Consider the following 461,373-nt stretch of genomic DNA (forward strand, 5'->3'; position numbering starts at 1 on the left):
GAAGGTATAATTCTTTGTTTCCACCGCCGCCTGGAATCAGTCCAACTCCCGCTTCGACAAGACCCATGTATGCTTCACTCGACGCCTGAATAGCTGCTGCCGGCAGACAAACCTCTGTTCCGCCTCCAAGTGTCATACCAAACGGTGCAGCAACGATTGGACGGTCGCTATATTTCACCTTCATCATTGCCTGCTGGAAGCGGCGGATCACAAAGTCAATTTCAAAGAAATTATCGTCCTGAGCTTCCATTAAAATCAAAGCAAGGTTGGCACCAACACAGAAGTTCTTGCCTTGGTTTCCGATGACAAGCCCTCTATAATTTTGTTCCACCTCATCGACAGCGCGATTGATCATGTCAATGACATCTAGTCCAATGGCATTGCTTTTGGAGTGAAATTCGAGCAAGGCGACATCATCACCGATATCGATCAAGCTCGCACCAGCATTTTTAAAAATAACGCCGTGCTTCTTTTTCAATCTCGCTAAGGAAATATTCTTTTCGTTTCCTTTTTCCTGTTCATAAGTCCCATTATGATAAAACGCACGCTCTCCATCAGCATTCTCTTGATAGAATGTATCGTGTCCTTCTGAAAGCATGTCTTGCACCCACTGCGGGATGCTGTGACCTTCTGCTTCCATGCGCTCGACTGCTTTTTTCACACCGATTGCATCCCATAGCTCAAATGGACCGTGCTGCCAGCCAAACCCCCATTTCATTGCGTTATCGATGGACTGAATGTCATCCGCAATTTCGCCTGTTAACTGAGCCGAATAAAGGAGCACAGGTGCCGTCATGTTCCAGAGCAATTGTCCTGCACGCCCATCTTGATAAATAAGCGCTTTCAATTTCGCTTTCGTTCCCTTTTGCTGCTTCGCCATCTCAATGCCTGGATCTTTCAGCTTCGTTCGTTCTCCATATGTGAGCGTCACAGGATCAAGTTCTAAAATGGCCTTTCCATTCTTTTGATAAAACCCTTGCCCTGCCTTGCTGCCAATCCATCCCTTTTCAAGCATTCTTTCAATAAACTCAGGAAGCTGGAAAATATCTTTTTCTTTTCCTTCTACTTGGTCATATACGTTGCGGGCTACATGGAAAAACGTGTCGAGTCCTACGACATCAAGTGTACGGAAGGTCGCACTTTTCGGTCTTCCAATGAGGGGTCCTGTGACTGAATCCACCTCTCCAATGGTGTATTTGTTTTCAAGCATTTCACGCACTGTCACAAGGAGTCCATAAGTACCAATACGATTGGCAATAAAGTTCGGCGTATCTTTCGCTTCAACAACGCCTTTACCAAGTACATCCTCGCCAAACGTTTTCATAAATTGGAGTACTTCTGGATCTGTTTCTTGAATAGGAATGATTTCTAAAAGCTTTAAATAACGAGCGGGGTTAAAAAAATGAGTGCCTAAAAAGTGGCGTTTAAAATCCTCTGATCGGCCTTCTGCCATTTTTTCAACCGAAATTCCCGATGTGTTACTTGATACGATGCTGCCTTCTTTGCGGTGTTCGTCGATGAGCGAGAATACGTGCTTTTTGATGCTGAGCTTTTCAGTGACGACTTCAATGATCCAGTCAGCATCTTGTAATAAGGAAAGGTGATCTGTGAGATTTCCCGGTGTGATGTATGATAGGTTTTTTGCTGAAGTAAGAGGTGCTGGCTTTTGCTTTAACAATTTTTTCATCGCTTCTTGACTTAATCTATTCCGAACACTAGGGTGATCAAGCGTTCGCTTTTTTGACGTTTCTTCCTTTGTCAGTTCGTTTGGCACAATATCTAGCAATGTTACTGGTATCCCGATATTGGCTAGATGCGCAGCAATGCCTGAGCCCATGACACCTGAACCAATGACAGCCGCCTTGCGAATATGTTTGCCCATAAATATCCCCCTAAACATTTTGAATGAACAGTCATTCATTTTTTGTCCAAAAAAAAGCAATGCCTCTTTCTTTATCTTAAAAGATTTTCCGAAACAGTTCAAGTACGGATTTCAAAAATTTACACATTCTCATGTGCCTTACTTTGCGGCGTATGAATTAAAGACGAGAGGGCATTGTAAGAATGGAGGTGATGTCCACATGTCTCGTTTGAAGAAAAACCCATCGAAAGCAGGCGTAAGTGCTGCAAGTGTAAAAGGAAACGCAGGTCCATCACAGGAAGCAGACCTAGGCGGCAAAAAGACTAGTCAAAATCAGCAATATAAAAAGAATCAGTAAGGAAACAAAATCGTAAGGAGGAACACACCTTGAACAATCAGCAAATGAATATGCCCCCGCAAGTCATTTCAGTGAAGGATTCCTTGTACTTAGAGGATATGCTGAATTGGAACTTGATCGCTATGAAAAAGGCTCACTTTATGGCCGAGCATTGCCAGGACCAAACATTGAAACAAGAATTAAATCAAGTGGGCCAAATGCACCATCAGCATTACACACAAATTCTTCAGCATTTAGGCAGCTCAGGGCAAGGCCAGTCTACTGGCTTTATGCAATAGGAGGAAAAAACATGGAACAGCAAAACCAACAAAAAATCGGGAATCCTCAAACCCCGGTTCCCACAACAACAAACATGAATGATCGTGATTTTGTCACAGATCTCTTGTCGACTGAAAAATATATGACAAGCGGATACAACACAGCGCTCAATGAATTCAGTCATGAATCTCTTTATCAGGATATTCAGCGAATCGCGCTAGAAACTCAGAAAACACAAAGACATTTATATGATGTCATGTTCCGATATGGGTGGTATTCAGTTGAAGCCGCTGAGCAGCAAAAGCTTCAGCAGGCACACCAGAAATTTCAGCAAACACTGACAGAACAATCTCCATACGGACCATCACAGATGTCATAAAGAAAAACTGCCAGTATGGAGCTGGCAGTTTTTTTAACGGTCTTGATTGGATCGATGAGCTTCGTTCATTTGTTTGATCCGCTGAATGGTTTCTTTGATTTCTTCCTTAGCCTTTGGATACGTTTCATTAAAGTGCTTTGCTAGAGGCGGCATACTTTTTGCAATATGAGAATAGATGACCCACTGTTTCACATCTTGTTTCAGCTCGTCTGTTGATTCACCGAGCAGCAGCTCTGTATATTTCTCAAGCAATCCTTCCAGCTTTTCGTCTAGTTCATTTCCCATTTTGATCTTCCGCTCCTTTTTTCAGAAAAAAGCCTGACTCTGTACGTAACAGATGTCAGGCTTTTGACATACGATTATCTTGCAGCGAGAAATGTCTCCGCTTGCGCTTGCTGCACAATACAGCGTCCTCTGCCATGCGGAATACATAATGGCGTTCCGAATAAAGGATCTGTTGTCACTTGGCAGTTCATATCAAAGACATTTTTCACAAGATCACAATTAATGACCGTTTCTGGTCTTCCTTCTGCATAAATCGTCTTGTCTTTAATCGCTACAAGGTGATGAGCATATCTACAAGCGAGATTCAGGTCATGAAGAACCATGACGATCGTGCGCTGCTCTTTTTCATTTAAGTCAAACAGAAGGTCGAGAATTTCAATTTGATGCGTCATGTCTAAATATGTCGTCGGCTCATCTAACAAAATGATATCCGTTTCCTGCGCTAACGTCATCGCAATCCATGCACGCTGCCTTTGTCCACCTGATAATGAATCGACCGTTCGATCAGCAAGGTCTTCCATCTTCGTTGACTTCAGTGCACGATTCACTGCTTCCTCGTCCTGCTTTGACCACTGCTTCAGCCAATTTTGATAAGGATATCTGCCTTGCTTCACTAATTGATGCACGGTTAATCCTTCTGGCGCTTCTGGTCCTTGCGGAAGAATGGCGAGCTGTTTCGCTACTTCCTTTGTTGGTAATTTGGCAATGGAATGACCTTCAAGCAGGACAGAACCACCCATTGGCTTCATGAGACGGGCCAAAGAGCGAAGTAGCGTGGATTTACCGCATCCATTGCTGCCAATAAATACTGTGATTTCACCCTTAGGGATTGATACATTTAGTTCATCTATGATCATTGTTTCTCCGTAGCCTAAGCTTAAACCTTCAGTAGAAATGGCACTCATTCCGCTCAAACGCTCCTTTTCTCATGCAAATTTTTTATATGAAATATCGTCTATATATAGACGCAAAAGATCACTTATCTCAATTTAGTGTATCAGATTTAAGTGATCTTGAAAATCATTTTCAATTAAAAAATGAGAAAGTTCCGTTTTACTTCTTCTTTTGGAATGTACGTTTGCTCCCATCTTCAAGCTTAATATCGACCTGAATGCGCTGATAATCATCGTCTAAATTAAAAGCAGCTAATAGCTCATTTACATACGTTTCATTGATCTTCGCACTAGGAATAGACATATCATTTAGCTTCATCTTCATCTCCCGTAATGCTTCTTCACCTTCATAGCGGACACCGTTCATATGATCACGAATAAGTGCTTCTTCTTTGCCTTTCGCCTGACGATAGGTGGCTTCGTATAATTCGCTTTTCTGCCCGTATTGAACATGCAGGTGGAGATGCTCAAATGGAAGTTCCTTCATTTGAACCGCTGAAAGACTCTCTGCTTCTGCTTCCTTTGTTTGCTGGAGCGGCTCGATTGATTGGCAGCCAGACAGCATAAAAAGCAGCACTCCTATTTGTCCCGCCTTCTTCCAACACATCATGTGCTTCCTCCTATTTCTTATCATCGCTTTTTATTCTTCTCCATCCTTCTTTTCGTTATTCAATAAAAGAGCGGGCTATGGTAAATTGAAACAAAAAGGAGGTACGAGATGATGAAAAGGACAGCCATTGTAACTGGTGCCAATAGCGGCTTTGGCAAGCTCATCACGATAGGTCTCGCCAAGCAAGGCTATACAGTGATTGCAGGCGTCAGGCAGGAAGCCAATGCGAAAAAGCTTGCTGAAGAAATCGAGCAAGTCTCGTTATCCGAAGCGATACATATTGAAGCATTAGATGTGACAGACACGCAGTCGATTCAAGCATTTCAGAAAAAACTACATGCTTACGCCCCTATTACCCTGCTTGTCAACAATGCAGGAACAGCCTATGCGGGTTTTGCTGAAGAGGTTCCTGTTGACACGTACCGCCAGCAATTTGATGTCAATGTTTTCGGAGTCATGGAAGTGACACAAGCCGTCCTTCCGTTTATGACAAATGGTGCAAAGATATTCAATATGAGCAGCATCAGCGGATTAATGGGAATGCCCGCACTTTCTCCTTATGTATCTTCCAAGTTTGCTTTAGAGGGCTACACAGAGAGCTTGCGCATTGAACTAGCCTCGTTCGGTATACAGGCAGCCTTGATCGAGCCAGGCTCTTTCCAAACGAATATTTGGAACACGTCTATGAACGAGCACATGTTGCAGCCAGAGGAAGGCTCGAAATACATACACATTTATCAAAAGATGATGGCTCATATCAATGCCCAGAAATCAAACTACGGGGACCCGCGTGAAGTCGCAGACCTTGTGATTCGATTAGCTGAGAAGAAGCGGCTGAAAAAGCTGAGATATCCGATTGGGAAAGGAGTGCGACTTTCATTTACCGCAAAGCAGCTTCTGCCTTGGAGCATGTGGGAAAAGATCATATTACGTACACTCTCTTCAAAAAAATAAGCATAAAAAAACAGGTAGACCTTTAACGTCCACCTGTTTTTTCATTTATTCAGTTTCAGACTGTCCAAGGGTAATGTCTAGATTTTTGTTTTTCCCTTCACGAATGACAGTCATTGTTGTTTTATCGCCGACTTTTGTTTCTTTGTACAAAATTTCTTTCAGCTGAGAGCTGTTCGCCACGTTTTTCCCTTTAAACTTGATGATGACATCTCCAGACTTCAAGCCTGCTTTTTGTGCAGGTGATCCTTTTGATACATCCTTTACGTAAATCCCTTTGCCGATTTGTTTATCAAATAGGCCGAGCGTATTTTCTTGATATGTTTCAGGCACTTGCTCAAGATCAATCATTTGTACGCCAAGGTAAGGACGTTCAACCTTTCCGTTTTTCAACAGCTCATCTACTATCGGTTTGACATCGTTACTTGGAATCGCAAAGCCGAGTGATTCCACACCGCTTTCGCTAATTTTTAAGCTGTTGATACCGATAACTTGACCATCTGTATTGATAAGCGGTCCACCGCTGTTTCCTGGATTGATCGCTGCATCTGTTTGCAGTACATTCATTTCCACCGTACCAGATGACGTGTTCGCTTCAACTGTACGATCAAGACCACTAATAATCCCTTCTGTTACAGTACCAGAGAACTGGGCACCAAGCGGGTTTCCTATTGCGATCACTTTGTCTCCAGCACGGAGCTTAGAAGAATCACCAAAGCTCGCCACTTTATCAATGCCGTCTGCATTGATTTCTACAACCGCTAAATCTGTCATCACGTCACTGCCGACGAGCTTCGCGTCTTTTGTTTTTCCGTCATAAAGTGTGACCTTCAATTTATTGGCACCCTCGACTACGTGGTTATTTGTAATAATGTACGCTTTTTTCCCATCCTTTTTAAAGATGACACCAGAACCCGTTCCAGCTTCAGCTTCTGTTGAATCACCGCTAAGGCCAAACGAATTTTGGGTAGATTGATAGTTTGAGACTCCCACAATGGTTGGCTCTAAATCTTCTACCATATCAGAAACATTCGTGGCATTGGTGATTTGTTTTGTTGAGAAATTTTCAGAGGCCGCTGGTTCACTCGACGCTGTTTGCGTTTGATTGTTTGCTGCTGTGTCCTGTGACTGCGGCAAAAGCGGTGTAATGCCAAGCACAAGGCCGCCGCCAATAATTCCGCCAAGGATCGGACTGAGCCATGCTGCTTTCCGCTTTTTCTCCTTTTTCGACGCACGGTCATCCCCCATTTGAGGAGAATGGTTTGTCACACTCTCCTGAGTGGCAGAAGCTTCGTTTTCATGAGGTTGAAAAACGGCTTCCTTTTCTTTTTCAGGTTCGTCTATTTGTTTCTCATTCTCTTGATGTACATCTTCTTCTTGATTCAACTTCTTCTCTTCATCTTCTCTTCGAAAATCCATCGCTTACACTCCTTTACATCATGTTCATGACTTGCTTGATTCATATGTGTAGATAGGACTCATGTCCTCTTAATGGCAACATCATTGAAGATACTACATGACAATAAGTCAAATTATATAATACTTATTCATAGAAAAAAAGCAAGGTGCGCACATTCGTGAAAAGCACCTATTGATCTGCCTTTTGTCTATGCCCTTTTTTCCCTTGAGCTTATCATAAACAAACATTATGGGATAATAATGAGAAGAATATGTGAAATTGTGAAAAAAGCATGAGATTGTTGACATGCCGCCTTTATATCCCGTTATAATGACGTTGAGAGGATGTGGAAGACTTTGTCGTACACCATTTATTTAGTGGAAGATGAACAAAACTTAAACGAACTTTTAACCAAATATTTAGAAAGTGAAAATTGGAATGTCTCCTCTTTTTTAACCGGAGAAGCGGCACGCGAAGCAATGAATAAGCCGCCGCATCTATGGATTTTAGATATCATGCTGCCTGATACAGATGGCTACACACTGATTAAAGAAATCAAAGCCGCATCACCTGACGTACCGGTCATTTTCATTTCAGCACGCGACGCTGATATTGATCGTGTCCTCGGTTTAGAGCTGGGAAGCAGTGATTATATTGCGAAACCATTTCTTCCGCGCGAGCTGATCATTCGGGTGCAAAAGCTGCTTGAGCTTGTGTATAAAAACAGCGATACTCCGCAGCAGCAAAGTGTTACACCCGTTTCCTCTTATGTCATTCATGAGGATGTAAGAGAGGTGTATGAAGGAGATCAGCTTATTAACTTAACTTCTAAGGAATTTGACTTGCTGCTTTTATTTACACATCATCAAGGACATGCTTTTTCTCGTGAAGATATTCTCGTCAAAATTTGGGGACACGATTACTTTGGGACAGATCGTGTGGTGGATGACCTTGTCAGACGATTGCGCAAAAAAATGCCCGACTTAAAGGTCGAGACCATCTATGGATTTGGCTATAGGATGCTAAAAGGATGAAGAACAAACCACTCGCTTTTCAAATTTGGATCGTCATCTCTGGTATTTTACTCACCATCTCGATTGTCCTGATCATCCTATTTTCCAATACATTACGTAACTTTTTCACGAATGAAATTTATAAAAATATCGAAAATGAACAACAGGTGCTCACAGAATATCCGTTGAACCGAGACGGCTCGCCAAAGTCGACACCGGAAAACCGCTCGGTGCAGCACATTCTGATTCCGTCAGATGAATTAAACCAAATGGCGCAGTTTTTCCCGCACGCTTTTATTGAGAAAATCCAAGCCTTTGTGAAAAAACAAAAAAGCGCAACGAAACGCTATTCTGAAGAGGTGAATGGCCAGCACATCTTTTTTGTCATCAAAAAAGTATCAACAGGCAATACACAATATATTCTTTTGTCTTATGCGCCAGACTCTTATCGAGATGACCTGTCCTTTACGCTGTTTAAACAGCTGATCTTTATCTTGGGCACCGTTATTTTATTAAGCTGGATTCCATCGATTTGGCTTGCCCGCTACTTATCCCGTCCAATCGTTGCTTTTGAAAAGCACGTGAAGCGGATTGCACAAGAAGACTGGGACGATCCTGTCATCGTTGACCGGCAAGATGAGATCGGAAAGCTTGGTCACACCATTGAAGAAATGAGACAAAAACTCATTCAAAAGGATGAAACAGAACGGACTCTTTTGCAAAATATATCACATGACTTAAAGACACCTGTCATGGTCATCCGCGGCTATACGCAGTCAATTAAAGATGGTATTTTTCCTAAGGGAGATCTTGAACAAACGGTGGAAGTCATTGAAGGTGAAGCGGAAAAGCTTGAGAAGAAAATCAAGGATTTGCTGTACTTAACAAAGCTTGATTATTTATCAAATCAACACCCTGCACATGCTTCCTTCCTACTCAGTAATACGATGCTGGAAGTGGTCGACCGGATACGCTGGTCGAAAAATGAATTGCAGTGGAACGTGGACTTAGATGATGAGGCTGCTCTTGAAGGCGATCCAGAACAATGGAGCAAATTATTTGAGAATGTACTAGAAAATCAACTTCGCTACGCAAAAAGTAAAATTGATATTCATATGAAACAGGAAGAGGATCAAATACGCATTGTCATTCGTAATGACGGTCCTCCAATTGAAGAACATATGCTATCCAACCTATACGAACCTTTTAGTAAGGGAAAAAAGGGCGAATTCGGTATTGGATTAAGCATTGTCAAAAAAATTCTCTCCATGCATCAAGCGTCTATATCTATTGAAAATGATGAACTAGGTGTACGTTATACGATCACGGTTCCAAAGAAGAGACTGTAGGTTTTTGACCGCAGTCTTTTTTAGATGAATGAATACCCATTAAAATCACGGTATGTGGCTTTAATTTTCTTGCCAGCTTGATACATCCATTTCTTTTCAATGGTTGTCTCTTTCGGCATTTTGACTTTTTCTACTTGAATTCCTTTTGTTCGCAAGCGTCTTATCATATCATCGATTTCTCTCATGGAACATCATCCTTTCACATATTTTGACCAGTTGGTCACCTTACTTTATAATATAAAGAATTACACTGTAAAAAACAAGTTACAATCTGATTAATTTTTGAAAACTTTCGTCGTTTATGACCGATAAGTCACATCTGTTTGCGCACGTTTCCTAAGACATTTGTCTCTCGGTAAGAAAGGATGACATTCATATTGAAAAAGAAAGAGAAAATGATCATTGAGGCTGGCATGAAATTGTTTGCCAGCAAAGGCTACAATACAACGTCTGTTCAGGAAATTGCGGATGAATGCCACATGTCAAAGGGTGCTTTTTATCTTTATTTTAAATCAAAGGAAGCACTGCTCATTTCAATCTTACATTACTATTATGATAAGGTATTTACCCGGATTCATGAGGTTCAAACAGAGGGCGGCACACCAAAGGAAGCCTACCGTAAACAGCTCACTGTCTACTACGATAATATTTTGCAGCAAAAGGACTTTATTAAAATGCAGCTAAGTGATCGAGCACTTCCTATGAATGAAGAAACGCAGCAGCTCGCAAAACAAATCAGGCTTGCCACTATTCAGCTTCACATTGATAACATTAAACAGGTATATGGAGATGCAGCGATTCCATATATGGCTGATCTTTGTTTGACGATTGAGGGCATGAGCCACGTATATTTCGAGCTTGCGATTTTATATGATTTTCAGCTGGAGGCTGAGGAGCTAGCCGCAACGATGATTCACCGTATTGATGATTTGATGGGCGGTATGATGAAGCGACATGATCTTCCGCTCATCTCTGTAGATCAAGCGAGCGATTGGTTTGGTCCTATTTATGAACGGTCATTCGACCCGCTGACAGAATCTCTTTTAAAAGAACTAAGAGAGCAGGCTGAGGCACACTATGAAGTGAAAGACGAGCCTGATTTATTTGAAGCACTTGGCATTTTAGAAAATGAATTAAACAAACAGAAACCTAGACAAGTCATCGTGAAAGGCATGCTGCTTCAATTAAAATTATACACACCGCTCCGAACCCACTCCGAATCACTTTTGCGTATTTTGAAAGAGGACCATTTGTAGAACCCAAGGCATTCCTTGGGTTTCATTTTTGTTCACATCACATTCAATGAAAAAAACCAGGGGCAGCCGCCCCTGGTTTCTTATTTTGCTTTCGGTGTCACCATTTCTTCTGGTTTCACAAACTCTTCAAACTGCTCTTCTATTAACAGCTCTAATTGAAGTGCTGCTTCTTTTAACGTTAAACCTTCTTTGTGAGCAAGCTTTGCAATTTTCGCTGCATTTTCATATCCGATGTGCGGGTTAAGTGCCGTCACAAGCATCAATGAATTGTTCAAGTTTTTCTCGATTGTTTCTAGGTTTGGTTCGATTCCAATGGCACACTTGTCATGGAATGAGTTCATGCCATCAGCAAGTAATTCAACTGATTGCAAGAAGTTATAGATGATGACCGGCTTAAATACGTTCAGCTCAAAATTTCCTTGGCTGGCAGCAAAACCGATCGTTGCATCATTCCCCATAATTTGTGCTGCAACCATTGTTAAAGCTTCACTTTGAGTTGGGTTCACTTTACCTGGCATAATGGAGCTTCCTGGTTCATTTTCAGGAATAATCAATTCACCAATTCCGCAGCGAGGTCCGCTTGCCAACCATCTCACATCGTTGGCAATTTTCATTAAATCAGCTGCAAGTGCTTTTAGGGCACCGTGTGCATACGTAATTTCATCATGGCTTGTCAGCGCATGGAATTTGTTTGGTGAAGAATTGAAATTTTGACCTGTCAGCTTGCTGATTTCCTCAGCGACATATTGACCAAACTCAGGATGTGCGTTAATTCCTGTACCAACAGCTGTTCCGCCAATCGCAAGCTCTCTCATTTTTTCAGTTGATTCTAGAATCATTTCTTTTGAACGGTCCAGCATGTACACCCAGCCGCTAATTTCTTGACCTACTGTCAATGGTGTTGCATCTTGCAAGTGCGTACGACCGATTTTCACAATTTCTTGATATGCTTTTGCTTTCTCATCAAGAGTCGCTCTTAATTGATCAATCGCAGGCAATAATTTTTTGTACACAGCTAAAACAGCTGCCACGTGCATAGCAGTTGGGAATGTGTCATTTGAGCTTTGGCTGCGGTTGACGTCATCATTCGGGTGAATGCTGAACTCACTATTTTTATCTTTCAAGTAAGCAGTTGCTCTATTTGCAACGACTTCGTTCATATTCATGTTACTTTGTGTCCCGCTACCTGTCTGCCATACAACAAGCGGGAAATGCTCGTCATACTTTCCGCTGATGATGTCATCACATACAGCAGCAATTGCTTCTGCTTTTTCGCTCTCAAGGTTGCCAAGACGTTCGTTGGCAATCGCTGTGCTACGTTTCAAAATTGCAAACGCATTCACAACTTCCTTTGGCATTTTCTCAGAACCGATTTTGAAATTTTCTTTGCTTCGTTGTGTTTGTGCACCCCAGAACTTGTCCTTTGGCACCTTGATTTCGCCCATTGTATCTTTTTCGATTCTAAATTCTGTCATTATGTATCCCTCCATAGCTTCTATACACTCAACTCTATTCTATACAAAAAACCAAAATCCTTTAAGCGTTTTCAATTAAAATTTTATCTTTATTTTAATTTTAGTTCAATATAAACGCGGACATCTTTCGAATATTTGTATTTTGGGTTCGTTTTTCCGTAATCTTTTGATGTATATGTCACTTCATAATGCTTGTCAAACGACTGTAGAATACGGTCAATCTCCTCTTTTGTTCCTGCTAAACGAATTTGCGCCATCTTGTGTCCTCCAAAACCCTCATTCTTTCTTTTACCACAAAATAATGTAACACAGAATATTGTTTTTTCAAGCAGGTAATGCTAAGAAAAAGTTATTTGAGGCGGGTGATCCATTTGAATCAAACTCCACTGAAAGAGCACTTATACGATAATCTCTCTGTCATCCTCCCGCAGTTAAAGGATATGGACGATTTGATTCATGAGAAAAAAACGCTTCCTCACGGGCAAGTTGTTTACTATTTATACATAAAAGAAATGAACAAAAAGATGGAGATTCAAACCTTTTTAAAGCTGCTTCTCCAAGATCATACGTCTCTTACAAAAGAAAAGTTGGAATCTAATTTATCCATGATGACCACTCGTTCGGTCAAGACCTCTGAAGAATTGATTGATGCGATTTTTGAAGGTCACTGCGTGGTGCTGATTAACGGATTTCAGCATGCTTATATATTAGAAACAAACGGAACGAAGAAACGCAATTTAGGGGATTCTACCTCTGAAACAGTCGTAAGAGGACCCAAAATTGGCTTTATTGAAGATTTAAATACGAATTTAGCGCTTGTAAGACAGCGCTTAAAAAATCCTGATGTCAAAACCGTCGATATGAAGATTGGTTTACAGAAATACACACAGGTGACCATCATGTACATCGACGGTATCGTACAAGTACCCGTTTTAAAGGAAGTCAAAAAGCGGCTCAAGCAAGTCACCATTGATGATATACAGGACTCTGGTGTTCTTGAGGAGCTCATTGAAGACAATGTGTACTCTCCTTTTCCACAAATTCAAAACACAGAACGGCCGGATAAAGTCGCGTCTGCTTTAAACAATGGCCGGGTCGCCATTTTTGTCGATCACTCACCTTTTGTGTTAATTGTACCTGCTTCGCTCGCCACAATTATGCAATCACCTGATGATTATTATGAAAGGTGGATCGCTGCCTCTCTCATTCGGATGCTGCGGTTCACCTCGATCTTTCTGACATTATTTTTATCAGCCATTTATATTGCGCTTGTGTCCTTCCATCAAGGGCTTTTACCAACAACTCTTGCTATTTCAATCTCAAGTACGAGAGAAAATGTCCCCTTTCCGCCTATTGTGGAGGCGCTTATCATGGAGATCACAATTGAACTGCTGCGGGAAGCCGGTTTAAGGCTGCCAAATCCGCTCGGTCAAACGATTGGACTTGTTGGCGGAGTTGTTATTGGACAGGCTGCCGTTCAGGCACATATTGTCAGCTCGATTATGGTGATTATCGTGAGTGTCATTGCACTTGCATCCTTTACTGTTCCTCAATATGGAATGGGCATGTCCTTTCGCGTGCTCCGTTTTGTGTCCATGTTTGCTGCGGCTACCTTTGGTTTATACGGGATTGTGCTGTTTATGCTCGTACTCCTTACCCATCTCACACGTCAAAAAAGTTTTGGCACACCGTATTTCTCACCAGATTTTGTGTTCAGCTATAAAAACGAGGACAATTCCATTATTCGATTGCCCTTAAAAAATCAACAGAAAGGAGAACGAGATGGTCAATCATAAAGAGTCGATATCAAGCTATCAGGCAAGTGCCATTATTGCAAATACAACACTAGGCGCAAGTATGATGATTCTGCCACGTTCAATGGCTCAGGCTGCGGCTACACCTGACGGCTGGATTGCACTCTTACTCATGAGTGTCATTTACATTGTGTTTATTTTTGCAAATGTCCTGATGATGAAAAAAGTACCTTTCTCCTCATATTATGATTATACGAATGAGGGACTTGGAAAATGGATTGGCGCGCTTGCCAACCTCTTGATTATTATTTATTTTCTTGGCGTTGCCAGCTATGAAGTACGGGCTATGTCGGAAATGGTCAAATTCTTTCTGCTTCAAAACACGCCAGTAGCTGTGACAATGATCAGCTTTATTGTGGTTGGGTTTTATCTGGTGATTGGCGGAATTGGTGATTTAGCGCGGCTTTTCCCTTTTATACTGATTGTGACGCTCATCATCTTATTTGTCGCTTACGGACTTAGCCTTCAAGAATTTAAGTTAGATAACCTCCGTCCCGTTTTAGGAGAGGGATTCACCCCTGTCTTCAAATCTTTGAACGCATCAGCCATTTCGTTTGTAGGCATTGAAATGATGCTGTTTATGCCTGCCTATTTGAACACACAAAAACATACCTTTGCTTATGGGACAGTCGGCTTTTTAATTCCAGCGATTATTTATATTTTCACTTATATTCTTGTGATTGGTGCGCTGACTGTCAAAGAAACGGCGACTTTGACTTGGCCGACCATTGCCTTATTTCAATCTTTTGATATTCAAGGAATTTTTATTGAGCGAATTGACTCCTTTTTGCTTATCGTTTGGTTGGTTCAGCTTTATACAAGCTTTGTCGGATATACATTTTTTGCTGCAATCGGGGTGTCTAAACTGACCAAGTTTCCTAAACAAGTGGTCCTTGTTTTAATGGGAATTGTCATTTACTTTGCAGCGATTTTTCCAAAGGATGTCGATACAGTGCGAAATTATTTAACCTATGTGAACAACCTCTTTTTCCTGCTGTTCGGCATTCTCCCGTTTCTCTTATTTATCATCGTGTTTTTCAAAAGGAGGCGGAACACAACATGAAAAAGAAAGCAGCTGTTGCTCTTTTGACGCTGGTTCTATTAAGTGGTTGCTGGGATAGCACAAATATTGAGGAGCTTAACATGGCGATTGGATTTGCAGTAGACAAAGGGGACCAAGGGAATAAATTAAAGGTATCTATGCAAGTCCTCGTTCCTCAAAAGATCTCTCAGGAATCAAACATCAAAGACCCTACGAAAATCATTGAAACAAACGGGGATTCTGTGCATCAAATATTCCGCACAACGGCGCTGAAAAGCCATCGCATTTTCGCACAGCAGCTACGGGTGTTTTTGTTTTCTGAGGAACTCATCAATGAGAATGATTTCGACCTCGTCATTAATCAATTCATTCGAGACAATGAAACGAGGAGAGGAGGCCTCGTCTTTATGACCTCTAAGAATCCTGGAGACATGCTGAAAATCAATGACGACGGACAGCCAGCCTCTACGACCTTATACGATCTTTCTGAGAATAGAAAATCGACCATTCGCATGTTTAAGACTAGCTCATTAGGAGATATTTCTTCTGCCATGCAAAACAATGTATCTTTCGCTATTCCGAAAGTCAGCGTCGATCAAGGAAAATTAATGATCGATGGAGCCTCTATTATTAAGAATAAGCGATTTCTCACCAATATCTCTCCGTTAGCAGTACAGTCATACAATCTGTTAACTGGAGACGGACTGGGTGGAGTCATTGAATTTGAATATGAACACAGCATCTACTCTTTTGAGATTTTCAAACTCAAGCACCATATTAAAACCAATAAATCAGCCAGCGGAAAATATCAATTTGATGTGTCAGTGGAACTTGATGGACGATTGTCTGAGGATTGGAATGAACGTGAGAACGCTTTTAATGAAAAGTATCTCAGAGAAATTGAAGGCGTTGTCAAGCGTCGAATAGAGACAAGCGTTAAAGATTTCATCGGTGAATTACAGCATGAGATCAAAGCTGATATTTGCGGTTTCTATCAGAAGGCAAGTATTGCTTACCCGAAGGATTTTCGAAAAGATGCAAAACATTGGGATGAAATTTTTAGTGAATCAGATATTCAGTACAAAGCAAATGTGAAAATCCGTGACTTCGGGACTAAGGGCGCAACACAATCCTTATAGAGTATGTTAAAATGGTAAGAAAAAAAGGGTGTCAATCATGAAACGAGCTTTACTTTCGGCCGGCATTCTATTTTTGATTCTAGGAATACTCCTGTTAGTCGTTGTATTCATGCAATCAAAAGAAGATTTCTTCATTGAAGCCGACAGCTTTTCAAGCACATTTTTGATCGTGATCTATTATGGACAAACCCCTGCGCTCCTTCTTATTGGAGGCGGTATATTCGTCGGACTTTCACAGATCATTGGTTTGCAAGAGAAAAAGGCAGCTTTGGCAAAGGAGAGCGTAAAGCTATTATCCGAGATGAAGAAAGCCCTAGAAGACAAATCGGCCGAGGAGCAGGAGGCTTTTCCAGTTCCTGAGCTCCATCAACTATCCGAACGTCCGATCACAGGACAGAAGGACTAAACTTACGCATGTTCTAGCAGCTTTCTTTTGAAAGCTGTTTTTTTATTTTATTGGATCAGCTTATGACGATGCGCATACACAGCCGCTTGCGTCCGGTCTTCTACATCGAGTTTGGAAAGAATGTTCGTAATATGTGTCTTCACTGTTTTAATTGTAATAAATAGTTCCTCAGCGATGACCTTATTCGATTTCCCATCGGCAATCAGCTTCAAGATTTCCATTTCCCTTGCTGTTAATGCATCATGAAGGATCGATCCATTTGAGGAATGACGAAGTTTATTCATCACCTTTCCAGCTACTTTTGATTCTAATCTTGGTTCGCCGATACTTGCAGACCGAATGGCATCTGCAATTTCTCCTGCCTTGGATGTTTTTAATAAATAACTTAACGCACCTGCCTCAATCACTGGATAAACTTTATCATCGTCAATAAAGCTCGTCAGAACGATAATTCGAGCATCTTCAATTTCCTGACAAATTCTTTTCGTTGCTTCGATGCCATCCATGCCTTCCATGACAAGATCCATTAAAATGACATCTGGCCGTAATTCAACTGCTAGCTCTACACCTTTTTGTCCATCTGACGCTTCACCAATGACTTCAATATCAGCCTGTGCCTCTAAAAAAGCAGCAAGCCCCATTCTCACCATTTCGTGATCGTCAATTAAAAGCACTCGAATCATCGAACGTTCTCTCCTTTTCCTTCATCAAAAATGGGAACCTTCACATCAATTTGTGTTCCTTTTCCTTCAAATGACATAATCTCTGCGACACCGCCTACTTCACTTGTTCTTTCACGAATTGATTCCAGTCCGTAGGAGGCCGTCTTCACATGATCGGTTTGAAAGCCGATCCCATTGTCGATAATCTTCAGCTGCACCTGCCGATTTCGAATGAGCAGACGCACCGTCACCTTTGTCGCCTTTGCATGCCTGAACACATTTGACAGGGCTTCCTGTACAATTCGGAAGAGGTGATCCTCTACTCCTTTTGAGAGCGGTACATCATCTTCTATTTCCCAATCAATATCAATCGGCTGCTTTGCTTGAAATTCATTTAGGAGTTCAATCAAGCCTTTTTTCAAGTCTTTTCCTTCAAGGGTGATCGGTCTGAGATGTAGCAAAAGCGCACGCATTTCATTCTGTGCATCGCCAGCCATTCGTTCGACTAAGCGCATCTGCTTTAAAATCTTTTCATCCTTTTCCTTCATGCCTTCAAGAATTGCAGAGGTCATCATTGAAATTGCAAACAACTGCTGGCTGACCGCATCATGCAGTTCTCGTGCTAGACGCTGACGTTCTTCGGAGACGACCGATTTTTTCATTTGCACCTGCCATTCTGCCCGCTCATTCGAGAGCTTTTGCAAAGAGGCTACTTGACCTTCTACTCGTTTCGCCATTTCATTTAATTGGTCTGCCGCTAAGCCAATTTCATCGTCGCCAAGAGACGGCAGTCTGTATGCAAAGTTCCCATTTTCAAACTTTAAAATCGACTCTACAAGCTGATCAAGACGCTTTTTATGCTGATAGCCAAATACATGTGAGGCAGAAACCCCAATGGCAAGACTAATGATCAGTAAAATACAAAAAAACGGAATGCCGAACCAGCGGGTAGAGAGGAGAATCATCGGATCAAGCTGATAATAAAAAAACATGGGCAGCATCGTCATGATGACAACACCAAGCGAGATCCCTACTCCAAGACGAATAGATTGCCACTGGATACCTAGATGGAGTTTTCTCATAAGTATCTCACATCCACATCTCCGATCAGTAAAGAGATGGAGATTTTCACTTTTCGTTTGCTCTCATCGTAATTATCGGTCATCACATACACTTTACTGCCGAATCCGCTTCTTTTTTCATCAATAATCTTCATATCACCAATGGCAGCCGAAGCACTCACACATACTTCAATATCCTGCGGCACGAAAATATCCACATCTCCGATGAGCCCGCTTATTACGATCGTGCTCTCTTCTTCTGCGATGATGGCCTTTGATAAGTCGATTTTGACATCGCCGATAAACCCTGAAATCGTCAGATCACTTAATTGAAACGGCTTTTTCATCAGTCTGACTTCACCGATAAAGAAGTCATGCTCCTTTCGCGGCTTTGTCTGGCTTTTTGTTTTCTTTTGCTCGCCCTCTTTTTCAAGATTGACTTTCAGAGAAGGCTTATCGCTCTCCGGTGCTTCCTTTTTATCGACATCAAAAACGGGTTTGTTTTTCAATAAGCGATAGCCGGCATATATCAAAAAGGCCGCAAATAAATATCCTGTGAGACTAAACGTAATATTGAGCAGGAATTTTAAAAAGAGAAAGCCGGCAAAAATATAGGAAACTGAACCGAGCCAACGTTTGGATCTTGAGTGCAGCCAATAGCCCGCAAGCGCAAAAAACACAGGCCAAAACAAATCGGCTCCGATCCCAATAATTTTGAGAAATAGATTAATACCAAAAATCACGACAATGATGCCTAAAATTTGATTCCTTGAAAAACGCAGTTGACTCGCCTCCTTCCTTTGTTTCGTTCATTACCGCAGCTTTAAGTTTCCACTTGTCATTTCAATATCGACTAAGTGTGTCCCTTTTCCCCGCGTGCCTGTAAAGCCTCGACCTTCACTATCTGCTTGATCAAAGTGATAGGTGTGATCGACACTTCCACTTGTTTTTTTCACTTGGACGTTAAAATCTCCTTCATCCGGCAGGTTAAATTTTGCGCTGCCTGATGTCATGTGAAAGGAGACAGGTGATTCAATGGTATCAAAGCTTGCCGTCAATCTACCACTCGTCATTTCTAGCTGCATTTCCCCTTTGACATCTTTAATATCGGCACGCCCTGAGGTTGCTCCAATATCGCTATTTTTCGCATCGATGTGAGACACAGAGAGTCTGCCAGATGTCGCTTTGATTTCGACATTGTTTGCTGAGAAATTCTCGGCATTGAGGTTTCCGCTTGTTGATTTGAGGATCACATCTTCAAGTGCCAGCTTCCCTTCGCCGTCAATCTCACTGACCCCGCTTCCACCCGTAATCTTCACATTTTTATGATAATCTGTTGGCATTTTGACTAAGAGTTCTCCTTTTTCAAATGAAGTGAAAAACAAGAATCCTTTATTTTCAGCACGGATGTTAAATGTACTGCCTGTTTGTTCCGCATACATTTTCCCTTTTCCACCTACGACCATCACGGAAATATCGGAACGATTTTCAGGCTGTACCTTCACGCGAAATCCAGAAAGAGAAATATCTAATTGATCAATTTCATCTTTTTTCGCTGAAGCTGTTGTGACTGGTTTTTCACGGGAGAAACTCAAATGAAAGAGATTTTCGTTTTTGAAAAGCATCCCAATCATTAAAAAGACACCTACGAGTATACAAATTAGACCAATTAATCGCTTCATTCATACCATCCCTTTATCTTCTGACCTTTTCATTATAAGGAAAAGCGAAACAGAAAGAAATCAAATATCGGAAGAAAAATCCTGCTTTTCTTCCGACCTGTCTCTGATTTCTTAGTTTGCTTGCTTCTGCTCAGGCTTCTTCTCCAGCTTGAGCTTTTGCCATTCTTTTTCAACCTCATCTGCATAGTCTAGGTGAGCATATGCCCCTTGATCTGCAAATTGTGCATAGCTGCCTGCTTTTGTCTCCATTTCTTCGATACGGTTCTCCATTCGAAGAAATTCTTTATATGCACTTTCACTATCTACTTTATTCATAGATTCGTTCATATGCTGCTTTGCCTGTGCGGCATTTGCTCTTGCTATGAGCGCCTGCTTCTTGTCTTTAATATCACGCAGCTTCGTTTCTAACTGCTGCAATTGCTCTTTTAGCTCCTTTAGTTGTTTCACAGATTGCTGATAAGCTTCCTGATATTCCAAATGCTTTTCTTCAAAATACTTCATTTCTGTGAGCGCTTTTCGAGCTAACTCTTCTTCTCCTGCGTGAAATGCCAGCTCAGCCTGCTTCTTTCTTTTTTCAGCAAATGCTTCCGTCTCTTCCGCTTTGCGCAGGAAACCTTGTTGAATCGTTTGCTGTTTGATGATCGCATGTTTCGCTTTGGCAATATCGTCCTCCATATCACGAACGTACTGATTTAGCATGACACGCGGGTTCTCCATTTTATCTAAGCCCTCATTGACCGTTGCAACAAACATATCTCTCATTCTTCTAAATACCATTTGAATTTCCTCCTCTTATTTTTTCTTTAAAAAGTCTTCCCATTCTTGATCAAATGACGTGTGCATAGGTTCTTCCATTTTCGGTGACGTGTTTGGCTCCATATATGATCTGCTTGATGATCCTTTTGCCACTTCACCATTGATCATCGTCCACCCGAAATAGAGAAGCCCCCCAGCTAGTGCGATTCCAAGGATAAATGGCAGAGCTTGCACAACGATCATGACACCAATGACTGCTAGAATGACGCCGAAGGTTTTACTGCCTTGCTCATATTTCTTTACACCTACATAGATGAGCCACGCCCCAATCAGAATCGGGATCAGCCCTCCTAGTGAACCACCGAAGAAGATGGATAGACCGACAAACATTAAAATCGAACCGATGATGGTTTTACTTGTTATTTTCATCTTCATGCCTCCTTTCTTGCTCCTTGCTTTTACTATAGTCAAAAAAGAAAGCTGGCAAAACGTGTCGCAGATTGATCTTTCATTGCGACCAGAGTCGTAACTTCGCTCAGACTGAGCGGTAGAATCCAATAAAAAAGCACTCTTCAATGAGAAGAGTGCTTTTCTTTATTTAGACCGAAATACGTTTGCACTTCGTTCATATTCAACATCCGCTTCACCGAGTCGATGATTCACGATTCGGGCGGCTGCAAATAAATAGTCAGATAGGCGGTTTACATATGTGAGCGCAACTGATGGAATCTTCTCCTGCTTCGCAAGCGTCACCATATGCCGCTCTGCTCTTCTGACGACTGTCCGCGCCACATGTAAGAGAGCTGCGCCTTCCTGGCCGCCCGGTAAAATAAACTTCGTGAGCGGCGCGGCTTCTTCTACATAGACATCCATTCTTTGTTCAAGGACTGCTACAGACGCTTCCGTTAATTTACCTTCTTTCGGTGGTTTCACTGCTGCTAAATCACCGCCGCAGTCAAACAGCTCGTGCTGTATCACAATCAGCTCTGACAAAATGTCTTGAAACAATTCGCCATGCTGACGTAATTTTGCATGTGCGAGTCCAATAAAGCTATTCGCCTCATCTAACGTGCCGTAAGCCTCTACTCTCACATCATCCTTATCGGCTCTCCCGCCGATCAAGCCTGTTTGACCTTGATCCCCTGTTTTTGTATAAAGTTTCATTGGTGTTCCTCCTTCTCTATTGCTTTGTCCTTTTAGTATAACCTGAAGTGAAAAGGATGTATTTGTTTAACTAAAGCACTGTGATGTTCATCGCATCATAAACAAAAAAAGCGAACCCTTTGGTTCACTTTCAAATGGCATTTAATGAATAAAGAAGACGGTGCACTTTCTGCTTTAATCTTTCGTGTAAATGCTCATCATCTTCTGTTTCTTGCATACCCGCAGCAGCGATACAAAGATGATGGATGGACATGCTCGTCTCCTGTTTCATCATATGGACAAGCTGCCCCACAAGCTGAACAGACGCTCCGTCTGATATAGACTCTTTCAGTACAAGCCAAATGGTCAGCTCTCCTTGATGACGCATGCCGTAAAGCACCATGTCGTCGTCTGTGTCTTCAGCAGCAAATTGTTTTGGTCCACTTGCTTGGTCGTAAAACAATAGTCCTTCCCGATCTTCCAGCTCATCTCGAAGCATCTCACTTCCCGTTCCGAGAGACCTTTTCCAAAAGAAGCCGCCCTTTTTCTGATGTGAGGAAAGGATGCGAAGCGGCTGTTTGAGGGAAAACGTCATTCCTTCTCCGCCATGCGTTTTCCAGCCATCCGCTAACTTTGCATTTGATGCTACAGAAGCCCCCGCAGGCTCAATGATCACCTGAGGGTTTGCCCTTCGCGGATGTTGGAGCGGTGTTACATTTGTTTCATATACACGGTTGATTCGCTCAGGCGTCAAGACGTGATGCGGCAGCCCTGCCATCTCTGCCTTTCCTTCATCAAGCAGGAGCAGCCGATCACAATACAAACTGGCGATGTTCACATCATGAAACACACCGATTACCGTCAGCCTAGAGGAAGTGGTCTCTTCTTTAATTAAATCAAGCAAGTCTTTTTGATAAGCCAAATCAAGAAAACTGGTTGGTTCATCCAGCAATAAATAGTCAGGCTGCTGGGCTAATGCCTGTGCCAAGTACACACGCTGCTGTTCTCCCCCGCTTAGCTCATGAATGGATTGATCCTTAAATTGTGCAACATCCGTTTGTTCCATTACTTTGTTGATGATCTGCATATCTTCTCGTGTAACAGATTGCAGCCATCCTTTTTGATATGGATAACGACCGAATTGAACCGTTTCTTCCACTGTAAATGAGAAGGCTTGGTCCGTTTTCTGCGGTAGAACAGCCATTTTTTGCGCAAGTGCCTTTGGACGGTAAGATTGAATCAGTTGACCGCTCAGGCGTATCTCACCACTGTCAGGTTCCAGCAGCCCAGAGATCATTTTAAGCAAGGTCGACTTCCCGCTTCCATTTGGACCAAGTATACCGAGAAATTCCCCTTGCTTTACCTCAAGACTGATGCCGCGTATGACCTCTTTCTCTCCATATCCACCTTTAATTTCCTTCACTTGAATCATAGATGAGTCCCTCCTCTATATTTACGAATGAGGATGATGCCGAATACAGGGGCACCAATTAACGCTGTGATGATGCCGATCGGTAATTCAGTCGGCTCAATGATCGTACGCGATAACACATCTGCTAAAACAAGAAAGGAAGCGCCATTCAGCATAGACAAAGGCAGGAGGTGCCGGTGGTCTGTGATAGCTAAGAGGCGAATAAAATGCGGAATCACAAGTCCCACAAATCCGATCGTTCCTGATACCGCTACCGCACTTCCAGTCAGAATTGATCCAGCAAGCAGCACGATATATTTGCTCCTTTTCACATGTACACCTAATAGCTTTGCCTTCTCCTCGCCATACGTCATAACATTCAAATCTCTCCCCATCAGCATTAATGCAAAGGTCCCAATCAGAAAGAAAGGAAGGAAAAGCACAATATAGCGCCAGCCCCTCATGGACACACTGCCAAGAAGCCAATGAATAATCTCTTTTAGATCATCACCCGTTAAAGCAATCATCAATGAAATAAGTGCGCCCAAAAAGGAACTGAAAATCACCCCTGTTAAAATTAACGAGGAGATGCTCATCCCCCGATGAACAAGACGTGCAAAAAAGAGGACGAGACATAAGGTCACAAGTGCTGTTGTCATACTGAAAAAAGGCAGTGTGAAACTGCCGAGCAAAGGGAGCTGCAAACTGAAAAATAGGGTCGCGACAGCTCCAACTGATGCACCTTGAGATACCCCCAGTGTATATGGGTCAGCAAGAGGATTTTTTAATAAGCCTTGAAAAGCTGCTCCAGATAACGCCAGCGCTGCTCCGACTAGTGCCGCTAATATCACTCTTGGCAGCCGGATATTCATCATAATATTGCGATCAATTGAATCTATTGTGCCTATCTGCACACCGAATAATTCGTGAACAAATATACGGAGAATAGAAGGAATGGGAATCCCTAAGCTTCCAAAGGAGATTCCCATTCCAATGCTCACCACAAGAAGTAAAGCACTTAGTGTGTATGCGATGATGAATTTATTTGAACGTGTCAGGATAGATGCTTTTCGCAAGAGCCTCGACTCCTTCAACCAATCGCGGTCCCGGTCTTGATGCGAGATCCGTATTCAATTGAAAGACTTGTTTTTCCTTCACTGCTTTGATCGCATTCCAGCCGTCTCTCTTTTTCAGATCAGCTAAACTGGAACCATCAATTGTGACGATTACGTCAGGGTTTCGTTTGATAATCGATTCTTCTGTCATTTGCACCCAGCCAGTTTGATCACCAGCAGCATTTTTCGCATGGATCACAGAAAGCATTTCGTCCATAAATGTATGAGTTCCTGTTGTATAAATTTCAGGAGTACCTGATACTTCAACAAAGACTGTTTTCTGTTTGTCTTTTGAGATCGCCTCTGCTTGTTTCTTGATGTTATTCAATTTTGCTTTCATCTCGTCTACAAGCTTTGTTGATGCTTCTTTTGCACCTGTTGCTTCACCAATCATATTGATCGATTTGTACACATCCTTAAAGGAAGTGGCATCATTTACAGTCAGTACTTGAATCCCTGCATCCTCTAGCTGTTTAAATCCATCTTTTGATCCCATCTGCGAGGCATGAGCTAGTACCAGATCAGGTTTTAAGGAAATCACCTTCTCGACATTGAATTCAAGTCCGCCAATTTTCTCTACCTTTTCAACTTCCTTTGGATAATTGTCAAAATCAGATCGTCCAACCATTTTATCTCCAAGACCAAGCGCATATGCAACTTCTGTATTACTTGGAATTAATGAAACAATTCGTTTAGGCTGTTCTTTGATTTCGACTGTTTTACCAGCTGCATCTTTAATCGAGACAGGAAATGCCGCAGCCGCTGTTTCGTTATTTTGTGAACTCTTTGCTTTATGGTCTGTTTCAGCACCTGCACATCCTGCTAAAACACCCATCACAAGCAGGAGCGATAGCCAAATGGCCGTTAACTTTTTCATGAATGAACCCCCTGATTTATGTACTGCTTGACGAAATCTCTTCCGTCAATTCTTTTCTAATTTCGGGAATATTATACTACAGTGCAGATAGGTTGTATATGTGATTTCTAAAAGCGTCTTTTTCGTTCTGATATAAGAAAAACAGCCTTTAAAAAGACTGTTTTTCACCCATCTATTTATTAATTTGTTCCCCATTGATGACGACTTTCTGAAAAGAAGGCGCTACTGCATGCTCCAAAGAAAGTGGATACGTCACGTGATCTATGACACAATTTTTCATGTTGAAATGGGTCACAGGAGAATGTGAGTAGGCGGCTATTTTCACACCATATCTTCCGCCGCTGCTTTTCAATCCTTCTACTTCAATATGACGTACAACAGGACGATGTGGACCCGCATCCCCTTCCTCATACATCATGTCGATACAGACCACTTCATGCTTTAGGCTTTTGACTGTGTTGTTTTTAAAGTAAATATGTTCAATGGTCCCGCCTCTGACAGAGTTGGTTTTAATCCGCAGTGCCCGGTCAAGGTTCGGACTATCCATTACATTATTCTCTGCATAGACATACCTTACCCCGCCAGAGATTTCACTCCCAATCGTCACTCCGCCGTGTCCATCACGCATCTCATTTCTACGAATGACAATGTTTTCAGACGGAACCCCTATTCTCCGTCCGTCCTCGTTCCTTCCAGATTTAATGGCAATACAATCGTCGCCATTATCAAAATAACAATCTTCAATGAGCACATTCCGGCAAGATTCCGGATTGACACCATCTGTGTTTGGTCCATGCCCAATAATATGGACTCCACGGACAATCACATGTTCACTCAGTACAGGGTGAATTTGCCACATCGGTGAATCCTTCACTGTCACTCCCTCAATAAGAACTTGCTGACATTGGTAGGGCTGGATAAAGCTTGATCTTAAATAATGCCCTTCTCCAAACTCTCTTTCTTCTACTGGTATTCTCTTTTCAGCCATGTCAAATAGAAGCTGACGATCCCGCTCTTGAGAAGGCTGGCCATTCGTGCCATATTTCCAAGGCCACCAATGATGCTCATCCCCTCCGCCATCAAGCGTTCCAGCTCCAGTAATGGCGATGTTTTCTGCATGGTGTGCATAAATGAGAGGTGAATAATTATAAAGCTCAACCCCTTCATATCTTGTCAGGACAAGCGGCAGATAATCCTTTGGGTTTTGGCTGAATGTCACATACGCTTTCTCATGCAAATGCAATTCTACATGACTCTTCAATTCTAGCGCACCTGTCACAAACGTCCCTTCCGGAATCAGCACACGTCCCCCTTTCAAACGGTGCGCATCATCAATGGCAGACTGGATCGCATCTGTTGAAAGCTCGATTCCTTTTGCATCTGCACCATAATGAACCACATTAAATTCACGATCAGGGAACAGCGGTGCTTTTATCTGTTTTAACACTTGATGGATTCCGTTTGCCTCTTTGTCTTTCTTCCCTTGCCTTGCTAAACGAGTGAGTCCAATCCCCGTAAGTACCGTTCCTGCTGTGATATACATCAAATCCCGTTTTCTAGACACATTATCATCCCCCAGTCGCCTTAAAGTGTGACACCTGTTTTGAAAATAGCCAGCTCTCTAAAATTGTTTTTTTCATGATTTAATAGCTTTCCGCTCGCCACATCAATGACCGTTGAAATGAATTTTTCTAACACAATATCTTCTAGTACATCTTCAAGCAATTCTCCCGCATTAAAGTCAATCCAATGTTTTTTTGTTTCATATAAGGCTGTATTCGTCGAGACTTTCATTGTTGGGACAAACGTGCCGAATGGTGTCCCTCTACCTGTTGTAAAAAGAACCAACTGACAGCCAGAAGCGGCAAGAGCAGATGAAGCAACCAAATCATTTCCCGGGGCACTTAACAAATTTAAACCCTTTCGCTTCAGCAATTCCCCATATTTCAATACATCTTGAATGTCAGAAGTTCCTGCTTTTTGTGTACAACCGAGAGATTTATCCTCTAATGTCGAAATTCCACCTGCTTTATTTCCCGGGGAAGGATTTTCATATACTGGCTGTAGATGATCCATGAAGTATTGTTTAAAGTCATTGATCATTTGCACAATATTGTCGAAAGTCGCTTCTGATTCCGCTCTCTCCATTAAAATCGTTTCTGCTCCAAACATTTCGGGCACTTCAGTTAACACTGTCGTGCCGCCTTGAGCAACAATAAAATCGGACAGCCTTCCTAAAAGCGGATTTGCGGTAATTCCGGAGAATCCATCTGATCCCCCGCACTTCAAGCCGATTTTCAGCTCAGATAACGGGATTTCTTCACGGTGATCTTCTTTCGCTGCCTCATAAATTTCCTTGAGTAAAGCAACTCCCGTCTCAATCTCATCTCCTACTTCTTGGCTTCTTAAAAATTTCACTCTCTCACGGTCATATTCACCTAATGTAGACTGAAAATGGTCAATATCGTTATTTTCACAACCAAGTCCGAGGACAAGCACTCCTCCAGCATTGGGATGCTTCACGGCATTTTGTAAAATGGTTTTTGTATTCTCATGATCGTCCCCAAGCTGTGAGCATCCGTAATTGTGCTTTAACACGAGAGCTGTTTCAAACGGATGGATGCTTCCGCCCATTTCAGCGGTAAAAATTTGAATGATTTGATCGGCGATGCCATTTACGCATCCAACGGTTGGGACAATCCAAAGCTCATTTCGAATCCCGCTTTCCCCATTTTTTCGTTTATATCCTTTAAATGTAAGGTTCTTTTTTTCATAGGGGTTATTTGTAAAAGAAGGCTCGTATTCATAATCGAGCTTGCCTGATAAATTGGTTTTGATGTTATGTGTATGCACCCACTCTCCAGCAGAAATGGCAGTCGTTGCATGCCCAATAGGGTAACCGTATTTCATGACATTCTCTCTTTGCTTGATATCAGCCAATGCAAACTTATGACCTTTGGCGATGGTCTCTTTTAAAATAACGGAATGATCTTGATGATGTAGCTCCTCCCCTTGTTCAAGTACTTTTAAAGCAATACCGACATTATCTGAAGGGTGAATCACAATAAAATCTTTCATGCCTTCTCCCCCTGACTTTCATATTGATGTTGTAGCATTCGTTGAACAGCCGCTCTCATCCCTTGCTCCCTTATGAGGGTAAGCTGGTCAGCTACAGCGTGAACCAAATCATTTATATCCGTTAAATTTCTCCCCCATAATTTCTCACATGATAGAATCTTTGCTGCGATCGTTTCATTAGATTGGTTCTCTTCTTCAAAGGCTTCCTTCATGAATGCCAGTACAGTCTCATCATCCTTTATCTTTTCTGCATGTGCTCTGTAAAAATAAATGAGGCTGCTGAGTGAAAACACGAGTTTCATTGGCAGCTGTTTCTTTTGCTCAACATAATCGAGCAATGACGGAAGAATACGGGTTCGAAACTTAGATACACCATTAAGCGCAATATCCAGCAATTGATGCTTCACAAATGGATTGCAAAAGCGATCCCAAACCGATTGTGTATAAAGAAGAAGCTCATCTCGAGAGAGCTCAAGCCCTGGCAGTACTTCCTCCTCCAACAGCCGCCGGATGAACGTGCCGACATCCTCATCATCCACAGCTTCTTTTACAGTTTCTACCCCGCATGAGTAAGCGATTGGCACCATTGCTGTATGAGCACCATTTAAAATCCGTACCTTGCTCATGCGATAAGGCGCAATATCCTCTACAAAAAGGACATTTAAACCTGCTTCTTGAAAGGGAAGCTCTTTTTGTACGAAGGCAGGTGCTTCAATAACAAAAAGGTGATAGTATTCTGCCGTGACAAGCAACTCGTCGATGTATCCCTCTTCCTTTTGGACAATTTCAGCTGCTTCCTTAGAAAACCCAGGAACAATCCGATCAACAAGCGTATTACAAAACGTATTGGCTTCCTTGATCCATGTGATAAACGCAAGCGGCAGATCCCACTCAGCTGCCATGTCTATCACATATTCCTTCAAGCGATCACCGTTATGTTCGACCAGTTCACATGGAAGGATGATCAGCCCTTTTTGTTCATCACCAGCAAATGCTTTAAACCTGTGATATAGGAACGCCGTCAGCTTTCCTGGAAAACTAGCTTGCGGTCGATCCTCCAAGCGATCGGCCTTGCTGAACATAAGTCCTGCCTCTGTCGTGTTTGAGAAGACAAAGCGAAGATCGGGGTTTTCAGCTACTTGTAAAAAAACATCATAATCCGGATACGTACTGATTCCTCTGCTGATCGATTGAATGATCATGCGCTCATTCATTTCTTGCTGGTCATGATAGCCCTGTATACATAAAGTGTATAAGCCATCTTGTTCATTTAAAGCTGCAACAGATCCTTTTCTCGGAGGAACAACTACAGCTCTTCCTTTAAAATCTGTGCAGTCGTTCAGCTTTTGAATGTGCCAATTAATAAAGCCTCGCATAAAATTCCCTTCACCGATCTGCAAAATCGTTTCCGGATACTCAGGCACCGGATATATCGTTTTTGATAAACGTTTCAAATGGATTCTCCTCTCTGTAATTTATGCACACGTGAACATCCCTCTATAAAAGATGCTGATTACTGCATCTTTTTGACTGAATCTCTAATCATCAGCTCTGTGTGGACATACACTTTTTCCATATGATCTTCTTCTTGCTTTTCACCGTTAATGACGGATAGGATGGCCTCTGCTCCAAGTGCACACATTTTTTCGATTGGCTTTTTCACCGTTGTCAGTGCAGGCGTGGTATAGGATGAAAATGCAATATCATCAAAACCGATAATAGAGACATCGCCCGGGCACGTCTTTCCCTTTGCATATAAAGCATTCATCGCACCAATGGCCATGTCATCATTAGAGCAAAAAAGCGCTGTTGGCGGATGATCAAGGGTCAGCAGGGATTCCATTGATTCATAGCCGCTTTTCATATGGTAGTCACCCGCGATCATATATTCTTTTTTCATAGGAATATGGTGATCAATTAACGCTTGGAGAAAACCAGCTTTTCTCTCCTGAGTCGATTTAAAGCCTTCTTTTCCTTCAATGATGGCGATTTGTTGATGGCCTTGCTGAATGAAATAGTGCGCTGCCTGGTATGCTCCTTGACTATCATCTGCTAATATATTCATCACTTCATTACTTTCTACACGGCGGTTCAGCACAATGATTGGAATGCCCTGTTTCTTGACATGATGGATAAACGCTTCATCGTGCTCACTTTGGCTCATCAGCAAAATGCCATCGTAGCGCTGCTTATGAATGGTTGTGTAATCGTGAAAATCGTCAATACCTCTGACAAACAAATTGTAATGCTCTGTCATGACGCTATTGACGCCTTTTAACGCATCCACAAAGAAGCTTGAGGATGTGCCTTCTGTTAAACTCGTAAAAAACAGACCGATTGTAAACGATTTTTGTGATACAAGGCCTCTGGCATGGACATTTGGTGAATAATTCAGCTGTTTTGCAATCGACAAAATCTTTTGTTTTGTCTTCTCTTTAATAAAAGGACTGTTATTCAAAGCCCTTGATACTGTGGTATGAGAGACATTTGCCAATTTTGCTATGTCTTTAATTGTGACTGTCATGCTATTCCGCCTTTTATGATTTTTTTCCATCTTATCATAAAACCGCTTTCATTTTCTTGCCTTTCTCTTCATGTGGTTTTACTTTGATGATAGAGCTGCTTTGCCCGGTCAAATTGAAAATATTGCTTGGCATTTTCATAGCTGATACCTTTCACAATGCCCCCTAGCAGCTCAAGGTCATAGGGGACTTCTCCTTTTTCTACCCAATCCCCGATAATATCACAAAGCAGTCTTCGGAAATATTCATGCCTTGTATAGGACAAAAAGCTTCTTGAATCAGTCAGCATTCCGATAAAACGGCTGATCAGTCCGATACTGGAAAGAGCCATCATCTGTTCTGTCATTCCTTGTTTCGTATCATTAAACCACCAGGCTGTGCCGTGCTGCATCTTCCCCGGTGTCTTCCCGTCTTGAAAGCTTCCAGCCAATGTTGATATCACGACATTGTCCCTTGGATTCAAGGAATACAGAATCGTGTTTGGCAATGCATCTTTTTGTTCTAAACGATCTAATATGTGGCAAAGCGGCTTTGCAATGTCTGCGTCATTCATCGCATCGTACCCCGTATCTGGTCCGAGTCTCTCAAACATTTTCGTATTGTTATTTCTAAGTGCATTGATATGAAGCTGCATTGCCCAGCCACGCTCACAGTAAGCCTGACCTAGCATAATGAATGTCTCTGTTTTAAATTTGATCTTCTCTTTTTCCGTCAATGGATGACCAGACATTCTTTTATGAAAGATAGTCTCCACTTCTTCTTGTGTCGTTTCTTCATATGTCATTTCATTAATAGCATGATCCGAGATCAAGCAGCCGTGTTCATGGAAAAAATCAATTCTCGCTCGGAGGGCATGTAAGAAGTCTTGGTAGGATTGTATTGGAATAGCTGAAGCCTCTGCCAGCTCATGAACATATTTTCCAAACAGATCATTCGCTATATCTAGAGCTTTATCAGGTCGAAACCCTGGTAGCACTTGTACAGAGAATCCCTCTTCCCGCAGTTTTTGATGATATTGAAGTGAATCGACCGGATCATCTGTTGTCACAACGGTTTCTACGTTTGATTTCATGATGAAGTCTCTCGCCCCAAATCCCTCTCCTTGCAGCTTTTCATTGACTTTCTGCCAAATGATATCTGCATTTTTTTCATTTAATAGGTCTTCGACTTCGAAATACCTTCTCAGCTCTAGATGGGTCCAGTGATAGAGCGGATTTCCTATGGTCATAGGGACGGTCTTCGCCCACGCCAAAAATTTATCATCATCAGATGCATCACCCGTGACGTGCGTTTCAGGAATGCCATTTGCTCTCATGGCCCGCCATTTGTAATGATCTCCATAAAGCCATGCCTCAGTGATATTTCGGAAGGTTTTATTTTCATAGATGTCTTTAGGACTTAAATGGCAATGGTAATCTATGATTGGAAGGTCCTTTGCAAACTCATGGTATAACTTTTCCGCCGTTGGACTGTTTAGTAAAAACTGCTCATCTAAAAAGGCTTTCATCAAATTCCCCCATCCCTCTTATCGTATGAAAATGATTTGTTCACGTTAACAATTTAATTGTAATCGTTTACAAAGTTGATTTCAATCCTAAAATAGGAAAAAACGATCTCCTTCAGAAAGGAAAATCGTTTTTTGGCTATTTTACAGGGGGTGATTTTTTTAGGATAATCGCAATAGTTGTTCCAGCACCAGGTTCACTTTCTACTTGAATATCACCGTCATGCAGTAAGACAAGCTCTTTTGCTATTGCCAGACCAAGTCCTGTTCCATTCGTTGGATCATTTGTATTTGTCCCTCTATAGTAGCGGTTAAATAAGTGATCGACCGTTTCTTGTGCCATTCCGCATCCGTTGTCTTTCATTTCGATCCGAACTTCTTCATCTGTTTCAGACAAAACAGCTGTAATATGCGTGCCTTTTTGGTTATGCTTGACTGCATTCGCCAGCAGGTTCTCAATCACTCGCCTGAACCAAGCTTTGTCGATCTCAAAGATGACACCGCTAGTTTGATCTTCAAAAGAGGATGAAAAATCCTCAGAAAAAGAGCTTCTTGAAAACTCGTCCATAATAGCGGCTAAAAATTCACCCAGCTCGACCGGCTTTCGATTAATAGGCAAGGCCCCATTTTTCAATCGATACGTGAGGTTTAAATCTTCAATCAAGGTCGACATGTATTCTGATTTCTCACGAATCACCTGTCCCATTTCCATGACTTCTTCCTTGGACCATTGATATTGATCAGATTCAAGCATGAGCCCGTAGCCGTAAATGGTACTAAGTGGTGTTTTCAAGTCATGAGACAATCCTGCAATCCATTCTTCCCTTGTGGTTTGAATTTTTCTACGGTTTTCTTCATTCTCTTTTAATGTAAGCGTGAGCTGATCCATTGTTTTTAGGATATCCTCAAATAATCGGTATTCACGCTTAATACGACCTTTTTTATTTTTACTGATTGGAATTCCTTTTCTATTTGTTGGTTCCTGCAATTTATTTCTAGATAAGAAAATCAGCCAGCGGATAATGTGATAGATCGGAAGACCATAGCGATACGAGTACCATAATGTCATGACGATAATAACCGTAATCACAAGACCTGCAATTAAAATGGTTGTATATTGATTTAATGCGTCTGTTTCTTTATCGTATAATCCATCTGGGCTGTATACTTTATTTGGTACAGAAATAATGATATACAGATTTTTATTCACTCTAATATAAGACAGATCACTTCTAAACTCCCAAGGCTTTGATTGATACTTGAGCAGTTCAACATCTGTTACATCATGTTTCAAATTGGTATTGGCTCGAATGCCTTTTAAATATTTCCCTTGATCATTGAACAGGTGCACCGACCCATTCATTCTCTTCAAGAATTCTTTCGTTTCAACCGAATATTGAGAGAGTGCAGCCAAATTTTTCTCGTTCTGCTTCAAATAATTGGCTACCTTTGTGCTGTTTGTTTTAAACCCATACAACACGATAAAGCTTTTTTGATCAATCTCAATTGGCCAGAAGTACATCTTATAATCTTTATATTGCCTTTTTTCAAAGATCTTGATCATTTCATCCTTTTGATAGGATGTTGGAATGGACTTGGGGCGGTGATAGCTATAGACGTTATGTTTTTTTGAATCAATCACTTGCAGCCAGCCGTCTCGTTTTCTCACTGCTTGCTTGAGCTGATCATCGGCTTCCATTTCTCCATCCTCGTTAAAATAAAGCCAGCTCATGAGTGTATCTCCATCAGCTTTTGTTAAACCGGTTTCAGCCATGTTCTCGTAGTATTTTTTTAAATATAAATTATCAGAGAACGTATTTCCGATTAACAAAATGGCAATCACAATAAACATTTGTCCGACAAAGTGAAAGAAAAGTTTTGCTCGTAAATTCATGAATTAATGATGAACCTTTACTGGGTGTGGTATAAATTTATATCCCATTCCACGGATCGTCACAATATATTCGGGCTGACTCGGATCTAACTCGATCTTTTCTCTCAGCTTTCGAATATGAACCATGACGGTGTTGTTATCACCATATGATGGAACGCCCCATACTTTCTCATAGATTTGATCTTTTGAAAGAACCACATTCGGATGATCACAAAAGTACTTCAGCAAAGAAAGAAGCTGAGCAGAGCATGCAGTCAACTCTCCTCTTACTTTCAATTCAGCTGAATGAGGATGATAAGAGAAATGAGCATATTCATATTGACTTTGAGCCTCTTCTTGCTCTTCCTTTAAAGAGATATAAGTTCGGTTTAAGTGAGCCTTAATTCTAGCCACAAGCTCTAGCGGATTAAATGGCTTTGTGATGTAATCATCTGCCCCTTGAGCAAAACCGGTCAGTTTATCTACATCAGACGTTCTTGCAGTTAAATAGAAAATGGGTGCTTTCGTATATTTTCTCATTTCAGGAAGAACATCAAAACCAGACTTACCGGGCATCATCACATCTAGAAGTAAGAGGTGGATGTCCTCGTTTTTGACAACATCTAATGCTTCATCTGCATGGTAGGCTTTATATATATGCTTGAAACCTTCTTTTTTTAATACGCGTTCAACCATTTTGACAATTGCTTCTTCGTCATCTGCAATCAATATTTTTGCTGTTTCCACGCATCTCTTTCCTTTCTAGCTATGATCTCTAACCGTATATTACCATTGTCTAAAGTAAAAAAGTACCTCTTTTCTGCATAAAAGCGAAAAAATATCAACTGGGAAAAATGGTGGTACTAGGAAGTTTCAGAGACGCAAAAAAACTCGGCTATTCCACCGAGTTCCTTTTACTTCTATTATCCATTCACAGCTTCTAGCTTTCTTTCATGGTTCACCAAATCATATGTTAAACAGATCGGCTTATTCGTTCTAGGATCAAGTACGATTTCTGCATCAATGTGGAATACCTGACCAAGCACCTCTTTGGTCATGACCTCATGAGGCGTCCCATCTTTGATGACTTTTCCTTGATTGAGAGCAATCATGTAATGAGAAAAACGTGCCGCATGATTCAAATCATGAATGACCATCAACACAGTTCGTCCCTGTTCTCTGTTTAACCGTTCTAGCAGCTGAAGAATCTCGAGCTGATGTGCCAGGTCCAAATACGTCGTCGGCTCATCCAATAGAAGCAGTTCTGTTTCCTGGGCAAGTGCCATTGCAATCCATACACGCTGACGCTGTCCACCAGAAAGTGCTTCAATTGGTCTGTCATGAAAAGCAATCATGCCCGTTTCCTCAAGTGCCCATCTGATGATTCGTTTATCTTCATTTGATAAGCGACCAAATCCATTTTGATGTGGGAAACGTCCATATGACACCAGCTCATACACTGTCAGTCCGCTTGGTGCTTCGGGTGTTTGCGGTAGGATCGCCATTTGTTTTGAAATTTCTTTTGTAGGCGTTTGATGAATAGCCTGACCATTTAAGTAAACAGCGCCTTGATTGGACTTCATGATACGGGACATTGTTTTTAAAATCGTTGATTTCCCGCACCCATTCGGTCCGATCAATGTTGTCACCTTGCCTTTTGGGATACTGATATTTAAATCCTCTACAATCAAACGGTCCTGATAACCGATACATAGCTTTTCTGTTTCAAGCGATTTCATATGTTTTTCTCCTCCCTCATTAGTTCGTTTTCATCAATAAGTAAATGAAGTAAGGTGCACCTAAAGCAGAAACGACGAGACCAACTGGCACCTCTGATGGTGCAAGTATGACACGGCCGAGTGTATCTGCCAGTAATAATAACAGTGCGCCAATCAACGCGGAGGCTGGTATCATTCCTTGGTGCTTTGGTCCAACAAGCTTTCTCGCCAAGTGCGGTGCGGCTAACCCTAAGAAAGAGATACTACCTGCAACAGCGACACTTGCACCTGCTAATGCAACGGCAATCAGCATCATAAAGCTTCTTTCTTTATGAACTGAAATCCCTAATCCATAGGACAGCTGGTCACCTAAATTCATGATATTTAAGTAGCGTGCTCTCACAAGCGCTAGCACAAGGAAAATAAGCATCCATGGCAGAACTGATAGGACATACGTCCAACTTGAGCCCCAAATGCTTCCTGATAACCACACAATGGCTTGGTTAAAATCATTTGGGCTCATTTTTAATTGAATGACCACAATTGCTGCTGAAAACGCAGCATTGACACCAATACCCGTTAAAATCAAGCGAACAGGTGTGATGCCTTTTTTCCACGCTAACACATAGATAAGAAATGCAGCAAAGGCTGCACCGGCAAATGCGAAAAGCGGCAGTACAAAAATCGTCAAATGTCCTAAGTTCGACATTGTGCCTTGAAATGCAAAGATAAAAAGTACAACAGCAAATCCTGCGCCCGCATTCACACCAAGAATACCAGGATCAGCTAAGCCGTTTTGAGAAACACCTTGCCAGATAGCTCCTGAAACAGCAATAGAAGCACCGACAAGTAAAGCGATGATCATTCTTGGAAGTCTAAATTCGAACAGCACCAGCTCATCCATTTCACTTCCGAGTCCAAAAAATGTTTTCAATGTATCTATCGGAGAAATACGAATCTCTCCGGTATTTAAACTAATCAAAAATACCACGACGATGGCTAAAAAGATCATCAGCATCGTTCGTTTATATTTCTTTTTCTTTGCCTGCTGCACCATTTCCATTTAAATTCCGCTCCTTTCACGTCTAGCTAAGTATAAGAAGAAAGGAACGCCTATAATCGCAGTAATGGCACCAACTGGTGTTTCAAATGGAGCATTGACCAGTCTTGCAGCAACGTCTGCATAAATTAACAAGATGGCCCCTAAAATAGCTGAGCAAGGGATGATCCACCGGTAGTCCACTCCGACCAAGAATCGAGTGACATGGGGAATGACAAGCCCGATAAAGCCAATTGAGCCTGCCACTGACACAGCAGCACCGGTTAAAAGAATCACGACCAATATTCCTAGCACCTTGACCGTTTTCGTATACTGCCCGAGCCCTTTAGCCAATTCATCACCTAAGCTCAGTACAGTGATCGAGCGAGCAAGGATCATCGCAATCACAAGCCCTACGATGGCGACTGGAATAACGACCTGAATGTTGCTCCAATTCAAGCCTGCCACGCCGCCTGCGTACCAAAAACTCATGTCTTGAGCGACGTCAAACCGAATGGCAATTGCTGAAGAGATCGAGCTTAAAAGAGCTCCAACCGCCGTACCCGCTAGTGCGAGCTTCACTGGGGTTAGTCCTCCCTTAGACAGGGTACCGACACCAAACACAATAGATGCACCGAGTGCGGCTCCAGCAAATGACCAAAGAATTAATGTGAAAGATGATTGGCCTGGGAAAAATGCAAATGCTATCGCAATCGCAAATGCAGAGCCATTTGTCACACCCATAATTTCAGGAGACGCAAGCGCATTTCTTGTCATCCCTTGCATAATGGCACCAGATACAGCTAAAAAGGCACCGACGAGTGCAGCCCCAACTGTACGCGGCAGCCTCAATTCCCGAATGATTTGATGTGAAGTTTGCTGTGGATCAAAATGAAAAATGGCTTCCCATACCGTGTGTAGATGAATATTTGCTGCTCCTAATGATACCGATAAAAAAAGACCAAATGCTAAAGCGATGATTCCTATGATGACAACAGCTGCTGTTCCAAAAGGCTTCGTGACAATATCCATTGCATCGTCCTTGGCTGGCAGCTGCTTATTCGATTGTGAGCCCAAAACCAGTCTCTTCCTTTCCGTTCATATCTATTCTTTATCAGTGATAATGATTATCAATCTCGAAGTCTAGTATATCATTTTCTTTCCTTTTTGAAATCATTGTTCTGAACATTTTCTTTATTTTCATCAAAAAACCGGGAGAAATTCACCATTTTTCTTTAGGTCCTAACATAGCCGATGCATTTTTCATTCCATCATGTTACGATATAATTGAAATTGAGAATCATTATCATAATAACGTGAATAGGAGAGAATCTTTGTGAAAAAACGATCTGGATTTCTTTTGATATCCTTAGCCTTTCTCATGCTTTTTACAGCTGCTTGCAGCGGCACTTCAAATAAAAAATCTGGCGCCAACCAGGATGACACAATCACCTATCAGGACGTGAAAGGTGAAGTCAAACTCCCTAAAGATCCAAAACGAATTGTGCTTTTGGCAGAAAGCTACTACGGTGACCTCGTGACACTTGGCAAGACGCCGATTGCTACAACTGCCCCCATCTTTAAAAACCCTTTCTATAAAGGCAAAACAGATGGTGTCAAAAACCTTGGAACATCCCCTTCTGTCGAAAAGGTCGCCGCTTTGAAGCCAGATATGATTATTGCTTGGGGAGAAGACGAGAAATTTGATCAATACAAAAAAATTGCGCCAACCGTTGCCATTAAATACAATCAATATTCCTTTAAAGATCAGCTGAAAGAATTCGGTAAAATGACAGGTACACCGAAAAAAGCAGCAGAATGGATCACAAAATGGGATACAAAAATAGCTGAGGTAAAGCCTAAAGTAACAAAAGCGGTCGGCAGCAAAACCGTTTCAATCGTGTCACCCTTTGATAAAGGTATCTATATCTTTGGAAACACCTTTGCACGAGGAGGCGAAATTATTTATGACGAGCTGAAATTACGTGCGCCAAAGGCAGTTAAAAAAGATGCCATCGATAGCGGCGTCGGCTATGCAAACATTTCCCTTGAAAAGCTGCCAGAATACGCAGGCGACTATATTTTCACTAGTCCATGGAGCGGTTCAAAAAGTAAAGGAGATCAGGTGTATGAAAGCAGCATTTGGGCATCACTTCCTGCTGTACAAAATAAACACGTATTTGAAATCGATCCTGTCGGTTACTTCTTTAATGACCCAGTGTCACTAGAAGGACAGCTTGAGTTTATTGTGGACCGTTTAACATCTGAATCATAAAAAAACGTTTCTCCATATACGGAGAAACGTTTCCCTTATACCGTTCCTTTGGCAAATCCTTTTGACATAAATGGATAAAGCAAAATACCTACTAAGAACAGACCGATGCCAAGTCCAAATGTTTTAAAATCAGCTGTTCCTGAAATAATGACCCAAGCGGAATACCCCATCGCAACAAGCGCAATGATTCCGTCTCTTGTTCGCTTCCCTTTTTGAAGATCATACGTGTCACCTTGTATGATGACTTTAAAGCTATAGATCGAAGACACAATATACGGAATGAGATACGCAAGTGTCGCTGATGTCGTTAAAAAGGTAAAAGCTTCATTAATCGTACGAGACATCACTGAGAAAATAAACAGCTGTGACATAATGTTTGTAACCGTTAAAGCAAAAACAGGACTGCCTTTTTTGTTTGTTTTTGCAAATACTGCCGGGAAATCGCCAGCCTTTGCTGCTTGATACGGTACTTCTGAACCAAGTAAAATCCAGCCAAGCATCGAGCCAAATAAACAAATAATCGCAAGCAGTGCCATCACAATTCCGCCAGCCGGCCCAATAATAAGCTGAAGCACGTCAACGAATGGTTTATCTGAGCCTTGCAACTGATCGTGCGGCAGGACGCCCATTGTAATCAAAGTAATAATCATGTAGATAGAAAGTGCAATTAAAAGTCCTGTAATCGTTGCACGTTTCACATCGCGCTGCGAGGACGCTCTTCCTGATAAAATGACAGCAGACTCGATGCCAATAAATGCCCATAGTGTGGAAATGGCCGCATGATGAATTTGGCCCCCAAGTCCGAGCATTCCTTCGCCCTCTGCTGCAATTGGGAAGTAATAATGTTCAAATAATGCCGTTTGGAATGCAAATAATCCCGCAACAATAAAAAGGATGAATCCAAGTACCTTTGAAAAGGTCGTAATAAAGTTTAATTTACTTGCAGCACTTAAGCTTGTAATTAAGATCGTATGTGTTCCCCAAAGAAGAATGGTACATACAATAAACGTTGTCAGCTGACCTAGTGTGATCGCTTCTTTACCAAAGGTGAAAATTTCCGTCTTCACGGTGAGAATTGGGAAAAATGTCGTTAAATAACCAGCAAGACTCGTAATAATCGCGACATTACTAATCCAGCTTGCTACCCAATATCCCCAAACCATTGTAAAACCTGCCGCTTTCCCTTTTTTCGGATCGTTGAAAAGCGCTCTTGCATAACTTTGTGGTCCAGCTGTCAGCTGCGGCTTATGAATGGACAAATGCCCAAAAACAAGTGCAATCATCAGCACACCGCCACCTGTGACAAGCCATGCCATCGTCACACCTAAAGGACTCGCATGCTGGGCAAGCGTACTTGGCAGCATAAAGATGCCTGAACCTACCATATTTCCGACGACAAAAGCCGTCAATAACCAAAAACCCCATTTTTTTGTCTGTTCCATTTCCGTACCTCCGTTATATTCACTTCGGACCAGACCCGGCAGTATCTTCATTGATATATTTGTGAAGCAATGACTTGTATTCTTTATGTTCATTATGGGTCACTTTCTTAACAGCATACCCTTATCTTCGGTACTCAGAACATAAAAAAAAGCCTGAACAACAGTCCATGCTTTTCAAAACATACACCTTGATCTCCGGATAGCCCTCCACGCTTCAAAGACGTGGCAGTCCTGCATTTATTCAATGCAGACCCAGCATAAAGAAAGTTGGAGCTCTCTCTACACTTCGGCGCTGATGCCTTTTTTCTCATGATCTTCGATTCCATCTCTCCCATGAGTGACTCATCATCCGCGCAACCTCTACCTCACTGAGACATAGCGTGAGGATTTCTATTCATTTTTACTACACGAAGGTTATCAAACATTCTCACTTCTGTCAAAGGGAAAAACATAGAAAAAGAGCAGAGATCTTTTTCTCTGCCCTATACCTGCTTATTGATCGTTGTTTTTCTTCTTTTGTACAGCTTCCTGAAGCGGATCGCCTGCTAGCTCTTTGCTTGCTTCTTCTAACAGCTGATCTACTTGCTTGTGGTCTTTCTCGCTTTTCGCCTTTTTATCCTTTTGGAAAAATGACATCGCTGTTTCCTCCCTTTTCATAAAATGCGGTTGCCTGTTTAATTTGTGCTACAGTGCGCCGCATTATACAAAGTGGAAAGGCTCAATCATCATGAAAGGTTTGTCTCATTTTTTGCAGATATGTCAAAAAGGTCTTTAAGTCTTCCTTTGTGAAGTCTGACATCATATGCTGAATCACCTTTCCGAAAAGACGTGTATGCTTTTCATAAATCGCCTGCCCTTTTTCGGTGGCTTCTAATCGGACGAGCGAGGGGTCGTCTTTGTCCCGTTCTCTCTGAATATAGCCCTGCTCACATAATTTATTGAGTGCAATGGAGGCTGCACCTGGGTTTAAAGAGAGCCTTTGTTTCAGCTCTTCGGCATGTGATACTTTGCCTTGTATCAGAATAGTAAGAGCATATATCTGCGGAGGCGTGATGTCTTTTTCTAACTCAAGTAACTTGCGGTTTAATTTACGGCTGACTTCATAATGTACAAGAACAATTTCTTTTAAAATGTCTGCATTACCCATCCGAATCGCATCCCTTATCGTTAGTATCAACTTGACTTCCTCCTTATTATAGAATGTTTTACCAATCAGCCAACCCTTTTGTCCTTTTTTTCTTTAGAAATAAGCCTTGCTGAATGAATTCACCCTTGATATAGTGAATACTTGAACAAAAAATAGAACAGGAGTACGCATCATGACAGGAAAAACACACATTATGGGCGGAATCGCCGCCTCAACGGCCGTCGCCTACTACTACGGATTCGACCCAGTCATCATGGCTGCAGCTGGATCAGCAGGTGCTTTGATCCCCGATCTTTGTCATACAAAAAGTAAAATCGGTAGAAAATTTCCGCTGCTCTCGGCCCTGATCAGCAGCGTGTTCGGTCATCGCACGTTTACTCACAGTTTATTATTTCTGCTGATCATTTATTTTCTCGCAACAACATACATTCCAAATGACAGCCTAAGTATTGGTTTATTAGTTGGAATGGCGAGCCATCTTATCCTTGATGCTGGAACAGTAAACGGCATTAAATTTTTATTTCCAGCTTCCATTAAAGTGCGTCTCCCCTTCTATGTCAAAACAGGCAGCACAGGAGAACAAGTTGTACTAGCTGCTCTCACTGTCGTCACCTGCTATTACATCGCAGTCATCTGCGGCATGTCTATCCCCATCCAGTTCTAACAGAATAAAAAAGAGTTTTGCGAAAAAGATAAGATATGAATTGATCATTCCTCATTTTTTTAGTAGGTTTAAGATAAGTGTTTTTGCCTTGCAGCTGAATACAGAATGGTGAGGAGATACATAGATGAAAGCGTTTTTCAAAAATCACTGGTTTTTAGTGTATTCCATCCTCTTCATGTGGATGAAAACATACATCATTTATCAACTAGGTTTTCACATACGAACAGCCAATCTGTTTCATGAATGGCTGCTTTTGATCAATCCACTTAGCTTTCTACTCCCTTTGTTTGGGATAGCTCTTTTTTTAAATGAAACCAAACAAAAGGTTTTTTTATTGACTGCAAATTTTATTCTCACGGCGATTCTTATATCGAATACGATCTTTTACGGTTTTTATATTGATTTCATTACCATTCCCGTGCTATTCCAAGCGAAGAACATGGGAGATATGGGCAGCAGTATGACGGAATTATTCCACCCGCTTTTTGTGCTGATGCTCGTTGATTTTGTCGTACTTGCTTGGCTGCTCAAGCGCAGACCATTAGCCCCAAAAGCGTCATACAAGACGATCAAAACATATTATGCGATCTGCTGCAGCTTCCTATTGTTTCATGTCAGCTCAGCTATGATGGATCACCCTCGATTTCTGACAAGCTCTTATGATCGTGAAGTCATTGTTAGAAACCTCGGGCTGTTCCAATTTCATCTGTACGACGGTGCTGCCCAAACGGCACGCATTGGACAAAAGGCTTTTGCAGATGAAGATACGCTTTCTACTGTAGCAAACTACACAAAGGCTGATTACAGCGCACCAAACGAAGAGTACTTCGGACTTGCTAAAGGCAAGAACGTTGTGTTCGTTTCACTTGAATCGACGCAGCAATTTGTCATGAATCAAAAGGTAAATGGACAATATATCACTCCCTTTTTAAATCAATTGGCTAAAAAGAGTTTTTATTTTGATGAATTTTATCAGCAGACAGAGCAGGGGAAGACGTCCGATTCAGAGTTTATTGTCGCTAATTCTCTCTATCCTTCTAGCAGCGGCGCTGTTTTTTTCACAGCGAGTGACAATGAATATGACACATTATACAAGCAGTTGAAAAAAGTAAACTATCAATCCGTCCAATTTCATGCGAATAATAAAACGTTTTGGAATCGTGATGTGATGTATGAATCTCTAGGAATTGATCGTTTTTACGATGTCGATTCATATGATGTCAATGAACGGAATTCCACTGGCTGGGGTTTAAAGGATATCGACTTCTTTGATCAATCCGTTGATCATTTAAAAAAGTTGAAGCAGCCTTATTACAGTACATTTATTACTTTGACCAATCATTTTCCATTTGAAATTGACCCGAAGGATCAGTTTATTGATGAATATGATTCGTCCAGCACCATTTTAAACCGCTATGTGACGACCGTCCGCTATCAAGATGAAGCGATTAAGTTGTTTTTTGACCGTATGAAAGAAGAAGGATTGTATCACAATACGATGTTTGTCCTCATGGGTGACCATTATGGCATCTCTGAGGCACATCATGAGGCAATGGCTCAGCTGCTCAATCAAGAGGAAATCACACCGTTTGATGCAGTCAAACTGCAACGTGTTCCCTTTTTAATTTACATTCCTGGTGTCACGGATCAAGTACCGCAGACGATTTCTGAAACAGCTGGTCAAATGGACGTGAAGCCGACACTTCTTCACTTACTAGGGATTGAAACGAAGGATTCCATTCAATTTGGCAATGATTTATTTTCAAATGAACGGACGCCTTTCGCTGTATTGAGAAACGGGAACTTTATTACAGATGATTATCTCTATACAAAGAACACCTGCTATGATCAAAAAACAAAAGAACCCGTGAAGCAGGATGAGGTATGCCAGCCCTATATAGAAAAAGCAAACAAAGAGCTCTCCTTATCAGACAAGGTGATCAATGGGAATTTGCTGCGTTTTTATCAGCAGTAAACAGGATAAAACGATCTCCTTTGTCGTCACGCTAAAAGTCGCCATTTGGCGGCTTTTTCTTCTCTCTTTTTGCTGAAAGCCTATGAATGCTCAAATAAGTTTGCTTATAATAAAGGGAACTACATGATATTGAATGATAAGAGGTGTGAACATGAAGTATTTATTCTTAGCCCTCATCTCCCTATGTTTGCTTCTGAGTGGATGCCAAACAGAGATGAAGCGATCTAATTCGAATAAAGAAACAGAGCTTGTGATTTCAGCAGCGGCAAGTCTTCAGGATGCACTAAAGGAAATTGAAGCCTCCTTTCACAAACAGCATCCACATGTGACATTAACGAATAACTTCGGATCATCCGGCGCATTGAAGCAGCAAATCGCTCAAGGAGCAAAAGCGGATCTCTTTTTCTCAGCAGCTGAGGAACCCTTTGATGAACTTGTTCAATCTGGAGACATAGATCAAGATTATATCAAGGACGCCATACAAAACGAGCTAGTCCTTATTGTGCCAAAAGATGGCTCTTCCTCTATTAAAAGCTTTCAAGACGTCCAGCACGTAAAAGGAAAGATCGCTCTTGGCACACCTGAATCGGTTCCTGCTGGTACATACGGAAAAGAGATTTTCACAAAACTGAATATATGGGATCAAGTAAAAAAGAATGCTGTCTATGCCAAAGATGTACGACAAGTTCTAAGCTATGTTGAAACTGGAAATGTCGAAGCAGGTGTTGTGTATAAAACAGACGCCCTCGTCTCCAAAAAGGTAAAGATTGCAGCTGAGGCACATTCGGACATGCACTCCCCGGTTATATATCCAGTAGGGATTGTCAAAGGGACAAAACATCTAACAGAAGCCAAGGCCTTTTTTGAATTTCTTCAATCTGATAAAGCCAAATCAATTTTTAAGAAATACGGCTTTCAAGTGTCGTAATGCCTATGCTGACTGAAGACTTTCTATCACCCATTTGGCTGTCCGTTCAAGTGGCCATCGTTAGCGGACTGTTGGCCACTGTCTTTGGCACAACGATTGGCTTTTGGATGGCGCGAACTACTTTTAAAGGGAAAATGATTGTGGAAACGCTCCTGATGATGCCGCTCGTTCTCCCGCCAACAGTCGTTGGCTTTTTATTGCTCATCGTATTCGGAAAGCATAGTGTAATAGGGGGCGCGATTGAATGGATCTTCCATCAGCCGGTAATCTTCACATGGTGGGCGGCGGTCATTGCATCGACTGTCGTGGCATTTCCGCTCATGTATCAATCAGCAAAGGCGGGCTTTTCTACAATTGAGTCAGATATTGAAGGGGCTGCAAAAGTAGATGGTGCTCATTCCTTCCAAGTCTTTGCCTATATTACTGTACCTCTTGCCCTGCCGTCCCTCTTGTCAGGCAGCATCCTTAGTTTTGCAAGAGCCCTTGGAGAATTCGGAGCGACCTTAATGTTTGCGGGCAACATCCCAGGAAAAACCCAAACACTCCCAACCGCTATCTATGTGGCGATTGATTCTGGGCGTATGGAACTTGCTTGGGCATGGACGATCTGTATTGTGATCTTATCTTTTATGATGCTTTTGGCTGTTCGTAGAAGCAGTACATAAAAAACCCCTTTCTCACATGAGAAAGAGGATTTTTTTATTTATTCAAACCCAACCGTCATCGTCTCTGGATTCGAGCCGACACGCTCGTTATTGTTTAATGCATCGATTTTTTCCATGTCTTCTTTTGAAAGTTCGAAATCAAAAATATCTGCATTTTGTTTAATGCGTTCTTCGTTGATTGACTTAGGAATCGTCACGACGCCGCTTTGCAGATCCCAGCGCAAGATGACTTGTGCAACGGATTTGTTGTAGCGTGCAGCAATGTCCTTTAATACGTCATGATCTAATAGCTTTCCTTGCATAAGCGGAGACCACGCTTCAATTTGAATGCCTTTTTCTTTTGCGTATTGACGCAGTTCGACAAGTGTCAGTTTCGGGTGAAATTCAACTTGGTTCACGGCTGGAACAACTTCAGCATCCTTTAATAGCTCTTCTAAATGCTGAATGTAGAAGTTGCTGACGCCAATGGCTCTCACTTTCCCATCCTTGTAAAGCTTCTCAAGCGCACGCCATGTGTCTTTAAATGTTTCTGCATTTGGACCAGGCCAATGAATCAAATAGAGGTCTAAGTAATCAAGGCCTAATCGATTTAAGCTTGCGTCAAATGCAGCCAGCGCTTTGTCATAGCCTTGATCCGTATTCCATACTTTAGACGTAATGAACAAATCTTCTCGTTTCACGCCAGATTCTTTAATTGCTTTGCCTACGCCTGTCTCATTTTTATAAACGGCAGCCGTGTCAATACTGCGGTATCCGTTTCGTATGGCTGCTTTTACGGCATCTACCACTTGATTGCCGTCCTCCACTTTGAATACACCTAAACCAAACCAAGGCATTTCCACTCCGTTATTCAGTGTTACGGTATCATTCAAGCTTTTAACCATTTTAACAACCACCTTTTTCATAGATTCCATCTTTTTCATTATCTCACGTTGTCCATTAAAACTCTATTATCAGACGTTTTTCTTCGCTTCGATGGCTAACAGCAAAGCACCTGTCATGCCGGCCTTGTCTTCAAGTCCAGGAGAGACAATATATGAATCAAGCGGCGGCAGGTCTACATAATCATTGAGATAAGCAGCAAGCTTCTCTCGAATTAGTGGAAACAGTTGTTTTTGCTTCATGACGCCCCCGCCCATAATGATGCGCTCTGGGCTTAAAATAAGCGAGTACTGCATCAGTGCCTGCGCCAAATAGTCGGCTTCAAGTGTCCAAACTGATTCTTCCTCTGTGAGCTGTTTAGCAGATTTCCCCCACCTTTTCTCAATCGCTGGTCCAGCGGCCAGTCCTTCTAAGCACGTCCCATGCGCTGGGCAGACTCCTTCAAACTGGTCGGATTCATGCTGCCTGACAAGGATGTGCCCCATTTCTGGATGCGAATGACCGTGAAGAAGCTCGTTTTTTACAACAGCGCCAGCACCGATACCCGTACCGACCGTGATATACATACAGCTATTCAGCCCTTTGGCTGCTCCTTTTGTTAATTCACCTAAAGCTGCCGCATTTACATCTGTTGTAAAAGATACTGGAACTTCTATTTGCTTCTCTAGCTCTGGGATGAACGGGTAATGCTTCCACTCTACTTTCGGCGTGTTCATGATATAACCATAGGAAGGGTCGTCCTTTTGGACACAAATCGGTCCAAAGGAGCCGACCCCTAAAGCTTCAATGTCATGCTGCTTGAAAAATGGGATGAGCTTTTGTAATGTTTTTTCTGGGTGCTCTGTAGGTATCGTCATTTCTTCGAGAATGTCCCCGTGCTCATTGCCGATTGCACAACAAAACTTTGTACCGCCAGCTTCAATTGCTCCATAATACGCCATCATTGATCTCCCCCTGCTTGTTCTCTTTCCTCATCATAAAACATAGGGGAGGAGATGACAACATTACGTATTGGTCAGAAGAACAGCTTCCATATCATTGATATACTCCCTTAGATGATGGGCAATATCACGATTGATTTCACCATTTTCATACAAAGTTTGAATTTCATTTCGAATCGTCTGTACAGCTTGGAAGTTAAGCTCTTTTTTCTTCCGGTCAAATGAACGGTCTTTTTGCTGAAAGAAGCTTGGACCGTGTTCACAGCGATAAATGACTTGGTTGTAAAAGCCAATCACTTGATGACACGTTTGTTTATTTTCATCGGTCATATGCTGTTTGATCGAGTCCACAGCAGCCTCTGCCGTTTTCTTACGGATTTGCTTGTACGAGTCCTCGTTTTCTAAAATACCGCTGGAAACGAGCTGATTCGGCCGCCATAATTGGAGCCATTGAAGCAAGCGTAGAAACTTCACTTTTGAGAAACGAATTTTGAAGGAGTTTGAATACAGCATTTCGAGCTCATGAAATCTTTCTTGCAGCTCATAGGCTTCATGTTTATCGATTTTCTCTTCCTCAATGAGCTGTTGGAGCTTCATTTGTTCCGCTTTAATTCCGTGCAGCCTGATTTTTTTCTCTTGTCTTCTCATCCCGAATTGGTACGGCTCACGCTGGATATTACGCAGCTTCATTCGGTAATCATTGATGAGCGCAAGAGACACTTCTCTGTTGTCTTCATTCATTCCTTCTCTTAGCGTTTTAATCGCACTTCTCAGCAGCTTCCGTTTCGCATGCTGAATCTTTGTATCCAAATCCACAGCGATTTGTTTGTCTTTTTTCTCAGATAGAAGAGGCAGTAGCACACTAGCTAAAATGAGTGTACATAAAATGACGCCTGCTGCGAGGAAAATAATCAAATGCCGTTCAGGAAACGGTGAACCGTCCGCAAGTGTAAATGGGATGGAGAAGGCACCGGCTAATGTCACGGCCCCGCGTACACCAGAGAATGTCATGAGCATCGAGGCGCGAAGCTTCGGTTTTTTCACGTTTTGCTTTTTTGTTGCGCTCCATTTCCCTGCCCAGAAAAGCCATACCCATAAAAATCTCAGAATCATGAGACATAGCGTGATGATTAAGATGTAACTGATGACCTGCAAATTATTAAACGCTTCGTCCTGGAAAATAACTGTCGATACATCAGGAATCTGCAATCCTAGAATAACGAAAACAAGTCCGTTTAATATAAATAAAATAATATTCCATGTGTTTGATGAAGCAATTTGCAGTTTGGCTAAATTTGCTTCCATTCGATCCTGCTCAATGGCATGTGTCACACCACCAGCAACAACGGCTAAAATGCCGGATACACCAAATTCTTCAGCTACTAAATAGATAACAAATGGTGTAAGAATTTGCAGGATGATGTGCATCGTGACATCGTCCATTCCTAAACGGCGGAGAAAATAGCGAAAACGAATGATAAAAAAGGATAGAATAAATCCAGTCAATAAACCACCTGCGGCAATCAGGACAAAGCTAAAGGATGCCTCAGCAATTGAAAAAGCGCCAGTCACTGTTGCTGCAATGGCAAATTTAAAGGCAACAAGTCCTGATGCATCGTTCATCAATCCCTCGCCTTCCAAAAGTCTCATGATGCCCTTTGGCATATTCACACGGCTGGAAAGAGCACTGACTGCTACCACATCTGTCGGTGATAAAATTGCTGCAAGTGCAAATGCGGCTGGAAGCGGAATGCTTGGGATCATCCAATGGATGGTATATCCCGCGACAATGACTGTCGCAAAGACTAACCCTAGGGCTAACAGAAGAATCGGCGCTCTTAATTTCCACAGCTCATCCCTTGGGGTACGCTTCCCGTCATTAAATAACAGCGGCGCAATGAATAAAACGAAGAATAGTTCAGGATTTAAAGAAATATGTAAACCTGAAGGAAAAGCTGCCACCAGTATTCCTAAGCCCACTTGAATTAACGGGACTGGAATAAAGGGGACAAAACGATTGATAATATTAGATGATGCAATGAGTGCTAGTAGTACGAGCACTGCTAAAAAAATCTCCACTAATACGTGTCCCTCCTTCATTCATGTTTTTGTCAAGTTTTGCTTACATGCAGTGATGTGTTCATTTCAAGAATTCATCCGTTCAAAGATATATGCCTTCTTAGTATTCCGCAAAAAGAGAAACCAACACATAACAATCCATCTAGGCAAAAAAAGACTGAATCCACATATTCAGCCAGCTGACAAAATTTTCATCACATGCATTGTTCTAATGATGAACAAAAAGATCCTGTTTTTATTTTACACGAAAACTCTCTTACCTGCTGACATCCAGCTCGTATCAAACACAAAAAAAGAGCGAAATCGCTCTTTTCTCGTTTTACCCTTTATTTAAAAAATAAGACCTAGCGGGAAGCCGCCATTTGAATAGGTAGGAACACACTCTGCATACGACGAGAATGAGAAACAGCAAATACAAAGCAATCTCTCCTTGTGCTAAACCGAGTCCTACGAGTAAGCCGCCAAGTGCTGCCCAGACTGCGTAAATCTCCGCTTTTAGCACAAGCGGCTTTCGCCCTGCCAATAAATCACGCACAATTCCGCCTCCGCTTCCAGTCAAAATGGCTGCCACAATGACCGCACTGAGCGGGAGCTCTCTTTGCACAGCAAATAATGCACCTTGGATCGCAAACGCTGCTAATCCAATCGCATCCGAGAAATTCCCCCATGTGCTCCAGTGCTTGAGCAAAAGCTTTGGAAAAAGAAACACAATCGTAATGGATACAAGAGCAATGGTAAACATCTTGCCCTGTGACCATAAAGCAGACACCGGAAGACCAATTAATAGATTCCGAATCGCTCCACCGCCAAATGCTGTCACAATCCCTAAAATGTACACACCAAGAATATCGTACTCTTCCTCCATTGCCACTATCGCACCACTAATGGCGAATGCGATAATACCAATGATACTTAAGACTTCCCATGCCATTTTCCGCTTATCTCCTTACATGATCTGATCATCTCATACTACTCCCTTAATGTATATCTGACATAAGCGAAAAGCAATACAAATTTTCTTTAAATTTTATCTTTTTGCAAAAATAAAAAATAGCCTGCTTAAAAGCAGGCTATTTCTCAATCTTCTTTTGCATTTAAGAGCAGCATACTGATGATAATCAGAATAAATGCAATAAGTGCTAACAGCGGAATGGTGATAAAACCAAACCAGTTCAAATAATCAACAGAACAAGGAATGCCGCTCAGGCAAGGGCGAATCGACGCAAAGCCTGGAATCTTTTGTTCCATATAATGATAGATGGAAAAGCAAGCACCGATCACAGCCAAAGGCAGTACGTAATACTTCACTTTGACATCACCCCGGAACGTAGCAATTCCAAGTAAAAGCACGAGCGGGTACATGAAAATGCGCTGAAACCAGCACATATCGCATGGAATAAACTTTTTAATTTCACTTAAATACAGGCTGCTCATCGTTGCAACGATCGAGACAATCCAAGCACTGTACAAGTAAATAAGCTTATTCTTCATGATTTCTTCCCTTTCAGCTCTTGATCAATTAATTCTTTGATTTCATCATAGTCATAGAAGTTTTGAACTTGTTTATTGTTAATGAAAATTGTTGGTGTTGAATTCACTTTGTATTTGTTCACAAGCTGATCGTCTGTGTTCAGCTGCGGCTGATACGTTTTCTTTGATAAGTTATCTTTGAGTTTGTCCGTATCAATTTTTGTTGTCTTTTTCGCCAGTTCAGTCAGCTTAGCAGGCGTCACCCATTCTGCTTCACTATCTGGCTGTGCTTGATAGACAGCTTCATGGAATGCCCAGAAGTTTTTCGGATCTTCTTTCCATACTTCTTCAGAAGCTAGTGCTGCTAACACTGCGCCATCTCCATGAACAGGAAGTGGCAAGTTAATAAATGAAAATGATACATCGCCTTTATCTATGTAGTCTGCTTTCAGTTTTGGGAAAATGTCTGTTTCAAATGATTTACATGACGGACATTTGTAGTCCCCAAACTCGACAATTTGCACCGCTGCGTTTTTGTCTCCTAAGACAGGCTGTCCTATAATCGAAGGCTTACTGTCAACTGTTTGTGCTTCTTGGCTGTTCTTGTTTCCAATCACAACAAATAAACCGATGAGAAGAGCTGCGATGATGGTTAAAATGACAGCAAATTTAATGGATGAAGATTGATTATTTTTCTTACTCACATAAGCACCTACCTTATCTTTTTCATTCCTTAAAAAAAGAAAAAGGATAATAGCTCAGGAAAATGCCATTATCCAACTTCTTCTATTTTAACAAGAGGGGGCCCATTATGAAAGATGGTATTCATGAAATTTTCCTTACAATTTTATTTCATGACCCTCATCGCATTTAAAACAGCGAGTACGGTGACACCGACATCTGAGAAGACGGCTTCCCACATCGTCGCAATACCGAATGCACCGAGTAATAGGAAAACGCCTTTGACACCAAGAGCAAATGCGATATTCTGCCAGACAATCCTTCTTGTTCGTTTTGCGACAGCAATAGCCTCTGCTACCTTTGATGGCTGATCCGTCATGATGACGATATCAGCTGCTTCGACAGCCGCATCTGAACCAAGCCCGCCCATTGCAATTCCTATGTCCGCTCTTGCTAATACCGGTGTATCATTAATGCCGTCCCCAACAAATAATAACTTTTCTTGAGGCGATTTTTTCTGATCAATTTCTTCTAATTTCGTTACTTTATCCTGCGGTAATAATTCTGCATGTACTTCATCAATGCCAATTTGCTTAGCGACCGCAGTTCCAACTTGCTTAGCATCACCTGTGAGCATGACGGTTTGAATTCCAGACGCTTTTAGAGCAGATACGGCTTCAATGGCATCGTCCTTCAATTCATCTGCGATCAAGATTGAACCGGCAAACTCACCGTTAATCGCCATGTACACAACGGTTCCGCTTCTTTTTTCTTTTTCATACGCAATGCCTTCTCGCTCCATCAAGCGATGATTTCCCGCTAAGACGTGAGAACCGCTGATGGTCGCTTTAATTCCATGTCCCGCGATATCCTCGTATGCTTCGATCTGACTTTCATCAAGCGGTGAGCTGTATGCCGCTTTAATTGATTCTGCAATAGGGTGAGAGGAATGGGCTTCTGCTAGTGCTGCAAAAGAAAGCAGCTCTTCTTCTGACCACTTGTCACTGGCTGTGGCAATATTGGTCACTGTAAAATTTCCTTTTGTAAGCGTGCCCGTCTTATCAAATACCGCATATTTCACAGCATTCAATGCTTCTAAATAGTTACTGCCTTTGACAAGGATGCCTCGCTTAGACGCTGCCCCAATTCCCCCGAAAAATCCTAATGGAATGGATACAACAAGAGCACAAGGACAAGAGATCACGAGAAAGACAAGTGCCCGGTATACCCAATCAGACAATTGTGCTGATGGAATAAGAAGCGGCGGCAGAAAGGCAAGCAATAAGGCGAGCACGACGACAGCCGGTGTATAATATTTTGCAAACTTTGTGATGAAATTTTCTGTCTGTGCTTTTCGGCTGCTTGCATTCTCAACCAAATCTAAAATTTTCGTCACTGCCGATTCGCTTAACTCTTTTTGCACTTCAATTTCAAGTATACCGTTTTGATTCACAAATCCTGCAAGAACTTCTTTTCCCGCTTCTACATCCCGCGGCACCGACTCCCCTGTTAATGCGGATGTATCAACAAGCGAGAAGCCTTCAGTAACGAGCCCATCCAGCGGAATTTTTTCACCAGGCTTCACGTCAATACGGTCACCGGCTTTTACTTCTTCTGGATTTACTTTTTTCGTTTCATTTCCGACTTTTAGATTCGCGTATTCTGGACGTATATTCATTAATTCACTAATTGAACGTCTTGAACGGTTCACTGCCGCCCCTTGGAAGAGCTCTCCAATTTGGTAAAAGAGCATCACTGCCAGTGCCTCTGGATATTGCTGAATAACAAAAGCGCCAACTGTTGCAATGGTCATTAAAAAGTTCTCATCAAACACTTGGCCACGCACGATATTTTTCAGCGCTTTAAAAACCACATCACCGCCGACTAGTAAATATGCTGCGAAGAACATAAGGAACTTTAATACACCATCTTCAGGTATAAAGAAAGCGGCTGTTCCAATGACTGCACCGCCAATTAATTTCAGCACGATCGTTTTTAAATTTTTCGTCCCATGATCATGATCGTGATGATGACCATCTTCTTTCGGTGATACACTCACATGAGGTTCAATGGACTGAACAGTTTTTTCAATTCGCTTCGACATCGATTCTTGCTTATCTGCATGCGTCACAGTCAAGGTGCCTGTCGCAAAGTTAACAGAGCAAGCTTCCACTCCATCCATTTTGCTGACACCTGTTTCTATTTTACGTGCACAGTTGCCGCAATCAAGACCGCTTAATACGTATTCATCCTTCATCTTTTTCATGTTCTCACCTTTTTCTATATGATAAGTAACGTTCCCTGGATCGATTCAACCTATTAAAAATTAAAAACTTTATATATGAGCATATATTCATATATTAAATTATCCTTATTATATGAGGATTTCTTATCTTCTGTCAATCATTTATGAAGAAATAATTGGTTTTTTATATCCCATTCTGTCACACGGATTTTCAATAAACCAAGCTCATGTCCCCCGCTCTGCGCATAACATAAAAACGATCGTTTGCCCTCCGACAGAATAAGTACAGTTTTTCTCTTTACAAAAGAAGGACATACGCTTAGAATAAAATAAAAGTTTCCCTAAGGAAACAAATTAGCATTAGAGAATCATTTCATCCTTTAGTCAAAATTATTTAATGTATGCATATATCTTTAGGAAGTGCAATGATGATTGAAAGGGGCCGCAAGAGATGCCAAATGCTTTAACAATTGACCGTCTTCATGTCTCATATCATGGACAGGATGCTTTAGAGAACATTTCTCTTTCCATACAGGAAGGAACGATGACAGGAATCATAGGTCCAAATGGTGCCGGTAAATCAACTTTACTCAAGGCATGCTTGGATTTAATTGAAAAAGACCAAGGGGATATTCGCTTTTTTGACCAGCCCTTTAAACAAGTTAGAAAACAGATCGCCTATGTACCCCAGAGAAATGATCTAGACTGGACGTTTCCTATTCATGTGCTGGATACCGTCCTACTTGGAACATATCCGAAGCTTGGCCTGATCAAACGTCCGAAAAAAGAAGACCGGGCATATGCCTACCACTGTTTAGAAAAGGTCGGCATGCAGGACTTTGCTAAAAGACAGATTGGTGAGTTATCCGGAGGTCAGCAGCAGCGTGTCTTCCTTGCAAGAGCACTTGCGCAAAACGCACAGCTCTTCTGTTTGGATGAACCGTTTGTTGGGATTGATATGGCAAGTGAAGAAACGATGGTTCGCATTTTGAAGGAATTACGGGATGAAGGAAAAACCATTTTAGTGGTCCATCATGATTTAAATAAAGCCGATGATTACTTCAGCCATCTCGTTCTGTTAAATAAAAAACTCATCAAAGCTGGACCTGTACACGACATCCTTCGCCCAGAGGTCATGCTGGAGGCATATGAAACGCAGCTGCCATTCTTAAAATCAGCAGGAGGAGACGCGTAATGGAATTTTTAACCGGACTCTTTGAATATGCATTTTTACAAAAAGCGTTATTTACATCCGTGATGGTAGGCATTATTTGCGGGGTCATTGGCTGCTTTATCATTTTACGGGGCATGGCCTTGATGGGAGACGCCATATCGCATGCTGTACTGCCAGGTGTCGCCATCTCTTATATGCTGGGAATTAACTTTTTCTTCGGTGCCGTCTTAACTGGTGTATTAACAGCGATTGGCATTGGATATGTGAGTCAAAACAGCCGCATTAAAAATGACTCTGCGATTGGCATTGTCTTCACCGCTTTTTTCTCAATCGGGATCATTTTAATCACATTTTTGAAAAGTTCCAGTGATTTATATCATATCTTGTTTGGAAACGTTCTAGCTGTTCGATCATCTGATATGTGGATTACGCTTGGCATCGGCATTTTTATCCTGCTGGCCGTCATCGTTTTCTACAAGGAATTGCTCATTAGTTCATTTGATCCGGTCATTTCTTCGGTTTACGGTTTACCGAATCGAATGATCCATTATTTTCTCATGACGTTGTTGACCCTTGTGACCGTTGCTTCACTGCAAACTGTTGGGATTATTCTTGTCGTTGCCATGCTTATTACGCCGGCAGCCACTGCGTATCTCTTAACAGACCGGTTATGGATCATGATCTATTTATCTGCTTTTTTCGGGGCAGTTTCTGCCGTTGCCGGTCTTGGGCTTAGTTTTACGTATAACTTGTCGTCTGGTGCTTCTATCGTACTGGTCGCGACCATTTTATTCGGGAGTGCCTTTATCCTTTCACCAAAGCAAGGAATTCTATGGAGATCATTAAAATCTAAACGAAAACGAACGCAGCTAAAAAAGGAAGCGTCTATGTAAAAGGAGGACATATATGAAGAAGGTATTTGCAATCCGTTTGACCGCAGTATTCATTGGCCTTATGATCATCACAGGCTGTTCTACTAAGCAAAATAATTCCGGCAAAGACGACGGCACATTAAAAGTCGTCACGACCTACTCCATTCTTTATGACATTGTGAAGGAAGTAGGCGGAGAGCACGTCTCTATTCACAGCATTGTTCCCATTGGTACAGACCCGCATGAATTTGATCCACTGCCAAAGGATGTTCAGCATACAACGGATGCAGACCTTGTTCTATATAATGGTTTAAACCTTGAAACAGGGAATGGCTGGTTTCAAAAGCTGCTCGAATCGAGTGGCAAGGACGGGGATGATGCACCTGTAGCCGAAATGAGTAAAGGCGTCAAAGTAAAACATTTATCTTCAAAAGGCCTCGAAAGCCAGCAGGACCCCCATGCTTGGCTAAATGTTGAAAATGGGATTCTCTATGCTAAAAATGCCAGAGATGCACTTATTCAAGCGGACGCTGAGCACAAAGAAGATTATGAGAAAAATGCGGAAGCTTATATTAAAAAGCTTCAAGCCCTTCACGATGATGCAAAAGACAAGTTCGACCAGCTGCCAACAGATAAAAAGCGTCTTGTCACAAGTGAGGGAGCCTTCAAGTATTTTGCAGATGCCTATGGACTAGAGGCAGGCTACATTTGGGAGATCAACACAGAAAATGAAGGAACACCCGGACAAATGAAGCGCATCATTCATTTTGTCAAAGATCATCAAGTGCCTGCGCTCTTTCTTGAAACAAGTGTCGATCAACGCAGCCTTGAAAGCCTATCTGAAGAAACTGGGGTTCCGATTAAAGGAAAAGTATTTACTGACTCCATTGGAAAGAAAGGTGAAGATGGGGACAGCTACTATAAGATGATGAAATGGAATATTGACACCATTTACAAAGGGCTTTCATCATAAGAAAAGACAGGCGGAATGATGTCGCCTGTCTTTTCCTATTAGCTGGCTATATTTTGCGGGTGTTTTTTCGGCCAGATCACATAGCTGATGCTAATGACGAAATCAATGGCTAGGACCATTCCCCATACTCTCGCTAACTGCATCAGTGCTTCCGTTCGTTCTGGTGCTTGGATGAGGTAGGATAACCCAAATAGTAGACCAGCTCCGATGATATAAGAGACAAGATGCCGGGTCCAGCCGACTATTTCATACACTGACCGTTCCTTCCCGTACTTTGGTCTTCCCTTCGGCCTCGGACCTCCTGCAAATCGATAAGCAAACCGGACATCTGCCCATTTCACCATTTGATGACCAAAAGCGAGACTCACCCCAATATAAACAGCCGCGAGCCCATGAATGACACTCGCCACAGCCCCCTGTCTTAAATCCAAATACGTCGCTGCAAGAAGAATGAGATCCAAAATCGGTGTACAAATGAGAAAGAAGGCGCCCCACTTTTTCAGTCTAAACACATAACGAAGTGTTAACCCCACCAGAATAAACAGCCAAAAGCCAATTTCACATGCCACAATCAATAAACCGATCAATATTCCCCACATCCTTTTTAACACGATTGTATTAAATAAAAAATAACACAACTGTGTTAAAAAAACAATAGCTGTGCTAAAATCAATGTATGCCAAAAATCGTCGATCACCATAAACAAAAACAAAAAGTCGCTCAAGCTGCTATGAGAGTGATTAAACAGGATGGATTGGAAAACGCTTCTGTCCGAAAAGTAGCGGTAGAAGCTGGCATTTCAGCGGGCTCTATGCGTCATTATTTCTCCACACAGCAGGAGCTATTTCTTTTCTCTATGACATTGATTCAGGAAAGAGTCAAAGAGCGGTTGACAGCACTTGAGCTGAACGGTTCAACGGAAGAAAATGTTCTCGCGTTATTGGAGCAGGTTCTTCCACTTGATGAAGAACGAAGATTTGAAATGGAGGTGTGGCAGGCTTTTACAGTCAAGTCGATGACTGAACCTGATTTACAGCCGCTCAATGCAAAGATGTATGACGAGCTTTTCCAAATGACCCAATATTGTTTAATGAAATTAAAAGAAGATGGGCTTTTGCTCGATCATATCGATCTTTTAGTCGAAACTGAGCGCCTTTATGCGGTCATCAATGGGCTTGCATTGAATGGAATCTTGCAGCCTCATCGTTTACCGCCTCAGCTCATACGCTCCGTGCTGCAGATGCACCTGCAATCCATCACCAAAAAAGACATGTCTCCCTCATGAGGGAGCATGCCTTTTTTTAATCTTCCATAAAAATACGTTTTGCTTCGTAGTAGAGCACCTGCACAAATTTCTTCACATTGATACGGGTATGTTCTTCTCTACCGTTCGTTTCTTTTGTTAATTCACTCATTTTCTTTCGCACGATGGTGAAATCAAAGAATTTAGAAGCGTAATTTTCAAAAGTCGGATGAGAAAAATCAGTTAACCCAAGTGATGCGATGTGTTTCAAGGATTGGTTGATCGCGCGCCTCACCCGCTGTTCCGCTGCCTTCGCTTCTCTTGCAATGTCTGCAGATGTGTAAGGCTCATTTAATTTATCCTCCGTGACACCATTGAAAATGACCTTTAAAGAAGGAAAGGAATCATGATGTTCAGTATGCAGCGCTAAATACTGATCTGTGAAGAGGATCATATCTAATAAATCTTTAGACCCCTTTTCTCCCACAATCCCAAGCTCTGCCAGCAAGAACTGACCTGCCTCTGCAAGAGTTTTCCCACGCTGCTTCGTTTTGGTCTGACCTCGCTGCTGAAACTGCATGACAGATTTGAGTGAGTGCTGAATATTTTCAATTGAATGCTCCAAATGAAGCCGCTCAATCATGAGGTGGAGCACACTTAACACCTCTACACGATTGATTGGCTTTGTCACATAATACTCGACACCAAGCGTATACGCCTGGCCGATTAATTCCTTTGTTTCTACCTGTGACAGCATTAAGTATTTCCCATGAAACTCATCCTTAATGGCTCGAATCGTTTCAAGACCATCTCTTTCCGGCATCAATAGATCAATACATAAGATATCAATGTGCAAATCATTTAAGTAGCTTGCTGTTAACTCTGCGCCATCCTCTGCTTCCCCTGCGACAATGCCAAGCTCTTCATCTTCAATGAGCTGAGCGAGTGAAGAACGCACGGCTTCATCGTCATCCACAATAAAAAATCTCATCTCCCAATCCCCTCTTTTCTACTGACTTGATCCATTGGTATCGTTAACGTGAAAATCGTTTGTTTATTTGGGATACTCTTCATCTCAACACTTCCGCCAAGCTTCTCCGCTGTATCCTTCACATAGGAAAGCCCGATACCGCTTGATGGATTTCCAGCCTGATCATATTTTAAAGTAAAACCGGGTTTAAAAATCACATGATGATTACGCTCTTTAATGCCAGGCCCGTTGTCACTAATTTGAAAGATCACATGGTTCTCTTTCTGGGAAATAGAGAGTGACACCTCTCCATCCACCGGAATGGCTTCGACAGCATTGGAAACGATATTATTTAACAAAGATAGAATGGTATACACATGATAGACGGGATGCTGCCCATCTTCATCATAATGAAAGACAATGTTTTTTTTAAGAGATTCTGCGTAATTTTCATGAATACGAATCACCAGCCCAGCAATATGTGCAGGACTTGCATAAGCCTGAAAATTTTCTTCATGAATCAGCTTTGATAAGGCAGAAAAAATCCGCTGATTATCCTTTTTGATCTCATGCACCTCTCCTGCGATTTGCAGGGCTGTTTTTCCGAGCTTTTTCAAATCCAAAGATTCCGCATCCTTTGCGTGATGCAAGGATTGATACAATTGATAGGATGTCGCTGTAATGTGTTCAGCATGTGCAAGTGTTTTATGAAAGTATGTAGATTCCGTATAAAGGTTAGACAGGAGCATGAGCAGATGTTCCTTTTCCTTTTTCATCTGACGCTCTCTCGCCTGCTCTTCATATAAACGAATCATTGTATAACAAGCCAACACGAAAAAGCTTCTGAAAATCGCTAAAACGAAAAGTTGAAACAGCGTCCGCATCGTTAAAATTTCATCGATGGTACCACGAAGTGCAATCATTTCAACAACGCTTGCACACAGCTCCATGATGATACCTGTCGCTCCAATCAGCCAAGGCTGATCACGGAAACGTCTGACCTTTAATAAATAAAAGAGCGTGCCGTAGACGACATAATAAAGCAGGGGAGGAAATCTTAATGAAACCGCCTCTTCCAGCGGAAGATGACCTGTGACAGCTGTATCAAGAAGCACGCGAAATACAAAAACAGAAACCCCTGCAATGATACCGCTTGCCCATGCCGGGAATTTTTTCATTTGAAGCAGGATAAAGAAAAAGACAACGGTTCCAAAGCTGACCCGAAAGCTGTCCTCAAATGGATAAAATTTAAACTCTCCGCCAATCGGTGTCAGTACAATGAGCATCACAATTAAATAAGGCTCTGTATTCAACCATTTTTTCAGTAGATTCAAACGCAGTCACATCCCTAATAATTGACGATAGTATACTATGTGAGCTTGAGAAAAACAAACATCCATAAAAAAGCGCACACCGGAACTTTGTCGGTGTGCGCTTCTCATGATGCCGCTTAATCTTCTAAACGATCCTTTTCTAAAAGTGATGCGCCAGCAATACCTGGTTTGGTCATTTCAAAAGGATTCAAGATGACGTCAAGCTCTTCCTCTGTTAACACATCATTTTGCAGACAAAGCTCACGTACAGATACGCCTGTAAGAATCGCTTCTCTGGCAATTCGTGCAGCAGCTTCATAACCAATATGCGGATTGACCGCCGTCATGACACCAGCACTCTTTTCTACATATTCTTTTAATCTAGATTCATCTGCTTTTAGGTCACGCAAGCAGTTGTCTACGAAGGACTCAAATACATTCTTCATAATGCTGAGAGATTGAAGCAGGTTGAACACAAGCACCGGCTCCATCACGTTCAGCTCAAGCTGCCCAGCCTCTGATGCAAGACAGATCGTGTGGTCATTTCCGATGACTTGGAATGCCACTTGGTTCATGACCTCAGGCATCACTGGGTTGACTTTCCCTGGCATGATAGATGAACCTGGCTGTCTCGGCGGCAAGTGAAGCTCACCAAAGCCTGCTCTTGGACCTGATGCCATTAAGCGAATATCGTTCGCCATTTTGGACATATTCATCATACATACTTTCAGTGCAGCTGATACTTCTGTATAAGCATCCGTATTTTGCGTAGCATCGACTAAGTCTTCTGCTCCAACTAAAGGTAATCCGCTAATATCAGATAGATAGCCAACCACCTGGCGAATATATTTAGGATCAGCATTCAAGCCAGTTCCGACTGCTGTTGCTCCCATATTGACTTCATATAAATGCTGTCTAGACTGCTTGATACGTTTAATATCACGAGCAAGAACCTTTGCATAAGCATTAAACTCTTGACCAAGTCTGATTGGAACAGCGTCCTGAAGATGCGTACGTCCCATTTTGATGACATGATCGAATTCTTGTGCTTTTTCTGTCATGACTTGATGCATGTTTTCCATCGTATAAAGTAGTTTTTCAATCATATTCAATGTTGAAATATGAATCGCTGTTGGGAAAACGTCGTTTGTTGACTGCGACATGTTCACATGCGTGTTTGGACTTAGCTCAGTATAAGCGCCTTTTTCCTTTCCTAGTAGTTCAAGCGCTCTGTTTGCAATGACTTCATTGGCATTCATATTCATTGAAGTGCCAGCCCCGCCTTGAATTGGATCGACAATAAATTGATTGTTCCATTTTCCTTCAATAACCTCATCTGCGGCTTGAACAATTTTTTCTCCAAGACCAGAATATAGTCGCTTTGTATCCATATTTGCAAGTGCGGCTGCCTTTTTGACAATCCCTAATGCTTTGATGAGTTCCTCATGAACATGGTAGCCAGTAATTGGAAAGTTCTCTACTGCACGTAATGTTTGAATTCCATAATACGCTTGAGTGTCTACTTCCTTTTCACCTAGAAAGTCTCGTTCGATTCGAACTTGCTTGTCCTGTAGCTTCGTCATTTGAAAAGATCTCCTTTTACGCTGCTTTTGTTTGTTGATTTAATTCCTCAATATACTTCTTCGATTTCTCTTGATCAAAAACTTTTTCCCACTTAGACATGACAATGGCTGCAAGTGAGTTACCAAATACGTTAACAGTTGTACGAACCATGTCAAGAATACGGTCGATCCCAACGATGAAGGCAAGTCCTTCAAGCGGCAGTCCCATTGCACCAAGTGTTGTGATAACAACAACGATTGATGCACCTGGTACACCAGCCATTCCTTTTGATGTCAGCATCAAGATTAATAGTAACGTAATTTGCTCATAGATGGAAAGTGGCATGCCGTACATTTGTGCAACAAATATGGCGGCAATAGATTGATAGATGGCACTTCCATCTAAGTTAAAGGTGTAGCCTGTTGGGATAACGAACGACGTGATCGCTTTCGGGCAGCCGAACTTCTCCATTTTATCCATTAGTCTAGGCAGTACAGCTTCTGAACTTGCTGTTGAGAATGCAAGAATGATTTCTTCTTTTAGCACTCTAAATAGTGTAAAGACGCTTGTTCCAGCTAATTTTGCGATAATGCCAAGTACGACAATCACGAAGAATGCCATTGTGCCGTAAACGACAAGTACCAGTTTACCTAGCGGGAGAAGCGCTCCGACCCCGAATTTGATCACCGTCACACTGATGAGCGCGAATACACCAAATGGTGCAAACTTCATCACTTTATTGGTCACCCAGAACATGGCTTCGAGTATCCCCTCAAAGAACCCTAACACTGGTTTCCCTTTGTCTCCTACTGCGGCAATTCCTAATCCGAATAAGACGGTAAAGAAGATCGTTGGTAATAGATCACCTTCTGCAATGGATTGGAAAACGTTTGTTGGCACTAGATGCACAATCGTTTCAGAGAAACTTGCTTTTTCGGAAGAAGCTTTCGATGTCTCTTCATATTTAGAGATATCGCCCTTTTCCATGTTGCTCATGTCAATTCCTGTACCAGGATGGAAAACGTTTGCTGCAAGCAGTCCTACTGCTAATGCAATCGTTGTCACAATTTCGAAGTAAAGAATCGTTTTCCCACCGAGTCTTCCGATGGTTTTCATATCCCCTACTCCAGCCACTGCTACAATCAACGCAGCAATAACAATTGGCAGAACGATCATTTTAATTAAATGGATGAATATATCGCCAATCGGCGTTAACACATTAATAACGGTTTCATTTTGATAAAACAGCGCTCCCACGATAACACCCAGAACAAGTGCAATGAGTATTTGAGAAGCTAACCCTAACTTTTTCATACGTGAACCCCCTTTTTTTGATAACGCTTTCTTTGTTGCTTAATCGCATCTTAACGATGAACCTACAAAAAACGACAAAAAGGAACAAAAAGAAGTGAATTTTTTATGAAAAATCTTTTAAAAGGTGGGTTTTTCCACAAAATTGTTAAAAAAAGACTTCGCTTTTGGGCGAAGTCCTAATGATTTTGCATTTGTTCACTTGGTGTATCTTGTTGTGGATAAAATTGATCGTACATCGCATATCCAATGAGGACAAGAGCAACATAGAACAATGCACTAATCGTCCAAATCCATTTGACATTCAGTTTCATTGTGCCACTCCCTCTCTAACCGGTTTCAATCGCTGCAATCTGAGCGCATTCAATACAACCGACACGGAGCTAAAGGCCATTGCTGCTCCTGCAAGCCATGGCGCAAGAAGTCCTAAAGCTGCTATCGGTATCCCAATACAATTATAAGCAAGCGCCCAAAATAGATTTTGCTTGATGTTTCTCATCGTTTTTTGACTAAATACAAGTGCATCAGCAATGGCATGGAGGTCTCCTGTCATGAGTGTGATATCTGCTGCTTCCATGGCGACATCTGTCCCAGTTCCAACTGCCATCCCAATATTCGCTGTCGCAAGAGCTGGGGCATCATTAATACCATCTCCGACCATGGCGACTTTCTTTCCTTGTTCCTGAAGCGCCGCAATGTGTGCAGCCTTTTCCTCAGGCAGGACTTCAGCAATGACATGATCAATGCCCGCCTGTTTCGCAATCGCCTCTGCTGTCAGCTTGTTATCACCTGTCATCATCACGACGTGAATCCCTTGCTCCTTCAGACGCTTGATTGCTTGAGGAGAGGATGATTTGATCGTATCTGCGACCGCAACAATACCAGCGAATTCGCCGTCAATTGCGACAAGCATAGCCGTTTTTCCTTGCTGCTCCAGTGTTGTGACGGATGCTTCGACTTGATCATATGGGATTTGATGTTTCTGTAATAGCTTACGCGTTCCAACCAAAAGCTTGTGTCCTGCTGCCTTTGCTTCAATCCCATGACCTGGGTCAGCTTGGAAGGCTTCAATCTCGACCGCTTCAAGACCTTGTTCCTTCATTCCATCTGTGATCGCTCTAGCAAGCGGGTGTTCCGACTGCTGTTCAGCTGATCCTACTAACTGAAGCAAAACATCTTCTGTCCAATTAGCATATGCCTGCACATCTGTCAGACTCGGTTCCCCTTTTGTCACAGTTCCTGTTTTATCTAACACCACCGTGTCGAGTGATTGAGTCACTTCTAAATGCTCCCCGCCTTTAAACAGGATGCCTGATTCAGCTGCACGGCCGCTCCCAGCCATAATTGAGGTTGGTGTAGCAAGGCCAAGCGCACACGGACATGCGATGACGATGACCGCTATAAAGGTTTCAAGTGCTGCTGTCACATTTCCTGGATCAACAAAGAAAAACCAGATCAGGAAGGTGAGCACTGCAATTCCTACAACAATGGGAACGAATATCCCTGAAATTTGATCTGCCATCCTTTGAATCGGTGCTTTTGAGCCCTGTGCTTGTTCTACGACTTTAATAATCTGTGAAAGGGCGGTCTCTTTCCCAACCTTTGTCGCTTTCACTTTCACAAACCCATTTTTATTGATGGTTGCCCCGATGACCGCATCACCAGCCGTTTTATCAACAGGCAGACTTTCGCCCGTAATCATGGACTCATCAATTGCGGTTGTTCCATCCACGATTTCTCCATCTACCGGCACTTTCTCTCCCGGTTTGACAAACACAAGATCATTCACTTTCACTTCAGAAATAGGAACAGTCATCTCTTTCCCATCTCGCTCGATGACCGCTTCTTTCGCTTGTAGACCCATTAGCTTTTGAATCGCTTCTGATGATCTCCCTTTTGCTCTTGCTTCCATTAATTTTCCGAGAACGATCAACGTAATGAGTACAGCACTTGTTTCGTAATAGAGGGCTGCCTCATGTGTGCCTTGAACCGCTGACTGAATGCTTTCATATAAACTATAGAAAAACGCAGCTGATGTCCCAAGTGCGACAAGAACATCCATGTTGGCACTTTTATTACGTAACGCTTTATACGCACCTACATAGAAGGGCCAGCCGACAACGAACTGAACGGGCGCTGCTAACGCCAGCTGGACCCAAGGATTCATGAACGCTTCAGGCAGCCAAATAAAAGACGTGAAAGAAAAATGACTGACCATTGCCCAAAGAAGCGGCAGTGACAGAATCATTGAAAATAAAAAGCGTGCCGTCTGTTTCTCTATTGCTGCTTGGCGATGATCTTTCTTTCCTTCCTCTGCTTCATCTACAGCTGGTTCAATTAAAGAATACCCAATGGACTGAACCGCATCCTTTATATCACTTGTAGACGTTTGGTCAGGGTGATATGTGACCTGAAGGGTCTCCAGCGCAAAGTTCACAGATCCATGATCAACACCATCCATCCGATTAATTTTTTTCTCGATTCGGTTGGCACATGCTGCACACGTCATTCCCTCTATATCAAATTCTGCTTGCTCCATCACCACATCGTAGCCGAGGGATTGAATTTTTTGCTTTAGCTCCTCAGGTGTGAGTTGTTCTGCTTCATACACAATATGAGATGTTTCCAGCGCCAAATTCACATTGGCATCCTCCACACCTTCCAGCCTGTTCAATCCCTTTTCGATGCGTCCTGCACAGGCAGCACAGGTCATCCCCGTAATTTGAAAGTCGATTTCCTTCTTCATTAACCTCACCTCTCCATATACACCATGGGGGTATTATATTTTGAAAAAAATACGTGCTGTTATGCAGCACGTATGTTCATTTATACGACATCATATCCCTGTTCTTCAATTACATCAGAGATACGGTGCAACGTGACTTGATCTGGGTGAAAAGAAACTTCCACCTCTCCTTTGTCTAAATGGACTTTCACAGATTCAACACCTGCTAGTTCTCCTACATTTCCTTCGACTGCTTTCACGCAATGTCCGCAAGACATGCCCTGCACTTGAAGTGTTGCTTGTTCCATTTCTCATCGCCTCCATCAATCATTTTCTACACTTACTATACCCCAGTAGGGTATCATTGTAAACATATAAATGCTACGATTTTGTCAGTTTCGTAAAAACCGTCATTAACTCTTCAATGGCTTCATCTCCATTGCCGCTCTTAATCGCATCCGCTACGCAGTGATGTGTATGCTTTTCCATCAAATGAAGGCTGACCTTTTTCAAAGCCGCATTGATTGCGGAGATTTGATTGACAACATCTATACAGTAACGATCATTTTCAATCATTTGCTGAATTCCGCGCACTTGTCCTTCCACTCGTTTCAGCCGATTAATCAATTGATCTTTTTCCTTCTCGGCTCTAGGCGAAGCCATATGTCTTTCTTCATGTTCTGTCATGTGATCACCTTTTTCCATTATGACTTATCTTTCCTTAAATTAAAGCATATCTCCACCGGAAAAGGCAAAGATATGCTGAATTCACTTTATAGTGTTTGCTTTAGTTTGTTAATTGTTCAATGTCCTGCAATAGATTCACGGACTGCTGAAGCTGCTTGATCAACCCTTGCTGATCCTCAAGCATGGCGGCAGCGTCGATGTTGTCTACTTTCAATTGCTGTAAATACGTTTGAATTTCCTCTGACAGCACCTTATTTTTTTCAATGATCTGTGCATGCAGGTCTTCTGCTATTTGGGGTGCTTTGACTTCATTAAATGCCTGAATGTCTGCCTTCAATGATTCTAACTGCTTGGTTAATTCTGCTTTTTTGGCAGCGTTTTTCACAGCTTCTTCAGCAAGTTTTGGAAAGTCCTCTGTAAATTGCTGAATGTCTGTGACATAGTCATTGGCCTCAGTGACATATGTCGTTGTATCGTTGACTTGATCAAGTAAGCTGGAGCACCCGCTTAATACAAGTGTTCCGGAAAATAGGAAAGCTATCACATATTTTTTCAAGATCGATCATCCTTTCATCCGTGGGATTAAAAGCATCATTTGTTTCTGCTTCCCTATCACACCGACTTAAAAAGACCTTAAAAATAGCCAGACCTTTGCCTCATGTGTGATAGGCAAAGGTCTGGCTAACATTGTTCATGCCGGAATAGCCGAGAAACAACGGATGTTTCTGTAATGACGACCAAACCGTAAAAGCTACTCCCCTTTTAGGAAACCGTTCAAATGTTATGTTTATCATATCGAATGTCAGGACAACCGTCAATGAGAAGCTAGCGGCATGTCAATTCTTCTCTTCATAAAGCATATAGTCTGCTCCAGTTGACGCATAAATCCGGTTGCGTCCTTGGCGTTTTGACATATACAAGGATTGGTCTGCTTCAAATAGAAGAGTTTCTAATACATTAGGATCATAAGCTGTGTGAGCAATTCCAAAGCTCGCTGTCACTCGCACTTTTTCCTCATCATTCTCAAAGAAACTCATCTCAAACGAATGTCTAATTCGCTCCGCAATATGACATGCCTCTTCAAAAGAATGATGCGGTAGACAAATAGCAAACTCTTCTCCGCCATATCGTCCGAATAAATCGTCCATTTGTAAATGCTGCTGACAAATGGTGACAACATGACGCAGTGCCTCGTCACCAATATGATGTCCGTGCGTGTCATTGATTTGTTTAAAGAAATCAATATCAAACAGCATAACAGCCGTATCCTGCGCATCCTCTTCTAGGATCATCTGCGTTCGTTCAATGAATGAAGACCGATTGAAGATATTCGTCAATCCATCAATATATGCACGGCGCTCCAGCTCTTCCTGCAATAAACGCTGCTCTGTTACATCACTGATCACAATTTGCCTGCCCTCAATCTCTCCTCTTCTATTAAATAGGGACGATGCGGTCAAGTGATAATAGCTGGAATGATCTTTTTCATTTTTCAACATTAGATCATATTGCGAATGATCCTGCGGAGAACGCAGCCATTGAATGAAGTCATTATCTTTGATGATCCCTGAGAATATATCGTCTATTTTAAAACCAATCCCCTTTTTATTAGAAAGGGCTGGAATGATCGATGCAGCAGCGGGGTTGTAATCGATGAGTGTTCGGTACCGATCTAAAATGAGAACCCCTTCAGACATATGCTCAAACACACGCTCCATCGCAATGGGAGAGAGCTTAAAGAGCTGGAACGACATAATCGCCCATAAGTAGAGCGCATTGGTTAAAAACATCACCACAGGGACCGGGTCAATATGAAGAGGTGTCACACCTAATAAATAGATAAAAGATGTCGTAATTGGCAGTAACATGCCCACTAGCAAAATAAGGATCTGCTTTAGATATTCCTTTTTTGTGACATGCAAAAACCAAACCAGCATAAAAATAGCGAGCATCGAACAGCCAAATGTATAGACGCCATGAATGATATACCAATAGCCAATCGTAAAGTCAGCCAATAAAAATCCGTCTACTGGATTCATCGTAATGCTTCGATAAAAGAGTGAATGAAAAGAGTTGGTGAACACCATAATGGTGGTGAGAGTTGGAATCAGTAAGATGAGAAGCACGCGGCGCTTTGTGAAATATTGATGGAATCCCGTAAATTGCAGCACAATCATCAAACTGAATGGCGCGATGAACGGAAGGCCTATGTATTGAAAACAAACCCAGAACATAATCTCCCTAGGTGTACTTGCCAATAATTCAAACGTGTGCCCAAAGATATAAATCGCAGTTGCTCCAGACATGTACATAAACAATTGACAGCCAATATACCGGTGGCGGTTCGCATGAGCAATGATTGATAATATCACGGACAGAATGCCAGAAACACTCATGATCACAATAAAATGTAAAACAATCGAATCCATGTAAACGCCCCAATTTAAGTTATTTAGAACTAGTCTAATCTTACTATATATGAGGAAGTCACAAATGGGAAGATGTGATTTTGAATTGGTTGGGGGTTTTTTGTAAAGTTTCGGTCGACTTTTGTCCAAGAGACCTTATATTTCCGCTACTTTTTGCTTAATTTGAGGGAGAGATATGTTGCGTTCGGAGAAATATCTGTACAATGTAGGGATTGGAAAATCAATGAAGAGGAGGCTTGCAAGGTATATGACTTTTTTGATTATAATGGCGGGGCTGTTTATGCTGATTCTTTTGGAGAAGCCGTTTGAGAAGAGAACATCTGGATTGATATTTTTGGTGAGTTATTTACTGCTGATCGCAGTTTATGTGGTTCAAACAACTTTTGTGAAAATTGTATCGAATGGTTTGTTGATGATGATGGCAGTGATTGTGGTTTGTCCTTTATTTTTTCGATTGGTGCAGTCTTCTTTGAGGAAACATTCTTGAAAACCATAAAAAATTGAACCTAGATTAATATTTTATAAATTAAAAAGTCAAATATACAACAAAGGTCAAAGCTAATTGTACCTGGTCAATAGAGTTATATTCTTGGGAATAACCAAAATAAGCAAGCATGGAGCTTGCTTATTTTCATCATCGCTTATTAGTAAAAAACTTATCAATAATGTTAATAGCAATAAGACAAATAGGAAATGCGATGATAATGTACAGAAAATTTTTAGGTACAAACATATTGTAATAATAGAAAAATACGCTGATAAACAGAATCATAACAGCATACTTCATTATATTCTTCACAAAATTCCTCCTAATAAATATCCACCCAACCATTATTAGGGCGCTTATCTCTTTTATCCAATTGTTTAGCAATTTGGGTTCCAATATCCAAATAATTTAGAGCAATTGCGACAGCAAAACCAATTACAGCATTGAAAACTGCACCTGCAAACCTAACAAATACACCAACCTTTATACCTGATGATTTTTTCTTTTTAGCAGCTTCAACTTCTTTAACCCCAAAGGAAGAAGCAAACACCTCTTTAGCAAATGCTAAGTTCTCATTGATACTCCGAATAATAATTTAGGTTATAATACTACGGAATAAAAAAAAGACGCTTAAAATAGCGTCTTTTTTATTCTTAAAGTTTTAATAAAATCCTTTTGTGTTAACCAATCGTTTAGAACACCATGTTGCCAAAATGTTGCCAGCCCACGCATCAAGGGCTTTCAAACCCTTGATACGACTGCATTCTAAAAGTTTTGATGGAGACGGTGGGAGTCGAACCCACGTCCAGAGACATCGATTACTTAAGCGTCTACGAGCGTAGTCAACATATTTGGTGTTCACTCATCCGCATGCCTGCTGACGGGCGCTTGGAGAGCTAGTCTGATGGATCTCTTCTTACGTCCTCAGACGAAAACGTAAGCGTAGCCTACTTCATTGGGCTCCTCACAGACACATAGGCGATGTCAGGAAGAGCTCGCTGCGCTTATTAGGCAGCTAGTGCTAAGTTTTGGTTAAAACTTTTAGTTTTGCCAGTTACATTTAGTGCGTGTTAACGAGATCGCCTCTCGGCTCGCAGCCTAAGCTCGAACCGCCCCTGTCGAATCCGTAACGTCCCCTTGTAAAAGGGATATACGGGATGGAAGTTCAGCTTAACTGCTTCCGTATATAACTATTATAACAATCTCATCGCTTGAAACAACTGGTGGTTTCTGTAAGAAAAGCGGTGATTGTTTACTGCATAACATATTGTAGCATAATGCTTCCGCTCTCAGCAAGCCATCTGCATCAGGCTAGAATTGCTTTTGACGATCACGGAAGGCACGGTCGATTTCGCGTTTTGCATCTTTTTTCTTTAGATCTTCACGTTTATCGTATTTCTTTTTCCCTTTACCAATTCCGATCAACACTTTGGCGAAGCCATTTTTTAAATAGAGTTTCAGCGGTACGAGTGAGTAGCCTTCTTCCTTTGTCGCACCAATCAATTTGCTGATTTGCTTGCGATGAAGCAGCAGCTTTCTCGTTCTCAGCGGATCATGGTTATAACGGTTCCCCTGCTCGTATGGGCTCACGTGCATGTTGTGAAGAAACACTTCTCCCCGCTCGATTTTGGCAAAGGAATCTTTTAAATTCACTTTTCCTGCACGAATCGATTTGATTTCAGTTCCTTGTAACACAAGGCCGGCTTCATATGTTTCTTCTATAAAATAGTCATGATTTGCTTTTTTGTTTTGGGAAACAACCTTTCCCTCTCCCTTTGGCATTGGCGTACACCCTCCTTTTGACACAAACACGGTCCAAATCGTACGGATTATTTTATCAAACAATCCAGCTTTAGACAACGCTGACGCTATGTGGTCAAAAAGCAAATAGAGCGTGATGCCCTATTTGCTTTTTGTCACGTTACTTTTTCTTTTTACGCTTTTGTTTTGGCGCGTTATCAAATACACGTTTTTTCTTTTTCTTCTTTTTACGGCCTGTGAACCAGTCACTTCCGCCTTTATCCTCTTTGGCTTTATCACCAGAGGCATTTTGACCTCCGCGCCCTTTTTTCGCTGGTGAATCCGTTCGTTTTTTAAACTTAAAATCTTTTGGCGATTTTCGGCGGGTGCCTTTCATGCCGACGATTTCAAAATCAATCGAGTGCTCATCTTTATTGACATTCACCACTTTGACTGTGATTTCATCACCGATACGGTAGACATTTCCTGTGCGTTCACCGATCATGGCAAAGTGCTGCTCATCAAAGCGATAGTAGTCGTCGGTCATGTAACTGACATGGACAAGACCTTCAATTGTATTCGGCAGTTCAACAAATAGTCCGAAGTTCGTCACTGAACTAATCATGCCATCAAACTCTTCACCGATTTTATCAAGCATAAATTCTGCCTTCTTGAGATCATCTGTTTCACGCTCTGCATCGACTGAGCGGCGCTCCATTGTAGACGCATGATCTGCAATTTCAGGAAGCAGCTGGCCCCACTTTTCTAGGGTTGCTTCGTCTGTCTTCTTCTGAATCAAATAGGTTCTAATCAGTCTATGCACGATTAAATCCGGATAACGGCGGATCGGTGATGTGAAATGTGTATAGAATTCCGTTGATAAACCAAAATGGCCGATGCTTTCTGGATCATATTTCGCCTGTTTCATCGAACGAAGCATCACAGTTTGTATCACAACTTCTTCTGGTTGATCTCTCACAGCATCAAGTACACTTTGAAGTGCACGCGGGTGGATGTTTGTCGACGTTCCTTTCACAATGTAACCAAACGTTGTCACGAACTCTAAAAAGCGCTGAAGCTTCTCAGGATTTGGTTCTTCGTGAATTCGATAGATGAAAGGTACATTTAACCAGTGGAAATGCTCTGCAACTGTTTCGTTAGCAACAAGCATGAATTCTTCAATTAATTTCTCTGCGACTGAACGCTCGCGAACGACAACGTCTTTTGCTGCGCCTTCATCATCTACAAGTACTTTTGCTTCCTTGAAGTCAAAGTCTACTGCTCCGCGCTCCATCCGTTTTTCGCGAAGGATCTCTGCAAGCTTCTCCATCTCTTGAAACATTGGGACGAGCGGCTCGTATTTGTCTATAAGCTCTTCGTCTTGATCGACTAAAATCTTATTCACATCAGTATAGGTCATTCTTTCCGTCGTTTTGATCACACTTTGGAAAATCTCGTGTTTGACGACCTTTCCATTTCGATCAATGACCATTTCACAAGACAGTGTGAGACGATCGACCTTCGGATTCAATGAGCAAATACCGTTTGACAGGCGGTGCGGGATCATCGGAATAACGCGGTCTACGAGATACACACTCGTTCCACGCTCATAAGCTTCCTGATCAATCGGGGAGTTCTCAGTGACATAATGAGAGACATCTGCAATATGCACCCCTAGCTTATATTTGCCATCATCCAGCTTTTGCACCGTAACGGCATCATCTAAGTCCTTCGCATCTGCTCCATCAATGGTGACAATCGTTTCGTTGCGCAAGTCACGTCTGCCTTCGAGGTCTTTTTCATCAATCGTTTCAGGTGTGTCTACTGCCTGCTGGAGCGCTTCTTCTGGGAACTCCCCTGGCAGGCCGTGTTTATGAATGATTGATAGTATATCAATGCCAGGGTCATTTTTATGACCGAGGATTTCAGTCACTTCGCCCTCTGCACTCATTCTTCCTTCTGGGTAGCTAGTCAGCGTCACGACCACTTTATGCCCTTCGACCGCTCCATTTTTAGCGGATTTCGGAATGAAGATATCGGTTGTGATTTTTTTATCATCAGGAATGACAAAGCCAAAGCTTTTCGTTTCTGTGTAGGTACCGACAACCGTCTGAGTATTACGCTCCAGAATTCGGATGACCGTTCCTTCTTTTTTTGTGCCGTTTGATTTGTGGCTGACACGAACCATGACCGTATCACCATTCATCGCTGTGCCTAGCTCATTAGGCGGAATGAAAATATCATCCTGTCCAAACTCTTCTGGTGTCACAAATGCAAAGCCTTTTGCATGAGCAGACAGCTTTCCTTTTACCAAGTTCATTTTTTCTGGTACACCGTAGCGGTCGCTGCGCGTGCGAACGATGAGTCCTTGATCTTCCAGCATTACAAGTGCTTTGACGAGCTCTTTATAATCATCTGGATTGGTAATCTCCATCATCACTTCCAGCTCTTGAACGGTTAACGGTTTATACGCTTCATCTTTCATAAAAGCGAGTAGTTCATTCATAAATTCTTCTTTTTGCACACTCTAACCCCCTATATATTTAAATTGACCAATCAAGTGATTCTAGGAATGCATATACATCCTGATGAACCTTCTCGCGCTCTTTATCAAGCGTGATCGCATGGCCTGATTCTTCATACCATGTCAAATGCTTTTGATCTGTCTCTACTTCGTTGTAAATGATATTCGCACTGTCTGTATTAATCATATGATCGTGACGTGCCTGAACAACAAAAGTAGGTGAATAAATCATGTCGACATTGTTTCTAACATCTGCAATGAGTTCTTGCAGGCTCTTAAGTGTATCCATTGGCGTTTTCTTGAACTCTTCCATTTCCTGTTCAATTTGGTCCTCTGTCTTACCCTCGAATTTCTTATAGTTACGGGCATATTCTAGTACACCCTGGTACATGACTTCTTCACTTTTTATGTACATAGGTGCACACATAGGTACAATTCCCTTTACAGGTACAGTGTAACCTAATTTCAATGAAAAAACTCCTCCGAGGGATAGGCCGCAAACCGCGATTTCCTCATAGCCTTCATCCTTTAAGAATTGATAGCCTTCTTGTACATCCTTCCACCAGTCATCCGGTCCAAAATGGACAAGCTCTTCTGGCGGCACACCGTGTCCTTTATATTGTGGTGCATGACACGTATACCCTCTTTCGTTCAAATAACGACCCAGCATTCGAACATCGGCTGTATTCCCAGTAAAACCGTGAAGAAGAAGCACTGCCTTTTCTCCACCTTTAAACGTAAATGGTTTTGGTGTAACAACTTTCATGATGTGACTTCCTTTCCTTCTGATATGGTTTATATTTTCCACTTGTATGTATGAAACAAACACAAAAGAGTGCTGATAATAAAAAAAGGTCTGAAAAAAGATCAGACCTTCTGTTACTCGCGCTTTACACGCCTAAATATGCCAATGCAAGTGTTAAAATGAAGAAAAGCACTGACAAAATAACCGTTAAACGGTGAAGTATCAAGTCAAGACCTCTCGCTTTTTGCTTACCGAAAAGTTGCTCGGCTCCACCTGAAATAGCGCCTGACAGTCCAGCACTTTTACTAGATTGTAACAATACAACGATGATAAGTGCGATACTGACAATTACGAGTAATGTAATAACAAATGCGTGCATGAAAACACCTCCAGACAAACTGGTACACATAACTTTATTTTACATGAAAACAAGGTGCATGTCACGAAACATCAAAATAAAGATTCCCTCTATATTCTCGACTTTATTCGTTATTTTGATTCAATTTCATTCCAAAGAGTAGTATGCAGCATTTTTCATATGCAATTTTCGGTTAAAAACACGTTTTTAACGGGTTGCTTCTTCTTTCAATAGCTGTTTTAATTCTACTAACAAACGTTCAGCTCCTTCAGGACTCAGCATCACTTTCCCATTTCCATAGCTTTTGTTATACTTCGTCACTTGTCCAGTTAACAGGCAGCTCTTATCAGCATCATATTTTTTCAGCATGATGGTTTGATCTTCAATGAAAATTTCTAACAGCTGCTCTTCTTTAATATTGAGCACCTTGCGCATTTCTGAAGGCAGAACAATTCTCCCTAGTGAATCAATATGTCTGACCATCCCAGTTCTTTTCAACGACATTGCCTCCTTGATCATTTCATTCATTGACTTTTGTCAACATTTTCATAGTAAAATAGATCTTCAAATTTTTTATCAAAGTAATGAATCATTTTGCCAATGACAAGCTGGCCTGGTTTCCGGTGACCATTTAATACCCTGCTAAGTGTAGCAGGAGAAATGCCAATTTCATCAGCGAGCTGATTTAAAGACATATCGTTTTCGATCATATACTGCATGACAAAAGTCCGCCTGATCTGAATCTTTTCGACCATCATTACAACCTCCTATTGAATCAATATGTACAACGTGTAGGTGCTCATATGAACCAGATCTATTAACTTAAGTCAACACTTTTACCCCTCTGCTATTTCCTTTGGTCAATGATCATACTAAAATAAGTCATATACTGAAATGTGAGGTTCGATGTCATGAATCACTTTGGTGAACAATTACGCATTTTAAGAGAAAATAGAAAAATGTCTGTCAATCAACTCGCCATGTATTCAGGTGTAAGCGCTGCTGGTATTTCTCGTATTGAAAATGGAAAGCGTGGTGTGCCGAAGCCTTTAACCATAAAAAAATTAGCACACGCTTTGAAGGTGCCTTATGAGGATTTAATGCTGCTTGCCGGTCATATTGAACAGGAACAAGTTCATGAAATGAAACCAAAATATGAATCCGTGTTGAAAATCTATCAAACGGCGCTTCAAAAGGATGTAGAACATCTTCCCATTTTTGACGGTGACCTATGGGAAAGGCTATCCGCACAAGACATCAGCCAGCTGAATGAATACTTTCTCACGCTCATCAACCAAAAAAAGACGAACAAATAGCGGGGCATAACCTTAAGATACATTCACTATTAACTAATGTCAATATTTTCATGGTATACTTGTTGCCAATAGTCAACAAATCAAGTAAAATAGATATATCTAATCTATAACCATGTGAGGTTTTGCCTTGATGAAATTTGGTGCATATTTAAGAGCATTACGTGAGGAAAAGAAGCTGTCAGTGAACCAATTAGCGATGTATTCAGAGGTCAGTGCTGCTGGTATTTCTCGTATTGAAAATGGGAAACGCGGCATTCCGAAGCCTCCTACGATAAAAAAATTAGCTGGTGCATTAAAGGTTCCCTATGAGGAAATGATGCAGGCTGCGGGATATATTGAGGAAGCCTCTTCTGTCCATCAGTTGAAGGAAGAGGAAATGGCACTATCCAAAATAAAGGAAGCCGCAGCGCAATACGAACTTGGTGATCTCGAACTATTTGATGGAGACATTTGGTCAACTCTTTCGAAAAAAGAAATAGAGGATCTCAATCGCTATCTGTTATTTATAATCAACAGCCGTTCGTCATCATAGAATGTTTTGATCATTGACAAGCTTTTTGAGCTGATTTATGACAAATTTACGGTATAATGGGTTCAGATTGGAGTGAAGAAAGATGAATCAATCTGATATGTGCCCGCGGTTTGAAAAAGCAGTTGAGTTATTGAGTAAACGCTGGGTTGCACTGATTGTTTTTCAGCTTCTCTCAGGTCCGCAGCGCTTTAGTGAAATTGAGGCCGCTCTGACAAATTTAAGCGGAAGAGTATTATCTGAGAGATTAAAAGAACTGGAAGCAGCAGGCATTGTAAAACGGGAGGTTTTTGCTGAAACACCCGTGCGTATTGAGTATTCTTTAACTGATATGGGGCGTTCCCTTGCACCCGTTTTTGAGGAAATTTCGAAGTGGTCTACTGAATGGATCACGCTTGAATCATAAAATCCCCGCATGTGAACTGCCTGATCATCATAAAAAAACCTCCCTTACAGATTGTAAGGGAGGTTTTATCTTTTCAACCGCTTAAGCAGATGTCATGTTTTTTTCAGCTAATGCTTTTCTTTCTTTTTTCTTGTTCGTTGGGCTTAAATAGCGTTCGAGCCAGCCCATGACTAGGTCAGCGATAATGGCCATGAGTGCAGTTGGAATAGCACCTGCTAAAATGATGGCTGTTCCGTTTGTGGCGTTTGATCCTCTGATGATGATATCACCTAGACCTCCTGCACCAACAAATGTCCCAATCGCTGTAATGCCGATGGCGATGACCAGTGCCGTTCTTAAACCAGCCATAATGACCGATAAAGCAAGCGGTAATTCAACCATTCTCAGCACTTGCCATTTCGTCATGCCCATCGCTTTACCCGATTCTAAATAAGCATGTTCAATGCTGACAATCCCTGTATACGTGTTGCGGATGATCGGCAGAAGCGAATACAGAAAGAGTGATAAGATGACTGTATTGGCGCCAAGTCCTAGTACAAGCATTAACACGGAAAGCATCGCCAACGCCGGTATGGTTTGAATGACGTTGGTAATGGCGAAGATCCAATTGCTTAGCTTACGGTAATGCGCCACAAAGATGCCTACTGGAATTCCGACTATTGCCGCAAACAGCACCCCATACGCTGACATGAGAAAATGCCGATAAAATTCTTCTAACACATATGAACCGTTCTGCTGATAATACGTCCATAATTGCTGCAGTGTGTCCATCAGACGTGACACCTCCCCATCTTACTCAAAGTAATTGTTCTTTTTCAGGAAATTCTTCGCAACGGTGGCTGGTTCTTGAAGCTCCCCGTCGACTTGATAGTTCAGCTCTTGCATTTGCTCTGTATCGATTTTTCCAATCAGTCTGTTGATCACCTTATCTAGCCCTGGATTCTCTTTTAAGACTTTTTCCGGGACAACAGGCGATGCGTCATATGGCGGGAAAAACCGCTTATCATCTTTTAAAATTTTGAGGTCATAGGCTTTGATTCGTCCATCTGTTGAATAGGCAAGCACAATATCCATTTTTTCATTTTTTAATGCATCGTAGACTAAACCAATCTGCATTGGATACGTGCTTCCAAATTCAATTCCGTATGTTTTCACGAATCCTTCATAACCGTCGCCTTTCTTTTTGAGCCAAATATTATCGACACCGAACCGGTAATTCTTCGCATTCTTTTTCAAGTCAGAGACCGTTTCTAACTTGTTTTCCTTCGCCATCTTTTGCGTCACGGCAAAGGCATACGTATTATCAAAGCCATAGGAATCAAACCATTTGTAATCATAGCGTTTCTTAAATTCTTTTTGAACGATTTCCATTGCACGCTCCGGATCTTTTTCCGCATCCATTCCAAGCGTACTCGTCAAATCTGTCCCTGTATATCTTGTCGCAGAAATGTCGATATCTCCATTTTCCATTGCTTTCTGCTGTACGGTATTGGAGCCTAGGTTTTTCACAATGGTTGTCTTTTTATCTGTGTAATGTTCGATGATCTCGCTCACCATATAGGCCATTATTTCTGATTCGGTAAAGTTTTGTGCTCCCACCCGCAGCGTATTGCCTGAGGAGCCGGCTAGTCCAGGAAGTGAACAGCCGCTTATCAATAACAAGCAACCGGCAAGCAGTGCACTGATCCATTTTGTTTTTCGATTCTTCACATAAGCCAACTCCTTATGAAACTTCCTTCAATCCTTTTAAGCCTTCTGGTGTTACCTTTTTCTCCAGCTTCATTAATGTAAAGTCGATGATGACCGCTAAAATAGTGACTGGGATGGCACCTGCAATAATGTATTCCGGCTGGTATAGCTGAAGTCCAATCAAAATGTAGTCACCAAGACCGCCTCCACCGATAAAAGCAGCAAGTGTTGTCCAGCCAATTAAATAAATCGTTGACGTACGGACACCTGCCATAATGATCGGTACAGCAAGCGGAAGTTCCACAAGTCGAATTTGCTCCCATGTCGTCATGCCGATCCCTTTACCGGATTCAAGAAGGTTTTTGTTCACCCCTTGGACGCCAGCATACGTATTTCTCAAAATAGGCAATACCGAATAGAAAAAGAGAGCAACGATTGCAGGTATTTTCCCAACTCCCAAAATAGGAATAAAAAATGCAAGAATCGCTAAACTAGGGAGTGTTTGAAAGATATTTACGACACCGATGACAAAGCCTGCGCCTCGTTTCATTCGCGTGAGAACGACGCCTAAAGGAACGGCAACGATAATTCCTAGCACGACAGCAATTAAGGAAATATATAAATGCTCCCACATTTTTGTGAGGAGTTCCCCACCATTTTTCTCTAGAAAATCGATGATTTGATCCATGTGTCCACCTCCCTTAGTTCATTTCAATGGCAGACGCTGGCGTATCGTCTCCCCAAATGGAGTCGTACACAACATCTACAAGACTTGCCCGTGTCACAATGCCTTTTAAATGCCCTTTGGCATCGACAACTGGTACATATTTAATACCGCGTATTAAGATTTTCCGAACGGTGTCTCTGAGAAGTGCGCCTTCTTGTACAGTATAGAACTCTGTATTTAAGATCTCTCCAACGAAAGCCGCTTTTCTGCGGTTCGCATCAATAGTTTCAATATCGATATAGCCTTTTAACACATCATGTTCATCTACTACAAGCAAGGAATCGACCCGCTTTTCTCTCATGATGTAGATGGCATCAGTCAACGTTTGTTCGACTGTAATGGTAACTGGTGACGTGTTCATCATTTGTTCTACACGTTCCATATTCGGATTTGACTGAAGCAGGCGTTCTTTCCCAATGAATTCTTCAACGAACTCGTTGGCAGGGTTACGCAAAATATCTTCTGGTGTGCCTACTTGAACAATCTCTCCATCTTTTAAAATCACAATTCGGTCAGCCAGTTTAATTGCTTCATCCATGTCATGTGTGACGAATACGATGGTTTTATTTAACGTTTTTTGCAGTTTCTTAAATTCTTCCTGCAATGTATCTCGTGTAATTGGATCAAGTGCACCAAATGGTTCGTCCATGAGGATCAGAGGGGGTTCTGCTGCTAGTGCGCGAAGAACTCCGATACGCTGCTGCTGTCCTCCACTAAGTTCATGAGGATAGCGCTCTAAAAATTCCGGGCCCATGTCGACGAGCTTCAGCAGTTCACGTGCTCGCTCTTTCCGTTTTTCTTCCGGCCATTTTAACAGCTTCGGCACAAGTGAGATGTTTTGCGCGATGGTCATATGGGGGAACAGTCCAATTTGCTGAATCACATAACCGATTTCTCTTCTTAATTGAACTGGATCTTTTTTCATGATATTTTCTCCCTCGATATAAATGTTTCCTGAGGAAGGTTCGATGAGTCGGTTGATCATCTTCATGGTTGTGGTCTTACCACAGCCACTCGGTCCAATAAAACAAATAAATTCTCCTTTTGCTATGTCTAAATCAATATTTTTGACAGCTTTTTTTCCGCCTTTATACGTCTTAGATACATTCTCTAGTTTCAGCAAATGAGACACCTCCAATTAGTTGGATCTATATATTCAGAAAATTTACACCTTATTAATTATAGTGCAAACTTTATAAAATAAAAAGTTTATGATGTGTTTGTATTGCATAACATTTATATAAAATTTTCAGTTAACGCTGTAATATCTAGAGATCTCTCCTTTTTCCTCCAAATTACTAGCAATTACTCAATATTTATTGTTTTCATCAACAAACAGGTATATGATATATTGTGTTACAAATTGTCAGTCGTGAAGGGATGAAGCGGGGAGTGGACAAGCAAGCGCTAGGCGCCATTCAAAAAGCACAGGATCATTATATTGAAAAAGCTGCAGAGAACATGAATGCCTTTGGTCTTTCTTCTACAGTGGGTAGAGTGCTTGGTATCATTCACATGAACCGTAAACCAATGACGCTGGAAGAGCTATCAGAGGCGACCGGCATGAGCAAAACGAGGATGAGTCAAGTCGTTCGAGAAATGCTCGATTTAAATATTGCGGAAAAGGTTTATGAAAAAGGAATACGTAAAGATCTTTATGACGTTGAGCAAGATCAATACCAAACGTTTATTTCATTGTTTGCAGCCAATTGGACACGTGTTGTCAGTAAAAACCGTAAAGCACATAAGAAAACGTGCAAGGAATTGCAAGAGCTGCTTGAACAGGAAGATTTACCAGAAGAAACAGAGGATAAAATCAATCTGCTTCTTTCAGAAATCAAGGAAAGTCTTGATTACTATGATTGGATTAGCCGCTTAATTGAGTTCTTTGAAAGTGAAGAAGTATTTAAGCATGTGCCGAAACCTTAAAAAAAGCTGTTTTATTTTACATCTTTGTAGAAAAAAACAGCTTTTTTATATACACTTATGACATAAACATCGGAAACATCCCTTTTAAGCCTGCGCCGATCATTTCAACTGCCACTACAGCCAGAATTAATCCCATCAAACGCGTCACAACATTCATCTCTGTTTTCCCCATTTTTCGCATAATAAAACTTGAATAATGAAACGCATAATACGTCATAGCAAGAACGATGACAATGCCAATTAGAATCGAAAACATGTGGAGCATCCCTTGACTTCCAGGGGTTAAACTCATGACTGTAGCGATTGTACCGGGACCAGCGATGATCGGAATGGCGAGCGGCGTAACGGAGATATCTGCCTTCTCTTTGCTTTCTGCCTTCTCCTCCGAATGAGGATTTTGGACGTGTGATTCTTTTGCATTCAGCAAATTGTAAGCGATACCAAAAATAAAAATACCGCCAGCGATGCGGAGTGCATGAATATCGATCCCAAACAATTTGAAAATAAGCCTGCCTGCTAATAAAAAGGCGATCAAAATAATAAAAGAGACCACGACGGCTTTTTTGGCTGTCTGGGAGCGCTCTTTCTCTGCCCTCTGTTAAGGTGATGAAAAGAGGTACGTTTCCTATGGGGTTTGATACAGCAAATAATGAGACGACCACATGAATCATAAAGGAAATCAACAGACACCCTCCTTTTTTCATAGTGTCTGCCATTCTGATGTGAATATTCCCTTATGATGTTAAAACCTGTATATCTTTAACCGATGATAATAGAGGTTTAAAGAAAGGGGTTCACACATGAAGAAAACAATAACGATCATTCTTCTTTCTGTAGCAGTTATAGCCTCAGGTGGCTGGATTGTTTGGCAGCAGCAGACCATCGAAGAAGCAGAGAAAACTCATCAGCAAGAAAGCAAAACGAGCGATCTGAAGCTCTCGCAGTTAACATCAGATCAAACAGATATGAAGCATAAAAATGATGAACAAAAAAAGCAAATAGCCACCGTCACAAAAAAGCTCAAAAAAGAAAAGAAAGCCGATGAAAAAGAGGTAAAACAGCGTAAAGCGCTTGAGGTAAAAGTCGACCAGCTTCAAAAAGAGCTGACGGCAGCAAAAGCTACTGCTCAAGCAAATAAGCAGACCACTCAGTCTACAAGGAAACCAACTGTCAAAAAAGACCCGAATGTCACTCATCATCCTCCCTCACAGTGGGTACAGGACCAATACGATTGGGGCGTGAAACAAGGGTATATTAAAGAATAGAAAGGACGAAAAAATGTGATACAGATTCGGCAATTATCTCATGATCAACCTCTGCCAATGGATCTTTTACTATTAGCTGATCCTTCAAAGGAAAAGGTTCTCACTTATGTACAATCCGGCTCTTGTTATGCCGCTTTTCATGAAGAGGATGTGATTGGTGTCTATGTGCTATCATCGCTCTCTCAGCATTCATTGGAAATCATGAATGTGGCTGTGAAGGAGTCATGGCAAGGAAGGGGAATTGGGAAGCAGCTGGTCCGTCATGCGATCGCTGAAGCGAAAGCTGCTGGTTTTCATACGATTGAAATCGGCACAGGCAACTCGAGTATTCAGCAGCTCGCACTTTATCAAAAATGCGGCTTCCGCCTAACGTCGATCGATCGAGATTTCTTCCTTAAGCATTATGATGAACCAATTTATGAAAACGGGATTCAGTGTATAGATATGGTACGGCTGTCACTCACATTTCAAGCAGACTGACTATTTGTTCAGCCTGCTTTTTTTATGCTCTTCGCTTTTTCACAGCATGAATCACATATTGAATGAATAAGTAAAGCACAGTGCCAGTTAAAAAGCAGACAACGCATCCAAAAAGCGTCGCCTCAGAGCTGAATTGATACTCTTCAATTTTCATGATATAAAATGGCATGCCAAACAGCGTTGGACTTGATTCGATATGATTGACCTCTAACAGTAGTAAAAAGACAGGGGTCATAAACACAGCAAATATATACAGCATCGCAAGTGTTAAGCCGCTAGAAAACGAATGAAATACTTTGATCATCTCTTTCTCTCCTTTATCTCTTTTAAACTGGCTGTGATATTTTTCCCGTCTGGGCAAGCTGGATGCAGCATCACAGTGTTCAGTAAAGAAAAAAACAGCAGCTGATGGCTCACCGGATGCTTCCACATCAAAAAAAGCACAATCGAGCAGAGTACCGGAAACAGCGGACCTGCAAGTGCCACCATCAAATTAAAGATCGGCCGGGCAAATGTCTCATGAATGATCGCCACATGCTTCCAATCAATCGCTACCACAAAATCAAAGAGCGGCCTTTTTTCGACTTTGTTACATACCATGATCATCAGCATATGACCGAGTTCATGTATGAGCACAACCGCTAGTAAACTAATGACAAGCCCCATCATCGCAATATCGGCCTTTTTAACATCACAGCATATATACAACTGAAAAAGACAAGTGAACCAAGCAGATAAGCGGTGGCAAGAAGAAAAATATTAGCTGACAGCCACTCTAATAAAAGCATATCGATGAAGCTGAATACAGCTATCATCATCACGATGACAAATAGTTTATTAAAATCACTGATTTTCACGACAAACCCTGTACAGGCTGCCATGACGGTCATGAATAAAATGGACAAACTCGCCAAGCCATGACCTTCACTTTCAATTCCAATCACCAAATAAGCAAGGCTAATATAGACAAAATAAATGAGTAAATTGATTGTGTAATAAAATAAAATTCTCGACAATATATACGCGCCCTTTGATGTATTTAACATAAAGATGGCCCGTTGATTGAGATGATATTCTCTGCCAATCATCAGTGGAAGCATGATCAATATTTCCTTTAACGCAAACTGCACAATAAAGGCATACAGCCAGCCAGTTTCTTCAGGTGTAAAAACAAATGGCAGCCCAGCCGTCAAACAAACGAGAAAGAGGAACAAAATGCCTTGTTCTTTAAAAACAGCTGATCGAATGAAATAGACCATTTCCTGCCGCAGGTGCGTCAGAAAGGAAGAATACGTCCTGATTTTCTGGTAAGAAAACGACTTTATCTCTGTTTTCAGCTGCAAAAACATTTGATGAACATAGCAAGCTGCTAAACCTTTTACCCATAGCCATCCAGCGCTTAGAAGGATCACCAGCAACGTCAGATAGACAGCCGGCCATACATGGATCATCTCCATCGCTTTTTGAAAAAGAAGAAATATGAGTACTTGAAGTGCCGCAAAGCCGGTCGTTTGCAGCAGTAAATGCTCCTTTGTTTTTGATACGAAATGACTTACACCGATCCGCAACAGCATCCATGAAGAGAGCGTATAAAGTGCCAAGATGCCGCATGTGATGCAGACAACGATGATCCAATACAAAGATGGGATGACACCCGTGATAAAAAGCCCTAATACAATCGGTAAAAAAAGCAGTCCAGCCATGAGAAAGCAAAAAAGCACTGGAAAGAAATATGCACAAAGGACAAATGGTACACTTTGTATCGCACTGTTCAAAAAGTAGAATTGATATTCTTGGCGCTTCAGTTTATTCCGGGATAACACAATCCCTGCTCCTAAAAGTAAGAGCGACATTTTGACAAATTGGATGTATAGCGCAGCTGGCTCACTTTCACCTGCCTGCATGTAAAAGCGCAGGCTGATGACAACGTATATCGCATAGATGAGCAAGAGAAAAACGGTGACTGCGAGAAGCTGCAAAGGATACTTTTTTCCAAGCTGTTTTCCTTTCGTTGTCAGCATACCCCATTCGATTTTATGAAGAACGTGTCGTGTCCAAATCATTGAGTAACCTCTCCACCTGCATATAGTAATCTCGATTTACTTCTTTATAAATCTCTTCAAGTGCCTGATGAGGATATGTCTGATTCGTTTCTTGGCGGGACATATTCAGCTTGACGTCACCATTTCTTAAGATCATGAGATGATCATATAATGTATCACCAAAGCTCAAATGATGAGTTGAAATCAGAATGCCAGCACCTTGATCTCTCAGCTTCATGAGCACCTTTTTTAAGATGATCATCATATCTGGATCAAGTCCGTTCGTTGGCTCGTCAAACACATAATAATCACACGGTCTGAAGAGCTGCGAAATGATCTGTGTTTTCTTTTGATTGCCATACGACAGCTGAGCGATTGGCTGATCCATATACGGATTCAGCTCAAACAAATCGATGAATGTCTCTTCCCGTGTGACATCTTGCTCATGTGGCAGCTGAAGTAATTGAAAGTATTCCCTCGGTGTTAAATAATCGAACAACGCATGATCATCAGGAATATAGGAAACATGTTTTTTCAAAAGGGAAATATGTGCTGAGGATTGAAGGTTCAGCTGTTCACCATGTAAGGAAACGCAGCCAGTAAATGGCGTCAGACCAAACATAGCTTGGATCATTGTTGTCTTTCCTGCCCCATTGTGTCCTAAAAGAAGCATCGTCCGGCCTTTCTCCACATTCATTTGTATATGGCGGAGAGAGAAGGTGCGGCTATACGTTTTTTCTTGTAATTGTAATGTCAGCATCATATTCCTCCGTTTGTTTCAGATGGAACAGATGGCCTCGCATCTGTTCTCATCCCTGTTAGAAACCGCATTTGATTTTCACGTACATGCCTAAGAACTTGAATTCGCCTAAAAATTTAGAGCCTTTTCCAAAGGTCTTGCATGCCCAAATCAATGCTGCGACTGTCACAATACCTAAAATAGCGGCAAGGACATAAATCCAAAATGCATTTTTCTGTACGTTCTTAGAAGTTAGAATTCGTTGCTTCCTTTCATCATAGGCCACCAGTAGGTGAAGGACATACATATACACTCCTACTGGAAAACGAAGGCTAAAAGGATTCAGCATCTCATCACCCCCTAATATATGTAAAATGATACCATCCCCCATACAGAAAACATAAGTTCATTTCAGATCATATTTTTAGTCGATTTTTCATGATCTATTGCTTATAAATAGTCGAGCTGCGCGCTTTCCCTCTGACCGAAGGACGACTTTTTACAAAAATAGGATGCGACTATTGAAACAGCTGCGGGATCTCATTCAACAAAAAAACGCTGCGCCCACTCTTATATAAGAGAGGAACGCAGCGCGTGACATTACATTATTTATTCAAGTTATAGAATGTTTCAATGCCGTGGTATTGAGCTGTTTCAGCCAATTGATCTTCGATGCGAAGTAATTGGTTGTATTTCGCCACACGGTCCGTACGAGACGGAGCACCTGTTTTGATTTGTCCAGCGTTTGTTGCAACAGCGATGTCTGCAATTGTGCTGTCTTCTGTTTCACCAGAGCGGTGAGAGATCACAGCTGTGTATCCTGCACGTTTTGCCATTTCGATTGCATCAAATGTTTCAGTTAATGTACCGATTTGGTTTACTTTGATTAGGATTGAGTTACCAACGCCGTTTTTGATTCCTTCAGAAAGCTTCTTCGTGTTTGTCACGAATAAGTCATCTCCTACTAGCTGAACCTTGCTGCCAAGGCGCTCAGTTAATAGTTTGTGACCTTCCCAGTCGTTTTCATCAAGGCCGTCTTCGATCGAGATGATTGGGTATTTCGATACCATATCTTCATACCAGTCAACCATTTCAGCAGAAGTTTTCACAACACCTTCACCTGATAAATGATATTTACCGTCTTCTTTGTTGTAGAACTCAGAAGATGCAGCATCCATTGCAAGTTTCACTTCTTCACCTGGTTTGAAACCAGCTTTTTCAATCGCTTCTACGATTGTTTGAAGTGCTTCTTCGTTAGAACCAAGGTTTGGAGCGAATCCACCTTCGTCACCTACAGCTGTGTTTAAGCCTTTTGCACTTAATACAGATTTCAGGCTATGGAAGATTTGTGCGCCCATGCGAAGTGCTTCACGGAAGTTTGGGGCACCTACAGGCATAATCATGAATTCTTGAATGTCTACGTTGTTATCCGCATGCTCTCCGCCGTTGACGATGTTCATCATTGGCACTGGAAGCGTTTTGGAGTTGAATCCACCAAGGTATTGGTAAAGTGGAATTTGTAAGAAATCAGCAGCCGCACGTGCTACAGCGATAGATACGCCAAGGATTGCGTTTGCGCCTAATTTCCCTTTGTTTTCTGTTCCGTCAAGTTCGATTAACATTTTGTCAATTGCTACTTGTTCAGTGACATCAAAGCCTAAAAGCTCTGGTGCAATGATTTCGTTTACGTTGTTTACAGCTGTCAGAACACCTTTTCCAAGGTAACGGTCTTTGTCTCCGTCACGTAGTTCTACTGCTTCATATTCACCTGTAGAAGCACCACTTGGTACTAGTGCACGGCCAAAGCCGCCAGATTCTGTGTAAACTTCTACTTCAACTGTTGGGTTACCGCGAGAGTCTAATACTTCGCGTGCATATACGTCAACAATGTATGGCATCGTTATTTCTCTCCTTTTGAATCAATTTGTTATTTCTGAATCAATGATGTTCCTGTCATCTCTTTTGGTTTTTCAACACCAAGTAAGTCTAAAAGTGTTGGAGATAGATCGGCTAGAATGCCGCCTTCTCTAAGCGTTGCACCTTTTTTCGTTACGATGACTGGAACAGGGTTTGTCGTATGTGCAGTATGCGGCTTTCCTTCTTCGGTAATCAGCACGTCTGCGTTACCGTGGTCTGCCGTGATGATGGCATGTCCGCCTTTTGCTAGGATTGCGTCGACAACAGCTCCTAAGCACTCATCTACTGCTTCAATGGCTTTGATTGTTGGCTCGAGCATACCTGAGTGACCAACCATATCCGGGTTAGCAAAGTTCAGGATGATCGCATCATGCTTGTCAGCATTGATGTCTGCAACAAGTGCATCCTTTACCTCATAAGCGCTCATTTCTGGCTTGAGGTCATAGGTTGCCACATCTGGCGAATTGATCAAGATGCGGTCTTCACCAGGAAATTCTTCTTCACGTCCACCGCTCATAAAGAACGTCACGTGAGGATATTTCTCTGTTTCAGCAATCCGCAGCTGTTTCAATCCATTTTGCGCTAGCACTTCTCCTACTGTGTTATCCAAATTCACTGGTTTGAAAGCAACATAGCCATCAACCGTTTCACTGAAGTGTGTGAAGCAGACGAAGTGTAAATTCTTCGGATGTGCTTCCCCGCGGTCAAATGAGCGGAAATCTTCATTTGTGAAGGTGTTCGAAATTTGGATCGCACGGTCTGGGCGGAAATTATAGAAAATCACAGAATCGCCGTCGTTTACTTTAGCAACTGGCTCACCGTTTTCTCTCGTGATGACAGATGGAATAACGAATTCATCGTAGATTCCATTTTCATAGGAGTCATCAACGACATCATAGATGTTTTGATAACTTGGGCCTTCACCATACGCCATCGCGCGATATGCTTTCTCCACACGATCCCAGCGTTTGTCACGGTCCATTGAGTAATAGCGTCCAGAAAGTGTTGCCACTTCTCCGACACCGATTTCTTTGATTTGCTCTTCAAGCTGTTTTAAGTACACTTTGGCTGTCTTCTGACCAACATCACGTCCATCCAAGAAGCCATGAATGTATACTTTTGTTAAGCCTTCTTTTTTCGCTAGTTTCAGCAAGGCAAAAAGATGCTGGATGTGGCTGTGCACACCGCCGTCTGACAAGAGACCGAATAAATGAAGGGCCTTGTCATTCTCTTTTGCATAAGTCATTGCCTCTAGGAACGTTTCGTTTTTCTCAAATTCCCCATCACGAATGGCAACATTCACTCTTGTTAAGCTTTGATACACAATGCGTCCTGCACCGATGTTCAAATGCCCAACCTCAGAGTTCCCCATTTGACCTTGCGGGAGGCCTACTGCCTCACCTGAAGCCGTTAAGGTTTGATGCGGGAATTCGTTCCAGTAGCGGTCGAAGTTCGGTTTCTTTGCTTGGGCAACAGCGTTACCTACTGTTTCGCCTCTTAAACCGAATCCATCTAAGATGATTAATGCAGCTGGTTTCTTACTCATATTGACCTTCCTCCAATAATTGAACGAAAGACTGAGGTTCTAAGCTTGCGCCGCCTACCAAAGCACCGTCAATATCGGATTCTGCCATATATTCTTTAATATTCGCAGGTTTCACGCTTCCGCCATATTGAATGCGAAGGCTGTCTGCCGCTTCTTGACCATATTCACTTGCAACCGTTTGACGGATATGCGCACAAACGTCGTTTGCATCTTTCGCTGTAGAAGATTTCCCTGTACCGATCGCCCAAATTGGCTCATATGCAATGACAGATTCAGCGACTTGCTGAGTTGTTAAACCAGCTAGTGCTTTCTTCACTTGATCAGCGACAAGTTCATTTGTTTTGCCAGCTTCACGCTCTTCAAGCGTTTCACCTACACAAATAATTGGAACAATACCATGCTTAAATGCAGCATGTGCTTTTTTGTTCACTGTTTCATCTGTTTCAGCAAAGAATTCACGGCGCTCTGAATGACCGATCACTGAGTAGCCGATGCCAAGATCTTTTAGCGCAGCAGGGCTGATTTCACCAGTGAATGCACCATTTTCTTCAAAGTGCATGTTTTGTGCACCAATTTTAAGGTCTGTTCCGTTAGAAAGGCTGTTTAGCTTTTCAAGGAAAAGGGCTGGCGCACAGACAATTGCTTCCACTTTGTCAGGAGATGGAATGGATGACTTGACTTCTTCAACGAAGCTAACCGCTTCGCCAAGTGTTTTGTTCATTTTCCAGTTCCCAGCTATAATTGGTTTTCTCATGATTGACACTTCCTTATAGCAGTTTTGGTCTTATTTATCGTTTAATGCAGTAACACCTGGAAGCTCTTTGCCTTCCATAAATTCAAGTGAAGCGCCGCCGCCTGTAGAAATATGGCTCATCTGATCAGCAAGACCAAATTTCTCAACAGCTGCTGCTGAGTCTCCACCGCCAATGACAGAATATGTATCTTTTGCTTCTGCCAGTGCTTCTGCGATTGCTTTTGTTCCTTTAGCGAATGCGTCGATTTCAAATACACCCATTGGTCCATTCCAAACAACAAGTTTGCTGTTTTTAATGACATCAGCGTACTTGCCTATTGTCTCTGTTCCAATATCAAGTGCTTCTAGATCACTTGGAATTTCAGAGATTGGCACAATGCTCGTATTTGCATCATTTGAAAAGTCGTCGGCTACCAGAACATCTGTTGGAATCAGGAAGTTCACGCCTTTTTCTTTTGCACGGTCCATAAAGGATTTTGCTAAATCAACTTTGTCTTCTTCTAATAAAGATTTTCCTACTTCGTGGCCTAGTGCTTTCACAAATGTGTAAGCAAGTCCGCCGCCGATGATGAGGTTGTCCACTTTATCAAGAAGACTTTCAATCACACCGATTTTATCCTTTACTTTTGCGCCACCAATAATCGCTGTAAATGGGCGATCAGGGTTTGAAATGGCTTTTCCTAGAACCTCAAGCTCTTTTTGCATGAGGAAGCCCGAAACAGCCGGAAGATATGCTGCAATACCAGCAGTGGATGCATGTGCACGGTGTGCAGCACCGAACGCATCATTGACATACACATCAGCTAAATCAGCAAATGCTTTTGATAGTTCAGGATCGTTCTTTTCTTCACCAGGATAGAAACGAACGTTTTCAAGCACTAGCACATCTCCTTCTTTTAAGTCAGAGATTTGCTTTTTCACGTTGTCGCCATAAGCTTCATCCGCTTTTTTCACTTCTTGTCCAAGAAGCTCTTGCAGACGTTTCGCTACAGGTGTCAGACGCAATTCTTCAGTAACTTGACCCTTCGGACGACCCAAATGACTAGCTAGCAGTACCTTTGCGCCTTGTCCTGTTAAATACTCAATCGTTGGTAATGCTGCGCGAATACGAGTATCATCCGTCACTTTTCCATCTTTCATTGGAACGTTAAAATCTACGCGGCAGAACACAACTTTACCTTTTACGTCAATGTCTTTTACTGATTTCTTATTCATGCTCGTCAGGAGATCCTCCTTTATTCTGGTTTCCTTACGCATTGGACAAGTCTCTCTTTATCCTTTTCCCATTTTGCCCTCATCAAAACGAGAAATCGTGCAGAACGGATAAAAACAGAGAAAAAGGGAAAGGGATGCTTCCCCTTCCCTTGTCCGTCTTCATTATATCGTGTCTCTAGGAAAGAACCAAGTGAGTTCCTTCAGTGTGACAAATTAAAGACCTTGTTTTGCAATGTAAGCTGCAAGGTCAACAACGCGGTGAGAATATCCACTCTCGTTATCGTACCAAGAAATGACTTTCACCATGCTGCCTTCCATTACCATTGTAGAAAGAGCATCGATTGTTGAAGAGTTTGCATTACCATTGTAGTCACCAGATACTAATGGCTCTTCGCTGTAGCCAAGGATTCCATTAAGTTCTCCTTCAGCTGCTTCTTTAAGTGCTGCATTTACATCTTCAGCCGTTACATCTTGGTTTAATTCAGCTACAAGGTCAACTAAAGAAACGTTAGGTGTTGGAACACGCATAGCGCCACCGTTTAATTTACCTTTAAGTTCAGGCAATACAAGTGAAACAGCTTTTGCAGCACCTGTAGAAGTTGGGATGATGTTTTCCGCAGCTGCACGAGCACGACGGTAGTCTTTGTGCGGAAGATCAAGAATTTGTTGGTCATTTGTGTATGAGTGAACAGTTGTCATCATACCGCGTTTAATACCAAATTTATCGTTAAGTACTTTTGCAAATGGAGCTAAGCAGTTTGTTGTACAAGATGCATTAGAGATGACATCGTGGCTAGCTGCATCGTATTTGTCTTCGTTTACACCCATAACGATTGTGATATCTTCTTCGTTAGCAGGAGCAGAGATGATGACTTTTTTAGCGCCAGCTTCTAAGTGTTTTGCAGCGTCTGCACGTTTTGTGAAGAATCCAGTAGATTCAACAACGATTTCTACGCCTTGTTTACCCCAGCTTAATTTCGCAGGGTCACGCTCAGCTGATACTTCGATTGTTTTACCGTTCACTACTAAGTTCGTACCGTCTACAGAAACCTCTGCATCTAGTTTTCCGTGAACAGAGTCATATTGTAAAAGGTGTGCAAGCATGTTAGCGTCTGTTAGATCGTTAACCGCTACTACCTCAACTTCAGGATTGTTTAATGCTGCACGAAATACGTTACGTCCAATACGTCCAAATCCGTTAATACCGACTTTTACTGCCATGATGTTTCCTCCTTTTATAGGTCACAATGTTTTATATTGAGGGATCAATTGACTCCCTTAATAACTCTTTTGCGGCTCCTTCGTCTGTGACGAGAACCGTTCGGCGGGGTTTTTTGAAATAAGCTTCAATGGCCCCTGCCTTTGATGATCCACCTGCAACAGCAATGATGTGTGGAATGCTTTCTAAATCATCTAGCTGCATGCCGACGGAGTGCACTTTGTGGACGACCTCACCATCACGGTTAAAGTAATAGCCAAAGGCCTCTGTCACTGCGTCATGCTCATCAATCTTTTTTAAATCTTCAGCTGGTGTGTTTCTTCTCATCGCCATTGTTTTTGCTTCACCGATTCCATGAATGAGCATCGTGGATGATTTAATCGTTTGAAGCACTTCTTTGACTGATGGCTCTTCAATAATGGAAGAGTAAGCACCTTCTGACAGCTGTCCTGGAACAAACAGCAGTTTGTAAGTACCGGAAGCTTTTTCAGCCATGTGGGCACAAATGGTGTTTGCCTGATTTTTTACATTCTCCCCAAGACCGCCTCTTGCAGGGACAAACATCATGTCTCTGTTTTTGGCATCAGGGGTCATCATTTCGGCAACGGCTTCCATCGTCGTTCCGCCAGTGACGGCGACGATATTATTTCCAGTAAACCTTTTTTTCATACACTGGACAGCAGCTCTTCCCATTTCTTGCTTCACCCACGGGGATTCGTCACTGTCACCAGAAACGATCATGACTTCTTCTAGGCCTAACTTCCTCTTTAATGTATTTTCCAAAAAGGTTAAGCCTAAAACGTCCTTCATCATTCCTTCAAGCATTTCAAGCAAAGCATGACCTTCAGTCGTCAGCATCATTCCGCTCGTTTTGACATCCAGCAGATTTTGTTCTTTTAAGAACTGAACTTCAGCTCTTAAGATGCGTTCACTGAGACCTAGACTCGTCGCAAGGCTTCTGCGGCCGATTGGTTCAGCTAGCCTGATGTATTGCAAAATGTCGTAGCGTTTTTGCATAACTGTGAGAAGATCTGGCAATAATTTTTTTTGAGCTTCCAATAAACGATTCATGGCTAACGACCCTTTCTTTTCACGTTGGACTAAAAACGTCCCACTGTGACAAAAAACGTCCCGCCACAGCCAAAAAAAATCAATCCCTGCTTTCTTTAATTATTTTAACAGGATAATCTTGCATTTTCAACTCTTACAAACACATTCAGACAAAAAATAGACACATTTTCACCGATAACCTGCTTGTCATCAAGGTTCTTGCTATGATATTTCTTTTTAAAATATTTTATTTTCTTCTATATTGAATGAATGCATCCATGAAAGTGTGCATGCGTAAGAGGTCCGCATGCACATTTTTTGGTCTAGTCGGTCTTTTATGTTTTTGGGACTCCTTCCTCTTCGTCGAAACGCTTTGCCTCTTCCTTCGGTTTGATTTTTAGATAATAAATGATGTAGCAGGCTGCCATGAACGGAACGCCGCAATAAAGGCCAATCCGCTGATCCTCAATAAAGAATAGGCTGATGAGCACGATGCCAAATGCGATGAAGCCTGCTAGGGGGACAAATGGATAAAGTGGTGTACGGAAAACAAGATCCTTTACATCTCCACCGTCTTTTATGAATTGTTTTCTAAAGAAATATTGAGACAAACAAATGGACATCCACACCACAACAAGAACCATTCCAGAAATTGAAATAAGCCACACATACACCGTTTTTGGCGCCACAACACTTGTGAGCAAAGATAGAGCGGATACACCCATTGTCACCAATAATGCATTGATTGGGATTTTACGCTTGGACAGCTTTTTCGTAAAGTCAGGTCCTTTCCCGTCCTTTGAAAGCGACCAGAGCATACGTGATGATGCATACAATCCAGAGTTTGCTACAGATAAGACAGCTGTGATAATAATAAAATTCATGATATCTGCAGCATATGGGATGCCGACCTTGTCCAGCACGACCACAAACGGACTGTCGACAGCGCCTGCTGTCTGCCATGGAAGAAGTGCGGCTAAAACCGCAATGGATAAAACGAAAAAGACCATTGTTCTCCAAATAATATTTCGTATTGATCGAGGCAATGTTTTTTCAGGGCTTTCACTCTCACCTGCTGCGATCCCTACAAGTTCTGTTCCTTGGAAGGAGAAATTGACGGTGACCATGGTTAATAAAATAGCAAAAACACCATTAGGAAATAGTCCGCCATGATCCGTCAAATGACGAAATAAAGGGGCTGGTTCTCCGCCTTTTAAATGGATCATTCCGAAAATTGCGCCAATTCCGATGATAATAAACAATAGGATGGCCGCAACCTTGATGGCTGAAAACCAAAACTCCGTTTCAGCGAAGCTGCGAGCAGAGATGGCATTCACGGCAAATAATATGACGCTAAATGCTAGACACCAGAGCCAAACCGGGATATCTGGAAACCACCTTTGGAGCAATATGCCTGCTGATGTAAACTCCAGTCCAATCGTACACGCCCAGCTAAACCAATACAGCCAGCCGATCATAAAGCCTGTGGACGGGCCGATATATTTGGTTGCATATTCCTGAAAGGAACCCGCTGTCGGCATCGCCACTGCTAATTCTCCAAGACACAGCATGACCAAATACATTAAAAATCCGCCAATGATAAACGATAGAATGGCTCCCCCTGGTCCTGCCTGATGAATAATCAATCCTGATCCAAGGAAAAGGCCCGTACCGATGACGCCGCCTAAGGCAATCATAAAGAGATGTCTGCTTTTCATGGAACGCTCTAGTTCATTATGCTGTTCTTGCATCAAATCCACTTCCCCACTTTCCCTCTTCTATTCATCATCCTTTGACAAAATTCGCTGTTCATTGAAAAAGAAAGGGAGAAAGTGAAGCTTCCTCCCCCTTTGTCATTTAAGCTTGAAATAGTGCTTCAATATGACCAATCGCCCAGTCTAAATCTCCTTTTGAAATGGTCAGTGGTGGTGCAAAACGGATGACTGTTTCATGGGTTTCCTTACATAACAATCCTGCTTGCTTCAGCTTTTCACAATAAGGTCTAGCTGCCTCTTTCAGCTCCATGCCTATAAATAGTCCGCGGCCGCGCACTTCTTTAATCACAGGACTTTGAATGCGTGACAATTTGTCTTTGAAGTATTCGCCAAGTTCCATCGAGCGTGCTGCAAGCTTTTCGTCAATTAAAACATCCAGTGCAGCAAGCGACACCGCACACGCAAGAGGATTTCCTCCGAAGGTAGACCCATGAGAACCAGGGTTAAACACGCCTAAAATATCGCGGTTTGCTACAACACACGAGATTGGGAATACTCCGCCGCCTAAAGCTTTCCCAAGAATCAGCATATCTGGCTCAATGTCTTCCCAATCACACGCAAACATCTTACCTGTTCGTGCTAACCCCACTTGAATCTCATCCGCAATGAACAGCACATGTTCTTGTTCACAAAGCGCTTTGGCATCTTTCAAGAAACCTTCTGGCGGCATAACAATACCCGCTTCACCTTGAATCGGTTCAATGAGGAAAGCCGCTGTCTGTGGTGTGATCGCTTCACGTAATGCTTCAATATCTCCGTAAGGAATCAGCTTAATTCCAGGAAGCATTGGACCGAAACCTCTCTGGTATTCTGCTTCTGAGGAAAGAGACACAGCCGTCATCGTTCTCCCATGGAAATTGCCAACACATGCAATGATTTCTGCACGATTCTCTTCGATTCCCTTCACATCATAGCCCCAGCGTCTTGCGGCTTTTACAGCGGTTTCTACAGCCTCAGCACCTGTATTCATTGGGAGTGCCATGTCTTTATTCGTCAGTTTGCAAATTTTTTCATACCAAGGACCAAGCTGATCATTATGAAAGGCTCTCGACGTCAGTGTCACGCGGTCTGCCTGTTTTTTTAGCGCTTCAATAATGCGGGGATGGCGATGTCCTTGGTTCACTGCGGAATACGCACTCAGCATATCCATATATCGATTACCTTCAGGGTCTGTCACCCACACCCCCTCAGCCTCTGAAATCACAATTGGCAGCGGATGATAGTTTGCCGCTCCATATTGCTCTGTTTGTTGAATCAATTCATTTGTCTGTGTCATCATCTATTCCTCCTTCTGTAAGGTCGCTTTTTTCAATTGGGTTCATCTTCATCCATATGTTATGCAAGGATCGTGCCAACTTTCTGACCGCTTGATCACGGGGGACTATCTCATTCATTCCGCAAAAATTATTTGCATGTGCCGAATTTTATAGAGGAAACCGCAAAATTTTTCATGTAAAATAGAGGTAACGTCAGGAGGTGGCGCAAGTGAAAAAAGATCTGCATAACGCAAAGCTTGAAAATGAGATTGATTTATATAAACAAATGCTCGATTTAATTGATGTCGGGGTTCATGCAATTGATGAGAATGGACATACGGTTGTTTATAATAAAAAAATGATGGAGATCGAGTCTTTAAAACGCTCTGATGTTCTCCATAAAAATGTGCTCGATTTCTTCGCCTTTCAAGATGAGATGCACAGTACACTTGTCCAAGCGCTGCGTACCGGGAAACAAACCGTACATGCCAAGCAGACGTATCATAATTACAATGGAAAAGAAATCACAACGCTTAACCATACATACCCGCTTGTTCGAGACGGTCTCATTCAAGGGGCTGTTGAAATTTCGAATGATGTGACCAAGCTGGAACGGCTGATTCATCACAATATGAAGAAGAAAGGAAGCACTCGCTTTACCTTCGACTCTATTATTGGACAAAGCCCTGCATTTTTAGAGGTGATTGAGCATGCGAAACGAGCGACACGCACCTCTTCTTATGTGCTCATTGTTGGCGAAACTGGGACTGGGAAAGAACTGTTTGCTCAAAGCATTCATAACGGCAGCAGCCGGGAATCTGGACCATTTATTACCCAAAATTGTGCGGCACTGCCTGATAATCTGATTGAAAGCCTGCTCTTTGGTACACAAAAAGGGGCTTTTACGGGGGCAGCTGATCAGCCTGGCTTATTTGAGCAGGCACAAGGAGGAACCTTGCTTTTAGATGAGATCAATTCACTGAATCCTCATCTTCAAGCAAAACTACTGCGCGTCTTACAGGAGAAACGCGTGAGAAGGCTGGGCAGCACAAAGGAAATCGCTGTTGATGTAAGAGTGATTGCCAATATGAATGAGGACCCTGTGGATGCAATCGCAGGTGGACGCATGCGCAAGGATTTATTTTATCGTCTCGGTATTGTCACCTTATTTATTCCGCCGCTTTCTGAGCGAAAAGAGGACATTCCTACGTTTGTGAATCATTTTATTCAAAAATATAATGAGTTGTTTCAAATGAAGGTGAAGGCGGCTGATGAAGAGGTACTTGCCCTTTTTAAGGCGTATGATTGGCCAGGCAATGTAAGAGAACTGGAGCATGTGATTGAGGCGGGGATGAATATGATGATGGATGAAGACGACTTAGGCATGCATCACCTTCCCTATCATTTTAGATTTAAGCACGGGGAAGGCCGTCCTAAGGCGCAATTGCAAACAAATTCTCTGCAGCAAACCGCAGCTGCTGACATCTTTGTGTATACAAGCCCTGAACAGACGACTGATTTCCAAACCCAAATGGAGCGGTTCGAAAAACAATACATCGTCCATTACTTAGAAAAAATGGACGATAATATTTCACAGACTGCAAAGTTATTGGGCATGAGCAGGCAAAGTCTGCAATATCGAATGAAAAAGCTACATATTTCTCTTCAATAATAGAGCTGTGCCATCATTCGGCACAGCTTATTGTGTATCTGACTGTTCTGCTGGGTTTTGCAGCACATCACCGAGCAGATTTTCTACATTTTTTAAATGCGTAAGCATCGCTTTCTCTGCTTCTTCTGGCTGCCTTGCCATGACGGCTTTGTAAATTTGTTCATGTTCTTCGTAAAGCTTCTGAATGGAGGCTTTCGTTGAGAATAACACGACTTTTCTCGTTTCCCGCATCGTTTCTACTAACAAGGTTGAGACTTGATTCATTAACACCTTTAATACGTCATTCTTCGAGGCTTTGGCTAATGCAAGATGGAAGGTAAGATCTGCCTCTTCACCAATTTCTTCATGGGCTTCTGCCTGCCTCATTTGTTCGAGTGCTTCACGCAGCTGATGAAGGTCATCGTCCGTCCGAAACAGCGCCGCCTTTTTGACAGCGCCTATTTCAATAATGGTTCTCACTTCAAGGAGCTGCCTGACATCATGCTGCTTCATTAAAAATGCAGGAGATAAAGAAAATGCGAGCTGTTCAGGATCGAACTGCTTCACATATGTGCCTTCCCCTTGTTTCATCTCTATTAATCCGATCGCTTTGAGAGCAGACAGCGCCTCTCTCACAGCGGAACGGCTGACTTGAAAGCTTTCTGAGAGCGCTTGAACCGAATCTAATTTTTCTCCCGGAAGAAGCTCACCAGTGCGAATGGATTCAATTAATGCATCCGCAATTTCTTCATATATTTTTTTGGTTTTGATTTGTTTATATTTCAATTGGTCTCACCTCATCACTGTTGTCTACCCTTATCGGCTCATGCCCTATCTTATACTTTACCCCAAAATTTCCGTTCACACGTCTCCCCGATTTAATTTTCAAAAAATCTTCTGTGTGCCTTGCTTCCAATTAAAAAAAGCACCTGCCATGTTTCTGGCAAGTACTTCTTTTTAATCATAGCGCTTCCGCAGTGTAGATGATGGAAGATTCATTTGTTCACGATATTTCGCAATGGTTCTGCGCGACACTCGGATGCCAAAGGTTTGCTGAAGCTGCGTCATCATTTGCTGATCTGAATACGGTTTTTTCTTATTTTCTGTTTGGATCAGCTCTGCGATGTACGTCTTGACTGTATAGCTGGACGCCTCTTCCAGCGAGGGTCCTTCTAGCTTTGCTTGGAAAAATTGTTTCATTTCCATGAGGCCATAAGGGGTTTGCACCATTTTCCCTTTCACCGTTCGGCTGACTGTGGACTCATGCACTTGCAATATATCTGCGATACGCTTCATCGTAAGCGGTTTCATTTTATGTTTCCCTGTAAGGAAAAAATCTGTCTGATGTAAGATAATCTCACGAACGACATGAGTCATCGTTTGTTTTCTTTGCTTCAACGCTTGGACTAGCCAATTGTACTGCTGCTTTTTTTCCTTTAAATACACATATGCTTCATGCCGCTTTTGGTCTTGCATCATGGCGAAGTATCCTTCATTCATTTCAACATCTGGGAAAGCGCGCTGATTCAGCTCAAATGTGATGTGGTCCTGCACGACAGTAATCGTCACATCCGGCTCTATATACACATGGTCTTCTTCGTATGAGAAATGGATGCCTGGTCTTGGCTCAAGCTGCGACACCTCATCTTGTACCGCTTGAAGTGTTTTCATAGAAATGCCTGTTTTCGTCGCAATTTCCTTCCATGCCTTTCTTGCAAAGAGAAAGAAATGCTCATCGATGATCAGCTCGGCTTCATACCAGCGTTCCTTTTTTCTTCTCAGCTGAAGCAGGATGCATTCTTGTAAAGATCTTGCACCTATACCAGCAGGCTCTAGCGATTGAAGCTGATGAAGGACGGCTTCTACTTCTTCAGCTGACACCTTTAAGACAGCTGCCATCTCGTCAACCGGTTCATTTAAATAGCCATTGGAATCAATGGACTCGATCATAAAGTGAAAGATCCTTTGATTTTTTTCACTTAGATTCAAATCAATGGCTTGTTTCTTTAAATACATTTGCAGGCTTTCTTTTTGATGCGTTCGATACGGCTCTGTCATTCGGTCTTGAGATTTTTTATGATAAACTGGTTGATAGCTGTCCGTGTCTTTCCGCTCAATCAGAGGGTTCTCAAGCGCTAACTGGTCAAGATACTCGCCAAGCTCAGTGCTATTCAGCTGGAGCAATGTAATGGCCTGCCTGAGTTCTTGTGTGAGCACCTGCTTTAATACTTGTTCTTGTTGCAGATTAAGGCTCATTGTCTCCCCTCCCTCTCATCATTTTACATGAAGATTGACGGACCGTATATACGAAATAGGAGTGATTCCCATGTCTGAACTTTTTTCCGTTCCATACTTTGTTGACAACTTGAAACAGCACATCACCATGAATCAAAATGAAGACAAGATTCATGCGATGAATGCCTATTACCGCTCAGTGGTGTCAACGCTTGTACAAGATCAGCTGACCAAAAATGCTGTGGTTTTGAAGCGAATTCAGCACCTTGATGAGGCGTATCAAAAGGTGAAAAAAGAAAGCGAATGAACGAACAAGAACACCCTTTGTCATGATGGCAAAGGGTGTTTTTCATTTGCGAAAAGCTTCTGATCGAGCCTTGATTTGTACATCATCAAAAAGCCAGACCGTCCGGTAGTATAGATGATAAAGGCAAACCATAATCCGTGATTGTGCCAAATAGGCGTAACTGCTGCTTGAACAACGATAAACAAGATCATCGCAAACAGCATCGAATTTCTGACAGGGGCAATTTCTGTCGCACCTGTAAATACGCCGTATATGACCAAACCGAAACAAGCGGCAAACGGATAGAGAACGAGCCAGTCTGCATAGCCCAATGTCACATCTAGAAGACGCGGGAGATTTGTAAACAAGCCCAAGATCGGCTCTTTTAAGAGAAAATACACCGACGCAATGAGGCATGCCATGACAAGCGCCCACTGCCTCGAAAGGGTTAACGTTCTCTCATAAAGGGTGCGGTCATTTGCACCAACTGACCTGCCCACAAGGATGCTGGATGCATTGGCAAAACCATCGAACAAATAAGCCATGATGTAGTGAATTTGAAATAAGATGGCATTGGCTGCCAGCATTTCTGTTCCAAAAGAAGCGCCTTTTGCTGTAAACATGTTAATCACGACAAGCAGACAAATCGTCCGAATAAACAAATCTTTATTCACATGAAACATTTTCTGCACTGCCCGTGTATCCATGATTTTCTTAATAGACGGCATCTGGAACCCGTTTTTTGAATGCTTCATGATGATCCATGCGCCTAGTACAAAAGCAGTTAATTCAGAGATCAATGTCGCGGCCGCCACCCCTTTAACTGCAAACGAAAACACATGAACAAGCAGAAGGGCAAGGAGCATATTCATGACATTGATCAAGATTTGTAAAGAGAGGGCTTCCTTCATTTTTGCCATTCCCATCAGCCAGCCTAATATCACATAATTCATCAAGGTAAACGGTGCACCCCAAATCCGAATATGAAAGTAATCTGCTGCAAATTGCCGAACATCCGCAGCGGGAGAGATCACGAGAAAAGCAGATTGAATAATGGGCCATTGCAGGGCAATAAAACAAAGGCCGACAATGATGGCGATTAAAAATGGTCTCAGAAAAGCAAGTACACCCTGCTCTTCACTCTGCGCCCCGTTTGCCTGAGCGGCAAAAGCAGATGTACTCACCCGCAAAAAACCAAAGAGCCAATAGAGTGTACTGAAAATGAGACTGCCAACTGCGACGCCTCCAATATACGCGGGATTGGCAAGCTGACCAACAACGGCTGTATCAACAGCTCCAAGTAATGGTGTCGTCATCGTTGAGATGGTTAAAGGAATGGCTAAAGCTAAATACGCTCGATGGTTCACGATGCTACCTGCCTTTCATGAAAAATAGCCTCTTCTACAAGAGGCATTGATGAAATGACGATTTATCGAACTGGTCTGCCAATCGTTCGGGACAAAGGATGGTCTGCCAGCATTGCCTCTCTCATCTTTTGCACCGCTTTCTCTTCTGATGAAAAGAAATCATCCTTTGATCGAAATTGTGCAACAAGTTCACCTTGATCTAATATCGCCAATTGATCACTTAAGTGATAGGCTGCCGTCATATCATGTGTAATAAATAAGTAAGCGACACCCAGTTCCTTCTTTAATTCTACTAATAAATCTAAAATGACACCCTGTGTGACCATATCTAAGCTGCTGACGGATTCATCCAGTACGACGAGCTTTGGCTGCAACAATAAGGCTCTTGCAATGTTGATCCTTTGCAGCTGGCCGCCGCTGAATTGATGCGGATATTTAGACAAGTCCTTTTCACTGAGCCCGACTCTTTCCAGCCAATGGATCAGCACGCTTTTGCGTTCTTTTCGGCTCATCGTTTCATAGTTTTCAAGCGGTTCGGATAAAATTTGTTCGACGGTCCACCTTGGATTCACCGCCGAGTATGAATCTTGAAACACCGCTTGCACATGACGGCGATAATGTTTGCGTGTTCTTTGGTCTGCACAATATATATCCTGACCTTCAAAGAGAACCTGACCGGCTTTTGGCTTCTCTAGACCAAGTATGATACGGCCTAGCGTGCTTTTCCCTGCGCCGCTTTGCCCTAGCAATCCGACGCACGTGCCTTCTTCAACGAGCAAATTGACGCCGTTTAAGACTTGGTCTGCGCCTTTTTTTCTCATCAGAAACGACCGGCTGTTGTATGAATGACTAACTGCTTTCACTTCTAATAAATGCAATGGCCTTCTCACCTCAAATCGGACAAACAGCTGGGATGGATGGACGAGCTGCTAATAGTTTCTTTGTATAATCATGCTTTGGGTTTTCAAAAAGCTCAAGCACTTCTGCTTTTTCTACTATTTCTCCCTGCCTCATGACAACAACCTGATCTGCCATTTCTGCAATGACGCCAAGGTCGTGAGTAATGAGCAAAATGGCGGTTCCATACTCATGACGAATGTGGTTCAGATGCTCAAGCACCAGCTTCTGCGTGTGTACATCTAAAGCAGTTGTTGGTTCATCTGCTATGAGGAGAGGCGGGTGCATACAGGCAGCCATGGCAATCATGACACGCTGCAGCATGCCGCCGCTTAGTTCAAAGGGAAACTTGTTTAACAGCTTGTCTGGCTGCGGCAGATTCATCTGCGCTAACGCATCCATTGCCTTCGCTTTTGCCTGCCTTTTACTGACAGAGGTGTGCTGGCGGATGGTTTCAATCAGCTGATGACCGATCGTCCATACTGGCGTAAAGCTATTCATTGGATTTTGCATAATATATGAGATGTCCTTGCCCCGAATAGACCGCATATCCCTTTCACTCAGACCGATCAATTCTCGTCCTTGTAATGTGATGCTGCCAGTAACATCCGTTGTTTTCCGGTCAAGCATATGTAAGATTGACATACTTGTCACCGTTTTCCCGCAGCCGCTCTCACCTATTAATCCAACGATTTGACCTCGCCCTACTTCAAACGATACGTCCTGAATAAGAGAGGTTGTCCCATGAGGCGTTTTCGACTGCACATACAGGTTCTCTATTTGTAAAATGGACTCTTGCACATTGATCATTCCTTTACACACGGCGTTTGATACCATATTTCTCTGAAAGGGCTTCTCCTAGTAAATTAAAGAGGACGACGACAGCCATGATGACAAGACCTGGATAGAGCATCAACTGTGGATTCGTTTGAATATACGACTTCCCTTCATGAATCATCGCTCCCCATTCAGGCATAGGAGGCTGAACGCCTAATCCGAGAAAGGACATCGCTGAAATGTCCATAATCGCCCAGCCCATTTCAAGTGTGCCAATGACCGCCAGTGGCGGCAGGACATTTGGAATCATATGCTTTTTCATGATGTTCCAGTGGGATGTCCCGCTAATTTTCGCAGCGGCAATAAAGTTCTGTTCTTTTAAACTCAGCACCATTCCTCGGAAGACGCGAGCATAGTATACCCATTGCACAAGCATCAAGGCCAGCACGACTTGAGAAAGTCCAGGACCGAAGATGCCGACTAATCCAAGGATCAGCACCAGATTCGGGAATGCCATGATTCCGTCGCAGAATCTCATTAAGACGTGATCGATCCAGCCGCCTTTGTAACCTGACAACAAACCTACGATTAACCCAATCAATAAAGAAGAGAGAAAGATTAATAACGCACAGCCTAGCGAAACACGTGCCCCATATAAAATTCGGGATAAATTGCATCGGCCTAATTGATCTGTCCCAAGAGGATATTCCCACGAAGACCCCTTTAGCTTCATCGCTAGATTGACAGCCGCCGGATCATGTGGAGCGATCCACGGTGCACATATTGTCACAATCAGCAATAGACCAAGGAGCACCACGCAGATCGAGATCATCTTTTGATGAGAGAAGAGATATTTTCCTTTTGTCATCATGACTGGCGGCCTTCCTTTCTGGAAATACGGGGGTCAATGATCAGCTGAAGTAAGTCCACAATCAAGCTGCTCAAGATAAAGATACATGCTGCCATGAGGACATAGAATTGAATGACCGGCAGATCCCGGTTAAAGATCGCTTCAATAAAGAAGCGCCCAAACCCTGGCCATGAAAAAACAGCCTCTACGATAATAGTTCCTGTCAGCAGCTTGCCAAGATTCACCCCAAGCCCTGTCAGCATTGGCGATATCGCGATTCTCAATACATGCTTGAACATGATTGACCGTTCCTTTAATCCTCTAATTCTCGCATATTGAACAAACGGCTCTTGAAGCACCTCACTCACACTTGAGCGTAATAGCCTTGTATACATTGCAATTAAAGGGACAGCCAGTGTGACCGATGGCAGAATGAGATGCTCCCATGTTCCCACCCCTTCAACCGGTAGAAGATCGAGCTTCACTGAAAAAAAGTAGATGAGCAAATACCCCAAGACAAATGTCGGGATCGATGCTCCTAAGAAAGAAATGAGCCGGCTCACATGATCAACGATGCCATTTTTCCTCATACCGCTGAAAAAGCCGAGTGGAATGCTGACACAGATAGCAATCAGTAGACTAGTCAGCGCCAATTGAATCGTCGCTGGTATTCTATACATCACCTCATTGAGCACAGGCTGGTTAGACATATATGACTTGCCAAAATCAAGATGAATGACTTTTTCAATGGTGTGAAGATACTGCATATAAAACGGTTGGTCTAAACCAAATTCACTTCGTTTTTGCGCTAATATTTCATCCGTTGGCTGGATATGAGCCGCTGCTAAATATGCCTCAGCCGGGTCAACTGGCGAAAGGTGAATCATACCAGTCGTGAAAAGAGTGGCTAATAAAAATACAGGGATGATTGATAGCATGCGTTTGACGATATAGCGGCCCATTTCCTAACCTTCCTTCTATTACTTCAGCTTAATACCTGAGAATGGATGTTCATCGCGATTTGCTGGGAACTCAAAGTCCTTCACATTTTTTTGATAAACGGCTGTCTTTTTAAAATAAGAGATTGGCACAATTGCGCCTTGATCCTGTAATGAAGATAAGACAGACGAATAAAGTGCTTTTCGTTTGTTTTCATTGGTTGTTGATGGAATTTCACTCATTTCTTTGATCAACTTGTCCTTATTTGGATAGGCTGAGATGGCTTCTTTGAATCCAAAACCATCTGATGAGACGACGTTCATAAATGTATGCGGATCATATGGTGCTCCGTAGTTGCTAAAGAAGTTCATATCAAACTTGTTGGCTTTAAAGCGCTGCACCTGTGTTGCCAGCTCTACACCTTCAAGTTTGACGCCAACGCCAATGGCACCCCATTCTGCTTGAAGCGTCTCAGCCATCGCTTTTTGAATCGATTCTGCTGAATCATACATCATACTAAATTCAAGCGTTTTTCCATCTTTTTCACGAACGGTTTTTCCTTTTGGAAGTGTCCAGCCTGCTTCATCCAGCAATGCTTTCGCTTTGTCTACATCATATTGGAACGGCTTCACATGAATATCAGATGTGTAAGGCATGTTGGTCGGCAATATGTGATCTGCTTCATCCTCTAAGCCAGAGGTGACACCCTCTACCATTGATTTCTTATTGATCGCATATTGAAGGGCATGTCGCACTTTCTCATCTGACAGCTGATCGACTTTTGTATTCATGACAAGCTGTCTCGTTGCTATAGGCTCTGACATTTTTGTTTCATACTTACCACTCGCCTCTAACTGTTTGTAGGCATCAAGGCTAATGGTTCCTTCTCCGTAAAGGACGTCTACATCACCTTTTTCAAATGCCATGACTCTCGTTTCCGCATCTGGGATGACCTTGACTTTGATTTCTTTGACCTTTGGCTTTTCTCCCCAATAATGTTCATTTCGTTCGAAAATGGCATAGTCATCTTTTTGATATGTTTTTAATACCCATGGGCCTGTCCCCACTGGTTTTTCAATTCCTTTTGACGTATCTCCGTTTTTAGGGAAGCCTGCTTCGCCTAAGAAACGAACCGGTCGGACAACGGCTAATTCTTGAACAGTTGGATAATATGGTTCTGTTAATGTGAGTTGAAACGTTTTCTTGTCTACTGCTTCTGTCTTTTTGATTTTTTTTATCACACCTAACCAGCTATGTATGTCCTTGTTTTTTAAGATGGAATCAAAGTTCTTTTTCACAATGTTTGCATTAAACTCAGATCCATCTGAAAATGTCACATTGTCTCTTAGATGGAACGTGTACACCTTGCCATCCTTTGACACATCCCATGATTTCGCTAATTCAGGTTTTAGCTTTCCATTCTTTTGATAGCTGACCAATGGCTCATAAATCATTGATTGCGCGAACAGTTGTGAAGGGTTGTATACGTGCGGATTCATTTCGCCAATATCTCTCGGCCAGGCCATCGTGATCATGTCAGGATGATCCTTATCTCCATCTGCTCCATTGTTTGCTTGAGAGCAGCCTACTAATAAAAAGATAAGCAGGAAAGGGATGACTGTATTTATTTTAATTTTCGGAAAAAAATGGATACAAATCGACATAAGATGTTCCTCCTAATTGATGCTGATAATCATTTTCATTTTAAGGAGGAAGGTCCTCGTTGTCAATATCATATTTAAATCGAATTGGCAATGCTCATTCCTATTTATTCCACTAATTGATGAATTTGATAAAAAAGAGAGGCAGGCTGCTTACGAGTGAGCAGCCTGTGAAGAGGTGAATGTTTTGTCTCGCAGGGCATGACGAATTATGTCAATGATACGATCCTGTTCAGCTTCTGTCATACTTGTTCCAGAGGGGAGACAAAGCCCTGATTCAAATAACAACTCAGATACGGGGGTGCCTTTCGCAGCTGAATAAAATGGACAATCACGAAAGAGCGGCTGCTGATGCAGCGGCTTCCATACACGCCTTGCTTCAATCTGTTCTTTTTCTAGTGCAGCAATGATGTCCACTGGAGACGTTTGCTTATCACAATCAATCGTCAATGTCGTCAGCCAGCGGTTGGACTTGGTGTTTTGATATTCTGGCATGAAATAAAGCCCCTCAACATGAGATAACGCATCCTGATAACGCCTGAAAATGCGGCGCTTTTGTTCAACACGCTCGTCCAATATTTCCATTTGAGCGATCCCGACGCCTGCTAGCAGGTTGCTCATGCGATAGTTGTATCCTATCTCTTGATGCTCATAATGCATCGCGCGTTCTCTAGCCTGTGAAGCGAGAAAGCGGCAGCGTTCGATCGCAGCTTCATCATCACTCACAAGCATTCCGCCGCCTGATGTTGTAATGATTTTATTTCCATTAAACGAATAGACACCGAACCTGCCCATTGAGCCGCTTTTTTTTCCTTTATAAAGAGCGCCTAACGATTCAGCCGCATCCTCAATGACTGGTACATCATATGCTTCACATAACGCCAAGATCTCGTCCATTTTTGCGCTTTGTCCATATAAATGCACGACAATGACAGCACGGGGCATTTTTCCAAGTCGTTTTGATTCCACAAAGGCTTTCTCTAAAGCAAGCGGACACATATTCCATGTATCCCTTTCAGAATCAATAAAAACGGGTGTGGCGTGTTCGTATAAAATCGGATTTGCAGTTGCCACAAATGTGAGGGTGGAACAAAAGACAATGTCCCCTTTTTCAACGCCAATCAGCTTTAATGCAAGGTGAATGGCTGCTGTTCCAGAAGATAAAGCCGCTCCTGCATTCACTCCTGCATAGCGCGCAACTGCCTGCTCAAATTCATTTACAAGAGGCCCAAGCGGTGCAATCCAGTTACTCTTGAAAGCTTCCTCTATTTTCAAATACTCTTTTCCGCTCATATGCGGTGGTGATAAGTAAATTCGTTTCCTTTCTTGCATCATCTCCCGCCCTCTCTCCGATCTTTGATTTCTATTGCAGGAATGCCTACAGCGACTTTCTGATCGTCAATATCTCTTGTTACTGCGGCTCCTGCGCCAATGATTGTCCAGCTTCCGATCGATGTCCCGGGTATCACAACAGCACCTGCCCCAATATGTGTACCCATTCGTACCGACACACAGCCAGTTAACACTGCTCCCGGTGATAGATGGACAAACGATTCGAGTATACAGTCATGCTCTATGATAGATCCTGTGTTGATAATCGCATGTTCACCGATTGCTGCATCTGCTTGAACTACTGCCGTTGCCATCACGACAGTTCCCCTTCCAATGACCGCTGATGGACTTACGACCGCCCGTGGATGGATGAGTGTGGCAAATGCCGTGTTTTCAAAAGAGAGGCGTTCCTTTACTAACTGTCTGCTCTCATTTTGTCCGATCGCAATCAGCCATTTCATATGTGGCATTGCCTCTCTCAGCTTTTGACTCATGGAGATCGGTCCATACAAGATACTGCTTTGAGTGACTGCCTCTTCAAATTGATCATCTAATACAGCACATAATGAGTAATCGGGATGGGCAGCAATCATGTCTTGAATGACTTTGCTATGCCCACCAGCCCCAATTAAACCAATTGGTTGCTCTTTATATATCGGTTCCTTTGAATTTTTCAGCTGTGGCATGATGCGGCTGCTGCACCCCCTCTGTTTTGATAACTTTCAGCAAGGTCATCCATAAAATTTTCATATCAAGCCAAAATGATTGATGCTCGACATACCAGAGATCATAGGTGAATTTTTCCTCCCAGGAGATCGTGTTCCTTCCATTCACCTGTGCCCATCCAGTAATGCCAGGCTTGACAAGATGGCGCCTTGCTTGCTCCTCTGTATACATCGGCAAATATTCCATCAGAAGCGGCCTTGGTCCAACGAGACTGAGCTCTCCTTTTAGAACATTGACTAGCTGCGGTAATTCATCAAGACTGAGCTTGCGAATCAATGCGCCCGTCTTAGTTAATCGTAGATGATCTGGCAGGAGCACCCCGTGTTCGTCGCGTTCATCGGTCATCGTCCGAAATTTATATAGCATAAATGGCCGGCCATACAGACCAGGCCGCTTCTGCCGAAACAACACAGGCGTCCCAATTTTCCACCGAATCAGTCCATAAAGCACAAGAAAAAGAAGACTGCCTGCGATGAGCAGCGTCAATGCCACCACCACATCTAACATTCTTTTCATCATGAAATCTCCTTATCTCACTAGCGGGAAACAGCTTGTTTTACCTTACGCACCAGCTGCTGCCGCTCTCGTTTTGTTCCTGCAAATTGATACAAGTAGCCCATATAGAGAAAGAAACATAGACCCCCAATACAAAACAGCTCCCACCAGGACGTCACGTCATAAATCGCTTGAATTCCTGCACAGACGCCCCAAATCATGAGCGCTCCTGCAAGTGGAACCATCGTATGTTTGTAAAAGATGGTGCGTATCTGATTCGTGATGCGGGCCGTATAAAATGGCAGAAACACGATATTTTTGATCAATAAAACAATCGCTCCTGCTGATGCAATGCCGTATAAACCAAGCTGAAGCGTATGCGTCAATCCATAGGCAAAAAGCACATTGGATACACCTAATATGAGCGTGACCACTGCCGGAACCTTCAATCGATTAAAAGCGGTCGGGACATATGTCAGCGGTAAAAACATCAAGGTCAAGCATAAATAAGCAGCATGAATCATGAGGAGCCATTTCAGCTCTTCAAAGGCAGGTCCAAGCCACAAAAGCATGAGCGGACCGGCAAGTCCTCCTAGCAGAGCCGCTGGAAACGCGACAAATAACCCGCTCCACTTAATGGCATTTGCTGCATATCGGATGAGACCCTCTTCATCTTGATTTGAGTAAAATTTCGTAATCGTTGGGGCAAACACAACCGCCAATGTTCCTGCTAGTGTGCGTAATAATAATGGAAATTGTAATATCGCCGCATACTGTCCCGTCGCTTCCGCTCCAATGAGCAGATTCGTCATCAATAAATCAATCTGTAGAAATAGCAAAATCCCCATTTGCTCAAAAGAATGCCAGACCCCTGATCGAACAAGTGTGAGACTAGAAGATAGTGAAACGTGCCGCCACTTAAACGAAAACCAAGGGATGAGTTTTTTAAAATAATAGATACCAATTCCCATAGCCGCCAAGCTTCCTATCACAGCCGCAAGTGGAATATGCCAGATGGCAGGTGCCGTCCATGTAAACAGCAGCACAATCATCAGTGCCCTCAAAAACATCTGAATGGCCTGACCAATACTTGATACATATAACTTATTCGCATAAAACGGCGCAGCCCCAATGCCGGACATGACAAAATTGAGCATAAATAAAAGACCCCCTAATATAAAGGCGGTCTGTGTGTCCTTTGCGAGATCATCAGGCACATGAAGCCACTCTACCAGCTGGCGGGACATGAAGAGACAAAACAGAAAAAGACTGATTGATAAAAAAACGGAACTGACGAAATAAGATGAGAGATAGCGCTGCGCCTTCTCCATTTCCCCTTTATGAGCCGCCACAGAAAAAAAACGCACCACCACAGCACTTAATGAAGCCGTAATAACCGATAAATAGTTGATCATATTTTGCGTCAGATGGATTAAGCCGAATGCTTCCACTCCAAGTGTATGAACGATATACGGTGTTAAACAAACAGACATAAGCATCATCAAGACAAACGTCATGATGTTTGCACTGGCATTGTAAAGAAACGCTCGATTCATTTTGATTTCACGCAGCGTGTAAAATCCTTCATCCAGCTTCCTCTCCCTTTTGTCTGCTCGTTTTCATCATCTGATGAATCGCCTCTTTCACAGACGCCTCATTCGGTTCTTTCAATAGCGTCAAAAACGGAAGATGGGCCACCCATTCATACCCTTCCATCACCTTATGATCAAATGACCTAAGGACAACACACGGTGTTTGCGTAATCGCACAAAAAATCATGCCATGAAGCCGGTCTGTCACGACGACCTGTGCCTTACTTAACTCTGCCCATAAAGCAGATAATTCATCTAAGCGAGTCGTTCGATCAACTCGTTTGCCAATTGTCGTAGTGATCAAACCGACTTGATCATACGTCTCTTGAATATGCTGCTTTAGCTGCCGCCGCTCCTTTTCAGTGAGATACGCTTCCTTATCTTCTCGCAAACAAAGGAGAACCCCTTCACGTTTTTGTTCCTTAGTCGATTCATCTAATGTGAGCACCATATCAGGCTGTTTCCACACATCTTGATCAGGGAAGTGCTGCTTCATCCAATTGTAGGTTGTTTGATCTCTTGCCATGAGAAGCAGTCTTGGATGGTGTTTGTATGTTTGAATGGCGCGGCGTTCCTCTCTTTTTCCTCTCTTTGTTTCTGTAAAATGGACAGTGGCCGGCAATTGAATCACTGGATAGGACTTGAAGGTTTTCATAATAAATTGTCTCGTCCATTCTTCATAACGGTATAAGTCCCCCATATTGCCCCCACCGATGATACAGACGATGTCTTCCGGATGCCGCATACGCTTTAACGGACGGGCGAGGCGATAGATCTCTTTCATGTCTACTTCCATGATGTCATAGGCGGGAAAGTGCTCTTTTAAAAAACAATAACTCGCATAGGCAATCGCATGATCCCCTAAATTATCATGTCCTGGCAGCAGCGTGAGAATGATTTTCTTCTGATGACTCCGCTCTGGCAGGCGTTGGCGGCTCAGTCGATATTCAAGTGGATATTTCACCTTTAAGAGCAGCCACTCTGCGGCGTGTGCCTTCAATTGCTGCAATGTCAATCTCTTCACCCCTATTTCCTTGTTTGATATTCGATCCATTTTTGATAGCTTGAAGCGGCGGCAGAAAGCGGATAGACCAGCCGGCACTTCGCAAGGAATAAAATCATTCGCTTTCGAGCAGTGAGCTTCGAGGGTTCCACTTGTTTGACGGCATGCTGAAAAGCTTCGTGTGTCACCATTTCCCGCATGTGATCAAGCTTTTCCCGAAGAGAGAGTGCATTTTGGCTCTTCCATTCGTTGAGCATACAATGAAGGGTGTGATTGACAATAAAAAAATCAAGTGCCTTCTCATACAGAGAGATGTCATCATATTCTGTCAAAAACAAGCGCTGCGCATGATAAAAGGTCAGTCCATGATGAAAATACTGCTTTTGATATCGCTGCACAATAGAAGATAGATGAACCCGGTAGTAATAAAGAGGTTCATGAACAAAGGCAATGCCGCGAGCTAAAGAAAAACAGCGCAGCGTCACATATTGATCTTCTATGTTCTCAAGTTCCCCCCGAAGCGGAAATCGAATGTGATGTTCTTCGATAAAGGCACGCCGATACAGCTTATTCCATGAGAACCCCGTCATGTCTCCGTGCAATAACGCTTCAATTAAACTCGTTTTTTCGGAAGACTGCTCGGCTAACAGCGTCGTTGGTATGGTTCGCTTTGACTGTTCAAATTGAATCCAGTACTCACTGATTACTAGATCTGCGCCGGTCATTTCAGCTTTTTCATACAAGGCTTCGCAGTAATGAGGCGCGAGAATATCATCTGAATCAATAAAGGCAATATACGTGCCCTTTGCTTCTTCGATGCCCCGGTTCCTCACAGCGCCTAACCCTTGATTGGTTTGATGAATGACCCGAAACCGCTGATCTTGCTCAGCAAATGCTTCAAGATATTCTCCGCTGTGATCTCTAGATCCATCATTCACAAGAATGACCTCTATATCTGAAAAACTTTGATCTGCAATTGATTGAAGGCATTGCTCCACATATTGACTCGTATTGTAGACTGCGACCAATAGACTGATAGCTGGCATTACAACATGCTCCACCTTTCTCAAAATCTACTTTGTAAATATCGTCCTGTACGGCAACACAGATGAATCGAACGGCATCAGCATGATGCTGTACAGAATATAGCAAACAGCAATCCCTACATAGATAAAGACATTAGACCGCTGATCAAAAATACGTGTGAAGTATGGCAGTAAGATAAGCTGATACAAGCCAAAATAAATATGAAATCTTGCATAAATGACATCCTTTGTGGCAAGGATGCCAAACAAGAAACCGAGCAAACAAAAGTTCACAACGTAATCGCTCTCAGGCGTCAGCTCACGAAGCCGTTTTCGATAAAAGAACGCGAGCAAAAGCGGCAAAATCAATACACCGATTTTTGTCACATTCATTCCATTTGTATTCGTTGTGAGCCATTCCTCGTAATGCCCATATGAACTGCCTTGCAGCATCACGACAAACACAGAAACAAAGCGGTCATAAAGAGCGGTTAACCCTAAGAAAATCAAGCATAAGACCAGCATCATCCATGACCACGATCTTGTTCTCACGATAAAATACACAGGAATCATGATGAGAGCCGATGAATGAAACAATGAACATACGAGGACAAGCGGAAAATACAATTTCCATTGACCATTGATGACAAGACGGATGGCATAAAAAAGAACCGCAGCCACCATATACTGACGCATGCCATTAAACGAAGCGTAATAATGAAAGGTGCCGAGAAAAAGCAGCATACTCAGCTCAAAGGGACGGCCATATTGAATGAGCGTCTTGATGATAAAAAAATAGGTGATCGCCCCAACCGAGATATACATGATTTGCGGATCATGGGACAGTTGATTGAGCATCCATAAAATAAACGTAAATCCCGGGTCAGTGGCCGCCTTGTCCACACCAAATCCGAAGATATGCCAAGGCTTTTCATAATTGATGGAGAACTCATACATCTGTCCATATGTGACAAAATCGGTTCCTACTTTGTACCGAATACCAGCGACAATACAAAGAAACAAAAACGGAAATAACACGAGAATTTTGTTAGGCCGCCATCCGCTTTGAATGGTATCATCACGCCTGCCGTAAAATGCGGCAAAGCTCGACCATAAATAGACCATGATCATGTTCACCAAATATACCGCCATCTGCCATTCCTTCCTTACAGTCCATATCCATTCATCACACGTGTGATGTTCTGTTTGACATCAAATCCTCTTTGTTCAAGCTGGGACGTAATGGTCTCTTGAAGAGGAGGCTCTGCATGATACGCTTCAAGCACCGCCTTCATCCATTCATGAGCGGAATCCCGAAGCGACATTCTTTTCACAAGACCGCAACCTAAATCTACTTCCTCTGTAATATGATCTGAAATCACACAAGGCAATCCAGATGCCTGTGCTTCCACTAAAACAAGCGGAAGTCCTTCAAACAAGGAAGGCATCACAAATACATCAAATGCTTTCATATATTCTGGAACGTCTGATACGACGCCTGTAAAGACAATGTCGTCTAACAAGCCGGCCTTTTCCGCATATGATTCAACCACCTGCTTCAGCGGTCCATCCCCTACAAGGACAAGCTGAAATGAGACCCCCTGCCTCTTTAAGGTCTGTGCCAGTTCCATAAAAAAAACGTGATTTTTTTGTTCATGAAAACGCCCAATATGACCTATCACCATACTTTTTTCCTGAAGACCTAGCTGCTTTTTGATCTTCACCTTTTCTTCTGGATCAGGCTGAAAGAAAAGGGATAAATCAATCCCATTCGGCAGCACCTCAACCTGTCTATTCTTCATTTTTTTCTGACCAAATAAAAAGGAACCGGCATCCTCACCGCATGCAACAAGCTTTGTAGAAAATGCAAAAATCAGCTGACGAAATCCTTTGAGCATCATATGGTCTACCCAATTTGGCGACTGTTTCCAAGCAGTATTATGCGAATGACAAATGCGCACCTTCACACCCGACAATTTCGCAGCAAGGGCAGAGAAGCCTGTTTGAAAATCTGTATGTGCATGCACTGCTTGATACGGTCCTGTTCGCTTGATTGTCTTTGTCAATGTTCTGACAAATGCCAAAGGAGAGGACGCCCCAATACTCGGGACATAAAAGATACGCCCGCCGAGTCTCTGAATTTCCTCATCATAATCACAGACATCCTTCCGGTGGGTAATAAAGTCAAATTGAAGGACATTTCTATCGAGTGCACGATAGATGTTCATGATCATCGTTTCAGCTCCGCCCCGGTTCATCCCGCCCACAATATGAAGGACACGCTTTGGCTCACTCATCCCGAATCGTCCTCCTTTTCAACAAAGACGCCTCCAGCTTCCGCTGATGATAAAATTTCATGATCTTCGGTGATAAACAGGCGCGGACCACAGGCTTTAGCGCAAACAAATAATGAACTGGCGACAATTTTAATAACCAGCATGCTTTTAAAACGAGCCAAGCATTATCTATCGAGTATTGAAACTTACGGCGCTGAAAAGCCGCTTCATCCTCTCTCACAAGGTATAACGGCTCTTGTAAATTAAAGCCTTTTCTCCCCGCAGCAAAAAAACGGATCCACAGATCGATATCTTCCATCCGCCTCGTTGTTTTCACAGAGCGATATCCATTTAAAGCCTTGTACGCAGCAGCCCTCATCATAATGGTTCCATGACAAAAAGGCGTCCCTCTTGCCAGCACTTTTCGATCAGGCGCTGAAATCAGTGCACGTACACCTTTTGTACCCGATTCATCAAACACGGTCATCGCCGTCCCGACCACATCATATTCAGGATGTGATTCAAGGAAATGCACCTGTTTTTCTAAACGATCAGGTACTGATATATCGTCGCCATCCTGCCTTGCAATCAAGGCTCCCCTCGCTTCAGCTAGACAGCGATTCAGACTGGCAGCGAGCCTTTGATTATGCTCATTGCGGATAAGACGAATTCTTTCAGGGTCTCGTTTTGTATAGGACAGCACTATTTCATAGGTGCCGTCTGTTGATGCGTCATCACATATGATGAGCTCCCAGTTGTCATATGTTTGATGAAGAATGGATTCAATACTTTCTTCTACTGTGTCTTGGCAATTGTAGACGCCCATGATGATAGACACCTTTGGCTTACGCATGCTCACATCACCTTCTCTGCTTGATCCATATAAGTTGTATAAATTTCTTCCATCGCACTCACCGTCTGCTCCTGTGCAAATGCATATGCTAAGGATCGCCCTGCTTTTCCCATGAGGGGCAGTTGATCCCTTTTGTGATAAAGCTGCCGCAAATATTCAGCCAAGTCATTCACATCATGCGGTTTGACTAAAAAACCATTCACGCCATGTCTGATCAGCTCACAGTGTCCTCTATTCTCAGTTGCAATGACCGGCTTTTCCGCAGACATTGCTTCAAGCAGATTCATGCCAAGCCCTTCTCTCAAACTAGTCGACACACATACATCACTCAAATGCATCCATTCTTCAATGTGTTTGCAAAAACCAGCAAAGTGGACATGCTTTTCAAGATGGAGTTCGTGAACCAGCTTTTCATACATCGGCCGCATGGCCCCTTCCCCGGCAAACACGATCTTCACATTTGGTATTTTCCTATATAGCTGGGCACATGCTTTGATGAGCATTCCTTGGTTTTTATTCGCATTTAATTCGCCAGCGCACAGCAAAATAAAATCTTCTGAAGAAAAGCCATGGACTGCACGAAGACGCTGCTTCTCTTTTTCATGAACTGGTGCAAATCGTTTCATATCCACACCCATACCAGGAACATAATAAACAGATGCCCGTTCTTTTGATAGACGATCTGCACTTTTAAAATCTTCTCCATTAATGGTGATCAAAGCGTCTGTATGGCGGGCGAGCCATCGCTCAATCGGATAATAGAGCAGCCAGTTTTGAAGCGGCGCTCCTTGCCAAAAGTGAAAGCCATGTGCTGTGTAAAGAACCTTCGTCCCTTTTTTGCGCGCGCTTTTGGCTGCAAGTCTGCCAATTACACTTCCCATTGGTGTGTGGCAATGGATGAAGTCATAGTGTTCTTTCGCTAATAGCTTCTTCAGCTCCACATACGCAAACCGGTTGTGCACATGAAAAGGAGAGCGCTGAATCGGAATCGAGTGCGCTTGATCCACATAGGGAAGCTCCAGCTGACCATTTGCCGCTGTATGCACTTCCCATCCTTGTTCCTGAAACCACCGGAAATACGGAAGGTGAAATGCCTTAAAATGATAGTCAACCGTTGCGCAAAACAAGACTTTTTTCTTCATCGACAAGCGCTTCCCCCTCTCTTGTCATTTGTTCAGACAACAAATCATGCGATTCGATGGCAACAAACAACGCTTCTCTCATTTGCTCTTCACTCATCATGTCAAATTCATGGATAAAGCGGTTCAGCACATATGGGTCTCCATCCAGCGCATGGCCGATATGAATTTTCGGGAAAATTTGTTCCTGTGCTTTTTCATGCTGGTTGAGTAGTTCCTCATACATTTTCTCCCCAGGGCGAATGCCTGTGAACGTAATCGGAATCTGGTCTGTGGTGTAACCTGAGAGATGAATGAGGTTTTCTGCGAGGTCAACAATTTTCACTGGCTCCCCCATGTCTAATACGAAAATCTGCCTTCCTTCTGCCAAGGCACCCGCCTGAATGACAAGCCTCGATGCTTCTGGAATGGTCATAAAATATCTTGTCATGGCTGGGTGTGTGACCGTGACCGGCCCGCCTTGTTCAATCTGTTTCTTAAAAATTGGTATGACGCTTCCCCTGCTTCCGAGTACATTTCCAAACCGTACCGCGACAAATTTGGTGTCACTGCTTGCCCCCATGTGCATGATCAGCATTTCAGCAAATCGTTTTGTGGCGCCCATGACATTGGCAGGATTGACCGCTTTGTCAGAGGAAATGAGGACGAATGTTTCAATGCCATGCTCATGTGCAGCTTCTGCGACATTTTTTGTCCCGATAATATTGTTTTTCACTGCTTCTTTTGGACTGATCTCCATGAGCGGGACGTGCTTATGTGCCGCGGCATGATAAATCATATCCGGCTGAAACTGACCAACGATTTCACTCATTTTCTGTTTATCTTGGATATCCGCAATTTGCGGATAGAGGCTGATGGTGTCCCCATAAATTTCTTTCAGCTCTAGTAAAATAGAATGAATGCTAAATTCTCCATGTCCCACAAGCACAATCGCTTGAGGGGCAAACACACAAATTTGACGACAGATTTCGGACCCAATCGATCCACCTGCCCCTGTGACCATGATCGTTTTCCCCTTTAAATGGACAGATAGACGGCTTGAATCTAATTGAATCGGTTCTCTACCTAGTAAATCCTCTGGCTGTACATCTCGTAATTGATTCAGCGCATGGGTTCCTTTTAGAATCTGCTCCATCTCCGGCATGATCTGCGTTTTGACCCCAGTCGCTACGCATTCCTTATACAGCCCTTTTAACGTATGGCTGCTTTTGGACGGAATGGCGATGATGATCTTTTGAATATCCATCATCACAACAGCTGTTTGAATCTGTTCTTTTCCCCCTAAAACAGGCAGTCCCATGATTTCAAGCTTATGTTTCCTCTTGTCATCATCTATGAAGGCGACTGGTTCAATATGTACATCACTCGATTGCTGAAGCTGACGAACGATGATGGTCCCAGCTGATCCGGCGCCAATGATTAAGGCCCGTTCCTTTTCTACCTGCAGCCGCTTTGCCCCATCATGAAATAGCCGGGATGCCATTCGAGATGCACCGATGAATAATACGTGAAAAAGCCACACGATGAATAAAAAACGAAAGGGCCATGTCTGCACGAAAAGGTACAGCATTGCCATTGAAAATAAAAAAGAACATGCAAAGGTCTTCATTAAAGAAAAGAGCTCTCTTACCCCTGTATAAGCCCATACTTGCTTGTACACGTGAAAAATATACGAAAACAAATGGTGCCCAATGAGTAGACTGAGCGAAGAAATGACGAGCATTTCAAATGTATAAACAGTTAACGCCGCTTCTTGGACAAATTGAAAACCAAAAAAGACAGCCACTAAGATGAGATATGAATCTAGTGCCACGATGATTGATAATCTTTGGGCGTAAGTCAACGCTCCTCCCCCTTTTTCAACATCACTATTCTTACGTAAAATGGGCATCAAACCCGTCCTCACATCCCACTATTGATGACGAGCATCTAAGGCATTGGTCATGCCCACAGCAGGGTCGAGTGCCTCCATTGTTAAAGATTAGGAGACATCACCTATCAATCTTGTTAATACATATACAGCCTTCCCTTTTTCTCTTTCTTGCCATTTAGCATAGCCCCAAGCAGTTTACCTGTTGTCCCGTCTAACACTTCTTTTGATTTCTTCACTGCAGCTATCTTGGTTTTGCCACTTAAGACAACAAGAATGCTCCCATCTGTCCGGTTCGCCAGGATCTTTGCATCGGCTACTGGCAGAAGCGGCGCAGAATCAACAATCACCATGTCATATTGCTGTTCAATTTCATAAAACAGCTGCTTCATGACAGAAGAGGAGAGCAGCTCAGCTGGATTCGGCGGAATGGTTCCGCTCGGAAGCAGCTCTAAATGCTCAATAGGTGTGGGTAAAATGGCTTCCTCCAAGCTGCAATTATTTAATAGCACATTGGTCAAGCCCGTGTGATGGCTCAGGTCAAAATATTCATGAACAGCCGGCTTTCGCAAATCAGCATCCATCAGCAGCACACGCTTTTTCTGCTGTGCAAAAACAGCTGCTAGATTTGCAGCCGTAAATGATTTCCCTTCCTTCGGCAAGGAGGATGTCACCAATATGGATTTCAGCCTTGTTTGGATTGATGTGAATTCGATGTTCGTTCGGATCGTACGGAATTGTTCTGCTATGACAGAGTGAGGATTTAATACAGAAATACAGGTTAAATCTCTCTTTTCTCTTTTCTTTCTCTTAAAGATCAATGTTCTGTCCTCCCGTTATGACGGACTGCTTGTCTTTTTTTGTCCTCCTGTCTGCCTGCATCTGATAGACGCTGCCGAGCGACGGCAATCCGATCTCTTCTCTTATTTGATGTGTTCGTTTTACAGTATCATCGAGTAGGTTCATTAAGAAAATGAGTGTTATCCCCCCTAATAAAGAGGCGCCTAGTGCCAGTACGATATGAACGAATTTTCTTGAATTCATGAGAATCGTATTGGACAGCTTGGCTTCAGACAAAACATTAATGCGATCCATATTCATGGTTTTTTTGATTTCTTCTTGCAGCACCTCTGTTGCAGTATTTGCGATGGCGACTGCCTTTGCGCGATCCTCATCTTGTACAGAAATATTAATGACCTCAGACTCATTTTCTGTACTTGTGGCAATTTTGTGTTTTAATCCTTCAGCTGATTCTGTGAGGTTGAGTGTTTCTTTTACTTTTTCAATGACGATTGGACTTTTCAATAAAACTTGAAAGGTACGTGTATATTGAAGGTTCATCTGAATATCGTTTAAGTTTGCTTGTGCGTCATTGCTGCGTTTATGAACAAGAATTTGAGTGGTTGCCTGATATACAGGAGTCGAGACATAGAACTGATAGTAGGCTGAAATGCCCGTTACGATCAGGACAATCAGGATCAGAAGGGCCATTTTCTCTTTAATGACAGAAAACAGCTGCTTAAAACCTATATTCTCATTCATAGATACCTCCCGATTTCATCATAAAAAGGTTATATATGGTTTCTTTTTGTTAATGATTGGATTATAAAAGATAATACCCGCAAAGAAAAATGTCATAATAGGTCTTATAGTTCTTTTTAAAGAACAAAATCGTTCGTTTTCTTTTGTTTACTTCCTGATTCTTACGTTTTTGAATTTTATAAAGAACAATTTATTTCTTATAATGAACGAAAAGGTCGCATTACGATTCGCCAGGGAGAAGGGAGATCATTGATCGAATGATAGGAAAGGTGATACGCATTTACCGAAAGAGGAAAGGATACTCCATTCAGCAGCTGGCTGAAGATGCCCATGTTTCTAAATCTTATTTGAGTAAGATTGAGCGTGGTGTCCACAGAAATCCATCTGTCCAGTTTTTAAAAAAGGTATCCTCTTCGCTAGAGATTGATTTACAAGAGCTATTTGACGCAGAGACGTTGATGTTTCATGAGTCTGAGAGTGGTGAACATGAATGGCGGGAGCATATCGTCAATGCCGTCCAATCCGGCATGCCAAAAGAAGAACTCTATCAGCTGCTCCAAACGTATCGAAAAGAGCAGGAAGAAAGGACGTTACATGTCACTCATAGAAGGTTGACGGATTCAAATATATCAGAGTGGAAGCGTCTGATGAGTGAAGCGAAGGCCATCGGCTTAAGCATTGAGGAAGTAAAAGCATTCCTCGCCAACATGGGAGAACGACGGGCGTAAGCCTTTCAGGAAGAGTCAAATTGCGGGGAGAGGCGTTTAACGCTTCGCTGAAAAAGAGCCTTTTATCATGAAAAGGCTCTTTTTCCTCTTATTCTGCTTTTTTTGTTCGTGCTTTTTTCGTTATATCATTGTTTTTCCAATAGGCCCAGAGAGATGTAATCCCAAGAAAGGCTAACGTGATGAATTGCTGAATACCTTCTTCATCAATAGGTATTGGGCTTTTTCCCGCAGCGGTTAGCGCACTGTTGACAAGTGCGAGCAAAAGCAGCACAAACCTTGCAATTGTACCTGCACTAATTTTTTGAACTTCCAACTGTAACCCCTCCCTTTCTTCCCCTTTACGGGCGGTACGGCTCGTTCTCTCTCATATGTATGCAAAAGCCGAAAGAATAGAAGAGCGGATCAAAAAAAGAGACATCATGCCTATATAAGGAATGATGCCTGATTTCATCTTATTTTGATGTAGAAAACATCTCTTTCGCTTCATCCAATGCCATTTTATTGCCTAGTGCTGAGTAATCGAGCCATGGCTGATCGGCAATCGGATAAACTTGGTTGTTCTTCACGGCTTTTAGACCCTTCCAAATCGGCGTCTTTTCTAATTGCTTGAATGCTTGCTGGGCTTTATCATCACGGTTCACGACAACAAAGATAGCATCTGCATTATAGTCAGGAAGAACCTCTTGAGAAATCACTTCAAATGGCCGCTTGCTGTCTAGTTTCTTCACACCATCGACAGGTGTGAGGCCTAAATCCTCATACAAAATTGGACCCATTGGGCGCTTCATACTAAATACTCGAAGCTCCTTTGCCGTCACACGGATCGCCATTACTTTTCCGTTTCCAATCTTTTGTTTGATGAGCGATTTGACTTCTTTTGCTTCTTGATTGTAATCCTGAATATATTGATCGGCTTCTTTTTCTTTATTGACGAGCTTGCCGATTTTTTTCAAATGATCGCGCCAAGTGCCGTTATTTAAATTAAACACTTCTGTTTTGGCAATTTTTTTATATTTCGATAAGTCTTGTCCAGCTAGTTCTTCATCAATGTAAATAACATCTGGTTGTAATGCAAGCAGCGACTCCATATCGGGATCGGCTGCGATGCCCAGCTTCTTCGTACCACTCAACTGCTTTTTCGCATGCGGAAGGAAATCTTTTAAATCCCCTCCTACAACAGAGCCTGCCGGCTTGATGCCGAGAGCTAATAAGTCATTCGTTAAATGAATAGACAAGGAAGCAATTTTCGGTGTTCCATGATCATTTTGAGTTGCTTTATTCTTTGTTTCCTGTTGACCACAAGCGGCAAGCAAGATAAAACAGAGTGTTAAACCAAGCACAAGTAATTTTTTCATGATGAGTTCCTCTTTCTTGTTTTATTTCGTTTTTGCTAATAAATAGAGAAAATAAGGAGCGCCGATAAAAGCCACAACGACACCCGCTGGAATGGCATTTGGGGCAAAGATGGAACGTCCGATTGTATCGGCACTGACCAAAATCAACAAGCCAATCAGCGCACTAACTGGTAAAAAATATTGATGGAGTGAGCCGACAAGCCTCCTTGCCAAATGCGGGGCGACAAGTCCAATAAAACCAATACCGCCTGTCATTGAAACACTTGCACTCGCCAAACCAACAGCTAAGGTCAGTAAAAGGAGACGCTGACGCTGGACACGTACACCTACACTTGAGGCGACAGCATCTCCTAATGTCAACGCATTGAGCGTGCTTGACTGCCTCAGCGTGAACGGCACAAGGCATACAATCCAAGGCAGAAGCGCTAACACATGAATCCAGTCTCTCCCCCAGACATTGCCGACAAGCCATCTTGAAGCAAATGTGTAAGTATCTTCATCCAGCTTCAATGACAAAAATAACGTCAAAGCACTGAATCCCGCTGCAACTGCAATTCCTACTAGAATCAGCCGGATGGGAACTAGCCCTTCCTGCCGGTCATACGCCAGAAGCACGATGACCGCTGCCGCAAGAAGCCCTCCGCCAAATGTAAAGAGCGGAATAAGAAGAGAGGGATTACCTTCTAGTGCGTGGAAATACGTCACAAACACGATTAAGCCAAATGCGGCGCCTGCATTTAGTCCAATAATCCCTGGATCAGCCAGCGGATTTCGAGATAGACTTTGCAAAATGCCTCCCGCAATACCAAGCCCAATTCCTGCTAGCATCGTTACTACGATTCGAGGCAGACGATAGTCAAACAGCACGGTTTCACTTTGAAAATCTCCAAAGCCGAATAACGTTTTGACGACCACAAGAGGATTTAGCTTCAGCGTACCGGTATTTAAGCTATAAAGCACAACAGCTACACTTAAACAAAGCAAAACGACCGTCACAACAAGAGCCCGCTGTTTCTCTCTCATGACAGGTTCCTCCCTTCTTTTCTGGCAATATACAAGAAGAAAGGAACACCGACAAGTGCCACCATCACGCCAATGGCAAGCTCTCGCGGTGGATTAACGGTGCGGCTGGCAAGGTCAGCAAAGACAAGCAGCACCGCGCCTAATATCGCTGACATCGGAATGACGAAACGATAGTTAACACCAACCAGCTTTCGTGCGATATGCGGGATGACAAGACCGACAAACCCAATGGAGCCGACTGCTGATACAGAAACCCCCGCTAATAATACAGCAGCTGCCATTCCTAGTATTCGCACTTGTCGCGTTTTCACCCCTAAATTTGCCGCCACATCTTCACCAAGCGACAGTAGCGACAGTGACCGTCCTAATAGCATCGCCCAGACGATCACTATGAGAATGACCGGAGCAAGAATTGTCAGCTGCGGCCATTTCACACCAGCCACTCCGCCTGCATACCAAAACGCAAGGTCCTGACTTAAGTCAAAATAAATCGCGATTCCAGAGCTAAGTGCATGAAGCAATGCAGCCACAACGGCCCCTGCTACAGTTAAGCGCAGTGGTGTCAAAACGCCGCCAGCCGCACCAATCGCAAAGATCAGCAGCGTACTGAGCACTGCACCAATAAAGGAAAACAACATCAGTGCCGAATAAGGGATGCCTGGGAAAAAAGCAAAACAGAGAGCGACCACGAACATCGCACCTCCATTGATGCCCAAAATCCCCGCATCGGCCAGAGGGTTTCTTGTGATCCCCTGCATGAGCGCACCCGCTACGGCAAATGCCGCTCCAACAAGAGCCGCTCCTAAAACACGTGGAAGTCTCAATTCATGGATGATCTGCTGCTCTGTGACATCTGGCTGATAGTCAAATACAGCTGTCCAAACCGTTTGCAGAGACAATGTTTTGGCACCATATGACACAGCCAAAAACATGGCAGCCGCCAAACCAATGACGGCGAGAAAAAATATCAAAAAGAACAGAATATATGATGATCGTTTTTGTTGAGGTGTTCGCTTATCCTGCAAAATCGGTGTCATCCTTTTCTTCATTAAAAGTCTGTTTGAAAATGAGAATCATAATCATCAAAATTATATCTGCCTGCCTCTCAAAAATCAATGTACGCCTTATTTTTTAATTAATGAAGGTATTCAGGTGACCGTGTCATACAGTGTCTTTGCTCGTTTGAAACGGCCTATCACTTTTTCTCATAGTTTAATAGGAAAATAGTTGACATTCCGCCTGAATATCCTCTAAAATTACAAAAGTAAGTCAAATATTATAAAAATATTACAAACAGATGTCAAACTGATAAAGAATGGCCCGTCTTGAGAGGAGATTTGAACGTTGTGTCACTAAAGGGAAAATGGAGTATCGGCCTATTTGCACTTGCGATCGTCATTGGAATCGTTGCTTTCTTTCAGAATCAACAAGCAAGTGGGACCGAGAAGAAAAATGTAAAGCAGGATACGAACTATAAAAACGTCGAGATCGTTACTCTCGTAAATGACGGGAAATTTATGAGATATGCAGTCAACTATCCTCTTTTTCATCAAAAAGAGCTAGATGACAAGATTCAAAGCTACGCCAATTCAGCTTTAGAGCATTTCAAAAAGACGTTTAGTGAAGCCAAGGACGTCGATGAAAACAAACGCTTTGAACTGAATATTGATTATGATATGGTGCATTATGCGAAGCAGTCTGCTGCGATTCGCTTTACGACTTATACCTATACAGGTCAGCAAAATGGGACCACCAATCATCTCACGATCAACTATGATTTTCAGAAAAAAACCTTTCTTGACACAAAAGATTTATTTCTGCCTAAAACCAACTTTTTGAAGAAATTATCCTACATTACATATTCGGAGCTTCAAAAGGACAAAACGTTATCTAAGGATCAGACGCTCCTTCAGAAAGGAACTGCCCCTACTGCTCAAAACTTCAGTCAATTTGCCTTGAAAGAGAAATATGTAGAATTTTATTTCCCAGCATCTCAAGTAGCCGGCGAAGATCTTGGTCCGCAAACACTCGCAATTAAAAAGACGTTGCTAAAAGATATATTGAAGCCAGAATATATGAATAAAACCAAGAATCAAAATGAAATGAAAGAACCAAATCCGAAAAGAAAAGCCGTCAAGCTGCCGCAAAAATCAAAGCTTGATCCAAATAAAAAAGCCATTGCCCTTACATTTGATGATGGTCCGAACCCAGCGACCACCTCAAAGATTTTAGAAGCACTGAAGGAAAATAAAGGACATGCGACCTTTTTCGTATTAGGCAGCAGGGTGCAGTATTATCCTAGTATGCTTGCCGATATTCTAAAAGGCGGGAATGAAATCGGAAACCATTCTTACAGTCATCCTTTATTAACAAGACTGCCTTTAAAGGAGGCGGTAAAACAAGTGAAGGACACTCAGAAGCTGATTGAGAAAGCGAGCGGGTATTTACCTACGCACTTTAGACCGCCATATGGTGGAACAAATCAAGACATCAATCAAGCGGTTGGGATGAAGGTCTCTTTATGGGATGTTGATCCTGAGGATTGGAAAATTCGCAACAGCCAGCAGATCACAAACCACGTTCTCTCACATGCAGCAGATGGCAGAACGGTGTTGATGCACGATATTTATGACAGCTCAGCTCAAGCAGCAGTGAAGATCATTCATGAACTCACCAAACAAGGCTATCAGCTCGTCACGGTCAGTGAACTTGATCAATTAAAAAAAGAACGGAATGAACAAGCCCCTGTGCAATAACACAGGGGTGTTCTTTATGACTCCAAAGATTTCTTTTGTTTCAATAATGCTTGAAATGTCTCCTCCAGCTCCTGAGACGGCTCAATACTTAACCGGCTGAGCACTTCAGACAGCTGTAAATCAATTAACAGCAGCTCCTCTTCTCTTTGGGTAACAGCTGGTTTGTCGTCTTTTTGTTTATACGCTTCATATGTCCCATCAAATGCTTCAATACGCTTTTCATGAACATGAAAAATGCGAGTCGCCACCTTCTCAACCAGTCTGCGATCATGGGAAACGAACACAACAGTACCAGGGTAATCCTTTAATAGACCTTCAAGCGCTTCAACTGCCGCCAGATCTAGAAAGTTCGTCGGTTCATCCAGCATGAGGACATTGGCATCGCTGACAAGCAAGGACGCCAGCATGGTCTTCACCCGTTCTCCCCCGCTTAATACCCCAACAGGTTTATGCACGTCATCTCCTCGAAATCCAAGTCTCGCTAAAACCGTTCGTACTACTGTCTCATCTTGAACTGCCTCTTTCAGCGCATTTTGTAAAATCGATTCATCTACCTTTAATCCTGAAAGATCCTGACGAAAATAGCCGAGCTTGACAGCTTCTGAGCGAGAAACTCCGGGATGTCCATTCACCAGCATTCGGAGAAATGTCGTTTTTCCGCTCCCATTCTTGCCAATGATGGCGACCTTGTCCCCGCCTCTCACTTCCACATTCGCCTGTTTCCAAAGCAATTGATCGCCCGCCTTGCCATCTACATTTTTCACTCGCAAAATGGTACGGCTCGCTACTTCTTTCATTGAATGCTGCGTCATTTGAATGGGCTGAATGTCTTTTACTTTCTCAACCTTTTCTAATTTCTCCATTCTTGTTTCAATCGATTTGGCTGTTTTTTGCAGTTTTTTTTGCTTATTTGCATAGTAGGGCTTTGCAATTTTTGGTCCTGATGATTTCAGCTTTTGGGATGGCTTTGTCGCTTTGTCGGCTTTTTTCTTTTTCTTTTCCAGCGCATGCTCTAACTGTTTTTTCTTTTGGGTATAAGCTTCGTACGCTTCCACCTGTTGACGATGCGCTAACTCTTTTTGCTGTGCAAATTGCGTGTAGTTGCCTTTGTATTGATTGAGCCGTCCATGATCCAGCTCCCAAATCTCCGTACATACCGCATCTAAAAAAGCACGATCATGTGAAACGACAATAAGGGCTCCTTGATAATTGTTCAACTTCTCTTCCAGCCACTCAATGTGCTCTGTATCTAAATGAGTCGTTGGTTCATCTGCTAATAAAAGGGCAGAAGGACGGTTTAACGCTCTTTCAATATAAGACTGGGTCATCTCACCACCACTCTGTGTGCCATCCGCTTGTTTTAACTGAGGAAGCAGTGTCCAGGTCGTTGTGGCAGCAAACGTGCCACTGTCTGGTTTCTCTTGCCCCGTGAGCACGTGTAATAATGTCGTTTTCCCGCTTCCATTTGCCCCGACAAGTCCAATGCGGTCACTTTGATGGATGGTAAGTTCCTCAATATCAAATAACAATCGATCTTTTCGAAACACTTTTAACTGATTGGCCTTTACTAACATCCAACCCTCTCCTTTCGTATCAGGAGACATGAAAAAGCCTCCCATTCTCAGAATAGGAGGCAAAATGGTGTACAAAAATAAGCGGATCAATTTCGGATGACGTGCCGTTCCTATCTGAACACACACATCCCCCGTATCAATCTCCTCATTCTTTGATTCCCAAGCTGTACCATCCTATTCCGAAGCTAAAAAATGAAAACGCAGCAAACATGGCAAACCAATCGTTTGCTCACTGCCTTCGTTTTTTCATTTTGCTTACAGGTCATAGGATTAGTACTTCATTGCATTGGGTCACCCTTCCGTCGTTTGTTACGTTTACAATAAAAGATTGGTTATTTTTTGTCAAGCTGATATGGCATAAGTGAGTCCATTAATTTCAGCGTAAATGGATGGACCGCATCAAGCAGTTCATCCTTTTTGCATTCTTCCACTATGCTTCCTTCATGTAAAAATAGGAGACGATCACATAAATACACTGCCGCTTCTATATCATGAGTAATCATAATGATGGTCATGTCTAGCTCTTGTTTTAATGTCTCGAGCAGCTCCAATATTTGCACCTGAACAGAGACATCTAGTGAGCTCAGGACTTCGTCTAGTATGAGAATGGATGGATGCGTTGATATGGCTCGCGCGATGCACACTCGCTGGAGCTGACCGCCGCTTAGCTGATGAGCATACTGATTTAGTAAAGAAGAGGGTAGTCTGACTTGTTCAAGCAACAATAAAATCTTCTGATCCACATTTTTTTCCTGCTTTAACAATCGCATAGGCTCAGCAACGATCTCTTTCACCGTAAAGGAAGGGTGAACTGAAGAGCGATAATCCTGAAAGACAACACTCATTTTCCCTCGATTCACCTTCCGCCATGTGTCAGCTGACTTCCCCTCAATCTGCACCTTGCCGCCATCTATTTTTTCTAAACCGAGCAGGATTCGTGCCAATGTACTTTTACCGCTGCCGCTTTCACCGACCAACCCGGCACATTGTCCTTTTTCGATTTGAAACGAGACGTTTGATATGCGTGGTTTTGACCGCATTTGCCGAGAAAAGAAACCTTTCTTCTCTCCATATTTAATGAGGCTATCAGCTGTGATCAGCATGGAAATGCCCTCGCTCTCTGCTGCTGCCGCAGCGTTTCAAGGGACGCAGATAATCGGCGTCTCGTCTCAAGTAAATGCTTCGTTTGGGGATGCTCAGGCGCTGTGAATACCTTCTCAGCTGGGCGATGCTCAAGCATCTCCCCTTGATGCATCACCAACACCTCGTCAGCGATCGCCTGAACGACGCCTAAATCATGCGAAATGATGATCAAGGCCGCGCCTGTTTCTTCTTTCAGCCTCTGTAATTGCATGATGACTTCACGCCGATTATATGCATCAAGCGACGCAGTTGGCTCATCGGCAATAATCACATCAGGAGAAAGCATCATCGTGATCGCAATCATCACTCGCTGAAGCATACCGCCAGATAATTCATAAGGATATTGCTTCAACAATTCTTTTGGATTTTTTAAATGAACTCGCTCCAGCCCCGCGATGGCAAGTGCTTTCCCCTCTTTTCCGTGTAAGCCCAAATGCCGCTGGAACGTTTCCAACATTTGATGACCAATGGTTTCGATGGGATTGAACGCATTCATCGCATCCTGTGAGATGAAGCCAATTCGCTTGCCTCGCCACTGCTCAGCTGCCTGTGTTGTCAATGTTTCGCCGTCAAATAGGATCGCTCCCTTCACTTCTAGCGAGGGTGGAATCAAGCCAATTAACGCTGTTGCGACGGTTGATTTTCCGCTTCCACTTTCTCCAATTACGGCTAAACAGCGTTGCTGCTGTAGGGAGAACGTCATGTTCGCCACGATACTCTTTTGTTGAACTGGATCATGTACGGACAGGTTTTTTACGTCGATGAAAGGCAAATGGTCTCGCTCCCTTCTTATTGTGATGATACATCGCAGGGGTCGTAGCCTGCTGCAGGCTGTCTCCTAAAAAATTCAGCGCCATGACCACAAATAAGATGGCGAGTCCAGGCGCAAGCATATGGGCTGGATGGGTCACCATGACATTTTTCGCTTCGTTGAGCATCATCCCCCATTCCGGGGTAGGTGCGCTCACACCTAATCCAAGAAAAGACAGAGCAGATATATTTAAAATGACCCAGCCCGCATCAAGTGTCGCAAAGACAGCAATTTCTCCTGAAATGCGCGGAAATAAATGCTTCCTCAGGATGTAAAATGGGGCGCCGCCAGACACTTTTGCAAACTGAACAGATGGTTCATTCGCATATTGCAGAACGGACGAACGAATCATCCTTGTATACCAAGCCCATTTCGCTAGGACATTTGCCAAAATAATATTGAACAGTCCAGGCCCCAGTATCCCGACAACCGCTAGAATCATCACTTCTGCCGGGAAGGAGAGCATGACATCACACAGTCTCATCAACAAGCCGTCCACTTTTCCTCGAAAGAAGCCTGCCATGAGTCCAAGTGTGCTGCCAATGAGCATCGTTATGCACATCGTCAGTATCGCCGCAAGCATTGTGGTGCGAATCCCATATAAAAGTCGTGACAATACGCACCTCCCGAGCTGATCCGTTCCTAGCGGATAAGTCAGGCTGATGCCGGCATATTTTTGAAGAATGTTCGTTTCTGTTGGATCATGTGGTGCGAACACTGGTGCCAGCAGCCCTGCTAAAGCGACAAGTACTAACAGCCAGATAGAAAGAACAGCCATACGGTCTTTTTTTAATTGTTGCCAACCTATCACCCGTCTCACGCCTCCTTTCGCAGCTGAGGGTTCATGGTCATTTGCACAACATCAGCGATGAGGTTGCACACAACAAAAAGGAACCCCATCACAAATAAATAGGCTTGTATAATGGGAAAATCAGCGTGAAAAATAGCTGTTACACACAACCGGCCAACCCCTGGCCAAGCAAAAAGATTTTCAATAATAACCGTGCCTGCTATAAGCTTTGGAATAGACATACCAAGTGCTGTCACCGCTAATTGAAGCGCATGTCTCATCACTTTCAATTGAACAGCTCGTTCCTTTAATCCGCGAGCTCTCGCATAAAAAACAAAGGGCTCGTGCTGAAATTTCAGGATCTGATTGCGGATCAGTCTCACATAGGTGGATAAATAGCCAAGTGATAGTGTGACAGCTGGGAGAAGAATCGATTTGAACCCTTCCATACCACTCGTATTAACCCAATTGAATTTGACAGAAAAAAGCCAAATAAACAAAATCCCTAACCAAAAACTAGGCATTGAAGCAGCGATAAACACAAAGGCTCGCAGTACTCGGTCCACCCAGGTATGCGCAGCATATGCACAGACCACTCCGAATAACAAACTCAGCACAATGATGAAAAAGAGCGCTGCTCCTGCAAGCTGCAATGTGGCAGGCAGCGCCTCCATAATAAGATCAAAAACCGGCTCCTGTGTAACATAGCTCCTGCCAAAATCACCTGTTAAACTAGCTTTAAGCCATGTAGCATATCGTATAAGAAATGGCTGATCTAAGCCTAGCTCCTGCCGCATCGATTCAATCATGTCTTCTGTTGGAGTGACTTGATTCACCCGCAAAGCGACTTCAGCTGGATCACTTGCCCGCATCGTCAGCAGGACAAAGGCAAAGAAGGTGATGAACATCATAAGCGGGATAAGCAGCAATATTCGTTTTAAGAGATAGCGTGTCATGTCTCCGCCCCCTCTTTATGACGAAAAATACATACGGTCAAAGGGAATTTCATACTGTGACACATGAAAACCAATACCTTTCAGGCGCTTATTATAAACGGCCTTTGTCACAGAATAAGAGATTGGGATGTAGACATTTTCATCATGAATATACGTCAAGATGTCTCGATACATTTGTTTCCGCTTTTGCTCATCTGGTTCTACCAATACTTTCGTAATCGTCTCATCCAGCCACTTTTTCTTCTTCAACCCTAATTGGGCTTGGTAATCAGCATGCGATGCTACGCGGAACGAAGAAACATAGGTTTGAGGATCATAAGGAAGTCCCCACGACAGTGAGTACATCAGGTCGAATTTCCCTGTTTTTTGGCGATCTAAAAATGCCTGTTTTTCTTCTCCTCTAATATCCAGCTTGACTCCAACCTGCTTGAAATCTTGTTGAATCGATTCACTTATCGTTCTTTCGCCTGCATTATCGGAATTATAGTAAATGGCGACACTCAGCCTTTTGCCATTTTGATAGCGGTAGCCGTCTTCTTTCAGCTTCCAGCCTGCCTCATCCAGTAATGCTTCTGCTTTCTCTTTTTGATAGGTTTTCCTTTTCAGCGGGATATCTGCGTAAGGGACTGACGGGGCAAGCAGCGTATGTGCCACCTGTTCCGTTCCATTTAAAATGCCTTTTGTAATCATTTCTTTTTGAATGGCATATTGAAACGCTTCTCTGACTTTCGGATCTTTTGTCATTGGCTGGTTTGAATTGATGACGATCGACCTTGAACCAACAGGTGGACTCACGGTCACACCGTATTGACCTGCTTCCTTTAAAGCCTGAAACGAGTCTCCGTCGATCATGTCACCATCTGCTCCAAATAAGAGATCTATTTCTCCTTTTTGCAGGGCAAGTAAAATCGTTTGATGATCCGGCATGACTTTCCATTTCACTGTCGAAATGTTTGGCTTTTTCCCCCAGTACTGATCATTCGCTTTAAAAACGGCATATTGATTTTTTTTATGTTCCTTTAGCACATAAGGACCTGTGCCTGCATAGCTTTGTACTCCTTTTGCAGTCGTTCCATCAATGAAGCTTTTTGGAGAAATAAAACGGAAGGGACGTGTTAAGCCCAGTTCTTCTAATGTAGGATAATACGGCTCTTTTAACGTGAGAACAAATGTATCATCATCCACTGCCTTTGTGGATTTGATTTCGGATACGAGATTAAGCCAAGCATTCTTTTCAATATTTTTAACGACAGCATCCACGTTCATTTTCACTGCCTTTGCATTAAAAGGCTCGCCATCTGAAAAAGTTACGCCTTTTCGAAGGTGAAAGGTGTAGGTCCTTCCATCCTTTGAAATGTCCCAGCTTTTTGCTAAGGCAGGCTGAACACCTTTCTCTGTATTGACGACAAGTGATTCAAACGCCATATTTTGAGCGGCCATCTCTCCGCCATATAAATGAGGATTGATATCCCTTATATCTTTTGTACTTGCATACACCAGCTCATCTTCTTCTCTGTCATTCATGCTGGAAGATGCTTTATTTTCAGAGCATGAGGCTAATAAAAAACAAGCCATGACTGAAAACAGCATCAAGGTGTATGTCACATAGGATTGCTTTTTCTTTATGTAAACAGGCTGATCACTCATATGTACGTCCCCCAAATTTTATATTATCGTAATCATTACGATTATTAATCGAAATGATTACGAATTGAATAATAGCATACAGAACTGGGGAATACAATCACTTTTTTCATCAAAAAAACAGACTCATGATTGAGTCTGTTAGATTGTTGACAAAGGGCTAAAATGATCTTGATTTTAGCCCTTTGTCTTCTTTTCAGCGTGATAGAAAACCTTTGAAGTCTAGGAAGGACGAGCACTGGCGCGGAGCGAATTTGACATTCGTGAGCACCAGCGCGCAGGACTGACACCAAATGCGAAGGTTTGCCTACACGCTGACAGACTCATGATTGAGTCTGTTTCGTCTTCATCCATTGATCAATCGACCGCAATGCTTTATCGGTTCCACCTGCTGTTTGGAAGCTTTCTTCAATTTTTTCGATTCCAGCACGGTACGTGTTACTTTCCAGAACAGATTCCACGGTTTCTCTTAGCTGCTTTGCTGTCAGTTGATCTTTATCAAGTGCACGGGCAGCAGATAGCTCGGTCAGTCTTTGTGCGACCATCGGCTGATCTTTGTCGACCGGAATGACGACCATCGGAACGTGATAATGAATGCCTTCATTGACACTGTTCATTCCGCCATGCGTCACAAACACATCTGTCAGCTCAAGCACTTCAAGCTGCGGCACATAAGGCTCGATCAGAAAATGAGATGGTGCTTCTTTCAAGAGAGATCGATCTACTTTTTCACCTGTTGCAAGCACCACTTTTCCATCAAAATCGGCAAAGGCATCAATACACATATTAAAAAATGCTTCTGTATCCCCAAGAACGGTGCCCATCGAAATAAAGACGACTTTTTCTTGCTCAAGTGCTTCCAGCGGGAAATCATGCTGATCTGCCCTTTTTAGAAAGCTCGGTCCAATGAAAACAAATGAGTCGTTTACTGCATCAACAGACGGCTGAAAATATTCACTTGTATACACGATATTCAGTTCTCCGCGATTTTTCATAAATTGCATCAAACGCGTTGGCTGAACGCCAAAGCGCTCTTGTATGCTTTCTAACAGATGATCGGCTTTCTCATCCTTTCTGTATAGTGGTGTATCAAAATGCGCCTCTTGCAGCACAAAAGATGGGTTTGAACCGATCCCTGGAATTTGTAAGTAATCTCGAACAAGCTCTCCTGCCCCAAACATATCAAAATAGACAAAATCAAATGAATGCTGCTGAGAAAGTGTTTCCACCACCTCTAAAATATCAAATGATGTTTGCAACATGGCATGAAAGAACGGCTGCATGGAATCGAGATTTCCTTCATCCACATGTAATGTCCGAATATAGTCTGGATGTTTATGTACGTGAGCGCCTAAGCGTTTGATTCGTTCTTCATAATGTACAGTTGTGACCGCATGCACTTCATCTCCACGATCCGCCCAAGCTTTGATGATCCCTAACATAGGATTCACATGCCCTTCAGCAGGAAATGTAATCAATAAAATCTTCGCCACAAGAAACCCCTCCTCATTGTCAATTCTCTTCCATGTTAATCATATACAGTCAGCATGCTCAACAAATACGCCTGTAAAGGGAAGAAATGAGTCTTATGGCTAGTAATTTAAGAGGTTAACAGAAAAAATAACAAAGCACGCAGTTATGTGCTTTGTTATTTTTTAAGTAGTATTTCTTTAAATTCTGCAGACTGCCTTTCCATAGTAATAGGATTGCATAGATAAATTCATATCCATTGATTTAATAGTAAAGAACCTGTTCTTGTTTTACTGCTTTATTTTTCTTTGATACTACACTATATTGTGATACCAAGGTCTTTATTAACTTTAAAGGTTCTGAGACATCTATTGTCATAGAACCTTTAACTTAATACTTTAGGATTTATTCAAAGCACGCTGAATACACATTTCCTATATTGAAAAATTCAAGCAGTGCTCTTTTTGCTTCAGGGCTAGCTTTTTTCGCGGCTTTATTTACTGCTATTTTTACTGCGTTCCGCTTACTCTTTCCAGACTGTCTGGCGGCTTTATAAGCTGGAATTAATGTTTTAACAAATTTTGTTGCGCCCCCTGCAGCTTTTATGGCTGACTTAACTTTTGCGATTTTTGCTATCGGTATAACATTGGTTATAATGGCTGTTCCAACCGCAGATATACACCCCACTACACCCAAAGTTACAATTTCACTATGTCGTTGAACAGGGATATTTGAGTTCTCTTGCAACCATTTAACGACCGCTCCATCTCCTTCCGCAATAACGCTGTCAGGTAAAGCTTCAATCGCCAATAAAACTTCTAGCAACTCTTGATACTCTTCATCCACCTCTGAATTAGGACTAATTGCTGTTGAATTTGCTGTGAAAATCGTTGAAAATAACAGAAAAAGAGCTGTTATTAAGCATATAGCGCCCTTCTTTCGAAAAACAACTTGCATCCAATATACCCCTTTCTTGTTTATTTTTGCATACGCGGTAAAAATATCATATTATACTAACTGTTTCAATTTATAGATTCATATTGGAGGGATATTTTGTGAAAGTTTTAGAGAAATACAGTTATTTAATCATCATTCTTTGCTTATTAGCAATGGTAGTGACAAACTTCACCGTAGATGACAATACAATAAAAAATAGTGTATCAATTATAGGATTTATCATTGTTCTTCTTACAATTATATCTGTGGCTATTTACAAGAAGAATCAAAAAAGGTAGGTATGCCCGCTTTATTCTTCAGTAGATGGAGACAACTGCGAGTATGGATTGAATTAATTTTCTATTGAAAAACAAGCAATAAACCCCTCTCTTAAAGTAAAAAGGGGTTTATTTTTATTATAATCGAGTTGATTCTGCTGACTCTACTATTCCAGTATCTACTCGATTTAACACCTTGATAACTCGTAGATAACAGCAGCCCATTCCTTCTAATTTTCCCAATAAAAATTCACTCTTTAGTGACCAGTAATGAAAAAAAAACCTTTTAGGGTGCTTTGTAACCGCAAGTGTTCTATCAATTCCCTAAGTGTATTCGCGTTTTGCACTTTCATTCTCTTTCTGCTCAAATATCATTAGCAATGATCAACATGATCATTTTTCACTTACTTACCCTATCCTTATTGGAAGTGAACGATAAATTACGATTGAACACAAAAACCCCCTCTCCATCTGAAGAGGGGGTTTTAAAGGACCTTTATCAATCTTAGACAAGGTCAAGTACGCGCTCGGAGGGATTCGAACCCCCGGCAGACGTGGTACCGGAAACCACCGCTCTATCCAACTGAGCTACGAGCGCACGATATGTTTTTGAACGTCAGCATATCAAATTATAAGGGAAATGCTGCAAGAAAGCAATGATATTCTGATGACTTCAAAGAAGAAGCCTGCACCGAAAAGATGCAGACATGTCGACTTATGCACTTTTAACAGATGCAATAATTTTTCGTTCCATGTTTTCATTTACTTCATCCACTGTTTTGACAAGACAAATGATTCCATCAATAAATGGCCAAATGAACAATGTCAACCATCCTAGTAGAAGCATGGTCACTGCATAGCCTTTCTTTTCATCAAGATAAAAACGATGAACGGCAATCGCTCCAAGGAACCACCACAAAATAAATACAACTAATTTCGACTTTTTTTTGGCTTGAAGTTCAGTTGATACAACAATACGCTGTTGATCAGTCAAGCTACTTTTCTCCAAAAGATTATCCACTCTTTTTCCTTCTTTCTGACTATATATAATAATAACATAGGTAATATTACCTCGTAACAGAAAGTTTTACCATATTTTTTTAAAACTTTTCCATGGTTTAAGAAAATGAATTTTTGGGAAAAATAACATGTGGCTGTCGAATTTTTTGATTGCGTTTTGTTTGACCTTTATTGACCAAAAATGTATCATTGAATTACATACTTACCTAAAAGGTGAAGGAGGAACATTATGAATTTAATACCTACAGTCATTGAGCAAACAAATCGTGGGGAAAGAGCTTACGACATTTATTCTCGTCTTTTAAAAGACCGTATTATCATGCTTGGTTCTGCGATTGATGACAATGTTGCCAACTCCATCGTGTCACAGCTGCTTTTCTTAGAAGCTGAAGATCCAGAAAAAGATATTTCTATCTACATTAACAGCCCTGGCGGTTCAATTACAGCTGGTATGGCCATTTACGATACGATGCAATTTATTAAACCAAAGGTATCAACCATTTGTATTGGTATGGCTGCATCTATGGGTGCGTTCCTGCTTGCTGCTGGTGAAAAAGGTAAGCGTTATGCCCTTCCAAACAGTGAAGTCATGATTCACCAACCACTAGGTGGTGCCCAAGGTCAAGCAACAGAAATTGAAATTGCGGCAAAACGAATCCTTTCTTTACGTGATAAACTGAACCAAGTACTTGCTGAACGTACTGGTCAGCCAATTGAAGTCATTGAGCGCGATACAGATCGTGACAACTTCAAAACAGCGGAAGAAGCACTTCAATACGGACTCATTGACAAAGTCTTGACCCGTAACTCAGAAGAACAAAAATAATATGACAAAACAAACCGTCTGCTCCTTGAACAGACGGTTTTTTGTGTTGAAAACACGCTTTACGACAGCTCCGTCCATTTCTGCTGAAGAGTTGGTGTTCGATAAGAAGACATCTGCGTGATTAATTCCTCCGGTTCGCTGGAGGCATGTAACAATTGGAGATGTGATTCATTCGAAAAACCTTCCTGTATACTAAACTTCACCATGTCTATGAGCGGATTGAAATAGTCATTCACTTGATATAAGCCGATTGGCTTTTGGTGAATACCAATTTGTGCCCAGCATAGCACCTCAAATAATTCTTCATATGTACCAAAGCCGCCTGGCATCGCAATAAATCCATCAGCCAGCTCACTCATTTTCGCTTTTCGTTCATGCATTCCTGTTACTTCGATTAATTCTGTCAGCTCTTGATGCACAACTTCTCCTCTAAAAAGCCCTTTAGGCATAACCCCAATGACTTGCCCGCCATGTCTTAAGACCTCATCTGCAATGGCACCCATCAATCCAATTCGTGAACCGCCATATACAAGACGGATGTCTTGCTCTGCCATATAAGTTCCCAGCTCTACAGCCTTTTCTTTGTAGACGTCCTTCACGCCTGGATTCGAACCAGCAAACACACAAATCGTTTTCATCAAAACAGCTCCATCTCTCTCTATGATTACTTCACCCACTCATTCTACTATAATTGTTTTTTAAAAAACAGCCGCTTCATCTATATATAGTGTAAAATCAAAAGGTGCACACCATATAAGGAGCTGTATAAAGAGAATGCAAACAAATGAGATGGAGAAATGGATCAAGGATTTTTACAAAAAGAGAAATTGGACAGAATACGGACCGTTTATCCGATTAGGGTTCCTGATGGAAGAAACAGGCGAACTCGCTCGCGCTGTTAGAGCCATCGAAATCGGACGTGACCGGCCTGACGAGCAAAAACAAAACTCAGCTGAGTTGAAGAAAGAACTCGTTGAAGAAATGGGAGATGTATTAGGAAATCTACTCATTTTAGCGGATCTCTATGATGTCACAGTAGAAGAGATTTTCTCCTCTCATCAACAGAAACTCACAAAGCGTTTTTCAGAACTGAAAAGCACGTGACCACATCGTCACGTGCTTTTTTCCACCTTTATAGATGCTGTGGTGAAATATCATCTGTTCGTTCAAAGAAATGCTGTTTTCCAATATGATGGAAAAGACCTGTCCGACGCAAAAGCTCTTTCGGCTGTGATTGAAGGCCGACAATCACCAGCTTACCATTATGATGCTTTAACCGATTGGAGATATTCATCAGCACCGCTTCTGCTGATGTGTCCATATAATTGACTTTATTCATGAGCAGAATGAGCGTTTTCGGCTTTGTCTGAACATGGTCCAGAATCGAGTTTTCGAGTGAATCTGTTGTTCCGAAAAACAATGGCCCTTCAATGGCGTACATACTGATGCCTTGCTGGTCTGTCTGTTTTTCTAAAGCAGCTGCTGTTTCCATTTGGGGAACCGCAATGTTTGGATGAATGCTCGTTGTCTGGCTCATTTTCTTGATAAAAGCAATAAAGGCTAAAATGAGCCCAGCGGTGACGCCAATAATCAAATCACCGATGACCGTCAGCAGGAAGGTCACAACAAGTACAAGTGAATCCGCATTTTTCACTTTTACAATATTGATAAACTCTTTTTTCTCACTCATATTCCAAGCCACAAACATCAAAATCGGTGCCATCGCAGCAAGTGGAATCATCGACGCATATGGTGCAAACAGCATTAAGATGAGCAAGACGACGACACCATGCACGACACCTGAAATCGGGCTTACTCCGCCATTTTTAATATTTGTTGCCGTACGGGCAATCGCCCCAGTCGCCGGAATTCCTCCGAACAGCGGTGCCGCCATATTGGCAATTCCTTGCCCGACTAGCTCCTTATTGCTGTCATGCTTTGAGCCTTTCATATTGTCTGCGACCATTGCGGATAAAATTGATTCCACGCCGCCTAAAAGCGCAATGACAATCGCTGGAGGGAGGAGGTATATCATTTTTTCAATCGTTACTTCAGGAAAAGCAAAGCTTGGCAGTTGACGAGGAATTTCCCCATAAGCCGAGCCGATCGTTTCAACTTGTCCTTGAAAAAAGAGAACAGCTAGAAACGTTGAAGCCAATAGACCTAATAGAGCACCAGGTATTTTAGGAATGTATTTTTGTGCCGCCAAAATCACAATAAGCCCAATCACAGCTGTAATGATGGCAAGACTGTTTGTGGTACCGAGATGGACCACAATTTCTCTCATATTGAGGAAAAAGCTTTCATGCTTTTCAACACCCTTTAATCCGAGGAAGTTGGCAATCTGCCCTGAAAAAATAATGACAGCAATGCCGGCAGTAAAGCCGATGATAACCGGACGAGGAATAAATTTCATGAGCTTCCCTAGCTTGAATATCCCGAATAATACAAGCATACACCCTGCCATAAAACCGGCAATGAGTAAGTTTTCGATACCGTATTGGCTGACGATACCAAATAAAATCGGAACAAACGCCCCAGTCGGCCCGCCGATCTGATACTTTGAACCACCAAACAATGAAATCAAAATGCCGGCAACGATGACTGTGTATAATCCATATTCTGGTCCGACACCAGATGCAATGGCAAAAGCCATGCCTAAAGGAATTGCCACAACGCCCACGACAAGCCCAGCGATTAAATCACGTCTAAACTTTGATGAATCATATCCTTCAAATCTTCCATAAAAACGCATGGTATGTGTTGGCCTCCTTCAAGTATGTGTAGATGATTTAGGTATACTGCGCGTCAATCTGTTTATCTTTCACAACGACATCCAGTTTTCCCGTTGCTGGATGAATGACAAGTCCATGAACAGACACATCACTTGGCATCAATGGATGCTCTTTGACCAATTTCACACTTTGAGACACGCTCTCTTCAACCGAATCAAAGCCTGTCAGCCATCCCTTTAAATCAACTCCTGAGTTTTTCACGATGCTCAAACATTTCTCTTCAATGCCGCGTGCTTTCGCCTTTTCAAGTAAAGGCTCTGCCGCAAGACCTGCCATTCCGCATTCATGATGTCCTACAATGCATACCTCTTCTGCCTTTAGCTCATAGATAGCTAATAGAATACTCCTCATCACACTGCCAAAAGGATGTGTGACGATCGCGCCCGCATTTTTAATGATCTTTGCATCACCATTGCGCAGCCCCATGGATTGCGGCAATAATTCCAAAAGACGTGTATCCATACAAGTTAATATAACGAGTTTCTTTTCAGGAAATTTCCCCGCTTTGTAAGGCTCATAATGTCTCTCATGTACGAACTCTGAATTGTGCTGAAGAATCTGTTCTAATTTTGATCGCATCTTGCCATCTCCCATCTTTTTATAAATCATGTAAGCTACTGCCCGTCCTCCTTTTCTTTCGTGTGTTCTCAAGCATAAAGATGAAAAATGATAGAAAAAAAAGAAAAAAATGAGAAAACGATGAGAAGAAATGGTATCATTTTCTCTCATTTACGCTTCATCGCAAGGGGGACGCGGTCCTCCTTTCAATCTATCGTTCTCTGCTCGGCAAAAGACGATGAAATGGTTTAGTAGAAAGTGACCTTCCCGTTTAATATGTTTCAAATATAATCATTTTTCTATCAAAAAATCTCGATCTTTTTTCCAGTTTGTCAGATATCTCTCAGAAAAACCGGCTTTTTCATATGTCACATCTCCCATTAGCTGATTTCCATCTAAGTAAAAAATGCATCAGATGGCATATGAATAACCTTTTTCACTAAGAAAATGTCTCTCTTTTCCGTTATTTTAGTATATTAAATATTGAGCAGATAACCTTCAGACGTGTTTAGCCTAAATAGTTGCTTTATAATAAAAGGAGCAAGATGATCATGTGAGAGGAGCGAGTTGACAGTGAAACCACACATTTTTGTCGCCAAACCATTACCTGCCTCATTTGAGGAAATACTAAAGGAACATTGTACATACGAGGTGTGGCAATCAAAAGACCCCATTCCAAAAGATATTTTATTTCAAAAACTGCAGCATGCTGATGGTCTTTTAACGTCTGGGACGAAAATCGATCAAGAGCTATTAGATCATGCACCAAAACTCAAAGTAGTGAGCAACAACTCCGTTGGCTATGACAACTTCGATATAGAAGTGATGAGGCAAAGAGGCGTAATTGGAACACACACGCCTCATACACTCGACCATACTGTGGCTGACCTTGCATTTTCACTCATTCTTTCCTCTGCGCGAAGAATTGCCGAGCTTGATCGTTTTATCCGTGAGGGGAAATGGACGAAATTTGTACAGGAAGAGGATATCTTTGGCATCGATGTCCATCATCAAACGCTTGGCATTATTGGCATGGGACGAATCGGAGAGCAAGTCGCCAAACGAGCTTCACATGGTTTTGATATGAATGTCCTGTACCATAACCGCAGCCGGAATGAAAAGGCTGAATCGTCATATGGCGCTTTATATTGCACACTTGATGACCTGCTAAAGCAAGCTGATATCATTGTGTTGATTACACCGCTGACCGATGAAACGTATCATATGATTGGTGAACGAGAATTGAAGTTAATGAAGCAATCGGCTTTATTCGTAAACATCTCCCGCGGGAAAACAGTGGACGAAAAAAGCCTCATTCAAGCGCTTCAAGAGGGATGGATCAAAGGCGCAGGTCTTGATGTCTTTGAACAGGAACCGCTTCAGGAGAATCATCCTTTCAAAGAAATGAACAATGTCACCCTTGTTCCTCACATCGGTTCCGCTACTGAAACAACGCGGGATCTTATGCTGAAACGAGCCATTCATAATGTGATTCATGGAATTGATGGCAAAGCCCCTGTAGATATTGTAAAAGAGCTTGCTTCATCTTAATCGGAAAAGACGCAGAATTCAGAGCTGCGTCTTTTTATTTATTTCATCAGAAGGGTATCAGGAGAAAAGCCTCATTTTAGCAAAGATCCTGTTTCTTTACATTTCCTTCATGTTCGGGTGCTATAATATGAGGTAGACAAGCATCAAGAGGACAGCTTCCGATTTCCTTAATAGGAGGATGAAGATGAAAAAAATCAGTTCGGTTTTTACTATGTTTGCTCTGATCGCTGCTATTCTGTTTTCTGGTTTTATTCCGCAGCAAGCCTATGCTGAAACACCACTTACACCGACCGCCACAAATGAAACAGCTTCTATTCAACTGACATCAGATGTTCATACCCTTGCCGTCATTAATACGTTTGATGGTGTAGCAGATTATTTGATTCGCTACAAACGACTTCCCGATAACTACATCACAAAATCACAAGCAAGTGCGCTTGGATGGGTGGCATCAAAGGGAAATCTAGCAGAGGTTGCCCCAGGCAAAAGCATCGGTGGAGATATATTTTCTAACCGGGAGGGACGTCTTCCTTCAGCAAGCGGCAGAACATGGCGCGAGGCCGATATCAACTACGTCTCAGGCTTCCGCAATGCTGACCGCCTCGTGTATTCAAGCGACTGGCTCATTTATAAAACAACAGACCATTACGCGACATTCACGCGTATTCGTTGATCATTGAAAAAAGACAGCCTAATACGATGAGCTGTCTTTTTTATGATATTTGCTTGCAGACTGGACTGAGAGTTCGTTTCAAAACAAATTGATCATGATCAACGAGATATATCGCTATAACCTTCGTATTCGTGTTATTTTCAACATGAAATAAACAGAATATTAAGTTAATTATTCTTTTAAATCAATTAGTTTAATATTTTATATCATTTATTTTGTTCACCTTTAGTTGTTCATCTTCAATCATATTTTCACTACGTGCAATACAGAGTGTACTTACTACGTCACCTGTAACGTTAAGTGAGGTGTGCCCCATATCGATGATTCTATATATCCCAGCAATCATTCCAACTATCTCCATAGGGAGTCCCAATGTAGTTAACAGCATAATCGTCATAACAATACCGCCTCCAGGAATGCCGGGCGATCCAACTGATATTAAAGTTGTCATTAATATGACTAGTAATTGCTGGCTAATTGGCATTTCAATTCCATATATTTGGGATACAAATATGATGGCAGCAGAGTAATAAACAACGGCACCATTCATATTCATCGTTGCTCCAATAGGAAGAGTAAATTGTGCTAGTTCCTCTTTCACCTTAAAATCTTCTTTCGTCACAGAAATAGTAACAGGTAAAGTTCCAGAACTGCTTGTCGTACTCGCAGTGACCACCCAAATTTTACCGATCGATTTAAAGAACTTAGATAATGGAATTTTCGCTATGAATTTTAACATAAACAAGTACATAAAAATGATGACAGAAATCAAACCTATATAATCAACTAAAATAAATTTGCCCAAAGGTCCAAATATTTTCAAACCATATTCCCCAATAGTACAAGCCATTAATGCAGCCACACCTATTGGTGAAAACGACATGATGATTCCTGTCATTTTATACATTACTTGTGTACCCTCTTCAAAAAAATGTCTAAGGGTTACTGATTTGCTTCCTATTAAAACGATGGATATCCCCAAAAAAATAGAAAAGATGATAATTTGCATGAGATTTCCTTCTGCTAAAGCCTGAACAGGATTTGATGGAAATAGACCTAATATCGTCTCTCCAAAAGTAGGAATATTTGCAGCTTTATATTCAGATGATGTCTTGATACTATCAATATCTATTCCATTCCCTGGTTTGAATAAATGCGCAACCAAAAGACCTATTCCACCTGCTATTAAAGTCGTTCCGATATAATAAATCAAAGTCTTTGTTCCAATTTTCTTTAATTTTTGAACATCACCAATACTAAAAATTCCAGAGGTGATGGAGAAAAAAATGAGTGGAACAACTATCATTTTAATGAGAGTTAAGAATATATCCCCAATAGGTTTAATGATTAATATTTTTTCTTTAAAGATTAAACCTAACACTATTCCGATGACAAACCCAATAAATACTTTTGTACCGAGACCTAATTTCTTCATTAGTAGTTCCCCCTATTTAATGAGTTTGCTTATTCTCTTAGTGTTAGATAACTCTTTTGTTATACATAAAAATTGATCAATATCCTCTTCTGTATGACAATGGAACGGCGAAACCCTTATCGCACCCGTTAGTCCAATGGCTTCGAGTATACGTTTTGAGTAGACACTAGTATTCACTCTTTCATAAACGGTAATTCCTCTATCTTGATATTCCTTTCTCAGTTGTTCATCATCTCTCCCCTCAATTCCCATCGCAACAATGAGATCTCTTTTCGTTAAATCAGGATAATCCGCAAAAACTTTTACGTTCTCCATATATCTCAATCCCTCGATCTTTTCACTACCTTCAAGAAGTCTATGGAGTAGTGCTCTTTCGTGAAGAACTATTTTTTCCATACCCTTTAGATACCTATCTCTTCTAGACATTTCTTCAATACAGTCGTATGAACCCAGCCAGCATACATAGTCGACAACAGCTGAAATGGACGCAAAGAGCGAAGGTGTTGGTGAACCAAGTTCCCATTCACTATCATCTTTTGCTATTAATTTTTGATGTGGAAGTTTCGATAATCTTTCTGAAACATAGGCTAATCCAATACCTCTTGACGCCATAAACTTATATGGTGCAAAGTTTGCTCCGTCTATACCAAGCTTTTCTACATTAAGAGTTCCATGCGGCATATGCTGAACGACATCAACAATAATATATAAATCTGGTTTTTTCTTTCTAGCAGCTTTTATAATTCCTTCAAGATCCATGATATTTCCTGAAATATTACTGGAAGCAATGACACTTAACAAAATCGTATTCTCGTCAATTTTAGCAGCGATCGCTTCAGGATCAACAAATCCTGTCTTGACATTTGCTTTAGCAATTCTAAATTCTTTATTGTTCTTTTGACAGTAAAATTCTAATGAATCATAAGCAGAAGGATGTTCAATATTAGTCGTGACTGCATTCGTTCCTTCAACATTTTCAATAATAGTTGATACCATTTTAAACATTGCTTGAGATGCTGTTAAATCCGTTATCAAAGAACCGGACTCAGCCCCGAACATGACACTCAACACATCATTCTTACATTTGTCCATAATGTCATTCAGATCTGTTGCTCTTTGATGGTACCTTTCTGGACAATCCGGTAACAAATCAATCTTTTCTTTCACCATAATAGCTTCCTTTAGTCTTAAAGAGCCTCCTGAATTATCAAAAAAAAGTCTTTCCCCATAGTCAGGGTCGAAAGATAGAAACGAGAATTTTTCACGCAATTCCTTTAACAGATGCTGATCCATTAATTTCCCTATTTTATTATCTTTCAACATATTTCCTCCTCTACAAAACAAAAATGTTTTTAATCATTCTCAAATAATGAAACTTGAATAATTTTCTTCAATACTATTATTATTAAAGGTTCTTTTTTCGTCAGTTTTTTTGTAAAAAAACATGACAGATTTTTTAAAATATATACCCCTTCCAAAATTCTGATTTAATACACTTCATAGAAATTAGCATTAATAGTCAACCATATAAGCAAGCGTTTACATTTATTCATTTTTTTTAAAAAAAGAAGAATTTATTTCATTTTGATTTTATCATATACAATTTGTTTTTAACAATTTTTTTCGAAATATCAGAAAATTATTTTAGATTTCCTGTTCCATTATAGATCTTTGCATCTAAGATGTTTTTCTAAAATTGATCAACAGTAATTTAAAGTAAACAAATAATAACCCACCAATTAGAAAATTGGTGGGTTAATGGAAGTCACATTCTATGTAAATTTACTATTTCTTTGAGTGATGCATGATTGTAATACAGCCTTTACTTCCCCCTTCTTTCAGACCCCAAAGAATTCATAATACCAATTGCACCCCTGTAAAAAGGTTAGATAATCTTAACTAACAGACATTTAAACATCATATTTATTTCAAATATTCTTTTCATTAATACATACCGAAAAGGCTAATATGTTTATTAATTCTTTCTAATTTTTCCTCACTATGAGTGACTGTCGCTCGACTTACATGTGTACATATTAACTCAGCTAAAAATAATACAGGTGTGTAAGAATTGAAGAATGCATTACTATCCACTGAGACTAAAAGTAGGACATCAGCAAAATGTGCTATAGGTGCTGTGGCTTTATCAGTAATAATAACAACTTTTGCATTAATTTCTTTTGCCATTTTGGCTGCTGCAAAGTCCAGTTCAGAGTATCTTGGGAATGAAAAAATAAGGACACAATCATCCTTACTACATGAAGCTAAGGAATCAAAAGGGGTAAATGAATGATTACTATTAACTACTACATTATCAATAATCTGATTGAGGAAAACTCCCATTATTTCTGTCAAACCAGTTCTAGCTCTACTGCCTAAAATATAAACTCTTCTAGCGCCAACGATATAATTGATTGCTTTGTTGAACTCTTCAGATGAATTTTTCTCTGAAATAGAATATATATTTTTTTCAAGAATTTTCAAATTGTTATTCAGTAAATCTGACTGTATCACTTTATCATAACTTAATTTTAATCTTTCAGAAGGGATGGTCACATCATCAGAAATTGCTAAGCTTTTGTCATAGTACTGCTCTCTAAGATATTTTTGAAAATCACTATATCCTGAAAAGCCTAACTTTTTCGGAAATCGAATAATCGTAGCATTACTCACTTTTAATCTATGAGCTAATTCTGTTGAAGTCACAAGACATGCTTCTCTTATATTATTTAAAATGTATTCTGCTATTTCTTCTTCCTTTTTTGTTAGTTTAGTGTTACTTATCATTGTTTTCAACGACTTTTGCGATAAATCCATTTGACATCCCTCCATGTTCCCTTATATTGATTCATTATATTAGGGGAATAGAATGATTAAAAGCACTAAGTATTTTTATAAGAAGTTCTCAATTTCATGATAAAGCACGATACTAAATCTCAATTGAGATGATAGATGGGATTTTAATGTAATGCACATTTTTACAGCAATTATAAGCGGTGAGTCATACGCATAAAAAAGGGGGGTGAATAGCCGGCCGAGGATGAAACTTTCGTGAGTACGACAGCGGGGAGACAGCCCGATCAAACGGACTGTCTCTATACTATCATGATTTAGGCGCAAGATGTGTTTGTACGTATGCTTCAAAAGGTTGCAGAAGCGGTTTTTTCGATACTTCTTCCTGTTCATGTATCGTAACATGATCCTCTGTCACGACAACACGGCCTGTTGGTGTTAGTTTGGATGCAAGCGGCCTTTTGTTAAAAGGAGAGGCTTCATTTTCATAAATCTGCTTTCTCATTTGGACCAATGTAGGCTCACTCACCTCTTCTAATGTGAATGCATAGCCTGTTTCAGCGCCTTCTCCTCTATCTAATTGGAGAAGATGCGTACCTTTTTCGGTTTTCTCTTCTTTGACTCGAAACCGAATAGATGCTCCTTCCACCCATTCCTCAGTAAAGGGTACAGGCTGAAGAGGTAAATTCACACCAAAACCTGCATCAATCAGATACCGGTCGCTGTGATGATTCAATGTCATGGCTACGTGCGTACCATCAATTGCCCATGTGCCAGCTTCCTTGTTATACACGGTCCCTTGAACGAGCTGTACAGCGAGTCCTGCCTCTTTTAACACATAATATAAAAGAGGATTGAGATCGTAACAAAGACCTCCTCTGCTGCCTTCAAGAAGATGCTGCTTCAACCCTTCTTGATTCAAGGCATAGGATTGTTTGTTCAGCACAGATCTATTTTCAAATGGAAAGGTGTAGGCCATCTTTTTTAATAATGCAGGCAGGTCATCAAAGGTGATGGACTGTCCTTCATATCCGATCTTCTGTAAAAATGCTGATTGCATCATGTTCATTCCCTTCTAAAAAAACTGAGTCTGTGAAGAGACTCAGTTTTCTTGATTGATAAAATCCGTTAACGCATCAATAGCTTCTTGTTCATCCGCACCATCTGCTATCAGTTTGACAGTGACCCCAGAGCTGATCGCAAGGCTCATGAGACCCATAATGCTCTTCGCATTGACTCTTTTTCCGTCCTTCTCTAGAAAAATTTCAGCCCCAAAGCGATTCGCTTCCTGTACGAACAAAGCAGCGGGACGTGCCTGCAAGCCTGTTTTCAACTGGATGGTGACCGTTTTTTCCACCATATGATTTGCCTCCCTTTTTCATTCTCCTATTTGAGTGTAACAGCTTGTCCGTTTCGTAATTGTTCTGCAATTTGATCTAGCTTTCTTAAGCGGTGATTAATGCCTGATTTGCTGATCTTGCCGCTTTCCACCATTTCTCCCAGTTCCTTTAGCGTGACCTCTTGATAGTCGACTCTCAGTTTTGCAATTTCACGCAGCTTATCTGGCAGGGCATCAAGTCCAATTTTTTCATCAATGAATTGAATGTTCTCGACCTGGCGCAGCGATGCACCAATCGTTTTATTCAAGTTGGCTGTTTCACAATTGACGAGCCGGTTCACGGAATTCCGCATATCACGGACGATCCGAACGTCTTCGAAGCGAAGAAGTGAATTATGTGCACCTACAACACTTAAGAATTCGGTAATTTTTTCGGCTTCTTTCATATATGTGATGTAGCCTTTTTTACGCTCAAGTGTTTTACTGTTGAGATGAAATTGGTTCATCAGCTCACAAAGGGCATCATTGTGTTCTTTATATAGTGAAAAAATCTCAAGGTGATAGGAAGACGTTTCTGGATTATTTACAGAACCACCTGCTAAAAAAGCACCTCTCATATAGGAGCGCTTACAGCATCTTTTCTTTACAAGCTCTTCTGAAATATTGCGCTCAAATACAAATTGCTCACCTAATATTTTCAAATCCTCTAAAATGGTTTTCGCTCGTTCTACCAGTCTGACAATATACACATTATTCTTTTTTAATCTCATTTTCTTACGAACGAGCAGCTCGACTGTGACATCATATTTCTTTTTCAGCAGCGTATAAATCCGTCTTGCGATGGCTGCGTTCTCTGTCTGTATATCTAGAATCAATTTTCGATTAGAGAAAGATAATGAACCGTTCATACGGATGAGGGCAGAAAGCTCTGCTTTTGTGCAGCAGTCCTTCACGTCCAGATTAGTCAGCTCTTTTTTTGTTTCGGATGCAAATGACATCCTTGCCACCCCCATTCCTATTTTTTCTTAAGCAGCAGGTCGACAAGCAGCGCAGCTACTTTCAGCGTGTCGTGACGAATCACATGCTGGTCGTATGTAATGATTTCTCCAGGAATGACTTCCAGTCCCATTGCCTTGAGTACATCTGTGTCGAACTGTACAGGCTGTGCCTGTTCTTCTGCATATTTTGCTTTGATCTCTTCTGGAATTTCTTTATTATTCACAAAAATGGTATCAATAAATGGACGAACCATATGATCGTTTAATGCCTGCACATGATCAGCTGCACTGTAGGAAAGCGTTTCCCCTGGCTGCGTCATGACATTGCAAATATACACTTTTTTCGCCTTAGAACGAATCACTTCTTCGCCAATATGCGGTACAAGCAAGTTTGGCAAAATACTTGTATACAAGCTGCCAGGTCCAAGGACGATCAAGTCGGCTTCACGAATGACTTGAATCGATTCTGGGAGCGGCTCAATCGTATCGGGTGTGAGGAACACTCGTTTAATTCGCTCACCATAGGTTGGGATTTTTGATTCTCCTGTTACCACTTGCCCATTTTCTAATTCAGCATGAAGAACAACACTTGAATTCGCTGCTGGCAAGACTTTTCCTCTCACATTTAAGACCTTGCTCATTTCTGTGACGGCATGAAAAAAATCACCGGTTATATTTGTCATGGCCGCAAGAATGAGGTTGCCAAGAGAGTGGCCTGTTAAGTCATTCCCTTTGTTAAAACGGTGCTGAAATAAGTCTTCTACAAGCGGTTCAACATCAGAGAGAGCTGCAAGGACATTCCGAATATCGCCTGGAGGCGGAATATTCAAATCATGCCGCAGTCTGCCTGAGCTTCCTCCGTCATCAGCAACCGTTACAATAGCGGTAATATCCACTGGCTTTGTTTTTAGCCCTCTGAGCAAAACAGATAAGCCAGTGCCCCCGCCAAGAATGACCACCTTTGGAAGTGTCGTCATCTATTTTCTGCTTCTCTTTTCAATGTCCCGGTGAGTGACATGAGTATAGTAGTCATTTTTAAAATACTCCGATAAGTAGTTCGCTAGCGTCACTGATCGGTGCTGTCCGCCTGTACAGCCAATAGCGATCACAAGCTGACTTTTCCCTTCTCGTTTATAGGCCGGAAGCATAAAGCTGAGAAGGTCAATTAATTTCTCTGTGAATTTTTGTGTCTCGCTCCATTTCATTACATAGGAGCGCACTTCTTCATCGTTTCCAGTCTGTGGACGCATGCTCTCAATATAGTAAGGATTCGGCAGAAATCTCACATCAAATACAAGATCAGCATCAATCGGCAGACCGTATTTAAAACCGAAGGACATCACATTCACTGTAAACACCTGCCCTTGGCTCGTGGCAAAGTGTGCGACAATTTTTTCTCGAAGCTGTTTGGGTTTTAAATCCGATGTATCAAAAATCATTTGAGCCCGACCTTTTAACTCTTCTAACAGATCGCGTTCCATCTCGATTCCTTCGAGCGGCAAACCTGTAGTCGCAAGAGGATGCGAACGTCTCGTTTCTTTGTATCTTGAGACAAGCACCTTATCGTTTGCATCTAGAAATAATATTCTTGGTGTGATCCAGCCAAGATCACTCATTTCATCTAAGGCTGCAATTAAGCTGTCAAAGAATTCTCGTCCGCGCAAATCCATCACAAGGGCAACCTTGCTCATCTTAGAATTCGATTCCTTCATGAGTTCTAGAAACTTTGGTAAAAGTGATGGCGGCAAGTTATCTACACAGAAGTAACCTAAATCTTCAAAGCTTTGAATGGCAACGGTTTTCCCCGCACCTGACATTCCTGTAATAATCACAAGCTGAATATCTTCTTGTTTGTGCGTATTCATGCCTGCTTCCTCTCCTTCTTTATAAAAACGGTTCATATATTAGTCTCCTTGAGGATCTAACCGATAAGCAATCAATTCAAAATCAGGTGTATACGTAAAAGTACCGTGCAGAAGTCCTTTTCCCTTTAGCATGAAATCAAGAATATGAGAATCTCCTGGTGCCATCGGTAAATGCGGCACATCCTTTACTTCATGCCACTTTAAAATACCTTCCTCTGACTCTGTCACGTTTTTTCCAGTAAATGAATCTGCCATAAAGGTAAACATCATCCACTCTTGAACGATTTGATCGCCTTCTTTTATGATAAAGGTAAAAACACCTTTTAACTGTGGATTTAAAATATAAATTCCTGTTTCTTCTCTATATTCTCGAACGACTGAATCCTTAACCGATTCTCCGCTTTCCATTTTGCCGCCCGGCGCTACCCACCAGCCCCGTCTTGGCTTTTGCAGCAAGAGAACTTGATCTTCGTGATGCAGCACACAATTGGTTACTCGTTGCATCAGCTGTCACCTACTCTTTTATGTCTTTAACTTATTATACAGGTTCATCCTGACTCCCACAATGAACATGCCCCTTCTTCACCGAAATCAGACCGAATTTCCTCTGAAAGGAGTGGCGGGCAATTTCTATACTCTTTATTTTACAGCATCTAATGGTTCTCCATGCGTCATTTGTGAACATCTCATGAATTTCTGATTTTAAGCAAAAAAAAGGACACGGATTCTCATCCGTGCCAAACATGTATTCCTTATAAAAGGGGGTCAATTACTAGTTTTATCATAACGGAAAATTGTTTCACCCGTGTTACATTCCAGTTAAAAGCCCATGACGCTATATTAAGGATTTACGACAGCCTTTTATTTCGCTGCTTTCAGCTTTTCAGCAAGTTCTTCTACATAATGCTGTGCGCTTTGTGCGGCAATACTTCCGTCACCTGTTGCTGTCACAATTTGGCGGAGTGTTTTTTCACGAATGTCACCAGCGGCGAAAATGCCTTCCACTCTTGTTTCCATTCTTTCGTTTGTCTCGATATATCCTTCTTCATTTGTAATGCCGAGATTTTCGAATGGTTTAGATAGTGGGAGCATCCCGATATAGATAAAGACGCCGTCTGTTTTAAAATCTTCTTCTTCACCAGTCACCGTATCAATCAGGGTCACACTGCCGACTTTACCGTTTTCTTCATTGATTTGTTTAACGGTTTTGTTCCACATGAAGTCGATTTTTTCATTATCAAAAGCACGCGCTTGTAATATGCTTTGGGCACGAAGTTTATCGCGTCTATGAACGATTGTTACTTTTGACGCAAAGCGGGTGAGGTATACGCCCTCTTCTACCGCAGAGTCTCCTCCACCAATGACGACGAGCTCTTTGTTTTTAAAGAAAGCACCATCACATACTGCACAGTAAGAGACACCTCGGCCGCCAAGTTCTTTTTCACCTGGTGCACCAATTTTTTTGTATTCCGCACCTGCTGAAATAATGACAGAGCGTCCTTTGTATTCTTTTGAACCGGCTTTGACAATTTTGTACTCTTCACCGTCAACGATTTCTTTGATATCGCCATATGCATACTCAGCACCGAATTTCTTCGCATGGTCAAACATTTTATTTGAAAGTTCTGGCCCTAAAATGCTTTCAAAGCCAGGATAGTTCTCGACATCTTCTGTATTAGCCATTTGACCGCCTGGAATCCCTCTTTCAATCATCAATGTTGAAAGATTTCCACGTGATGTATAAACAGCGGCTGTCATTCCGGCAGGTCCCGCTCCAATGATGATCGTATCGTAGATTTTTTCTTCTGACACAACTGTCACTCCCTCTTCAATTGCTGCTAGCATTTCTTATTAGAATGCCCTTGGGTGATGCTTCCATTCATGACAGAAAGCATCAATTCCACTCTTACTTTTATTCCTTACCCATATCCTATTAAATCTGCGGATAATAAGCGAATCATTTGCTCATATCTTCAAAAAAAGAAAAAGCTTCCTTAAACTGCTGTTTAAGGAAGCCTGTTTACGGTTATATAGTAAGTAATGATTTATTCAACGACTCTTCTTACAACGCCATTGAATGCTTTTTTCCAGTAAACATTGCTCATAGAGTCAACTGAAACACCGCGAGAGCTGTTATCGTTCAAGAATGTACCGTTTCCTAAGTAAATACCAACGTGTCCATTTACTTTATACGTATCAAAGAACACAAGGTCTCCGCGTTTCATGTCAGATGCACTTACAGCTCTTCCTTTACCTACAAGCGTATCTGTTGTTGTACCGCCAACTGGTCCAAGGTTGATGCCTGCTGATGCAAATGCCCAGCGAACGAATGAAGAACAGTCAAAACGACGTGCGTTAATATCAGCTTGTGATCTGCCGCCAGCCCATTTATATGGAGATTGTCCAACAATGGAAGAACCTGTGCTGATCGCACCTTCGATTCCGCCTACGTTACTGCTGACAGGTGATCCACCGCCAGTAGATGGCTTCTTGCTTGGTGAACTGCTGTTGTTGTTATTATCGTTGTTGTTTGAAGATCCACTGTTACTGTTATTTGAAGACGGGCTGCTGTCGTTAGTTGAGCTGTTGTCTTCTGCTTGAACACTAGCTTGACGCTGCTGTTGTCTTTGTACTTTTTCTTCCTTTGCTTTTTGAGCTGCTTCTCTTGCTTCTTTTTCAGCTTGTTTTTGAGCAGCGATTGTTGCGTCTTTTTCAGATGCAATGCTGTTAGCCTCACTGTTTAATTCGCTGATTTGAGAAGAAGCACTTCCTTTTTGCTTTTTCACTTGCTTGAATAGCTTGTCTTTTTCATCAAGCTGTTTATTCAAGTCAGTTTGAAGTGTTTCAAGCTTTGCAAGTGTCTTTTGAACATCTTCAAGCTTTGTGTTTAATTCGTTTTCAGACTTTTGAAGCTCAGCTTTGTCTTTTTCTTGCTCTTTAATGATTTCGCTGTCTGCGTTGATGAGTGTAGATACTGCACCTGCACGGCTGATGAAATCGCTAAAGCTTTTCGCTCCTAGTAACACATCTATGTATTTCGTAGAACCGCCGCTTTCTTGAAGAGCACGTACACGCTTTTTCAAGAATTTGTTTCGATCTTCAATACGTTTTTCAGTATCAGCAATGTCTTTTTTCAGTGCATTGATTTCTTTTTTCGTTTGTTCATTTTCTTTTTGTTTTTCTTCGATTTGATCACTTGTTTTTAAAGCTTTCTCGTCAATTTCTTTTAGCTTTAGTGCAAGTGCCTCTTGTTTTGCTTCAAGCTTTGAAAGCTCATCTTTTTTCTTTTGAAGGTTTTTGTTGACCTCAGATTGCTTGCTGTCCAGCTCTTGTTTCTTTTGTTCAAAGTTCTGTGCGTTTGCTTCATGAGTAAATGGGATAAATAAACCGCTCGCTCCGATGACCGAAGCTAAACCGAAAGTAATAAACTTTTTCACGAATAGTTCCTCCTTTGACAATTTCCAAGCGACATTAGAAAGCAGCAAATTCTCTGCGACCAATCTGTGCTATCTATGTCTTTCTTCCCGATTGATCAGTCAGATGTTGACCAGATTGTTTCTATCACTAGGTGTTTCATTATGTATAGTAAAATATCTAAATATATGTCTTTGTTTTAATCCACGATTTTCATTATACATGAGACATCGACAAAATGAGCTAATATTTTTATTACATTTATGTTTCAAAAACATGTCGTGATTGTCATACTTCGCCAAATCCTTGCAAATCCCACCTTTTTATCCAAGAAAAAAGCATGACCTTTTTGGCCATGCTACAATCTTCTAAATCTATTTACCTATTTAATCAATTAATGTACAAATGACTTGTTCATATTTAGACAGTGTTTGAACACTGATTTGAAAAGAGGATGCAATCTCTTTTTTGCTCATAGATTCTTCTTGCTCCTGCATCCATAAATAATAAGATGCTGCTGCCCATGCAGGCGCATTTTTCTTATCTATGCCAGAAGCACGTGCCTGCTGAATAATATGGAATAACCAAAAATAAGGCATATGGCTGTCAGGCTGAACAGCTTCTTCCAAGCTGGATGCCGCCTGTTTTGTGAAAACCGCATCTTCTGAAAAAGACCGTTCTTTCATTTCATCTTCGTATAAGAGCAGTTCAATGAATTGCTGTTCAAAGGCTGTTTTTGCTGCGCGTGCGTCAAGGACAGATTGAAGAACGTCACGTTCCCCTTTTTGTTTGCTTACATAGTACGCCGTCAGCCGCTCCTCAATGGAGACCATTGGCTCAGTCTCCTCAGGTTTATCCTGCCATGGCTTGATTTCATCTGCATCGATATCTTCTTCGACCATCTTATCCCAAACCGTCTGCGCAAGCGTTTTATGACCTGTATAATAAGCTGCGCTTGCAAGCCAGTATAAAAATGTACTATCTCCTTGAAAGCCTGTTTTGTATAAAGAATAAAGCCATTTAAAGGCCCATTCAAATTCTCCAACTAGGGCAAATGTTGCGCCAAGCTTATAACGCTGTTCACTTAATATTGGATACACGTGCGTTAATTGCTTTGCTAACGTCTTGACCTTCTCTTCTTCTTTTTCATAATGATAGAAGACTAGCTGGTTGCAAAGGGCATGCAGATTACCCGGATTTTCATGTAAAACCCGGTTCAGCATCTCTTTTGCCTGATGGATTTGACCAGAATAAAAATAGGCCAATGCGAGATTATTATACGCTGACCAAAATTCTGGATACTCAACAATCATCTGTTCCAGCATCTCAATGGCTTCATCAAGCCTGCCGCTTTCCAGTAAGTGATTTGCTTGATCCTGCTTCACAATCAGGTCATCCTGATCGTAAGGAAAATCTTCGTCCTCTTCGTCACTCATATCGAGCAAGTCGAGAAGGTCATCATTTTCATCTGCAAATTCTCCGTTCTCTTCTAATGAAGCATAGGCAGTCGCTGACCTATATGCCTCTTGAAAGAGTCCTAAATTCGCATAATTATTGGCTTTAAAATAGTGACACTCAGACATATTTTCATCAATATGCTCAAGGATGAAATCAAGCAGTTCATTTGATTGTTGGTAATGACCCATTTCAGTATAAATAATAGCAAGCTGTGACAGCATTTCTACATTTTCAGGCTCGAGTACGATAGCCCGCTGTATGAGCTTACTTGCTCTAGATAGATTTCTTTCTCTATAAGCTTTTAGACCTTTATGAAAAAAGTAATGCCCATCTTGGAAGAGCTGGACGACTTGTGTGTGATTATTTTGAGAAGTGTATTTACTCACTGATACCCTCCATTTCGAACAGTGTACCGTGTGTAGTATAACATACTTCAAGAGTCGTCACATAGAACAAAAGAAAAGGAAGGATTTGTTTTACACTTGGAAAATAAAAAGCCAGAGGTGCCTCCGGCTTTTCACTCACCTTGATGACGTTTTTTTAATACTTTTAATACATCATCAAGCGGCAATTGCTGTTCACGTAATAACACAAGCAGGTGATACAGCAGATCGGCTGTTTCCCATTTCAATTCTTCTTGATCCCGGTTTTTCGCGGCAATGATGACCTCTGACGCTTCTTCTCCTACCTTTTTCAGGATTTTGTCGACCCCTTTTTCAAAAAGATAGGTTGTATAAGCGCCTTCTGGCATTTCTGCCTGACGTTTCGCAATCACCTGTTCAAGTTCATTGAAAATGGCAAAACGATCCTGCTCTTCCGTTTGACGCTTCACGCCTTCTTCCGAAAAGCAGCTATAGCTGCCAGTGTGGCAGGCTGGTCCACTTGGTGTGACAAGAACAAGCAGAGCATCTTTGTCACAGTCATATCGAATAGATGTGACTCGCTGAGTATGTCCAGATGTGGCGCCTTTGTGCCAAAGTTCATTTCTTGACCGGCTGTAAAACCATGTTTCTCCTGTTTCTAGTGTTTTTTCATAGGATTCTTGATTCATATACGCCAATGTCAATACTTCCTTACTTTGAGCATCCTGTACAATCGCAGGTATCAGGCCTGCCTCATTAAAGGATAATTCGTTTGCCTGTTTCATCTGACCTTCACCCCGTGTTCTCTCAAGTATGTCTTTACTTCTTGAATTGAAGTCTCTTTATAATGAAAAATGGAAGCTGCTAAAGCTGCATCCGCTTCTCCTCTTGTAAATGCCTCCAGCATATGCTGAGCATTGCCAGCGCCCCCTGAAGCAATGACAGGTACGGTGACAGCTTCTGACACAAGCTTTGTTAATCGATGATCAAAGCCCTTTTTCTCGCCGTCAGCATCCATACTTGTCAGCAAAATCTCTCCTGCTCCCCTCAGTACGGCTTCTTTTGCCCAATCGCTAACCTCTATATCCGTTTGACGGCGCCCTCCGTGTGTATAAACCATGTACGCTTTTTTCTCTTCATCGTACTTTGCATCTATTGCGACAACGATGCACTGAGAACCAAAAAAATCGGCGCCTTCTGAAATCAGTTCTGGTCTTAAAACTGCCGCTGTGTTCACAGATACTTTGTCTGCACCCGCTCTTAGTATGCGCTTCATGTCATCAAGGTGGTTAATTCCGCCGCCTACCGTAAAAGGGATGGCAAGGGTTGACGCTACTTGCTTGACCACATCCACCATCGTTTTCCGGCCTTCATGAGAGGCAGAAATATCAAGAAAGACGAGTTCATCCGCCCCTTCCTCATCATATATCTGCGCTAATTCTACCGGATCACCAGCATCCTTTAAGCCGAGGAATTGCACCCCTTTGACCACACGTCCTTCCTTCACATCGAGACATGGGATGATTCGTTTTGTCATCATACGCTCTCAAGCCCTTCAATTGCCTCAGCTAAAGTAAACCGCTCCGTATAAAGTGCCTTTCCAATGATCGCACCAGAAACGCCTGACTGTTTTTGTGCTGACAGCTTTTGAAGATCGGCTACCGAACTGATACCGCCTGAAGCAATGACTTGTTTGCCAGTAGCTTCTGCTAAGCGAACTGTACTTTCCACATTAGGACCAGCCAGCATGCCATCCATTTGAATATCTGTGAAAATAAAGACCTCCGCGCCTTCCTTTGCCAATTCTTTGCCGAGATCCTCTGCCTTCACTTTCGATGTTTCAAGCCACCCCTCAGTCGATACGAATCCATTTCGCGCATCAATGCCAATCGCTATTTTCTCCCCATATTGCGCAAGCATTTTTTTCACAAAGGCAAGGTTAGAAACAGCCGAGCTGCCAAGAATGACCCTAGCTACACCACTGTTTATATAAAAAGCAACATCTTCTTCTGTCCGAATGCCGCCGCCTATTTGTACATTTACATCTAAGGATGAAGCAATCGCCAGCACATGCTCATGATTGACGCGATTCCCCGCTTTCGCGCCATCTAAGTCAACAAGATGAATCCACTTTGCTCCTTCATTTGCAAATCGCGTCGCCATATCGAGCGGCGAATCTCCATAAATGGTTTCTTGATCATAATCTCCTTGCACAAGCCGTACACATTTGCCATTTCTCATATCAATCGCTGGATACAATGTAAATTCACTCATCTGTTCACCCTCTGTTCGTTTGCTAATTGAATAAATTGTTTGAGCAGCGCCATGCCCGTTGTACTGCTTTTTTCAGGGTGAAACTGTGCACCTAGCACATTTCCCTTGCCGACAATTGCTGGTACTTGAACGCCATAGTCTGCGCTTGCTAATTGCTCTTCTGCATTCATATCCCTCACATAATAAGAGTGAACAAAGTACGCAAATCCTTCCGGTACCCCGTCAAACAATGGGGAGGGCTGATGAAATGTAAGCTCATTCCAGCCCATATGAGGCACCTTCAGCCTTTGCCCATCCTGGTCACGATCCTTTAAAAGAACGATACGCCCTTTTAGCAGCCCCAATCCTTTTGTACGCCCTGCCTCTTCACTCTCTTCAAATAACAGCTGCATCCCAAGACAAATGCCAAAGAGCAGCTTTCCTTCCTGCACTACTTGGTGGATAAACGCCTCAAGCCCTGTCTGTTTTAACAGCTGCATCGCATCACGAAACGAACCAACCCCAGGCAAAATATAAGCATCTGCCTTTTTGAGCTCCTCCACATCAGAGGAGACGATATAACTGGCGCTTGCTCGTTCCAGTGCTTTTGATACGCTGAACAAATTTCCCATTCCGTAATCAATGACGCCGATCATTAGAGCATCCCCTTTGTCGAAGGAATCCCTTTCACACGTGGATCAATGGTTGTTGCTTCATCTAAAGCACGTGCCATTGCTTTAAAAATAGCTTCAATCATATGGTGTGTATTGGTTCCATAGTGAACAATTACATGAAGATTTATACGAGCTTCTAACGCAAACTTCCAAAGAAACTCATGTACGAGCTCTGTATCAAAGGTACCGACCTTTTGACTTGGAAAGGCCGCTCTCATTTCCAAATGAGGACGATTGCTTAAATCGACCACAACCTGAGCAAGCGTTTCATCCATAGGAACAAAGCTGGAGCCATACCGCTTAATCCCCTTTTTATCACCTAACGCTTCCTTAAACATTTGCCCAAGCACGATGCCAATATCTTCTGTTGTGTGGTGATCATCAACATCCGTATCTCCTTTCGCATCGACGGTCAAATTAAAGTGTCCATGCTTCGTAAATAGATCGAGCATGTGTGTCATAAAAGGGACATCTGTTTGTATATCCGCTTTTCCTTCCCCATCAATCTCTAACGATAACGAAATATTCGTTTCATTTGTTTGTCTCGCTGTTTCCGCCTGTCTCATGACGATTCCTCCCGCTTTCTCGATTCAATCGACCTTGCATGTGCCTCGAGCCCTTCTAACCTGGCAAAAGCCGCAATGCTATCCCTGTGTGTCTCAAAGGCTTCTTGACTATATGAAATAATGCTCGTTTTCTTTTGAAAATCGGTCACACCAAGCGGGCTAGAAAATCTAGCTGTTCCGTTGGTTGGCAGCACGTGATTCGGTCCTGCAAAATAATCGCCCACCGGCTCAGGGCTATAACGCCCTAAAAAAATCGCCCCTGCGTGCTTGATTTGACCAAGAAATGATTCTGGATATGCTGTCAGCACCTCTAAATGCTCTGGCGCTAACTGATTGACGACGTCTACTGCACGATCCATGGAATCTGTCACGTATATACGGCCATGATGTTGTATGGATTGTGCGGCGATTGATTTTCTTGGCAAGGTATTCAGCTGCGTTTGCACCTCAGCTTGCACGTTTTCCGCAAGTGTCTTAGACGGAGTCACCAAAATACTAGATGCCATCGCATCATGCTCTGCCTGAGAAAGTAAATCGGCCGCCACTTCATGTGCTATGGCCGTGTCGTCTGCTAGAACCGCAATTTCACTTGGACCGGCAATCATATCAATATCTACCTGCCCAAATACTTCCCGCTTTGCCAGTGCGACATATATGTTGCCTGGACCTGTGATTTTATCAACAGGCTGGATACTTTCTGTTCCATAGGAAAGTGCCGCAATCGCCTGTGCACCGCCCATTTTATACATCTCTGTAATACCGAGCTCCTTCGCAGCAACGAGTACAGCGTCAGAGAGGTAGCCGTCTTTCCCTGGGGGTGTCACAAGGACAATTCGCTGAACACCAGCGACAAGCGCCGGAATCACATTCATTAAAACAGATGATGGATAAGCAGCTGTTCCGCCGGGGACATACACACCAACTGCATCAAGCGGTGTCACCTTTTGTCCAAGCATAGAGCCATCTTGCTGGTGATAAAACCAAGAGGATGCCATCTGACGCTCATGGTATGTGCGAATATGACGGATAGCCGTTTGGATCACCTGAATCATGGCTGGGTCCAAGCGTTCGAAGGCTTTTGTCATTTCTTCCTCTGTGACAAGCGAGTCTTCAAGCTGCACCCCATCAAATTGCTTCGTAAAAGACTGTACCGCTTGATCACCATTTTTCCTCACTTCTTGTATAATCCGCTGAACAGCCAGGCGCTGCTCTTCCGTGCCTGTATCTAAAGTCCGCTTGAGTGAGAGTGTCTCTGTCTCACCTTCTTTTATGTAGGTGATGTTCATGATGTTTCCTCCCCTTCAATGATTCTTGCAAGGCGCTGCGCCATTTCATCGATCACCGCATCCTTCATCCGATAGCTCACAGGATTGACAATAAAGCGTGACGTAATATCACAAATATGCTCCGTTTCAACAAGTCCGTTTTCCTTAAGTGTTTGACCTGTAGAGACAATGTCAACAATACGGTCGGCGAGTCCGATGAGCGGTGCTAATTCAATGGAACCATTCAGCTTAATGATCTCTACTTGCTCCCCTTGTTCTCTAAAATAGGAAGATGCGACATTTGGATACTTTGTTGCCACACGCGGCGCGACACCGCCCCAGCTGGCTCCCGGCAATCCGGCAACCGCTAAATGGCATTTACTGATGTTTAAGTCCAGCACCTCGTACACATCACGAGCTTCTTCGAGCATGACATCCTTCCCTGCAATGCCAACATCTGCTACACCGTGCTCTACATAAGTCGTCACATCCATTGGCTTCGCTAAAATAAAGCGGAGGTTTTCTTCCGGTACATCAATAATTAACTTTCTTGAATCCTCGAATTCCTCTGGCAGCTGATATCCCGCCTGCCTTAACAGCCCTGCGGCTTCTTCAAATATCCGGCCCTTCGGCATCGCCATCGTCAACACTTTACCCATTTTGCTCTCCCTTTCTAGCACCGATAAAATAAGTCACCTGCTCAAATGCCTTGGTCATCGCGTCAATATTTTCAATCCCTGCTAAGTCTTGAAGCACGATCTTTTTCCCTTTTGACCGCTCCTTTTCTGCAAAAGCAAAAGCCTCCAGCCGTTGTTCTTTACTAAAAATCACTGCCTCCTGCGGCTCATTGATTTCTTTTGCATCAAGTGCTTCAAGCAGACGGTCTAATCGAAGTCCGAATCCTGTAGCTGGTGCAGGTGCATCGAAATGAGCAAGCAATTGGTCATATCTGCCGCCACTTCCGATGACTGACCCAACATGATCTGCAAATACTTCAAACAAAATACCCGTGTAGTAGCTCATATGACTCACCATGCTTAAATCTAGACGGATATATTCTGTACAGCCGTAATCTTCAAGTGTCTCCCAAAGCGACTTTAACTGCGTGAGCACCTCTTTTCCTTCTTGTGAAACGACGATTTCCTCTGCCCGCTCTGTGACTTCCTGGCCGCCTCTTAACTCTAAGAGCTGTAACAGCCTCGTTTTATCGATAGAGGAGAGTGGTAATTGCTTCACATGCTGACGGTATCCTACATAATTCTTTTCATATAAGAATCGGCGAAGAACGTTTGCACGCTCTGTATTTCCCAGTACATCTACAAATAACGTCTCTGCTAAAGCGACATGCCCAATCGCGATTTTGAAGGACTTGAGCCCAGCATTCTTTAATGCGAATACGACAAGCGCGATCACTTCAGCATCTGCACTAATCGAACCGTCACCAATCAACTCAATTCCGACCTGCTCAAATTCTGATGGCCTTCCGCCTTCTCTTTCCTGCGCCCGGAACACATTGGCCGCATACCCAACGCGAAGCGGATACGCCTGTTCATGAAGCTTTGATGCTGCCACTCTCGCAATAGGTCCCGTCATATCAGGTCTCAGTACAAGGGTTTGCCCGTTCTGATCTAAAAGCTTAAAGAGCTGTGTATCTGTAATCGCCGATTGAACACCGACTGTATCGTAAAATTCAAGCGTTGGTGTCTCCATCAATCGGTAACCCCAACCATTCATAACCTCTGTTAAGGAATGTCTCACTTTTTTCTTCGTCTCATACAATCCTGGTAATGAATCCCGCATACCATATGGTTTCTCAAACATAAACATGTTCTTCTGCACCTCCAACACATTAAAACAAAAAATTCCGAATCCTTTAGTTCGCTAATATGATAATATGCTAACAAAATAAAGTGATTAAATCAATCATTTTTATTTTCTCTCTATTTTCATGAAAAATTTGTGGAATTATTACATTCAAGTGACACCTGTCCCTTTTCTATATGTTCGATGAAAGAACGTGCTATAATACATAAAAATATTGAATAAAACAGGAGATTACAGTGAAGTTCATCCAGACATTAATCTTAACTTTGTTGTGCGCATGCCTTGTTTATTTCGGCTTTATATACGTGACACAAATCGACCAAGTCAAAAAGACAGCTTCACCACACGAAGCAGCCAAAGAAAAAGAAAACGATACAGCACTCGCAGCTGAAGAAACACGATCAACGAAAAAAACAGACACCACCTATTCTTCCTTAAAAGGAAGCAAAAAAGCCATGGACGTCACCCTCTACAATCAAATGGATGCCCCAAAGCTTTATAATGGATGCGAAGTTACAAGCTTAGCGATGCTTCTTCATTACAGCGGATACGAGCAAGTGACGAAAGACGCATTGGCAAATGAAATTAAACGTGTTCCGCTCAATTACGAAAATGGCTTAAAAGGAGACCCACATGACGGATTTGTAGGCGATATGGAGAATGGACCAGGTCTTGGTGTATACCATGAACCTATTTATCAGCTTGCGAAAAAATATGCGGGCGCTCAAGTCGTCGATTTAAGCGGAAAACCTGTCAAAAAGGCCATCTATCAATCACTTGAAAAAGGGTATCCTGTTTGGGTGATTACCACATCCACCTTTGACAAAACAGATAACATCGAAACATGGAATACACCAAATGGCAAAATAGATGTAAGCTTTAATATGCATAGCGTGGTCATCACAGGCTATGACAAGGAGCATGTTTACTTAAATAACCCATACGGAGAAAAGAATCAAAAAGTCGATCGCGACCAGTTTGAAGATTCTTGGGAACAGATGGGCAGTCAAGCGATTATCATTAAAGCATAGAATAATTTCTCTTTGAAAACATGAAAAACCATCCTCTATCCGAATAGAGGATGGTTTTTTTCATGATGATGCTTCTATGATTTCCTTCAGGCGCTCCTCAAGCTTTTCAGCTGTCATCGCTCCTCCGCCTACATTGAAGTATTCATCCCCTTTTTTTAATAAAAGGGCAGGGTAGCCATTCACTTGAAGCTGATGAACCTTTGCAAAGTCGGCATACGCATCATTGATGACTTCTTTTGTTTTCATTCGTTCAATGACGATATTAGGATCAAGTTCATGTGCCAGAGCGATTTCCTGATACGTTTCATCATCGCTCAGGCTTTTTCCGTCTTGATAAAAAGCCTTTTGCATCGATGCAGCCAAGTACAATGCACGATCTGGAGCAACGGATCTTAATGCTGAAAACCCAATGGCTGCAGCCTCAGAGTCTAAGACAAATGTCCCGTTTGCTAGCAGCTTCTGATAACGTTCACCAAACTCAACGCCAGTTAGCTGACTGATCCGCTGATTCGCTTCTGATATATGTGGATATTCCTTTATTGGAAGACTTCTTTCTCCTACAAATAAGCCGCCAGATACTAGCGTCAGTGACATTTCAGGATGATTCTCATGCAAAGTACGGATACTGTTGGAAAATCCATAACACCAGCCACAATAAGCATCCCATACATAAATGAGAGACAATTCTTGATCATTCATACGTTAAACTCCTTACTCCTCGTTTTTTAGCGGTAACGAATTGATTTATTCTGCTTCAGATACAACAGTAAAACGTTCTCCAACATGGGCAGCCTGCTCCATTTCATCGACAAGCGCAATGGCGTAGTCAGCATAGCTCACATAGCTGTCACCTTTAGAATTGACAATCAGCTGGTCTTTCCCTTTCACATAAGAACCTGTGCGTTTGCCTGCTGGATCAAAGAATGCAGCAGGGCTGAGAAAAGTCCATTTTAACCCTTCGGTTTGTTGAAGGTCTTTGAGGTTTTCACCTTGCTGTGAAGCAGTCGCCATATACTCCTTTGGAAATTCTGGTGTATCAACAAGTCTTGTTGTTTTGGCTTCATCAACAAAAAGACTGCCCGCTCCGCCCACAACGATTAAACGCGTATCGGGTACTTCTTTCAAAATATCAATCAGCTTTTTCCCAGCCTCTACGTGAAGGTGTTCTTGTCCAGCAGGTGCGCCAAATGCATTGACGATGATATCAAACCCTTTAATGTCTTCTGCTTGTAAATGAAACACATCCTTCTCGATAACAGCTACCGATGAATCTGTCACTTTTTTCGCATCTCTAACGATGGCTGTTACCTCATGTCCTCTTGATAGAACCTCTTTTACAATTTCCTGTCCTGCTTTACCTGTAGCGCCAATAATACCGATTTTCATATGAATTCCTCCTGTAAAATGATGTTATTCGATAAATAAAGGTGTAACCAATTCAGTTACAACATAGGTAAAAAAAATTGAATAGATCATCCAATTTTTTTAATTAACACCTGCGTTAGTTCACTTAATTTGATCTCAGCAAGCACTTGCTCCATCGCACTTTGAGCGCGGCACAAGATTAACTCAAGCACAGCTTGGATATTTGCACCAATCGGACAGTCAGGATTTGGGCTTTCATGGATTTGAAACAATTCTCCCTCATCCACCACTTCAACCGCTTTATACACATCAAGCAGCGTGATATCGTCTTCACTGCGGTTCAGTTGAGAACCGCCTTTGCCAAGACTCGTTGAGATTAGGCCTGCTTTTTTTAATTTACTCATAATACGGCGGATGACCACTGGGTTGGTATTCACACTTCCTGCGATATCCTCCGATGTCTGTAATGATCCTTTTTCAAGTGATAGCAAGGCCAGAATATGGACAGCGACAGTAAATCTGCTGCTGATTTTCATGTTTTCTCACCTCTATTGTAATCATTATAGTTACACCACAACATATTGTCAACAAAAAAATCTGCCGAGCTACTCAGCAGACTTAGATTGACGTGCTTTCATTTCTTCTTTCGTATAAATCATGCGCATTGGATTTCCTCCAACAAATGAGCCTGCTGGAACATCCTTATGTACAAGTGTACCAGCCGAAACGATCGCTCCATCCCCAATGGTCACACCAGGTAAAATGGTGGAATTGGCTCCAATTAAGACTTCATCACCAATATAGACTTCCCCAAGTCTGTATTCTTTAATCAAATACTCATGGGACAAAATGGTCGTATTATAGCCAATGACAGTATTTCGACCGACTGTGATTTTCTCAGGAAACATGAGGTCAACCATGACCATTAAGGCAAACGCTGTATCTTCGCCGACCTTCATACGAAGAAAGGTTCGGTATATCCAATTTTTCATTCCCATAAAAGGCGTGTACCGTGCGATTTGAATGAAAATGAAGTTTTTCACCACTTTGAAAAAAGGGACTGTCCGATAGACTTGTCTTAACGAATTGACCCCTTTTACAGGATAACGATCTGTTTTTCTCAACTCAATCAGCTCCAACAATCGCCAGAAGATCACTCATTTTCTTTAGCATAAAATCAGGGCGATGCTTTAAAAGGGCTTCTTCTCCCTTAATTGACCAAGCAACACCTGCTGTTTTTGTCCCTGCCGCTTGACCAGACAAAATATCGTGATAATTATCGCCGACCATCACTGCTTCATGTGGATCACTGCCAAGCTTGGATAATGCCAGCTGGACAGGCTCCGGATGCGGCTTCTCATTTTGGACATCATCGAGCGTCACAATCACTTCAAAAAATGGCTCTAAACCAGTCAGCTTCAATCCCATTAACACTGTGTCACGTATCTTTGTTGTGACAATTCCAAGCTTAAACCCTCGATCCTGCAAGACTTTCAATGTATCTAAAACAGTCTCATATTCAGTGACGAGCAGATCATGCTGTTCATGATTAAACATACGGTACATCTGAATCATGTCATCCGTTAGATCAGGATCCATCGCAGAGAATGTATCAAATAATGACGGACCAATGAAATGAAGGATCTCTTCACGGCTGTACTGACTAGGGTAATAATGATCAAGCGTATGTTGAAATGAAGCAATAATTAATTCATTCGTATTGATTAATGTGCCATCTAAATCAAATAGCACGGTGTTAATAGTTGATTCGTTCATATGGCTTCCTTTCTAACAGCTGCGAGATCGCGCTTTCGCCAAATATAGCTAATGGCAGCTGTTAATAAAATAGCAGATATCAAACGGATGACAAGAAGCGGCCATACAGGAATCCCAAGTGGAATAAATATCAGCGTATCTTCGACCACTGCATGGCAGGCAACAAGGAAAATGAAAGCAAGAGTTAAATCCTTTTTACTCACGCCGTCCTCTTCCACTGCCTTCATCATCACGCCAGCTCCGTATGCCAGACCAATCGTTAACCCAGCGACCATCGTCATCGACGTATTTTCTTTCATCCCAAGCATTCTCGTAAATGGAGACAGCCACTTAGACAGCGTATGGAGCCATCCTAAATCTCTCATGAATTGAATGATGATCATGAGAGGGATGACGATACAGGCGAGCTGGAGCACACCGAGTACGGCTTTTTGTAAAGCGACAAGGACAATCATGTACCAGCTAGAAGGTACATCAGCCGTTTGGGCAGCCGTCAGCAGTCCATATTGTGCCGGCTCCTGGCCTCCCTGCCAAACGAGATGAATGACAATAGCCGAAACAACAGCAAGACTGATTCTGACCAGCAAAATGACAGACACTCTCAGTCCAACCTTTGCTGCCACTGTCGATTCGATGATCAGGTTATGACAAAAGGACAGCATCACGGCCAATATGAACACTTCCTTCACAGGAAGATCTAGTGTCAAAATGGCGGCTATGCCCGCATACAAGTTCAGCACATTTCCTAACACAAGCGGAATGGCTGCTTCTCCTGAAAGACCAAACAATCCCATAAATGGCCGTATGAATTGAATGATCCAATCCATAACAGGCGTATGCTGCAAGATACTGACGAGAATGGTAACCGGAAAGATGACTTTTCCAAGTGTCCAAGTTGTCGATAGCCCTGCTTTTAAGCCGTTTTTCCATGTCTCCCGCATCCTTCTGATCCCCCCTGCTTTAATTCGATGAGTTGTTCTCTTTATACGGAATCGATGCGTGACCTTTTATTCTTCTAAAGATGATCAGCAGAACAGCCACTGCAAAAATGGCAATCGAAATCATTTGAGCGATCCGAAGATGTTCTGTCAGCATCAAACTGTCCGTTCTCATACCTTCTATGAAGAAACGACCGATTGAATACCAAATTAAATAAGACAAGAAGATTTCGCCTCTGCGCATCGATGTTCTACGTAATAAAACCAAGATCACAACACCGGCAAGATTCCATAATGATTCATATAAGAACGTTGGGTGATAATACGTCCCATCAATATACATTTGATTAACGATAAACTCAGGCAAATGCAAATTCTCTAAAAAGGCTCTTGAAACAGCCTCACCATGCGCTTCCTGATTAATAAAGTTCCCCCATCGTCCAATGGCCTGCGCTAGTAAAATACTAGGTGCTGCTACATCGGCTATTTTCCAGAAGGACACCTTTTTCACTTTTGTGAAGACGATCGCTGTCAGCACAGCACCTATCAGCCCGCCATGAATGGCAATTCCGCCATGCCAAATCTTAATGATTTCATTTGGGTGCTGCTGATAGTAATCCCATTCGAAGGATACATAATAAATTCGTGCACAAATAATCGCTATTGGAATGGCAAATAAGATTAAATCAATAAACGTATCTTTATTGATTCCTCTTTTCTCACATTCTCTTAGTGCGAGCCAGAGTCCTAGTAAGGCTCCGACCCCAATGATCACACCATACCAATGAACCGAAAGAGGTCCGAGCTGAAAAGCAATCGGATCAATTGGCTGAATCGCTTCGTTCATATAGACAACTCCTATTCATCTTGGCCATTGTCTTCAATGACATCGGCTAGTTTACTTGTAAATTGTTCCGCCGCATTATGTCCCATGCGTTTTAACCTGAAGTTCATCGCAGCCACCTCAATGATAACCGCTAAGTTTCGACCAGGGCGGACAGGAATGGTAAGCTTCGGTACATCTGTATCGATGATTCGCATCTTCTCTTCTTCAAGTCCTAAACGATCGTACTGTTTGCCTTGTTCCCAAAGCTCAAGATTCATCACAATCGTAATTCTCTTATAGCTTCTGACAGCCCCAGCTCCAAATAAGGTCATCACATTAATGATGCCTAATCCACGGATCTCTAAAAGATGTTCAATCAGCTCTGGTGCGCTTCCGACTAACGTATCCTGATCCTCTTGACGGATTTCCACGCAATCATCTGCGACCAGCCTGTGTCCTCTCTTTACTAATTCTAAGGCTGTTTCACTTTTTCCTACTCCGCTTTTTCCAATTAACAATACACCTACACCATATACATCTACGAGCACGCCATGAATCGCGGTTGTAGGTGCAAGCTTGCTTTCTAAAAAGTTGGTCAAACGACTCGAAAGTCTTGTCGTTTTTAGGCTTGAACGTAACACAGGTACACCATTTTCATTTGAAGCTGCAATTAATTCCTTCGGCACTTCACGATCTCGTGACAAAATAATTGCAGGGGTAATATCAGTACAAAGAGACATCATTCTCTGCTTTCGTTCGCGTTCTGGGAGCTGTTCAAAAAAAGAAAGCTCTGTTTTCCCTAAAAGTTGAACTCTTTCTTTTGGGTAATATGTAAAATAACCAGCCATTTCAATACCTGGTCTGGAAAGATCACTGATTGTAATGGGACGATTAATCCCTTCTTCCCCACTTACCAGTTCAAGATGAAATTGTTCCATTATGTCCTTCGTACGAACTTTCGGCACGCTTCTTCCTCCTTTTATCACAGGCGATTCAGAAATACAGCTCTATTTTATCACTTTCAATGATGATCCCAAAACAGTATTTTATCCTGATCCTGTTTTCCGTTCATCAACTGGTATAGACAACTATACTTAAAAAGGGTAAACTAAGTCAAAGACAATGACTAAAGGGGGCACAATCATGAGCAGCTCTTTATTGCTCTCCAATATTCATATTGTGACAAAGACTGAAATGATGACAAACGGTTTTGTCGGTTTACGCGACGGCAAGATTGACTATATTTCAACATCACCACCGACAGGAAATTATGAAAAAGTATATATTTCCCGGGAAAACTTTTATTTACTTCCCGGAATGATTGATATTCACATCCATGGTGGATATGGAGCAGATATGATGGATGCGACATCAGAAGCCATGAATACACTCGCTGCTAACTTACCATCAGAAGGAACGACAAGTTTTTTAGCCACAACCATCACTCAAAACCATCAGGAAATAGAGCAAGCACTTAAAAATGTCGCCCAGTGGAAACAATACAATGAAGAACAAGCAGGCGTTCAGGCACAATGTTTAGGTATCCATCTTGAAGGTCCTTTTATTTCTAAAGATAAAGCAGGGGCACAGCCTGTTCAATGGATCAAGCAGCCCGATCGCCCTCTTTTTGAAAAATGGCTGGATGCTTCTGAACAGCTTATTCGAATTGTCACGTTCGCACCTGAGGAAGACCCTGACTTTGCTTTTCTTTCCTTGTTGCAAGAAAAAAACATTATTCCTTCTATTGGACATACGAATGCCCATCATGACATGATTGAATTAGCAGCAAAGCATGGTGCACGCCATGTCACACATCTTTATAATGCACTGAGTTCGTTTCAGCATCGAGAACCAAACGCTGTAGGAGCTGCTCTTACGAACGAGGATCTTCATACTGAGCTGATTACGGATGGGATACACTCTCACCCACTTTCCATCAAGCTTGCCTATTTAGCAAAAGGAAGTGATCGTTTAATAATGATCACTGACTCGATGCGCGCAAAAGGACTCGGGAATGGCACGTATGAGTTTGGGGGCCAAACAGTCACAGTCAGCGGCGAAAAAGCTTTACTGGCAGACGGTACACTAGCAGGATCGATTCTGCGCATGAAAGATGGCGTCAAACGGATGAAACAGATCACACATTGCGAATGGACAGAGATCGCAAAGATGACTTCAACTAATGCAGCCATTCAGCTAGGACTGGATCAGCAGCTTGGTTCGATCGAAGTTGGAAAACAAGCAGACCTTGTGATCTGGGATGAGTCTGGCGAACTAATGATGACGATCTGTCATGGACAAATCGTCTTTGAGAATAAGGAGGCCAACCACTAATGAACATCATTGAATTTGAAGATAAAAAACAATTAGGGAAAGAAGCAGCAGCCCTGATCGCGCACACAATCGCTTCTAAACCAGATGCCGTACTCAGCCTGGCAACGGGCGGTACACCTCTTGATACGTATCAAGAGTTAATTCACCTTCATCAATCGCAACAATTGTCATTCAAACAAACAAAAACAGTCAATTTAGATGAATATGCAGGACTTGAGCCAGATCATGAAAATAGTTATATGACCTACATGAAACGTCATTTATTTGATCATATTGATCTTCCACAGGATCAGTATTTTCTTCCAAATGGCGCTGCACCTGATTTAGAAAAAGAATGCTTAAGATATGATCAGCTTATTCAAGATATAGGCGGCATCGACCTTCAGCTTCTTGGAATCGGTCAAAATGGACATATTGGGTTTAACGAGCCCGGTACCCCATTTAACTCAAAGACTCATGTCGTGCAACTAGATGAAAACACACGGCAGGCCAATGCAAGATACTTTTCTTCTATTGATGAAGTGCCTACACATGCCATCACCATGGGCATTGCAAGCATTCTTTCTAGTAAAAAGATTCTCCTTCTTGCATCAGGAAAATCAAAAGCGAAAGTGATACAATATTTAGAACAGACTGAGATACATCCAGACTTCCCAGCATCTGCTCTGAAACTTCATGAAGATGTGACGATTTTGATTGATCGAGAAGCTGGTTCACTACGCTAAAGCTAAACACGAGAGGATTTTCACATGTTTATTGATAAGCAGTCACCTATTCCGATGTACCATCAGATTATGGAGAACTTGAAAAAACAGATTGAGGATGGAACATTAGCACCTGATACACTCATTCCTTCTGAAAGAGAATATGCCGAACGCTTTGGTATAAGTCGAATGACTGTCAGACAAGCCTTATCGAACCTTGTGAACGAAGGATATTTGTATCGACAAAAAGGGAAAGGCACCTTTGTGAGTCGAAAAAAATTTGAACAGCCGCTTCAAGGTTTAACAAGCTTTACAGAGGATATGCGTCAGCGTGGTCTTAAAGCTTCAAGCCAGCTGATTGATTTCAAAAAAATCGTCTGTCCAGATCACTTGCTGCCTGTCTTACAACTCTCAAATGGCGATGCTATATTTGAACTCAAACGGATACGCCTCGCAAATGATGAACCGATGGCGATTGAAACGAGCTATATCCCTGAAGCATTTGCCGGAGATTTAACAAGGGAACATTTAACTGGCTCTATATATGAATATATAGAGACTCAAACAGGCCTTACAATTGCTCATGCAAAACAAGAGCTTGAAGCGAATGTTGCTTCAAATGAAGAAGCACATGTGCTGTCTATTTCAATAGGCGATCCCGTGCTCTCAATCGCAAGAACGACCTATTTTCAGAATGATATTCCCTTTGAATATGTCCTTTCCGTTTATAGAGGAGATCGTTACAAGCTGATTCATACAATGGAAAGATAAACAGTGCCCTTATAAAAGGAGCACTGTTTTTATTTCCTAAGAAATGTTGCTTCACGATCATCTTTTGTATGAATTTTCCATATTGGTGAAATTGCTTTTCCTTGAAAACGATCTTTTGCTACGGTGTACCAATAATAATCTTCGTTTGGCTTTAAGCCTTTCCACTCAAAGCTTGCTTTTTTGCCGCTTCTTACGCCACGCGCCTCTCCTATCAAAACATTTGTGTACACATTGAGTTCAAAATAGTTGGTTTTGACAGATTTCATTTTCGGTGTCAAATCCACATCGATTGAAAATTCATCTTGATCTCCATACGTTTTAGGATCGTAGAAATGCTCTTGATTCATGTAAGGTGAGTATGTCGTAAAATGAAGCTGGTTTTTTTCTTGATCGGCTGTTATCAATCGCATAAACCCTTGTCCCCCTTCAGGTCCTGACTGATAATCAGCGAGTATTTGATATACTTTCCGGTCTACTTTACCATCCTTGTCATCGTCAAGCTCATCTACTTTCCTGCTCGCTCCGTGATAGTGTCCGCTAAATACCGCCACTATATTGGGATGGCGTTTCACCACCTGATGAAAGATGAGGTCACCAATCGGACTGCGGTTGCCACTGACCAACAAATACTCATGGAAATTTAAAATGACAATACGGTCTGGATGCTCAGAAATCACACGGTTCAACCAATCAATTTCATCTTGCTTAATCCCCCAGCCCATGTATACCATCATATAATCATTGCCACCGGCAGAAATGAGATCATAATGACCTCGATTGTTTTGATAGGATTCACCATAATACGGTTTATTTGCAAAGCGTTTCTCACCGAAATATTTCCCATATTCCGCATAAAAACCGTCCTTATGTCGAACATCATGATTTCCTGCTAAAACACCATAAGGAATCTGATGCTCATCTAACACGCGCATAAAGGTATCAGCACGATGCCATTGTTTATCTTTTGAATCATCCACAATGTCACCTGTATGGAACACATATTGAATGTTTAACTTTTCTCTCTGGTCTCTGATCCACTCGACCATTTGTTTAAAGATATGGGGATAGCTTTTTGCATAATACTGTGTGTCAGACATCCAAACCATCTTATATGGCTTTTGCGCTTTACTGATTTCATCCTGTACAAGCAAATCAAACGTATGATTCTTCATGTACTGTCTGACTGATAGCAGTCCTTTCAGGTAAAATTCCTTCTGATCCTTAGCAAAATGATGAGTGATTTTATCCCACTTTTCTTGCTGATGGTTCCATGCATACATGGTCACCTTTCTACCTGACAATGAACTCCCTTTCCACATCGCCTCGACGACATCCTTTTCACGTACATCTTGATCAACCTTGATTTGAAAACGATGATAGGGAAAACGATGTAAATCCTTCGTTTCAACTGACTTACCATCAGCAAATGCAATGCGATTTCGTTCTTGATTAGAAAAAATCACTTCTCCTTTTTCAGTAAAGCTCTTTGGCGGTTCTGTCTCCGCTGCATATTTCAAAATCTTCATTGATGGATGGAGTGATGTATATTGATAGGCACGGTAAAAGGAATAATCCAGCTTATCATTCGTCGGATCCTTGGTGAGCACAGTTTGCTTAGACGATTTCATTTTTGTCTTATCTGCTACTCGTTCTGGTGGCTCAGGGTGCTCATGTACCGTCTTGAATTCCTTTTTCAACGTTGACATGTTTCCTGCGGCATCTTTTGCTTTAATTATCAACGTGTGTTCCCCCGGGTTTAATTCGCTAGAGGACGTCTGGTATGGCAAGGAAATTGGCTTACCATCTACATATGCTTTCATCTCTTCTATGTCACTCCAACGATCCGTTACCTTTGCTTTTAACGTAAAGGCTCCTTTATATGGATCCTTTGTTTGGACGTTGGTTTTAATTTTTGGCCCCGTATTATCGACCATCACACGTACAGATGCATGCTCGTCTGAGGTTTTGGCCTCAATCAGGTGCGGCCCTTCTTTCAACCTTCTTGTATTCCACTTCATATACGTTGAAACATAAGCTTCTTTTGGTATGTCAAATTGAAATGTTCTGACCTTTTTAGCGTTACCGCTGTCTCCCATTCTCCATTCTTTTTGCGGCTTTGCATTGATTGGAGGAATTTGAGTTCCATTCGACAGAATCATCCGAACGTTTTTTAGTTCAAAATCATCGTGATTCTCTCCAGGCAGCCGATCAACTGGAGAAGATTTTGTTCCTGCATGGAAGGAAATCGTTTGGAGACCTGCTTTTTTCATCTCTGCTTCTGGTATTGGCATTGTATAGGTACGATACACTTTAGTCGAATCATCAAAAATAGATAGTAAACGCTTACCTATAAACACACCATTTTTAAAATATAAATTCGTCCCTTTGACATCAAATGCAATATATGGATCTGCTTCAAGGGCAGAAAATACTTGCTGATTCCGCTTTCCATCTATCAATAATTCAATGCTTTTTTTCTGATCAGACGTCGCCTTTAATGGAAATAATCCTGAAACCGTATCTCCTTCTTCTACATTGAATCGAAGGCCATGAGCTTTGCTAACTTGCTCCACATCAACCATTTTTTTCATCGTCATTGCTGTATTTTCACCGTCTGACGCTTCAAGCTGATATTCCAATTGTTCTTTACCAATCAACTCAGGTGAGTAAATAATGTGATGAAATAACCGGTCGTTATGATCTTTTTGAAGCAGTATTTCCTTGAAATCATCTTTCCGATTTGTTCGATAGCGAAGCTTGACGGTTTTGACGACCTGATCATCCTGTACATCTGCTTTAATCTCTATACTTTCAGTTGGTTTTACTGGTTTTTTCACTGTCATATCTTCAATCACAGGTTTATGGATATCCTGAGACATTTCTTTTTTCTCAGATGGAATTTGTGCTTTTAGCACTTTTCCAGGCGTAGGCTCTTCTTCAATTTTCGAGATCAGCTTCATTTGCGAAGTACCGTCCATTGGATATTTGAACAGCAAAGATTTATGCTCACTAAACCATGAAGGTTTCAAGCGAAATGCTGCTGAAGAAATCTCCTCCCCTATATTTGTTGTGATGGAAACAAGACGAGATTTAGAGTTGGACAGCCCTTTGCTTTCGATGACAGATACATCCTCTCCCTCTTTTAATTCACTTTTGTACATGGCATTGAAGTCCGCTATAGTTAAATGCTCCTGCCCTTTTTTCCTCAGCCAGAAAACATACGGTTTTCCAGGCGAAAGAGTAACTGGATTTGTGTGAAAGGAATACACATCATCCATGTCGGTTCCTTGTGCAGGATTGCGATAGCGAAGCTGATAATGTTTAAGGGAGATCGGCTCATGTGTTGTGTTATATACCTCAATAAATTCAAATGCATCTTTGCCTTTGCTATTTTTTGAATTGACCACAATTTCTGTGATGACTAAGTCCGTAATGCGTGAAAGATCCTCTTCAAATCCATTTAAGTGGACAGATTGTTCTGCCGTTTTGATCACGGACTTTTGCGTAAGAAACTCTGTATAGTAACGAACGGTTGAATTCCATAATTGATCTGGCGGAATTTTCGCTGTAAATTCTGGCTTCATACCTGGCAGCCGTTCCATTGGGATCAAACGGTACCCTAGCTCATCACTTTGTTTATAATACAAGTTCGCAGACAAAATTTGTTCCGCATCCGTAATAGACGCACGAAACTGGAGATCACGACTTTTTTCCCCTAGAACTGGACGGACATCCACATGAAAGGGATCAAAGATAAAAGGAGAAAAAGGCTTGTCCGGTATATTGACTTGTGTTTGAATAAAAGGCCCTGCTGAAGCAGGCTGATTGAAACAAAAAAGAATGATAAAAAAACATAAAAGCATGATTTGTCTGCTCACGTTCACCATCGTGCACCGCCTCCCTTCGGATATTGTGTCTCCTGAAGGAAGTTTTTATGTCAGATGAAACGGAGAAACGAGACAAAATGGGTCAAAAAAACCGTTAGCTTTTTTTCGCTAACGGCTCCACAATCCCTTTTTGTATCAACAGATGGAAAATGGATAATATGACAGCCATCCAAATAGCCGTTCCAAACCCATCAATGTTAAAACTATCACCCATAAAACTTGATGTCATCATAAGTGTGATGGCATTAATCACAAATAAGAACAATCCTAGTGTGAGGACGGTTACTGGAAGCGTTAAAATGATCAAAAACGGCTTCACTAAAATATTGAGCAAGGATAAAATGATACTAGCCACAATGGCTGCGCCAAACCCTTCAATATATACGCTCCCAAGCCCTGGCAGAATGCCTGAATCAAAATATCCAGCAATGACGATTAAAAGTAATGCATTTACTAAAATACTGACGATCCATCTAAACATTTAGTTAGTGCCTTCTTCCGGAACAACAAAATACCAGATGAAGTAGACTAGGAAAATTGGCATAAATGCTGTCATAAATCCGATGATGACCGTTAAAATGCGAAGCAGGGATGCATCGACACTTAAGTATTCGGCAAGTCCACCAACAACACCCGCTATTTTTTTATCTGTTGCTGAACGATAAAGCTTCTTCATGTAGAATCACTCCTTGTCTGATTGGTGCTTCACTTGTATTGAACCTGTTTTTGTTTCTGCAAAAATGGATATACTGTTCACTGCCTGTTGATTGGCTTTGATCATTTTCTCTTTTTGTAATGTCTCATTTTTCTCTTTAATCATCTCTGCATCAAGCAAATCGTGAGAAATAGACCCAAGATTGCTTTTCAGCTCAGCGGTCACTGCACACGCACGCGGGATCTGGACGTCCACACTGCCCGTTGTCGTTTTCGCATAGATGGAACGGCACTTCTCATCCGACAGCTGAACAGCAATATTTCCGTTAAAGCTTTGGGCATCAATTGATTCACTTTTCCCGCGCAGGTCAATAAGCCCATTAATGGTTTCTACTTCAATCATACCACACTCGTGATCCGCCAGTTTAATTTGTCCGTTTGCTGTTTCAATTCCAACCTTTTCCGCCTGTAAAGAGGCAAAAGAGACAACACCATTGGTGGTTTTCGTAGCAAGTTCTTTTGTCTTTAGCTTTTCCCCGCGAATCGGACCATTAAACAGCTTAACCTTGATTTTATCGTATTGGATACGCGGTACATATAAAGTAACATTGACTTTCATTGTCTTCTTTTCGGTCCGGATAAAAAATTTATCCCCTTCGAGGCCGCAGTCCAATTGATTGAGAAATTGCTGTCTTGCCTGCTCTCCGTCTTCTGCACGGTAGATTTTCGCATGGCACTCTGCTCGAATATCGCCATCGTCCCAAGGCATCAGATTGAGACTGCCATTCGCCAATTGAATATCTAAGTGAGTGAGTGAGGCGTCTTTGAACTGAAAAATGTGCTCAACGTCGACCGACTGTCCAAAGTTCAAATCAAGATCTACGTCTTTCACCTTTTTCACCGCAGAATCTAACCAGCCAAACAGCTTTGCACCAAGATTTTCGGTACCAGTTCCTTTGCTCTCTGTGCCAGCTTTTTCTTCATGAAAGGTGTGATCAGTCGTTGATTTTTCTAATGAAACAGACGGGCTTTCCTCCAGTTTTTCAAGCAGCGTAATCGCTTCTTTTGCCGATAATGTCCCGTCTTCTACTAATTTTAAAATGCGTTCTTTTTCATTCATACAAAGCCCTCCTACGATTTGATGGATTGAAGTACTTTAATACCTTGAATGATATTCCAAATGACAGAGATCAAAAATCCAATAGCGACTAAAAAGGATAAGATGAGCATCGTGATCACTGGCATGAGTGAGTCACTTGCCTGTGTCGACAATAAAAAAGGGATTGACCCAAAAACCAGCAACACGCACGCTGCGACTGGCAAAACATGTGACCATAATGCCCGCAACGCGTGCCGTTTCGGTTCCTTTTGGTCGACTACAAAATATGCCACAATCGGTACAATAAACGGCATAAAAAAGACACTAAAATAACAAATTGATGCAATGATCGACTGATCTCTATTCATATATATTCGCTCCTTCATGATGAAAATTCCTTTCTAACTCATACGTTTATTGCGTATCAAAAGTTTCAAAATCATTCGATTTACATATGACCTTAGACACAAATTACATCTTTTTGCACCTAAGTGTAGATTCTTCACGGATTACCCTTTAAAATATGTTGAAAAGATGGTGATTATCATTATAGGGGGTAATTATTTTGACAGATCATCATAATACTAACCACACGGCTCAAACGCTTTTAGACCTTATACAGAAACAAAAAAGCATGAACAGCGATATGATCAGGGAGCTTGAGACCATTCATCCGTCTCATCCAAAGTATGGTGATATCCGTTATTTAAAAGTACTGCTCGACAGCAGCAGCACGCATATTTTAAAGGATTTAACGCAAATCAGTCATTTAGTGCCAAAGGAAGATGCGCAATAAAACAAAGCCCCCTCTTAAAAGAGGGGGTTTTTTATGATGAAGTCACACTTTCTGTTTCTTTGACCAACTGTTTCATTCGTTTACGGTCACGCTCTAAAACAGGCTTTAAGTATTGACCAGTGTAAGAAGCTTTTTCTTTTGCAATCTGCTCAGGAGTTCCAGAGGCAATGATCGTTCCGCCGCCTGCACCACCCTCTGGTCCGAGATCAACGAGGTAATCAGCAGCCTTGATAATATCAAGGTTATGCTCAATCACTAGTACCGTATCTCCGTTTTCAACCAAACGCTGAAGTACTTTTAATAAACGGGCAATATCATCCACATGCAAACCTGTTGTCGGCTCGTCTAAAATATAAAGAGACCTTCCGTTTGAACGGCGGTGAAGCTCAGATGCCAATTTCACACGCTGTGCCTCTCCTCCAGACAATGTCGTCGCAGGCTGTCCAAGTGTAATGTACCCTAGTCCAACATCAAAAATCGTTTGAAGCTTCCGCTTAATTTTCGGGATGTTCTCGAAAAATTGGAGTGCGTCCTCCACGGTCATTTCAAGCACATCAGCAATGTTTTTCCCTTTATATGTGACCTCAAGTGTTTCGCGGTTATACCGTTTCCCGTGGCACACCTCACAAGGCACATACACATCCGGTAAAAAGTGCATTTCGATTTTAATGATGCCATCTCCGCGACACGCCTCACAGCGGCCACCTTTGACGTTAAAGCTGAATCTTCCTTTTTTATACCCTCGTACCTTTGCTTCATTCGTTTGTGCAAACACATCCCGCACATCGTCAAATACACCTGTATACGTGGCAGGGTTAGATCTCGGCGTACGACCGATTGGAGATTGGTCAATATCAATCACCTTATCTAATTGATCCATTCCTTTGATTTCTTTGTGCTGTCCTGGCTTCGCTTTTGCTCTGTGCAGTTTTTGCGCAAGTGATTTTAAAAGAATTTCATTCACAAGCGTACTTTTCCCTGAACCAGACACCCCAGTCACAGCTGTAAAGACACCTAGAGGAAACTTCGCATTGACGTTTTTCAGGTTGTTTTCTTTTGCACCTTTGATCTCAATGTAGCGGCCGTCAGGCTTTCTTCTTTCGATCGGCAGCGGGATAAATTTCTCTCCAGATAAGTATTGTCCTGTTAAAGATTTCTTGTCCTTCATGACTTCTTCCGGCGTTCCAGCTGAAATCACTTCTCCTCCATGAACTCCTGCTCCAGGTCCAATATCAATCAAATAATCAGCGGCTAACATCGTATCTTCATCATGCTCTACGACAATGAGGGTATTCCCGATGTCACGCATGTTTTTCAATGTCCCGATCAATCGGTCATTATCACGCTGATGCAGACCAATAGATGGTTCATCTAATATATAAAGAACACCTGTCAGCCTTGACCCGATTTGAGTCGCCAGACGAATCCGCTGAGCCTCTCCTCCGGATAGTGTGCCAGCCGATCGGCTCAATGTGAGGTAATCTAATCCCACATTATTTAAGAAGGATAAGCGCTCTTTGATTTCACGCAAAATGAGCTGAGCTATCTGCAAATCTTTCTCAGACAATTCGATTTCACCATATAAATCAAGGGCATCAGAAACAGACAAATCAGTGATTTCTCCAATATGTTTGCCATTGATCAGAACCGCAAGCGTTTCTTTTTTCAGGCGATAACCTTTACATGTCGGACATGGCTGGTTCGCCATATATTTTTCCATTTGCTCACGAATATAATCAGAGCTGGTTTCCTTATAGCGTCGTTCAATGTTACGAAGAACACCTTCAAATTCAATTTCATTTTCACGTACCTGACCAAAATCATTTTCATATTTGAAATAAATTCGTTCAGAGCCGCTGCCATATAAAATTTTATCGAATAAATGCGACGGTATATCTTTCACTGGAATGTCCATGTCAATGCCGTAATGGGTACATACTGCCTCAAGGAGCTGAGGATAGTATTGTGAGCTCTGCGGCTCCCAAGGGGCAATGGCATGCTGTCGTAACGTCAAATCCTTATTAGGAATGACAAGCTCAGGGTCAACTTCTAGTTTAGAGCCAAGCCCATCACAGCTCGGACAGGCACCAAAAGGACTATTAAATGAAAACATTCTCGGCTCAAGCTCACCAATAGAAAATCCGCAGTGTGGACAGGCATGATGTTCACTGAATAACAGCTCTTCTTGTCCAATCACGTCAATCATCACACGGCCTTCACCAAGTCGCAGCGCCGTTTCAAGGGAGTCAGACAGCCGAGCCGCAACGCCTTCTTTCACCACGATTCGGTCGATCACGACTTCAATGGAATGCTTCTTGTTCTTTTCAAGCTCGATCTCTTCTGACAGATCTTCCATCTCTCCGTCGACTCTTACTCGCACATAGCCTTGCTTTCGAATTTGATCAAGTACTTTGACATGTGTCCCTTTGCGGCCAGATACGACCGGCGCAAGCACTTGCAATTTCGTTCTTTCTGGATATTCTAAAATACGATCTGTCATCTGCTCAATCGTTTGGGACGTAATTTCAATCCCATGTATCGGACAAATCGGTTTCCCAACTCGAGCATACAAGAGTCGTAAATAATCATAGATTTCAGTAACGGTTCCAACTGTTGATCTAGGGTTCCTGCTCGTCGTCTTCTGATCAATACTAATCGCCGGAGAAAGACCTTCAATCGCATCTACATCCGGTTTATCCATTTGACCGAGAAATTGGCGCGCATATGCTGAAAGAGATTCAACGTACCTGCGCTGACCCTCTGCATAAATGGTATCAAAGGCAAGCGACGATTTTCCTGAACCAGATAAACCCGTGATGACCACTAGCTGGTCACGCGGGATATTCACATCAATATTTTTAAGGTTGTGGGCTCTAGCACCTTTCACCTCTATTCGTTCCATAGCCATCAGGCAATCATCCTTCCGCTTTTAGCTCTAGCAATAGATCTCTTAATTCTGCTGCTTTTTCAAAATCAAGCGCTTTTGCTGCATCTTTCATTTCCATCTCGACCTTTTCGATCACTTTTTCTCGCTCTTTTTTGCTCATTTTTGACAGCTTTGGTGCTGCATTTGTTTCATATTCTTCCGATTCCTCATGTATCTTTGTTGCTTTAATGGCATCTCTAATTTTCTTATGGATGGTTTGCGGAGTAATTCCATATTTCTCATTATACGCCTCTTGCTGCTCTCGTCTTCGCTTCGTTTCTTGAATCGCAATATCCATTGATTTGGTCATTTTATCTGCATACATAATGACCCGGCCTTCTGAATTTCTCGCTGCCCGGCCAATCGTCTGGATAAGGGATCTTTCAGAGCGTAAAAAGCCTTCTTTATCTGCATCTAAAATCGTCACGAGCGACACCTCTGGAATATCCAGTCCTTCACGAAGAAGGTTGATTCCCACAAGCACATCATATTTTCCGAGACGTAAATCGCGAATAATCTCAATCCGCTCAAGGGTCTTAATTTCTGAATGAAGATAATTGACCTTGATTCCGATCTCTTTTAAATAATCTGTAAGATCCTCAGACATTTTCTTCGTCAGCGTCGTCACGAGCACACGCTCATTTTTCTCAACCCGCGCATGAATTTCTCCAATTAAGTCATCAATTTGACCTTCAATTGGACGCACTTCAATAATCGGATCAAGTAAACCTGTTGGACGAATAATTTGTTCCACAACCTCTGGGGTTTTCTCAAGCTCATAAGGACCCGGAGTGGCAGATACATGCACAATATGGTTAATATGCTTTTCAAACTCATCAAAGGTGAGCGGCCTGTTATCAAGTGCTGAAGGCAGACGGAATCCGTGATCAACCAACACTTGCTTTCTTGCTTGGTCCCCATTGTACATTGCGCGGATTTGCGGGATCGTCACATGTGACTCATCGACAACAATCATAAAATCATCCGGGAAATAATCAAGCAATGTGTAAGGTGTTGAACCAGGAGGACGCAAGGTCAGGTGCCTTGAGTAGTTCTCGATTCCTGAACAAAAGCCCATTTCTCTCATCATCTCAAGGTCATATCTTGTCCGCTGCTCAAGGCGCTGCGCTTCTAGCAATTTCTCATTATCTCGAAGCTTTTCGAGCTGCTCCTCAAGCTCTTGCTCAATATTAATAATCGCTTTTTCCATTTTTTCTTCTCTTGTGACGAAGTGAGATGCTGGGAAAATAGCCACATGTTCACGATCACCGAGTATTTCTCCAGTGAGTGCATCCACTTCACGAATACGTTCAATTTCATCACCGAAAAACTCCACTCTGATACAATGCTCATCACGTGAAGCAGGGAAAATTTCAACGACGTCTCCTCGTACTCGGAAGGTTCCACGCTGAAAATCTATATCATTACGAGAATACTGAATGTCCACAAGCTTACGAAGAAGCTGATTACGTTCAATCTCCATTTCAGTACGTAAAGACAGCACAAGCTCTCGGTATTCCTCTGGCGAACCTAAGCCATAAATACAGGAGACACTGGCAATGATGATGACATCTCTCCGCTCAAATAACGAGGACGTAGCGGAGTGTCTCAGCTTATCAATCTCATCATTGATGCTGGCATCCTTTTCAATAAATGTATCAGTCTGAGGCACATATGCCTCTGGTTGGTAATAATCATAGTAACTCACAAAATATTCGACAGCATTATTCGGAAAAAATTCCTTGAACTCGCTGTATAGCTGGCCGGCAAGTGTCTTGTTATGTGCAATGACAAGTGTCGGTTTGTTCACTTCTTTGATCAGGTTGGATACAGTAAAGGTCTTTCCCGTACCTGTAGCACCTAACAGCGTTTGATGCTGTTTCCCCTGATGGATGCCCTCGACAAGCTTTTCGATTGCCTTCGGCTGATCTCCTTGGGGCTGATAGTTAGAAACTAATTCAAAGCGGTCACTCACATCAAAGCCTCCGTTTCGTTACGAAATCTATCTAATGAATATATTATCATAAAAGAACACAAAAATACGAACTAAAGTTCGGCTCTTACTTGATTTTTATTTCCAATACAGTCATACCCTCTCTTCAATGGCAAATAACCCTCTTACGAAAACCTTCCTTTCAGTATGGAACATTTTGGTGAGAGATATTCGATGAGCAGAAAAAGAGAACAAAAAGAAAGCTGCACTCACTAGAATTCGTAAGCACAGCTTAAAAAACGTCATCTTTCGGCCTAACACGCTCTTGATGATGACATCAATGATGTTTTTCAGCCTTTTCTCTCTTTTCAATTTCTTTTTTAGCCATATATAATGCACCAGCTACTAAAGAAATGATATCTAATCCCACAATAAAGTAGGTTTCTGTATAGCCCTTCATGTACGAAGCAAATAAAAGCGCTGCTGTTAATGCAATGCCCACATAATGATTATAAGTAACCTTTGAAAATAAAATAACGAGCAGGAAAGGAAAAACAAGTGCAAAAATGGCTTTTGTAATCACAAAAACCCTCCCTCTTCATGGTCTACTCCCTTGATTATAGTAAAGTTTGGCATATTGAACAATTCACAGTTTTCAATTTCACCTATTTTTCTTTCTGCTCGGAGACTTTTGTTATAGATATAGAAGGAAATTAGTGAGAATGACCCCTTTGAAAAGATAGGTCTTTCCGTCTTTGACAGTAACATCCAATAAATCCTATGATTAAAATGATAGTGCGCACTATCATTTTAGAAACGATAGAGAGACAGACAAACCATTGGCTATTTGGATAAGGGGGCATTCCCATGTATTCAGTTTTATTTCATGCGGCCGAAGAATCCGCAGCACTCGCAGGGGCAAAGGGCCTAAATTTAATCAAATTAAACAATCACGGCCTACCAGTCCCAGATGGTTTTATTATCAAAACCAACAGCTTTTCAAGCTTTCTTTCATATCACAACCTGCATCCAACTGAACAAAACCTTGCTGACAAAATCAAAGAAGCATCGTTTCCTTCTCAAATGGAAGCAGAACTCCTTTCGTCCTTTCAATCATTGCGGAAGACTTATCCCTCAGTTGCAGTTCGATCCTCTTCTGTTGCAGAAGATCTCGAAGGTGCCTCATTTGCAGGACAGTACGAAACTTATTTAAATATCAAAACAAATGAGGAATTCTTACAGGCTGTCAAAGAATGCTGGTCTTCTTATTTTGGAGCGAGAGTGACAGAATATAAGGAAGAGATGGATGAAAACGAGGAAAAGATGCCGCTCATGGCTGTCGTCGTTCAAGGATTGATTCATTCTGACGTCTCCGGTGTCATCTTTAGCGAGAATCCCGTAACAGGAAAAACCAATGAAATGATGCTGACAGCAAGCTATGGACTAGGAGAAGCAATCGTTTCCGGGCTTGTGACACCAGACACATTTGTTATAGACAAAGAGACACTTTCTATTGAAAAATCACTTGGAACGAAAGAGCTGCAAATTATTCCTTATCAAGAAGGTGTCATTGAACAAGCAGTGACGGAGGAAATGGCTGGTCAGTTTTGCCTGAATGATGACCAATTAGTAGAAATCACGCAAATCACCAAACAAGTAGAATCACTTTATGGCCATAGCGTGGATATCGAATTTGGAATAGCAAATGGCACATTTTATTTACTCCAAGCCAGACCGATTACCGCAGCCCTCTCAAAAGCAGCAGATGAAACAGCGGGTGCTTCTTTTCAAATGCAGCCAGACGAGCTGCAGGATTTCTGGATCTCAATGGACGATCATATGCCGGGCCCAACAAGTCCTCTCTTTTCAAGTCTGATCATCCCAGCATTAAAAAGCGGTATGAAGAAAAACGGTGAAAAATATCAAGTGCCTGATCTGAATATTAAAGATATCAAGCTTTATAGAGGTCACCTGTATTCATCACCGTCACTGCCTGAAGCGAGTGCAGAAGCTGCACCAGTATTCGATGAGAGTATATTTGAGTTATTTCCGCATTTAAGTGAACGTATGTATGAGATTTTAGAGAAAAATTTCTTTCCCTTTTACGAAAAACTCGATCATAAAATGAAGGAACCGATGACCATTGAAGAAGCCATCATCGGCTTTGAAGAATTAAAGACTTTTTATATACAAGCATATGATGATCATTTTGATATTGTCATACCACAAGTCATTTTATCGGCTATGATTGAAGACATGCTTGTGACGTATACTGGTGATCAATCACAAGTGATCCTGCTGCATGAGATGATGATAGGCGTGATGAACAAATCTCTTGAAACAGACAAAAAGCTATCTGATTTTGCAAAGAGTGTCCTTCAAGATAATGAACTTCATCAAGCATTTATGAACCATGAAAAAAATCCAGAGCTGCTTGATGCACTCACTCAATCGAAAAAAGGCAGACACTTCATTTCGACATTAGAGGAATTTCTTCAAATCTATGGCTGGAGATCTGTTAAAAGTCATGATCTTACTGAAGAGACATGGGTGGAAAACCCTGAGTTTATACTAGATATCATTAGAAACAACATTCAACACCAAAGTGATTTTGATGAAGAATTTGCACAAGCCGTCATCAAAAGACAAGAGACATATGAACATTTTATGAGCCAAGTGAAGGATGAAGCGTTTAAAACGAAATTTGAGACACTTTACCAATTTGCTCTACAGGCTGCTAATATCCGTGACGATCATCACTTCTACATTGATGCCATGTTAGATGCTAAAGCCAGGGTATACCTATTGAAGATTGGTGAACTTCTTGTACAAAAAGGGGCGATTCCTCATCAAGAAGATCTATGGTACCTCTACGATGAGGAGGTACACACAGCTCTCACAACGTCTACAACATTTAATACAGTCATCGCACAAAGAAAAATTGACATGAAAGATAATGAAGCCATCCAACCACCAGCTTATATGGGCACCCCAACTGAAGCTGAATTGCAGCAAGTAGAAAGAATGCTCGGTTCATTAAGAGAAAATGAAAACAACACAAGCGATATGATCTATGGAATTGGTGCATCTAGCGGTATTGTTTCTGGAAGAGTAAAAGTCATTACATGTGCTGAGGAATTCTCACAATTTCAAAAGGATGATATTTTAGTTTGCAAAACAACCACACCTTTATGGACGAGCTTATTTAGAGATGCAAAAGCAGTCATCACCGATGCTGGAGGCATTTTGTCTCATTCAGCTATTATCGCTAGAGAATATATGATGCCAGCTGTCCTAGGAACCCGAATAGCGACTGAAACACTTCAATCCGGTGACCTTGTGACAGTAGATGGAAGCAATGGACGCATTCAGATATTAAAACAGCATGCACGTGTCTAACTTTATCGTTTTGGATCATATTGGCGGTCATAGGTTTTATCGGTATACTTACTTTGTTGCAAACACATTCATAACCTGAGGTGAGTATGCTTGTTAAAATCTACAAATCAACGAATCATTCGCGCAACAATGGATTTATTGACTGAAAAGGGCTATCAAAAAACAACAACCAAAGAAATAGCCACAAAAGCGAATGTCAGTGAAGCAACAATTTTCCGCAACTTTAAAAACAAACGCGGCGTTATTGCTGCCATTATGAAAATGAAATCAACACCGACGAAAACCCTAGAAGCAGAATTCAAAGGCGATTTATACACCGATTTAAAGTTTCTCGGTTACTATTTCCTTGAGGATTTAACTTCAAAAAAAGAATTTATTTATATCAGCATGCGAGAACCGGCTATGTTTAAAGATCTGACTAGTCATGAAAAAGTTTATCCTCAAGAACTAAGAGAAATGCTGATACAATACTTCAAAAAGATGGGCGCTCAGCATCATGTCTTAAAAGGAAAAGAAGACATTTATGCAGACATTTTCATTAGTACGTATTTTGGTTTTTTTATTCAGCAGCTAGAGCAAGACTTCCAGCTCGTATTAACACAAAAAGATGATTTTATTGAGACATACACACACATTTTCATGAGAGGAATTTCTCCCGCTTAAAGGGTGGAATTCTTCTTTTTTACAAAAGGTGGTATACACATTGAAATTGCAAAAAGAGAGTTTGATCATCTATTCTTTGTTACTTGGAGCTATACTAGTTCCGGTCAACTCAACGATGATCGCAGTCGCTTTATCATCCATATCAACTTATTATGATCAATCCATTTCAAACATTACTTGGGTTGTCACGATTTATCTTATTGTCATGGCGGTCACCCAGCCTATCGCTGGTAAGTTGGGAGATATATATGGGCACCGCCGTATGTATTTAACCGGAGTGACACTCTTTTTAATCGGCTCGATTGGCTGTGCTTTAGCACCTAATCTAGCATTTCTCATCATCTTTCGCTCCATTCAAGCAGCTGGTGGGGCCATATTAACACCGAATAGCATTGCTTTGATTCGTGCAACAGTCTCACCAGAAAAGCTATCTAAAACAATGGGTTACTTTGGATTTGGTGCTGGTATTGGTGCCGCACTTGGGCCTTTTATTGGATCAATTCTCATTCAGAGTTTTGATTGGCATTCCATATTCTTAGTGAATATCCCATTCCTATTTCTTACACTAGTCACCGGTGTTTTACTTATTCCAAAGATAAAGCATACACGTATACATGCAAGAGTAGATATGATCGGTTCATTGTATTTAACCATCGGAATTGCCACAGTCATTCTATGCTCAAAAAGCCAGCTACTAAATGAATATTTAATTTATGGCATTCTAGCATTGATTGTCATTCCTTTATTTTTTAGACATGTACGGAAAGTAAAGAATCCGATCATCGATTTGTCTCTATTTAAAAACAGTTCATTTACAAATGCGAATCTGTCGATCATGCTAAGTAATTTTGTGATGTATGCCATCCTTCTCATCATGCCACTGTTTATGGAACAACAACTTGCCCTTTCTCATACACAAAGCGGTATGATTCTATCGGTATTTTCTCTTTGTATGTCTCTTAGCGGTTTATTAGGCGCAAGACTCCATCCAAAAAAAGGCGCGAAAAAAATGATTCGCTTTTCATTTCTCTGCCTTACTTTATCAGGCATCATGTTAATTGCACTGAGTCAGTACCCAACCTTACCTCTGCTTATCGTGACACTAGTCGCAGGTGGAATTTCATCAGGGATTGGTATGACAAGTATGCAGATGGCTTCTTTAACAGCTGTTGATCAAAGTTTATCTGGTTCGGCCTCTGGTATTTTCTCAACCTTTCGATACTTTGGCAGTATCATTTCGTCGACATTGATTGGTATCATGAGTGGTTTCCAATCTTTATTTATTGTATTAATGGGCGCAGGAATCCTTGGCTTCCTTTTATCCCAACGCGTCAAAACGAAATCTACCTCCCCATCATCTGGGCATTCTGCCTAATGACTCCCTGCGCTCTATGTCGATTTAGAGCGGGGGAGTTTTTATTATTTTTATCACTGTAAGCTATAACAGGCACAGGAATCAAATATTGAAAATCCTTTTTTAAAGAGGAAAAAAACCATATGACTAGACAAAAAAGGAACTTTAAATCGAATTGTCCTCATTCATCCACCTAAAATCTGTTTTTCATCTCTTTCAGTATTGATAACTTCGATTTTTTTTCACAATTTTTGTGGTATGCTTTTTGAAAATAGAGGACACAAAGGAGCGGAAGAATGGAACGTGTAAAATATGTTTTGATCTATTTATCAGCTCTATTGTTATTCCTGTCAGGCTGTGGAAAAGACCAGCAATTTACTCCACCTGGCAGCTCTCAATCGATCGCGGTCATCTCTCAATTAAAAAAAGCCTCCTTTTCAATAGTTGATTTACAAAAGAATAAAATGATCTCTTCCGTTGATTTAAAACATCCGCTCACTGATCTTATCCAAATCAACAAAGACGTCATCATCGCAACTAGTAAAGAAGGAGAATCGCTTATCGAAATTAATTTAAAAAAAGGTACAGCAACAGATTATATGGATGTGAATAAAGGGCTGACTTCCCTTACATATGATGCAGCTTCTCACACCTTAATTGCAGCGGATTCACAGAAAAGTGTCGTTTATTTTATTGATACGCAGCGTAAAAAAATAAAAGCAACTGTAAAGACCGGAAAGTTACCTTCTTCTATGACACTTTCTCCGTCAGGTACTTTATTTGTTTTAAATGCAGAAAGTCATACTGTCTCTGTCATAGATATTGAGAAGGAAAAACAGATACGTACGTTCTCTGTACTTGAACGACCTTCTGGTATTCATTTTGATGGACAATCCATTTGGATCGGTGGTCACGGTAAACCAGGCACCTTAAATAAAAGCATTTTTGCTTACGACCCTAAAACAGGTAAAAAGCAGCGAGAAATAAAACTAGGCGTTATGCCTGTTGCATTCTTTTCAGAGAAAAACTCTTCTACTTTATATGTTCTTTGTCATGGAGATCATACGCTATACAAAGTAGATACAGAGACGAATAAGCAGCTTGCTTCTGTTGAAACTGGTCAAAATCCGAATTATATCACCGCTGATACCACATCAATATATGTGAGTAACTTAGATGACAATTCAGTATCAATTATCGATAAACAGACATTCATGATGAAAAATCGACTGAATGTCTCATCAGGACCTTATGCTATCGTGTTGGAGGAAAAGAAATGAAAGAACAAATGCATATTTTAATCGTAGACGATGAGTTCGATATGCTTGAGTTAATCGGATCCTTCTTAAAAAGACAAGGCTTTCACATCATCACAGCTAATAATGGAATGGATGCCTTACATCAGCTTGAAAAGGAACCCGTTGACCTTGTAGTACTAGATATCATGATGCCTGACATGGATGGATTTGAAGTCTGCCAACGTATTCGTCAAACATCTCAAATCCCCATCTTATTCTTAACAGCTAGAAGTTATGAGGAGGATCGAATTAGAGGGTTAGAAATTGGTGCGGATGACTACATCATGAAGCCTTTCAGTCTACGTGAGCTTGCAGCAAGAATTGAAACAACTTTGAGACGAATTAGAGGGCTTTCGCTAAAGCGCAGCCGCATACAGTTTGATGACATGGAGATTGATCAGGATGGTAGACAAGTCTATATCCATCAGGAGCCCATTAATTTAACTAGAAGAGAATTCGATTTGCTCATGTTTCTTTTACTCAATCAAGGCCAAGTGTTTTCACGAGAACAGCTCTATCAAAAACTGTGGGAATCACATTCTACGAGCGGATCTTTACGAACAGTCGATACACATATCAAAACGCTGAGATTGAAATTAAAGGGAGCGGAACGGCATATAAAAACCGTTTGGGGTGTCGGCTATAAGTTTGAGGAGGAAGAATGAAGCCTTTATCTATTAAAAAGAAGGTGCTCTTCTTAATCCTTGTAGTGACCGGAATCGTTGCTGCTTCAGCTCTTGCCCTCACCTATTACTTATACCAGCACTTATATGTTGATAAACAGATTGATTCCTTAAGTTTACAAGGTAAAAAGCTGGCACAAATCTATCATAAACACGGGAAAGATACGTATTTTACCGATAGAATAAAATGGGCTAACGACTCGAGTCAGGCGAACATTATTTTTACAGATGATCCAATGGAGCTTTCAAGTGGTCTTCCTTTTGATACGAACACAAATGATAATCTCATCACGTTCAAGGAACGCCAAAAGCTCCTTCAAGGGGATACTGTCGTGTTGATTAGAGAACACTCTCAGTTTCATCAAGATATTCTTGGCATCGCCATCCCTGTTTTCTCAAACAAAGATGAGCTATCAGGGACAATTTTTCTATCCATGCCCTTATCGGATGTATATGAACCCTTTGTCCAAATCAGATTGACACTTGGCATATCTATTTTATTAATCCTGCTCCTGATTTTCTTTATCGGATATAAAAGCTCCAATAAAGTCGTTCGGACAATTAATCAGATGAAAGAAATTGCTATGGAAATGGAATCTGGTGATTTTTCAAAACGGATGGCTGTGACCAAAAACGGAGATGAGTTAAACCAACTGAGTCGCTCTTTTAACAAACTGTCTTCTACCCTTGAAAAAGTTGAGCAGCACCGCAGGGAATTTCTTGCGAATGTCTCTCACGAACTTCGGACTCCGCTAAGTTATATGAAAGGATATGCTGAAGGTATTGAAGAAGGGATCATTGATCAAAAAAAAGGAATGCACATCATCCAGGATGAGGCCGCACGTTTAAGCCGGCTTGTGCATGATCTTTTAGACCTTGCGCAGCTAGAAGGAGATTCTTATCCACTAACGATGGAGCCAATCGTCTTTGCTCAGCTGATTCATGACGTTCTTGATCAAATGGCATTTATCGCTAATCAAAAGGACATTTATCTGAAACGGACACTTGATGAAGATTGTATTGTGTATGGCGATAGCGATCGGCTGCAACAAGTGATTCGTAATTTACTGGATAACGCCATTCATTACACTCCCTCTGGAAAATCGGTCTCGATTGAATTACTAGTTCACCAACATAAAGCTGAGTTGAGAGTGACAGATGAGGGCAACGGTATTCCAAAAGAAGACCTTCCACATGTTTCTGAGCGGTTTTACCGAGTAAATAAGGCGCGTACGAGAAAAGATGGCGGCTCAGGCCTTGGACTAGCTATTGTCTATCAAATCATGAAAAAACATCATGGCACGTTCGATATTCAATCTGAGACAGGATGCGGTTCGACAGCCATCATCCAGCTGCCATATACTCCAATCGATGAAGACCTGCCTACGATATAACCAAATAGACTTTGTAGGTAAGGTCATCCGTTTAATCCATATATACGCATCAGTCGCCTAAATTTGAACAGCTATTTTCAGCCCCTTTTTGATCATCTGCTTTTATGTATCAATTTCTTTCAAAAGGTAATTCGGTACTTTAGTTCAAACAATAAAACTACATTAAAAAAGCGTGCGAGACCTTCTTCAAAAGTCCTGCACGCTTTTAAATTAAACAGCTGTTTCAAACCGCTTTCTATTGATGAAGAAAGAAAGCGTGATGATGAGATAGATACCCATTGTGACCATGGTTTGGACAATTGGAGTCGTTGATACTACACCGATAAAAATGGCAATGATCGCAATGACAGAAAACCATGTCGTGAAAGGATACAGTTTGACCCGATATCCTTCTGGTGCTGCTACACTTCGAGACTTTAGATGCCCGACAGCAATAATAAACCAGATGAATAGGACTGTATAACTTAAAGATCCCATTAAATAATTAAAGGTTTGACTTCCTACAAAAAGAGAGATTAATACAGCTGCATACAAAGTAGATGTACATACTAGAATCGCTCTGACTGGCACCTGCTGTTTCGACAGCTTCGAAAAGCCCTTCCATACACGGCCATCCATTGCCTGTGTAAATAGTACCCTTGAAGAAGCATACAGACCAGAGTTCATAGAAGACAAGATCGCTAATAAAATAATCCCGTTCATGATATCACTTGCATATGGCACACCAATCGTTGCAAACACTGTGACGAATGGGCTCACTTGTTCATTGTTTACTTGATTCCAAGGAATTAAGCTGACGATGATGAAGAACGGAAGTACATAAAAACCGATGATTCGTACAAATGTACTTTGAATGGCTTTTGGGATGACTTTTTCAGGGTTTTTCGTTTCTGCTAATGTAACCCCAATCATTTCAGTTCCGCCATATGAATACACGACCACCAGCATTGCCGCAATTAAGCCGCCCGTTCCATTTGGGAAAAATCCTCCGTGGTCGGTTAAGTTGGATAATCCCGGTGCTGCATGCTGTCCGAATGAGACAAACAGCATCGTTAACCCGATGATAATAAATAAAAGAATGACAGCAATTTTAATAGAAGCTAACCAGTACTCTGTCTCAGCAAACATTTTGACTGAACAAACATTGATCAATGTCACAACAAGTGAAATGATTAACACAAGTGTCCAAATCGGTACTTGTGGGAACCAGTACTGAATAAAGATGGCAGACACGATCGCTTCTGCTGCAATGTTCAACACCCACATTTTCCAATAGATCCAGTCTAAGAAATAGGCGGGGTATTTGCCTAACACAGGTTCAATTAAATCACGGAATGTTCTAGCGCCAGGTCGTGCAACTGTCATTTCGGCAAGTCCTTGCATAATAAATAATAAAATAAGACCACCAATCATATATGCCAAAATGACAGCAGGACCCGCGATATCAATGGCAGAACTGCTTCCTTTAAACAGACCAGCACCGATGGCTCCTCCAAGTGCGAGCATCATGATATGCCTTGACGTCATTGTTCGTTTTAACTGTACATGTTCCTTTTCCATTTTCTATAGCTCCTTTAAATTTGAATCTTCAGACAAATATAAGATAAAAGCATATAAAAAAGGCCAGTCATCTCCTTGAAGAGACGACTGACCTTTCAACCGCGTTACCACTCTTATTGACTCAGACATAGCTGAATCCAACTTGAAACCCGATAACGGAGGTCACACGTAAAGACTTACTATTCATTCAGTCTTACCGCTCCTTGAGCGAGTTCAATGATTCGTTTTACTGCGTTGCACCAACCCGCAGCTCTCTTAGAAAACGGATATTCATTTACTATTCTCAAGTCAAAGCGTTTATAGTCAATTTGTCTATTTATCAAAGATTTTATTTTTTAAATATACTGACTAACCACGCAATTGTCAACAGCCTTTTTCCGACATTTCCTTTTAACGAATCCAAACGGCTACTTCATCCATTGGACGACGCGTTTTTCCGCGCTTTGGCTCAACGACTCGATACCCAAAGGCAGCCATGACAGAGATGTCGTACTGACCATCTTCAAGTAATCCTTCTTCCTCAAGCATACGATGAATTTCATCGTAGCTGAATCCCTCAACAGGGCATGAATCAATGCCGATTTGTGCCGCAGCTGTCATCATATTTCCAAGGGCAATATACGTTTGTTTGGAAGCCCAATCGAAGAGCGTACGGTCAGTTTCCATCAAATGAAGATCATTCTCTTGGAATTGTTTGTAGCGTTCTTTTACCATCTCAAACGTTTCGTCTGTCATTCCTTTGATTTCCTTATTGATGTATTCTGCATATGGTGAATCATACCGGGCGTCTGTTCTTGACAAAATGATCACAAAATGGCTGGCAGTTGGCAGCTGCTTTTGCGCACCCCATGTATATTCTTTTAATTTCTCTCTAAATGCTTCATTTTGAACGACGAGGAACTTCCAAGGCTCAAATCCGACAGAGCTTGGGGAAAGTCTTCCTGTCTCTAAAATGAACGCAAAATCATCTTCTGGAATCTTTTTCGCCGGGTCAAACTCTTTTGTCGCATGACGGAATTCATACGCCTCAATGATTTCTTTTTTTAATTGCTCTTTGTCTCGCATGGTATTCATCCTTTCTAGTGAACGGTTAGGGTGTGAAGTTTCACCAATCCAATTTCTTTCCATTCCATATAGAAATTGTTATGATAAGAAAACAAACAACCCGATGTGTGATGTGATATCTCTATGGTAAAAGAAAAGCTTCCTTTGATTCAAGTACGCACATTTTTGTTCGTTAGGTACAATCATGTTCGTTTATCACCCATTTCGTCTTAGAAAGGAGCGTAAAGATGAGTGCACCATCCAATCCAGTCAGTATTGTCAATCATGGCTGTCCCGTTTCAACCACCTCGAGTGTAATAGGAGGAAAATGGAAAGGAGTGATCCTTTATCATTTGACTTGCGGTCCAAAACGATACAATGAATTACGCCGGCTTCTGCCAAGAATTTCTCAGCGTGTTCTTACGCTGCAATTGCGTGAACTAGAACAAGACGGCATTGTTCACAGAGAAGTCTATGAGGAGGTCCCTCCTCGTGTCGAATATTCACTCACTTCTCTAGGAGATACGTTAAAGCCTATTATCTTCGCTATGCGTGAATGGGGCGAATCCTATGGAAAAGAAGCGCGCCCAAAAGAAAAAAGCTGCCATCTCTAGCAGCTTTTTTATGATGAAATCGCCGTTGATTCTTGCTGTGGATCATCCTTTACAAACAGGATGCCAAGCTGATGATGCTCCCCTTCGTAAGAAGCGCGTTTCTCAAACCTTGTCTGACCATTCAAGCCAATGATCTCAAGCTTTGTCAGAGCACGATTGGTTTGAAGGGCTTCGTAAAATTCCGAAACGGTTTTGACTTCAATTCCATTCACCTTTGTAATGACTTCTCCGATCTCAAGCTTTAAATCAGCTGCAGGGGTATTCGGAATGATTCCCAGCACCATTAGCCCCTGATTACGCTTAGAGAAGTAGAATGGAGCCGCATTGTCGTTGACTCGCTGTTTCCATGAAAGGAAAGCTCTACCGGCAATCGCTATTAATACAGCTCCCCATGCAATCGGCTCAAACCAAATACTTGCAGCACCTAGTAAAGCAACAGCAAGTCCAAGCATGAGAATACGCCGAGCTGTAATTTGAATGCTCACAATTGGCAGCGATCCTTGAATCCGCTGCCCGAAACCGATGATGTATGGAATCAAAATAAAAGAAAAGCTTTGATCGTGTACTTGAAGCACCGGCCACCATGGCAGAGAAGAAGTAAATTCACCTGCCGGCATCAGCAAAACAAGCGGTAAAAGCCACAGACGGTTTGCTCGCTGCTGGCCAATCAAAAGTCCTCTCGCACTCATCACCATTGCAGGCGATGTTCGTAAATGCGCCGTTCGATAGGCTAGAATCCCCTCGGTCATTAATAAAAGACCTAGCAGAATGACAACGGCTGATGCATTCATCATTGAGAGCTGCGGCAGCCATGAATGGCTCACTTGGACATACAATAGTCCAAGTGCCGCAATAAAACTGAAACCGAGTGTGTATGCAGACGAAAGCGCACTCGCCTTAAAGAATAAAGAGCAAACGATGGTCATCGCTGCAATCAGCACGATGAATCCAGGCGGGAGGGCAATCCCTAAGCCTACTGAAATAATGGATAGGCAAATTCCTAGAATCCATCCCTTTGAATATGTAAATTTAAGTTCATCGTATACATCTTCTATTCTTGTTTGAAACGCTTTTCTCTCCCGCTTTACGCGGATGTAGCCATGTAACAGGCTGATTAATATCATGAAATAAAAAAGAGGGTGGATTAAAAACAGACCGACCGCTTTTAATCCAGCTCCCATCCACTCCGAGCTCATTATCGTTCACCGCCCAAGTCAAGCATTTTCTCTTATTCTATCAAATAAATCGATGCTTGACACCAGGTTTATTTCTCCTGATTCATCCAAAGTGTGACATTCGACAGTGAAAAATCTTTTAAGTAGTGATTGACATCTACATCTAGTATGCCGCCGAGCAGCTGCATCGACCTCTTGATGTCGGTTAAGTTTATACCAAGTCTCTTATGATTATCCATTAAATAATTGAAGTATATCTCAGCACAGTCTTCATCGATTTCGTCGACTGATTCTACCGTTGTGTAATTGACCAAGTACCTGCTCAACAGCATGAGCAGACTTAATGCCTTTGTAGCGGAAAACGTCACATCTTTCGTACGACTCTTAAGCTCCTCTACCAACTCGTAATATTTTTTCTCTCTCACAATACTTGCCCTTTTCAATTGTGTACCCCCATTTACTAGTTCTTTTAAGAAAAGCGCAAACCTCGGTACAGCTTAATGCTCAAGCTGAATATCCGCAAAAAATAAAATATTTAAAATGAGTGCTACTTTATATTGTAAGAATTATTTATGTAACATACAACTTTCAAAAGTTTCATTTTCATGACATGTTTAAATCAACAGAAAGTCTCTTATCTAAATATGTTATCGGGTAAAATCGGAGGAATGTTATGTTTTTTGTAAAATAAATGAATATATTTCTCGATATAATTTATTTTTAAGAATAAACTATTACATGTTTGTGACACTTATGAACCAAAAAAAAGAGGCATTTATTCGCCTCTTTATTTTTTAAGATATAGTGCTTTTAGTGCAGTCTGCAGTTGAAGATCATTTTTTTCATAGGATTTCACTTCATCCACCATTTTGTTCATCATTTTCGCTGTCTTCAGATCAATTACACCTGATTTATTAAGATTGTATGTGCTTTGGAAGGCTAATACCGCCTTTTTCGTTTCTTCATCAAAGTAGCCATCTACTCTGCCGGGGTCGAATGACAAGCCCTTTAATAGCGTCTGTGCTTGTCTCACTTCTTCATTGTTCATATCAAGCTGAAGAGGTTCTTTCAGCTGAAGCGGACCTACAGTAAAGTAATCTGGCTGATGAATCGCAATGGTCGGTACGACACCTTTTTTGTGAATCCAATTCCCTTTTGGCGTGAGCCATTTATACAACGTTAATTTAATGTTACTGCCGTCACCCATTGGAACCGCCTGCTGCACAGTGCCTTTGCCAAAGGAGACATCACCGACAACTTCATATTTTCCGGCTTCTTTCATAGCACCTGCAAGTATTTCAGAAGCGGATGCACTGCCTTTATCAATTAAGACATTAACTGGGTAAGGCTTCTGTTCCTTCCGCTTTGAAAAATATCGTTTCCTGTCGCCGTTCCGTTCTGCAATTTGAATATATGGCTGATCCTTTGTAATAAAGTGCTTTAAAATGTCTTCTACACTTTGCAGATAGCCGCCAGGGTTTCCTCTCACATCAAGCACAAGGCCTTCTATGCCCTTTTTCTCGAGCTGTTTCAGGCTTGACGTGAAATCCTTCGCAGTATCTTCTGAAAAGCTTGAGATCGCGATATAGCCTGTTTTATGTCCATTTACCTCTTTCACAGAGGAAGTCACGGTTTCAAGCGGGATTTCTTCTCGTTTGATTTGGAAGGTTAACTCTTTTTCAATCCCATTTCGTCTGATTTTGAGAGCGACGGATGTTCCTTTTTTCCCTCTTATTTTCAGTACAGCATCGTTTAAGCTTTTTTCTTTCATCGACTCACCATCAATGCTGATGATTTCATCTTTCGGCTTTAGACCTGCTTTTGCTGCGGGGGATTTTTTAAAGGCAGAGACGATAATGATTTTTCCTTCATCCATCCCCACTTCTGCCCCAATTCCCTCAAAAGAAGAATCAAGCGAATCAGAAAATTGCTTGGCAGTTTGCTTGTCCATGTATACTGAATATGGATCATTTAAAGTTGAAAGCATTCCTTGAATGGCGCCTTCAAGCAGCTTTTGGCGATCCACTTCCTCTACATATTCATTCGAAATAAGGTCATAGGCTTTCTCAATTTTCTCCATCCCATTCTCTTTCGCCTTATCACTTGATTGAGCTTGTCCAGCCATTGCAGCAGCTGCTTGCGGTGACTCCGCATGAGTTCCCTCTTTATGCGTCATCACCCCTGCACTAATTAATAGAACGACACTTGCCATAATAGATGCGATTTGTTTTTTCATATTTGGCCTCCTTCTTCAACTCTTCCTGATGACCTGAGTTATTATATGCCAGAAGAAGGGATTTCATGTAAAGACATTCTGCCGCGAAGGCTTGACTAATTATTTTATTAGGTGTAATTTTTATTTTGTTATGATCGAGAAGGAGTCTTCGCTATGTATATTATATTGACGATGCTATTATTAGGAATTTTATTAGGATTTGTAGGAGCAGGCGGGGCTGGTTTTGTCATCGCATTGCTTACGTTAATTTTTGATATCCCTATCCATACCGCACTTGGGACGTCTTTAGCCGCAATGGCATTTACGACGTTATCAGGTGCATACAGCCACTACAGGGAAGGGAATATTCAGCTGAAATCTGGTTTGATTGTCGGAGCTTTGGCTTGTGTGGCTTCCTTTGCAGGAGCTAAGATCGCTCCTTTTATTCCAGAAGGAAATCTGCACTATTTAACAGCCGGAATGCTCTTTTTATCTGCTGTGTTTATGATGATCAAATTATTTGTTCTGAAGGAAGAAGCTGAGCAGCAGCCGCTTTCTTCACGTCAGCTGCTCATAAGGGGTATTATTTTAGGACTTGTATCCGGATTGCTGTCAGGTATGTTTGGTATCGGGTCCGCACCATTTATCCAAGTAGGACTTTTGATTTTACTGAGACTTTCCATTCGACAGGCAGTTGGCACGACGATGCTTGTCATTATTCCGATTTCCATCGGTGGTGGAATTGGATATATTACAGAGGGCTATGTTGATTTTATCTTACTCATTCAAATTTTAATCGGAACAGTATTAGGGGCTTATATTGGCGCAAAATTCACACGTCTTGCACCGAAGCTTTTATTGAAATCGGCTGTACTGCTAACACCTATTATTGCCGGTTTACTGCTGTTATTTTAATTTTATTTAGAATAAAAAAAGCCGATAACATGATGTTATCGGCTTTTTGATTAGCGGATATATTGCGCTGGGTTGACTGCATTTGATTTAGCACCATTCCATAATCCTTTATGAATTTCAAAATGGAGATGCTGACCATGTGACTGGCCTGTATTCCCCATATATCCAAGGAATTGTCCTTGCTCGACTCTCTGCCCTGTGGACACACTTCTTGTAGATAGGTGGGCATATACCGTTTGATAAGTCTGTCCATTGATATTATGCGTAATGAATATCACGTTCCCGTAGCTTGATGAGTAGCTTGAGTTCGTGACTGTTCCAGATGCTGCTGCGACGACAGATACTGTGCCTTTTGCTGCAATATCTAATCCAAAGTGGTTTCCGCCAGAACGCCCGCCAAAGCCAGATGAGAAGCGCCCTGCAGCTGGTTTAATAAAACCTGAGCTGCTTGCTGGTGTATCAGATACTTGATCTGAGCCGCCACTTTGAGGTGCAGGTGCACTTTTTTCAGCTGCTGCTTGTTCTGCTTTCTTTGCTTCTTCCTTTTGTCGGCGTGCTTCCTCAGACTTCACAGCCGCTTTTTGGTTCGTTAGAATTTCTTGTTCATTTTCGAGTTTGCCTAATTCATCATGGGCATGGTTCTTTTTATCTGTTACATCCCCTAAGATTTTCTCTTTTTCTTTTTGCTGTTTAGACAAATCCTTTTTCAACTCTTCTAGCTCTTTCAGAGATGTTTCAAGTCCACTTAGCTGATTATTTAGCTCTGCTTCTTTTTGCTCCACCAGCTTTAAATCATTTTCATGTTCTGTAATCATGTCTTTGTCTGCTTCGACAATGGTTGTGACAGCTCCAACACGACCGACAAAATCACTAAAGCTGCGAGCACCCAGCAGCACATCTAAATAGTTGATCGTACCGCCGCTTTTTTGCATCGAACGAATTCGATCTTTGAAAATAGCTTTTCTTTTTTCAATTCGATCATTGATGACTTGAATGTCCTTTTTTAGTTTCTTGATCTCTTGCTTCGTTTGTTTGACTTCTTTTTCTTTTTCTGCCACTTTTTCAGTTGCAGCACTTACCTTATGATCAATCTTTTCAATTTCTTTTTTGAGCTTGGATTCTTTCTTTTCAAGCTTAGCCAGCTCTGATTTCTTTTTCTTCAAAGTTGATTCAGTCTTTGATGTTTTCTCTTCGATTTGTTGACGCTTTTTATCTAGGTCTTCGTATGCGAATGCACGATTCTCATTCCCTGGAATATATAGCCACGTTGTTCCAATAAATGCTGCCATTCCAGCCATCATCAGCTTTCTTTTCAAAACGATATTCCCCTCCTATGACAACTGCCTGCATGAAGAGTCGACCGGATGAACTGGTTCAACCGGTCACACCTTCTATCAAATTCTCGAGTGCTGCCATCAAAAATAGATTTATACTTTTAAGAATTTACGGATGGACGTCAAGCTTCCCCATACACCAATGATTGCACCGATTAAAAGAAGGACCAGTGACACTTGATAAACAAACGGGTTATATGGAAGCATGGAAATAAATGAGCCTTGTACTCTCGGTGCCACCCAGCCCACTGCATATTGATATGTGCCAAGTAATAGAGCAATTGGTATAATGGAACCAAATACACCGAGCAGTAATCCTTCAATAAAGAATGGCCAGCGGATAAACCAGTTCGTTGCACCTACAAGCTTCATAATCTCGATTTCTTTACGTCTAGCAAAAATCGTAATTTTGATCGTATTTGAGATCAAGAACATGGCTGTAAATAAAAGCCCAATAATAAGCGCAATCCCTACATTTCGCGCCACTCCGACCACATTAAAGAGTCGGCTGACTTCTTCTTTACCGTAGGTTACTTTATACGTACCTTTTAGGTTTTCTAATTTCTTCGCAACTTTTGGTGTATCGTGTGGATCTGATGTTTTCACAATAAACGCATCGTTTAATGGGTTTTCTTGATCAACAAGTCCCATGGATTGTCCATTTTCACCAAAGCTTTTAATCAGTGCTTTTAGTTCATCATCCTTGGATGAGTATTTCACATCACTGATTTCAGGAATCTTCTCAATTTCTGCTTTTAATTCATCCTGCTGCTTTTGATTCGCGGTTAAATCGATTAGAACTTTTACTTCTACTTCTTTCTCAGCGTTCGATGCCATGTTATTCAAGTTGAGCATAATCACAAGAAAAACCCCAACTAAAATCAATGTGACAGTGACCGCACTAATTGATGCAAATGTCATCCACGTGTTTCTTCCAAGTGAACGGAAGCTCTCACGTAAATGCCGCGAGAGAGTTTTAATCATAAATGCCGTACTCCCCTCTTGCTTCGTCACGCACAATCATTCCATCTTCGATTGCGATGACGCGTTTCTTCATGCTGTTTACAATCTCTTTGTTATGTGTTGCCATAACGACTGTTGTTCCTCGGTTATTAATCTCTTCGAGTGTCTTCATGATTTCCCAAGAAGTGTCTGGGTCAAGGTTTCCTGTCGGCTCGTCTGCAATGACTACCTCAGGATTATTCACGATCGAGCGAGCGATGGATACACGCTGCTGCTCACCGCCAGACAGCTGGTCAGGAAATTGTCGCGCTTTGTGCTTGAGCTGTACCAAATCAAGTACATCCAGCACTTTTTTCTTAATGATTTGAGGCTGTTCCCCAATGACTTCGAGAGCAAATGCCACGTTCTCAAACACAGTGAGAGTTGGGAGTAGTTTGAAATCTTGGAATACTACGCCAATTTCTCTTCTTAAGTAAGGTATTTCTTTTTCCTTAATCGAGCCTAAATCTTTGCTATTAATTAAGATTTTCCCTTTGGTTGGCTTCTCTTCACGATACATCATTTTGATGAAAGTGGATTTACCAGCACCACTGGGACCAACAACATACACAAACTCTCCTGGGTGGATAGAGACATTGATTCCATTGATCGCCTTTACACCGTTAGGATAGATCTTGTAGACTTCCTTCATTTCAATCATGTAATCACCTAATCTTTTCTTATTTCTGACTAACAGCTTATCATGATGTTTTGACAGTAATCGTCAAAACACGTTATGTATGGTCACGCACATACCCTTCGATACGCACAAGCAATTTATGTCCTTTTCATCCAAAAAGATGAAAAAATTGAATCGTCTAAATTTCAACAACTCCAATTATACGTCATGAATCGACGCAATGGTATTACATTTATGTTTCAAAACTTATAGTTAAAAGGTAAAAACAACATTCAAAACCGAAAAACATGTCTTTTTACCCTTATTTTTTAAATAAAATTTAATATAATACGCTTTCATACTATTCAAAAGTCTTTTTCTACATATAAAAACAAAAAAACCTTGTCGATTAGACAAAGGTTTTATTTTTTCTCTGCAAGCCACTTTGCTACTTCTTTTGCTTGCTTCTCATCTACCATTCCGCTTGGCATAGAGCCTTTACCATTCTGTGCAATATCTGCAATTTGGCTTTCATTATATTTCTTCCCTACTTCTTTCAGGCTTGGTCCGCCTCCGCCAGATAGGTCTTTCCCATGACAGCCAATACAGTTTTGCTGATAAATTTCCTCACCACTGCTCACAGTTGAAGCACTTTTGCTGCCTTCTTTTTTACTGTCACTGCTGCTTGAATTTCCTCCACAAGCCGCAAGAACAAGAAGCATCGCTGCAAACAGCATCATTAATCCGCTCTTTTGCATCAATTTCCCTCCCCTACAATCATTTGGTCAACGCTATTATATCCTTGTTTACGCCCTTTTAAAACCCTCACCAAGCACCTCTTTTGCATCCATTACGATGACAAATGCTGATGCATCGATTGCTTTCACCACTTGTTTCAACTTTGTGAATTGTGACTGCCCAACGACACACATCAAAATTGGACGGTCATGGTCAGTATATCCTCCGACTGCTGAGATTTTTGTGACACCACGGTCAATTTGATTAAACACTGCCTGTCTAACTTCATCCTCATACCCTGTAATGATCATCGCCATTTTCGAATGACTGAATCCGGCCTGTACGACATCAATCGTTTTACTTGAAATAAATACACCAATGACAGCGTACAGTCCCTCTTCAATCCCGAAAACAGTCATCGCAGCCAGTACAATTAGGCCATCCATCATCGCTAGACAAGTGCCAAGCGTGAGGCCTGTATATTTATTGATGATTTTGGCAGCGAGTGCCGTTCCACCTGTTGACCCATTTCCAAGGAACACGAGCCCTATTCCGATCCCAATCACTACTCCACCAAAAATGGCTGCTAAGAGCGCTTCATGTGTCACAGGTGCAATATGTCTTGTGACAAACACCATCAAAGGTAAGAAAATAGAGCCAACAAGCGTTTTCACTCCGAATGTACCGCCTAATAAATAAAAACCAGCGATAAACAGCGGAATATTGAGCCCCCACTGCACATATGCCGCCTCAAAGCCGAATGACTGCATAATCGTACTAATACCGCTCACACCACCTGCGGCAATCTGATTCGGTAATAATAACGTATTAAATCCAATCGCCACAATGGCTGATCCAATTAAAATGAACAAGTAATTTTTCGCTTCAATCCATAATTGTGAATGTCCCTGCTTCATGTCTTTCTTCCTCCGTTACTTCTGAATGCACACCTATTTTAAGCCCTCCTATTACGAATGTAAATAACAGCCAAATGCAGTGCTAATGGATTAATACTTTATCACACAAACGGACCAGCGTACTTGTCGTTTGGTATAGGTGCAAATGATGGTATATTTAATATGTACATGAGAAAGAAGGGACATGCGATGAAGAAAATACTGAAGATCACAGGCATTACATTACTTGCACTGATCATTTTGGCTTTTGGTGCTTTCTATACATGGAGCCGCTTTACATACGGACCATCTGCCGCATTAAAAAAGCAAGTAAACATCGAGCAAGTAGAACATAAAAACGACGTATATACATTTGCATCAACAAAAAGCGATACAGGCATCATTCTCTACCCAGGAGCAAAGGTAGAACCACTTTCGTACGCCTATATCGGGAATGAATTGATGAAAAAAGGCTATTCTGTCTTTATCCCTGACATGCCATTTTCGTTTGCAATTTTTCATACAAATAAAGCACAAGATATCATGAAAGATCATCAAACGATCAAACACTGGTATATTGGCGGACATTCACTTGGCGGAACAGCTGCCGCTATGTTTGCAGAAAAAAACCAGCACAAGCTCGACGGTCTTTTTTTCCTTGCATCTTATCCAGCATCAGATGAGCTGGAAGCATCTTCCTTGAATATCCTTTCTATATCAGGTGAAAAGGATGGACTTGCGACACAAGAGAAAATCATGAAGTCGAAAACAAACCTGCCGTCTCAAACCGTTTATCATGAAATAAAAGGCGGGAACCATGCTCAGTTTGGCATGTACGGTAAACAAAAAGGTGATCAGCCAGCGGACATTCCAGCCCTCACACAGCAAAAGGAGATCATTCAGACGATGCTTGAATGGCTAAAACCAGCAAAAAAGCTCCCGTAATGGGAGCTTCATTTTTACTTTTTCGTCGCTTCTAAAAACTCTTCAGCGTCTGCTACAGCGAGGCTAATGGCTTCCTCCCAAAAATCTTTTTGGGTAAGATCGACACCTAAGTGCTTAAAAGCCAAATCTTCTACTGTCATCGAAGCTGTGTCCTTTAATAATGCAATGTACTTTTCTTCAAACGAAGTACCAGCCTGCAAGGCTTTTGCATAAATCCCTAGTGAGAACATGTAGCCAAATGTGTATGGGAAATTATAAAACGGTACACCCGTGATATGGAAATGCAGCTTAGACGCCCAGAAGTGTGGATGGTATTCATCTAATGAGTCGCCAAAGGCTTCTTTCTGCGCTTCTACCATCAGCTCATTCAACCGGTCCGCCGGCACTTCTCCTTTTTTACGCTCTTCATAAAAGCGCTGTTCAAACAAGAAACGAGATTGAATGTTCATGAAAAATGCGACACTACGCTGCAGCTTATCCTCTAACAAGCTGAGGCGCTCCTCTTCATTTGCCGCTTCATTTAAAGAAGCATCAGCCACAATCATTTCTGCGAATGTCGACGCCGTTTCAGCTACATTCATCGCATATTTGCGATTAAGAATGCGAACATCCTGCATCACTTCCTGATGGAACGAATGACCAAGCTCATGCGCAAGTGTTGCCACATTGGATGGACTGCCTGAGAAGGTCATAAAAATGCGTGACTCTCCGCTGTCAGGGAAATTTGTACAAAAACCGCCTACTCGTTTGTTCGGGCGATCCTCAGCTTCTACCCAACGCTCATTAAAGGCCTTTTCTGTAAAAGCAGCAAGCTCTTTTCCAAACCCAGCGAAATGTTTCACAATAAAAGCAGCTGCTTCTTGATACGGATAGATCTTGGTCTCACTGCCAATAGGGGCCCCAACATCAAACCAGCTTAGCTTATCCACTCCAAGCATGTCAGCCTTTCGATGTAAGTAATCAATGAACGGCTGCTTATGTTCATCAATCACAGACCACATAGCATCAAGGGTTTCTTGTTTCATCCGGCAAATATCAAGCGGCTCTTTTAAAATATGATCCCAGCCTCTTGCTTCATATACTTGCAGACGAAAACCTGCCAGATGATTGAGCGTGCTTGCAAATAGATGTTCGTCCTGCGTCCATGCATGCTCTAGGTTATGGTAAACAGCCTTTCTGACTTCACGGTCTGAATCATCCATCGCATTTTCCGCTTGGCCAACAGAGATCATCTGCGTTTCATCATGTTGTTCAAACGGAATCGTAATCTTATTTACCAAGCTAGAATAAAGCTCATCCCACGCATGGTAGCCATCTACGGCTAGCTTTTGAATCAATGTTTCTTGCTCCACAGGCAATTGATCCTTCACGCGCTCTCTGCGTTCATTTAATATGTAGCGAACATCTGAAAAGGCATCTGAATTCATGAGATCTTCCCATTTTCCAGGAGAGATGGCAGCGAGCGCCTGATCAAACAGCGCAAGAATGGTACCTAAATCAGCTTCCAGCTTAGCAATCGTACCTCGAAGACTACCTGCCTTCATATCCTTTGTATTTTGCGATTGAAGACAGGATACAAATGAACCTGCTTGAGACAGTTTTTTAAATGTGGTTTCATACGTGTCAAGAACAGACGTTAACCTATTTTCAATGTGTGTATCTTCTTTTGAAAAGGCATCGACCTTTTGTCGTAATTCATCTAATAGCTGCTCAATGTGTTGCAAGTATGTTTTAAATTCTGGTGAAGAACTGCCTCCTTTAAAAAAGGCATCTAAATCCCACGTCTCTTGTAATCGTGTTAATCCCAAAATATTTCCCCCTTTATTTGCTAATTTCATCATACAAAGGATATAGAGTCAGTATGGCGTATGTATTCCTTTATATTCATTATATTTTCTCACAATAAAAAAAACCCGGCAAGAAGCCGAGTTTTTATGATAATTTCGAACGTAAGTAAGCGTCGATAAATGAATCTAAATCTCCATCCATGACCGCTTGAACATTTCCCATCTCCGTATTGGTTCGATGGTCTTTCACAAGAGAATACGGATGGAATACATAAGAGCGAATTTGGCTTCCCCAGCCAATTTCTTTCTGCTCTCCTCTAATTTCATCCAATTCAGCCTGCTGTTCTTCGATCCGTCTTTGATAAAGTTTCGATTTCAGCATTTTCATCGCACGATCTCTGTTTTTGATTTGTGATCTTTCTGTTTGGCATGTCACCACGACATTGGTTGGAATGTGTGTGATACGAACGGCAGAGTCCGTCGTATTGACGTGCTGTCCACCTGCGCCGCTTGCACGATACGTATCTACTTTGATATCTTCTGTTCGAATATCAATATCAATTTCTTCATTGAACTCAGGCATGACATCACAGGAAACGAAAGACGTATGCCTGCGGCCAGATGAATCAAAAGGAGAAATACGAACCAAACGATGGACGCCTTTTTCAGCTTTTAAGTACCCGTATGCGTTATGCCCTTTGATGAGCAATGTCACAGACTTAATTCCTGCTTCATCACCAGGAAGATAATCGAGTGTTTCAACCTTAAAGCCTCTGCGCTCTGCCCAACGAGTATACATTCTCAGAAGCATAGAACCCCAGTCCTGTGATTCAGTACCGCCTGCGCCTGGATGAAGCTCGAGGATGGCATTGTTTTTATCATATGGTTCACTTAAGAGAAGCTGCAGTTCAAACTCGTTAAATTGCTTGGTTAAATTCTTCAGCTCTTTCTCAAGCTCTACATGAAGCTCCTCGTCATAATCTTCCTTTAATAGGTCATGTGTCATTTGCAGCTCTTCATGAGATTCACTGAGCTCATGGTATGAATTCACATTATCCTTTAGTGCATTGGCTTCATTGATGACGCCTTGTGCCTTTTGCTGATCATTCCAAAAATCAGCCTCTGACATTGTCGCTTCGAGTTCTGCAATTTTGGCTTCTTTTGTTTCGAGGTCAAAGAGACCCCCTAAAATCAGCTAGCCTGCTAGCCATATTTTCAAGCTCTTGTCTAATTTCTACTAATTCCATATCCTTCACCTCATAGATGTATGGGGGCTGACATGAATAGAAAGAGGTTTTCACCTCTTTCTATTACTTATTCTGTCTTCCCATGACAATTTTTATATTTCTTGCCGCTTCCGCAGTGACATGGTGAGTTTCGACCAATGTCTACGACTTTACGTACCGGCTTCTTTTTCACTGTCTTCTCCTCATCACCCTCTTGAGGCTGATGAGCTGTTGTTTGACCTTGAACGACTTCTTCGCGTTCTAAGTTGTTTTGGATTTCTGATTTTAAGACATATTTGGCCACATCATCTTCGATTGAAGCGACCATATGCTCAAACATCGCAAATCCTTCCATTTGATACTCACGAAGCGGATTTGTTTGTGCATACGCACGTAAATGAATCCCTTGACGCAGTTGATCCATTGCATCGATATGATCCATCCACTTTGAATCCACCGCACGAAGAACGATGACTTTTTCAAATTCTCGCATTTGTTCATCGCCATATGTTTCTTCTTTTGCATCGTATTTTTCTTTAATACGATCCATAATGAAGGAGGTGATTTCATCTGCTTCTTTACCGTAAATGTCCTTAACCGAAATGGCTCCTTCATCTAAATAGTTCGTGTTGATTAATTCAACAAGCCCATCTAGTTTCCATTCTTCAGGAAGCTCTTCTTTCGGCGTATAAGAACCAACAGCGCGCTCAATTGAAGACTGAATCATATTGATCACAATCGATTTTAAGTTATCAGAATCAATGACTTCAAAACGCTGCTTGTAAATCACTTCACGCTGCTGACGAAGTACATCGTCATATTGCAGAAGCTGTTTACGTGAATCAAAGTTGTTCCCCTCAACGCGTTTTTGAGATGATTCAACGGCTTTAGATACCATTTTACTTTGGATAGGTGTAGTGTCATCCATGCCAAAGCGGTCAAGCATTGCCATCGTGCGCTCTGCACCAAATCGGCGCATCAATTCATCTTCCATAGAAAGATAGAATTGGGTAATCCCTGGGTCTCCTTGACGACCAGAACGTCCGCGCAGCTGGTTATCAATACGTCGTGATTCATGACGCTCTGTCCCAATTACAGCTAGACCGCCAAGCTCTTTGACGCCTTCGCCAAGCTTGATGTCCGTACCACGTCCTGCCATGTTGGTTGCAATGGTGACAGCACCCTTTTGACCAGCCTCTTCAATAATTTGTGCCTCACGCTCATGGTTTTTCGCATTTAACACTTGATGAGGAATCCCTTTATTTTTAAGCAGCTTAGAAATAAGCTCAGACGTCTCAACCGCTACTGTTCCGACAAGCACTGGCTGCCCTGTCATATAGCGCTGCGCAACATCTTCAGCCACTGCTTTAAATTTACCCTCCATTGTGCGGTAAATTAAATCAGGTCTGTCATCACGAACCACTGGTTGATTGGTCGGGATTGTCACAACCTGCATGTTGTAAATGTTACGGAATTCTTCTTCTTCCGTTTTCGCTGTACCGGTCATACCAGAAAGCTTTTCATACATGCGGAAGTAGTTCTGGAACGTAATCGTTGCAAGGGTCATACTTTCGTTCTGCACTTCGAGACCTTCTTTTGCCTCAATGGCTTGATGCAGACCTTCACTATAACGGCGTCCTTTCATGAGACGTCCTGTGAAAGAGTCAACAATAACGACTTGACCTTCTTCAACGACATAATCCACATCTTTTTGCATCGCAACATGTGCCTTTAGCGCCTGGGCGATGTGATGGTTCAGTGCGACATGTTTAACATCGAATAAGTTTTCGATGCCGAATGCTTTTTCTGCTTTCGTCATTCCGCTTTCTGTCAGCTGAACACTTTTTGTTTTAATATCGTATGTGAAATCATCTTCTATTTTTAGTGTACGAACAAATGCATTCGCTTGTACGTAAAGCTTTGTAGACTTCGCAGCTTGTCCAGAAATAATAAGAGGTGTTCTCGCTTCATCAATTAAGATGGAGTCAACCTCATCAATCACGGCATAATGAAGCGGTCTTTGAACCATTTGCTCTTTGTAAAGCACCATGTTATCCCGTAAATAGTCAAAGCCAAGTTCATTGTTAGTGGAATACGTAATATCAGCGGCATACGCTTCTCTTTTTTCATCTTTGTCTAAGCTGTTTAAGTTTAAGCCAACCGTTAAGCCAAGAAATTCAAAAATCTTGCCCATTTCCTCTGCATCACGACTTGCCAAATATTCGTTGACTGTCACAATGTGGACGCCTTTTCCAGAAAGAGCATTTAAATAAACAGGCATTGTTGAAGTCAATGTTTTACCTTCACCTGTTTTCATCTCAGAGATGTTGCCTTCATGAAGCGCGATCCCCCCCATGAGCTGCACCTTAAATGGGAACATTCCTGTCACGCGGCGCGATGCCTCGCGAACCGTTGCAAATGCTTCAACCAACAGGTCATCCACGGATTGTCCTTTTTCAAGTTTTTCTTTAAATTCGATCGTTTTATTTCGTAAAGCCTCGTCAGATAATTTCTCGAAATCTTGAGCGAGAGCTTCAATTTCATTTGCTTTTTTTTCATATTTGCTGATCGTACGTTTCGTAGGATCAAACACTTTGTTTAAGATTCCAAGCATATAATAACGCTCCTCTATTTCATGCAATTTTTCGGCATGTCCAAAAGATTGACAGGTCCATATTTACCTGCATTTATCATACCATACCTTCCTTCATTTCCAAAGAATTTGCAATGATTTCGCACAAAAAACCCGCCCCTCATGGAGGGAACGGGTTTACTTTTTTTAGGTTATTTTTAGATCAGATTAAGCGTTTGGCTCAATGAGTCCATATTTTCCATCATTTCGGCGATAGACCACATTGGTCAAATTTGTCTCAGCATTTGTGAAGACGAAGAAACTATGACCTAACATGTTCATTTGAAGAATGGCCTCTTCGCTATCCATCGGTTTTAAATTGAAACGTTTTTGTCTGACGATTTCTGTTTCATCAATTTCTTCGTCATCTTGAACAGCTACATCAGCCGTCCCATTTCCTCCAGCAAATAAGTGCTTTTTGGCACCTTGCTCGCGGAATTTACGGTTTACTTTTGTTTTGTGCTTACGAATTTGACGTTCTAATTTACTGGCTGCTAGGTCTACTGCATTGTACATATCTTCATTATGCACCTCAGCTCGAAGTGCTAGATCAGTCATTGGAATGGTAACCTCAACTTTAGATTCTTGATCATTGTAAAACTTCAAGTTCACGTTGACTGAAGCATCTACGTCTGTCTCAAAATAACGCTCCAGCTTTCCAATTTTTTTCTCGACATGATCTCTTAGTGCAGGTGTTACATCGATGTTTTCTCCTCTGACATTGTAATTCATGTAAAGAACGCCTCCTTTAAAATTAAGGATATGTAAACCTATTTCTACTTTTCCCTCCTTTTCTCCTGCTCAAACGTAAAAAAAATGTGAATATTTATTGAAATTTGTCGAATTTTGCGGTGCTTCAACTGTTGCTTGATAGGTGATGAATATATATTCGGCTCATTCTTGAAAAAGACCAGCACACATTTAAATGGTGAAAGATGATATTGATGTTTTCAGTGATTGAGATAAGGTTTTTAAGTCTTCTGCCGCTGCTTTCATTTCTTCATTAGCTGCCAATGATTCTTCAACAGCCGCAGACATGTACTCCGTCTCTTCTGAATTGCGTTTGGCTCCTTCTTCAATGACCCCAACCGTCTGAGATATTTCCTCTGTACTAGCTGAAATCTCCTCTGCAGTGGCTGAAAGTTCCTCTGCTTTCATCGAAATATCACGAATAGATTCCAGGATTTCATGAAAACTCTGTTCTGACAATTGCGATACTTTCACACCTTCTGCTACATCCTGCTCAACCTTTGTCATCGTATGTGATGATTTTTCAGTATCTTTGTTCACGTTCGCGAGCAATTGGCTAATTTGATCTGTCAGCTGACTAGATTCTTCCGCCAGTTTCCTCACTTCATCTGCTACTACCGCAAAGCCTCTCCCATTCTCTCCCGCTCTTGCCGCTTCAATAGCAGCATTTAAAGCAAGCAAATTCGTTTGATCAGCGATTGCATGGATATGACCTAACAAATCTTCAATGCCAGTAAACTGGGCTTGTACATGAGCCATTGTGGAATGGTGCTCGTTCACAGACGCTTTGATAGAGCTCATTTGTTTTACGAATTGCTGAATAAGTGCTGCACCCTCTTCAGCCTTTTCAGTCACTGAAATTGAGTGACCCGAAACATCGGATGTGTGCTCAGCTGCATTTTGCATACCAGTCGAGACTTCTTGAATGGCAGACGCTACTTTTCCGACCGCCTCTGATTGTTCACGTGAAGCTTCACTAACCTGTTCAATCGAGCTAGATGTCTGCTCACTGGCCGATATGGTTTGATGAATCGTTTCCTCAAACTGAGCAGCAGAATCAGCTAATTGTCTTGATCCTTGTTGCACCTGTAAAATGAGCTGACGCAAATGCTTTGTCATTTGATTAAAAGCAGTACCAAGCTGCCCAATCTCATTTTTAGAGGTCACTTCAATCTCTTCAAGTGTAAGGTCACCATCTGCCATCCTTCTTGCAGCATTTGTGACAGACACAATCGGCTTTGTCATACGATAAACGAATCTTGTCCCAATCAACAAAAAGCCAACAATAATGACCGCACTAACTAGAATGAGAGTGAATAGTAATTGATTACTGTCTTGGTTGAGCTGATTGATTTTTTGGTCACGCTGCTTTAACTGGGTTTGAGCAAATTCTTTTGTAAAGGTATGTATTTCTTGTTCGATAGGTTGTAATTCTTGATTGAGGCGTGTGTTGAATTCTTTTTGATTTTGCATATTCAATGAATTAAATAGTCGGTTCGTTGAGGTGTAGTAGAGATAATTCTTTTCTGAAATTTGATCTAATAGATTTTTTGCTTGTTTGACAGTGCTCATGTTTGCAGCTTCCGTTGTTTTCTTATTAATCTCTTCATATGTTTGCTCAATTTTCTGTAAATTTTCAGCATCTTGCACGACAACATAGGTTTTGATTTGTGCTTCCTGTTTTTGCAAAAGCGCCTCTAATTCCAGTGAGGTCTGATAAAGCTTCACTTCTTTATTGAGAAGCGTCTTGTAGGATTGATCTGTTTTGTAATAGATAAAGCTTGAGAATCCTAAAATACTGACAAACAATACACATATGACAATAAGCCCAAATAAAAATTGATTTTTTAGTCTCATAATTTCCTCCGAAAGTCTGAATTGAACAAAAATTAATGAATGACATACGGCCTCATACAGGCATGTATTTCATCCATCCACTTTCTATATTCAGGTATAAAATATGATGTAAGGAATGATTGGAAGTGTATTGAAGGGAATGTATAGAAAGCTAGTATATCAAAACTTAAAAAAATTTGATCAAACGAACGAATCGTTTTGGCAAAGTGCTCATTTTCTATAATTGAAAGCAGAAGGGGATGAGTTGTCTCTAAATGAAAGAAGGCATGGATCAGATCATTAAAGATCCGATCCCCTTCAGTTTTAGCAAAATCCTTCTCAATTTCATCTAAATATTTTAGACTCTCTTCTATCGTAAATAGAAGTTCATAATATGTGGTTAATAAAATATAGTCATCTGAACGATACGCCACAGGTCTCACCTAATTATTTCCGTTTATCGTAATATACGCCGTCACTCGTCATAGGCTGGTATGGATTTTGATAATTCAGCTGTTTCGTTTTCTTTTTTTGAATGGCTTGAATATCTGCTTTGATCCCATTTTGGATCACAGTTAATTGCTTTGCCATCTGTTGATCTGTTTGGATAATTTCTTTGATTTTTTCTTTTTCTTGATCTGTCAGCTCATGCTGAATCTCTCTCATTAATTCGTCTCTCTCAATTAAAAAGGCATCAAAGTCTTCAACTAAGGTGTCACTTTGCGGATTTGACGTTATTTCGGCTGCCATTTTTAATGTTTGGTCATGCAGCTGGTCCACAATACTCATAGAGATCCTCCAATAGAGTGGTGGCGCCCTTTTCGATCGGTTTGAATAACTTCCTTCCACGCATCACGAAAATCAGTTACGTATTGCTCTACTTCATTCAACATCTCTTCGTCATTTTGAAGATTGGCTTCAATCAGTCTGCGATAAATGTAATCATACATACTTGCCATACTCTTTGATACGTCATAAGAACGATTTAAGGTGACATTTAATTCTTGAATGATGTTTTGAGCCTTCTTCAGGTTCACATTTCTCGTTTCTGCATCCTCTTTTTGAATGGCATACTTCGCTAATCTAATGAACTTTAAGCAGCCTTCATAAAGCATAAGCGTCAACTCGGCAGGTGTTGCTGTCTCAATAGAATTTTTCTGATAGGCGGCATAAGGGTTCTGAATTGCCATATGTTATAAACCTCCAATTATTGTCCAAGCAGTTGAGAAAGATAGCCAGATTGGTTGTTTAGCTTTTGAATCGCGCTATCCATGGCGTTAAACTTTTTGTAGTAACGGGCTTCAACAAGTTTCAAACGGTCTTGGAATGTATCCATTCGTTTTGTTAAAGAATCAAGGTCCTTACCCAGTCCGTATTCCTTTAATTCCATTGTTGTGCTACCAGCCTTTTTTTGAATACTTTTCGAAAGTTCTGATAAGGAATTTTTGACACGATAGATGATTCCTTGTTCTTTATATTGCTGTTGCGCTTTGTCTTTATCTTTTGAATCCACGTTTAATGAACCTGAGATAAACATTTGACTGACCTTCTCTGGGTCTTCTTCAATGGCTTTTCTTAATTTCTCTACACCATTAATATCCTTACTAAATTCCAGCTTTCCGCCATCTTTATACTTGGATGATGTCGTAATACCGATTTGTGTGAGGTGAATTTTATTCGCATCACTAGTCGTAATATCTGCATAAAAATCACTTCTTATTTTAGAAGCACCAGCTCGTAAAATGGAATCACTTCTCAGCAAGCCAGACTTCGCGGTCGTTTCCCATAGCTCCACTTCTTTTTCAGACATCGCTTTTTTCTCTTCAGCCGTTAATGGATGATAGTCTCTGTTTTTCTTTTCATTGACTTTACCATTAATCTGCTCAACGAGCTCATTGTATTTATCAACAAATTGTTTAATTTTATCAAAGATTGCATCCACATCTGTCGAAACATTTAAGCTGACAGGCTTATCGGTTGTCCCTTTAAGCTCGTACGTAATACCAGCTTGCTCAAAGGTATTGCTGTTATTTTCCATTTTCAGACCATTAATCTCGTATTGTGCTTTTTGCCCTTGAGTGGTCGCAACTAATTTGTTATCTCCATCCACTTGGAAGCCTAATTGAGTGAAGAATGAAGCTGAATTACCATCAGCTGCTTTAATACTGACACCTTCCCCCGTTGTCCGAGAAGTAAGAGCGATCGTATCGACATAGTTAGATCCGTCAAAGATCTGTCCTTTGTAAGCTGTCACACCTAATTGTGAGTTGTTCAGTTTTTTCACGATGTCATCAATTGTATCGGTATCAGTAGTATTGATCGTCACCGTTTTCGGTTTTGTCGAATCTGGTGTCGTCACCTCGAATGTAAACGTGCCATTTGCAGGTGTAAAACCAGAAGTACCAGACGATTTGAAGACAGAAGCTGTCGCTAGTTGGGTAACATTGATTGAGCCAGAGGCAGCATTTGTTGATCCAGTTGCTGTGACAGCAGATTCATTAGAGCTTGTCACTTTTTTTGCTCCATATGTACTTGGACGCGTTAAGTTTAAGCTGTTGATTAAATCATCTAATTCTTTGACTTTTGAGGTAACCTCACGATAACTGTCTCTTTGCCATTCAAGTGTTTGTTTCTGGCGTGTCATTTTATCAAGTGGTGCTTGTTCTGTTTTCATGAGTTTTGATACGATTTCATCAATATCAAACACATTCGAAAATCCCGTAATTCGATTAACCATTGTTTATGTTCTCCCTTCAATTACATTCTTTTATCTACAAATAAACCGACAATTTCTGTCATCGCCGCATAGAAATCAAGCCATTCCTTGGAAGGAATCTCTCTAATGACTTCTTCTGTTTGGTTATCTACGACTTTGACATAATATTCATTGAGTTTTTCATGTAATTCAAATTGCAGATGAAATTGAGTGGGTTCAATTAGCTTGTTTGCTCCTTGAAGCGTTTTTTCAATTTCTTCTTTTGAAACGACCTTGCCATTTGCTTGTGAATCAGAGTTTACATTGTCATTCTGATTATTAGAAACACGGGTTTGAAATGCATCAATAATTGGCTCTAGCGATGTCAATTTACCAACAGACATAGTTATTCAGCTCCTGTGCTTTAATCTATCTTTTATATCGGCTTTGAATTTGCAAATTAAATATAGATGGACCGATTTGTTAAAGTTTCCTATAGATCATGAACATCTGTATTGATACGCTTTCACACGGAGAAGGACAACTGAATGCGATAAAAAAATCCTCACTTTTTTTGTGAGGATAATTGAGAGAGGAGATCTAAAGATAAACTCGCAGCACGACTGTTCTCTTCTTGAATAGACAGGTACACTTCTTTCCTGTGAATATCAATGTGCTTAGGAGCTTGAATCCCGATTTTCACTTGATCACCTTCGATTGAAATAATCTTAACTTCAATATCATCGCCTATTTGAATCGACTGGTTTAATTTACGAGATAGAACTAACATGAGGATGCCACCTCTAACAAATGTTTTGTATGATAGGCTGAATCATGCAAAATCACCTGCTTGGCTTTCATGTTTTTGCGGTTCACAATAATAGGCGCTCTTAAATTGGCTGTCGTTTTTTCAATAGAAGATTCCATTGTTAAGATCACCATGACTTCCACTTCATTCGCATCTTCTACTTCTAGAATATCTACGACCGTTTCGTCTAGATCGAATTCATATTGATTGAAAAATAAAAACGGACTGCTGACAATAAAGCCTAACTCTGCGTTTTTCAATGATTGAAGAACTAAAAATGGAGACTCGTCTGATAAAGGTAAAATGACAAACTGTTTTTGATCCAGAAATCCTGGTATTCCATTAGAGAAGTTGATAATTTGTTCCTCTTTGATTGTCACTTCACCATGGTATTTTGTTTGAATGATCATAATTCACGACCTTTTTCTTTTTCTTAACTATACCTTATCACCATTTTGGCCCGTTTCGTCAACTTCTATTTTCAAATCTGGATATTGTAACATATCAATATTGACCTTACCTGGCTGGTAGTTAACGATTGGTTTATGAGGCGTTGCCTCTATGATAGCTTTTTGAGGCTCCACATCAATTTGAAGCTCAGATGGCTGATAGTGAATTTTCACACTAAAGAATGAAGGGATCACACCAATGGTGAATTGTTTGGCTGGAGGAGCGCCATTGATTTTGGCAAACTCAGCAATTGCATTCCCACCATTCTCAATCTTGATGAGCTCACTACCTTCTTCCGCTCTTCTGCCCATTCCTTCTCCAACAGCACGTTTCCCCTCAGCTGCCCATTCCTCAGAACGTCTAAAAATCGACTTGATATCCATATCGGCAAATGCCTCGGTTTGATCTATAGTTAATTTTGACGGTGTCCTTTTGATATTCATAACAGCTTTGGGCTGCTGAATTTCAAGGTCCGCTCTGGGCTGCTCCACTTCTTGCCGGGATGGAGTTGTCGACATTTGCAGCTTTGCATAGGTTTGTTGCATTAACAATCTAGGGATTTGCATATTGGTACACCTCCATGATGCAAAAAAGCACCCAACGGATGCTTTTTATTATCTTAAGAAATCGACTAGGGATGGCTGAATAACTTTAGCCGTCGTTGCTAAAGCTGCTCTATTCACAGTCTCTTGTTGAAGAAGATCAAGAATCGCTTTTTCACTTTCTACATCTTCATTATCGGATTTAGCATCTTTCAGCACTTGGAATTGTGAAGTCAAACGGCTGCCTACTAAGTCAACACGATTTGAACGGGCTCCTAAGTCCGAGCGCTCAGCACTCATCACTTCTTTAAACTGATCGATACTTCCTAACGCATCATCAGAATTTGCGAACGTTCCATTTTTCAATGAGTTTTCTAAATCCGTCAGCATTTCAATGACATTTTGACCGCTGGCAGACTGTCCACCAAACGCTGAAATTGGATTTGAGTTCACATTTAAAGTGATACCATCAGAAATGTTCGACTTAACAGAATTTGCATCTGTATAGTTTTCAAAGTTAAACGTAAACGTACCATCTGCGTTCTCAACAACTGGTTTGACATTTGTATTCGTACCATTAAATACGAATTTACCTAACATCTGAGTGTTCATCGCGTCAATGATTTGTTTCTTCATCTGACCAATTTCTACTCCGATAGCTGCTAAATCTTCTGGCTGCTTTGTTCCATTAGCCGCATCAAGCACTTTATCTCGTACATTTGACATAATATCAATGATTTCAGTGACACTTGTTTCAGATGTATCAATCCAGTTCTGTGCTTCATTTAAGTTTTTTTGATATTGTTCATTTCGAAACATTGCTGTGCTATATTGAAGGCTTTTTACTGCTGCAACAGGATCATCAGACGTTTTTGTGAAACGTCTCCCTGTTTGTGCCTGCTCATTTATTTTAGAAAGTTTTTCATAACTTTTACTAATATTACGAAGTGAGTTTTGAGAAATCATACCTTGTGTGACTCGCATCAGTTATACCTACCTTCCTACGACACCCATGCCGTTTATTACTTTATCCAATATTTCATCTTGTAATGTCACAACTCTCGCAGCAGCATTATATGCATGCTGAAATTGGATCATATTCGTCATTTCTTCATCAATGGAAACAGCACTCGTGGACATTCTACGTTCATTGGCTGAATTGACAAGAGCGGCTGAACTGCTTTCTAGCGTCATGTTCTTTTTCCCTTGAATCCCCATCTCAGCAATGACATTTTGGTAGTAATCCTGGATCGTTGTTGTATTGCCACCGATTGGTAACTTTAAGTCTTGTATATTTGCTAATTTTGTAGCATTCGAACCGTCACCTTGTGTTTGATTGAGAGATGCTGCAATATTATCTGTTGATGCTAAAATGACATCACTCACTTTGATACGAGCAGCTAAGCCTTTATTCAATTCATTGTTATTCTCAATATCAAAGAAGTCTTGTCCACTTGTGCCATTTAACGTGTACCCCTGCTTATGCACATCGTTAAATGTATCCATAAATACTTGTGCTACTTCATCCAGCTCTGCAAGCATATCTGGATACATGCCTTTTTCAGCGCCATTTGACATGTAGCCATAAGCCTCAACAAGTGCTTTTACTTTACCATTCACTTGAAGCTGATCTGCTGCAATGGTTGTTGTTCCGAATTGAAGTGAGTTAACAAGTCCCGTTGTATTATCATAGGAGATTTGCAGTTCAGATTTTTCGTTCGTAATGCCATTCAAAATCGTTCCAGCAGATTGTCCATTTGCACCGATAATGTCGATGTTGACAGTTCCTTCTGCAATTTTGAGTGCATTCCCGCCAGATGGATTATAGCTCACTTTAATATCAACAAGTGAAGATAATTGATCTACCAACGCATCACGCGTATCATATAGATCATTTGGAAGATATCCGTTTGGCTCAACTGCTGCAATCTGTTTGTTCACTTCATCTATTTGAGATAAAATCGTGTTCACATTTTTGGCTGTTGAATCGAGTTCTGTTTTTAAATTCTTTTGTATCGTTGTTAAAGAAGAATTAAGTAGACGGAATTGATCTACTAAAGCCTGTGCACTTGTTTTAACAACTGTACGCGCAGACGCTGTATCAGCATTTTTTGTTTCGGATAGGACCTGTAATGATTTCCAAAGGTTATCAAAGGCTCTATTTAAGCCTTCATCCGTCAAATCATTCATAACTCCCTCCATTTGTGAAAGGGCGTCAGATTTTGTTGAGTAGTAAGACAAATTATTGTTATGATCTCTGAATTGCAGATCTAAAAAGCTGTCTCGAATTCTTTCAACGGTTCCAACTTCAACACCTGTCCCCATTTGGCCATACGTCTTGCCGTCATAAACTGAAATGACTGGATAAGGATTATCTGCTTTAAAGGTAACTCTTTGTCTTGAGTAGCCATCCGTATTTGCATTGGAGACGTTGTTTGATGTGACATAAAGCCCTGCACGCTGGGCTGTGATTCCTCTTTTTGCCGTTTCTAGTCCCATGAATGTAGAACCCATTGGTATCCTCCTTGTTTACGCCTTTGAATCAAACAAAGCCCTCTGCTGTTTAGGCTTTGAACTCTCAAGACCATTTTGTCCGTAATTCATATTCTCTTTATTAGGGTTAACGAGATCGAATGTCAGTGAAATAAATTGAAGCGACTGCTGAATGAGCTGTTTGTTCAGTTCATTTACATCTTTCAGTTCCACCATGATGTCATTTAATTTGTCATATAACGAAATGAGCTCTTCTTGATCCGAACCTTCAGCCTTTTCGATACACGCGGTGATGGTTGGCGGTTCATCACTTTGTAAAAATTGAACTGTCGCTTCAATTCGTTTTTCTTCTAATTGAGAAATGGCCTGAATATATTTTTGTTCTAAATTCAAAACCTCTGAAAGAGCATCAATCTCATTGCTTTTCAGCATTTCTGTTTTATCCTTCGACAGCTTCAAAAGCTGTTCATGCAATCCATAGAGACGATGCAGCTCTTCAATGATTATTTTAACTGACATTCACGCTACTCCCTTTTGTTATTGTTGTTTATAAAAATTCAGCATTTTATCAGCAATGCCCTTTGTATCTACTTGATATGTTCCGGCTTCAATGCTTTTTTTAATTTGGTCTATTTTATCTTGGCGTTCTTTCATGATATTCGGCACCTTTTGCATTTCGATTGCCTTTTTAGAAATTTCGACTTTATCAGTTGATTTTGCTTGATTTGATTGCAACGTTTGTTTCTCATATGTTTTCTTGTAAGGATTTACTGGTTGTGTTCCATATCGATTAATTTTCACGGGATTCCTCTCGCTTTCCGTTACAGTCTGTCTTGATTCTATCCATTTTATCGACCAAACTGCAACTTAGTTTAGGGAATCAATCGTTTTTAGGATTAATGGCATAATAGGTGTCTTTTTTCCTAGATTCAATCTCCCTTTTACGCTCTTCTTCTTGGTTCATTTGACTCATTTGCGAATGAATGTCCTGTTCACATTGGCTGCAAAGCTTGTTTTTTCTGATCGGTTGGCCACATCTTTCACAAGGATAGTTGATATTCGGAAATTGGCTAATTTGAAGTCTTTTCAAACGGATAAATTTCAAGATTAATTCTTCATCAACTTCTGTTGCATCTACTATTTCAGCAATGGTTGATTGTCTATTACTTTGCTTTCGCAAGAATTTATAAACGATATCAAAGGAACGTTCTTCTTCTTCAAAGCATTTGTTACAAACCGTTTGGATGGTCGTTTTTAAAAACAGCTGATTACATTGTGGACAGTTTGCCAATTGATTCATAACCAAAACCCCTTACGTTATTTTCTCTTCTTATTATCGGTTAATTATCCTGAATTTTAACTACGGATCAACGTAAATGAGGAAACACTTTTAGCACCTGCTTCTTTTAAAATTCTCGCCGCATCATAAATGGTGGCCCCTGTTGTATAAATATCGTCAATTAAGATAACATCCCTTTGAACGATCGCATCTGTCTGATTGATTTGAAACATTCCTTTTTGATCTAAACGTTCATTTTTCTTTTTCTTGGACTGTTTACTTTGATGTATTTTCACAAGCGGCTGCTGGATCGGCTGACCAATCAAGGAAGCAAGTATAACGGACTGATTAAACCCTCTTTCATTTAGTCTTTCTTTACTTAAAGGAATCGGGATTAGTACAGGTTCTTTAATTGAAAAGGAACGCTTAAATATCGCTTGGACATCTTGTTTAAAAAGCTCAGCTAATGCTGTATCACCTCGAAATTTAAAGCGGGAAAGGACATCTTTCATCAAATCGTTGTAAGCATAGACAGACCTATTTTTCACAAGTACTGTAGTAGAATCAAGGCGTTCTTTCCACCTGGAACAGTCTTGACATAATTGATCATTCGACTGCGCTCTCCCACAGGCTGGACAAATCGGGCGTTGAATTTTTTCTAGGCGATGCTTACATGCTATACATAGACGATCATCATTTAATAGAAGTAATGATTTCCATGTAAAAGAAGCGACAAAATGCCCCTCACAAATTAGGCAGATCAATTGTTATCCTTACTTATTGGCAGACGATGTTCGCATCTTGGAAATGTGGAGACCTTCGAAGCGGCTTCTGTCAGGATGACCAGCATGGCCGTATTCTTCTGTTTGTCTACCATCTCCGATTTACTGTAAGATATTTTATCGATGTCTGTTATATACTGAGGCTTCACTTGATTCAGTGAAATTGCTAATACATCTTCTATACACTTTTCACAGTGACAAATCATGTTTAATTGGTTGAGATATTGATAGAGGATTTCCTTGAGAAGTGTTTCTTTTGCATTGAGTAGCATATTTGTCTCTCCTGCCATTTGTGTATTGTGAATATAAATGTACCATGAAATTTAGCTGAACCCACATTATTTTTCAGAGAACTCTTTTTCAGCTGTATCATTCATTTTTACAATATGCTTCTTTGCTTGTTTCATATTTCTTGTTAAACCAAAATGAAAAAAGAAAACATCTCCTTTAAAAAAATCAGGATGTCTACCTGCTCTACCAGAAATCTGAACAAGTGCACTTTCTGTAAAGATAGTAGATTCTGCACCTAGTACCCCCACTTGTACATTTGGAATGGTTACGCCTCTTTCTAGAATTGTGGTTGTAACTAGTACATCGTATTTATCATCTCTGAATTGCTGGACCTTTTGTTTCCTGTCTGGATCTTCAGCAGACACCCCTTCTACATTTAAGTGGTGCTTTCTAAGAACCTTCGTTACCTTCTTCATAGTAGAAATAGAAGGAACAAAAAATAAAGTCCTTCTCTTTTTTGTAATATGATTCTGCATCCAATTCATTACTTTAGATGGGAGCTGATTCTTCTTTAATTTCTTCTTCCAATTTCCAACCCAATGAAAGGATGGGACGGGTAAAGGTTGTTGGTGAAAGCGCAGAGGAATTTTTATGGCTTCTAGTTGTCCACGAAATACATCTTTTATCATTTTCTTAGACGGCGTCGCACTTAAATAAATCCTGACCCCTTTCTTTCTCATTGCCTTTAAAACAGCAAATTGGAGACGTTCATCGATTGAATAAGGAAAGGCGTCCACTTCATCAATAATGAGCACATCAAATGCATGTTTATATCTCATCAACTGATGAGTTGTAGCGATGACTAGCGGTGCTATTTGGAACCTTTGAGGACTTCCTCCATAAAGAACAGCTATGTTCAGTCCTTGAAATGCTTTCTTAAGCCGCGGCTCTAGTTCAAGGACAACATCAGTTCTAGGTGTCGCAATGCAGACACTCATCCCTTGATGTAAGGCATATTCTATTCCGTGAAAAAGCACCTCTGTTTTCCCTGCCCCGCAAACTGCCCAGATGAGTAAATCAGATTTGCTTTTTATCGCTCTGATCAATTTTTCTGATGCTCTTTTTTGTCCTTTAGATAGGTTTCCCTGCCATGTTAATTCCGTGTGACATATTTCTTCCATTTGCGGACCCGTCCATTCATAAAGAAAGCCACATTCCTTTGTTTTCCCCATCATGATGCATGATCTACAGTACACACAATCTTTTTGACACTTGTCACACGGAGAGTGGGCAAAGTACCGATTTTTTGATACACCACATCTGCAGCAAATTAGACCATTTGCTTTCCTCTCAATAGCAGGTGTTCGCATAACTAACCCTTTCTCCTCCAACCAATCCAAATCAGACTGCGAGCATCTTGTTTCAGCAGTAAGCAGGTGGCGTGACTGCAGGTGCTGCCCTAGTTCCATTGCTTTGTCTATGTTCAATTTCAACAAACACCTTTCAACTGATGTTTGCCTATTATGCGCAAAGACATGACCTTTCGTCCAACAGCTAAAAAAGAAAAACAAAACCCCTTTTCTAAGAGAAAAGGGGTTTTTAGGATTTATCTCATCACCCAGCCAAGAGCTAAGGAGCCTTCGCCTAGGTGAGTGCCGATTACAGCACCAAAATAGCTTTTATAAAATTCAACATGAGGATATTTTCCTGATAAGTGCGCAATTAAATCGTCTACTTCTTCTTCTCTATTACCATGTATCACTGTTGCTCTCATCGGGACACCGCGTGATGCATCTTCGTCAAATAATTCAAACATACGTGAAATGGCTTTTTTCCGTGTACGAATCTTCTCAAAAGGGACAATTAGCTTGTTGTCAAAATGCAGTATAGGCTTTACCTTTAAGAGGCTCCCAATAAAAGCCTGAGCACCATTTAATCTGCCGCCTCTTTGTAAATGAGTTAAATCGTCTACCATAAAATAAGCTCTCTGATGCTCTTTCAGGTAATTGAGATGGGCTAACACTTCTTCTAGAGAAGCACCAGCTTGGATTTTTTCAGCAGCTTCTATCACATAAAAACCTTGCGCCATACAGCTAGTTTCTGTATCAAACGGATAAATATCAATTCCGTCAACTAGGTCATTTGCTGAGGCTGCACTATTATATGTTCCACTAATTCCGCTAGAAAGGTGAATACTAATCACGGCATCGTATGTTTCACTTAGTTTTTCATATAATTCTATTAGTTCACCGAAAGCAGGCTGAGAGGTGGTTGGAAGGTCTTTATGCTTTTTGACTTCTTCATAATATGTCTTCCAATCCATTTCTATTTCTTCACGGTATGATTCGTTGCCAAAAATGACATTAAGAGGGATCATATGAATATGATGTTTATCACGCAGCTCTTGTGGTATATAAGCAGTACTGTCTGTTACAACGGCTATTTTCATTCTTAAATACCTTCCTTATCCGTTAAGTTGCTCTTTTTTATTTTTAAAGAATATTCATTGTGTTTCATTAGATTTATAATAGTAATCAAAAAAGCCTGCCTAATCAATAGGCAAGCCCGTTATATCCGAAAAGACTCCTTATCTACCTATCATTTCTCTCCAATTAACATGTGAGAGAATCAAAAACAGGCGAAAAAGGAGTACTTGTCCGGAATATTATCTCATTTCTACCCAGCCGTTCTTAATTGCTACAACAACAGCTTGTGTACGGTCGTTTACATTCATTTTTTGTAAAATGTTACTCACGTGGTTTTTGACTGTTTTTTCACTAATAAAGAGCGACTCACCAATTCCTCTATTGCTCTTTCCGTCAGCTAACATTTGAAGTACTTCGCACTCACGTCTCGTTAAGATATGAAGTGGTCTGCGAATTTCAGGATATACTTCATGCTGCGGATGTGCTGAAACACCGCTAGTCGCTAGGCGACGGAATTCATTTACTAAGTTATGAGTAACTTTCGGATGTAAATAAGATCCTCCGTCAGCTACGACTTTCACTGCTTCAATGAGCGTGTCTGCATCCATTTCTTTTAACAGGTAACCTCTTGCTCCTGTTTTTAATGCATGTGTCACATAGTTTTCATCGTCATGAATAGATAGAATAATGACTTTTGATTCGGGATAAAGCTCAACTAGCTGCTTTGTAGCCTCTACACCATTTACATTCGGCATATTAATGTCCATAATGACAACATCCGGATGATAGTGTTCTACGATACGTGCAGCTTCGTCACCGTCGTCTCCTTCTGCAACTACTTCAAAAGTAGGTTCAAAATCTAAAATCCGTTTGACACCTTCACGGAATAATTGGTGATCATCAATAATTACAATATTTACTTTAGTCACAAGCTACGCCTCCCCATGTTTATTGTTCTACACCTGAACTTTATGGTCAATATGTCTTTTGTCTCTATTTTACAATTTTATTTTGCAATGTTAATGGCACGCGAATCATGATGAATGTCCCTAGACCTATTTTTGAGTCTATGGTCATTTTACCTTCAAGTAAGTCTACGCGTTCTTTCATGCCAAGTAAACCGAAGGATTTGTTTTTGTTTGTTTTCACATCTTTCATATCAAAGCCTTTTCCATCGTCTTTGATAATTAACGTGACAAAGTCTTTCGTCACTTCTACTTTTACAGAGATTTCTTCAGCTTCGGAATGCTTCAATGAATTTGTGACAGCTTCTTGGGCTAGTCTAAACAGTGCCACTTCGAATTGAGAAGCAATTCTTTCATTTTCTGTATCCCCTAGGCATTGGAACGTGATCTTGGTTTTTCCATCATACTCTTCGATTGTGTTTAAATATTTTCTTAGCGTCGGAATGAGACCCAAATCATCTAAAGCCATTGGTCTTAAATCATAAATGATTCTTCTCACTTCGTACAGAGCATTTCGCACATTCTGTCTGAGACTTCTAATTTCTTTAAAGCCTTCTTCTGTCCCACGATCTCTGAAAATCCGTTCAATTAATTCAGAACGCATCATCACGTTTGCCAGCATCTGGGCGGGACCGTCATGAATTTCACGGGATACCCTTTTACGTTCTTCTTCTTGGGCTTCAATAATTCTAAGTCCAAAATCTTGTTTTGCTTGAGCATCTTCAAGTAACACGCCAACTTGGCGTAAGTCCTGGTTGAGATAGTTGAGAACCACTGTGATCTGGCTCACAAGCGTTTCAGAGCGTTCAATGACGTCTTGCAGGCTTAATAATCGTCTTTCCAGATCGTCTCTTCTTTCTCTCAGTTGCTTTTCGCGCTGCTGGATCATGGTGAGTTCCACTTGCAGATTATGTGCTTTTTCGTAGGCCTCCCGTATTTCTTCTTCGCTAAATTTGTTGAAGTTTCTGCTGACCTCAGATAAACGATTTCTAGCATGTCTCGTATGGACTTCTAGTTTATCCCCAAAATCAATTACTTCGTTTACTTGCTGTTTGATTTGCTTCAGCTCTTCTACAAGGCTTTCATATTGTTGACGGGACTGTTCGCCTATCCTAAATACTTCGTCCTTGCTGCCATCAACTGTACTTAGCATTTTCATGATGATTGAATCCAATAATTTCGGATCCATTTTAGGTGTTGTCATGGCTTTTCCCTCCCGTAACAGTGATGTCATCTTTTTTTATTATAAATGTCATTGATCTGCATTTTATGTCGAATTATAATGAAAGAATGCGTATAAATCATGAAGTTTTTATGACGACCCTTTTTCTACCCCTATCATCATAACAAAATACGCTGTAAAATTCTAAAACCAATGCAAATTTTCTCTAGTCTTACAATTTGCTTTTCAGGAGGGTATGTCTTTTGCTGAATCGCTATCTTACAGTAAAAAGCCGTGGCGAGCATGAGATCGTCATTGAAAAATCACGTTTTATTTGTCATATACAGCGTGCTGTCTCAGAAGAAGAAGCACAAGCATTTATACAATCCATTAAAAAACAACATTGGAATGCCACACATAATTGTTCTGCCTATCTCATTGGAGAACATGACCTGATTCAAAAAGCGAATGATGATGGTGAACCAAGTGGTACAGCAGGTGTGCCAATGCTTGAAGTGTTAAAAAAACGGAAGCTGAAAGATACAGTCGTAGTAGTCACTCGTTATTTCGGCGGTATTAAGCTAGGCGCCGGTGGTTTGATTCGTGCCTACGGAAAATCTGTATCAGAAGCCATCAACCATGTTGGAATGGTAGAGCGCTGTTTAATGCGTACGATGCACACAACAATAGATTATACATGGCTTGGAAAGGTAGAGAATGAGCTTAGAGCCTCATCTTTTCAGCTAAAAGAAATTCATTATACAGAAGATGTTATTTTTGAGACGTATGTAGAAGAAACACAAACAGAGCAGTTCATCGAATGGATGACTGAGCTGACAAATGGAAAAAGTGTTACAAAAGAAGGCGAACTGATTTATTTAGAAAAGGACATTGGTCCGATAAAGGAGACAGATGAATGGCACAACGAGTAAAAGTGCGTGTACGAAAGAAAAAGAGTAAGAAGAAGAGAATTTTCAAACGTATCCTGGTCTTATTTTTGCTTCTTATCATCTGCATGGGCGGATTTGCAGTCTATAAAATAGTCAATACACTTCAAGCCGCTGACAAAACATATGATGAACTAGACCGCGGAGAGAAATCGAAGCTTCGTGATGCGGTCATTGATATTAAAAAGAAGCCCTTCTCTGTTCTATTTGTCGGAATTGAGGATTATGCCACAGATGGTGACCATGGCCGTTCAGATTCACTTATTGTCGCAACAATTAACCCTCAAGACAAAACGATGAAAATGGTTAGTATCCCTCGTGACACACGCGTACAGCTTGCAAGTGACACGACAGGAAGTAAAGAAAAGATCAATGCAGCATATGCTAAAGGCGGTAAAGACGAAACGATCGAAACTGTCGAACAATTCTTGAATATTCCGATTGATAAATATGCGACCGTTGATTTTGACGGATTCAAGGATGTCATTGATGAAGTCGGTGGAATTGATATCGATGTTCCATTTGACTTCAATGAAAAAAGTGATGTGAAAAAATCGAAAAAGATTTATTTCAAAAAAGGCAATATGCATTTAAACGGGGAAGAAGCACTTGCTTACGCACGGATGAGAAAACAAGATCCACGCGGTGATTTTGGACGTAATGATCGTCAGAAACAAATTTTACGTGCAATGATTGATCAAATGTCGAAGCCAAATAACATTGCGAACGTCGATAATATCGCCAAAGAAGTCAGTGATCACATTTCAACCAACTTCCGTATCACAGAAGGTCTAGCGCTTCAACAAATCTACGGCGGGTTTAAGGGAGACGACACAGAAACACTTTCTATTAAAGGGTCAGATCTTTATTTAGGACCAAATCGAACGTATTACTTTGAGCCAGATCAAACCAATCTAGCTAACGTACAAAATGAATTACGGACGCATTTAAAGCTTCCTGCTGAATCTTCGACTGAAACAGGATCAAGTGATACAACTAATCCCTCCAGCACAACAGGCCAATAATAAAAACAGCCCAGTTCCTAGGAACGGGCTGTTTTTTATTGTCTTTTGACCATTCGTTTATAGAATTTCGTAAATGGTTTGAACTCTTCGTTGACCAAACCTGTGACTTCCGCAATCACTTGCATAAACATCACCAGTAAAAAGATAATGATGAGCGATAACCAAAGGGTCGCGCTTGTCAGCAAAATCGCACTTAAGCTAAAGACTAACCCAATCATGTAAATCACGATGACAGCCATGCGATGGGACAAGCCAAAGGCCATTAGTCTATGATGAATATGAGATTTGTCCGGTGATGAAATCGGCTGTTTGTTTAATATGCGCCTAATGATTGCAAAGGTCGTATCAAATATAGGAACACCTAGAATGATCACAGGAACAACAACACTAAACAAAGTGACACTTTTGTATAGCCCTAAAAGTGACAGCACCGAGATCATATAGCCTAAAAATAGCGAACCGGTATCTCCCATAAAAATCTTCGCCGGATGAAAGTTGTAAAAGAGAAAGCCGATCGTACTGCCAATGACGACAAGAGATAAAGAAAGAATCAGAATCTTATCAGCGGAAAATGCCATCACTGCAATCGTTGTTAAACCGATGACAGAAATACCGGCAGCTAGTCCATCAAGGCCGTCAATTAAATTAATGGCATTTGTGATGCCCACAATCCATAGCACGGTGAGGGGATATGCCATCCAGCCTAACTCAATTCGATCTGTTAAAAAAGGAACAGAGAAGAAGTCCATTTTTAAGCCCGTGCTCACAATCAAACAAGCAACAAGAACTTGTACGAGAAATTTAAATTTTGCACTTAAATTATATTTATCATCAAATATACCTAAAATGACGATGAGTACGGCACCAACTGAAATTGCTGTAATTTTATTATGTAGAAACAGCCCGCCTGCTAATGCTCCAGCCGCTACTCCAATAAAAATTGCCAAACCACCCATTCGAGGCATTACTTTATCATGAACTTTTCGTTTATTCGGCTGGTCCACTGCACCAATCTTAATTGCAAACTTTTTGACGATTGGTGTCACAATTAAAACTGTAGCCAGAGAGACAAAAAACGCTAATAAGGCGCGTTCGTAATCCATAGGTCAGTCTCCTTCTAAATTGAAATCTGTATTTTGTATATTGGCCGCTCTTTCCATTATACAATTGAATAGAGGATGATCACAACCTCCCCGGTGATGAAACAAATAAAAACGCACAATCCCGAATGAATTATGCGTTTTCTTTAATATTCGTTAGTTCTACCATGTTTGTGAACAGCGCGTGCCAATCTTTTTTCTTCGCTCGGCTTTGTCTTAGATGTCTATAGCTTGTGTCATCTTTTTTGCTGATCACTTTTAGGCAGGCTTCTACGAAGAGCACAGGATCATCGCCCTCTAAATATTCATACACATCCTTCTCTTTTAGCCTTTCCGTTGATGGGAGATTTAAACCGACAACCGGTATTCCAGCGGCTAAAAATTCATAAAGCTTGAGAGGGAACACCGCTTGATTGTAAGGGGATTGTTTGTATGGCATCATCCCTACATCAATCAGCTTCATATAAGCAGGCACTTCTTCTGGTGCAACAGCTCCTGTCCAAATCACATTAGGCAGTTTGAGTGCATGCTGAAAAGATGGATCTCCATTCGTTCCATCCGGACCGACAAATAAAAATGTCCAATCAGGCCGCATACGAGCAGCTTCAGCCATCATGTCAAAATCGAGCTTTGGCTTAATCCCTCCGATAAAACCAAGCACGGTCCCTTCTCTTCCTTTCAGCACATCTTCTTTACACGGAAGATTGCTTTTCGCAAACACATCATATTCGACGCCATTTTCCACCGTAAACACATCTTTTGGTTCTCCCATAAGACGTTTTTTGATTTGATCGTGTAAATATTGAGAAGAGCATGTAATGCTGTGTGCATATTTAATGATTCGATTTTCTGCTTTGACAATGACACGCTGCCTCATATAAGAAAGAATGTTATGGTTGCCGCTTATTGGCTCTCCCCACAGGTCACTGCAATCATAGACAATATGTTTCCATTCAAATAAAGAAGATAAGAGCGGAAAGCCCGGAAACGTATACCACAAACAAACGGCGATCCCCTTCTTTTCCTCCTGCCGCAATTGTTCAAGAAGAGGGGATAATTTATGAATATAGAACATGTCTTGATATCGGCCAAAGCGAAATAATTTGCTCTTGAGCACATCAGGAATGGTCAATTGCTTCATTCGATCTGTTATGGGCTGAAAGGGAGTTGTATGACGAGATGATGACGGGCATACCCAGATGACCTCTTTTGTTTCTGGATCAGATGCTAGAAATTCGGCCAGCCGATGCCGTCTGTACCTCAGTCCGTCCTGTCCCCATTCTCCCGTCGCTACGACAACATGTATGATCGAGTCTGCTTTCACCTTTATCACCTTTTTTCCCTTCTGTTTATAAGCGCTTCTTCACAGCATTTGTCGCATAGTGCATAAAACACCAGGACGCTTTGACAAAATGAAGCTGCTCAATTTCTCTGTAGACAAACCACGTTTTTTTCGCTGCTTTCCACTTGTTACTGGAGATGGAGTTCCCAACGATGCGATATTCACTGAGCGGTTCACTCATACCATAGGCTGTAAATCCTCTTTTTAGTATAGACAGCCATGTAGCTAAATCCTGCCTTGTACGAATGTTCGGCATCTCCACATGTCCTACCTTTTGAAGATCAAGCATGACCGTTAAACAGCCGATAATGGTGTTTTTCAGGGCTTCATTATAGTCTAATCTCGCTGGCGCTGTGACGGTTTTTTCTAATGGTTCTCCGTTTTCTGCAATGATGTCATATGCCGTAAATGTAAAGGCATAATCATTTGTCAGCATGAAGTCTACCTGTTTTTCAAGCTTCGTCTCTTTCCACATATCATCGCTGTCTAAAAAAGCGAGAAAGCGTCCCTTTGCCTGTTTGATGGCTGCGTTTCTAGCAATGGCGGCTCCCCCATTTTCCTCTAAATAAATGACGTTGATTCTGTCGTCCGCTTGACTTAAATCCCCTAATAGCTTTCTAGTCCCATCTGTAGAACAATCATCTGCAATGATCAGCTCCCAATTGGAATAGGTTTGGGCAAGGACGGAATGAACTGTATCCGTTAAATAACGTTCCGCATTATACGCCGGTGTAATGATGGATACTAACGGTTGATTGTTCACCTAAGACTCATCTCCAGTTCATTATTAAGATTCTTTGAACACTTCGGGTAAGACCACAAACATGAGCGAGATGCTAAAGCCAATGACAAGCCCAAGCAGTGCCCGTTTTTTGGCTGACATGCCTTTATTGCCCTCATCAAGTACTTGGGCAGGGTCGACAATCTTTGCCTGCTTCATTCCAAGCTTTGTTGACTCCAATTCATATAAGAATCGTTCTTTATCGACTTTGGAATCATTGCTGACCGCTTCGTCTTCAAGAGCAGCTAATCTATTTTCGATGACCTGCTGCCTTTTTGTGAATAATGCTTTGTCTTGCTTGAGAAATGTATCCGACACCTGCTTCACAACAGCCAAAGCACGATCCTTATCGGCATCCGTGAAAGACAGCTGTAATTGTGTATCCGATTGATTGGTAAGAATAAGACGGGTTTTCACATCCTGTCTTTCTTCTTCTTTCACATCACTGAGTGCTTCATTTAGAAATGCATCGCTTTTTAATAGAGATGTCACTTCTGCCATATTGTTATACACCCCATCATCATATTTACCGAGAGTGAAGGTAACAGCAGCTGTATAACTAGACTGCTGCGTCGTTCCTTTAGCAAAAAGGAAACCAAAGGCGCCTAATACAACAGGCAGCAGTATGAGCCATACGATGTACTTTTTGATTCGCTTCCCTATCCTAGATATGAAACCAGACATGTTCATTCTCCCAACATTGACATATTTGCTCTTTCACTAGTGTAGCCATACAAACAAAGCATCACACACGGTTTACCATAACTTGAGTCGTTGTTTGTTTTTCAACATATTCACCGCTGCGATCACCAGTCCTAAAAATACCCAGTGGAAATATAAATTCGAGACGGAGCTAGGACTGATACTTGAAACGAGAAAGCTCAGCATGGCTGCAAACAACCCCTCAATGATCATTTTTGCCGATCTTGTGTCAGCCCATTGGTATTGTTTGTACAGTGTGAACATGAGATAGGCGTATAGTGAGATATAGCCCAGCATGACTGCAAACCCAAAGTTCGTCATCAATTCCAGCAGCCAATTGTGCACTTCTACGACCTGGTCTGTATCAAAGATCGAAAAGTGAGCTAAGTAGTAAGACACATTCCCCGCTCCAACTCCGAATCCGTATGAATTCGTAAAGAAGTGCCAAGCATTTTTGATTAAATTCGCTCTCGCAATATTAGACGGGAGGGGTTCACTAAAAGAATGCGCGACCTGAGAAGCGAGAAACAAGTCATAAAAAACTGAATAAATCTTAGCTGAAAAGACTGCGATACCGATGACGACAAGTCCGCTTGCTGCAATGATTGACCACTTTTTGAGAAAACGCGGGAGCAGCAGCCACACATAGATCGCCACTCCTGCTAATATCCCAAGCAGACTAGCGCGGGATTCGGTTAACAAAATGAGATACAGCGCGGCAATTGCACCTAATAATCCAAACGCTTTGATATAACCGTTTTTCATTTGACGCATGCATGCTAGGTATAAGAAGAAACTAATCGATAAAAACGTTGCAAAGTCATTCTGATTAAAAAAGACAGATGTAGGATAGTGCTGTTTATACGCTGGCCCTAGATACAATGAGGTATTCGGTAAATGGTTCAATGTAAAGTGGTTATAGAACCCAATCCCCATCACAAACACAGTCATGACAAGCCAAATGCTATAAAAGGTCACTACTTGGTCCATTCGCTGAATATACATGACGACAAGAAAGACAAATCCCATCCCCATTGCAAGAAGGGACATATACTTCAGACCGTCTGTGACGGAATGAGCCCAAAGCAGTGAGATGAGCCCGTAAAGAAACCATGCAGCGAAAAAACCAAGAATACCTTTGACACGAATTTGCTGCCACTGAGATATGTACGTCCCCTTATCTCTCATCCGCCATATGAATAAAGCAAAAGCGGCGATGAGCATGATACGGTAGAGAAAAAGACTAAAGAATCCTGCACTAATAGAAAAGAAAGCGTTGTTGAGAAAGGTCAATGTAATCAATAGATAGATGACTGACATGAAGAGTTGCTCACCATTCATGTACAGCTTCATCAACACGAGAGCAACCGACAGGATCAGAAGTATAACCGGAACAGCCACCATCTTCTTTAACCCGACGGGCTGCGAGGATGCCAATTGTACAAGCCCGATCCCTGCTGTAAACAAAATACATCCAATCATGATTTGCCATGCTGTTTGTTTCACACTCATACTCATTATCCTCCTAAGCAACCCATCCGATTTGAGCGATTAAGCCTTGACCTCCTGTTCATAGTAGGAAATGGTACGAGCCAAACCTTCCTGTAAACTCACAACAGGCTCCCATGATAAGACTTGTTTCGTTTCCTCATTTGCCAATGTACTATGCACAATATCTCCTGCACGCTGCGGCTTGTAAATTGGTTCAAGATGCGACCTCGTCACTCGCTTCATCGTTTGAAACAGCTCATTCACAGTGATCGAATCCCCACATGAAATATTTAAACAAACGTTTGATTGAGCTGTTAAAGCCGCAACATTCGCTGCTGCTAGATCACCTACATAGATGAAATCTCTTGTTTGTTCCCCGTCTCCAAAAATGTAAGGAGCCTCATCCTTTGCAAACTTATCAGAGAAAATAGAGACAACCCCGCCTTCGCCAAGTGCGTCTTGTCGCGGACCATAAACATTGCTATACCGAAGAATACAATAGTCCACATCATACAATGTTTTTGCCATTTCTAAGTACCGCTCTACTGTGAGTTTTGATAAACCATACGGCGAACCAGGCTTTAACTGGTGAGCGGTGTCTACTGGCAGATACACAGGATCTCCATAGACAGCTGCCGATGAGGCAAATACCACTTTCTTGACACCTGTTTCAGCCGCTGCTTTCATGACGTGCAGGGACCCTTTGATATTGACCTCTTCGTCATAAATGAAATTCTGAACAGACACGGCGACACTCACCTGTGCTGCAAGGTGAATGATATAATCCGGTTTTATTTGTTTGATCAAACCGACCGTTTCTGATTTTGTGACATCTGCCTCAATGCATTGAACGGATAGGTGGGCAATATTTTCCCGAGATCCAGTTGAAAAGTTATCCAAAACGATGGGCTCGTAACCTTTTTCTAGTAAAGCCTCTACCGTGTGTGATCCAATAAATCCGCTTCCCCCAGTAACCAATACTTTCTTCATCCAAGCTCCCCCTGTTATTGTGCCTTTGATACCAATTCTGCTTCCCATACGCCTGTGCGGCCGATAGACTGGTAAATAAATCCTCTATCTTTCATTTCTGCTGGATCAAACAAATTCCTTCCATCAATTACAATCGGTGAACGAAGCAGCTGCTTGATTTGATCTTTATCCATCTTCTGTACGTCATCCCATTCTGTTAAGATGAGACAAGCATCCGTATTTTTTACTGTTTCATACAGGTCATTACTGAAGACAGCCTGCGGGCCAAGCTCTCGTTCTGCTTCTACATAAGCAATCGGATCATAGGCCTTCACAAAGGCACCCAGCTCTCTCAGCATTGGGATAATATCTAATGCAGGCGCAGAACGCATATCATTTGTATTCGGTTTGAATGCGAGACCTAAAACAGAGATGGTTTTTCCTCTAATATCACCGAATACACTCATCAGTTTGCTGACAAGGTGTGCTCTTTGGTGATTGTTCGTTTCAATCACGGACTCGATCAGCTTGAACCGGTAGCCTGCTGTTTCAGCAATTTTGAGAAGAGCCATCGTGTCTTTCGGAAAACAAGACCCACCAAATCCAATGCCCGCTTTTAAAAATTTATGCCCGATGCGGCTGTCTAATCCAACTCCTTCACTAACTTTTTCAACATCAGCACCCACCCGCTCGCAAATATTTGCAATGTCATTGATGAATGAGATTTTTGTGGCAAGCATGGCATTTGCAGCATATTTAATCATTTCAGCACTTTCTAAGTTGGTCTCTACAACCTCTGTTTGAAACGGATCATGCAATTTTTTGATGATGGTTGACGCATGGGTGCTTGTCGAGCCTATTACTGCCCGCTCCATATTCATCGTATCTTGGATGGCAGAGCCTTCTCTGAGGAACTCTGGATTGGATACGACATCAAAGGGATATTTACTGCGCGATGCTTTTTCGACAATGGCTTGAACGAGCCGGCCTGTTCCAACGGGCACTGTGCTTTTATTAACGATGATTTTATAGCCATTTAGATGTTCACCAATTGTTTGAGCGACAGCTTTCACGTACGTTAAATCAGCATCCCCCTGTGCTGTCATCGGTGTTCCTACAGCAATATAGATAATCTCTGATTCCCGGATAGCAGCAGGAATATTGGTTGTAAAAATCAGTCTTCCTTCTTCCGTATTCTTTTCAATCAATTCCTTTAAACCCGGTTCATAAATGGGAACGACACCACTTTTTAAGCTGTTGATTTTTGATTCATCGATGTCACAGCAGATGACACGATTTCCGATATCAGCAAAACAAGTACCCGATACTAACCCGACATACCCTGTTCCAATCACAGCAATTTTCTTCAACATTTTTCATCCTCTCAGTAAAAGCATATTGTCCGTTCCAAGCTGTTTATCTATCTATCATTCTTTGCACATTTTATCTTGTTTAAACGATGGATCTTGATTGATGAAGTACCTTTTCATACTGCTGTATGAGCTGCTTCGTATTATTTACTGATGAATATTCTGTATGAACGATTTGATACAGATCGCTTTTCACTTGCTCATTCCATCTGTTTTCATAAAGATAGGCGTGAATGGCCTCTTTTAACTGATTTGCCGAATGCGGATCAACGAGCAAGTGTTGATAGCTAGAAAATAAGGTTGGGAGACCACCGACTCTTGTCGCAATGACAGGCACTTTTAAAGCGAGCGCCTCCAGAACGACGGTTGGCATTCCTTCACTATAGGATGGGAGTGCAAACAGATCGGCTGCCACTAAATAGTCTTTCACGTGATCATTCGGCACCTGCCCTGGGAGTATAATGGATGCTCCAGCCCGTTCTGTTAGCTCCTTTGCAAGGGGACCTTTTCCGACAAAAACTGCTTTCACACCATCCATGCCGCTGACAGCATCAGCTAATTCAAGTAAGCCCTTCTCTTTGACTAATCGCCCGACGAAGACAACGAGCTTGTCGTGAAGGGGTAAGCCTAACTTTTCCCTGATGCCTTGTTGATCTTCTTCCGTTTTAGAAAATGACTGGAGTGGAATACCGAGCGGGAGGCATTTTGCTTCTACTTTGGTCATATCATTTGTCTTTTTAGCAAGCTCCTCACTTACCGTCAGAACAGCAGATGCCTGTTTCACCGCCATTTCAAAGGCTCCATGTGCCCCTTTGCTATAGCCCGGATACACGTTCACATCACTGCCATGTAAGGTCAAAAGATAAGGAATTTGCGTTTCTGTCTGAATCACAGCCGCCGCTCCGCCAGACGGCATTGCAAAGTGCGCATGGATAAAATCTGGTGACAGCTGATAACGCTGCATAGCGCCGAGAACGGAAGCCGCTATTCGTTTACTTGGCTGTGCCCATTTTAGCTGTCCAGGGAGCGCTGTATAGGGCGGCCTGTATACGGTCACTCCGTTTCTCACTTCCTGTTCGGGCAGATCCTTTTTCTGCCGATACGACGCTTTCAGCATCCGCAAAATTGGTGGATTGACTGGGTTGGGACAGATGACGGTCACTTGTATTCCTTGTTTGAGCAGCTCCTGCACCTGCGTTTCATGGAATACGCCTTCACTTGGATGTTTTTCACTAGGATATACACTTGTCAGCCATAGCACCTTCATGACGAACGACCTCTTCTCAATAATTTGCCTGCTACCTGCGGATACATTTTGATGAGCAGCAAGCCATACAATGCTGCACTGACACAAATCGTCAGTCCTAATTGAAGTAAAATGTCTGCTGATGTCAGCTTCATCCCTTGATGCAGGGCTACCGCACAGGCGGCCATCAATAGCGTCATAACAGCAGGCTTGCTAAGTGATTTTAAATACACCTTCATATCTAGCTGAATGACATACGCCATGAGCCATCTGCCGACAATGAAGTTGAGCAGGCTGACACCTGAGTAAACCCAAGCTACTGTGAGCAGACTGCCTGTGCTGACACCTGCGTATAAGGCGCATCCATACACAAGAAGCATACCCGTATCCCAATAAAAGGCTAAGTCCGCTTTCCCCTTTGCAAGGAGTATTGACCCGTTTGGATTCATCAGCACACGCAGAAGGCCGACAATGCACAATATATTAAGAACCGGAACAGCTACGAGCCATTTCTCCCCAAACACTACTTCTATAAAGCTATCTGATACGGCAGCAAGACCGATTAATAGTGGAAAGCTAATCAATGCGAGCATATTCGTCATACTGAGGAAGCCCTCTCGCAGCATGGAGTGATCACGCTGGCTTTTTGCGAAAACAGGGAAGGCCACTCTCGTCACGATTGGGTTAATCTTCAGCACGGGGATCGTCACGATTTGATACGCCAAGCTATAAATTCCTAACGCTTCCGCTCCAAGAAACCGGCCGATTAAAATCATGTCTATGTTCGATCCTGCTCGATTAACTAGTCTAGATGCGAGCTGGAATGCGCCGAATGAGAAAAATTCTTTCACCTCTCCTAATGCAAAAACAGGAGCTGGGCGCCACTTCTTCCAATAAGCTGCGGCATACATAAGTCCTTTTCCTGATTGCAGCAGCACTTGAGAAATGACATAGGCAACAATCGGATTGATAAAGAAGGCCAAAGCGAGTAAAACAATCAGCGATATCATGGTTGCAATGGCTTCAATGGCACTTAATGTTTTAAAGGCTAAGTCCTTTTGCATCATGTATTGGTATTGCTGGCCAATAGGAGCAATCAGAAACATGATCGATAATAGTTTCAGCAACCCTTCCAGCTCTGGCCGGTTATAAAAGGCGGCAATCATTGGGCTTACTAGAATGAGTAAACAGAATAAGACAACTCCAGTGAGTAAGTTGATCCAATATAATGTAGATAATTGACGTTCTGTTGTTTGTTCCTTTTGGATGATCGCTGCCCCGATCCCTAGATCAAGTAAAATCTGCGTAAATATGGTGACAGTTGTGATCATGCCAACGAGTCCAAACTCCTTCAGTGACATCACGTTCCCTAAAAAAGCGAACTGTGCAATTTGGATGATCGTAATGATGAATGCGGACAAGCTTGTCCATTTTGCCCCGCCTAGCATGCGTTTTTTCATACTTGCCATTTCTCTTCCCTACTTTACTTATCTGGCTCCGTCACCCGTCATGATGACTTTTAACGTTTTTACCATAATCTTCGTGTCGAGAGAAAATGTCAAGTTTTGAATATACTGTAAGTCGTGTGTTAATTTTTCACTTGGGCTCATTTCATATCCTCCATTTACTTGAGCTAGACCTGTCAGTCCCGGCTTGACCGCTAATCTTTTTGTAAAACCTGGAATCGTCCGATTAAATTCTGCGGTAAACATCGGTCTTTCCGGCCGCGGACCTACGATACTCATTTCTCCTTTTAACACGTTGATGAATTGAGGGAGTTCATCGATTCTTGTTTTACGAATGAAAGCTCCTACTTTGGTGATACGCGGGTCGTTTTTTTGTGCCCATTTCGCTCCTCCGCTCTCAGCATCGGTTCTCATCGATCTGAGCTTCCATAATTTAAAGTAAACACCGTCTTTCCCGACCCTCTCCTGCATATAAAAGGCTGGTCCCGGTGTTTCCAGCTTAATCAAAAGAGCAAACAGCAAAATGATTGGCGTACTCAACATTAATCCGATGAACGAGAACATTAAATCTATGAAACGTTTTGCAAATAAATAACGAACCATATGTTCTGTTAAGGCAAAAGAGTGGTTTCGTCTCACTTCATATTCTCTATAAAGATTCATCGCTTTCTCTGCACTCACTGACCAGCACCTCACCATTCAAATTAGTTGTTGTGTAAAGAGATGTTCTATGAAAGTCAGTTTAGCAGAGCAACATTAAGCAAATGTAAATGCGTTGTTAAGTCTTGTAAAACTATGTTAAGAATGTGCACTTATATCAAGTTATGCCCTTTTCAACGTAAAAAAGACCCGCAATTCTGCGGGTCTCTGTGTCTTTTCTTTATTTTGCTTTAACGGATTCGATTGTTTTTAATCGAAGGGTTCCGTTTGCATCTTTTGTATAAGTTACTTTCACTTTTGATTCTTCTTTTAAGCTGTTCACTTGTTTAGAAAACGTATTTCCAAATTGAATAGCGACTTCTTTGCCATCAATGTTCACAGCAATGGTATGTCCATCAGCCAAGCCGACATATGTGCCTTCCTTGGTGACTTCATTTTTATTATTTGTTGTTGATTCTTTCTTTGTTTTAGAATCAGTTTTTGATTGTTCCTTAGCAGGTTCTTCTTTTGTGATTTCTTTACTTGAGCTGTCTTTTGCCTCTTCATCAGATTGACCAGATTGCTCTTCTTTTTGAGCAACTGTTTCTTTGCTTTGATCATCCGCTTTTTCATTTGATGACTGATCTTCTGTTTTTTCCTCTGAAGCATTTTCTTTCTTTTGATCAGCTGCTTCGGTTGTTTCCTTTTTGCTGTCATCCTTACTGTTGTCGTTGGATTGATTTGTTGTGCCGCAAGCTGTGAGTAATACACCTAGAAGCAATACTAGAAACGGCATTGTGATTAATTTTTTCAAGATCGTCACCTCTTCATGATTTGTCGATTGGCTATCGCTTGAAGATTCATGCGTAAACCATTCACCTTTTATGTTTCAATTATAACAAAGATAACTAGAAATGAAATGTATTTTTAACTTGACACAATATTGTCGACTCGATTATTTCATAGACTTTTGAAAAAAGGCTGCCGAGAGACGTTCTCGAGCAGCCTAAGAGGAGTATCTTAGGCACCCCTCATGTTTGTATTTTCTTATCTAAAGTAACCAGACACACCGCTTGAAATGCCTGACGCTAAACGATCTTTATACGTAGCAGATTTCAAGATATTTGAGTCAACTGGACTTGACACAAAACCAGTTTCTAAAAGAACACTCGGCATTTTAGAATATTTAATTACGTAGAATCCAGCTGTTTTCACACCACGGTCTCTAGTACCAAGTGCACTGACCATTTTCGGCTGAATGTTTTGCGCAAGCTTCAAGCTGTTTGCAGACGCATATGTTTTGTCATAATACGTTTCTGTTCCGTTTGCACTGCTGTTATCATTTGAGTTCGCATGGACACTAATGAAGATATCTGCATTTGCTGACGCACCTTTACTCACTCGTGTTTGAAGACTGTCAAATGTGTCTGATGTTCTTGACATCGTAACAAGTGCACCCGCGTTGTTTAATTTCGTATTTAAACGCTTGGCTACATCTAAATTCAAGTTCTTTTCATATAACCCGTAGCCTACAGCTCCTGAATCATGTGCACCATGACCTGGATCAATGAATACTTTTTTACCAACAGCCGGGTTCTTCAACTGGTTCACAACAGTCGGAGTCACTGTATTTGTACTGCCTACGACAGTAAATTTGGTGATTTTCTTGCTGCTCACTGTTGCTCTTGTTACTTTTGGCAGCGTCTTTTCATTCGTTAGAAGCAATGCTTTGTTTTGCTTCGCTGCAATTCCTGCAGCAGAAGATGAAGTGGCATAACCAAATCCTCTTCCTACATAGGTATTATTGACGCTCATATTGTACTTTTTCACAATATTTGCCGCGACATCATAACGAGTCGAGCCTTTGATTCGCGTTGGAGACTTTAATTGGTTATAAGCTGCTTTTGTGACGTAATTCTCTCCACCGACTACAATTGTTTGTTTCACGTTGCTTGCTTTTGCAACAGAAGCGATTTCAGAACGAAGTCCCTTTTTATCTGTGTATAGAATTGGGAATCCTTTTTGAGCTGCTACAGGTGCAATTGCAATCCCATGTGCATAGAAAGAACCCTCAACAACAACGACGCCTGCTGGCTTTTTCATTTTTTTCGCGATATTGGCAGATAGCTCATATCGGTTTTTTCCTGAAATACGCTGTGTGGAGATGCCCATTTTTTTCACTTGGTTGACCACGTTGTTTGACACGCTTGATGTACTGCCTAAAACGATCACCGTCTTTGTTTTTAATGAAGTTAAGGCTTTTTTTGTATCACCCGAAAGGCTTTTACTGTTTGTGTAAAGAACTGGTCCATTTTTTTGGTATGCAAGTGGAATTCCTGCTGTTGCATCTGCATACGCAGTTTTTCCTACTAAAACGACTGTACTTGCAGTTCCCCATCCTTTTTTCGCTACGTTTGCCGCTACAGCATATCTGCTCCCGCCATCAATTCGTGAGACTGAATTGTCTGCCAAAGCTGTTGGAACGATAACGAAAATAGCAATGAGGCTGAGGATGGCTGTTTTCATGATTGAGCGCATCGTCTATGTCCTCCTTTAATCCTTTAATAGTTTGTTAGTTTTGTACCCGGATAGTAGAACGAAAGTATAGAAGAATATGAGTTTCCAGATTCTGCTCTAGCTTTGGCTCCGTATTGGCTCATGCCAATGCCGTGGCCATATCCTTTTCCTGAAATCGTAAAGTCATTTGTATTGTTTTTGACTGACGCAAATGTACTTTTCACCTTTGTTGCGCCCATGATGGATCTAAACTCGGTCATCTTCATACTTGCCGTTGTACTTTTGTTTACTGCATATGTGCCTGTTTTATTTTTCAGATGATATGTCAGCTTGATTGATACCGTCTTCGCACGTTGTCCTTTTGTTTTTCCTGAGAACGTCAAGCTTGAGATGGATGCAATCTTCATATCAGATGCAGCTGTTTCTTTATTTTTGAGCAGCCATGATTTGAGACCAGCAAGATCCGCTGCATTTGTCTCTTTTGCCTTAGACCACTGAGATGCTGCTGTGCTAGCAGTCAATGTAGTGCCTAGCTGCTTTTTAGAGAGTTTTAGTGTCCATGCATTGACTGGATCTTTTGTATCCTTTTTGGCCACTAAGTACGGCAATGCATTTGCCCACACTTCTTCACTTGCCTCTGTATAGCCGCCATTACTAGAATAATAGGTGGCTGAAATGAGCTGATTGTTGTATTTCAGTACTTTCCCTTTTGTGGCATCGACAGCTTTTGTCGAATTCGTGTACCAGTTATATCCTCCATATACTTGGAAGGCGGTTGTATCAGGTACGACTTTTCCAATACTTTTCACTGAATACGTTCTAGCGGCCACTGCCTGTGCTTTTAGCGCTTCAACATGCCAGCTTGCAGGCATTTCATTTGGTACTACGCCTTTTAGATAGTCTTCAAATGGAATATTTTCAAGAGTCGGCCTGATATAACCTGATTCAATTGCAAAGTTGACGCTGCCTAGGTAAGGCTTTCCTGCAATTTGAAGGATATTTTTCGTTGAATATTTCTCAGGAACAACTCTTACATTGTTATACGTCTTTATACCTTTTAATGAAATTTTTCCGTTAGAAATATTCAATTGGTAGTTTTGATTTTTTTTCAGATAGACTTGTTTGGCTAATGAGTTCTTCAAGCTATCTTTAATCGCACTTGTGCTACCAGCAAGGTGATAAGCATATGTACCCTTTTCTTTCAGCAGTTTTTTTAGTGACGCTGTGACAGAATCCGGTTTCACATAGACAACAGTACTATTAGACTTTGCAGCCAATTGAGACAGCGGCATAGCATAAATATAGCTAGCGGCTTTTGCCAAATAAACTTTATCTGCATTGATATTTAATTTCTTCATTATATTCACAGAGAGTTCATAGCGATTGGCACCACTGATTCTTGTCACCTGTGACGTTTTTTTAATTTGATTTTCTACTTTTTGTCCCGTACTTTTCGTACTGCCGATGATGATGACTTTGCTTGGCAGCTTGTAAGACGGAATGGAATCTTTTTTTGTTAACAGGATTGGGTAACCCTTTCTCGATGCATAGGATGCAATCGCAATCCCATTCATAAATGAGTTTCCTCCGACAACGACAGCTTGCTTATAGTTACCCATTTCTTTAGCGATTTTTTGGGAGATTTCAAACTTGTCTTTTCCACTAATACGTCTGACTTTCCCATACTTTTTAATAGATTTCTCAGCAGCTGTTGAAATACTTTTCGTGTTACCAACGATCAGGATGTTATCCGGCTTCATTTTCTTCAGCTGATTTTCAGTTGTTTTTGTCAGTTTTTCAATGTTTGTATACAAAATGGGTGCGCCTAGTTTGTAAGCTAACGGTGATACAGAAATAGCATGATCAAATGCATCACGGCTCACAATGACAACTGTTGATGGATTCTTCCAGCCGGCAGACGCGATGCTATTGGCAACTTCGTATCGATTTTTGCCATCATATCTTTTCGTAACAGCCACATTCGACCCTGACAGCTTGTATTCTCCAGCTGTGGATAAGTCCATCGTTTGTTTATTTCCGATATAATTAGACAATTTCACTGAAATTGTCGAGCTAGCCATGGCAGACTGAAAGGGTGCAATTAATAGAGTCATTGTCATGAGAACAATAAGTGTAACGCCTGTTTTCTTCAATTTTGTTCATCCCGCCCATCTTTTTTACTTCTGTTTTTCGATCTTTTGAATTTCCTTTTGACCACTGTCATTGATAAAGTAAGAGATTTCTACTTTGTCTCCTGGTTTGAATTCATTTAAAACATCTTTAAAATTATCCGTAAATTCATAGCTTAAGGTCGTATTCACTTTTTTCACTTCGACTGTATGTGCATCAGCCATTCCAATAAATTCAGCTTTCTCTTCCAGCACCTGAGGAGTTGAACTGCTTGTCTTGTTTTCTCCTGAGGACTGCTCAGCCGTTCCACATGCTGTGAGCACGATACCAAGTAGTAGTATTAAGAACGGTAAAACGACGATTTTCTTCATTTTTTTCACCTCATGTCTTTGTATCGTCTTATAACTTAATATTTTAAGGTAAATTTAAGGTTTTTTGAAACCTTTTTTTTGTTACAACGTCTATATCTAGGTTCAGAGTAAAAAAATAACTTGTTTATCAAGATTCGTAAACCTATAATCATGGAAGAATCATAGAAAAGGTGAGGGACATTATGAGAGCTGAAAGAAAACGAAAGAAGAAAAAAGTTCTTTGGATTGTTTTATCGATTATTGGCTTATTCGTATTAGCAACTGGCGGATATGCATATCATCTTTGGAATACAGCAGCATCAACCGTGGCAGGCATTCAGGAGAATTTAAAGAAGTCAGATAAGCGTGACAAAGATGTCGATTTAAATAAGAAAGACCCGATTTCTATTTTAGTCATGGGCGTTGATGAAAGAAAAAATGACCGAGGCCGTGCAGATACATTAATATACATGACTGTCAATCCAAAAACCAAAACGACTGAGATGGTGAGTATCCCGCGTGATACGTATACGAAAATTGTCGGAAAAGGCACAATGGATAAAATCAACCACTCCTATGCATTCGGCGGTACACAAATGGCAGCTGATACTGTAGAGGAATTGCTTGATGTACCTGTTGATTACTTTGTAAAAGTGAATATGGAAAGTTTTAAAGACATTGTCGATACACTTGGCGGCATTACAGTGAACAGCACATTTGCTTTCAGCTATGATGGCCATTCATTTGGTACAGGAGAAATTAATCTAAATGGCGATCAAGCCCTTGCCTACACAAGAATGAGAAAGCAAGATCCAAAGGGTGACTTCGGACGTCAGCAAAGGCAGCGCCAAGTCATTGAAGGCATCATTGCTAAAGGGGCAAACATCTCATCTATTACAAAGTTCGGCGATATGTTCAAAGTCGTGGAAAACAATATGAAGACCAACATGTCATTCGATGATATGTGGACGATGATGAATGACTACCGTGACGCAAGACAGCATGTGGAGCAGCACGAGCTGAAAGGTACGGGAGCACGCATCAATAATATCTATTATTATCAGCTTGATGATAGCAGTCTGGCTAAAGTGAAGAAGGAATTGAAGGACAGTTTGGAGCAGTAAAAAAAGAAGACTACATGATTGTAGTCTTCTTTTTTTATGATTTAAATGGGGCAGGTTTTTCTTCACTTAATCCAAATCGATGAAGAAGTTCTTGGACGATTCGTTTCGATGCTTGTCCATCACCATAAGGGTTAGACGCCTTCGACATGCTGTCATATTCCTTCTGATCTACTAGCAGCTCTTTTGCCATTTTGTAAATGGTCTCTTCATCCGTACCTGCAAGCTTAAGTGTGCCGGCTTTCACGCCTTCTGGACGTTCTGTTGTATCACGGAGCACTAATACTGGCTTCCCTAGAGAAGGAGCCTCCTCTTGTACACCGCCAGAATCCGTTAAGATAAAGTGCGAAGCGGCAGCAAAGTTATGGAAATCAACGACTTCAAGCGGTTCAATTAAGTGTACACGATCGAGACCACTAAATTCTGTCTGAGCTGCATCACGTACGGCAGGGTTTAAATGAACAGGATAAACGACCTGAACATCTTCAAATTCTTCTACAACACGTCTAATGGCTCTAAACATGTTTTTCATCGGCTGGCCAAGGTTCTCTCTGCGGTGGGCCGTTAACAAGATCATTTTATCTGTGCCTATTTTCTCTAAAATAGAGTGCTGATACTGATCTGTAACCGTTGTTTGCAACGCATCAATCGCAGTATTCCCCGTCACACAAATCGTCTCTTCTTTTTTATTTTCAATTAAAAGATTCTGCTTCGCCTCATTTGTAGGAGCAAAATGAATATCGGCAATTGTGCCTGTCATTTGTCGGTTCAATTCCTCAGGGAACGGCGAGTATTTATTGTGTGTTCTTAAACCCGCTTCAACGTGACCGACTGAAATTTGGTGGTAGAATGCGGCCAAGCTTCCTGCAAAGGTTGTTGTTGTGTCTCCATGAACAAGGACAATATCAGGTTTTTCCTCTTGGAATAATTGATCTAGCTTCAATAGTGCATTTGATGTGATTTCAGATAATGTCTGGCGCTGCTTCATAATGTTTAAATCATGATCTGGTGTAATAGAAAAAGCCTCAAGGACTTGATCAAGCATTTCTCTATGCTGAGCTGTTACAGTAACAATCGAATTTATCTGTGGATGTTTATTCAGTTCAAGGACAAGTGGTGCCATTTTGATCGCTTCAGGTCTAGTACCGAAAATAGTCATTACATTTAGTTTTTTCACTTGTTTAATCCTCTTTCCTAGTATAGTACTTTCAATTATACACAATTTGGAGGATAAATTTAATGGTATAAAAAAAGAAATTTACATTGAATTAACGTTAAATTTCTCTTTCCTTTACATTTAACATATAAAATATGAATTATCTAAAATTCATTTTAGTGAAATCATTTGTCTTTCCTATGATTTGTAAGTTACACTTTAAACAGACGACCAAGAACAAACATTGATTGATTAAATCGGTTATCTATGTAAGGAAGGTGCAAAGTTCATTGAAAAAAGTACGTAAAGCCATTATACCAGCTGCAGGTCTTGGGACACGTTTCCTCCCTGCCACAAAGGCAATGCCTAAAGAAATGCTGCCAATCGTTGATAAACCAACCATTCAATATATTATTGAAGAAGCTGTTGAATCAGGAATTGAAGACATTATTATCGTTACTGGAAAAGGAAAAAGAGCCATTGAAGATCATTTTGATTTTGCACCAGAGCTAGAGCGCAATCTAGAGGAAAAAGGGAAAAGCGAGCTTTTAGAAAAGGTGAGAAAATCCTCAAACATTGCTGACATTCATTACATACGTCAAAAGGAACCTAAAGGACTTGGACACGCTGTTTGGTGCGCACGCAACTTTATCGGCGATGAACCTTTCGCCGTTTTATTAGGTGATGACATTGTCCAAGCTGAAACACCTGGGCTTCGCCAGCTGATGGATGAATATGAAAAGACCCTTTCATCTGTGATCGGTGTTCAGCAGGTAGCAGACAGCGATACGCATCGCTACGGGATCATCGACCCTCTTACACAAGAAGGACGCCGCTATCAAGTGAAAAACTTTGTGGAAAAGCCGCCGCAAGGTACCGCACCATCCAATCTAGCCATCTTAGGACGTTACATTTTCACGCCAGAGATCTTTATGTACCTTGATCAGCAAGAAATTGGTGCAGGCGGGGAAATTCAACTGACAGATGCCATCCAAAAGCTGAATGACATCCAGCGTGTATTCGCCTATGATTTCGAAGGAAAACGATACGATGTCGGTGAGAAGCAAGGCTTCATCGAGACGACTCTCGAGTTTGCCCTTCAAGATGAGGATCTGAAAAAGAAACTCATTCCATTTATGAAACAGCTTCTCGAAAAAGAAGAAGTGAATTAAAAAAAGCTGCCGGTTTCGGCAGCTTTTTATTTCATCACTGAAATCGTCAGTGTATGCTGTTCATTATCAATGACAAACAGATTACTTTCGCCCTTTAATGCGAATTTCGTTTGTTTCTCATTCATCCAAATCTTCTGTTCTGTCAGTCCAAGTGTCGAAGGAGAGATCGGCATCACCTCATGAAAGACAATCGCATTTGCTTCACCATTTTCAATGACATAGTCAGTTTTCTCTGTGGTCAATCGCTCAATCGTTCCGCCTTGATCACTTTTGATCGAGCTCAGCGTTTGCATTTTTTGCTTAAGCACAGATTCTTCTTTTCCAAGGAAAGAAAGTAAATACTCATACGAACCTGCCGATGCAGGCGATACATAGGAATTAAACTGTCCTGGTCCAATGGATAATGACTTTAATTCCTCTGCTTTTTGAAGCGCAGCAGGTTTGACAAAATACGTTTCTGAAGCTGTTTTAATTTGGACGGTTTGTTTATTCTCAGCAACAGCCTGTACTTCTTGTCCAAATGGCAAGGTGACATCCGCCTTTTTTTTCAAGGCTTGGTCTTTGTAAAGTGTGAGTGGATCAGACGTGACAATCACCTGTTGATCCACCTTTTTCATATCGGGAGCTCCCTTGGTCTCCGGGTTCTTCGAATGAGGCGCTTCTATCTTATCTGATGGGATTGCACCAAATGTCGCCAGTGTACGAAGCGGGCGATCTGAAAACATCGATAAGGCAAGCAATATCGTTAATACTGCTAAAACTGTCACTTGAAATGCGGGTCCGAACAGTGAACGCCGTTTTCCGTTCTCTTGATAACGAGACACCTTTTCTGTCTTCTGTACGCCTTTGCGGCCTTCTTTATGTTTCAATTGATATTCTTTTTTCTCTTTCTTTGAAAGCTTGTTAAACCACTCAACAAACTCCTTATACTCTTTCACAACTTTTTTCGTATCATCAAACATACGAAGTTCACCATAATGCATCCAAGCTACCCGATCACAGATTTTTTGAATTTGGCTAATAGAGTGACTGACAAAAAAGATCGTCTTTCCTTGTTCTTTGAATTCTGTAATACGGTCCACACATTTTTGATAGAAGGTTTGGTCTCCAACAGAGAGCGCTTCATCAATAATCAGGATATCTGGATCGATGTGCGCTGAAATGGCAAAGCCAAGGCGCGATTTCATTCCGCTTGAATAGCTCTTTACAGGCTGGTCAATAAAGTCACCAATATCCGCAAACTCTACGATTTTTTCATAAAGCTCGTCTATCTCTTTATTCGTCAGTCCCATCATTAAACACTTTAAGCGAATGTTATCTTTCCCGCTTAATTGGTTGTTCAGCCCTGCAGCAATTGCAATTAACGAAGGCTGGCCGTCCATATCAATTTCACCACTTGTCGGTGGAATGATTTTCGCTAGAAGGTTCGACATCGTGGATTTACCAGATCCGTTGATCCCTACAAAACCAATCGTTTCTCCCTCATAGACATCAAAGGACACATCACGAACAGCAAAAAAACCTTTTTCATTTTTATTAGGAAAAAACAGCCCTTTAATCTTATCTGACTGCTTTTTATATAGGACGTATTGCTTGGATACGTTTCGAAACGAAACCTTTAGTTTCATCGTATAATCTCCTTACTTTTTAAAGAAAATCGACAAATTTATCCCTAAATTTCATATGAAGCAATGAACCGACTGTTAAAAGAAGAAGCGTGATCAGCCAAAAATAAAGTGTGTATTTGACATCATGGAAGAACCATTCTCCCTTTAACAAACTATTTCTAAAACCATCGATAATGTAGAAAAGAGGATTCAATCTTAATATATCCCCAATCCACGCTTTGTCTCCAGTGAGCTTCTCTGAAATATTCCAAAAAATCGGCAGCAAAAAGAAAAGTAATCGTGTCACGGATTGCAAAAGAAATTGATAGTCTCTCACGAGTACGCTAATCGTGGAATTAAACAAACTAAACGAAAACATAAACGCGATCATACAAATAAGATAGTATATATATTGCAGCCAATGTGCGTCAGGATAGATGCCATAGGAAATCAGCACAATCAAATAGACGCCCATCATGACAAAGTAGCTGAACAAGTTGGACATAATCACCACAGACGGCAGCGCACTAATCGGAAAATTCATTTTCGATACCATATTAATGCGTTTAAACACACTGTTTGATCCATCAAGAATCGTCGGACTAATGAAGAACCAAGGGATTAATCCAGCAAGCATCCAGATGATAAATGGAACCTCCATGCCTCCAATGACAATTGGCTGTCCTCCGCGAATGCCCATACCAAAAACAAACCAGTAAGCCAGCATTTGAATCAATGGATTTAAAAACTGCCATAAAACACCTAAATAATTCATCTGATATTTTGATTTTGTTTCATAAACAGCAAGTCGCATAATCAGCGGAAATGAGCTGATTTGCTCCTTTAGTATCGTCAACATTGCGTTCATTCTAATCTTCCTTAGATATAAGTTTTTGGGATTACTTTTTTAAAAAGCACCGCTCATAATTGTAACAGATAACGATGCACATTTCATCTTATAACAAAAGTCATGCACATCAAACTAGAAGACAAAAAACCCCTGAATCCTTTCAATCATAGATTCAGGGGGCATAAGACATTAGATAATTTGATGCTCTTTTAAGAAATCTGTAATTCTTTTCGTATTCTGATTATCGTTAAAGCTGTTAATTTTCAAGTATTTTTCTTTATATTCATCTTCCACAACATACTGATTCTCAATCGCATGTTTGACAATACGAATCAACTCTTGAGTATTATATGCAATCGGTCCTGGAGCATTTTCTTCGTTTACAGGAGGAATTGCTTTATACTGTCTAATCAAGTAATCTTTTTCTTCCCAATAAAAAATAGGGTATGCTCCTCTATATTGTGCATCATAAATAGCAGAAGAGTAATCAGTGATAAACACCTTTGATACTTTTAGCGCTTCCGATGGATTATCAGAAATAATATGTTTATACTGAGGCAGGTTTTGATAAACGTACTGTGAAAATTTGTTATGCGGTACAATTAACAGACGATCAAGAAGACCTGCTTCTTCAAAGCTTTTAATGATTTTAATCAGAACTCTATAGTAAGATGTTTCTTCGATTCTATTTGTATATATTAGTCCCTCTTCCCAATAGCGGTAAGTTGGCATAAAGGCGATCTTATCTGCACCGTCTACTAATTTGGCATGATCAAAAGTTGCGAGACCTGTCAAAATCAAATCCTCACGGTCATATTTCATTTTGTAGAATTCACCAGCCTCTAGTTCAGAGCTGATGACTGATTTATAAATATTATATTGGTTCTTGTCTTTATGGAATCCAAAGGCCATCGGATTATCAACTGGTTTCGCAAACATTATTCCATGCTGCAAAAAGACAAGTGGAACACTCATAATTCTTTCTCTAAGATGATCAATATATAACCTATCATTCAGAACATGGTTAGATAATTCACTTGAAATAAAATAGCTGGCATTGAAGATGCTTAAATAATGTCTCAGACTATATTTCGGAATGATTCCCTTTCCATATTTAGCTTTAAGTGCCGGATAAGCAGTTGATTTCTTATTAAGAATAAAGTAATTTCTTGAGTCTGTTTGACAATTCTCTTGTACATAGTCATACACTCTAATAGCGGATTCATCTGCTTTATCACTCTTTTTCTCAAAAAACAAATTCACACCATACTTCTTGTCTTTATAGAATGATGATAAGATACTCGCTATTTTTATTTTTACTTTACTAAATAAAGAATATTCCTGTGAATAAGGAATAATGGTTGATGTCACATTTCCAAATAGATTTGTTCTTAGTACTTGAAGCTTGTCCCCATTCTTTTTCGTAATATATGTTTTCACCTTTTTATCTCTTTTTTTCAGCCTTAAACTATGGATAATCCGGTTATCATTTCCAACGAATAGGTTATTATGGATTCTGCTGTCTAAGTCAAGATCATTTAACGAAATTTTAAAGAAACCATACCTTTTTAGGAATTTGATCTTTCTAAATGGTCTTATAAATTTCGCCACTTGGTAATCAGAATTTCTAATGTACAGATATTCATATTTTTGGTCTGAATTATACGCGTAATGTGTCAGTCTTCCATAAACATAAAAGCTATTAAACAAACTAAAAATACGTAGTCTTGATGTATGTTTTGTAACAAGATAAGGGTTTCCTCTTACTAAGTAAACACCATTCGTTCTTACATAAATGTAATACCTTTGTTTATTAATCACCAAAATATTAATGATATTATCTTCTTTGAATTGCTCTAATGTATCTTTACCAAAAACCTTGAGCGGCTGATATCTAGGAACAAGTCTAAAGTTGACGATTTTCTTTTGCTCAGTCACCTTATTTAAAATTTTGATTTGATTACGATTATTCACAGTCACTTCAATATCTTTATGTTCCTGCATCACATCAAACAAAATTTTCCTTACATTTAGTTCTTTATTTTGGCAATCATACGTAACGACAAAGTTGAAGGGACTATATTTGATAAAGGAGATGTCTACAAATCTTCTATCTGCCCCATGAATCTTCAAATCCATTTTATAATTCCGATTGATCTCATCTACGTTCAGCAGCCCTGAGAATAATAACAGTTCCTCTTCGCCTCTATATAAGCCATAGCGGTCTAACCCTAATTGTTTGACATATATATCTTCAAATTGATTGTTAATGTCGATAGGATGTATTTGATTTGGTTGAAGAATGTCAGAACTTTCTTTGACAATATACAAGTTCTGATCCTTAGAATAAAGATAGATCATTTCATTAGAATGATCTATTGAAGATTCAAAAATCATCTGATCCTTTACATTAATTTCACAAATCCTCTTTGATTCGTTTACAATTAGCTCTTTAAATTCAAAAGTACACAACTTCTCTATGTCATCAATATATAACACTAACTTTTGTTCATCTAAATTAAGAATTTCTATAAAATTATGATAAAGTTTGTACATTGAAGCACCTCTATATTATTTTCAGCAAATTTACATTACCGGATAATCTTATCTAAATTTAGCATGTTTACTGTTAAAATTCTATGTTTTTTTATTTTTACCATAACTTTTAAATATGTGTACATTGGAATAAAAAACACAAAAAAGTACCGTTCAAAAGATGAAGAACGGTACTTTTTAAACTATTTTTCAGAAAACACTACTTCCACCACACGCTTCGAAGACTCTCCGCTCTCTAAGTAACAGAATTTCTCATAAAACGGCGCGAATGAAGCTGGCAATGTAAAGTTTGGCTGTTCTGTTTCTCTTACCCAGTCAATGACGCTGGCTGTTTCTTTCACAAGAGGTCCAGGTGCTTCTTGTTCAAAATCGAAGTAGAAGCCTCTCAGCTTGTCACGATATGTTTCAATGTCTGGCACATAGAACAGCATCGGACGTTTGAGGTTTGCATAATCAAAGAACACAGATGAGTAGTCAGTGATGAGCAGATCAGAAATCATATAAAGGTCTCTAATGTCTTCGTAATGAGAGAGGTCATAGGCAAAGCCTTCATATGGCCCTAAATCAAAGTTTTCAGCGACTAAATAGTGCATACGCAGAATGATAATATATTCGTCTCCGATAGCGGCTCTCAGCTCATGCAGATCAAGGTCTAAATCAAATTTGTACTGCCCCTTTTTATAAAATTGATCGTCTCTCCATGTTGGTGCATATAAGATCAATTTTTTATCAAGCGGCAGGTTCATCTTTTGTTTGAGTGCTCTCATCGTTTCTTCATTGTTTTGATTGTGAAGGAAGTCATTTCTCGGATATCCTGACTCAATCATAGTCTTTTGAAATTGGAAGGCACGTGTAAAGATTTCAGTCGAGTAAGCATTTGGAGAAATGAGGTAGTCCCAATTTGACGCTTCCTTCGTGAAATTCTTTTTGTATTTTTTCGTGTTTGTTCCAGGCATATGCACCTCATCCATATCCATCGCCAGTCGTTTTAACGGCGTACCATGCCAAGTCTGCAAGTATGTTGTGTGATCTGGCTTTGGAACCCATAGCGGCAAACGGCTGTTTACAACCCAATACTCCGCTCTCGCCATTGCAAAAATCCATTTCAATGACAGACGATTGATATAGTAGATTCCCTTTTCCTTAAACGGTGCTTCATGCCCTTTTTTCACGCTCCAGATCAGCGTATATTCAGGGTGATTTTTTTTCATATATTCATAAATACCACGCGGGTTACAACTGAATTGTTTTCCATTAAAGCTTTCAAAAATAACGGTTTTCTTCTTCACAGACAACTTACTTGCCAGCTTAAAGGTCGTTTGGAAAGTTCTTGTCACAAGGCGGTTACGAACTTTCTTTATTTTACCGATTTGCTTTTTGAACTTCTTCCACTTGCTTTTGACGTAGTACTTCGCACGTGTTTTCATTGTATAATCATTGATTCGGATGCCAAGCGTTTGTTCTTTTTTTCTTTCGATACACCTCATATCGAATCGGTACATCATTTCTTTTATGAATTTGGACAAGTCCTTTGAGTTTGTTCGAGCGATCTCCAAGCACTAAAGAAGTGGTTGTTAATGTTTCCTCTGCTCCGTTCACATCGCAGATAAATTCAAGATAAAAGCGATATACAAAGCGTTTGTTTAATGAATAGGTCAATTCCTCTAAAGGAACTTCCGCTGAAAATTGATAAAGCTGTGGTACATGTTGATCATCACGGTATTCGATCACTTCATCTTTTATATGGGTGATATTTACCGGAAAACGATGCTCAATTGGTTCTTCACCATTTTTCTTCAATAGAAGCTTTGCTTCTATGATCTCATACGGATGTTCTGCACTTAGAACGCCTGCATAACCGGACACAGATAACATACATCCTTTGTTGAGCTCGATATGATTGAATTTCACAACCTTCAGCTCACGTTTGATTTTCAAAGATGCATTTCCTTTGTCTGTGCGGTATGGAATAATATACAGCATGGCGTCTTTATTTTCTAAAAAAGTCATCTCAGGTTTTTCTATTTCCATTTTTAAACGGCGTTTATAGTATGACGTCTTTTCTTCTACTTCGGCATGATCCGTTTCTTTTAGTTCTTCTTCCTCTTCTTCCGAATCAGAATCATAGGCCGAGTCCTCAAGCTCGTCCTCATCCTCTTCTTTGTCTGCACTCAAATAGTCCGTCACATACAGGTTGTATGTCTGACCCTGCTCTAATGCAAGCGGAAGCGATGATTCACTCAATACCAATTTGAATAGATTGTCTTCTTGATGAACAAGCGGCAGGAAAAGCTCTTGTTTTGATACTCTTTCCCTCATAAATAAATAAAATTCTCTATCTGTTAATGGCATGTCATCGTCGATACGAATAAGCATTTCTAGTTTCTCATGATGATTTTTTAACCCTTCAACGACACTCTTCTTATGAATTCCCTCTTCAATCATTAATCGTTAATCTCCTCTGTTCAGAAATCTTACCGTTGTGTTGTCACATTATTTTACTTTCCAAGAATAGTTTCCTTGTTTCGTTTGATACGACCATCCATCGATTGACGACGGTTTATTGGTGAGCAGCTCTTCCTCTACTTCTAGACGCTGCAAAACTTCCTGAAGTTCTTCTGTTTTAAAACGAATGTAAAAATCAACGTATTTTGTTTGATTCGTTTCAATGTTTTTCTTTGTTTGAAAATGGCCAATTGGGAAGCTGACTTGATGGTTTTCATCGATTGTTTGAGATATGATTTCAGCTCCATTTACTCGATCATATCCTGCGAAATCAATTTGCACATGATCCGCATGACTCATTTCGTCCTTCAGCTCAAGCTGAAGATGAAGAACATGATGTTCAGCGCTTAGATCACGCAAAACCCATTTCATGCGGTCCAAGATCCTTCTCAGTTCATCTTTACGCTCACGGTTTTCGAGCATTTGATGAAGCGCTGTATTCCAAAGAGACATTTCATCAGATGGCACAAGATAAAAATAGGCTTGTTCTCCCAATACCTTCTCAACATCTAACTTATGCTTAGTATCTCCAAAGAAGACGGCATCCACTTGCTGTTTTCTTATTTGTTTAAATAATTCTCCGTAATGAGAATAGAGTTGATGCGGATCTTCTTCATAATGTGCGTCATGTACAAATGCAGCATAATACGTTGTTTCGGGCTGTTCGACTTTAAACAGATGACGGTCTTGATCCCGGTCTTCTGTAATCATCAGTTTCAAACGGTCATTTTGTGTTTGAATACTAGATAACCATAGTTGCTTTATATCCGTCTTCTTTGTAAAAGTTTGAATTCCTGTTTTTTTATACCAATTAATATGCCGGACTGGATTCTTTTTTGTATCTCCAGGGTAGATGATCTCCATATAGATATTGCCATCGTCATTGATTAGTTCTTCCAAGTATAGAGCACCTGTATGAGGAACAAAGCTTTGTACTCTGCACAAAACGCCCTGCCAATTGTACTCTTCCCTCTTTACTAATTGCTGCTCTTTATTATATTGATCAATAAAACAAATAGGGGAAGATGGCAGTTCATATCTCGTCACCTTCACTGTTGATTCTTCTGCTGGCATCACTGCTTCATTGATCGATTGAAAAGTTGTATCAATGATAAATTCCGAGTAACGCCTTTTACTTCCACTTTCCGGTAGAATATAGTGCTCAAATACATTCAAGATGTCAACTTGGTGAAGAAAGGTCTCCTCCAAGCTATGAATATGTTCTTTCACATTTGCATCATAATTCAAAGTTAAAATGGCATTACGTTTATGTTTGTCAGCCAATGGCTTTAATCTCGCTTTTAAAGACTTTGTTAAGGGCTCATCCTGTTTTGGTACATCACCCATGATAAAGTAGTAGTCCATATCAGGCATGTCAACTGATGTCATTGTTTCATGTTGTTCAGGTTGATCCAATGTGTGTTCAACTTTTTTCTTCATCCAATTTTGAAACAAAGGAAGCTCTCCTTAAAAATAATGATAACTTGCTCATTGTATTTTACATGAAAAAGTACTTCTCACCAAAAGATAAGAAGTACTTTTTTTCGATCTATTAAAGTCCAGCAATTTCTTCCTTAATTTGTGTTGTTGAGATGCCTTCTGTTCTTTTCAAGTACACGACTTCGCAATGCTCTTTCAAGAAATCGAATTTACCTTCCCAGTCATCTCCCATGACAAACACATCAATATCGTGCTCTTGCACGTCACGGACTTTTTGATCCCAGCTGTTTTCTGGAATGACTTCGTCTACATAACGAATCGTTTCAAGAATCAGCTTTCGATGCTCGTAGCTGTGATAAGCCTTTTTTGATTTTTGCAAATTAAACTCATCCGTCGATATGGCCACCACTAAGTAATCTCCAAGCTGCTTTGCACGTTCGAGCAGCTTAATGTGCCCCCAGTGTAATAAATCAAATGTACCGTAAGTAATAACTTTCTTCATTGCAAACATGAACTCCTTTCTTCATTCCTTATTCAACTGCTTTCATGCAGTAATGTTTATCCGTAATCCTATGATCATCGTTCGTATTTTTTCGCTCTTCGGAACCTCATTATATCACAGCGCCTATCAAACGTTAAGCAGATGTAAAGACAAACTATTTCCAATTTATTGGGCGGAGAAGGGAAAGTCCGAAGAATCAATGTTTCTTGCAGCATCCTCCTTATGAATTGATGAAAATGTCATGAAATTTAAAGGTTTGTAAAGTTATTGTTAATATTTCATGGAGCATCTGTGATAAAATGATGTGTAGACGAAAAACGAATTTACAATGAACGTTCATAGATAACAAGATGAAAAAGGAGGTCTAAACAATGCAAACAGAAGTGGTCTCTAACCTTTCTTATGTAAACGGCGACCTAGATGAATTTATTAGCTATATGAATCACCATCATATTTCTCAAAGAAGAGGCGCCATGATTGCGACTGTCAATCCAGAGATTGGCTATGCTGTTATGAAGGATCACGCGTACCATCAAGTTGTCTCCTCTGCGGATTATGTTCTGCCGGATGGTGTAGGCGTCGTCTTGATGTCACGTTTGACACAAAGTCCGCTGAAGTCAAGAATTGCTGGCTTTGATGTCTTCATGTCTATGCTTGATCTAGCAAACAAGCAGTCTAAAAGTATCTTTTTATATGGGGCGAAAAAAGAAGTGCTTGAGGCTGTTAAACAGCGAATTGATACGGAATATCCAAATGTGGTCATCGCAGGCAGCTGTGACGGTTATCAAGCAGATAAACGTTTCGTAGCAAAACAAATCGCTCGCTCGAAAGCAGATATGGTGTTCGTTGCTTTAGGTTATCCAAATCAAGAGAACTTTATTTATGAATACCGTCATTTATTCCCGCAGGCTGTTTGCATCGGTTTAGGCGGAAGCTTTGATGTATTTAGCGGAACGGTGAAGCGCGCACCACGATGGATGATTAAAACAAATACAGAATGGCTGTACCGACTTATTGTGAATCCATGGAGATGGAAACGAATGCTGAATATTCCTAAATACGCTTTTGCCGTATTGAAAGAAAACAAAGGGAAAAAACGTTACTATCCTGAGCAAGCAAAGGATCAGACGAAACAGCTGTGAGAGACTGACCAATGATGAATATACGCTCAATGATCATTTCATGCTATGCAGCTTTCATTTCTTTCATTGGATGGCTGATGAGCGGCGTGAAACCACGGGAAAACCAGGTGACGCTGCTTGTTTCATTTCAAGAGAATACAGCTGCTCTTATTGATACTTATCAACAACAGGCGAACATGACGATGAAGCTTACTGTCCTCTATACGAAGCATGCTTCTGCGATAGAAAAGGACGAGTCTCATCTGTCATTTCGCTATTTTCATGAAAAAAATCCTCTCCATCTCATTCAATGTATTTATACGATGTTTAAAAGCAAGGTTGTCGTGACAGATAATTACTTTCTCATGACAAGTGTACTCAGAAAACGTCCTTCTACCACCTGTATTCAAGTATGGCATGCCAATGGGGCGTTGAAAAAGTTCGGGCTTGAAGATGCTTCAAATTCGGAACGAAGTCCTCGTGATATTAAACGGTTCAAACGAGTCTATGCGTCTTTCGATTATATCGTTACAGGCTCAGATCATATGCGCGAGATTTTTAAATCTTCGTTTGGGGTGAATGATGAACGTTTTTTACCAACAGGTGTACCGATGACGGATGTGTACTATGAACAGCATCAGCCTTCCTTGAAGCCGAATGATTTTCCTAAAGGGAAAAAGATCCTGCTTTATGCACCGACCTATCGAGACTTTGCAATGGGCGGTCTTGTCCTGCCTTTTTCAAAAGAACAATTGCAAACAGAGCTAAACGGTGATTATATTCTGCTCGTCAAGCTTCATCCTGCGGTCAAACATTTAGCGAAGGCGGAAACAGACGATGAATGGATATTTGATGTATCCGATCAGCCGCTTTATCCATTGCTTTGCGCATGCGATGTACTGATCACAGATTACTCGTCGATCGTGTTTGAATATGCACTGCTTGAAAAGCCTGTTTTGTTCTTCACTTATGACTTAGACACTTATCGCAAGAAGCGCGGTTTAGTCGATCGATATGAGGACATCATTCCTGGGAAAGCTTGTATCACTCAAGACATGCTCTTGATGGAGTTGCTTCAACTAACCGAATCAGATGATCAAGACCAAATCAAAACCTTCGCCGAGGAATGGAATCAATATTCAAAGGGAAGGTCCAGTGAGCAGCTCTTATCCTTTATTGAACAACAGCTCTTACACAAAAAACGTCCGGCTTCTCAATAGGAAGCACGGACGTTTTTTTATTTGTTATACACCGGGATATCGTAATAGAGCGTATAGTCATCAAGCAGGTTATACAAACTATACATACGAGTGACTTGTTTATAAGCCCAGCCAATATCTGTTGCATATTGATGAGTCGCTGCACTAGACCAGCGCATTTTATAAATTGTATCTTGCTTGTATGTGGCATGATTGATATAGCTGTTGCCAATGAATTTTGCTCCGCCAATAATGGCAGCCTCTGGCGTGAACCATTGCTGTTCATACGCATACTTTGCACCAAGATAGTTCGGATTGCTGTCATATGCGCCAATGCCATACATGTTATATACTTTCTTTCCATTAAACATTGTACCATTCGCTAAAATGGAACTTCCGTTACCCGTTTCAAGCAGCGCATGAGAAATAAGATAAATTTCGTTGATATGATACGTTTTCGCTGCCGTAATAAAGGCTTGTCCTTTACCTGCAAGAATCCCTTTGCCTGCTAGAATCTTTGAATTGACTTCTGCAGGATTGAGATTCGCAGCTTCAGAGAGTTTCAGGAATTGAAAATAAGATTGCGTGCCTTCTGCAATATTAGCTGGGTCTACATATTTTTGCACCTCTGCTGCACTTGCATTTCTCCAGCCAAGGCTGATCTTGATCCAGTTTCCTTCTTTCCCAAGCTGTTTCACTTTTGCTCCTTTGTTCAGCTGCGCCACGATGTTGCTTGCAGAGCTCGAATCTGGTGTCGAACGGACATTTAAGCCGTCCGTATTCACTGTTGATGTTGCTTGGTCTACATATGGTGCATAGACATAAGCCGCACCATCTGTCTGTGGTGATACCTTCATTTGTTTGTTGACCATCTCATTGACAGTAAGGTTGTAGTTCGTTTGCATGACCATTGGGCCATTTTTGATTTTTACGGCTGTAGCTGTCCAGCCATATTGACTTTTCACAAAAGCAATGGCTGCATTTACAGTTGGTAACCCTGTGAATTGCTGCGTAATGTTGATTTTGTAGGTTGGTTTCGTTGTTGTTTGATAGGCTGCTGGTTCATTCCGGTTTTTGAAAAATGCCATACCTTGATCGCGCAATGCAGTTGTTGAGATGGCACCTGTTTTGATCTGATATTGACCATAATCAGCTGCACCTGTTTTTTGAGCAGCTGCTTTCATTTTTTGTTTCGTTAAATAACTTAACGCTTGATTCAGTTTTGTCTGATTCACCGTCGGCTCTGTTGTGATCCGGTATTGTTTAACCGCTTCAGTCAACGTTTTTGTACTGCTGGCAACGCCATTTTTCTTGATAATCTCTTGAGCCTGCTTGACTTTATTTTGCTCATATACAGGTGTTGTCTTGAGACTATACGTTTTGCTGACAGCTTGGCCCTTACCAGTTGTAATGCTGCTTGTCACCTTCTGCGTTTTTAAATATGCGGCACCTTTATTGATTTTGGCTTGCTCCGCCGATTGATTGACGACAAGTCGATACGTGCTGTCAGATGCTTTACCTGTTTTTTTCGTTGTTGCTGATACCTTTTTCCTTTGGAAGAAAGCTGCTGCTTTTTTCGCTTGGTCAACTCCTAAAAGGTTTCCAGTCACTACTTGATATGGCTGAGTAGAAGAGATCTTTTGCGATGTGTAGCGCCATTTCTTTTTCTTGAAAAAGGCCACCGTTTTTCCGTATGCTGTATCGTTCAGTTGATTGAGCTTCACGATATAATTTTTTGTTTTTCCCACTCGCTGTACAGTCCCTGTAGCGCCGGTTTGTTTCTTAATCTGGGCCGCAGCTGAGGATGCCTGTTTGTTGTCTTTGAAATAGCCTGATTCCAAGCGATAAACATTTTTTAAAGCGCCTGTCTTTTGAATCTTCCCGCTGATCTTTGCTTCTCTTTGAAGCTGGGTAAGAAGCGTCTGTGCTTTTGACTGGTTCGCTTGTGCAGCTGATGTGACGATGTAATATGGCTTGCCTGCTGTCACCGTTTGAAGCACCGCTTTTAAACCAGACTCTTTTTGAAAGCCTTGCAAGATCGTATTCGCCTTACTTTGCCCAACGATACCGCCTGAAATCAGCTGATACACAGTGCCTGCTTTGTTTTCAGTTTGGTATGTACTAGTGACACCGGCCTGCTTTTGTAATTCGGTTTGAATATTTTTGACTTTCGTTTCAGAATCAATGGTTCCTGAAATGACCTGATAGGAAGGTCTGCTTTGATTGATCACTTCGTAGGTGCTATTGAGTCCTGAGGTTTTCGTTAGCTCGAGTGAGAGCTTTTTCGCCTGAGCTTCATCATTGACGGGGTCAGATACGACCTTTTGTAATGGAAGGCGGTCACCTACTGGAGACACCGTACCGCTCATGCCCGTCTCTTTTTTTAATGCAGCTGCACTTGCACTCGCTGCTGCTTGTGACTCATATCCTGAGGCAGTGAGCTGATAGGTCGACGTGTTTCCTGAGGTTTGATAAGTGGCTGTCCACTTTTTGTCCTTCTTCAATGTTTCCACTGCTTTTTTCACTTCTGACTCTGTTGTAAATACTTTTGAGGTGTTCATCGTATAAATGGATTGATCGACATAGGAGGCTGCTTGCGCTTCATTGCCCGCCTGTACTGTCATACCAAAGGCAGCTGCGAGTAACATAATCTTGATGGTTTTTTTCACGTTCACTGTCCCTCTCTTAACTTTGCATAATCGTCTACTAATCTCTTTATCGACAAAAACAAGTACTCTTTCAAGTCATTTATGCAATAGAAAAATAGAGGACCCCTTCGAAGTCCTCTTTTCCTTTATATATGCGATACAATCAGTTCACAAGTTCCTTCAATTGAGAAGTTCCCTGTTTCAGCCGGCAGGATAAAATGAGCTCCTTTAGGCAGTGGATATGTATGCCCATCATGCGTTAGAGCCCCTTCCCCGCTAATTACACTGCACAGCAAAAACGGATAATCTTGCGAAAGCTCTACTGCTTGATCAATTTCCCATTTATACACTGAGAAATACTCTGCTTCAACAAAAGTTCGAATGGTCAGCCCACGGCGTGTTTCAACTGATTCATCTGCATAACCATCTACATGGGGGACCGTTGTGACATCAATGGCTTGCGCAAAATGAAGTTCACGTTCATGGCCATTCTGATCTTTTCGTTCATAATCATATACCCGATAGGTGGTATCTGAGCTTTGCTGCGTTTCGAGGACAAGCGTTCCTTCGCAAAGCGCATGAATGGTACCGCTTGGCACATAATAAAAATCACCAGGCTTAATCTTCACACGACGCAAAAGCCCTTCCCAATCTCCACTGTTCATCATGGTCACAAGCTCAGTTCTTGTTCTTGCGCTGTGCCCATAGATCATTTCTGCTCCTTCTTTGCAGTCAATGATATACCAGCACTCTGTTTTTCCAAGCTCGCCATTTTCATGTCTTTCCGCGTAATCATCATCTGGATGAACTTGAACGGACAAGTCCTGGTTTGCATCTAAAATTTTAGTTAACAGCGGGAATCGATCGCCTTCTATTCCCCCGAACAATTCTCTGTGATTGTCCCATAGTTCGATCAGCGTTTTCCCTTTATATGGACCGTCTTGCACGATACTTGGTCCGTTTGGATGAGCAGAAATTGCCCAGCATTCTCCCGTTTGATCAGAAGGAATATCATAGCCAAATTGATCTCTTAAGGCTGTACCTCCCCATATTCTCTCCTTCAATTCAGGCAGTAAAAAAATTGGTGACTGCTTCATTCAGGATGACTCCTCCCTTTGCTACCCTTTGATAATCCTTGTAAGGCTTGATGAAAACTAGTAAGTCTCAACTTTTATTATGACGCTATCTAAAGAGAAGTCAATCCTTTCAGTACACCAAATGAAAACGATAACACGAAAAGATTTCATCCTTTGACAGAGCCTGCGAGAAGCCCTTTGACAAAGTATTTCCCAAGCAGTATATAGACCAAAAGTGTCGGCAGCGCGGCCAATATTGCCCCTGCCATTTGGACGTTCCATTGCACAATTTGACTGCCTGATAGATTTTGCAAGGCAACCATCACCGGCTGATGCTCTGCAGTGGTCATCGTGACTGCAAATAAGAACTCATTCCACACATTTGTGAACTGCCAAATCGCGACCACCACAAATCCTGTGATCGAAAGCGGAAGAATCATATGTCTGAAAATCCCGATAAACCCTGCGCCGTCCATTTTTGCCGATTCAATCATTTCATCAGGAATGCTCACATAGAAGTTTCGAAACATGAGTGTTGTGATTGGAAGTCCATATACGACATGGACTAGTACCAAACCCGGAATCGAATTGTATAATCCGACTTCACGCAAAAATTGAATGAGTGGGATGAGGATACTTTGATATGGAATAAACATCCCAAACAGCATTAGAGTAAAGACTACTTCTGATCCTTTGAAACGCCATTTTGATAGGACATAGCCATTCATCGCCCCTAAGACAGCAGACAATAAGGTAGCCGGAATGACTAGATAAAGAGAATTCATTAAATTGGGCGCTAGCTTTTCAAATGCGATTTGATAGCTTGAAAAATCAAGTGTTGACGGCAGTGCCCACATTTTCTCAAGGGTTACTTCACCTAATGGCTTCAAACTTGTGACAAGCATGACATAAACTGGCATGAGAAAAAAGAGACTGCACAAAATCAATAAAGCATAAAGAACTGGACGGACAAACCATCTAGCTGTCATGATGACGCCCCCTTCCGGCTCGACAGGAGATATGGCACAATAAAGACCGCAACTGAGATCAGCATCACAATCGCGATAGCGGCACCGCCCGCATAATGGTTTCCTCTAAAGGTCATTTCAAACATGTACACGCCCGGAACATCTGTGACAAAGTTTGCACCCGGTCCTGTCATCGAGTAAATCAAATCGAAAATCTTTAATGAAATATGAGCCATGATGATAATGACACTTGCAGTTATCGGTTTTAATAAAGGAAAAATAATCTTCCGGTAAATCTGCCATTCGGTTGCGCCATCCATTCTAGCAGCCTCTCTTACTTCCTCTGGAATGCCTCTCAAACCCGCCAAATACATCGCTAGAGAAAATCCAGTCATCTGCCAAACAGCTGCAATTACGACTGCAATGATTGCCGCAGGGACACCAAACTCAATTTTCCCCCAGACAAATCCAGCTAAAATATTCGTATCCGTGTACCACTTAGGCTGGATACCAAGCGTCTTTAAAAACAGATTCACCCCAGTGGACGGGTTTAAAATCCATTGCCAGACGACCCCTGTCACAACGAAGGAAAGGGCCATTGGAAAGAAAAATAAATTCCGAAATAGAGATTCACCCTTGATCTTTTGATCTAGTAAAATCGCAAGTGCAAGCCCAGAGGCAATAACGGCTCCAATAAAGAATAGAGTAAAAAAGACCGTGTTCCGAAGATCTGACTGAAAGCGGAAATCTTGAAACAGCATCATATAGTTTTGAAGCCCTGCGAAAGAGAAATCAGGAACAAGCGAGGTCCAATTTGATAATGACACATACCCTGTCCAGCCAATAAAGCCGTAAACAAAGATGAATAATAACACAGCTGACGGGGCTAAAAATAGAAGCGCAAGCAGCTGATCCCCACTCCATTTTTTCCGAACACGTTTGACTTTGGGTGTTGATGCTTTTGTGATCGGCGATGTATCCATGCGCATGAAGCTACACTCCTTTTTAAAAAAGAGGCGGTGCTTAGTCGCCGCCTCCTCGTCTTTATTTCATTGAATCTTTTAAAGATGAAACAAACTGGCTGCTGTCTTTTTGTGTGACGAAGATATTGACGGCTTGATTCGCTTTTGTCACAAACCCTTCTTCAGCAGCTGAACCATGCGCGAGAGACGGCGCCAGCTTTGAGTCTTTAAATGCCTTCATCGCCGATTTTCCGTATTCATCATATTTAGACATATCTGCATCCACACGTGCCGGAATCGATCCCTTCAGCGGGTTAAATGCATCCTGTCCTTCCACAGATCCTAAGACAGATAAGAATTTCTTCACGTTTTCTGGCTGTTTCACGCCCTTTGGCAGTCCAAATGTATCGGTGATCACCATAAAGCTTCCCTCTGTTTCAGGAGTCGCCACGTATCCAAAGTCTTTATTCACCTTCAGATCCAGATCATTCACAAAGTACCCCTTCGCCCAGTCGCCCATGACGTTCATTGCAGCTTCCCCTTTTGCTACGAGCTGCGAGGCATCCTGCCAGTTACGTGAGCTGTGGTCATCATTGACATATTCAAGCATACGTCCAAAGATGTCTGCCGCTTCCTTCACTTTTGCGTCATCCATTTTCATGTCTCCAGCCCAAAGTTTTTGATATCCATCAGCGCCTAAAACGCCGAGCAGTACACTCTCAAACAAATGTGTTGCTGCCCAAGGCTCTTTATCCCCAAGCGCAAGAGGTGTAATGCCTTTTTTCTTTAAAGCATCTGCTGTCTTGAAAAATTCATCAAAGGTCGTTGGTGGCTCTAAACCTGCATCATCAAATACCTTCTTGTTATACCAAAGCACATTGCCTCTGTGAATATTCACCGGTACTGAATAGATTTTCCCATCTTTGCTGACAAGGTCGATGAGTGATTCCGGAAATTTGTCTTTCCAGCCTTCCTTTTCATATAGATCATCCAGCGGCTCCATTTTACCTGCTGCGACCCAGCTCTCATTCAGCTCCGCTCCGCCATGTACTTGGAATGTAGCTGGCGGGTCATTTCCTTGCATCCGGCTAGTCAGAACAGCCTTTGCATTTGTACCAGCACCACCTGCGACAGCTGCATTTTCAATTGGAATATCTTTATTTTTCTCTTCAAACAATTGAATGAGTGCTTTCAGTCCGTCCTCCTCACCTGCTCCAGTCCACCAAGAAAAAATGTCGAGCTTCTCTGCTCCGCCCTCTTTTTTTGCATCTGAGCTCGTCGATGAACTACAGGCAGTGACGATAAGCATACAGAGAACTAACAGCGTAAAGCCTAATTTAACCTTCATGATTGATCCCCCATCCCTATTTTGTAAGCGTTATCATAATAAGTATAATGGCAGATCCTTGCTTTTTTTTAGGCAAACTTCTTCACTTTTTTATGAAATTCTTCATTTTTTTACGGTCTGTTTTCGATATTCCTTCGGTGAACAGCCGACCATCTTCTTAAACACACGGCTGACATAATTAGGGTCTGTATATCCTGCCTGATAGGTAATTTCTTTTAAACTAAGCGAGCTGTCTTTGAGAAGCCTTTTGATTTTATCCAGCCGGCAGGCAGTCACATACTCTTTAAATGTCAGCCCTGTCTCGTCTTTAAACCTTTTTGTGAAATAGGTCGGACTTAAATCAACATAGGCCGCAGTCTGTTCCAGCGTGATCTGTTCACAAAAATGCGTTTTGATGTAGCGCTTTGCCCGCTCAATATCATTCACAGTCTGGTTTCTTGCTTCGTACACGTCAAATAAATATTCACAGCACTGGCGGCATTCTGCTGCGGTGTTGATCGTTAATATAGGCCAGTCTGTTCGGAGTCGTGATTTAAATAAGATCAGCAGCTCTTTTAGTTGAGACAGGGTCGCCCCCTCTAGTTCAAAAGCATCGAATAAAGCGAGGGCCTCCTCTCTTCTCCCTTCTTCCATTGCCTGCATCATATCGTCTGCAAGCTCAGGCAGATGGATCAATGGATGGGACTGTTCTTCTGTTTGGTAAAAGCCATAACGAACAACGCCAGAACTCTTTTTCCGCTGATAATAGGAAAGCTTCGCCTCTGCTGCACTTTTCTGAAGATAAAGCGGATTTGAGACCGGGTGTCCCATGCCAACGACAGGTGAAGGCTGATCGTTGGTTGTGGCATTTCGAATCGCCTGCAAGACATCTGCCTTTAACTGACCAGGCGCTTGGTGACGATAAATGAGACATGTAAACAGCTCACCACTCACCTGAATCGGCACCGTATGAAAAAGGGGAGATGTCTGTAAATGAATCAACAACTGATTCCCGATTGTCCGCTGCACAGCGATGACAAGACCTGCTTCGAATTCATGAAACAGTTGTCGAAACTCCGTGGAAGTATAGGATTGTCCGTTTATGACATGAGCTTCAAGCCACTTTGACTGCTGACCGGCCGCCAGCGCCTGCCGCTGAGACGCCTCCTGCTGAATCTCTGACGCAACCGTTCGAATGGCGGCGATGGTTTCATCTTTGTCAGCCGGTTTGACGAGATATTGTTTCACTCCTTCCTGCATCGCTTGCTTGGCATAATCGAACGTATCGTAGGCTGTCAGCATAATAAATTTTGTATGAGGACTGATCGCTTTGATTTGCTTGATCGCTGTCAATCCATCCATTCCAGGCATCTGAATATCCATGAGCACAAGATGAACGGGCTCAGTCCGCACGAATTCAACCGCCTTTTTTCCATTTTCAGCTTCTCCTGCGATATGACACTCTGGAAGCCAATCGGTCATGAACTTCCGCATCGCTAGCCGTTCTATCTTTTCATCATCTACAATCAGCACGTTCAGCATGCCGGTCCCTCCTTCATTGGAATAACCAATTGAATAGTGGTGCCTTCGTTTGGATTTGAGTCAATTTGAAGGGCATCTTGTACCCCATAAAACAAACGCAGCCTTGACATCACATTTCGAAGACCGATTCCTGTTGAATGCCCTTTACTCAACATGTTTGGATCTTCCTCTTCTTTTTCTGATAGCAATCTTCTTTTCTCTTGTTCATTGATTCCCATCCCATTGTCCCGAATCCGAATCATCACATAGCCGCCTTCTTGATAGATCGAGAGCTCGACAAGTCCATCTTCCTCTTTTGGTTCGACGCCATGAATAAAGGCATTTTCAACAAGTGGCTGTAAGGTGAGACTTGGGATACGTACAGATAAACACGATTCATCTATGGTCGTTTTGCATGTAATACGATCGGCAAATCTTGTTTCTTGTATATGAAAATATTCTTTGACCACTTTTACTTCTTGTTCGAGCGTAACGGATGCACTGAGAGCTGACAGCGAATAACGCATGAGAGTGGAAACAGATTGGATCAACCTTGATGTGGCATCCGCTGATTCTAAGTAAGCCATGCGTGAGACGATGTTTAAGGTATTAAATAAAAAATGTGGGTTCATTTGGTTTTGGAGCGTTTTCAGCTTCATATCTTTGATTTTTTGATCTAAAGCTGCCTTTTGTTTCATCTCTTCAATCATCATTTTCATCTCTTGACGCATTCGCTGGAAGGCCTCATTTAATACAGAAATTTCATCCTTTGAGGTGACATGCAAGTCCGCTCCATCAAAGTTTCCTTCTGATACTTCCTTTACGCTTCGAGAGAGATGGACAATCGGTCTTGAAATCCCGCCAGCAATCATATACGCCATCCATAATGCGACTCCAATAGACAGTGTAAACAAACATAGGGTAAAGAGCGCATAGATTTGGTGTCTTTTTTGCAGAGATTGATAGAGTACTTGATACTCAGACAATTCATCATCAAGCAAGGTCATTGTTTGCTCTTGTATGTAGGAGGAGACGGTTCTTACTTCCTTCACACTTGCTGCATATTCTTTGATTTTTCCTTCTTTTACATGTGTCATGGTCGCATCACTCTCATTGATGAGCGTCCGTATCATATATTGATATTTTTCAATAGAAGGAACTGCCGCATGAAGCCCGGCATCTTTTCGCAATGTCTGGTCGTAGGATTTCATTTTTTGTTTTGAAGCTAGGTATTCTTTGGCAAACTGCTGATCCTTTTCAATCGCATACGCATTGACCTTTTCATACATCGTTTTTGCCTCTGTCGATATATCATTAAGCAGGAGAAAAGAACGAAAGCTTCTGCTATATTCCGATACGATATTCGAGCTGCTCCAATAGACAAAAAAAGCGGCCACGTTTCCAAGAAATACAAGGGTTAAAAATGCCAGTAACAACTTGCTTCGAATCCTTTTCACGGCTGCACCCCCTGCCTTCTGTCTGTTTGCTGTAGCGGCAGATCCTCTTGCCGAATCACACTCGTTCCTGTGTACTGAAGCGGCTCTTCTTTTTCACCTTTCTGCAAGCGCACAAGCGATTCCACTGCTTGGTAGCCCATTTCATAAGGATGCTGAACAACGACTGCATCAATCTTTCCATCGTCGAGCGCCTGAATCGTATCTGGCAATGTATCAAATGCGAGTACATAGACATCTGTGGACGATCGATATTGCGCTGTTGCTTGGATGATACCTGCACCATCTAATGCACTCGTGCCGTAAAATGCAGTGAGCTTTGCATGATCGTTTAATAGTTTATACGCGGCACCGGAGGCCCCTGATTTTGTAATGGCTGATTCTTCTATTCCAACAATATGAATGCGTTTTTCAGCGGCGACGGCATCTCGAAATCCTTTGACGCGCTGCTTTTGATGAACGGCATCTAGCCTGCCTGTGACAATTCCTACGTACTGTTCGCCTTTTGTATCTGCGATGAGTGCCTGTCCTGCGATAAAGCCTGAATAATAATTGTCCGTGCCTACATACACTTGACGCATGCTCCCCTCTGCATCTGTATCAACTGTGACAACATCAATGCCCTTTTCCCTCGCCTTCTGAAAAAGCGGTTTGTATTTTTTCGCATCAAGTCCCTGTGTCATAATGCCATCAACATGCCCTGCGATTGCCATATCAATGGTTTTCAAATGATCATCTATATCGGCTTGCTTCGGACCCAAATATTCTAAATATACGCGATGAGCGGCTGCCGCATCAGCAGCTCCCTTTTGGACCAGCTGCCAATATTCATTATCAAGTTCCTCCGGTACAAGGACAAAGTGATATTGATAGGTTGATGACGCTTTTTCGGAAGCGCTTTCAATTTTAAATAAATCTTGACCTAATGATGTTAAAAAAATGACAGATACGACACAAAAAGTGAGAAAGGCGCCCACCCCGATCCACTTTGATACTTTCACCGCATCCTCCCCCTTTCAAAAATTGCGCATAAAAAAAGAGCTGCTTATAAGCATACTCTCTCGACCTCTATAATTCCTTTGTCATAAATAAACTGTTTGGATCTTCTTGATATGAACCGAAAGGCGGACAAATATAAAACCCAACACTCTCATATAGTTTTCTTGCTGGCTCAAAGAAAGACATCGCACCTGTTTCTAAGCTGACACGTGAATAGCCGCGCCTTTTTGCCTCTTGGAGAAGATGGTTCAGCATATACCTTGCTACACCTTTTCGCAGATGGAGAGCTGCGGTTCTCATGGATTTGATTTCACCGTGCTCTCTTGACAGCTCCTTTAACGCTCCGCAGCCAAGAAGCCCCTCTCCATCCCGTACACTCCACACTGTGACATCTTGCTTTTTCAAATCAGCTAACGGAAGGGCATGAATACTTTCTGGCGGGGAATGCTCTTTCATTTCTTCTATATGAGCGGTAATCAGCTGTTCTATTTGTCCATCCGTGAGTGTATCTTGTTGAATGTACACTTCTACCACTCCTTCACGATCATTGTACGTGAAGAGTCAGTATTCACCAGCTGTTATGTCAGATAAACGAACAAACAACCAGCATTCATCTGCCAGTTGTTCATTTGATAGCACCTATTTATGAAGAAAGAACCGCTTGTAATTCTTCTGCCGTACTGCTTTCAAGCTGACTTCCGACCCCTACTGCCACTGCGCCTGCTTTCAGCCAGTTTGGCACATCGGCTGGATGAATACCTCCCGTTGGAATAAATTCAATGTCTGGAAATGGGCCTTGTAAATTTTTCATATAGGATAAACCGAAGGAGCCACTTGGAAAAAGCTTGAGCAAGCAGTATCCAGCTGCTTTTGCCTGCATGATTTCACTCGGGGTGAGGACACCTGGTACATAGAGTGTGTCGTGAAACGAGAGATGCTCTCCAATGACAGGAAGATATCCTGGACTGACAATAAATTGTGAGCCTGCGTCAATGGCTGACTGCGCCTGCTGAAGGGTTGTGATTGTGCCTGCTCCTACAATCAGATCTTGCTCATGCTGAAAAGATGCAATGATGCGTTCCGCATTGGGCGTGGTATACGTCACTTCAATGGCACGAACGCCTTTTTTCTTTAAACGCTCAATGATCTCAATGCCTTCTGCTTCGCTCCCCGCTCTTACCACTGCGATCAGCTTACAAGCCGCGATCCGCTCTTTAACGCTCAAACTTGCTGACTTTCCCATATCCTTCGTCCCCCTTCATATATTCCCGTCTGTGATATCGTTTGGCTCCCTTCATAAAAGCCTGAAGCTCTTCCCGAGTAGGCAGACCATCCTTATCGCCTGGAGACATCACCGCAAGAGCCCCTACAGCATTGCCTCTTGTCGCAGATTTTTCATATGATAAACCGTCCAGTAAACCACTGATGACCCCCACGGCAAATCCATCACCGGCACCGACTGTATCCACGACATTGGGCACATAAAAGCCGCTCACAATCCCCTGACTGGCTGCACTTTTATAAAAGGCACCTTCTGCACCGAGCTTAATGACCGCAAGCTTGACGCCTTTTTGCAAATAAACATCTGCAATCTCTTCCGGCTCGTGACAGCCTGTGAGCCTTTGCCCTTCTGCAAGCCCCGGAAAAAACCAATCCACTTGAAAAGCTATCTGATTCACTGTATGGATCATATCTTCTTCCTCTTCCCATAGCTGTAGCCGAAGGTTTGGATCAAATGAAATGGTTTTGCCTGCCTCTTTCATCTTTTGAAGAGCATGAAAAGAAAACGCTCTCATTTCATTGGATAACGCAGGTGGAATACCTGTCATATGGAGATGTCCTGCCTGCTTGAAATAATCCGCAGGAAAGTCGCTTGGACTCATCGTGCTCGCAGCAGAGCCTTTGCGATAATATGTGACGTCAGGATCTCCGTCCATCACTTTGGATTTAAGTAAGATCCCTGTTTGAGCCCCATCATTTGAACGAATCACTGCACTTGTATCGACTCCTTCTTTTTGAAGCTCTTCTAAAATAAATGTGCCAAGTGAATCTGCTCCTACTTTGCTCATCCATCCCACATCAAAACCTAGCCTCGCTAAACCGACTGCCACGTTACTTTCGGCACCAGCAAGCGCCTTTTGAAATGTATGCACTTGATGAAGCTCCCCGGCTTCTTTTGCGTAAAACATCGCCATTGATTCCCCAAATGTGACCGCATTCAATGCTTTCACTCATTTCTCCCCTTTCATGGTACCGGTTTCAAATTAGTTGAAAAAGAGAGAGCATGCACGTATGTATACTCTTCTCTGTCTGTTGTTTATAAGGATTTTCTTGCGATGATTTCTCCATCAAGCTGAATGGTTTGGGGCGCACTTTCATCCCCTTCAAGCCGAGTCTTGATTTTTTGCATGGCGGCTTTCCCCATTTCATGAGATGGCTGGGCAACCGTTGTGATTCCAGGCCCAATCAGCTTATACCATTCTGTATCATCAAAACCTGCAATGCCTATATCTTCTGGAATCTTTAATCCGAGGTCTACAAGCTCACTAATCAGCTTCAGCATAAGTAATCCATTGGCTGCTAAAATCGCTTTTTTCTGCTGGTTTGATTGGACAAAATGGACAAGCTCTTCTCGCAGTTGTTCCTTTTGTTTCAAATCAATTTCTACAATGAGCGGCTTCTTATGTTTACTCATGGCTGTCTGTTCATATGCTTCTTTTCTTTCTTCACGAGGACTGATCCCATCGACCGGCTCAGTAAAGAAGGCAATGTGCTCATAGCCTCTCTCATACATTTGTTGAAGCAGCTGCATCGTGATATCACGGTTATTCGTTGTCACTGTGTCGACTTTTAGTTCAGGTAATTTCCGGTCAACAAGGACAATCGGCACACCGTTTTTCTTAAAATCCTGCAGAATGTCATTGTTCTGGCCTGTCGTATTGATGATGAGCCCTTCAATATAATGCGCATTCAGCTTGAGGAGCATTTCGCGTTCTTTTTCTGGCCGGTTATCTGTATTACATACCATGATGCTGTATCCATATTCATCACAAATTTCTTCGACTCCGCGAAGTGTGGCAACAGAGAATGGATTTGTAATGTCGGCTACAATAAACCCAATGACCTTGCTTTTTCTTACTTTCAATCCTTGAGCGAGCTGACTCGGACGATAATGCAGTTCTTCAATGGCTTTTTTAATTTTTTTGACCTTTTCAATAGAAATTTCATTTGTTCTGCCATTGATATATCTGGATACAGTTGATTTTGAAACACCTGCATAAGCGGCCACTTCGTTGATGGTCACTTTCGTTTGCTTTTTCTCTTTCATTCAAAAAACTCCCACAATCAATGTCTTCTCATTTGTTTCGAAACCGATTTCAAATAACTTAAAAAGAGCATATCATAATTTCTTGTATTCCAGAAGATTTTTTTGCTTGAAGATGGCAAATAATTATTTAAATAAACAAAAAGAAAGCGATTTCAAAATAACGGTTGACGACACTCTCTTTTTCCTCTAAAATTTTCCTTGAAACCGATACCAAATAAAATACCTACATTTTGTTTCAGATGGAAAGGGAGGCTTATTTCAAATGGAAAATCGTTATGCTGTACATCCTGAGCAGGTCAAGCGTTTTACAACAGAGGAACTTCGTCGTCATTTTCATATTCCTACACTATTCGTCAGCGGTAAATTAAAGCTCTACTATTCGCATGAGGACCGCGTGGTGATTGGCGGGGTTATGCCGTCTGTAGAACCGCTCAAATTAGATGCCGGCGACTTTCTACGTACGGAGTATTTCCTTGAAAGACGCGAGATCGGCATTGTAAATGTCGGCGGTCAAGGAACGGTCACTGTCGATGGTGAAGCCTTTGTACTGGAGCACAAAGATTTCTTATATATTGGGCTTGGACACGAAGATGTACAGTTTGCTAGTTCATCAGGCGAAGAAGCCAAGTTCTATCTTGTATCAGCCACCGCTCACAAAGCGTACCCTACGCAAAAAGCAGCCATCGCTGAATTAACACCGAATCACTTAGGGGAAGCGTCTGCTTCAAACGTACGAAACTTGTATCAAGTCATCCACGCAAACGGTATTCAAAGCTGTCAGCTCATGATGGGAATCACTCAACTGGAAACCAATAACACGTGGAATACGATGCCCGCTCATATTCATGATCGACGTATGGAAGTGTACTTATATCTTGATATCGAAGAAGATGCTCGTGTCTTTCATTTTATGGGGGAGCCATCTGAAACAAGACATCTCGTTGTGGCCAACGAGGAAGCGGTCATTTCTCCTGCCTGGTCCATTCATTCAGGTTCGGGTACAGCGAATTATTCATTTATTTGGGCGATGGCGGGCGAGAACTATACGTTCAAAGATATGGACTTTGTCCCAATGGACCAGCTGAGGTAATGTGATGACGACAGTATCCTATGTAACGTCCCTCTTTTCTCTTGAAGGCAAAACAGCCCTTGTGACAGGTCCTGGAACCGGCATTGGGCAGGGCATTGCTGTGGCGCTTGCCAGGTCAGGCGCAGATATTATCGGCACATACCACCACACACCGCTAGAGGAAACGAAAGCGCTCGTCGAACAGGCGGGCCGCTCGTTTCATGCGGTTCAGATTGATTTTTCCGACCCTCAAACTGCAAAACAGGCTGTCGATGCCATGTTACAAAAGCATACGATCGATATCTTAATCAATAATGCTGGCACCATTAAAAGAGAACAAGCTGCTCATTATTCAGAGGAAGACTGGCATACGGTCATGGATGTGAATATCAATAGTCTCTTTTTCCTCACCCAAAGGGTTGGGCGGCAGATGCTGAAAACTGGTCAAGGGAAAATCGTTAATATCGCCTCCCTTCTATCATTTCAAGGCGGCGTCTTTGTCCCCGCTTATACAGCAAGTAAACACGCAGTCGCAGGGCTGACGAAGGCATTTGCAAACGAATGGGCGAACCAGCAAATACAAGTGAATGCGATCGCTCCTGGTTACATTGCGACCAATAACACGCAAGCCATTCGGGACGATGAGAATCGAAATGATGAGATTCTCAAACGAATCCCTGCCGGTCGCTGGGGAAAGCCTGAGGATCTAGCCGGTGCTGCTGTTTTCCTTAGCTCACCAGCCTCTGATTATATGAACGGTCATATTTTAGCTGTTGATGGCGGCTGGCTTGCGAGATAAAACAGACGAGAGAATTCCTATTTGCAGGGATTCTCTTTTTTCTATTTGCATAATTCTCCACCATCCGAGTCACTCTATAGAAAACATGACATGAGGGTGAGGTATTATGAAAAGTCGTATTGAACAAGATATAGCGTCCGTCATCAAGCGCGTCAAAAGCTTTGCCGGGAAAAGTGATGATATCGTGTTCCACTCATTTTCATTTGGCCCTTCTGCTATCTCTGCATGTCTCATGTACATTGAAGGACTCACAGAATTTGAGATGCTTTCCAAACAAATCATTTCACCTATGCAAAAGGAGCTGGATATCACCGAAGTTGATTCTAGTACGCTTCCAGCCCTGTCTAAAACGTTCTTCGGCATCCAAAATGACGTGCTGGAGGATATGAACCTTGCCATCGAGCAGTTATATAGCGGCAGGGCTATTTTATTTGTAGATGGCGCGGCTCAAGCACTTGCACTCCAAACGAACCTTTTTCAATTTAGAGAAGTAGAAGAGCCGCAATCGGAAGTCCTTGTAAGAGGGCCTCGGATCGGTTTTATTGAAAATCTTGAAAAAAACACGGCTTTAATCCGTGAGCGGGCAAACGACCCAAACCTTGTCATTCAAAAGGTGAATGTAGGTACTCGCAATAAAAAGTCCGCAGCCCTTGTGTACGTTCGTGATATTGTTGATCCCAAATTAGTAGAAGATGTTTTAGCACGCATGACCGAAATCAAAATGGATGACATCCCTGAAACCGGCTATATTGAACAGTTGATTGAGGACAGCCACATCTCCATTTTTCCGCAGATTCAAAATACAGAACGTCCTGACCGAGTGATTGCATCTGTGCTTGAAGGCAAAGTCTCCATTTTGCTCGACGGCACACCTTTTGCCCTCATCATGCCTATGACACTTACAGCCTTGATGCAATCACCGGAGGATTATTATCAAAGATGGACAAGTGCGACTCTTTTGCGCCTACTCCGTTATTTTGCCGTACTGTTAACGATTTTTTTACCAGGGCTCTACATCGCTCTTGTCTCATATCACCCCGGGTTATTACCAACACGAATGGCAATCACCATCGCAGGCAGTCGGCAAAATGTTCCGTTCCCTCCTGTTGTCGAAGCCATTCTCATGTCGTTTACGATAGAGCTGCTGCGGGAAGCTGGTCTTCGTCTTCCGAGGGCTATTGGACAAACGATTGGACTCATTGGCGGCGTGATTATTGGTCAGGCGGCTGTCCAAGCCAATATCGTCAGCGCGTTAATGGTGATTATCGTGTCGCTGACCGCCTTGGCCGATTTCACTGCCCCGTCCTATGACTTTAGTTTCCCGCTGCGCATTTTGCGGTTTATGGCCATTTTCAGTTCAGCGATGTTTGGGTTATATGGCTTAATCATGTGTTATTTATTTGTGCTTTGTCACCTGATGCAATTAAAGACCTTTGGTTTTGACTATTTCACACCTGTTTTGTCTTCACCGTTTTCAGATTTAAAGGATACGTACGTACGTTTACCAATTGGGCTATTTAAATCGAGACCGAAAACAGCAAAAATAAAAAATCTCAAAAGACAAGGAGATTAACCGATGTACAGAGCTGAGAAGCTATCATTGTTACAAGTCACCATTCTGTGCAGCTCTACAATGATAGGCGCTGGAATTTTAACCATTCCTCGCAGTTCTGCCAATTCAGGATTCCCTGATGGCTGGATCATTGTATTACTACAGGGAGCCATCTTTGCTTTCGTTGCTTTTTTGTTAGGATGGATTGCTGAAAAGAATGCACCGGACACCATTTTCGAGTCAAATACTAAAGGAGCCGGTGCAATCTTCGGCACGTTCTTTAATTTAATGCTGATTGCCTATTTACTAGGCATTGTCGGCTTTGAAGCGCGTGTTCTCGGGGAGGTTGTTCAGTTTTTCCTGTTGCAATCGACTCCCATGGCAGTGATTGTGATGATTTTTCTTCTGGTGGCGATCTATCATTTGAAAAGTGGTATTTTTCCAATAGTAAAAATGGTGACTTACATATATCCGATGACAATGATTATTTATATTGGGCTCATGCTGTTTAGTTTGAAAATATTCGACTTTGATTACTTACGCCCAGTGATGGCGCACGGGTTTAAAGATTTCAGTAATTTGTTCTCTCAAACATTTATTCAATTTACAGGCTTTGAGGTCATTTTGTTTGTTGTACCGCTCATTTATAAAGACAAATGGTCGAAAGCAAAGTGGGCTGCTGCGATCGGGGTTGGAATTACTTCTCTTATCTATTCTCTCACGCTCTTTATTGTGATTGGTTCCATGACCGTTGGAGAAACGAAATCCCTCACCTGGCCCACTGTCTCACTCATTCAAGCACTAGAACTTGAAGGGGTCTTCATTGAACGATTTGATATTTTTTTACTGACGATCTGGACTTGCCAGCAGTTCATTTGTATGCTTGGCTTTTTCCAATTTGCCATTAAAGGGTGCCACACAGTCTTTAAGACAACCAATGTAACGAGACTGCTTTGGCTGCTGTTTTTGATTACCTCTGCCCTCTCTTTATTTCCGAGAAATATCAATGAAGTCTTTTACTTCTCTACTTTACTCGGCTACGCATTGTTCGCGATTTTAGCCATTCCTTTTATTACAGCTGTTCTGCTGATGATACGTAAAAAATGGGGAGGTCGTTCTGCATGAGAGGAAGGCGTGTACTGCTCATCTTTTTATCCTGCTGTCTTATCCTTTTATCAGCAGGGTGCTGGGATTTAAAGGATATTGAAAAATTATCATTTGTGCGCGGCATTGGCATTGACGAGGAAGAGGAGCAAGGAGTCAAACTCACTTACCAAAACCTGGTACCGAAGATGGGCGGGACACAAGAAGCGGATTCTCCTGGCTATGTGAATGTCGTCTCGAAGGGGAAAAATGTGCTGGAGGCTGTCAGTAATGTTGCCTTAAAGGACCCGCCGATCTATAGTGATCATCTAAAAATCTTCCTGTTCGGCAAAAATCAGGCAGAGCATCACGATATTCAAGGAACGCTCAATCATTTTATTCGAGATGATGAGGTTCGGCGAAGCAGCTATCTTCTCGTGTCACGTGATGATGCATCAAAAGTGATCAATCAAAAATTGAAATCACAGCAAAAGGTTCCGGTTGAACATATCTTTGAAACATCCAAAAACCGAAATTTTAACGGAAAGATTTTGCTGCCAACCCGTATTGGCCGAGCATCTGATTACTTCCAGATGGGCGCTAGCTTCCTTGTCCAAAGTGTAGATGCGATAAACGGTGAACTTATTTATAATGGGGCAGGAATTATAGATGGAAAAACACGAAAACTGATCGGTTTCATTCCTGCGAAGGATGTCCAATCTTTAAATTGGGTGATGGACCGAATTTCAGGCGGCGTTGTACCTGCCACCTACAAAGACTTTCCGATCACGTATGAAATTAAGAAAGCAAAAACCAAGATTGAACCCTATCTGAAAGATGGACATATTTCCTTTAAAATTAATGTCAACACCCAAGGAAAGCTCTCTGAAGATCAGTACCCTGCAGAAAATTCCTACGATGAGCAGTACATCAAAAGATTTGAGCATCTTTTTGCTAACAAAATCAAACAACGAATTCAAAAAGCGGTCCATCATGTGCAAAAAGAGGTGGGCGTTGATCCCATATTTTTAAGCCGACAGTTTCGTATTAAATACCCTGACTATTGGGAAAAGCATCGAGACGAATGGGATGCGCTCTTTCAAGAAGCGGATATCGAATATGAAGTCAAAGTCAGTATTTTGAACTTTGGGGCAGAAGGTGCAACAAAAAGCTTTAAATGGTAAAGTAAAAAGGCGATTATCCCGAAGGGGAGCCGCCTTTTTTACGTACGACGATGAGAAGCTGATACAAGGTCACTTGATCAGTCAACGCTTTTGTTTGAAAGCCAAGTGACACTCCTACTCTCGCCACCTCATCAAAAAACAATTCGACATTTTGATCAATCGGAACATTGATCCTCTGCTCGATCACCCGTTCAAACAAATGATCTGGGAAAAGCGCACGCATGGTGTTTGGTGTGAAGAACCTCAGGTGACCTCGGTCTAAAATTCCTACATCTTGATACGTAAAATCCCCAGTCATTAACGGGAGAAGCACCTCCGCATGCATCATGTTTGGCAGACAGCAAATGATCACACCGCCCGGTTTTAAAGATGCGTGCGCTTGTTCAATGATGTGCCAAGGATCTGACACATGCTCTAAAACATCCGAAAAAATGACCGCATCAAAAAAAGCCTCTTTCTCTAACCACGGGTACTCATCTGCTTTAGCCTCAATGACTTCTTTGTAATATGCCTTTGCGATGGCTGCTTTTAATGGATCAGCCTCTACGCCGTACATGTCAACAGTCTGCCGATTCATTAGTTCAAGCCCTGTTGCCCCTGCGCCGCATCCCACATCCAGTACACAGGCAGCATCTTCAGGCAGCAGAGCCGCAAAGTATGGATGAGGGGTCACAAGATTCAGATCAATGCCCCATTTATCTAAAAATCGAAGCCTGTTCTCTGCAAACAATGTAGAGATGTTCGTTTCTTGATTCGCTCGAAAGGTTGCATGACCGTGATGATGCACAAATGAATCGTGAACGATTTGAAGCTGATATCCCTTCAGTAAGGATCTCAAACAAAGGTCGTCATCCTCAAATGATCCATACACGAACCGCTCATCAAATAACCCCACCTCTTCAATGATCTCTCTTTTCACAAGCAGACAAAATCCCACAAGCCGATGTACATAAGTTCTCTGACCTTTTTTCGCAGCCGTATAATTCTTCGCAAAACCCGGGAGCTCCTTCACATCTGTATACGCTGGCTCGACTATTTGAGGACCGCTCACATAATTGGAGACTGGTCCTACCATCCCAATGCGTTCTGATGCAAATAACGCCTCTCTTAATGGAGAAAGCCAGTTTTCCGTGACGATCGTGTCGTTATTTAAAAAGAGAATGCTATCTCCTGCCGCTTTTTTTGCTCCTTGATTACAGCCCTTTGCAAAGCCTCGATTTTCTTCATTTTCTATGAAAATCACATCGTTCAGCTCTCTCACATATTCCTTTGTCCCGTCGGTTGACGCATTATCAACGATGATGAGTTCATATTGGTCACTTCGGGTGTACTGCTTGATGCTGTCGATACATTTTTTCGTTAAATGCAGTTCATTGTATGTCAGGATGACAATGCTCGTTTTCCCTTTCATCTCATTTCCACCTTTCGCCCGCCTGTTCCATATGTATGTCATATGCAGCACGTTCAGAAGATGAGAGATTGTCCTTTCTTGATTAAACGTTTGTTTAACAAAGAAAAACCAGCTGCATACGGGCAGCTGGTCATTGTTCACACCGTTTTTCCTTCGTCACCTGCGACGGCACGGTTTCTCTTTTTTAAATCTTCTTCAATTTCTTCAAGACTTTTCCCTTTCGTTTCAGTCACCATATATTTCACAAACAAGAAGGCGCCTACGCCGATGACCGCGTAAATAAGGAAAAGATTACTGATACCCATCGCGCTTAGTAAAGTTGGGAATGTAAGCGAGATGATTAAATTTCCTGTATGAAGGAGGAAGGTAGAGACACCTGTACCGATTCCTCGGACATGTACCGGAAACAGCTCAGGAAGCATGACCCAAACGACAGGACCCCAGCTGACAGCAAAGATGACGATAAAGAGCCCTAAACAAATAATAGTCGTCCATCCTGCAGCTGTTGACCCCTCGAAAAATCGATTGACCACTGACAGGACAATTAAGCTTAAGACCATGCCAGCATTCCCAAATAAGAGCAGCGCTTTACGCCCTACACGGTCAATGATTTTAATCGCCACAAACGTCATGACGACATTCACTGCCCCAATTCCAACGGTTCCTAAAATGGCCGCTGAATTACCAAAGCCAACGCTTGTGAATGTTTTTGGTGCATAGTAAATAATCGTATTGGTACCGATAAACTGCTGCAGAAAGGCAAGACCGACCCCAGCGATTAATGCTGGGCGTACCCATGGCTCAAATAATTCCTTAAAACCGCCTTTTTCTTCACTTTCCGCCTGCTGAATATCAGAAATTTCTTCTTCCACTTCTTGCTTACTCTTTCTCAGTTTAGATAATATCTCTTTTGCACGGTCTGCCTGTCCATGGACAAACAGCCAGCGGGGGCTTTCCGGCATAAATAGAATCCCACATAATAAAAGCACAGAAGGAACAACCGCAATTCCTAGCATGAGGCGCCATGCTTCTGCATCTGCTAAAGCGTAATTCACAATATAGGCGAGTAGAATACCAAATGTGATCATGAGTTGGTTTAATGAGGACAGTGCTCCTCGCGATTCCTTTGGAGCAAGTTCAGATAGATATAATGGAACAATCGTTGTCGAGCACCCGACAGCAAGCCCTAGCACAATTCGGAATAAGACCATCACTTCCGTATTCGGGGCAAGAGCCGTACCAAATCCGCCGATAATAAACAAAATCGCTGCGGCGATGATGGCTTTTTTCCGCCCAAATTGATCTGTCAGCTTTCCAGATAAAGAGGAACCGAGCATCGCTCCGATTAAAATCGAACTGACAACAAGTCCCTCTGTAAATGCATTTAATCCTAAATCCTCTTTCATAAATAAGATGGCGCCAGAAATGACACCTGTATCATAGCCGTATAAGGCGCCGCCAAGTGCGCCGAAGAAATAAAGCCAGCCATTCCGATTTTTCATGTTCATAACCCCTCTTTTGTTCTGTATGTACTGGATGTTTCTCTATGAAAAATCATTTTCCTCACTTTCTGTCACTTCAAACATTTCGATGTTTTATGACAAATATATTTCATTTGCGTATTATTGAAACTTTTTACGATAAGGATACGTCAATTAAGCGTTAGTGAAAAAAATGTCGCACTATATCCCGTTTTAAGGTATATTTGTTTTAGTTTGTAAGCAAAAAGAAGGACATCTTTACTATAAAAATCATAGCGAGGGTTTAAAATATATGGATCAATCAAGAAGCAAACGCAAAGGAAAAAAGCGTTTAAAACCATGGGTGAAAGTCACTCTATTTATAGTCGGTATTCTTTTACTGACAACCGCTTCTGTCACAGGCTATGCCTACTATAAAGTGACAAGCGCTGCAAAAAAAGCACAAGTCTCTTTAGATCGCGGCGCACAATCTGTCAAACGGATTGAAGCATTTGATCCTGGGAAAGACAGCTTTTCTGTCTTGTTGCTTGGCATTGACAGCAGACCGGGTGAAACAGTGAAACAAGCACGAAGCGATGCGATGGTCTTAGCAACCGTCAATCGTACAAATAAAACTGTGAAATTATTAAGCATTCCAAGGGACTCATACGTGAATATTCCAGGGCATGGCTATGACAAAATTACACATGCACACGCATTTGGCGGTGCAGATTTAACCTTAAGTACAGTCGAAGATTTACTAGATATTCCGGTTGATTTTGTGATCCAAAGTAATTTCAAAGCATTTAAAGAGATCGTCAATGAACTAAACGGGGTCTCTATTAACGTCAAGGATGAATATGTGGTTAAACAGGTTCTAAAAGATACAAAGGGCAAGGTACAGCTTCAAACAGGTACTCATACGCTAGACGGTGATCAAGCACTCGCATATGTGAGAACAAGAAAAGCAGATAGTGATTTAATGCGCGGACAGCGTCAAATGGAAGTATTAAAAGCCATTTTTGATAAATCAAAATCGTTAACATCTATTCCGTCATATGACAATATCATTGATACACTTGGTGATAATGTCGCGACCAACCTTTCAATGAAAGAGCTAGTCGGGCTTTTCCCGCTTCTGACGTCATTGAAATCGGTAGATACCATCCAGCTGAAAGGCTCTGATTACCAGCCAAACGGAGTTTATTATTACCAATTAGATCAAAACCAGCTAAACGAAGTGAAGACTGAATTGAAAAAGCAGCTTGAATTATCATAAACAGAAAGCGTCCCTAGGGGGCGCTTTTTCTTATTGACAATGATGAAGATTTTCTCCCTTTGGCTTATTTCCTTGATCATTCGTTCATTTTTGTTTAGCCTTGTAGATAGGATCAAGCATCGTATTGCTCATGAGAATGAAGGAAATCGTACATACTTTGAATAGGCGATTGCATGCATGAAGGAGGATTTGACAGCGATGAAAAAAATGATTGCGATTGATTTAGACGGTACACTTTTAAATACAAAAAGTGAAATATCTGCTCAAAACCGGGAAGCATTGATCCGTGCGAAGGAAGCGGGATATATTGTCACCATCTGTACAGGGCGAGCGACTTTTGATGTGAAGGAACTGCTTGGCGATTTGGACATCCCTATTATTGCAGCAAACGGCGGAACCGTTCATACAGAAGGCTACAAACTTTTCAACCGCATCACACTTGACCAAGAAGCAGGAAAACAAGCGGCTAGGGCATTAGTAGAACGAAACATTTATTTTGAGGTCTACACGGACGATGCGCTCCTCTCTCCTTTTGATGGAAAAGAGAAGCTGAAAGCAGAATTTGATGTGATCAAAAGTGCGAATCCAAATGAGGATATAGCTGATTTATGGGAAGGGGCAATGACTCAATTCAAACAATTTGGTATCAAACCAGTGGATGATATCCGCCAGATTTTTGAGTCGAATGAAGCAACCTATAAATTACTCTGCTTCTCATTTGATATGAACAAACTACAGGAAGCACGAAATCTCCTCGCGGAAATGCCTGAGCTTTCATTGACCTCTTCTGGAAAACATATCATTGAGGTACTTCCAAAAGAGTCTGGGAAAGGACATGCTCTCAAAAAACTCGCAGCTCATTATGGTGTAGACCGCTCACATATTTATGCGATCGGTGACAGCCCCAACGATCTATCCATGTTTGAGGAAGCAGGCCACCGCATTGCTATGGGGAATGCAGTCGATGTCATTAAAGAAAAGAGCACTTATATGACAAAAGGCAATCATGAAGACGGTGTTGCTTACTTTATTGATTTGCTTTTACAAAATCAATTCCATGAAAAAAAGACGCTTGTGTGATTAGCGCCTAGAGAGAAGTCTAAAAGTCCGATGCGAGCATTGATCGGGCTTTTTCTTTATTTTTTAATTCGAACTGCTGTCTCATACTTATTCTTCCAGTACGTACTTGTTTTCATATTCGTAAGCACGACACCATTTGAGACGGTCACATGAATGACTTGATTTGACCCTGCATAAATCGCCGGCATCAATGACGTTCCTCTAAAGAAAACGAGATCTCCCGGCTTCAGCTCCGACCGTTTCACAGGCGTACCTGCCTTGACTTGACCTGACGCATAGCGAGGCAGCTCCATACCAAGCACTTCACGATACACATACTGTGTGAACCCTGCTGTGTCAAAGCCTTGTTTTGGATTCGTCCCACCTTTAACATAAGGAACTTCACCAATATACGTAGCGGCTTTTGAGACAATCGGGTCTTCTTTTGCTAATTTCAGCTCCGTTAATCGTTTCGCACCTGTCCATTTTTCGCGCCAATAAGACTCAGACAAATAAGAAATCGTCACACTTTCCGAACGGCTCGCATGAATAAAACGGTCGCCCCCAATATACATCCCTACATGAGAAATACCTGGCTTATATGTGTTGCTAAAAAAGACAAAATCCCCAGGACGTATATCATCTAATGCCACTTTTTCTCCAACCATCCACTGCTGTTCAGCACTTCGAGGCAAATAAATCCCTAGTGATTTTTCAAATACATATTGTAAAAAGCCTGAACAATCAAAGCCAATCTTAGGGTCTGCTGCACCAAATACATAAGGAATACCTAAATATTTCATTGCATCTTGCACAAGACGATTATCCGAGATTTCCGGTGTGCCGGGAAGTCGTTTGACTGCATAAAATCGGTCCGTCCAGTATTTGCTTTTGCTGACGTCTGTTTTCACCACACCTTGACTAAGCGTGATGTGGATGACCTGATCGTTACCAGCGTACAACGCTACATGTGTCGGGATATCCTTTGTTTCTTCAAGGCTGCGAAAATATACAAGGTCACCGGGCTGGGCTTTATCCCATGATACCTTTTTTCCAATCTGATACTGGTCGATCACCTTCCGCGGCAAATCAAATGCACCTGATGTCTTGTACACATATTGCGTAAACCCTGATGCGTCAAAGCCCGTTTTTGGATCGGTTCCTCCTTTATGATATGGTGTTCCAATCAACTTTTCCGCTTGCTGCAAAGGAGACACTGTTTGAGCAGATACTTCTGATTGAGCCATGAACATCAGCCCTGCGAGCGCGCATCCACCAATCAATATTTCTTTCCATTTCATGATCTTTCCCCTCCTTTCTTCTATAGTTTCGGCATGACACCTAACATTTTACACCTTTTTTCGACAAAAAAGAGCACGCAATGCGTGCCCTCTATGCTCGTTAGAGTTATTTACTTGCTTCCGTTTTTGACTGTTTTTGTTGTTCAATTTTCTGCATTTCAACCGAGATCTTTTGTTTTTCATGATCTGTGAGGCTGTCACTAAATTTAAAAGCAGACATAAAGACAAAGACTAAAATTAACGCAACAAACGGCCAGCTTGCTTTTAGAAATTTCATTTCTTCTCTTTCCCTCCGTTTTCTTTTAAGTGTTTAACTTTATCAGCGTGATCTACTTCAAAGAAAATGTGTCCGTCTTTTTCTTTCCAATCCGCATTCGTACCATTTGTCAGCATACGGATAATGGATTTTGATTCAAATGATCCTGCTTTAACCGGAGCAGGCGTTGCTTCTTTGATGTACATTGGGACAACTTCAAATGTCGCTTTTCCATCTTCATTCAGATGATACTGAACAAGTGCAGAATCACGTGTTCTTGACCAGCCTTGGTCAAAAATAAAGTTTCCTAAGCTATAGAAGATCGCCGTACCGTTATAGACTTCCATTGGCTCAAGAACGTGCGGATGAGCACCGATAATGACATCAGCACCAGCCTTTGACATCGCTCTTGCCAATTCTCTTTGTCTATCGTTTACCTCATTGTTGTACTCCTGTCCCCAGTGAGCATGAACAACGACGATATCTGCCTTTTCAGCAGCCTGCGAAATCATCGGAATAAAGATAGATGGATCGGCTGGCAAGATACCTGCCTGGCGATTCGTTGCTTTAAAATCTTTCCCATACACATCTGTAAAACCAAGTGTAGCGATTTTGACACCATTTACTTCTTTATACGAAATGTTCTGCTTCGCATCCTGAAGATTACGGCCTGCGCCTGTATAATCCATGCCAGCTTGATCAAAGGCATCAATCGTTTTGTTTAGCCCTTTTTCACCATAGTCTGCCGCATGGTTATTCGCAAAGTTTAATACAGAGAAATTCAAATCTTTCAACGCTTTGACAGAATCCTCATCTGTTTTTAAATGAATATTCTTTTGCGCCGCTTGTTCTTGATCTGATGCGACTGGATGCTCAAAGTTACCAGTCACATAATCTGACACATCAAAGTATGGTTTGGCATAGCGGAAGAGATGCTGTTTTCCATAACGGTCTGTTACTTTCTCTACGTTTCTTCCAAACATAATGTCACCGACAAACGAAGCGGTCAGGATGTTTTCTGGGTTCTTTTGTACAGTTGGCACTTTTGCTTGCCCGATAAACGTAAATAGAAATGTACAAGCAATGACGATCGGTAAAGCAATCAGCACGTGTTTATTCGTTTTTTTCTTTTGGCTCTTTGTGATTTTCAGCAGCTTTTCCTGAAAGCTCAATTTTTTATTCATCATTGGACACACCTTATCTTAAAATAGATAGTAAACATACATGATGGCAAATGTTGCACCACTTAGAAGTAATGTGCTTCCAAGGGTAATTGTAAGACCTTGCTTTTGAATCGTATTTGCAATCAATCCAGGAACGATAATACCGATTCCGCGGAATTCTGCTATTTCAAATGGGACCACTGGATAGAAGAAATCAAAGACCAGCTTTAAGGCAATCCCTGTAATCAGCATCGCAGCAAACTTTCTGCGTCCGTATAAAATCATAAATTTTGATAGACCAAAGCGAACGATGACATACGTAAGCAAACTGACAGATAAGACAACTAAAATGAAAACTGGCTGGTTAAATACAAGCGCTAGATAACCTGGTACAACAAGTCCAGCTGGTACGATTCCTGTTTTTTCTGCAAAGATTAAACTAAGTAGAACACCTAAAATTAACGAGATATAAAGATCTGATCCGAACATTTTCTATATTTCCTCCTAGCTGACAAGCTGCTTAATTTTGTATTCTTGAATTTTTTCGATTAACGGTTCAGCGGCACCATGAATATTGCCGACTCCATAAACCACTCGATTATGAAGCTTTTTCTCAAGCATGTTCATAATTTCTTCTGTAGATTGATATTCAAGGTTGTGTAAGTGGTCAGCCGGGATTTTTCCATCCTCATATGCTTTTACAATTGGATCTGTTGTTTCACCAATTAAGACGAGATCACTTGCTTCAATATAAGGAAGTACATCCTCCGCAAACTGGATCGTTCGATCTACACGATCCGCACGGCAGTTCATGATAATAATCGGTTCATCTGTTGGATATCCAATTTCTTTTACACGCTTCCAAATGTTCAATGTAGATGATGCGTCATTTGCCGCAAAACCATTTACAAAGTGTCCAGGCGTTTTCGCATCCATTAATGGAAGAATTCTCATCGCTCCTGGATCAGGCGGCGCATTTAACATTCCTCGGAATGCCGTATCTTCATCAATTCCCAATGCCTGTGCAACACCAAGTGCAAGTGAGGCATTATCTGGGAAGACCATGTACTCAAATTTCCGTAAATACTCATCAGAAATCTTGGAATTATCTGCAACAATGACTTCTGTATTGCGTTTTTTCGCAATCTCTTTAAAGAAATCCGTATATTCACTATCCGTAATAACCAAGTGTCCATTGTAAGGAATTGTCGCTGTAAAGGCTTCTGCTATTTCATCAAGTGTCGGCCCCATGACGTCCATATGATCTTCAAGAACGTTTACGATCACGCCAATATTCGCTTGAAGCAGCTCTTCTTGAAAGATTATTTGGTAATCTGGATTTACCGCCATACATTCACTGACGATGGCATTTGCTCCTCTTTCAACGGTTTCTCTCATAACTTCCTTCTGCTCACCGATATTCGGTCCTTGCGGTTTCCTTTTAATCGGTTTCTCCTCTGGCGTATCCCAATAAATCATTCTTGCATCTGTTCCCGTTGTTTTGCCGACAGTTTTATAACCTGCCTCCATTAAGATACCGGTTGTCAATCTTGTAACGGTAGACTTTCCGCGAATACCATTAATATTGACGCGCACCGGTAGGGCATCGATATTTTTCTGGTGACGCTTCTTTTCAATAAAGCCAATCCCTAACATGATGACACAGGCTATAACGATTAACCACATCGCTTATCTACATCTCCTTTTTTTATGAGTGTGATATGTAAATTCAATCATCAGTATATAGGTTCAGCATAAAATCACAATCGGTATTATGTAACATAATCTTTCACTTCCTCGTATGCCAAATTCCTCTAATCAGAAGGTGTATTGACCTAGCTCCTCTTTAAATGAAAAGGCCAAAAGACGGACAAAAATCAGCTTGAATTTCGCCTTCAATCAAGAGTAAGCGTTACCATCAAGCATCGAAAAATCTTTTGTCCTTTTCTCCCTAAATTTTTTGACAATTATTAAGATGTATTTCGAATCAATGTTTTAAAGCCTTTTAAACTCTATAACATCAGTCATATCAGCGCTTTAAATGAATAGTGCGTGTTTTGGAATGTTTTCGATTTTTGAAGGAACAGGTTAGAAAGTCATCCTCATCGCTCAGAATGCTACGTGTTGACCTATGACAAAGGTCATCTCTAAAAAAATCAAGTCATATGCTTATTTTCAGGTCACGAAAAATTGGGATAAAATGTAAACTATTGATCATTTCGAAATGCCTTCTCATTACGATATTCGATCCTTATGACCTAAACAATGAAACATTATTCATTTGTTTTTATCAAGATTCATCATTTCTTAACATTTTTAATATGATTTTAGTTGAAAGTTGTCATCTTATGTCATGCTTTCAACTAAGGTGACGAATAAAATAAGCCTGTCCGCTCACACTATGGTTAAAAAACTGTGAGAGGAGGCTAAAGATGCCAAACGCCAATGAGCAAACACGCTTGCATTTTTTATCAGGCAGCTTCGAGGAAAAAATCCGGATTCTAAAAAAGACATTTCAGCAAAGCGGGGATTTTGAATACCGGGAGTTAATGGTGAATGAAACGAAATCTGTCTTGTTTTTTGTTAAAACAAGGGTAGATGAAGGTAAATTAAATAATTTCATTATCGGGAACTTGTTAGGCCCTCCTGGAAAGCAGGATTATACAAAGTCTCTTAGCACACTCGAAACTGGTGACTTGACACTGATTACAGACAGTATCATTGCAGGAAGCATTGCCTTTCTTGAAGAAAATGCCTCACAGATCAAATTATTTACCGTTGGGCAGCCTCCGCTGCGCTCTATTTCTGAGCCTTCTTCAGAAAGCATCATCGCGGGTGCTCATGATGGATTTGTGGAAAGCTTAGATACGAATTTATATTTGCTGCGTTCTCACTTAAATGATCGGAAGCTCGCCATTCAGTACCATAAGGTCGGTACAAAATCAGAAACAAAGCTTGCTACAATTTATATTTCTGATATTGCCAATCCAGAAAAGGTAGAAGAAGTGAACAGACGTATTTCTTCTATTAAAGTAGACACACTGCTCAGCCCTGGGTCTATCGTTGAAGCAATTGAGGATGATTCATTTTCTATTTTTCCGCAGCTGATTGATACAGAACGTCCTGACAAAGTCAGATCTGCCATCCTTGAAGGCAGAATTGTTGTATTGATGGATGGCAGTCCGATGGCCATTATTCTTCCTATCACATTCTTTAGTTTTTTTCAGTCGCCAGATGATTATAATAGCCGCTGGATTCCAGCTACATTTATCCGTGTTTTGCGTTATCTCTCCTGTATCATCGCAGTCATACTGCCATCTTTTTATATCGCCGTGATTGGGTTTCATTATGAGGTGGTTCCTGATGAACTCGCTATTACGATGAAGAACTCTATTATTGGGATTCCCTTCCCTCCTTTAATAGAAGCCATGCTGATGGAAATTACCATTGAACTCATACGGGAAGCTGGGGTGCGTCTGCCAAAACCCATCGGGCAGACCATTGGGATCGTAGGCGGTTTGGTCATTGGGGATGCGGTAGTACAAGCAGGACTCATCTCGAATGTCCTTATCGTTGTCGTTGCCGTGACTGCCGTTGCTTCCTTTGTCCTCCCTTCATTTGAAATGACGTCTACCATCAGGATGCTGCGTTTTCCGCTCATGTTCATGGCTTCAATGTTTGGATTTATCGGCATTTCATTTGGCCTTGCCATCGTCCTCATGAATTTATGCCGCCTAGAATCATTAGGTGTACCGTACTTATCACCTGTTACACCTTTTAACTGGCAGGATTTAAAGGACACCGTCATTCGACTACCTATGTGGATGTACAAACAGCGTCCTGTTTATTTAAATCCGCAAAGGAAAAAACAAATTGAACAATTGAGAGGATGGGAAAAGAAAAATGAAAAATAAAATATCTCCATCTCAAGCGGTCTTTTTTCTCATTCAATCTCAAATTGGTGTAGGGATTTTAGGGCTTCCTCATCTGCTGATGAAGGATATGGGGCACGATGGGTGGATGGCCATCATCTTAGCCGGCGTATTTATTCAAATCATCAATACCATATTCATTTACATCATTCAGAAATATCCTGACATATCGTTCTTCCAAGCATTAACCAAAGTCTATGGGAAATGGATAGGACGAATTTTGATCGGGCTGTATACTATATATTTTGCCTCGGTCTGTATTGTGGTTCTGTCGATTTTCACAAGAATACTCGGAATATGGGTACTGCCACTTACGCCAAACTGGGTCATTAATTTATTGCTGATGATCTCTATTATCTATATTGCAAAAGAAAAAATCACAGCGATCGTCAGATTTAACTTTATCTTGACTCCCTTTTTGCTCATGCTGTCTTTACTCATGTTCTATTCATTAAAAGGAACCAATATTGACTACCTCATGCCTTTCTTCCAGACGGACCTGTCTCAGTTTCAGCTTGGATTGAAAGATGTGGTACTCTCAATGAACGGCTTTGAGATGATTCTCATCATCTCTCCTTTCATGAAAGGCACCATCAAAGAACGGTATAAAGTCATGACCATTTCAAATATATGCACGACACTTTTCTACCTATTTATTACATTGATTTGTTTTATGTTCTTCAGCCCGATTGAGCTTGATATTATTCCAAATCCTGTGCTTTATCTATTAAAGACCATTACATTCGGAATAATTGAACGAACAGATTTAATTTTTCTTAGTTTCTGGGTGTTTGTTATTCTTGCCACACTCAGCAATTACCTTTACTTCTGTGCCAATGGCCTAGCGAGCCTTCTTAAGAAAAAAGATCATAAAAAATATGTCTATTATTTTGCTATTTTTATTTACGCGGCTTGCTGTTTCCTCGCAAACGATAACTTTAGAATACAGCGCTTTAACGAATTTACGACCATTGCACAGATCTCAGTAATTTACACACTTCCGATCATTATGGCCATCATCATCTTTATCAAACATCGCAAAGGGAAGGTGAAATCACATGCGTCATAAGTTTTTGCTGACGCTCCTCATGTGTGTGTCTCTCATATTCATGCCTGGCTGCTGGGATCAAAACTTATTAAAAAACATCTCTCTTGTGTTAACGTCTGCGGTTGATCAAGGTGAGGTCGACAATGCGAAATTCTCTATCACCTATCGTAAAGTCCAGCAGTCTCAAAGCATGGAGCAAGGAAATTCAGGCAGCTATTTAACCACTGTTCTCACAACGGAAGCCCCTACATTAAGAAAAGCAAGAACCAACTTCAGCCGAATTGTCGATCAAAAAATTGATATGTCAAAAATGCGGGTCATGCTCATTGGTGATGAATTTGCTCAAAATCAGATTCTTCCTTACTTAGATATGTTTTATCGAGATCCAAAAAGTCCTTTGCTCGCAAATCTTGCAGTGGTACAAGGGGGAAGCTGTGTGGAATTAATCAATCAGCTCCTCAAGGAGAAGCTCATTGTGAGCGATTATTTAAACAACCTCATCACCACTGCATCTCGGTCCTCCCAAGTAGCACCGAAAAACATTCAAAGCATTCGTTCCAAAATGCTGCAAACTGGAGAGGATTTCACACTGCCGTTACTTCACTATGATCAAGAGAAAAAACTAACGAGTGTAAAAGGCGTCGCCTTATTTGATAATGAGAAAAAGAAAGGTGAGCTGTACGGACAAGATGCCATTCTTCTCACTGTCATGGACGAGAAAATGGGCAATTATGCAAACTTCACTAAAAAAGTAAGAAGTGATATGAAATCAAAGGAGAACAATTACATCACCATTCAAGTGACAGATTCAAATAGAGACATCAACATTGTCAATCCTGACCATCGAAACTTAACCTTTTCTCTTGAGTATGAATTTACGACCTCTGTCCTTGAATACCCGAAAGATAATCTAGACACAGATAAAAAAATTGAAATGCTCAACAAAAGGCTTTCTGAAATTTTTACAAAAGAAGCAGAAAAAGTGGTATCTGTTCTGCAAGAAGCTAACTCTGATGTACTCAGCCTAGGGAGAAAATATCGGGTAAAACACTATGATGAATATATGAAAATGAATTGGGTTACCGAATATCCAAATGTAAAAATCATCCCAAAAGTCAAAGTCAATATTACACAAACAGGGATTATTAGTTAAGAAAAGGAAGAAGTCATCTTTCTTTTCTTTTTTTATTTTTTTAAGATTGTCATTTAAAAGCTTTCATGATAATCTATTTGTGTAAACGGTTACACATCCACGAAGGGAGGCACTCCATTGGCTACAATTAAAGATGTTGCAAAAGCTGCACAAGTGTCTGTTGCCACTGTGTCTCGCGTACTGAACGATACTGGATATGTCCATTCAGATACGAAAACCCGCGTGACACAAGCGATGCAGGAGCTGAACTACTTTCCCAATGAAGTGGCTAGATCCCTTTTCAAAAGAGAATCCCGCTTAATCGGTTTGATCTTGCCTGATATCACAAATCCCTTCTTTCCTCAGCTTGCTAGAGGCGTAGAGGATGAGATTCATGCGCAAGGTTTTCGGTTGTTATTCGGAAACAGTGATGAAGATCGAGAAAAGGAATTGGCTTATTTACAAACCTTTAAACAAAATCAAGTGGTCGGTGTCATCGCTGTCACAAACGAACCCGAATCAGATATATACAATGATGATGAATTGCCGGTTGTGTTCTTAGATCGAACCGTTCCACATGCACCTTCTGTATCTGCAGATGCTGCAACTGGCGGGAAAATGGCCGCAATGGAATTAATCAGGCGCGGCAGCCGGCAGATCACACTGCTGAAAGGACCTGCCCACCTTCAAACAGCGCGGCAGCGATTCAAGGGTGCACTCGATGTACTAACCGAAAAAGGCGTCGACTTCCATGTGATGTCTAACGCTTCGTTTTCTTTTCAAGAAGCCCGTAAAAGTGCCAAGGCTCTATTCCAGCTGTACCCTGAAACAGATGGCATCATTGCGAGTAATGACATTGTCGCAACAGCGGTCATACACGAAGCACTTCGGATTGGAAAAGCCGTTCCAGAGGATGTTCAAATCATTGGGTTTGACGATATTCCCCAAAGCGAGCTTCTCTTCCCTTCGCTATCGACAATTAGGCAGCCAGCCTATGAGATGGGAAAAGAAGCGGCACAGCTGTTAATCAAAGCGATTCAGAAACAGCCTATAGATCAACCAGTTATCCAAATGCCCGTCTCTTTTATTGAACGAGAGACCACAAGAAAGGTGGATTCACAATGAGTCATATTGTTGTAGTAGGAAGCTGTTCTATGGATTTAGTCGTCACTTCGAACAAACGACCAAATGCCGGTGAAACAGTATTAGGCGAATCATTTAAAACCGTACCAGGCGGAAAAGGCGCCAATCAAGCAGTCGCCAGTGCCAGACTCGGTGCTGATGTATACATGGTCGGCCGGGTCGGTGATGACGCTTATGGCCAAGATATTCTCAGCAATCTGCAAGGTCAAGAGGTCCGCACCTCATATATGAAACCGGTTACCGAAATGGAAAGCGGAACGGCTCATATCATTTTAGCAGAAGGTGATAACAGCATTGTTGTGGTCAAAGGGGCAAACAATGAGGTGACACCTCACTATGTAACAGATGCTCTTTCTTCTATTGAAGATATTGGAATGGTCCTCATTCAGCAAGAAATTCCTGAAGAAACAGTCGAAGCCGTCTGCACCATTTGCAGCGAGAAAGGGATTCCGGTCATCTTAAATCCCGCACCAGCTCGTCAAGTTTCTCAGCAAATATTAGATCAAGCTGCCTATATTACTCCAAACGAACACGAAGCAGCTCTTATGTTTGATGGACTCACCATAGCAGAAGCTTTGCGCCAATATCCAAACAAATTACTCATTACAGAAGGAAAAAATGGTGTTCGTTACTTTGACGGAATAAAAGAAGTGTTGGTGCCGGGCTCCCCTGTGAAAGCCGTCGACACTACAGGCGCTGGTGATACTTTTAACGGTGCTCTAGCTGTAGCACTAACAGAGGGAAAACCCCTATACGACGCACTGGCCTTTGCCAACTTAGCCGCATCTATCTCTGTTACAAAGTTTGGCGCACAAGGCGGCATGCCAACAAGAGAAGAACTGGAGAGAAAGAAATGAAAAAAAACGGCATCTTAAACAGTCATATCGCCAAGGTACTTGCTGACCTTGGTCATACAGATACAATCGTCATCGCAGACTGCGGACTGCCTATTCCAGATGGTCCAGTCAAAATCGACCTGGCGTTAGCGATCGGCACACCGTCCTTTCAGGAGGTCACCTCCCTCCTTCTTCAAGAAATGGCGGTTGAACATATTACTGTGGCTAGTGAAATCAAAGAAGCCAATGAGCGAGATCATCTATTTCTAAAGAAAGCGTTCTCAAAATCATTACATGATGTAGACCACGAGACGTTCAAAGACATGACCAAACAGGCAAAAGCAGTCATTCGCACGGGTGAAGCCACCCCATACGCAAACTGCATTCTTCATGCCGGTGTCATCTTTTAAAAGGAGGAGCCAGATATGAACATTGAGATGCATAACATCCATAAGGCCTTTGGAAAAAACACCGTTCTTTCCGGGGTCTCCTTTGACCTCGTCACAGGTGAGGTTCACGCGCTCATGGGTGAAAATGGCGCAGGAAAATCCACTTTAATGAACCTGCTCACAGGTCTTTATTCATTAGACCAGGGAACGATTCTTATCGATGGGAAAGAAACCGCTTTCAAAAATCCGAAGGAAGCGGAACAACACGGTATCGCCTTTATTCATCAAGAGCTCAACATATGGCCGGATATGACCGTCTTGGAAAACCTATTCATCGGGAAAGAAATCTATACGAAGTTTGGATTGCTAGACACAAAGAAAATGAAGGTTCTTGCCCAAAGCCAGCTGGATCGATTGTCTGTGAACCTCTCGCTTGATCAAGAGGCTGGCAGCTGTTCTGTTGGACAAAAGCAAATGATTGAGATTGCAAAGGCATTAATGACGGATGCGAAGGTCATCATCATGGATGAACCAACGGCAGCTCTTACAGACCGTGAGATTGAAAAGCTCTTTCAGGTCATTGAATCTCTCAAAAAAGAAGGCGTATCTATCGTGTATATTTCTCACCGTATGGAGGAAATCTTTGCGATCTGTGATCGGATTACAATCATGCGCGATGGGAAAACGGTCGATACGAAAGCCATACCTGAAACAAATTTCCATGAGGTCGTCAAAAAAATGGTCGGCCGCGAATTAACAGATCGATACCCTGAGAGAACGCCTTCTCTAGGAGATACGATCCTTGAGGTGAAGCAAGCGACAAGAAAAGGACAATTTCAAGATATCAGCTTCTCCGTTAAAGCTGGAGAAATCGTCGGTGTTGCAGGCTTAATGGGCGCTGGCAGGACTGAAATGATGCGGGCGCTGTTTGGCCTTGATCCTCTTGATCAAGGGGAAATCTGGGTTCATGGAAAAAAAGCTGTCATTAAAAAACCAAGTGATGCCGTTAAGCTTGGCATCGGTTTTATTACAGAGGATCGCAAAGATGAAGGACTCATGCTGGATGCATCCATTCGAGAAAATATTGGTCTGCCAAACTTAGAAAGCTTCTCTCCAAAGGGACTGATCGATAAGAAAAACGAACAGGATTTTGTTGACCTGCTCATCAAAAGATTGACGATTAAAACGGCTTCCTCTGAAATTTCTGCTCGAAGTCTCTCTGGTGGAAATCAGCAAAAAGTCGTCATCGCCAAATGGATCGGTATCCAGCCGAAGGTCTTGATTTTAGATGAACCGACAAGAGGTGTCGACGTCGGAGCGAAACGAGAAATCTACCAGTTAATGAATGAACTGACTGATCGAGGTGTTGCCATTTTAATGGTCTCCTCTGAGCTCCCAGAAATTCTGGGGATGAGCGATCGAGTGCTTGTCATTCATGAAGGAACCATCAGCGGAGAGTTAAATAAAGCAGACGCAACACAAGAACGAATTATGACACTAGCTACAGGAGGGAAGTAACATGAAACCACTTACTTCAAATGGACGATTTGATCACATCATGCAAAAGCTTGGGCCATTCTTAGGACTCATCATCCTTGTCGCCATTGTTTCTATATTAAACCCGGCCTTTTTAGAACCATTAAACATCTTAAACTTACTGAGACAAATCTCCATTAATGCCCTCATTGCCTTTGGTATGACATTTGTTATTTTAACCGGAGGAATTGATTTGTCGGTCGGTGCCATTTTAGCACTTTCTAGTGCGCTGACTGCCGGATTTATCGTGTCTGGTATGGACCCGATTTTGGCTATTATTGTTGGCTGTATCATCGGCGCTATTCTTGGAATGGTCAACGGTCTTTTAATCACAAAAGGAAAAATGGCTCCTTTTATCGCAACACTTGCCACGATGACGATTTTCAGAGGGTTAACACTTGTTTATACAGACGGAAACCCGATTACAGGACTCGGTTCTAACTATGCATTTCAGTTATTCGGACGCGGGTATTTCTTAGGCATTCCTGTTCCAGCGATCACGATGCTGCTCACCTTTATCGTACTTTGGGTCTTGCTTCATAAAACACCTTTCGGCAGAAGAACATATGCCATCGGCGGAAATGAAAAAGCTGCGCTTATTTCAGGTATCAAAGTACCACGCGTAAAAATTATGATCTATTCATTGGCAGGTTTCATGTCTGCTTTAGCAGGTGCCATTTTAACATCCAGGCTAAATTCTGCGCAGCCAACAGCTGGTACATCCTATGAGCTTGATGCGATTGCTGCTGTTGTACTTGGCGGGACAAGCCTGTCTGGCGGAAGAGGACGAATTGTCGGCACACTGATCGGGGTGCTTATCATCGGGGTCCTGAACAACGGTATGAACTTACTTGGTGTATCATCATTCTATCAATCTGTTGTGAAAGGGATTGTCATCTTGATTGCAGTCCTACTAGACAGAAAGAAATCTGCTTAAGGAGGCAGCTGCTATGAAAAAATATCTCATTCTCATTCTGACTCTCTCATTGTTCATGCTTTCTGCCTGCTCGTTAGAACCGCCAGAGTGGGCCAAATCAACAAAAGATGGGAAGAAAAAAGACATCAAAATCGGTCTCTCGATCTCAACCTTAAACAACCCATTCTTCGTTTCTCTCAAAAACGGGGTGACGAAAGAAGCGAAAAAGCTTGGCATCGAAATCGTCATTGCAGATGCACAAAATGATTCAGCGAAACAAACAAGTGACGTAGAAGACCTCATTCAGCAAGGGGTCGACGCATTACTTATCAACCCAGCGGACTCGTCTGCTATCTCAACTGCTGTTGAATCAGCGAATGCTTCAGATATTCCTGTCATCACATTAGACCGTTCAGCTGAAAGCGGAAAAGTAGAAGCACTTGTTGCCTCAGATAACGTCAAAGGCGGCGAAATGGCAGCCAACTTTATCATCGACAAGGTCGGTAAAGGAGCAAAAGTCGCTGAATTAGAAGGTGTACCAGGCGCTTCCGCTACACGTGAGCGCGGAAAAGGATTTCATCAAATAGCAGATAAAGATCTAAAAGTGACAGCAAAACAAGCGGCTGACTTCGACCGAACAAAAGGATTGAACGTCATGGAAAACCTCCTTCAAGGAAACCCTGACATCAAAGCCGTTTTTGCCCACAATGATGAAATGGCACTTGGCGCACTAGAGGCGATTCAAAGCTCTGGAAAAGACATTCTCGTCGTTGGCTTTGACGGAAACGAAGATGCACTCAACTCGATCAAAGCAGGAAAACTATCTGCCACAGTCGCCCAGCAGCCAGAGCTGATCGGGAAACTGGCAGTCGGCGCTGCAAGCGACGTCTTAAAAGGGAAAAAAGTAGAAAAGAACATCGCAGCTCCACTGAAACTAGAACAGAAAAAATAAACACAAAACCCCCGATAGCTCTCGGGGGTTTTCCTATTATTCCGGTCTTTTTAGCACAAATGACGTCCCTAAATGGGCGTAATCATTTCCCGCTAAACGTGCGACTGGCTTTAGTTCATGAGTCGAAACATAACCTTTTTCCGCATCATACACAGCCTCATCTAAATGCGCACACACAACCCGGCCAATGATATGATCGACCGTGATCTCCCCTTCATCATTTTGAAAGGTAAGATGCTTTTCAAGTTGACATTCAAAGCGAATACGTGCTTCCTGAATGCCCGGCACTGACACGACATGGCTCTTTACTTGATGAAGACCGGTTCGATCCAGCTCACTCTCTTCCTGTGGCAGCGTAGCAGCTGTTTCGTTGATATCTTCTATTATCGTTTCATCACTCACATGGACCACAAATTCTCCCCTGTCAATCATATGCTGCGCTGTGTCCTTCATCTGACCTTCGCGTCGTCCGATAGAAACTGCGAGGAGCGGCGGGTGTCCGCTAATGACATTAAAGAAACTAAATGGTGCGGCATTGACGACATCGTCTTTAGACAGACTTGTAATAAACGCAATCGGTCGTGGAACAATAGAGCCCGATAATAATTTATATGCTTCTTTTCGTGAAAGCTGATCCATTTGCAACGTAATCATTCAGCACGCCTCCTTTTGGTGTATCGACATCATACCATACCCTTTTTTCTATGCCTCTGATTCAGTCTCGGTGCGATGCAGGATATGATGGACAAGATGAAATAAAGCAGGATTATGATTTTCTCGTCTATAAGAAATCGTCCATTCTGCCAAAAGCTGTTCACCCTCAATGGACCGATACACAACATCTAGATTAAATAAACGCCGGGCTGATTTCGGAATGACCGCAATGCCGATACCAGCTGTGACAAGACCAATCACCATTTGATATTCTGCCGCTTCCTGCACAATATTCGGAGAAAAACCGTACTTTTCACATAGCAGGACAAAGTGTTGATAAAGGGACGGCCATGATTCCTGTGATAAAGAAATAATCGGTTCATGACGAATATCTTCGATTGTGACTGCCTCTTTTTTCGCCAGCGGATGATTTTTCGGAATCGCAAAAATACATTCACTTTGCTTCATCAAACGGCTAACCAGTTCTTCATGAGGCGATGTAGGATGTAAAAAACCGATATCAATCTCCCCATTTAAAAGCGCTCCTAGCTGCTGCGGAACAGAAAGCTGTTTCAGCTCAATACTGACAGAGGGATACAGCTCTCTGAATTCGCGTACAACTGGCGGCAGAATATCATACGTCGCTGTTCCAACAAACCCTATGATGATTTTCCCCAGCTCTCCTCTTGCTGTATGCCGGGCATGATCAACGGCTTTATTAAGCTGATGCAACACACCTCGCACCTCATGTAAAAAGACCTTTCCAGCAGCTGTTAGCTCCACCACTCGCTTTGACCGGTGAAACAAAGGAAACCCCAATTCTTCTTCAAACTGTTTAATTTGCTGACTAAGTGGAGGCTGTGTCATATTCAACCGTGCGGCTGCTCTGCCAAAATGCAGCTCCTCCGCTACTGTGACAAAGTATTGCAAATGTCTCAGTTCCATCCTTTCACCCCTCGCACACTTATTCGTGAAACATATTAAAACCACGTTAAACATATATTGGAAATTTTCCATTTTGAAATGTATAGTAAATCATATCATGAAAATATATTTTCATAAAAAATTTTACTTGCCGAAAGGAGTGCGGGGTAAATGAATTCTCAAGCACAACCCCTAACAAGACGAGGAGCAGAATTGATTGTTGATACGCTGATTGCTCAAGGTGTGACCCATGTTTTTGCAATTCCAGGTGCCAAAATTGACGCCGTATTTGATGTATTAAAAGACAGAGGTCCAGAGCTTGTCCTATGCAGACACGAACAAAATGCCGCCTTTATGGCAGCTGCTGTCGGCCGCTTAACCGGCAAACCAGGTGTTTGTCTCGTGACATCAGGTCCCGGCGCATCTAATTTAGCAACAGGTCTATTAACAGCCAATACAGAAGGTGACCCTGTTGTCGCAATCGCCGGAAACGTCATTCGTGCAGATCGGCTGAAACGAACACATCAATCACTCGACAATGCGGCATTATTCAAACCAGTTACAAAATACAGTGTTGAAGTACAAGACGTTCATAATATACCTGAAGCCTTAACAAATGCTTTTCGCGCGGCACAAAAGGGGCAGGCTGGAGCAGCATTTATCAGCTTTCCACAAGATGTCGTGACAGAACACACTACACAAACACCAGTGTCTGCTCACCCTTCTCCAGAACTAGGTCCTGCACCGGATGCTCTCATCAGCTCGGCTATCGCCAAAATTCAAAATGCACACTTACCTGTTGCCATTGTGGGAATGAAAGCAAGTCGTCCAGCTACTGCAAAGGCTACTAGAACATTATTGAAAACACTTGGAATTCCATTTGTCGAAACGTACCAAGGAGCTGGCGTTCTCTCAAGAGAGCTTGAGTCTCAATATGTAGGCAGAATCGGTTTATTCCGAAATCAGCCGGGCGATCTTCTCATTGAACAAGCAGATGTCCTTTTGACCATCGGCTTTGATCCAATTGAATATGATCCGAAGCATTGGAATATTCAGCCGAAGCAGCGACAGATCATCCATGTCGATGACATGCAGGCAGATATTGATCATTTTTATGAGCCGGCGCTTGAGCTTGTCGGCAATATAGCTGAAACCGTTAAACATCTAGCCCATGACAGTGTTCCACTTTCTCTATGCAAAGAACAAATTGAATTCGTCACTGAATTGCAGGAGCTGTTAAGCGACATTGAAAAAGCACCAGAAAGAGAAAGTCATCTATCTCACCCGCTGGATGTCATTCATACATTAAGACGCCTGATTCCTGATGACACGAAGGTCACGTGTGATATCGGGTCTCACGCGATTTGGATGTCGCGTCACTTCCGCGTCTATGAGCCGAACACATTCCTTGTGAGCAACGGCATGCAAACATTAGGCGTCGCCTTACCATGGGCCATTGCGGCTTCCATACTGAACCCAGATGAAAAGATCATTTCAGTCTCTGGTGATGGCGGTTTCCTCTTCTCTGCTATGGAGCTAGAAACAGCCGTCCGCATGAAAACAAATCTCGTTCACTTTGTTTGGAATGACAGCACATACGACATGGTGGCGTTTCAGCAGGAAATGAAATATGACCGCACATCCTGCGTTGAATTCGGACAGATCGACTTAGTGAAATATGCGGAAAGCTTTGGAGCGACTGGATTACGGGTTAACTCACCTGAAGAGCTTTCAACTGTCCTACAAAAGGGTATAAACATAGAAGGACCCGTTATTATTGATATTCCGATTGACTATCAAGACAACCCAGACCTCGCCAGTCAAAAATGGCCAGAAGTCTTTCGTGAAACACACACATTGAACGTCAGATAAGATGTCCATACATTACATCAAAGGAGTGAGCGGATATGGGTATGATGCACCCAATGAATCAACAGAACGACACAAGACAACATGACAAACAGCAAGAGGTCTATCAAGTATCGACGATGACCTCTTTGCTGGAAGCCGTATATGATGGAGATTTCTCCCTTTCACAAATTCCCGAGCACGGTGATTTCGGCATTGGTACATTCAATCAATTAGATGGAGAGCTGATCGGCTTTGACGGCGCATTCTACCGACTGCGCTCGGATGGAACAGCGACACCGGTTACCGATCAAGACTATTCACCCTTCTGCTCTCTAGCATTCTTTGAAACCGATATCGTTCATCGAATTGATGCAGCCATGACAAGCAAAGAGCTAGAAGAAGAAATCGACCGCATTTTACCGAGTAAGAATGTGTTTTATGCGATCCGCATTGATGGATCATTCAAAAAGGTGCAAACACGTACGGTCGAAAAACAGGAAAAACCTTACGTTCCGATGGTGGAAGCAGTCAAGTCACAGCCCATCTTCGATTTCGAGAATATTCAAGGAACGATCGCTGGTTTCCGTACACCGCAGTACGCACATGGTATTGCGGTGAGTGGATATCATCTTCATTTCATTGACGACGATCGAAGTGTCGGCGGACACGTTTTTGATTACACTGTTGATCAAGTGACCATCCGAATTTCTCAAAAACGCCATATGAACTTACACTTGCCAAATACGCAGGAATTCTTCCAAGCAGACATTGATCGAGCTGACCTCGCACAGCAAATTGCGAGTGCAGAAAGCAGCCCAGATCAATAAAATAAAGACACCCCGGTGATTCCGGGGTGTCTTTTTATGCAAAAGGAATACTTATCACTTCATTAAATTTCATTTCGTTAGTAAATTGAAATTCATTCATTCTATTCGTAATGAAATATGTTAAAATATCAACAGAAGAAAGGTGGTTATATGGTGGCAAACGACTTTAGCATTCCGAACTTAACATTAGACGAACGAGATAAACAAATTTTATCCCTATTACATGAGGACGGGCGTATGTCCTATACAGATCTAGGAAAACAAGTCGGTCTTTCACGTGTTGCTGTACAAGCCCGTATTCAGCAGCTAATTGAAGCAGGTGTCATTGAACGATTCACAGCTGTGATCAACCCTGCTAAGATCGGCATTCATGTTTCTGTCTTCTTTAATGTAGAGGTTGAGCCGAAATTTTTAGAAGCAGTCGCCCTTCAGCTCGAACAGGAAACAGCTGTCACAAGCCTTTATCACATGACAGGGCCAAGCAAGCTGCATATGCATGGCATTTTTCAAAACGAACAGGAAATGGAGACATTCCTAACAAAAAAACTGTACCCGCTTGAAGGCGTTGTGAGTGTGGACTGCCAAATGCTCATTAAACGTTACAAAAGCCGAATGGGCATGAAATTGTAGATAGGAGTTGAAGCACTTGCAATCATATATCGAACTCATCATCGCTATGGTGCGAACCGGCATTCTCGGTTTTGGCGGAGGTCCTTCCGTCATACCACTCATTCGCCATGAATCGGTAGTGAAATATCAATGGGTCAACGATGACGAATTTGGAGAAACACTCGCCATCGCCAACGCATTACCAGGTCCGATCGCGACCAAAATGTCAGCATATCTCGGCTATCGATTGAAGGGCGTATCCGGCGCAATCATCGCAACAGCTGCCCATATTTTACCGTCATGTCTCGCCATGGTGGCACTCGTTACACTTGTCAGCGTCTTAAGCTCCTCACAAATCATTCAAAATATGATTGGCGCCGTGACGCCAGTTATTGCCGTCCTGCTTGGGATCATGGCATACGAGTTTGGACAAAAAACGCTAAAAGGCTTCGGAATGATCTTCGGGATCGCTCTGTTCCTTTTTACCTTTATCGGGCTGCAGGTGCTGTCCATTCATCCAGGAATCATTGTCATCATCTTTTTATGCTATGGCGCTTTTCATTTCAAACTGAAACAACGCTGGAATCGACCAAATAAAGAGAAAGGGGTGTCTTCATGATGCTGATTCTCTTTTTATTCTGGGCATTCTTCTTGTCCAATCTATTAGGTTATGGCGGAGGACCTGCATCCATTCCGCTGAATTATGAAGAAATCGTCAACCATTTTCATTGGATGACGAACGAAGGGTTCTCCAATATGCTTGCTTTAGCCAATTCACTGCCAGGACCAATTGCGACGAAAATCGCAGCATATGTCGGCTATGACGTCATGGGCTGGCCAGGCTTTATTGTGGCACTGCTTGCAACTGTTCTGCCATCAGCCATTGGATTGATTTTACTGCTCAAGCTGATTGACCGCTTTCGCCAATCTCCTGTCGTCAAAGGCATGACCTTGTCCGTCCAGCCTGTCATTGCGATGATGATGCTTTTATTAACATGGGAAATTGGCGGAGATGCAGTAAAAGCCATTGGCTGGACGCAATCGCTCGCTATTGCCGCGATCTCCTTTTTCTTTATGACTAAATTCAAAATGCACCCCGCCTTTCTCATTGTGGCTGCCTTTTTATATGGCGGATTGATTCTGCCGCATTAAGAAAACCGATAACATGGCCTGTGTTATCGGTTTTCTTTTACATATAGATTGGAGAAATCGGTCTGCGCCCAATCGAATGATATTCGACTCCTGCTTGTTCTGCTGCTTCAAGCGTATGGCAGTTTCGCCCATCGAAAATAAGCGGCTGTCTCATCCATTCCTTGTAGGATGTGAGCGGAAACGTCTGAATATCTGTCCACTCTGTTAATATACAAGCTGCATGGACATCCTTTATCGCTTCTTCCATCGTATGAGCAAACTTGACTTGATCCGGCAGTTCACGAGCGGCATGGCGTGAGGCAACAGGATCATACGCCACAAGCTCCGCGCCTAATTGATGGAGTTCATGAGCGATGGGTACCGATGGCGCCTCCCTCATATCGTCTGTATTCGGTTTAAAAGCAAGGCCAAGAAGTGCAATTCGCTTTCCTTCAAGATTTGATCCCAGTCTCTCCTGAATACTTCGGATAAAACCCGCTCTCTGCTCATTGTTTACTTTGATAACAGCCTTTAGCAGCTCAAAATCATGCGACACATGCCCTGCGATTTGGACAAGTGCATTTGTATCCTTTGGAAAACAAGAACCTCCGTAGCCAATCCCCGCCTTGAGAAATGAAGAACCGATCCGCTCATCGAGCCCCATTCCCTGCGCCACCCATTCAACATCAGCACCTGTTTTTTCACAAATGGAGGCAATCTCATTCATAAAGCTGATTTTGGTCGCAAGAAAAGCATTAGATGCATACTTGATCATTTCTGCACTTTTTCGGTCTGTCTTAACCACTGGCAGGTGGAAATCAGCATACACCTCCTCGAGCCGGTCTAATACAGCTTTTGTTTCAGCCCCAATGACAAGCCGATCTGCCCTCAATGTATCTGAAATGGCAGAGCCTTCTCGTAAAAACTCTGGGTTAGATGCAATCGATAATGGCTCATTCCGTCCTAATTCTTGATGTATCATCTGTTCGATTTGATCACCCGTTCCAACAGGCACCGTACTTTTCACCACAAGAACCGCACCTGATTTCGCTTTTGTACCGATCTCCTTTGCGGCTTGAAACACATATTGTAAATCAGCTTGACCATCTGCCTGCTGCGGGGTGCCAACCGCAATCATTAACACATCAGCCCGCGGGTAGGCTGCCTCCCCATTTATGTGAAATTGAATTCGACCTTGCTCAAGATTGCGTTTCAGCAGTTCTTTTAATCCTGGCTCATACATTGGTGGATGTCCCTGTTTCAGCTGCATGACCTTTCTCCGGTCAATATCAATACATACCACATTGTGCCCTGCCTCCGCTAAACACACACCTGTGACCAGTCCCACATATCCACAGCCTGCAATTGCAATATTCATGACACCATCAGCTCCCCATACGCCTTATGCTTGTAAAGACATCGTATGCTGGGAGCTTTCTTTCCATTCATAAAAGCATACAAAAACCCCCTGCCATTACTAGCAGGGGGTCACTTTTATGAAACAAGACCATTTCGAATATGAGCAATCAGATTTTCAAGCATTTCTTTTGTTGTGACATCATTTGAATTCTCACCAATATCATGAGCGTACATCAAAATTTTTAAAAACTCTTCTTGATTCAAACCCTTATTATCCATGTCTGTATCCTTTCGATTCCACTAATTTCATTATTATATGCTGTAAGGTTGGTTTATGCAATACTCTAATACATCATTCGACAGCTTTTGAAATTTATGACCATTTTCATGAAAAACTTTTTTATAAATCACCATTGAGCTATAATAAAAGAATTGGAATCTTTTACTTGGTTAGGAGCGGATCAAATGCTTCAGCACAACATCAATGAAGAAGAACTCAAGCAAACAGCCGAACAAATCAAAGAACTTCTTCCTGCAACAGATGAAAACAAACAACTCATCAAAAAAGCATTGATTACTTATAGACAGGACAGTGTATATCGTCTCAAGCAAGAATCTGATACGGAATGGTCAGCTTATGTACATGATGTCGTGGCAGCAAGAGTCCACCTTCATGTGCTGTTTCCTGTGAGAAGCAGCTGCTCATGTCCGGCAGATGGACTTTGTAAACACATTCTCGCTGTCTTCTTTTCGCTATACGCTCAAGTGGAGAGTGTGACCGGATTTACAGAAAATTGGTCAGAAAAGGATGAATTACAACGCAGCAAAGAATTAATTCGCCAGCACTTCCAAGTGAAGCGCCCAGACGAACAATCACTCCAAAGCTGGTTGAATTTTTTCCAAGAGGAATTTAACCTCTGGCTGAAACGGACACCAAAGCACCAGCAAACACCGCAGCATTTGTATTACGGCTATTTATCGATCTTAAAAAAACACGCACCTCATTCACCTGAATTCAAGAGTTTGTATGCGATTCATACGTCAATCGATGTGTGGTTAAGGATTTATGAATTAATCGACCTTGGCCAGCTTGATGCCGAGAAGGACTTTTATTCCATGAATCCATATGTAGAACAGCTCATGAACACCATTTTTGATTCAGTGGATCACTTAAAAACATACGCCCTTTCCTTTTCCCTCGATCCGTTTCTTGAAAACACACCAACTGCCGTTCGGACACTTCTTCAAATAAACGGACCTTTTCAACATGAACGAGTAGCGGTCTTTATGGAGATTTGGGGCACCATATTAAATAGAGGGAAATGGGTTAAAAAAGAAACAGAATTACTAAAGAACGCTCAGCAGCAAAAACAAACGGTTGAGCGTACCATCGGATTGATGCACATGGATTATTTACTGAAAGAAGACGATAGCCTTTTTCAGCAATTAAAGCTGCTCAATGCAGATATGCTGCCAAATGTGCTCAACTGGCTGAAGGATCTGTCAAACCGTAAGGACTGGAAGCGGCTCAAGCTCTGGTATCATGAGATCACCTATATTTTAGAGGAATATTGCCAGCTCGACCTTTCCTACAGAGAACTGCGAGGAGCCGTCAGTGATTTCTTCTTCTATTTAGACGCATACTTTAAGCAGACGAATGATCATCATTTATATGAACGCTACCTCCAGATCTGCATGCCCTATGCGTTTACTGAATATAGTCAGCTCTTATATGCACAAGAGCGTTATGCAGAATGGATTGAAATTCACAGCCTTGTTGGTTTCTCCATCAGTGAACTGGAGAAGGACCTGATCAAACAAATTGCAAAAGAGGAGCCTGAAGCGCTCATTCCGTCGTATCACCGTGAAATCTCACAGCTTCTCGATCAAAAGAATCGAAGTGCTTACCGGGAATCTGTGAAAATGCTAAAAAAACTGCGCACGCTTTATCATAAAACGAAACAAACTGCGATTTGGGAAAGATATGTAAAGCAGCTACAGGATTCAACGAAACGGCTGCGTGCGTTCCAAGAGGAAATGAAGAAAGGAAAATTAATTGATGACACGCCATAAACAAATTGTCATTCATGCAGAACAAACAGAAGATTTCTCTTTCACCATTTCAGCGCAAGCAGAGGACGGACACCCTGTTCCGCTTAATGAAATGAAGAGGCAGCTTTTCCAATGGCACGAATCGTCTTTTTACGGAACATTTTTAGAAGATGTGAGCTTTATTGGCACACCTGCCTTCCTGCTAAGCCCTTGGATGACCGTTGAACTGCTAGGGAAAAATTCATTTAATACCTTTAGTCATGTGACACTAACCGATGAAACGGAACCACTGATGAAGACAGCCTCCACCATTTATGAATTCATTGAGGATGAAGATTTTATTCCCGATTACGAGGCTTGGACAAAAGGTGTCCTTCGTTTTAAAGACAAAGAAGGACTATTAGATGGCTATACGGCTGAGTGGTTCTCCTTTGCCGTACAGGATTACATTCAATATGATGATGCCTTACAGCACAAATGGAACCGCATGACAGAACAATCGCCTGCGCTCTCATCCTTCCAAGGACATTTTTTAGATGAGCAGGATTTCTTGGAAACGATTGGCTGGATTGATGACGACACACCTTTCACTGTCGGCTTGCGTCTAAATGAACCGGATTTCGACGGAGACAATTGGAAAATCGAATTGTTTTTGCGTGATAAGAAAAACAGCGATCTTCACTTTTTTGAAGGCATCCGTTCATTGAAAAGATCTTGGCATCCTTATCAAGATAAAATCTCCAGAGAGCTGGAGCGATTCGGTCAAATTGTCCCTTGGCTCTCTTTCACATCTGGCACCACGCTCATGTCAGAAGACGAAGCATGGCTCTTCCTATCTGAAGCAAGTGAAACACTTGTGAATATGGGCATTGAGATCCTGCTCCCATCGTGGTGGCAAATTGTCAAAGAAAGCACCATGATGCTAAAAGCAAGGATTTCCTCTACTCCAAGAGGCGAGTCGCATGTCGGAATGGATGCCTTGATGGACTTTAATTGGCGCTTTGCTACAAACGGCATCGAGCTGACAGAAGATGAGTTCAACGAGCTTGTCCAAAGTAAACGGCGCCTTGTCAATATTCGTGGACAATGGATTAAAATCGATCCAATCTTCATCCAGCAAATGAAAAAATGGATGGAGCGCGCCGAAAATGAAGGGCTGCACATGTCTGATATTTTGTCACGTGAACTGGCAGATCAAGAAGCATCCTCTGAATCGGTTCCAGAGCTGCTAGACAGCTCAGCATTTGCACATATTCAATTTGAACTCTCATCTCAATTAAGAGGGCTTGTCCATCAGTTAAATGATACGCAGGAGCTGCCTTCATACGAAATGAGTGAGTCCTTCAAAGGCACACTCAGACCGTATCAGCAGCATGGTGTCAACTGGCTGTTATTCTTAAGATCTCATGGATTTGGGGCTTGTTTAGCAGATGATATGGGTCTTGGAAAAACGATTCAAATGATTGCATATTTCACATATTTGAAAGAGCAGGAGCAAAATGCCGCTCCATCTCTCATCATTGCGCCGACCTCTGTCTTAGGAAACTGGCAGCGAGAGCTTGAAACCTTCGCGCCACATTTGAATGTTGCCTTGCATTATGGGCCATCGCGTCCTCAAGGGGAACACTTTACAAAGGCATACGAATCAACAGATATTGTCCTGACATCTTATGGACTCTCACATTCTGATCGTGATGAATTAACGTCAGCAAAGTGGGATACGATTTGTTTAGACGAAGCCCAAAACATTAAGAATGCCCATACAAAACAATCGAGAGCGATCAGACAGCTCAAAGGGCAGCATCATATTGCCCTTAGCGGGACACCTATGGAAAACCGTTTAACAGAGCTTTGGTCCATTTTTGACTTCGTCAACAAAGGATATCTCGGCAGCTTGACGAGCTTTCATAAGAAATTCGTTCTGCCGATTGAAAAAGACCGTGATGAAAAAAGAATTGAACAGCTGCAGCAACTGATTAAGCCTTTCCTTTTAAGACGAACAAAGCAAGATGAAGAGGTCGCCCTGAACCTGCCCGAGAAACTCGAAGAAAAAGAATACATTCCGCTATCCGCTGAGCAGGCTTCTTTATATGAACAGCTCGTGAAAGATACTTTCGAACACATGGCTTCGTTAACAGGAATGCAGCGGAAAGCCATTATTTTAAGTATGCTCGGCAGACTCAAACAGATTTGCGATCACCCGGCTCTCTATTTAAAAGAGAGTGGAACCGATGTGAAACTGCTGAAACGTTCATTAAAAATGGATAAACTCGCAGAGCTGTTAAAAGCAATACATGAACAAGGAGAAAGCTGCCTCATCTTTACGCAGTATATTGGAATGGGGAACATGATCAAGCAGCTGGCGGAAAAGATGTTTGGAGAACCCGTTCAATTTTTAAATGGCAGTCTGTCCAAACAGGAGCGGGATAAAATGGTGGACCGCTTCCAGAAGAAAGATTTCAACATCTTAATTCTCTCTTTAAAAGCAGGAGGAACAGGACTTAACCTAACCGCCGCAAACCATGTCATTCACTACGACAGATGGTGGAATCCTGCTGTGGAAAACCAAGCGACCGACCGTGCTTATCGGATCGGACAAAAACGATTTGTTCACGTCCATAAGATGATCACAACGGGCACGATCGAGGAAAAAATCGATCAAATGCTCGAAACAAAACAAACGTTAAATGATCAAATTATCCAAAGTGAAAGCTGGATTACAGAGCTATCGACAAACGAACTAGAAGATTTATTCACATTAAGTGCCGCCGCTCAATCATCTTAATCCAAGCAAAAAGAGGACTTTTCTCAAACATGATGAAAAGTCCTCTTTTTTCATTTCATATGAACATAGGTTAGATGTGCAGTTTTTTCAATGCAGATTTCACGTTCATATACGTATTCAATTCACGGAAGTCTTCTCTCATTTCTCCCATTTTCATCGCAAGATTCGGTTTAATTCCTGTCACGATGAGTTCCGTACCAGTCATTAAAATCAAATCGTTCAGCTTAAAGATCGCGTCTGCCACAAATGAATCGACTTCTAATAAACCAGACAGATCGACAATAAAATAATCGTCCTTGGATTGAGAGATATAGGTGGAGACTGTGGAGATAATCTTATCAAATCTTGGCGCTGTTAACGTACCAATGATCGGTAACACAGAAATACCATCTTTCACAGGAACAATGGGAACAGAAATGTTCAGCACTTCATCAATTGATTGCTCAAGAAGCTCCTGCTGTTCCTTCTCTTTCGTGACATCCTTTTGCAGACCAACGAAATAAAGACGTTTCCCTTCATTTTCGTCAATCCAAAGAGGAGCTACACTTAACTCATTCCAAAACATCTGTCCAGATTTTTTATAATTTTTTAGCTGAACAGTGACAGCCTCTTTGTTCTCAATTGCTGTTCTAATTTGTTGGAGAGCGTTTTGCTCTGTTTCATTTCCTTGAAGGAAACGACAATTCTTCCCCAATACTTCGGGTTCTTGATAGCCTGTCATATCTAAAAAGCCCTTGTTCACATATATTAAAGGATTATCAGGTAAAGACGGGTCCGTCACCGTCAGGCCAACCTGAGTATAGTCTAAGGCTTCCTTGATTAAATGCAGATTTTCGGACTTATAAGATTCCAGCGCCATTCGTTTACTCTCCTTAATTTCCTTACAAGCGGGTTATGTTCATAATTAAATTATATGATGTTCCACATCATGTGTAAATAGAAGTAGTTCTGAATTCCTCTTTTGTAGAATGCGCTTTATCCTATGTGATTTATACAACGACATCTGATGCATCTACTTCAAAAGGTGTCGAATCATATACGCCACACCATGTTCATCATTTGTTAACGTGACATGATCAGCGATTTCTTTCATATCCTGTCTCGCATTGCCCATCGCAACCCCAACACCAGCTGCTAGAAGCATCGATTCGTCATTTAAACTGTCTCCTACAGCCGCTGTCTGGTCTAAAGGAATACCAAGTCGTTCTGCCAGTCTTGTTAATGCCTGGCCTTTAGATGCATCCTTTGAACCAATTTCAAAGTTATGATCGGCTGAACTGACCATTGTGACATCTGAATCATCACCAAACATATTCCATCCTTTCTTCAATCTGTCTTCAAAGAAAGAGAAACCTAAAATGTTGTAGAATGAAAGCTTTCGATCCTCACGAAACAACTCTTTATATGTATCAATATAAGAAAAACCCGACTGACTATATTGCACTTCTGCCGCTTGTTTTAAAACACTCAAGTCCGTTTCTGGATTTGCACTTTTTAAACGATCCATTTCAATCGCAAGAAGCTCTCTACCACGATTCGGTGTGAAAATGGCTTCGTTTGTAAAAACTTCATAATAATACTCACGTTCTTCAAGCCATTTCAATATGCGTTTGGCCTTTTCTTCTTGTAAAGCAGCTGAATGATATACTTGTCCAGCCGGATCATGAATCACAGCTCCATTGGCACTAATCACCCATGTATTCATCCCAAGCTCATCAAAAATAGACCTCACATCAAAATACGCTCTTCCTGTTGAAACGACAACTTCCAATCCATTCGCCGCTGCTTCCTTTAACGCCTGCTCATTTTCCTGACTCACTTTGTGTTCACTATTCAATAACGTTCCGTCTAAATCCGTTGCGATCAATTGAATGTTTGTCATCGTTCTCTCCTTTTTGTCTCCATTTTGGCTATCATACCGCTGATAAAATCCATCATCAAGAGGTGATCGGTTTATCATTGAATAAAAGAGTACCCGGCCACGCTACATGACCGGATACACACAAGGGGATTTAAGGGGACACATGACCTATACAAAGAAACGATGGTTCTATTACGCAGTGTTCTTATGCTCAAGGCAGCGTCTATCAGCTTTAGCTAGAGGGGGGCTGTCAGATGCTAGACGTTACCTTTTGATTCAGACCGTACCTCCTTTCCTTCTAGCTGCCCTTAGTCTACCGAGAAAGGTTGTATGTGACAAAACATGAAAATGAAAGAATGCCCCCTCAAATTCTCTCTTTCCTCTTTAATTTCTGCTTTTTACCGCTTGAGTATAAAACATCATCTTGTTTTGTTTGACGAAAAACTTATTTTTCATAAATTGATAAAAAACATCTGAATGAATCCAATTACTAGAAGGCATGTGAATATAATCAGATCCATCCCACGCAAACCAATAAAAACAAAGCTGCCCATCATGAATCGACAATTGAAATTCAAAGTAGTCCATTTGATCCTCGGTGACGTATTGAAACGTGAGTGACTCGCCTTCTTCCATGTACACATCACAAAATGAAAGAATGTCTCCCCACGAATAAACGCGCATTGTGCTCTTTGCCTTCTCTTCGCCAATATGTATGTTTCGTAATTGATAAGACTCCATAAAACATCTCCTTTCACTCATATGCAGCTCGCTTTAAGCAGGCAGCGGTTTCATTTATACAGATGTTGTATGCTATAATATTACTTACGAATAATGAACGCTTGTGAGGTGAAAAATATGAAAACCTTTAGGCTGATTGATTTAAAAATCGAACTTGATCCAAAGCAAGATAAAATGTCCAGCATTCCCCTTCGTGACGGTTTAATCATTAATAAAGAAGATGGTGAAAATCACTGGATGATCGAGGCACTCATTCCAAAAAAACATAGACAGGTGTTTGAGGTGCTCTTTCAGCAGCACACTGAAGTGAAGATTCTTGTGACGATCACAAAAGAAAACAACCGCCCTGTTCATCTATCTGTCCAAGTCAAAAACATTGTTGCTTTAGAAGAAAACATTTCTGTGCTGCTCGATGGTAAGATGATTACAAATCGTTATAGAACAGAAACAGAAGAAGTACTAAAAGACCTCGTCAAAGAGGGGCTTTCCGGAGAAAAACTACTGGATGCATTTAAACAAAACACATAAAAAAGAGCGGAGTTAGCCGCTCTTTTTTTATTGCACATCTTTCGATTGGCTTTGATTTTTCAAGAGATCTCTAATTTCAGTTAGTAAAACTTCCGTTTGATCCGGCGTTTCTACAACCTCTTCTTCCTCTGCCTTTTTCCGTTTTAATTTATTCAAATAACGAATAAAGATAAAAATGGAAAACGAGATAATCAAGAAATCAATCACTGTTTGAATGAAGCTTCCATATAAAATTTGCGCAGATCCGATCTTAATAGATAGACCGCTAAAATCATGTCCGCCAATAATAATGCCGACAAGCGGCATGATCAAATCATTCACAAGAGAAGTGACAATTTTGCCAAATGCTCCCCCAATGATGACACCTACAGCCAAGTCAATGACATTTCCCTTGACTGCAAATTCTCTAAATTCTTTCAGCATCTTTTATCACCTTCATCTTTTTTTGTCTAATATGACGTTTTTTTGTCAAAAATGCAAGTCCTGATCCGTTCAGACTAGTTGTTTCCATATAAAAAGCGATTCATCCTTGATGAACCGCCAAGCAAATCATGATACTTTAGGACCGATAGAAAATGTGAGTTCTGCTTCACATGCCACTTCGCCATCTACTGTGGCTACTGCTTTTCCTTTGGCAACTGGACCGCGAAGACGTGTCACTTCAACCTCTAAACGAAGCTGATCGCCAGGCTTGACCTGTCTTTTGAATCGGCAACTGTCAATTCCAGCAAACAAACCGATTCTCCCTTGATTCTCTTCTTTACCTAAAATGATGACCCCAAAAACCTGAGCAAGCGCTTCTACAATAAGCACACCCGGCATGACTGGGTATCCTGGGAAATGACCGTTAAAAAATTCTTCATTTACTGTTACATTTTTGATTCCAACCGCTCTTTTGTCACCATCAACTTCTAAAATACGGTCAACCAATAAAAATGGATAACGGTGTGGAATAATGTTTTGAATTTGCTGAGCATCAAGCATGTCTTGATCTCTCCTTCTTTTCTATATCGCTGATCTTCATTTGATTCCTATAGAAGTATATTATGAATGCTCGTATTTTTCAACGTCCACTCCATACATATGGCAAAAAATAGAATCTACTATTGCCTATTGTCATCAAATATAATCCACACTACACTCATTGTTTTTTCACAAATATGGTAATATATATTACATCATTGATTGAATAAGAGGGTAAAAATGAATTTTATGAGTGATAAACCCATTAAAAAACTTCTCCATTCGTGGTATACAATGCTAAAGCATCGACATTTTTCGAAGGCTGAAGAAATCAAAACAACTCTATTAAAACATCAACGTAAAATATCAAAAAAACAGGAACTCTATTTACATTATCAGCTGATGCTTTTTCGGCATCAGCTCTGGATGAATCAGACAGAGGACTTAGAAAAAATGAAACATGAACTGATGCAGTTCAAAGACCAAATGAACGATCAACTGCATTATTATTTTAACTTCTTTCTCGGTTTATACGAATCTTTAAAAAGTGATCAAAATGATGCCATTCATTATCTTGAAAAAGCAGAAGAAAAACTGCCGCTGCTAGACGATGAGCTAGAAGAAGCCGAGTTCCATTTTCGTACAAGTGGTGTTTATTATAACAAGCGCTATTCGTTGTTATCGATTCGTCATGTTGAAAAAGCCATGGATATCTTTGCAAAGCACGGGGATATCCATAGCATTTATCGGTGCAAAATTGTCCTCGCACTTAACTTTAGTGATCAAAAAAAATATGAAGAAGCAGAAGCTCTTTTTATTGAGATCATCGAATACGTGAAAATCATTGATGATCAAGAACTGCTCGGTATCGTTTATTATGACGCTGGCTTTATTCAGTCGAGACAAAACCGTCACAAGAAAGCGCTGGAATACTTTAAAAAAGCACTTCGTCTGCCAGCATACCGAAAGTCCGCACACTCTTATGTATCGTGCCTCTACGAAACAGTGCGTTCCTGCTATAAAGAAAATTTAACCGATGAAGGTATGAAGTATATTCAAAAAGGATTAAAAGAAGCCGTTGCTTCACAATTTGATATATTAAGAATCAAGTTCCAAATCTTATTTCTTCTCTACAGCCAAACGCCAAAGGCAGATGAGCAGATTGCAAGGCTCGTCACATGCCTTGAACGAAAAGAAGCCTGGATTGATCTTGAGGATTTGCTTGCCGATGTCTCAGATTTTTATAAAAAAAAGGGCGACTTTGAGCGAGCCGCCTTTTTTATCATGAGAGGCTGATGTCAGCCTGCTCATTATCGAATTGTATTTACTAATCCAAGCATCTGATCACCCATCGTAATCGTTCTTGAGTTCATCTGATAGGAGCGCTGTGTTGTCATGAGATCTGTTAATTCTTTAGACATGTCCACATTCGACGTTTCAAGTGCACCTTGCTGAAGCTGAATCGCTTGGCGGTTTGCTCCATTTAGTGCTGTTAATGCACCTTGATAAGTACCGTCAACTGAGAATAAATTATCTCCTTCAGAGACAAGTGCTGAAGAGTTATTGACTTGCACAACACCTAGATTCACTTGCTGATTCGGTTGATTATCTCTTGAAATGGCTGTCAGACGTCCATTTTTATCAATTGAAATATCACGGAAATTCGCATTTAAGACGATTTCATTTCCATTTTCATCAAGAATCGGATGGCCTTCGCTAGTGACAAGCTGCACTTGGTTACGATTATTGCCTGGCTGTAAGTATAGAGAACCGTCTCTTGTATAACGAATATTACCGCCGGCATTGACCTGCATATACTGAGAAGGCGCTCCAAATGCAACATCAAGATCACGGCCTGTTTCTTTAATCGAACCTTGCAGTGAGTTAATGGACGCATTGACCATCGTACCCGTACCAAGCCTTAATCCATCAGGTGTCAGACGACTGTTTGCCACCTGCGCATTTTTTTCATCCACTTGGTTGAACTGTTGTCTGATCAGCTCTGAGAAACGGGTATTTTTCGCACGGTATCCTGTTGTTTCACTGTTCGCGATATTATTACTGATAATATCAAGCTGCTTTTGTACTTCGTTCATTGATACAGCTGCATTGATCATCGTTCTAAGCATGAGAATCCTCCTTTCTTTTTCATTTCTTAATTAATACACTCTGCCAATTTCATTCACTGCTTTTTCTAAGCTTTTATCATACGCTTGAACCACTTTTTGGTTTGTTTCAAATGCTCGATAAGCGGTTGTCATTTCTGTATATGATTTCGTCACATCCACGTTCGACAGCTCCGATACACCTTGACTTAACGTATAGGACATTTGACCGTTATTGACTGCACTTGGCAGGGGCTGGTTATCAGCTGTACGGTATAAATCATTTCCTTCTCTCGCTAAGTTTCTTGTATCCATCGCAACACGTACATCAATTTGCCCAAGATTTTGTCCATTTTCACTCACAGTTCCATCTGCATTCACTTTGAAATTCTCACTCTGAACCGTGATTGGCTGACCTGTCACAGAAAGAAGAGCACGCCCATTGATCGTCAACTGATTTTGTGCGTTCAATGTAATCGAGCTACTTTTCGTATAACGAACGCCTTCTGGGGTATTGACCGCATAAAAGAGCGCTGATTTCTGATTGGTCTCAGGGTTGATCGGCACATTATTTTCGACTAGTGCGATATCCGTTGTTTGATCTGTTGTTTTTAAAGTTCCTTGGGTAAATTGAGGAATCAGTTCCTGCATATATGTCCCCGTATTAATGCCGCCAATCGGTGTTTGCTGAGGAACACTAAACCCTTTGCCTGAAGAAGTTTGGAAACGTCCTGACTCCATTCGGCTAAGCAGCATTTCTGGAAATGCCCGCATGGCCCCCTCATCCGCTTTATATCCTGGCGTATTCGCATTTGCGATATTATTTGAAAGCATTTCTGTCCGCCGCTCTTGAGCGATCATGGCAGATGTTGCGGTGTATAGTCCTTTTAACACGTGCTCACCTCATTAAAATTCTTTCACATGACCTAAACACAATCTTCTATGAAATATATCGGCATATTTGCAGGGTTCTTTAATAAAAATCCCCCATTCTTTCGAAAAAGAATGAGGGACATCATTAGCTGAGTTTACGCTTTGGCAGCTTGTCCATATTATCAAGCATGACGCCAGTACCAACAGCTACACAATCCATCGGATTCTCAGCAACGAAAACTGGTACTTTCAGCTCTTCTGCAAGCAATTGATCAAGCCCGTTTAGAAGAGCTCCGCCACCTGTAATGATGACGCCGCGATCAATAATATCAGCTGATAATTCAGGCGGTGTTCTCTCAAGAACTTGCTTTGCAGCCTGAACAATCGCAGATACAGATTCACGCAATGCTTCTTCTACTTCTTTGCTTGTGACGGTAATCGTTCTTGGTAATCCTGTCACCATGTCTCGTCCACGAATTGAAATCTCTTCGTGACGTGCGTCTGGGAATACCGTTGCAACTTGGATCTTAATATCCTCAGCCGTGCGTTCACCGATCAACAGCTTGTACTCTTTTTTAATGTAGTTGAGAATTTCCAGATCAAATTTGTCTCCAGCCATTTTAATAGAAGAGGCGGTTACAATGTCACCCATTGAGATGACAGCGATATCTGTCGTTCCGCCTCCAATATCTACGACCATGTTTCCACTTGGCTGAAAAATATCCATACCAGCACCAATAGCTGCTACTTTTGGCTCTTCTTCAAGAAATACATGCTTACCGCCGCTTTTTTCAGCAGCTTCTTTGATCGCCTTCTGCTCAACAGATGTAATGTTTGTCGGGCAGCAGATGAGCATACGCGGCTTAGAGAATAGCCCTTTCACATTTAATGAGTTAATAAAATGCTTGAGCATCGCTTCAGTTACTTCAAAATCAGCAATTACGCCATCTTTTAATGGACGAATCGCAACAATATTCCCAGGCGTACGTCCAACCATACGTCTCGCCTCTTCTCCAACAGCCAAAACTTTTCCGCTGTTTTTGTCAAGAGCTACCACAGATGGTTCATTTAATACAATTCCTTTTCCTTTGACATGAATCAGTACATTGGCAGTACCAAGATCAATTCCAATATCCCTAGCAAACATCTATATATATCCTCCTTGAAAATCTGTTTCCATAGCAAATACCACATTCTGCCCTAATTATATATTCTATCATAATTTGCAGAAAAAAAGATATTTCTTTACAAAAGTCTTTACAAAATTTGTGGTTAGAAACTACCGATATGAGGAAGATATATATATCATGTTTATGAACAAAGAACTAAGCTTACTGTTTCACAGGCTCGCCTTCTAAAATTTCTTCTTTTTTATACTTTAATTTAGTGGCTTCTCCCCCTCGCAAGTGGCGGATTGATTTATGATAATCCAGTATCTCCTTCACTTCATTAGCCAGATCTGGATTAATTTCTGGCAGTCTTTCTGTTAGATCCTTGTGTACAGTACTTTTAGAGACTCCAAATTCTTTCGCAATTACACGAACGGTTTTCTTTGTCTCCACGATATACTTTCCTATCTTGATTGTTCGCTCTTTGATGTAATCGTGCACACCACTCGACCTCCCTAAAATGGATGTGAGAAGTGTGAAATGAGATCCGTATCAATAGTGTCCATTTTTAGCGGCGCTTGTTCGTCTTAATTTCTCATCCATTAGGTAGTAAATGCCAAACACGATCCCTCACCTCAAACACTCTCTTTGTCAGGTTTGTAACAGTGTATTAGCATTGCATAGGGAATATGCTAAAAATGAAGATGGGACAAGGGATTTATCAGAAAATGCAATCATTTCGAGTGGCGAAAATTTTCACTTTACAAGAATGAGTCGAGCACGTAAAATAGAAAAGGTGATTTTATTTACCTAGCTAAATATTTAATAAAGGTGAGCATATGGATACGTTAAATAGAGAGTGTTTACATCAAATACACCAAAGCGCCAGGTTGCTGTCTAAAAAGGCGAACGAAGCGCTTGCTGCTTATGACTTGTACATGTCCCAATGGACTGTACTTTTTTGTTTGGACACATTCGGCCCGAAAACCCAAAAAGACATTTGGACATATTTGAACGTCGAAGCCCCAACCATTACCCGAACCGTAACCCGTCTAGAAGCAAATGGCTGGGTGCAACGTGTACAAGGAAAAGATAAACGTGAAAACCTGATCGTCATGACAGATGATGCTAAGGCCCGATTTGAAGAAATCAAACGTACGATGGAACAATTTGAAGAAGAATGTCTTTCAGATTTCACCCACGAAGAAAAACAACTCCTGCATACACTTTTACACAAATTATCAACTGAATAGGAAGTGACATACATCATGAACGAACGCATTTGGACAAGAGACTTTATCATGATTGTCCTGGTGAATTTATTTACGTTCACCTCTTTTTATGCCCTTTTAACCTTGCTGCCTATTTACACAATGGATGAACTAAATGGAACAGAATCACAGGGCGGTCTTCTTGTGACGGTCTTCTTATTGTCCGCCATTGTGACAAGACCATTTTCTGGAGCGATTATTGAGAAATTCGGTAAAAAACGGATGGCGATTTTCTCATCAACGGCATTTGCCTTACTCACTTATTTATACATCCCAATAGATCAATTCCAAACGCTTCTCTTACTGCGTTTCGTGCAGGGCATCTTTTTTAGCATTTTGACGACAGTAACCAGTGCCATTGCAGCAGATATGATTCCAAAACATAAACGCGGGGAGGGACTTGGCTACTTTGTCATGTCCATGAACCTTGCTGTTGTCATCGGTCCATTTATTGCACTAAATCAAGTAGGAAAAGTAGGATTCCATTCCTTATTCCTTCTTTTTTCCATTATCGTTACCATTGGTGCCGCTTTTACGATGCTCATCAGACAACCAGAGCTTGAAGATGGAGGAAGTGTTGTCTTCCGATTTACTTTTTCTCACTTGTTTGAAAAAGGTGCCTTAAAAACAGCGGCAGTCGGCATCATTATTTCCTTCTGTTATTCGCCGATCATTTCATTTATTTCAGTCTATGCCAATTCCCTTGACTTGATGGGGGCAAGCAGTTATTTCTTTATTGTGTTTGCGGCAGCGATGCTTGGATCACGTCCATTTACAGGCAGACTTTTTGACCGTGTAGGACCTCACATTGTGATCTATCCTTCGATTGCTCTTTTTGCGATTGGTTTATGGATGCTGACAGCTACACATTCAGCTACAATGCTTCTGCTATCAGGTGGTGTCATTGGACTTGGCTATGGATCGCTAGTGCCATGTTTACAAACACTTGCCATTCAGCACTCACCAGCCCACCGTACAGGCTATGCGACGGCTACTTTCTTCACTTTATATGATACGGGTATTGCTGCTGGCTCTTTTGTATTTGGTCTCCTTGTCAGCTTCACAGACTTTTCAAATGTATATCTCATTGCAGGTATTGTTGTCTTGCTCAGTATGATTGTTTTTTATTGGAGCGAACGAAAGCCACAAGAAGCAAAAGCACAGAAGGTCTCCCTATCAGAATAGGATTCTATTTTAAACTTCAACGGAAACATGCTAAAATATAGGATGTTTCAAATAGACGAATATTTGAAAAATAGTTGGCATTAAGCGAAGGTATAGGTGATGTTTTGAATTACGAACTGTTTAAAGTGATACACGGGATGGCTCATCATTCTGAGTTTTTAGATCAGGCCATGATTTTCATTACGAAAAAGGCCATTCTTGTGTATGCCCTTGTCTTATTGATTTGCTGGTTTTTAGGTAATCACAAATTTAAGAAGCATGTCTTCTTTTCCGGTGTAACAGGCATCGCGGCACTTATCGTCAATTTTGCCATTACACTGTTTCATTATGAAGAGCGGCCGTTTGTGGCACATAAAGTCGACACACTCATTCCGCACTCAGCAGACGCTTCCTTCCCAAGTGACCATACAACAGGTGCACTGGCTCTTTCACTTGCCATTCGATCTCGCAATAAAAAGCTTGGCAACATCTTGCTCGTCTTTGGATTACTCACAGGATTCTCCCGCATCTGGGTTGGTCACCATTATCCATTAGATGTCTTAGGCAGCCTGGTCGTATCAATTGTGGTCGTCTTTATCATGAATAAATTATGGAAATTCTTTGACTCTCCAATTGATCGCATCGTCACTTTCTATGAGACAATTGTAGGGAAAATATTCAGAAGGAAGCAAAAGGATCAGGGTTCTGACCTGTCTAACTCTTAAGCGGCTTGCGATAATGTGATGAAGAATCTTCTTCCACTTATCGCGCCGCTTTTTTTATTGACTGTCCTCCTCTGACCTTGTTCGAAAAATAAAGACTGACACCGATGCCGATAAGGGAAATGATAATCAACGTCCACCCTAACTGCTCAAAATGAGGACCAGCAATTTCATCCCCAAACAACATACCGAGAACGGCAGACGATAGAATGGAACCAAGGTAGCGGCATGTTTGAAAAAGCCCAGAGGACGTGCCAATCATATGCTGAGGGCTTGCCTTGAGCATCGCAGCTTGCAGCGCAACATTGCCAATCCCGTAACTAAGTCCAAGCAGCGCTAGAACCAGCCCTTTCCCCCATAATGGTGCCGGAATAAAAAAGAAGGTCATCGCAGACGCTCCAGCCAGCATCAATACCGCACTGGCTAATACCGGATGGCGTTCATCCCCGCCGTCCACCCACTTTCCCGTCAGCGGAGAGACAATGATGCTCACCCCAGACATGCAAAGCATAAAAAGACCCGTCATTTCCACACGCCAGCCTAATTCATCTTGGAAATAGCTCGGCAAACCAAAGAAAAGACAATAGAAAAAGATATTTAAAATGATAAATTGCACATACACAAGTGAAAGCCGCTGCTCCTGTCTGAACATCCGAATTTGAATAAATGGTTCATCCACCTGATACTCCCACCAAATAAAAGTGCCTGCACTCAAGAGACAAAGAATTCCCTGTACATATTGAATGCCATGACCTAGTGATAATAAAAACGAAAGCAGAAGGACAATACAAACTGTAAAAAGAAGCATTCCTGGCAAATCGAGCCTCCGTACCGTTTCACCTATACGTAGCTTTCTCTTTTTCTGCTCCTTTGGAAACAAAGATAGTCCAAGAAAGAAGCTGATCAAAATAAAAGGCAGATTCACTAAAAAGATAGCCGGCCAGCCGCCGATTGTCATCAAAAAGCCGCCAAGTGTAGGTCCAAGCGCCGTCATCGCAGAAGCAAAAATGGACAATACCGCTAATGCCGATGCCTGCTTTTCCTGAATATGATCCCGAATGAGTCCGACACCAGAAGGATAAATGGCACTGCTCCCAATTGCTTGCAACAAACGAATCACAATCAGCACCGCAAACGTCGGGGCAAATGGTGCACAGATGGCTGAGACTGCTACCAGGCCCAGTCCGAATAAAAATAATGTTCTCCGGCTCATCACATGATCCCCAATCCGGCCGCTCACCGGCTGCGTCACCGCACTAGCTAAATAAAAAGACGAAATAAGCCAAGATACAGTCGTAAATGATAAACCGAATTCATGCTGAATTTGATGCAGGGCCAAAGAAATCATTGAGGAATTCAACGGATTTAACATCGTCCCAAAGGCAATCGCAGTTAAAAAGACTTTTCGGTTGTCCCTCCACTTCTTCATTTACAGCCCCCCTCTTTGTGTTCTGGCTTGCTAACCCTTCCGTTATTATGAGATTTATTTCCCTTTTTTACCCTGATCAATTCAAGTTCTCTCTTGGAAAAGCAAGACATACATTTTAAAAAGGGCGAGTGTTGGAAAAACACATATAAAATTGAGAATATGAGGTACAAATGGTAAGATGCTACACATATTGAAAAGCCTACTTTCTCCTTATATGGAGAACGGCTGAAAAGGAGGAGAAGCTTATTATTAAGAAAAGACGGTTTTGGGTCCCAGCCCTTTTCTCGGTTGCAGTATTACTTCTGTCTTCGTGTGGTTCAAATGAAACAAATGGGAACGGAGATAAACGTAATTCTACAGCGAAAGGGTCGCCAATTTTGGAGGATGGAAAATTTATATTTGCAGCATCAGGTGAATTTCACCCGTTCAGTTACATGGATGGAAATCAGATGTCAGGCTTTGATATCGACGTAGGCAATGCGATTAGTGACAAACTAGGCCTCGAGCCTATACAGAAGAAATATAAATTCGCAGGCATTGTTGAAGGTGTGAAATCAGGAAAATTCGATGCGGCAGTTGCAAGTCATACCATCAATGAGGAACGAAAAAAACACGTCCTTCTTTCTAAGCCCTACTATTACTCTGGCCCGCAAATTTTCACAAGACCTGGAGCAGACATTCAACATGCTGATGATTTAAAAGACAAAGAAATCGCTGTATCTAAAGGCTCGTCCTACGCTGATATCGCAAAGGAACATAGCGGACAGGAACCAAAATATTACGACAGTGATGTCGTCGCTTTAGAAGCACTAGCCAACGGAAAACACGATGCAGTCGTGACGGATTTCGCGACAGGCGCAGAAGCCATGAAGAAAAAATTAAAGATCGAGGCTCAGGAAAGACTCGGACAAAGTGAGCAGGCAATCGCTGTTTCAAAAGAAAATGAACAGCTCATTAAAGAGATCAACGATGCGATTGACGCACTAAAAAAAGACGGAACATTAAAACAAATTAGCGAAAAATATTTTAATGAAGACATCACGGTCAAACAAAATTAAAACCACGATTGTGCGCCTTTTTAGGCGCACTTTCTTCAAATGGAGATGATTGTTTTGCCTACCCTATCACATTTTTTTCAGACGCTGATTGATTCAAGAGGTATTTTTTTAGAAGGTATGCTGCTCACCTTACAGCTCACTGTGATCAGCATCTTCATCGGCATGTTCATCGGGCTCTTCTTTGCTTTATTGAAAATATCACGCGTGGCTGTCTTTGGTTATATCGCCAATGCCTATATCTTCCTTGTACGCGGTACACCACTGATTGTTCAAATTTTCATCCTATATTTTGGACTGACAGAATTAAATATTCCCGACTTCTGGGCCGCTTCCATTGCGCTCGCCTTTCATAATGGCGCGTATATAGCAGAAATATTCAGAGGCGCCATCCAATCAATTGATCAGGGGCAAAAAGAGGCAGGACGCTCTCTTGGTATGGGACGTTTCCTAACAATGAGGCGCATTATTCTCCCGCAAGCGATGCGGCGTGCACTCCCCCCTCTTGGCAACCAGTTCATTATTGGCTTAAAAGATTCATCACTCGCCGCTTTTATTAGCGTCAATGAACTATTTAACGTCGCCACGACCCAAGGTTCAAACAGCTTTGACAATATGACCTATTTACTTGTTGTAGCCGTCTATTACTTAATTCTTGTCCTGCTGTTAACGTTCGCTGTCCAAACCTTTGAGAAGAAACTATCAGTCAGTGACCATTAGGAGGAGAAACATGGCAGAATCAAAGGAACTCATTCGCGTTGAAAAACTAAACAAACACTTCGGGGAACTGCATGTTTTAAAGGATATCGACCTCACTGTTTATGAAAATGATGTAGTCGTCTTAATTGGAGCCAGCGGCTCTGGAAAAAGCACCTTGCTCCGCTGTATGAACTTTTTAGAAATCAAAAATGATGGAGAAATCATCATTGATGGCAGCCCTGTTCACCCAAAACGCGATCAATTAAACGAGATGCGGAAAAAAATAGGCATGGTGTTTCAGCATTTTAACCTCTTTCCGCATAAAACTGTGCTTGAAAACATCATCGAGGCGCCTGTTATGGTAAAAAAAACAAAAAAGACTCAAGCTGTATCAGAAGCCAACGTCCTGTTAGAAAAGGTCGGACTTGCGGATAAAGCCAACGTATATCCTTCTAAACTATCAGGCGGTCAAAAGCAGCGTGTGGCTATTGCAAGAGCTCTCGCCATGAAACCAGATGTCATGTTATTTGACGAACCTACGTCTGCCCTCGATCCAGAGCTTGTAGGCGAGGTGCTGCAAACAATGAAAAGTCTCGCAAAAGAAGGCATGACGATGGTCATCGTCACACATGAAATGGGCTTTGCGAAAGAAGTTGCCGATCGCGTCGTCTATATGCACGAAGGTCGTATCGTCGAAGAAGGCACACCATCAAAACTGTTCGATTCACCTCAAGAGGAACGAACCAAAGTCTTTCTGAGCTCCATTTTATAGGTCAAACGCCCTTTATTTTTTGTGCTCAATGCACGTTTTTTCTCATTTTTCACGAACTTTTCATCCATTTATATTGAATATAACCAAAAACCATGTAAGATTAACTTACATGAATATGTTATATATGACTTTTCTCTCTATAATGAAGAATTAAGAAATCAATTAATTCTGAATGATTCAGGGGGAATGCAGCATGCAAATGGGTGATACAGTATTTATGTTCTTCTGCGCACTACTCGTGTGGTTAATGACACCGGGTTTAGCCTTATTCTATGGAGGACTCGTGAGAAGTAAAAACGTCTTAAGTACAACCATGCACAGCTTAACTTCACTAGCGATCGTCTCTATCGTATGGATCATGTTTGGCTATTCCTTGGCTTTTGCGCCAGGAAATGCATGGATTGGAGGCTTAGAATGGATTGGACTAAAAGACGTTGGCTTTGAGCCTGGTACCTACAGCGAGACCATTCCACATTCATTGTTCATGATGTTCCAAATGACCTTTGCCGTCTTAACAACAGCCATCATCTCAGGTGCCTTTGCTGAACGAATTCGTTACTCAGCGGTCGTCGTGTTTACACTCCTTTGGGTCACATTTGTATACGCGCCAGTCGCACACTGGGTATGGGGCGGCGGTTGGATTGGCGAAATGGGTGCGCTCGACTTCGCTGGAGGAAACGTGGTTCACATTTCATCAGGTGTGGCAGGTCTAGTCGTAGCGATTGTGCTCGGGAAGCGTAAAGAAGCAGCAAGCTCTTCTCCTCACAATTTGATTTATACTCTTCTTGGCGGAGCTGTCATTTGGTTTGGATGGTTTGGCTTTAACGTTGGAAGTGCCCTTACCTTAGACAGTGTCGCAATGTATGCCTTCATTAACACCAATACAGCAGCTGCTGCGGGAATCATCGGCTGGCTGTTAGTCGAGTGGATGATCAACAAAAAGCCGACCATGCTCGGCGCGATTTCTGGAGCCATCGCAGGTCTTGTCGCGATTACACCTGCCGCAGGTTTTGTCACACCTTTTGCTTCTATTATCATCGGATTCATCGGCGGCATCGTGTGCTTCTGGGGAGTCTTCTCACTCAAAGCCAAATTTGGCTATGACGATGCACTAGATGCATTCGGTCTTCACGGAATTGGCGGGACTTGGGGAGGAATTGCAACAGGGCTTTTCGCAACAACCTCTGTCAATGACGGTGGAGCCAATGGCTTATTTTACGGAGATCCCAGCTTACTTTGGAAGCAAGTCGTCGCTATTGTAGCCACCTATGCCTTTGTAGCTGTTGTGACATACGTGATCATTAAAGTGGTCAATCTCTTCTTTAAGATTCGCGCAACCGAAGAAGAAGAATCAGTGGGTCTTGATTTAACCATGCATGGGGAAAAAGCTTATCAAGATTAAAGAAAAAGGGGTGTCTCTATGAGCAAAATGTATAAAGTGGAGATTGTCACACGTCCAGCCAATTTTGAAACATTAAAGGTGGAGCTCGGAAAGATTGGTGTCACTTCCATTACCTTTTCGAATGTACATGGCTGCGGTTTACAAAAGGGACATACAGAGTTATACCGCGGCGTCAAAAAGGAAAGCAATGTGTACGAACGATTAAAGATTGAAATCGTCCTAAGCAAAGTACCTGTCGAACAAGTTGTTGAAACAGCTCAAAAGGTACTTCGTACAGGCGAACCAGGGGATGGGAAAATTTTTATATATGAGATAGAAAATACAATCAACATTCGGACAGGTGAAGAAGGACCTGCCGCCCTTTAAACCATCCTCCGCTGAGTGCGGGGGATTTTTTAAAGACAGAAAAAAACCTCTGCATGATTCATATACAGAGGTTTCAAGACTTAAGATTGTTTTGTTTCTTCAGTTTGACTGCTGTCTTTAGAGGAATCAGAAGACTTTTCTTGATCAGAGGATTTCCCCTTCTCATCAGACTTTTCTTCAGATTTTTCTCCAGCAGGCTCTTTGGCCTTATCTTCAGCAGCAGGTTCCTTCATTTTTTCATCAGCTTTTGGCTGAGCAGGTTCTTTTGCTTCTTCCGTCACTTCTTGCGCGGCCTTTTCAATAGTTGAAACAGGCTTGTCAATAAAGCTAAGTGGATTAAGCGCTAAACCTTCCATACGAATTTCAAAATGCACATGGTTGCCGCTTTCAGCACCATAAAGATTTTTACCAGAAGCACCGATGACATCATTCTGCTTCACTTCATCGCCTTCTTTAACACTCACTTGTGACAACGATTGATAAACAGTCGATAATCCATCTTCATGTTCAATTTCAACGACGTGACCGAGAACTGGATCTTTTTTCGCTTGAACCACTGTTCCACTAAGAGCAGCTGTGACGTCAAACACTTTGCCATCTTTATCTGCAAGATCAATACCTTTGCTCAAGGTATAGGTGTTATTATAGTTTACAAGTGCTGCTTCTTTTTCTTTTTGATCAGCATCTGCTTCATAGAACTTTTTCACGACAGAAACATTATCAGAATTCTGGACTGGCATGGCAACATTTTCAATTGGCTTTCCAACTTCAACGGCATCATCACGCTGTTCTTGCCCTGTTTGATTTCCATCAGATAGTTGGTCTTTCACATCTTTTGATACAGCTTGATACCAAAGAACGGCTGTTAACACGACCGCTGCGCTGACCAAGTAAATTGCAGGGAATACCCAGCGCTTACGGAAAAATTGCTGAACTTTTGTGATTTTGGAAGTACGTTTCTTTTCTTCCTCTCTCATTTTTCATCACCTCAGCAACATTCTGAACACTTTTCAAAAAATATATACACACGAAATCATTTTTCTTTTTATTTTGCGCAATCGTATCAATAATATGTATGATGAATGAAAAAAGATGGGGGACTTTATTATGAAAACTTTCAACCGAATAGCAACAGAAGATGACCTCAAAGCAATCGTTGATATTTACAATTCGACCATTGCTTCAAGAGAAGTAACCGCCGATACAGAACCAGTTTCAGTTGAAGACCGCCGGCAATGGTTTTTAAATCATTCAGAGAAAAGACCTCTCTATGTGAAAACAGATGAGGATGGACATATTTACGGCTGGCTCAGCTTTGAAACCTTTTACGGAAGACCTGCATACAACGGAACCGTTGAAATGAGTATTTACTTAAACCAAGACTATCGAGGGAAAGGCTTAGGGTCACTTTTTTTACAAGAAGCCATTGAGCTGGCACCTTCACTAGGCATTCGAACGTTACTTGCCTTTATTTTCGGGCACAACGAAGCCAGCATTCGATTATTTAAAAAGCACGGCTTTGAGACATGGGGTCACCTGCCACGCATCGCAGAAATGGACGGCAGCAGGTACGATTTAGACATTCTAGGAAAAGAATTATAAAACGAGCGTCTCTCAAACAAAGAGGCGCTTTTTTTATGATGCGTGTAACAACTGTTCAAACTGTTTCGCATTTTGAACAGCTTTCCTTTGGAGGATGATGCCATGTTCATCTATCAGAATCGCTTGCGGAACGACAGTTACCCCATACAGCTCCATGATTTGCGAAGAGCGCATATACACAGCTTGATTAGGCAGCAATTGAAGGAGCAATGCATCATCTCCTTGTTCATCTCCATTGATGAAAATAAATTGAGTATCATCACTAGAAATGTGCTGACGCATATCAGATAAAATGCTTTTGCATGTCATACAAGTGGTATTTACAAATAACAGCATCACAGCTCTTCCACTCTGTAAATACTCCTTTAAAATGACCTTATCTCCTAAATGTGTATAGCTTCGAAATAACGGCGCAGCATCACCAACATCCGCTTCCTTTAATTCAATCCCATCAAGGGATTTAATTTTACTCATAAATTTTCCGATAAAGCGGGCAAGCAAAAACACGACAGCCAGCTGAGCAATGACAATGAATAACACAATAATTAGTAGAATATCAGTCATTTCACTTGGTCTCCTTCTATATACGATTCAAATTGATTCATCCATTTTCTTTTGAACATCATGATGGTTTTCCCCACCGCTATAATCAAACAGACAGCCACTGCAATCAGAAAACAGATCATATGAAATGGCCACGGAATTGTTTCTACGTAGGGATGTGCATAAAACAACCCAATCACAAGAGCCAGCATCGACACATTACGAATCACAATTCCCCAGTGAAGATGATCATTTTCAAGCAAACCTCCACAGCCGCATGAAATGTTACGATGTCCTCTCAATAAATTGAAGGTGACCGCTCCAGTATAGATACATAAAAGTGCTGTAAGGCCAATCGCAGGTACAAGAGACATGTTCCACACGAACAATAAACCTGTACAAACCAATTCAACAGTCAAAAACAAATAAAACATTGGCACCGTGAGCACAGGAGGCAGCAGTCGATAAGCATTCATCTGCTGAATATGCGCCGTTTGTTTTCTCACTTTATCAAGCCATGCACCTGCAAAGATCATTCCTAACAAATAGACACCTATAAAATAAAAGACACTCACCTTACGCCATCTCCTTTTGTTGAAATAGTTGGGATTGTGCCTCGTAAAGCCTTTTGTACTCTCCATCTAGCGCCATTAGCTCTTCATGGTTACCCTCTTCAACGAAAGCACCATCCTTCATCACGATAATCCGATCTGCTAAGCGGGCTGCTCCCATACGATGTGTGATAAACAAGACCCCTTGATCCTGCGTATGATCGAATAGCTTTCGAATGAGTGAAATCTCCGATAGTGGATCGAGCGCAGAAGTCGGTTCATCTAAAATGATAAAATCACTTTCTCTAAAAAAGGTTCTCGCCATCGCAAGCTTTTGCCATTGTCCGCCAGACAGTTCATGACCTTCTTCAAAAAAACGGCCAAGCTGCGCATCGTATGTTTCTTCCATTTGATGAATTCTTTTCTCTATGCCTGCTTGCCGTGCAGCTGAGATCATGCGCTCTTTCTTATCTATCTCGTCAATACGTCCAAATCCAATATTTTCTTTCACAGTGAATTCGTACTTCATAAAATCTTGAAAAAGGACAGCCATTCTCGCATGATAGGATTTTTTACAAATGGTTGAAATAGACTCACCATTGACCTTTTGCATATTCGGCTTGTCTGGATCATATAAACCGGTCAAACATTTAATTAAGGTCGTCTTACCTGATCCGTTATCACCCACCAATGCAATGCGTTCACCTTTATTGATATGAAAATGTATATGTTCAATAGCAGGCGTTTTCATATTCGGATAGGTAAATGAGAGATTTTCTAGCGTAATGGACTGAATACATTCAATCCTCCAAAGCGATGCCCCTTCCTCTGTCTGCTCACCAATTTCTTCTTCTCTCTTTTGAAAAGTTCTCATTTCATCAATATAGAGACTCGTTTCATATAAACTAGAACATTCCCTCGTCAAATCTTGAAAACCACTTTGAATATTTTGCACAGCTTGGAGCACAGCAACAAACGTACCCGCAGCTATTTTCTTTTGAAAGATAAGAAAGACAATAAAAAGACCACAGCACACATAGGCAAATGTCATAAGCAATCCGCCTGCCATCTCCCAGCGAACCTGACGTTTGAGTAATTTATATTTTTCATCTGCACTTTTTACATAATGACCTTTCCACTTTTGCAGAAGGTAATCTCCAATTCCATATAAACGGATTTCCTTCAATGAATCTCGCTGTGCAACAAGGTCGGATACATACATTTCTCTTCGATCATTGGCAGTTAACATCCGATTTAATTGATACCGTGCGCCTCCAAAGAAAAGCTCAATCCACAAGACAGGCAGAGTACATAAGATCAGAATGACCGCCAAGCCCCAATGGATACCAATCATATAAATGAGAAGTGATACAACAGTAATCAATGCGCTCATGATTGTAAAAATACTTCTAACCATACTCAGAACATGCTGATGACTGTTCATCACACGCTGACTTTCATTATAAAAAGACGGGTGTTCAAATGTAATATATGGAAGCCTGATCGCCTTTTGAAGCAATTCACCCTTCAAATGCAAACCAATCAAATTTGTCGCTTTCTGCTGACTAAGCTGAAGAATGAATTGAAGCCCATATCCTAAAACCACAATGGTCATTTGCAATCCAAATAACCATAAAACCTTTTGAATGTCTCCAGAAGAAGTCATAAATAAAATAATTTCATTAATCAATGTTTGAATAATCCAAACACTAGCCAAAGGCATAAAGCCAACGATCACTTGGATGAATAGAGTTAACAGAAGATATGATCGACTTCTTTTCCAAGTATAAGAGATTGCATATAAACAATGGTTCACTGTACTCATCAAACGCTCCACCTTACACCATTTAGTATAATTGACATATTTTTGATATTTATATTATGATAGCTCTGCGTAACTTCACTCTGAGAGGACGATATACGATGACTTCAATCTTACTTTTACAGTTAACTCTTATTCTTTGCAGCCTTTTATTGACGATCGGAATCATGATCTATTTAAAACACCAGATGGCATTAATCATCTTACCAATCCAGCATGTTGGACAAAAACTTGTTCATCCGCTACTCGAAAAACCATCACCTATTCAAATAAATGATTTACTGCAAAACAATCACAAGCAACAGTTGTTTATATTCACTGACACAGCATGCCCGCACTGCATTCCATCACTGGAACAATTCCTAGAAACGAAAAAGCAGCGTCAATTAGACATTTCTTTTAGTATTTTGTTAAAGAATGGGAAAGAAGAGGATCAAGAATTATATCGTGATAACCAAACCAGCATGCAAATTATCTCAGTAGACGAAAAAATGATAGGCGCCTTTCATATTGAAGAGTTTCCATATTACATCATGGTAGAAGAAGATGAAACAATCTCATATGCAGCCCCTTTTCCCGATGGTCTTTATTCAAGGTTCTCTGCAAAATAAACATAAATGAGGCATGTGAAGATAAAAAACACACGCCTCTTTTTTTATTGGTTTGGATCTGTCTGAACATCCTGATCCTTTTCCCTCGCGGCGATTTCACTCGCTTCACTTGAAGCTGTGGCTTGTTCCTCAGCTTGTTCAAACTCACTGCGAGCCTCATTTGAAATATCTACTTGGTCACCATGCTGATTCACAGTAACAGACGAAGAAGACGATTCTTTTTGAACCTCTTTCTCTAATTCCTTTAATTTAGACACATGAAGCTCTAAATCTTTTCCTTGCTGAACCAGAGTCAGTTGTTGAAATAATGCCTTTCTCTCTTCTGGAGAATGGTCGCCTTGAACAATTTTCGCTGCTTGGTTTAAAAAAGAATTGGATGTTTGACCCGCTTGACGACTGTTTGACGTCTGCATAGCATTTGTTAAGAATGAAATTGAAGATATGCTCATGCGTTCACATCCTATTAAATAAAATCCTTGAATTTAGCAGCCACATCTAATGCGTTCTTGGCTAGTACAAATCTCACCTGTATCACGATCCACGTAGTAACGGAAAGTTCCAACACCTTGAAGGAAACAAGTTGGCGCTGATTTGCATGAAGTGACTAATTTTTGCAAAATACATCTTGAAGCTGCAGGTTGAACATTGGTCATTTTGTTTAAGAAACGATCTAACATATGAATTCCACCTTCCAAATTTTATGGTAATACAACACAATAATAACCAATTACAAGACAACTAACAACATATTTTGATAATTTTACTAATTATTTTTAACTACTAATCTTATTTATGACATAAATTGTCGTTAAAATTCATAGTAAATGTTACTTTTTTCTTATTCGAAAATAATTTATTTATCTATAAATAGTAAAGTGAAGATAGAAATATTTTTTATTTGTTCTACATTCACTCTTCCTAAAGTACTACCTGCTCAAGTATGATAAAGAGTGAATACATAAAGGAGTGAACACCATTGCAACAAACTGAGAAAATCATTCAATCTCTTCATTCGATCACAAAGTGGGGAAAAGTTGGTAGTATATTTCTCTATATTTCAGGTGGCTTAGCTATTCTTATTGGTTTTTGGCTTGTTCTTCCTGCTGCCCTTGGCGTCTTCCTCATTATGATGGGAATCCATGTACAAAAATCTGTAAACGCAGCTGAACAATTAATTCAAACTCCTGATACTTCTTATGAAGAGTTATTAGAACAATATGCTAAGATGATGAAAATGCAGACGCTATTTGCCATATCAAGTATTGTCGCAGCCATTCTCTCATTCATCGCCATTATCCTGATGCTGATATTAGGCGGTCTAGCATTTCTTCAAGAAATTCCTAGTGACATTCAGCAATACGAAGCTGAATACGAAGAAGAGTTTGGTGATTTTTATTAATGGAGGGGGGGTATCAATGAATATTCGATACCCCTTTTGTTTGATCATTTTGCATTGATCACCCTACTAAGCTTGACATTCCCTCTTGATCATTTTAAAATACAAATCGTAACTATTACGAATTAAAGGAGGGGCCCATTACTGATGCGCGTAAAAATTACCTTAGCCTGTACTGAAACAGGTGACAGAAACTATATCACAACAAAGAATAAAAGAACGAATCCGGACAGACTTGAGTTAAAAAAATATTCTCCTCGGTTAAAGAAATATACCCTTCATAGAGAAACAAAATAATTTTTAAGTTTTAAATCGTAATCATTACTTTTTAAGAGAGGCGGAAATGAACATGATCGTTGGCAAAGGGACAGAAGGAAATGAATAAGCGAATTCCCGTTACAGTATTAAGCGGTTTTTTAGGAGCTGGAAAAACAACAATATTAAATCATGTACTACAAAATCGTAAAGGGTTAAAAGTAGCTGTGATTGTTAATGACATGAGCGAAATTAATATTGATGCAGAACTAGTCAAACAAGGCGGTGAGCTCTCCCGATCAGATGAGAAGCTAGTTGAATTATCTAATGGTTGTATTTGCTGCACATTAAGAGAAGATTTGTTAATTGAAGTAGAGCGCCTATGTAAGACTGGTCATATTGATTATATTGTCATTGAGTCAACAGGTATTAGTGAACCAATTCCAGTCGCGCAAACTTTCTCTTATATTAATGAAGAAATGGGGATAGATTTGACGCGCTTTTGCCGGTTAGACACGATGGTCACTGTTGTAGATGCGAACCGTTTCTGGACCGACTTCCAGTCAGGAGAAAGTCTATTAGACCGTAAACAAGCCGTTTCCGATGATGACGAACGAGAAATTTCCGATTTACTGATTGATCAAATTGAATTTTGTGACGTCCTGATTATCAATAAGTGTGATCTAGTATCAAACTCAGAATTAGACCGACTTGAGCACGTGCTGACAACACTTCAACCAGAAGCATCTATCATCAGAACCTCAAAAGGGCAAGTAAAGCCCAGTGACATTTTAAATACTGGTTTATTCGACTTTGAAAAGTCCAGTGCTTCTGCTGGCTGGATTAAAGAAATCAACGCTGGGCATTCTCAGCATACGCCGGAAACTGAAGAATACCAAATCTCATCCTTTGTTTATGAAAGAAGACTCCCCTTCCATACTGGCAGGTTAAATAATTGGTTAGATCAGATGGCAGAGCAAATAGTTCGCGCTAAAGGATTTACATGGCTTGCCACACATCATGATTTAACCATATTAATTTCACAGGCTGGAAAATCTGTTCAGATTGAACCAATTGCCTACTGGATTGCTGCCTTGCCTGAGCAAGAAAAAGAACAGATATTAAAGCAAGAACCAGAGCTTCTTGATGAGTGGGACGCAGAATTTGGTGACAGGCATACAAAACTTGTGTTTATTGGCGTAGATTTACCTAAAGCAGATATCATTCGCACACTTGATCAATGCTTACTCACACCTGAGGAATTTGATCAAGATTGGAAAACGTTTGAAGACCCCTTTCAATGGAACATCCAACATTAAGCCAGGAGGGTTTTAAGTGGCAAAGAAATCTAAAATTGCTAAAGAAAAAAAGCGGCAGCAGCTTGTATTGAACTATGCAGAATTAAGAAAAGAGTTAAAAGAACAAGGTGACTATGAAGCTTTGCGGAAATTACCTAGAGACTCTTCCCCTACCCGCTTAAAAAACCGCTGTGAATTAACCGGTCGCCCTAGAGGTTACTTACGAAAATTTAAAATGTCTAGAATTGCTTTTCGTGAGCTTGCCTATAAGGGCCACATTCCAGGAGTGAAAAATTCAAGCTGGTAAAGATTGAGTTGATCTTATCACAGCTCCAATAAAAGTAAAGCAGTAAAAAATGTTGAAAAATCTATTTTCTAAGCTTATCTCCACTTTTTTGAGACACAAAATAACATTTTAAAAACCAGCAGAAAATCTGCTGGTTTTTGATCATGACAGGATTCTTCAGATGAATAGACCTATTTCTAAAAACAGATTTTCAACAATGATTAGGATATTTTCTCTACTTTTCAAAAAATCATGATCATGATACTTTGTTGTCACTACCCACCGATGTATGACATTTCAACTTTTTTCTGATCTTTCTTCTTCTCTCTCTCGGCTGAATATTGATCATGTCTATTCGACCATATTTCCTTCAATATGTTCTTTATATCTTCATTATCTTTTGTCGAGCGAATCACCCGTTTCAGATCAAAACCCGATGATGCAAAAAGACATGTAAACAATTCACCGCGAGCAGAAAGTCTCGCTCTATTACATGTTCCACAAAAAGCATCTGAAACAGAAGAAATAATGCCTATCTCTCCTGATCCATCTTGGTAAAAGAATCGGTTGGCTACTTCACCTGGATATTGGGGAGGTTCTGGTTTGATGGGAAATGTTGAATCAATTAGACCAATGATCTCTTTCTTTGTCATGACATGCTCTAGATTCCATTTGTTCGTATTTCCGACATCCATAAACTCGATAAATCTGAGAATATGTCCTTCTTTTTTAAAGTAAGCTGCCATTGGCAAAACATCCTGATCATTCACACCTTTTTGAACAACCATATTGATCTTAATAACAAGTCCAGCTTTTTTTGCAGCCTCAATCCCATCAAACACTTTTTGGATAGAAATATTCCTTCCGTTCATTTGCTTAAAACGGTCAGGATTTAATGAATCCAAACTAATGGTGACTCTTTGAAGACCAGCTTTCTTTAACTTTTCGGCATATACAGGTAAAAGCGTTCCATTGGTTGTCATAGCAATGTCTTCGATTCCTGGAATTTTTGAGAGCTTTTCTATTAAGAGAGGCAAATCTTTTCGCATTAAGGGTTCGCCACCCGTGATGCGTATTTTCACCACACCTAGGTCCTTTGCAAAAAGAGTAGCAAGCTGTTCAATTTCTTCGAAACTAAGCAGTTCTTCTTTATTCAAAAAAGGATATTCTGGTCCAAAAATTTCAGCAGGCATACAGTACGTACATCTAAAGTTACAGCGATCTGTTACTGATATTCTTAAATCGCGCAATGGTCGATGTCTCTTATCCAATATACTGTCCATACTTTGCCTCCTATTCTGTTATACGCTGATGGTGAGTGTATATATTAAAAGATTCTCCTCTGACAAATCCAACTGTCGTGATATTTAATTCTTCTGCCATATTAAGCGCCAGCTCAGTAGGTGCTGATTTTGAGATGACGATTGACACTCCTAGTTTTGCTGCCTTCAATAGAACTTCTGACGATATCCGGCCGCTAAACACAAGAATTTTATCTCTAAGCGGAATCTGCTGAAGTAAACAGTATCCATAGATTTTATCTAATGCATTATGTCTTCCTATATCAGTTCTAGTGATGAATAGCTTTTCTGTATCACACAGTCCAGCATTATGCACACCACCAGTATGTTGAAACAATTGACTTTCTTCTTGTAAACATTTCATTAGACGCATACAGGTTTCAGCAGAAATGCTGATTCGATCAATGGCTGTTTTTGCTGTTTTCACATCTTGGAGAAAATAAAAGTGTCTCCCTTTCCCACAGCAAGAACCAATCACCCGCTTTGTAAAATCTGATGATTGAAATCCACTTGAGTGAACTAATTCAACATAGGCAAAGCCCATACTTTCATCTATTGTAAACCTTTTAATCTCATTTTCAAATCGAATGATTCCTTCTGAAGCTAAAAAACCGATCACCAATTCTTTCAAATGATCTGGTGAACAAACAAGTGTTACAAATTCCTCTCCATTCACGATCACAGTTAAAGGAAATTCTTCTACAACTTCATCTGTTTTGCAAGTAAATTGACCTTCACGGTATTGGTGTATGACTCGTTTCTTTTTAACAGAAGGATTCATTGTATGATCTTCCTTTCAGCACAAATTTAGTTATATGAACCAATCAAATTGTGATATTATTTTAAAAAGTCATAAAAATGTAACATATTTCTATCTTATCAAACTTTTTGATTGCTTTATATGGGGGGAACAAAATGAACAAATCGAAAAATCGCTGGCTCATCGCAACAAGTGCTGTGGGGATTCATTTATCTATTGGGTCTGTTTATGCTTGGAGTGTTTTTACGAATCCTTTACATCAAGCCTTTCAGTGGTCATTGACAGAAATAAGCCTAACCTTCAGTATTGCTATTTTATTTTTAGGATTATCTGCTGCTTTCATGGGACATTTCGTTGAAAGGTATGGTCCAAGGGCATCAGGGCTCTTCTCAGCCATTTTCTTCGGTATCGGAATGACAGGGTCAGGATTCGCTGTCCACATGTCCTCACTCCCTCTCCTCTATTTATTTTATGGTGTACTCGCTGGGATAGGATTAGGGGTAGGTTATATTGCACCTGTATCAACTTTAGTGAAATGGTTTCCGGACCGAAGAGGACTTGCAACTGGCTTAGCTATTATGGGTTTTGGATTTGCGTCTCTTATTTGCAGCCCAATTATCCAATATCTCATTGAAAAAGTAGATATCGCAAATACCTTTTACATTCTTGGAATTTCCTATTTTATGATCATGGTGATTTCATCTCTTTATTTATCACCACCAACACCTGATGACGTCAAACAATTTGACGTGTTAAAAACAAAACAAAGAAAAATCCCTCAGGATTTATCACAGCTTACAGCAAATGAAGCGATCAAAACACGACGTTTTTATTATTTGTGGCTCATGCTCTTTATTAATATCACATGCGGAATTGCCATTATTTCAGTAGCATCGCCTCTTGCTCAAGAAAGTGTTGGATTCACTGCAGGTGCTGCAGCTACCCTTGTTGGCATTTTAGGTGCTTTTAATGGTTTAGGACGGATTGGCTGGGCTTCCTTCTCAGATTATATCGGAAGGCCGAATACGTATACAATCTTCTTTAGTATCCAGCTCATTGCCTTTCCTTTACTTCCCTACTTAAAAGAACCACTCGTCTTTTCAATCGTGATGGCGATCATTTATACGTGCTATGGAGGAGGGTTTGCCTCAATTCCAGCCTATATTGGGGATTTATTTGGCACGAAACAACTTGGTGCCATACACGGTTATATTCTGACAGCTTGGGCAGCTGCTGGTTTAGCAGGACCTTTATTTTCATCCTTTATCCGAGATATAACAGGTAACTACACGCAGAGTCTGATGGTGTTCTCTGGCTTATTTTTCATCGCTTTTATCATATCTCTTCTCATCCGGAAGGATATTCAGCAGCTTAGAGAAACAAACCTTACTGCTACTTCTTCTATCTCATCCCGACCTTAATTTGAATTTGACAGAATTACAATCTAAAGGTAATTTTTAGATATGAAAACGCTTTATAAAGTAATAGGAGGGTGATGCTATCATGGGGAAAACAAAACATAAGGGGCCTATTAAGCTTAATAAAAAACCCTCACCAAAGCTATGGGCTTCTTTTGCGCCTATGGGACTTGGAAAAGTAAAGCCGAAACACATTCGAGATACGATGAAAGTGGCGTGGGAGAACAAGGATAATCTCCCCTATGCATATCGTATTTTAACGCAAGGCGTGTGTGACGGCTGCGCCCTTGGTGTTTCAGGGTTATATGACCAAACGCTCGCAGGACCTCATATATGCACCACAAGACTAAATGTACTTCGTCTTAATACAATGCCAGCTATTGATCCAAAATGGTTTGAAGACATTCAACAGCTCAAACACATGGACAGCACCACTCTTCGCAAACTTGGCCGTATCCCTTATCCACTCATTCGAAAAAGAGGTGACAATGCCTTTACGCGTATTTCTTGGGATGATGCATTAGATCAAATCGCAGCTAAAATCAAATCAATTGATAAACGGCAGCTCGCTTTCTATTTAACAGCTAGAGGAATTACAAATGAAGTCTATTATACCGCTGCGAAGGCAGCTCGCTTTATCGGGACAAATCATATTGATAATGCGTCTCGCATTTGTCATTCACCGAGCAAAACCGCTCTTAAGCGGTCCCTTGGGATAGGAGCCTCCAGCTGTAATTACAACGATTGGATCGGAACAGATGTCTTAATTTTTTGGGGATCTGTCGCAGCAAACAATCAGCCCGTTTCAACTAAATATATGTATGCGGCGAAAAAGAAAGGAACCAAAATTATTGTCATCAATCCGTACAAAGAGCCTGCCATGGAAAAGTACTGGGTTCCCTCTATTCCAGAAAGTGCTTTATTCGGCACAAAAATCGCGGATGATTTCTATCAAGTCAATATAGGCGGCGATATTGCGTTTATGAACGGTGTCATCAAACATTGGTTTGACATGGAGCAGCACGCCCCCCATTCCGCTCTTGATCATGAATTTATTCAAGCTCATACTACCGGCATACAGGATTTACAGCAGCATGTCGCACAATTGAAATGGGAAGACCTAGAGACATCATCAGGCTTATCAAAAGAAAGAATGAAGGAATTTGCCATCCTTCTTGCCAATGCCAATTCAGGCGTTTTCATTTGGAGCATGGGTCTTACTCAGCACCGCTTTGCAACTGATAATATATCACAGGTTGCCAACCTTGCTATGTTACGTGGATTTATTGGCAGGAAACATTGTGGTGTCATGCCAATTCGCGGTCATAGCGGTGTTCAAGGTTCTGGTGAAATGGGTGCTGACCCATTTGTTTTGCCGGGCAGTGATTTTGATGAGGAGAATATTGAAAGAATCGAAAAAATTTGGGGTTTTGACATTCCGAAGTGGCATGGTGACACTATTGGGCAATCATTTGAGAAAATGGCTCTCCCAAAAGAACATCCGCAAAAACTCAAAATGCTGTTTACGAGCGGCGGGAACTTTTTAGAAACGATGCCAAATCCAGATGCGATCGAAAAAGCTTTATCTGAGCTTGAACTTCGTGTCCATCAAGATATCATTTTGAATACCTCTACACTTGTAGAGGCAGAGGAGACGGTAATTGTTCTGCCTGCTATGACAAGGTATGAACAGCCAGGCGGCGGTACATCCACTAGTACGGAACGCATGGTATATTTCAGTCCAGAAATTGAAGGTCCTCGGATTGAGGAAGCCAGAGCAGAATGGGATATTTATATTGATCTTGCAAAAAGAGTACGGCCAGAAGATGCTGAACTGATTCATTTCGAAACGGCTGAAGACATTCGCCGCGAGATTGCGATCGCAAATCGAAACTATGATGGCATCCAGCATTTACGTCATAAAGGAGACGTTTTTCAATGGGGAGGTGCCTGGCTATGTGAAGACGGAGAGTGTCCAACACCGGACGGCAAAGGACATCTTCTTCCTGCCCAGCTGCCTCAATACCGAAAAACCGAGGGTCATTTTCATATCACGACAAGAAGAGGAAAGCAATTCAACTCCATGATCTATAGTGAAAAGGATGCCTTTAATGGTGGGAAGCGTCATTCTATCTTGATGAATGAAGATGATGCTAAAGAACTTTATGTCAAAGAAGGTGATCCAGTTGTTTTGTTTAATCAATATGGATCCTACCAAGGAGTCGCTCAATTTGGGGAGTTGAAACGTGGCAATATCGCTGTTTACTGGCCTGAAGGGAACGTTTTAATTCCAAAGGGTGTGTATGAGAGCTACTCACAGATTCCCGAATATAATACGGCGGCCATATTAGAAAAAGCTGAAACCTTTCATGCAAGAAAAGACCAGCACTACGTGGAGAAACGAATTGATGAATTAGAAACCACTTTGAATTGATCTTCACCTAAAAAAACAGCTGGGGAATACAAATCCCCAGCTCCCATTCATATCCTACTGACCAAAAGTGCTCGCTTCACTTTGTAAAATGTGATTCAATTCTTCGGCATTTGCAGCCGGTTGATATTGTCCACCGCCCGCTTTTGCAACAGACTTTAGACTTTTTGCTTCTTTTTCATTCACGTCAAAGCCGATGATATTAACAATGGTGTCAATTCCGCCTTCATGTAGTTCCTTTGCTGCTTGTGAAGGGCTTCCTCCACAAGTTTCTTTACCATCGCTGACGACATAGACAATATTTTTCCCTTCAGCCTGGTGATCTTCAAAATCTTGCTTCGTATCTGTTAATGCTTTTGCAAGTGGTGTCCAGCCGGTTGGTTTATACACATTCAGAGCTTGCTGAAATGTTGATGATTCATATGATCCAAATCCATAAACGGCTTCAGAGCTTCCACAAGAAAGTTCTTTTCCAGCATTTTTATTGGTTCCTTCATGACCAAACACACGAAGAAGGACTTGTGTATCATCTGATAAAATACTTGCGAAGCTTTGAATAGAACGTTTGGCGATATCGATTTTCTTTTCGCCTTCAACTGATTGTGCCATGCTGCCGCTTAAATCAAGTAATATCACCACATGAGCTGGCTCCTGTTTTTTTGTCACAGCATGAGCTGGTGAAGAAAGAAGCAGGACAAGGCTAGCCAAAATAGTTAATACAATATTGCGTTTCATTTATAAAAACCTCCCTTTTTACATTTGTACAGAAAAAGAGAAACGAAAGCATACATCAATCGTTTCCCTTTTGTTCAGCAAGTTATTCGTGTAATTTTAATGATTCTGCTGACAGGATAGAACCCATTTCTTTACCAGTGCTTGCTTGGTAGTAATGGCCCTTACCAGCTTTGGCTACTTGCTTTAATTGACCTTCATAGCCATCGTTAAAGTCTAATCCAATGACATTAACAACAGTCGATCCTTTAGAGTTATGCAATTCTTTTGCTACTTTTACTGGATCTCCGCCACAAGTTTCTTCGCCATCAGTGATGAGGTACACAATATGTTTTGTACCATTATTAAGCTGTTCATCCGTTTGCTTTGCATCTTCAAGAGCACGAGCAATCGGTGTCCAGCCATTTGGTCCAAGTCCGTTTAATGAGTTTTCGAAGCTGTCTTTTTCGTAAGGCTGTACGCCATAAACGCCTCTAATGACTTCACATGATTGAGCTTTACCTGAATTTTTGTTGTTTCCTTCAGAGCCAAACAAGCTCATACGAATTTTAGCGTCTTTTGGAAGTGACTGAGCAAATTTAAATACCTCTTGTTTAGCGAGGTCAAATTTGCGTTCTCCCTCTACTTTTCTTGCCATGCTTCCACTTGCATCAAGTAAGATAGTGACTCTTACATCTTTGTTATGTTTTTTGACTGTAGATGCTTTTGCAAATACTGGTGAAGAGATTGACATAGATAATGTCAATACAGCTAAGGTTACGAGTGTAAATACTTTTTTCAACATCATTTTTCCTTCCTCCCTATGTATTAAATTGAAACATCTTAATCGTAAAAGATTCTGTCTTGGAATGGTATAGGACTCGGTCCCTTTTTCTCTTTCATCAAAATCACTAAAAATCTGTCAGTTGTCTAGATACATTCACCCAACACATCATTTTTTCTCTTGTTTTCTCCTTCTTTCGAGGGGCTTTGTATCGGCCATCGGTGCTTGTCGGGACGTAAATGTTTAAGATTTCCTGAGGTGCGTCTTAAGTCGCAAATTGACACATTCTGTTCAAACCTCTTGAAACACACAAAAAAGATGCCCCATTCTGAGGCACCTTTGCTTTATTTTTTAGCCATATACGTGTTAAGAAAACGATCAGCTGGTTCAATTTGAATCCCTTTATAATAATGTTTCACGATAGCATCCACTTTTTTGCCTGACTGTGCCATATAATGCGCACCGTACTGACTCATTCCAACACCATGGCCATACCCTTTTGTCGTGATGATGATTTGCTGGCCTTGGCGTTCCCAAGTAAAGTCCGCTGAATGAAGTCCTAATGACTCTCGAATGTCTCTGCCTGTCAGTGTTTTACCGTTTATTACGGCTTTTGCTACTTGATTACCTGGTGTCCGTTCTACTATCTGCCCTACCTGAGCCTGCTGAGTGAGCGTCACACCTAATTTTTGCTGAAATTCACTAACTGGGATGGTTTTCTTGTTTTGAAATTTTGGCGATTTTTCGTCCCATTTACTTGAGACACTTTTCAAATATGGGATTTCATTTTTCCAATAAGCTTCGGCATTTTCCGTTTTCCCGTTACTTGTTGAAAAGAATGAAGCATCAATTGGCTTCTCGTCATAAGTCAGCACTTTTCCTTGTGTGCTGGCAACAGCTTCTGTAACTTTTTTCAACTTCCAATTGTACGCCTTCCCCCAAATTTTCTTGAGTTCCTGCTTGTTTTTATACACCTGGAACATTTGGGTATCATCTACAAGAGAGCCTTTTGGTGATTTGACGGTCTTATCGATAATCATTTGTCTGACGATATACGTTCTTGCGGCGAGTGCCTGTGCCTTGAGTGCTTCCATCTCAAAATCAGCTGGCATTTCAGACGCTACGACACCGATCACATACTCTTCTAAGGGGATGTTTTCTACCTGCTGATGAGCAGAACGATAAACGGGGATAGCGACGGGTGATTGCTTCAATTTGACTGTACCCTTCACTTCTTTTTTAACTGATGGCTCCGCTGATACATGCTGGTTTGCCTCCGGTTTCCCTTGAAACGTCGGCAACACTAGTAAAGTTGGAATCATTAAAATAATGATGCATATTCCTGCGATTGTCCATATCATTGGTTTCATATTTGGCTGCCCCCATTTTCATTGAATCTCTTTTATCCTATGGGGAGGGACAAGCTAATATGACAGCTTCTTTCATTCAGTGGACAAGTCTTTCGATGAAGATAAGAGGCTGTTTATCAACTGATTTTACTGTTCGTCTGTATGAATAAAATTTAAGATGATTGGATACACTAATGATAAGCTTTAAAAATAAAGCAATCTATGATTCTAAAAAAAAATCAGCATGCCCCAATGGACACACTGATTTCTTGATGATTACGCGTTCAGATCTGATACAACTTGTTCTTGTGTCACATCTGCTGTTTCATCGTTTACTCTTTCAATATCTGCACCGATTGCTGCAAGCTTCTGGTGGAAGTTCACATATCCACGATCGATATGCTTCAACTCAGTGACACGTGTATGACCTTCTGCTACTAATCCAGCAAGTACAAGTGCTGCTCCTGCTCTTAAATCAGTCGCTGACACTTCAGCACCTTGAAGCTGAACCGGCCCGTTGATAATAACAGAGCGACCCTCAATTTTAATATCACCATTCATACGGCGGAATTCTTCTGCATGCATAAAGCGGTTTTCAAATACCGTTTCTGTAATCATGCTTGTTCCGTTCGCACGAAGCAATAGCGCCATCATCTGAGATTGCATATCCGTTGGGAAACCAGGATGTGGCATTGTTTTTAGATCAATTGGCTTGAGCTCAGATGGTCCAATGACTCTTAAACCTTCTTCTTCTTCAATGATCTGAATACCCATTTCTTCCATTTTTGCTACAAGTGATGTCATGTGCTCCGGCACTGCGCCTTTCACAAGAACATTTCCTTCTGTAATGGCTGCTGCCACCATGAAAGTACCTGCTTCAATTCTGTCAGGGATGATGTTGTGTTTTGCACCGTGAAGTGTTTCCACACCTTCGATTTTGATTGTACCAGTACCAGCTCCGCGAACTTTACCGCCCATGGCATTGATGTAGTTTGCCAAATCAACAATTTCAGGTTCTTTTGCTACGTTTTCTAAAATCGTTGTTCCTTCAGCTAATGCTGCTGCCATAATGATGTTTTCAGTTGCGCCAACACTTGGGAAATCCAAATAGATTTTCGCACCTTTTAAACGGCCGTTGACTTCAGCCTCGATGAAACCATTTCCTACTTGAATTTTAGCTCCCATTGCTTCAAAGCCTTTTAAATGCTGGTCAATTGGTCTTGAACCAATCGCACAGCCTCCAGGTAATGCAACTCTTGCATGACCTGTTCTTGCTAAAAGTGGTCCCATGACGAGCACAGACGCTCGCATTTTACGGACATACTCAAACGGAGCCTCAGTTTCTAGTGCATGAGATGCATCCACTGATACTTCGTTATTTTCAAAATGTACTTCTGCTCCTAAATGACGTAACACTTCATTGATTGTATATACATCGGAGAGCGTAGGTACATCACAAATTACGCTTTTTTCTGTACTTGCTAACAAAGATGCAGCGATAACTGGTAAAACGGCATTTTTTGCTCCTTCTACTTTAACTGTGCCGTTTAACTTTTGACCGCCGCGGACGATGATTTTTTCCAAGGTCTTCCCCTCCGCGTCCCAAATTCTCTATATTAATATTCAGTCGTTACGATTGGTGTGCCAACCGTAATCGTATGATTTTCGTTCATTTCCGAACTTCTGATGGCAATTTGAACATTCATTTTATCATTTGAAGTCATAATGAACTGTTCCCACTTATCTGTGTAAGCGGAAAGCGACACAAAATTAGACTCAACGAGATACTCAACTGGTTTTGCTTGAAATTCATTTGCTAACATTTCAGCTTTTTTTTGCAAAACAACATCCATCATACCATTTACATGACCATCGAGACAAGTAAAAATTACAAATTTCTCTTGTAATATGCTTTTTGCATGACGTACGAACTGATCATATGTATGCTCCCAGGTATTCAGTGGGCGAGCACCTTTTTGCTCATATAATAAATACGACTTTTGATTGGATTTTGTGTCGGTCTTCACGAGTAAAATTTTCGATAATGTATCATTTTTTTCATCTTTGTAAATTCCTGTGACTTTGGTGACATGTTGTTCTTCTTTTTCGGTCCACTCATACTGTCGTAGTTCGTCTTTGAAACGTTTCACTTTTTTTGAAAATTGTTCGGATGAAATGTTTACATTTGTTTTGGCGTGAAGAGTCCATCCATCTACTTCAATTTGCTGGTTGTTCAGACCTTCTGCTATTTGGGCGAGCGGAGAAGATTCTTCCGCACGAACACCTTGAATCACCAGAACAAAAAAAAGAATAAACGCAAATAATGGCCAACCTTTTATATACTTTCTCACTTGTCATTCCCCCTTGCTACAAGTGTTGCCGCAAGGAGGTCTATGCATACGTGGAAAAGTCATCAAAGGCCATACTTTTGACACTTCTTTTTACGTTCCCGCATAAGGCAGTGACCAAACCTTTTATGTTAGAACATATAAGGGATTTGTCTGGAGAAATTTAAGTAATCAAGGAAGAAATTGCTGACTGCAGATGCAATAGCAATGGTAATGAGCATCATCAGCAATCTTGCCTGAATGATTTTCCCTTTTTTAATTAGTGGGTCAATATTTACAGCAAGCAATGCCCACCATGTAATCGCAATAAAAAACAGGTGGATCACAATACTCACGATTGCTTGTTGTCCTACGTCTTCCATACAGTTGAATCCTCCTTTTATTTATTTCTGTAAAGGAAAACTCCCTTTCATTATATCCGCGAAAATCGGAAAGATGAATCATTTGGAAAAAAGAGCTACATTTAGAGTAAATCCCCTCTTATCCTGGTGCCAAGGAGATGATATACTGCGTGTGGAAGGAGCTGTACACATTGAAAGATTCTTTTCCTGACTTTGTTGATTTGTACGGAGAACTGGTTCCCTCATTTGATCATGAATGGGAGGCCATTGCTTTCTACTTTGATTATAGACAGACACAGCTAGAAGAATTAGCGCAATTGTGTCATTTTCATAACATTTCTTTGGATTATTCTGAGGAGAGCCTGTATCAGTTAGAAACACTTTACTTTGATGCATTTACCAAGCAGTTGTTTGCTGAGTGGAAAATGCCAATAGATGCATTAGAAGCGATGATGAGTGTATATATGGGAGAGGTTGTCCTCCGTCATCATTCAGATGCTGACTGGGTGGTACGTCCTTATATGGACTCTCCGCATCAATATACGCTGGGTTTGCGCCGGCACAATAAAACGTGGCATAGTACGCAGTTTTGCGAGCACTTATATCTTGAAAAACAGGATTCTCACCCGTATGTGTCAATGTACCAATCCCTCATGTCATTCTAAAAAAAATCCTTCTTATCATTGTGATAAGAAGGATTTTCTGTTTTATTTCCCTGCTACATTTAAACGGTTTAACGCCCGTTTTAATGCGAGTTCCGCCCGGCGTACATCACTTTCATTCGGGTGGTTCAAATGCTCTTCAGCACGCTGTTTCGCTGATTTCGCACGATCGACATCAACTTTATCTGATGTTTCAGCGGCCTGAGCAAGAATGGTTACTTGTTCAGGGCGAACTTCAACAAATCCGCCACTTACTGCAACCAATTCAGTTGATCCACTATGTTTTAAGCGAACTGCACCGATTTTTAGCGGAGCAACCATTGGAACGTGGCCAGCTAAAATACCAAGCTCACCGCTTTCTGCTCTCACACTGACCATTTCCACATCCGCTTGATACACTGGGCCGTCGGGAGTAACGATATTGACTTGAACGGTCTTCATGCTTTTACCCTCCTAAGGACCAGATTAGGCCTCTACACCCATCTCTTTGGCTTTTTCAACCACTTCTTCAATGCGTCCAACTAAGCGGAATGCATCTTCTGGAAGGTGATCGTATTTACCAGATAAGATTTCCTTGAAGCCTTTAACAGTTTCTTTCAATGGCACGTAAGAACCTTTTTGGCCAGTGAACTGCTCTGCTACGTGGAAGTTTTGAGATAGGAAGAATTGAACACGACGCGCTCTGTGTACAACAAGCTTATCGTCCTCTGATAATTCATCCATACCTAAAATGGCAATGATATCTTGTAGTTCTTTATAACGCTGCAATGTTTGCTGCACTTCACGCGCAATGGCATAGTGCTCTTCGCCAACGATCTCAGGTGCAAGTGCACGAGATGTTGAAGCAAGAGGATCAACCGCTGGGTAAATACCCATTTCAGTCAGCTTACGCTCAAGGTTTGTCGTTGCATCAAGGTGAGCGAACGTTGTTGCTGGAGCTGGATCCGTGTAGTCATCCGCAGGTACATAGATCGCTTGAATCGATGTAACCGATCCTACGTTTGTAGACGTGATACGCTCTTGCAGCTGACCCATTTCTGTTGCAAGTGTCGGCTGATAACCTACCGCTGAAGGCATACGTCCAAGAAGGGCTGATACTTCAGAACCTGCTTGTGTAAAACGATAGATGTTATCGATGAAGAACAATACGTCTTGACCTAGTTCATCACGGAAATGCTCTGCCATTGTCAAACCAGTTAGGGCAACACGCATACGTGCACCTGGTGGCTCGTTCATTTGTCCGAAGACCATGGCTGTTTTTTCAATAACACCAGAATCTTTCATTTCGTAGTAAAGGTCGTTTCCTTCACGTGTACGCTCTCCAACACCAGCGAATACAGAAATACCGCCGTGTTCTTGTGCGATGTTGTTGATCAATTCTTGAATCAGAACGGTTTTACCTACACCGGCTCCACCGAATAGACCGATCTTTCCGCCCTTGATGTAAGGAGCAAGAAGATCAACAACTTTAATACCCGTTTCAAGAATTTCAACTTCTGTAGAAAGTTGATCAAAAGAAGGCGCTTGTCTGTGGATTGGATCTCTTTGAGCTTCCACACCAAGTGGCTCATCTAAGTCAATGTTATCTCCCAGTACGTTGAATACACGTCCAAGTGTTACGTTACCAACTGGTACTGAAATTGGTTTTCCAAGGTCTACAGCTTCCATACCGCGCTTCACACCATCTGTTGAAGCCATTGCGATGGTTCTCACTGTATCGTCACCTAAATGTAGTGCTACTTCTAAAGTTAAGTCGATATCAACTTCACTTTCACTTTCCGCTTTATGCGAAACTCTGATCGCATTATAAATCTCAGGCAAGTGACCATCTTCAAAACGAACGTCTACGACTGGTCCCATGATCTGACTGATGCGTCCTGTTTTCATTGCATTCCCTCCTGACAATTATTTCTATTCTAAGGCAGCTGCTCCGCCGACAATTTCTGTAATCTCTTGTGTAATCGCTGCTTGACGAGCACGGTTGTAAGAGAGTGTCAGGCTGTCGATCAATTCCTTTGCGTTGTCTGTTGCACTCTTCATTGCTGTCATCCTTGCAGCATGTTCACTTGCTTTACTGTCAAGAAGCGCACCGAAAATCAAACTCTCTGCATATTGAGGAAGGAGAACTTCAAGAATTTCTTCTTCAGAAGGCTCAAACTCATAAGATGCGGAACGTTTATTAGGTGTCGCTGCGGCCGAAATGTCCGTTAGCGGCAATAATTTCTTCTCTGTTACTTCTTGTGAAATGGCACTGACAAAGTGGTTATAGAACATGTAAAGTTCGTCAAACGCTTCATCAGAGAACATTTGAACTGTACTGCTTGCTAATTCTTTAATATCAGCAAACGCTACTTCGTCTCCAAGCCCTGTTACTTCAGAAATAACTGGAATACCGCGCTTTTTGAAGAAGTCGCGTCCGATTTTACCAATCACAATCACCGCATATTCATCAGCTGACTGATGACGAGATTGAATGGTTTGGTAAGCAGCACGCAAAATCGAGCTGTTAAAAGGTCCTGCAAGTCCTCGATCAGATGTAATGACGAGATATCCTGTTTTCTTGACAGGTCTTGAAAGAAGCATTGGGTGCTTAGCACTTGTTCCAGTTGCGATTGCAGCAACCACTTCCTGGATTTTCTCCATGTAAGGAACAAAAGACTTCGCATTGTTTTCAGCACGATTCAGTTTCGCAGCTGACACCATTTGCATCGCTTTTGTGATCTGACTCGATTTTTTCGTTGACGTGATCCTTGACTTTATATCGCGTAATGAGGCCAAAGATTTCACCACCTTTTTTCAGGAATCCGTGTTCATTTACGTGAAAAGAGAGAAAAAGAGAATCTTTTTCTCTCGGAAAGATTACTAGTTGCTTGGTGCAAACGTACGTTTAAAGCCTTCGATGGCTGTATTCCACTCTTCATCAGCAGGCATGTTTCCTGTTTGAGAGATCGTGTCAAACAATCCTTTATGGTTTTCTTCAATGTACATAAATAACTCAGCTTCGAAACGTTTGACATCAGCAACCGCGACATCGTCTAAGTATCCTCTTGTGAGTGCATAAAGAATCGCTACTTGTTTTTCAACTTTAAGCGGTTTGTTCAAGTCTTGTTTTAAGACTTCAACTGTTCTAGCACCACGGTTTAATTTTGCTTGAGTCGCTTGGTCTAGATCAGATCCAAATTGAGCGAATGCTTCAAGCTCACGATAAGAAGCAAGATCCAGACGAAGTGTACCTGCTACCTTTTTCATCGCTTTGATTTGTGCAGAACCACCTACACGGGATACAGACAATCCTGCGTTTACTGCTGGACGTACGCCTGAGAAGAAGAGGTCAGATTGTAAGAAGATCTGTCCATCTGTGATTGAAATAACGTTTGTTGGGATATATGCAGAGATATCACCAGCTTGCGTTTCTACGAAAGGCAATGCTGTGATAGAACCGCCACCCTTTGCGTCACTAAGCTTCGCTGCACGCTCTAATAAACGAGAGTGAAGATAGAAAACATCACCAGGGAATGCCTCACGACCTGGAGGACGACGAAGCAATAACGAAAGCTCACGGTAAGCCGCCGCTTGTTTAGAAAGGTCATCATATACAACAAGTACGTGCTTGCCGTTATACATGAATTCCTCACCCATCGTTACACCTGCATAAGGAGCAAGGTAAAGAAGTGGAGCTGGCTGTGATGCAGAAGCTGTGACTACAATTGTGTAATCAAGCGCACCATGCTTACGAAGTGTTTCAACAACACCACGAACCGTTGATTCTTTTTGTCCGATCGCTACATAAATACAGATCATGTCTTGATCTTTTTGGTTAAGGATCGTATCAATTGCAACAGATGTTTTACCTGTTTGACGGTCACCAATGATCAATTCACGCTGTCCGCGTCCGATTGGAATCAAGGCATCAATTGCTTTAATCCCTGTTTGAAGCGGCTCATGTACAGATTTACGATCCATAACGCCTGGTGCTTCACTTTCGATTGGACGAGTTTTGCTTGTTAAAATTGGACCTAGTCCATCAACAGGCTGACCAAGTGGGTTCACAATACGTCCGATTAACTCTTCACCTACTGGAACCTCCATGATACGACCTGTACGTTTTACATCGTCACCTTCGCGGATATCTTTGTAAGGTCCTAAAATAACGATACCTACGTTAGACTCCTCAAGGTTTTGAGCCATACCCATTACACCGTTAGAGAACTCAACCAGCTCTCCTGCCATAATGTTGTCAAGGCCATGTACACGCGCGATACCGTCCCCTACTTGGATGACTGTACCGACATCTTTTACTTCAATTTCAGATTGATAGTTTTGGATTTGCTGCTTTATCAGCGCGCTAATCTCTTCAGCTTTGATACTCACTAAGGTTTCACCCCTTCTAACGATTTTCGCCTGCAAGCTGACGTTCAATGCGGGAAAGCTTTCCGCTGACACTGCCGTCATAAATGCGGTTTCCGATACGGATTTTCACTCCGCCTATTAGATCCTTGTCAATCACATTTTCAACACGCAGTGATGTGACTCCGGCTTTTTTGGCAAATACTTCAGATAAAGATTGAATTTCAGCACCGCTCAGCGGTTTCACTGAGTACACGATCGCATCGTCTATTTGTTTCGTGCGGTTTGCCAGTTTCACAAACTCAGACGTCATTTCAGAGAAAATATTCGTGCGTCCGCGGTCAATCAATAAATACATTGTGTGCAATACATGTGTCGAAACACCTTTGAAAGCTTCTGCAATCAAATGTTTCTTTTTGTCTGCCGTAATCTTTGGATGAACAAGAAAGTCATTCAACTCTTGGTCAGCCTTTAGAACTTTTTTGATCTCATTCAGCTCTTTTTCAGTTTCGTCTACTGCCGAAGAAGCAAGAACGATGTCAAAAAGAGCAGAAGCGTAACGCTTAGAGACAATAGTCACGCTCATCGGCTTTCGCCTGCCTCTTTAAGATACTCTTGAATCAATTTCTCTTGTGCTTGCTCATCAAGTTCTCTTTCAATCACTTTAGATGCAATAAGTACAGATAGTGATGCAACCTGCTCGCGCAGTGCAGCCACAGCTTGTTCTTTTTCTTTCACGATTTCAGTTCTAGCAGACTCTTTCAAGCGCTCTGACTCTTGACGTGCTGCTTGAATGATCTCTTCTTTTTGTTTCTCACCAATCTTTTTCGCATTTTCGATGAGTGTATGTGATTCTTCGCGTGCTTCTTTCAATAAGACACGTTGTTCTTCAAGAAGCTTTTCAGCTTGAACGTGCTTTTGTTCAGCACTTGAAATTTCATTTCCTATATAATCTTCACGCTGTTTCATAATCCCTAATAAAGGCTTAAGCGCAAATTTCTTTAAAAGTGCAAGCAAGATGAGCATAGCGATCAGCTGGAATATCATATCCCCGGCATTGAAACTTAAGCCACCTGCTCCTAAAACCACTGGTAACTGAGACATTTAGTACGGCAACTCCCTTCTTTAAATAATATGTTAAGAAACAAAACATAAAGGAATGGCGAAGTTTCGAACTAATCTGATCTTCGCCATTAAAATTCATATTAGAACGCTTCTCACATATTAACCAAAGAATGCCAAGAATGCGATAACGACAGCGATAATTGGAAGTGCCTCAACTAAAGCTACCCCGATGAACATAAGAGTTCTTAGTTCTCTACCAGCTTCTGGCTGACGAGCGATTCCTTCAACTGTTTTAGATACGATTAGACCGTTACCAATACCTGCTCCTAGTGCTCCCAAACCGATTGCAATTGCTGCTGCTATTAAATTCATTAAAAAGCTCCTCCTTTAAAATAACGTCCTTTTTGGACTCTCAATTTTTTAGTGTTCGTCGCTGACTTTATGAGAAATGTACACCATTGTCAGCATGGTGAAGATAAATGCTTGGATTGTTCCGACAAACAAACTGAATGCCTGCCATACAATCATTGGCACGATGGCACCTAATGTACCAACGATACCAAGCGCAATGTTTTGCGTGTAGAAATTGGTCGCTAGTCCTGCAAGCAAACCAAGAAGAATCTCTCCAGCAAAAATGTTTCCATAAAGACGCAAACCAAGTGTTAGCGTGTTTGCAAATTCTTCAATTAGTTTCAATGGTACTAAAAGCGGAATTGGTCTAAAGTAGTCTTTCGTATATTCCTTGACTCCTTTTGCCTTGACACCGTAATAATGTGTCAAGCCCATGACCATAATCGCTAGTGTCATTGTGATTGCAGGGTCTGCTGTTGGTGATTTCCACCACAAGTTGTGATCGACCGTAATCGAAAATGGCAGTCCAAGCATGTTTGAAACAAATATGTACATGAGTAATGTAACGCCTAGCGCTAGAAATGGGGCTCCTGTTTTCATGTCCATCGAACTACCTATGATATTTCGAACAAAATCAACTATCCATTCCATGAAGTTCTGCGCCTTTGTCGGACGAATAGACAGAACACGAGTAGTCAGCACCGCTATGAGAAGAACGATGATACTAGCAATCGTAATCATGAGAACATTGGATAAGTTGAACGTTAACCCTAAAAATTCTGTCGTTTTTGAACTGTGACCCAAAGAGTATTCACCTCTCTTCCATAGTAGAACGTTTAAGTTGAATGAAGGAATCTATCATAATGACAGGATATATTGTCATTAATCCTATAACAACACCTGCCAGATGAACTTCATTAGGGTAACGCCAAGCAATCGCTACTGCGAGAATTGCGTTGGCCCACCTGGCTGTACTTCCCATTGAACGAATGGATTTTCCTTTTTTAACCGCTCGATCAAAAGCGTGCATTCTCCGTATAAGAAGGAATAAATTAAAGAAAGCAAAAATTGTGCCGATAATCAAACCAAGAAACAGTGGTTTAAAACCAGGCATGGCATAGCCAAACACAAAAATTGCCAATAGATAGAACATGTATTTACTCTGTCTGCGGAAAATCGCGTTTGGATCGTTCATTCATCTGACTCCCGATGAAAAATATTGTAAAAAAGGTGATAAATGGTGATGAAAACTGCGTAGAAGACGCTTATGATAAGCAGTCCTGTTCGAAAAAAATCAATCACCCATCGGTCTAATTGCACAATCAGACTTGAAATCTAAAGATCTATGGGATGTTGCTTCATTCGCTGATACAAACCCTGATAATTAAAGGGTTCACAATGAGGATTAGTAGAGTGCTATAGGCTATGAAAACCTTACCATAATACCCTCGTTTAGCATACAATAGCGTCTATGATGTGTCAATCCGTTGAAAGTTAAAAAACTTTTCTATAATGATAGAGCACACAAAATGTTCACAATTTCATCAAACTTTAGGAGACACGTGACATTCATTGAAAAAAACAGCTAATGTTCAGTATACATTGATTTTTCTAAGAACGATATCAACCGTTTGTCATATATTTCAAAAAGCCCACATGCATGTTTGCATGTGGGCTTTTATTAAAACATGTTATTTCGTTCCATACATACGGTCACCGGCATCACCAAGACCTGGGATAATGTAACCTTTTTCGTTTAATTTCTCATCTAATGCTGCAATGTAGATATCAACGTCAGGATGATGCTTTTGCATTTCTTCTACACCTTCAGGAGCAGCAATCAGACACATGAAGCGAATGTTTTTCGCCCCGCGTTTTTTCAAGCTGTTCAATGCTTCGACTGCTGAACCTCCAGTTGCAAGCATTGGATCTACTACGATAAATTCACGCTCTTCCACATCAGATGGAAGCTTCACATAATATTCAACAGGCTTTAATGTTTTCGGATCACGGTATAAACCGACATGTCCCACTTTAGCAGCTGGAATGAGTTTTAAAATCCCGTCCACCATTCCAAGACCAGCTCTTAAAATTGGCACAACACCGAGTTTCTTCCCTGAGATCACGTTTGATTTCGCTACTTGTACAGGTGTTTCTACATCTACCTCTTCAAGCGGTAAGTCTCTTGTGATTTCAAATGCCATTAATGTTGCGACTTCATCCACTAGCTCTCTAAATTCTTTTGTTCCTGTATGAACGTCACGAATATATGTAAGTTTGTGTTGAATAAGCGGGTGATCAAATACATAAACCTTTGCCATAGCTTGCTACAACTCCTTTTCTGTCATCTTCCGGTGAACTTTGCACACTTCCTACAATTCTACATAAAAAGACATCATCTTTCAATATGATTCGCAAATCCTACAAAAAAAACCCACATGCCAAAAATAGGCAAATGGGTCTGCTTTTTAATAATCTAATTCGTTATATAGAGGGAAGCGGGCAGTTAGATCAGATACACGCTTTTTCGCTTCTTCTAATTTCGCTTCATCTTCATGATGTTTGAGAGCAAGCGCAATAATGGAACCGACTTCTTTCATTGCCTCTTGATCGAAACCGCGGCTTGTCACTGCTGCTGTACCAACACGTACACCACTTGTGACAAAAGGTTTTTCTGGATCATAAGGAATCGCATTTTTGTTCACTGTAATACCAATTTCATCAAGAACATTTTCTGCAATTTTCCCTGTGATGCCAAGAGAACGTAAGTCGATAAGAACAAGATGGTTATCCGTTCCACCAGACACAAGCTGAATATCTTCAGATAAAAGGGTTTCAGCTAGCTGCTTTGCATTGTCAATGACGTTTTGTGCATATGTTTTAAAATCTCCGTTCAATACTTCACCGAAAGAAACAGCTTTTGCAGAGATGACATGCATCAGCGGTCCACCTTGAATACCAGGGAAGATCGATTTGTCGATCTTTTTCCCAAACTCTTCACGGCATAGAATCATTCCGCCGCGAGGTCCACGCAATGTTTTATGAGTCGTCGTTGTCACAAAATCTGCATAAGGAACTGGATTTGGATGAAGACCTACTGCAACAAGACCTGCAATGTGAGCCATGTCGACCATAAAGTAAGCACCGACTTCATCCGCAATCTCACGGAACTTTTTGAAATCAATTTGACGTGGGTATGCACTTGCACCCGCAACAATTAGCTTTGGCTTATGTTCACGTGCTTTTTCAAGTACATCTTGATAGTCGATATGCTGCGTTTCTTTATCAACACCATATTCTACAAAGTTGTACTGTACACCACTAAAGTTAACAGGGCTTCCGTGTGTTAAATGCCCGCCATGTGACAAGTTCATACCTAGCACTGTATCGCCATGCTCAAGAATGGTAAAGTATACGGCCATATTCGCTTGAGCACCTGAGTGAGGCTGTACGTTCACATACTCAGCACCAAAAATTTCTTTTGCGCGGTCACGTGCGATATCTTCCACAACGTCTACATGTTCACAGCCGCCATAGTAGCGTTTACCAGGGTAACCTTCTGCATATTTGTTTGTTAATACAGAGCCTTGTGCTTCCATGACTGCTTCGCTTACAAAGTTTTCTGATGCAATTAATTCAATTTTGTCCTGCTGGCGTTTCCGCTCTAGTTGAATTGCCTTGAATACTTGTGCGTCTTGCTCAGGTAAATGTTTCATCAGCGAAATCCTCTCCAATCTATTTCCATTCGATGTTTTCACCATCTCATTGTACACGGTTTTTGAGTGAAATGTAAAAGTTTTTTTGGGAAATCGACTTCTTTTTTTACGAAAAACCGAATATTCAAGTGGTAAAGCGCCTTCATCATTCAACATTATATTAGAAATATATCTAAGCTATGATCTTGTATAAACCGCTCGTTCTCCGCCAATCAGCTTCCGACGCGTTTTCGCAAACGTCACATGTGCATGCCCTAATTGATGGCGACTGAGGCGAACAGGTACAGCGACTCTCTTTAGATGCATCCCAATCAATGTATCACCGATATCAATTCCAGCATGCGCCTCGATGGATTCAACTAACACAGGATGTTCCATATGCTGATACGCATGAGCCGCCATCGAACCACCCGCCTTTCGGACAGGTACTGCCGCCACAATCTCTAGGTTAAGCCGGAAAGCCACTTCTTCTTCCACAACAAGAGCACGATTCAAATGCTCACAGCACTGGAAAGCCAGCTCAATGCCGGTCTCTCGTCTTAACTGATCCAATTCTTGATAAATGGACGCAGCTATTTGCTCACTTCCTGCTGTCCCAATATGCTCACCAGCCACTTCTGATGTACTGCAGCCGATCACTAAAATTTGCCCAGCACGCAGTTCAACCATTTGATGAAACTCTTTTAACATTTCAAGCCAATCTTGACCAATGTTCATGTTAAGCGCTCCTTATAGGTGCTTTTCTTCGTAATCAGCAATCTTACCAATCCGTACAGCATGTCGTCCTGCCGTAAATTCTGTTGTCAGCCAAATATGCGCAATTTCACGTGCTAATCCAGGTCCAATAACTCGTTCTCCCATTGCAAGGACGTTTGTATCATTATGTTCTCTAGTTGCTTTCGCACTAAATGTATCATGCGCCAGCGCACAGCGAATTCCTTTTACTTTGTTTGCTGAGATACTCATACCAATGCCTGTCCCGCAAATTAAAATGCCGCGGTCCACTTCTCCGTTAGCCACCATGTTAGCTACAGGAAAAGCATAATCTGGGTAGTCTACAGAACCTGATCCACATTCACAACCCATATCAATGTATTCAATCTTCAATTCATCCATCAGTTGTTTGATTTCTTCACGAATATTCGTTCCGCCGTGATCGGATGCAATAGCTACTTTCATCGGGCAATTCCTCCTAAGGGTGAGTTGATCTGTTATGCCTTACATTTATTCTTTATTTACAGTTATATTTTAACCTCTGCTTAGTCATTTGCAAACAAAAGCAGAAAAACCGTTGATGCAACGGTTTTACAGGTTGTCCATTATGAGGATGTTTGATCCTTTTTCAATTTCTCAGCCAGCTGCTGAAGCAATGCTTCAAGTTCATCACGTGTTTCCTGATAAACAGACAGGCTTCCTCCAAATGGATCGGATACATCGCCTTCTGCCCCTGTCGCAAATTCCTTTAGAGTGAAGATCTTGTCTTTTGCATGTGCATATTGCTCCACAATCAACTGTTTATGCTGCATGGTCATGGTGAAGACGTAATCAGCTTCTCGCAGAAGATCCTCTGTTAGTTTTGCTGAAGAGTGATTCAGTGGAATGCTTTTCTCAAATAATGCTTCGACCGCTTGAGGAGAAGCCTTCCCAGCATCTGAGGCAAAAATGCCCGCTGATTTAACAGTGACCTCTAAACCTTTATCTTGTGCAATTGAAGCAAAAAGGGCTTGAGCCATCGGACTTCTGCATGTATTTCCCGTACAAACAAATAAGATTTTCATCTTTCGCCCTCCTTTTCTTCTATTATATAGCATTTCATTCTACATGTTATGTAAGGAGACTGACTAGAGCGGAAATAATAATTTGATACCAAAGGCTAGTAAAATGATTCCGCCAAGCGCCCCGCTATATGATCCCACCCATGATCGAACCTGTTTACCGAGTAATAACCCAAGCCATGTGAGGATCATACTAAAAAAACCAAACAATAAAATGGTCATCCATACGTGAGAACCGTAAATTCCGAGGCTTAAGCCAACGGAAAAACTATCTAAGCTGACACTTGTTGCGAAAAGAACAAGACCAGCGCCAACAGGTGCGATAAATGGTTTATCTTCTTTTCGAATAGACGCAATGATCATTTGCAGCCCGAGCACCAAAAGCAGCGCCCCGCCTATATAGGTAGCAAGGAGACCGAGCCAGCCTGATAGGAGCTGACCTGTTAGCATACCAAAAAGCGGCATAAACATATGAAATATACCAATGACAAGTCCAATATAAATGATCTGGCGGAACCTCAGCTGAATCATTCCCATGCCAAGTCCAACCGAAAAAGCATCCATCCCCAGTGCAAAAGCCATGATACTGAGCGTCAGCAATTCGCCAGCTAGTTCGTACATGTAAATCCCCCTTGGACACGCATTCTCCTTTAACCTATGTTTGTCCAAGAAGGGTTAGAACTATTTGAATGAAGAGAGAGTGCGCCCTCCTGCCGCTTTTTGCAGACGGTTCATAATTGCTGAACCAACCCCCTGCTCTGAAAAGGCTTCTGAAATAATGACATCTACATCTGTCTCATCAAATTGTCTCAATACACGATATAAGTTTGCCGCTATCGTTTCAGGTTTTTCTCTCCATCCACAGCTGAAGACAACATCTGCTGCAAACAACGATTTCTTTTCTTCTGTTGTCAGCACACCAACTTTTAAACCTTCTGCCTGGTATGTTTGAATGTGACGCTGCATCTCTTCATCACTTCCAAAAAAGAGATACATCTTAGCTTCAGGGGCATAGTGTGTGTATTTCATCCCTGGCGATACAGGCGCTTCGTCCTTTTTTGTCAGCCCTGGGTCAATACTGACCGTTCCTACTACCTCTTCTAATGCTTCTTTTGTAATTCCGCCAGGCCTTAGGATGACTGGAATCTCATCGACACAGGAGACAACCGTTGACTCAACGCCAATACCCGTTGAACCACCATCGATAATCCCAGCGATTCTTCCATCGAGATCACTCGCTACATGGTCAGCTTGTGTCGGAGATGGTTTGCCTGAACGGTTGGCACTTGGTGCAGCAATTGGCAGACCAGCCGTTCGGATAAGCTCAAGCGCAATCGGATGGTCAGGCATTCTCACACCGACCGTGGATAAACCTGCCGTGACCTGCTTTGATAAAGTGCCAGGCTTACACGAAAGAACAATGGTTAAAGCACCCGGCCAAAAGGCTTCCATCAATGCCTTTGCTTTTTCGCTTTCTATTTGTGCAAATTCATGAAGCTGCTCAACCTCCGCAATGTGGACAATCAATGGATTATCACTTGGACGCCCTTTCGCTTCATAAATTTTCATGACAGCTTCTGTCTCTTTCGCATTAGCCCCTAGTCCATACACCGTTTCTGTCGGAAAAGCGACCACTTCGTTTTGCTGCAATAACAACGCTGCCTGTTCAATTTGTGGATAGAATGTGGATAAATCCTTTTCTAAATCCACAGACCATCTTTTTGTATTTAACATCATACAAACTCCTTTTAAAAAAGATAAAACTGTTGATATATCTCAATTATCCTTTTGAAAGTATAAAAGATGATGGTCAATAAAACAAGCGTTGTCCACAATTTGTGGATAACGCTTGTTTAACGGTGGATAAGTATGTGTATAAGTTCAATATATTGTGATTAACTGGCTTTTTTTTGAAGAACCACAGCCTGTTCTTTCGCCAAGAACTCTTTTGCATGTGCAGATCCCCACATGCTTTCTGGAATATCCTCTAAAGCCGTGAAGCCCATCAATGTCAAAAAATCATACGAGGAGGAGTGGTTGGCAACGACATAAAACGTATCCACACCTATTTTCCCTCCGAGCGTTTGAACACTTTGGAACAAAGACACGATATGTCCCTGACCTAATTTATCTGAGATGACAAGAGACCGCAGCAGGCCCTCTTGTTCACTAAGCTGTTCAAGACCTAAACACCCTGCCAGCTGACCGTCCGCATCTTCCATGACAACAAACGTCATATGCTCTGCAAGTGTGACGCCGCCTTTCGCTTGTCCTTTTTCAAGAAAAGCATTGATCGCTGGAGCATCTTCTTCTGTGGCTATTCTTAACTGATAATACATGCTTTCACCTCTTTTTGATCTCTTACTTCAACTCTATGAGGCAAAAACAGATTTATACCTTTTTTAGGAGAAAAGACTAGAGACCCATTCGAATAAAAAGAATTTCACTTCCCCCGTCTCTTCTTTCTCTTCTTTGACCACTTCATTCACAGACTCATCTGTTTGCTGGGCTGTCACTTCGTTATCTTCATCACCCTCTGGCGATGCAATGGCTTCTCCATTTGAAAAATCGATAAAGCAGAGCGGCGGGAATAACACACACCACCAATTGGCTCCATCCCCTTCTCCAAGCGTAATTAAAATGGCTTCATATTTCCCAGCAGGATAAACGAAATTTCCATAGAGCTTTGTTGGAAATGAAGCTTTTTGGAAGCTGACTGATACGGATTGATCAATGTGCTGCTCTTTCAATTTCGCTTTGGCAATACGATTGATTTCTGGTAACTTGGAACGAATCACACGTCTTGCTTCTTCAATGGATGTAAGGTCTTTGACCCATTCCGTCATATTAGCATTGACTTCGTCACGGATGCTTCTTTTCACATCCTGATCTGCTGAACGATCACTATTTGCTAAAATGCGTAATCGAATGGCTTCATCGGGTATCACAACAGGCTGATTTGCAGAAGCAGCCGCTGTCTCCTCCTTGCCAAGGTTTGCAAAAGCACCGCATAATAATAGAAACATATAAAGACAAATCATCATTTTACTTTTAAACATGATGTGTTCCCCCCACTTTTTCTCTTCGCTACAAACATTGTGTCCAGAAAACCCATCTCATAAACAGGAAAAATGATTTTTTTAATAGATTATGAGTCAAATAAAAAAAGCCGTTCTATTAAGAACGGCTTTGGAGTGAGGATTGGTAATCGGAAGGGTACAGTCTTCCATCCCAATCTCGGCTGATTTTTAACCCTGCATCTGTTTTGATGACAGTCATTGCTCCTTTTTTCTTGATTTCTTTTTTGACTTTTCCTTTTTGATTAATAAATTGAATCACCATTTCATAATTAAATTCAATTCTGTCATCGCTTTCATCTGAAGGCATAAATGTAATTTTCTTCAGCTTAATTTGACAATCTTGGTCCTTTGCTGCTTCTAACACGCTCGGGAACATGCTGTCTTGTGTATATTCTTGATATTCATGCTCGGTTAAATAAGACTTCAGCTTCTCCTTCATATCAGTTAGGTCATCTGTTCGATTCACTGTGTATTGTGCTTTTTTATAGCTTTCTCCAAATGCTGCTGCTTCTTTTTTAAAGCTCGGTTTGCCACAAGCACTCACAATCAATAGTACACTGACGATGACCAACACCATCGCATACCTTCTGTTCACACCATTCGCTCCTTCAAAACAAATTTATGTAAAAAAATCATGATCAGAATGTTCATTCTTCTATATATACGTTTCTCTTTTACCATAAGTTTCATCTTTACATAATAAAATAGTCCGACTTTATTCAGCCGGACTTTCTGTTTTGAATGTGTGCGCAAACAGCTCGGTCTTTCCCGTTAATATCCTTGACGATGCGGACATCTGCCGCGGGAAATGACTGCAAGAGAAGTGCTTTTACATCTTGCCCTTGCGTATGTCCAATTTCAAAGACAACGACCGCCTGCTCATGAAGTACATGGTGAAGATCACGAATGAGGCGCTTATAAAACCACAGGCCATCACGTCCATCTGTCAGTGCATTGACTGGCTCATGCTTCGTAACCACCTCTGACAAACTGTCCATTTCTTCTGCCGCAATATAAGGCGGGTTGGAAATAAACAGATCCACTTTGATGCCTTGATCCTTGATAGGTTCGAGTAAGTCCCCTTGTAAAAAATGGACGTCTGCACCTAGCGCTTGTTGATTCCGCTTTGCTACCTCAAGTGCTTCATGTGAAATATCCGTTGCTGTGACAGATAGTGTTTCTTTTTCAAGAGCGAGCGTAATCGCAATTGCCCCGCTTCCGGTGCCAACGTCCACTGCTTTGAGCGGCTGATCGTGCGGGAAGATGTCACTCATCAAATTCAGCGCGGCCAAAACGACTTCTTCTGTTTCAGGGCGAGGGATGAGAACATGTTTGTTCACCTCGAAGGGACGGCCGTAAAAGAATTCAATACCTGTTAGATGTTGAACAGGCACGCCTTTCTTGTGCTGCGTGACAAACTCGCTGAATAACCGATCTTTCTCCTCTGGCAGCTGATCATGAAAACGTGCAAGAAGTTCACTTCTGCTTAGGTCCAGTACATGCATCAAAAGGAGCTCTGCCGCGTTTTGGTCTCTACCGGCTTCCATTAACAAAGAAGAAGCCCATTTAAGGGCTTCAAAGATGGTTCGCTGATTATTTTGCATTTTGAAGCTTTCTTGCTTGGTCTTCCATAATTAATGCATCAATGACCTCGTCAAGTTTTCCTTCTAAAATTTGATCAAGCTTTTGAATCGTTAATCCGATGCGGTGGTCTGTTACACGGTTTTGTGGGAAGTTGTACGTACGGATACGCTCTGAACGATCCCCTGTTCCAACAGCAGATTTACGCGTTTGATCATATTCAGCCTGTGCTTCACGCTGGAATTTATCATAAATTCTCGCACGTAATACTTTCATGGCTTTTTCTTTGTTTTTGATTTGTGATTTCTCATCCTGACAGGAAACAACCACCCCTGTTGGAAGGTGAGTTAATCGAACAGCAGACATGGTTGTGTTAACACTTTGTCCGCCAGGTCCGCTCGATGTGAAAGTATCTACACGAATATCTTTTTCGTGGATATCAATCTCAACTTCTTCAGCCTCAGGCAAGACAGCAACTGTCGCTGTTGATGTATGAATCCGTCCGCCTGATTCCGTTTCCGGAACACGCTGCACGCGGTGTGCACCGTTTTCAAACTTTAGTTTGGAATATGCGCCTTTCCCGCTGATCATAAAGATAATCTCTTTATAACCGCCAGTTCCAGTCACACTCGCTTCCATTACTTCTGTTTTCCAGCCCTGCATTTCAGCATAACGGCTGTACATACGATAAAGGTTTCCAGCAAAAAGCGCGGCCTCTTCTCCTCCTGCTGCACCACGAACCTCCACAATAACGTTTTTGTTGTCATTCGGATCTTTCGGGATCAGCAAGATTTTCAGCTCGTCTTCTAAACGTTCTGTTTCCTCTGTGAGCTCTGAAATTTCTTCTTTGACCATGTCGCGCATCTCGGCATCCAGCTTATCTTCCAGCATTGCTTTCGCTTCGCTTAACTGGTCGTATGCCGCACGATATTGTCTATATACCTCAACAGTTTCTTGAATATCAGATTGTTCCTTCGAATATTCACGAAGCTTCGTAGGGTCGTTCACCACTTCAGGGTCACTTAAATATTCATTTAGCTTTTCATAGCGTTCTTCAATTGATTTTAAACGGTCTAACATGGTCTTCACCTCTGTTTTGTGCGTAACAGTCTAATTATAGTATAGCGGGGTATGACAGTCAAAAAAATTTCCAAAACAATTGATTTTCTGCAATTTTCCGCTAGAAAACACGATCTTTGGCGATTAATTACTTGTTTTGTCTAACGTGAAGGAACAGTTCCTCCTTAAAGAGAATGGTACTTATAATTGAAAAAAGGGAGGGCATTTGGTTTGAATACAAATGAGGTTGCAAAAGAAATTGGCGTTTCTTCAAAAACGATTCAGCGTTGGGTCAAACAGCTCAACATCCCTGTCGCCCGGAATGAACTTGGACATTATGAATTTCATGAAGATATTGTACAGCTGCTTAAAGAAGTCAAACACCAAATGAGTGAGGGTGTGATCCTTCAAGACATTCGACTGCCAATCCACGCAGAAACCGTTCAACAGTTATCGCCTGCTGCAGAAACTGATGCCTCCACAAAGCGGATTGAAGCATTAGAAGAGCAAGTGAATCAGCTCATTCAGCAGCAATTGCACAGCACTGATGTAGAAAAACGACTGCAAGAACTCGAACGGAAACTGGCTAAAAAAGCAGATGAAGGTGTATCATACCAGCTGCTCCAGCACCGCAGAGAAATTGAAGATCTCAACACTAAACTTGAGCGTCTTACCGAAAGATTAAAACAACCCTCTCAAATAGAAGAAAAAAAGGAAATCACGCACACTGACATCAAAAAAAAGCGTGCGCTCTTTCCTCTATTTCATTCATTTCGTTAAGAAAGGCTGCCTCATGAGGCAGCCTTCTACTATATTATACGGTAAGCGCAATAATGATCGGTAATGTAATGAGTGACATGATGGCACTGATCACAAATGCGGATGCAGTTTCTGCCTCTTGTTTCTCAAATCGTGTGGCGATCATCGCTGCAACAGCTGAACCTGGGAAGGCAACAAGTAATACAGCTTTTGTAATTTCATCCGCCGAAAGACCCATAAGAATGGCGATAAGATACATAAGCAGCGGTTGAACAGCTACTTTTAATAGTGCAATACTGAAAGCTGGTAAGCTCAGTTTAATTTTTCGAATACCTACAGTGACACCGACTGCGAATAATGCAACCCCTGACGTCACACTTCCGATTTCCTCTAGCATTTCATGTCCAATTGCAGGAAGTTTAAATCCTAAAAGAACAAGAATGATACTTGCTAGCGGTGCAAGTGCAAGCGGCTCTGATAAACCGTGCAAAATTGCTTTTGTCGTCATTTTTAGGAAACTTTCGCCGTCTTTGGCTTTTCCTTTTGTTTTTTCACCGACAGTTGACACAATTATGGCAATTGGATCAAGCAATGCATTTACAACTATTCCGGTAATAGCAATCGGAATTGCAACTTCTTGAGCCCCAAATAAACTGCCCAAGACCGGAATCCCCATAAATGCAAAGGTCGGTTGTGCTGAGTTTAATGAGAAAACAGATGAATCTGTTAAATCATATTTAAAAGCAAATTTCGTAACTAAAAGGATAATGATATAAAAACCAACGATTCCGAAAATCAATGCAACGAAAAATGGAATTTGACTATAGAATTTATCTTTTGGTGTTGACAGAATGCTGGCGATAAAGTGCGCTGGCAAAGCATACTTTGTAACAAGTGTACTTACACCTTTTGCAGATTTAGCGTCATAGCTGCCGAAGTTCCCTGCGAACCAACCCAGCGCGATAACGAAAAAAATCGGTGCTAGGAGGATCAAAATATTTAAAAAGTCCATCTTACTATTCCTCCTTGAATCCTTTACATGTTTCTTTATTTTATTGCGGCATTGCTTAGATTACCCGAAACAATGCCGCGTTACACATTTTATTATGCTCTTACAATTTTTTTATATTCAGGAATCCACATTGCATCTTTCACAGCTTGTTCGATGTCGTCAGGTGTTTTTCTTGCGACACCATCTTTAATTGCTGCTTTAGCCACTTCAATAGCCACTTTGATAGAAACTTCTTGTAACTTATCAATGCTTGGAAGTAGACCAGCACCTGGTTTATCATGATCAACCATTTCAGCAATCGCATCTGCAGAGGCAACGAACATGCCTTTTGTGATGATTTTTGATTCCGTTACGATTGAGCCAAGACCAAGTCCAGGGAAAACAAACGCATTGTTTGATTGTCCAATTTCATGTTCAATTCCGTTATACTCAACATTTTCGAATGGGCTTCCTGTTGCAACAAGTGCACGGCCGTCTGTCCATTTGAATAGATCTTCTGGAACTGCTTCCGCAAGTGGTGTTGGGTTAGACATTGGCATGATCACTGGACGCTCTGTATGAGCTGCGATTTCTTTAATGATTTCTTCAGTGAATGCGCCGCCTTGACCTGATGTACCAATCAGAATCGTTGGCTTCACCCTGCGAACAGCTTCAGCAAATGAGATTTGTCCTTTGTCATCACGTGCCCAGCCTTCTACTTCATCAGAAGAACGAAGGTATGGTTTTTGGAAATCAAATACTTCATCTTCAAATTGATCTGTCAGTAGACCTCTGTAGTCTAATGTCCAGAAAGCATTGTTTGCTTCTTCTTCACTTAGACCTTCAAGAACCATTGTGTCACGCATTTGATCTGCGATACCGATTCCAGCTGATCCAGCTCCGAAGATCATCACACGGTGATCTTTCAATTGAGTACCAGTTTTCTTGACAGCTGCAAGAACACCCGCTAAAGTAATGGCACCAGTACCTTGGATATCATCATTGAATGTTAAGATGTTATCATTGTATTTTTTCATGATGTTACGCGCGTTTTTGTTTCCAAGGTCTTCCCAGTGAAGCAATGCTTTAGGGAAGAATTTAAGCGCTGCTTTTACATAAGCATCAATGAATTCCTCGTATTTTTCACCTTGTACACGTTTGTGATGGTTTCCGATGTATAATGGATCATTCAATAATTTTTCATTGTTTGTTCCAACATCTAATACGACTGGAATCACGCGGCTTGGATCAATACCTGCAGCAGCCGTGTAAACAGCTAATTTACCGATTGCGATGTTGATACCACCGACACCCCAGTCACCAATTCCAAGAATGCTCTCAGAGTCAGTTGCTACGATAAGATCAATATCTCCTGCTGTTGCATGTAAGTTTTCAAATGCTTTCTCAATGCCGTCAATGTTGTCGATTGAAAGATAGACACCATGAGGTCTTCTGTATTCATGGCTGTATTCCTGAATCGCTTCACCAACAGTTGGTGTGTACACAACAGGAAGCATTTCGCGAAGCTTGTCTGATATAAGCTTATAGAACAATACTTCGTTACGGTTTTGCAAATCACTTAAGTATACGTTTTGACGAAGACGATCTGGCTGTGCTAGGAACTGCTTGTACGCTCTCTCCGCTTGTTGTTCTAAAGTGAGAACAGTTGGAGGAAGTAAGCCTTCTAGTCCAAGCTCTTGTCTTTCTTCTTCAGAGAAAGCAACGCCTTTGTTCAACGTTGGAATCGATAATACATCTTTACCTGTCAAAGTGGTTTCGAGGTACCCTTCTTTTGTTTTCTTCACGTTGTTCATCAAAAACTACCCTCTTTCTAAAATATAAATAAAGTGAACTATTAATTTAAAGAACGATTAAGGAGAATAATCCTTAATCAAAAAAATTATGACAAGAAATCGAACTTTTCGTAAAAATGCTTTACACTACAGTTAGTCATTTTATGCCTGCTTATGCTAAAACGCAAGCGTTGAAAATTAGATAATTTTTTCGTATCGTTATTTAATTTATTTAAGTACAAATGATGGGTGTTCAGCCAAAATCTCAAAAAACGAAACACAGCGGCATTTGCTATTTTTTTAATTGTCAAGTGTTGTACCAACGTCAAGTCTTGGTACTTCATGGTGATGTCTGCATCGTGCTTCGTATGATTCCTGCGCACCTACTAAAATAATGGGATCATCATAGGAGGCGGGTTTACCGTCGATCAAGCGTTGTGTTCTACTCGCTGGGGAGCCGCATACCGAACAAACTGCTTGAAGTTTTGTTACAAGCTCTGCACATGCCATTAAATGCGGAACAACACCAAATGGCTCTCCTCTGAAGTCTTGATCAAGGCCTGCAACAATGACTCGGTAACCTTTATCAGCCAATTGAGTGACAATGTCAATGATTGTCTCATCAAAAAATTGCACCTCATCAATGCCAATGACATCGGTTCTTTCTGATATGTGCGTTATTATGTCTTTTGGTGAGGCTACTGCAATCCCATCGACCGATGAACCGTTATGTGAAACAACTGAGTTTGTATGATATCGGTTATCAATCGCTGGTTTGAATATTTTTACTTCTTGTTTGGCAAAGGTGGCCCTTTTGGCTCTCCGAATCAATTCTTCCGACTTTCCAGAAAACATACTTCCGCAGATGACTTCAAGCCAACCGCTTTGTTTCATCACATACATAAGGTCTTCTCCCCCGTTTTAAAGTTCCATCAATCCACGTAAAAAAACAGGCAAGAACGGATTCCTGCCTGTTTATTGTATCTATTATTACTTAAGACCGTATTTTTTGTTAAAGCGGTCAACACGTCCATCAGCAGAAGCGAATTTTTGACGGCCTGTATAGAAAGGATGGCACTCAGAGCAAATCTCGATGCGTACCTCTTCTTTTACTGATCCAGTTTCAAACTCATTTCCACAAGCGCATTTGACTGTAGCTTTTTTGTAGTTAGGATGAATTCCTGTTTTCATCTACTGTCATCTCCTTCCGCCCTGAATCCAATTCGGAAACAGAGTTAATATCTCAGAATAAATTCTGAAACGCACATGATGAAATTATAACAGTGTGAGTCTATGATTGCAAATGTATTTTTTCAACAAGCTATCTTCTTGATGCAGACATGTTCGCTTGTTTCCATTCTTGCGTTAAAATATCGAAAAATTCTTGGTTTGTCTTTGTTTTTCTCATTTTGCGCATGAACTTCTCAGCAAAATCAGGTGTATCTGACATCGATTTTCTCATCGCCCATAAACGATCAAGATGCTCTTTTGGTACAAGCAATTCTTCTTTTCTCGTACCAGAACGACGAATGTCGATTGCTGGGAAAATTCTTCTTTCTGCAAGAGAGCGGTCCAAATGAAGCTCCATGTTCCCCGTTCCCTTAAATTCTTCATAAATCACATCATCCATACGTGATCCCGTATCAACAAGCGCAGTGGCCAAAATCGTCAAGCTTCCGCCTTCTTCAATGTTACGCGCAGCACCAAAGAAGCGTTTTGGACGGTGGAAAGCCGCTGGATCAATACCGCCAGAAAGCGTTCGGCCGCTTGGCGGGATGACAAGGTTGTATGCACGAGCAAGCCTTGTGATGCTGTCCATTAAGATGATGACATCTTTCTTATGTTCAACAAGACGCATGGCACGCTCTAATACAAGCTCTGCTACTTTAATGTGGTTTTCCGGTACTTCGTCAAAGGTTGAACTAACAACATCCCCTGCAACAGAACGTTCGATATCTGTTACTTCCTCTGGACGTTCGTCAATTAAAAGAACAATCAGCTCTGACTCTGGGTGATTTTCAGAGATACTGTTGGCAATTTCTTTGAGCAAAATGGTTTTCCCAGCCTTAGGCGGTGCAACAATTAAACCACGCTGCCCAAACCCAACTGGCGCCATCATATCCATAATTCTAGTAGACAGGTGATTAGGCTGTGTTTCAAGAATCATTTGACGATCAGGGAATAGCGGCGTGAGTGCAGGAAAGTGAACACGTTCCTTAGCTGATTCTGGGTCGTCCCCATTTACCGCTTCGACATGAAGGAGGCCATAGTAGCGTTCATTCTCTTTTGGAGGTCGTACCTTTCCAGACACCTTATCTCCGTTTCGCAAATCAAAGCGTCTGATTTGTGAAGCTGAAATATAAATGTCTTCAGAACTTGGGGAGTAGTTAATTGGTCTTAAGAAACCAAATCCCTCAGACTGAATAATTTCAAGAACCCCTTCCATAAATAAGAGATCCTCTTGCTCAGCATTCGCCTTTAAGATGGCAAAAATTAATTCTTTTTTTGTTAGTTTGCTGTAATAAGAGATTTTGTACTTTTTTGCTAACTCATACAGCTCTTTTAATTTCATATTTTCCAAAGATGAAATCGAAACATCTTTCAATATGGACACCACACTTTTCTAGTCAATGTATTTCATTACAAATGCATGACCATTGTATTTGATTAGCTTTTAATTCCGTTTTTGTTGGAATGACCTCGCTCTCATGGTAACGCTCCCACTCGTTTTATCGTAAAGATAGGAACAATGTGAAATTGAGCTTTGTCAACATAGAGAAGGATAATGAGTATATCGTCATGATGCGGCAGTATTTAAACTTGTTGAAGCTTAAAAGAAGTAAATTCGCAGAAAATTTCGCAGCACTCTTTAGTTTTACCTCATTTGCAGAGAATATTCAACTTTAAAAAGAAAATGATATACATTTGACACCTATATGAAAAGCGGGTAATGAATACCCGCTTTCAGATTACGGACGAATGACAAGATTCGGTTTTTTCTTTAAGCTGTGTCTGCCGTCTACGAAACGAACTGTACCTGATTTCGCACGCATAACAACACTATGTGTTGTTCCAACAGAGCCTTTGAATTGAACACCTTTTAATAGTTCACCGTCTGTTACACCAGTCGCTGCAAAAATGGCGTCGTCGCCTTTCACGAGGTCTTCCATTCTTAAGACTTTGCCAACATCCAGCCCCATTTTCTCACAGCGTCTCAGTTCTTCTTCACTTTGAGGAAGAAGCTTTCCGTGGATTTCACCACCAAGTGCCTTTAACGCAACAGCAGAAAGGACACCTTCTGGCGCGCCGCCTGAACCAAATAGAATATCAACACCTGTATGATCAAATGCTGTATTAATGGCTCCTGCAACGTCACCATCATCGATCAGTTTGATTCTTGCTCCTGCTGCTCTCAGTTCAGCAATGATTTTCTCATGTCGATCTCTGTTTAAAATCGTTGCAACCACATCTTCAATATCTTTGTTTTTTGCTTTTGCTACAGCGCGAAGATTGTCAATGACAGGCGCTTCAATGTCGATGCAGCCTACCGCTTCTGGACCTACTGCGATCTTATCCATGTACATATCAGGTGCATTCAGCAAGTTGCCATGATCTGCAACAGCAATAACAGCTAAGGCATTCCAGCCGCCGCTTGCCACAATATTTGTTCCTTCTAATGGATCAACAGCTACATCCACGCGAGGTCCGTATCCATTCCCAAGCTTTTCCCCAATATAAAGCATTGGTGCTTCGTCCATTTCCCCCTCGCCAATGACCACTGTTCCTTTCATCGGAATGGTATCAAATACATCACGCATTGCACTTGTTGCAGCATCATCCGCTTCGTCTTTTAGTCCTCTTCCCATCCAACGAGCAGATTTTAATGCGGCTGCTTCTGTCACCCGTACTAGTTCCATCGATAAACTTCTTTCCATTTTTGTCCAAATCTCCTCTCACAGTCAAAGCCTTATGAATTTTGAAGTTCTTCTATTTCTTGGTCACTCAGCTTTTCACGCCAGATGGTTGCACCCAAGCCTTCAAGCTTCTTCTCAAGCAAACTATATCCTCTGTCTATATGTTCAAGCCCTGTGATTTCGGTCACACCGTCTGCCATTAGCCCTGCAACAACGAGACAAGCACCTGCACGCAGGTCACTCGCTTTCACCTTTGCTCCTTGAAGTTGCGTTTGTCCAGTGATAATGGCAGATCTTCCTTCGACCTTCATGTTTGCACCCATTCGACGCAATTCGTCAATGTGCTTAAAGCGGGCAGAGTAGATCGTATCTGTGACCACACTCGTGCCTTTCGCCTTTGTTAACAGCGCCGTCATCGGCTGCTGAAGGTCCGTCGGAAAGCCCGGATACACAAGGGTTTTGATATCGACAGGCTTGAGTCCTTCGTTTCTGCCAACGATCAGCATTTGATCGTTGCTCGTTTCAATGGTGAACCCCATCTCTCTAAGTTTCGCCGTAATTGATTCTAAATGAGTTGGGATCACATTATCAAGTACAACTTCATCTCCCATCGCAGCACCAGCAATTAAAAATGTGCCTGCTTCTATACGGTCAGGGATGATGGAATGCTTACAGCCATGAAGAGATTCTACACCTTCGATTCGAATCACATCAGTACCCGCACCTTTGATTTTGGCTCCCATGCTTGCAAGCAGTGTCGCTACATCAATAATTTCGGGTTCTTTTGCGGCATTTTCAATGACCGTTTTTCCTTCAGCCAGTACGGCTGCCAGCATGATATTGATGGTCGCACCTACACTGACCACGTCAAGGTAAATACGGGCTCCGACTAATTTTTCAGCGCGCAAATAAATGGCACCCTGCTCGTTTGTCACCTCGGCTCCGAGTGCTTCAAAGCCTTTGATATGCTGATCGATCGGCCTAGGTCCTAAGTGGCATCCTCCTGGCAGCCCAATGACAGCCTGCTTGAATCTTCCTAGCATAGCGCCCATTAAATAATAAGACGCACGCAGTTTCTTCACTTTTCCATTAGGAAGCGGCATACTGATCATGGAAGCAGGATTGACGACCATTTCACCTTTTTCAAACGTGACCTTTCCGCCAATCTCTTCTAACAGATCTCGTAATGTGTCAATATCTGAAATATGCGGAAGGCCCTCAATCGTTACTGGAGAATCAGCGAGAATCGTGGCAGGAATCAGTGCCACTGCACTATTTTTCGCACCACTAATATGTACGGTCCCGCGTAAGGGGTCACCGCCGGCAATGTTTAACTTTTCCATATTTGTCTCCCTTCTTAAAGAAGATCACTGTTGGAGTTATACTGTTTGTGGATGTCGCGCTTTAAAAGGTCTTGTCCAAAATTTAGCCAATATCAAGAGAAAGAATACAGGTTAAACGAAATTTGTCGGAAGAAAAATAATCGAAGCTTTGCGAGGCTGTGATGTTCTCTTCTTTGCACAAAACATTTCTTAGCGTTTTTAAGGAAAACTGCGGCAAACAGGAGACAATCCCGCCCGCCACAATCACTTATTTATTCCAGTCTGCTAAAAATTGCTCAATGCCCGCATCCGTTAATGGGTGTTTCGTCAGCTGCTTGATGACTTTCAGCGGCATTGTGCCGATATGAGCACCTCTAAGCGCAGCTTCTGTCACGTGCTGCGGATGACGAATAGATGCAGCAATGATTTGTGTATCTAAGCCATGAACATCAAAAATGGTTTTAACTTCGCTGATGAGATCGAGACCATTTTGGCCAATGTCATCTAAGCGGCCGAGGAATGGAGAAACATACGTTGCACCAGCTCTAGCTGCAAGCAATGCCTGGTTTGCACTAAAAATCAAAGTGACGTTTGTTTTAATTCCAAGGTCTGTTAACGCTTTTACGGCTTTAAGACCATCTGTTGTCATTGGAATTTTAACCGTGATATTTGGTGCAATAGCAGCAAGCTCTTTTCCTTCTTCAATCATTTCTTCAGCTTTGAGGGAAATGACCTCTGCACTGACAGAACCTGATACCACGTCTGTGATTTCGCGAAGACGGTCGTGGAATGATACGTCCTTTTCTTTCGCTACTAAACTAGGGTTTGTTGTGACGCCTGCTAAAATGCCAAGCTCGTGCGCCTCTTTGATGTCTGCGATATTCGCTGTATCTACGAAAAATAACATAATCGTGCCACTCTCCTATCAATAAATTGTCTGAAATGTAAATTTTGATTGCGCTTTCTCAAGATATGGAGAAAACCGCCTGTGACTCAGGCGGCTTTCGGTTCTCATCAAATTATCCTTGGTTAGAAGAACCAAATTCACGCATTTTGCCGATAACAGTCGCTTTAATTGCGTCACGAGCTGGTCCAAGATATTTACGTGGATCATACTCTTCTGTTTTTGCAGCAAGTGTTTCGCGTACTGCTTTCGCAGAAGCAATTTGGTTTTCAGTGTTTACATTGATTTTTGCTGTACCAAGTGAAATTGAGCGCTTGATGTCAGCAGTTGGGATACCTGTTCCGCCATGAAGAACAAGTGGAAGACCTGTCATTTTACCAATTTCTTCCATTTCAGCGAAACCAAGGTTTGGTTCACCTTTGTATGGACCATGAACTGAACCTAATGCAGGTGCAAGGCAGTCAATACCAGTGCGTTCTACAAGCTCTTGGCACTCTTTTGGATCAGCATAAATAACGCCCTCAGCGATGACGTCATCTTCTTGTCCGCCAACAGTTCCAAGCTCAGCTTCAACAGATACACCGTGGAAATGTGCAAGCTCAACTACTTTCGCAGTTGTTGCTACGTTCTCTTCGAATGGATGGTGAGAAGCGTCGATCATGACAGAAGTAAATCCTGCATGGATTGCTTTTGCACAAGATTCAAAGCTTGAACCGTGATCTAAATGAATCGCAACAGGAACTGTTACATTATATTCTTCGATTAACGCTTTAACCATTGCGACAACTGTTTTGAAGCCGCCCATGTAGCGTCCTGCTCCTTCAGATACTCCCAAGATAACTGGAGATTTCTCTTCTTCAGCAGCTTGTAAAATCGCTTGCGTGAATTCTAAATTATTTAAGTTAAACTGTCCAACAGCGTAACCTTTTTCCTTTGCGTCTTTCAACATTTCTGTCATTGAAACTAAAGGCATGATGAAAAATCCTCCCTATGTAGCTAATTTGCTTACTAAAAAAAGCTCTCCACCCTAGCATGACCAGAATTTCTCGCCATATGTAAACTTTCAAAGTCAGATCGCTTTCTTCTTCTTATCTAGGATACCAATTATTCGACAAATCGGCAACAGAATGACTCGATTCAATCATTTCCATCTAACCGTTTGTTTCGAGCGGTAAGTATTCTTTGACAGCATCTCGGATCTCATCAATATCAAAAGGTTTTGCAAAGTGTGTCAAAGCACCGAGTTCTTTGGATTCTTGAATCATGTCTAATTCGCCATAGGCTGTCATAATGATGACACGGATGTCTTCATCAATTAATTTCATGCGTTTTAAAATTTCAATTCCATCCATTCCGGGAATCTTCATATCAAGCAACACAAGGTTTGGTCTATGATTTTTCACAATATCTAACGCCTGTAGTCCATTGGCTGCTTGGAAGGTTTGATAGCCTTCTTTATGAAACACTTCATTCAATAATATTCTAATACCATATTGATCATCGACAATTAATATTTTCTCATTCATCTGTTACACCCCATTGCTTTCATTTTTCGCCATAAAAAGAGCTGTTGTTAAATAATTCTGTTTGATTTTCACATTTCCTTTATTTATAATAGTTTACTTTACGACATTTTCTGAGCATTTTTCCTAATATTCTCTTTATATTCTATTATAAAATGATCTGACCGAAGGAGGAAATCCGTCTTGTTAAAAATTTTCACGACCCAGTTATCAGGTATTTTTTCACGTATTGGAGAAAAGCAGGCTGAAGCAATCGAAGATGGTGCACGCCTTCTTGCACAAGCCGTTGTCAGTGGACATGCTGTTTATTTTCACGGAAAGAATGAACTGGCTGCTGTAGCCTTAGAGGCAACTGAAAGCAAGGAGCCATTTCCAGGTTCGAAAGTACTGCCGCTTGATCAAACGGAGCGCAGCTTGCTTCATCCAAGCGATAGAGTGCTGCTATTTTATTCAGACCCAGAAGACGAGGAGATTCAATCTCTTGTAAAAGAGCTGCACGCGCAAGGGACGCCCGTTGTAGGTGTCGGGCCGGCACAAAAGGAGCCGTCTATGATTGAAGAGCATTGTGATGTCCATATTGATTTTCAGCTCAAAAAACCGCTTGTGCCTGCTGATGACGGAACAAGGTTCGGTTATCCTGCTTTAATGACTTGCTTATACGTCTACCACGCTCTATCGTTTACGGTGAAAGAAATCGTTGAGGAATATGAATAAAAAAACTGCCGAGAAGATGATATTCTCGGCAGTTTTTTGTTTTATTTTGATTCAGATGCTTGCAGTGAAGCACCAACGAAATCTCTAAATAATGGCTGAGGTCTTGTCGGTCTTGAGACGAATTCTGGGTGGAATTGAGAAGCAAGGAACCAAGGATGATCCTTCAGCTCGATAATTTCAACAAGACGTCCGTCTGGGCTTGTACCAGAGAAGACAAATCCTGCAGCTTCCATTTGCTGTCTGAATTCATTATTAAACTCATAGCGATGGCGGTGGCGTTCGTAGACCACTTCATCGTTGTATGCAGCAAATGCTTTGGAGTCTTCATTTAATTTACATGGATAAAGACCAAGACGAAGTGTTCCGCCAAGATCATCTACATCCTTCTGTTCTGGAAGAAGGTCAATAATTGGGAATGCTGTTTCAGGATCAATTTCCGCTGAATGAGCTCCTTCAAGGCCTAGGACGTTTCGTGCATATTCGATTGACGCAACTTGCATTCCTAAGCAAATTCCGAAGAATGGCACTTTGTTTTCACGGGCATATTGTGTAGCAATGATTTTCCCTTCCACTCCGCGGTCTCCGAAGCCTCCAGGAACGATGATGCCATCGACATCTTGCGCGAAATCAGCCATATTTTCTGCTGTCACTTCTTCTGCATTGATCCATTTGATTTGAACGTCTGCATCAAATGCATAACCAGCATGGCGAAGTGATTCAACGACAGAAATGTATGCATCTTGCAATTCAACATATTTTCCTACTAGACCAATTGTGACTTGTTTTGAGAGGTTTTGCACTTTATCGACTAGCGCTGTCCACTCTGTCATGTCTGCATCTTGGCAATCAAGTTTCATATGTTCACATACAAGCTTGTCCAGTCCTTGTTTTTGTAAATCAAGCGGAATAGAGTACAGCGTGTCTGCATCCTGACATTCGATAACAGCTTTTGTATCAATATCACAGAATAACGCAATTTTGTCCTTCATGTCCTGGGTCATTGGCATTTCAGTTCTGACCACAATAACGTTTGGCTGAATACCAAGGCTGCGAAGTTCTTTTACACTATGCTGTGTTGGTTTTGTTTTCAGTTCACCTGCTGCTCGGATGTAAGGAACAAGGGTACAATGAATGTACATGACGTTTTCACGGCCAATGTCACTCTTCATTTGACGAATCGCTTCTAGGAATGGAAGGGATTCGATGTCTCCTACTGTTCCGCCGATTTCTGTGATGACCACATCTGCACCTGTTTCTTTTCCGGCACGGTACACGCGGTCTTTAATTTCATTTGTAATATGGGGAATAACCTGTACAGTTCCGCCTAAATAGTCGCCGCGGCGCTCTTTCTTCAGAACAGTAGAGTAGATTTTACCTGTTGTGACGTTGCTGTACTTATTTAAGTTAATATCAATGAAGCGCTCATAGTGACCTAAATCAAGGTCTGTTTCAGCACCGTCATCTGTGACGAAAACCTCACCGTGCTGATATGGACTCATCGTCCCTGGGTCTACGTTGATATATGGATCGAATTTTTGAATGGTGACATCCATCCCTCTATTTTTCAGAAGGCGGCCTAACGAGGCAGCCGTGATCCCTTTTCCAAGTGAGGAAACAACTCCTCCTGTTACAAAAATATACTTTGTCATTTCGTATGCTCCTCTCTTTTTTACCCTTGCATGTCTAGCCATGCACAGCTTCATCCTTTTTAGAGTGTATCCCTAAATCTCTTGAAAAATAAGAAAGCTCCCTTTCAAATAAATGAAAGGGAGCGTAAATGAACGTATCTTTACGTACTCTTTTTAGAGAGCCCAAAATACATACTACATAGTTCGCTCTCGAAAGTCAAGACGGTTTTGTCCTGTTTTGAGGACCGGTTTGTGAGGGTTATTTCTCTTCCTCATTATCGTCTAAATCGTCTTCGGCAATTTCTGTTAAGCCGTCATCATCTTCGTCATCATCTTCGTCGAAGTCTTCTATATCTTCCTCGATTTCCTCATCATCGTCTAGGTCGAGATCATCGTCGTCTTCAACAAGATCAAGTTCTTCTTCAAGCTCTTCGATTTCCTCTTCCTCTTCAATTTCATCGAAGTCTTCTTCAACGACAGCTGCTTTTGTTTTTTTCTTTTTCGCTTTTGTTTTCACAGCTGGCTGAACTTCTTCTTCGATTTGATCAACTGGATACCAGCTGCGAAGTCCCCATCTCTGATCACCTAACGAAATAAAGCGGCCATCTATATTTAAGTCTGTATAAAATTGAGCAAGGCGATCATCAAGATCAGATTTTTGTATTCCTTGTAGACGGACCATTTCATCTATTAACTCGGAAAACGTAATCGGTGTTTTGCTGTCTCTGAAAATTTCATAAGCAAGTTCAACTAAAGACATGTGCTTGAGCTGCTCCTGTGAGTATTCTTTCAAACTCAAGGTCAGACACTCCCTTTCTATTACATGTATGTATCCATTTATCAGTGAAATAATAAGTGTTTATCCCTTATTTTTACGACAAACCATACCTCTCATTATAAACAAATTAGGGGAGTTTATGCCACCTTTAATCATGTTAATTTTTGATTTTTTCTCAAGGGGAGCAACTAATGGTTCATCATTTAGGTGAAATAGGTCTAGCTTTTGTGTCCGGCATGCATTTTGTAAACCGTTTTATTTATTCCAAACGGAAAAATGGGAACAATCAGAGGCAGCAATGGTGAATGAATAAATTTTGGCTATCATTCGAACGAAGTGATTGTCCATTTTTTATAAAGCGTATAAAAAGGTACACGTCAACGGGTTCGGTTTACGTGTACCTATAATGAAATAAATTGTATAACACCTTTTTTCTCAAGTAACCTTGAATTCACTTTTATGTGAATACCGTTACTTCTTTTCGCAAGAGTTCATGCTCTATTATTATTCATTACAGTACAGCGACTATTTCTTTTCCTAAGGAAATGAAAGCATCTATAATAAATGGTGCCGCAAAGAGAATCGATGCTTTCCAGTTCGCTTTTTTGTATTGAAAAAAGAACAAGATCAACACTGCTCCTATGAGTGCCGTGAAAAGATACAGCCACAAGCTTTGTATTTGCAAGATCCCCATACATATGACATTAATAAACATAATGACAATCTTAGGAATTAGAGCATAAAACAAATGACCCTTAACCTCTGGAGCAAAGATGATTAATAGGAATTTTGCGATAAGATACTGAACTAATAGGCTGATGGTGGTTAGAATTGTTGTAATGACAACAATTAGATTCAGCATCGTTTCATAGGACATATCCTCTAACAAAGCTCTTAAATCATCTAGTTGCGAAATGTAGCCATTCAACTCAATAGCAAAAGTAACGAAATAATAATTGGCCATAATAAAAATGACCAATGATATCAATGATGTTATTCTTGGACGTTGTTCCATAATAGCCTCCCATCCCCTATACTCACAATGCTTGAATGATCGTTTAAGCGTTTATTCACCATGCTATGGGATACATATATGATGGTTGAAATTTTTTTAATAGAGAGATTCACTAGCCTCTCAGATAGCATCTCTATACTCTCTGAATCTAGAGATGACATGGTTTCATCAATTAGTATGGTTTCCCAATCCTTTACGAATAATAAAGATAATCCTACCTTCGCTTTCATACCCGTAGATGCTCTGCTATACGAACCATCTAGGTTACCATCGAAAAATTCATTCACTTTCCCCATTTGTTCTTCAGTCGGCACAATTTTAAACGTATTCCACAGAATCTCTAGATTTTCTCTAATTGTAAATGGGTGAATACCAATAGGATCCACATTTAAATAAAGAGTCGATTCTTTGTTTGCCTCAATATCTCCAGAGTATCTCTTATCTAAACCAGCTATCATTTTAAGGAGAGTGCTTTTACCTGCACCATTTCTCCCCACTAAATGAAAGAGACCTGTTGGAATTGAAAAATTCACTTTATCTAGTATGGTATTGTTTTTGAACTTCTTCGTACATTCTACAAATTCTAATCCCACTTGAATCCCCTTCTCTGTCTTATAGAGTCTTCAATAAAACCATCTATGATTGATCATGATAGAAAATAATAAAGAATCATACCCTTCAATAAAAGCAGCGATTATTAGGATGACTAACGATAGTAGATAATAAGGAATCATTTTTTTCATGACACCTAAAGCGGCTTTAATTGATTTCGTATAAATTAGTGTAAAAAGCACATACTGGCTTATTCCTTGATAAAACAACATATTTGGAAATTCTAATAGCCCATGAGGAATTAGTTTACCTAAAGCTTCTTGTGCTCCTAGCGTTCTAAAACCCATCGTAATGACGAAGGACGAACCTCCAAAATCCATTATTTGAAATAAAGGCGACAACAAGAACCCTAGTAAATACATTGCAAAGTTCGTTAAGTTATGTGTTAGGACTACAGACATAAATTCCTGGCCCGATGTTGGTGGTGCTGCTTCAAATAAATCTTTGTTGACGATATTCCCTAGATAAATCCCTGTACCTATCAGCAATATACAGTAGATAGCGTAATACCACAGAAAATATTTCAATCTTTTATGTATCATTTTCCTCCTCTTTTCATGAAGTAATCGTGAAAATTGTAATGCATATGAGTAATAAAATCGGCAAAGATAGCTTCAGTAACTTATGTTCATAATCGTTGATTAATAGTTCAGTTTTTCTGAAATATACGACCCCAATAAAGATGATTAAAGGCAGCGATAACGTATTTTTAAGAATAATTGAGATATCGGACGTGTTTATCATTACTCCGACTATTCCACACACACTGACAAAAATCAGTACGAGACATAGTAAATAAATCGTACTGGATTTAAACCTCTCGTACGGACTCACAATCAAAGAGGCTTGCAACGTCTCGATTCTTGCCCTATCAAGCACAATCTCTTCCTTCTTCGACCCTATTAAGATTTCTAAGATCGTAATAAAGTTGATATAGACTAAAATGAGGGCAGGCAGATTTTCTATTTTCGTTAAAAAGGATTGGGCGAAATAAGTAAGTACTGATACTAAGGCGCCTATTAAAATGATTAATATTTTATTACTAGTGATATAAGATAAAAATAAATACAGAATATTTCCAGACCTATATTGCTTATTCGCACTTTTTAGGAAGGAAAGTCCAGTTGTCAAAGGTATCCTATGAGAATTACTTATGTAAATGTAAATAAGAAGAAACTGTACTATTTGCAGTATCATCACTGCTTCAAAAACAGACGTTATGATATACCAAAATTGCAACAAAAGGAGTATTCTGTTGATGATATTGAATAGACCTGACAATAATTGAGATGCAAAAGAAAGCATCACGACAATAAATGCTAGTATCATAATGAAATATTGATTTTCTACTAACAAAAAGGTTAAAGCAATGAAACAAGCCAAAAGTAATTGAACTGAATATCCTTTTTTAATCGTAAAGAATAAATGTTTCAACAACAATTGTTTGGAGACAAAGACCACGCCTGGCTGCTGTCTTCTATACGGTAATACACAACGATTAATATTGGCTGTAGCTACAATGTATATTGAAATAAAAACAAAGCTGTTTAGGTACGTGCCGGGAATCTCACCCCGATAGAAAATCAACGCTACCATTACAATGAAAGAAAAAAGAATCATCCCAATATAATTGAGGTACCCCATTATACTTTGATCATATATTTTAAATAGTTTATTAGTTTTATGCATAAGTCATTTTAAAAAGCAGCTGCTTTGGCTTTTCCTTGTTTTTTAATTACAAACAAAATAGCAGCAACTCCAGTACTAACACCTAGATTGGCTACTGCCAAAGAACCATTTCCAACGATTAAAGATGCCATTGTAATTGCAAATAACAATAGTGAGAATAATCCAAGATTTTTTGCTTTTAACATAAAATTTCCTCCTAATTAATGTTTTATTACAAGCCGCATGGGCATAAAACGTTAAATTAGTTTTTAAGACACTGTCTATAGAAAGTTGTTTCATCTGATATCAATACACTTTTGGAAAAAAAATCATCTCAATAAAGATTGAGATGATTTTTTTTTAGATTAAAAAGCAGCAGCTTTCGCTTTTCCTTCTTTTTTAAGAATAGCCAAGATAGCAGCAGCTACACCTGAACTAATTGTGCCTACGCCAGTGAAAACACCAACAATTGTAATGACAGTCGCTACTGAGGACCAAGTATCTAAGAAATTCACTACTGTTGCCGCAGTTGCAGTACTAACACCCAGATTTGCTGCAATCAAAGAACCATTACCAATCACTAAAGCTACTAATGTTACCGCAAGAAGTGACAGCGATAATAAAGCATAAAACTTAGAATCTGTTGCTTTCGTCATAATATGACCTCCTTCGATTATTTACTACTTCTTTAGTCTAGCAAGAAGTAAATTACATTTCAATATTTTTTTGGAAAATTTGTAATATTTATTTAATTAACGGTATTTGTAATCAGTTTTTATCAGGATTTACGTTCATTTTCCATTTTTACAGGGAACTTATGTAATAGCATAAAATGCTCTGATTCATTTAAATCTAGTCAGAATTTCTGATAAACACTATCAAAAATCAATTCGTTTCAAATCTTCAGTGCCTTCTCTTAGAGACAGGTAAGCTTTTATGATGAATTTTTTAAGAGATGCTCGTTTCCTGCTTGTAGTACTTCAATTATTACTGAGGTATTCATCAACAATCGGATATCATCTCGTTAAAAACAGAGCCCTAGATCAAAAATTCTCTGAATGATCATGTTATGGATGTGAAAAAAGAGTGGATTTTATTTTGAATTCAAGAGAAATGATGGATGGAATGGGAAGTACAGTTATACACATTGACCCTAAGGAGAGAAGAACCGTATCCTATATTAGGAAGCGATTCATTTTTGGAAATATATCAGGTATCTTGATACATTTCAGTTCCTATTATAGCTTTTGAAAAATTGTAACATTTAGAAAATGTGATAAACATACTATTCTCTAAAACACAACATAAGTCCCTGCAAATCGGAGTCAAAAAAGGGGGAAATGGATTAAATTACCTAGTTAAATTGAATCAATTTCCTCAAATCCAAAAAAATCGAGACACTCATATTGAGTTGTCTCGACTTCGATTTGATATCAAAATAGATACCCATTATTCAAATCTTTGAACGTATGATGAAAAATAATGGCTGCTTTTTGCATGAATCGTCTGTATAGTCATTTCTTTATTTTCTTTAGATCCAGATATTTATGTAGGCAGAATCATAACCATCACGTTAGAAATGAAGCTGAGCCCTGACATTTCTGCAAAGTTTAAACACATTGGTGAATGAGATGAACTTGTTATATAGTTCTCAAGCATTGAAATATGCTCTCATAACGATACACTTTTACAGTTTATTTTAAAGCTAGAGATTCTGAAGTAATGAGATGACTACTGCTATCGTCAATATGATGCCTGCAAGCATTAAAACAATTAATTTTCTACGGCTATTTTCTTTTTCGTTGTGATCTTTCTTTGAAGACTTCGAAAGTTCTGCGGAAACCATGATCCATATCACCAAAGTTACAATCGCTAAGATAGTAGTAGTTGTGGTCATAATAACCTCCCATATTTTTATTTTCTCAATTTTAACATAATGCTAATATAATATGGATCGATACTGGAAATCATCTTAAATTCAGGAAAACCTGACTATTACCTTGTATGTGGGTTATCGCTATACCATTCTTGAGGTCTAATTCTTTAGTAGGTATATTGCCAATTCACATGTACCAATACTCACTACTTCACCAGTTACAAATCACTCATACGTTAATGTAAAATTTGGATGATGCTGTGCAAAAACACTTCATGAACCAAACCAAAACAGACCACCTCACATCAGGTGGTCTTTGCTTTGTTTCTACATATCTATCAGTTTGCGCGAGATGACTAGGCGCTGGATTTCCTGTGTGCCTTCATAAATTTGGCTGATTTTCGCATCACGCATGTATCGTTCGACTGGGTAATCCTTTGTATACCCGTAGCCGCCGAAGATTTGGACGGCTTCTGTTGTTACTTTCATGGCTGTATCTCCAGCAAAGAGCTTGGACATAGCTGATTCCTTTCCATACGGGAGCCCTTTCGTTTCGAGCCATGCTGCCTGATAAGTGAGCAGCCTGGATGCTTCAATTGCGGTTGCCATATCTGCGAGCTTAAAAGCAATTCCTTGCTGCTGAATGATTGGTTTGCCGAATTGCTTGCGCTCCTTCGCATAATCGACTGCCGCATCAAGAGCGCCTTGTGCAATCCCAACAGCCTGTGCAGCAATACCGTTTCTGCCGCCATCGAGGGTCATCATCGCTATTTTAAAACCTTCTCCTTCTTGTCCGAGCCGGTTCCTTTCATGTATCCGGCAATCTTCAAATCGAATTTCAGTCGTTGGCGATGAGCGAATGCCCAGTTTGCTTTCCTTTTTGCCAACAGAGAATCCCGGTGTCTCTTTTTCTACAATAAAGGCGGTCGTATTTCGAGATGCAGCTTCTTGGTCTGTCACAGCAAACACAATATAATAATCCGCAATACCTCCATTTGTAATAAAGATTTTCGCACCGTTCAGGACGTATTCACTGCCAGCCTTTACTGCCGTTGTCTTCATTCCGCCGGCATCTGAACCCGAACTGCTCTCAGTGAGTGCATATGCCCCTACCTTCTGTCCTTCTGCAAGTGGCTTTAAATAGGTTTCCTTTTGTTCATCTGTTCCGAAGGTATAGATGGGCCACGAGGCGAGAGAGGTGTGGGCGGAGAGGGTGACGCCTGTAGAGGCGCACACTCTTGAAAGCTCCTCCACTGCGATGACGTAGGCTAAATAATCACTACCGATCCCGCCTACCTCTTCCGGCCAAGGAATGCCCGTTAAACCGAGCTCCGCCATTTGGCGAAAAATAGCTGGATCATACGTTTCTGTCTCGTCCCGCTCTGCTGCTGTTGGCTCTACTTCATTTTTCGCAAAATCTCTCACCATTTTTTGAATCATTTCATGTTCATCACTTAATTGAAACTGCATCATGAGCCACCTCGTTTCATATTAGCTGTTTACAAATGACCAGCCTTTGAATTTCACTAGTTCCTTCATAGATTTCACAAACTTTCGCATCACGAAAGTAACGTTCTGCTTGATAGCGATTCGTATAACCGTCCATGCCGAGTAAATGGATCGCTTCTGTACTGATCTCAACCGCCGTTTTTGACGCAAATAGCTTTGCCATGGATGCTTCCTTTGTCACCGGACGATTCGCCTCTTTATAACAAGCCGCTTGATAGACTAATAGCTTGGCAGCTTCAAGCTTCGCCGCCAAATCACCCAGCCGAATGGTCGTTTCTAGACCTGCCGGGTGCTGCTTTAAATACGTCACTGCCTCCGTTAAAGCAGCTTCAGCTATACCGAGACTTTGAGCCGCGATACCGATTCTCCCCGCATTTAAACTAGACATGGCTATGTGAAAGCCCTCTCCTTCTGCACCGAGCAGCTGCTGTTTTGGAATCCGTACAGCATCAAAATGAAGCGTGACAGTTTTTGACCCGTGCAGTCCCATCTTTTTCTCATCTTTTCCGATCGTAAATCCTGGTGTACCTTTCTCAACAATGAATGCCGATATATTTTTTTTCGCAGAAGCAGGATCTGTCACGGCAAAGACAAGATACAGTTCTGCTTCCCCGCCGCTTGTGATAAACATTTTTGTACCATTTAACACATAGTGGTCGTCTGCCCGCTTTGCCCTTAACTGAATACTGGAGGCATCTGAGCCTGCCTTCGGTTCAGTCAGGCAAAATGCTCCCAGTTTCTGCCCAGATGCAAGCAGCGGAACATAGGACTCTTTTTGCTCTTTCGTTCCAAAAGCCAAAATAGGCATCGTCACAACAGATGTATGAACGGACACAATGACACCGATGGTCGCACTCACTTTGGATAACTCATGGATAGTGATGATATACGTTGTAAAATCTGCTCCTAAGCCTTGATACGCAGCTGGTATTGGAATCCCCAGAAAGCCTTGTCGTCCCATTTCAGTTAAAAGTGCTCTTGGGAACTGACCTTGTTCCATGGCTTCCACTTCAGGGAATACACGCTGTCTTGCAAATTCTGCTGCCTGTTCTCTCCAGAGACGCTGTTGATCCGTAAGCAAAACATCCATCTTGACTCCCCCTATGAGTGGTCGTGGTATGTGTAAAAACCTCTCTTTGTCTTTTTGCCCAGCCAGCCTGCATTCACGTATTTTTTCAAAAGAGGACAAGGCCGATATTTGCTATCCCCAAGTCCCTCATGAAGGGTATTCATAATAAATAAACATGTATCTAGTCCGATGAAATCAGCGAGACGAAGCGGCCCCATTGGGTGATTCATTCCAAGCGTCATAACACCATCAATGCTTTCTGCATCTGCCACACCTTCATAAAGGGTGTAAATGGCTTCATTGATCATTGGCATCAATATGCGGTTTGATACAAACCCTGGGAAGTCTCCCACTTCAATTGGGGTTTTGTTTAAATTCTTTGCTGTTTCACAAACGATTTGATACGTGTCGTCACTCGTTTGCAGCGCTCGAATGACCTCAACGAGTTTCATAACAGGGACAGGATTCATAAAGTGCATGCCAATCACTTGCTCCGGTCTCCCCGTAACTGCTGCTAATTCTGTGATTGACAAGGAAGATGTGTTTGTTGCAAATATCGTTTTCGCCTCTGCAAATTGATCAAGTGTTTCAAAGATTTGTTTTTTTACACTCATTTGTTCAGATGCAGCTTCAATCACTAAGTGAGCCTGCTGCACGTCCTTTAAATCTGTAGATACAGCAAGCCGCTGCGTAATATCTCGGACTGCCTGATGGGCTAGCTTTCCTTTTTCTGCCCGTTTCGTCAGTTGTTTGGTCATGGAGGAAATGGCCCGATGAATCTGCTTTTCAGATGCATCATGCAGCAGGACTGTGTAGCCAGACTGAGCAAAAACTTGGGCAATGCCTGATCCCATTTGACCAGCTCCAACGACCATGACGGTTTCTTCTGTACTCATGACGATGAACGCCTCCCTTTTAATCTACCTTTATCATGATGGCATCTCCTTGACCGCCTCCACTGCAAATCGCCGCAATGCCAATACCGCCGCCTCTTTGTTTCAATGCATGAATCAAGGTCAATATGATTCGTGTTCCGCTTGCCCCAATGGGATGACCAAGCGCCACTGCCCCACCGTTGATATTCATTTTGCGCCGGTCCAGCCCGGTTATTTTTTCACATGCTAGCGCCACTGCTGAGAAGGCTTCATTGATTTCAAATAGATCGATATCCTCTAGACGCTTACCTGTTTTTTGTAAAATTTTCTCGATAGCAAAGGCTGGTGTTTTCGGAAAATCCTTTGCCTCTACAGCTACCTGCGTATGACCAAGCACGACTGCCAATGGCTTGACGTCATGCTGCTCCGCATATGTGTCTTTCATTAAAAGAAGCGCACTTGCTCCATCATTGACACCTGGTGCATTCCCAGCGGTAATGGTACCCGTTTGATCAAACACAGGCATGAGCTTTGACAGCCGTTCATATGACGTATCACGCCGCGGAGATTCATCTTCTGTGATCAGCCGCTCTCCCGTTTTCGTCTTGACGGGGACGGGGGTGATTTCATGCTGGAAAAAGCCGTTTTTCTGCGCTTCGATCGCCCGTTCATGACTTCTTAATGCCCAAAGGTCTTGCTCTTCCCTCGTGATACCGAGCTCCTTCGCAGCCATGCTCCCATACTCACCCATATGAACGCCTGTAAATGAACAGGTTAATCCATCTAAAATCATCGCATCTTGTACCGCACCATCTCCCATTTTGTAGCCCCATCGCGCTTTTTTTAGCAAATAAGGGGCGTGTGACATGGATTCCATACCGCCCGCTACGATGACCTCAGCATCTCCAGCTCGGATGATTTGATCTGCTGTGCTCACACTGCGCATTCCTGATGCACAGACTTTATTGATGGTTTGCGTCGGAACGGACCACGGAAGATCAGCATGTCTTGCTGCTTGTCTTGAAGGAATCTGACCTTGTCCTCCCTGCAAAACACTTCCCATGATGACCTCATCCACATGATGTGAACCCGGCACTCTTTCAAGCGCAGCCTTGATTGCCACTCCGCCTAGTTCTGCGGCAGTCAGCCCACTGAAAGCACCGCCTAGTTTTCCAAATGGTGTTCTTGCTCCAGATACAATGACCGTCTTACTCATGTATGTCCCCTCCTGTTTGTTACCGCTTACATATTATCTAATCAACTGATGTACAGCGCCATGTATAAGCCGATGAACATTCTATTCATCGGCCTGTTTTGTTTACGAAACCTGCTTTCCAGCCTCGCCAAACACTGATTTTTCAAGAAGCTCTGCGACATCAAATGTACCTACCTGCTCCTCTACTTCCTTCGCCTTCGTCCCATCTCCCAGCATCGTTAAGCAATAAGGACACCCTGAGCTGATGATGGACGGCTGCACCTGTAACGCCTGCTCCGTTCGGGCAGTGTTAATTCTGGTACCTGTCTCTTCTTCCATCCACATTAAGCCCCCGCCTGCTCCGCAGCACATGCCGGTTTCACGATGACGTTCCATTTCTTTCAGCGTCACACCAGGGATGGCTTTTAAAATGTCTCTCGGCGGATCATATACTTCGTTATATCTGCCTAGGTAGCAAGAGTCGTGGAAGGTGATGATCTCGTTTACTTCATGTACAGGCGTTAGTTTCCCTTCTTTCACTAGCTCTGCCAGTAATTCTGTATGATGATACACTTCTGCCTCAAGTCCGAAGTCTGGATACTCATTTTTAAACAAATTGTAGGCGTGCGGATCAATCGTGACGATCTTTGTGACATCGTTTTTCTGGAATTCTTCAATGTTTTTTGCAGCAAGCTCTTGGAATAAAAATTCGTTTCCAAGCCTTCTTGGTGTATCGCCAGAGTTTTTCTCCTTATTGCCTAGGATGGCAAAGGAGACTCCTGCTTCGTTGAGAAGTTTTGCAAAGGCAAGCGCAATTTTTTGACTTCGATTGTCGTATGCCCCCATTGAACCAACCCAGAATAAATAATCGAAGGTTTGCTCTGCTTTTTTCAGCTCTTTTACTGTCGGCACGTGCACATCTTCTCTCAATTCACGCCAATTTTCTCTTTCTTTCCGGTTCAATCCCCACGGGTTCCCTTGGCGCTCTATACTTGTCATGGCACGCTGTGCATCTGCATCCATTTTCCCTTCAGTCAGCACAAGATATCTGCGCATATCAATAATTTTGTCGACGTGTTCATTCATGACAGGGCATTGGTCTTCACAGTTTCGGCACGTCGTACATGCCCAAATTTCTTCCTCTGTAATGACTTCACCAATAAGAGAAGGATGATACATCGAGCTGGCAGCCGATTCCTCTGCACCTGCTCCTCTCGCCTGAAGCGCCAGCTGATTTCCTGTTGTCTGCCTGAAGGCAAGCTGCGGTACCCACGGCGTCTTCGAAGTAATGGCGGCCCCTTTATTGGTTAAATGATCCCTTAACCTTAAAATCAAATCCATAGGAGACAGCATTTTCCCTGTCCCTGTTGCTGGGCACATATTTGTGCAGCGCCCGCATTCCACACAAGCGTAAAGGTCGATCAGCTGTGACTGACGGAAGTCTTCAATTTTCCCCACACCGAACGTCTCTTGTGTCTCATCTTCAAAATCAATTTTTTGCAGCTTGCCTGGCGGGTCTAATCTGCTGGCAAATACGTTCACTGGTCCTGCAATGAGGTGAGCATGCTTTGACTGCGGGACATACACTAAGAATGTCAGCAAAATCAGAAGATGCACCCACCATGCGACATAAAAAACGACTGTTGCCGCAAGAGGTGAAATACCGCCCAGCAAGAAAGCAATACTGGATGCGATTGGCTCAGTTGGTGATAAAGAGTGTCCATGCCAGATGATATTCATCCCGTTCCCAAGTAAAACGGTCAGCATCAAGCCGCCAATAAATAAAAGCACTAGACCTGATTTAAAGCCACGCTTTAAACGGACAAGCTTCTCCACATACCTTCTATGGAACGCCCAAACAACGGCTACTAAAATGAGAAGTGTGACCACCTCTTGGAAAAAGGTAAAGACACCATAAAGCGGACCTAAAGGGAGTCCGCTATCTGGAACGAGTCCCTTCATAATAAAATCAAGGGCTCCAAACTGTACAAGGATAAATCCGTAGAAAAACAGCACATGAATGATGCCGCTCTTCTTGTCCTTTAACAGCTTCTTTTGGCCAAATACATTGACCCAAACACGCTCTAAGCGTTTTTTCATGTCTTGTTGAAACTCTTCTTTTTTACCAAGACGAATATAAGCTGCTCGTGTTCGAATGAGATAAATAAACAAATACACAGCGTAAGCGGTCACCGCCGCAAATGCAATCATGTTCATGATAAAAAGGCTATTCATCTTGCTCCCCCTTTCATTCCCCAAAACCTACTTTGTTCCGTTTCCATGTTGTACCTCTATCATAAATAATGAATGAGTGTTCAGTCAATATTTTTTACTCGTTTGGGTACACTATTGAAATATGCAAAAAAGGAGGAAGATTCATGATCGCATTGATCATCCTACTCGTACTCATTGTCATCGTTTGTCTCATATTGTTAGACCTTTATATGGGAAAGAAATATTTTTCTACCCGCGCTTTTGAACGATCTTTTGACCAAACAAGCGGTGATGCCGTCTTTTATCATGATGGCGAACCATTTTTTGATCAGCTGCTCGCGGATATTCAACAGGCCTCTTCTTCTATTCATATGATGTTCTTTATTGTAAAGAACGACAAGATTGGTCAAAGGGTCTTACAAGCACTGAAAGCCAAAGCGGAACAAGGGGTTTCAGTCTTTTTGCTGACCGATCGACTAGGGTCCTATCCGTTTGATCAAAATTCAATTGATATGCTGGAAAAAAGCGGCATCCAATTTTACTTTTTAAATAAGCCTCGTTTCCCTTTTTTGATTTATCGGTTAAACATGAGAAATCATCGTAAAATCACAGTGATTGATGGAAAGATTGGCTATATTGGCGGGTTTAATGTCGGTGATGAATATGTTGGGAAAAAGGGTCGGTTTGGCATTTGGAAGGATTATCATTTGCGCATGACGGGGCAAGTTGTCGCAGATCTTCAGCATGTGTTTTTGAATGATTTATACCGGACATCTGGCATTCATCAGCTGCAATATGAAGTTTTTCCTGCTTTGGAACCGGGTACACTACAATGCACAACACGTGCGACTGCTGGTTTTTCTTTAGAAGCTTTGTTCCTCAAAGATATTCAGCAGGCGAGGAAACAGATCATCATCTGTACACCTTACTTTATTCCATCTGCTCCTCTTCTGAGTGCACTGCTTGATGCACGAAAGCGAGGCGTCACGGTTGAAATCATCATCCCAATGAAAGCAGATCATCCACTTGTCAAAGAGGCTGGATTTCATTATTTGAAGGACCTCATTGCCTCTGGCTGCCTTATTTATCGTTTTTATAAAGGATTTTATCATGCGAAAGCCATTCTAATTGACCAGAGACGCTGTATGATCAGTACGGCAAATTTTGATAAACGCAGCTTGTTTCTAAACGAGGAAGTTGATGTCGCCATTGACGATGCCGCCTTTACTGCACACGTAGAGGAAAAGATTCGGGAGCACATGGAAGTGTCTGAGCTTATGACAGAGGAGAAATTGGCACAGCGTTCGCTTCTGTCACGTCCGCTGGAATGGCTTGGCGCCATGTTCTCGTACTTTTTATAAAGGAGATGACCTATGCGTTATCGATTTGGTTATGTATCCAATGCCGTCACCTTGTGGGAGGCTTCTCCTGCCAAGTCGCTGACCTTTGCAAGATACAGCAAGCTCTCAAAGGAAGAGAGAAAAGAGGCGTTATTACGAACAACAAAGGCCAATCTCATGAATACATTAAGAACGCTTTATTTCGCCATTGCTCATGATATCCCGCTTTACCGTTTTTCGAGTTCGATCGTCCCGCTTGCGACCCACCCCGAGGTACGCTGGGACTTTGTGACACCTTTTCAAAAGGAGTTTCTTGAAATTGGCGAGTTGGTAAAACGGCATGGGCTTCGTGTGAGCTTTCACCCAAATCAATTCACCTTGTTTACTAGCCCTAAGCCTTCAATCACAGAAAATGCCGTGATCGATATGACGTACCATTATCAAATGCTTGAGGCGATGAAGCTCGAAAAGGAAGGCTATATGAACATTCATGTGGGCGGCGCGTATGGTGATAAGGAATCGGCACTTCAACGTTTTGATGAAAATATCAAACAGCTTCCGGCGGATATCAAGGCGAGGATGACGCTTGAGAATGATGACAAAACGTATACGTCGTTAGAAACGCTTGGTGTATGTGAAAAGCACGGTATTCCCTTTGTTTTTGATTACCATCATCACGTAGCCAATAAAGATGACGATGCCGTGCTTGAAGACATCCTGCCAAGAATGTTCGACACTTGGACGAGCACTGGCATTCCGCCTAAAATTCATTTATCCTCACCGAAATCAGAAAAAGCCATACGCAGTCATGCGGATGGTGTAGATATGTCCTTTGTCTTACCGCTTTTTCATGCATTAAAACCGTATGGGCGTAACGTAGATTTTATGATTGAGGCGAAGTTAAAGGATCAGGCCCTGCTCAGACTCGTCGAAGAGCTGTCTGCAATAAGAGGCAACAAGCGAACGGGCGGAGGAACCATTGAGTGGAAATCATAGAGAAAGGTTTATCTCTGTGCAAACGGGGGTAACAAAGCTATTGTGAGAAAGTAATCAACAGGAGGATATGAAGATGTCTCAGATCTATTCAATCCAAATCGCTGCGAAAGCATTGAATTTACATAAGCTTATTTCTCTTTATGAAAAATGCCACCAGGCTCAACATCGTCTATATGTGTATTCTAAAAAAACAATGTGTAACATCAAGAACATCGTAGAGCTTGAAACCTTCAGGCTCACTCATTTAGAATCTGACTACTTAATTGTCGTAGAGGGGAAAAAAGCACAAGACCTCTTGCAGCCATTTGAAAAAGAGAAGGTTTCATAAAAAAGAGCAGCTGCTGGCTGCTCTTTTTGTTAGATCCACTCTTTCGTCAACCACACTTGTTTTGAAGCTGCATCCATTTTCACTTGTGCACCGATCGGCATCGTGAGCATCGGATGTGTATGGGCACAGTCAAAATCTGCGATAAGCGGTCTCTTTGTCTCTCCAAGCACTTCAAGTAAAATCTCGTAAGGTTCTTTGCCCGTTCCCTCATCATCAAACAGCTCATGTTTCCCCAATAGAATTCCTGATACCCGCTCAAACACTCCATTTACTTTCAATAAAGAGAAGTTTTTTTCTACAACTGAAGCGGTTTTCATGCAATCTTCAATGAGGAGAATATCTCCTGTTTGGATTGCAGGCATGAATTCACTGCCCCATATGCCGTACATTGCATTCAGGTTCCCGCCGATTAACCGGCCTTCTGCCTGTCCTTCTATGACGCAGAGCCAATCATTCGGACGCTGCTTTTTATCACGCGTCTTTTCTTCCCAATTGATTCGTTCATCCGTCCAAAAAGGTGGTTTTTTAATCTGATAAGGAATGGGTTGAGGCTGCATCAGGATGTCTTCGAACGACTGATATGTATAAGCAACGAACGGTTCAAACTCGCCAAAGGATGGGACAAGCGCCGGCCCGTAGAATACAGGCAGTCCTGTTTTTTCGTAAGCGGCTAAAAGAATTGCTGTTGCATCTGAATAACCGATCATGATTTTCGGATGATGATTCAGCAGCTCAAAATCGAGATAAGGCAGCAAACTATTTGAATTTGTCCCGCCAATCATTGACATGACGCACGCCAAGTCTTCTCGTGCCATTAGCTCATTCAACTCATTGGCTCGTTCTTGAATTGTACCTGAACGGTAGTGATCCTCTTTCCCTGTTAATAATCCTGGTACCACAATGAATCCTTTTTGCTCAAGCCACTTCTTCGCCCGCTCATACCTAAGTGGCGAGGTCGCTGATGCAGGACTTGAAGGTGAAAAAATACCGATCTTATCTCCCTTTTGTAATCGCCGAAGCCCCTTCATTCCATCAGATCCCTCCTACACGAGTTTTTTCTATCCTAACAAAAAAAGCCCTTGATCAAAAGGGCTTTCTCTTTAATGACCAAACTGCGCTTCATGCAGTCTGCTGTATACGCCGCCCATTTGAATTAAATCTTGGTGGCGGCCTTGTTCTTCAATGCCTTCCTCTGTCACGACAATGATACGGTCGGCGTGTTTAATTGTTGCAAGGCGGTGGGCGATGACGAGTGTTGTCCTGCCGACTGCCAGTTCACTCAGCGCATCCTGTATGGCTTTTTCTGTTTCTGTATCCAGTGCTGATGTGGCTTCATCTAGGATGAGTATAGAAGGGTTTTTCAGGAACATTCGTGCAATTGACAAGCGCTGCTTTTGACCGCCTGACAGTTTGACGCCGCGCTCACCTATCACCGTATTCAATCCTTCTGGGAAACGCTGGACAAGTTCCTCTAAATGCGCACGCCTGACAGCCTCCCAAACCTCTGCATCGTTGGCTTCTAGGTTGCCGTACGCAATGTTTTCACGAATGGTGCCTGAGAATAAAAAGACATCCTGCTGCACAATACCGATCTGCTGCCTTAAAGAAGACAATGTCATAGACTTTGTGCTTACACCGTCTATCGTGATCTCCCCTTCATCCACATCATAAAAACGAGGCAGCAGACTGCAAATCGTCGATTTCCCCGCTCCTGAAGGCCCGACAAACGCAACCGTTTCTCCTTGTTTGATCTTCAAATCGATATTCTTTAACACATGACTGTGTTCATCGTAGCCAAATGTTACGTTTCGATATTCAATCTCACCTTTCAATCCGTAAACATCACGTGCTTCCTCTGTATCCTTCACATCCGGCTCTGTTTCTAGCAAATCCACATAGCTTTTAAAGCCTGCAATGCCTTTTGGATACATTTCAATGACCGTGTTGATTTTATCAATTGGTCTAAATAAAACATTCGTAATCAGAACAAATGCGATAAAGCCACCTGCCGTTAATTGGCCTTGCAGGACAAACCATGTACCTGCGAGAAGGACAAACAGTGTCACAAGACGTGTCAGAATATAGCTGATCGATCCATTGACCGACATAATTTTATAGGAAAGAAGCTTCGCTTTCCGAAAACGGTTGTTGTTTTCAGCAAAACGCTTTTTCTCAAAATGCTCATTGGCAAAGGCTTGAACAAGACGTATGCCGCCGATATTGTTTTCAACCCTTGCATGAAAGTCTCCAATGTCATTGTTGAGCTGTGTAATCGCCTTCGTCATCTTCTTATTAAAATGAAGGGCGAGCCAAATGATGACAGGCATGATGAGGAAGGTTAAAATAGCCAGCTGCCAGTTAATCATCAGCATGACTGCAAAGGCACCAAGAATCGTCATAATCGCTATAAACAAATCTTCAGGACCATGATGCGCCACCTCTCCAATGTACATGAGGTCGTTTGTCATCCGTGACATAAGCTTACCCGTTTTGTTGTTGTCAAAAAACTTAAAGGATAGGCGCTGAAAGTGATCAAACAGCTTTTTCCTCATATCTGTTTCAATATTGATGCCAAGCATGTGCCCCCAATATGACACAATAAATTGCATCACCGAGCTGAGGGCATAAATGACAAACAGCGCAAGTGCTGTCCAGACAATGACCGTCCAGTTCCCTGTTGGCAACAAAGTATCAATGAAGTAGTTCACGATAAGCGGAAATCCCAGTTCCATCAATCCAACGGCAACAGCACAAAAGAAATCTAAAAAGAAAAGACCTCGATAAGGCCTGTAATAGGCGAAAAAGCGTTTTAGCATATGTAAAAGAACCTCATTTCCTCTATAATTGATAATCATTTTCAATTATAGAGGAATCCTCTTCAAAATACTAGATGAGGAAATGATTTCTTCGACTGGAAAGCCTCATAGCACGCCAGAAAATAACCGAGCAAATGATTCCTTTAAGCGCTCTTTTAAGCCTCTTTTATAAAAATGAACAGGCCCCATTTGCTCACATTCTTTCATATCCTCTTCATAATGGGTCATCAGCTGCTCAATGGGCTTTTTCGCGGCCGTAAAGACATTGACCTCAAAATTGAGCTGAAAGCTTCTCATATCCACATTTGCGGTACCGACAGAGGCAAGTTCTCCATCTGCGATCATCACTTTTTGATGCATGAAGCCTTTTTGATAGTGATACACTTTGATGCCCTCTTTTAGGAGCTCAGAAAAATACGATCGTGTGGCGTATTGTGTGAGAAAGCCATCATTGATCTCCGGAACCATCACCCGGACATCCACCCCTCTTGTCGCAGCAATTTTCAACGCCGTACGAATGGATTCATTTGGGACAAAATAAGGTGTCGCAATCCAGACAAATTGTTTCGCATTTGAGATGAGTGCATCATATAAATCACTCATACTTTCTTTCATATCAGGTCCAGTTGGTACAACCTGAATGACATCCTCTCCCGTCACAGGATGCGGCATATGATATTTCGGATCATCAATTAATACTTCATCTGATACATACTCCCAGTCGAGCATAAAAACAGAGTGAAGGGTTTGGACAGCCTCACCCTTTAACATGGTATGCGTATCACGCCAAAACCCGATATTTTCATCACGTCCTACATATTCTTTTCCGACATTTAAGCCGCCGACAAATCCTGTCTTCCCATCAATGATCACGATTTTTCGGTGATTACGGAAATTGAATTTTTGATTAAAGAAACCATATTTTAAAGGCAGAAAAGGAGCAACCTTGACACCCGCCTGCTTCAAGCGTTTAATATCTTTCCGAGAAAAGCGAATGCTGCCAGCCGCATCATAGATGAAGCGAACCTCTACCCCTTCTTTCACTTTTTCTATCAGAATCTCCATCATCCGGTGCCCGAGGAAATCTGATTTGAACATGTAGTATTCTATATGGATGAACGATTTTGCCTTTTTTAATTCTTCAAAAATACGAGGAAACGTCTCCTCCCCATTTTTTAAAATGTCCATGTCACTATTTGTGTTCACATGCATGCCTGTTGCTTTTTCTGTGTAATGAAAAAAAGTCCGCTGATTTTCGGTTAGACTTGATTCATCCGGCTTGCTCTCAAGCTCAGATATTCTGCGTAGTTTTTCACGGTTGTACATTCTCTTTGATTTGAATAAATGACCTTTCACATAGAGCTGTCCCGAGAACAAATAAAACATATAGCCAATGATCGGGAAAAAGATCAGCACATACATCCATAAGAGTGTGTGCTGTGATGTACGGTTCTCTAGCATGAGTGAGATGATACTAAATAAAATAATGGCGATATAAACTGCTGCGTACAGCTGAACACTCCACGCTGGCACCGGCCACCAATACACCACATATGCCCCGAATATCATAAAATATAAAAATAAAAATTCCAGTCTCCTCTTTTTCACATTCTCCGCCCTCATTCGTTTCTGTCTTTTCTCTTCCATACCCTTTGCACAGCTTGTATGAAACGCACGATCCATTCCTTTTTCCTAGCCTTTACAGACTTGCGCTATTTGATCCGATATAATGGAGAAATATGTGATGGAAAGGAAGATTTGTTTATGCATACACCCTCTCCTTTAAAAAAAGGCAGCCATCTTCGTGTCATTGCTCCAAGCCGAAGTGCCAGCATTTTATCAAAAGAAGGAATCGCTCAAGCAAAAAAGCGTTTAGAGATGTTAGGTTTCACTGTTTCATTTGGACAGCACGCATTTGAATGTGATCTTCATTCCTCTTCATCTATTGAACACCGCTTGTCTGATTTGCATAAGGCGTTCACAGATGAAGAAGTCGACGGTATTTTGACTGCCATTGGAGGCTTCAATTGCAATGAACTTTTGCCTTACATTGATTACGACTTGATTCGTCAGCATCCTAAAGTTCTTTGCGGCTACAGTGATATTACCGCACTCGCAAGTGCTATTACTGCCAAATGTGAGATGGTGACATACTCTGGACCCCATTTCTCCAGCTTTCAAATGGAGCAGGGACAAGAGGAGCAGACCGCTATGTTTCAAGCCTGCTTGATGAATGGCAGTGAGTCTTTTGATGTGACCCCTTCGACAAAGTGGAGTGATGATGCGTGGTATCTTGATCAAGCGAACAGACAGTTTCATCCGACGAAATGGGGAATATATCAGGAAGGAACAGCCGAAGGCACCTTGTATGGAGGGAACCTTTGTACACTGAACTTACTGCAAGGGACAACGTTTATGCCTCATCTGAAGGATACCATCTTATTTGTGGAGGATGATGAGTTGATTTTCCCTGAAATGTTTGCCAGAGACCTCACATCCCTCTTGCAGCAGGCAGAATCAATTAAAGGGTTGATCATCGGACGCTTTCAGAAGAAATCCAAGATGACAAAGGAACATTTAAAGTTCATTTTAGATAAACACCCAATGCTCAAACACATTCCCGTGATCTACGATGTCGATATCGGACATACGCAGCCGGTTTTCACCTTACCGATTGGCGGAAGCGTTCAGTTAGCGTGTGAAAATGGAGACGTGAAGCTGCGCATTCATTCATAACTAATAAAGGCAAAAAAGCACCCGAATATGTGGTGCTTTTTTCTATGCCACCATCTTTTTTAAAATTTTTTTAGAAAAAGTGATCCAACCCTCCATCCCCTTCGTTAAGTAGATGTAAAAAGAAAAGAGAGGAGGCAAAAATATGTTCTCTGATGTACTTAGCCAATTATTCGATTCTATCTCTAACATGATTAATACACTTGGATAATCCCATTAACGCACACATACTACATGCTTGCCGAAGGGAGGATACAATCTATGTTTTCTGATGTACTTAGCCAATTATTTGATTCTATTTCTAATATTATTAATACGCTTGGGTAATGTTCAACTTCTCCGCTGTCCTTAAAAGATAGCGGGTTTTTTTATATCAAAAAGCCCCACTCCTATAGTAGAGCGGGGCTTTTTTGTATTACATCTTTTCCGGAGCCGATACACCGATTAGTTTTAATGCATTCGCCAGCGTAATTTGTGTTGCTTTCATAAGTGAAAGACGTGCTGTTGTTTTTGTTTCATTTTCTACATCAATGACCTTCTCGGCATTGTAGAAGCTGTGAAGGGCTGATGCAAGGTCATAAATATAGTTCGTCACGCGGTGCGGAATACGCTTTTCAGCTGCTTCTGCTACAACTTCTGGGAAGCTGCCAATGATTTTGAGAAGATCGTATTCTTTTTCCGATTGAATGTGAGAGAAATCTGCTTTTTCAAGGTTTGGCTCGTAGCCTTTTTCTTCACCTTGACGCAGCATGCTGCAAATTCTCGCATGGGCATATTGTGCGTAGTACACAGGGTTTTCGTTAGACGTAGAAATCGCTAAGTCTAGGTCAAAGTCCATATGTGTCGCCGCACTTCTCATCGCGAAGAAATAACGAGTGGCATCTAGGCCTACTTCTTCAATCAGATCACGCATGGTGACGGCTTTTCCTGTACGCTTACTCATCTTCATCTTTTCACCGTTTTTGTAAAGGTGAACGAGCTGAATGATTTCTACTTCAAGCTTGCCAGCAGGATATCCAAGTGCTTGGATCGCCGCCTTCATTCGAGGGATATAGCCATGATGGTCCGCTCCCCAAATGTTAATGAGTTGATCAAAGCCTCTGTCTAGCTTGTCTTTATGATATGCGATATCTGGAAGCAAGTAAGTGAAGCTGCCGTCTTTTTTAATGAGCACACGGTCCTTGTCATCACCAAAATCAGTTGAACGCAGCCACGTTGCGCCATCTTCTTCAAAGACATAGCCTTTAGCGCGAAGGGTTTCCAGCGCTGGTTCGATTTTTCCGTTTTCATATAAAGACGTTTCTGAATACCATACATCAAATGGGACACGGAAATTCTCAAGGTCTACGCGTAATTTCTCTAATTCGTATTTTAAGCCGTATTCACGGAAGAACTTCATACGCTCTTCTTCTGGCTCATGCACGAAACGGTCACCAAATTCATCTGCCAGCTTTTGCCCGATGCCTTTGATGTCTTCTCCTCTATAGCCGTCTTCAGGCATCTCTTTTTCAAGACCGAGTGCCTCAAAGTAACGTACTTCTACAGATAAAGCGAGGTTATTGATCTGATTTCCTGCATCGTTGATATAGTATTCACGGCTCACCTCGAAGCCTGCTTTATCAAGGATGTTGCAAAGAGAATCACCTACAGCTGCTCCGCGGGCATGTCCAAGGTGAAGGTCACCTGTCGGGTTGGCTGAGACGAATTCAACTTGCACCTTTTGGCCGCCGCCTGTATTCGTTTCACCATATGCCTCTTTTGCTTCAAGGACAGCTGGGATCAGCTTTGTTAAATACTGATTGTTCATATAAAAGTTAATAAATCCTGGACCTGCGATATCCAGTTTTTCAATAGATGCTTTCCCTTTATCAAACGCTTTGACAATGTCCTCTGCGATTTGACGAGGTGCTTTTTTTGCAATGCGGGCAAGCTGCATCGCCATGTTCGTGGAGTAATCACCGTGAGTTTTGTCTTTCGGCACTTCTAAAAGGACATCTGGTACCTGGCTTTCATCAGCAAGTCCTGCTTTGACGACTGCCGCGATAATTTCTTCTTTTAACGCATCTTTGACCTGTTCTGCGATATTCATGAACGTAAATCCTCCTTATACGAAATCGATAATGTATGTAAATGCTTTTGATCTTCCCCTGTCAGCATATCGTACGTAATGTGCAGCAGTCCCTTGTCCACATCGAGATCAATGCCATGTGTGTGTACATCAAGCTGTAGTGTACCGAATGGCATCGTGTAATGTGTAATAGTCGTTTCTCCGATGAGAAAGCGCTGCTTCATTTGAATGGCCCCTGATCTCATGACAAAAATTTCTTTTTCACTCATTTTCACAACGGTTTTTACTTGACCCATTTCATGTTCTTCATGGTAAGTGAGATACGTTTTGTCATTCTTTTCTTGATACGTTCCAGTCGTGCGGAATTCAATCGTTTCAGCCGGCTCCGTCTCTGGTTTCATCACTGACTTTACATGAATTGAAATTTGGTTTTGTGTCATTTTGCACTTCCTTTGCTAAGACCCGTTTAACTAAAATAGTATACCATATTCATGATCGCCTATCATACCATCATTTCTCTTCTTCACGGTGATTAAACTTCGTTTTCGATCTTACGCCATCCCTTTAGAAAAAAAGAAACAGGAAACTCACTAATACCACCAATCCAGCCTTTACGCCCCTGTCTTTTCTTTTGATGAAATAAAAAAGAGCTTGTACGCCTGAACTTGTCAAAAATGCCTGAAAAAAATCAAATGGCACGATCTGCGACTGCTTAAATACCACCTGCATGAATAACGCAATGGCTGTCAGATAGAAAAAGCCTCGATCCTGAAACAGCCCCAACATCTCTTCCTTTGCTTCCTTTTTCGAAGCAAAAACAGGCGGCTCAGCTGCGAGCTCTCGTTTCAGTGTGAGAAAGCCTGCCCCTAACACACATAAAGCGAGAAGCACCATCAATATTGACGAAAACATGAGCTGCCTCCTTTATTTTTTGACCAATGTAAAAAAAAGAGCTTGTCCATATGAGATGACAAGCTCCTCTATCAAGTTATTATTTCACAAATCCAAGAAGCATTTCGCGTAAAAGCTTGCTCGCTGTATTCGCTGTTTGGTCGGAATGATCGTATACAGGTGCTACCTCTACAAGGTCTGCACCAACTACTTGAACCTCAGATCCTGCAATGGCATGAATGGAAGCAAGCAGCTCTTTTGATGTAATACCGCCAGCATCCACCGTGCCTGTACCAGGTGCATGAGCTGGGTCGAGTACATCAATGTCGATCGTCACATAAACTGGACGCCCCTTCAGCTTTGGCAATACTTGCTTCAACGGCTCCAGCACTTCAAATTTAGAAATATGCATGCCCGCTTCTTTTGCCCATTCAAATTCTTCCTTCATCCCAGAACGAATCCCAAAAGAGAATACATTTTCAGGTCCAATGAGTCCTGCTACTTTACGAATCGGTGTTGAATGAGACAGCGGCTCACCCTCGTATTCCTCACGAAGATCCGTATGTGCGTCCATATGGATAATCGCCAAATCAGGATATTTCTTATGCATCGCGCGGAAAACAGGCCAAGACACAAGATGCTCGCCTCCCATTCCTAATGGAAACTTCCCTTTTTCTAAAATGCTGTCGACATACTCTTCAATTAAGTCTAAGCTTTTCTGTGCATTTCCAAAAGGAAGCGGTATGTCACCGGCATCAAAGAATGGTACCTCGTGCAGCTCACGATCTAAATAAGGGCTGTATTCCTCTAATCCAATCGACACTTCGCGAATACGGTTTGGGCCAAAACGTGAGCCTGGTCTATAACTGACGGTCCAATCCATCGGCATCCCGTATAAAATGACTTTTGCATCTTCCCATGTCGGATGACTTCCAATAAACACTTTTCCTGAATAAGCCTCGTCGAATCTCATGCAAGATTCCTCCTTTTACGCTTCAAAAAATGCGCAAACTGTCATTTGCGCATTTCCACTTCGCTTGATTTATTTGATTAAGTCGCTTACAAATTTCGGCAGAACGAATGCCGCTTTGTGCAATTCTTTTGTGTAATATTTCGTGTCAATATCAAAGAAACGGCTGTCTTCTACAGCAAGTGGATCATATTTTTTTGAACCGATGGTAAATGTCCAAAGACCACTTGGATACGTTGGAATATTTGCTGTGTAAAGCTTCGTGATTGGGAAAATCTCTTTCACATCACGCTGTACATTTGTAATCAGCTCAGGTGTGAACCAAGGGTTGTCCGTTTGTGCCACGAAAATACCGTCTTCTTTGAGTGCTTTTGAAATCCCTGCGTAAAAGCCTTTAGAGAACAGGTTCACAGCTGGCCCAACTGGTTCTGTTGAATCCACCATGATGACATCATACTCATTGTCAGCTTCAGCAATATGCATAAAGCCATCTCCGACTTTGACATCTACACGAGGATCGTCTAGTTTTCCAGCAATCGAAGGAAGGAATTTCTTCGAGTATTCAATGACTTTGCCATCAATATCAACAAGTGTCGCTTTTTTCACACTTGGATGCTTCAGGATTTCACGAATGACACCGCCGTCTCCTCCGCCTACGACAAGAACATTTTCCGGGTTTGGATGAGTAAAAAGAGGAACATGTGCCACCATTTCGTGGTATACAAACTCATCTTTCTCAGATGTCATCACCATACCGTCTAAAAACAGCATATTGCCAAACTCTTCTGTTTCCACCATTTCTAAATGCTGAAAATCTGTTTGTTCTGTATGAAGGGTTTTGTTCACCTTCAATGTAATACCAAAATTCTTCGTTTGCTTCTCTGTATACCAAAGTTCGCTCATTGTCCATCTTCCTCTCATCCAATAATAAACAAACATCTATTGTTAGCGCCTTTATCGGCTATGACTATATCGATTGTCCAAGAAAAAAGTATAGTGGATTCATATCAAATTGTAAAGAACCGCATGAGTTCTCTTCAATTTTCATGCATGCTCTTGCAATCATTTGTTTAAAACGGTTTTCTTTGTTCCATACTGATAAAAAACCGTCAAAATGGGGGCTTTGCATGGACACAATCATGAGTAATAAAAAAATCCGCATGACCGTGAAAACGATTCGAGCCTGTTTTTTTATTGGCTTGCTCGCTTTTCTATTTGCAGGCACTGTCTTTTTGACGATTCTTTTAATAGCCAAATGGCAAGGTGCCCCCTCTGTTCAAGTTCCCCAATCTACGACGATTTATGCAGCCGATGGTTCAAAGCTTGGAGAATCCAGCTTTGGAGAAAAGAGATATTGGGTGCCCTTAAAGGACATGTCACCTCATATCAGACAGGCAGCTGTAGCTGTTGAGGATAAAACCTTTTATGAGCATCATGGCTTTGATGTGAAACGGATGGCGGGTGCTGCAGTGGCGGATATTCGTGCTATGGCTAAGGTACAAGGCGCCAGCACGATCACCCAGCAATATGCACGAAATCTGTATTTAGATCATGATAAAACGTGGAAGCGGAAGTGGAATGAAGCCTTTTACACGATCCGCTTAGAGCAAAACTATACAAAAGATGAGATTTTAGAAGGATACTTGAACACCATTTATTATGGTCACGGAGCTTACGGCGTGGAAGCGGCGTCCCGTCTGTATTTCGGGAAAAAAGCGAAGAATTTGACCCTCGCTGAATCTGCCTTACTTGCCGGTATCCCAAAGGGCCCTTCTCTCTACTCCCCTTATGTGAATGAAGAGAAAGCCGGCGCAAGAAAGAATATGATTTTGAGACACATGCAAGAGGACGGCATGATTACGAAAAAGGCAGCTGCTGAAGCCGCGAAAGAAAAACTGTCCTATCGCCCTTTGCAGAAGAAGCAGCTGCAAGCAAAGCAAGCCCCGTATTTTTATGATGATGTGATTCGTGAGTTGAAACAAAGCTTGGGGTTAACTGAGGAACAGATCGAAACTTATGGTCTTCATATCCAAACGACTTTAAATCCAGAGTTACAGAAAATGGCTGAGAAAACGTTACAAAACACAATCTATTCGAAATCAGACATCCAAATCGGCTTTACTGCTATCCATCCCCAAACAGGTCATGTACTCGCCCTCATCGGAGGAAGAGATTATGAGAAAAGTCCATTCAACCGGGTCACACAAGCGAAAAGACAGCCCGGTTCAACAATGAAGCCTCTTCTCTATTACATTGCCTTGCAAAATGGGTTTACACCAGCAACCGTCATGCGAAGTGAAGAAACGGTTTTTGAGCTCGATGATCAAGGAAGCGGTGCTGCTTATTCACCAAGCAATTATCATGGCTATTACGCCAATGACGGCATTACCATGCTTCAAGCCTTGGCGCTGTCTGATAATATTTATGCTGTGAAAACCCATCTTTTTTTAGGAATGGAGCAGCTCGTACGTGCCGGCAAAACATTCGGCATCAACGAAAAACTAGATCAAGTGCCGTCACTTGCCCTAGGCACGTCCCCTGTCAAACCAATTGAAATGACCAATGCTTACGCCATGCTTGTCAATGGCGGAAAACGAGTCAAACCCACCTTTATTACAAAAGTAACGGATGCAAAAGGTAACGTGCTTTTTGAAGAAAAACAAAAACGAGAGCAAGTCTTAGATGAAAAGGCAGCCTTTGTCACCACCGACATGATGTCAGGAATGTTCAATGATCAGTTAAACGGCTATACGAGTGTCACTGGCCGCACCATTATGAAGGATCTCACGCGAACATACGGAGGGAAATCGGGAACGACAGGAGCCGACAGCTGGATGATCGGCTTCTCTCCCCAGCTCGTCACAGGTGTGTGGACGGGCTATGATAAAGGGCGTACCATTGACTCGGTCGAAGAAACAGCTTATGCAAAAAAGATATGGGCATCCTTTATGGAATCAGCCCTCTCCAAACAGCCAGCGTCCTCCTTCATGCCGCCAGACGGTGTAAAAGGTGTGTATATCAATCCAAAAACCGGCGATCTCGCGGGTCCAGGATGTGAATCAAAGGTATTCACCTATTTTATAGAAGGAACGGAGCCGACAGGTGTGTGCTACGGTGCTGAGGATAAATCTTCTGAGGAAGATCCGGTTCAAGATCAAAGGCCAAAGAAATGGTGGGAAAAGTGGCTGAAACGTTAAAAAAAGACATGAAAAACCCCGAGATTTGCATCTCGGGATTCTCCATGTCCTAGCTTTAACACCAGTTTACTCAAAAATCAGCTGGAATTGGTAGCAATTCACCATTCTTCACAAAAATTTCACAATTATTCAGGGACAGCCAATCCTTCTTTTAATTCTTCTGTAGATGCTTCCCATAGTGCTTCATTATGACTCTTCAAGAAATCAGCCAGTACCTTTTTCGATACATCATCCATATGACTGACGACGATTTTTCGCTTCATTGATTTATCCATTAAATTCACATGCTCTGGAAGCGACTTATACCCGCGGCGGATTGAACGGTCGACGGTCATTTCGCAAGCCGTCACACCCGCATAATAAGGACCTACTTCTCTACGGTCAATGGTTACCCATACGAGCCAATACGGCTTTCCGTTCGGTACCTCTTCTTTGCTTTTCAAGAATTTAATCCCTTTTTCCACGGCACTTCTTGCATGCATTGCACCAATATCAATGACAGCTTCCTTTTCCTCTACATCAATGATCACTGGCGAAATGTTATCTAGGCTGAGTGCACCCGCACCAAAGCCTCCGTGTCCGTCAGTTGCGTCTGTTTTTTTAATGATATTAAAACCAATTGGTTTCTTCTTTTTACCTTCCATTCATTAAACCTCCTAAAGCAGCGGCTTCAAAATAAGATTAAACCAGTATATGATTTGATCCCGCATTCCGATCAATGGACCAAAAATAAACTGTCCTAGCGGCGTTATCACGAATATGAGAAAAATAATGATCCCATATTGTTCGAATTGCGTCATTTTCGCACGGATATGGGGACTGACGACGTCCTCAATAATACGATACCCATCCAGCGGCGGAATTGGCAATAGGTTAAATAGGAACAAAATGACGTTCAAGTTTATAAAGATTCGGAAGAAATAATCCACTCCAGGCTCAAAGCGCATGAGCGACTCCCCGCCAAATTTCTGAAGAAGCACGTACACGAAACAGCCTAGAAACGCCAACACCAAGTTACTTAAAGGACCAGCAATCGAGACACAGATTCCTGCTAAGCGCGGGTTTTTAAAATGGTATCGATTCACCGGCACAGGCCTCGCCCAGCCAAAACCAGCGACAAAGATCAAAATCGTCCCAAATACATCAAGATGCTTCAGTGGATTTAATGTGAGTCTCCCTTGGTTCTTAGCTGTCGGGTCTCCGAAACGATACGCAACATATGCATGCGCCAGCTCGTGCATCGTAAATGCAACAACAAGCGTAATGGCGACATATGGAATCAGTTCTAATGGATACACAAGAAATTGGTTCAAAGGCATGAATCCCTCTTTCTTTCTATACAATGATTTACTTCATTCAGTATACTATAAGAAGTCCCTTAAACTAAAGGGAAGCGTAGCATTAAAGGAAAAAGGAGGTTTTTGCATTGCCGATTGTCACCGTACAAATGCTTGAAGGAAGAACAGACGAGCAGAAACGAGCTCTTGTGGAGAAAGTCACTGATGCTGTTGTTGAAACAACAGGCGCAGGTGCAGAAAAAGTCTCTGTCATTATTGAAGAAATGAAAAAAGAACACTATGCCGTAGCAGGAAAACGCATGAGCGACCTGTAAGCATATAAAAGACGTCTCTTTTTCTAAAGAGACGTCTTTTATATGCTTGCTAAATGAATTCAAACAAAATTAGAGTTGTATCCAGTTATTAACCCTCTCTATATAAACTCAATCTGTTTTGTTTAGAATAGATCATTATTAAATTCGTATTCACGTAAAGATTGTGAGGCTAAAAATTATTTTCTTGTGCCAATTATTTTCAAAACACTTGTTGTAGCCAAAGTCGAACAAAAAATAATAATTAACTTGCCTACAACAATTTGATGACTACCTGTAGATACGACAACTATTATGACAGCGATTGATATCATTAATAATAAGATAAATAATTTCTTCATTTATATGACCCCTATTTAGTCAATGTTAATAAGTCTATTATCTTGGATGAGATGTACTTTTTGACAAAATCAATAATTATTGTTTGTGAATGAATATTTTTGAAACACAATAAAATTTAATCATAGTTTACTTAAAATAACAAGAAAAAAATTACTATTTTCATATAAAATACTATTTATGTATTTAACTAGTATTCGTAAATTATTGTGTAACTTTTACATTGCTAGAAGACATCTTTATTTTTTAATTTCTATTAACTACGAAAACAAAGGGCCAGAATAAAAACCCTTCTAACCCTTTGCAAATAATTTAAAATACAAGTGTTTACTTAAATCAGTTTATTTAATTCCTGTGAATCACTCTTTTTAATTTTTACCCTATCTGTACCACGCTTTGTTACGGTTCACTTGATTTTTATGAGCCGCATCAAAGAAATCGACTGTGTAGGAATAATCATAGTTCATTAGGCAGACAATGCCGCTGCCTTGAGGGTCATGCGGTAAGCCAAAGTTATGACCATATTCATGCGTAGCCGCTTTTGCGGTGTTCGCTGTTCCTTGATCAAGGTTAACGGCGAATGCACTTCCGCTCGGTGCACTATTGTATACATAAGCGATTCCGCCTGCATCAAAGTTTGGATTTGCTGTAAATCCAGTGACAAAATCGTATCCTCTGCCATCAAAGCTGCGCTGAAGGTTGGACAGAATTTGCGATGAATTTGATCCAGAAGATGTCCAAGATCCTACTGCTTGTACGACAAAGTCCACATCATGATCACGGTTAAAGGTCACGTCCGCTTGCTCGATGATGCTGACAATTCGCGTCTGCCAGTCACTATATTTCGCACGATACTGTGCATCTGCTACAGCATAGACCGTTACTTTTTGACTGCCTGTACTTGCCTTTGTTGAAATAGAATCCCCTGTATTCGCCTTAAAGGTTCTAGAGCCCACCTGCTTACCAGACTCATCTAATACCTTTGTTGTCACATCTCGTTCAATTGGAGGTGCTTTCGTCAAATCTTTAAAATCGTTTGCCTTTGGCAACCCCTCACTAATATGTGTTTCGAATGGCGCATGACCATGATCATGCCCATGACCAGCACTCGCGACTGGTGCTGAAGCTGAACTTACTCCCGGTAACAAACTACCTACCAATAAAAATGACAAAAAGACTGAACGCTTTTTCATTCCTATCCCTCCTTTGATTTTCACAAAGTTATATATTCACTGAAAATTCACCATTTTCCTTCTATTCAGTCAAAAACAGGAAATTAGATGCACGAGAAGAAAGTCGGAATATGTCATATTCACTAATTTTCTGAATCGTTCAGTACACATTTCATTGAAAATTAGCGCTTTTGTTCCAGGTCTTACAAAATAAAAAAAGCCCTAAATACTGGGCTTTTGTGAAACTAGTTCAATTTCTTCAATTGATCAATATAAGCAAGAGCATCCTCAAATTCTTCGTCCGTATAGCGCTGCTTGCTTTTAATGGTGAAGACCTTTTCCTTTACCTCATCTTCTGGCAGATCATCAAAGTATAAAATCGTAGAGACGAGCTCTAGAAAACGTGACGACTGCTCGTTCATCTGCTGCGTCAGCACTTTGAGGTCAGGCATGTCCACTTCACACTGATCGAGAAACTCTTTCCCATTGTCCGTCAGCGAATAGCGATATTGATAGTATCCGCCTTTTTTTTCCTTCATTTCGTCCAAGAATCCAAGGTTGCACAGCTCTTCAATTCTGAGCGTCAACTCCTCTGAATAGGGGCCATAAAAGTGAAAATCGTATTTCTCGTAAAAAGGCAAATCTAGCTTTTTTGCTATGTAAATCATCTTTTGCAGCTTCTTCCGTCCAACGATTTCCCCAGATTCAGAGAATACCTTCATCAACTTTGCATGCTCTTTCAACAAATTCCCGACATCTCCTTTTTCAGTACTTCCTTATCCCAATCCAAGCAGCTTCATGATCGCCTTCTTTTCTTCAGCTTTTTCCGACATATCTACAATTAAGTCCATCGGGAAATAAAGTTTATGATCGGTTCTTCGTTTACCGGAAATGGCATCAACAATATCTGACTGTCTCGACAGCTCTTTAATATGACCGCTTTGCGTCAAAAGGTGGATCGGCAGTCTCTCTTCTTCCTCCCCTGGTCTGTAGAAATCGTAGGGTAAGTCAGAAGAAGAGTCGACGACTAAATAATAGTCAGGATCAATGCCTGCCTCCTTGAACAAGGCGGTCAGCTTGAAATATTTCGTCATTTCTTCATTCGGATTAAACTCTGTATATTGGAACAATCGGCGGTTCATAAAACGGCGGCACAAATCAGCCAGCACGTGATCTTCTTCATCTTCCCACGCCTGAAAATAAAATAAGACAATGGATTCATCCAGTTTAATATAGTCCTCTGTGGTGACATTCCCCTCAAAAATCGAATAAAAATGAACAGGGGCATGTGTGAAAATATAGCCCGTTTCATGCAGCTCTTTTGCACGATGGAGAATTTTCGTTAAAATGACTTCCGCACTGCGTGTCACTGGGTGGAAATAGACTTGCCAGTACATTTGATAGCGGCTCATAATATAATCCTCGACCGCATGCATCCCGCTCTGCTTCATCACAATCTGATCTTCTCTAGGACGCATTACGCGCAAAATACGCTCCATATCAAAATGGCCATAGCTGACGCCTGTATAGTAGGCATCACGCTGCAAATAGTCCATACGGTCGGCATCAATTTGACTTGAGATCAAACTGACCACCTGTTTGTTTTGATACGTTTTGGCAATAACTTCTGCCACATGCTTCGGGAAATCATCACTCACCCGGCGAAGCACTTCATTGACTTCCGTCTGCCCTAAAATAATATCTCTTGTAAACGATTCATGATCTAAGTGGAAGACCTTTTCAAAGGAATGAGAAAATGGTCCATGTCCGAGGTCATGAAGCAAGGCCGCACTCAGGACAAGCTCGCGTTCTCCCTCATCCCATTCCGGCCGTCCTTTGAAAACATCATCTACAATCCGTCTCACAATCTCGTATACACCGAGTGAATGATTGAAACGGCTGTGTTCTGCACCATGAAACGTTAAGTAAGTGGTTCCTAGCTGTTTAATTCGGCGCAGGCGCTGAAATTCTCTTGTTCCTATTAAATCCCATATTAATGCGTCCCGTACGTGAACATAACGGTGCACAGGATCTTTAAATACCTTTTCCTCAGATAATTTCCCTTTTGGATACGCCATCGTTTCGTCCCTCTTTTTTTAAGACGTGTTTCTATTATATCGGGTAACTTTTCCCGAAAACATCCTTGAATTTGCTCGTGAATGTGTTCTCAAAGATAGCACGGACGTAAAAAGCCCGACCTGACAGGGACGGACCTCTTTTTAGGTCGACTGAACACATTCAGTGACATTTATTTGACTTTTTTTTGAACCTTTTCGAGTAACTCATCTTCTGTTGGTGCGGATAATGGGCGATTGTTCACAAACGCAAAAGCCTTTTTTCGTCCTGGACCACAATAGGATTGACAGCCGATTTCAATTTTTGCATCAGGGTCAACCGATTTGAGTCGAGGCAACAACGTCTTTAGGTTCGTCGCATCGCAATCGTCACATACGCGAAACTCATTAGCCATGGTCTTACGCTTCCTTTCAATGATGAACTTCATTTTATATAAAACAGTTGGACAACCAAGAGTCATAATATACCACCCAACATTGTACATCGAAGCGGCTGGACTTGCAAGACGCATGATAATCGCTGAGACGCGCTCATATAAAAGCTAGTATTTTCCACTATCCTTTTAGCAAACTTGTATAAACCTTCTTGAATTTGGCTAATCTAATACCATCAAATCATATGGGGGTTTAAACATGTCAAAACAAAGACAAGATGCTTGGTCAGAGGAAGATGATCTTCTTTTGGCAGAAACCGTCTTACGTCACGTGAGAGAGGGCAGCACACAGCTGAATGCGTTTGAAGAAGTAGGAGACAAGCTAAATCGCACCTCAGCGGCATGCGGTTTTAGATGGAATGCTGTTGTAAGGCATCAATATGAAAAAGCGCTAGCCCTTGCCAAAAAACAAAGAAAACAACGGATGCGTGCTCTTGGCAATGGCCAGCCTGCAAAGAAACGATTACTCTATCAGCCGCAAGTAGAAGAAACAGTCACGCAAGAGGAATTCTCACAGGAGCTGGAACCAGCGCAGGAAGAAACGTTTGCACCAGCATCTGAAACAGCCGAGCAGCTCCAGTTTGTAGACCAAAGCTACAATGAAGAGTTAGCTAGTTTATCACATTTATTGTCACAGGCTTCACATGTCGTAGAGAAAAAGCCAGAAGCCAATCCTTTTAGGCAGCAACAGGAGTTAACCATTGAAGATGTCATTCATTTCTTGCGCCGCTATGAAGGCGATGGACAGCAATCCTCTGCATTACGCATGGAAAACAGCCGGTTAAAACAAGAAAATAACGAACTTTCACATAAAGTCACGCAGCTAGAAGCAGAAGTGAAAAAGCTTGAGAAGGATCAGCTCACGATTCAAGAAGATTATGAAACACTCGTCAAAATCATGAACCGTGCAAGAAAACTAGTTTTGTTTGAAGAGGATGACACTGCCGCTCCAACCTTTAAAATGGACCGAAACGGCAACCTCGAAAAAATGGCAGAATAACAAAAAGTGCTCCCCATCTGCGGGAAGCACTTTTTTAAATGTCCAAAAATAGCATCACACTAAAAAGGACATTCATCAAAAAGACGAACATAAAAATAAACCTGACTTGTCTCACCTGAAAATCACCAAATATAAAAATATAAAGACCTGCGATGCCAAGTGTCAGGACAGGTTGAAGAAACGGCACGAAAAGCGAAATGCCGTAGCCGGCTCCTATGATGACAGGAAGCCATAGTAAATAGAGGTAACTGCCGTTTTTGGATTTCACCGGAATCCTCCTTTTCTATTTGGCTGACCAAACAAACCAAATCATTTCCACAATCTATCTAACTGATTTGAATAAAAATCAATGGCCTTTCGATAACTCAAAATACCAGGATCATTTGTCGTCTCAGTTAAACAGTTCAGTAATATCTCCATCGCTTTGCTATGTTCGTTTAAATTATACAACGTCATGGCATAAAACGTTTGAATGGCTTTATTATGCGGATAAGCTTCCATCGCATGGAGGAATACCTGTTTTGACTTTTCATATTCCCCTAAGGTTCTGTATGTACTTCCTAATCCTAGTAAAGCATCTTCTCTTTCTTCTGAAGACAAACCTAGTTCAAGGGCCCTCTCATAAAAAAAGACAGCTTGTTTTTCCTTCCCTAACACATCATAACTCCAAGCACATTGATAGTGAATGGAGGCATGATCTGGATACTCTTCTACAAGACGGAAGAGCATGTCATTGGATTCTTGAAGATGTCCACTTTCTCGAAGTTCAATAGCTTTCAGAAGTTTCGTTTCCATTACATCACCCTTATTTTTAAGATGGAACGATGTGTTTACGAGAACACTTTCTCATTCCGCTCAATCATCCGCGTCATGTTTTTCTCAAAATCTAGCTGTTCCTCGGTGGTCAGTCCTGAAGCTGTCAGTTGTTCGCTCAGCTTTTGTAGTTCTTCTAGTAAAAGACGCATGAGAAGCGCACAGTCAATTGGTTCTCCAGTTAATTCTGATAGGGACGCCATCGTATCAGGCTGTATATCAGGGAATACGGCTTTCACCTCATGTCGTTTATCCTTTAAGGCCGCCTCATAAAAACGGCGAATCAAATCAGCTCGTTCCCGCCCGCTTCCATCTGCACACAAATAAATTTGCACAGCGACTCCACCGCGTAATCTACGCTGAGAAATGCCTGCAAATTTCTTTCCATTGATGCTGAGATCATAACTGCCCGGACAATAAGAGCCGACAATCTCATAAGCTTCAATGTCCACCTCATACTTAGACAGCATCCGGCGGACCAATTCCACCATCGCATCATACCCGCGGTCAATATCAATGCCCTTCTTTTGTTCCGCAAAGATTAAAGACACATTCAGTACGCCTTCATCCAGCACAACAGCAAGACCGCCTGAATTGCGTACAATGACGCGATAGCCCTCTTCTTCGAGGAGCTTTACACCATCTTGGAGAAATGGAAGTCTTGTATCCTGAATCCCAAGCACAATTGTATTGTGATGCACCCAAGAACGCGCTGTCGCTGGTGAGAGTCCCTTCCCGACCGACGCACAAAGCGTATCATCCATCGCAAAGGATTGCTTTGGGTCCACATAAAGGCCGAGGCTCGATTGATCTATGATTCGCCATTTCGGCTGTGTCAGTAACTCAATAGGTTCATTTTTCATGTCCTGCATATCCTCTCGTTCATAAACTGTGTTTATTATAACATGGGATGAATGGAGGGAGAATCGGAGAGAGCATCAAAAAAGCTCCATGACATTTAACGTCACAGAGCGTTCAGTTGGATGATTCAGTTTTGCTTTTCAATGATTCATGCATTTCAATGCTGTGATCATTCAATGATACATCCCCCACTCACCCACTCCAGCAAGTCTTCAGTGACCAATTCTGCATGCTGAGGGTCCATCACACCAGCGTCTACAACCCATACCTTTTTCTCATCCTCAGCCAAACGCATGAGAAATACTTGTCCGCCGCCATCGTCGCCAATGGCTACATAGCCGCATGCATACCGCTGAACCTCCCACGTTGCATTGCGTTCCGTAAAGTCCTCAGTGCCGTACAGTAGGACATCGCCTCCAACGGAACATCCATTTGTCTGTTTGAGTAAGGTCTTATTAACCTCGGGCAGTACCATGTTTAGTTGGGATTCTGCCTTTTTGATTTGTTTGTCACTTGCTGATTCGTTCAGGTGATTGTTTGGGTTTTGAAGGAAATTGATCATGTTTGAGAGCCTCCTATACTTTTAAGACTTCACCTTCTACTAATAAATATCTAATCGTTTGCAATTAAAACTTATAAAATCGCCTTCATTTATATCTCCTGGTATATTGTAATCCAGTTCTAATAAAAGTCCGCCTACTCTCACCTTTTCATCACGCTTATCAATTAATTGTCCTAAGAAACTATAACTAAAATGATCATCTAATTTTTCAATTCTAAACTCTGACAATTCAGCTTTCACTAAGTCTGAGACATCTAAACAATAAATAGGCTCTAATAGTTCATTTCCTTCATGGTAATTTAATGGTTGAGCAAAACACATTATTTCCAGTTCGCCATCTGTTACAATCACTTCAGCTTCTGAGGCTTCTTGTGAAATCCAGTTTATTTTTCTTATTTTCAATATGATCACCCTTTTTACTTCTTTGTTTTTATACCTAAACTTGGCGCTTTTTTAGAAAGTTCTTTAACCGATTTTATATGAAATGTGGTAATATTCCCTGTTTTTCTATCAAGCCCCACAAATCCATATTTTGCGCTTCCTTTTCCACCAATAAGTCTCACATATCCATTCAATTCTGGTACATATCGTCCCTTATGAATAACATGATTTGCATCTTTAAGGTAATTTTTTATATTGTATTGGTTTTTACCCATTGCATCCATTATCTCTTTACTATGCTTTTCATAATGAATAATAGCTTGATCACCTTTAAATTTAATCAGATCATCAGCACCTGTAGTCGTCTTCTTAACCCTCTTAGCTACTTTCTCCCCTTTAAGCATCTTAAAAACATATTTCCCCACTTTCGCAACTTTTGCGCCAGGTATCATGTACAACCCCGATACCAAACGATCCATATCCACGACTTTATCACCTGTTACTGGGTCTCTTCCTGTAATCGCTCGAATCGCGTCGTTTATTCCTGTAAATTCAACCGCTGTATTTAAGATATTTGGGGGTTGATCGCCTGTTTTTACATCAGAAATCGATTTAACGCTCTCAATCGTTACTTTGTTTTTTTCTGATATTCGTAACCGATACAGCATTCCGTCTCGCATGACCTCAACCGTTTTGGCATTTTCGAAGTTGATCTTTTTGTACTCATTGATATCATATACTTCTCCATTTAAGGTCACGGTTGTTTGATTGATTTTACTAGACGGCGTTTCCCGAACAACCGTCTCCACATTCGTCCGTTCTTTCTCTCTCAGTCTCTTCAGCATGATCATCATCGGGTTGTCTTTCGGGTCGTCTATTTTGTCATTCAATCCACCGATGGTGCTGCTTATTTTTTCTTCTTTTCCATTTTTGAAAATAGATCCTTTTTGATAGGTGGTGATGTCGATTTTTGGGCCGGTGAACATGGTACTTAAGGTATGTATGTATTGCTTCATTGTTTGAAGAGAGCTTGTGGTTTCATGTAAAGCGCTTGTCTGCTCTCTGTCAAATGCATGAAGCAGACCAATGGTTCTTGATGTCTCAAGCCATGCCTTTTGATAGTTTTGCTGAAACACTGATTCGTCTACATTTGGTAAATGAACAATATGACCAACTCTGCCAATGGCGTGGTTTACATCCGTTACAATCTCGGATATCATTCGTTCAGCTTTTTTTAAACCTTGATCAAGTTCGTGTTCAATAAATGCTTGTGATATAAAGCCATGCCCGTTTGATTCTAGTGCATGAAGCGCCTGCTTTGTGTTTTTCAGCGCAGTGCTGTATTCCTCAATGACGACCTGAAAGAATTGCAGGAAGGGAATATGACATTCTGTATAAAAGGAGCGGATGGCTTGTCCCGCCTCTCCCTTTAGTGCGCCATCAAGTGAGATGATGTGATGGATTTGTTTTTCTATGGAGCTGATTTGTTGTGATTGCTGCTTTAATGTATTCAGCGTTTGGTCAATTCCGTTTATTAGCGCAAAAGCGTCAAGGGTTTTCATTGCGTTCTCCTTTATTTTCTTTTACTGCTGGAGGCAAGCGCCTTGTCCGTTTCGATCATGGTGTTCACCGCTTGTTCTGTTTGTACAAGCTGTTTCTGAAGAATGCCTATGTAGGATGTACTTAATTCGTTCAATTGTTGATTGATTTTTTCTAATGTGTCTGCTACTAGGAGCTGGTTTCTCCCTTTGATGGATGTTGGAAGTTTTGCATTCATTTGAGCGCCTGATTGTTTAGTATGTTGTAACACTTGTTTGATTTCACTGGCATCTATTTTGATTTCTCTACTCATGTGACTTCCCTCTTTTTTCTTCCAGTTGTTTCTGCTTTTCTTTCTCTATTTTTCTTTCAACAGAATGGATTTCATGTTCTAACGAATGAATTTCTGATTTTAAGTCACTGATTTTCTCATCAATTCGATTCACTAGATTGGTCAGCTGTACACCTTTAATCTCTTGACTGGCGGATGCCATCTCGTCTCGAATGTCATCAAACGTATCTGCAAGATGGCCAAACCATGTATGTGATGTCAGATCTGGATAAGTCATTTTCTTGTTAGCATCTGCCAGAGCCGATTTTGCTTCTTTTATTTCTTTTCGACACATCTTGAGTTCTATGATTTGTTCTTTTTTTATGGATATGTCTGCCTTTAACGAGTACAAGGCTGTTGTATAACCGATGATAGCTCCAGACATCGTCAAACACCTCTATTCCTCAAATAGTCCTCCGTTATGTTACCATTTCCTAGCACAAGAGGCATATGATTGAAAACAAATTCACCGAAAAATGAATCGTAGGTATTGGGTTTTTATACCTATTTCACATGCACAAAAAAAGCTGAATTCACCAACTGAATCCAGCTTTTGACGCTTATTTGACCGAATCACCAGCTGATGCTGATGGTTGATCGCTAAATGACGTGTCTTTCTTGTCAGGAATATAATGAAGAGAGAAACCGATAAGACTAAAAAAAGCGCTTAACACAAGTGTGGGATTTTTGAATAGGTTCGTACTTGCTATGATCAAATCTCCATTTTGCAAGAGAATCCCTAGAATTTGACCGAATACCAGCATGGTACCTGACGTTAAAAAAAGGACAAGCAGCACTTTAAATAAAAATTCCATCAATGCTCTCATGTGTTTCTCCTTTCTATACTGGAAGTATGCCCATTCCAATGAGCCACCCAATTCCTACAATCGGCAGCATATAGTAAAGAATGAGCGGTATAAATGTTTTCTCCGGCCGGGCTCCTGCAAGACCAGAAGCGATGAAAATTGACCCTGATGCAGGCGGGGAAGCGCCTTCTGTTGATGAAAAGGCAAGAATGGCGACAACAGCGGCAACTGGATCTACTCCGACTGAGATTAAAGCTGAAAATGAGACAAGCCCAACAGCTGTTAATGTAGCAGTTGAAGATAATGGTCCAGCCACCAGCGTGACAAGAACACCAACAATGAGCACCATGAGCCACTTCGGAATGGCAAGTACTGATGTGATGTGTGTCAAATCTTCTGCGAGTCCTAATTCAGCAAGCACCTGACTAGCAGCAACAGCAAACAGCATCAAGGCACCGATCGTTGTAAACTTAGGAATGGCCGACTTGAAAAACTGAGGCCAATCTAAAGCAGACGCCTTTTTTCTTCCAATTGTTAAGCTAATCAGCATCATGAGAATCGGAATCCACGTAATTAAAGAAATTTGATCCATTGCCTCTGGTCCAATGTTTGGATTACTTTTTAAGTAGTTTGCCAGCGGACCAATTGTGATCATGATAGGGATCAAGGCACCGAAAAAAATAAAAATCGATTTCCACCCTTGTTTCACAGCTTCTCTAAAGGGGACAATATCATCTGGCGGCATCGCTTGAATTTTATTTTTTCTCACCAGAATATACACAAGAATAAATCGGTATACGACTTGATACAGTCCACCTATTAAAAGAGCAATATATAAATCACCTTCAGAGACAAGGGCTGCAACTGGTGCAAAGCCGAGCATGATAAACATGGAAGAGTTCGGAGGCAGCGCGGCTCCAAGTCCGCCATTCCCGGCTAGAATCGTGGCCGTATGGGTTCGGCTCCATCCTGATTTAATCATCCAAGAAGCCGTAATAGAGCCAGTGGCAGCTGTGTTTGCAGAATTCGAACCTGATAGAGCGCCTAGGACTGCTGAACCTAACGTACTCATATAAGCCGCTCCCCCAGGAAGCTTGCCGACTACCGAATTCAAGATGCGCAGGAGTGCGTGAATTAATTCCAGCTTCTCGATTAAATAAGCCATGAATACAAACGCAACGGCTGCATAAAGCACCTCATATGTGGATGCAAATATTAAACCATCCCAGAACAGTCTAAGCGCATCCATTCCGCCAAACAAAGTGGTTGCAATAAAGCCTAACAGCATGGCTTCTCCCATATTTCGTTTCACGATGACATTCCATATAATGATGACGGCTATGAATACAATCAATGCAATAAAACCCATGTCGTTTCTTCGCCTCCCTTTCAATTAATAAAGCGCTTACAAAAATCACCCTTGCTGCATCACATCAATGACTTCTTCCCAGCTGGCTGGTTTTTCCCCATTAAACCGTTCAACGAATTGAAAATCTGCTAATCTCTCTAGCTTCTGTTGTGCTGCCCGGGACATGCTCGCATCAATATGAGCTGAATCCAGCATTTCAATAGAGCCAAGTAGTTCGACCGCTCGTCTTTTTGCATGCAATGCACTTCCTGTCACAAGACGATTCATTGTCTCTACAAAACTTTTGCTATCCATCGTTTCGCTTAGTGAAGAAATCACTTGATCTTCTACATTATATTTTTTGGAAATTTCCAAAAATTCAATAAGTAAACCGACGATTCCTTTCATATAAATGCTTCTTATTAGCTTTAAGGCTGAAGCATCTCCTGGCTGATCACTGATTTTTGTAATATTCATACCGTATTCTTTCGTTAATTCAATGAATCGATCTGTTCCACTTCCGCTTGCCGTGATTGGAACCTTATGTTTGTTAACTGGGAGAGATCCTAGCATGGCGGCATCTACAAATAGAGCTTCTTGCTTTTTAATTTCGTCTGCTACTTGTTTTTTGATGTCTGGAGTTGATGCCGACACATCCACATATACTTGATTTTTTTTCAAACTTCCTAATACAGATTGAGCCACTTCTAAGGTTTTATTCGCTGGCACAGCCGCAATGACAATGTCAGATTTCTCAATGACCTCACTCACATTACTTATTAATTCGACGCCTGTACGAGCTGCTTTTTCTTTCATTGTTCCAGCCAGTTTCTCATTTTGTAATAGTACATCATACGCATAAAAATGATCTAATCCTTCTGTTTTCAACCCCGTTGACAGCTCATATGCCGCTTCTCCATAACCGATAAAGCCTATCTTCATCACAGATTCCCCTATCCCTGAAATTTTTTCATTTTGCCCTCTAGCCATGCAGGTGCTAGGAGACTGATATCCTGCTTTTCTTCACTCATATAATGTTGAATGGTTTTTAATCTTTGATTTTCATATGCTTGTTTCCCCTCAGCCAGCGACAGCATCTCTTCTGCTTTCTCCTTCGGGACAATCACTACTCCATCATCATCTGCAACGACCAAGTCACCTGGTGATACTTTGACCCCTCCACACGAGATGATTTCATTCAATTCACCAGGGCCATCCTTAAAAGGTCCATTCGGCGTGAATCCCTTACTATAGATTGGAAAAGCAAATTCCTCTAAAGCGACTTTATCGCGGACAAGACCGTCGATCACGATTCCTTCTATTCCAACAGCCTTTGCTGCACCTGCCATCAATTCTCCTAAATATGCGTGACCCCTATGATCTTTCCCATCAACGATGAGTACATCGCCTACTTGCGCAGAATAAATCGCTTGGTGAAGAAACAGATTATCTCCTGGCCGTAAGCTCACGGTAAAAGCTGTGCCGACTACATTCATGCCTCTCGCAACTGGTTTGATTTGATGATCCATCGCGCCGGTGCATCCCATCACGTCTGACAGCAAGGTCGAGTTAAGCTTTTTTGCCCTAGCTATGAGATCATTTGACACAAAATGAACAGTACTCATTGTTTCCATCATCCCCTTCGAGTTATATTCATTACATTTAATTCATTTAGAGTAATATATATTACTTTCGTGATATGATCATACCACCTCATTTTTAAATAGTAAAGCGCTTTCAAAAAAATAAAAAAATGAGTTCCACACGACTAATGTGTTGTGTGATAACTCATTTTCTTTAACATATGATTGATTTGGTCTAAACGTGGTTTGGTTCTTTCAGGATCATCCATCGCTAATGCACTTAAGATGAAATCGACGATAAAGATAGCCGATACGACAGAGTTATGAGAGCCTACACTTGCTGAGGAACATGGTAATACATATTGTGCATATTTGGTTAGTGGAGAGCTGTAACTGTCTGTAATTAAAAGGACTTCCACCCCATAAGACTTCGCTGCTTCCATCAAATCCTTCATACGCTTTGCATAGCGCGGATAGCTGACAGCTATAATGAAATCACCCGAGTTGAAATGAACCAAATCATCCACCCAGTCACTTTGATCTGCATCAATATACTGGCAATTCCCCAATAGCCGATTGATTCCTAACGACATGTATTCGCCAACAGGTCTTCCACTTCGGACACTTGTACACAAAACGTGGCGTGCGCTAGCTATTTTCCCAACAATTTGCTGAAAGGTTTCTTCCGTGATATTGTCCAATGCGTACTGGATATTTTGAAATTGCAGTTCTACATGGTTATGCAGGAGCTTACTCTTATTTGAATGCTTGAGATTCGCTTCAAGTCTCGTTTGAGGGTCGGCTTTATGCTTCATAGCTGATTGGAGCTCTTTTTGAAACTCCGAAAACCCGGAATATCCCACGGCAGCAGAGAATCGCATGATAGTTGCTGTACTCGTCCCGACTTTTGACGCTAATTTATCAACAGTTAAAAAAGCGACCTCCATTGGATGTTGTACGATATAATCTGCAATTCTCCTCTGTGCATCGGTTAAAAAAGCGACCTTATGCTGAAGCTTATGTATTAAATCCTCCATTATAGCACCCGCCCATCCTATCGGCTTTATCTACGATCAGATTGTTTTTTCCTCTCTATATTGTACACATTTGTCCAAAATAAAAAAACAGCCAGCACGAATATCGCGCTGACTGCTTTAGCCGAGATGCTAGTTTATCGTGCTTGAGCTGCTGTGATAAGCGCAAGGTTGTAAACGTCTTCGGCATTACAACCTCTTGAAAGGTCGTTTACTGGTTGATTTAAGCCTTGCAAGATTGGACCTACAGCTTCAAAGTTACCTAAGCGCTGTGCAATTTTGTAGCCGATGTTTCCAGCTTCTAGGCTAGGGAAAACAAATACGCTAGCATCGCCTTTAATGACGGAATCTGGTGCTTTTTTCGCTGCTACTGAAGGAACGAAAGCTGCATCGAATTGGAATTCTCCATCAAGTACAAGCTCAGGTGCCTTTTCTTTTGCAATACGAACTGCTTCAGATACTTTTTCTGTTTCGTCTGATTTTGCTGAGCCTTTTGTAGAGAAGCTAAGCATTGCCACACGTGGTTCGATGTCGAACATTTTGGCTGTGTTAGCACTTTCAATTGCAATTTCAGCTAGATCTTGGCTGTCTGGTGCAATGTTGATTGCACAATCAGCAAACACATATTGCTCTTCGCCGCGAGCCATGATGAAGACGCCAGATGTTTTCTTTACGCCTTCTTTTGTTTTAATGATTTGAAGTGCTGGGCGTACTGTGTCAGCAGTTGAATGTGCTGCACCGCTCACAAGTCCGTCTGCAAGACCTTTGTACACAAGCATCGTACCGAAGTAGTTTTCATCTAGTAATGCTTTTCTTGCTTGCTCTTCGGTTGCTTTGCCTTTACGTCTTTCTACGAAAGCTTGTACAAGCTCTTCAAAACCTTCATATGTATGAGGATCATACACGTCAACACCATCAAGTGTAAGACCTAATTCTTTTGCTTTTGCTTCAACTTCTTGTGTTTTACCTACAACAATTGGCTGCAAGACTTTGCCATCTGCTAGTTTTTGAACGGCTGTTAGAATGCGTTCGTCCATTCCCTCAGGAAAAACGATCTTTACTCCTTTACCTGCAACCTTTTCCTGAACTGTTGAAAAAATATCTGCCACTTATATACCCTCCTTGATTTTACAAAAAAAGCGTTCTCTTTTAAGCATACTCTTCTTCTACATAAATTCAAACTACCAACTTACATTATAGCGCTTACATATTAAATTCTTATTTTTCAAACTAATTAAATCAATTTCCATAAAGCTGACTTCGTCGTTCAAGTTTTGATCACATCTTCATTTGGACAAACTATGTTATAGTTGGAACAGATGGAAAACTGTTAATAGGAGTGAAAGAAATGAGCGAACAACATACAACCAATGAAGCAGCTCAAACGCTAGACGGCTGGTATGCACTGCATGATTTTAGAACCTTTGACTGGACAGCTTGGAAGCTGCTGACAAGTGATGAGCGCCAAGCGATTCTTCATGAATTCACAGGTCTATTAGAAAAATGGAAAACAGCTGAGCACGATAAGGCTGGAAGCCAAACAATCTATAGTATTGTCGGCCAAAAAGCAGATATTATGCTCATGATTTTGCGTCCAACCATGGAAGAACTGGGTGAAATTGAACTTGAATTCAACAAGACACGACTAGCAGAGTTTACGATCCCAGCTTATTCGTACGTTTCAGTTGTTGAACTCAGCAACTACTTAGCAGGAGGCGGAGATGGCGGAGATCCTTACGAGAACCCGCATGTACGTGCACGTCTATACCCAGAGCTCCCTGCTTCTCAATACGTATGCTTCTATCCAATGGATAAAAGACGTTCCGGCAACGACAACTGGTATATGCTCTCTATGGATGAGCGTAAATCTCTTATGAGAAGCCACGGCTTAATTGGCCGCAGTTATGCCGGAAAAGTAAAGCAGATCATTACAGGCTCCGTCGGTTTTGATGATTATGAGTGGGGCGTCACTCTTTTCTCTGACGATGTGCTTCAATTCAAAAAATTGGTTTATGAAATGCGCTTTGATGAAGTCAGTGCACGCTACGGCGAATTTGGTTCCTTCTTTGTCGGAAACCGCTTAGCAAACGAGCAGCTGGCGTCTTATTTTCATGTATGATAAACTCTTAAGGCTTCGGATCTTTCCGAAGCCTTTTTATGTATTTTTTTAGAAAGGTGATCACATCATGAAAAACTTCCCCATCGCTATTTTTGCTTTAACGATCGGTGCGTTTTCGATTGGTATGACTGAATTTGTCATTATGGGACTTTTGCCAAACGTTGCTAACGACCTTCATGTATCTATCTCTGCTTCAGGGCAGCTGATTACTGGATATGCACTTGGTGTGGCAGTTGGCGGACCTATTTTAACGTTATCGACTGGAAAAATGTCGAGGAAACATCTTCTCATTTTATTAATGATCCTGTTCGTGGCGGGAAATGCTGTTGCTGCTGTATCAACCTCTTATGGCCTATTAATGGTTGCACGTATTTTGACATCATTTGCTCACGGGACCTTCTTTGGCGTCGGAGCGATCATGGCGGCACGGCTTGTGCCTAAGGAGAAAAGTGCAAGTGCGATCAGCTTCATGTTTACAGGACTGACGGTCGCCAACGTACTGGGTGTGCCGTTCGGTACCTTCATTGGAAATCAATTCGGCTGGCGTATGTCGTTTCTCGTCATTGCTGTCATTGGGCTCATTTCCTTAATCGGTATCATCAGCTTAGTACCCAATCAATCGAAGGAAGAAGTACTGGATATTCGAAATGAAGTGTCTGTTTTGAAAAAGCCACAAGTACTCGTCTCCTTTGCAATGACGATCTTTGGTTTTGCAGGTGTGTTTACCGCCTTTACGTATATCAGCCCGATCCTGCTGCAAGTGACTGGTTTTCAAGAGAATGGGGTGACGCTCATCCTTGTTCTCTTCGGACTTGGGGTCACCATCGGGAATTTAGTTGGCGGAAAGCTTGCCGACTGGAAGCTGATGCCGAGTATTATCGTGTCCTTGATCCTGCTGATGGCTGTCCTGTTATTGTTTACTATCACTTCCGAATTCAAAGTGCCTGCTGTGCTGACCATTTTTGTGTGGGGAATCATTTCATTTATTCTTGTTCCTACCTTTCAATACCGCACGATGAACATGGCACATGAAGCACCGACACTCGCATCAACGCTCAGCCATTCTGCCTTTAATATCGGGAATGCCGGCGGTGCTGCGCTGGGCGGCCTTGCCATCCAGCTTACACATTTACAGCTTGTACCGTTATTTGCTGCAGCTGTAACTTTCATTGGACTCATCATTACGATCATCAGCTATCAGTCAGACAGACGAACAAAAAGGACCTGAGTCAGGTCCTTTTTTATTTCATCACGGTCATTTCTGGCTCTTCTATTTGTTTCACACGTTCCTGAATTGGGTGGGAAAAGGAGTGCTCGGATAAGACGATATGAGATACGGTTTTTGTAAACCCAGACACTGCCTGAATAAAGGCTTCAATTTCTTCAAGGGAAGCGACTGACAGCTTAATGAAAAAGCATGACTGTCCTGCCACTCGATAAGCAAAAAATGCGCGTGGGTGCTGATTCATAAAAGCCACAAAACGCTGATACTCCCCGTTTAGCACTGTGACTTCCAGTAAGCAGTCAATCATAAGCCCTAATTTTTTATAGTTGACCTGAACCGAATACCCTTCGATAACCCCTGCATCCTCTAATTTACGCACTCTTTCTGCTACCGCAGGGGCGGATAAATTGACTCGTTTGGACAACTCCCTCATAGATAAGCGAGCATCTTTTTTCAATTCATTTAAAATATGCACATCAACATCGGTGATTTTCATTCGTACCTCTCCTATCCAAAAATCGTTCCATTTGAAAAGTATTTTATGATAATACTTATGATGCGAAATGTAAAATAAAACTAAATAATGGTAGAATTTATTTTAACGGAATTGAATGAAAAAGCAAGTATGGAGGGATCACTTGATGAAAGAATCTTTAGACAGCCAGGCTTCTAAAACATTTCCCATCACACTTGCCATCGCGCTGACACTTGGCGTCTTTGCGGCGGGATCGGAAGAACTGGTGATTTCACCACTGCTGCCTGATTTATCAAACTCCTTTCAGCACTCTCTTGATATTCTCGCCCTTTCCATCAGCATTTATGGGTTAGCAGTGCTTATTGGAGCCCCGCTGCTTGTTCCTTTAGGGGACCGGTATTCAAGGGAGCTATGTCTGATCATCGGGCTTTCTTTCTTTTTGATTGGGACCGTGATGTGTGCGGCTGCCCCGAATTTGGCGGTGTTTTTTGCCGGTCGTGCTCTTTCTGGGCTGGCGACCGGTGTATTTGTGCCAACAGCCTATGCGCTTGTAGGCGACCGGGTTCCTTATGAATATCGAGGCAAAGTGATGGGGCTCATTGTGTCGAGCTGGTCTCTTTCTCTTGTCCTCGGTGTACCAATTGGCGCCTTCATCGGTCAGAGTTTAAACTGGCGATGGACCTTTTGGATTTTCTCCATTATGAGTCTCATTGTCCTGCTGCTCGTCATTCTTGAATCTCGTAAACAAACCGCCACAGCGAATACAGGAACACCTCAAGCTAGGGAGAAAGCTGACTCTTTATGGGGAGCTTTGAAAATTGATCGTGTCCCCGCCTATTTGACCGTGACTTTTTGTAATATGCTAGGATTTTATGGCATGTACTCGTTTTTAGGAGCGTATCTGCAAAGTTTATTTTCTGGAGGGCAATCGACTGCAGGACTACTGATCATGGCTTACGGCGTCGGCTTTTCCATGAGTGTATTTACAGGGAAATTAGCAGACTGGTTTGGCAAAACTCGTTCTCTTTTCTTTGTGCTGGGCGGCATTACGCTCGTTCTCGCCTTACTTCCTTATGCTCCTTTCTCATGGACATTGCTGATTTTTGCCCTATTTATTTGGGGTGCCATGCAAAGTTTATCCGTCACGCTTTTGAGCACTGTTCTAAGTGACTGCTCCCAAACCCACCGAGGAAAAGTGATGGCTTTTTACAGTCTTGCGTCCAACCTTGCCGTTATGCTTGGTTCCGCTCTTATGGGGCCTGTCTATGTCCATTTCGGCTATCATACGGTAGGGCTTCTATGTGCGCTCATTACGCTCGTTGGTTTTCTTGTTAGTTTCGCCAGCTATAAACGTGAACGAACCTTACAGCAGAAACATAAAAACACATTTGAAACGTAAGCTCCATTCACTGCACATCTAGGTATGTGCAGTTTTTTAGATCAATTTTTAATATCATCATAAAATACATTTTTTATAAATTTTGTTGACAATTTACAAATATATTTTTTATAATCTAGTAAAAATTTGAAAAAGATTGGATGGTAAACATGATCTTAAAGAATGATGTTTTTCATTTCAAAGAAGAGCCCATCGTTTCACCTAAGATGTTTACAGTCAATACACTAGGCCCTAAGGGGACAAGCAGTGAATACGCAGCAAAACATTTCATCTCTCATTCCACCACTACACTCGGCACTCATACGAAACTATCCCTTTACGACACGTTCGAAACTTGCATTGAACATACTCTCTCTCACGCACTCCAATACACTCTCGTTCCACACGCATACGAAGGAATCAAACACTTCTACATGAGACCTGACCTGCAGCTCTTACAAATTTTCAGATGTGACACACCCATGTATGGTTTGGCTGTCAGACCAGATTTTCCATTTCATGAACAAATGCTCCACCATTTAAAAATTGTCTCTCATCCTGCACCTGTCAATTTAATTCAATATTTCATTCACCAAAATGCTGAATTTGAGCTGGTCAATTCAACAAGTACTGCCGCACAAAAAGTAAGAGACGGCGAATTTGATTTCGCTTTAACCAATGAGGTAGCCAGAGCCACATATGGCCTCACCTTCGTTCGAACGTTTAAAAGCATCCCTATGAGCTGGTCCATATTCGGAAAAGGAGAGATATAATATGCAAACTGAACAAAAGACGCAAGAACGATATTTTCCACAAGCCAAAAAAATAGAATGGGAGAATGGTGTCACACAATATTCCACGGTCAGAGGTGATACGGAAGTGTTAATCTCATACGTCCCTCCTCACACGATCATTGAACCTCACGAGCATCCCGAAGCACAAATCGGCATCGTATTAAAAGGCGAGCTTCAAATGACAGTCGGTCCATCAATCCAATTACTCACCCCTTTAGAATCAGCGTATATCGCACCACCTTTTGTCCCTCACGGCGCTTCTAACCTGACAGATGAAGAAGTGATTGCTATTGATATTAAGAGATTAAAAGATGGCGAGGAATATACGGCGCCTCCTACTTATTTCTTAGACATTTTCAAAACACGGGATTTACTCCCTGGCATGGAAGTGACCTTTTTTGTTGAGGACTGGATGGAGCTCATGATTGCCAACATTCCTGGAAATGGCGGAGAAATGCCTTTTCATAAACACCGCAATGAACAAATCGGCATTTGCATCAGCGGAGGTTATGATATGACCATTGAAGGCTTTACAGAGAAAATGGAATTTGGTACTACCTACTTCTGTGAACCTAAGGAAGACCACGGGGCGATAAATCCAAAGCCGGAAGCCTCAAAGTCTATTAATCTCTTCTTCCCTCCCCGCTATAATCGGTTGAAGCCAAAAGCGTCTAAGGTGAAGAAATGAACCTTGCCGGAAAAGTCGTCTTGATTACAGGAGGTGCATCGGGGATTGGGCTTGCCGCAGTCAAGCTTTTCCTTGAGCACGGAGCAAAAGTCGCAGTGGCTGACATCAATGAAAAAAGCGGAAAACACCTCGTCGAATCATTGGCGCACGAGCATCTTGCGTTTTTCAAAACAGATATTACGAATGAGTCTGACTGTCAAATAACCGTTCAGTCTGTGCTGAACCAGTTTGGGACAATCGATGTGCTGATTAACAATGCAGGAATTGAAATTGTCTCTCCCGTTCACGAGATGACACTGGAGGATTGGAATCACATTGTGCAGGTCAACCTGACGGGTGTATTTCTCATGAGTAAGCATGCTTTGCCGCATATGCTTGAGAAGAAAAGCGGAAGTATTATTAATACCGGATCTGTCGGAGGGCTTGTCGGCTGGCCTGACATTCCTGCCTATAATGCAACAAAGGGCGGTGTCATCCAGCTGACCAAATCGATGGCGGTCGACTATGCCGCCCATCAAATCAGGGTGAACTGTATCGCCCCAGGCATTATTGATACGCCATTAAATGAAAAATCCTTTTTAGACAATCATTCAGAAAGTCTTGAGGTTGTCAAAAAGGAAAAAGCAAAGGTGAATCCATTACTTCGTCTCGGAAAACCCGAAGAAATTGCGGGCGTCATGCTGTTTCTCGCCTCTGATCTATCCAGCTATATGACTGGAAGTGTTGTCACAGCAGATGGCGGTTACACCGCTAGATAAAAAGGAGTGCTTTCATTGAGTAAAAAAACCGTTCTTGTCATTGCTGATCTGGGAGGATGCCCGCCCCATATGTTTTATGAAAGCGTGGCTGCATCGTATCATATCGTTTCTTATATCCCGAGACCCTTTGCGATTACAAAGGGACACGCTAAGCTAATCGAAAAATACTCTATTGCGGTCATCAAAGATCGAGATTATTTTGATACAAACCCTTCTTTTGAACACCCAGATTCGATTTACTGGGCACATGATGATTATCTGAAATCAGAGGAAGAGGTGGTGGATGACCTCGTTCGCGTCGCTTCCTTTTTCAAAGCGGATGCGATCACCACCAATAATGAATTATTCATAGCACCAATGGCAAAAGCCGCTGAGCGACTTGGGCTGCGCGGCGCCGGGGTAAAGGCAGCTGAATTAGCGCGTGATAAAAGCCAAATGAGGGCTGCATTCAACGCGGCTGGGGTCAAAGCAGTAAAAACTCAGCCTGTCACGACTTTAGCTGATTTTCAGCAAGCCATTGAGCATATCGGCACACCGCTTATTTTAAAGCCTACATATTTAGCAAGCTCCATTGGCGTGACCCTTTTTCATGACCGAGCCGGCAGTGATGATCTCTTTTTACACGTACAATCCTATTTGCAAACCATTCCCGTTCCAAACGCTGTGACGTATGAAGCACCCTTTGTCGCTGAAACATACTTGGAGGGCACTTATGAGGATTGGTATCAAGACGACGGCTATTCTGATTATGTCAGTGTAGAAGGATTAGTTGTTGAGGGTGAATATATCCCTTTTGTCATTCATGATAAGACCCCTCAAATTGGCTTTACAGAAACGGCTCATATCACTCCGTCGATCCTAGACAATGAAGCTCAGCACATCATCATTGAGGCAGCAAGAAAAGCAAATGAGGGGTTAGGACTTGAAAACTGTGCCACTCATACAGAGATCAAGCTGATGAAACATCGGGAAACCGGACTGATCGAATCAGCAGCTAGATTTGCTGGCTGGAATATGATTCCGAATATCAAAAAGGTCTTTGGGGTAGATATGGCCAAGCTGCTGATTGATGTATTGGTCGATGGAAAAAAAGCTGATTTGCCAAAAGAACTGCTTTCTGGACATACGCATTATGTAGCAGACTGTCATTTATACCCTCAGCATTTCAAAGAGAGCGGACACATTCCGCCTGAGGCCGCACACATCACCATTGATCATGTGCATATTCCGCAGGACACTTTAGTTGGGGATACTGTCATCATCAGCGAATCCGTCCCACCTAAAGGAACCTTTGTAGATCTATCTTTATTTGAAGCATTTAATGGCATCGTGTCTCTTGAATTAAAAGGGTCCTCTTCTCAAGATGTTGCCGCCTCCATCCGCAACATTCAAAAGCAGGCATCCATTCAGTTAATGGATGAATTAGTGAAGGGATAAGAAAGAGAGGATGTCGTGGTGAAAATCTTACCTTCTAACATGATTGAACGGCTGCCAGAACAAAAATTTGGAACCGTATTTGAGAAAATTGCGCATAAAACAAAACACGGAGCGAACATCATTAACCTTGGTCAGGGAAACCCCGATCTTCCTACTCCTGCGCATATTGTGAGTGCCCTTCAAGAAGCAGCAGGCACTTTGCAATTTCAGCAATATGCACCTTTTAGAGGCTTTGACTTTTTCAAGCAAGCCATTACGGATTTCTACAGAAAGGAATTCGCCATTGAGGTTGACCCGAAGAAGGAAATTGCCCTTTTCAATGGAGGAAAAACAGGCCTTTATGTGATGAGTCAGTGCCTGCTTGATCCAGGGGACATTGCCCTCGTCCCCGATCCTGGATACCCAGAATATCATTCAGGTATCTTGATGGCAGATGCAAAGCCATACTGCATCCGGCTAGAAGAGGAAAATGGCTATTTGCCGAATTTCTCATCAATTGATCCAGACGTGTTAAAAAAGGCAAAGGTCCTTTTCTTAAATTATCCGAATAACCCAACAGGTGCTGTAGCAAATGAGGCTTTTTTTGAAGAGACTGCGGCATTTGCCTCTACTCACGGACTCCATGTGATTCATGATTTTGCTTATGGTTCATTTCATTATGAGCAAAAACCAGTGAGCTTTCTAAAGGCTCCTCTTGGAAAAAACGTAGGCGTGGAATTATATTCTTTATCCAAAACATTCAATATGGCAGGATGGAGAGTCGCTTTTGCTGTAGGCAATGAGGACATCATTCATGCCATTAACGCTTTCCAAGATCATGTGTTTGTCAGTATGTATGGTGGATTTCAGCATGCCGCCACCGTCGCTTTACAAAGTGATGACTGTCATATTCAATCTTTGAAAGAGGTCTACCTTGAACGAATAAATTTCTTCATCCGTCAAGCGGAGAAGCAGCTTGGCTGGACCATTGAACGTCCAGCCGGCGCCTTTTATTTGTGGGCACCGATCCCTGATGATTTCGAGGATTCTCATGCATTTGCCGACTATTTACTCGAGCATGCAGATGTCGTCGTGACGCCTGGGGGTGTGTTTGGAACACACGGAAGACGTCATGTCCGCATCTCAATGGTGACGCCAATTGAACAGCTTGCCCTTTTTATCGATCGGCTGCACATACTGCCGATTCGGTTTCATCAAAAAACCCGCATATAGCGGGTTTTTCATATCTATATACTTTTCATCGAACCACCATCGACAGATATTTGCTGTCCAGTGACATAGGAGGCTTCCTCTGATGTGATAAATGCCGCCAATGAAGCCATTTCACTCGCTGAACCTACTCTTTGCATCGGGATTGCTGACGCAACAGCCTGTACAGCTTCTTCGCGTGATAATGACTGCTCACGCATCATGTTTTCGATAAATTGTTCATACCGATCTGTAGCAATAAATCCTGGGTTTAAACAATTCACTGTGATCCCAGAAGGCGCAAGCTGTGTGGCTGCATTTTTACTAGCATTGATGATCGCTGCATTCATCATACTGTTCGTAAACATTTGATGACCAGGTTCCTTCCAAAGGTTCCCGACAATTTGAATGATTCGGCCATATTCATGCCTTTTCATCATTGCTGCCGCGCGTTTCATCATATCAATATACGCAAGAGCTTTCTGAGAAAATGCTGCCAGCATCTGCTCGCTTTCACATGAATCAAAAGTATCTGGCTTCCCTCCTGGAATGTTGTTAATCAACACATCCAGTCTGCCAAACTCTTTATCTATTGCCGCAAAGGCCTCAGCCCGCACTCCTTCATGCGACATATCGCCACAGAAAAGAGACACCGGTTCCTTTGTTTCTGCCATACGTTCAATGTGCTGCCGCGCATCTTCTAGTGAGGATTGATTTCTAGAATTGATGATGACCTTTACATGATCCTGGGCGGCAAGCTTTATGGCGATTGCCTTTCCAATCCCTGTACTTGCCCCTGTTACAAATGCAACTCTTTTAGACAAACTCATCCACATCCCTTTTCTGCTTAACTTAGAAAAATACATAAAATGACACTTAGAATGTATTTCAACAAAAAAAGACCTTTCTCCTGCGAAAGGCCTCTGTTCTTTATTTAAAAGTCGTTTCCCAATCAAATCCGATTATCTCGTCATTCCATGCAATTCTCTTTTCATCTGGGTTTTTCGGGTCATAGGATTCTGTCGTGAAATAGACAATTTGCAGAGGTGTCTCGCCTAGTACCCGGTAGCCATGTGCGACACCCTTTGGGATGAGGAGGAGCATTGGATTGTCTTCCCCCATATAATACACATCAGTTTGACCCTTTGTAGGAGAACCCTCACGCAAATCGTATAAAACGACCTGAGCATGACCTGCTGGGAAAAACCAAACGTCATCTTGCTTTTCATGATAATGAAAGGCTTTGATTACTCCTGGAAAGCTTTTCGACCACGATGCCTGCCCAAAACGTTGCAGCATCGGCTCATCATCTCGAATGAGCTCTGCAAAAAAGCCGCGATCATCACAATGTTTCATGAGTTTTTTCGTTTGTACACCATCAATCATGCTGATGCCATCTCCCTTCTTTCTGCAAATATTCGTGAAGCGCATCCTTCCAATGTCTCGGCTGCCAGCCTGTGGCTTCAATGGCTTGAAGGTCTAACACAGAATAGGCTGGACGAGGCGTTTGGAAGCCGTACTCTTCCGTGGAAATTGGCTCAATGGTCGTAGACAGGCCGCTTTTTGCCACAATTTCTGACGCAAAGTCAAACCAAGAACAGCTTTCTCGGTTACTGACATGATAAATTCCTGCACGCTGATCAAACAAATGAATGATGGCCTCTGCGACATCCTTTGTATAAGTCGGTGAGCCTACTTGGTCATTCACGATGCGCAAATGATCCTTTGTTTCTGCGAGCCGAAGGATGGTATTCACAAAATTATGTCCCTCATGACCGTATAGCCACGATGTACGGATGATTTTCACTTCGTCTGATACAAGATGGATCAATTCCTCACCAAGCTTTTTACTTTTTCCATAAATGGTTTGAGGATCTGCTTGTGCATCCACTTGGTAAGGCGTGTCTGCTTGCCCGTCAAACACATAATCTGTACTGACATGTAACACATCAGCCCCTACGTTCTTTGCCTCCAGCGCTGTATAGTAGGCGCCAATGCCATTAATAAGATACGCCTTTTCCGTTTCTGTTTCACACTGATCTACTGAGGTATATGCTGCTGCACTGACAACAATATTAGGACGAAAGTGTCTCATCGCATGTTTGACTGCTTGCTGGTCTGCGATATTGAGCATGCTCTTCGTTAAGGCAATGACGGTGATGTCTTTCTCCTTAAGCTGTCTGCTCAATTCCTTCCCTAGTTGCCCGCCTGCACCGGTGATTAAAACTTTCATCCGTCACCCTTCTTCGCTCTGATCATATTTGGCACGATACCAATTGATCGTTTTTTCAATACCTGCTTCAAATGACGTCTCCTGCGTCCAGCCAAGCTCCCGTTTTAGCTTACTGGCGTCAATCGCATACCGCCGGTCATGTCCTTTACGGTCTTCAACAAACGCAATACGGTCATGACTCATCCCGAGCTGCGTTAGAATGGTTTTGGTCAAATCGAGATTCGTTTTCTCGTTACCACCGCCGATATTGTACACCTGCCCAGCTGTTCCGTTTTCAAGGACCTGCTTTACAGCTCTTGCATGATCCTCTACATACAGCCAATCGCGAATCTGCTGGCCATCTCCATAAATCGGGATTTTTTCTCCATTGATTGCTTTTCTAATAATCGTCGGTATTAATTTCTCTTCATGCTGATGCGGTCCGTAGTTGTTGCTGCACCGTGTGATCATTGCGGGTAATTGGTGAGTGTGGATATAAGATTTTACAAGCAGGTCTGAGCTTGCCTTGCTTGCTGAATAAGGATTATTCGGTGAAAGCGGTGTTTGTTCTGTGAAAGCTGGATCATTCAGTTCCAAATCTCCATATACTTCGTCTGTTGAAATATGAATCATTTTTTTCGCCTTGCCCTTTAAGACTGCCTCCAGCATACGATAGGTACCGAGGACATTTGTTTGAATAAAGGGCTCTGCCGATTCAATACTGCGATCAACATGGGATTCTGCTGCAAAATGAATGATCGCATCATAGACTTCATCAAACGCTTGATCCAGCTCATGTTGAAGGGTGATATCCCCTTGAATAAAACGAAAATGAGACAGCTTTAATAATTCATCCATCTCCTCTGGATGACTGGCATATGTTAACTTGTCAAAAACAGTGAGCCGGACATCTGTTTCCTGAAGCAGCAGTTTCACAAAATTCAGTCCAATAAATCCCGCTCCGCCTGTAATTAAATAAGACTTCGTCATTCGTATCCCTCTTTTTTCTTCATCGTTTCAAACATTTTCGTCGATGCTTGGTGGAGAGATTCATGTGTTCCTGCATCAATCCACCACCCTTTTAACATATCATAGGTCAGCTGGCTATTTGAGATATAGAGATTGTTTACATCTGTAATCTCTAATTCGCCTCGATCTGACGGTGAGATTTTCTCAATATATTGAAAGACTCCTTGATCATAAAAATAGATACCCGTGACGCAGTAGGATGAACGCGGATGCTCCGGTTTTTCCTCAATTGATAATATTCGCTGGTGGGCAGCATCAATTTCTGCAATGCCAAACCGCTTTGGATCTGTCACTTCTTTCAACAGAACCTTCGCACCGCTTTCTTGCTGCTGAAAGGCTTCAACAAAAGGAGTTAGCGAATCCTCAAATACATTATCACCAAGCATTAGCACAAACTTTTCCCCTTCTACAAAGGGCTTTGCGTAGGATAAGCCGTCTGAAATTCCAGAAGCTTCTGGCTGTACCTGATACACGATGTTCATCCCCAGTTCCTCATCGCCTTCAAGCAGCTTTTGAAACAGCGGGATTTGTTCTGCTTGTGATATGACCATTACTTCTAAAATCCCCGCTTCTTTCAATTTGAACAATGACCAATAAATCATCGGATATGGGCCAACCGGCAATAAATGTTTATTGAAAATCTTCGTTAAAGGTGCCAGTCGTGATCCCTTTCCTCCTGCTAAAATAACTCCCTTCACATCTACACATCCTTATGTTCTTTTTGGTGATGATTCATGAGGTATATAAGAATGTTTTTCACTCGTTCGATTCCTTTTCCATCAATGAGTGACCGTCCATTGAGATGAATGCTCCTGCGAAGAAAGTAGCTGCCGGACAGTCTTCGCACAGCACGCCATATATCCTTTTCATCCACAAGGCTGCCCAATCCAAGATGGTGACAGGCTCCCTTTTGTGCAAAACGAGTGGCTGTTACTGCTTGGTGGTCTACTTGTGAAAGGACAATGCTGGGCACCCCGATACAAACAGCCTCATATAACGTCATCCCGCCAGCAACAATCGCTAGATCGGCTTCGGCAAGATGGGCAGGTAATTGATCCGTATGGCGAATGAATTGAATATGTGCAGCCTCGATTTTTTCTTCGATGCGAGAGGCTTTTCCTGTAACTGCTAGAATGTGTAAATGGCCGGCTTCGAGAAGTGCTGATACAGCTTTTGTTAATAATCCGCTTGGATCACTGCCCCCAAGGCTGATCACCACCTTCTTACATTCTTTGCGAACCTCATATGTGTCTTTTAATTTGCTGATCTCGTGATCTAACAATAAATAAGGTGTTCCATAAAAGTAGTCCGTTCCATTTACTTGCAGGTGCTTTTCATCCAGTCCACCATAAATGCCGTTTATGACAGCATCAGCAAGCTGGCAAGCTTCTGCTCTTTCTTCTTCAAATAAGACCAGTTTTGCATTTCTGAAGGACGCTTTGATCGATCGAAGGAACTGAAGGTCACAATCAAGGACATCGATCAGCAGAAGATCAGGATTTAGCTCTTTTATGTCCTGCTCCATTTGAAGAAATACGTTTGATTCCGGCACCAAATGAACGTGCCATGCTGGATGCGAGAGCATTTCTACACAAATCTGTTCATTTGTATAGAAATATAAGTCGTTTCCTTCTTGAACCAGTTCCTTTGCCAGACGTTTCATTCTAGCGACATGACCCATGCCTCTCAAAAAACCACCGTACACAACAATCATGATTTTTTTGTTCATTCAGCATCCTTCTGTCTCACAAATTGATTCAACCGAACCATATTAGGATCTTGTTCACAAATGGTGATGAGTTCAGCTGTAGGCACTGCAATAGACCCGCCGGCTTTTTCAAGTAAACGGGTGGCAAATACGTAATCTTCTTCTGTATCAACCGTGAATCGATAAGCAGGATATGCGAGTTCTTTGGGCGGTGTGAATAATTGCAGATGAAATTGCTCAGGGTGCTTTCGGATATACAGCGTGACATGCTCACGCTCCGGCTGCGTAAGGGGAAAATTGTCGATTTCACATAAAATAGTTGCGTTGATCATTTCCCCGGAAATACCGAGTGGTGTTCCAGTCGTATACGTGTAATCAGCCTTCTTCTTTCTATGTTCTTCAAGCATTTTCGACAAAAGCGCTGGATCTATAAATGGATTATCTCCCGTTAAACGTACAATGGTTTGTGGTTCAAAATGTTGAGCTATCTTTGCGAATCGCTGCAATACATCCATCTCACTGCCACGAAATACCTTATAGCCCTTTGATAAACAATAATGAGCCAATAGATCATCTTCTGCTTCGACTGTTGTGGCGATCATGAGGTTCTGCGTCTTGTGATTGTAATGATTTGATTGCTTTACACGTTCAACAATGAAATCGATCAATGCCATACCACCGATCGGCTTCATCACCTTTTTTGGCAGTCTTGTTGAGCCCATTCTAGCCTGTATGACAAAGAGCACATCATTGATCATTTGTAGACTCCTGCATGAGCACATCTTTCCACGAAACCCCTGTATGGGCTGGAATGTCTCTGACAGCCTTGGCACCAATTAAAGTCTCCATGTACCGCGGATGAAGACCTTGGCTTTTTTGTCCTGGACGTAATACGGCTAGATTTTCTTCGGTCAAAGTCTCGCCCTTTGCAATCCCTTTTATCGTAAAAATCCCTCGATACGCAAATTCACGAATCTGCCCTTCAATGGCAGTTGTTGTTTTAAAAGAACTGCCAAGGAGCTCCTCTGACACAGAATGAGCGTCTGTTTCTGATTGATTTCGGTCCTTTTCCGCCGCTCGAATATACTGAACCATTTCCTTTAATTCTTCGGGATCGAGCGCAAAGGAATGATCGGCGCCAGGCAGCGTCTTATCAATCGTAAAATGCTTTTCAATCATGGCTGCCCCAAGTTTCACAGCGGCAACGGGGGCTTCAGTAGGATGCTCACTATGATCGGAAAAGCCGATGACTGCCTCAGGAAAAGCGGAGGCTAAGGTTTGGAGCACACGAAGATTCGTGTAAGCTCTAGGTGCCGGATACTTTGCGACGCAATGCATGATGGCGACCTGATCGTTTTGCTCGCTTGTAATCGCCTCATATGCTTCATGAACATCTGCAATAGTGGCCCCGGCAGTTGAGAAAATGATGGGCTTTTGAAAAGAAGCTGTATGTCGCAAAAGAGGCAAATGATTGATTTCATAGGATGCTAGTTTGAAAGCTGGCGGATTAGTTTGATTCAATAAATCCGCAGATTCCTCATCACACACTGTGCTTAGAAATATCAGCCCTTTTTCCTCACAGCGGTTTAATAACACCGGCAACCATTCTGGCGGCAGCTCCATTTGTTCGACTAAGGAAAAAATGGACACCTCTTCTCCCTTGGCTGTTTCGTATAAACCTGGTTCCTTTTGATACATCCGATCAGCTTGAAACATTTGAAACTTCACTGCATCGGCACCTGCTTCTTTTGCTACATCAATTAAAGCAAGCGCCTGATCCAGCTTTCCATCATGGTTAATGCCCGCCTCTGCAATGATAAAGACAGGCGCTCCATCCCCCACTTTGCGATCTCCAATGTAGAAATGCGCCATCTTACCTCTCTCCTTTTTTCGGCCATACATGGTAATACAAAAAGGCATTTTTTGTTCTAAAGCCCAGCTTTTCGTACAGCTGAATGGCGGTTGTGTTATGCATCTGAGTTCCTGCAGACATAAGCCGATGCCCTCTCTCATAAGAGGCTTTCACCATCGCAATCACCAGCTTTTTTCCGAGCCCTTTTCCTTGTGCATCCGGTCTAATGGCGAGTAAATCAAGCACCAGTTCATCGTCCTTGATCACCCCTTGGATCAAACCAACGACTTCATCATTCACCTTTGCCGCGATATTGATATCTGCACGTCCGAGCAAATTATTTTTCATCCATTCTTGAAAGAAATGCTGGACGGCACTCTGGTCTAAAAAAGGATCAAGCGCATACCTGCTTTTCACAAAAGCCTGATAAGCGAGTGACACCGCCTCATCGTATTCCTTTTCATTCGGCAGACTGATGACCACATCTTCACCTGTTGATGGCATTTCCATGTGAACAGGCGGCGCTTCAAGACGAGTAAGACCGCCTACATAGTACACATGTGACAGCCTTTGGACGATGCGGTTTTTTTCAACATCCGCCGCTTCAAGACGCAAAAAGAAAAAATCGCATTTTTCTGATCTCATCCAATTGATAAAGCGCTCCATTAATTCCTGAAAAGCAGATGCTGACTCAGCTTCTGCAAACTTCACATGAAAAATATGCTGATCAAATATGCCGCTTTCCCATTTTGACCAGTCGTATAACAGCACCGCTTTGAGCTGGGCGCCACTGACAAGACCAAACTGTTTAAAGCCTTTCATTTGTTCAATTTGTTGACCGTAATTCTCAAGCCAAGCGGACAGCACCTGATCGTCTATTGCATGAACAGCCTTCATGAAGATGCCTTCTGTTCTTTTAAAATAGACAGCACCGCAGTGATGACATCCTGCACATCTTCATCTGTCATACTGGGGTAAAGGGGGAGTGAGAGGGTCCGCTTGTAGTACGCAAGTGACTCAGGAAAATCCTCTGGTGAATAGTGGTAGGTTTGTTGATAGTATGGATGCATATGAACAGGGATAAAGTGGACACTCGTGCCGATCTTATAGTCTTTTTGCAGCTGATCAATTAGCTCATCGCGTGTGATGAATGCTTCTTTCGGGTCCACTTGCAGTACATATAAATGCCATGCATGTCTTCCCTCATGATGCACTGGCGGCAGGATCAGCCCTGCTTCCTTTTGAAATGCCTGATTGTATGCTTTCGCAATGTGTTCTCTCCGTGCCTGCATATCATCTAGACGGCTTAGCTGGACAAGCCCTAACGATGCCTGCACATCAAACATGTTCATTTTATAGCCAGGTTCCTCGACCTCGTAGTACCACGTTCCTTTTTCTCCATAACGATTCCATGCTCCTTTGCTCATCCCATGGAGTGCTAGTCTTCTGATCCGAGCGGCAAGTGCATCATCATTTGTCGTCAGCATGCCGCCTTCCCCGGTCGCTATATTTTTCGTCGCATAAAAACTAAAGGCAGTCGCATCACCAATCGCTCCAATCGGGTTCCCGTGATACGTCGTATGCAGAGCATGAGCGGCATCCTCGAGCACAAATAGATCGTACTTTTTGGCAATGGCTAAAATCCGGTCCATATCGCACGATTGACCAGCAAAATGAACAGGGATAATCGCTTTTGTATGTGGTGTAATCGCCGCTTCTAATCTCTCTGCATCGAGGTTGAGTGTCGCTGGGTCAATATCGACAAATACAGGAGCTGCCCCTGTATGAATGATCGTATTGGCTGTTGCGCAAAATGTCAGAGGCGTTGTAATCACCTCATCCCCATTCCCAATCCCTCTAGCTTTTAAGGCTAAAAATAAAGCAGCCGTACATGAATTGACAGCGATCGCATGTTTTGCACCGGTCAGCTGTCGAAACTCTTCTTCGAACTGTCTGACTTTTGGTCCGGTTGACAGCCAGCCTGATTTTAATGTTCCAATGACTTCGTCAATTTCTTCCTGCTCAATCAACGGCAGGGCATAAGGAAGAAATTGTTCTCTCTTTTTTTCCATATCGCTTGCACACCCCTATCTTCATCTCTGAAAATCTACACCTGTTTTTGTTTTAAGCAGAGAAAGCAGAACATCGGTCGATCGCGCATGCGGATAATGTTCTTTAATGAACTTAGCTCCTTGCTGCTTTGCCAGCTCCATCTCTTGATCATCCGACAAAATACGAATGGCTTTCTCAGCCAGTTCAACAGGGTTTTCCATCTGATAGCTGCCAAGCGACTCGTAATAAGGGTATCTTCTGCCTTCTGTCATTTTCCCGATCAGCACACTCTTTTCAAAGAGCATCGCTTCAAGACCGACGGTTGATGTGAGCGTAATGACCATATCCATATATGGCAATAGGTCATACAAGTCGATTTCTTTTTTAATCAATCTCACATGATTTCCTGCTCGTTCAATGGACATATACTCATTTAATCGATTGCGGGCAATTTCCCACGGATGCGGCTTCATGATCAACTGAATGTCTTTCCGTTTTGCAATCGTTTGAAGCACATCACCATAGAAAGCTTCTGAAAACGGCTGCGTCGCCACAAGTACGGTCTTTTTGGCAGGATTGAAGTTCAATTTACGAAAGATGAGTTCCTGCTGAAGCGGCGTTCGATCCTTCACCAAATCAAACCTCGGATGACCCGTGATCTCCACCTGTTCCGGCTGACAGCCTTTGTCTACATACCAGTCTTTTTCATACTTTCCAAACACCCCGTGGCACGTCGTGAAAATTGGTAAAAAGGCTTCGTCTCCCATCAGTGCGCCGTGCTGAAGACAGATACTCGTGAGCTGGCGTTTCACAGTTTGCAGTGCAAGTACCCGGCTGTATGCATCCTCCGTTGTCCCCACAATGATAGCTGCAATTGGCTCCATCTGAAAAAGCACTTCTGTCTGGTCTATCACATCAATAAATTGCACAATGTCCTTCCGAAGCTTTTCTCTAAAAAAGACATTGCCAAAGACCGGGTGCTTTGCGTAAGGTTTAAGGAGAGCATTTGCTTTCTCAATATATTCAGCATGGGCTTCTTTATTAACCTCTCCAGCTAATTCAGGCTTGCTGATGACAGGTAAACCGAAATAGTCTGCCTTCTTCCAGCGAGCAAGCACCACGGTTTGACTCGGATGGAACCGCGTGTAATTTTGTTCAGTAAAACGCAGATGTTCAAAGTGAAGCAAGACCTTTCCATTCGCCGGACGATACGCAATACGCTTGATCTGTTGCTTATGTTGATCAAAAAATGGCTGAATCTCTTCCGGCAGCGGACAATCGGTTGTCAATTCTTGACCGAATGCTTCATCCTCCATACGTCTCCTTACCTCAGGACTGATATATTGATAGAAATTGCTGATCAACCCAAGAGGAATTTGTTGATAGGACAAATCCTTCATGAGATTTACAAACTCAAAGTACACCTGCCAATAATGATGAAGATAGTGCGACACTTAAGGTCACCTCCCATGTTTTTGTTTTAATATGCGGCGGAGCTCCCAGCAGGTAGACTGCTCAGGAAGTGCTTGAATAAAGGCATTTTTCTCTTCTTCCGCCAACTGATAGTGAATGGACTGTTCTGTGATGTAATTTGTATCTAACACTTCATCATAGGGATAGAACGGATAAAAATGATTTAATCGAAAAAAGAAACGGGCATCCCCTATTCGATAAAAATGCGGACTCTCGTCCCAGTAAGACCCAAATTCAGCATGAATTTTTGTTAAAATCGAAGCACGATGAATGACCGAACAATGATCTATTGCACAAGGTGCATTCCATTGCACCGTTTGCGCAGGTCGAATCGTTTCCTTTACTGGCTCTTTTTTACTATTTAAATAGATTACTTTTGAAGCAGAATAGACAATATCTTCACCTGGTCGAGCATCTAGATAATGTGTGAGCTTCTCTAAACGGTCCGGGGCATAGACATTGTCATCTGTGGCATAGGAAATATACTCGCCCTTTGCTAGTTCTAATGCTTGATTAATGAGGACGGCGTATCTGGTTTTCGCTGTTCTCTCCTCCAGCGATTTGACACCGCTTTGGATAAAATGAACACGGGGATCTTTGCGAAAGGGCTCAATCGCGGCAAGGGTTTTTTCGTTTGAACCATCGTCCATAATAAATAGTTCAAAGTCTGACAGCGTCTGCTGCAAAACCGCTTCAATCGATCTGCCGACGTAAGCCGCCTTGTTGTAGCTCGTCATAATGACAGTTACTTTTGTCAAAGTTTTCACCTCGGTCTCTTTCAAACTATGTTTATCATATGTGTCTCCTCTTAAAGAGACTGTAGAGTGACCTATTTTTTATAAAATTGTATTTTTTTATTGTTTTATCTTTGAAAAACGTGAACTTTTTGGTAATATAAGTAATCATTTGTGTGTATTAAAGGAGTAAAGAACATTGGAAGCTATGAAGAATGATCACTCCCAAGAAGAGGAAGCAAAAGGTTTTTTTCGTTTTTTCAAAATTTTCGTCGCAACAAAAACAATTATTCGCTCATATCAACATTCCTCTATTCCCATTTGGCTGATGATGCTCCTTGCAAGTATCGCTGGTACAGGCTGGGTCTACGAAGGGTATTTTAGCGATTATATGGGCAATCATATTCCATTCCCTTTTATTCTGTTACAAGGTGCGGGATATGGTATTCTAGCAGGCAATCTCGGTCTATTTTTCGGTGTACTCATCCTAAAGTGGTTAGGGCGTCTTTTTTTCGGCAGTCAAACGGCATATCGAGATGTACTCAAAGCCTTCACGCTGTCGACCTTTTTCCCTTCCGCTTTATTTGCACTCAGTTGGATTTTCACGATTGGAATGCTTGGTCCGTATACGTTTGTCAAAATCTCACCCTATTTAGATCAGCATTATGAGGTTTGGTATTATCTTGATCTTTTGACACTGATTGAGGCTTATGCAAAGACGTGGATATTTGGAATGACTGTTTTAGGTATTGTCGCTGTGATGAAGCTCAGATTATGGCAAGCCTTTCTCATTGTGATAACACCGCTTGCGGCATGTTTTCTCATCGTGACACTTTCATTTGATGTCCAGCGCGCTGTAAATTGGATGATGTAAGGAAGGTTGCACATCATATTCGTAAGCAGCGAAGCGCAGAACTGGCAAAGAATGCGGGGTTAGCCCGCGCCTAAGGAACTGCACCGCAGTTCCTTTTTTTCGTTCAATGTATACATATTCTGCCCTCCTGTCTCATAGTGTGAAAGAGAGAAAGAATGCTATGGAAACAACAGGTGCTTAAGTGCCTTCTGTTTAGAACACCATGAGGAAAGAGGAGGAACGTTATGAAATTGAAAAATCAATTTGGGCAAGGTTCGGGTTTCGAAGGTCAAGATTTTCGCCAGCAACAATATGGAGCAAATCCGTATCCTGCACAGCAGATGGGTTATTCAGTCCCTCCCCAAACGCAGGGTCAAATGCAAGGACAAATGCAGCAGGGATTTTCACCAATGCCGTCTACTGGTTCTTCACAAGGGGGGCAGGGCATGCAGAGCAGCGGGCAGCCTTATCAAATCCCTTCTGGACCGATTTATCAGCAGAATGTCACTGGTCAGCTGCCAATCGAGCAGTCCTATATTGAAAATATTTTACGTTTGAACCGTGGCAAGGTAGCCACGATTTATATGACGTTTGAAGCAAGTAAGGAATGGAACTCGAAGATTTTCAGAGGCGTCATTGAAGCTGCAGGACGTGACCACATTATCATTAGTGATAACAAGACAGGAACACGATACTTACTATTAACGATCTATCTTGATTACATTACGTTTGATGGGGAAATACAATACGACTATCCATACTCCATGTCCACGTATTCTCCGAGGTAGACAATGCCACATATCACAAAAGCAAGGAGCAGGCGCCCTTGCTTTTTTCTTTTGACTAGGTTTTTGTCACACCTCTCAGGCGCTGCTCATAAGATGCCTAGTAGTTTTTATTAAACACCTAGAGGTGACATTCATGACTGTTGAGCTGGATTATACATCACCAAATGTTAAATATTCATACGATCTAAATCAAAGCCCACTTGTGAAATACGATCAGCATAACCTGATTAACGTTTTAGGAAAAAAGCAATTAAACTCGTTGGATCAAGTATCCCTGCTGGATATATATTTGAGTAAAAGCAAAGTCGTAGAGCCTCATTATCATCAAAATGCCGCAGAGCTTGTTTATTGTATAGCCGGTTCTGCTGCCGTCTCAATGCTGAATCCATTTACAAAAAAACTGCACACCTATACCATCACCCCTGGACAGGTAGCAAACGTACCCCAAGGCTGGTGGCACTACGAAGTTGCCCTTCAAGACAGGACTCATTTGTTAGCCATTTTTAACGCATCTACGCCAGAAGTGATCCTGGGCTCAGACCTTCTCACCCTCACCCCTGCTCACATCATGGCACATACGTATTGCATGAACGAAACACAGTGGAAACAGGCGATTCAACCTGTGAAGCCAAGTGTGTTTATCGCGCCATTTTGCCACAGAGAAGAGGAAGCACAAACGAACCCTGTCCCTCCGTCTCACTACATCCCTTATTATCAAGCACCGCCAAACTACGCCCCTTACTGGAATTAAGAAAAAAACCGATGCCCCTCTCAGAGCATCGGTTTTTTGGCTTATAAATTTTTTGCTGCTGCAATGACAAGCATGATCCAAGAAGCGATAAATGCCAATCCGCCAATTGGGGTAATGGCACCTAGAATCTTCACCTGAGTCAATGCCAGAACATAAAGGCTTCCTGAGAAGAAAAGGATGCCTGCAAGCATTACCCAGCCAGCGGTCGGAACTAGAGAAACACCTGACAGCTTATCTGCAAGAAAAGCGACAATAAATAGTCCTATCGCATGGAACATTTGATATTGAACCCCTTTGTTCCAAATCTCTATATACTTTTCAGGAATTTTCCCTTCAAGACCGTGCGCACCGAAGGCTCCGAGTCCAACAGCTAGCATCGCATTAATCGCACCTAAAATGAAAAATAGTTTCATTCGTCATTCTCCTTATCTCGTCAATTATGTTTATCATAGCGCGTGTGACAGACGATATTCAACTTTCCGTTTACGTTGACACGAGATTGTCGGATTTCTTTTTCTTTCGTAACAGAACTTGATCGACCGCGATCGCAATGAGTGTACCTAGTACAAGTCCATTGCTTAATAATGAAATAAGCACAGGATGCATGCCTTTCAAGGCTCCCTGCGGTACAAACATCGCCCCTACACCTGCTAAAACGGCAATTCCTAGGACAAAGCGAATCCGCGGAATTTCTTCTTTCTCATACTGATCAAACTCAGACATCGCAATTCCAATCATTGAGGAGAATACCACAAAGTTTACAGCAAGCCCCACAGGTGATGGCAATGCGGAGAAAAAGCTCATGAGCAGCGGGAATAAACTAATGAGTACAATGAGCAGACTTCCTATGAAAAATGGCTTTCTCGATGGAATTTTCGTTGTCTGGATAAATCCTGCTGCCCCGGAAATAGGTACAGGCGCAATCGCTCCGATCAATCCGCTCAGTAAGTGGCCAAATGCTGCGACAAAACCAGCCGGACGAGCTCTCTTCCGTTCACGCAGTTCACCAAATGCCTTCACTGAACTTTCCACAATTCGAATACTTGCCAGCATGTTCACAATGAGTAATATCGTAATGAAAAAGGACGTGACAAGCAATCCGCTGTCAAATACCGGCATGCCAAATGGGAACAGCTTCGGAAACTCGATGATTTTTTCTGGAATTCGAACCGGCTTTGCCAGCCCGAGTAGAGCAAATAACAACCAGCCTCCTGCAAGGGCAAACAACACAGAAAACTGTCTTAAGTAATGCCATTTTGAGCGGCTGATCATGAAGGTCAGAACAATAATCAAGATCGACAAGCAAAAGACAAGCCCGTCCACCTGATTTCCCCGATAGCCGATGCCCATCAGCCCTTTCATGATCGGCTGACTTAACTGCACAACTAATAGCAGCAAGTAAATACCTGTGACGACTGGCGTAAATAAAGACGCGAGCCAATTAATGATTTTAAAAAGACTAAAAATAAAAAAGAAAGCGGCACTAAAAATTAAAGCCCCTTGTAGTGCTTGCAGAGTTTCAGGATACGTTGCAAAGATGGTTCCTGTCATACCTGCATAAAGGGTATACACACCCCACCAAAGCCCTGCTGGACTTTCATTGATCGGCAGCATATGGCCGCATAAACATTGCACCATCGCCACAAGACCAAGTGAAAAGAATGTACTTTGAATCAGCTCCGCTGACTGCACTTGGTTCAACTCAAATGCTTGTGCAATCGCAATTGGTACAGCAATAGAAGCTGCGATAAAAAATGCCATCCACTGAATGGCGCCCAAAAATAGTTTCAAACCGATCACCTTCCCTTTGTCGTGACAAGACCATTAAAAATCAAAGATAGAGTCGCCGTTCCCGTCCTTCTCTCTTTGTCCCTCTTCTTGATGCTGAAATTTCTTCGCACCACTCGCACCCATCAGTTTCTCAAGCATGGCTTGATCTGAGGAGACGGGCGGCGCGGACGGTGTCTGTATCGAAGAAGGTGGCGAGATAACCGGCGTTTGCGGCATTTGCACCTGTGATGGTGCATCGAGAATGACATCACATAGTGAAGAAATCGCCGCCACTTGACGTTTCACCTCTTCATCATTTCCACTTTGTTTCGCCTTTTGAACCGCTTCCTCCATTTTTTGAAGCAGGCTTGATATATGAATATTCAAGGGTAGACCCTCCAATCTAAAAAAGTCTCTTTTCAACATTATTTTACCAAATGAACAAACGAAATGGGTTCATTTTTTCAAAGCAGTCTGCTCCCGCCTCTCTTATTTGACCCGACATAGCCCTTCACACATAATAAAAGAAACAACATCGTTTATGAAAGGATTGAATAATGGACAAACTCACTGCTCTTTTTCAGAAACAAAAAGTCTTTCAAAAGCCGCCGGTTGAAGAACGCATCCGTCTTCTTAAAGACTTAAAAGCATCCATCAAACAGCATGAGAAGGATATTTTACAAGCCTTGGCCCATGATTTACATAAATCCGAACAGGAAGCCTACACAACTGAGATCGGGATGGTGTATGAAGAAATCAATCATACCATCAAGCACCTCCACAAATGGGCAAAACCAACACGCGTGAAAACGCCCCTCACTCATATCGGGTCGAAAAGCATGATTATGAAGGAACCTTATGGCCGTGTGCTCATCATTGCTCCTTGGAACTATCCTTTCCAATTGGCCCTTTCTCCATTAGTTGGTGCCATTGCTGCGGGTAATGCCGTTATTTTAAAACCGTCTGAGCTAACGCCGCAAGTTTCAGAAGTAATCAGTACAATCGTGGAACGTGTATTTCAAGAAGACCATGCAGCTGTCGTAGAAGGCGGAGTAGATGTGAGTACAGAGCTGTTGAAACTGCCCTTTGATTATATCTTCTTTACAGGAAGTGTGGCAGTCGGCAAAGTCGTCATGGAAGCCGCCGCAAAGCATTTGACCCCAGTCACACTTGAGCTTGGCGGAAAAAGCCCTTGCATCGTCATGCCTGATGCAGATATCAAATTAGCGGCAAAGCGAATCACGTTCGGCAAATTTACCAATGCTGGTCAAACGTGTATTGCACCAGACTATCTGCTTGTTCATGAATCCATTAAAGAGGATCTTTTGCGGGAAATGACAGCCTGTATCCGTGACTTTTACGGCGAACAACCGGAAACACATCCACACTTTGGGAAAAATGTCAGCCATCGTCATTTTGACAGGCTCTCACAATTCCTCTCAAATGGAACGATCGTCACGGGGGGACAGCGCAACGAAGACGAGCTCAAAATCGCTCCGACCATTTTAGACCACATCACATGGGAAGATCCCGTCATGCAGGAGGAAATTTTCGGACCGATTCTGCCTGTCATGACCTTCGAATCTCTGCAAGAGGCAGCACATATGATCAAAGCAAGACCGAAGCCGCTTGCACTTTACTTATTTACAACAAGCAAGGAAACAGAATCCTATATCCTAGACCATCTCTCATTTGGCGGAGGATGTATCAATGACACGCTCATGCATGTCGCTACTCCTTACCTGCCATTCGGAGGCGTGGGTGAAAGCGGCATAGGACGATATCACGGGAAAGAAAGCTTCTTTACGTTTACGCATGAAAAAAGCATCCTGCGCCAAACCAATCGCTTCGATTTTTCCTTCCGTTATCCAAATGCGAAAAACGGACTCGACTTGGTTCGTAAATTTTTAAAATAAACAGGACGAAGGGTCTCTCCCCTCGTCCTCTTTTTATTCAATATCTTGGATACACCAATTGATTTCTTCAATCCCCATTTGATTTAAATACGCGTTTACCTTTGAGAACGGACGACTGCCAAAAAAGCCGTTTCTTGCAGAAAAAGGACTTGGATGAGGTGACTCAATGATGTAATGCTTGTTTTGATCAATGCGTTCTTTCTTATTTTGAGCATGTCTTCCCCACAGCACAAAAACGACGGGCTGATCACGTTCATTCAGCACATCAATCACGCGGTCTGTCACACGTTCCCAGCCCTTGCCTTTATGAGAGTTCGCCTCGCCCTTTCTCACGGTCAGCACAGTGTTTAAGAGCAGCACACCTTGCTCTGCCCAGCTCACAAGTGAGCCGTGATTTGGAACAGGACAGCCAAGATCATCCTTTAGCTCCTGAAAAATATTTCTCAACGATGGCGGATGCTTCACGCCAGGCTGAACTGAAAAGCTTAATCCATGTGCCTGACCTGGGCCATGATAAGGGTCTTGTCCCAAAATCACGACTTTGACTTCTTCATAAGACGTCAAATGAAGCGCACGATAAACGTCATCCGGTTTCGGAAAAACGGTCTGCGTGCGGTATTCTTCCTTCATCCATTCACGTAATTCTTGATAATATGGCTGTTCAAATTCACTTTTCATCACAGCCCACCAGCTATCATTTAAAAATGGCTTCATTGGGGTTCTCCTCCTTGTGTCTGCTGTGCAAGCCTTGAGACCATCGGTTTTCCGTCCCACACAATCTCACTCTCTGATTCTCGTTTTTTCATCGCTGGTTCTTCTAATAAGACAGCAAAGTTCGCTGTTGGCAAATCGCCCAGCCCGTGCTTTTCACTGAGATCATTTAAGTAGTTCTTCCTTGTCTCACCAAGATCACTAGACTGATTCCCGCCGCCGTCAAAAAACGCATAGATCACACTGGCAGCTGGTACTCGTTTGACCCGGGCATGCTGCGTGACACGTAAGAAAAAGTCCCAATCCCAGTAATGATGCATTGCTGGATCAAAATAGCCAATCTCATCGTGTATACAGCGTTTGTACATACTGCCGGAAGGAACGTATGTAGAAAAGACACGCATATCCTCAATAGCAGCTGTATACGCAAACAGACGTCTTGACACAGGGAAGCGGGTCGCACCTTTTTCTTCAAATGATACAATTTCTGCATCAGAAAAGACAAAATCGGCCTCATCCAGCGCCTTACTCATACGTTCAATATGACAAGGTGTAAAATAATCATCGTCATCACTCAGCATGATCACATCGCCTGTCAGCTCCCGCACTCCCACGTTTCTAGCATTCACATGCTGGACATTCTCATCTAAATGGATCAAGCGGATCGGAAGTTCGGGGTAGAGTTCCTGAATGATCTCGACGCGCTCTCCTGCATCATTCACAACCACAATTTCAAAAGGCTGTACGGTTTGTCTCTTAATAGATTCAAGCAGCTCACACAGTGCGCTGAGCCGGTTATGTGTCACAATTAATAAGGAAATCTTCATATTCAGCTTACTCCTTTAATAGATTCGTCTTTTTCCATTAAAACATAAAATGGCGTTCTTCTCATGATATAAAAGGCGGTTTGATATGACGAAAAAATGGGAACTTTTGATGAAAAGGAGTGATCATGATGGAATATTTCACAGTAGAAAATAGCAAAGAAGCCAACCAGACCATTGAACAAATACGTTCAGAAAAGGATGATATTTTTGTTTTTGCGTACGATCCAGAACGCTCTGATACCGTCACAGAGCATACGAATGCCAAAAGCATGACAGCGGTCGATCAAGGGATTTTAGATCAAATGGCCAATGTCATCCGCACCCGGGATGACGAGCTCATGGCCAAATTGATGTCGGTTGGCGCCGATCAGGAATTAGCTTTATCACTTTTAGACGAACTGAAAAAGGGGAAATTGGTGATTTGTAAAAGGTAAGGGGAAAGGCGTTCTTCCTAGGGTGGAACGCTTTTTTATGTCGTTTCATTGTGATAAATGAAAAAGCTGATTATAATAAGGGATAGAACAGTAACTGTTACACATCACATTGGAGGTTCAGCAACTATGTCTATGAATAAAGCACTCACCATCGCAGGCTCGGATTCAAGCGGCGGTGCAGGTATCCAAGCAGATTTAAAAACGTTTCAAGAAAAAAACGTCTATGGGATGACAGCTTTAACCGTTGTCGTTGCAATGGACCCACATAACCATTGGGATCATCAGGTGTTTCCAATTGATACGGCGACAATTCGTGCACAGCTCTCTACCATTGTAGAAGGCATTGGGGTAGATGCGCTGAAAACGGGTATGCTCCCAACAGTCGACGTGATCGAACTGGCAGCGGACACCATCAAAACATATGACCTAAAAAATGTCGTCATTGATCCTGTTATGGTTTGTAAGGGTGCGAACGAAGTGCTATATCCGGAGCACGCTGAAGCACTGCGCGAAAAGCTTACGCCACTGGCAACCGTCATCACGCCTAACCTTTTCGAAGCAGGTCAATTAAGCGGAATCGGTGAGATCAAAACGATCGAACAAATGGAAGAAGCAGCAAAACGCATTCACGAACTTGGTGCCAAGTATGTGGTCATCACTGGAGGCGGTAAGCTAAGCCCAGATAAAGCGATCGATTTGCTTTATGATGGACAAACCTTCGAACGACTTGAAACAGATAAGATCGATACAGATTACACACACGGCGCAGGCTGCACATTCTCAGCAGCAGTCACAGCTGAACTAGCAAACGGCTCAGACGTGAAAGAAGCCATTTATGCAGCAAAAGAATTCATCACAGCTGCCATCAAAGGCTCTTTCCAGCTAAATGAATACATCGGACCAACAAAGCATTCTGCTCATCGTTTTGATAAGTAGAATAGAAAAAACCGATTCGCCTTGTTAATGGGCGAATCGGTTTTTGTTTGTACTTACAAGCTCTTGGATACCTTCTCTATTCTCTCAAATTCATCACGTCAATCACAACGAATATTTTGATCTTTTCAATATCATCAATGGGTACAAACTTCTTGTTCTCCAAATAAATATACGTTTCTATCTTCAATTGACGTCACCTTTCATTTCATGAAAAAAAGCATACCCGCGTCTGGGTACACTCTTTTATCCACAAGGAATACCTACTTTTGCTGATCAGATTCTTTGGCCATTTTTCGAATAAAGGCTTCAATAGATTCAACAAATAAGGCATATTCTTTCATTTGTTTATACGTACCTGACAGCTTCTCTTTTAATTCTTCCTGCTCTAGAGAAGGTTCACCGAGAATAGATTGGACTTGAATGAGCAATTCTTTATATTCTTCACGTTTATCTTCAACATGATCTGCCATTGTCTCCAAGCGTTTTCTAGTCGTCGGCTGCTGTTTTGAATTCAAGTAAACAACCCCTTTTTGTCCTACCGCATTTGGATAAACGTCAGCCTCAGCTGTATATATTTTAAAATGATACCATAATTCCACTTGTTATCATATATGTAAAACGTCATCAAACCGCTTCTGACCACCCTTGTATATACATGATATAGCCCCTAAGATACAGGTTGAATTCACTAGAAAAAAGCAGATCATTGATCTGCTTTTCTTTGTAAATGCCATGTTTTTAGTTTAAGCTTTGTTTCATTTCTGCCACTGATTGAGATTGATTTATTTCCCGGGGAAGGAAAATAACGAGCAGTCAATACTTCTCTGCCTCCGTTTACAAAAATCTCAATTGACGATGCATCGATAAAGATGTGAAGGTCGTGTAATTCCTCTATTGCCACTTCTCGAACTTCTTTTGTTCGATCTTCAAATCGATCTCGCTCTAATGTCAGTTTGCCCTCATCTTTATCATAAATGATACGGGCTGCCGCTCGAATACAGCATTCAAACCCTTTTTGTGTATCAATTTGATCAATGAATAACTCTGCGCTCGTAATATCATCTACAGGAATCGATTGGACGGAGCGTTTAATATGGAAAACATGCTCCTGTTCGTTGGTTCTCATCGCCTGGAGCTCAGTAACTGGCTTTTGAATCAGATGTCCGTCTTCATCTAAACGCAGCTCTCTCGGAATGGTGAGGCAGTGTATCCATTGATACGAAATTGTTGGATGATGCTCTTCTCCTTGATTAGGCACTCCCATCCATCCAATTAAAAGTCGTCTGCCTGATTCGTCTAAAAAGGTTTGCTGCGCATAGAAGTCAAAGCCTCGGTCCAGCTCCTCAAACGCTCCGTGCGTATATTGATAAGTATGGTCATCCAATTTCCCAACAAAATAACCTGATTGATGTGTATTATGATATTTTAAGCCATCCGGCTCGAGCCCCTGCGGCGACACAATCAATACATCCCGGCCATCTAATTCAAATAGATCTGGACATTCCCACATGTAGCCGAAATCCTCTAATCCATTTTTCCCACTGCCTGCAATGATGCCTTGAAACGTCCAATTGTCTAAAGTATCAGAGGTAAACAGGACGAGATTCCCTTTCAGATTCAGGCTTTGTGCACCTAGAACCATGTACCACTGACCATTTCGCTTCCATACTTTCGGATCACGAAAATGGGCGGTGAATCCTTCTGGCAGCGTCGCCACGACACCTTTTTTCTGAAAATGAATGCCATCCTCTGAAACAGCTAAACATTGATACGTCTCGCGGTTTCCTTGTTCATCTCGAACGTTGCCAGTGTACATCACATACATCTGTCCATCGTCAATGACTGCACTGCCAGAATAACAGCCATTTTGATCAAACCAATCACTTGGCGCAAGGGCGGCTTCCTCGTGCTGCCAATTCACTAAATCTGTCGATGTGTAATGGCCCCAAAATTTTGCGCCGTGACCGGTTTTGAATGGCTGCCACTGATAAAAAACGTGGTAAATCCCTTTCCACTGAATCAACCCATTCGGGTCATTTAAAAGACCAACTGGCGGCATTAAATGAAAATGCTGGTGATACACATCTTTTTTCACCAAATGCTCATAGTTTCGAATACGTTCTGCTACCTTTTGACGAAGTGCTGCGTCAGTTGTTGTCATGACTGTGACCACTCCTTGATTATTTTTCTACTTCTTTTACTTTAAACATGATGGTGAGAGTAAATGAGACAGCAACAGCGATTAACATACCAATCACATAATTCACCACATTTTGCACACCGAATGGCGCTGCAATCGCAATCATCGGAATACCTGTTAAACCATAGGCGTTGGCTGCTACCTTTGTAAAGACAACAAATGCCCCGCCTAATGCGCCTCCAATCATCGCGGCGATAAACGGCTTACGATAGCGGAGATTGACACCGAATATGACGGGCTCGGTAATCCCTAGGAAAGCTGAGAAGGCTGCAGGAAGTGCGATTTCTTTTGTTTTCGCGCGTTTCGCTAAGAAAAAGACCGCCAAGCCTGCCCCGCCTTGCGCTACGTTGGACATCGCCCAAATTGGCAGCAAATAGTTACGCCCAATATCATTCAGCAGTCCTGCTTCAATCGCATGGAAGCTATGATGAACCCCTGTGAGCACAATGAGAGAGTAGGCTCCTCCGAAAATGAGTCCTGCTAAGAACCCTGCATGATCATAAATAAATGTCAGTGCATTCGAAATTCCTGTACCGAGCATTCTTCCAAGTGGTCCAACAGCAATAAACGTCACAAATCCCGTCACAATCACCGTCACAAATGGAGTCACAAGTAAATCAATACTGTTCGGAACCACTTTTCTTAAATTCTTTTCAACAAGGCACATGATGTACACAGTCAATAACACTGGAATGACTGTTCCTTGGTAACCAAGAAGAGCAATATCAAAATTGAATAAATGCATATACTCTGGTTTCGCATCCGTCAGTCCCCACGGGTTGAGAAGATTCGGGTGAATCATAATCCCCCCAATAACGGCTCCTAAATACGGATTTCCACCAAACTCTTTCGCTGCACTGACCCCAATTAAAATCGGCAAAATGATAAAGGCTGCACTTGAGAACATATCAAGCATTTGAAAAATCGCGGAGCTTGGGTCAGCCCATTTGAAGGCTTTCATCATGCCTAAAAGCCCCATTAATAAACCGCTTGCAACAATGGCTGGAATGATCGGCACAAAAATATTTGATAACGTCTTTGCAAAACGTGCGAGTGGATTCATTTTTTGTTTCACTGCTTCATCATGGCTGACAGGTTTTTGTTTCTCGTCGTCTGTCTCAAGGCCGGTCTCACGAGCAAATGGTTCATATACTTTGTTGACTGCACCCGTTCCAAAAATGATTTGGAATTGCCCCGAGCTTGAGAAAGCCCCCTTTACCCCTTCAAGTTCCTCAATGGCATCTTTATCAATCAGTTCCTCATCTTTCATCACCAATCTGAGTCTTGTTGCACAATGCGTGGCACTGATGACATTTTCCTTGCCGCCTAATAGTTCTGTTAATTCTTTAGCTGTTTTTTGATAATCCATGTTGTCTCCTCCTTTTTTAAAGTAAAAAAGACCTAAAATTCACCAACGATAAAAGGACATACACGTCCCCTCGTTACGCAAATTTTAGGTCTTGCCTGCCTGACAGTCACAATCCCACGATATCAAATTTTGATTACGCTTTCATCATAGTATAAGAGCGTGATATGCGTCAACCTCTTTTTTCGAATCTATTGACTCATATACACTATTTAAAGTAGTGTGCACAAAAAAAAGCCTGCATGCAGGCACAACCACTAAACCAATTCGGCATCCTGCAGACGCTGGACATGCAGCGTGATGTAGCCGATCTCCGATTCAGGGAGATGAAGTTCATATTCATTTTTCAACAAATCAGCGAGTCCATGTGCACACTGGTAAGCCAAATCATACTTTGTTTGGATAAAACTCAGCATGTCATCGTCCATGATTTGAAATGC

At 41.7% G+C, this 461,373-nt stretch carries 461 protein-coding genes, 1 tRNA gene, 1 other RNA gene, 2 pseudogenes, 1 riboswitch and 1 other annotated feature (2 of these 467 cut by a window edge); of the genes and pseudogenes, 120 read left to right on the forward strand and 345 right to left on the reverse strand.

Annotated elements, in window-relative coordinates; translation table 11 throughout:
* A protein-coding gene (locus tag ACQYAC_RS09355; RefSeq protein ID WP_429943164.1) for a 3-hydroxyacyl-CoA dehydrogenase NAD-binding domain-containing protein crosses the window boundary here: on the reverse strand, positions 1-1,882 show its 5' portion. The gene continues 506 nt to the left of window position 1, outside the view; 1,882 of the gene's 2,388 nt are visible here — the first part of the coding sequence; its start codon is at positions 1,880-1,882; its stop codon lies off the left edge, out of view.
* A gap of 199 nt (positions 1,883-2,081) precedes the next feature.
* Here ACQYAC_RS09355 and ACQYAC_RS09360 point away from each other — a divergent pair, with 199 nt between their 5' ends.
* From ACQYAC_RS09360 to ACQYAC_RS09370, 3 genes are read left to right on the forward strand one after another with little or no spacing between them, the layout of a single operon-like run.
* Positions 2,082-2,219: a YuzL family protein gene (locus ACQYAC_RS09360; protein ID WP_003212904.1), complete on the forward strand. Its 138-nt coding sequence runs from the start codon at positions 2,082-2,084 to the stop codon at positions 2,217-2,219.
* A 44-nt stretch (positions 2,220-2,263) separates the two neighbouring features.
* Positions 2,264-2,497, forward strand: a complete 234-nt coding sequence (locus ACQYAC_RS09365; RefSeq protein ID WP_223250686.1) for a hypothetical protein — start codon at positions 2,264-2,266, stop codon at positions 2,495-2,497.
* Positions 2,498-2,508: 11 nt separating this feature from the next.
* Entirely contained in the window at positions 2,509-2,856 is a 348-nt protein-coding gene (locus ACQYAC_RS09370; protein ID WP_058013724.1) for a spore coat protein, read from the forward strand.
* A gap of 33 nt (positions 2,857-2,889) precedes the next feature.
* On the opposite strand, the gene ACQYAC_RS09375 is transcribed toward ACQYAC_RS09370, so the two are convergent.
* The 3 genes from ACQYAC_RS09375 to ACQYAC_RS09385 all read right to left on the reverse strand — a co-directional run bounded on the left by ACQYAC_RS09375 (position 2,890) and on the right by ACQYAC_RS09385 (position 4,641).
* The gene (locus ACQYAC_RS09375; RefSeq protein ID WP_429943165.1) at positions 2,890-3,141 is read right to left on the reverse strand and encodes a YusU family protein; all 252 of its coding nucleotides are present in this window, start codon (positions 3,139-3,141) and stop codon (positions 2,890-2,892) included.
* Positions 3,142-3,215: 74 nt separating this feature from the next.
* Complete coding sequence (locus ACQYAC_RS09380) at positions 3,216-4,046, reverse strand: ABC transporter ATP-binding protein (RefSeq protein WP_003213584.1); 831 nt, start codon at positions 4,044-4,046, stop codon at positions 3,216-3,218.
* Positions 4,047-4,194: 148 nt separating this feature from the next.
* Positions 4,195-4,641 (reverse strand): YusW family protein, encoded by a 447-nt coding sequence (locus tag ACQYAC_RS09385; protein WP_429943948.1) that lies wholly within the window; start codon positions 4,639-4,641, stop codon positions 4,195-4,197.
* Between the two features lie 111 nt (positions 4,642-4,752).
* Between ACQYAC_RS09385 and ACQYAC_RS09390 the strand changes: the two genes are divergently transcribed.
* Complete coding sequence (locus ACQYAC_RS09390) at positions 4,753-5,598, forward strand: oxidoreductase (RefSeq protein WP_061409557.1); 846 nt, start codon at positions 4,753-4,755, stop codon at positions 5,596-5,598.
* 45 nt (positions 5,599-5,643) lie between these two features.
* Here the strand turns inward: ACQYAC_RS09390 and ACQYAC_RS09395 are convergent, their stop codons facing one another.
* Positions 5,644-7,014, reverse strand: a complete 1,371-nt coding sequence (locus ACQYAC_RS09395) for a S1C family serine protease (protein ID WP_429943166.1) — start codon at positions 7,012-7,014, stop codon at positions 5,644-5,646.
* Positions 7,015-7,350: 336 nt separating this feature from the next.
* Between ACQYAC_RS09395 and ACQYAC_RS09400 the strand changes: the two genes are divergently transcribed.
* Positions 7,351-8,028: a response regulator transcription factor gene (locus ACQYAC_RS09400; RefSeq protein ID WP_003212732.1), complete on the forward strand. Its 678-nt coding sequence runs from the start codon at positions 7,351-7,353 to the stop codon at positions 8,026-8,028.
* A complete protein-coding gene (locus ACQYAC_RS09405) occupies positions 8,025-9,356 on the forward strand; it encodes a sensor histidine kinase (protein ID WP_306011175.1) in 1,332 nt (443 codons plus the stop codon). Before ACQYAC_RS09400 ends, ACQYAC_RS09405 begins: the two co-directional genes overlap by 4 nt.
* A gap of 20 nt (positions 9,357-9,376) precedes the next feature.
* On the opposite strand, the gene spxO is transcribed toward ACQYAC_RS09405, so the two are convergent.
* Positions 9,377-9,541, reverse strand: coding sequence for an anti-adapter protein SpxO (spxO, locus tag ACQYAC_RS09410; protein WP_003212782.1), 165 nt, complete (start codon positions 9,539-9,541; stop codon positions 9,377-9,379).
* Between the two features lie 192 nt (positions 9,542-9,733).
* Between spxO and ACQYAC_RS09415 the strand changes: the two genes are divergently transcribed.
* Positions 9,734-10,612 (forward strand): TetR/AcrR family transcriptional regulator, encoded by an 879-nt coding sequence (locus tag ACQYAC_RS09415; RefSeq protein WP_429943167.1) that lies wholly within the window; start codon positions 9,734-9,736, stop codon positions 10,610-10,612.
* Positions 10,613-10,692: 80 nt separating this feature from the next.
* Here ACQYAC_RS09415 and fumC read toward each other — a convergent pair whose 3' ends face one another.
* Together fumC and ACQYAC_RS09425 are read right to left on the reverse strand one after the other, a co-directional pair.
* A complete protein-coding gene (gene fumC, locus ACQYAC_RS09420) occupies positions 10,693-12,087 on the reverse strand; it encodes a class II fumarate hydratase (protein WP_429943168.1) in 1,395 nt (464 codons plus the stop codon).
* An 89-nt stretch (positions 12,088-12,176) separates the two neighbouring features.
* Positions 12,177-12,344: a YvzF family protein gene (locus ACQYAC_RS09425; RefSeq protein WP_003213147.1), complete on the reverse strand. Its 168-nt coding sequence runs from the start codon at positions 12,342-12,344 to the stop codon at positions 12,177-12,179.
* Positions 12,345-12,458: 114 nt separating this feature from the next.
* Here ACQYAC_RS09425 and ACQYAC_RS09430 point away from each other — a divergent pair, with 114 nt between their 5' ends.
* Genes ACQYAC_RS09430 through ACQYAC_RS09445 form a run of 4 tightly spaced genes read left to right on the forward strand, consistent with a single transcriptional unit; the run spans position 12,459 to position 16,488 of the window.
* Positions 12,459-13,883 (forward strand): spore germination protein, encoded by a 1,425-nt coding sequence (locus tag ACQYAC_RS09430; RefSeq protein ID WP_429943169.1) that lies wholly within the window; start codon positions 12,459-12,461, stop codon positions 13,881-13,883.
* Positions 13,870-14,964 (forward strand): GerAB/ArcD/ProY family transporter, encoded by a 1,095-nt coding sequence (locus tag ACQYAC_RS09435; RefSeq protein ID WP_061409565.1) that lies wholly within the window; start codon positions 13,870-13,872, stop codon positions 14,962-14,964. Before ACQYAC_RS09430 ends, ACQYAC_RS09435 begins: the two co-directional genes overlap by 14 nt.
* Positions 14,961-16,082, forward strand: coding sequence for a Ger(x)C family spore germination protein (locus ACQYAC_RS09440; RefSeq protein ID WP_212045526.1), 1,122 nt, complete (start codon positions 14,961-14,963; stop codon positions 16,080-16,082). The genes ACQYAC_RS09435 and ACQYAC_RS09440 overlap by 4 nt, the downstream gene beginning before the upstream one ends.
* A 37-nt stretch (positions 16,083-16,119) precedes the next feature.
* Entirely contained in the window at positions 16,120-16,488 is a 369-nt protein-coding gene (locus ACQYAC_RS09445; protein ID WP_012011213.1) for a hypothetical protein, read from the forward strand.
* A 47-nt stretch (positions 16,489-16,535) separates the two neighbouring features.
* Here ACQYAC_RS09445 and ACQYAC_RS09450 read toward each other — a convergent pair whose 3' ends face one another.
* The 20 genes from ACQYAC_RS09450 to ACQYAC_RS09545 all read right to left on the reverse strand — a co-directional run bounded on the left by ACQYAC_RS09450 (position 16,536) and on the right by ACQYAC_RS09545 (position 38,006).
* Entirely contained in the window at positions 16,536-17,171 is a 636-nt protein-coding gene (locus ACQYAC_RS09450) for a response regulator (RefSeq protein ID WP_003213157.1), read from the reverse strand.
* The gene (liaS, locus tag ACQYAC_RS09455; protein ID WP_058013713.1) at positions 17,168-18,232 is read right to left on the reverse strand and encodes a two-component system sensor histidine kinase LiaS; all 1,065 of its coding nucleotides are present in this window, start codon (positions 18,230-18,232) and stop codon (positions 17,168-17,170) included. Before liaS ends, ACQYAC_RS09450 begins: the two co-directional genes overlap by 4 nt.
* Positions 18,229-18,993 carry a cell wall-active antibiotics response protein LiaF gene (gene liaF / locus ACQYAC_RS09460; protein ID WP_034620120.1) on the reverse strand — a complete coding sequence of 255 codons (765 nt, stop codon included), beginning with the start codon at positions 18,991-18,993 and terminating at the stop codon, positions 18,229-18,231. The genes liaS and liaF overlap by 4 nt, the downstream gene beginning before the upstream one ends.
* Before the next feature lie 30 nt (positions 18,994-19,023).
* Complete coding sequence (gene liaG / locus ACQYAC_RS09465) at positions 19,024-19,893, reverse strand: LiaG family protein (RefSeq protein WP_144461822.1); 870 nt, start codon at positions 19,891-19,893, stop codon at positions 19,024-19,026.
* Between the two features lie 111 nt (positions 19,894-20,004).
* On the reverse strand, positions 20,005-20,670 hold the full coding sequence (gene liaH / locus ACQYAC_RS09470) for a stress responsive protein LiaH (RefSeq protein WP_058013711.1): 666 nt from the start codon (positions 20,668-20,670) through the stop codon (positions 20,005-20,007).
* 15 nt (positions 20,671-20,685) lie between these two features.
* Entirely contained in the window at positions 20,686-21,078 is a 393-nt protein-coding gene (locus ACQYAC_RS09475; RefSeq protein WP_058013710.1) for a hypothetical protein, read from the reverse strand.
* Between the two features lie 165 nt (positions 21,079-21,243).
* Positions 21,244-21,813, reverse strand: coding sequence for a cob(I)yrinic acid a,c-diamide adenosyltransferase (locus tag ACQYAC_RS09480; protein WP_144461819.1), 570 nt, complete (start codon positions 21,811-21,813; stop codon positions 21,244-21,246).
* A gap of 130 nt (positions 21,814-21,943) precedes the next feature.
* Positions 21,944-23,224 (reverse strand): heme ABC transporter ATP-binding protein, encoded by a 1,281-nt coding sequence (locus tag ACQYAC_RS09485; protein ID WP_429943170.1) that lies wholly within the window; start codon positions 23,222-23,224, stop codon positions 21,944-21,946.
* A complete protein-coding gene (locus ACQYAC_RS09490) occupies positions 23,221-24,279 on the reverse strand; it encodes a FecCD family ABC transporter permease (protein ID WP_003212738.1) in 1,059 nt (352 codons plus the stop codon). The genes ACQYAC_RS09485 and ACQYAC_RS09490 overlap by 4 nt, the downstream gene beginning before the upstream one ends.
* Complete coding sequence (locus tag ACQYAC_RS09495) at positions 24,245-25,195, reverse strand: ABC transporter substrate-binding protein (RefSeq protein WP_169055683.1); 951 nt, start codon at positions 25,193-25,195, stop codon at positions 24,245-24,247. The genes ACQYAC_RS09490 and ACQYAC_RS09495 overlap by 35 nt, the downstream gene beginning before the upstream one ends.
* A gap of 172 nt (positions 25,196-25,367) precedes the next feature.
* Positions 25,368-26,759: a glycoside hydrolase family 28 protein gene (locus tag ACQYAC_RS09500; protein WP_429943171.1), complete on the reverse strand. Its 1,392-nt coding sequence runs from the start codon at positions 26,757-26,759 to the stop codon at positions 25,368-25,370.
* A gap of 20 nt (positions 26,760-26,779) precedes the next feature.
* Positions 26,780-28,273, reverse strand: coding sequence for a UxaA family hydrolase (locus ACQYAC_RS09505; protein ID WP_429943172.1), 1,494 nt, complete (start codon positions 28,271-28,273; stop codon positions 26,780-26,782).
* A complete protein-coding gene (locus ACQYAC_RS09510; RefSeq protein WP_429943173.1) occupies positions 28,270-29,727 on the reverse strand; it encodes a tagaturonate reductase in 1,458 nt (485 codons plus the stop codon). The genes ACQYAC_RS09505 and ACQYAC_RS09510 overlap by 4 nt, the downstream gene beginning before the upstream one ends.
* Positions 29,728-29,786: 59 nt before the next feature.
* Entirely contained in the window at positions 29,787-30,797 is a 1,011-nt protein-coding gene (locus ACQYAC_RS09515; RefSeq protein WP_180310111.1) for a LacI family DNA-binding transcriptional regulator, read from the reverse strand.
* A gap of 68 nt (positions 30,798-30,865) precedes the next feature.
* A complete protein-coding gene (gene uxaC / locus ACQYAC_RS09520; RefSeq protein ID WP_429943174.1) occupies positions 30,866-32,302 on the reverse strand; it encodes a glucuronate isomerase in 1,437 nt (478 codons plus the stop codon).
* A gap of 136 nt (positions 32,303-32,438) precedes the next feature.
* Positions 32,439-34,193: a sensor histidine kinase gene (locus ACQYAC_RS09525; protein ID WP_429943175.1), complete on the reverse strand. Its 1,755-nt coding sequence runs from the start codon at positions 34,191-34,193 to the stop codon at positions 32,439-32,441.
* Positions 34,194-34,196: 3 nt separating this feature from the next.
* Positions 34,197-34,919 (reverse strand): response regulator transcription factor, encoded by a 723-nt coding sequence (locus ACQYAC_RS09530; protein ID WP_410582408.1) that lies wholly within the window; start codon positions 34,917-34,919, stop codon positions 34,197-34,199.
* A 176-nt stretch (positions 34,920-35,095) separates the two neighbouring features.
* Positions 35,096-35,911: an ABC transporter ATP-binding protein gene (locus ACQYAC_RS09535; protein WP_058013698.1), complete on the reverse strand. Its 816-nt coding sequence runs from the start codon at positions 35,909-35,911 to the stop codon at positions 35,096-35,098.
* Between the two features lie 19 nt (positions 35,912-35,930).
* Positions 35,931-36,953, reverse strand: coding sequence for a FecCD family ABC transporter permease (locus tag ACQYAC_RS09540; RefSeq protein ID WP_429943176.1), 1,023 nt, complete (start codon positions 36,951-36,953; stop codon positions 35,931-35,933).
* Positions 36,954-38,006 (reverse strand): FecCD family ABC transporter permease, encoded by a 1,053-nt coding sequence (locus tag ACQYAC_RS09545; protein WP_058013696.1) that lies wholly within the window; start codon positions 38,004-38,006, stop codon positions 36,954-36,956.
* A 259-nt stretch (positions 38,007-38,265) separates the two neighbouring features.
* Here ACQYAC_RS09545 and ACQYAC_RS09550 point away from each other — a divergent pair, with 259 nt between their 5' ends.
* Positions 38,266-39,204, forward strand: coding sequence for an iron-hydroxamate ABC transporter substrate-binding protein (locus ACQYAC_RS09550; protein WP_268466693.1), 939 nt, complete (start codon positions 38,266-38,268; stop codon positions 39,202-39,204).
* A 35-nt stretch (positions 39,205-39,239) separates the two neighbouring features.
* On the opposite strand, the gene ACQYAC_RS09555 is transcribed toward ACQYAC_RS09550, so the two are convergent.
* The 3 genes from ACQYAC_RS09555 to ACQYAC_RS09565 all read right to left on the reverse strand — a co-directional run bounded on the left by ACQYAC_RS09555 (position 39,240) and on the right by ACQYAC_RS09565 (position 41,823).
* Positions 39,240-40,646 (reverse strand): amino acid permease, encoded by a 1,407-nt coding sequence (locus ACQYAC_RS09555; RefSeq protein ID WP_429943177.1) that lies wholly within the window; start codon positions 40,644-40,646, stop codon positions 39,240-39,242.
* Between the two features lie 192 nt (positions 40,647-40,838).
* Positions 40,839-41,017: riboswitch (Lysine riboswitch) on the reverse strand.
* Positions 41,018-41,138: 121 nt separating this feature from the next.
* Positions 41,139-41,282: a small acid-soluble spore protein SspJ gene (gene sspJ, locus ACQYAC_RS09560; RefSeq protein ID WP_003213383.1), complete on the reverse strand. Its 144-nt coding sequence runs from the start codon at positions 41,280-41,282 to the stop codon at positions 41,139-41,141.
* An 82-nt stretch (positions 41,283-41,364) separates the two neighbouring features.
* On the reverse strand, positions 41,365-41,823 hold the full coding sequence (locus ACQYAC_RS09565; protein ID WP_234034818.1) for a MarR family winged helix-turn-helix transcriptional regulator: 459 nt from the start codon (positions 41,821-41,823) through the stop codon (positions 41,365-41,367).
* Between the two features lie 142 nt (positions 41,824-41,965).
* Between ACQYAC_RS09565 and ACQYAC_RS09570 the strand changes: the two genes are divergently transcribed.
* From ACQYAC_RS09570 to modB, 4 genes are all read left to right on the forward strand, one after another.
* Positions 41,966-42,457: a metal-dependent hydrolase gene (locus ACQYAC_RS09570; protein WP_180310105.1), complete on the forward strand. Its 492-nt coding sequence runs from the start codon at positions 41,966-41,968 to the stop codon at positions 42,455-42,457.
* A 124-nt stretch (positions 42,458-42,581) separates the two neighbouring features.
* A complete protein-coding gene (locus tag ACQYAC_RS09575) occupies positions 42,582-44,432 on the forward strand; it encodes an LTA synthase family protein (protein WP_429943178.1) in 1,851 nt (616 codons plus the stop codon).
* Between the two features lie 151 nt (positions 44,433-44,583).
* Positions 44,584-45,360, forward strand: coding sequence for a molybdate ABC transporter substrate-binding protein (gene modA / locus ACQYAC_RS09580; protein WP_429943179.1), 777 nt, complete (start codon positions 44,584-44,586; stop codon positions 45,358-45,360).
* Complete coding sequence (gene modB, locus ACQYAC_RS09585) at positions 45,360-46,025, forward strand: molybdate ABC transporter permease subunit (RefSeq protein ID WP_410582420.1); 666 nt, start codon at positions 45,360-45,362, stop codon at positions 46,023-46,025. Before modA ends, modB begins: the two co-directional genes overlap by 1 nt.
* A gap of 38 nt (positions 46,026-46,063) precedes the next feature.
* On the opposite strand, the gene ACQYAC_RS09590 is transcribed toward modB, so the two are convergent.
* The 7 genes from ACQYAC_RS09590 to ACQYAC_RS09620 all read right to left on the reverse strand — a co-directional run bounded on the left by ACQYAC_RS09590 (position 46,064) and on the right by ACQYAC_RS09620 (position 54,344).
* The gene (locus ACQYAC_RS09590; protein ID WP_268466706.1) at positions 46,064-46,909 is read right to left on the reverse strand and encodes an aldo/keto reductase; all 846 of its coding nucleotides are present in this window, start codon (positions 46,907-46,909) and stop codon (positions 46,064-46,066) included.
* A gap of 69 nt (positions 46,910-46,978) precedes the next feature.
* Entirely contained in the window at positions 46,979-47,848 is an 870-nt protein-coding gene (locus tag ACQYAC_RS09595) for an ROK family protein (protein ID WP_429943180.1), read from the reverse strand.
* A gap of 63 nt (positions 47,849-47,911) precedes the next feature.
* Positions 47,912-49,927, reverse strand: a complete 2,016-nt coding sequence (locus ACQYAC_RS09600) for a Na+/H+ antiporter (protein WP_429943181.1) — start codon at positions 49,925-49,927, stop codon at positions 47,912-47,914.
* A gap of 319 nt (positions 49,928-50,246) precedes the next feature.
* Positions 50,247-50,858, reverse strand: coding sequence for a trimeric intracellular cation channel family protein (locus tag ACQYAC_RS09605; RefSeq protein ID WP_003212961.1), 612 nt, complete (start codon positions 50,856-50,858; stop codon positions 50,247-50,249).
* Between the two features lie 146 nt (positions 50,859-51,004).
* A complete protein-coding gene (locus ACQYAC_RS09610) occupies positions 51,005-51,418 on the reverse strand; it encodes a disulfide oxidoreductase (RefSeq protein ID WP_012011257.1) in 414 nt (137 codons plus the stop codon).
* On the reverse strand, positions 51,415-52,101 hold the full coding sequence (locus tag ACQYAC_RS09615) for a DsbA family protein (protein WP_268497576.1): 687 nt from the start codon (positions 52,099-52,101) through the stop codon (positions 51,415-51,417). The genes ACQYAC_RS09610 and ACQYAC_RS09615 overlap by 4 nt, the downstream gene beginning before the upstream one ends.
* A 143-nt stretch (positions 52,102-52,244) precedes the next feature.
* Positions 52,245-54,344: a heavy metal translocating P-type ATPase gene (locus ACQYAC_RS09620; RefSeq protein WP_429943182.1), complete on the reverse strand. Its 2,100-nt coding sequence runs from the start codon at positions 54,342-54,344 to the stop codon at positions 52,245-52,247.
* A gap of 430 nt (positions 54,345-54,774) precedes the next feature.
* Here ACQYAC_RS09620 and ACQYAC_RS09625 point away from each other — a divergent pair, with 430 nt between their 5' ends.
* Genes ACQYAC_RS09625 through ACQYAC_RS09635 form a run of 3 tightly spaced genes read left to right on the forward strand, consistent with a single transcriptional unit; the run spans position 54,775 to position 57,342 of the window.
* On the forward strand, positions 54,775-55,518 hold the full coding sequence (locus ACQYAC_RS09625; protein WP_429943183.1) for a metal ABC transporter ATP-binding protein: 744 nt from the start codon (positions 54,775-54,777) through the stop codon (positions 55,516-55,518).
* The gene (locus ACQYAC_RS09630; protein ID WP_144461805.1) at positions 55,518-56,390 is read left to right on the forward strand and encodes a metal ABC transporter permease; all 873 of its coding nucleotides are present in this window, start codon (positions 55,518-55,520) and stop codon (positions 56,388-56,390) included. The genes ACQYAC_RS09625 and ACQYAC_RS09630 overlap by 1 nt, the downstream gene beginning before the upstream one ends.
* A 13-nt stretch (positions 56,391-56,403) precedes the next feature.
* Positions 56,404-57,342, forward strand: coding sequence for a metal ABC transporter solute-binding protein, Zn/Mn family (locus ACQYAC_RS09635; protein ID WP_429943184.1), 939 nt, complete (start codon positions 56,404-56,406; stop codon positions 57,340-57,342).
* 38 nt (positions 57,343-57,380) lie between these two features.
* Here the strand turns inward: ACQYAC_RS09635 and ACQYAC_RS09640 are convergent, their stop codons facing one another.
* Complete coding sequence (locus ACQYAC_RS09640; protein WP_429943185.1) at positions 57,381-57,929, reverse strand: hypothetical protein; 549 nt, start codon at positions 57,927-57,929, stop codon at positions 57,381-57,383.
* Between the two features lie 89 nt (positions 57,930-58,018).
* Between ACQYAC_RS09640 and ACQYAC_RS09645 the strand changes: the two genes are divergently transcribed.
* Positions 58,019-58,627: a TetR/AcrR family transcriptional regulator gene (locus ACQYAC_RS09645; RefSeq protein WP_429943186.1), complete on the forward strand. Its 609-nt coding sequence runs from the start codon at positions 58,019-58,021 to the stop codon at positions 58,625-58,627.
* 16 nt (positions 58,628-58,643) lie between these two features.
* Here ACQYAC_RS09645 and ACQYAC_RS09650 read toward each other — a convergent pair whose 3' ends face one another.
* From ACQYAC_RS09650 to ACQYAC_RS09695, 10 genes are all read right to left on the reverse strand, one after another.
* Positions 58,644-59,576, reverse strand: a complete 933-nt coding sequence (locus ACQYAC_RS09650) for a response regulator (RefSeq protein WP_061409626.1) — start codon at positions 59,574-59,576, stop codon at positions 58,644-58,646.
* Positions 59,573-60,889: a sensor histidine kinase gene (locus tag ACQYAC_RS09655; RefSeq protein ID WP_061409628.1), complete on the reverse strand. Its 1,317-nt coding sequence runs from the start codon at positions 60,887-60,889 to the stop codon at positions 59,573-59,575. The genes ACQYAC_RS09650 and ACQYAC_RS09655 overlap by 4 nt, the downstream gene beginning before the upstream one ends.
* A 116-nt stretch (positions 60,890-61,005) precedes the next feature.
* Positions 61,006-62,451, reverse strand: a complete 1,446-nt coding sequence (gene aspA, locus ACQYAC_RS09660) for an aspartate ammonia-lyase (RefSeq protein WP_429943187.1) — start codon at positions 62,449-62,451, stop codon at positions 61,006-61,008.
* A 16-nt stretch (positions 62,452-62,467) separates the two neighbouring features.
* On the reverse strand, positions 62,468-63,745 hold the full coding sequence (locus tag ACQYAC_RS09665; RefSeq protein WP_429943188.1) for a cation:dicarboxylate symporter family transporter: 1,278 nt from the start codon (positions 63,743-63,745) through the stop codon (positions 62,468-62,470).
* A 176-nt stretch (positions 63,746-63,921) separates the two neighbouring features.
* Entirely contained in the window at positions 63,922-64,056 is a 135-nt protein-coding gene (locus ACQYAC_RS09670; protein WP_257474600.1) for a hypothetical protein, read from the reverse strand.
* Entirely contained in the window at positions 64,053-66,488 is a 2,436-nt protein-coding gene (locus ACQYAC_RS09675) for a heavy metal translocating P-type ATPase (RefSeq protein WP_429943189.1), read from the reverse strand. The genes ACQYAC_RS09670 and ACQYAC_RS09675 overlap by 4 nt, the downstream gene beginning before the upstream one ends.
* Before the next feature lie 80 nt (positions 66,489-66,568).
* Positions 66,569-66,775 carry a copper chaperone CopZ gene (gene copZ, locus ACQYAC_RS09680; RefSeq protein ID WP_012011271.1) on the reverse strand — a complete coding sequence of 69 codons (207 nt, stop codon included), beginning with the start codon at positions 66,773-66,775 and terminating at the stop codon, positions 66,569-66,571.
* Between the two features lie 73 nt (positions 66,776-66,848).
* Positions 66,849-67,154 (reverse strand): metal-sensing transcriptional repressor, encoded by a 306-nt coding sequence (locus ACQYAC_RS09685; protein WP_061409635.1) that lies wholly within the window; start codon positions 67,152-67,154, stop codon positions 66,849-66,851.
* A 100-nt stretch (positions 67,155-67,254) separates the two neighbouring features.
* Positions 67,255-67,710, reverse strand: coding sequence for a DUF6376 family protein (locus ACQYAC_RS09690; RefSeq protein WP_268497564.1), 456 nt, complete (start codon positions 67,708-67,710; stop codon positions 67,255-67,257).
* 280 nt (positions 67,711-67,990) lie between these two features.
* Positions 67,991-69,583 carry a histidine kinase N-terminal 7TM domain-containing diguanylate cyclase gene (locus ACQYAC_RS09695; protein ID WP_429943190.1) on the reverse strand — a complete coding sequence of 531 codons (1,593 nt, stop codon included), beginning with the start codon at positions 69,581-69,583 and terminating at the stop codon, positions 67,991-67,993.
* Positions 69,584-69,830: 247 nt separating this feature from the next.
* Here ACQYAC_RS09695 and ACQYAC_RS09700 point away from each other — a divergent pair, with 247 nt between their 5' ends.
* Complete coding sequence (locus tag ACQYAC_RS09700; RefSeq protein ID WP_268497561.1) at positions 69,831-70,070, forward strand: hypothetical protein; 240 nt, start codon at positions 69,831-69,833, stop codon at positions 70,068-70,070.
* Between the two features lie 322 nt (positions 70,071-70,392).
* On the opposite strand, the gene ACQYAC_RS09705 is transcribed toward ACQYAC_RS09700, so the two are convergent.
* From ACQYAC_RS09705 to ACQYAC_RS09740, 8 genes are all read right to left on the reverse strand, one after another.
* Complete coding sequence (locus ACQYAC_RS09705; protein WP_429943191.1) at positions 70,393-70,620, reverse strand: hypothetical protein; 228 nt, start codon at positions 70,618-70,620, stop codon at positions 70,393-70,395.
* A 225-nt stretch (positions 70,621-70,845) separates the two neighbouring features.
* Positions 70,846-71,207, reverse strand: a transfer-messenger RNA (tmRNA) gene (gene ssrA, locus ACQYAC_RS09710).
* Between the two features lie 174 nt (positions 71,208-71,381).
* Positions 71,382-71,852, reverse strand: a complete 471-nt coding sequence (gene smpB, locus ACQYAC_RS09715; RefSeq protein WP_003213153.1) for an SsrA-binding protein SmpB — start codon at positions 71,850-71,852, stop codon at positions 71,382-71,384.
* 139 nt (positions 71,853-71,991) lie between these two features.
* Entirely contained in the window at positions 71,992-74,334 is a 2,343-nt protein-coding gene (rnr, locus tag ACQYAC_RS09720; protein ID WP_429943192.1) for a ribonuclease R, read from the reverse strand.
* 19 nt (positions 74,335-74,353) lie between these two features.
* The gene (locus ACQYAC_RS09725) at positions 74,354-75,100 is read right to left on the reverse strand and encodes an alpha/beta hydrolase (protein ID WP_058013671.1); all 747 of its coding nucleotides are present in this window, start codon (positions 75,098-75,100) and stop codon (positions 74,354-74,356) included.
* A 124-nt stretch (positions 75,101-75,224) separates the two neighbouring features.
* Positions 75,225-75,458 (reverse strand): preprotein translocase subunit SecG, encoded by a 234-nt coding sequence (gene secG / locus ACQYAC_RS09730; protein ID WP_003212746.1) that lies wholly within the window; start codon positions 75,456-75,458, stop codon positions 75,225-75,227.
* 186 nt (positions 75,459-75,644) lie between these two features.
* Positions 75,645-75,935, reverse strand: a complete 291-nt coding sequence (locus tag ACQYAC_RS09735) for an AbrB/MazE/SpoVT family DNA-binding domain-containing protein (RefSeq protein ID WP_003213714.1) — start codon at positions 75,933-75,935, stop codon at positions 75,645-75,647.
* A gap of 26 nt (positions 75,936-75,961) precedes the next feature.
* The gene (locus tag ACQYAC_RS09740; RefSeq protein WP_099681964.1) at positions 75,962-76,195 is read right to left on the reverse strand and encodes a helix-turn-helix domain-containing protein; all 234 of its coding nucleotides are present in this window, start codon (positions 76,193-76,195) and stop codon (positions 75,962-75,964) included.
* Between the two features lie 153 nt (positions 76,196-76,348).
* On the opposite strand from ACQYAC_RS09740, the gene ACQYAC_RS09745 reads away from it, so the two are divergent.
* The 3 genes from ACQYAC_RS09745 (at position 76,349) to ACQYAC_RS09755 (ending at position 77,688) form a co-directional block, all read left to right on the forward strand.
* Positions 76,349-76,753: a helix-turn-helix domain-containing protein gene (locus tag ACQYAC_RS09745; protein WP_044138963.1), complete on the forward strand. Its 405-nt coding sequence runs from the start codon at positions 76,349-76,351 to the stop codon at positions 76,751-76,753.
* Between the two features lie 130 nt (positions 76,754-76,883).
* Positions 76,884-77,285, forward strand: coding sequence for a helix-turn-helix domain-containing protein (locus tag ACQYAC_RS09750; RefSeq protein WP_144556452.1), 402 nt, complete (start codon positions 76,884-76,886; stop codon positions 77,283-77,285).
* An 82-nt stretch (positions 77,286-77,367) separates the two neighbouring features.
* Positions 77,368-77,688 (forward strand): winged helix-turn-helix transcriptional regulator, encoded by a 321-nt coding sequence (locus tag ACQYAC_RS09755; protein WP_058013669.1) that lies wholly within the window; start codon positions 77,368-77,370, stop codon positions 77,686-77,688.
* An 81-nt stretch (positions 77,689-77,769) separates the two neighbouring features.
* Here the strand turns inward: ACQYAC_RS09755 and ACQYAC_RS09760 are convergent, their stop codons facing one another.
* The 4 genes from ACQYAC_RS09760 to ACQYAC_RS09775 are packed head-to-tail and all read right to left on the reverse strand — an operon-like array spanning position 77,770 to position 81,227.
* A complete protein-coding gene (locus ACQYAC_RS09760; protein WP_044138966.1) occupies positions 77,770-78,459 on the reverse strand; it encodes an ABC transporter permease in 690 nt (229 codons plus the stop codon).
* Between the two features lie 21 nt (positions 78,460-78,480).
* A complete protein-coding gene (locus tag ACQYAC_RS09765) occupies positions 78,481-79,398 on the reverse strand; it encodes an osmoprotectant ABC transporter substrate-binding protein (protein WP_058013668.1) in 918 nt (305 codons plus the stop codon).
* A gap of 13 nt (positions 79,399-79,411) precedes the next feature.
* Complete coding sequence (locus ACQYAC_RS09770) at positions 79,412-80,065, reverse strand: ABC transporter permease (RefSeq protein ID WP_003213477.1); 654 nt, start codon at positions 80,063-80,065, stop codon at positions 79,412-79,414.
* Between the two features lie 13 nt (positions 80,066-80,078).
* Complete coding sequence (locus ACQYAC_RS09775; RefSeq protein ID WP_429943193.1) at positions 80,079-81,227, reverse strand: betaine/proline/choline family ABC transporter ATP-binding protein; 1,149 nt, start codon at positions 81,225-81,227, stop codon at positions 80,079-80,081.
* Between the two features lie 269 nt (positions 81,228-81,496).
* On the opposite strand from ACQYAC_RS09775, the gene ACQYAC_RS09780 reads away from it, so the two are divergent.
* A complete protein-coding gene (locus ACQYAC_RS09780) occupies positions 81,497-82,033 on the forward strand; it encodes a GbsR/MarR family transcriptional regulator (protein WP_012011291.1) in 537 nt (178 codons plus the stop codon).
* 55 nt (positions 82,034-82,088) lie between these two features.
* On the opposite strand, the pseudogene ACQYAC_RS09785 reads toward ACQYAC_RS09780, so the two are convergent.
* Positions 82,089-82,716 (reverse strand): annotated as a pseudogene (locus ACQYAC_RS09785) (MarC family protein).
* Positions 82,717-82,833: 117 nt separating this feature from the next.
* On the opposite strand from ACQYAC_RS09785, the gene ACQYAC_RS09790 reads away from it, so the two are divergent.
* Both ACQYAC_RS09790 and ACQYAC_RS09795 read left to right on the forward strand, forming a co-directional pair.
* Positions 82,834-83,298, forward strand: a complete 465-nt coding sequence (locus ACQYAC_RS09790) for a hypothetical protein (protein ID WP_429943194.1) — start codon at positions 82,834-82,836, stop codon at positions 83,296-83,298.
* 15 nt (positions 83,299-83,313) lie between these two features.
* Positions 83,314-83,778 carry a GNAT family N-acetyltransferase gene (locus tag ACQYAC_RS09795; protein ID WP_429943195.1) on the forward strand — a complete coding sequence of 155 codons (465 nt, stop codon included), beginning with the start codon at positions 83,314-83,316 and terminating at the stop codon, positions 83,776-83,778.
* A 22-nt stretch (positions 83,779-83,800) separates the two neighbouring features.
* Here ACQYAC_RS09795 and ACQYAC_RS09800 read toward each other — a convergent pair whose 3' ends face one another.
* The 13 genes from ACQYAC_RS09800 to ACQYAC_RS09860 form a co-directional block, all read right to left on the reverse strand.
* On the reverse strand, positions 83,801-84,082 hold the full coding sequence (locus ACQYAC_RS09800; protein WP_061409652.1) for a hypothetical protein: 282 nt from the start codon (positions 84,080-84,082) through the stop codon (positions 83,801-83,803).
* Positions 84,079-84,447 carry a hypothetical protein gene (locus ACQYAC_RS09805; RefSeq protein ID WP_429943196.1) on the reverse strand — a complete coding sequence of 123 codons (369 nt, stop codon included), beginning with the start codon at positions 84,445-84,447 and terminating at the stop codon, positions 84,079-84,081. The genes ACQYAC_RS09800 and ACQYAC_RS09805 overlap by 4 nt, the downstream gene beginning before the upstream one ends.
* A complete protein-coding gene (locus ACQYAC_RS09810) occupies positions 84,444-85,841 on the reverse strand; it encodes a hypothetical protein (RefSeq protein WP_429943197.1) in 1,398 nt (465 codons plus the stop codon). The genes ACQYAC_RS09805 and ACQYAC_RS09810 overlap by 4 nt, the downstream gene beginning before the upstream one ends.
* Positions 85,813-86,580, reverse strand: coding sequence for an ATP-binding cassette domain-containing protein (locus tag ACQYAC_RS09815; RefSeq protein WP_429943198.1), 768 nt, complete (start codon positions 86,578-86,580; stop codon positions 85,813-85,815). The genes ACQYAC_RS09810 and ACQYAC_RS09815 overlap by 29 nt, the downstream gene beginning before the upstream one ends.
* 58 nt (positions 86,581-86,638) lie before the next feature.
* Positions 86,639-86,908, reverse strand: a complete 270-nt coding sequence (locus tag ACQYAC_RS09820) for a hypothetical protein (protein WP_323639370.1) — start codon at positions 86,906-86,908, stop codon at positions 86,639-86,641.
* 256 nt (positions 86,909-87,164) lie between these two features.
* On the reverse strand, positions 87,165-88,457 hold the full coding sequence (eno, locus tag ACQYAC_RS09825; protein WP_012011300.1) for a phosphopyruvate hydratase: 1,293 nt from the start codon (positions 88,455-88,457) through the stop codon (positions 87,165-87,167).
* 29 nt (positions 88,458-88,486) lie between these two features.
* On the reverse strand, positions 88,487-90,022 hold the full coding sequence (gene gpmI / locus ACQYAC_RS09830) for a 2,3-bisphosphoglycerate-independent phosphoglycerate mutase (protein ID WP_012011301.1): 1,536 nt from the start codon (positions 90,020-90,022) through the stop codon (positions 88,487-88,489).
* Positions 90,015-90,776: a triose-phosphate isomerase gene (gene tpiA, locus ACQYAC_RS09835; protein WP_034660024.1), complete on the reverse strand. Its 762-nt coding sequence runs from the start codon at positions 90,774-90,776 to the stop codon at positions 90,015-90,017. The genes gpmI and tpiA overlap by 8 nt, the downstream gene beginning before the upstream one ends.
* Before the next feature lie 30 nt (positions 90,777-90,806).
* The gene (locus ACQYAC_RS09840; protein ID WP_003213359.1) at positions 90,807-91,991 is read right to left on the reverse strand and encodes a phosphoglycerate kinase; all 1,185 of its coding nucleotides are present in this window, start codon (positions 91,989-91,991) and stop codon (positions 90,807-90,809) included.
* A 213-nt stretch (positions 91,992-92,204) separates the two neighbouring features.
* The gene (gap, locus tag ACQYAC_RS09845; protein WP_012011304.1) at positions 92,205-93,212 is read right to left on the reverse strand and encodes a type I glyceraldehyde-3-phosphate dehydrogenase; all 1,008 of its coding nucleotides are present in this window, start codon (positions 93,210-93,212) and stop codon (positions 92,205-92,207) included.
* 31 nt (positions 93,213-93,243) lie between these two features.
* Complete coding sequence (locus ACQYAC_RS09850) at positions 93,244-94,281, reverse strand: sugar-binding transcriptional regulator (protein WP_058013660.1); 1,038 nt, start codon at positions 94,279-94,281, stop codon at positions 93,244-93,246.
* Between the two features lie 314 nt (positions 94,282-94,595).
* Positions 94,596-96,011 (reverse strand): amino acid permease, encoded by a 1,416-nt coding sequence (locus ACQYAC_RS09855; protein ID WP_429943199.1) that lies wholly within the window; start codon positions 96,009-96,011, stop codon positions 94,596-94,598.
* Between the two features lie 106 nt (positions 96,012-96,117).
* Positions 96,118-97,311, reverse strand: coding sequence for an ornithine--oxo-acid transaminase (locus ACQYAC_RS09860; RefSeq protein WP_429943200.1), 1,194 nt, complete (start codon positions 97,309-97,311; stop codon positions 96,118-96,120).
* Between the two features lie 209 nt (positions 97,312-97,520).
* On the opposite strand from ACQYAC_RS09860, the gene ACQYAC_RS09865 reads away from it, so the two are divergent.
* The gene (locus ACQYAC_RS09865) at positions 97,521-98,963 is read left to right on the forward strand and encodes a sigma-54 interaction domain-containing protein (RefSeq protein ID WP_429943201.1); all 1,443 of its coding nucleotides are present in this window, start codon (positions 97,521-97,523) and stop codon (positions 98,961-98,963) included.
* Positions 98,964-98,990: 27 nt separating this feature from the next.
* Here ACQYAC_RS09865 and ACQYAC_RS09870 read toward each other — a convergent pair whose 3' ends face one another.
* Together ACQYAC_RS09870 and rpoN are read right to left on the reverse strand one after the other, a co-directional pair.
* Positions 98,991-99,728 (reverse strand): FadR/GntR family transcriptional regulator, encoded by a 738-nt coding sequence (locus ACQYAC_RS09870; protein WP_339163937.1) that lies wholly within the window; start codon positions 99,726-99,728, stop codon positions 98,991-98,993.
* 171 nt (positions 99,729-99,899) lie between these two features.
* On the reverse strand, positions 99,900-101,198 hold the full coding sequence (rpoN, locus tag ACQYAC_RS09875) for an RNA polymerase factor sigma-54 (protein ID WP_429943202.1): 1,299 nt from the start codon (positions 101,196-101,198) through the stop codon (positions 99,900-99,902).
* Positions 101,199-101,268: 70 nt separating this feature from the next.
* Between rpoN and yvfG the strand changes: the two genes are divergently transcribed.
* The gene (yvfG, locus tag ACQYAC_RS09880; RefSeq protein ID WP_058013655.1) at positions 101,269-101,484 is read left to right on the forward strand and encodes a protein YvfG; all 216 of its coding nucleotides are present in this window, start codon (positions 101,269-101,271) and stop codon (positions 101,482-101,484) included.
* A 20-nt stretch (positions 101,485-101,504) separates the two neighbouring features.
* Here yvfG and ACQYAC_RS09885 read toward each other — a convergent pair whose 3' ends face one another.
* The 19 genes from ACQYAC_RS09885 to ACQYAC_RS09975 form a co-directional block, all read right to left on the reverse strand.
* On the reverse strand, positions 101,505-102,830 hold the full coding sequence (locus tag ACQYAC_RS09885; RefSeq protein WP_429943203.1) for an MATE family efflux transporter: 1,326 nt from the start codon (positions 102,828-102,830) through the stop codon (positions 101,505-101,507).
* Positions 102,831-102,892: 62 nt separating this feature from the next.
* Positions 102,893-103,708 (reverse strand): nickel import ATP-binding protein NikE, encoded by an 816-nt coding sequence (gene nikE, locus ACQYAC_RS09890; protein WP_429943204.1) that lies wholly within the window; start codon positions 103,706-103,708, stop codon positions 102,893-102,895.
* 13 nt (positions 103,709-103,721) lie between these two features.
* Entirely contained in the window at positions 103,722-104,537 is an 816-nt protein-coding gene (gene nikD / locus ACQYAC_RS09895; protein ID WP_429943205.1) for a nickel import ATP-binding protein NikD, read from the reverse strand.
* A 4-nt stretch (positions 104,538-104,541) separates the two neighbouring features.
* Complete coding sequence (gene nikC, locus ACQYAC_RS09900) at positions 104,542-105,375, reverse strand: nickel ABC transporter permease subunit NikC (protein WP_061409675.1); 834 nt, start codon at positions 105,373-105,375, stop codon at positions 104,542-104,544.
* Positions 105,372-106,316 carry a nickel ABC transporter permease subunit NikB gene (gene nikB, locus ACQYAC_RS09905; RefSeq protein WP_429943206.1) on the reverse strand — a complete coding sequence of 315 codons (945 nt, stop codon included), beginning with the start codon at positions 106,314-106,316 and terminating at the stop codon, positions 105,372-105,374. The genes nikC and nikB overlap by 4 nt, the downstream gene beginning before the upstream one ends.
* An 18-nt stretch (positions 106,317-106,334) precedes the next feature.
* Positions 106,335-107,957, reverse strand: a complete 1,623-nt coding sequence (nikA, locus tag ACQYAC_RS09910; protein WP_268497542.1) for a nickel ABC transporter substrate-binding protein — start codon at positions 107,955-107,957, stop codon at positions 106,335-106,337.
* A 150-nt stretch (positions 107,958-108,107) separates the two neighbouring features.
* Positions 108,108-109,286 carry a DegT/DnrJ/EryC1/StrS family aminotransferase gene (locus ACQYAC_RS09915; RefSeq protein WP_429943949.1) on the reverse strand — a complete coding sequence of 393 codons (1,179 nt, stop codon included), beginning with the start codon at positions 109,284-109,286 and terminating at the stop codon, positions 108,108-108,110.
* A complete protein-coding gene (locus ACQYAC_RS09920) occupies positions 109,286-109,972 on the reverse strand; it encodes an acetyltransferase (protein ID WP_429943207.1) in 687 nt (228 codons plus the stop codon). The genes ACQYAC_RS09915 and ACQYAC_RS09920 overlap by 1 nt, the downstream gene beginning before the upstream one ends.
* The gene (locus ACQYAC_RS09925) at positions 109,935-110,528 is read right to left on the reverse strand and encodes a sugar transferase (protein ID WP_081106472.1); all 594 of its coding nucleotides are present in this window, start codon (positions 110,526-110,528) and stop codon (positions 109,935-109,937) included. Before ACQYAC_RS09925 ends, ACQYAC_RS09920 begins: the two co-directional genes overlap by 38 nt.
* A 20-nt stretch (positions 110,529-110,548) precedes the next feature.
* Positions 110,549-112,063, reverse strand: a complete 1,515-nt coding sequence (locus tag ACQYAC_RS09930; protein ID WP_429943208.1) for an MATE family efflux transporter — start codon at positions 112,061-112,063, stop codon at positions 110,549-110,551.
* Positions 112,064-112,091: 28 nt separating this feature from the next.
* Positions 112,092-113,114: a polysaccharide pyruvyl transferase family protein gene (locus ACQYAC_RS09935; protein WP_429943209.1), complete on the reverse strand. Its 1,023-nt coding sequence runs from the start codon at positions 113,112-113,114 to the stop codon at positions 112,092-112,094.
* Between the two features lie 11 nt (positions 113,115-113,125).
* Positions 113,126-114,148, reverse strand: coding sequence for a glycosyltransferase family 2 protein (locus tag ACQYAC_RS09940; RefSeq protein ID WP_429943210.1), 1,023 nt, complete (start codon positions 114,146-114,148; stop codon positions 113,126-113,128).
* Positions 114,149-114,175: 27 nt separating this feature from the next.
* Positions 114,176-115,279: an EpsG family protein gene (locus ACQYAC_RS09945; protein WP_429943211.1), complete on the reverse strand. Its 1,104-nt coding sequence runs from the start codon at positions 115,277-115,279 to the stop codon at positions 114,176-114,178.
* 14 nt (positions 115,280-115,293) lie between these two features.
* Positions 115,294-116,424 (reverse strand): glycosyltransferase family 1 protein, encoded by a 1,131-nt coding sequence (locus ACQYAC_RS09950; RefSeq protein WP_429943212.1) that lies wholly within the window; start codon positions 116,422-116,424, stop codon positions 115,294-115,296.
* The gene (locus ACQYAC_RS09955) at positions 116,417-117,256 is read right to left on the reverse strand and encodes a glycosyltransferase family 2 protein (protein ID WP_429943213.1); all 840 of its coding nucleotides are present in this window, start codon (positions 117,254-117,256) and stop codon (positions 116,417-116,419) included. The genes ACQYAC_RS09950 and ACQYAC_RS09955 overlap by 8 nt, the downstream gene beginning before the upstream one ends.
* Before the next feature lie 2 nt (positions 117,257-117,258).
* Entirely contained in the window at positions 117,259-118,398 is a 1,140-nt protein-coding gene (locus ACQYAC_RS09960) for a glycosyltransferase family 4 protein (protein ID WP_268497534.1), read from the reverse strand.
* A complete protein-coding gene (locus tag ACQYAC_RS09965; RefSeq protein WP_061409691.1) occupies positions 118,364-120,238 on the reverse strand; it encodes a polysaccharide biosynthesis protein in 1,875 nt (624 codons plus the stop codon). The genes ACQYAC_RS09960 and ACQYAC_RS09965 overlap by 35 nt, the downstream gene beginning before the upstream one ends.
* A gap of 164 nt (positions 120,239-120,402) precedes the next feature.
* A complete protein-coding gene (locus ACQYAC_RS09970) occupies positions 120,403-121,086 on the reverse strand; it encodes a CpsD/CapB family tyrosine-protein kinase (RefSeq protein ID WP_169055742.1) in 684 nt (227 codons plus the stop codon).
* Positions 121,076-121,807: a YveK family protein gene (locus ACQYAC_RS09975; RefSeq protein ID WP_429943214.1), complete on the reverse strand. Its 732-nt coding sequence runs from the start codon at positions 121,805-121,807 to the stop codon at positions 121,076-121,078. The genes ACQYAC_RS09970 and ACQYAC_RS09975 overlap by 11 nt, the downstream gene beginning before the upstream one ends.
* Positions 121,808-122,064: 257 nt before the next feature.
* Here ACQYAC_RS09975 and slrR point away from each other — a divergent pair, with 257 nt between their 5' ends.
* A complete protein-coding gene (gene slrR, locus ACQYAC_RS09980; RefSeq protein WP_058013639.1) occupies positions 122,065-122,535 on the forward strand; it encodes an HTH-type transcriptional regulator SlrR in 471 nt (156 codons plus the stop codon).
* An 88-nt stretch (positions 122,536-122,623) separates the two neighbouring features.
* On the opposite strand, the gene ACQYAC_RS09985 is transcribed toward slrR, so the two are convergent.
* The 4 genes from ACQYAC_RS09985 to ACQYAC_RS10000 form a co-directional block, all read right to left on the reverse strand.
* A complete protein-coding gene (locus ACQYAC_RS09985; protein WP_058013638.1) occupies positions 122,624-122,848 on the reverse strand; it encodes a phage holin in 225 nt (74 codons plus the stop codon).
* Positions 122,849-122,987: 139 nt separating this feature from the next.
* Entirely contained in the window at positions 122,988-123,893 is a 906-nt protein-coding gene (locus tag ACQYAC_RS09990; protein ID WP_429943950.1) for an iron-hydroxamate ABC transporter substrate-binding protein, read from the reverse strand.
* A gap of 18 nt (positions 123,894-123,911) precedes the next feature.
* A complete protein-coding gene (locus tag ACQYAC_RS09995; protein WP_429943215.1) occupies positions 123,912-124,913 on the reverse strand; it encodes a FecCD family ABC transporter permease in 1,002 nt (333 codons plus the stop codon).
* Positions 124,910-125,938 (reverse strand): FecCD family ABC transporter permease, encoded by a 1,029-nt coding sequence (locus ACQYAC_RS10000; RefSeq protein ID WP_199800820.1) that lies wholly within the window; start codon positions 125,936-125,938, stop codon positions 124,910-124,912. Before ACQYAC_RS10000 ends, ACQYAC_RS09995 begins: the two co-directional genes overlap by 4 nt.
* A 321-nt stretch (positions 125,939-126,259) precedes the next feature.
* On the opposite strand from ACQYAC_RS10000, the gene ACQYAC_RS10005 reads away from it, so the two are divergent.
* Positions 126,260-127,669 (forward strand): polysaccharide deacetylase family protein, encoded by a 1,410-nt coding sequence (locus tag ACQYAC_RS10005; RefSeq protein WP_429943216.1) that lies wholly within the window; start codon positions 126,260-126,262, stop codon positions 127,667-127,669.
* Between the two features lie 14 nt (positions 127,670-127,683).
* On the opposite strand, the gene abc-f is transcribed toward ACQYAC_RS10005, so the two are convergent.
* The 10 genes from abc-f to ACQYAC_RS10055 all read right to left on the reverse strand — a co-directional run bounded on the left by abc-f (position 127,684) and on the right by ACQYAC_RS10055 (position 138,292).
* On the reverse strand, positions 127,684-129,243 hold the full coding sequence (gene abc-f, locus ACQYAC_RS10010; protein ID WP_429943951.1) for a ribosomal protection-like ABC-F family protein: 1,560 nt from the start codon (positions 129,241-129,243) through the stop codon (positions 127,684-127,686).
* 332 nt (positions 129,244-129,575) lie between these two features.
* On the reverse strand, positions 129,576-130,346 hold the full coding sequence (locus tag ACQYAC_RS10015; RefSeq protein WP_429943217.1) for an ABC transporter ATP-binding protein: 771 nt from the start codon (positions 130,344-130,346) through the stop codon (positions 129,576-129,578).
* Positions 130,340-131,158: an ABC transporter ATP-binding protein gene (locus ACQYAC_RS10020; RefSeq protein WP_429943218.1), complete on the reverse strand. Its 819-nt coding sequence runs from the start codon at positions 131,156-131,158 to the stop codon at positions 130,340-130,342. Before ACQYAC_RS10020 ends, ACQYAC_RS10015 begins: the two co-directional genes overlap by 7 nt.
* A complete protein-coding gene (gene opp1C, locus ACQYAC_RS10025; RefSeq protein ID WP_429943219.1) occupies positions 131,121-132,008 on the reverse strand; it encodes a nickel/cobalt ABC transporter permease in 888 nt (295 codons plus the stop codon). The genes ACQYAC_RS10020 and opp1C overlap by 38 nt, the downstream gene beginning before the upstream one ends.
* A gap of 5 nt (positions 132,009-132,013) precedes the next feature.
* Positions 132,014-132,943 carry a nickel/cobalt ABC transporter permease gene (gene opp1B, locus ACQYAC_RS10030; protein ID WP_058013630.1) on the reverse strand — a complete coding sequence of 310 codons (930 nt, stop codon included), beginning with the start codon at positions 132,941-132,943 and terminating at the stop codon, positions 132,014-132,016.
* A gap of 15 nt (positions 132,944-132,958) precedes the next feature.
* Positions 132,959-134,590: a nickel ABC transporter substrate-binding protein gene (gene nikA / locus ACQYAC_RS10035; RefSeq protein WP_429943220.1), complete on the reverse strand. Its 1,632-nt coding sequence runs from the start codon at positions 134,588-134,590 to the stop codon at positions 132,959-132,961.
* A gap of 320 nt (positions 134,591-134,910) precedes the next feature.
* Positions 134,911-136,080, reverse strand: a complete 1,170-nt coding sequence (locus ACQYAC_RS10040; RefSeq protein ID WP_429943221.1) for a macrolide family glycosyltransferase — start codon at positions 136,078-136,080, stop codon at positions 134,911-134,913.
* A 382-nt stretch (positions 136,081-136,462) separates the two neighbouring features.
* Entirely contained in the window at positions 136,463-137,014 is a 552-nt protein-coding gene (locus ACQYAC_RS10045; RefSeq protein ID WP_429943222.1) for a hypothetical protein, read from the reverse strand.
* Positions 137,015-137,793: 779 nt separating this feature from the next.
* Positions 137,794-137,869, reverse strand: a tRNA-Arg gene (locus ACQYAC_RS10050).
* A gap of 117 nt (positions 137,870-137,986) precedes the next feature.
* Positions 137,987-138,292, reverse strand: coding sequence for a TM2 domain-containing protein (locus tag ACQYAC_RS10055; RefSeq protein WP_050944247.1), 306 nt, complete (start codon positions 138,290-138,292; stop codon positions 137,987-137,989).
* Between the two features lie 228 nt (positions 138,293-138,520).
* Between ACQYAC_RS10055 and clpP the strand changes: the two genes are divergently transcribed.
* The gene (gene clpP / locus ACQYAC_RS10060) at positions 138,521-139,117 is read left to right on the forward strand and encodes an ATP-dependent Clp endopeptidase proteolytic subunit ClpP (protein ID WP_024719872.1); all 597 of its coding nucleotides are present in this window, start codon (positions 138,521-138,523) and stop codon (positions 139,115-139,117) included.
* 59 nt (positions 139,118-139,176) lie between these two features.
* Here clpP and ACQYAC_RS10065 read toward each other — a convergent pair whose 3' ends face one another.
* Positions 139,177-139,755, reverse strand: a complete 579-nt coding sequence (locus ACQYAC_RS10065; protein WP_058013625.1) for a TIGR00730 family Rossman fold protein — start codon at positions 139,753-139,755, stop codon at positions 139,177-139,179.
* Between the two features lie 136 nt (positions 139,756-139,891).
* Here ACQYAC_RS10065 and ACQYAC_RS10070 point away from each other — a divergent pair, with 136 nt between their 5' ends.
* Positions 139,892-140,221 carry a MazG nucleotide pyrophosphohydrolase domain-containing protein gene (locus ACQYAC_RS10070; RefSeq protein ID WP_058013624.1) on the forward strand — a complete coding sequence of 110 codons (330 nt, stop codon included), beginning with the start codon at positions 139,892-139,894 and terminating at the stop codon, positions 140,219-140,221.
* A gap of 28 nt (positions 140,222-140,249) precedes the next feature.
* Here ACQYAC_RS10070 and ACQYAC_RS10075 read toward each other — a convergent pair whose 3' ends face one another.
* Both ACQYAC_RS10075 and ACQYAC_RS10080 read right to left on the reverse strand, forming a co-directional pair.
* The gene (locus ACQYAC_RS10075) at positions 140,250-141,872 is read right to left on the reverse strand and encodes a SulP family inorganic anion transporter (protein WP_429943223.1); all 1,623 of its coding nucleotides are present in this window, start codon (positions 141,870-141,872) and stop codon (positions 140,250-140,252) included.
* A 37-nt stretch (positions 141,873-141,909) separates the two neighbouring features.
* Complete coding sequence (locus ACQYAC_RS10080; protein WP_061410273.1) at positions 141,910-142,491, reverse strand: beta-class carbonic anhydrase; 582 nt, start codon at positions 142,489-142,491, stop codon at positions 141,910-141,912.
* A gap of 552 nt (positions 142,492-143,043) precedes the next feature.
* On the opposite strand from ACQYAC_RS10080, the gene ACQYAC_RS10085 reads away from it, so the two are divergent.
* Together ACQYAC_RS10085 and ACQYAC_RS10090 are read left to right on the forward strand one after the other, a co-directional pair.
* Positions 143,044-144,021, forward strand: a complete 978-nt coding sequence (locus ACQYAC_RS10085) for a 2-hydroxyacid dehydrogenase (RefSeq protein ID WP_429943224.1) — start codon at positions 143,044-143,046, stop codon at positions 144,019-144,021.
* A gap of 232 nt (positions 144,022-144,253) precedes the next feature.
* Complete coding sequence (locus ACQYAC_RS10090) at positions 144,254-144,694, forward strand: ribonuclease (protein ID WP_391509982.1); 441 nt, start codon at positions 144,254-144,256, stop codon at positions 144,692-144,694.
* Between the two features lie 193 nt (positions 144,695-144,887).
* Here the strand turns inward: ACQYAC_RS10090 and ACQYAC_RS10095 are convergent, their stop codons facing one another.
* The 20 genes from ACQYAC_RS10095 to ACQYAC_RS10190 all read right to left on the reverse strand — a co-directional run bounded on the left by ACQYAC_RS10095 (position 144,888) and on the right by ACQYAC_RS10190 (position 164,943).
* A complete protein-coding gene (locus tag ACQYAC_RS10095; protein WP_169055751.1) occupies positions 144,888-146,129 on the reverse strand; it encodes a dicarboxylate/amino acid:cation symporter in 1,242 nt (413 codons plus the stop codon).
* A 12-nt stretch (positions 146,130-146,141) separates the two neighbouring features.
* Complete coding sequence (locus ACQYAC_RS10100) at positions 146,142-147,452, reverse strand: aminotransferase class V-fold PLP-dependent enzyme (RefSeq protein ID WP_429943225.1); 1,311 nt, start codon at positions 147,450-147,452, stop codon at positions 146,142-146,144.
* 621 nt (positions 147,453-148,073) lie between these two features.
* Positions 148,074-148,946, reverse strand: a complete 873-nt coding sequence (locus ACQYAC_RS10105; protein ID WP_058013618.1) for a MurR/RpiR family transcriptional regulator — start codon at positions 148,944-148,946, stop codon at positions 148,074-148,076.
* 286 nt (positions 148,947-149,232) lie between these two features.
* Positions 149,233-149,985 (reverse strand): arylamine N-acetyltransferase family protein, encoded by a 753-nt coding sequence (locus tag ACQYAC_RS10110; protein WP_429943226.1) that lies wholly within the window; start codon positions 149,983-149,985, stop codon positions 149,233-149,235.
* Positions 149,986-150,024: 39 nt separating this feature from the next.
* A complete protein-coding gene (locus ACQYAC_RS10115; protein ID WP_044139392.1) occupies positions 150,025-150,282 on the reverse strand; it encodes an HPr family phosphocarrier protein in 258 nt (85 codons plus the stop codon).
* Positions 150,283-150,308: 26 nt separating this feature from the next.
* Entirely contained in the window at positions 150,309-151,259 is a 951-nt protein-coding gene (gene whiA / locus ACQYAC_RS10120; RefSeq protein ID WP_003213321.1) for a DNA-binding protein WhiA, read from the reverse strand.
* Positions 151,260-151,276: 17 nt separating this feature from the next.
* Complete coding sequence (locus ACQYAC_RS10125; RefSeq protein WP_429943227.1) at positions 151,277-152,236, reverse strand: gluconeogenesis factor YvcK family protein; 960 nt, start codon at positions 152,234-152,236, stop codon at positions 151,277-151,279.
* The gene (gene rapZ, locus ACQYAC_RS10130; RefSeq protein WP_058013892.1) at positions 152,237-153,124 is read right to left on the reverse strand and encodes an RNase adapter RapZ; all 888 of its coding nucleotides are present in this window, start codon (positions 153,122-153,124) and stop codon (positions 152,237-152,239) included. It lies immediately after the preceding gene.
* 39 nt (positions 153,125-153,163) lie between these two features.
* Complete coding sequence (locus tag ACQYAC_RS10135; protein ID WP_003213484.1) at positions 153,164-153,628, reverse strand: 8-oxo-dGTP diphosphatase; 465 nt, start codon at positions 153,626-153,628, stop codon at positions 153,164-153,166.
* A gap of 357 nt (positions 153,629-153,985) precedes the next feature.
* Positions 153,986-154,936, reverse strand: a complete 951-nt coding sequence (gene trxB, locus ACQYAC_RS10140) for a thioredoxin-disulfide reductase (RefSeq protein WP_088001298.1) — start codon at positions 154,934-154,936, stop codon at positions 153,986-153,988.
* A gap of 233 nt (positions 154,937-155,169) precedes the next feature.
* Complete coding sequence (locus tag ACQYAC_RS10145; protein WP_306011240.1) at positions 155,170-156,561, reverse strand: PcsB-like coiled-coil domain-containing protein; 1,392 nt, start codon at positions 156,559-156,561, stop codon at positions 155,170-155,172.
* A gap of 363 nt (positions 156,562-156,924) precedes the next feature.
* Positions 156,925-158,382, reverse strand: a complete 1,458-nt coding sequence (locus ACQYAC_RS10150; RefSeq protein WP_144461771.1) for a tetratricopeptide repeat protein — start codon at positions 158,380-158,382, stop codon at positions 156,925-156,927.
* Between the two features lie 131 nt (positions 158,383-158,513).
* Positions 158,514-159,143, reverse strand: coding sequence for a bifunctional phosphoribosyl-AMP cyclohydrolase/phosphoribosyl-ATP diphosphatase HisIE (gene hisIE, locus ACQYAC_RS10155; protein WP_144461768.1), 630 nt, complete (start codon positions 159,141-159,143; stop codon positions 158,514-158,516).
* Positions 159,140-159,898 carry an imidazole glycerol phosphate synthase subunit HisF gene (gene hisF, locus ACQYAC_RS10160; protein WP_058013611.1) on the reverse strand — a complete coding sequence of 253 codons (759 nt, stop codon included), beginning with the start codon at positions 159,896-159,898 and terminating at the stop codon, positions 159,140-159,142. The genes hisIE and hisF overlap by 4 nt, the downstream gene beginning before the upstream one ends.
* Positions 159,895-160,632, reverse strand: coding sequence for a 1-(5-phosphoribosyl)-5-[(5-phosphoribosylamino)methylideneamino]imidazole-4-carboxamide isomerase (gene hisA / locus ACQYAC_RS10165; protein ID WP_429943228.1), 738 nt, complete (start codon positions 160,630-160,632; stop codon positions 159,895-159,897). The genes hisF and hisA overlap by 4 nt, the downstream gene beginning before the upstream one ends.
* Positions 160,629-161,267, reverse strand: coding sequence for an imidazole glycerol phosphate synthase subunit HisH (gene hisH, locus ACQYAC_RS10170; protein WP_429943229.1), 639 nt, complete (start codon positions 161,265-161,267; stop codon positions 160,629-160,631). The genes hisA and hisH overlap by 4 nt, the downstream gene beginning before the upstream one ends.
* Entirely contained in the window at positions 161,267-161,851 is a 585-nt protein-coding gene (gene hisB / locus ACQYAC_RS10175; RefSeq protein ID WP_058013608.1) for an imidazoleglycerol-phosphate dehydratase HisB, read from the reverse strand. Before hisB ends, hisH begins: the two co-directional genes overlap by 1 nt.
* Positions 161,848-163,137 (reverse strand): histidinol dehydrogenase, encoded by a 1,290-nt coding sequence (hisD, locus tag ACQYAC_RS10180; RefSeq protein ID WP_268497519.1) that lies wholly within the window; start codon positions 163,135-163,137, stop codon positions 161,848-161,850. Before hisD ends, hisB begins: the two co-directional genes overlap by 4 nt.
* Positions 163,134-163,775, reverse strand: coding sequence for an ATP phosphoribosyltransferase (gene hisG / locus ACQYAC_RS10185; RefSeq protein WP_003213329.1), 642 nt, complete (start codon positions 163,773-163,775; stop codon positions 163,134-163,136). The genes hisD and hisG overlap by 4 nt, the downstream gene beginning before the upstream one ends.
* Positions 163,768-164,943, reverse strand: a complete 1,176-nt coding sequence (locus ACQYAC_RS10190) for an ATP phosphoribosyltransferase regulatory subunit (protein ID WP_106029371.1) — start codon at positions 164,941-164,943, stop codon at positions 163,768-163,770. The genes hisG and ACQYAC_RS10190 overlap by 8 nt, the downstream gene beginning before the upstream one ends.
* A 233-nt stretch (positions 164,944-165,176) precedes the next feature.
* Between ACQYAC_RS10190 and ACQYAC_RS10195 the strand changes: the two genes are divergently transcribed.
* A complete protein-coding gene (locus ACQYAC_RS10195) occupies positions 165,177-165,971 on the forward strand; it encodes a C39 family peptidase (protein WP_429943231.1) in 795 nt (264 codons plus the stop codon).
* 60 nt (positions 165,972-166,031) lie between these two features.
* On the opposite strand, the gene ACQYAC_RS10200 is transcribed toward ACQYAC_RS10195, so the two are convergent.
* The 8 genes from ACQYAC_RS10200 to hprK form a co-directional block, all read right to left on the reverse strand.
* Complete coding sequence (locus ACQYAC_RS10200) at positions 166,032-166,670, reverse strand: DsbA family protein (protein WP_429943232.1); 639 nt, start codon at positions 166,668-166,670, stop codon at positions 166,032-166,034.
* A 45-nt stretch (positions 166,671-166,715) separates the two neighbouring features.
* The gene (locus ACQYAC_RS10205; protein ID WP_058013603.1) at positions 166,716-167,357 is read right to left on the reverse strand and encodes an NAD(P)-dependent oxidoreductase; all 642 of its coding nucleotides are present in this window, start codon (positions 167,355-167,357) and stop codon (positions 166,716-166,718) included.
* An 86-nt stretch (positions 167,358-167,443) separates the two neighbouring features.
* Positions 167,444-167,872: an Rrf2 family transcriptional regulator gene (locus tag ACQYAC_RS10210; RefSeq protein ID WP_003213266.1), complete on the reverse strand. Its 429-nt coding sequence runs from the start codon at positions 167,870-167,872 to the stop codon at positions 167,444-167,446.
* 69 nt (positions 167,873-167,941) lie between these two features.
* Positions 167,942-168,460, reverse strand: a complete 519-nt coding sequence (locus ACQYAC_RS10215; protein ID WP_144461752.1) for an acyltransferase — start codon at positions 168,458-168,460, stop codon at positions 167,942-167,944.
* Position 168,461: 1 nt separating this feature from the next.
* Positions 168,462-169,112 (reverse strand): pyrophosphatase PpaX, encoded by a 651-nt coding sequence (gene ppaX, locus ACQYAC_RS10220; RefSeq protein ID WP_429943233.1) that lies wholly within the window; start codon positions 169,110-169,112, stop codon positions 168,462-168,464.
* Complete coding sequence (locus ACQYAC_RS10225; protein WP_058013600.1) at positions 169,109-170,053, reverse strand: nucleoside recognition domain-containing protein; 945 nt, start codon at positions 170,051-170,053, stop codon at positions 169,109-169,111. Before ACQYAC_RS10225 ends, ppaX begins: the two co-directional genes overlap by 4 nt.
* Before the next feature lie 19 nt (positions 170,054-170,072).
* A complete protein-coding gene (gene lgt / locus ACQYAC_RS10230; protein ID WP_169055766.1) occupies positions 170,073-170,897 on the reverse strand; it encodes a prolipoprotein diacylglyceryl transferase in 825 nt (274 codons plus the stop codon).
* 11 nt (positions 170,898-170,908) lie between these two features.
* Complete coding sequence (hprK, locus tag ACQYAC_RS10235; RefSeq protein WP_058013598.1) at positions 170,909-171,841, reverse strand: HPr(Ser) kinase/phosphatase; 933 nt, start codon at positions 171,839-171,841, stop codon at positions 170,909-170,911.
* A 178-nt stretch (positions 171,842-172,019) separates the two neighbouring features.
* Here hprK and nagA point away from each other — a divergent pair, with 178 nt between their 5' ends.
* From nagA to ACQYAC_RS10250, 3 genes are read left to right on the forward strand one after another with little or no spacing between them, the layout of a single operon-like run.
* A complete protein-coding gene (nagA, locus tag ACQYAC_RS10240; protein WP_429943234.1) occupies positions 172,020-173,210 on the forward strand; it encodes an N-acetylglucosamine-6-phosphate deacetylase in 1,191 nt (396 codons plus the stop codon).
* A complete protein-coding gene (nagB, locus tag ACQYAC_RS10245) occupies positions 173,210-173,935 on the forward strand; it encodes a glucosamine-6-phosphate deaminase (protein WP_268466823.1) in 726 nt (241 codons plus the stop codon). The genes nagA and nagB overlap by 1 nt, the downstream gene beginning before the upstream one ends.
* Positions 173,936-173,959: 24 nt before the next feature.
* On the forward strand, positions 173,960-174,685 hold the full coding sequence (locus tag ACQYAC_RS10250; protein WP_429943235.1) for a GntR family transcriptional regulator: 726 nt from the start codon (positions 173,960-173,962) through the stop codon (positions 174,683-174,685).
* A 29-nt stretch (positions 174,686-174,714) separates the two neighbouring features.
* Here ACQYAC_RS10250 and ACQYAC_RS10255 read toward each other — a convergent pair whose 3' ends face one another.
* From ACQYAC_RS10255 to ACQYAC_RS10275, 5 genes are all read right to left on the reverse strand, one after another.
* Positions 174,715-178,572 carry a metallophosphoesterase gene (locus tag ACQYAC_RS10255; protein ID WP_429943236.1) on the reverse strand — a complete coding sequence of 1,286 codons (3,858 nt, stop codon included), beginning with the start codon at positions 178,570-178,572 and terminating at the stop codon, positions 174,715-174,717.
* Between the two features lie 94 nt (positions 178,573-178,666).
* Positions 178,667-179,053, reverse strand: coding sequence for a phage holin family protein (locus tag ACQYAC_RS10260; protein WP_012011384.1), 387 nt, complete (start codon positions 179,051-179,053; stop codon positions 178,667-178,669).
* Entirely contained in the window at positions 179,054-179,248 is a 195-nt protein-coding gene (locus ACQYAC_RS10265) for a PspC domain-containing protein (RefSeq protein ID WP_044139369.1), read from the reverse strand. It abuts the gene before it with no gap.
* 6 nt (positions 179,249-179,254) lie between these two features.
* Positions 179,255-180,346, reverse strand: coding sequence for a DUF4097 family beta strand repeat-containing protein (locus ACQYAC_RS10270; protein ID WP_429943237.1), 1,092 nt, complete (start codon positions 180,344-180,346; stop codon positions 179,255-179,257).
* A gap of 11 nt (positions 180,347-180,357) precedes the next feature.
* Entirely contained in the window at positions 180,358-180,693 is a 336-nt protein-coding gene (locus tag ACQYAC_RS10275; protein WP_012011387.1) for a hypothetical protein, read from the reverse strand.
* A 197-nt stretch (positions 180,694-180,890) separates the two neighbouring features.
* On the opposite strand from ACQYAC_RS10275, the gene ACQYAC_RS10280 reads away from it, so the two are divergent.
* Entirely contained in the window at positions 180,891-181,121 is a 231-nt protein-coding gene (locus ACQYAC_RS10280; RefSeq protein ID WP_058013592.1) for a hypothetical protein, read from the forward strand.
* A gap of 31 nt (positions 181,122-181,152) precedes the next feature.
* Here ACQYAC_RS10280 and uvrA read toward each other — a convergent pair whose 3' ends face one another.
* The 3 genes from uvrA to ACQYAC_RS10295 all read right to left on the reverse strand — a co-directional run bounded on the left by uvrA (position 181,153) and on the right by ACQYAC_RS10295 (position 186,563).
* On the reverse strand, positions 181,153-184,029 hold the full coding sequence (gene uvrA, locus ACQYAC_RS10285; RefSeq protein ID WP_323639442.1) for an excinuclease ABC subunit UvrA: 2,877 nt from the start codon (positions 184,027-184,029) through the stop codon (positions 181,153-181,155).
* Between the two features lie 7 nt (positions 184,030-184,036).
* On the reverse strand, positions 184,037-186,022 hold the full coding sequence (gene uvrB, locus ACQYAC_RS10290; protein WP_044139364.1) for an excinuclease ABC subunit UvrB: 1,986 nt from the start codon (positions 186,020-186,022) through the stop codon (positions 184,037-184,039).
* Positions 186,023-186,317: 295 nt separating this feature from the next.
* Positions 186,318-186,563 carry a CsbA family protein gene (locus ACQYAC_RS10295; RefSeq protein ID WP_012011392.1) on the reverse strand — a complete coding sequence of 82 codons (246 nt, stop codon included), beginning with the start codon at positions 186,561-186,563 and terminating at the stop codon, positions 186,318-186,320.
* A gap of 284 nt (positions 186,564-186,847) precedes the next feature.
* Between ACQYAC_RS10295 and ACQYAC_RS10300 the strand changes: the two genes are divergently transcribed.
* The 6 genes from ACQYAC_RS10300 (at position 186,848) to ACQYAC_RS10325 (ending at position 194,771) form a co-directional block, all read left to right on the forward strand.
* Positions 186,848-189,379, forward strand: a complete 2,532-nt coding sequence (locus ACQYAC_RS10300) for a PEP/pyruvate-binding domain-containing protein (protein WP_429943238.1) — start codon at positions 186,848-186,850, stop codon at positions 189,377-189,379.
* Positions 189,380-189,469: 90 nt separating this feature from the next.
* Entirely contained in the window at positions 189,470-190,042 is a 573-nt protein-coding gene (locus tag ACQYAC_RS10305; protein ID WP_429943239.1) for a TetR/AcrR family transcriptional regulator, read from the forward strand.
* Between the two features lie 40 nt (positions 190,043-190,082).
* Entirely contained in the window at positions 190,083-191,417 is a 1,335-nt protein-coding gene (locus tag ACQYAC_RS10310) for an MFS transporter (protein WP_169055775.1), read from the forward strand.
* A gap of 275 nt (positions 191,418-191,692) precedes the next feature.
* Complete coding sequence (locus tag ACQYAC_RS10315; protein WP_429943240.1) at positions 191,693-192,676, forward strand: YncE family protein; 984 nt, start codon at positions 191,693-191,695, stop codon at positions 192,674-192,676.
* The gene (locus tag ACQYAC_RS10320) at positions 192,673-193,359 is read left to right on the forward strand and encodes a response regulator transcription factor (RefSeq protein ID WP_169055777.1); all 687 of its coding nucleotides are present in this window, start codon (positions 192,673-192,675) and stop codon (positions 193,357-193,359) included. Before ACQYAC_RS10315 ends, ACQYAC_RS10320 begins: the two co-directional genes overlap by 4 nt.
* Positions 193,356-194,771 (forward strand): HAMP domain-containing sensor histidine kinase, encoded by a 1,416-nt coding sequence (locus tag ACQYAC_RS10325; protein WP_429943241.1) that lies wholly within the window; start codon positions 193,356-193,358, stop codon positions 194,769-194,771. Before ACQYAC_RS10320 ends, ACQYAC_RS10325 begins: the two co-directional genes overlap by 4 nt.
* A gap of 210 nt (positions 194,772-194,981) precedes the next feature.
* On the opposite strand, the gene ACQYAC_RS10330 is transcribed toward ACQYAC_RS10325, so the two are convergent.
* Together ACQYAC_RS10330 and ACQYAC_RS10335 are read right to left on the reverse strand one after the other, a co-directional pair.
* The gene (locus ACQYAC_RS10330) at positions 194,982-196,331 is read right to left on the reverse strand and encodes an amino acid permease (RefSeq protein ID WP_058013583.1); all 1,350 of its coding nucleotides are present in this window, start codon (positions 196,329-196,331) and stop codon (positions 194,982-194,984) included.
* Positions 196,332-196,407: 76 nt separating this feature from the next.
* Positions 196,408-196,632, reverse strand: a binding site (T-box leader).
* Between the two features lie 89 nt (positions 196,633-196,721).
* Positions 196,722-197,396, reverse strand: coding sequence for an NAD(P)H-dependent oxidoreductase (locus tag ACQYAC_RS10335; RefSeq protein ID WP_429943242.1), 675 nt, complete (start codon positions 197,394-197,396; stop codon positions 196,722-196,724).
* A 227-nt stretch (positions 197,397-197,623) separates the two neighbouring features.
* On the opposite strand from ACQYAC_RS10335, the gene ACQYAC_RS10340 reads away from it, so the two are divergent.
* Entirely contained in the window at positions 197,624-197,989 is a 366-nt protein-coding gene (locus tag ACQYAC_RS10340; RefSeq protein ID WP_058013581.1) for a winged helix-turn-helix transcriptional regulator, read from the forward strand.
* Between the two features lie 8 nt (positions 197,990-197,997).
* Here ACQYAC_RS10340 and ACQYAC_RS10345 read toward each other — a convergent pair whose 3' ends face one another.
* The 3 genes from ACQYAC_RS10345 to ACQYAC_RS10355 all read right to left on the reverse strand — a co-directional run bounded on the left by ACQYAC_RS10345 (position 197,998) and on the right by ACQYAC_RS10355 (position 201,400).
* Positions 197,998-199,185 carry a PDZ domain-containing protein gene (locus ACQYAC_RS10345; RefSeq protein WP_058013580.1) on the reverse strand — a complete coding sequence of 396 codons (1,188 nt, stop codon included), beginning with the start codon at positions 199,183-199,185 and terminating at the stop codon, positions 197,998-198,000.
* A 68-nt stretch (positions 199,186-199,253) separates the two neighbouring features.
* Positions 199,254-199,607, reverse strand: coding sequence for a swarming motility protein SwrAA (locus tag ACQYAC_RS10350; RefSeq protein WP_007500014.1), 354 nt, complete (start codon positions 199,605-199,607; stop codon positions 199,254-199,256).
* A gap of 344 nt (positions 199,608-199,951) precedes the next feature.
* On the reverse strand, positions 199,952-201,400 hold the full coding sequence (locus tag ACQYAC_RS10355) for a S41 family peptidase (RefSeq protein ID WP_144461722.1): 1,449 nt from the start codon (positions 201,398-201,400) through the stop codon (positions 199,952-199,954).
* A 153-nt stretch (positions 201,401-201,553) separates the two neighbouring features.
* Between ACQYAC_RS10355 and ACQYAC_RS10360 the strand changes: the two genes are divergently transcribed.
* Complete coding sequence (locus tag ACQYAC_RS10360) at positions 201,554-202,294, forward strand: sulfite exporter TauE/SafE family protein (RefSeq protein ID WP_003213751.1); 741 nt, start codon at positions 201,554-201,556, stop codon at positions 202,292-202,294.
* A gap of 50 nt (positions 202,295-202,344) precedes the next feature.
* Here the strand turns inward: ACQYAC_RS10360 and ACQYAC_RS10365 are convergent, their stop codons facing one another.
* The 5 genes from ACQYAC_RS10365 to ACQYAC_RS10385 form a co-directional block, all read right to left on the reverse strand.
* Positions 202,345-203,610, reverse strand: coding sequence for a murein hydrolase activator EnvC family protein (locus tag ACQYAC_RS10365; protein ID WP_429943243.1), 1,266 nt, complete (start codon positions 203,608-203,610; stop codon positions 202,345-202,347).
* A gap of 111 nt (positions 203,611-203,721) precedes the next feature.
* Positions 203,722-204,612, reverse strand: coding sequence for a permease-like cell division protein FtsX (ftsX, locus tag ACQYAC_RS10370; protein ID WP_012011409.1), 891 nt, complete (start codon positions 204,610-204,612; stop codon positions 203,722-203,724).
* Positions 204,605-205,291, reverse strand: coding sequence for a cell division ATP-binding protein FtsE (gene ftsE / locus ACQYAC_RS10375; RefSeq protein ID WP_061409748.1), 687 nt, complete (start codon positions 205,289-205,291; stop codon positions 204,605-204,607). Before ftsE ends, ftsX begins: the two co-directional genes overlap by 8 nt.
* Before the next feature lie 380 nt (positions 205,292-205,671).
* Positions 205,672-206,007, reverse strand: a complete 336-nt coding sequence (gene cccB, locus ACQYAC_RS10380) for a cytochrome c551 (protein ID WP_058013575.1) — start codon at positions 206,005-206,007, stop codon at positions 205,672-205,674.
* Positions 206,008-206,055: 48 nt separating this feature from the next.
* Positions 206,056-206,904 (reverse strand): YitT family protein, encoded by an 849-nt coding sequence (locus tag ACQYAC_RS10385; protein WP_429943244.1) that lies wholly within the window; start codon positions 206,902-206,904, stop codon positions 206,056-206,058.
* 189 nt (positions 206,905-207,093) lie between these two features.
* On the opposite strand from ACQYAC_RS10385, the gene ACQYAC_RS10390 reads away from it, so the two are divergent.
* Positions 207,094-207,828, forward strand: coding sequence for an alpha/beta fold hydrolase (locus ACQYAC_RS10390; RefSeq protein WP_429943245.1), 735 nt, complete (start codon positions 207,094-207,096; stop codon positions 207,826-207,828).
* Positions 207,829-207,842: 14 nt separating this feature from the next.
* Here ACQYAC_RS10390 and ACQYAC_RS10395 read toward each other — a convergent pair whose 3' ends face one another.
* From ACQYAC_RS10395 to ACQYAC_RS10510, 24 genes are all read right to left on the reverse strand, one after another.
* Complete coding sequence (locus ACQYAC_RS10395) at positions 207,843-209,636, reverse strand: M3 family oligoendopeptidase (protein ID WP_429943246.1); 1,794 nt, start codon at positions 209,634-209,636, stop codon at positions 207,843-207,845.
* Positions 209,637-209,760: 124 nt separating this feature from the next.
* A protein-coding gene (gene prfB / locus ACQYAC_RS10400; RefSeq protein WP_126741946.1) for a peptide chain release factor 2 occupies positions 209,761-210,862 on the reverse strand; the annotation gives its coding sequence in 2 pieces (ribosomal slippage) (positions 209,761-210,789 and positions 210,791-210,862; 1,101 coding nt in all).
* 67 nt (positions 210,863-210,929) lie between these two features.
* The gene (secA, locus tag ACQYAC_RS10405) at positions 210,930-213,455 is read right to left on the reverse strand and encodes a preprotein translocase subunit SecA (RefSeq protein ID WP_012011417.1); all 2,526 of its coding nucleotides are present in this window, start codon (positions 213,453-213,455) and stop codon (positions 210,930-210,932) included.
* A gap of 186 nt (positions 213,456-213,641) precedes the next feature.
* The gene (gene hpf, locus ACQYAC_RS10410) at positions 213,642-214,205 is read right to left on the reverse strand and encodes a ribosome hibernation-promoting factor, HPF/YfiA family (protein ID WP_003213481.1); all 564 of its coding nucleotides are present in this window, start codon (positions 214,203-214,205) and stop codon (positions 213,642-213,644) included.
* A gap of 189 nt (positions 214,206-214,394) precedes the next feature.
* Positions 214,395-216,080, reverse strand: a complete 1,686-nt coding sequence (locus tag ACQYAC_RS10415; protein WP_429943247.1) for a methyl-accepting chemotaxis protein — start codon at positions 216,078-216,080, stop codon at positions 214,395-214,397.
* 32 nt (positions 216,081-216,112) lie between these two features.
* Positions 216,113-216,493, reverse strand: coding sequence for a hypothetical protein (locus tag ACQYAC_RS10420; RefSeq protein WP_058013569.1), 381 nt, complete (start codon positions 216,491-216,493; stop codon positions 216,113-216,115).
* Positions 216,494-216,506: 13 nt separating this feature from the next.
* Positions 216,507-216,848 carry a flagella biosynthesis regulatory protein FliT gene (fliT, locus tag ACQYAC_RS10425; protein WP_058013568.1) on the reverse strand — a complete coding sequence of 114 codons (342 nt, stop codon included), beginning with the start codon at positions 216,846-216,848 and terminating at the stop codon, positions 216,507-216,509.
* Positions 216,845-217,249 (reverse strand): flagellar export chaperone FliS, encoded by a 405-nt coding sequence (fliS, locus tag ACQYAC_RS10430; RefSeq protein ID WP_058013567.1) that lies wholly within the window; start codon positions 217,247-217,249, stop codon positions 216,845-216,847. The genes fliT and fliS overlap by 4 nt, the downstream gene beginning before the upstream one ends.
* Positions 217,250-217,266: 17 nt before the next feature.
* Complete coding sequence (locus ACQYAC_RS10435) at positions 217,267-218,796, reverse strand: flagellar hook-associated protein 2 (RefSeq protein ID WP_058013566.1); 1,530 nt, start codon at positions 218,794-218,796, stop codon at positions 217,267-217,269.
* A gap of 20 nt (positions 218,797-218,816) precedes the next feature.
* Positions 218,817-219,158, reverse strand: coding sequence for a flagellar protein FlaG (gene flaG, locus ACQYAC_RS10440; protein ID WP_106066163.1), 342 nt, complete (start codon positions 219,156-219,158; stop codon positions 218,817-218,819).
* A gap of 161 nt (positions 219,159-219,319) precedes the next feature.
* Positions 219,320-219,544 carry a carbon storage regulator CsrA gene (csrA, locus tag ACQYAC_RS10445; protein WP_429943248.1) on the reverse strand — a complete coding sequence of 75 codons (225 nt, stop codon included), beginning with the start codon at positions 219,542-219,544 and terminating at the stop codon, positions 219,320-219,322.
* Positions 219,538-219,972 (reverse strand): flagellar assembly protein FliW, encoded by a 435-nt coding sequence (gene fliW / locus ACQYAC_RS10450; RefSeq protein ID WP_058013563.1) that lies wholly within the window; start codon positions 219,970-219,972, stop codon positions 219,538-219,540. Before fliW ends, csrA begins: the two co-directional genes overlap by 7 nt.
* A gap of 27 nt (positions 219,973-219,999) precedes the next feature.
* Positions 220,000-220,578: a DUF6470 family protein gene (locus ACQYAC_RS10455; protein WP_012011425.1), complete on the reverse strand. Its 579-nt coding sequence runs from the start codon at positions 220,576-220,578 to the stop codon at positions 220,000-220,002.
* A gap of 48 nt (positions 220,579-220,626) precedes the next feature.
* Complete coding sequence (gene flgL, locus ACQYAC_RS10460) at positions 220,627-221,538, reverse strand: flagellar hook-associated protein FlgL (protein ID WP_061409756.1); 912 nt, start codon at positions 221,536-221,538, stop codon at positions 220,627-220,629.
* 9 nt (positions 221,539-221,547) lie between these two features.
* On the reverse strand, positions 221,548-223,068 hold the full coding sequence (gene flgK / locus ACQYAC_RS10465) for a flagellar hook-associated protein FlgK (protein WP_429943249.1): 1,521 nt from the start codon (positions 223,066-223,068) through the stop codon (positions 221,548-221,550).
* 15 nt (positions 223,069-223,083) lie between these two features.
* A complete protein-coding gene (locus ACQYAC_RS10470; RefSeq protein ID WP_034660146.1) occupies positions 223,084-223,566 on the reverse strand; it encodes a flagellar protein FlgN in 483 nt (160 codons plus the stop codon).
* An 18-nt stretch (positions 223,567-223,584) separates the two neighbouring features.
* Entirely contained in the window at positions 223,585-223,848 is a 264-nt protein-coding gene (gene flgM, locus ACQYAC_RS10475) for a flagellar biosynthesis anti-sigma factor FlgM (RefSeq protein ID WP_003213252.1), read from the reverse strand.
* Between the two features lie 79 nt (positions 223,849-223,927).
* Positions 223,928-224,347 (reverse strand): TIGR03826 family flagellar region protein, encoded by a 420-nt coding sequence (locus ACQYAC_RS10480; protein ID WP_034660147.1) that lies wholly within the window; start codon positions 224,345-224,347, stop codon positions 223,928-223,930.
* 56 nt (positions 224,348-224,403) lie between these two features.
* Positions 224,404-225,090 (reverse strand): ComF family protein, encoded by a 687-nt coding sequence (locus tag ACQYAC_RS10485; protein WP_429943250.1) that lies wholly within the window; start codon positions 225,088-225,090, stop codon positions 224,404-224,406.
* Positions 225,087-225,380: a late competence development ComFB family protein gene (locus ACQYAC_RS10490; protein WP_429943251.1), complete on the reverse strand. Its 294-nt coding sequence runs from the start codon at positions 225,378-225,380 to the stop codon at positions 225,087-225,089. The genes ACQYAC_RS10485 and ACQYAC_RS10490 overlap by 4 nt, the downstream gene beginning before the upstream one ends.
* A 66-nt stretch (positions 225,381-225,446) precedes the next feature.
* Positions 225,447-226,826: a DEAD/DEAH box helicase gene (locus ACQYAC_RS10495; RefSeq protein ID WP_429943252.1), complete on the reverse strand. Its 1,380-nt coding sequence runs from the start codon at positions 226,824-226,826 to the stop codon at positions 225,447-225,449.
* Between the two features lie 119 nt (positions 226,827-226,945).
* Complete coding sequence (locus ACQYAC_RS10500) at positions 226,946-227,788, reverse strand: DegV family protein (RefSeq protein WP_429943253.1); 843 nt, start codon at positions 227,786-227,788, stop codon at positions 226,946-226,948.
* A gap of 216 nt (positions 227,789-228,004) precedes the next feature.
* On the reverse strand, positions 228,005-228,694 hold the full coding sequence (degU, locus tag ACQYAC_RS10505) for a two-component system response regulator DegU (RefSeq protein WP_008348273.1): 690 nt from the start codon (positions 228,692-228,694) through the stop codon (positions 228,005-228,007).
* A gap of 64 nt (positions 228,695-228,758) precedes the next feature.
* A complete protein-coding gene (locus ACQYAC_RS10510) occupies positions 228,759-229,934 on the reverse strand; it encodes a sensor histidine kinase (protein ID WP_024719243.1) in 1,176 nt (391 codons plus the stop codon).
* 221 nt (positions 229,935-230,155) lie between these two features.
* On the opposite strand from ACQYAC_RS10510, the gene ACQYAC_RS10515 reads away from it, so the two are divergent.
* Both ACQYAC_RS10515 and ACQYAC_RS10520 read left to right on the forward strand, forming a co-directional pair.
* Positions 230,156-230,824 carry a YigZ family protein gene (locus ACQYAC_RS10515; protein WP_058013556.1) on the forward strand — a complete coding sequence of 223 codons (669 nt, stop codon included), beginning with the start codon at positions 230,156-230,158 and terminating at the stop codon, positions 230,822-230,824.
* Entirely contained in the window at positions 230,809-231,864 is a 1,056-nt protein-coding gene (locus tag ACQYAC_RS10520) for an LCP family protein (protein WP_061409762.1), read from the forward strand. The genes ACQYAC_RS10515 and ACQYAC_RS10520 overlap by 16 nt, the downstream gene beginning before the upstream one ends.
* Before the next feature lie 35 nt (positions 231,865-231,899).
* On the opposite strand, the gene ACQYAC_RS10525 is transcribed toward ACQYAC_RS10520, so the two are convergent.
* From ACQYAC_RS10525 to ACQYAC_RS10590, 14 genes are all read right to left on the reverse strand, one after another.
* Positions 231,900-232,967, reverse strand: a complete 1,068-nt coding sequence (locus tag ACQYAC_RS10525; protein ID WP_058013554.1) for a glycosyltransferase family 4 protein — start codon at positions 232,965-232,967, stop codon at positions 231,900-231,902.
* Between the two features lie 130 nt (positions 232,968-233,097).
* Positions 233,098-234,294: a teichuronic acid biosynthesis protein TuaH gene (tuaH, locus tag ACQYAC_RS10530; protein ID WP_429943952.1), complete on the reverse strand. Its 1,197-nt coding sequence runs from the start codon at positions 234,292-234,294 to the stop codon at positions 233,098-233,100.
* A 19-nt stretch (positions 234,295-234,313) separates the two neighbouring features.
* Positions 234,314-235,069: a teichuronic acid biosynthesis protein TuaG gene (tuaG, locus tag ACQYAC_RS10535; RefSeq protein ID WP_169055797.1), complete on the reverse strand. Its 756-nt coding sequence runs from the start codon at positions 235,067-235,069 to the stop codon at positions 234,314-234,316.
* A gap of 24 nt (positions 235,070-235,093) precedes the next feature.
* A complete protein-coding gene (tuaF, locus tag ACQYAC_RS10540) occupies positions 235,094-235,771 on the reverse strand; it encodes a teichuronic acid biosynthesis protein TuaF (protein WP_169055798.1) in 678 nt (225 codons plus the stop codon).
* 72 nt (positions 235,772-235,843) lie between these two features.
* Positions 235,844-237,301: a teichuronic acid biosynthesis protein TuaE gene (gene tuaE / locus ACQYAC_RS10545; protein WP_429943254.1), complete on the reverse strand. Its 1,458-nt coding sequence runs from the start codon at positions 237,299-237,301 to the stop codon at positions 235,844-235,846.
* Positions 237,302-237,340: 39 nt separating this feature from the next.
* A complete protein-coding gene (locus ACQYAC_RS10550; RefSeq protein ID WP_429943255.1) occupies positions 237,341-238,270 on the reverse strand; it encodes an NAD-dependent epimerase/dehydratase family protein in 930 nt (309 codons plus the stop codon).
* Between the two features lie 14 nt (positions 238,271-238,284).
* Positions 238,285-239,622: a UDP-glucose 6-dehydrogenase TuaD gene (gene tuaD, locus ACQYAC_RS10555; RefSeq protein ID WP_429943256.1), complete on the reverse strand. Its 1,338-nt coding sequence runs from the start codon at positions 239,620-239,622 to the stop codon at positions 238,285-238,287.
* Between the two features lie 79 nt (positions 239,623-239,701).
* Positions 239,702-240,886, reverse strand: a complete 1,185-nt coding sequence (gene tuaC, locus ACQYAC_RS10560; RefSeq protein ID WP_429943257.1) for a teichuronic acid biosynthesis protein TuaC — start codon at positions 240,884-240,886, stop codon at positions 239,702-239,704.
* Positions 240,883-242,334, reverse strand: coding sequence for a teichuronic acid biosynthesis protein TuaB (tuaB, locus tag ACQYAC_RS10565; RefSeq protein WP_429943258.1), 1,452 nt, complete (start codon positions 242,332-242,334; stop codon positions 240,883-240,885). The genes tuaC and tuaB overlap by 4 nt, the downstream gene beginning before the upstream one ends.
* Before the next feature lie 18 nt (positions 242,335-242,352).
* On the reverse strand, positions 242,353-243,012 hold the full coding sequence (locus ACQYAC_RS10570; RefSeq protein WP_034281119.1) for a sugar transferase: 660 nt from the start codon (positions 243,010-243,012) through the stop codon (positions 242,353-242,355).
* 199 nt (positions 243,013-243,211) lie between these two features.
* The gene (locus tag ACQYAC_RS10575; RefSeq protein WP_061409772.1) at positions 243,212-243,784 is read right to left on the reverse strand and encodes a hypothetical protein; all 573 of its coding nucleotides are present in this window, start codon (positions 243,782-243,784) and stop codon (positions 243,212-243,214) included.
* A gap of 233 nt (positions 243,785-244,017) precedes the next feature.
* On the reverse strand, positions 244,018-245,508 hold the full coding sequence (locus ACQYAC_RS10580) for an N-acetylmuramoyl-L-alanine amidase (protein ID WP_058013545.1): 1,491 nt from the start codon (positions 245,506-245,508) through the stop codon (positions 244,018-244,020).
* A 23-nt stretch (positions 245,509-245,531) separates the two neighbouring features.
* A complete protein-coding gene (locus ACQYAC_RS10585) occupies positions 245,532-247,640 on the reverse strand; it encodes a SpoIID/LytB domain-containing protein (protein ID WP_144461710.1) in 2,109 nt (702 codons plus the stop codon).
* 24 nt (positions 247,641-247,664) lie between these two features.
* Positions 247,665-247,988, reverse strand: coding sequence for a hypothetical protein (locus ACQYAC_RS10590; protein WP_035701604.1), 324 nt, complete (start codon positions 247,986-247,988; stop codon positions 247,665-247,667).
* A gap of 182 nt (positions 247,989-248,170) precedes the next feature.
* Here ACQYAC_RS10590 and ACQYAC_RS10595 point away from each other — a divergent pair, with 182 nt between their 5' ends.
* Positions 248,171-249,091, forward strand: coding sequence for a LytR family transcriptional regulator (locus tag ACQYAC_RS10595; RefSeq protein WP_342491026.1), 921 nt, complete (start codon positions 248,171-248,173; stop codon positions 249,089-249,091).
* A 34-nt stretch (positions 249,092-249,125) separates the two neighbouring features.
* Here the strand turns inward: ACQYAC_RS10595 and wecB are convergent, their stop codons facing one another.
* Positions 249,126-250,265: a non-hydrolyzing UDP-N-acetylglucosamine 2-epimerase gene (wecB, locus tag ACQYAC_RS10600; RefSeq protein WP_429943259.1), complete on the reverse strand. Its 1,140-nt coding sequence runs from the start codon at positions 250,263-250,265 to the stop codon at positions 249,126-249,128.
* A gap of 269 nt (positions 250,266-250,534) precedes the next feature.
* Here wecB and galU point away from each other — a divergent pair, with 269 nt between their 5' ends.
* Positions 250,535-251,416: a UTP--glucose-1-phosphate uridylyltransferase GalU gene (gene galU / locus ACQYAC_RS10605; RefSeq protein WP_034660174.1), complete on the forward strand. Its 882-nt coding sequence runs from the start codon at positions 250,535-250,537 to the stop codon at positions 251,414-251,416.
* 26 nt (positions 251,417-251,442) lie between these two features.
* Here galU and tagH read toward each other — a convergent pair whose 3' ends face one another.
* From tagH to tagD, 6 genes and pseudogenes are all read right to left on the reverse strand, one after another.
* The gene (gene tagH, locus ACQYAC_RS10610) at positions 251,443-253,044 is read right to left on the reverse strand and encodes a teichoic acids export ABC transporter ATP-binding subunit TagH (RefSeq protein ID WP_429943260.1); all 1,602 of its coding nucleotides are present in this window, start codon (positions 253,042-253,044) and stop codon (positions 251,443-251,445) included.
* A 19-nt stretch (positions 253,045-253,063) separates the two neighbouring features.
* Positions 253,064-253,891 (reverse strand): ABC transporter permease, encoded by an 828-nt coding sequence (locus ACQYAC_RS10615; RefSeq protein ID WP_142945334.1) that lies wholly within the window; start codon positions 253,889-253,891, stop codon positions 253,064-253,066.
* Between the two features lie 171 nt (positions 253,892-254,062).
* The gene (locus ACQYAC_RS10620) at positions 254,063-256,429 is read right to left on the reverse strand and encodes a CDP-glycerol glycerophosphotransferase family protein (RefSeq protein WP_339164114.1); all 2,367 of its coding nucleotides are present in this window, start codon (positions 256,427-256,429) and stop codon (positions 254,063-254,065) included.
* Positions 256,430-256,611: 182 nt separating this feature from the next.
* A pseudogene (locus tag ACQYAC_RS10625) lies at positions 256,612-258,874 on the reverse strand (CDP-glycerol glycerophosphotransferase family protein).
* A 48-nt stretch (positions 258,875-258,922) separates the two neighbouring features.
* Positions 258,923-260,389 (reverse strand): alpha-glucosyltransferase N-terminal domain-containing protein, encoded by a 1,467-nt coding sequence (locus ACQYAC_RS10630; protein ID WP_429943261.1) that lies wholly within the window; start codon positions 260,387-260,389, stop codon positions 258,923-258,925.
* Positions 260,390-260,486: 97 nt separating this feature from the next.
* Positions 260,487-260,876 carry a glycerol-3-phosphate cytidylyltransferase gene (tagD, locus tag ACQYAC_RS10635; protein ID WP_008343212.1) on the reverse strand — a complete coding sequence of 130 codons (390 nt, stop codon included), beginning with the start codon at positions 260,874-260,876 and terminating at the stop codon, positions 260,487-260,489.
* Positions 260,877-261,247: 371 nt separating this feature from the next.
* Between tagD and ACQYAC_RS10640 the strand changes: the two genes are divergently transcribed.
* Positions 261,248-262,018: a WecB/TagA/CpsF family glycosyltransferase gene (locus ACQYAC_RS10640; protein WP_058013539.1), complete on the forward strand. Its 771-nt coding sequence runs from the start codon at positions 261,248-261,250 to the stop codon at positions 262,016-262,018.
* An 11-nt stretch (positions 262,019-262,029) separates the two neighbouring features.
* Positions 262,030-263,217, forward strand: coding sequence for a CDP-glycerol glycerophosphotransferase family protein (locus ACQYAC_RS10645; protein ID WP_429943262.1), 1,188 nt, complete (start codon positions 262,030-262,032; stop codon positions 263,215-263,217).
* Positions 263,218-263,234: 17 nt separating this feature from the next.
* Here ACQYAC_RS10645 and ACQYAC_RS10650 read toward each other — a convergent pair whose 3' ends face one another.
* From ACQYAC_RS10650 to ACQYAC_RS10705, 12 genes are all read right to left on the reverse strand, one after another.
* Positions 263,235-265,865: a glucosaminidase domain-containing protein gene (locus tag ACQYAC_RS10650; RefSeq protein ID WP_429943263.1), complete on the reverse strand. Its 2,631-nt coding sequence runs from the start codon at positions 265,863-265,865 to the stop codon at positions 263,235-263,237.
* Between the two features lie 125 nt (positions 265,866-265,990).
* Positions 265,991-266,941, reverse strand: coding sequence for a mannose-6-phosphate isomerase, class I (gene manA, locus ACQYAC_RS10655; RefSeq protein ID WP_306011300.1), 951 nt, complete (start codon positions 266,939-266,941; stop codon positions 265,991-265,993).
* Positions 266,942-267,087: 146 nt separating this feature from the next.
* On the reverse strand, positions 267,088-267,909 hold the full coding sequence (locus tag ACQYAC_RS10660) for a carbohydrate ABC transporter permease (protein ID WP_050944374.1): 822 nt from the start codon (positions 267,907-267,909) through the stop codon (positions 267,088-267,090).
* Positions 267,906-268,871 (reverse strand): carbohydrate ABC transporter permease, encoded by a 966-nt coding sequence (locus ACQYAC_RS10665; RefSeq protein WP_058013887.1) that lies wholly within the window; start codon positions 268,869-268,871, stop codon positions 267,906-267,908. Before ACQYAC_RS10665 ends, ACQYAC_RS10660 begins: the two co-directional genes overlap by 4 nt.
* Before the next feature lie 61 nt (positions 268,872-268,932).
* Positions 268,933-270,198: an ABC transporter substrate-binding protein gene (locus ACQYAC_RS10670; protein WP_339164134.1), complete on the reverse strand. Its 1,266-nt coding sequence runs from the start codon at positions 270,196-270,198 to the stop codon at positions 268,933-268,935.
* A 102-nt stretch (positions 270,199-270,300) separates the two neighbouring features.
* Positions 270,301-271,719, reverse strand: coding sequence for a response regulator (locus ACQYAC_RS10675; RefSeq protein ID WP_339164137.1), 1,419 nt, complete (start codon positions 271,717-271,719; stop codon positions 270,301-270,303).
* Positions 271,713-273,155 carry a histidine kinase gene (locus ACQYAC_RS10680; RefSeq protein ID WP_429943264.1) on the reverse strand — a complete coding sequence of 481 codons (1,443 nt, stop codon included), beginning with the start codon at positions 273,153-273,155 and terminating at the stop codon, positions 271,713-271,715. The genes ACQYAC_RS10675 and ACQYAC_RS10680 overlap by 7 nt, the downstream gene beginning before the upstream one ends.
* Complete coding sequence (locus ACQYAC_RS10685; protein ID WP_429943265.1) at positions 273,152-274,153, reverse strand: sugar-binding protein; 1,002 nt, start codon at positions 274,151-274,153, stop codon at positions 273,152-273,154. Before ACQYAC_RS10685 ends, ACQYAC_RS10680 begins: the two co-directional genes overlap by 4 nt.
* A 67-nt stretch (positions 274,154-274,220) precedes the next feature.
* Positions 274,221-274,676 (reverse strand): GNAT family N-acetyltransferase, encoded by a 456-nt coding sequence (locus ACQYAC_RS10690; protein ID WP_429943266.1) that lies wholly within the window; start codon positions 274,674-274,676, stop codon positions 274,221-274,223.
* Positions 274,677-274,794: 118 nt separating this feature from the next.
* The gene (locus ACQYAC_RS10695) at positions 274,795-275,394 is read right to left on the reverse strand and encodes a bifunctional 4-hydroxy-2-oxoglutarate aldolase/2-dehydro-3-deoxy-phosphogluconate aldolase (RefSeq protein WP_169055821.1); all 600 of its coding nucleotides are present in this window, start codon (positions 275,392-275,394) and stop codon (positions 274,795-274,797) included.
* A complete protein-coding gene (locus ACQYAC_RS10700; protein ID WP_429943267.1) occupies positions 275,366-276,382 on the reverse strand; it encodes a sugar kinase in 1,017 nt (338 codons plus the stop codon). The genes ACQYAC_RS10695 and ACQYAC_RS10700 overlap by 29 nt, the downstream gene beginning before the upstream one ends.
* Before the next feature lie 86 nt (positions 276,383-276,468).
* A complete protein-coding gene (locus tag ACQYAC_RS10705; protein ID WP_429943268.1) occupies positions 276,469-277,479 on the reverse strand; it encodes a LacI family DNA-binding transcriptional regulator in 1,011 nt (336 codons plus the stop codon).
* 262 nt (positions 277,480-277,741) lie between these two features.
* Between ACQYAC_RS10705 and kduI the strand changes: the two genes are divergently transcribed.
* From kduI to ACQYAC_RS10730, 5 genes are all read left to right on the forward strand, one after another.
* Positions 277,742-278,569 carry a 5-dehydro-4-deoxy-D-glucuronate isomerase gene (kduI, locus tag ACQYAC_RS10710; RefSeq protein WP_429943269.1) on the forward strand — a complete coding sequence of 276 codons (828 nt, stop codon included), beginning with the start codon at positions 277,742-277,744 and terminating at the stop codon, positions 278,567-278,569.
* Positions 278,570-278,573: 4 nt separating this feature from the next.
* Entirely contained in the window at positions 278,574-279,347 is a 774-nt protein-coding gene (kduD, locus tag ACQYAC_RS10715) for a 2-dehydro-3-deoxy-D-gluconate 5-dehydrogenase KduD (RefSeq protein WP_429943270.1), read from the forward strand.
* Between the two features lie 106 nt (positions 279,348-279,453).
* Positions 279,454-280,920 carry a spore germination protein gene (locus tag ACQYAC_RS10720; protein ID WP_429943271.1) on the forward strand — a complete coding sequence of 489 codons (1,467 nt, stop codon included), beginning with the start codon at positions 279,454-279,456 and terminating at the stop codon, positions 280,918-280,920.
* A gap of 3 nt (positions 280,921-280,923) precedes the next feature.
* A complete protein-coding gene (locus tag ACQYAC_RS10725) occupies positions 280,924-282,024 on the forward strand; it encodes a GerAB/ArcD/ProY family transporter (RefSeq protein WP_429943272.1) in 1,101 nt (366 codons plus the stop codon).
* Positions 282,021-283,166 (forward strand): Ger(x)C family spore germination protein, encoded by a 1,146-nt coding sequence (locus ACQYAC_RS10730; RefSeq protein WP_429943273.1) that lies wholly within the window; start codon positions 282,021-282,023, stop codon positions 283,164-283,166. The genes ACQYAC_RS10725 and ACQYAC_RS10730 overlap by 4 nt, the downstream gene beginning before the upstream one ends.
* Positions 283,167-283,179: 13 nt before the next feature.
* Here ACQYAC_RS10730 and ACQYAC_RS10735 read toward each other — a convergent pair whose 3' ends face one another.
* Both ACQYAC_RS10735 and ACQYAC_RS10740 read right to left on the reverse strand, forming a co-directional pair.
* Positions 283,180-284,577: a glycosyltransferase gene (locus ACQYAC_RS10735; RefSeq protein ID WP_429943274.1), complete on the reverse strand. Its 1,398-nt coding sequence runs from the start codon at positions 284,575-284,577 to the stop codon at positions 283,180-283,182.
* 137 nt (positions 284,578-284,714) lie between these two features.
* On the reverse strand, positions 284,715-286,079 hold the full coding sequence (locus ACQYAC_RS10740; RefSeq protein WP_144461686.1) for a sugar porter family MFS transporter: 1,365 nt from the start codon (positions 286,077-286,079) through the stop codon (positions 284,715-284,717).
* 271 nt (positions 286,080-286,350) lie between these two features.
* On the opposite strand from ACQYAC_RS10740, the gene ACQYAC_RS10745 reads away from it, so the two are divergent.
* Complete coding sequence (locus ACQYAC_RS10745) at positions 286,351-287,316, forward strand: LCP family protein (protein WP_003212964.1); 966 nt, start codon at positions 286,351-286,353, stop codon at positions 287,314-287,316.
* Between the two features lie 198 nt (positions 287,317-287,514).
* A complete protein-coding gene (locus ACQYAC_RS10750) occupies positions 287,515-288,396 on the forward strand; it encodes a Cof-type HAD-IIB family hydrolase (RefSeq protein ID WP_429943275.1) in 882 nt (293 codons plus the stop codon).
* 56 nt (positions 288,397-288,452) lie between these two features.
* On the opposite strand, the gene ACQYAC_RS10755 is transcribed toward ACQYAC_RS10750, so the two are convergent.
* From ACQYAC_RS10755 to pgsB, 5 genes are all read right to left on the reverse strand, one after another.
* Complete coding sequence (locus tag ACQYAC_RS10755; RefSeq protein WP_429943276.1) at positions 288,453-289,676, reverse strand: C40 family peptidase; 1,224 nt, start codon at positions 289,674-289,676, stop codon at positions 288,453-288,455.
* 106 nt (positions 289,677-289,782) lie between these two features.
* Positions 289,783-289,953 carry a hypothetical protein gene (locus ACQYAC_RS10760; protein WP_003213661.1) on the reverse strand — a complete coding sequence of 57 codons (171 nt, stop codon included), beginning with the start codon at positions 289,951-289,953 and terminating at the stop codon, positions 289,783-289,785.
* Positions 289,950-291,116, reverse strand: coding sequence for a CapA family protein (locus ACQYAC_RS10765; RefSeq protein WP_061409794.1), 1,167 nt, complete (start codon positions 291,114-291,116; stop codon positions 289,950-289,952). Before ACQYAC_RS10765 ends, ACQYAC_RS10760 begins: the two co-directional genes overlap by 4 nt.
* An 18-nt stretch (positions 291,117-291,134) precedes the next feature.
* Positions 291,135-291,584 carry a poly-gamma-glutamate biosynthesis protein PgsC gene (pgsC, locus tag ACQYAC_RS10770; RefSeq protein ID WP_012011488.1) on the reverse strand — a complete coding sequence of 150 codons (450 nt, stop codon included), beginning with the start codon at positions 291,582-291,584 and terminating at the stop codon, positions 291,135-291,137.
* Between the two features lie 15 nt (positions 291,585-291,599).
* Positions 291,600-292,781: a poly-gamma-glutamate synthase PgsB gene (pgsB, locus tag ACQYAC_RS10775; RefSeq protein WP_012011489.1), complete on the reverse strand. Its 1,182-nt coding sequence runs from the start codon at positions 292,779-292,781 to the stop codon at positions 291,600-291,602.
* A 746-nt stretch (positions 292,782-293,527) separates the two neighbouring features.
* Between pgsB and ACQYAC_RS10780 the strand changes: the two genes are divergently transcribed.
* From ACQYAC_RS10780 to rbsB, 9 genes are all read left to right on the forward strand, one after another.
* On the forward strand, positions 293,528-295,009 hold the full coding sequence (locus ACQYAC_RS10780) for a spore germination protein (protein WP_268497477.1): 1,482 nt from the start codon (positions 293,528-293,530) through the stop codon (positions 295,007-295,009).
* On the forward strand, positions 294,999-296,096 hold the full coding sequence (locus ACQYAC_RS10785; RefSeq protein WP_268497475.1) for a GerAB/ArcD/ProY family transporter: 1,098 nt from the start codon (positions 294,999-295,001) through the stop codon (positions 296,094-296,096). The genes ACQYAC_RS10780 and ACQYAC_RS10785 overlap by 11 nt, the downstream gene beginning before the upstream one ends.
* Positions 296,086-297,228, forward strand: a complete 1,143-nt coding sequence (locus ACQYAC_RS10790; RefSeq protein WP_268497474.1) for a Ger(x)C family spore germination protein — start codon at positions 296,086-296,088, stop codon at positions 297,226-297,228. The genes ACQYAC_RS10785 and ACQYAC_RS10790 overlap by 11 nt, the downstream gene beginning before the upstream one ends.
* Before the next feature lie 117 nt (positions 297,229-297,345).
* Positions 297,346-298,332 (forward strand): LacI family DNA-binding transcriptional regulator, encoded by a 987-nt coding sequence (locus ACQYAC_RS10795; RefSeq protein WP_058013518.1) that lies wholly within the window; start codon positions 297,346-297,348, stop codon positions 298,330-298,332.
* Positions 298,329-299,207 carry a ribokinase gene (gene rbsK / locus ACQYAC_RS10800; protein WP_429943277.1) on the forward strand — a complete coding sequence of 293 codons (879 nt, stop codon included), beginning with the start codon at positions 298,329-298,331 and terminating at the stop codon, positions 299,205-299,207. Before ACQYAC_RS10795 ends, rbsK begins: the two co-directional genes overlap by 4 nt.
* Positions 299,204-299,596: a D-ribose pyranase gene (gene rbsD, locus ACQYAC_RS10805; protein ID WP_429943278.1), complete on the forward strand. Its 393-nt coding sequence runs from the start codon at positions 299,204-299,206 to the stop codon at positions 299,594-299,596. The genes rbsK and rbsD overlap by 4 nt, the downstream gene beginning before the upstream one ends.
* A 15-nt stretch (positions 299,597-299,611) precedes the next feature.
* Entirely contained in the window at positions 299,612-301,093 is a 1,482-nt protein-coding gene (locus tag ACQYAC_RS10810; RefSeq protein ID WP_169055839.1) for a sugar ABC transporter ATP-binding protein, read from the forward strand.
* Between the two features lies 1 nt (position 301,094).
* Positions 301,095-302,048 (forward strand): ribose ABC transporter permease RbsC, encoded by a 954-nt coding sequence (rbsC, locus tag ACQYAC_RS10815; protein ID WP_071168464.1) that lies wholly within the window; start codon positions 301,095-301,097, stop codon positions 302,046-302,048.
* A 13-nt stretch (positions 302,049-302,061) separates the two neighbouring features.
* Positions 302,062-302,979 (forward strand): ribose ABC transporter substrate-binding protein RbsB, encoded by a 918-nt coding sequence (rbsB, locus tag ACQYAC_RS10820; RefSeq protein ID WP_429943279.1) that lies wholly within the window; start codon positions 302,062-302,064, stop codon positions 302,977-302,979.
* A gap of 36 nt (positions 302,980-303,015) precedes the next feature.
* On the opposite strand, the gene ACQYAC_RS10825 is transcribed toward rbsB, so the two are convergent.
* Together ACQYAC_RS10825 and alsR are read right to left on the reverse strand one after the other, a co-directional pair.
* Positions 303,016-303,633: a flavin reductase family protein gene (locus ACQYAC_RS10825; protein ID WP_081042261.1), complete on the reverse strand. Its 618-nt coding sequence runs from the start codon at positions 303,631-303,633 to the stop codon at positions 303,016-303,018.
* 48 nt (positions 303,634-303,681) lie between these two features.
* Positions 303,682-304,578 (reverse strand): acetoin biosynthesis transcriptional regulator AlsR, encoded by an 897-nt coding sequence (alsR, locus tag ACQYAC_RS10830; RefSeq protein WP_429943280.1) that lies wholly within the window; start codon positions 304,576-304,578, stop codon positions 303,682-303,684.
* A 150-nt stretch (positions 304,579-304,728) separates the two neighbouring features.
* Between alsR and alsS the strand changes: the two genes are divergently transcribed.
* The 5 genes from alsS (at position 304,729) to ACQYAC_RS10855 (ending at position 308,996) form a co-directional block, all read left to right on the forward strand.
* Complete coding sequence (gene alsS / locus ACQYAC_RS10835) at positions 304,729-306,429, forward strand: acetolactate synthase AlsS (RefSeq protein WP_429943281.1); 1,701 nt, start codon at positions 304,729-304,731, stop codon at positions 306,427-306,429.
* Between the two features lie 35 nt (positions 306,430-306,464).
* Positions 306,465-307,235: an acetolactate decarboxylase gene (budA, locus tag ACQYAC_RS10840; protein ID WP_169055843.1), complete on the forward strand. Its 771-nt coding sequence runs from the start codon at positions 306,465-306,467 to the stop codon at positions 307,233-307,235.
* Between the two features lie 150 nt (positions 307,236-307,385).
* Positions 307,386-307,865, forward strand: a complete 480-nt coding sequence (locus ACQYAC_RS10845) for an Lrp/AsnC family transcriptional regulator (protein WP_371869431.1) — start codon at positions 307,386-307,388, stop codon at positions 307,863-307,865.
* A 7-nt stretch (positions 307,866-307,872) separates the two neighbouring features.
* Positions 307,873-308,463 carry a chromate transporter gene (locus ACQYAC_RS10850; protein WP_429943282.1) on the forward strand — a complete coding sequence of 197 codons (591 nt, stop codon included), beginning with the start codon at positions 307,873-307,875 and terminating at the stop codon, positions 308,461-308,463.
* Positions 308,463-308,996, forward strand: coding sequence for a chromate transporter (locus ACQYAC_RS10855; RefSeq protein ID WP_429943283.1), 534 nt, complete (start codon positions 308,463-308,465; stop codon positions 308,994-308,996). The genes ACQYAC_RS10850 and ACQYAC_RS10855 overlap by 1 nt, the downstream gene beginning before the upstream one ends.
* A 37-nt stretch (positions 308,997-309,033) precedes the next feature.
* Here ACQYAC_RS10855 and ACQYAC_RS10860 read toward each other — a convergent pair whose 3' ends face one another.
* Complete coding sequence (locus ACQYAC_RS10860; RefSeq protein ID WP_429943284.1) at positions 309,034-310,353, reverse strand: UDP-glucose dehydrogenase family protein; 1,320 nt, start codon at positions 310,351-310,353, stop codon at positions 309,034-309,036.
* Positions 310,354-310,469: 116 nt separating this feature from the next.
* On the reverse strand, positions 310,470-310,613 hold the full coding sequence (locus tag ACQYAC_RS10865; protein ID WP_003214884.1) for a hypothetical protein: 144 nt from the start codon (positions 310,611-310,613) through the stop codon (positions 310,470-310,472).
* 186 nt (positions 310,614-310,799) lie between these two features.
* Here ACQYAC_RS10865 and ACQYAC_RS10870 point away from each other — a divergent pair, with 186 nt between their 5' ends.
* A complete protein-coding gene (locus ACQYAC_RS10870) occupies positions 310,800-312,407 on the forward strand; it encodes an SWIM zinc finger family protein (protein WP_429943285.1) in 1,608 nt (535 codons plus the stop codon).
* Positions 312,394-315,171 carry a DEAD/DEAH box helicase gene (locus ACQYAC_RS10875; protein WP_429943286.1) on the forward strand — a complete coding sequence of 926 codons (2,778 nt, stop codon included), beginning with the start codon at positions 312,394-312,396 and terminating at the stop codon, positions 315,169-315,171. The genes ACQYAC_RS10870 and ACQYAC_RS10875 overlap by 14 nt, the downstream gene beginning before the upstream one ends.
* Before the next feature lie 70 nt (positions 315,172-315,241).
* Here the strand turns inward: ACQYAC_RS10875 and ACQYAC_RS10880 are convergent, their stop codons facing one another.
* From ACQYAC_RS10880 to ACQYAC_RS10890, 3 genes are all read right to left on the reverse strand, one after another.
* The gene (locus tag ACQYAC_RS10880) at positions 315,242-316,030 is read right to left on the reverse strand and encodes a PAS domain-containing protein (protein WP_058013506.1); all 789 of its coding nucleotides are present in this window, start codon (positions 316,028-316,030) and stop codon (positions 315,242-315,244) included.
* A 153-nt stretch (positions 316,031-316,183) separates the two neighbouring features.
* Positions 316,184-317,044: a Cof-type HAD-IIB family hydrolase gene (locus tag ACQYAC_RS10885; protein ID WP_208856858.1), complete on the reverse strand. Its 861-nt coding sequence runs from the start codon at positions 317,042-317,044 to the stop codon at positions 316,184-316,186.
* A gap of 372 nt (positions 317,045-317,416) precedes the next feature.
* Entirely contained in the window at positions 317,417-317,773 is a 357-nt protein-coding gene (locus ACQYAC_RS10890) for a hypothetical protein (RefSeq protein WP_058013504.1), read from the reverse strand.
* Positions 317,774-317,890: 117 nt separating this feature from the next.
* Here ACQYAC_RS10890 and ACQYAC_RS10895 point away from each other — a divergent pair, with 117 nt between their 5' ends.
* Positions 317,891-318,301 (forward strand): YwpF-like family protein, encoded by a 411-nt coding sequence (locus ACQYAC_RS10895; RefSeq protein WP_003215215.1) that lies wholly within the window; start codon positions 317,891-317,893, stop codon positions 318,299-318,301.
* A gap of 27 nt (positions 318,302-318,328) precedes the next feature.
* Here ACQYAC_RS10895 and mscL read toward each other — a convergent pair whose 3' ends face one another.
* A complete protein-coding gene (mscL, locus tag ACQYAC_RS10900) occupies positions 318,329-318,724 on the reverse strand; it encodes a large conductance mechanosensitive channel protein MscL (protein WP_429943287.1) in 396 nt (131 codons plus the stop codon).
* Between the two features lie 126 nt (positions 318,725-318,850).
* Entirely contained in the window at positions 318,851-319,285 is a 435-nt protein-coding gene (fabZ, locus tag ACQYAC_RS10905) for a 3-hydroxyacyl-ACP dehydratase FabZ (protein WP_429943288.1), read from the reverse strand.
* A gap of 219 nt (positions 319,286-319,504) precedes the next feature.
* Between fabZ and ACQYAC_RS10910 the strand changes: the two genes are divergently transcribed.
* The gene (locus ACQYAC_RS10910) at positions 319,505-320,560 is read left to right on the forward strand and encodes a tetratricopeptide repeat protein (protein ID WP_429943289.1); all 1,056 of its coding nucleotides are present in this window, start codon (positions 319,505-319,507) and stop codon (positions 320,558-320,560) included.
* A gap of 14 nt (positions 320,561-320,574) precedes the next feature.
* Here ACQYAC_RS10910 and ACQYAC_RS10915 read toward each other — a convergent pair whose 3' ends face one another.
* The 4 genes from ACQYAC_RS10915 to spoIIID all read right to left on the reverse strand — a co-directional run bounded on the left by ACQYAC_RS10915 (position 320,575) and on the right by spoIIID (position 323,852).
* A complete protein-coding gene (locus tag ACQYAC_RS10915) occupies positions 320,575-321,393 on the reverse strand; it encodes a flagellar hook-basal body protein (protein ID WP_106071348.1) in 819 nt (272 codons plus the stop codon).
* 30 nt (positions 321,394-321,423) lie between these two features.
* Complete coding sequence (locus tag ACQYAC_RS10920; protein ID WP_058013501.1) at positions 321,424-322,263, reverse strand: flagellar hook-basal body protein; 840 nt, start codon at positions 322,261-322,263, stop codon at positions 321,424-321,426.
* Between the two features lie 124 nt (positions 322,264-322,387).
* On the reverse strand, positions 322,388-323,389 hold the full coding sequence (gene mbl / locus ACQYAC_RS10925; protein WP_012011515.1) for a cell shape-determining protein Mbl: 1,002 nt from the start codon (positions 323,387-323,389) through the stop codon (positions 322,388-322,390).
* A 184-nt stretch (positions 323,390-323,573) separates the two neighbouring features.
* Positions 323,574-323,852: a sporulation transcriptional regulator SpoIIID gene (gene spoIIID, locus ACQYAC_RS10930; protein ID WP_008343327.1), complete on the reverse strand. Its 279-nt coding sequence runs from the start codon at positions 323,850-323,852 to the stop codon at positions 323,574-323,576.
* Positions 323,853-324,190: 338 nt separating this feature from the next.
* Here spoIIID and ACQYAC_RS10935 point away from each other — a divergent pair, with 338 nt between their 5' ends.
* The 3 genes from ACQYAC_RS10935 to ACQYAC_RS10945 all read left to right on the forward strand — a co-directional run bounded on the left by ACQYAC_RS10935 (position 324,191) and on the right by ACQYAC_RS10945 (position 326,511).
* Complete coding sequence (locus tag ACQYAC_RS10935) at positions 324,191-324,604, forward strand: MarR family winged helix-turn-helix transcriptional regulator (RefSeq protein ID WP_044140115.1); 414 nt, start codon at positions 324,191-324,193, stop codon at positions 324,602-324,604.
* 15 nt (positions 324,605-324,619) lie between these two features.
* Positions 324,620-325,807 carry an MFS transporter gene (locus ACQYAC_RS10940; RefSeq protein WP_058013500.1) on the forward strand — a complete coding sequence of 396 codons (1,188 nt, stop codon included), beginning with the start codon at positions 324,620-324,622 and terminating at the stop codon, positions 325,805-325,807.
* A 104-nt stretch (positions 325,808-325,911) separates the two neighbouring features.
* On the forward strand, positions 325,912-326,511 hold the full coding sequence (locus ACQYAC_RS10945; protein ID WP_034660243.1) for an undecaprenyl-diphosphatase: 600 nt from the start codon (positions 325,912-325,914) through the stop codon (positions 326,509-326,511).
* Between the two features lie 37 nt (positions 326,512-326,548).
* On the opposite strand, the gene ACQYAC_RS10950 is transcribed toward ACQYAC_RS10945, so the two are convergent.
* Entirely contained in the window at positions 326,549-327,937 is a 1,389-nt protein-coding gene (locus ACQYAC_RS10950; RefSeq protein ID WP_429943290.1) for an MFS transporter, read from the reverse strand.
* A 212-nt stretch (positions 327,938-328,149) separates the two neighbouring features.
* Here ACQYAC_RS10950 and ACQYAC_RS10955 point away from each other — a divergent pair, with 212 nt between their 5' ends.
* The 5 genes from ACQYAC_RS10955 to ACQYAC_RS10975 all read left to right on the forward strand — a co-directional run bounded on the left by ACQYAC_RS10955 (position 328,150) and on the right by ACQYAC_RS10975 (position 332,231).
* Positions 328,150-328,995, forward strand: coding sequence for a transporter substrate-binding domain-containing protein (locus ACQYAC_RS10955; RefSeq protein ID WP_235567013.1), 846 nt, complete (start codon positions 328,150-328,152; stop codon positions 328,993-328,995).
* 39 nt (positions 328,996-329,034) lie between these two features.
* The gene (locus ACQYAC_RS10960) at positions 329,035-329,712 is read left to right on the forward strand and encodes an amino acid ABC transporter permease (RefSeq protein ID WP_081042259.1); all 678 of its coding nucleotides are present in this window, start codon (positions 329,035-329,037) and stop codon (positions 329,710-329,712) included.
* 10 nt (positions 329,713-329,722) lie between these two features.
* Complete coding sequence (locus ACQYAC_RS10965; protein WP_429943291.1) at positions 329,723-330,463, forward strand: amino acid ABC transporter ATP-binding protein; 741 nt, start codon at positions 329,723-329,725, stop codon at positions 330,461-330,463.
* 193 nt (positions 330,464-330,656) lie between these two features.
* On the forward strand, positions 330,657-331,865 hold the full coding sequence (locus ACQYAC_RS10970) for an ammonium transporter (RefSeq protein WP_268497466.1): 1,209 nt from the start codon (positions 330,657-330,659) through the stop codon (positions 331,863-331,865).
* A gap of 18 nt (positions 331,866-331,883) precedes the next feature.
* Positions 331,884-332,231 (forward strand): P-II family nitrogen regulator, encoded by a 348-nt coding sequence (locus ACQYAC_RS10975; protein WP_007497589.1) that lies wholly within the window; start codon positions 331,884-331,886, stop codon positions 332,229-332,231.
* 80 nt (positions 332,232-332,311) lie between these two features.
* Here the strand turns inward: ACQYAC_RS10975 and ACQYAC_RS10980 are convergent, their stop codons facing one another.
* A complete protein-coding gene (locus tag ACQYAC_RS10980) occupies positions 332,312-333,208 on the reverse strand; it encodes a peptidoglycan DD-metalloendopeptidase family protein (RefSeq protein ID WP_268497464.1) in 897 nt (298 codons plus the stop codon).
* Between the two features lie 130 nt (positions 333,209-333,338).
* On the opposite strand from ACQYAC_RS10980, the gene ACQYAC_RS10985 reads away from it, so the two are divergent.
* Entirely contained in the window at positions 333,339-333,833 is a 495-nt protein-coding gene (locus ACQYAC_RS10985) for a GNAT family N-acetyltransferase (RefSeq protein WP_012011526.1), read from the forward strand.
* Positions 333,834-333,866: 33 nt separating this feature from the next.
* Here ACQYAC_RS10985 and ACQYAC_RS10990 read toward each other — a convergent pair whose 3' ends face one another.
* The 3 genes from ACQYAC_RS10990 to ACQYAC_RS11000 are packed head-to-tail and all read right to left on the reverse strand — an operon-like array spanning position 333,867 to position 336,752.
* Entirely contained in the window at positions 333,867-334,397 is a 531-nt protein-coding gene (locus ACQYAC_RS10990; RefSeq protein ID WP_429943292.1) for a TlpA family protein disulfide reductase, read from the reverse strand.
* Positions 334,394-334,951 carry a MauE/DoxX family redox-associated membrane protein gene (locus ACQYAC_RS10995; protein ID WP_268497461.1) on the reverse strand — a complete coding sequence of 186 codons (558 nt, stop codon included), beginning with the start codon at positions 334,949-334,951 and terminating at the stop codon, positions 334,394-334,396. The genes ACQYAC_RS10990 and ACQYAC_RS10995 overlap by 4 nt, the downstream gene beginning before the upstream one ends.
* Before the next feature lies 1 nt (position 334,952).
* Positions 334,953-336,752: an ABC transporter ATP-binding protein gene (locus ACQYAC_RS11000; RefSeq protein ID WP_429943293.1), complete on the reverse strand. Its 1,800-nt coding sequence runs from the start codon at positions 336,750-336,752 to the stop codon at positions 334,953-334,955.
* A 98-nt stretch (positions 336,753-336,850) separates the two neighbouring features.
* Here ACQYAC_RS11000 and ACQYAC_RS11005 point away from each other — a divergent pair, with 98 nt between their 5' ends.
* On the forward strand, positions 336,851-337,360 hold the full coding sequence (locus ACQYAC_RS11005; RefSeq protein WP_429943294.1) for a thiol:disulfide interchange protein: 510 nt from the start codon (positions 336,851-336,853) through the stop codon (positions 337,358-337,360).
* A gap of 44 nt (positions 337,361-337,404) precedes the next feature.
* Here ACQYAC_RS11005 and ACQYAC_RS11010 read toward each other — a convergent pair whose 3' ends face one another.
* Positions 337,405-337,809 (reverse strand): hypothetical protein, encoded by a 405-nt coding sequence (locus ACQYAC_RS11010; protein ID WP_169055863.1) that lies wholly within the window; start codon positions 337,807-337,809, stop codon positions 337,405-337,407.
* A gap of 33 nt (positions 337,810-337,842) precedes the next feature.
* Positions 337,843-338,037, reverse strand: coding sequence for a hypothetical protein (locus ACQYAC_RS11015; protein ID WP_003215165.1), 195 nt, complete (start codon positions 338,035-338,037; stop codon positions 337,843-337,845).
* A gap of 299 nt (positions 338,038-338,336) precedes the next feature.
* Here ACQYAC_RS11015 and ACQYAC_RS11020 point away from each other — a divergent pair, with 299 nt between their 5' ends.
* The 4 genes from ACQYAC_RS11020 (at position 338,337) to rpsN (ending at position 340,616) form a co-directional block, all read left to right on the forward strand.
* Entirely contained in the window at positions 338,337-338,759 is a 423-nt protein-coding gene (locus ACQYAC_RS11020; protein ID WP_429943295.1) for a DUF5362 family protein, read from the forward strand.
* A 144-nt stretch (positions 338,760-338,903) separates the two neighbouring features.
* Positions 338,904-339,053 (forward strand): 50S ribosomal protein L33, encoded by a 150-nt coding sequence (rpmG, locus tag ACQYAC_RS11025; RefSeq protein WP_003214771.1) that lies wholly within the window; start codon positions 338,904-338,906, stop codon positions 339,051-339,053.
* 80 nt (positions 339,054-339,133) lie between these two features.
* Positions 339,134-340,330, forward strand: coding sequence for a GTP-binding protein (locus ACQYAC_RS11030; RefSeq protein WP_429943296.1), 1,197 nt, complete (start codon positions 339,134-339,136; stop codon positions 340,328-340,330).
* A 16-nt stretch (positions 340,331-340,346) separates the two neighbouring features.
* Complete coding sequence (gene rpsN, locus ACQYAC_RS11035; protein ID WP_429943297.1) at positions 340,347-340,616, forward strand: 30S ribosomal protein S14; 270 nt, start codon at positions 340,347-340,349, stop codon at positions 340,614-340,616.
* Between the two features lie 254 nt (positions 340,617-340,870).
* Here rpsN and moaA read toward each other — a convergent pair whose 3' ends face one another.
* Together moaA and fdhD are read right to left on the reverse strand one after the other, a co-directional pair.
* Entirely contained in the window at positions 340,871-341,878 is a 1,008-nt protein-coding gene (gene moaA, locus ACQYAC_RS11040; RefSeq protein ID WP_268466878.1) for a GTP 3',8-cyclase MoaA, read from the reverse strand.
* A gap of 10 nt (positions 341,879-341,888) precedes the next feature.
* Positions 341,889-342,677, reverse strand: coding sequence for a formate dehydrogenase accessory sulfurtransferase FdhD (gene fdhD, locus ACQYAC_RS11045; protein WP_268466879.1), 789 nt, complete (start codon positions 342,675-342,677; stop codon positions 341,889-341,891).
* A gap of 134 nt (positions 342,678-342,811) precedes the next feature.
* Here fdhD and ACQYAC_RS11050 point away from each other — a divergent pair, with 134 nt between their 5' ends.
* Together ACQYAC_RS11050 and ACQYAC_RS11055 are read left to right on the forward strand one after the other, a co-directional pair.
* Positions 342,812-344,077: an L-lactate MFS transporter gene (locus ACQYAC_RS11050; protein ID WP_061409847.1), complete on the forward strand. Its 1,266-nt coding sequence runs from the start codon at positions 342,812-342,814 to the stop codon at positions 344,075-344,077.
* Between the two features lie 82 nt (positions 344,078-344,159).
* On the forward strand, positions 344,160-346,508 hold the full coding sequence (locus ACQYAC_RS11055; protein WP_429943298.1) for an FdhF/YdeP family oxidoreductase: 2,349 nt from the start codon (positions 344,160-344,162) through the stop codon (positions 346,506-346,508).
* 54 nt (positions 346,509-346,562) lie between these two features.
* On the opposite strand, the gene ACQYAC_RS11060 is transcribed toward ACQYAC_RS11055, so the two are convergent.
* The 6 genes from ACQYAC_RS11060 to ACQYAC_RS11085 form a co-directional block, all read right to left on the reverse strand.
* Positions 346,563-347,240, reverse strand: a complete 678-nt coding sequence (locus tag ACQYAC_RS11060) for a VWA domain-containing protein (RefSeq protein WP_429943299.1) — start codon at positions 347,238-347,240, stop codon at positions 346,563-346,565.
* 82 nt (positions 347,241-347,322) lie between these two features.
* Positions 347,323-348,021, reverse strand: coding sequence for a VWA domain-containing protein (locus ACQYAC_RS11065; RefSeq protein WP_081042276.1), 699 nt, complete (start codon positions 348,019-348,021; stop codon positions 347,323-347,325).
* A gap of 323 nt (positions 348,022-348,344) precedes the next feature.
* Positions 348,345-349,370: a stage II sporulation protein D gene (gene spoIID / locus ACQYAC_RS11070; RefSeq protein WP_058013480.1), complete on the reverse strand. Its 1,026-nt coding sequence runs from the start codon at positions 349,368-349,370 to the stop codon at positions 348,345-348,347.
* A 255-nt stretch (positions 349,371-349,625) separates the two neighbouring features.
* Positions 349,626-350,933 carry a UDP-N-acetylglucosamine 1-carboxyvinyltransferase gene (murA, locus tag ACQYAC_RS11075; protein WP_429943300.1) on the reverse strand — a complete coding sequence of 436 codons (1,308 nt, stop codon included), beginning with the start codon at positions 350,931-350,933 and terminating at the stop codon, positions 349,626-349,628.
* A 32-nt stretch (positions 350,934-350,965) separates the two neighbouring features.
* The gene (locus ACQYAC_RS11080; protein WP_429943301.1) at positions 350,966-351,700 is read right to left on the reverse strand and encodes a YwmB family TATA-box binding protein; all 735 of its coding nucleotides are present in this window, start codon (positions 351,698-351,700) and stop codon (positions 350,966-350,968) included.
* 128 nt (positions 351,701-351,828) lie between these two features.
* Positions 351,829-352,059 (reverse strand): DUF1146 family protein, encoded by a 231-nt coding sequence (locus tag ACQYAC_RS11085; protein ID WP_025208130.1) that lies wholly within the window; start codon positions 352,057-352,059, stop codon positions 351,829-351,831.
* A 137-nt stretch (positions 352,060-352,196) separates the two neighbouring features.
* On the opposite strand from ACQYAC_RS11085, the gene ACQYAC_RS11090 reads away from it, so the two are divergent.
* Positions 352,197-352,703 (forward strand): hypothetical protein, encoded by a 507-nt coding sequence (locus ACQYAC_RS11090; RefSeq protein ID WP_371869430.1) that lies wholly within the window; start codon positions 352,197-352,199, stop codon positions 352,701-352,703.
* A 42-nt stretch (positions 352,704-352,745) separates the two neighbouring features.
* Here ACQYAC_RS11090 and ACQYAC_RS11095 read toward each other — a convergent pair whose 3' ends face one another.
* The 21 genes from ACQYAC_RS11095 to prfA form a co-directional block, all read right to left on the reverse strand.
* Positions 352,746-353,141, reverse strand: a complete 396-nt coding sequence (locus ACQYAC_RS11095; RefSeq protein ID WP_003214592.1) for a F0F1 ATP synthase subunit epsilon — start codon at positions 353,139-353,141, stop codon at positions 352,746-352,748.
* A gap of 24 nt (positions 353,142-353,165) precedes the next feature.
* The gene (gene atpD / locus ACQYAC_RS11100) at positions 353,166-354,587 is read right to left on the reverse strand and encodes a F0F1 ATP synthase subunit beta (RefSeq protein ID WP_012011546.1); all 1,422 of its coding nucleotides are present in this window, start codon (positions 354,585-354,587) and stop codon (positions 353,166-353,168) included.
* Positions 354,588-354,611: 24 nt separating this feature from the next.
* The gene (locus ACQYAC_RS11105) at positions 354,612-355,478 is read right to left on the reverse strand and encodes a F0F1 ATP synthase subunit gamma (protein ID WP_012011547.1); all 867 of its coding nucleotides are present in this window, start codon (positions 355,476-355,478) and stop codon (positions 354,612-354,614) included.
* An 84-nt stretch (positions 355,479-355,562) separates the two neighbouring features.
* The gene (atpA, locus tag ACQYAC_RS11110; RefSeq protein WP_012011548.1) at positions 355,563-357,071 is read right to left on the reverse strand and encodes a F0F1 ATP synthase subunit alpha; all 1,509 of its coding nucleotides are present in this window, start codon (positions 357,069-357,071) and stop codon (positions 355,563-355,565) included.
* 16 nt (positions 357,072-357,087) lie between these two features.
* A complete protein-coding gene (locus tag ACQYAC_RS11115; protein WP_012011549.1) occupies positions 357,088-357,633 on the reverse strand; it encodes a F0F1 ATP synthase subunit delta in 546 nt (181 codons plus the stop codon).
* A complete protein-coding gene (gene atpF / locus ACQYAC_RS11120) occupies positions 357,630-358,151 on the reverse strand; it encodes a F0F1 ATP synthase subunit B (protein ID WP_003214532.1) in 522 nt (173 codons plus the stop codon). Before atpF ends, ACQYAC_RS11115 begins: the two co-directional genes overlap by 4 nt.
* Before the next feature lie 120 nt (positions 358,152-358,271).
* Positions 358,272-358,484, reverse strand: a complete 213-nt coding sequence (atpE, locus tag ACQYAC_RS11125) for a F0F1 ATP synthase subunit C (protein ID WP_003214968.1) — start codon at positions 358,482-358,484, stop codon at positions 358,272-358,274.
* A 48-nt stretch (positions 358,485-358,532) separates the two neighbouring features.
* Positions 358,533-359,267 (reverse strand): F0F1 ATP synthase subunit A, encoded by a 735-nt coding sequence (gene atpB / locus ACQYAC_RS11130; protein ID WP_003215198.1) that lies wholly within the window; start codon positions 359,265-359,267, stop codon positions 358,533-358,535.
* A 7-nt stretch (positions 359,268-359,274) separates the two neighbouring features.
* A complete protein-coding gene (locus tag ACQYAC_RS11135; protein WP_003215321.1) occupies positions 359,275-359,658 on the reverse strand; it encodes an ATP synthase subunit I in 384 nt (127 codons plus the stop codon).
* 496 nt (positions 359,659-360,154) lie between these two features.
* Positions 360,155-360,784, reverse strand: coding sequence for a uracil phosphoribosyltransferase (gene upp, locus ACQYAC_RS11140; protein ID WP_003214553.1), 630 nt, complete (start codon positions 360,782-360,784; stop codon positions 360,155-360,157).
* Between the two features lie 147 nt (positions 360,785-360,931).
* Positions 360,932-362,179 (reverse strand): serine hydroxymethyltransferase, encoded by a 1,248-nt coding sequence (gene glyA / locus ACQYAC_RS11145; protein WP_012011552.1) that lies wholly within the window; start codon positions 362,177-362,179, stop codon positions 360,932-360,934.
* A 177-nt stretch (positions 362,180-362,356) separates the two neighbouring features.
* Positions 362,357-362,896, reverse strand: a complete 540-nt coding sequence (locus ACQYAC_RS11150) for a TIGR01440 family protein (RefSeq protein ID WP_429943302.1) — start codon at positions 362,894-362,896, stop codon at positions 362,357-362,359.
* A 12-nt stretch (positions 362,897-362,908) separates the two neighbouring features.
* Positions 362,909-363,358, reverse strand: coding sequence for a ribose 5-phosphate isomerase B (gene rpiB, locus ACQYAC_RS11155; RefSeq protein ID WP_003214714.1), 450 nt, complete (start codon positions 363,356-363,358; stop codon positions 362,909-362,911).
* A 140-nt stretch (positions 363,359-363,498) separates the two neighbouring features.
* Entirely contained in the window at positions 363,499-363,957 is a 459-nt protein-coding gene (locus ACQYAC_RS11160) for a low molecular weight protein arginine phosphatase (protein ID WP_061409856.1), read from the reverse strand.
* A 63-nt stretch (positions 363,958-364,020) separates the two neighbouring features.
* Complete coding sequence (locus ACQYAC_RS11165; protein ID WP_012011556.1) at positions 364,021-364,575, reverse strand: manganese efflux pump MntP family protein; 555 nt, start codon at positions 364,573-364,575, stop codon at positions 364,021-364,023.
* Positions 364,576-364,635: 60 nt separating this feature from the next.
* Positions 364,636-365,688 (reverse strand): L-threonylcarbamoyladenylate synthase, encoded by a 1,053-nt coding sequence (locus ACQYAC_RS11170; protein WP_081042257.1) that lies wholly within the window; start codon positions 365,686-365,688, stop codon positions 364,636-364,638.
* Between the two features lie 161 nt (positions 365,689-365,849).
* Positions 365,850-366,293, reverse strand: coding sequence for a GNAT family N-acetyltransferase (locus tag ACQYAC_RS11175; protein WP_429943303.1), 444 nt, complete (start codon positions 366,291-366,293; stop codon positions 365,850-365,852).
* Between the two features lie 63 nt (positions 366,294-366,356).
* The gene (gene spoIIR / locus ACQYAC_RS11180; protein ID WP_058013473.1) at positions 366,357-367,013 is read right to left on the reverse strand and encodes a stage II sporulation protein R; all 657 of its coding nucleotides are present in this window, start codon (positions 367,011-367,013) and stop codon (positions 366,357-366,359) included.
* A 118-nt stretch (positions 367,014-367,131) separates the two neighbouring features.
* Positions 367,132-367,611, reverse strand: coding sequence for a hypothetical protein (locus ACQYAC_RS11185; RefSeq protein WP_429943953.1), 480 nt, complete (start codon positions 367,609-367,611; stop codon positions 367,132-367,134).
* Positions 367,612-367,753: 142 nt separating this feature from the next.
* Positions 367,754-368,638: a peptide chain release factor N(5)-glutamine methyltransferase gene (prmC, locus tag ACQYAC_RS11190; protein WP_429943304.1), complete on the reverse strand. Its 885-nt coding sequence runs from the start codon at positions 368,636-368,638 to the stop codon at positions 367,754-367,756.
* Positions 368,628-369,695 (reverse strand): peptide chain release factor 1, encoded by a 1,068-nt coding sequence (gene prfA, locus ACQYAC_RS11195; protein WP_012011562.1) that lies wholly within the window; start codon positions 369,693-369,695, stop codon positions 368,628-368,630. The genes prmC and prfA overlap by 11 nt, the downstream gene beginning before the upstream one ends.
* Before the next feature lie 210 nt (positions 369,696-369,905).
* Between prfA and racA the strand changes: the two genes are divergently transcribed.
* Positions 369,906-370,454 carry a chromosome-anchoring protein RacA gene (racA, locus tag ACQYAC_RS11200; RefSeq protein WP_061409860.1) on the forward strand — a complete coding sequence of 183 codons (549 nt, stop codon included), beginning with the start codon at positions 369,906-369,908 and terminating at the stop codon, positions 370,452-370,454.
* 34 nt (positions 370,455-370,488) lie between these two features.
* Here the strand turns inward: racA and ACQYAC_RS11205 are convergent, their stop codons facing one another.
* The 10 genes from ACQYAC_RS11205 to ACQYAC_RS11250 all read right to left on the reverse strand — a co-directional run bounded on the left by ACQYAC_RS11205 (position 370,489) and on the right by ACQYAC_RS11250 (position 380,883).
* Entirely contained in the window at positions 370,489-371,445 is a 957-nt protein-coding gene (locus ACQYAC_RS11205) for an AEC family transporter (RefSeq protein ID WP_058013469.1), read from the reverse strand.
* 92 nt (positions 371,446-371,537) lie between these two features.
* Positions 371,538-373,238: an oxaloacetate-decarboxylating malate dehydrogenase gene (gene malS, locus ACQYAC_RS11210; RefSeq protein WP_058013468.1), complete on the reverse strand. Its 1,701-nt coding sequence runs from the start codon at positions 373,236-373,238 to the stop codon at positions 371,538-371,540.
* Between the two features lie 279 nt (positions 373,239-373,517).
* Positions 373,518-374,120, reverse strand: a complete 603-nt coding sequence (locus ACQYAC_RS11215) for a thymidine kinase (protein WP_058013467.1) — start codon at positions 374,118-374,120, stop codon at positions 373,518-373,520.
* An 87-nt stretch (positions 374,121-374,207) separates the two neighbouring features.
* Positions 374,208-374,408 carry a 50S ribosomal protein L31 gene (gene rpmE, locus ACQYAC_RS11220; protein WP_003215407.1) on the reverse strand — a complete coding sequence of 67 codons (201 nt, stop codon included), beginning with the start codon at positions 374,406-374,408 and terminating at the stop codon, positions 374,208-374,210.
* Positions 374,409-374,538: 130 nt separating this feature from the next.
* Positions 374,539-375,822 (reverse strand): transcription termination factor Rho, encoded by a 1,284-nt coding sequence (gene rho, locus ACQYAC_RS11225; RefSeq protein ID WP_003215202.1) that lies wholly within the window; start codon positions 375,820-375,822, stop codon positions 374,539-374,541.
* Positions 375,823-376,186: 364 nt separating this feature from the next.
* Positions 376,187-377,152, reverse strand: coding sequence for a class II fructose-bisphosphatase (glpX, locus tag ACQYAC_RS11230; RefSeq protein ID WP_058013466.1), 966 nt, complete (start codon positions 377,150-377,152; stop codon positions 376,187-376,189).
* Between the two features lie 32 nt (positions 377,153-377,184).
* Positions 377,185-378,474: a UDP-N-acetylglucosamine 1-carboxyvinyltransferase gene (locus ACQYAC_RS11235; protein ID WP_003214820.1), complete on the reverse strand. Its 1,290-nt coding sequence runs from the start codon at positions 378,472-378,474 to the stop codon at positions 377,185-377,187.
* A 247-nt stretch (positions 378,475-378,721) separates the two neighbouring features.
* Complete coding sequence (fsa, locus tag ACQYAC_RS11240; protein ID WP_003215343.1) at positions 378,722-379,360, reverse strand: fructose-6-phosphate aldolase; 639 nt, start codon at positions 379,358-379,360, stop codon at positions 378,722-378,724.
* A 112-nt stretch (positions 379,361-379,472) separates the two neighbouring features.
* Positions 379,473-380,330, reverse strand: coding sequence for a class II fructose-bisphosphate aldolase (locus ACQYAC_RS11245; RefSeq protein ID WP_058013465.1), 858 nt, complete (start codon positions 380,328-380,330; stop codon positions 379,473-379,475).
* A 178-nt stretch (positions 380,331-380,508) separates the two neighbouring features.
* Entirely contained in the window at positions 380,509-380,883 is a 375-nt protein-coding gene (locus ACQYAC_RS11250; RefSeq protein ID WP_003214681.1) for a response regulator, read from the reverse strand.
* Positions 380,884-381,063: 180 nt separating this feature from the next.
* On the opposite strand from ACQYAC_RS11250, the gene ACQYAC_RS11255 reads away from it, so the two are divergent.
* Positions 381,064-381,594, forward strand: coding sequence for a DUF2529 domain-containing protein (locus tag ACQYAC_RS11255; RefSeq protein ID WP_058013464.1), 531 nt, complete (start codon positions 381,064-381,066; stop codon positions 381,592-381,594).
* A 41-nt stretch (positions 381,595-381,635) separates the two neighbouring features.
* Here ACQYAC_RS11255 and pyrG read toward each other — a convergent pair whose 3' ends face one another.
* From pyrG to ACQYAC_RS11315, 12 genes are all read right to left on the reverse strand, one after another.
* On the reverse strand, positions 381,636-383,243 hold the full coding sequence (pyrG, locus tag ACQYAC_RS11260; protein ID WP_003215143.1) for a glutamine hydrolyzing CTP synthase: 1,608 nt from the start codon (positions 383,241-383,243) through the stop codon (positions 381,636-381,638).
* A gap of 238 nt (positions 383,244-383,481) precedes the next feature.
* A complete protein-coding gene (gene rpoE, locus ACQYAC_RS11265; RefSeq protein WP_144461647.1) occupies positions 383,482-384,021 on the reverse strand; it encodes a DNA-directed RNA polymerase subunit delta in 540 nt (179 codons plus the stop codon).
* 490 nt (positions 384,022-384,511) lie between these two features.
* Positions 384,512-385,015 carry a hypothetical protein gene (locus ACQYAC_RS11270; RefSeq protein ID WP_058013462.1) on the reverse strand — a complete coding sequence of 168 codons (504 nt, stop codon included), beginning with the start codon at positions 385,013-385,015 and terminating at the stop codon, positions 384,512-384,514.
* Positions 384,994-385,608 (reverse strand): ATP-binding cassette domain-containing protein, encoded by a 615-nt coding sequence (locus tag ACQYAC_RS11275; RefSeq protein ID WP_058013461.1) that lies wholly within the window; start codon positions 385,606-385,608, stop codon positions 384,994-384,996. Before ACQYAC_RS11275 ends, ACQYAC_RS11270 begins: the two co-directional genes overlap by 22 nt.
* 30 nt (positions 385,609-385,638) lie before the next feature.
* Positions 385,639-386,169 carry a stage II sporulation protein M gene (locus tag ACQYAC_RS11280; protein WP_144461644.1) on the reverse strand — a complete coding sequence of 177 codons (531 nt, stop codon included), beginning with the start codon at positions 386,167-386,169 and terminating at the stop codon, positions 385,639-385,641.
* Between the two features lie 1,155 nt (positions 386,170-387,324).
* Positions 387,325-387,501 (reverse strand): hypothetical protein, encoded by a 177-nt coding sequence (locus ACQYAC_RS11285; RefSeq protein WP_167550617.1) that lies wholly within the window; start codon positions 387,499-387,501, stop codon positions 387,325-387,327.
* 159 nt (positions 387,502-387,660) lie between these two features.
* Entirely contained in the window at positions 387,661-387,951 is a 291-nt protein-coding gene (locus ACQYAC_RS11290) for an uberolysin/carnocyclin family circular bacteriocin (protein WP_003214902.1), read from the reverse strand.
* Between the two features lie 1,547 nt (positions 387,952-389,498).
* Positions 389,499-390,641: an acyl-CoA dehydrogenase gene (locus ACQYAC_RS11295; protein WP_429943305.1), complete on the reverse strand. Its 1,143-nt coding sequence runs from the start codon at positions 390,639-390,641 to the stop codon at positions 389,499-389,501.
* A 16-nt stretch (positions 390,642-390,657) separates the two neighbouring features.
* The gene (locus ACQYAC_RS11300) at positions 390,658-391,770 is read right to left on the reverse strand and encodes an acyl-CoA dehydrogenase family protein (protein WP_268466888.1); all 1,113 of its coding nucleotides are present in this window, start codon (positions 391,768-391,770) and stop codon (positions 390,658-390,660) included.
* Between the two features lie 11 nt (positions 391,771-391,781).
* The gene (locus ACQYAC_RS11305) at positions 391,782-392,645 is read right to left on the reverse strand and encodes a 3-hydroxybutyryl-CoA dehydrogenase (RefSeq protein ID WP_429943306.1); all 864 of its coding nucleotides are present in this window, start codon (positions 392,643-392,645) and stop codon (positions 391,782-391,784) included.
* 19 nt (positions 392,646-392,664) lie between these two features.
* Positions 392,665-393,840 carry an acetyl-CoA C-acetyltransferase gene (locus ACQYAC_RS11310; protein ID WP_429943307.1) on the reverse strand — a complete coding sequence of 392 codons (1,176 nt, stop codon included), beginning with the start codon at positions 393,838-393,840 and terminating at the stop codon, positions 392,665-392,667.
* A 102-nt stretch (positions 393,841-393,942) separates the two neighbouring features.
* Entirely contained in the window at positions 393,943-396,054 is a 2,112-nt protein-coding gene (locus ACQYAC_RS11315; RefSeq protein WP_339164264.1) for a heterodisulfide reductase-related iron-sulfur binding cluster, read from the reverse strand.
* Between the two features lie 143 nt (positions 396,055-396,197).
* Here ACQYAC_RS11315 and cls (ACQYAC_RS11320) point away from each other — a divergent pair, with 143 nt between their 5' ends.
* The 3 genes from cls (ACQYAC_RS11320) (at position 396,198) to ACQYAC_RS11330 (ending at position 398,697) form a co-directional block, all read left to right on the forward strand.
* Positions 396,198-397,394 (forward strand): cardiolipin synthase, encoded by a 1,197-nt coding sequence (cls, locus tag ACQYAC_RS11320; protein ID WP_339164267.1) that lies wholly within the window; start codon positions 396,198-396,200, stop codon positions 397,392-397,394.
* A 12-nt stretch (positions 397,395-397,406) separates the two neighbouring features.
* Complete coding sequence (gene uvsE, locus ACQYAC_RS11325) at positions 397,407-398,369, forward strand: UV DNA damage repair endonuclease UvsE (RefSeq protein WP_429943308.1); 963 nt, start codon at positions 397,407-397,409, stop codon at positions 398,367-398,369.
* A gap of 73 nt (positions 398,370-398,442) precedes the next feature.
* A complete protein-coding gene (locus tag ACQYAC_RS11330; protein WP_003215306.1) occupies positions 398,443-398,697 on the forward strand; it encodes a hypothetical protein in 255 nt (84 codons plus the stop codon).
* Between the two features lie 29 nt (positions 398,698-398,726).
* Here the strand turns inward: ACQYAC_RS11330 and ACQYAC_RS11335 are convergent, their stop codons facing one another.
* From ACQYAC_RS11335 to cls (ACQYAC_RS11345), 3 genes are all read right to left on the reverse strand, one after another.
* On the reverse strand, positions 398,727-399,725 hold the full coding sequence (locus tag ACQYAC_RS11335; protein WP_339164272.1) for a S66 family peptidase: 999 nt from the start codon (positions 399,723-399,725) through the stop codon (positions 398,727-398,729).
* A gap of 72 nt (positions 399,726-399,797) precedes the next feature.
* Positions 399,798-401,513 (reverse strand): ABC transporter ATP-binding protein, encoded by a 1,716-nt coding sequence (locus tag ACQYAC_RS11340; RefSeq protein WP_339164275.1) that lies wholly within the window; start codon positions 401,511-401,513, stop codon positions 399,798-399,800.
* A gap of 105 nt (positions 401,514-401,618) precedes the next feature.
* Positions 401,619-403,121, reverse strand: coding sequence for a cardiolipin synthase (gene cls, locus ACQYAC_RS11345; RefSeq protein WP_339164277.1), 1,503 nt, complete (start codon positions 403,119-403,121; stop codon positions 401,619-401,621).
* Between the two features lie 156 nt (positions 403,122-403,277).
* On the opposite strand from cls (ACQYAC_RS11345), the gene ACQYAC_RS11350 reads away from it, so the two are divergent.
* Positions 403,278-404,249 (forward strand): S66 family peptidase, encoded by a 972-nt coding sequence (locus ACQYAC_RS11350; RefSeq protein WP_429943309.1) that lies wholly within the window; start codon positions 403,278-403,280, stop codon positions 404,247-404,249.
* Positions 404,250-404,661: 412 nt separating this feature from the next.
* Here ACQYAC_RS11350 and argS read toward each other — a convergent pair whose 3' ends face one another.
* The 5 genes from argS to speE form a co-directional block, all read right to left on the reverse strand.
* Positions 404,662-406,335: an arginine--tRNA ligase gene (gene argS / locus ACQYAC_RS11355; RefSeq protein WP_058013447.1), complete on the reverse strand. Its 1,674-nt coding sequence runs from the start codon at positions 406,333-406,335 to the stop codon at positions 404,662-404,664.
* On the reverse strand, positions 406,332-406,754 hold the full coding sequence (locus ACQYAC_RS11360; RefSeq protein ID WP_058013446.1) for a DUF1934 domain-containing protein: 423 nt from the start codon (positions 406,752-406,754) through the stop codon (positions 406,332-406,334). Before ACQYAC_RS11360 ends, argS begins: the two co-directional genes overlap by 4 nt.
* 124 nt (positions 406,755-406,878) lie before the next feature.
* Positions 406,879-407,226 (reverse strand): hypothetical protein, encoded by a 348-nt coding sequence (locus tag ACQYAC_RS11365; RefSeq protein ID WP_268466891.1) that lies wholly within the window; start codon positions 407,224-407,226, stop codon positions 406,879-406,881.
* A 79-nt stretch (positions 407,227-407,305) separates the two neighbouring features.
* On the reverse strand, positions 407,306-408,178 hold the full coding sequence (gene speB, locus ACQYAC_RS11370; protein WP_003214818.1) for an agmatinase: 873 nt from the start codon (positions 408,176-408,178) through the stop codon (positions 407,306-407,308).
* 69 nt (positions 408,179-408,247) lie between these two features.
* Positions 408,248-409,078 carry a spermidine synthase gene (gene speE / locus ACQYAC_RS11375; RefSeq protein WP_003214614.1) on the reverse strand — a complete coding sequence of 277 codons (831 nt, stop codon included), beginning with the start codon at positions 409,076-409,078 and terminating at the stop codon, positions 408,248-408,250.
* Between the two features lie 224 nt (positions 409,079-409,302).
* On the opposite strand from speE, the gene ACQYAC_RS11380 reads away from it, so the two are divergent.
* Positions 409,303-411,372, forward strand: coding sequence for a transglycosylase domain-containing protein (locus ACQYAC_RS11380; protein ID WP_429943310.1), 2,070 nt, complete (start codon positions 409,303-409,305; stop codon positions 411,370-411,372).
* Between the two features lie 125 nt (positions 411,373-411,497).
* On the opposite strand, the gene ACQYAC_RS11385 is transcribed toward ACQYAC_RS11380, so the two are convergent.
* Together ACQYAC_RS11385 and ACQYAC_RS11390 are read right to left on the reverse strand one after the other, a co-directional pair.
* Positions 411,498-412,016: a YwhD family protein gene (locus ACQYAC_RS11385; protein WP_058013442.1), complete on the reverse strand. Its 519-nt coding sequence runs from the start codon at positions 412,014-412,016 to the stop codon at positions 411,498-411,500.
* Between the two features lie 12 nt (positions 412,017-412,028).
* A complete protein-coding gene (locus ACQYAC_RS11390; RefSeq protein ID WP_429943311.1) occupies positions 412,029-412,691 on the reverse strand; it encodes a site-2 protease family protein in 663 nt (220 codons plus the stop codon).
* A 107-nt stretch (positions 412,692-412,798) separates the two neighbouring features.
* Here ACQYAC_RS11390 and ACQYAC_RS11395 point away from each other — a divergent pair, with 107 nt between their 5' ends.
* A complete protein-coding gene (locus ACQYAC_RS11395) occupies positions 412,799-412,984 on the forward strand; it encodes a 2-hydroxymuconate tautomerase (RefSeq protein WP_003214939.1) in 186 nt (61 codons plus the stop codon).
* 176 nt (positions 412,985-413,160) lie between these two features.
* Here ACQYAC_RS11395 and ACQYAC_RS11400 read toward each other — a convergent pair whose 3' ends face one another.
* The 5 genes from ACQYAC_RS11400 to ACQYAC_RS11420 all read right to left on the reverse strand — a co-directional run bounded on the left by ACQYAC_RS11400 (position 413,161) and on the right by ACQYAC_RS11420 (position 416,962).
* The gene (locus ACQYAC_RS11400; RefSeq protein ID WP_155114466.1) at positions 413,161-413,322 is read right to left on the reverse strand and encodes a hypothetical protein; all 162 of its coding nucleotides are present in this window, start codon (positions 413,320-413,322) and stop codon (positions 413,161-413,163) included.
* A 378-nt stretch (positions 413,323-413,700) separates the two neighbouring features.
* Entirely contained in the window at positions 413,701-414,513 is an 813-nt protein-coding gene (locus ACQYAC_RS11405) for a zinc-dependent metalloprotease (RefSeq protein ID WP_061409891.1), read from the reverse strand.
* Positions 414,514-414,737: 224 nt separating this feature from the next.
* Positions 414,738-415,238: a YwgA family protein gene (locus ACQYAC_RS11410; protein ID WP_058013439.1), complete on the reverse strand. Its 501-nt coding sequence runs from the start codon at positions 415,236-415,238 to the stop codon at positions 414,738-414,740.
* 30 nt (positions 415,239-415,268) lie between these two features.
* Positions 415,269-416,570: an HD domain-containing protein gene (locus tag ACQYAC_RS11415; RefSeq protein ID WP_007497716.1), complete on the reverse strand. Its 1,302-nt coding sequence runs from the start codon at positions 416,568-416,570 to the stop codon at positions 415,269-415,271.
* A 170-nt stretch (positions 416,571-416,740) separates the two neighbouring features.
* Complete coding sequence (locus ACQYAC_RS11420) at positions 416,741-416,962, reverse strand: DUF1450 domain-containing protein (protein WP_003215259.1); 222 nt, start codon at positions 416,960-416,962, stop codon at positions 416,741-416,743.
* A gap of 238 nt (positions 416,963-417,200) precedes the next feature.
* Between ACQYAC_RS11420 and ACQYAC_RS11425 the strand changes: the two genes are divergently transcribed.
* Positions 417,201-418,001 carry an RsfA family transcriptional regulator gene (locus ACQYAC_RS11425; protein ID WP_058013438.1) on the forward strand — a complete coding sequence of 267 codons (801 nt, stop codon included), beginning with the start codon at positions 417,201-417,203 and terminating at the stop codon, positions 417,999-418,001.
* Between the two features lie 34 nt (positions 418,002-418,035).
* On the opposite strand, the gene ACQYAC_RS11430 is transcribed toward ACQYAC_RS11425, so the two are convergent.
* From ACQYAC_RS11430 to pta, 14 genes are all read right to left on the reverse strand, one after another.
* A complete protein-coding gene (locus ACQYAC_RS11430) occupies positions 418,036-418,269 on the reverse strand; it encodes a DUF5970 family protein (protein WP_429943312.1) in 234 nt (77 codons plus the stop codon).
* A 41-nt stretch (positions 418,270-418,310) separates the two neighbouring features.
* Positions 418,311-418,796: a tetratricopeptide repeat protein gene (locus tag ACQYAC_RS11435; RefSeq protein ID WP_410581359.1), complete on the reverse strand. Its 486-nt coding sequence runs from the start codon at positions 418,794-418,796 to the stop codon at positions 418,311-418,313.
* 35 nt (positions 418,797-418,831) lie between these two features.
* On the reverse strand, positions 418,832-419,677 hold the full coding sequence (locus ACQYAC_RS11440; protein WP_429943313.1) for a lipoate--protein ligase family protein: 846 nt from the start codon (positions 419,675-419,677) through the stop codon (positions 418,832-418,834).
* Positions 419,678-419,844: 167 nt separating this feature from the next.
* Complete coding sequence (locus ACQYAC_RS11445) at positions 419,845-420,237, reverse strand: SMI1/KNR4 family protein (protein ID WP_429943314.1); 393 nt, start codon at positions 420,235-420,237, stop codon at positions 419,845-419,847.
* Between the two features lie 39 nt (positions 420,238-420,276).
* Positions 420,277-420,639, reverse strand: a complete 363-nt coding sequence (locus ACQYAC_RS11450; RefSeq protein WP_429943315.1) for a hypothetical protein — start codon at positions 420,637-420,639, stop codon at positions 420,277-420,279.
* A gap of 14 nt (positions 420,640-420,653) precedes the next feature.
* A complete protein-coding gene (locus ACQYAC_RS11455; RefSeq protein ID WP_429943316.1) occupies positions 420,654-422,180 on the reverse strand; it encodes a T7SS effector LXG polymorphic toxin in 1,527 nt (508 codons plus the stop codon).
* Positions 422,181-422,191: 11 nt separating this feature from the next.
* Entirely contained in the window at positions 422,192-422,470 is a 279-nt protein-coding gene (locus ACQYAC_RS11460; RefSeq protein WP_058013433.1) for a YwqI/YxiC family protein, read from the reverse strand.
* Complete coding sequence (locus ACQYAC_RS11465; RefSeq protein ID WP_058013432.1) at positions 422,463-422,873, reverse strand: YwqH-like family protein; 411 nt, start codon at positions 422,871-422,873, stop codon at positions 422,463-422,465. The genes ACQYAC_RS11460 and ACQYAC_RS11465 overlap by 8 nt, the downstream gene beginning before the upstream one ends.
* A gap of 175 nt (positions 422,874-423,048) precedes the next feature.
* Positions 423,049-423,315, reverse strand: a complete 267-nt coding sequence (locus ACQYAC_RS11470; protein WP_058013431.1) for a hypothetical protein — start codon at positions 423,313-423,315, stop codon at positions 423,049-423,051.
* Between the two features lie 13 nt (positions 423,316-423,328).
* Positions 423,329-424,663 (reverse strand): TRAP transporter large permease subunit, encoded by a 1,335-nt coding sequence (locus tag ACQYAC_RS11475; protein ID WP_429943317.1) that lies wholly within the window; start codon positions 424,661-424,663, stop codon positions 423,329-423,331.
* Between the two features lie 45 nt (positions 424,664-424,708).
* On the reverse strand, positions 424,709-425,584 hold the full coding sequence (locus ACQYAC_RS11480) for a prephenate dehydrogenase/arogenate dehydrogenase family protein (RefSeq protein ID WP_058013429.1): 876 nt from the start codon (positions 425,582-425,584) through the stop codon (positions 424,709-424,711).
* A gap of 11 nt (positions 425,585-425,595) precedes the next feature.
* A complete protein-coding gene (locus tag ACQYAC_RS11485) occupies positions 425,596-426,267 on the reverse strand; it encodes an RraA family protein (RefSeq protein ID WP_429943318.1) in 672 nt (223 codons plus the stop codon).
* Positions 426,268-426,410: 143 nt separating this feature from the next.
* Positions 426,411-427,262, reverse strand: a complete 852-nt coding sequence (locus ACQYAC_RS11490) for a MurR/RpiR family transcriptional regulator (RefSeq protein ID WP_429943319.1) — start codon at positions 427,260-427,262, stop codon at positions 426,411-426,413.
* Positions 427,263-427,396: 134 nt separating this feature from the next.
* On the reverse strand, positions 427,397-428,368 hold the full coding sequence (gene pta, locus ACQYAC_RS11495; protein WP_061409912.1) for a phosphate acetyltransferase: 972 nt from the start codon (positions 428,366-428,368) through the stop codon (positions 427,397-427,399).
* A gap of 239 nt (positions 428,369-428,607) precedes the next feature.
* Here pta and hemQ point away from each other — a divergent pair, with 239 nt between their 5' ends.
* Together hemQ and ACQYAC_RS11505 are read left to right on the forward strand one after the other, a co-directional pair.
* Entirely contained in the window at positions 428,608-429,378 is a 771-nt protein-coding gene (hemQ, locus tag ACQYAC_RS11500; RefSeq protein WP_058013426.1) for a hydrogen peroxide-dependent heme synthase, read from the forward strand.
* A 67-nt stretch (positions 429,379-429,445) separates the two neighbouring features.
* Positions 429,446-430,606, forward strand: a complete 1,161-nt coding sequence (locus ACQYAC_RS11505; RefSeq protein ID WP_429943320.1) for an MFS transporter — start codon at positions 429,446-429,448, stop codon at positions 430,604-430,606.
* A gap of 13 nt (positions 430,607-430,619) precedes the next feature.
* On the opposite strand, the gene ACQYAC_RS11510 is transcribed toward ACQYAC_RS11505, so the two are convergent.
* Complete coding sequence (locus ACQYAC_RS11510; protein ID WP_058013424.1) at positions 430,620-431,099, reverse strand: Lrp/AsnC family transcriptional regulator; 480 nt, start codon at positions 431,097-431,099, stop codon at positions 430,620-430,622.
* A 145-nt stretch (positions 431,100-431,244) separates the two neighbouring features.
* Between ACQYAC_RS11510 and ACQYAC_RS11515 the strand changes: the two genes are divergently transcribed.
* From ACQYAC_RS11515 to ACQYAC_RS11540, 6 genes are all read left to right on the forward strand, one after another.
* Entirely contained in the window at positions 431,245-432,477 is a 1,233-nt protein-coding gene (locus tag ACQYAC_RS11515) for an MFS transporter (RefSeq protein ID WP_429943321.1), read from the forward strand.
* Between the two features lie 149 nt (positions 432,478-432,626).
* Positions 432,627-433,229 carry a bacilysin biosynthesis protein BacA gene (locus tag ACQYAC_RS11520; protein ID WP_058013422.1) on the forward strand — a complete coding sequence of 201 codons (603 nt, stop codon included), beginning with the start codon at positions 432,627-432,629 and terminating at the stop codon, positions 433,227-433,229.
* A 1-nt stretch (position 433,230) separates the two neighbouring features.
* A complete protein-coding gene (locus ACQYAC_RS11525; protein ID WP_058013421.1) occupies positions 433,231-433,938 on the forward strand; it encodes a cupin domain-containing protein in 708 nt (235 codons plus the stop codon).
* A complete protein-coding gene (locus tag ACQYAC_RS11530; RefSeq protein ID WP_429943322.1) occupies positions 433,935-434,696 on the forward strand; it encodes an SDR family NAD(P)-dependent oxidoreductase in 762 nt (253 codons plus the stop codon). Before ACQYAC_RS11525 ends, ACQYAC_RS11530 begins: the two co-directional genes overlap by 4 nt.
* A 15-nt stretch (positions 434,697-434,711) precedes the next feature.
* Positions 434,712-436,133, forward strand: coding sequence for an ATP-grasp domain-containing protein (locus ACQYAC_RS11535; protein WP_323639636.1), 1,422 nt, complete (start codon positions 434,712-434,714; stop codon positions 436,131-436,133).
* Between the two features lie 15 nt (positions 436,134-436,148).
* Entirely contained in the window at positions 436,149-437,345 is a 1,197-nt protein-coding gene (locus tag ACQYAC_RS11540; protein WP_429943323.1) for a pyridoxal phosphate-dependent aminotransferase, read from the forward strand.
* Positions 437,346-437,359: 14 nt separating this feature from the next.
* Here the strand turns inward: ACQYAC_RS11540 and ACQYAC_RS11545 are convergent, their stop codons facing one another.
* The 12 genes from ACQYAC_RS11545 to ACQYAC_RS11600 all read right to left on the reverse strand — a co-directional run bounded on the left by ACQYAC_RS11545 (position 437,360) and on the right by ACQYAC_RS11600 (position 448,405).
* Positions 437,360-438,151 (reverse strand): SDR family oxidoreductase, encoded by a 792-nt coding sequence (locus ACQYAC_RS11545; protein WP_325064640.1) that lies wholly within the window; start codon positions 438,149-438,151, stop codon positions 437,360-437,362.
* Between the two features lie 100 nt (positions 438,152-438,251).
* On the reverse strand, positions 438,252-438,707 hold the full coding sequence (locus ACQYAC_RS11550) for a dTDP-4-dehydrorhamnose 3,5-epimerase family protein (protein WP_169055916.1): 456 nt from the start codon (positions 438,705-438,707) through the stop codon (positions 438,252-438,254).
* Positions 438,700-439,554, reverse strand: coding sequence for a dTDP-4-dehydrorhamnose reductase (rfbD, locus tag ACQYAC_RS11555; protein ID WP_144461588.1), 855 nt, complete (start codon positions 439,552-439,554; stop codon positions 438,700-438,702). The genes ACQYAC_RS11550 and rfbD overlap by 8 nt, the downstream gene beginning before the upstream one ends.
* A gap of 3 nt (positions 439,555-439,557) precedes the next feature.
* Positions 439,558-440,523: a dTDP-glucose 4,6-dehydratase gene (gene rfbB / locus ACQYAC_RS11560; RefSeq protein ID WP_429943324.1), complete on the reverse strand. Its 966-nt coding sequence runs from the start codon at positions 440,521-440,523 to the stop codon at positions 439,558-439,560.
* Positions 440,520-441,260: a sugar phosphate nucleotidyltransferase gene (locus ACQYAC_RS11565; RefSeq protein WP_429943325.1), complete on the reverse strand. Its 741-nt coding sequence runs from the start codon at positions 441,258-441,260 to the stop codon at positions 440,520-440,522. Before ACQYAC_RS11565 ends, rfbB begins: the two co-directional genes overlap by 4 nt.
* Positions 441,261-441,262: 2 nt before the next feature.
* Entirely contained in the window at positions 441,263-442,291 is a 1,029-nt protein-coding gene (locus ACQYAC_RS11570; protein WP_429943326.1) for a PseG/SpsG family protein, read from the reverse strand.
* Positions 442,288-443,028 carry a cytidylyltransferase domain-containing protein gene (locus tag ACQYAC_RS11575; RefSeq protein WP_180309898.1) on the reverse strand — a complete coding sequence of 247 codons (741 nt, stop codon included), beginning with the start codon at positions 443,026-443,028 and terminating at the stop codon, positions 442,288-442,290. Before ACQYAC_RS11575 ends, ACQYAC_RS11570 begins: the two co-directional genes overlap by 4 nt.
* Entirely contained in the window at positions 443,018-444,142 is a 1,125-nt protein-coding gene (locus ACQYAC_RS11580) for an N-acetylneuraminate synthase family protein (protein WP_429943327.1), read from the reverse strand. Before ACQYAC_RS11580 ends, ACQYAC_RS11575 begins: the two co-directional genes overlap by 11 nt.
* Position 444,143: 1 nt before the next feature.
* The gene (locus ACQYAC_RS11585) at positions 444,144-445,019 is read right to left on the reverse strand and encodes a GNAT family N-acetyltransferase (RefSeq protein WP_429943328.1); all 876 of its coding nucleotides are present in this window, start codon (positions 445,017-445,019) and stop codon (positions 444,144-444,146) included.
* Entirely contained in the window at positions 445,016-446,194 is a 1,179-nt protein-coding gene (locus ACQYAC_RS11590) for a DegT/DnrJ/EryC1/StrS family aminotransferase (RefSeq protein ID WP_429943329.1), read from the reverse strand. Before ACQYAC_RS11590 ends, ACQYAC_RS11585 begins: the two co-directional genes overlap by 4 nt.
* 21 nt (positions 446,195-446,215) lie before the next feature.
* Positions 446,216-447,628 (reverse strand): CDP-glycerol glycerophosphotransferase family protein, encoded by a 1,413-nt coding sequence (locus ACQYAC_RS11595; RefSeq protein WP_429943330.1) that lies wholly within the window; start codon positions 447,626-447,628, stop codon positions 446,216-446,218.
* A 6-nt stretch (positions 447,629-447,634) separates the two neighbouring features.
* Positions 447,635-448,405 carry a glycosyltransferase family 2 protein gene (locus ACQYAC_RS11600; RefSeq protein ID WP_342498176.1) on the reverse strand — a complete coding sequence of 257 codons (771 nt, stop codon included), beginning with the start codon at positions 448,403-448,405 and terminating at the stop codon, positions 447,635-447,637.
* A 184-nt stretch (positions 448,406-448,589) separates the two neighbouring features.
* Between ACQYAC_RS11600 and ACQYAC_RS11605 the strand changes: the two genes are divergently transcribed.
* The 3 genes from ACQYAC_RS11605 to ACQYAC_RS11615 all read left to right on the forward strand — a co-directional run bounded on the left by ACQYAC_RS11605 (position 448,590) and on the right by ACQYAC_RS11615 (position 450,773).
* A complete protein-coding gene (locus tag ACQYAC_RS11605; RefSeq protein WP_244270812.1) occupies positions 448,590-449,255 on the forward strand; it encodes a YIP1 family protein in 666 nt (221 codons plus the stop codon).
* Positions 449,256-449,479: 224 nt separating this feature from the next.
* A complete protein-coding gene (gene gerQ / locus ACQYAC_RS11610; protein ID WP_012011646.1) occupies positions 449,480-450,022 on the forward strand; it encodes a spore coat protein GerQ in 543 nt (180 codons plus the stop codon).
* A 133-nt stretch (positions 450,023-450,155) separates the two neighbouring features.
* Entirely contained in the window at positions 450,156-450,773 is a 618-nt protein-coding gene (locus ACQYAC_RS11615) for a cupin domain-containing protein (protein ID WP_061409937.1), read from the forward strand.
* A gap of 41 nt (positions 450,774-450,814) precedes the next feature.
* Here ACQYAC_RS11615 and ACQYAC_RS11620 read toward each other — a convergent pair whose 3' ends face one another.
* The 3 genes from ACQYAC_RS11620 to ACQYAC_RS11630 all read right to left on the reverse strand — a co-directional run bounded on the left by ACQYAC_RS11620 (position 450,815) and on the right by ACQYAC_RS11630 (position 452,930).
* Complete coding sequence (locus ACQYAC_RS11620; RefSeq protein WP_058013405.1) at positions 450,815-451,186, reverse strand: DUF423 domain-containing protein; 372 nt, start codon at positions 451,184-451,186, stop codon at positions 450,815-450,817.
* 70 nt (positions 451,187-451,256) lie between these two features.
* On the reverse strand, positions 451,257-452,564 hold the full coding sequence (locus ACQYAC_RS11625; protein WP_061409939.1) for a purine/pyrimidine permease: 1,308 nt from the start codon (positions 452,562-452,564) through the stop codon (positions 451,257-451,259).
* 33 nt (positions 452,565-452,597) lie between these two features.
* A complete protein-coding gene (locus tag ACQYAC_RS11630) occupies positions 452,598-452,930 on the reverse strand; it encodes a YwdI family protein (RefSeq protein ID WP_426972171.1) in 333 nt (110 codons plus the stop codon).
* 170 nt (positions 452,931-453,100) lie between these two features.
* On the opposite strand from ACQYAC_RS11630, the gene ACQYAC_RS11635 reads away from it, so the two are divergent.
* The gene (locus ACQYAC_RS11635; protein WP_429943331.1) at positions 453,101-454,459 is read left to right on the forward strand and encodes an aldehyde dehydrogenase; all 1,359 of its coding nucleotides are present in this window, start codon (positions 453,101-453,103) and stop codon (positions 454,457-454,459) included.
* Between the two features lie 33 nt (positions 454,460-454,492).
* Here the strand turns inward: ACQYAC_RS11635 and ACQYAC_RS11640 are convergent, their stop codons facing one another.
* Positions 454,493-455,173, reverse strand: a complete 681-nt coding sequence (locus tag ACQYAC_RS11640) for a uracil-DNA glycosylase (protein ID WP_058013401.1) — start codon at positions 455,171-455,173, stop codon at positions 454,493-454,495.
* Positions 455,170-455,997, reverse strand: a complete 828-nt coding sequence (locus tag ACQYAC_RS11645; RefSeq protein ID WP_429943332.1) for a glycosyltransferase family 2 protein — start codon at positions 455,995-455,997, stop codon at positions 455,170-455,172. Before ACQYAC_RS11645 ends, ACQYAC_RS11640 begins: the two co-directional genes overlap by 4 nt.
* Before the next feature lie 128 nt (positions 455,998-456,125).
* Between ACQYAC_RS11645 and ACQYAC_RS11650 the strand changes: the two genes are divergently transcribed.
* The gene (locus ACQYAC_RS11650; RefSeq protein ID WP_429943333.1) at positions 456,126-456,431 is read left to right on the forward strand and encodes a general stress protein; all 306 of its coding nucleotides are present in this window, start codon (positions 456,126-456,128) and stop codon (positions 456,429-456,431) included.
* A 126-nt stretch (positions 456,432-456,557) separates the two neighbouring features.
* On the forward strand, positions 456,558-457,367 hold the full coding sequence (locus ACQYAC_RS11655; RefSeq protein ID WP_058013398.1) for a bifunctional hydroxymethylpyrimidine kinase/phosphomethylpyrimidine kinase: 810 nt from the start codon (positions 456,558-456,560) through the stop codon (positions 457,365-457,367).
* A 260-nt stretch (positions 457,368-457,627) separates the two neighbouring features.
* Here ACQYAC_RS11655 and ACQYAC_RS11660 read toward each other — a convergent pair whose 3' ends face one another.
* The 4 genes from ACQYAC_RS11660 to ACQYAC_RS11675 all read right to left on the reverse strand — a co-directional run.
* Positions 457,628-457,882 carry a hypothetical protein gene (locus ACQYAC_RS11660; RefSeq protein WP_058013397.1) on the reverse strand — a complete coding sequence of 85 codons (255 nt, stop codon included), beginning with the start codon at positions 457,880-457,882 and terminating at the stop codon, positions 457,628-457,630.
* Between the two features lie 188 nt (positions 457,883-458,070).
* Positions 458,071-459,528, reverse strand: a complete 1,458-nt coding sequence (locus ACQYAC_RS11665; RefSeq protein ID WP_429943334.1) for a sucrose-6-phosphate hydrolase — start codon at positions 459,526-459,528, stop codon at positions 458,071-458,073.
* Positions 459,529-459,547: 19 nt separating this feature from the next.
* A complete protein-coding gene (locus ACQYAC_RS11670; RefSeq protein ID WP_012011659.1) occupies positions 459,548-460,936 on the reverse strand; it encodes a sucrose-specific PTS transporter subunit IIBC in 1,389 nt (462 codons plus the stop codon).
* 254 nt (positions 460,937-461,190) lie between these two features.
* Positions 461,191-461,373 carry the 3' portion of a PRD domain-containing protein gene (locus tag ACQYAC_RS11675; RefSeq protein ID WP_429943335.1) on the reverse strand. It continues 651 nt past the right edge of the window, so 183 of the gene's 834 nt are visible here — the last part of the coding sequence; its start codon lies beyond the right edge, outside the window; it ends in the stop codon at positions 461,191-461,193.

The organism is Bacillus sp. MM09(2025), from assembly GCF_050496725.1.
GTDB classification, from domain to species: domain Bacteria; phylum Bacillota; class Bacilli; order Bacillales; family Bacillaceae; genus Bacillus; species Bacillus pumilus.

What these genes read in the sequence shown, in the direction of transcription:
- ACQYAC_RS09380 (WP_003213584.1), bottom strand. Translation starts at nt 4,046, where the DNA reads ATGAGTGCCATTTCTACTGAAGGTTTAAGCTTAGGCTACGGAGAAACA.
- ACQYAC_RS11650 (WP_429943333.1), top strand. Translation starts at nt 456,126, where the DNA reads ATGGAATATTTCACAGTAGAAAATAGCAAAGAAGCCAACCAGACCATT.
- ACQYAC_RS11185 (WP_429943953.1), bottom strand. Translation starts at nt 367,611, where the DNA reads ATGGTGTTGGTCATCGTCAGTGTACTATTGATTGTGAGTGCTTGTGGC.
- nikD (WP_429943205.1), bottom strand. Translation starts at nt 104,537, where the DNA reads ATGATCAATGTGCAAGAGTCCATTTTACAAATAGAGAACCTGTATGTG.
- prfA (WP_012011562.1), bottom strand. Translation starts at nt 369,695, where the DNA reads ATGTTAGACCGTTTAAAATCAATTGAAGAACGCTATGAAAAGCTAAAT.
- ACQYAC_RS10500 (WP_429943253.1), bottom strand. Translation starts at nt 227,788, where the DNA reads ATGAAAATAGCCGTTGTAACAGACAGTACTGCTTATATACCACAAGAG.
- hisB (WP_058013608.1), bottom strand. Translation starts at nt 161,851, where the DNA reads ATGAGACAGGCGGAAACAGCGAGACAAACAAATGAAACGAATATTTCG.
- ACQYAC_RS10660 (WP_050944374.1), bottom strand. Translation starts at nt 267,909, where the DNA reads ATGACAGCTAGATGGTTTGTCCGTCCAGTTCTTTATGCTTTATTGATT.
- ACQYAC_RS10075 (WP_429943223.1), bottom strand. Translation starts at nt 141,872, where the DNA reads ATGCGTTTTTATGGAAGATTTGAAGGATATGATTCATCAAAGTTTAGA.
- ACQYAC_RS11465 (WP_058013432.1), bottom strand. Translation starts at nt 422,873, where the DNA reads ATGTCTGGAGCTATCATCGGTTATACAACAGCCTTGTACTCGTTAAAG.
- ACQYAC_RS10740 (WP_144461686.1), bottom strand. Translation starts at nt 286,079, where the DNA reads ATGAAAAATCGGAATGGCTGGCTTTATTTCTTCGGCGCACTTGGCGGC.
- ACQYAC_RS10870 (WP_429943285.1), top strand. Translation starts at nt 310,800, where the DNA reads ATGCTTCAGCACAACATCAATGAAGAAGAACTCAAGCAAACAGCCGAA.
- argS (WP_058013447.1), bottom strand. Translation starts at nt 406,335, where the DNA reads ATGAATATCGCAGAACAGGTCAAAGATGCGTTAAAAGAAGAAATTATC.
- ACQYAC_RS10725 (WP_429943272.1), top strand. Translation starts at nt 280,924, where the DNA reads ATGTACAGAGCTGAGAAGCTATCATTGTTACAAGTCACCATTCTGTGC.
- ACQYAC_RS10105 (WP_058013618.1), bottom strand. Translation starts at nt 148,946, where the DNA reads ATGGATTTATCGCAAAAGTCGTTGAAAACAATGATAAGTAACACTAAA.
- tuaB (WP_429943258.1), bottom strand. Translation starts at nt 242,334, where the DNA reads ATGGCAAGTATGAAAAAACGCATGCTAGGCGGGGCAAAATGGACAAGC.
- ACQYAC_RS11350 (WP_429943309.1), top strand. Translation starts at nt 403,278, where the DNA reads ATGCATACACCCTCTCCTTTAAAAAAAGGCAGCCATCTTCGTGTCATT.
- rbsC (WP_071168464.1), top strand. Translation starts at nt 301,095, where the DNA reads ATGAAACCACTTACTTCAAATGGACGATTTGATCACATCATGCAAAAG.
- alsS (WP_429943281.1), top strand. Translation starts at nt 304,729, where the DNA reads ATGAATTCTCAAGCACAACCCCTAACAAGACGAGGAGCAGAATTGATT.
- csrA (WP_429943248.1), bottom strand. Translation starts at nt 219,544, where the DNA reads ATGTTAGTTCTATCTCGTAAATTAAACCAGTCGATTCAAATAGGCGAT.
- ACQYAC_RS11285 (WP_167550617.1), bottom strand. Translation starts at nt 387,501, where the DNA reads ATGTTAAAAGCAAAAAATCTTGGATTATTCTCACTATTGTTATTTGCA.
- ACQYAC_RS10095 (WP_169055751.1), bottom strand. Translation starts at nt 146,129, where the DNA reads ATGAAGAAATTAGGTCTCGGTACAAAAGTATTTATTGGGTTTGTCATC.
- modA (WP_429943179.1), top strand. Translation starts at nt 44,584, where the DNA reads ATGAAGTATTTATTCTTAGCCCTCATCTCCCTATGTTTGCTTCTGAGT.
- ACQYAC_RS10970 (WP_268497466.1), top strand. Translation starts at nt 330,657, where the DNA reads ATGCAAATGGGTGATACAGTATTTATGTTCTTCTGCGCACTACTCGTG.
- ACQYAC_RS10335 (WP_429943242.1), bottom strand. Translation starts at nt 197,396, where the DNA reads ATGCGAGACAAAGAGCAATTAAAAAAAGAAATCATTGAGGCGTATGAA.
- nagA (WP_429943234.1), top strand. Translation starts at nt 172,020, where the DNA reads ATGAGCAGCTCTTTATTGCTCTCCAATATTCATATTGTGACAAAGACT.
- ACQYAC_RS10340 (WP_058013581.1), top strand. Translation starts at nt 197,624, where the DNA reads ATGAGTGCACCATCCAATCCAGTCAGTATTGTCAATCATGGCTGTCCC.
- gerQ (WP_012011646.1), top strand. Translation starts at nt 449,480, where the DNA reads ATGAAATTGAAAAATCAATTTGGGCAAGGTTCGGGTTTCGAAGGTCAA.
- ACQYAC_RS09650 (WP_061409626.1), bottom strand. Translation starts at nt 59,576, where the DNA reads ATGAGATTTTTTATTGTGGATGACGATGAAGCCGTGCGTTCTTCACTC.
- ftsE (WP_061409748.1), bottom strand. Translation starts at nt 205,291, where the DNA reads ATGATTGAAATGAAGGAAGTCTACAAGATCTATCCTAACGGTGTAAAG.
- smpB (WP_003213153.1), bottom strand. Translation starts at nt 71,852, where the DNA reads ATGCCAAAGGGAGAGGGAAAGGTTGTTTCCCAAAACAAAAAAGCAAAT.
- ACQYAC_RS10330 (WP_058013583.1), bottom strand. Translation starts at nt 196,331, where the DNA reads ATGGAAAAGGAACATGTACAGTTAAAACGAACAATGACGTCAAGGCAT.
- ACQYAC_RS10080 (WP_061410273.1), bottom strand. Translation starts at nt 142,491, where the DNA reads ATGCGATCAAAATTAGAACAGATTCTTCAGCACAATTCAGAGTTCGTA.
- ACQYAC_RS09740 (WP_099681964.1), bottom strand. Translation starts at nt 76,195, where the DNA reads ATGATGGTCGAAAAGATTCAGATCAGGCGGACTTTTGTCATGCAGTAT.
- ACQYAC_RS10890 (WP_058013504.1), bottom strand. Translation starts at nt 317,773, where the DNA reads ATGGAGTCTTATCAATTACGAAACATACATATTGGCGAAGAGAAGGCA.
- nikA (WP_268497542.1), bottom strand. Translation starts at nt 107,957, where the DNA reads ATGTCGATTTGTATCCATTTTTTTCCGAAAATTAAAATAAATACAGTC.
- ACQYAC_RS10865 (WP_003214884.1), bottom strand. Translation starts at nt 310,613, where the DNA reads ATGGATAATAAGGGTTTGAATCAAGAAGAGTTTTTAAAAATTTTGATG.
- ACQYAC_RS09800 (WP_061409652.1), bottom strand. Translation starts at nt 84,082, where the DNA reads ATGATCAAAGTATTTCATTCGTTTTCTAGCGGCTTAACACTTGCGATG.
- ACQYAC_RS11150 (WP_429943302.1), bottom strand. Translation starts at nt 362,896, where the DNA reads ATGAACATTGGTCAAGATTGGCTTGAAATGTTAAAAGAGTTTCATCAA.
- ACQYAC_RS09495 (WP_169055683.1), bottom strand. Translation starts at nt 25,195, where the DNA reads ATGAAAAAGTTAACGGCCATTTGGCTATCGCTCCTGCTTGTGATGGGT.
- rapZ (WP_058013892.1), bottom strand. Translation starts at nt 153,124, where the DNA reads ATGAATACGCACAAACAAGAAGATATTCAGCTTGTGATTATTACAGGA.
- ACQYAC_RS10810 (WP_169055839.1), top strand. Translation starts at nt 299,612, where the DNA reads ATGAACATTGAGATGCATAACATCCATAAGGCCTTTGGAAAAAACACC.
- ACQYAC_RS10250 (WP_429943235.1), top strand. Translation starts at nt 173,960, where the DNA reads ATGTTTATTGATAAGCAGTCACCTATTCCGATGTACCATCAGATTATG.
- ACQYAC_RS10045 (WP_429943222.1), bottom strand. Translation starts at nt 137,014, where the DNA reads ATGCAAGTTGTTTTTCGAAAGAAGGGCGCTATATGCTTAATAACAGCT.
- hisF (WP_058013611.1), bottom strand. Translation starts at nt 159,898, where the DNA reads ATGATGACAAAACGAATCATCCCATGTCTCGATGTGAAGGAAGGACGT.
- kduI (WP_429943269.1), top strand. Translation starts at nt 277,742, where the DNA reads ATGGAAAATCGTTATGCTGTACATCCTGAGCAGGTCAAGCGTTTTACA.
- hisG (WP_003213329.1), bottom strand. Translation starts at nt 163,775, where the DNA reads ATGGGTAAAGTGTTGACGATGGCGATGCCGAAGGGCCGGATATTTGAA.
- slrR (WP_058013639.1), top strand. Translation starts at nt 122,065, where the DNA reads ATGATAGGAAAGGTGATACGCATTTACCGAAAGAGGAAAGGATACTCC.
- ACQYAC_RS09435 (WP_061409565.1), top strand. Translation starts at nt 13,870, where the DNA reads ATGGTCAATCATAAAGAGTCGATATCAAGCTATCAGGCAAGTGCCATT.
- ACQYAC_RS11510 (WP_058013424.1), bottom strand. Translation starts at nt 431,099, where the DNA reads ATGAAAATCACCGATGTTGATGTGCATATTTTAAATGAATTGAAAAAA.
- ACQYAC_RS10115 (WP_044139392.1), bottom strand. Translation starts at nt 150,282, where the DNA reads ATGGTGGAAAAAACGGTCACCATCCAGTTGAAAACAGGCTTGCAGGCA.
- ACQYAC_RS09480 (WP_144461819.1), bottom strand. Translation starts at nt 21,813, where the DNA reads ATGAAACTTTATACAAAAACAGGGGATCAAGGTCAAACAGGCTTGATC.
- ACQYAC_RS11165 (WP_012011556.1), bottom strand. Translation starts at nt 364,575, where the DNA reads ATGTACGAACTAGCTGGCGAATTGCTGACGCTCAGTATCATGGCTTTT.
- flgK (WP_429943249.1), bottom strand. Translation starts at nt 223,068, where the DNA reads ATGGGTTCTACATTCATGGGACTAGAAACGGCAAAAAGAGGAATCACA.
- ACQYAC_RS10895 (WP_003215215.1), top strand. Translation starts at nt 317,891, where the DNA reads ATGAAAACCTTTAGGCTGATTGATTTAAAAATCGAACTTGATCCAAAG.
- ACQYAC_RS10135 (WP_003213484.1), bottom strand. Translation starts at nt 153,628, where the DNA reads ATGCAACGAGTAACCAATTGTGTGCTGCATCACGAAGATCAAGTTCTC.
- ACQYAC_RS10880 (WP_058013506.1), bottom strand. Translation starts at nt 316,030, where the DNA reads ATGGCGCTGGAATCTTATAAGTCCGAAAATCTGCATTTAATCAAGGAA.
- ACQYAC_RS10965 (WP_429943291.1), top strand. Translation starts at nt 329,723, where the DNA reads ATGGCAGAATCAAAGGAACTCATTCGCGTTGAAAAACTAAACAAACAC.
- ACQYAC_RS09695 (WP_429943190.1), bottom strand. Translation starts at nt 69,583, where the DNA reads ATGGATTCGATTGTTTTACATTTTATTGTGATCATGAGTGTTTCTGGC.
- hisIE (WP_144461768.1), bottom strand. Translation starts at nt 159,143, where the DNA reads ATGAAACAGGCAAACGAATTATCCTTTAATGAGGCAGGCCTGATACCT.
- ACQYAC_RS11010 (WP_169055863.1), bottom strand. Translation starts at nt 337,809, where the DNA reads ATGAGCATATCTTCAATTTCATTCTTAACAAATGCTATGCAGACGTCA.
- ACQYAC_RS11635 (WP_429943331.1), top strand. Translation starts at nt 453,101, where the DNA reads ATGGACAAACTCACTGCTCTTTTTCAGAAACAAAAAGTCTTTCAAAAG.
- ACQYAC_RS10750 (WP_429943275.1), top strand. Translation starts at nt 287,515, where the DNA reads ATGAAAAAAATGATTGCGATTGATTTAGACGGTACACTTTTAAATACA.
- ACQYAC_RS11340 (WP_339164275.1), bottom strand. Translation starts at nt 401,513, where the DNA reads ATGCTAAAACGCTTTTTCGCCTATTACAGGCCTTATCGAGGTCTTTTC.
- ACQYAC_RS11645 (WP_429943332.1), bottom strand. Translation starts at nt 455,997, where the DNA reads ATGAAGATTTCCTTATTAATTGTGACACATAACCGGCTCAGCGCACTG.
- ftsX (WP_012011409.1), bottom strand. Translation starts at nt 204,612, where the DNA reads ATGATTAAAACTCTCTCGCGGCATTTACGTGAGAGCTTCCGTTCACTT.
- ACQYAC_RS09805 (WP_429943196.1), bottom strand. Translation starts at nt 84,447, where the DNA reads ATGATGGGGCTTGTCATTAGTTTACTAGCGGTTGTGCTCATACATGAA.
- ACQYAC_RS09570 (WP_180310105.1), top strand. Translation starts at nt 41,966, where the DNA reads ATGACAGGAAAAACACACATTATGGGCGGAATCGCCGCCTCAACGGCC.
- ACQYAC_RS09685 (WP_061409635.1), bottom strand. Translation starts at nt 67,154, where the DNA reads ATGACAGAACATGAAGAAAGACATATGGCTTCGCCTAGAGCCGAGAAG.
- gpmI (WP_012011301.1), bottom strand. Translation starts at nt 90,022, where the DNA reads ATGAGTAAGAAACCAGCTGCATTAATCATCTTAGATGGATTCGGTTTA.
- ACQYAC_RS11550 (WP_169055916.1), bottom strand. Translation starts at nt 438,707, where the DNA reads ATGATTGATGGTGTACAAACGAAAAAACTCATGAAACATTGTGATGAT.
- ACQYAC_RS09595 (WP_429943180.1), bottom strand. Translation starts at nt 47,848, where the DNA reads ATGGCGTATTATGGAGCAATTGAAGCTGGCGGTACAAAGTTTTGTTGT.
- ACQYAC_RS11415 (WP_007497716.1), bottom strand. Translation starts at nt 416,570, where the DNA reads ATGGCGTATCCAAAAGGGAAATTATCTGAGGAAAAGGTATTTAAAGAT.
- secA (WP_012011417.1), bottom strand. Translation starts at nt 213,455, where the DNA reads ATGCTTGGAATCTTAAACAAAGTGTTTGATCCTACGAAACGTACGATC.
- ACQYAC_RS09485 (WP_429943170.1), bottom strand. Translation starts at nt 23,224, where the DNA reads ATGATTCAAGTGAAGGAAATTAAAGGTGGATATGGAGAGAAAGAGGTC.
- glpX (WP_058013466.1), bottom strand. Translation starts at nt 377,152, where the DNA reads ATGGAAAGAAGTTTATCGATGGAACTAGTACGGGTGACAGAAGCAGCC.
- ACQYAC_RS10490 (WP_429943251.1), bottom strand. Translation starts at nt 225,380, where the DNA reads ATGCTACTCAATGCAAAAGAAACACTTCTCAAGGAAATCCTCTATCAA.
- ACQYAC_RS11310 (WP_429943307.1), bottom strand. Translation starts at nt 393,840, where the DNA reads ATGAGTAAGACGGTCATTGTATCTGGAGCAAGAACACCATTTGGAAAA.
- ACQYAC_RS09750 (WP_144556452.1), top strand. Translation starts at nt 76,884, where the DNA reads ATGAAATTTGGTGCATATTTAAGAGCATTACGTGAGGAAAAGAAGCTG.
- ACQYAC_RS11360 (WP_058013446.1), bottom strand. Translation starts at nt 406,754, where the DNA reads ATGACACAAAACCAAATTTCAATTCATGTAAAGTCAGTGATGAAACCA.
- ACQYAC_RS09475 (WP_058013710.1), bottom strand. Translation starts at nt 21,078, where the DNA reads ATGAAAATAACAAGTAAAACCATCATCGGTTCGATTTTAATGTTTGTC.
- ACQYAC_RS09950 (WP_429943212.1), bottom strand. Translation starts at nt 116,424, where the DNA reads ATGAGTGAGCCAAAGCGTGTCCTTCATATTGTGGGCGGGATGAACCGG.
- ACQYAC_RS10675 (WP_339164137.1), bottom strand. Translation starts at nt 271,719, where the DNA reads ATGCTGAACGTGCTGATTGTAGATGATGAAAAGATAGAACGGCTAGCG.
- ACQYAC_RS11055 (WP_429943298.1), top strand. Translation starts at nt 344,160, where the DNA reads ATGGGGAAAACAAAACATAAGGGGCCTATTAAGCTTAATAAAAAACCC.
- ACQYAC_RS11095 (WP_003214592.1), bottom strand. Translation starts at nt 353,141, where the DNA reads ATGAAGACCGTTCAAGTCAATATCGTTACTCCCGACGGCCCAGTGTAT.
- ACQYAC_RS10960 (WP_081042259.1), top strand. Translation starts at nt 329,035, where the DNA reads ATGGAGATGATTGTTTTGCCTACCCTATCACATTTTTTTCAGACGCTG.
- ACQYAC_RS11620 (WP_058013405.1), bottom strand. Translation starts at nt 451,186, where the DNA reads ATGAAACTATTTTTCATTTTAGGTGCGATTAATGCGATGCTAGCTGTT.
- ACQYAC_RS11170 (WP_081042257.1), bottom strand. Translation starts at nt 365,688, where the DNA reads ATGTTAAATACAAAAAGATGGTCTGTGGATTTAGAAAAGGATTTATCC.
- ACQYAC_RS10385 (WP_429943244.1), bottom strand. Translation starts at nt 206,904, where the DNA reads ATGAAGCAGGGACATTCACAATTATGGATTGAAGCGAAAAATTACTTG.
- sspJ (WP_003213383.1), bottom strand. Translation starts at nt 41,282, where the DNA reads ATGTCATTTTTCCAAAAGGATAAAAAGGCGAAAAGCGAGAAAGACCAC.
- ACQYAC_RS10825 (WP_081042261.1), bottom strand. Translation starts at nt 303,633, where the DNA reads ATGATTACGTTGCAAATGGATCAGCTTTCACGAAAAGAAGCATATAAA.
- ACQYAC_RS10435 (WP_058013566.1), bottom strand. Translation starts at nt 218,796, where the DNA reads ATGGTTAATCGAATTACGGGATTTTCGAATGTGTTTGATATTGATGAA.
- ACQYAC_RS11515 (WP_429943321.1), top strand. Translation starts at nt 431,245, where the DNA reads ATGAAAGAATCTTTAGACAGCCAGGCTTCTAAAACATTTCCCATCACA.
- fliW (WP_058013563.1), bottom strand. Translation starts at nt 219,972, where the DNA reads ATGATCATTCAAACAAAATACCATGGTGAAGTGACAATCAAAGAGGAA.
- liaH (WP_058013711.1), bottom strand. Translation starts at nt 20,670, where the DNA reads ATGGTATTTAGAAGAATGAGAGATATGTTTGTTGCAACGGTCAATGAG.
- ACQYAC_RS10695 (WP_169055821.1), bottom strand. Translation starts at nt 275,394, where the DNA reads ATGGGAAAGTCAGCAAGTTTGAGCGTTAAAGAGCGGATCGCGGCTTGT.
- ACQYAC_RS09940 (WP_429943210.1), bottom strand. Translation starts at nt 114,148, where the DNA reads ATGCCAGCTATCAGTCTATTGGTCGCAGTCTACAATACGAGTCAATAT.
- ACQYAC_RS09365 (WP_223250686.1), top strand. Translation starts at nt 2,264, where the DNA reads ATGAATATGCCCCCGCAAGTCATTTCAGTGAAGGATTCCTTGTACTTA.
- ACQYAC_RS11290 (WP_003214902.1), bottom strand. Translation starts at nt 387,951, where the DNA reads ATGACGAAAGCAACAGATTCTAAGTTTTATGCTTTATTATCGCTGTCA.
- lgt (WP_169055766.1), bottom strand. Translation starts at nt 170,897, where the DNA reads ATGAACGAAGCGATTCAGCCAATTGATCCGATTGCTTTTCAGCTCGGA.
- ACQYAC_RS10275 (WP_012011387.1), bottom strand. Translation starts at nt 180,693, where the DNA reads ATGAATAGAGATCAGTCGATCATTGCATCAATTTGTTATTTTAGTGTC.
- liaS (WP_058013713.1), bottom strand. Translation starts at nt 18,232, where the DNA reads ATGAGAAAACTCCATCTAGGTATCCAGTGGCAATCTATTCGTCTTGGA.
- ACQYAC_RS10785 (WP_268497475.1), top strand. Translation starts at nt 294,999, where the DNA reads ATGAAAAATAAAATATCTCCATCTCAAGCGGTCTTTTTTCTCATTCAA.
- alsR (WP_429943280.1), bottom strand. Translation starts at nt 304,578, where the DNA reads ATGGAACTGAGACATTTGCAATACTTTGTCACAGTAGCGGAGGAGCTG.
- ACQYAC_RS11470 (WP_058013431.1), bottom strand. Translation starts at nt 423,315, where the DNA reads ATGAGAGCATTGATGGAATTTTTATTTAAAGTGCTGCTTGTCCTTTTT.
- prmC (WP_429943304.1), bottom strand. Translation starts at nt 368,638, where the DNA reads ATGCAAAATAATCAGCGAACCATCTTTGAAGCCCTTAAATGGGCTTCT.
- ACQYAC_RS11295 (WP_429943305.1), bottom strand. Translation starts at nt 390,641, where the DNA reads ATGCAGTTTCAATTAAGTGATGAACATGAAATGATTCAAAAAATGGTG.
- ACQYAC_RS11305 (WP_429943306.1), bottom strand. Translation starts at nt 392,645, where the DNA reads ATGAGTACAGAAGAAACCGTCATGGTCGTTGGAGCTGGTCAAATGGGA.
- ACQYAC_RS10615 (WP_142945334.1), bottom strand. Translation starts at nt 253,891, where the DNA reads ATGAACGCAATGTTGACGATACTAAAGGAGCAAATCAGCTCATTTCCG.
- ACQYAC_RS09605 (WP_003212961.1), bottom strand. Translation starts at nt 50,858, where the DNA reads ATGGCATGGGAAGTCTTAAGTATCATTGGTATTATCGCATTCGCCATT.
- rfbD (WP_144461588.1), bottom strand. Translation starts at nt 439,554, where the DNA reads ATGAAAGTTTTAATCACCGGTGCAGGCGGGCAACTAGGGAAGGAATTG.
- ACQYAC_RS09920 (WP_429943207.1), bottom strand. Translation starts at nt 109,972, where the DNA reads ATGCCACAGCTGAAAAATTCAAAGGAACCGATATATAAAGAGCAACCA.
- ACQYAC_RS10470 (WP_034660146.1), bottom strand. Translation starts at nt 223,566, where the DNA reads ATGTCAGTTAAAATAATCATTGAAGAGCTGCATCGTCTCTATGGATTG.
- ACQYAC_RS09850 (WP_058013660.1), bottom strand. Translation starts at nt 94,281, where the DNA reads ATGAATCGTTTATTGGAAGCTCAAAAAAAATTATTGCCAGATCTTCTC.
- tuaD (WP_429943256.1), bottom strand. Translation starts at nt 239,622, where the DNA reads ATGTTGAAGAAAATTGCTGTGATTGGAACAGGGTATGTCGGGTTAGTA.
- ACQYAC_RS11605 (WP_244270812.1), top strand. Translation starts at nt 448,590, where the DNA reads ATGAAGAATGATCACTCCCAAGAAGAGGAAGCAAAAGGTTTTTTTCGT.
- secG (WP_003212746.1), bottom strand. Translation starts at nt 75,458, where the DNA reads ATGCACGCATTTGTTATTACATTACTCGTAATTGTCAGTATCGCACTT.
- ACQYAC_RS10270 (WP_429943237.1), bottom strand. Translation starts at nt 180,346, where the DNA reads ATGAATGAAAAAGAACGCATTTTAAAATTAGTAGAAGACGGGACATTA.
- abc-f (WP_429943951.1), bottom strand. Translation starts at nt 129,243, where the DNA reads ATGTTAGTAAAGGCCAATCAGTTAAAAGTGTTTCGAAAAGATCGATTG.
- ACQYAC_RS09925 (WP_081106472.1), bottom strand. Translation starts at nt 110,528, where the DNA reads ATGAAAAGAATGTTAGATGTGGTGGTGGCATTGACGCTGCTCATCGCA.
- ACQYAC_RS09810 (WP_429943197.1), bottom strand. Translation starts at nt 85,841, where the DNA reads ATGATTTGGACACGACACGTTCTTCATAAAATCGAATGGGGTATGCTG.
- ACQYAC_RS09635 (WP_429943184.1), top strand. Translation starts at nt 56,404, where the DNA reads ATGAAGAAGGTATTTGCAATCCGTTTGACCGCAGTATTCATTGGCCTT.
- atpD (WP_012011546.1), bottom strand. Translation starts at nt 354,587, where the DNA reads ATGAAAACAGGACGCATCAGTCAGATCATGGGACCAGTCGTAGACGTT.
- aspA (WP_429943187.1), bottom strand. Translation starts at nt 62,451, where the DNA reads ATGACGAAGCTACAGGACAAGCAAGTTCGAATCGAACGAGACTTTCTA.
- ACQYAC_RS09645 (WP_429943186.1), top strand. Translation starts at nt 58,019, where the DNA reads ATGCCAAAAATCGTCGATCACCATAAACAAAAACAAAAAGTCGCTCAA.
- liaG (WP_144461822.1), bottom strand. Translation starts at nt 19,893, where the DNA reads ATGAAGCGATTAATTGGTCTAATTTGTATACTCGTAGGTGTCTTTTTA.
- tagH (WP_429943260.1), bottom strand. Translation starts at nt 253,044, where the DNA reads ATGAAACTAAAGGTTTCGTTTCGAAACGTATCCAAGCAATACGTCCTA.
- ACQYAC_RS10345 (WP_058013580.1), bottom strand. Translation starts at nt 199,185, where the DNA reads ATGAGCTCGGAGTGGATGGGAGCTGGATTAAAAGCGGTCGGTCTGTTT.
- fliS (WP_058013567.1), bottom strand. Translation starts at nt 217,249, where the DNA reads ATGGCAATTCAGAACCCTTATGCCGCCTATCAGAAAAATTCTATTGAG.
- ACQYAC_RS11250 (WP_003214681.1), bottom strand. Translation starts at nt 380,883, where the DNA reads ATGAATGAGAAAATATTAATTGTCGATGATCAATATGGTATTAGAATA.
- ACQYAC_RS10780 (WP_268497477.1), top strand. Translation starts at nt 293,528, where the DNA reads ATGCCAAACGCCAATGAGCAAACACGCTTGCATTTTTTATCAGGCAGC.
- ACQYAC_RS11440 (WP_429943313.1), bottom strand. Translation starts at nt 419,677, where the DNA reads ATGAAAAATGAACCTATTGAGTTACTGACACAGCCGAAATGGCGAATC.
- ACQYAC_RS09425 (WP_003213147.1), bottom strand. Translation starts at nt 12,344, where the DNA reads ATGGCGCAAATTCGTTTAGCAGGAACAAAAGAGGAGATTGACCGTATT.
- ACQYAC_RS11050 (WP_061409847.1), top strand. Translation starts at nt 342,812, where the DNA reads ATGAACAAATCGAAAAATCGCTGGCTCATCGCAACAAGTGCTGTGGGG.
- ACQYAC_RS09535 (WP_058013698.1), bottom strand. Translation starts at nt 35,911, where the DNA reads ATGAAATCGCTTGAAACAGAAAAGCTATGTATCGGTTATCAGGACCGT.
- mscL (WP_429943287.1), bottom strand. Translation starts at nt 318,724, where the DNA reads ATGCTGAAAGAATTTAGAGAATTTGCAGTCAAGGGAAATGTCATTGAC.
- gap (WP_012011304.1), bottom strand. Translation starts at nt 93,212, where the DNA reads ATGGCAGTAAAAGTCGGTATTAACGGATTTGGACGTATTGGACGTAAC.
- glyA (WP_012011552.1), bottom strand. Translation starts at nt 362,179, where the DNA reads ATGAAACATTTACCTGAGCAAGACGCACAAGTATTCAAGGCAATTCAA.
- ACQYAC_RS09770 (WP_003213477.1), bottom strand. Translation starts at nt 80,065, where the DNA reads ATGGATCAAATCATCGATTTTCTAGAGAAAAATGGTGGGGAACTCCTC.
- ACQYAC_RS09665 (WP_429943188.1), bottom strand. Translation starts at nt 63,745, where the DNA reads ATGAAAAAGTTAGGGTTAGCTTCTCAAATACTCATTGCACTTGTTCTG.
- ACQYAC_RS09360 (WP_003212904.1), top strand. Translation starts at nt 2,082, where the DNA reads ATGTCTCGTTTGAAGAAAAACCCATCGAAAGCAGGCGTAAGTGCTGCA.
- ACQYAC_RS11545 (WP_325064640.1), bottom strand. Translation starts at nt 438,151, where the DNA reads ATGAGTTTGTCTAAAAGAGTTGCATTTGTAACAGGGGCAAGTACAGGG.
- ACQYAC_RS09590 (WP_268466706.1), bottom strand. Translation starts at nt 46,909, where the DNA reads ATGGTTAAAAGCTTGAATGATACCGTAACACTGAATAACGGAGTGGAA.
- ACQYAC_RS11390 (WP_429943311.1), bottom strand. Translation starts at nt 412,691, where the DNA reads ATGCCTTTGAACCAATTTCTTGTGTATCCATTAGAACTGATTCCATAT.
- ACQYAC_RS10255 (WP_429943236.1), bottom strand. Translation starts at nt 178,572, where the DNA reads ATGGTGAACGTGAGCAGACAAATCATGCTTTTATGTTTTTTTATCATT.
- ACQYAC_RS11385 (WP_058013442.1), bottom strand. Translation starts at nt 412,016, where the DNA reads ATGGAAGGTAAAAAGAAGAAACCAATTGGTTTTAATATCATTAAAAAA.
- ACQYAC_RS10705 (WP_429943268.1), bottom strand. Translation starts at nt 277,479, where the DNA reads ATGAAAGAGAAAAAGCAAACGAAAGTGACCATCAACGAAGTGGCCGCT.
- ACQYAC_RS10765 (WP_061409794.1), bottom strand. Translation starts at nt 291,116, where the DNA reads ATGAATAAAAAATTGAGCTTTCAGGAAAAGCTGCTGAAAATCACAAAG.
- ACQYAC_RS09700 (WP_268497561.1), top strand. Translation starts at nt 69,831, where the DNA reads ATGACTTTTTTGATTATAATGGCGGGGCTGTTTATGCTGATTCTTTTG.
- ACQYAC_RS09725 (WP_058013671.1), bottom strand. Translation starts at nt 75,100, where the DNA reads ATGAAAGTTGTTACACCAAAACCATTTACGTTTAAAGGTGGAGAAAAG.
- fabZ (WP_429943288.1), bottom strand. Translation starts at nt 319,285, where the DNA reads ATGCTTGATGCTCAGCAAATTCAAAACATTATTCCACACCGTTATCCA.
- ACQYAC_RS10320 (WP_169055777.1), top strand. Translation starts at nt 192,673, where the DNA reads ATGAAAGAACAAATGCATATTTTAATCGTAGACGATGAGTTCGATATG.
- ACQYAC_RS11135 (WP_003215321.1), bottom strand. Translation starts at nt 359,658, where the DNA reads ATGAACGATCCAAACGCGATTTTCCGCAGACAGAGTAAATACATGTTC.
- ACQYAC_RS11505 (WP_429943320.1), top strand. Translation starts at nt 429,446, where the DNA reads ATGAAAAACTTCCCCATCGCTATTTTTGCTTTAACGATCGGTGCGTTT.
- tpiA (WP_034660024.1), bottom strand. Translation starts at nt 90,776, where the DNA reads ATGAGAAAACCAATTATAGCTGGGAACTGGAAAATGAACAAAACACTT.
- ACQYAC_RS11300 (WP_268466888.1), bottom strand. Translation starts at nt 391,770, where the DNA reads ATGGATGTTTTGCTTACGGATCAACAGCGTCTCTGGAGAGAACAGGCA.
- ACQYAC_RS11445 (WP_429943314.1), bottom strand. Translation starts at nt 420,237, where the DNA reads ATGATCAATTTCCTTCAAAACCCAAACAATCACCTGAACGAATCAGCA.
- ACQYAC_RS09930 (WP_429943208.1), bottom strand. Translation starts at nt 112,063, where the DNA reads ATGAATCGAGCGTTTCTTTACAATGCCAGTGCAAACATCATGACGTTT.
- ppaX (WP_429943233.1), bottom strand. Translation starts at nt 169,112, where the DNA reads ATGAACGAATCAACTATTAACACCGTGCTATTTGATTTAGATGGCACA.
- rpmE (WP_003215407.1), bottom strand. Translation starts at nt 374,408, where the DNA reads ATGAAAACAGGAATTCATCCTAACTACAAAAAAGCTACAGTCAAATGC.
- spxO (WP_003212782.1), bottom strand. Translation starts at nt 9,541, where the DNA reads ATGAGAGAAATCGATGATATGATAAGACGCTTGCGAACAAAAGGAATT.
- ACQYAC_RS10510 (WP_024719243.1), bottom strand. Translation starts at nt 229,934, where the DNA reads ATGACAACACCTAAAATGGATCCGAAATTATTGGATTCAATCATCATG.
- ACQYAC_RS10595 (WP_342491026.1), top strand. Translation starts at nt 248,171, where the DNA reads ATGAGAGCTGAAAGAAAACGAAAGAAGAAAAAAGTTCTTTGGATTGTT.
- ACQYAC_RS11205 (WP_058013469.1), bottom strand. Translation starts at nt 371,445, where the DNA reads ATGGACTTTTTAAATATTTTGATCCTCCTAGCACCGATTTTTTTCGTT.
- cls (WP_339164267.1), top strand. Translation starts at nt 396,198, where the DNA reads ATGATCGCATTGATCATCCTACTCGTACTCATTGTCATCGTTTGTCTC.
- ACQYAC_RS11490 (WP_429943319.1), bottom strand. Translation starts at nt 427,262, where the DNA reads ATGGAGGATTTAATACATAAGCTTCAGCATAAGGTCGCTTTTTTAACC.
- ACQYAC_RS10720 (WP_429943271.1), top strand. Translation starts at nt 279,454, where the DNA reads ATGAAAAGTCGTATTGAACAAGATATAGCGTCCGTCATCAAGCGCGTC.
- ACQYAC_RS09440 (WP_212045526.1), top strand. Translation starts at nt 14,961, where the DNA reads ATGAAAAAGAAAGCAGCTGTTGCTCTTTTGACGCTGGTTCTATTAAGT.
- ACQYAC_RS10100 (WP_429943225.1), bottom strand. Translation starts at nt 147,452, where the DNA reads ATGTTGAAAGATAATAAAATAGGGAAATTAATGGATCAGCATCTGTTA.
- ACQYAC_RS10315 (WP_429943240.1), top strand. Translation starts at nt 191,693, where the DNA reads ATGGAACGTGTAAAATATGTTTTGATCTATTTATCAGCTCTATTGTTA.
- speE (WP_003214614.1), bottom strand. Translation starts at nt 409,078, where the DNA reads ATGAGCGAACTTTGGTATACAGAGAAGCAAACGAAGAATTTTGGTATT.
- ACQYAC_RS10525 (WP_058013554.1), bottom strand. Translation starts at nt 232,967, where the DNA reads ATGGATTACGAACGCGCCTTATTAGCGTTTTTTGTCTCTCTGGCTACA.
- ACQYAC_RS11175 (WP_429943303.1), bottom strand. Translation starts at nt 366,293, where the DNA reads ATGTATTATCAGTTAAGAATAGCCACAGAAGAAGATGCTCCAGCGATC.
- ACQYAC_RS11030 (WP_429943296.1), top strand. Translation starts at nt 339,134, where the DNA reads ATGAATAAGCGAATTCCCGTTACAGTATTAAGCGGTTTTTTAGGAGCT.
- fdhD (WP_268466879.1), bottom strand. Translation starts at nt 342,677, where the DNA reads ATGAATCCTTCTGTTAAAAAGAAACGAGTCATACACCAATACCGTGAA.
- ACQYAC_RS09630 (WP_144461805.1), top strand. Translation starts at nt 55,518, where the DNA reads ATGGAATTTTTAACCGGACTCTTTGAATATGCATTTTTACAAAAAGCG.
- ACQYAC_RS11455 (WP_429943316.1), bottom strand. Translation starts at nt 422,180, where the DNA reads ATGAAAACCCTTGACGCTTTTGCGCTAATAAACGGAATTGACCAAACG.
- ACQYAC_RS10065 (WP_058013625.1), bottom strand. Translation starts at nt 139,755, where the DNA reads ATGAAAACGATTTGTGTGTTTGCTGGTTCGAATCCAGGCGTGAAGGAC.
- ACQYAC_RS10205 (WP_058013603.1), bottom strand. Translation starts at nt 167,357, where the DNA reads ATGAAAATCGGTATTATTGGCGCTACAGGTAAAGCAGGACAGGAAATT.
- ACQYAC_RS10070 (WP_058013624.1), top strand. Translation starts at nt 139,892, where the DNA reads ATGCAAACAAATGAGATGGAGAAATGGATCAAGGATTTTTACAAAAAG.
- tagD (WP_008343212.1), bottom strand. Translation starts at nt 260,876, where the DNA reads ATGAAGAAAGTTATTACTTACGGTACATTTGATTTATTACACTGGGGG.
- ACQYAC_RS10985 (WP_012011526.1), top strand. Translation starts at nt 333,339, where the DNA reads ATGAAAACTTTCAACCGAATAGCAACAGAAGATGACCTCAAAGCAATC.
- ACQYAC_RS10975 (WP_007497589.1), top strand. Translation starts at nt 331,884, where the DNA reads ATGAGCAAAATGTATAAAGTGGAGATTGTCACACGTCCAGCCAATTTT.
- ACQYAC_RS10590 (WP_035701604.1), bottom strand. Translation starts at nt 247,988, where the DNA reads ATGAAGAAAATCGTCGTTTTACCGTTCTTAATACTACTACTTGGTATC.
- whiA (WP_003213321.1), bottom strand. Translation starts at nt 151,259, where the DNA reads ATGTCATTTGCATCCGAAACAAAAAAAGAGCTGACTAATCTGGACGTG.
- budA (WP_169055843.1), top strand. Translation starts at nt 306,465, where the DNA reads ATGGGTATGATGCACCCAATGAATCAACAGAACGACACAAGACAACAT.
- ACQYAC_RS09385 (WP_429943948.1), bottom strand. Translation starts at nt 4,641, where the DNA reads ATGTGTTGGAAGAAGGCGGGACAAATAGGAGTGCTGCTTTTTATGCTG.
- ACQYAC_RS10125 (WP_429943227.1), bottom strand. Translation starts at nt 152,236, where the DNA reads ATGACGACACTTCCAAAGGTGGTCATTCTTGGCGGGGGCACTGGCTTA.
- ACQYAC_RS11580 (WP_429943327.1), bottom strand. Translation starts at nt 444,142, where the DNA reads ATGGCGCATTTCTACATTGGAGATCGCAAAGTGGGGGATGGAGCGCCT.
- hemQ (WP_058013426.1), top strand. Translation starts at nt 428,608, where the DNA reads ATGAGCGAACAACATACAACCAATGAAGCAGCTCAAACGCTAGACGGC.
- ACQYAC_RS11235 (WP_003214820.1), bottom strand. Translation starts at nt 378,474, where the DNA reads ATGGAAAAGTTAAACATTGCCGGCGGTGACCCCTTACGCGGGACCGTA.
- ACQYAC_RS09670 (WP_257474600.1), bottom strand. Translation starts at nt 64,056, where the DNA reads ATGAAACTGAATGTCAAATGGATTTGGACGATTAGTGCATTGTTCTAT.
- ACQYAC_RS11420 (WP_003215259.1), bottom strand. Translation starts at nt 416,962, where the DNA reads ATGGCTAATGAGTTTCGCGTATGTGACGATTGCGATGCGACGAACCTA.
- ACQYAC_RS10210 (WP_003213266.1), bottom strand. Translation starts at nt 167,872, where the DNA reads ATGAAAATCAGCAGCAGATTTACTGTCGCTGTCCATATTCTGGCCTTG.
- ACQYAC_RS10015 (WP_429943217.1), bottom strand. Translation starts at nt 130,346, where the DNA reads ATGCTGATCACAGCTGATAGCCTCATTAAATATGGAGAGAAGAAAGGT.
- ACQYAC_RS09675 (WP_429943189.1), bottom strand. Translation starts at nt 66,488, where the DNA reads ATGAAGAAGGAAATCGACTTTCAAATTACGGGGATGACCTGTGCTGCC.
- ACQYAC_RS10855 (WP_429943283.1), top strand. Translation starts at nt 308,463, where the DNA reads ATGCTGATTCTCTTTTTATTCTGGGCATTCTTCTTGTCCAATCTATTA.
- ACQYAC_RS09445 (WP_012011213.1), top strand. Translation starts at nt 16,120, where the DNA reads ATGAAACGAGCTTTACTTTCGGCCGGCATTCTATTTTTGATTCTAGGA.
- uvrA (WP_323639442.1), bottom strand. Translation starts at nt 184,029, where the DNA reads ATGGCTATGGAACGAATAGAGGTGAAAGGTGCTAGAGCCCACAACCTT.
- spoIID (WP_058013480.1), bottom strand. Translation starts at nt 349,370, where the DNA reads ATGAAACCAATGATATGGACAATCGCAGGAATATGCATCATTATTTTA.
- yvfG (WP_058013655.1), top strand. Translation starts at nt 101,269, where the DNA reads ATGTCTGAACTTTTTTCCGTTCCATACTTTGTTGACAACTTGAAACAG.
- ACQYAC_RS10915 (WP_106071348.1), bottom strand. Translation starts at nt 321,393, where the DNA reads ATGCTTAGAACGATGATCAATGCAGCTGTATCAATGAACGAAGTACAA.
- rfbB (WP_429943324.1), bottom strand. Translation starts at nt 440,523, where the DNA reads ATGACGAAGTCTTATTTAATTACAGGCGGAGCGGGATTTATTGGACTG.
- atpF (WP_003214532.1), bottom strand. Translation starts at nt 358,151, where the DNA reads ATGTCTCAGTTACCAGTGGTTTTAGGAGCAGGTGGCTTAAGTTTCAAT.
- rpmG (WP_003214771.1), top strand. Translation starts at nt 338,904, where the DNA reads ATGCGCGTAAAAATTACCTTAGCCTGTACTGAAACAGGTGACAGAAAC.
- ACQYAC_RS11005 (WP_429943294.1), top strand. Translation starts at nt 336,851, where the DNA reads ATGACTTCAATCTTACTTTTACAGTTAACTCTTATTCTTTGCAGCCTT.
- ACQYAC_RS10730 (WP_429943273.1), top strand. Translation starts at nt 282,021, where the DNA reads ATGAGAGGAAGGCGTGTACTGCTCATCTTTTTATCCTGCTGTCTTATC.
- kduD (WP_429943270.1), top strand. Translation starts at nt 278,574, where the DNA reads ATGACGACAGTATCCTATGTAACGTCCCTCTTTTCTCTTGAAGGCAAA.
- fliT (WP_058013568.1), bottom strand. Translation starts at nt 216,848, where the DNA reads ATGAGTATTGTGGACCAGCTGCATGACCAAACATTAAAAATGGCAGCC.
- cccB (WP_058013575.1), bottom strand. Translation starts at nt 206,007, where the DNA reads ATGCAAAAGAGCGGATTAATGATGCTGTTTGCAGCGATGCTTCTTGTT.
- hpf (WP_003213481.1), bottom strand. Translation starts at nt 214,205, where the DNA reads ATGAATTACAATGTCAGAGGAGAAAACATCGATGTAACACCTGCACTA.
- ACQYAC_RS10415 (WP_429943247.1), bottom strand. Translation starts at nt 216,080, where the DNA reads ATGAGACTAAAAAATCAATTTTTATTTGGGCTTATTGTCATATGTGTA.
- ACQYAC_RS11520 (WP_058013422.1), top strand. Translation starts at nt 432,627, where the DNA reads ATGATCTTAAAGAATGATGTTTTTCATTTCAAAGAAGAGCCCATCGTT.
- ACQYAC_RS10390 (WP_429943245.1), top strand. Translation starts at nt 207,094, where the DNA reads ATGAAGAAAATACTGAAGATCACAGGCATTACATTACTTGCACTGATC.
- ACQYAC_RS09375 (WP_429943165.1), bottom strand. Translation starts at nt 3,141, where the DNA reads ATGGGAAATGAACTAGACGAAAAGCTGGAAGGATTGCTTGAGAAATAT.
- ACQYAC_RS10980 (WP_268497464.1), bottom strand. Translation starts at nt 333,208, where the DNA reads ATGAGAGAGGAAGAAAAGAAACGTACTTCCAAAATCACAAAAGTTCAG.
- ACQYAC_RS11115 (WP_012011549.1), bottom strand. Translation starts at nt 357,633, where the DNA reads ATGAGCGTGACTATTGTCTCTAAGCGTTACGCTTCTGCTCTTTTTGAC.
- ACQYAC_RS10480 (WP_034660147.1), bottom strand. Translation starts at nt 224,347, where the DNA reads ATGAATCAATTGGCAAACTGTCCACAATGTAATCAGCTGTTTTTAAAA.
- ACQYAC_RS09505 (WP_429943172.1), bottom strand. Translation starts at nt 28,273, where the DNA reads ATGAAAGATTTTATTGTGATTCACCCTTCAGATAATGTCGGTATTGCT.
- ACQYAC_RS11090 (WP_371869430.1), top strand. Translation starts at nt 352,197, where the DNA reads ATGATATACTGCGTGTGGAAGGAGCTGTACACATTGAAAGATTCTTTT.
- ACQYAC_RS11475 (WP_429943317.1), bottom strand. Translation starts at nt 424,663, where the DNA reads ATGGGTTTTATTGCATTGATTGTATTCATAGCCGTCATCATTATATGG.
- fsa (WP_003215343.1), bottom strand. Translation starts at nt 379,360, where the DNA reads ATGTTATTTTTCGTAGATACAGCGAATATCGCAGACATCAAAGAGGCG.
- ACQYAC_RS09820 (WP_323639370.1), bottom strand. Translation starts at nt 86,908, where the DNA reads ATGCTGAATCCTTTTAGCCTTCGTTTTCCAGTAGGAGTGTATATGTAT.
- ACQYAC_RS09760 (WP_044138966.1), bottom strand. Translation starts at nt 78,459, where the DNA reads ATGGACACACTGCAGCAATTATGGACGTATTATCAGCAGAACGGTTCA.
- ACQYAC_RS09745 (WP_044138963.1), top strand. Translation starts at nt 76,349, where the DNA reads ATGAATCACTTTGGTGAACAATTACGCATTTTAAGAGAAAATAGAAAA.
- nikA (WP_429943220.1), bottom strand. Translation starts at nt 134,590, where the DNA reads ATGAGTGATCAGCCTGTTTACATAAAGAAAAAGCAATCCTATGTGACA.
- ACQYAC_RS10300 (WP_429943238.1), top strand. Translation starts at nt 186,848, where the DNA reads ATGTATTCAGTTTTATTTCATGCGGCCGAAGAATCCGCAGCACTCGCA.
- fumC (WP_429943168.1), bottom strand. Translation starts at nt 12,087, where the DNA reads ATGACAGAATTTAGAATCGAAAAAGATACAATGGGCGAAATCAAGGTG.
- ACQYAC_RS09555 (WP_429943177.1), bottom strand. Translation starts at nt 40,646, where the DNA reads ATGGAACAGACAAAAAAATGGGGTTTTTGGTTATTGACGGCTTTTGTC.
- nikC (WP_061409675.1), bottom strand. Translation starts at nt 105,375, where the DNA reads ATGATGACAAAAGGAAAATATCTCTTCTCTCATCAAAAGATGATCTCG.
- ACQYAC_RS09840 (WP_003213359.1), bottom strand. Translation starts at nt 91,991, where the DNA reads ATGAATAAGAAATCAGTAAAAGACATTGACGTAAAAGGTAAAGTTGTG.
- ACQYAC_RS11015 (WP_003215165.1), bottom strand. Translation starts at nt 338,037, where the DNA reads ATGTTAGATCGTTTCTTAAACAAAATGACCAATGTTCAACCTGCAGCT.
- ACQYAC_RS10455 (WP_012011425.1), bottom strand. Translation starts at nt 220,578, where the DNA reads ATGCAAATCCCTAGATTGTTAATGCAACAAACCTATGCAAAGCTGCAA.
- ACQYAC_RS10790 (WP_268497474.1), top strand. Translation starts at nt 296,086, where the DNA reads ATGCGTCATAAGTTTTTGCTGACGCTCCTCATGTGTGTGTCTCTCATA.
- ACQYAC_RS09995 (WP_429943215.1), bottom strand. Translation starts at nt 124,913, where the DNA reads ATGAGAGAGAAACAGCGGGCTCTTGTTGTGACGGTCGTTTTGCTTTGT.
- ACQYAC_RS11665 (WP_429943334.1), bottom strand. Translation starts at nt 459,528, where the DNA reads ATGACAACAACTGACGCAGCACTTCGTCAAAAGGTAGCAGAACGTATT.
- tuaE (WP_429943254.1), bottom strand. Translation starts at nt 237,301, where the DNA reads ATGAGTGTGAAACAAACAGCATGGCAAATCATGATTGGATGTATTTTG.
- ACQYAC_RS10670 (WP_339164134.1), bottom strand. Translation starts at nt 270,198, where the DNA reads ATGAAGGTTAAATTAGGCTTTACGCTGTTAGTTCTCTGTATGCTTATC.
- rbsK (WP_429943277.1), top strand. Translation starts at nt 298,329, where the DNA reads ATGAGTCATATTGTTGTAGTAGGAAGCTGTTCTATGGATTTAGTCGTC.
- ACQYAC_RS10225 (WP_058013600.1), bottom strand. Translation starts at nt 170,053, where the DNA reads ATGCGGGAGACATGGAAAAACGGCTTAAAAGCAGGGCTATCGACAACT.
- ACQYAC_RS10940 (WP_058013500.1), top strand. Translation starts at nt 324,620, where the DNA reads ATGAACGAACGCATTTGGACAAGAGACTTTATCATGATTGTCCTGGTG.
- ACQYAC_RS09945 (WP_429943211.1), bottom strand. Translation starts at nt 115,279, where the DNA reads ATGGCGGTATATTTGGTGAACATGATCATGGTCTATTTATGGTCGAGC.
- malS (WP_058013468.1), bottom strand. Translation starts at nt 373,238, where the DNA reads ATGAACAACGTGAAGAAAACAAAAGAAGGGTACCTCGAAACCACTTTG.
- ACQYAC_RS11585 (WP_429943328.1), bottom strand. Translation starts at nt 445,019, where the DNA reads ATGAAGGCTGTTCATGCAATAGACGATCAGGTGCTGTCCGCTTGGCTT.
- ACQYAC_RS10735 (WP_429943274.1), bottom strand. Translation starts at nt 284,577, where the DNA reads ATGAAAGGGAAAACGAGCATTGTCATCCTGACATACAATGAACTGCAT.
- eno (WP_012011300.1), bottom strand. Translation starts at nt 88,457, where the DNA reads ATGCCATACATTGTTGACGTATATGCACGCGAAGTATTAGACTCTCGC.
- ACQYAC_RS11215 (WP_058013467.1), bottom strand. Translation starts at nt 374,120, where the DNA reads ATGTATGTGATGAAACAAAGCGGTTGGCTTGAAGTCATCTGCGGAAGT.
- rpiB (WP_003214714.1), bottom strand. Translation starts at nt 363,358, where the DNA reads ATGAAAGTAGCTATTGCATCCGATCACGGCGGAACGAATATTCGTGAA.
- ACQYAC_RS11330 (WP_003215306.1), top strand. Translation starts at nt 398,443, where the DNA reads ATGTCTCAGATCTATTCAATCCAAATCGCTGCGAAAGCATTGAATTTA.
- ACQYAC_RS10265 (WP_044139369.1), bottom strand. Translation starts at nt 179,248, where the DNA reads ATGAAGAAGCTTTATCGTTCAGCAACAGATAAAAAAATAGCGGGTGTT.
- pgsC (WP_012011488.1), bottom strand. Translation starts at nt 291,584, where the DNA reads ATGTTCGGATCAGATCTTTATATCTCGTTAATTTTAGGTGTTCTACTT.
- ACQYAC_RS09915 (WP_429943949.1), bottom strand. Translation starts at nt 109,286, where the DNA reads ATGCAAGAAAGGAAACGAATTTACTTATCACCACCGCATATGAGCGGA.
- ACQYAC_RS10580 (WP_058013545.1), bottom strand. Translation starts at nt 245,508, where the DNA reads ATGCGCTCAATCATGAAAACAGCCATCCTCAGCCTCATTGCTATTTTC.
- ACQYAC_RS09860 (WP_429943200.1), bottom strand. Translation starts at nt 97,311, where the DNA reads ATGACACAGACAAATGAATTGATTCAACAAACAGAGCAATATGGAGCG.
- ACQYAC_RS09395 (WP_429943166.1), bottom strand. Translation starts at nt 7,014, where the DNA reads ATGGATTTTCGAAGAGAAGATGAAGAGAAGAAGTTGAATCAAGAAGAA.
- ACQYAC_RS11590 (WP_429943329.1), bottom strand. Translation starts at nt 446,194, where the DNA reads ATGGAAAAAAAGAGAGAACAATTTCTTCCTTATGCCCTGCCGTTGATT.
- moaA (WP_268466878.1), bottom strand. Translation starts at nt 341,878, where the DNA reads ATGGACAGTATATTGGATAAGAGACATCGACCATTGCGCGATTTAAGA.
- ACQYAC_RS09815 (WP_429943198.1), bottom strand. Translation starts at nt 86,580, where the DNA reads ATGCTGACATTACAATTACAAGAAAAAACGTATAGCCGCACCTTCTCT.
- ACQYAC_RS10935 (WP_044140115.1), top strand. Translation starts at nt 324,191, where the DNA reads ATGGATACGTTAAATAGAGAGTGTTTACATCAAATACACCAAAGCGCC.
- ACQYAC_RS09390 (WP_061409557.1), top strand. Translation starts at nt 4,753, where the DNA reads ATGATGAAAAGGACAGCCATTGTAACTGGTGCCAATAGCGGCTTTGGC.
- ACQYAC_RS11485 (WP_429943318.1), bottom strand. Translation starts at nt 426,267, where the DNA reads ATGAGTACTGTTCATTTTGTGTCAAATGATCTCATAGCTAGGGCAAAA.
- ACQYAC_RS11435 (WP_410581359.1), bottom strand. Translation starts at nt 418,796, where the DNA reads ATGGAAACGAAACTTCTGAAAGCTATTGAACTTCGAGAAAGTGGACAT.
- ACQYAC_RS10875 (WP_429943286.1), top strand. Translation starts at nt 312,394, where the DNA reads ATGACACGCCATAAACAAATTGTCATTCATGCAGAACAAACAGAAGAT.
- ACQYAC_RS10110 (WP_429943226.1), bottom strand. Translation starts at nt 149,985, where the DNA reads ATGATGCAATCAGCATTTTTACAGAAGATCGGATATGAAGGACAGTCC.
- hisA (WP_429943228.1), bottom strand. Translation starts at nt 160,632, where the DNA reads ATGAGTGAATTTACATTGTATCCAGCGATTGATATGAGAAATGGCAAA.
- ACQYAC_RS11060 (WP_429943299.1), bottom strand. Translation starts at nt 347,240, where the DNA reads ATGAAACGCAATATTGTATTAACTATTTTGGCTAGCCTTGTCCTGCTT.
- ACQYAC_RS10860 (WP_429943284.1), bottom strand. Translation starts at nt 310,353, where the DNA reads ATGAATATTGCAATTGCAGGCTGTGGATATGTGGGACTGGTCACAGGT.
- clpP (WP_024719872.1), top strand. Translation starts at nt 138,521, where the DNA reads ATGAATTTAATACCTACAGTCATTGAGCAAACAAATCGTGGGGAAAGA.
- ACQYAC_RS11570 (WP_429943326.1), bottom strand. Translation starts at nt 442,291, where the DNA reads ATGAACAAAAAAATCATGATTGTTGTGTACGGTGGTTTTTTGAGAGGC.
- ACQYAC_RS11670 (WP_012011659.1), bottom strand. Translation starts at nt 460,936, where the DNA reads ATGGATTATCAAAAAACAGCTAAAGAATTAACAGAACTATTAGGCGGC.
- ACQYAC_RS10550 (WP_429943255.1), bottom strand. Translation starts at nt 238,270, where the DNA reads ATGAAGAAAGTATTGGTTACTGGGGGAAGCGGATTTATTGGATCACAC.
- ACQYAC_RS10760 (WP_003213661.1), bottom strand. Translation starts at nt 289,953, where the DNA reads ATGAAATTTCTAAAAGCAAGCTGGCCGTTTGTTGCGTTAATTTTAGTC.
- tuaC (WP_429943257.1), bottom strand. Translation starts at nt 240,886, where the DNA reads ATGAAGGTGCTATGGCTGACAAGTGTATATCCTAGTGAAAAACATCCA.
- ACQYAC_RS09540 (WP_429943176.1), bottom strand. Translation starts at nt 36,953, where the DNA reads ATGGAAATGGTGCAGCAGGCAAAGAAAAAGAAATATAAACGAACGATG.
- flaG (WP_106066163.1), bottom strand. Translation starts at nt 219,158, where the DNA reads ATGTCTGTTGGTAAATTGACATCGCTAGAGCCAATTATTGATGCATTT.
- ACQYAC_RS11000 (WP_429943293.1), bottom strand. Translation starts at nt 336,752, where the DNA reads ATGAGTACAGTGAACCATTGTTTATATGCAATCTCTTATACTTGGAAA.
- rbsD (WP_429943278.1), top strand. Translation starts at nt 299,204, where the DNA reads ATGAAAAAAAACGGCATCTTAAACAGTCATATCGCCAAGGTACTTGCT.
- ACQYAC_RS10845 (WP_371869431.1), top strand. Translation starts at nt 307,386, where the DNA reads ATGGTGGCAAACGACTTTAGCATTCCGAACTTAACATTAGACGAACGA.
- modB (WP_410582420.1), top strand. Translation starts at nt 45,360, where the DNA reads ATGCCTATGCTGACTGAAGACTTTCTATCACCCATTTGGCTGTCCGTT.
- ACQYAC_RS11065 (WP_081042276.1), bottom strand. Translation starts at nt 348,021, where the DNA reads ATGTTGAAAAAAGTATTTACACTCGTAACCTTAGCTGTATTGACATTA.
- ACQYAC_RS09620 (WP_429943182.1), bottom strand. Translation starts at nt 54,344, where the DNA reads ATGAAAAAGATGAAGGATGAATACGTATTAAGCGGTCTTGATTGCGGC.
- rpoN (WP_429943202.1), bottom strand. Translation starts at nt 101,198, where the DNA reads ATGAGCCTTAATCTGCAACAAGAACAAGTATTAAAGCAGGTGCTCACA.
- ACQYAC_RS10745 (WP_003212964.1), top strand. Translation starts at nt 286,351, where the DNA reads ATGGATCAATCAAGAAGCAAACGCAAAGGAAAAAAGCGTTTAAAACCA.
- ACQYAC_RS11280 (WP_144461644.1), bottom strand. Translation starts at nt 386,169, where the DNA reads ATGATACATAAAAGATTGAAATATTTTCTGTGGTATTACGCTATCTAC.
- ACQYAC_RS11640 (WP_058013401.1), bottom strand. Translation starts at nt 455,173, where the DNA reads ATGAAGCCATTTTTAAATGATAGCTGGTGGGCTGTGATGAAAAGTGAA.
- ACQYAC_RS11400 (WP_155114466.1), bottom strand. Translation starts at nt 413,322, where the DNA reads ATGAAGAAATTATTTATCTTATTATTAATGATATCAATCGCTGTCATA.
- ACQYAC_RS10200 (WP_429943232.1), bottom strand. Translation starts at nt 166,670, where the DNA reads ATGAATGATCAAGAATTGTCTCTCATTTATGTATGGGATGCTTATTGT.
- ACQYAC_RS10950 (WP_429943290.1), bottom strand. Translation starts at nt 327,937, where the DNA reads ATGAAGAAGTGGAGGGACAACCGAAAAGTCTTTTTAACTGCGATTGCC.
- ACQYAC_RS10190 (WP_106029371.1), bottom strand. Translation starts at nt 164,943, where the DNA reads ATGTTTATGTTTGAGAAACCATATGGTATGCGGGATTCATTACCAGGA.
- nikB (WP_429943206.1), bottom strand. Translation starts at nt 106,316, where the DNA reads ATGGGCCGCTATATCGTCAAACGCATGCTATCAATCATCCCTGTATTT.
- ACQYAC_RS10520 (WP_061409762.1), top strand. Translation starts at nt 230,809, where the DNA reads ATGGCACAACGAGTAAAAGTGCGTGTACGAAAGAAAAAGAGTAAGAAG.
- ACQYAC_RS11460 (WP_058013433.1), bottom strand. Translation starts at nt 422,470, where the DNA reads ATGAGTAGAGAAATCAAAATAGATGCCAGTGAAATCAAACAAGTGTTA.
- ACQYAC_RS09405 (WP_306011175.1), top strand. Translation starts at nt 8,025, where the DNA reads ATGAAGAACAAACCACTCGCTTTTCAAATTTGGATCGTCATCTCTGGT.
- ACQYAC_RS10620 (WP_339164114.1), bottom strand. Translation starts at nt 256,429, where the DNA reads ATGTACAAACTTTATCATAATTTTATAGAAATTCTTAATTTAGATGAA.
- ACQYAC_RS09610 (WP_012011257.1), bottom strand. Translation starts at nt 51,418, where the DNA reads ATGAAGAATAAGCTTATTTACTTGTACAGTGCTTGGATTGTCTCGATC.
- copZ (WP_012011271.1), bottom strand. Translation starts at nt 66,775, where the DNA reads ATGGAACAAGCAACACTTCAAGTGCAGGGCATGTCTTGCGGACATTGC.
- uxaC (WP_429943174.1), bottom strand. Translation starts at nt 32,302, where the DNA reads ATGAAAGCCTTTTTAGATGAGCAGTTTTTACTAAACAGTCCAACGGCG.
- ACQYAC_RS09625 (WP_429943183.1), top strand. Translation starts at nt 54,775, where the DNA reads ATGCCAAATGCTTTAACAATTGACCGTCTTCATGTCTCATATCATGGA.
- ACQYAC_RS11405 (WP_061409891.1), bottom strand. Translation starts at nt 414,513, where the DNA reads ATGAAAAAGCGTTCAGTCTTTTTGTCATTTTTATTGGTAGGTAGTTTG.
- ACQYAC_RS09955 (WP_429943213.1), bottom strand. Translation starts at nt 117,256, where the DNA reads ATGCGTAAGCCAAAGGTGTCTATCATCATGGGCGTCTACAATTGCCAA.
- tuaF (WP_169055798.1), bottom strand. Translation starts at nt 235,771, where the DNA reads ATGTCTGGTTTCATATCTAGGATAGGGAAGCGAATCAAAAAGTACATC.
- ACQYAC_RS11530 (WP_429943322.1), top strand. Translation starts at nt 433,935, where the DNA reads ATGAACCTTGCCGGAAAAGTCGTCTTGATTACAGGAGGTGCATCGGGG.
- nagB (WP_268466823.1), top strand. Translation starts at nt 173,210, where the DNA reads ATGAACATCATTGAATTTGAAGATAAAAAACAATTAGGGAAAGAAGCA.
- mbl (WP_012011515.1), bottom strand. Translation starts at nt 323,389, where the DNA reads ATGTTTGCTAGGGATATTGGAATTGATCTTGGTACTGCCAATGTACTG.
- ACQYAC_RS10645 (WP_429943262.1), top strand. Translation starts at nt 262,030, where the DNA reads ATGATGAATATACGCTCAATGATCATTTCATGCTATGCAGCTTTCATT.
- ACQYAC_RS10640 (WP_058013539.1), top strand. Translation starts at nt 261,248, where the DNA reads ATGCAAACAGAAGTGGTCTCTAACCTTTCTTATGTAAACGGCGACCTA.
- ACQYAC_RS10755 (WP_429943276.1), bottom strand. Translation starts at nt 289,676, where the DNA reads ATGAAATGGAAAGAAATATTGATTGGTGGATGCGCGCTCGCAGGGCTG.
- hisH (WP_429943229.1), bottom strand. Translation starts at nt 161,267, where the DNA reads ATGATCGGCGTCATTGATTACGGAATGGGAAATTTGTTCAGCGTATCA.
- ACQYAC_RS10990 (WP_429943292.1), bottom strand. Translation starts at nt 334,397, where the DNA reads ATGACTGATATTCTACTAATTATTGTGTTATTCATTGTCATTGCTCAG.
- ACQYAC_RS09370 (WP_058013724.1), top strand. Translation starts at nt 2,509, where the DNA reads ATGGAACAGCAAAACCAACAAAAAATCGGGAATCCTCAAACCCCGGTT.
- ACQYAC_RS11655 (WP_058013398.1), top strand. Translation starts at nt 456,558, where the DNA reads ATGTCTATGAATAAAGCACTCACCATCGCAGGCTCGGATTCAAGCGGC.
- pyrG (WP_003215143.1), bottom strand. Translation starts at nt 383,243, where the DNA reads ATGACAAAGTATATTTTTGTAACAGGAGGAGTTGTTTCCTCACTTGGA.
- pgsB (WP_012011489.1), bottom strand. Translation starts at nt 292,781, where the DNA reads ATGTGGTTAATCGTTATAGCCTGTGTCATCATGTTAGGGATTGGCTTT.
- ACQYAC_RS11270 (WP_058013462.1), bottom strand. Translation starts at nt 385,015, where the DNA reads ATGGAACAACGTCCAAGAATAACATCATTGATATCATTGGTCATTTTT.
- ACQYAC_RS10325 (WP_429943241.1), top strand. Translation starts at nt 193,356, where the DNA reads ATGAAGCCTTTATCTATTAAAAAGAAGGTGCTCTTCTTAATCCTTGTA.
- ACQYAC_RS09855 (WP_429943199.1), bottom strand. Translation starts at nt 96,011, where the DNA reads ATGCAAGAACAGCATAATGAACTAGAGCGTTCCATGAAAAGCAGACAT.
- flgL (WP_061409756.1), bottom strand. Translation starts at nt 221,538, where the DNA reads ATGCGAGTCACACAAGGTATGATTTCTCAAAACTCACTTCGTAATATT.
- ACQYAC_RS10910 (WP_429943289.1), top strand. Translation starts at nt 319,505, where the DNA reads ATGAATTTTATGAGTGATAAACCCATTAAAAAACTTCTCCATTCGTGG.
- ACQYAC_RS11085 (WP_025208130.1), bottom strand. Translation starts at nt 352,059, where the DNA reads ATGGAAGACGTAGGACAACAAGCAATCGTGAGTATTGTGATCCACCTG.
- ACQYAC_RS09575 (WP_429943178.1), top strand. Translation starts at nt 42,582, where the DNA reads ATGAAAGCGTTTTTCAAAAATCACTGGTTTTTAGTGTATTCCATCCTC.
- ACQYAC_RS11335 (WP_339164272.1), bottom strand. Translation starts at nt 399,725, where the DNA reads ATGAAGGGGCTTCGGCGATTACAAAAGGGAGATAAGATCGGTATTTTT.
- ACQYAC_RS11480 (WP_058013429.1), bottom strand. Translation starts at nt 425,584, where the DNA reads ATGAAGATAGGCTTTATCGGTTATGGAGAAGCGGCATATGAGCTGTCA.
- upp (WP_003214553.1), bottom strand. Translation starts at nt 360,784, where the DNA reads ATGGCAAAGGTTTATGTATTTGATCACCCGCTTATTCAACACAAACTT.
- ACQYAC_RS11160 (WP_061409856.1), bottom strand. Translation starts at nt 363,957, where the DNA reads ATGAAAATCTTATTTGTTTGTACGGGAAATACATGCAGAAGTCCGATG.
- ACQYAC_RS09975 (WP_429943214.1), bottom strand. Translation starts at nt 121,807, where the DNA reads ATGAATGAGAATATAGGTTTTAAGCAGCTGTTTTCTGTCATTAAAGAG.
- atpE (WP_003214968.1), bottom strand. Translation starts at nt 358,484, where the DNA reads ATGAATTTAATAGCAGCAGCAATTGCAATCGGTTTGGGAGCACTAGGA.
- ACQYAC_RS11615 (WP_061409937.1), top strand. Translation starts at nt 450,156, where the DNA reads ATGACTGTTGAGCTGGATTATACATCACCAAATGTTAAATATTCATAC.
- ACQYAC_RS10260 (WP_012011384.1), bottom strand. Translation starts at nt 179,053, where the DNA reads ATGTTTAGATGGATCGTCAGTATTTTAGTAAATGCATTACTTTTAATC.
- ACQYAC_RS11365 (WP_268466891.1), bottom strand. Translation starts at nt 407,226, where the DNA reads ATGTTTTCGTCAATATTGATGGTGCTTCTCGCTTTATGTGTGTTAGGG.
- ACQYAC_RS11425 (WP_058013438.1), top strand. Translation starts at nt 417,201, where the DNA reads ATGTCAAAACAAAGACAAGATGCTTGGTCAGAGGAAGATGATCTTCTT.
- spoIIR (WP_058013473.1), bottom strand. Translation starts at nt 367,013, where the DNA reads ATGTTTAAAAGTAAAATGATGATTTGTCTTTATATGTTTCTATTATTA.
- opp1B (WP_058013630.1), bottom strand. Translation starts at nt 132,943, where the DNA reads ATGACACGCTATCTCTTAAAACGAATATTGCTGCTTATCCCGCTTATG.
- speB (WP_003214818.1), bottom strand. Translation starts at nt 408,178, where the DNA reads ATGAGATTCGACGAGGCTTATTCAGGAAAAGTGTTTATTGGAAGTCAT.
- ACQYAC_RS09450 (WP_003213157.1), bottom strand. Translation starts at nt 17,171, where the DNA reads ATGATTCGAGTGCTTTTAATTGACGATCACGAAATGGTGAGAATGGGG.
- ACQYAC_RS09755 (WP_058013669.1), top strand. Translation starts at nt 77,368, where the DNA reads ATGAATCAATCTGATATGTGCCCGCGGTTTGAAAAAGCAGTTGAGTTA.
- ACQYAC_RS09960 (WP_268497534.1), bottom strand. Translation starts at nt 118,398, where the DNA reads ATGAAGAAAAAAGTCTTGTTTTGCGCAACGGTTGACTATCATTTTAAG.
- ACQYAC_RS11380 (WP_429943310.1), top strand. Translation starts at nt 409,303, where the DNA reads ATGGACACAATCATGAGTAATAAAAAAATCCGCATGACCGTGAAAACG.
- manA (WP_306011300.1), bottom strand. Translation starts at nt 266,941, where the DNA reads ATGAAGCAGTCACCAATTTTTTTACTGCCTGAATTGAAGGAGAGAATA.
- ACQYAC_RS11315 (WP_339164264.1), bottom strand. Translation starts at nt 396,054, where the DNA reads ATGAATAGCCTTTTTATCATGAACATGATTGCATTTGCGGCGGTGACC.
- ACQYAC_RS10355 (WP_144461722.1), bottom strand. Translation starts at nt 201,400, where the DNA reads ATGAAAAAACAAATCGCATCTATTATGGCAAGTGTCGTTCTATTAATT.
- ACQYAC_RS11525 (WP_058013421.1), top strand. Translation starts at nt 433,231, where the DNA reads ATGCAAACTGAACAAAAGACGCAAGAACGATATTTTCCACAAGCCAAA.
- ACQYAC_RS09525 (WP_429943175.1), bottom strand. Translation starts at nt 34,193, where the DNA reads ATGAATTTACGAGCAAAACTTTTCTTTCACTTTGTCGGACAAATGTTT.
- ACQYAC_RS10360 (WP_003213751.1), top strand. Translation starts at nt 201,554, where the DNA reads ATGTATATTATATTGACGATGCTATTATTAGGAATTTTATTAGGATTT.
- uvsE (WP_429943308.1), top strand. Translation starts at nt 397,407, where the DNA reads ATGCGTTATCGATTTGGTTATGTATCCAATGCCGTCACCTTGTGGGAG.
- ACQYAC_RS09515 (WP_180310111.1), bottom strand. Translation starts at nt 30,797, where the DNA reads ATGACAGTCACAATTAAAGACATAGCAAAATTGGCAAATGTCTCTCAT.
- ACQYAC_RS10665 (WP_058013887.1), bottom strand. Translation starts at nt 268,871, where the DNA reads ATGGATACATCGCCGATCACAAAAGCATCAACACCCAAAGTCAAACGT.
- ACQYAC_RS11245 (WP_058013465.1), bottom strand. Translation starts at nt 380,330, where the DNA reads ATGCCTTTAGTTTCAATGACAGAAATGTTGAAAGACGCAAAGGAAAAA.
- ACQYAC_RS09790 (WP_429943194.1), top strand. Translation starts at nt 82,834, where the DNA reads ATGAAGAAAACAATAACGATCATTCTTCTTTCTGTAGCAGTTATAGCC.
- ACQYAC_RS11575 (WP_180309898.1), bottom strand. Translation starts at nt 443,028, where the DNA reads ATGATCAATGATGTGCTCTTTGTCATACAGGCTAGAATGGGCTCAACA.
- rbsB (WP_429943279.1), top strand. Translation starts at nt 302,062, where the DNA reads ATGAAAAAATATCTCATTCTCATTCTGACTCTCTCATTGTTCATGCTT.
- hisD (WP_268497519.1), bottom strand. Translation starts at nt 163,137, where the DNA reads ATGAACATCACCTACATAAAAGAAGGTGAGACAGAGACACTCTCACTC.